This window comes from Synechococcus sp. PCC 7335, assembly GCF_000155595.1.
In the GTDB taxonomy this organism is placed as follows: Bacteria; Cyanobacteriota; Cyanobacteriia; order Phormidesmidales; family Phormidesmidaceae; genus Phormidesmis.
The window spans coordinates 4378672-4720099 of sequence record NZ_DS989904.1 but is presented as its reverse complement, the minus strand read 5'-3'; the positions used below and the strand labels follow the sequence as shown (position 1 = coordinate 4720099).

Here is a 341428-nt window from a genome sequence, read left to right as displayed (position 1 = left end):
TACATCGGTTATGATAGTTATATCGGTTGAGAACACCGCTTTCTTTTTGAAGCGCTCAGCCCATACGTACCTAACTACTCGGAATAATAATGACTACTACTCTACAACAGCGCCAAAGCGCTAGCTTGTGGGAGCAGTTCTGTCAGTGGGTTACCAGCACCGAGAACCGCCTCTATGTAGGTTGGTTCGGCGTGTTGATGATCCCGACTTTGCTTGCTGCCACTGCCTGTTTCGTAATTGCGTTCATCGCAGCACCCCCCGTCGACATCGACGGTATCCGTGAGCCGGTGGCTGGTTCACTGATGTACGGCAACAACATCATCTCTGGTGCGGTTGTGCCTTCATCTAACGCGATCGGTCTGCACTTCTACCCTATCTGGGAAGCAGCTTCTCTAGACGAGTGGCTCTACAACGGCGGTCCTTACCAGTTGGTTATCTTCCACTTCCTCATCGGCGTCTTCTGCTACATGGGTCGTGAGTGGGAGCTATCCTACCGGTTGGGTATGCGTCCGTGGATCTGTGTTGCTTATTCTGCGCCCGTCGCAGCGGCAACTGCAGTATTCTTAATCTACCCCTTGGGTCAGGGTTCGTTCTCTGACGGCATGCCGTTGGGTATCTCTGGTACCTTCAACTTCATGTTGGTGTTCCAGGCAGAGCACAACATCTTGATGCATCCCTTCCACATGTTGGGTGTAGCGGGTGTATTCGGTGGTTCTTTGTTCTCAGCTATGCATGGTTCCTTGGTAACTTCTTCCTTGGTACGTGAGACTACAGAAACTGAGTCACAGAACTACGGCTACAAGTTCGGACAGGAAGAAGAGACGTACAACATCGTTGCAGCGCACGGCTACTTCGGTCGTCTTATCTTCCAATACGCAAGTTTCAACAACAGCCGTAGCCTCCACTTCCTATTGGGTGCATGGCCAGTCGTTGGTATCTGGTTCACAGCGCTAGGTATTTCTACTATGGCGTTCAACCTGAACGGGTTCAACTTCAACCAGTCGATCATTGACTCACAGGGTCGTGTGATTGGTAGCTGGGCGGATGTATTGAACCGAGCTAACTTGGGTATGGAAGTAATGCACGAGCGCAATGCTCACAACTTCCCGCTCGACCTAGCAGCTGGTGAAGCAGCTCCTGTTGCTCTCACAGCTCCTTCTATCAACGCATAGATCTTTTTTGTCTAGCGTTGACTGGACGATTACGATTTGATTAGTTGATTAGCGTGAATCCTTTTGTCAGATGCCTAGCATTCTGATTAGGGTTCACACCCAAAAAAGCGCTTCCTTCGGGAGGCGCTTTTTTTGTTGGCTGCATCTTGGGAAACTGGCCATTGTAGAAGCGGTATCTTAGTGGTCAGCTATTAGTTGAAAGGCTCGCTAGATTATCTACTGCGACAATCTGCACTTTATCGTCACAAAGCTAAGGATGAGGACTTAGACCTTTACCTTATATTGTGTAACTGCTAATTTGAAAGACTTGTCGAAGGTGTTAGTTGGGGCGATCGCTTAAGTCGCTTTAATTCTTGGTGTGCATCCAAGTGCTTGGTGTGCCGATCAATGACTTCACGCGAGAGTTGAGAAAGATACTTGCGAAACAATGTTTCTGCTTCCTGAGGGTATGGTTTAGACATATCAGCTAGCACCCAGCCAATACCCGTTTGGATAAAGCGCTGATCGTCTACGACTAACTCTTTTATGACTTGCTCAATCAGGCTGTGATACTGTGTGTCCTGCGTCGCACGGCGAAAAGAGACGATGGAAGCTCTTTTTTGCCATAGGTTTTGAGCGCTGCGCCACTCGGCGATCGCCTCTGCAGCAGCTAATCCATGCTGAATAATGGTTGGATCTAGCACCCGCACGCAAAACCAGTCCGTCGTAGACCAGTCGAAAAAGTATCCTAATTCAAACAAGTCAGCACTAAAGGAAACCAGCTGTGGCCATGAAAGCGTCTTACGTAGAAACTTCTGAAGATAGATGATCCCTGCAAACTTATCCTCAGCAAATCGACTTTGAACTAGCGCCTTGCATAGCGCTAGCTGCTCTTCAGTCGAATACTGGCTGAGGTCATTTTCTCGTTGCCAGCTAATCACTAACTGCGTTGCTATCGGCGTTTTCACGCCCCGATACTCAATCGCTCCTTTTAGGTAGTTGTCAAACCACTGTTTCGTTTTCTCATCAGCCGCGGAAGATAGCTGTACTGTCAAATCCTCCGCCAATGCCTGCTTGCGCTGTTCAAAGTTTACAGCGTGAGTCATTGGTTTAGTCCTCACTAGCTTTAGAAAACCTATCTCTGAAAAAGATTGATTTCGCCTACATCAACAGCAGCGGATCTTGCCAAAACCCATTCTACCGTTTCAATAATGTCTGTCATTGGAATAGGTGTTTGCTGCGAAAATCGACCTGTTTCAATGTCACTGATTACCTCTTCAGTCGCGATGTTACCTGGATTGATGAGGGTGAAGCCAATTCCCTCATAAGATAGGGCTAATCGGAGGGATTGAACCGCACCTCTTAACCCAAATTTAGAAGCAGTATTGGCAACTTCTTTTGAGGCAGAGTGTTCTAACCCAGAAAGAGATCCGATGTAGAGGGCTCTTGGATTTTCAGCCATAGCAAGGTTCTTTGCTAACCCTTTAGTTAGCTCAATCGGCGCCACCAAATTGACAGCGAGTACAAAGCGGGTTTCTTCATCCGAGCTGTTTTGAAAGTTAAAGGCATCGGTAAAGGCGTCCTTCTCCCAAACACCGCCCATATAAAGCAGGGCGTCAAGTGGAGAATCGCCGATGGCTGCGATAACTTTCTGTATCCCAGCAGCTGTCGAAATATCCGCTGATATCCATTTTCCTGCTTGAGCAGCCGTGCGCGAAACCGAGTAGACGCAGTGTCCGTGGTGGTGGAAGTGGCGGGCGATCGCCCCTCCAATTCCTCGACTTGCCCCTACTACCAAAAGGGTCTTACTCATATGTCTTGCTTGATATGTCTTGCTTGTATGCCTGGCAATTGTTCTTACTAGAACGAAAAATCTACAGTCGCTTCCGGCAAGATCAGCATGGCATCGCCAAACGAATAGAAGCGATAGTCCTGCTCAATCGCTGCTTGATAGACCGTCATCAGTCGTTTGCGACCAACTAATGCACTGATCATCATTAACAGGCTAGAGCCTGGGAGATGGAAGTTGGTAATCATCCCGTCTATCACCTGCCACTGATAGCCTGGGTAGATGAAAAGATCGGTTTTGCCACGGTAGGGTTGCAGTTCACCGCAGATTGCCGCTACCCCTTCTAAGGCTCTAGTTGAAGTGGTGCCGACGGTAATGACTCTGCCGCCATTGGCTTTCGTTTTTTTAATTCTCTTGACTGTTTCGGCAGAGACTTCAATACGCTCTTTGTGCATCTCATGCGTTTCGATATCACTCACCTCGACCGGACGGAAGGTTCCAATACCCACGTGCAAGGTGATTTCAGCAGTCTGAATACCTTTTGCATTCAGTTTATCGAGCAGAGATTGTGTGAAGTGAAGTCCGGCGGTAGGGGCTGCGATCGCACCTTGCTTCTGGGCAAACACCGTTTGATACTGTTCTGGCAACGATGTCGACTCAGTGATGTAAGGGGGCAGCGGCATCTGGCCGAGTTGATGGATAAGCGCATCAATCGTCTTATCTACTTTTGGCAGCAGCCTGATGATTCGACCACCGGTGGATTCATCGCGCGATTCTACGAGCGCCGACATCAAAGGCTGAGCACTATCTCCAAACACAATCTCAGTTCCCGGTGGAATTCTTCTACCCGGACGGACCAGCGCTAGCCACCTATCGTCTACTGTGGGTTCGATTAACAGTACTTCAACTGATGCGCCGCTGACTTTCTGACCGTACAGTCTAGCAGGAATCACTTTTGTGTCATTGAAGATTAGTAAGTCACCAGGCATCAGCCAATCGCCTAAGTTGTAAAAATGGCTATGACGATGGCTTTGGGGTCCGTCTATGACCAGTAATTTGGAGTGATCGCGTGGCGTGACTGGATTTTGCGCAATTCGACCTTCTGGCAGGAGGTAGCTATAGGCACTGAGCTGATGATCTGGGTTCGAGGATTGGTAATCTCTTGCCGAAGTGTCTGTCATGAAATAGGCATCCATACCTAGAGAAATATCTATGGACTATTTTGATTTGGTCTATAACTCGACTACGAAAGTAAAGTTTCTAGTAAAGCCTTGAGGCATAATGAAAAAGCGTTCTGAGTGGAGTAAGGTGTCAATACAGCTGTGAGCGTAAGATTTAATTGTTGGCATTGATCGCAACCTTATCTATCACAACACTTTGAGACCCTAGATACTTCAAGACTGTAGATATTTTAAGACTGTAGCTCTCTCTTCATCGACTGATGGAATACATCTACTACTTATCGAATGTAAGTCTATCGCTACGGGTGGTTGAGCGGTTGCTGTGCGCTACGCAGCTGCCTGTAGAGTTCATCACGGTTATCCACCAAATTAATGGGTGGATTGTCAAAGTCAAACTGCACGATAGTGCTACAGAGCGATCGCAGCAAAACTTCCTGGCTTTTCTCAACGAGATTGGTACGCCCTACGAGCCTGGATTTCGAGTGCGTATGGCACTGTGGGGTTTAGAGATGGGCCAGTCTGCGGTAGATGTGATGCGCCGCTATCAGGTTGCAGTCGTTTCACATGGCAAACCTGATCGCGTAGAAATAGAAGAATTTCGAGAGCAGTTTGTCACAGGTCTTGGCTACTGCCCTGAAACGCTGGCGTAGCTTTAGCGCCCGACAAACTTGACTTTAGCATTTAGTCTCAGATGCACTTAGCCTCAGATGACTCTTAGCAGAATGCGTTTTGTATGTATGCCTGTAGACCTAGGTATTGCTGGGTACTTGGTATCTGCAAGCTAAGTCGATTTCGTGGAGGCATTATATGACAGCTAACGAGTGCTAGATCAAACCGACAGGGAAGCTCCGATAGATGCGGATGCCTTACTAAGAAATAGCGAGCCGTCATCCTTATCTTTTGCTGTTTAGAGCGGGTCAGCGCTAGTAGCCCATCCGCGTCCCAGTTCCCTTTGCTACGGGTTTTTACTTCGATAAAAGCTAGCGTTTCAGCCTTTAGACTTCCTTGTCCGCTGATTCCTTTAGCAATCAGGTCGATCTCGCCAAACCGACTGTGCCACTGGCGCTGTAATATCTGGCAGTTCTTTTGAGTGAGCCATTGGCAAACTAGCTGCTCGCCATAGTTACCTAAGTCCTGAGGATTGAGCACGGCAGCGAAACCAGAGTCTGAGTGAGCATAGATAGAGCATGCCCTGTTGCAGCCATCAGGTCTGAAAGTCAGATCTCAATCTTGAACGTAGTCTGTGCCGTTGATCAAGGCGATCTCTGCTCTGACAAACTCGCGACCTAAATAAGCAGCATGGTCTAGATAGGTGAGCGGGCAGGGATTGTCTTTATCTTCAAAAATTTTCATGCACAGCTCTTTAGCCGTGCGGCCTGTGAAGATTGTCGTTTCTTGACGACTAGTATTACCTCGCACTGACAAAGGCTTACCTGTTTCTGGATCGCAGGCGAGACCTTTCTCGTTGATGGTGTTAGTAAAATGTTTGGCACAGATTAGAGCGGCTGCTCTGTCTAGATAGATTAAGAAGTAGCCCGCTGGATCGAGGTCTATGTAACGTTTAGAGAGCTTGTCGTCTAGCGCCGCTAAAGCTTGTTTTATCGGCCTTGTCGCTTCTGACTTGGTGGGGGTTGCGGTTGTCATTAGAAGGTCTAAATCGCATAAACTGCAGGCTCATCATTTTATCGCGATGGGTTCGAGGTAAGCGCGTTCAGTTTGCAAACCTTGTTGATAGGATGCGAATAAAGGCGCTCATGTAAAGGATTCTAAGTCTTTGAAGGAACCTGCTTTTCTAAGTCTACTGTTCTATCAGGGGAACATCTTCGATGCGGTGTTTGATGGGTAGATTGGCGTTGATCTCGTCTATTTGAAATTGTTCGGCCTGATTAATGCGACCGATGTAGTTTTCTAAGATTTGTCCGAGCTTGGGTGAATAGAAGCGATGCAAGCTGTAGTTTGGGGTAGCAGGAAAGCCTCTGCGCTTTTTGTGTCTGCCGCCGGCACCTGGATCGAAGGTTTGGATGTTGTTGGCGATCGCCCACTCGATCGGCTCATAATAGCAGGCGCTAAAGTGCAGATTGTTGTATTCCTCAAATGAGCCCCAATAGCGGCCGTAGAGGCGATCGCCTTTGGTCAAACAAAACGACATACCAACTGGATCGTCGGGGTTCTCTTCCGTGTAGGCCGCAAAGATGACAACGCGATCTTTCCACGCTGGAAAAAGCTGACGGAAGAAGTCACGAGTTAAGTACTTACTGCCCCACCAACCGAACTTATCGCAGGTATCGCTGTAAAAGTCATACACCTTTAGGCAAAGCTCCGGCGTCAGCGACTCACCCGTATGCACCTTAAAATGTATGCCTGCTTTGGCAACTGACTTGCGCTCCCGCTTGATATTCCGCCTTTGATTGGCATTGAACTGAGCTAGATAGTCATTAAAATCGCCGAAGCCTCGGTTTTGCCAGACATAGCTGTGATGCAGCCACTTGTGAAAGCCTAGCGCCTCTATCTGTGCCTGCCACTCTGGATCGACGTAGAGAAAATTACAGCCAGATATTTTGTGCTGCAAGCAAAACTCATCAATTATCTGCACCATCGCCTGAGTCAGCACCGACTCATCTTCAGTCGGCGCAATCAAAAACCGATAGCCTTCTGCTGGGGTAAACGGCGACATTCCTAACAGCTTTGGATAATACTCCACGCCAAGCTGCGATGCTACTTCAGCCCACTGATGGTCAAATACAAATTCACCATAGCTGTGCCCTTTTAAATAGAGCGGAGCCGCCGCAACCAGCACGTCGTCTTTCCACAGCGTCAGGTGGTTCGGCAGCCAGCCAGTATTCGGCCCAGTACTGCCGGAGGTTTCCATATTGCTCAGCCAGTCCCACTCAAAGGCCGGGGTTGGCAACGGCATCGCCATCGCATCCCACTGCGCGGCTGAAATATCTGATAAACGACTCATCCAGCGGGCAGTGTACTGCACTTGAGTGGTTGACACGATTGATCTTAGGTTGTGAGACTTTTCTATAGGTTAGTAGAAGTTCTAAGAAGCGGGGGAGCAGAATCAGTAATATCTGGAGCAAAGTTGATGCGAAGGTGGTTTTATCGGCAACTGGGTAGCTACAGCGCTGATGAGGCATTCCGCCTCTGCTGAGTGTCGAAGGCGTCGATAATTGGCTATTCCCACTGGTGTTGCCTAGCTTCATCGACTATCTCCTCAGCCTCTTCGAGGGGGATACCATAGCGATCGCTCAAAAGTTGGGGAAGGCGATCGCAGTCGCGATTAGGATTCACATTGGGCTGTTGAGCATAGGCAGGCAGTGCGACATTGCACAAGAAAGGCGAAGGTTTTGCTTTGAGCTGAAGCGGCTCAAGATTTAGCGCTTCTCGTGAATTAATGAAGAACAATAAGGCCCCACTGAGGTTAGCATCGCTGAGATTGGCATCCCTAATCAGGGCACAGTTGAGGTCAGTCCTGCTGAGGTTGGCACATCTGAGATTAGCCCCACTGAGATTGGTATATTTGAGATTAGCGCCGCTGAGGTCAGCATATCTAAGCTCAGCCCTTTTGAGATTAGCCCCAATAAGGTTCGCGCCGCTAAGGTTGGTGTATTTGAGGTTGGCCTCACTAAGATCAGCGCTGCTGAGGTCAGCACAGTTGAGGTCGGCGCCACTGAGGTCGGCGCATCTGAGATTAGTCCCACTGAGGTTCGCGTTGCTGAAGTTGACATCACTGAGATCAGTATCATAGAAGTCAGCGCCGCTAAGATCGGCATTACGGAAGTCGGTACCGCTGAGATCTGTAGTCTTCGTACCTTTTTTAGTCGTGCGGAGATTGAGTAGCAAAAAGACGCCACCAGTAACCGCTGCAAGTATCCCTAGATCGCTGACTAAGCTCTCGCGGCGTGGGCGAGTCAGGGTTCCTTCGCTATGAACTAGGCGAGCGGCCTTTAGCTGTAGCCTGCCAGCAGGGGATGCCCAGAGCCCCCACATCATTAAGAGAGAGATTGGAGCTGCGATCGCGCCAACCCGCCACCATATGTTGCGATGCATCTGCGACTGCCACCGCTTGAGTTGCTTCCGCATTCTTGAGATTTCCTCACTGCTGCTCTTATTATTGCTTTCCTCAATTCAGGAACGCTCGATTCTTTATGCACCCTTAAACACCCTAGTCAATAAAAAAGTAGGGGTTGCAAAGCGTTTTCCAATGACTACACCTGTCGTGTCTCGTACCTAGTTGACTCCCGGACGTATACAACACAACAGGCTACATACGGAGTGGGCTATCGTTGTTAGCGTGTGTATTTGATGAGACCTGAAGGGGAAACGGCACTATGCTTTGTTCGGAATATTTGGGACAGATGAAGCCTTTTGACAAGCTGCCTCCTGACCGGTTGGAGTGGATATGCGATCGCGCTGAACCTATCCCTCTATCGCCGGGCGAAGTGCTTGTCCGTCAGGGTGAAACCTCTTTGGGTTTCTTCATCCAAGTCAGCGGTCAAATCACCGTTACCCAGCACACCAACGGCGCTGATATGCCGGTCGGTCGCCACGATAGTCCTTCCTTCTTCGGTGAAATTCAGGTCTTGACCGAAGATATCGTGCCAGTAACATTAACTGCTGATACTAAAACAGAACTCTATCGGCTAAACTGCCCAGACTTTTTAGATCTGGTTCATAGCTGCCGAGAATTCGAGAGAGATATTTTTCGTACCGTCGGTCAAAGGCTACGCGGGCTAGAATCTTTTATTCGCACGCGCGAGAAGATGGCTGCGCTTGGCACGTTGTCCGCTGGTCTAGCTCATGAGCTCAACAATCCAGCGGCGGCTTTGGTCAGGGTAATGAAAGATATCAAGCCCGCCATGCTAGAGCTACAGCGGATGAATTTGGTATATGGACAGCATCAACCGGATGAGGAACATACTCGGCAGTGGACGGATGCAAGGGATCGGGGGTTTGAGGCGATCGCTAATCCAGATAACGATCCGCTAGCGCAAGGCGATCGTGAGGATGCCCTTACTGACTGGCTAGAAGACTACGGGGTTGAAAATGCCTGGGAGCTTGCCGAACCCTTAGCCGCCGGCCAAATCGAACCCGAAACGCTAGATAGGTTAATTGACTGCTGGCGCAACGAGAAGACTGAAATGCGAGATATGGGTATCCGTTGGCTCGCGCTCTCCTTTGATGTAATGGGTATGATTCGTAACGGTCTAGATGGCGCAGAACGTATCTCTACCCTAGTTCAGTCGATGAAGTCCTATTCGTATATGGATCAAGCTGCTCAACAGCAAGTAGATATCCATGATGGCATCGAAGATACCTTACGCCTATTTGCCTTTAAGCTAAAGCATGGCATTCAGCTCAAACGACAATATCACAGTGATCTGCCTAAAGTGACTGCCTTCGGCAGCGAACTTAACCAGGTTTGGACGAACCTAATTGACAATGCTATCGATGCGCTGAATGAAGCATCAAACAAACCATCAGACGCAGCACTAGCCAACCGCACGCCGACTATCATTATTCGCACGTGCCAGAAGGATGCGAATCTGATCGTAGAGATAGAGGACAACGGTCCTGGCATCCCGCCTGAGGTCAGAAGCAGAATTCTAGAGCCTTTCTTTACGACGAAGCCGATGGGTAAAGGATCAGGGCTAGGTCTCGATCTAGTCAGACGAATCGTTCAAAACCGTCATAAAGGCAGTCTACTGATAGAGTCAGAGCCTGGTAGAACCGTCTTCTCTGTGCGGATACCTGTCTAGCACATTAGTCCGCAGGCCAGAGGTAATTTCTATGGCTGCTTCTATTCTGCAACCAGTTCACTATTGACTTCATTCACCGGACGACGTCTTAGTTCCACAGATTCCTCGCGAGGAAGTAGGTCAAATACTTCGCGTAGCTTGTCATCGACTTGCTCATAGCTAGTCTGACCAACTTCATTAAGTACGACATTGTTCTTGGCATCGAATACAACGGTCTGTGGCACTGATCCTTTGAAGTAGTAGCCTGCCTCGTTGGGTTGGTAGCTGTCTTTGAGAGGGATAGAGTCGGCAGCGACAGGTACAAAGTTGGCGGCTCTACCGTAGGGCGCTTGCAGCTGAGAGACGACCGACGAAAACACTTTGCTGTCTTTGCTGTCGTCTACATAGAAAAATAGCAGGGTAGGCTTGTCCTGCTTGAACGACTGAGCCAGGTTGAACTTTGGCGGCACAATCGAACCGTTGCCCGCGTATAGTGCATAGATGTTGCCATCGTAGTTGTCATCATCTATGCCGGCCCAGGCAGGCGTCATCCAGAGGCTAAAAAGGGTAGCCGCACACAGCGCCACTATGCCAAATCTACGAAAAAAATGAACCAGCATACCTATCTATTTCTCTATTTCCAACTATCAAAACTTGGATGAATCGCGGCCAGCAATTAGTCTGCGCTGTCATGCTCTAGTAGCCATAAGGCTCTAGTAGTCCTAGGCTCCTTCAAAACTGGCAACGATTGCTTGCAACGTTTCCCTATTGTCAATGTAGCGGTCTCTTCTTGTCTAGCTAGCTACCTAATAGTAATTGTCACTGCCTTTGATGATGATGTGTAGATACACGAACTAGAGTGTGCCTGGCAACGAAAACTCACTGTCCTGATAGCTGCACTGCCAGTGAACTTATCAAATAAAAGTCAAATGAAAGTTGTAAGCGCATCAATTGCTTTATCGAGCCTATGCTTTAAGCACTTAGGGATATGCTAGATGTAGTTTTGACAAGGTTTGCTAGGAAGATTGAGCAAGTTAGCCAAAGCATAGCAGAAGAAAGATCTCCTGTTTCCCTTTATGCTGGAGGCAGCTATATTAGAATGCCCTTTTAATCCTCATGCTCAGAGCCGGAATTGTTGGACTCCCCAACGTCGGAAAATCTACTTTATTCAACGCGGTTGTCGCGAATGCGAAGGCTCAGGCTGCAAACTTTCCTTTTTGCACCATAGAACCGAATGTGGGAGTCGTTGCAGTGCCCGACGAGCGGCTTGGCACACTCGCCGATATTTCTAGCTCGAAAGAAGTTACTCCGGCGCGCGTAGAGTTTGTTGATATTGCTGGTCTGGTGAAAGGAGCTAGTCAGGGCGAGGGACTGGGCAATCAGTTTTTAGCGAATATCAGGGAAGTAGATGCCATTATTCACGTAGTGCGCTGCTTTGAGAGTGATGACATTATTCATGTGTCGGGCTCTATCGGACCGCTGCGCGATATTGAAGTCATCAATTTAGAGCTAGCGCTTTCGGATCTAAGCCAGATTGAGAAGCGGATGGAACGGATTCGCAAGCAGGCTCGCAACAATAAAGAAGCGCAAGCTGAGCTGGATATCTTAGAAAAGCTACAGCCTGTGCTAGACGAAGGTAAGGCTGCTCGTACGGTAGAACTTGACGATGACGAATCGCTGATAATCAAACCATTGGGTTTGTTGACCCGTAAGCCTGTCATCTATGCGGCGAATGTCTCTGAAGATGACTTGGCTACGGGCAATGAGTGGGTTGAACAGGTGCGCTCTCAGGCGGAAGACGAGGATGCTCAAGTCGTTGTGGTCTCTGCTCAAGTTGAGGCAGAGCTGCTAGAGATTCCTGAAGATGAGCGAGCGGACTTCTTGGAAGCTTTGGGGGTAGAGGAAGGTGGATTGCAGTCGTTGATTCGCGCAACGTATGATCTATTGGGCTTGCGAACCTATTTTACGACCGGACCGCAGGAGACAAGGGCCTGGACTATCAAGGCTGGGATGTTAGCTCCCCAGGCAGCAGGAGTGATTCATACTGATTTTGAGCGCGGCTTCATTCGCGCCGAAACGGTAGGTTATGAAGACTTGGTAACGTCTGGATCAATGACAGCGGCAAAAGAGAAAGGATTGGTCCGTAGTGAAGGTAAGGAATACACCGTCAAAGAAGGGGACGTGATGCTATTCCGGTTCAACGTGTAGTGATGTTTAGCGATCGCTTAATTTTATCGTGAACAGAATTGCGATTGAACTCAGTACGATAGGTTATATAAAGTCACCCATAGATAAGCCCATATACTCATGGATACCAAAGCCTTCAAGCGCGAACTCAACCATTCCGAGCACTATTATCGCAACCAGGGATTTGGAGAGAAAGCTGCGATCGCTGGGCAGATGCGCTCGGAGTACGAAAGCAACCTTATCCAAAAAATTAGAGCGAATGGCAATTTGCTAGTCGACGGTGAGGTGACTATTCACCTGGCTGAGTCTTTTGGTTTTTGTTGGGGCGTAGAAAGAGCGGTTGCTATGGCCTATGAAGCGAGAGCTCACTTTCCCGAACAGCGCTTATGGATCACCAACGAAATTATTCACAATCCAGAAGTGAATCAGCAGCTAAAGGCGATGGATGTTCATTTCATTGAAGTCAAAACGGGGACAAAAGATTTTTCGGGTGTCGGTAGAGGCGATGTCGTAATTTTGCCTGCTTTTGGCGCTAGCGTACAAGAGATGAAACTGCTGCATGATAAAGGCTGCACCATTGTCGATACTACGTGTCCCTGGGTTTCTAAAGTTTGGAACACGGTTGAAAAGCATAAGAAAAAAGCATTCACCTCTATCATCCATGGCAAATATAAGCACGAAGAAACCGTAGCGACTACCTCATTTGCTGGAACGTATCTAGTCGTCTTGAACCTCGCCGAAGCCGAATATGTGGCTAATTACATTCTAGAGGGCGGCGATAGAGAAGATTTCCTTACCAAGTTCACCAACGCTCACTCTGAAGGCTTTGATCCTGATCGGGATCTAGATGCGGTTGGTATTGCTAACCAAACCACCATGCTCAAGGGTGAAACCGAACAAATTGGCAAGCTTTTTGAGCGCACAATGCTGAAGAAGTATGGTCCGGTGGAATTTAATCATCACTTTCACAGCTTTAATACCATCTGCGATGCCACCCAAGAACGACAGGACGCCATGTTCAGTCTGGTAGAAGCTGATATCGATTTGATGGTTGTCATTGGCGGGTTCAACTCATCGAACACGACCCATTTGCAGGAGATCGCGGTTGAGAGAAGCCTTCCCTCATTCCATATTGACAGCGCCGAAAGAGTCGGGCCAGGTAATCGAATTGAGCACAAACCCCTCCATAGCGACGAGCTATCAGTAGAGTTAGACTGGCTACCCGCAGGCAAGATTTCAGTCGGTGTGACTTCGGGTGCATCCACGCCTGATAAAGCGGTGCAAGAAGTCATTGAGAAAATATTTGCTATCAAGGCGAAAGTGCCAGCTAGCGTCGGCTGAGCCAACTATAAAGCTGCTGACAGTATCATTCGATCTCTTTGAGTTTGGCGGTGATTCTCCCTACGTTTTCTGTGTCTTTGCTTGCTCTAAAGATATCTAAGGCTTGGTTGAGATCTTTGGTTGCTTGTTCAATGTTTCCCAGCATCTCGTAATTGATGGCCCGGTTGACATAGGCATAGGCAAAGTCTGTTTTTAGGGCTATGGCTTGAGGGTAGTCGGCGATAGATTTTTCGTACTGCTCTAAGTTGTGATAAGAATTGGCGCGGTTGTAGTAGGCGGCGGTGAGGGTTGGTTCTAGCGCGATCACCTGAGTGTAATCCGTGAGCGCACCTCTATGATTACCTAGCTCGTCGCGCACTAGCCCCCCGGTTAACTAGCGTGGTGGCATTGTCTGCTTCTAGCAGTACTGCTTGATCAAAACTCTCAAGTGCCTGGTCGAGATTACCCCTTTGGGTCTGAATAATTCCCTGCTGTTGCCAGTCTTCAGCGGTTTCTGGCGTGGCTGAACAACTACTAATCGTGCTGATAGATAGGGCGATCGCCAAGGTGCAAGCTGACTTTTGAAAGGTTCGATACATGCCTAAACCTATTGACAAAGACTATCTAGCAGCGGCTTGCCTGATAACCATTCTTGACCCCTACTCCGGGTCTATCCGTACCCAAAGAGTCTATCCGTGCCCAATGGCTATCCAATATTGACAGGTGTTGCAAACAGAACTACCCATCCACAGGCTAGGACTAAGGCTATGACAATTGATAACAAACTCATTTCGCTTTTTAGATCAGCTTCTTGGGAGCTAGTTTCCTAAATATTTTGTCAACTATCTAGGTCCATCGTAGGGAAGGCGTTGCCAGTCGGGATCGATTTGCTCAAGCCAATCTTCACCGACGCGAATTGTTATATCAGAATCGATGTCGCCTGTAGACTCAGAGACAACTCGACCCAAATCCAAAATTGACTTAATTTCCCTAGCGCTACCAACATCACCGCGCTGAACGACGACGGCAGTCTTGCGCTCTACCTTGGGCCAGTTCGGAACGACGTAAACATTAAAGAAGCCTTGCTCTCTTAGATATTCGGCCATAGAAGAGCTAGCATATCGCTCATCAGTCGCATTTTGTACCGCTACACTCAAGTTGCTGAGCGCCCAGTCAGAAGGCGTCTCGTAGTAGTTAGTGTCTACATCGTTGACCAGTTCGATGGTGTCCGCGTCAAAATACGTGCGCATAATTTCGCTATTCACCAACGGATCAGATAGCCAGTAGCTGGCGAGATACTCTTCTGGAGCGCTAAACCGGCCCGGTAGCATTACCATCTGCATATCTTGAGGTTCTAAATCGAGACCAAAGCCTGCTAGTGCAAGCAGTTCTTCTACGGTGAGGTTGGTATCTATACGCTTTTGTAAAACTCGAATAATCTGCGGTAGTTTGGGCAATACAGTAGGGTTAGTCAATCGCCGCCGTAATGCTTTGAGCAAAACTTGCTGCCTTTGCACTCGGCCAATATCTCCATAGGCATCTTGCCGAAATCGCGCAAACTGCTCTGCCTGATCGCCGGTTAAAGTTTGTAGGCCAGGGTCTAAGTCGATGACAAGTCCTTGCGTTTTGTCTTCGTACTGCATAGCCTTTGGCACTAATATTTCAATGCCTCCGACGAGATCGACAATTTCTTTAAAAGCAGCGGTACTCACTCTGATGTATCGATCAATTTCTACGTTACTGAAGTTGTGGCTAACCGTTCGAGCTGCCAGCTCCGCACCGCCTTCAGCATTCGCTTCATTGATTTTACTGAACCCGTAGTCCGGAATCTCAACTCGAGTATCTCGAGGAATGGACATGACGTTGACGATGTCCGCTTCTGGATCAACGCGTACGAGCAGCATTGTATCGGTACGCCCCACCAGATCTTCTGGGTCTGCTCCTTCGATGTCTCTTGCCTCATCTAGACCCATAACGAGAATATTGATAGGACGAGAAACTTGATAGCGAAATCCAGAACGCCATAGATCGCTAAGAGGTGGGGCGATCGCTTCACCATTGACCTGACGAGGCAAAGGAAAGGTGATGACCGCAATCATGCCTAAGCTAGCTGTTACTAGAGCAGTAGATACAAAAGCCGCGCCGAGCAGCGTATTTCTTAGGAGACGATGAACGCTGAAGCGAGAAGTCTGGTTCGGTTTTTGACCAGTATTTTGACCAATACTTGAGGTTGTAGACTTGGTTTCGGTAGTGGGGGTAACCGTTTGTTTCGATACCTGCTTGCTGGCTTCTACTTTGGCTTCTACTCTGGCTTCTGCTTTGGGGGTGTCTTTAGAATTTTCGTGGTCTAGAGTAGGTGGTAATTGAATACGTTTGGTATCACCAGGATTATCACCAGGGGTATGGCTAGTATCGGCAGAAGATGACTGCGTTTCAGCACCCTGTTTTGCCCCATTGGATTTCGATTCTTGGGGTTTCGATTCTTGGGGTTTCGATTCTTGGGGCTGAGTAGTCATGCTCAATAGCGACGGCGGTTAGGTGTATTAGCAGAAGAGTTAGCTCGCGACTAAGTAAGTTGCTACCGAAATTGATAGGTGGTTAGTCTCAATTAACACACGAGGGTACCAAATGCTCGTAAGATGGCTCGATGTCTATGAGACAGTTTTTGAGTAGATAAGGAAATTGTTTAGGGAAACGCTATCTCCATAAGGGAAGTACGAGCGGGCCATCCAATCTAATGCCATCCTAATAGTTGCTGTTCCTAGAGAGCCCTTCTTTTGGGCTTGCAACTTAATTAGCGCTAAGCGACTAGACAGCTGCCAATAAGTAAACACAGAAATGTGATAATGCCCACAAATTTACGATTTGTTATTAATTATTAAGATAATTGTAGCTTATTAACTACCATCCACTGAAAGCCAGAGGGTAGGATAGTCCGAAATCTTAGATAGCGTGGTAGCAGTTATGGCTCGTTTTGTTCCTATTATTTTGGCGGGCGGAAAAGGTGAACGTTTCTGGCCAGTCAGTCGGCTGAAACGTCCAAAGCAGTTTCTTTGCCTAGATGGAGGGGATCGCTCGCTGCTACAGTGCACCGCTGATCGGCTGCTGCCATTGTCTGGCTGGGACGATATGTTTGTCATTACCGCTGCTCATATAGCAGAGGGCGTCAAAGAACAGTTGCCTGAGATGCCGACTGAAAATATTTTGGTTGAACCGCAGGGCCGGGATACTGCGCCTGCGGTTGCGTGGGCGACGATTGAGGTGGCTAGGCGATATGGCGATGATGCGGTTTGTGGCTTTTTCCCAGCTGATCACTACATCACAGATGAGCAACGCTATTGCGACACGCTAAGAGCCGCAACCGATCTAGCAGTGAGCAAAGGCGCGATCGCCACCTTAGGCATTACGCCTACCTTCGCCTCTACCGGCTATGGCTATATCGAGCAAGGCAGCCCATCGGGCAGCTTTAGTTCAGGCAGTGTTAGTGATCTACTGGCATACGAAGTCAGTCGCTTTGCTGAAAAGCCTGACAAAGCCACTGCCAACTCGTTCTTAGAGAGCGGTAACTACAGCTGGAACAGTGGTATGTTCATTTTCCCGGCAGCAGTCATGCTAAGCGAACTCAAGACCCACGCGCCTGAGATGACTAATGCACTGATCGAGAAAGGAGTAGACGCCTACGCCACGCTCGAAAAGCTGAGTATCGACTACGCGGTAATGGAAAAAACTGATCGCGCCTATGTCGTTCCTGCTGATTTTGGCTGGGATGATCTAGGTGATTGGAACGCGATTGAAAGACTGCTAAAAGGCGAAGCTGATAACGTAGAGATGTGCGAGCATGTTTCTATTGATACCGTCGGTAGCATCTTGTACAGCGCTAATCCGGATGAGGTTGTTGTCACCATTGGATTAGAAGATATCGTGGTGGTACGCGATGGCAATGCTACCTTAATTGTGAAAAAGGATCGGACTCAAGAAATCAAGCAGGCTGTCAAAGCGCTAGGTAAAGAAGACCGATTTCAACATTTACTGTAGCCCTAGCAGGCAGATACTTTGTAAATATCTGTAGACAACGTTACGAGCTTAGTACTAGAAGTCCAGGTACTAGAAGTCCAGTTGCTCACTGGCACAAGCCAAGATCAATCCGTTTATAGGCGTTGTTAGTCTATGGGAATATTTTCAATATGGCCGTCGGATCGGCCGTTAGATCAATCGATATGAGTCAGCTAAAAAACGTTTTGAATCGTCACTGGTGCGCTAGGGTAGCCGTCTTGCTGTGTGCCAGCGTTTTCTGGGGTAGCGCTGCGTTACCTGGGCGTGCTGATCAGACCAGTCACGGTTCAGATACGCTCAGAACCTATTCTATAACTCGGCCTGAAGTGGTAAAGGCGCTGCTGGCAAATAACCGGATTGTTCTTAGTATCAGTGATCGCAGAGTTTACCTATTTGACGGTAATGAACTTGTCAACAGCTATCCAGTAGCAGTGGGCACACCCGAGACGCCTACGCCCATTGGAGAGTTTGCTGTGACGCAGCTAGTCGTAAATCCGGTATGGCAAAGTCCGTGGACTGGGGAAGTGCGATCGCCTGGTCCGAATAGCGCTTTAGGTCTACGGTGGATTGGGTTTACCAGCAATAGTGAAGGCTCATTCGGCTTTCACGGCACGCCTACTGTAGAATCAATTGGTCATGCCGCTTCTAATGGTTGCGTACGCATGCACAACGCCGATGTCATCGAACTGTTTTCTCAAGTAGCGATCGGGACGACTGTTTCAGTCATCCCTTAACGACGGCTAGTCATGTGTGCGATATAGCCTTCGCATTCCACTTATCGATACTCAGTTTACGCCACAACTCATCGCTGAAACGGTTGTTCTATAGCTTTGGTCACTTAGCTTACGGCATAGTCATTGGCTATAGCCCTTGTGTTTTAACAGGCTAAGTGAGTCGCAATGCACGTAGGCTTTGCCTTCTCGCAGAGTATGCATCCGCACATTGCTATACAAAGCCAGCAAAGCGTCCGTATCTACAGCTCTACTTCACGGCCGTTGTATAGATTCATCGAGCGCTCTACGCCTTTTCTTAGACTTAAATCCACAGCATCAACTGCCATTGGAATCACCGCATCGACAATTTTTCTATCACTCGGAGAAAATCGACCCAGTACGTGCGAGACTACAGCACCATCGCGATCGCCACTCTTATCCGCACTGCCTACCCCCACTCTTAGTCGTGGAAACTCCTTTGTTCCTAAATGAGAGATGATTGACTTCATCCCATTATGACCGCCTGCGCCACCTGAGAGCCGCATTCGTAGCCTGCCGGTTGGCAAATCCATATCGTCATATATCACCAGCACAGCAGTCGGCTCTAGCTTATACCAATCCAAAACAGCACGTACCGCCTGCCCCGACCTATTCATATAGGTAGTCGGCTTTAGCAGAACAACTCGCTCTCCTGCACTCCAAAACTCGCCTGTCGCACCCTGGAAGCGTTTGTTGGGTGTCAGTGAAACGTTTGAAAAACTGTTTGCTAGCGCATCGATAATTTCAAAACCGATGTTATGTCGCGTACGTTCGTATTTCGTGCCTGGATTGCCAAGACCGACAATAAGTCTAGGCCGCACAACTGTCAAAGCGTCGATAGTTTGTTTATCGTTGCGTTGAGTACTTGGGGGTGTCCCTACCATCTTTTCTTGCGCTGTTAGCTATGCTGGCTGCGACTCATCGGCAGTCTCAGCGACTTTGGATTCGTCTAGCTTGGTTTCAGTTGCCTTGGTCTCAGTTGCCTTGGTCTCAGTTGCCTCAGTCTCGGAGGTCTCAACAATCTCTGCTTCGGTCATTGAGGCCGCCTGAGAACCCTGATTACTTGTATTTTTAGCCGTCTTGTCAGCGTTGTCTTTCCCTTTTCCCTCAGAGATAGCCCTAGGCTTCTCTAGAGTTGCTTTCATCGGCTCTACTGTTTTCTCGATCCGCTCAGCTTCTTTCTTGAACTCAGTCTCGAATTCTTTTGTGGCATCTTGAAATCCTTTCATTGCCTTACCTAGGCTACGGCCAATCTCTGGTAGCTTCTTTGGCCCAAATACTAGCAAGGCCACAATCATAATTAGGCCCATCTCAGGCAGGCCAATTCCAAAGATGTTCATTTTTTCATGCTTCCAATGAGTGTTCTATTGCCTGCTCTTGTCATCTGAAAAAGCTACTGCCTAAAATTATGAAGGGCCGGTGTACTACACACCCGCCCCCATTAAACATCAGCACTATGAATTAGCAAAAGCTAGATACTTGCTCAGATAAATGCCCAAATGAGTGCCTAGATGAATGACTAACTAGTTGAACTGTAGCTAGCTAGCAGTAGACAGAAATACCAGTAAGATACCCGTAAGTAGACAGCGAGCTAGTTACCGAGGCTTCTCCAATCGACATCGACGTTATTAATGATAAGAGAAGAATTGTATAGCTGAAGAATGATCAGCAAGAACACGAGGAACAGAACCATAAACACGCCCATTACCGGCGTTGTTCCCCAGCCTGGGGAGACCTTACCGTATTCAGAGTTCAAGGGCTTTAGGAGGTTGCCCAACTTCGTGCGCTGTGCCATGGGAAGACCGGAGGTAAACTTTACTTTATATTCTGTAATATCATAGAGGAAATTACGAAAAAAGCTAAATGGAAAACTTAGATTCTGCAACAGTTCTTATTGTGTCGGTAGCGACGATTGTCTTTGCCTTCACTGCGTTTGCCGTATATACAGCGTTTGGTCCGCCGGCGAAGCAGCTGAGCGACCCGTTTGAAGATCATGAAGACTAGGTTTAGTCATAGGACCCTAAAAGGCCCTATGACTGGTGCGAAGTCCTACGGCGCTATCCTAAGCGTGAGGACCCAAGCGTGAGGACCCAAGCGTGAGGCAGTCAAGGCGAGTAGGAAATTAAGTTGATAGGGCAACTCCAGAGCGATTATCAGAGCGATTAAAGAACTTGGAGATTCTAGAGTAGGTGCGCTAGAGTTAGCGCACCGCTCCTTGTTGCCGCCGTCATTAGCATCACAATTTACGTTAGTTACGTTAACTAGTTGTCTTAGAAAGGTACTTGCCTTCCTAAAACTTTGCTCGAACATAGCAGCGAGTGCTAAAATCGAGTGCTCTAATCATCACACCCTTACTATTGTTCGGCTAGGCCGTTATTAACCTGCAAATGATCAAGATTCGACTAAAGCGCTATGGGAAAAAACGCGAAGTTAGCTATCGCATAGTCGCTATGCGCGCTCAAGACCGCCGTGATGGTCGTCCGCTAGAAGAGCTCGGTTTTTATAATCCTAGGACCGATGAGACTCGGTTGGAAGTGCCTTCGATTGTCAAGTGGCTCAAAGAGGGTGCTCAGCCGACTAAAACTGTCGAGCACCTGTTAAAGAAGGCGAATGTCTACGAACAGCTTAGTAGCTAGCTAGGATTCCTTACTTTCCTCACTTGTAGTATGAGTCAATTGGAAACGAGCCAATTGGATAGACTCATTTTCGACTTGATATAGGTAGAGAACATGGCTGACTACGAAGCATTAGCGCGATATCTGATGGAGCCTTTTCTGGATAAGCCAGAAGAACTCAAGTTCCATACTGAATCTTTGTCTGGTGGCAAGAAGCTCTGGCTAAGAGCTGCTTTCGACGAAGATGAGGATAAGGGTCGGGTATTCGGTCGAGGGGGTCGCAACATCAAGGCGATCCGCCAGACTATTATGGTCGCTGGCAAGCTTGAGGAGATGACGGTTAACCTAAGTGTCTTTGGTGAACCTCAGCCTGAGAGGTCCGAACGCAGTGGCGGTGGCCGTGGTGGCGATCGCGGTGTCCGTGGTGGTCGTGGTAGCAGTCGTGATAGACAGCCGCCTCAGCGAGCAAGCACTAATCCTGCGCCACCGAAGAAGAAACCCAAGCTTTGATTCAGCTAGCAAAGGCTCGATTGAAGGGTCTTGCCTGAGGGCCACAGCTACTACAACTTGAAGCTAACTGAGGCTAAGATTTTAATTTCTGTTAGATTCAATCTCTAAATATATTTATCTGAATATATGAAAGTGAAAGCGTTAGGCTGAGGGTGCTTGCATCGCTTGGCCTTTTTTTACTCTGCGTCGGATGATAGTAGGCGATTGACGTTAGCACTATTACTGTTGGGATTACTTCTGGTTTTTACTACTAGCTGAATGGGAAATTATAAGCTGGGCTTGATGAGTCCTGAAAATGCGATCGCACTAGCAGGGCCTCGAGAAGAAAATATCAAACGGATTGCCCAACAGACAGGAGCCGTCGTGGTGCTGCGAGGCAGTGAGCTGACTATCGCCGGCACCGAAAACCAGGTAAACCGTGTCAAACGAATTGTAGAGACCTTGGAGCCTACCTGGAGCCAGGGACAGGCGATCGCGGTGACTGATGTGCTGACTGCTATTCACGCGCTAGATACCCATAGAGCCGAAGAGCTACAATCAATTCAGAAAGACGTTGTCGCCACCACTCGCCGTGGCCAGGTTATCCGCGCTAAAACCTTCCGCCAGCAGCAATACATCAAGGCGCTGCGTACTAGCGATCTCACCTTCTGTACAGGGCCTGCGGGTACAGGTAAAACCTTCTTGGCGGCAATGGTTGCTGTCAAGGCGCTGATGAATGAAGAATACGAACGGCTAATCTTAACTCGGCCTGCGGTAGAAGCCGGAGAACGACTAGGATTTTTGCCAGGCGATCTGCAAGAGAAGGTGAACCCTTATCTGCGTCCGCTGTACGATGCTTTACACGAGCTATTAGACCCTGAGCGTATTCCGCATCTAATGGAGAAAGGCGTGATCGAGGTGGCCCCGCTTGCCTATATGCGAGGACGAACTTTAAGTAACGCGTTCGTGATCCTAGACGAGGCCCAAAATACAACACCCGCTCAAATGAAAATGGTGCTCACTCGTTTAGGATTTCATTCCCGGATGGTAGTTACTGGCGATGTGACCCAAACAGATCTTCCTCAGTATCAGCAGTCGGGTCTGTCAATGGCCACTAAGATTTTGAAGAACGTCGAAGGGATTGATTTTTGTGAGTTGACCAAAGCAGACGTCGTTCGTCATGCTTTGGTTCAGCGAATTGTGGCGGCTTACGAGCAGTTTGAGACAAAAGTATAAGACTAAGTACCCAAGCAAAGGGCCTAAGCACATCGCTTTAGCTATTTTATGGCCCCCATCTATCGCCTCAAAGGACTAGCTTCAAAAGACTACAGCCCCAACCAAACATTCGTGACTAGTTCAATCTTGGATAACAGCAAAGCAGCTAGCTATCAGTAGAATTTCTCTAAACTCCCAGATACAACTCCTAGATACATTTGAGCGTTTTTGCCCATGGCAACTTTACACGGCAACTGGTTACCCGATCTTCAGCGGTTTTTTCTGTGGGGTGAAACTTGGCGAAAAGCGAACCCCATAGAGCTATCGATGCTCAGCGCAGAAGAGCCGACAGTCACGCCAGCTACGCATCCCTATCAGCTATCGCAAGCTGAGCTACAGAACGTTTTTCAGAAAAGCGACGAGCTAGATCTTCTGTGGATGCGCTCAGAACTAGAAGTGGCTAAGGCGAAAAAAGGCGCTAAAAGAAACGGAAAGTCTGCTGGCCGGGCCGGGCAAAGAAAGTGGCTATCTCGAACCGTCGTATTGCCGACGCTCTTTAATGATTTCAAGCAGGCGAAAGCAACTGGTGTTGGACTTTTGCCGGTGCTATCAGCCGATCACCAGGTCGCATCAGCCATACATCCTTGGGAAATTTCGGGTGCATTGCTAGGAGCTACAACAACGGTGAAGCTTCTAAGTACGCTGCCTTTGGGCCGTTCTGAAGCGAGTGATTTTGTAGGTGATGACTTGCGCTACTGGTCGCATCTGACCCGGTGGTGTTTGGATCTACTAGCTAGAGGAAAGTTCGTGCCAGTGGTGGGCGGTGATAAGAAAGGGGCGATCGCGACCTGGCAGCTCTTGCTCGATAGCGCCACTGACCAAACTCGGCTCAAGGATTTTTGCGATCGCCTTCCCCTGATCTGTCATAGCTATCCTGTTCCAACTACAAAGAAGACGTCTGCTCTAAAAGTAGATCTGCCTAGCGCTAGCGAACCGCTGATCCGGAGCTTCCTAGAAACTATCGTCGATGCTCAAGTCCGCAGCATTGCCAAAGCGAACACCCTGCCTAGCAACGCGCCGCTCAGCAAAGATCTGCCTTTGCAAGCCTGGATCGATGCTCTTGGCGCAGAAGATCCTCACTTTGAAGGTACACCCGCGGGCGTCGTTCGTCTCAACGATGTGATCAACACTTGGAGTGCCCCTCTACAAAACCTCACTGATACCGTAGAAGGCTTTCGTACTTGCTTCCAGCTCGTTCCGCCTGCTTCTAAGGCAACCTCTAGTGAGCAAGATTGGACGCTGCGCTATGGATTACAGGCCATTGACGATACCGACTACAGAGTAGATGCCTCCTTGATCTGGCAGCATCCTACCAACGAGCTATCTTACCAAGGTCGGGTCATAGAGTCCCCTCAAGAAACGTTGCTAGGTGGGCTAGGTCGTGCGACTAGGCTCTACGAACCGATCAAGCAAACATTAGTTGATCCTAGTCCGACTAAATGTGTTTTAGGGCCGATTGAAGCGTTTCAGTTTCTCAAAACCACTGTCTGGCGTCTGCAAGACAGCGGTTTTGGTGTGATATTGCCAGATAACCTGGTCGATCCAAGCAAGGTAGGCGCTAGCCGTTTAGGGCTACAGATTAGCGCTACAGCTCCGCCTAAGACTCAGCGACTGGGCCTACAGAGCTTACTCAACTTCAAGTGGGATTTGTCTGTCGGCGGTCAAATCCTCACAAAGGCAGAATTTGACGAATTAATCACCCAGGGCACGCCACTCGTCGAAATCAACGGTCAGTGGGTAGAGTTACGTCCACAAGATGTGCGAGCGGCCAAGGACTTTTTTGAGAAGCGCAAAGGTCAAACTAAGCTTTCGGTCGAAGAAGCGCTGCGAATTAGTACCGGCGATAATCAGCTGATCGATAAGCTGCCAGTTGTGAAATTTGACGCTTCCGGCAAGCTAGACGAGCTGATTACAACCATGACCACAGGTAATCAAAGCTTAGAGCCGGTAACAGAACCGGATGGCTTTGCAGGGCAGTTGCGTCCCTATCAGGCGAAGGGGGTGTCGTGGCTTTCATTCTTAGAACAGTGGGGACTTGGCGCGTGTCTAGCGGATGATATGGGGCTAGGTAAGACAGTCCAGCTCATTGCTTTTCTACTGTATTTGAAGCAAGAGAATGCTTTGGGAGGTCCGGTTCTGCTCGTATGTCCGACTTCTGTACTGACGAACTGGCAGCGAGAGGTCAGTAAGTTTGCGCCTAACCAGGTGAAGACACTGGTGTATCACGGCGATAAGCGCCCGAAGGGTTCAGCTTTGGTGAAAGCAGCCGAGAAGCTCGATCTGGTCATTACTAGCTATACATTAGTACAGCGAGATTTGAAGGAGCTAAAGCGGGTTGAGTGGCGTGGAATGGTGCTCGATGAAGCGCAAAATATTAAGAACCCAACGGCGAAGCAGTCTGTGGCTGTGCGAGAAATTGACAGTGTGTTTCGGATTGCGCTCACAGGTACGCCTGTCGAGAATCGGCTCTCTGAGCTATGGGCAATCATGGACTTTCTTAATCCTGGCTATTTAGGTCCGTTGAATTTCTTTAAGCGGCGCTTTGCGACACCGATTGAGAAGTATGGGGACACAGATTCGCTGAAAACACTACGTTCGCTCGTCCAACCTTTCATCTTGCGCCGTCTAAAAACCGATCGCAGCATTATTCAAGACTTGCCCGAAAAGCAGGAGATGACCGTCTTTTGCGGACTGTCTTCGGAGCAAGCTAGACTCTATCAGAAGCTGGTAGATAGTACTCTCGGTGAGATTGATGAAGCTACGGGCCTACAGCGGCGCGGCATGATTTTGGGGCTTCTCGTCAAGCTAAAGCAGATCTGTAATCACCCAGCGCAATTCTTGCAGCAAGACAGCTTAGGTAAGTCTCGACGCTCGGGTAAATTGCAGCGCTTAGATGAGATGTTAGAAGAAGTAGTGGCAGAAGGCGATCGCGCCCTCATCTTCACCCAGTTTGCAGAATGGGGAAAGCTCCTAAGCAGCCACCTAGAACATCGCCTTGGCACCGAATCTCTCTTTCTCTACGGCAGCACGTCCAAAAATAAGAGAGAAGAAATGGTTGATCGCTTCCAGCTCGATCCTAATGGTCCCAAAATTTTTATTCTTTCGCTTAAAGCTGGCGGTGTCGGCCTTAACCTTACCCGGGCTAATCACGTCTTTCACTTTGATCGCTGGTGGAATCCCGCCGTGGAAAATCAAGCTACCGACCGCGCTTTCCGTATTGGCCAAACCAAAAATGTCCAGGTCCACAAATTTGTCTGTACTGGCACCTTAGAAGAGCGCATTAACGAGATGATCAACAGTAAGAAAGCGCTAGCTGAACAGGTCGTTGGTGCAGGCGAGCAGTGGCTGACAGAACTCGACACGGACCAACTGCGTAATTTGCTTCTGTTAGACCGCGACGCCGTTATTGATGAGAGCTGAGCGTAAGTTTGTCTCTAGGGTGAACCACGCTTAGCCATCGAACCAAAAGCGATAGACTACGACAATTCGGTATCACTATGAAGGCACAGCGTATTGAGCTAACAAGTGTATTGCGCTATCAAGTGTATTGAGCTTGTATCGAGCTATCAAGGATAAAGTCGCGTAGCATCTTATTTGCTAAACACTAGTGGGGACTCGGCTATAGCGGATGTTCGCTTGTCTGAGTCTGTCAACAGCTTCTTTAAGGCGATCGCACTTCGCAATCAAACTAATTCGCACATAGCCCTCACCGCCTTCGCCAAACGCAGTTCCCGGCGTTACCACGACACCCGTTTTCTGTAACAACAACAGTGCGAAGTCAGAAGCTCCCATCCCCGGTGGACAAGGAATCCATAAGTACATGGTGGCTTTGGGTTTCACTACATTCCAACCCACCGTACCCAGTTCCTTCGCCAGGAAATCGCGCCGTTCTAAGTAGCGCTGTTGGACTTCTTCTAGATAGTGATCAGGTAAGTTTAGAGCTGTCTCAGCGGCAGTTTGCAGGGCGGAAAAAATGCCGTAGTCGAGGTTAGTTTTGAGCGTACGTAAGCCTTGGATGACATGACGGTTGCCAACGACGAAGCCTACACGCCAGCCGGCCATATTGTAGGTTTTCGAGAGGGTGTGAAATTCTACACTGATATCTTTGGCCCCAGGAATTTCTAATAGGCTGGTGGGCTGATAGCCTTCAAAAGCCAGCTCTGCATAGCAAAGATCGTGAATCAACAAGATTTGATGGCGGTGGGCAAACGCTACCATCTCTTCGAAGAAAGATCTTGGTGCAACTGCACCGGTGGGATTGTTGGGATAGTTGAAGTAGAGAACTTTGGCGGCATTGGCATCTGCTGCTGAAATATCGTTAAAGTCGATTATCCAATTGTTTTTGGCCTTGAGTGGAATAGTGCGGATATCGGCTCCAGCGATCGCCGGTCCGCGAAAGTGAGCAGGATAAGATGGCGTGGGTACCAAAACGACATCACCAGGGTCAATATAGGCCATGGCAATATGGCCTAGTCCTTCTTTCGATCCCATTAGTGGTAAGGCTTCACTCTCAGGATCTAGAGTCACGCCATAGCGACGGTGATACCAATTGGTAATTGTTGTCCGAAAACTAGCTGTCCCTTCAAAAGGAGGATAGCCATGGTTGCTCTCATCGCCAATCGCTGAGATTGCTGCTTCAACCACGGGCGCAGGGGTTGGCCCACCCGGATTTCCCATCCCTAGATCGATCAGATCGACGCCTTCTGCTCTGGCGTTTGCCTTCAGTTCGTCTAGGCGGGCAAATACATAAGGGGGTAGTGAACCAAGCCTTCTAGCAGGTTTCAACCAGTCTAACGTCATGTTCAAGCTACCTCTAGGCATCGGCAAAGGGAGATGATTTGGACATCATCGTCCAAGAAGTATAGAAGACAACGCTCAAGGGTGTCTTCTGTAGACCAGGTATAGGCAGTTGCTTTAGGCTACTTTGAGGTGGGAGCGTTAGAGCTGACAGCATTTGAGTGAGTGATATTTGAGCGAGCGGTATTTGAATGAGTAGTCTCTAGGCTAAGCGCACTTTGCCCTACCGCTCCGGTGGGGACTGTTGTAGAGACCATTGCCGCCATGAGCTGATCGGGTTGTACAGGAAAAGGCAGATGGTGAATGTCTGATCCTTCTTTGCAAGCGACCGTAGCAGCCTGCTTTAGCTGGGCGAGCGTCAACTGATCCATACCCATATCAGCTAGTGAAGTTGGCAAACCAAGCGAATCATAAAATCGAATTAGCTGTTGTCGAGCCGTTGCTGCTAGCGAATTATTAGCTGCCATTTCCTCTAGTCGGAGCTGCACCAAGATGCCATAGGCAACTTTCTCTCCATGGAGGGTGCCATGCGGGGCTACATGCGTCAGGCCGTTGTGAACCGCATGAGCAGCGACCGTACGACACTGAGCGCCTCCCATACCCCCAATGACGCCTGCCATGAGCACGCTAGCATCGACCACTTCTGCCCAGTCATCGCTACCTAGGTTAGCGATCGCAGCTGCAGATTTTTGAAAAAGAATATCTCGTAAGACGCGCGCCTGCTGAACTGCGCCGATAACCATCGTGTGAGGAGAATGGCCGCTGCTAACAGAGGCTTCGTACCATTTGGCGATCGCATCTCCAATTCCAGCGACTAGCGTCTGCTGTGGTGCAGTCGCTACCAGGTCGTAGTCGAGCACAATCGCATCTGGGCACTTTGGCAACCCCACATCGTACAAAAACGCCCCCGCTTCTGAATAGACGTTAGAAAGCGCTGTCCAACCTGCACAGGTCGCTGCGGAAGTCGGCACCGTCACAACCGCTAGCTGCCGCTGATAGGCCAGGAGTTTGGCTGCATCTAGTGCTTTGCCGCCGCCGATACCAACAATAAAATCAGCGCCATGGTTCTCAGCCGCCTGGTGCAAAGCGCTCAGGGCAACTTCGCTACAGTCTTTTGTATAGGTGGCGGTGGCGCTCTCTAGTCCTGATAGGGCGGGAGCGAGGAAAGGCTGTGCCTTTGGCAAACTTTGACTACCGCCAACGAGCAGTGGCCGCGTGCCCATCCGTGCCAATAGCTCACCGCTTTTAGCCAACACACCGCTACCGCGAATGACCTGAGCAGGGGCGATGTTGAGAATTGGAAAAGCAGGGGATAGTGCCATAGAAAAATTACCGTATAGCCCTCTACAATTATGCAACCAAATTATGCCGCAGCGTTATTTGCCTTTGCCAATTTGTCTGGGTAAATCTCAATAATGGGAGCGCGATCTTCTGGTGTGTTACCTTTGCCGGGTCTGACAGAGCCCAAGTAGAGCAGATCCGAGATGCCGTCGCGATGAGCGATCGCGCGGGCTCGAATTAAGGGCCGCTGACCTGCCGCGCTTAGTCGACTAGGTTTAAGCAAGTTACTCGCTGCTTGTTCTAGGGTCGCTTCTAGCTGAGTGCGGGTAATAGTGTTTGGCACTGCAATCACGATTTGTGACGATCCAGAATCAAACACCGTAGTGTAGGGAACTGCCCCTGGGATCTGCGCCCGCGTTAGTGGCTGAAAGCTAAGGCCGAACAGTCCTGCTGTTAGTACGCCCATAAAGCCTGTTGCGCCTACCAATCGAAATCGAATGCCCCACTTCAACAGGAACGAAAGGGCTGTGAGCAGGCCAAAGGCGATTGTACCAATCGCAAAATATCCGGTCGCAACTAGAAACTGGTCGGGCGTCAGCATCGGCAAACTCAGCAAGTAAGGATCTCTAGTGATTATAGGGGGTTGCTTCCCCAGCCTAGGGGGAATAACTAAACAGGAGCCGCCATTTGTGTCCGTTTTGTGAATCAGGGTTTTCTTCGCGATCGCCGCCACCAGCTGTTGAGTTTACTGATTCTACTGCTAGCGAGTAGCAGCTTATGGCGTCTCTGGGCCTCTAACCGCGGCCTTCAACCGCTTGTCGAACCCTTACCGCAAGATCCCTATATTCAAGTCTTCTTCAATCAATCCGAAGCCAATGTCTACACCGAGCCCTACCGTCAGATAGAGCGTCACGGCGACAATATCGAAGCGCTTATCATTACTGCGATAGAGCAGTCGACTCAGACAGTTGACATTGCCGTGCAGGCCCTAAACCTTCCACAGATCGCCCAGGCGCTAGTCGATAGCAGTCGTCGTGGCGTGACAGTGCGTCTGATTCTAGAAAACCAGTACGCGAAGCTTGAGGCCGAACAGCTAGAAGCACTGACGCTGATAAAGGACGCTCAAATTTTACGGATTGACGACACTGCTGATGGTTCAAAAGGCAGTGGCTTGATGCATCATAAGTTTCTGGTGATCGATGGGCGATGGGTCCTAACGGGATCGGCAAACCTGACTTTCTCAGGCGTTCATGGAGATGCTAACGAACCGGACAGTCGGGGCAATGCTAATGTCTTTTTGAAGATCGACAGTAGGGCGATCGCGCTACAATTCACTGATGAATTCAATCTTATGTGGGGCGATGGTCCCAGTGGCAACCTAGACAGTCAGTTTGGTTTGCAAAAGCCGCCTCGCTCGGAACAAGTCACTGAGCTATCTACTGGCACTATCACTGTTCAGTTCTCTCCGACGACCTCAAAAGTACCTTGGGAAAAAAGCGTCAATGGATTAATCTCTCGTACTTTGGCCCAATCGAACAGCAGTATTGATCTAGCGCTTTTCGTCTTTTCAGAGCAGCGCATTGCCAACCAGCTAGAATACAAAGTCAAAACCGGTACCGCTCTTCGCCTTCTAATCGATCCTGGCTTTGTCTATCGCAACTACAGCGAGGCCTTGGACATGCTAGGCATCTCACTACCCGATCACCGCTGCAAAATTGAGGCACAGAATCGTCCCTGGCAAACGCCGATCACAGCGGTGGGCTCCCCCCGCCTCCTAGAAGGCGACAAACTTCATCACAAATTCGCTATTATTGACGACACCACTGTCATCGTGGGCTCTCAAAATTGGAGCCATGCCGCTAACGCTAAAAATGACGAAACCCTGCTAGTCATTCGCAACCCTACAGTCGCTGCCCACTTCAACCGAGAATTCGAGCGACTCTACAGACAGCCCTACTTAGGAAACACCCCGCTGTTGCAAAGAAAAATAGAAGAAAGCAAACAGAAATGTCCCATGCTTTAACCTCTGCTTTGAACAGAAGATAGCTCACTCTTCTGGTTTAAGCTTTCAAACTAGAGAGCTGATGATTAGGTGGCTGATAGCTGAGCCGAGATAATCTTGGCCATTTGAGCTGCGCTATCAACTGTCGCTAGTCCACGTGCCGCCATCGCCATCCGCTCAAGCTGCCCAGGCGAGTTCAACAGATCTATCACAATCGATTGCAGCTTATCTGCTGAGAGCTCGGACTGTTGATAAAGCTGCGCTGCGCCCGCTTTTTGGAAGGCGATCGCATTAAATGTCTGGTGATCTTCTGCCGCAAATGGATACGGAATCAAAACCGACGGCGTTCCTGTCACCGCTAGCTCAATCAAAGTCCCTGCGCCTGCTCGGCTGACGACTAGGCTTGCTCTGCCAAACAGCGCCGCCATATCGCTATAGAAAGGGCGATGGACATAGCGGGCATGTTCAAAACTATCCGCGTCTGGATCATTCGATCCTGTGATATGCACAATCCGAGCGCCTGTTTCTAACCAGGCAGGGGCGGCGGTTCGCACGAGCCGATTGATGGCCACTGCCCCCTGACTGCCGCCTAAGACCACAATTAGAGGCTTTTGATCGCAAATACCCAGATCGGATAAGCTGCTTTGTTCGTTCTTCAGCGCATCTAGAAACTGTGATCGCACAGGCGTTCCTACCACGACCGTCTGCGCCTTGGGTAGATGCTCAATCGCCTCAGCAAACCCCACCGCCACCGTGGTACACCAACCGCTCAAAAAACGAGTGACTTTACCCGGCAGCGCATTCGACTCGTGCAGCACTGCCGGCAGCCCTAAAGATCGCGCCGCTAGAATTGCCGGCGCAGCAATATACCCACCTGTTGTAAAGACGCCTTGAAACTGGCCACGCTTTAACAACCGGCGCACCTGCATTGTTGCCGTTGTAAACCGAGCTAGCTGCTTAACGGTACTAAGGCCTAATTTGCCCTGGACGCCGCCCATCTTCACCGTGTGGAGTTTGTAAGCACCAGGTACGAGCTCTGTTTCCAAACGATCAGGCACACCTAGCCACTCGATTGTATAGTCAGAGAGCTGCTGAGCCGTCGCGATCGCCGGAAACAAATGGCCGCCCGTCCCACTCGCTGCGATCAAAAGCTTCGGCATTCGCTTGGGCTTGCCGGAGGTATCATCAACCTTTTGTACCAGTAACCCCTCACCCATAAAACTGACCCCTTGCAACGGCATACTCTAGTCAAATACCGTATTGATATAATTTTCAAGTTACCTTGGTTTAAGGTACCATCTGCCAACCCATTCGCCCCTGACTCCTTAACCCCTCAAAATTAGTGGCTAGAATCAGCTGCTAGAAGAACTCTAAAAAGAAGGATACTTAAATTCATGGCTCTATGCCGCTCTTGGCTTCAATTTCGATCTAAATGCCAACAGATAGCATCTCCTATCATGATCGGCATAGCCAGTGGATTCGCTATTAGCCTCGGCGCTGTCTCTGCCGCCAAAGCCATTCCTGCCGATAGTGCCCCTTCAGAACTGACTACCGCTATCGAAAGTATGGAGACCGCTGCCTCCAATAGGGATCTAAGCGCAGTGATGGATGGCTATAGTCCTTCCTTTACTAACGAAGATGGCTTTACCTACGACACCCTAGAAGCCGCATTACAGACCTTCTGGGAGAGATACACAACCCTGTCATACCGAGTAGAGCTGCAATCATGGGAGCCTACCTCAGATGGGTTCCTTGCCGAGACGGTCACTTACGTCAGCGGCACTCAAATTGAGAGTGGTCAGAGTAAAGCGCTAGAATCTGTCATTCGTTCGCGGCAGACTTACCAGGACGGCAAGATTATTTCTCAGGAGACTCTCTCAGAGCGCAACCAGACCACATCAGGTGAAAGCCCGCCCTCTGTCTCAGTAATTCTAGCCGAGCAGGTAGAAAGTGGCGAAAACTACGACTTTGACGCCATTGTGCTAGAACCGCTTGGCAATCGCTACCTACTTGGCGGGGTGATTGATGAAGGTGTAACTTCGACTGACTTCTTCGCGGGTCGTCCGGTTGAGTTGGAGCTGCTTTCAGCCGGCGGTTTGTTTAAGATTGGAGAAGCGCCTAACTCACCAGATAGTCGTTGGGTTTCTGCGCTGCTAGTCCGTGAAGATGGTGTCACTGTCGTTACCAGAAGGCTGCAGGTCAATTAGCTGTAGTTAGCTGTAGATTGAGTTCTTCTCTATAGCTTTGACTACCTGGCTAAGGTCTTGGCCAAAGCACAACATACTGGCTGCAACCCTTGTATAGACGTAGGCAAAGTGACTTTTTGCTTTGGTGCTAACTAGCTTAAGGTATTCTCAGCTTAAGCTACAGCCATCGCTGTCTGTAACAGCCCTTCGAATAAAGCAAGTCCGTCGGTGTGGTTGAGTGCTTTATCGGCTGCTCGCTCTGGATGAGGCATCATTCCAAGGACGTTACCTGCTTGATTACAAATACCAGCAATGTTACTAAGTGAGCCGTTAGGGTTGGCTGCTTCGTTGACTTCTCCTAGGTGATTGCAATAGCGGAAGAGAATCTGGTTATGGTCTTCTAAAGATTTGATAGTGTCAGATTCTGCAAAGTAGCAGCCTTCGCCATGTGCAATGGGTAGCGTAATCACTTGGTCCTTATGGTAGCCCTGAGTCCAGGGAAGATCGGCTCGTTCTACTCGAATGGGAACGCGATCGCATACGAAGTGCAAGTCCCGATTCCTCACTAGTGCCCCCGGTAATAGGCCCATCTCGGTTAGAACCTGAAAACCGTTGCAGATACCCATCACCAGCTTGCCTTGCTGGGCGTGCTCTACGGTGGCGCGCATGGCCGGAGAAAACTGCGCGATCGCTCCACAGCGTAGATAGTCACCGTAGCTAAATCCACCTGGTACTACCACCACATCTAGGTCAGTAAGATCGCTCTCTTCGTGCCAGACCATACGAGTGGGCTGACCGAGAATATCGCGGATGATGTAGGCAATATCGCGATCGCAATTTGCCCCTGGAAAAACGATCACACCGAAATTCATACCGTTGCCTTCCTATGCTGCTTCAAAAACTTCCACGCAGTAATTTTCGATCACCGGATTGGCTAGCAGCTGATTGCAGATTCTATCTAACTGCTCTTGCGCTAGTGCCTTACTTCTAGCAGTCAAATCCACCTCAATGTATTTGCCAATCCGAACTTTGGACACATTGTCGTAGCCCATATGACTCAATCCAGAGCGTACAGCCGTCCCTGCTGGATCTAGTACGGAAGGCCGCAAAGTCACATAAACCTTCGCTTGGTAGAATTGAACATCAGCAGATTGCGTCACGGCGATAGATCCAAAAGAACACAAGTGATCCTACCTTATTTAATCTCCCCTCAATATTCTTCTATAGACTAAGGTGTAATCGAAGGCGTAATCAGGCCCTACCTATCAACTCACTCTAAAAGATCTCCGCAAAGGCGAATGAAAAGCCACCGTACCCGAAGCCAGACCCAAATTCTTGAGCTGATCAAGCGGCTAAAAGAAGCTATCTCAGCTCAAGATCTACACATTCAGCTGAGGCAAGAAAAAAGTAGCATCGGCTTAGCAACTGTCTACCGCGCCCTTGAGTCATTGAAACAAGAAGGCGCAATTCAAGTCCGCACGCTGCCTAGTGGTGAGTCTCTCTACAGTCTTGTCCAGGCCGATACCCACCATCTGACCTGTGTTCGCTGTGGGCACTCTGCTGAAATGGACGAATGTCCGGTGCATGGTCTAGAAACCCATCTAACTGAGTCTCATCACTTTCAAATTTTCTATCACACCCTAGAATTCTTCGGGCTGTGTGAACAGTGTCAGAGACTTCAGCCTAAGGAGGTTTCTCGACTAGACTCACCACGAACGGCCGCTGGCTGAGTAATTGGCTGCTCTATGGACTGCCCTAGAAATCCCATGACCTCCTCACACCAGGCTACCCAGGCTAGTTGCTGCCGGATGCCTGCCCGCAGTGCCAAATACTGAAACTGGCTTTCACGAGACATTTGTGGCACTTGTTCATACTGCCTAGCAACGCCTTGATAGCTCTTCAGGCGTTCCCGGTGCTGTTGATAATAGACCTCTAGCATCGACAATAAAGTCTCTGTGGGCACTGCATGACCTACCGATAGCTTCACTAACAGCTCCGACTTTAACGGCGTGCTCTCTTCTTCTGCCTGGCCGATCCACGCCTGCAAAAGCTGTCGTCCGCGCTCAGTCACTGTGTAAAGCTTTTTATTCGGTCGATTTTCCTGTTCAATTTTTTCAGAAGAGATCTGTTCATCTTCTTCCAACCTTGCCAGTGCTTTGTATATCTGCTGATGGCTAGCACTCCAAAAGCATTCTACTGATTTGTTGAAGCGCTTAACCAGGTCATAGCCGCTGCAAGTTTCGTTGAACAGCGCCGCCAAAATTGCATAAGGAAGAGACATGTTCTAGGCCATGAATATTCACCCATAGACATAGTACGCGAAGTCTATGCAAAACGTATAGGGCGAAACTGCCCAGCGCTAGCGAATAAAAGGGACGCTGCTAAAGGAAAGATTCCCTTACACCGCTATGACGCCGCTGATCGCAAAGGGTGGGGTTCTGGTGGGCCCTATAGAGTCCTTTAGAGAGACAGTCCATAAGGTTAGGCAGTCTTGTGAGGCAGAACAGAACTAAATTTTGTTCCAAAGTTAACTTTGTTCCAAAGATATTACGGAACGGCGATCTAGTACCCAAGCTATGAATAAACGCAGTATGGTTTTTGAAGATCTTCTTTCTACTGCATCAAGGCTTATTTCCCATGGCAGACTCCACCATCGAATCAATTTTGCAGGAGCAGCGGGTATTTGAACCGCCCGCAGCGTTTTCAGCGAAAGCTCGTATCCCAAATATGGAGACTTATCAGCAGCTCTGTGATCAGGCGGCGGCTGATCCAGCTAGATTTTGGGCAAAGCTGGCTGAAGAGGAGCTAGATTGGTTTGAGAAATGGGAATCGGTGTTAGATTGGCAGCCACCGTTTGCTAAGTGGTTTGTCGGTGGCAAGATCAATATTTCGCATAACTGTCTAGATCGGCATCTGACTACAGACAAGCGGGATAAGACGGCGCTGATCTGGGAGGGAGAACCGGGTGATTCTCGTCAGCTAACGTACGCTGAGCTGCATGCAGAAGTGTGTCAGATGGCCAATGTGCTCAAAGATTTAGGCGTGCAGAAAGGCGATCGCGTTGGTCTATATATGCCGATGATTCCAGAAGCGGCGATGGCAATGTTAGCCTGCGCACGCATCGGTGCGGCGCATACGGTGGTATTTGGTGGGTTTAGCGCGGAGGCGCTGCGCGATCGCCTCAATGACGCCGAAGCCAAGGTGGTGATCACTGCCGACGGCGGCTTCCGTAAAGATAAGCCAATGGGACTTAAGCCCGCGGTCGATGCAGCTCTAGAAAACAATGCGGTCCCTTCGGTTGCTAACGTCCTAGTTGTACAGCGCACGAGCCAAGCGGTTGACTGGACAGAAGGGCGTGATGTGTGGTGGCACGATGTGAAGCCATCTGCTTCTACTGACTGCCCAGCCGAACCTATGGATAGCGAAGATCTCCTTTTCATTCTCTATACCAGCGGCACCACTGGTAAACCCAAGGGCGTCGTTCACACCACCGCCGGCTACAACCTCTACACCCATATGACGTTCAAATGGACCTTTGATATCAAAGATGACGATGTGTATTGGTGTACAGCAGATGTGGGATGGATTACGGGCCACAGCTACATTGTGTATGGCCCGCTTTCTAACGGAGCCACTACTTTGATGTATGAAGGGGCCCCAAGACCTTCTAATCCTGGCGCTTTTTGGGATGTTGTAGAAAAGTATGGCGTCACTATCTTCTATACGGCGCCGACTGCGATTCGCGCCTTTATGAAAATGGGCGATGCGGAACCGAAGGCACGCGATTTGTCTTCGTTGCGGATTCTAGGCACTGTTGGTGAGCCCATTAACCCGGAAGCCTGGATGTGGTATCGCAAGGTGATCGGGGGCGATCGCTGTCCGATTGTAGATACCTGGTGGCAGACCGAAACGGGCGGCTTTATGCTGACGCCGCTGCCGGGAGCAACGCCGACTAAACCAGGCTCTGCGACGAAACCTTTCCCCGGTATTTTGGCAGATGTAGTGGACGTTGAGGGTAATCCAGTTGGCGTCAATGAAGGCGGCTATCTGGTGGTGAAGCACCCTTGGCCTAGCATGATGCGCACGGTGTATGGAGACGACGCTAGATTTCGGCGAACCTATTGGGAGCATATTCCACCCAAAGATGGAAAGTACCTGTATTTTGCTGGGGACGGCGCGCGTAAGGATGCCGATGGCTACTTTTGGGTGATGGGCCGTACGGATGATGTCCTCAATGTGTCGGGTCATCGGCTTGGCACGATGGAAATTGAATCGGCGCTAGTGTCGCATCCGGCAGTGGCTGAAGCAGCGGTCGTCGGTCGTAAGGATGAGATCAAAGGCGAGGACGTGTATGCGTTCGTGACGCTAGAAGGGACGTATTCGGTGAGTGATGAGCTAAAAGGTGAGCTGAAGCAGCATGTGGTAAAAGAGATCGGCGCGATCGCTCGGCCTGGAGAAATTCAATTCACCGATGCTCTGCCTAAAACCCGCTCTGGCAAGATTATCCGCCGCTTCTTACGTAACCTCGCCAGCGGCGAAGACGTCGTAGGTGATGCTACCACCATGGAAGATCAGAGCGTTCTAGAGAAACTACGTCAAGGCTCGTAACCGCTTCAAGCATGATGACCCCTTCAATTTTTGATAGAGATTGGCCGTTGCTGCATCAGCGCAAATTGGCTAACTAGTTGCTGCATTAGCGTAAATTGGCTAACTAGAGGCGCGGCGGCCCTTAAGCACAGGCTTAGATGTTGAGGGCCGTGAAGCTTTAGGACGAGAGCTGCGAGAGCGACCCTGTCTTCCTTTTCCGCCATTGCTACTACGACTACCCCCCCTTGGGTTGTTACGTCCATTAGGGATAGGCTCTGGCGGAATAGACGGATCGGGCTCATATCCTGGGATCACTTCTCTTGGAATATCTCGCCTTAGCAGTCGTTCGATGCCACGCAATAGGTCTTTTTCATCGACGCAAACTAGCGAAACTGCCTGCCCTTCATTGCCAGCCCGTCCGGTTCTGCCTATTCGGTGTACATAGTCTTCAGCTACGTTCGGCAGCTCAAAATTCACAACATGAGGCAGAAGATCAATGTCTAGTCCGCGAGCGGCAATATCTGTTGCAACTAGTACTCGCACATCCCTAGCCTTGAAGGCAGCAAGAGCACGGGTACGGGCTCCCTGGCTTTTGTTGCCATGGATGGCGGCGGCGGTGAGCCCATCTTTTTGAAGGTGTTTGGTGAGTCTGTTAGCACCGTGTTTGGTCCGAGTGAAAACAAGTACTTGCTGCCAGTTGCGCGAGCCAATGATAAAAGAGAGCAGTTCACTCTTGCGAACGCGATCAACCGGATAGACGACCTGATCAACAGTATCGGCAGTGGCGTTCTGGCGAGCGACTTCAATAGTCTTGGGCGATCGCAAAAAACTATCGGCTAGCTTTTTGATCGGTTTAGAGAAAGTCGCAGAAAATAGCAGTGTTTGCCGCTCTTCTGACACGAGTGCCAAGATCTTCCGAATATCGTGGATAAAACCCATATCCAACATCCGATCGGCTTCATCTAGTACCAATACTTCGACTTGCGAAAGATCCACAGTTCGCTGACCGACATGATCAAGCAGTCGACCTGGCGTCGCGATTAAAATATCAACACCCTGGCGCAGCTTGGAGATCTGAGGGTTAATCTTGACGCCGCCGAAAATCACGGTAGAACGGACGGGTAGATACTTGCTGTAGGCGTTGACGTTTTCGCCGATCTGGGCGGCCAGCTCTCTTGTGGGTGTGACGATTAAGGCGCGAATGGGCCTGTGGTCGCCGCGCGAAACGGACCCTTTACGCTTCCGTAGGATAGGTCTAGAAGTTCCGTTTCGGGATGCATCAGATCTGATCGAGGTTTGATTGCGAGTAGGCGATGTTTGGAGAGGTAACCCTTCGCATAGCCGCTGCAGCAGAGGGAGCGTGAAGCCAGCTGTCTTGCCAGTGCCGGTTTGGGCGCTAGCCATCACATCATGACCGGCAATGACAAGAGGAATCGATTGGACTTGTATCGGAGTAGGATCGGTATAGCCTTGGTCTGCGATCGCACGCAAAATTTCAGTCCGCAGACCGAGAGATTCAAAGGACATCATCAAGCAAATGCAAATGCCTAGAGGCAATTGGTAGGGTGGGTGCCCTTTTCTCACAGGTAGCACTTACAACCTACGAACCTAGTCTAAGAGCATATCGTCAGCTGTTTGAAACACAATAATCATGCCTCTGGCAAGAGCGCAGACTAGATACGCAGCCAATAGCATCATATACTAGCAGGCCCATCAGCGACTTTATCACTGGCTTGTATGCACTGCTATTCCGACTCCTGTATGGCAGAGACGCGCTAGCAGTCGTCTAAACTGGCTGCATAAGTAACGATCTGGTCGATTGAACCACGAACATCTCGCCCGGAAGCATCTGTGTTGTTGATCAAAATGCTGAGTACTAACGGCGGATGATTCGGTGGGTTTAGATAGCCGCTCAAAGTGTAGGTGTTGCTAAGGGTGCCAGTTTTCCCTTGAAATCGACCTTCCGCCAAGGTTCCTTGCATGCGATTGCGTAAGGTACCGCTGCTTCCAGCAACCGCTAGAGAGTTGCGATAAGTCGTTGCATTTTCAGTCCTAGCCATCACCTGAAGGGTCTCGACAAAGGCCTCGGGTGTGACTTTGTTTTGTTTAGAAAGGCCAGATCCATCCACAATAGAGATGCCGTCTGGAGAGACACCTAGTTCGGTGAGAACGCTGCCTACGGCGATCGCGCCAGCGGTATAGGCATTACCTGTTTCAGGCACTAGGCTACGGCCCAAAGTTTTGATCATGGCCTCAGCATAGATATTCACGCTGTAGAGATTTGTCGGATCGATAAAGGCCCGTAGCGGCGGGGACTCAATAGCGGCAAGTTCGACTGTCCCCTCAGGCGGGCTAGTCGTCGTGACTTGAACGGAGGCATTCCCTAGTCCGTAGGCACTGAGACTCTGTTGAAACTGTTCGGCAAAGTAGCTACCTGGATCGAGTAGGGCGATAGAAGTATTTTCAGAAGCAGTACCTGCGATCAGCTGTCCGCGCACGTCCATCACTTTTAGTCCAGGTTTTTGCCCGGCATCGATAAATTCGTTGCCATCACCGACAGTACGCGTGTTGTTCTCAATACGCCAGCCTTGAACAAATTCAGGGCGGTCCCAAACGATGCTCAATAGCTGACCAATACCGTTTGGAATAGCGGTGAAGCCTAGCTCGTTGCGGTTTAGGATGAGACTATTCGCAACCGCGCCGTAGCCCGCGCGGTAATCTTCTTCGTCCCAGTAGGGATTAGCCACAGGGCCAGTAAAGTGGTTATCGACGGCGGTCAGGCTGTTGACTCGGCGAACGCCTTTTTGCTTTAGCTGGCTAGAGAGTAGGTTGATTTGATAGCTAGTGAAAGTCGGATCGCCGCGTCCGACTACGTAAAGATCTTGAATAGCTGCATCCGGCTGACCATAGACCGATGTCCGTATGCTGAAGTCAGGACCAAGAGCTTGCAAGGCTGCAGCCGTGGTAAGGAGTTTAACATTAGAGGCAGGGACAAGTTTTTCTTGAGCGTTGCGAGCGTAGAGGGCGCGAGTATCAGGAGTGAGATCTTCGATGAGGATGCCAATATCTGTGCCGTCTAGGGTGTATTTGTCGGCGATCGCATCGATTTTCCCAGGCAGGTCCGCTCGACAAACTCCCGCAAAAGCGATCTCAGCCTGTGCCAAGATGGCGAGACTCGTAGCTAACCCGAGGACAAGTTCGCCGAATTTGAATTTCCGGGTAGGTGCTTTCCTCACAACCTGTTGAGTTGGCACTTGTTGAGGCGACGCAGATACTTTCGCTAGTGTCATGTCTCGTGATCTGTCATGTCTTGTGGTCTATAGTTACCACGTGGGTGAGTTACTAGGTGGGTTAGCAGATGCTCTGTAACGTTTTAGCCGATGAGCCTGTCCTAAGCAACTCTACGAAAGCTATAGCGACTAGGCCGACGGTTTTGTTTTGTGATCGGCTCTTTGTCGATAGCAGCGGGTTAGGTTCCGGCTGATTTTGATGAGTCTGCTCTAAGCTCGTCAGTGATCTTAAAGTCCCTATTCACTGTTGGTTCATTTTGATTTGTGTCCTAGCTCTGTTTTTTCCTAACCACCTCGATAGATAATGCTCGGATTGATACTTGAATTGAGTGAGCTCGATTTATGGACGTGAAGGCAGCAGTAGCATTTGAAGCCAATCAACCGCTAAGTATTGAAACGGTACAGCTAGAAGGGCCAAAAGCGGGTGAAGTATTAGTCGAGATCAAGGCAACTGGCATTTGTCATACTGACGCATATACGCTGTCTGGTAAAGATTCAGAAGGAATTTTTCCGTCAATTCTGGGTCATGAGGGCGCTGGCATCGTTCGAGAAGTAGGACCTGAAGTAAAGAGTCTTAAGCCTGGAGACCATGTGATTCCTCTGTATACGGCAGAGTGTCGACAGTGCGCTTATTGCCTCAGTCAAAAGACAAACCTATGTCAGGCGGTTCGAGCAACTCAGGGAAAGGGACTAATGCCGGATGGCACCAGCCGATTTTCGCTCGAAGGAAAGCCTATCTATCACTACATGGGCACGTCCACGTTTGCAAACTATACGGTGGTACCTGAAATCTCACTGGCGAAAATCCGCTCTGATGCGCCGTTCGATAAGGTTTGCTACATCGGCTGTGGGGTGACAACTGGAATTGGCGCGGTGATATTTACGGCCAAAGTAGAGGCGGGCGCGACTGTTGTGGTGTTTGGTCTTGGCGGCATTGGGCTAAATGTAATTCAAGGCGCGAAGATGGTAGGTGCTGACAAGATTGTAGGGGTAGACATCAATTCTGATAAGCGAGCGATCGCAGAAAAGTTTGGCATGACCCATTTCGTCAATCCCCGAGAAATTGAAGGCGATTTGATCGGGCATCTAGTAGAGCTGACCGACGGCGGGGCAGATTATTCATTTGAGTGCATCGGCAACGTTAATGTGATGCGTCAGGCTTTAGAGTGCTGCCATAAAGGATGGGGCGTGTGCACAATTATCGGCGTCGCCGAAGCAGGCGCAGAAATTAGTACTCGCCCTTTTCAGCTAGTAACTGGGCGAGTGTGGAAAGGTAGTGCATTCGGTGGTGCGAGGGGCCGAACAGATGTGCCCAAAATTGTGGATTGGTACATGGATGGCAAAATCAACATTGACGATTTGATCACGCATACCATGCCTCTAGAAAAGATCAACGACGCCTTTGATCTCATGCATCGCGGTGAGTCTATTCGCAGTGTGGTTTTGTACGATTAGAGACTGGAATAACGGCTAGGTATCGAGATAACGACAGCCAGCTGAATCAACTTGAGAAGACGTATCTATGAGCCTAGAAAAGTTGAGCTTAAAAGAAAAGTCGCGCGCCCAAAGCTTTGGCGGAACTACCCGGTTTTATGCTCATCGCTCGATAGCCTGCGACTGCGAGATGAATTTAGTAGTGTATGTACCGCCCCAAGCAGAAGCCGATTCTGTACCCGTATTGTATTACCTATCTGGATTGACCTGTACAGAGAAAAACTTCATCGAAAAGGCGGGCGCACAACGGTATGCCGCTGAGCACGGACTGATTCTAGTTGCTCCAGATACTAGTCCTCGCGGCACTGACATCCCCGGTGAAGATGATGACTGGGACTTTGGTTCGGGTGCAGGCTTCTATGTGAATGCAACTGTAGATCCCTGGGCGCAACACTATCAGATGTATGACTATGTGACTAAAGAACTGCCTGAGCTAATTTCCGCTGAACTGCCAGTACGCTCAGGCCCGGCAGGCATCTTTGGCCATTCGATGGGAGGGCACGGCGCTTTAATCTGCGGCTTGAAGAACCCAGAGCAGTATGCTTCAATTTCTGCGTTTGCACCTATCGCAGCGCCATCTCAGTGCCCATGGGGAAAGAAAGCCTTCACTGGATACTTCGGTGAAAAGTCCGACAAGTGGGCAGCGTATGACGCCACAGAACTTGTAAAAGTAGGGAGAGATAGTCGCGCTCCTATATTGATCGATCAGGGCGAAGCCGACCCGTTTCTAGCTGCGGGTCAGCTGATGCCAGAGGTGTTTAAGAGCGCTTGTGAGCAAGCTGGCCAGCCGATAACCCTGCGGCGACAGCCTGGATACGATCACAGCTACTACTTTATTTCAACCTTTATGGGCGACCATATCCGACATCACGCCAACATTCTAAATTCCAACTGAATGAACCTTCTGAATAAACCTCTAGTGCTTGTCTACGACGAACAACCGATGACCAACAAAGACTATCTTCACCCCCAATACAAGAAAGATCGTGAAACTCTCAATACCATCATGGCGGGTCCAACGGATAGCCTAAGCCTAGCCGAGCTAGCTCGGCTGCGGGTGCGCTACGACGGATTTCAGGGGGCCCGTGATATTCAAGCTGATTTGGATAAAATGTTGTCGAAGTTAGGTTTGAGCGAAGACGAACTATTTGCGAAGACGCGAGTGATCCATCAAACAGAGTCTGTGTTTAAGCCTACATGGCTCAAGAAAGGAGAAGATTGGAGTTAAGAAGATTCTCCATCAACATTTAGAACAGTAGAACATAGATAGGTTACACCTTTATAGCTGCCAGCGTTTCTGAGCGTTGTAGTTGTAGATAGCCACTTTGATTACGAAAGATATTAATCAGTGAGAATTCAGAATAGGAGTGACTAGTTAGATACCCAACGAAGCTACTTTAGAGGGCAGATTTTTTATTGGCCGATGTCTAGTGCTTTGGTGGTGCTACCGACAATAAGTTAGAGTGACAGCGCGGATGTGTAACTTATGCAACTTAGCTTCACTAGACCAAATCAGGCTTTAGCCATAGGCAGTCAGCGTCCTTCACAGTCCTTATATATGGGTATTTCCTATGAGAGCTTTGCTGATTTATCCTTTATTTCCTAAGAGCTTCTGGTCATTTGATAAGGCGATCGCCCTAGCAGGTCGTAAGGCAATCCTGCCGCCGCTAGGACTGGTGACTGTAGCTGGCATTTTGCCAGATGATTGGGAACTGCGGCTAGTTGATCGCAACGTCGAAGCGCTAGCCGAAAGCGACTGGGACTGGGCCGAGCTGGTGATATTTTCAGGCATGATTGTGCAAAAGCCAGATATGCTCGCTCAGATCAAGGAAGCCAAGCGTCGAGGTAAGCCTGTGGCGGTAGGTGGTCCGTATGCGACTGCCCTTGCTCATGAAGTAACAGAAGCGGGTGCTGATTTTCGTGTGCTAGACGAGGGCGAAATCACTTTGCCCATGCTAGTAGAAGCGCTTGAGAGAGGCGAGACAGAAGGGACTTTTAGAGCGTTAGAGCGGCCTGATGTCAGTACGAGCCCGGTGCCTCGTTTTGATCTACTCAAGCTAGATGCTTACTCAGAGATGGCAATCCAGTTTTCTCGTGGCTGTCCGTTTCAGTGTGAGTTTTGCGACATTATTGTGCTGTATGGTCGCAAGCCTCGGACGAAAAGCCCCGAGCAGCTGATTTCTGAACTAGAGCTGCTGTACGACTTGGGTTGGCGGCGCAGTATCTTCATGGTAGACGACAACTTCATTGGCAATAAGCGCAACGTGAAGCTGATGCTAAAAGCGCTAGTGCCTTGGATGAAAGAAAAGGGCTATCCGTTTACTTTTTCCACGGAGGCGTCGGTCGATCTAGCTCAAGATCAAGAGCTGATGGATCTGATGACGGCCTGTAATTTTGGCGCGGTGTTCCTAGGAGTAGAGACCCCAGATGAAGCTAGCTTGGCGCTAACCCAGAAGTTTCAGAATAACCGCGACCCGCTTAGCGAGTCGATCCATAAGATCGCTAGCAGCGGTATCCGGGTGATGGCGGGCTTTATCATTGGTTTTGATGGTGAGAAGAAAGGGGCGGGTGATCGCATTGTCCAGTTTGTTGAGAAATGTTCTGTTCCTACTGCGCTCTTTAGTATGCTCCAGGCGCTACCGGATACCGCACTGTGGAAGCGGCTAGAAAAAGAAGATAGACTGCTCGCCGGAAAAGAGAGTGCAAATATTCACCAAACGACGCTGATGAACTTCGTCCCAACCCGTCCGGTAGAAGAGGTTGCGCAAGAATATGTAGACGCTTTCTGGAACCTATACGATCCACAAAAGTACCTAGACCGCTGCTATCGCCACTACCGTATATTAGGCGAAGCACCCTGCCACAATGAAAACAAACGTCCACCAAAGCCAGATTCAGCCAAAGAGCCGTTCAACTGGCACTTGGTAAAAGCGTTAGCAATTGTTTGTTGGAAACAAGGTATAGAGAGAAAAACGCGTTCTACTTTCTGGATTTATCTATGGGAAATGTTTAAGCACAACCGAGGTGGTGTCGCTAGCTATCTTACTGTCTGTGCTCAGATTGAGCATTTTCTAGAATATCGTCAGATTGTGAAAGACCAAATCGAAGCTCAAATTGAGGATGTCATCGCAACTAGAGAGGCTAAAGATGAGGTTGCTGTCGCGACAGCTGCGTAGAAGATAGGACGCCCTCCTCAAAGCTGTATCCAAGCCGTGCGCTCAGAAATGTTGTTGATGTTTTGAAACAGGTAGTGAATTCTCTATCGGATCTAAGGTTGCTTTTCTAGGGTTGCTTTTCTAGGGCTACTTTTCTAGGAAATTATCGTATTGACTAATTAACTCCAAGAACTAGCAACCAAAGGGGTCTTAACTGGCATAAAGAATTCAGTCGGGCTGAACTAGACTTTCAATAGCTTGAACCGACGTTGGAAGCGCCTGGCTCAAAATTTCGTTGCCTGTAGAGGTTATCAAGATATCGTCTTCTATACGAATGCCTCGAACGTCCTTGAACTGTTCTAGTTTCTCCCAGTCGACCGTATTAGCGTAGCGATCGCGATTCTTCTTATCGTTCAAGATTGCAGGTACCTGATAGAATCCTGGTTCAATCGTTACAACCATCCCTGCTGCTAACGGTCGATCGAGTCGAAGGAAGGCTAAGCCAAAGCGATCGCTTCTTTCTCTTCCGTCCGCATAGCCTGATAAATCTCCTAGATCTTCCATGTCGTGGACATCTAACCCCATCAGATGACCAACTCCGTGAGGAAAGAACAAAGCATGCGCATCCTGATCAACTAGATCAGCCGGGCTGCCCTTAAGAATACCCAGTTCGACTAGACCCTCCGCGATCACGTGGCAAGCGGTTAGGTGGATTTGTTTATACTCTGTGCCCGCTATTGCTTTTGCTATACAAAGGTCGTGTGCAGCTAGCACAACTGCGTAGAGATCTCTTTGCGAAGAAGAAAATTTGCCGCTAACTGGCCAAGTACGAGTAATATCAGAGGCCCAGCCGTCGACCGTTTCTGCGCCTACATCTGCGAGCAGCAAGTCATGCTGCGCCAGTGCATTGTGATAGTGATTATTGTGTAGGACTTCTCCGGCGACGGTGACGATACTGCAATAGGCACAAGTCATATTCGCAGCAATAATGACTGATTCCATTGCTGCGCGAACTTCAGCTTCTGTCTTTGCGGTACGGGTAGCGGCCATGCCTGCCTTATGAGCACGGGTTGTGACCGAAAGCGCCTTTCGGATAGATGCAATCGCGCCGCTATCTTGAATCATTCGCAGTCTGACGATAGCTCTTTCTAGCCTGTGATCGCCTAAAGGCTGATGCCGCTGTAAGACGATACCTTGCTTTAGAAGTACTTGGTCCATTGCCTGGACGGTTTCATCACGTTCGCCCAGGGTAGCTGCGCCTTGAGCAAAGTTCGCCAGCTGACTAAGTGGATATGCCTGCGTCGCACCGATTTGCTCAGCGATGTCGCTGCGCTTAGGCGCCGGACCGTGCCAAAGAGCGTCGTCTGGGGTGCTGTCATCGACAAACAAGATCAGCCGATCGCCATCTAGCAAGATAGCGGCGTTTTGCAAAGGAAGGCCAGCGAAGTAGAGAAAGTGGCTGCTCGCACGAAAAGGGTAGATATTCGCTGTGAAATTGCGTGGTTTAGCCGTGCCAGACCACAGCAGGACCGGAAAATCGATCAGCTGAGCGAGACGATGACGGCGCGATCGCAATGTCTCTACTAGCGAAGGTGTATCAAGATCACCATCCGATTGAGCGTGAGCTGGAGAAAGGCAATTCGGCGCGGTTTGCATGGGATATGGTACTTTGCTTGTTATTGATATTCTCTTCTATACATGTTGCCAGCGGCTGAAGCAGAACGGTTAATCTTTACGTTGGTCTCACCTATTGAGGCAGTAGAGACCCTGAGGCTGACTACGCCAGCCGTCGCTGCAGACGCTTTAGGACGGGTGTTGGCTGAGCCGGTGACTAGCAGAGTAGACTTTCCTCACTGGGATAATTCAGCGATGGATGGTTACGCCGTACGAGCAGACGATGTGCGCTCTGTGCCCACACAACTGAGCCTCATCGAAGAAATTCCAGCCGGGCGATCGCCACAAAAGCGTATCGACACCGGACAGGCTGCTAGAATTTTGACCGGTGCAATGCTGCCTGAGGGTGCTGATACCATCATTATGCAAGAAGAAACCGAACGCGTTGGCGATCGGGTGACGATTTTAGCGGCTGCGCAGCTAGGGAAATTTGTTCGTAGAAAAGGAAGCTTTACCCAGGCAGGCGCGCAGATCCTAAAGAAGGGGACCGTGGTTGCACCGCCAGAAGTTGCACTACTTGCGGCCACGCAACAGACTGAGCTAGCGGTGTACCGTCGCCCTCGAATAGCTATCCTTTCTACTGGGAGTGAGTTAGCCCAGATCGATCAACCTTTGCAGCCGGGTCAGATTGTAGATTCTAATCAGTATGCGCTGACAGCACTAGTAGCGAAGACAGGCGCACTACCCGTGCCGATAGGGATTGTGCAAGATGATCGAGCCAGCGTGAAGGCAGCGATCGCCTCTGCTTTGTCCCAGGCTGATATGGTGCTTTCAACTGGCGGTGTGTCGGTCGGTGACTATGATTATGTCGATCAGGTTCTAGAAGAGCTAGGCGCAAAGCTTCATATTCGCTCAGTAGCAGTGAAACCCGGCAAGCCGCTGACGGTCGCGACTATAGGCAGTCAGCTTTACTTCGGATTACCTGGCAACCCAGCTTCAGCAATGGTGAGCTTTTGGCGGTTTGTAGAGCCTGCGATCGCTAAGCTCTCGGGTAGACAAGCCCCTTGGGTACCTGAGTTTGCGATGGCAAAAGCAACCGTTGAACTAACAGCGGGCGGCGGACGTGAGACGTATCTATGGGGACAGCTCAGTACAGACGAACATGGCTATTGCTTTGGACGAGCAGAAGGCGGGCATAATTCAGGAAATTTGGTGAATTTGGTGAATACGAGTGGGCTAGGTATAGTACCGCAAGGACAGACAAAGATAGCAGCTGGCGCACCCGTAAGAGTGCTGAAAATTCGATGATAAGTGGTGGATATGCGATCAATTGTTACAATCAATTGATGTTATTAATCTGATCAAGCCGGTTAGGCACAAGTTGACTCTTCAATAGTTTTTGAAGGCGTGTGATCGCTAGGACATCTATGACTTCTAAGTACGACGATAGTGAGCTCCAACCAGGGTATCTGTCGGCGTCTTCTGAAGACCAGGCAGCGATTCCACCAGGTGGCGTTGAGGTAGCGCCGAAGAACCGTTCTTCAGGCAGTAGCTTGCTAGTTATGGGTTGGCTGCGAAGCTGGCCAGTGGTAGTGCTCGTAATTTTTGGCTTTCTAGGTACGGTGGGTACAACGGCTGTCTTTAGCTTGTTTCGCATGCCCAGCAGCCCCAATTGTCGGACTATCTTTTGGCCAACTGCGTCTGCCTCGTTGAGATTGCAGTGCGCTGAGACCTATGCAGAGAAAGGAGATGCTAAGAGCTTATTAGCAGCGATTGATCTAGTTGATCAGCTTCCCGAAGATCACCCGTTGCGTCAAGATATCATCAATAGGCGGATTGACGACTGGGCCAATTCACTACTAGATCTAGCTGAGCGTTCTTTTGAGGAAGGTGACATTGAGGGCGCGATCAGTAATGCGAGAGAAATTCCAACCCGAGCAGCCGCTTCGAAGACTGTAGAAGATAGGATTATCCGTTGGAAAGAGATTTGGAAAGAAGGTGCAGATATCTTTAGTAAGGCCAGGAAGCGGCTAAAAGAGAAAAACTTTCAAGCTGCTTTTACGCTATCTGTTGCTTTGCTGGACGTCGATAATCAGTACTGGTCGACTGAAAAGTACGGTGATTTGACGAAGTTGATCAGTCTTGCGAGGGAGGATGAGCGTACGCTCTCTAAAGCCCTAGCTTCTGCAAAGACGGAGACGCTGAAAGGGTTTTCAAGCGCTTTGAGTCAGTTAGAAGAAATTACTGAAGAGAGCGTTTTCTACAGAGAAGCGAGAAAAGAGAGAAAAAATATCGCTAACCGTATGCTGTTAGTAGGAGAACAGCTACTGGCAGATCGTCAGGTAGTATCAGCTCGGGCTATGCTAAACGCCATTCCTAAAGATGCTGGGCTAGGAGAAGAGGTGGCCGACCTTCAGATTTTTGCAGCGGCTTATCAGCAAGCCTGGATGAGTACGATTGGTAGCCTAGAAGCAGCTATCACTCAGATGGAACGATTAGGTAGAAATCGGCCCCTATATGCCAAAGGCCAGCGGTTGATTGCTCAGTGGCAGCAAGAAATTCGAGAGATCGGCTTACTTACTCAAGCTAGAGAACGCGCTTTGCGGGGCAGTACGGCAGATCTGTCGGCCGCGATCGCAATTGCCAACCAGATACCGCGTAGTTCGACCCAATGGGAAGAAGCTTCAGAACAAATCAGGAAGTGGCGATCGCGCGTAGAAACTGTCCAAGACAGACCTATATTAGAGAGAGCCACTCAGCTAGCTGCAGGCGGTACGCCAGATAACCTCCGAGCTGCCATCCAAGAAGCACGTAAGATCTCTTCTAAAAGAACGTTAGGGCCCGAAGCCGCAGAGCGAATTGCCAACTGGCGTGATCGCATTCAAAGAAGCGAAGACCAGCCGTTGCTAGATCAAGCTCGACAGAGGGCCAGTGCTGGAGACATCTCAGGCGCGATTGCGATCGCATCTCGAATAGGAGAAGAGCGCGCGCTATATAGCACCGCGCGCTCGGATATTGATCGTTGGCAAGCTCAAGAAACCGGTCGTCAGCGTCTCTCTGCTGCTTCTGTGGCTTCTTCTCGGAGGACTGGTGAAGCACTCTCGGAGGCAATTAACCTAGCTCAGCAAGTCCCAGCACAAAGCGACAGCAAGTTCACTGCTGATAGGCAAATCAATAGATGGAGCTGGGATTTATTACGCGAGGCAGAACGATCAGCTAGCTCGCTAAATTTTCAAAGGGCAATCACGTTAGCAAGTCGGATTCCTTCACAAGCGGATGCCTACGATCCTGCGCAGCTTAGAATTAGGGCTTGGCGAGACAATCGTCCATCCGAGAATCTTAGTCGTCCGACCTCTAACACACGATTAGATACAACAACGGAGACTAGCCCCCCTCTAGATGAAAACGGTTTCCCGGCAGAGCTAGAGGTGATCCAGTCTCCAAATGAATAGTTCTTATTAACCTGAATAGCCCTTATGTCTTAGCAGACAAGGGAATCTACTTCAAACTGTCTACGGCATCACCAACTTTACTCTTTACATCGTCAACGGCTTCTCGAACAGATTCTAGTGTGTCTTCTGATCTCAATTCCGCTGTTCTACGCTTAGCGCTGTCTTTTAGCGCTTGCGCCTTTGCGTCATTAGTATTTCGACGTGGGTCTACTGCCTCGTAGTTGTTCATTCCACCTTTTTCAGACTGAATATTGTCGTAGCGCTCTGTCGACTGAATACCACCCTCAGAATTTTTAGAGTAGTCAACGTCTGCAGCAAAAGCAGGTGCGCTAATACTCATCAAGCAAAGGCCAACTAGCCCAGCAGCAACAAATAACCTACCAGTCATAAAGTGCTGATTGATAGCTTGCTTGATAGATTTCGCAAAGCGAGTAAATGTCTTTGAGAAAATAATCATACTGTGTAACTCTCTTATGTAATGCGTCACAAATAAAGCATATGGCGCGTAGGGTAGAGGAAGAGTCTCTCGAAAGAAGGCTTTCGTAAGATTCTAAAGAAAGAGTTCTGGTCCGGTCGATACTTTTCTTCTATACCCTTTTAGTAGCCTGCTCTCTAAATCCACGCACATCTCGAAGCGCAGAGGCATTACTGACATCTAGGTTTTGAATGACGCTGAAATTACCGTTAGTTTCTAGGATGACCGCATCGGTATCCTCTACACTACTACCGCCCTGAGTTCGGATAGCAGCTAGGACTTCGCCTTCTGCAATTCGCTGCTTTTTCAACGCTTTGTGTAGGAATTTACCTTTAAACAGCAGCAGCGTTGGTTCTGACTTTAGTAGACTTTGAACTACGGTGGTGCGTACCGATAGCCAGGTCAAAATGTATTGAAAACCAACCAACATCCCGACCCCTAACATTGCCTGAGTCCAAGGTGTGCTAGTAGAGAGAAGGGCGCTTGCTAGCACGGAACCAAGGGCAACGGTGACCACGAAATCAAAAGAGTTCCACTTAGATAGCGTACGTTTTCCAGAGACTCGCAGCCAGACAATCACTCCAAAGTAAGTGAGAGTACCCACAACCAGCGTGTGTAATATGATTGCCCAATTGCCGAAGAGGTCAGATGTGAGTGAATAGTCCATAAGCGATCGCAAAAGAAAAACCGTAGGTCATTTTATATTGGCTGCTCATAAACAGGTATCTGCTCTGTGAAAGAGATGTATCAAACTATTAAAATGCTCGGCTAAACTACACAAGTGATCAATTTCAATTAAGTTGTTTTGCCGCCTTATGAGAAAGCGACTCTATCTTCTTGAACATGTGTCTAAGTGGCTCCTTGACAATATCTTCAATAACAACCTGAAAGTCGTTTTGTCTGCGCTCGAATTGCTGAGAAGACAGCCGCTGCAACTCATCTTTTTCGTTTCCTAGCATCGTTAGAAAACGTTTAGGCTGTCGCCTGATAGTAAGTAAGAGCCATGCGTCAACCTGGTTTCTTTCTGACAATTGCGTTGTGATAGATGATGTCGCACGCTCTCTAGAAGCTATGCTATGGCCTATGGAATGACTATGTCTGCGCTTGGCTGCTATCAAACTGTAGGGATCTAGCCGAGGAGCTTTCTTAGGTGTTATGGGTATGCGTCTGCTTCTTTGCGTTACTACATCCGGCTTCAAGACCTCTTGAATAGGTGCAGGCTGTACTAACTCACCTTGTACTAACTCGTCCTTAGGTCTAGTAGTAGGTTTGGAGGCATCAAGAGGCCCGGTAGATCTAAGATAGTCCTCTGCCGGATAGTCGAGTTTGTCTATTTGCTGCCGATAGGTATCTGGGCTAACTACTGCTGAAGTCGGTATGGCCCAGCAAAACGATGATAGAAAACCTGAAAGTAGGAAAACTACCGCTGAAGAAGTCATTTTCATAAGGCCAGAGTTCTCTATAAAGCCGAATTGCATAGTACTTAACTTGAAGTAGGACATATGCTTGGAATCGCGACCTACAAAGGACTTAATAGTAGCCTACCTTCCTGCAACCGCTGGCGTTACCGCTGTCATTCCTATATAGGAAAAACAAACAGGAAATACGAAGAGGTATCGTCCCCAATTAGACAATACCTCTTTGGCTAGATAAGTTGTCAAAGCAAATAAGACTAGCTAATCAAGCACAAAACTGATAGCACAAAACTGACATCAAATCATGCGTTAACCGCTTCGGTCTCTCTCATGATAGGGTAACGCAACGTTACTACCGCGTCTGCGTCTGCTGGAACTTCGTCACGTGCGACTATGTAGACTTCAGCATTAGTCTGTAGAGCGTGGGTTACGGCCCAATCCATAAGTTCTTGGCTATCGGCCTGTTGTTCACTGTGGTAAGTCGCTTTGCGACTTTTCGGATCGAACGTTCCCCAAAGCTTCGCGCCTCTAGCTACTATTAGTGTCTCTATCTGTCCGTTAGCCGCCGCGTTTAGAATCTGCTCTATATCTTGAGTCGCCTGGTTCTTATCTAGTAAGCTACCGTACTTCTCTAGTGCCTCTTTGCGGCTTGTAGTAAAGTGCGGCTCTACAACCTCTAGAGCGCGATCGCGAACTTCTTCAGGGCTTAGCCGATCTGGCTGAAAGTCTACTGCCTTCTCCATCAGATGCGAATACTTATTAGCTTGCTGATAGATCGGAAATAAGAAGTCTAGTCCGACAAAGACTAGCGGTACGCTCTGCCCGGCTAACACCTTTTCTACGCCGTCAGATACCAGTTGAAAGAATCTCAAGATATCTGTATTCTCACTATCTTTTCCACTACCTTGCCCATGGAATATTTGACGGTTACCCCCTCGACCGGTTCCATGACCTTGGAAAGACTCCTCCGGATCATCGTATTGTAGAGCGACTTCTAAACTATGAGGTGTATCGCCTAGATCCACGATACGGACATGATGGCGGGTAGCCTGATATAGCGCCACCTTGTTTTGACTGGCGGCTATGATATAGAACTGCCCGTCTTCACTTAGCAGGGGCACTAATGGCTGGGTATAGAACTTATCTCCAACCAAAGTAAAGGCTTCAAATTCGAGGGGCAGACGATAGTAATAAAACGAGTCAGATGATAGAAATAATACAAGTCCAGCTTGCTGGTGCTGCCAGAAATTTTGATCTTCTAGCAAATCCACGGCCGGTTTTAGTAGCTTATCTATATCTATATTTGTGTTGCTATCGAGTTGACTCAACTGTTTTTTAGCTTCTGATAGCTGATTCTTCAATCTGATAGGATCTTGTCTGGTCTCTCTTCCGACTTCATGAGTAGGTAGATAGATAGAAACGCAAGGGGAGGTCTGCGTACTATTTAGGGTCTGAAGCTGTGATCTTGAAAACGTGTCTATGGTCATATATGCTCTAATCTGCTTGGCTTAAGTCGTCACGTCCTGAATAGTTGCCTCTTATTTTTTCAAACACTTCTAGTCTCTTGTCTTCGTAAGACGCCTGACTAAACTGCTTGAGTAGAAGTTGAGTAGAAGTTAAAAGCGTTTGAGGAGGATACCTAGACTTGAGGCGTTCGGATCTAGGTTATCTCAAACGACAACAGCTTTTTGGCTGCTCTTATCCATCTCCCCTGGCTGAGGGATGAGTCGCTTCTACTGCTCGAAAAGGCTCTAGTATTTTGTATGAGTGTTCGGTTCCTTCTGGTACTGTCCAAGATATCCCCGGCTCAAGCATGATGGTTTTACCTTCTATAGTCAGTTCAGCTCGTCCACTAAGCACATAGCCAACTGTCTCATAGTTACGAGCGGCTGCTTGCTTTTGTTCGCCATCACCAGGTTGTTCATCCCATAGCCTCATGGCGATCGCATTACCGCTGACTAGAAGCTTTTGTCCCATGCTTCCTGTTTGCGCCTTATCTACGTCAACAGTTAAGTCTGTAGCTATTGAATCTTGAGTAGTCATACGTTAGGTTATTTCTTCATCTTTACGCTAGTGGCTACGAGCTTGTCCTGACTTCCACCAGGAGAAACAATTAGTGCAATCAATAGTGAGATTTCAATAGCTTCGAACACTTAGCCTTATACATTTCTACTAGATAAAAACGTTGGTACATATAGAGCTAAGTAGCTAGCTAGCATACGAATACATCCAGCCTAGATATGCCGACGATTACTATCGATTCTTAGCCAATATATCCCTTTCGACTACGCTCACTTTCTTTGAATTTCCTCCCAACAGCACCGACTTAGGTTGCCTAGCAGTTCAGAATTGATGTAAACCAACTATACAGATCAAAGCGCCACAGGTGTGATAACTGTATGTATAGTGATACTCTAGAACTCTTAAGCTGACATCAACATAGTTGACTTGACTGTCCTGGACTGTCCTATCCGATTGATACCGTGATAAAGGATTCCTTATGGCTGATAGCACCCAAATTACAATCAAAGACAGCGGACCTTTTCTAGTTAAAGGACCATTTACGCTCACCGATGCAGAAGGTAACGACTTTACTATCGACAAAGAGATGGTAGCGCTCTGTCGATGCGGCGCTTCGACTACGCAACCTTTTTGTAATGGCACCCACCGGAAAATAGAATTTGAATCTGTTGTTCGCGCACCAGCAGCAGAGTAGAACGAATTACGCGTAAGTTAAAGTCTAAGTGAGCTAGAAAAGTAAAAGTAAGTCGTGAGGAAAGAATAGAGGAAAAAGGCTCATCTGTTAGCAGCTTTCTTGTTCTTTCCTCAGGGATTGTGATTTTGAAGTATCCTAAAACACCAGACGGTCGCTATTTTGTGGTGAAAGGGCGCTTGTGGCGTTGTACCAATCCTGCTCTAGATGAACAAACGCGACAGCGATACGTCAAAAAACTTATGAAAGCTAGAAACTTGGTCAAACAAGCCAAGCAGCGTGAAGATCAAGCAGCGTTGTCAACCGCTCGCGCTCAAGTCAATGAGGCGAAAGTAGAGTTAGGAGAACGAGGTCCCGTTTGGTGGACTGATGATGCACCAGACTACAACCGCTATTTAGCAAAGAATACGCCCTATGCAGACTGGTTCTCTTCTTTAACACTTCCATGACTAGACCCGATGACTCTACTTCAACACTTTCTTGATGAGCTTTACGAGCGTTACCGTACCCTCAGTGACGGTACTATCGCTAGCTATATTCCTGAGCTGACGAAGGCTGATCCCAACTGGTTTGGAATTAGCGTGGTGACCGTAGATGGACAGATTTTTGGCGCTGGAGATGTGCAGCAGAAGTTCACCATTCAATCTGTTTCCAAGGTGTTTGCTTTTGGATTAGCGTTAGAAAGTCAAGGAAGAGATGCGGTATTAGAAAAGGTAGGCGTTGAACCAACCGGCGATCCTTTTAATTCGCTAATCCGACTAGACGAAGATTCTAAACGACCCTTTAATCCAATGATTAATGCGGGCGCGATCGCAACAACGAGTTTAATCAAGGGCGGTGGACCTACTAGCAAGCTCAACAACTTGCTCAACATGTTCGAGAACTACCTAGGCCACGAAGTATTCATCGATATGCCAACTTTTATGTCTGAGCGATCCACAGGACATCGGAACAGAGCCATGGCCCACCTGATGCTTCATTTCGATATGATCAGCCACGATATTGATGCCGCGCTCGATCTATATTTTCAGCAGTGTTCTGTGATGGTGACCTGCCAGGATCTAGCAATGATGGCTGCCACGCTCGCTAATAAAGGTAAGCAACCGCTTACCCAAAAGCAGGCCGTTAATCCTGACTATGTTCGCGATATTCTTAGCGTCATGTACACCTGCGGGATGTACAACCGTGCAGGTGAATGGGCCTATCGCGTTGGCATTCCAGCTAAGAGCGGTGTATCGGGCGGTATCTTGGCTGTGGTCCCAGGGAAAGCGGGGATTGCTACTTTTTCTCCACCGATTGATAAAAATGGCAATAGCGTCAGAGGGCTTCGTGTGTTCGAAGAACTCTCACATAAGTATGGCCTGCATTTGTTCGATCTATCTATGGGACGCTGTGTATTTTCAGAAGCAGTTGAGACTACTCATGAAAGCTGAGTATTCTCTTGTAGATATTCTCTATCAGTTGTTCTTTAAAGGTTCTTTTTTAGCTGAGACAAGACTCTTGCAACCACAATTACTGCTAGCGAAACCAGTACTAGCTTACTGATTGGGCCTAGAAACTCACCTACTTTTTCGTAGCTTGCACCTAGCCAAAAACCAGCTAGCGTCAGTAGAGTAGTCCAAGCTAGAGAGCCAACCGTAGAATAGGTCAAAAACTGAAACATGGGCATCTTGGCGATACCAGCAGGGACAGAGATATAGGTGCGGATGCCAGGAACCAGACGTCCTAGTCCAATTGCCCAATAGCCACGCTGAGAAAACCAACGCTGTGTGGCGACGACCTCTTTGCTAGAGATCCCTAGCCACTTACCGTGTCTATCAGCTAGCGACCTTATTCTGGCTAGTCCTAGAATTTTGCCAACGTAGTACCAAGCGAGCCCTCCAAGCACAGAGCCAACGGTGCCAGCGAAGATAGCTATCGGCATGTTCATGTCACCTCTTGCGACTGCAAAGCCAGCTAGCGGCATGATCAGCTCGGAAGGGATCGGCGGTATCACGTTTTCGAGCAGCATCAGGAAAGCAATGCCCCAGTAGCCAAAAAGCGTAATAATGTCGACGACTTGCTCTAAAACGTCCAAGTTAGCTCTAGTGATTTTCGAATGTTTTGCACCCTAATACTCTGATGCATCTTTGATAATAGTCATCTTACCAGAAGCACATTTTCCTCAACGCACCCAAGCACAATTCTTGGAATTGCAGAGCCAAAATCAGTGCTTTGGTCGATCGCAGTCTGATTGCAACATAACTGCTTCTAATGACAATATATCCATTGTGCCCATTTTACCTATGCGCTGCTCTTGAGGCAGACAAAGACAATGGTCTCTTTGCCAAGTCTTTGTCTGCCAATTCCAGAGGCGTCTCAAGGCTATTAGGTCAGCGTCAATATGAGTGTGTAAAATCCATAGGATAAGTTTCGGGTATCTGTTTTGAGAACTTCTGCAAAGGTCCTTTTTAAAGCAGCCGTTGTGGCGATCGCGCTCATACTGACTAGTCGTAGCAGCCACGCGGACCCTGCTGATAATCAAGGCCTAGAGCCAACAAGCCTAGAAGAAGTAATCTCAGAAGAAGCGACCTCAGACGAAAATGTTGTAGAGGCGGCATTACCGCTAAGAAAACTACACGGCCAAGAAAAACAGCAGGCTGCTGATTTAATTGCGCAAGACATCACCTTACTAGAAACCGATCGCACCGCGCTTTTGAGTGCTATTGATCACAGCTTGGCCTATCTACAGACTCCCAAGGCTGTTAACGACTACCGTGAATATGCTGTTCCCGAGATTACCCACGACCGAGTTCGCCGCAGTCTTCAGCGCTTTCGTGCTTTAGTCACCTACAGCAGCACTATTGCCGACTTGCAGCAAGCGATCGCCGCAGAGTTTGACTTCTATCAATCCATTGGCCAGGACGCGGCTGGCAGCGTCGACTTCACCGGCTACTTTGAACCGACCTATCGGGCCAGTTTCACCCCAGATGAAACTTACCGCTATCCTATCTACAAACGTCCGCCTACCTTAGATCAGTGGCCTCAGCCTCATCCTACCCGCGCTGAGCTAGAAGGTGTTGACGGATTGCGCTCTAGGCAAGGACCCCTCAAAGGTTTAGAGCTAGCCTGGCTGCCTACGCGCCTAGAGGCATTTCTCGTCCAGGTTCAAGGATCGGCTAGGCTGGAAATGACGGACGGTAGTACATACTCAGTTGGCTACGCTGGGCGTACGGAGTATCCCTATACCAGTATTGGCCGCGCTATCGTTGACGATGGTCTTATCCCAGCAGACGAGCTGACGCTTCCAGCTTTGATGGCCTACTTTGAGGAGAATCCTGAGGCGCTTGACTGCTATATCCCGCGCAACGATCGATTTGTCTTCTTCAAAGAAACAAATGGCGCTCCTGCAACAGGTAGCCTAGGCTATCCGGTCACAGCCGGACGCTCTATCGCCACTGATAAGACATTAATGCCTCCAGGGGCCTTGGCTTTGATCGCCTTGCCTTTGCCCCAGATAAACAATAGGTCTGACGACAGGCCTAACAGCGGCCAAGATGGAACAGACCCCTTAGAAAGTATGGCAAGTGACAGCCTAATGACCAGTCGATTGGTACTCGATCAAGATACGGGAGGGGCAATCAAAGGGGCTGGCCGTGTAGATTTGTTTGTAGGGACTGGCACAGAGGCCGGAGAAGTGGCTGGTCAGATCAACCATCCGGGTGCTCTGTATTACCTGCTACTCCAAGAGTAATTGCTTTGCAAACAAGAATGATTGCTTTGCAAAAGAATAAAAGCATTACCTATTCAACGGCTAGGTACTACTGTATAGCAGCAGCCATACGCCGCAAAGTGCGACGCCAACGCCTAGAATGGCGCGTCCACTGATCTTCTCGCCTAGTAGGGCTGCTACGGGTAGTACGAAGAGTGGACTAGTTGCCAAAAGCGCCTGCGCAATACCTGCTGCTGTATATTTAAGTGCGATCTGCTGTAGCCAGATACCTAGGTAGGTAGCAAAGAAGGATGCGATCGCAACTCCACCCAACAGTCGAGGTGACTTCAGCGCCACCCAGACAGATCGCCATCTTTCCCTAGTCGCCTTTGCAGGCTGGCGCAATACGGTTGATCTAGCCTCTAGATACTGTGGTCTGATTGCTACTAGTCCCGCCATAAAGATCAATCCGGCCGCTAAGCGAATCAGACTGCTCCATAGGGGTGATACTGTCGTTTCGGCTAGCGCTGCTCTAGAAAGGACTGCCCCAGTTGCCTGACAAAATGTCGCTAAAAGCGAGATCTGTAGTCCTGCTTTGGTCGCTGGAACAGGATCACCAGGGACTCGTTCACTGATTACCCAAGCGATTCCTAGAAGCGTAATGATGATGCCTGCGATCGCGCTCAAAGGCAGGCGCTCCGATAGGAAAATCCAGGCTAAAACAGTGCTCATCGGTGGAGCAAGCGTTTCTAATAGCAACGCTTTCCTCGCTCCTAAGGCATTGATGGCCGAAAAGTACGCCGTATCGCCTAGCCCAATTCCGAGTCCTCCACTCAGCACTAACAAGCACACAGAAACCCAGGGTAAGTTGGGAATCGCCGCGCCGCCAAGCTGAATCAGTAAGGTCAATAGCAGTAGGACTAGCGCAAAAACGCCTTTCACTAGATTTAGCACCAAAGGCGATAGCTGCCGTCCTAGTCGGCCAAACATTAACGATGCCGTCGCCCATAGAAAAGCTGCCAGTAGCGCTGCGCCTTCACCTATCAATGAGCCACCAGCCAACAGACTTACAAACTCCATCTACTCATTCCAGTCACCGTCATCATGCCGCTGTCACTAAACCTTTATCACTAAACCTCTAGAATAAGACTCTAGACTACTGACATTCGTATGAATACCGTCTTACCTTCAACCGGCTCACATTCCCAGTCATCACATTCCCAGTCATCTGAGCTAGTCTCAAAACCTAATCTGCCTGCGCTACCCAGTGAGCTGCGACTGAGACTGCAATCTCCTCTTCAAATTGGTGATGTCCTTGTCCATAGTCGCGTTTTGCAGTCGCCCTTATCAGGTGTGACTGACAAAGTTTTTCGCCGCCTGGTTCGGCGCTATGCCCCCCAGTCGATGATGTATACCGAGATGGTTAGCGCCGCAGAGCTGCACCACCTTCAGCGCCTACCCATATTGATGGATATTGACCCAGATGAGCGACCCATCAGTATCCAACTATTCGATCGCCGCCCCGATTTTCTCGCTACAGCCGCTTGCAAAGCGGTTGATCAAGGGGCAGATACGATCGATATAAATATGGGCTGTCCGGTTAATAAAATCACTAAGAACGGAGGTGGTTCCTCTTTGCTACGTGATCCTGACACTGCGGTTCGTATCGTTGACGCTGTCTGTAAGGCGGTAGATGTTCCTGTGACCGTTAAAACTCGGATCGGCTGGTCAGACGAAGAGATCAACGCCGTAGATTTTGCTCGGCGGATGGAATCTGCAGGTGCGCAGATGCTGACGCTGCACGGTCGTACCCGGGCTCAGGGCTATACGGGCACCGCTCGTTGGGAATGGATTGCTAGGGTGAAAGCAGCCTTGACAATTCCGGTGATTGCCAACGGGGATATCTTCTCGATTGAGTCCGCGTTGCGGTGTTTGGTAGAGACTAAAGCAGACGGCATTATGTGTTCTCGTGGGACGCTAGGCTATCCTTTCTTGGTCGGTGAAATCGATCACTTTATCAAGACAGGCGGCATTAGACCTGCACCTAGTGTGGTAGAGCGATTGACCTGTGCTAAAGAGCACCTGACTATGCTGTGGGAATATAAGGGTATTCGGGGTATTCGCCAAGCTAGAAAGCATATGGCTTGGTATGCCAAGGATTTCCCAGGTGCTGCTGAGCTGCGCGATCGCCTGTGCCGAATAGACTCAGTAGAAGCCGGGTGTGATTTACTCGATCAAACCATTCTTCAGCTCAGCTAATTGCCTATGGCTAATGGTCTAGAGCCGGCTGATGAAGCAACTCATTATACAAAGGGCAAAAACTTTAAAGATACTGAAGGGGCGGTTTTACTCCAAGGATGCCGGGGCCGTCAGCGTGCTATAACCAATATTTAAGTGCTGAATACCTCTGAAAACCTATGACCTCCTACGCAAGCTATAGTTCGCCTCGTGCAGACATTGGTGAATTGCGTCGTTTGAGGAGTTTGCTACCGCCTGAGCTGCAAAGCTGGGTTACGGTAGAACCCGCTACCGACGTGGCTCCACCGATGATCACCTGCGAAGAACTCGGACGTGACCAGGTAGAAATTCAGATTGATTTGACTAAATGGGAGCAGCTTGCTATCGACCAGCGCAATCTGCTGTTTTGGCACGAAGTCGCCCGTGTCCAAAGTGATACTATTCCGCGCGATGGCTGGGAGATGGCTGCGTTGGCAATTGGTCTAGGTGGCGCAGTTGGTGAGCTGTGGGTACAAGATGGACTTTTACTCCTGTTGGCTTTAGGTCTGTGCGGCGTGTCTGGATGGCGGCTGTATAAGCGCAATAATGGTCAACGGACTTTGCAAGAAGCGATCGCTGCGGATGAAAAGGCGATCTCGATTGCAACCAGGTTCGGCTACACGCTGCCAAATGCCTATAAAAGTTTGGGCAGTGCGTTGAAGACGCTGATTGAGCAGACACCCAAGAAAAAGCAGCGCGATCGCTTCATTCGAAGACTCGAAGCTTTGAAGAAGAGTGCTAATCGCGCCAAACAGCAGGTTCAAAGTGGCAGAGAGCCCCGCCCAACCTACTAAAGCTACTACCTACTGAAGCTACTCAGTAGGACAAGTGTTATACCCGGATAACAGTCTCTCCTTCCTGAGACCGATACAGCCCTATTTGCTTGACGGCTAGTTTGAATGGCCCTGCCGTGAAACTAGAGTTGAGCTGTCTATCATATTCGAACTTACTGAGCATAAGCTGAAATGAAACGGTCTTAGCCGGATCGTAAGGAGATGCGCTAGGTACTGTTCGCGCTCGAAACGTTGGGACTAGCTCTGAGAAAGGAACATCAACATCGATCCACTTATCGGCTACGGTATCAAATCCATAGATATAGGCTGGACTGTCCCATCCAGCGCTATTCCGCAAGATGAACTTGTAACGTTGACCATCTCCCTTCACCGCTAGCTGGAGACCTAACCAGCCAGAGAAATCGAAAGCAGGCTCAAAGTTTTGCGTTCTCACCGATGAAAAGCCCCCTGAGTTCTCTGTCGAGACGACACCTGCAAAGACCACATGCTGGTCTGGCTGACCGCTATTGACTAAGGCTATTTGACCTTGGCTAACGCCACCCATCACGACATCATCTAGGGCTCCCCAGGCTGCTAGATTACAACCTGGCTTAGAAAAGTCGAATATTGGTTCGACAACCAGACCTTTTCTTTCTTCTTCCAATTGAATAAGCACTGCTGAGATTTCAGCAGTCTCCTCACCGATAACTATCGTATCTGCTGTCACAAGCTGTGCCATAAGCTGCCTACCTTCAGCACTAGACATGGCTACTTTGAGCGTCTTTTCAGGGAATGTTTCTATTTGAGTATCTGTAGGAAACTGTTGAAGAAGCAAACTCATCTTTTCGGACGGCACATCACCGAGTATAGCTACCTTTCTAACGTTAGCGTCATACGATTTCCCAGCGAAGGTCTTGGCTTGGCCTAGCAACTGCTGTAGCCAGCGAAAGCTACCAAGAAAGGGAATTTCGCCGAAATTATTTAGCGTTTGTACGAATCGGGTTACGTCCCATTGCGCTCGATTTTCAGAGGGAGTTTGTGTCATAGATTTAGACTGTTGTCACTATATTTGAGAACTGGTAAGGGGGGGTAGGGTATAGCAAATATTACCTGAATTTTACTCGGGATTTTGCCGTAAGTGTTTTCATCTATAGCTTTCGTGGAGTTGCTTAGTAGATGCCCATCGGCTAAACGCATTACAGTCAAAGGGCCTCTAGCCGCAGCGGTAGGAAGCCGCTTCGTCCTATGGCTCTAGGGAATGCTTACCAATATTAAAGTAAGCACGCATCCTTGCTTTGCTATATCAGCGCAATTTGGACAGAACTTATGCAAGTGCTAGTCAACAGATATTAGATGCGGGGGGTGACTGCCGTCGCTCTGTTTTGTTTTGTTAGAAAGCAGATTTTCAGTGCTTAGTTCTTGTTAAAGCCATTAGTGACTGGCGGATAGATATCTGTCGATAAGTTCCTCTTTGGCCGCTAACTTGTCAGCATTTCTCTCTAAAGCATCACGTCGCTACCCTAGCGTTCTGAGCCTGTAAGGTATTTTGCATAAAGTCACTATCCAAACTGGGTTATTAACCGCTCCGTTCGCCCGTGGAATCTTTAAGCAGTGATTGGCCACTATCTTCAACAATATATGTTGATGTAATGACCATTCCCTAAAAGATTGCTATAGAAAATAGGAATATAAGCAGTAGGAATATCGAGGGTAAGAATTGTGCCTATAGCTTGCTTGTAAGTAGCTATGAACAGTGACTCAGTATTTCTAACTGGGGATTTTATAGTTGATAGGTGATATTTATCTAGTGCATCAAACCTCAGTGTATACAACCTATCAAATACCAGTATTTATGCATTTAAGACAGAACTTGTTTATGCCCCAATTCATTGCCGTCATTATTCTTTGCTGTCATTCTTTTAAGAATGCATGTTTAGAGGGCCAGTTTGTACAAGCATCAGCCGGGAGTAATTGTCAAAGATTCTCTCTAAAAGAAGAAAGCTGACCGTACTTGATTCTTTGTTTCTATTTCTTTACATACAATTGCCACAAAATACCTGATGCATAGAAGTAGTGAGCTGGGAATAATCTTGAAGAATATTAGAGAAATTTGGTTCTCGCTTCTGGCATGCCTATAAATATGACTCCAATAGAAGATATACAAGAGAAAGCTGTCGCTAGAAAGCTAACAGAGAAAATACGTGATTGTTACGATCAGAAATTTACAGGGTTGCTTAAAATCAGCGGACATAAAACCAACCTATGGTATGTTTATTTGATGTTGGGTCGAATTGTTTGGGCGCAGTCCAGTCAGCATCCCCTTCGAAGTTGGAAAAGGCATTTAACTGTTCATAGTCCTACATTTTGTGAACAGACTGGCGAGCTAGCACCCTACGAATCCTGGAATTATCTTGCGCTTTCGCGACTTGTTAGGCTGAAGCAGTTTCCCAGAGATCAATTTTCTAAAATTGTTGAAGACTATGTAGCAGAAGCTCTATTCGACATTCTGCAATCCAGCATGCTGCCATACGAAGAAGCTGGCGAGATATCGATTGACGTGCAAAGTAAAGAAGCGGCTGATATGCCTTTTCTCATGCTTCAAAAGCTTCAGTCTTGGGAGAAGGCACAGCAGGATTGGCAAGAATGGCAACAGGCGGGTTTGGCCAAACTTTCTCCTAACTGGGCGCCTACTATTAAGCTACATAGAGAACTCAAAGACCAAACGTCTCCTCAGACATTTCAGACTCTAAATAGCTTTGCCAACGGTGAAAATACGCTTAGAGATCTATCTATCAAGCTAAAACAACCAATCATCTCGATTGCTAGATCTATTTTTCCTTATGTCTCTAGGCAGTTGCTCGCTTTCACTGAGGTCTCTGATATTGCAGATGAAGCTCATCATGGCTTTCACCCAGAAACGATGAAGGAGTTAGCACCAGCAACGCCACCTCAAGGATCACCTCGTGCAGCCCTGTCTACTCAAGGACCGGTAGCTGAGAAACAAACGGATGGAAAGCTATCAAGCGAAGCTAGCACCTCCAAAAGAAGCAGGAGTGCCAGTAGGGACAAAGCGCCTACAGTCGTCTACATAGATGATAGCCCTGCTGATAGCCGGGCTATGTGTTCTATTGTGGAGAAGCTAGGTTATAAGTATGTCAATATTCAAGATCCGCTTCAAGCTCTGCCTATGCTGATCGAGCTAAAACCTCGGCTTATCTTTCTAGATTTGGTCATGCCGGTTGCTAATGGATACGAAGTGTGTTCTCAGATTCGAAGAATCACTGCCTTCAAAGACATACCCGTGATAATCGTGACTAGTAATGACGGCATTGCTGATAGAGTTCGTGCAAAACTTGTTGGTGCTTCCGGCTTCATGGGGAAACCTATCGAAGAAAGAAGAATTTTAAAGGTGCTCAATAAGTACATACCTAAGGAAGCAAGGCGCCTAGATACCGCTTAATACATAACTTGACTAAACGGATGATGCTTTTGGTGCTTTCATTCCTCGTCATCCCAAGTCCTTTTAGTATCAGCTTATTCACAAGCTTCATTCTCGACCAGAGACAATTTACGTTATTCACAAGTTAGATAAAACCATGACAACTGCTCTTATCGTAGAAGATAGCCTCACAGATAGAAATCTTCTTACCTCCTACCTACAGAAAGCTGGAATGACAGTCAAAACGGCTCAGAGCTGCGAAGAGGCACTGAATATTATTCAGCAAATGTCTCTAGACGTTGTTTTTTTAGATGTTGTTTTACCAGGTCAAAGTGGGTTCGAATTTTGCCGTGATCTCAAAACAAACGAAGATACCCGAGCAATTCCAATTATTATCTGTTCGACTAAAGATACTGAGGCCGATAAGCTATGGGGCTCTATGTTAGGGGCAGATGCTTATCTGACTAAGCCGGTTGATCAGCAATTGCTAACTCAGACAGTTGAACAACTCATACCTTAAATTGTAGCCAGCGGAAGGTTATTTCATGCTATTAACTGAAAACGACGCTAGTCTCCCGGCTCTAGATCCTTCAATTTTGTCTCAAGATCCCCTGGGACTATCACCCCTACCAAAGGATAATCGAAAGCGGTTCCTGAGATTTGTGCTTTCTAAGGACTATCAAGCCCTGCTCTCTCTTTCCTATGTTGTAGAGGCAATGCAGCTACCCTCTAGTGACATTCTGCCTATTCCAGATATGGCGAGTTGCATTATGGGCGTGTGTGTCTGGAAAGGAGAAACGCTCTGGGTAGTGGATTTCAATCACCTAGTTGGCTACGAATCGTTGTATCAGCGCTCTCAGCTGGTAGAAACGTTGAATGTGGTTGTAGTTCAAGATAACGGTCAAACACTAGGACTCGTTGTAGAACAGATCAGCGATATTGATCTGTTCGATGAGGAGGAGGTTATTCAAAGTTCTGGACTATGCTCTCCTGGATTAGAACCGTTTATTTCAGGTCATTTACCCCAGCGAAATAGCGTTGTGATAAAGACTTCCTCTATCTTTAGTGCTCCACAATTACATGCTTATCGTTAGTGGGCTTGAATTGCAGCAGTTGCTTGCTTCAGCGCTACTTGCTTTGCTCCAATATGCGTTGCTTCAATCGGCGCTTACCAGATAATTAGCTTACACAATAGTAGGCAAAATGACTCACGACATCTTCTCATTTGTCGACTGCGACGACCTTTTTTCGAATCTAGCTGCACCCGGCGGCTAAATGCATAATCACCTCCCAAATTTCAAATTAATTCTAGTAGAGACTAACAATGACCATAGCTAACGCCGCTCGCAACGGATCTCACGAAATTGAAAATGTTGATTCCTCACATGAGGAAAACGATTCTCTTCAAGAATTGAATAGTGAAGGAACAGTCGAGCCCGTACTGATGTCGGAAGATATTGAAACTGAAGAGGAAACGCAAGAGATTGATACTGCTTCTATAGAGGCCGTGTTAGCACAGCCTTCTGTCGATCTATCCTTGTCGCAATTTACTCAACATCTATCACAGAAGGAAGGGAAGCGAGCCTTTTCGATAGCCAATCGCATGGCCCTTGCAACTAGTATTGACAACCTTTATCAAATTTCTGTAACTGAACTTCGTAAGCGTTTTCAGGTAGAAAGAGCTCTTATCTATCAGTTTCAGTCTGAAGCTCTAGGCACCGTTGTTGCGGAATCTCGAAGCTCTGACTATAGTCCAATGCTAGGTAGGTCTCTACCGGCGATCGCCTTTGGTGAAAGCAATCTAGAAAGCTACAAGCAGCGGCCATCAGTGGTAATCACCGATACTTCTGAGGCAACTGTCACGCCCTACCAGATGCAGCTGTTTAATCAGTTTCAGACAAAAGCTAGTCTAAGCCTACCTATTTTTCTAGAAGATCAGCTTTGGGGTCTACTCGTTGTCCAACAGTGCAGTGCGCCCAGACAATGGAATGAGAACGAGATTAGCTTTTTGTACCTAGTAGCCAGCGAGCTACAGGTCAATCTTTTGCCTTTGAGCTTCGAATCTGAGCGACAGCTACTGACTACCTTAAGTCGCAAACTTCGACAGATATCAGATCAAGAAACTCTTTTCAAGAGCACCACCAAAGACCTTAGAAAATTCTTGAAAGTGGAGCGTGTTGCTATTTGCCAGTTTCGCCAAGACTACAGTCTTCAATTCGTTTTTGAATCGAAGGTCGGAGGATTAGAGCCGATGCTAGATGTTGTTCTAGAAGATAGCCACCTACAAAGCCAAGAGGGTGGTATCTTTCGTCAAAGCAAGCCCTTCGTGGTTCATCAGGTAGAGCGAAATTCGAGTCTATCGCCGTGCCACATGGAGAATCTTACGGACTTTGGTATTCAGGCATGCGCAATTGTTGCAATCTATCGAGGGCAGAAGCTTTGGGGCCTACTAGGTGCATACCAGCATAGTGGTGCTCGCCATTGGGAAGAGAACGACATCCGCCTGCTATCTCAAGTAGGCGATCTAGTCGGTGTTAGTTTGCATCAATCAGAGCTGCTAGCAGAGATGGATAGGGCTGCTGAAAATCAGGAAGCGCTCCCAGAAATTATCAACAAGATCAGTAATACTGCCTATACTGAAAAGATTTATCAGACGGCTGTAGAAGAGGTTCGTCAGCTGTTGAATGTAGAACATGTTTGTATCTACAAGTTTCGTCCAAACTATTTTGGCGATTTTATCTATGAGTCTCACGCGAGTGGCTGGCCAAATCTGGTAGGCAGTGCTTGGGAAGATACCTATGTGCAAAAGCATCAAGGCGGAAGATTTCAAAATACCGAGCAGCCTTTTCTAGCGGACGATATCTATACGGCGGGTTTGAGCGAGTGCCATATTCAAACCCTAGAGTATTTCAAAGTCAGGTCCTTCTTGATTGTTGCGATTAGACAAGGCGGTAAACTCTGGGGTTTGTTGAGTACGTTTCAGCACAGCGGCCCTCGGCATTGGCTAGAGAGCGATGTCAAGGTTCTACAAGAAATCAGTCGTCAAATGGAGGCTAGTCTAAAGGGGGCCGACTACATTGCTCAGCTACAGGCGCAGTCGACTGAGATGACTAAAACAGCTCAGATGGGACGTGCGGTCTCTGAACTGGTACCTCAGATTCTACAGGCTAAAGATACTGAGCAAATTTTTCAAACTATACATCGAGGGCTAAAGCAGATACTAAAGTGCGATCGCATAGCAATTTATTGCTTCAATGATGACTGGAGTCACGATTTACTCTACCCATCGCGCTCAAAGGATTTGGAAGATACTGGCCTTGGCCAAACGCTATCAGCCATTTGGCCAAAGACCGATCTAAAAGAAAGTGAGGGAGGGCCATATCGTAACCAAGAACAGCTAATCGTCAACAATATCTATGCGGCAAATCATGCTCCTTTGGAGATTGAGATGCTTGAAGCTAATGAAATCAACGCTTATATGACAGCACCCGTTTTCAAAGAAGGCCGCCTTTGGGGCTTGTTAAGCGTTTATCAAAAGGGAGAGCCTCGTTCCTGGGCAGAAAGCGAGACTAACGCTCTTAAACAGGTTAGCCTGCAGCTAGGAGTTGCGATGCAGCAGGTTGATTATCTTACTCAGGTGCAGGCACAGACGGTGAAACTCACCGAAACTGCCGAGCGGGAGAAAGCGTCTAAAGAGCAGCTTCAGCAACAGGTGATTCAGCTGTTGCAGGCGGTTGGGCCAGCACTTCAAGGTGATCTGACTGTCCGCGCTCAGGTCACAGAAACCCAGGTAGGTACGGTGGCAAGTGCCTATAACAGCACACTTCAAAGCCTGCAAAAAATTGTTTTACAGGTACAGGCGGCGGCAGATAAGGTGAGTGAAACCTCTAAGCTCAGTGAAACTTCTGCTGACGCTGTAAAACAGCGGGCACAGCAGCAGGCAAAATCGCTAGGGCAGGCGCTAGATCGCGTTCAAGAAATGATGAACTCTACCGAAGCGGTGGCTAAAGACGCTCAGCAGGTAGAAGCTGCAACTGAACAAACCAACCAGATTGTGCAGCAAGGTGACGCTGCTATGAACCGCACTGTAGATGGGATTATGGCTATCCGCTCGACGGTGGCCGAAACTAATCAGCGAATCAAGCGATTGAGTGAATCTTCCCAAAAGGTTTCTAAGATTGTCAGCCTGATTAGCAACTTCACAACGCAAACTCAGCTACTAGCGCTAAATGCTTCTATCGAAGCTACTCGTGCTGGGGAGTATGGCCGAGGATTTGCAGTGGTGGCAGATGAAGTGCGATCGCTTGCTCGTCAGTCAGCGGCCGCGGCCACTGAAATCGAGCAATTTGTCCAAGAAATTCAGGTCGGCACCGCAGAAGTTTCTACCGCAATGGAAACAGGCATTCAACAGGTTGCTCAAGGTACTGATATGGTGACCGACGCCCGGCAGAACCTTACCGCAATTGTTGAAGCGACTAGTCAAATCAGTCAGCTGATTGGAGATATCACTCAAACAACACATAAGCAAGCTGACGAATTTAAGCACGTTACCCAAACGATGAGTGATGCTACAAAGATTGCTGAACAAACTTCCGAAAGCTCTACCGACTTGGCTCAGTCTATCCAGCAGGTATTAGAGACAGCCGCCACGCTGCAATCTAACGCTGGTAAATTCAAAGTCGAATAAGACCTTGACTAGCACCATTAGGGATAATGGGTTCCTAATGGTGTGGACAACGCTAAAGCTTCTAATAACCCACTTGACTCAGACCTGCGTTTCTTTCAACGCTCCTTTCAACTGCCAGCTCTTTAGGTTTAGGCCATCTCATGACTACAGATATCTCGGCTTCTGATCAAACCTATCAGTACTTTTTGCAAGAAGCCACTGAACTTCTAGAAACAATAGATACTGAGCTGCAAAATATTAGAGAAGAATTCAGCGTTCAAAAAGTTCACAATCTGATGCGTGCCTCTCATACGCTCAAAGGTGCTGCAGCTAGTGTTGGACTCGATGCTATTAAGAAGACAACCCATTCTTTAGAAGATGTCTTCAAAGCATTATGCTATCCGGACACCGTGATCAGTGTTGAGATGGAAGGGTTGATCTTTCGAGGCTACGATTGCTTAAAGCTGCTGATGTCAGCGCGGCTATCAGGTGCTCAGGTTGATGAGGCCGATATTCTTGATCGGATGGCGGTGGTCGTCACTAAATTTCAAGATATTTTAGGCGATCGCTTTGGTCAGGGGGGCCATTTGCCAACTTCAAGTGAGCTGGGGTTCGACATGACCCAGTCCATATTTGAAGTCGGGGTAGCACAGCGGCTACAAACGTTAGAAGAAGCTTTAGAAGAGCCAGATGCAGATGAGCTTTTAGAACTTTTAGGGACCCAGGCCGAGGTTTTTCTAGGTCTTTCAGAGTCCTTGAATCTGCCCGGATTCGGTGATATTGCTACGGCTACACTAAGCGCGCTAGAGAAAAGCCCTGATCGTGTATTAGAGATCGCACCGGTTGCTTTGGCCAACTATCAAGCAGCTCATAGCGCGGTAATCGCAGGCGATCGCGAACAGGGTGGTCAACCTTCAGACGCTTTGCTGGCGTTCTGTGGACAGATGAGTGATAGCTTTGAGCAGTCACTCTCCCCGACAGATACACAGCTAGATCGCAAATCCAACAACACAACCCAGCAGGAGAATTCAACCTTATTCCATACGGTCTGGGCAGCGCTCACCCAAACCGTTCGAAGAACGCTTTTTTCACAAGAATCGACTACAACACAAGTCATTGAAGCGCCTGATCAAGCAGCTAGTCAAAGTTCTAGTTCTGTGCTCAAGTTAGAGGATGAAAAGATAGAAGCGTTACCAGATATTTCTATCGATAGCACCCTCGTTGATAGCATTCCTGATAGTGATGAGGATGATGGTTGTGAGTTCTTTGATGAATTCGATGATGAGTTTGACGATGAACCAGAAGATAGCGCTGACCTAGAAGATAGAGATATTGCTCCTTCAGATTCTAAGGAGCATGAAAATCTTTCAGCGATGTCCTCACCCGAGGAATCAAAAAGGCCGACTGCAGTCGAGACTGCCCTGGCAACGCCTAGCATGGCTGCCTCGAGCCAAAATGCGACTATTCGTACGACAATCAAAGATCTCGATCAGCTTAGTCAATTTGTAGGTGAACTACTCACTCACCATAACCGACAAGCGCTGTACAACGATCAGCTAACGGCTTTGATTAAAACGCTTCTAGAACGGATTGCCGATCAGCGAGAGCATTTGAACAAGCCTATCAATCAATTTCAAACGCAGCCTTTAAGCCAGCCTTCGACTCAGTCTGTGAGCCCAAACACTAGCCAGTTTTCAGAAAGCTATCTTAGTCACTTTGATTCTATAGAACTAGATCAATACAGCGATATACAGCTACTTTCACAATCTTTCTTAGAAGAAATGCTTCAACAGTCAGAAATTGTTGAAGCTATCGAGCTTTTCGTTTCGCGCTCGGGGCAGGAGCTAACGAGGCAAAAGCAGTTATTAGCGGGTACCCGAGAAGTCCTCGTAGGAACTAGAATGCTGCCACTAGGAAAAATCTTCCGGCGCTTTCCATCCGCGTTAGAACGTTTGAAAGGTCAGTACAACAAACAAGTTGATTTAGACATCATCGGCGGCGATGTGCTGGTAGATAAAGTGATTTCTGATAAGCTCTACGATCCTTTGCTGCATCTGTTTCGCAACGCCTTCGATCATGGTATTGAATCGGCTGAACGCAGGCAACAGAATAACAAACCTGCTATTGGTAAGATCACCATTGAAGCTCTGCAAGAGGGCCGCCATTTGGTGATTAACGTCAGAGATGACGGACAGGGGTTGAATCTAGAGAAGATTCGCCAAAAGGCTATAGATACTCAGATTATTACAACAGCAGCAGCGGCTACACTCACCCCGGAGCAAACAATAGATTTGTTGTTCGAAGCGGGATTTTCTACCGCCAGCGAGGTTGATGATCTTTCAGGACGTGGTGTCGGACTAGATGCGGTACAGGCTCAGGTGCGATCGCTCCAGGGTTGGATCACCGTCGATAATAAACCCGGCTCAGGTACCTGTTTTAGTCTTCACATTCCATCGAGTTCGACCATCGCAAAGCTCTTGCTCTGCCGCGAGAAAGGTCTAACGTATGCGCTGATTTTTGACGCGGTTGAGCATATTCTCACTCCTAGCTCAGATCAGATGCGAGTTTGGGAAGGAGGCAAGACTCTAATCTGGCAGGCTGGCAAAGAGGAACATCTAATCCCTATTCATTCTCTTATCGATGTGCTGCACTACACCACGCCTCTAGCTAGACACCGCCTTATGGAGATCAGGGAAATGGGTCAAACTATTGAGAATATGTCTTTTACTCCAATCGTTTTGCTGCGCCACAAAGATACGTTGATTGGACTAGAGGTTGGTCAACTTTTAGGTGAACAAGAGTTAGTTATCACCGCCCTAGAAAAGACGATACTGCCACCGGACTATGTGTATGGCAGCAGCATATTACCCGACGGGCAGCAGACGCTAGTACTCGATGGAGGCATGCTGGCCAAGACTGTTGTCGACCGCTATTTCGCAGGTGGCTCTAATGAGGGCTATGGAAGTAGCGCTAAGTTCGAGTTAGATAACAAGGACAAAGATAGTATTAGCACATTCCAAAGCGAAGCACCTGCTCACACGAACTTTGCTCAGAACGAGCCAATTCTGGTTGGAAAGCTGATTCTGACGGTGGACGATTCGATTACAGTTCGCAACACTTTAAAAGAAGCACTACTGAAGGCTAATTATCAAGTGATTCAGGCTAGAGACGGTGCAGAAGCACTCAAACAGCTCGAACGTCATCCTAATATTGCTGCAATTTTATGTGATATTGAAATGCCTGGAATGAATGGATTTGAGTTCCTAAAAGCTCGTCAGCAAAACCCAGCTATTGCCGCTATTCCCACTATCATGCTGACATCTCGTAAGGGTACTAAACATCGGCAACTCACTCAGGCACTTGGGGCAACGGACTATCTAACCAAGCCCTACTTGGCGCCTCAGCTCCTACAGACTGTTGCTGAAGTAATCGACAACTCAACCTCTAGGAGCCAAAAATCTAAAGATCTGATATCACACAGAAATTCCTCGACCACTGCCGTAGGAGAATCCTTATGACCTCTGTCTTAAACCAGACAATTCCTAACCCTTCAGCCTTCTTGGCAGATGACGATGACGCTGATGAGATCTGCAAGTACATTACTTTCAAAGTAGAAGACTATTCATTTGCCCTGCCCAGCGAAAAAGTTTTAAAAGTAGTTGCTACCCCGCCACCTAGCCAGGGAGGTTTAGTCAGCATGGGGTTAGTCCAGCTAGCACAGTACAGTATCGAGATCTTGAACTTGTCAGAATTGCTTAGTCTCGAAGCTCTTGATCAAGAGGACATAGATAATAGAGTTAGTGATGACATAGACAAACAGGATTCAGATACCTATCTGAACAACCCTACAGGCGCTGCTACTCAGAATCCACCGTTCCTAATAGTCCTGCGCGATACGGACGAAACCCTTAGGGGAATCGCGGTACATGAGCCTCCCGATCTAGTAGAAATTTCTAACCATGAGCTCAACCCGCTACCCCCAGAAAAAAGACTATCCAAAGCGCTACGGAATATTTCTCATATTAGTAACTGTGAAGTGAGCGGCGATCGCCATACCCTACTTATTCTTGATGCGTCTATCCTGAGGGGCCACCAGCAGTCTGATGACACCCTCGATCAGCCCACAACAGCAGAAATTGAGTCTCCTTTAGACACGGAACCTTCTCTAGAGATTGAACCGTCTTCAGATGTGGAATTCTTTCTAGAAATTGAGTCTCCTTTAGATACGGGTTCAGATACGAAACCCTCTCTAGAGATTGAACCGCCTTCAGACATGGAACCTTCTTTGGAGATTGAACCACCTTCAGATGCGGAACCTTCTTTAGAAATTGAGCCGCCTTCGGATATGGAACCCTCTTTAGAGATTGAGCCGCCTTCAGATCTGGAACCTTCTCTAGAAATCACTTATCTAGACGAAATTGACGAGGGGACAGACAGCAACATAGAAGATTTATCTTCTCAAAACCTATAGACGTATTCTTATGACTTCTGATGCACCTAAGAAGATAGACAGTAACAAGAAAACTTCTAAGACCCAAGAGTTCTACGTTAGAACAATCGCTGCCTGGCTATTACTGTTGGTTCCTGGCTTATTGATTGCGTTCGTGTCTGGGCACTGGATACTATCTCTGGTCATCGGACCGGCGATCGCAGCTCCGATGACTATCTTGGCCTACGACTTGTTGCAGGTCCAAAAAGAGCCTGGGAATAGAATTCAGAAGTTGATTCTATTTTTTCTGTTAGGGTTGGGACTAGTAATACTTTTGCCATTGTTAAGCACCTAAACCTATCCAAGGTAACCGAGCGCTGGGGCACGATTCCTCTCGACTAGAGGAGGAATACACAAGTAGCAATACCACGCTAAATATATAGCAACCTACGCAAGGACGCATTTCTCCAAGTTAACAGGGTTCTTTGAAGTCTACGGTTCTCTGCTTGCCTCACTATCAAGCTCTTGCAATAGCGCACCTAAACGCTTTTGCGTTTCACCATAGGTAGCCCAGTCGCCGTTTTGCAGGGCTACTTGTCCTTGTTCATACGCTTCGATAGCGGCTTGAACTTGCTCGCGTTGAGAAGCAGGGATCGTTTCGAGCGTTGCAGGTGCTGGCGTTGTAGAGGTGGCTAGACCAGGATCGTCAGCAGAGTCTACCGCAGCGGACTGTGTGCCAAAGATAGCCTCTAGAGCCTCTGGCAGCGTCTGGCGCATAATAATGGTGTTCTTGAATGCAACGATAACTCGCTTCAGCTCTGGAAGTGCACCTGCATCAGCTTGTAGATAGACAGGTTCAAAGTAGAGCAAGGATTGATCAACCGGGATGACGAGTAAATTGCCCCGAATCACGCTAGAGCCTTGCTGATTCCAAAGGGTAAGCTGCTCTGAGATATCGGGATTTTGATCGATGCGAGCTTCTATTTGCTGGGGACCATAGACAAGAACCTGTTTAGGAAATTTGTAGAGGACTAGTTGTCCATAATTATTGCCGTCACAGCGAGCTGCCATCCAGGCAACCATGTTGTCCTTACGAGATGGGGTAAAAGGGAGAATTTGAAGGAACTCTTCGCCTTCAATGTTAGGCAGCCGCATAATCACGTAGTAGGGCTGCATCTGCTCAGAATTGTTGTTGTTCCCAATCTGTTGAGGTAGCTGCCAGAGATCTTCCTGGTTGTAGAAAACTTCGGTATCTTCCATATGATAGGCGCGGTACATCTGCGACTGGATCTGAAAGAGATTAAGCGGATAGCGAAAGTGGGTGCGCAGATCTTCTGAAGCTTCGCCTAGTGGGGTAAACAAAGACGGAAAGATTTTTTGGTAAGTGGCTAAGATGGGGTCGGTTTCATCGATAGCGTAGACGGTAAGCGTGCCATCGTAGGCATCAATGACGACTTTAGCAGCGTCGCGAATGTAGTTTGTCCCATTGCGGGCAACATCTTGCAATTGATCGGTGTTAGCTAGGAACTCGCTAGCGTTCGATGATAGCGCGAGCGGTTCGGAATAAGGGTAGCGATCGCTGGTCGTATACCCATCTAGAATCCACTGAAACCGACCGTCAACTAAGGCTAGATAAGGATCGCTATCTAGCTGTAGAAAAGGCACAATCTGCTGGGCTCGTTCCCTGATATTACGGTGATAGTGAATTTTAGAATCGGCAGTGAAATAGTTAGAAATCAGCGGTTTGAGTGAACCGATCTCAAAGGCATAGATGAGTCGTCTGAACATCGAGCCCATACCAACGCCCCCTGCGCCATCGTAGAGATTAGTGGCGTTGTCATTACCCAGCGGATAGTCAAACTCTTCTGTGCTGGTGCCAGTGAAGATATGATGGTCGGTCTCCTCGCCGTAGTAGATCCGCGGCTGGTTGATAGTGAGATCGACAGACGTTTCAGGCGGAATATTTTTGACGAAAAAATCGGGTAAGCCTTCGATCGTTACCTGATTGACTGGGCTCATCGCAACGCCATAGCCATGAGTGTATTTGAGCCTTTTATTTACCCAGTTTTGCGCCTTTTCAGGCACAGCCTCGTAGTCTAGCTCGCGAGCAGATAGCATCACTTGACGATAGTCACCGTTGAGGGTGTAGCGATCAATGTCCACATCGTGAAAGCGATAATAAAGCCGAAGGCTTTGCAGCTCCTGATAGGTGCTCAGTAGCGTTTGATAGCCCCAAAGCCTGATATTGTCCAAGGTAGCGGTGTTTTGCTCGAGCGCGGGCGCAGCTAGATCATCCTCTACGGCAAAGTCTTCTCTTTGCACATTAGTTAGACCGTAGGCTTGGCGAGTGAAGTCGAGATTGTGGGCGATGAAGGGCTTTTCTTTATCAAGCTCGTTGGGTTCGACAGTGAGAGTTTGCTGTAGCGTTGGATAGATGCCGCCAACGACAATAAGAACAGTAAGGTAGATGCCGACGCTAGTTAGCGGTAAAGAAAAACCGGAGCGCCATAGGGAAACGATAAAAAGCCCTGCCATTACCAATGTGACAAATCCCATCACAGTATAGGCGCTAAGACGAGCATTGACATCTGTGTAGCCTGCCCCGAAGACAACGCCGTTAGCAGAATAAAGTAGGTCATAGCGCGCGAGCCAGTATCCTAAGGCTAAGGCTAGGGCGATCGCACTCAAAATCGCACACAGGTGAGTTTTTACAGGACCGGTTAGCAGGTATTTCCAACCACGTTCTAGCCGAATCTCTCCTCGCAGTGCGTAGACCGCTAGCACAATAATCAAAGTCCAGACTAATAGCTCTAGCCCCTGCTGCTGCAGTCCTTGATAGACGGGTATTCTAAAAATATAGAAACCAACATCCTGCTGATAGATTGGATCGACAACATTAAAAGCGGTTGGCCTCAAAAATTTGAGTAGAGTCTCCCAAGCTTGAGCGCCCCGCTGCGCTGCGCCTAGAGAAAGAATGATGATAAAGGTGATACCACCATAGGTGATCAGGTTAGGAATGAGTGGCGTCCAATCGCTGTTCTTAGGCGCGTAGAAGGGGCGATCGCGGGTTAGCCAAAGGGCTAGCCAAAAATTCGTACCTAGCACGATCACGTAGGCCGCAAAGGCGATCGCTGCGCAAAGTAAGCTCCAACCTAAGCGCAGCTGAAACACATCATCATATCCAATGGCACTAAACCACCAATATTCTGTGAGTAAATGGATGAGCGTAGCGGCACTCGCAATAGTCAGCAGCAGAAAGCCGATTAGCCACCATAGCCATGCATAAGAACGACTAGGTGCTTTAGAAAGGTTGGGGCGAGGTGAATTCACAGGGGATTTTTGCGGTGAGTCTTTACAGTAGAGCTGTTAGGAGATCAGATTTTTAAGAGATCGCTCAACATACCGATCATGAACCCTGATAAAGCCGACGAACCGGAATCGCCCAAATTTTTAACTTTAATGTTCAACAAGTTTGATCTCGATTGACTATTTCTATGTCGAAATGTTCTAATCCTGTACCTGTGCACACGTTTCAGGTCGATGCGCTAAGTGTAGAAGTCTATTCATCGGCTGAAGCGGTCGCACGAGCTGCTAGTGATAAAGCCACTAAGATCCTTCAGGCGGCGATTGATAGCAGGCAGCAGGCGATCACCGTTTTTGCCACAGGGCGATCGCAAAAGCAGTGTCTGCACTATTTAACTCACCAAGCGGATCTTGACTGGTCGAAGATTACGGGCTTTCATCTTGATGAATATCTGGGTATTGCCGCAGAGCACCCTGCCAGCTTTCGGTGCTATCTGCAAACGTATTTGACTAGCCAGGTAGCAATGCAGGCGTTTCATGCGATCGCAGGAGAAGGTTGGCTGCCGATATCTGTCTGTGACGAATACGAACAGAAATTGCGATCACGCTCGATTGATCTTTGCTTTCTCGGGATTGGCAACAACGGTCATCTAGCCTTCAACGATCCTGCGGTCGCCAACTTTAACGATCCACGCTGGGTCAAATTGGTGCGTTTGGATGAAAAGAACCGACACCAGCAGGCAAACTCTACGGCCTTCGAAACGATAGAAGCCGTTCCAACCTATGCCTTTACGCTAACGCTAAGTGCGATTAGTGCGATCCAAAATCGCCTTTGTCTAGCCTTTGGTGAAGGGAAAGCAGCGATTGTACAGCGATTATTAACCGATGCTATTTCCCCTAAATGTCCTGCGACTATCTTGCGAAAACTACCTCAAACGACTCTATTGATTGACCAGGCAGCCGCTTCAGATAAATTTTAGTAATTTCCTTCTAGTAATTTCCTCAAACAGCTCGCTGTTCGCTGCGAGGGAGGGAAAGTGCCTGGTGGCGATTGGAAGGCATGGCCAGACGAAAAGATTGATAGTAGTCTTTGCGAGATTCATCAAAGGTTTCACGCAGTTGCTCGATGGGCTGAGCGTGATGATCGACTCTTAGATCTAGGTAGGGATAGCTGTCGGTATGCATGACCCGCAGCGCTGCTGACTGCCGCCCTCGTTTATCACCGCCAGCAGCGTCACCTGCTTCTAGAGCCAGCAGTAGGCGATCGCAAAAATCTCTGGTCTCAAACCGCGCATAGGCATCAGCCATCGCTTGGACGGTCGCTTCATTCACCAGCATATTACCGGCCACAGAAAAATTAGCGAAGGTTAAGTGTCCTGCCCAGCCTACGCAGTCTTTCCCCGTCCAAGCCGCCGTTTGCCCGTAGCGGTCTACCATATGAAGCTGCCGCTGCTCACGGCCAGGATCGTCAAAAAGCAAGCGCTGTAGCGTTTCTTCAGGAGAGGCGACATGCGAGTGACCATGACCCTTGAGCATTTCGAGTCCATGAATACCCAAAAGTGGATTGGTTTCGGCTTGGGTCGCGATCGCGCCGACCCCGGCTTCTACATAAGGCACCAGCGCCCCTACCGCTAGATGTTTGGTGGCCACGGCCACGCCTGTCATCCCAGTCTCTATATCCCAAGCCACAATCGAAAAAGTCATGGAATTCTTAAATTCTTTTTGAAGATGAAACTTAACAAAGATTAGCAGTCACCTGCTAAGTGCAACTGTTGCGTAGGTCACGCTTTGGAGCACTTGTCACCGATAGCATGGGTGTTAGCTACTCATTGCCAGCTTTGTCGGTTGCGGGCAGATCTGCCCATGAGAGCATTGCTAGGCATTGGCAACCTTCAATATTCACCTGAAAGGAAAAGACTTATCAGCTTCAAGCCGCTTTGAATTCATTCCATAGGGCCTTTATTAACCTAGGGACGGCCACATAGGGTAGTCGATATAGGTATTCCAACGATTTTTTTATGTGCGGCATCGCTGGCATTATGCATCACGAGAGCACCCGACCTATCAACCCAGACTGGCTGGTAGCGATGGCGGCTATTCAATATCATCGCGGTCCAGATGGATTTGGCCAAAAAGTCTTACCTGATAGCGGTGTTGGCTTCTCTCACGCTCGTCTATCGATTATTGATCTCAATCCAAACCGGGGACGCCAACCTTTTTGGACGGATGACGAGCAGTACATGATTGCCCATAACGGTGAGTTTTATGACTACAAACGGCTGCGAGCTGACTTGACTTCTAGAGGCGATCGCTTCACCACCAAAAGCGATACTGAGCTGCTGCTGCACCTAACCAAACGCTTCGGCCTTGCCGAGACAATGCCGCACTTGCGTGGAGAGTTTGCCTTTGCAATGTATGAAAAGCAGGCAGAAAGGCTGACTTTGGTACGCGATCGCTTTGGCGTCAAGCCGCTGTACTGGACGATGACGTCTGAAGGGCTGGTTTTTGGCTCAGAAATTAAAGTTCTTTTTGCCCATCCTGGCGTCCACCGAGTTTTCTCAGATCAAGGACTCTATCACCAGCTCATACAGACGATGGTGCCCGGAACCACCTGCTTTGAGGGTGTCTATGCTGTGCAGCCTGGGCAAATGGTGATATGCGAACGCCAAGCAGGGCGGCTACAGGTTCGCGTCCATACCTACTGGGATGTGGACTTTCCACAGCGAGGCGAGCGTCCTGATCGCAGCGAGCAAGAGACCATAGAACAACTTCGCCATCACTTTGTTGAAGCCATTCAACTGCGGCTAGAGGCGGATGTGCCGGTTGCCTGCTACCTGTCAGGCGGCATTGATTCTTGTTCTATTTTGGGCGTGGCAGCAGCTTGTCAGCAGTCTCCGGTGAAGGCATTCACGATCGGATTTGACGATGGTGATTACGATGAGACAGCGATCGCCCAAGAGATGGCTGCAGCGGTTGGTGCGGATCAAGACATCCTCAGGGTGCAAGGCAGCGACCTGTACGACCATTTTGCGAGAACAATCTGGCATACCGAGCGCAGCATCTACAACACCTTTACCGTCGCTAAGCTGTTGATGAGTGAGCACGTGCAGCAGGCGGGCTACAAAGTTGTGGTGACTGGGGAAGGCTCGGACGAACTGTTCGCGGGCTATCCTCAGCTTCGGTTAGATATGATTTTGCACGGCATGGAAGCGGCGACGCCAGCCGAGCGGGCCGAATTAGAGACGTGGCTACAAGAGAGTAATCGCCTATTCAAAGGCAATCTGCTAGCGCAAAAGCGATTGGACGATCCGGCCCTGACCGAGCGTGTTGGCTTTACTCCAAGCTGTTTGCAGTCCTGGCTATCGTCAGCACCCCGAGCAATGTCTTTGTTATCACCGGAGCGGCAGCAGGCGTTAGGCGACTATTCTCCTGGCGCAGCGATCGCCCAGACGCTAGATCCACGGCAGCTTGCGGGTCGTCATCCTCTAGACAAAGCGCAGTACGTATGGATCAAGACTCAGTTCGAGTCACAGGTACTAGGTTGGGCTGGCGATCGCGTCGATATGGCCAACTCATTGGAAGCTAGACCGGCCTTTCTCGATCATCCGCTGGTAGAATTTGCCGTCACCGTTTCCCCTACGCTTAGGTTTCGCGATCAAAAAGATAAATATATTCTGCGCGAAACTATGAAAGCGCTGCTGCCCGAAACGCTGTACAACCGGCAGAAATTTGCCTTCATGGCCCCGCCTGCTCACACCGATCCGGCTAAACAAAAAGCGATGCTAGGGCTAAGTGAGCAATACCTTTCTAAAAGGGCAGTTGCCGCCACAGGCTTACTCAATAATGCTGCTGTGTCTTCCCTATTTGAGCGCTATCACCAGCCTGAGACACCGATTGCCGAACAGGTACAGCTCGATGCCATCATCAATCATCTGCTTAGCGTTCAGATTCTTCATGATCGCTTGATCGCGGCTGACATTCCTAAAATTGCCAAAGAGCGAGCACACGCTCTAGGATGGCGCGTTGAATCCGCGGCTTAGTCGGTCTATTCAACTAGATGACAGGCGACGTAATGCCCTGCTTCAACTTCTCTAAAGGGAGGCTCCGGGTCTTGGCGACACTCCGGCATCACAAAAGGGCAGCGAGTGTGAAAGCAGCATCCCTTGGGCGGGTGCATGGGACTAGGAACATCTCCTTGCAAAATGATTCTCTCTCTTTTAGCCTCTAGCCTCGGATCGGGAATCGGTACAGCTGAAAGCAGCGCCTGCGTGTAGGGATGGAGCGGCTCTTCATAAATGCTAACACGGTCAGCTAGCTCCATCAGCTTGCCTAAGTACATGACCGCAACCCGATCGGCAATGTGGCGCACCACGCTAAGATCGTGGGCAATAAATAGGTAGGTTAATCCCAACTCTTGTTGAAGAGACTGCAGCAGATTGACTACCTGAGCCTGAATAGAGACGTCGAGCGCAGCAATCGGCTCGTCCCCGACGATGAAGTCAGGGTCGGCGGCTAGGGCTCTGGCAATGACAACCCGCTGCCGCTGGCCGCCGGAAAATTCGTGTGGATAGCGGTGGTAGTGCTGGGGGCTAAGGCCAACAGTCTCTAGGATGTGATGCACGCGATCGCGTTTCTCCTGCCCCCGTGCTAGCGCATGTACTGTCATCGGCTCTTTGACAATAGATCCCACCGTCATCCGAGGATTTAGCGACGCATAAGGATCTTGGAAGATCATCTGCATTTTCTGTCGCTGTTGTCGAAGAGACTCGCTCTTTAAAGTTGTTAGCTCAGTATCTTCAAAATAAACTTTGCCAGCGGTAGGCTGCTCCAACTGCAAAATGGCTCGTCCGGTCGTACTTTTGCCACAGCCCGACTCGCCCACCAAACCCAACGTCTCACCCGATTGAATGCTAAAGCTAAGCCCATCTACCGCCTTGACCCATTCGGTCCGACGCTGCCAAGGTAGCCCTTTTCTTACCGGAAAATGAACCTTGAGATCTTTAACGAGAATAAGGGCCTGAGACATAACTCACTGTACAGATTTCAGCATATCTACGGCGATCTAGTCCCGCAAGCTAGAGCACTCAGGACACAATAGCCTATCGATTGAGGAATTTTATCCTCTACACTGCTGAAATTGTAGATAATGAGATCTGCTGCATGGAATTCGAATGGAATCCAGAGAAAGCTGTTATTAATCAAAGAAAGCACGGTGTTTCTTTCCAATCAGCAACGACTGTATTTAATGACGCTTTGTCAATGACGTTTCCTGATCCTGACCATTCCATAGGTGAGAGCCGATACATTATTATTGGAATGTCTGAGCTGAACCAGTTACTGGTCGTCTCACATACTGACCGAGGAAACTACACTCGTATCATCAGCGCCCGAGAAGCTACTCGCCAGGAAAGGAAATTTTATGAAGAAAGTAACTAATGAGCTAGAAGACGAACTGCGTCCTGAATATGACTTCTCTAAAATGGAGACAGGTGTCAGAGGAAAGTATGTCGAAAGATATCAAGCAGGGACGAATTTAGTTCGATTAGCCCCTGATGTTGCCCATGCTTTTCCAACTGATGAATCTGTCAATGAAGCTTTACGGTCGTTGCTCCAAATCGCTCAGCGTTATCAGCCTAGAAAAACAATTGAAGCGGACTAATCCTAGACTTCAGACGAATTCAAGATTATTAGTAGCTACTTAACCGAAAGGCTGTGCGCTCACCGATCAGAATTTTCAGCCTGCCGAAACGCTGCTAGAACTTCATCTCCGCGAGGCTGCACCCAGCAAGCTGCCTCGTGTGCTTCTCCCACTGCTGTTAAGGGCGGATCTTCTTCGTAGCACTGCTCTACGACAAACGGACAGCGAGGTGCAAATGGACAGCCTGTCGGATAGTTCAACAGATCAGGCGGTAGACCCTTGACAGGGTTTAGACGAGTGCGACGAGCTTCATCTAAGCGTGGCAAACTTTGCAATAGTCCCAACGTGTAGGGATGGCGAGGATTTTCATAGAGCGGGTGTAGCGGCGCAGATTCAACTATTTGTCCGGCATACATCACGAGAATTCGATCGGCGATGCCTGCTAGCAGCGATAGATCGTGCGTGATCCAAATAATTGCCATATTGTTCTTTTGGCGCAGCTCTTTAACTAGCTCAACGATCTGCGCCTGAATAGTGACATCAAGCGCGGTGGTCGGCTCGTCGGCAATCAATAGCTGAGGATCGCACGCTAGCCCCATGGCAATCATGACGCGCTGACGCATTCCGCCTGAGAACTGATGAGGATGGTTCTTAATCCGCTGAGCCGCACTGGGAATGCCAACGCGCTCTAGCAAATGGATGGCGCGATCGCGAGCTTCCCCTGCTCTCATCTTTAAATGAAGCTGCAAAGCCTCCGTCATCTGACGCTCTATGGTCAAAACAGGATTCAATGAAGTCATCGGATCTTGAAAGATCATGGCGATACGATTGCCCCGAATCTTTCGCATCTCATCGTCAGAAAGCTTTAGCAAATCTCGCTGATCGAATATAGCTTCACCCGCGCTCACTTTGCCTGGCGGATTAGGCAGTAGCTGGGTTAAGGAAAGAACCGTGACGCTTTTGCCAGAGCCGGATTCGCCGACAATACCGACAGTCTCGCCTGACTCTACTTGAAAGCTGACGCCATTGACGGCGCTAACGCTACCCGCCGCCGTATGAAACTGAGTGCTAAGGTTACGAACGGTGAGTAGGGCCATGGCAGTAGTTTAGAGTATCGACCTTTAGAATCATCGGCGCTGCTGAGGGTCTAGCGCTTCGCGAAGGCCATCGCCTAAGAGATTGAATCCAAGGACGGTAATCGCGATCGCCAGTCCTGGAAAGGTCGTAATCCAGGGGGCTCGTTTAAAGTAGTCGCGGCCTGCCGCTAGGGTTGCGCCCCACTCTGGCGAAGGTGGCTGTGCGCCTAATCCTAAGAAAGACAGCGCCGAGGCAGAGAGTACCGCAATCGAAACGCCCAGCGTCGCCACCACAATAATTGGCGACAAGATGTTCGGCAAAATATGCCTAAAAATTAGCCGCTGGTGTCTCGCGCCGACTGCCTGAGCCGCTTTGAAATACTCTTTGTTTTTCTCAACTAGTACGGCTCCATAGGTGATGCGAGCGTAAAAAGGGATTGAGCTAATGCCAACTGCGATCATGGCGTTGGTGAGGCTAGGGCCGAGTACAGCAACGGCAGCTAGGGCAATTAGCGTCTCAGTAAAAGAGAACAGCACATCGACCGTCCGCATTAAAATTGCCTCAATCCATCCTCCTGCATAGCCGGCCACCAGGCCAATCAGGACACCTGCGGTCATCGAGATACCCACCGCGATCGCCCCTACCTGTAGCGTCAGTCGCGAACCGTAGACAATGCGGCTAAACAAATCTCGGCCTAGCTCATCTGTGCCAAACCAGTGAGTCGAGTTAGGCGGTGTCAACGCCTGACCCGCGCCCATATTAATCGGATCGTATGGGGCAATCAGGGGTGCAAATAAAGCCGTTAGCACTAGTAATGAGCAGATAGCTGCCCCTAGCTTTGCACTTGGCGTGCGAAGAAGATCTTTAAAGAAACGGCGAGTTCTGCGCGATCGCGGCTCCAAAATATCTGTACTTTCTGCTTGGGCCAGGTTTTGGGTCATGTTTGCACAAGCTAGCGGTGTTTAATTTCAGAAGTATTGACTTCTAGGAGTATTTAATTCTTGGATCGATCCAGGCATAGAGAATATCCAACAAAATTGAAACAGTCACCACAACAGTCGCAAAGATCAAGATAAACCCTTGAATTGTAGGGTAGTCCCGCTGGAAAATTGACTGAATTGCCAAACGCCCAATGCCGTTCCAGGCAAAAACATTTTCGACCACAATCGCCCCGCCCATCATGTAGGTAAACTGCAATCCCAGCATATTGACCACGTTGATCATGCCATTGCGAAAGGCATGACGTGATAGCACCACGGTTTCAGCTAGTCCCTTGGCCCGCGCCGTCCGCATAAAATCTTGAGAAAACACATCTATCATCGACGAACGGGTGAGCCGAGAGACTGCCGCCGCATTGGCCAGTCCTAGCGTCAGGGCAGGCAAAATTAAATTCTTTAGATCCGTACCCGATACTGGCAGCCAGCCCAACCGGATAGAAAACACATACATCAGCATTAGCCCTAGCCAAAAGCTTGGGATCGAAATCCCTAAAATAGCGCCAGTCATCAGCCCTGTATCAATCCAGGTATCTCGCTTGTAAGCGGCAAAAAAGCCAGCGCTCACCCCCACTATCATCGTCACTAGCAAACTGCTCGCTGCCAGCAGTAGCGTATTTGGCAATCGCACCAGCAGCAGCTCTAGAACCGGCTGATTGCCTCGAATCGTCGTGCCAAAATCCCCCCGTAGAATTCGACCCAGATAAAGAAAATACTGTTCATAAATGGGCCGATCTAACCCAAGCTGCTGACGAATTTGCTCTAGCTGCTCAGGCGTTGTCGACTGCGACTGAGCAAACATAATTTGCACCGGGTCGCCTGGCACTAGATGAATCAATAGGGTGACTGCCACCGTGGTTACCCAAATAGTGAACAGGCCGCCTAAGATTCGCTTGAAGATGTATTGAGTCATCGAGATGGAGACATTAGGAGGTCAGCTTCACATCGTTAAATAAAGGTCGGTCAAACGGTCCAATCTTGAAGCCATCTACCTCTGAACGAGTCGTATAGATCCACAGCCAACCGGGGGTGTATAGCGGCACATGCACCGCGTTTTCTAGCAGATACTGTTGAGCTTCCTGCACCGCTGCTAGCCGCGCGTCTGAATCCACTGTTGTTCGAGTTTCGTTTAGCAGTGTATCTAGCTCTGCACTTTGATAGCCGCTGTAGGCACCGGGCGAGTGCCATAGCTGATGCAAAATGTCTGGGTCGTACCAGGCCCAGCCCATCATGTCAAAGGTACCTTGGCCGCTGTCAGTTTCATTTTCTTGCTTAACACGAGCATTAAGCGTGCCGATGTCCATTGTCTCAATTTCGGTTTCTATGCCCACTTGCTTGAGCTGGTTCTGAAAGACTTGCACCATCCTTTCGCGGTTGCCACCCACCCAGGTCATCATCGTGACCGTTAGCGGATTATCGGGCCCATAGCCCAGCTCTGCCAAGAGTTCTTTTGCTCTTTCGGGATCGTGACTGTAGCCATGCTCGGCGCAAAAATCTTGATCGTTACCTAGCACGCCCCTAGCGACAGTACATTTCTCTCGCTTCACCACATCGCCAAATACAATGTCGATAGCCCCATCAGGATCGATGGCATAGGCAACGGCTTGGCGAGCGCGAATATCGTCAAAAGGTGGACGCGAGGTGGTGAATTCAAAAAATACGTTTTGTCCGGTTTTTTCGGCAATGTAGTTATTCAGGTTGTCGTCGGCTTCAATCGCCTCTAGCTCTTCTAAGGGGGGCTCTGCGATCACCTGTATCTCACCGGTTTGTAAGCCCGCTAAACGAGTCTGCGGCTCGGGAATTTGTTTGACAATGAGCTGATCGAGGTAAGGGGCACCCTCATTCTCAATCGGGCGACCAAAGTTTTGATAGTCGGCGTTTTTCTCTAGAACAATCTCATCGCCTTTTGTCCAATTTACTAGCTTCCAAGGACCCGTCCCCACAGCAGCGCTGACGCCAAAGTCGTCGCCTAGCTCCTCGGCACTGTCACAAATTTGGCTAGAGAAAGGGTCAGCCATAAAAGAGACAAACGCGCCAAAGGGTTCTGAGAAGCTGAATCTAACGGTTTGAGAGTCCACCGCTTTTACTGAGGAAATGGGTCCCCAAGCGCCTTTTGTCACACTAGGATTGTCTTCACTGATGGCTCTTTCGGCAGTGTATTTTACGTCGTTGGCATCAAAGGGCGTCCCGTCGTGGCAGGTGATGCCTTCATTTAAAACAAATGTGGCCTCTAAGCCGTCTTCACTCACTGTCCACTCTTTAGCTAAGTTAGGAACCACTTCTCCATTGTCATCAAAAGCTAACAATGTATCGTAGATCTGGTCGAAGACTTGCCAAGATAACGTTGTTGTGGTGCGCTGCGGATCGAGAGAATCGGCATCACCGTATCTGGCCCATACCAGGCTGCCGCCTTCTTGAGGCGTGCCATCCTCAGCAGAGGTGGCTAGATCGGATTCACTCTCTCCACCACAGGCCGTTATTAGCAGTGGCAACAGCAACCAGGTACAGCATTTCCCCACTCGTTGATAAAAACTCTGCAAGCGTTTGCTCGTCAAGACCATCTGTGCTCCCCTTTGTCATCCGTATGATTGCGCGTTTGTGACATCAACGCTATTAGACCTGTATATATTGCCACTAGTGACAAATACGGACTGGTTAACGTTTCTTTAACCTTATGTGGACTCAAAAATCATGAGTTTGAGATCATGAGTTTGCACTTAGGGAATGGCTGCTTGGGATATACAGACCACTTCGGATGGTGTACTTCGGATGTACTTTGATAGGTATCGAGGCGGCATCGCTGCTGCTGTCACAAAAGCTGCTGACAACCGCATAAGCAGTGTCACGTCTACTCCCTAATCTCTCGTTCTTTTACTGGGTGAATCTTTTGCTGGGTGAATTAATTGCCATTGCGGATGGGACTTGCCCTGTTCGTGGATTCTATCTAGCTGGGCGCCAAGACGCGATCGCTCATCTGCTGAAAGTCCCCACAAAATCTGACGACTCTCACTGACAAGCAGCGCAAACGTCACCCCAACGCACAGGGCAATCCCTATTCCTGCCAGGCGGCTGTATAGAAAAATCGAACGAACGGCTGCCCAGGTAAAATACTCACTAATTTCGATTAGGTCATCTCGCACCCACCATAGACAGCCCAGACCCACCGTCAGCCATAGAAATAGACAGATTCGCCACCAGGTTCGCATCATCGCCCGGCGCAAGGCTTCTAGTTCTTTTGTCCGATTCAACTGACTGCTATTGCTCACCCCGCGATCTTTGGGCGCCTCTTCCATGGCAGATACTTACATGAGAAGTTCACTAGAAATTAACGGTCTTCAAAGGATTTCATCAGCGATGGTTCTAGAAGTGTTCATATTGATAGTGTCTACAGCTTCATGTTCTAACCTGCCTAAGGCCACGCACTAAAGCATACTAAAGCGATATGGCTTAGCTATGGCGAGGTTGGGGCTGTATCAACCGGTTCTTCGAACCCGTCATCATCAACGCTATCCGCTTCAGAGCGACTGCGCCACCAGGCTAGCAGCGTACTGGCAACGAAAATGCTGGAATATGCACCCGCTAAGAATCCTGTAATGAGCGCCAAAGCAAAGAACTTAAGCGTATCGCCACCAAATATGACGATACTCAGCAGTGTCAAGACCGTTGTTAGAGTTGTGTTGATCGATCGGCCTAGCGTACTGTTGACCGCCTCTTCGACGATTTGATTAATCGAGCGCTCAGGTGTTCGCTGAAGGGTTTCGCGGATGCGATCATAGATAACGACGGTATCGTTCACTGAGAAGCCTACGATTGTTAGCAGGGCTACAATAAATAGGCTGTCAGCCTCGTAGCCCGTCACTAGGCTGAGAATCGAAAAGAGTCCTAGGGTAATGAGGATATCGTGCAGTAGCGCCACAATCGCTAGGATGGCGTAGTCAAACTTGAACCGTAGACTTAAGTAGGCTGCAATCAACGCAAACGCTACCAGCAGTGATAGTAACCCTGATGTCAGTAGCTGCTTGCCTAGAACCGGACCCACGGTGTCATTCTTAGTCAAGGCAGGATCGATAGTCCCAATCGTATCACTGAGGGCAGATTGCAAGCGATCACGCTGATCGACATCTAAGTTGCGAGTTCGCACCACAATTGATTGCTGATCTTCGCCTGATAGCTGAATGCTGCTACCGGTCAAGTCTTGACTATTTAAGACTTGGCGAACCTCGGAGATATCAATGGGATCTGTGCAGTTATTGGCCACTGTGCAGTCGCGAGATAGCTGTAGACGAGTGCCACCGACAAAATCCAGACTAGGCTTAATGGGTGCGCCGTATTGCTGCCACGAGAAAGCCATCGATGCGATGCCAACTAAAATCAGAATGCTAGAGATAGACCACCAAAGGGTCTTTTGCTTGATGACGTTTAGTTTCATAGATTCAAAGCAGCGTTGCGTTAGAAGGAATAGTTCATCTCTGACGATTTGTTTGGCGATTTGTTCGTCTCTAGCAATCTGTCTCTAGCAATCTATTGAGTCGCTGAAGAGGTAACTTTAGGCAGCGTTTCGATACCAGGACAAAACAGACCAGGCTTACGAAACTGAGGAAAGCCAATTGCGAAAAAGAGCAGTGTGCGGCTACAGCTAACAGCCGTAAACATACTGACGAGTACACCGATAGCTAAGGTGAGTGCAAAGCCCCTGACTAAGCCAGTGCCTAAGAAAAACAGCGCTCCGCAAGCAATCAGGGTAGTCACATTACTATCTAGAATGCTGGAAAAGGCTCTGTAGAAACCGGATTCAACTGATCGATAAAGTGTCTTGCCAGCGCGCATTTCTTCGCGGGTACGCTCAAAAATCAGCACGTTAGCATCAACCGCCATGCCAATACTGAGAATAAAGCCAGCGATGCCTGGTAGCGTCAGCGTCACGCCTAGCAGGTTGTAGGCTGCGAAGGTCAAAATGGCGTAAACAACCAAAGCTATATCGGCTAGAATGCCGGGTAAGCGATAGTACACAGCCATAAAGACGAGGACTAGCGCTAGTCCCAATAAGGCGGCATACAAACTGCGCTCCACACTATCTCTACCTAGCGTTGCGCCAACCGTACGGTTTTCAACGATCTCAACAGGCAATGGCAAAGAGCCGCCGCGTAGCTGAATTTCCAAATCGCGGGCGGCCTCTACATCAAAGTTGCCAGAAATAGTGGCTCTGCCACCGGCAATGCCGGTTTGTGCGTATTGCACATCAACTCTAGGGGCGCTGATTAGCTGGTTGTCTAGAAAAATACCGAGGCCGCGGCCCGTTCCAGCAATATTACGAGTCAGCTCAGCAAAGAGATCGGCTCCTTCTGAGTCGAAGGTGATGTCTACTTGCCAAGCACCTGCACCGTTGGTACCAGCGATCGCATCACTTAACTTGTCGCCTGTGAGCTGAGATTCTTCAAATAGATTCAAGATATCTGCTTGCGTCTCGGTGATAGCAGCTTGGTTGGCAGCGATCGCTGCTTCATCCCCATCCCCATCTAGCAATAGCTGCTGCTGAGCCAACTGCTGCTGAGCAATCCTTTGTAACTCAGCCAAGGCGCCTTCTGTCCCTGGCTTTTGGTTGCGAAATTCTAGCTGTGCGGTTCCGCCTAGCACCCGCTCCGCTTGTTCAGGGTCACTCACTCCTGGCAGCTGAATCGAGAGCTGATCTTGCCCTACACTTTGCACAACCGCCTCTGATACCCCTAAGCCATTGACCCGATTTTCAATCACTCTTTGTACCGCGGCTAGCTCGGACTCACCGACACTGGGTATCTCTTCTGTTGGGCTGACCTGCATCGTTAGCTGGGTGCCACCGCGCAAGTCTAAGCCTAGCTGAGTAGGCACTTGCACAATGAGTACAATGGCCGCAATCACCAGCCCCAATAGCGAAGCTAAAATTAAGCGTTGCTTACCCATAGAATCCATCGGTTTAATAAAGCCATCATGGCCTGGTGCAGTTAAGTATCCTAATACCAAAATGCCTCAATCGTGGCGATCGAGGCAGAAAGGTTGAAGATTTTTGACGTGATAGGGCCTGATCTGAGCGAGCCTACATACGGCCAACCATGTTTATAACTACAGGCGTCCTAGCATAATCTTTTCGACGGCTTCTTCAATTTGAGCGGGCTGGACAATAGTCAGATCTTCTAATCCTTTGTTATAAGGGGTTGGAATATCTTGCGAAGACAGCCGGATAACGGGTCCGTCTAGCTCATCAAAGAACCGATCATTAATTGAGGCGATAATCTCTGCGCCGATGCCACCTGTGCGCATACATTCTTCGACAATGACAACGCGATGCGTTTTTCTAATCGAAGCGCCAATCGTAGTGTAGTCAATTGGCTTAAGCGAGATTAGATCGATCACTTCTGGGTCATAGCCCTTCTTCTCTAATGCTTCTACCGCTTGCATGACCTGATAGCGCATCCGCGAGTAGGTCAAGATAGTGACGTCTTTGCCGGTTCGCACAGTCTCTGCCTTGTCTAAGGGCAAGATGTACTCATCGTCCGGCAGATCTTCTTTGTTGAAGTACAGCAGCACGTGCTCGAAGAACAGCACCGGGTTATCATCGCGAATTGCTGCTTTGAGTAGCCCTTTGGCATTGCGGGGGGTGGAACAGGCCACAATCTTGAGTCCAGGAACAGCCTGAAAATAGGCTTCTAGGCGCTGGGAGTGTTCTGCGCCGAGCTGGGAGCCGACACCACCAGGACCCCGGATGACGACAGGGATTTTGAAGTTGCCGCCAGAGGTGTAGCGCAGCATGCCTGCGTTATTAGAGATTTGGTTGAAGGCTAGGAGTAAAAAGCCCATGTTCATGCCTTCAATAATCGGCCTAAGGCCAGTCATCGCCGCGCCAATCCCCATTCCTGTAAAACTATTTTCAGCGATGGGGGTATCAAGCACACGCAGCTCACCATACTTCTCGTAGAGATCTTTGGTGACTTTGTAAGAGCCGCCGTATTGACCGACGTCTTCACCCATAACCATGACGGTCTGGTCGCGGGACATTTCTTCGTCGATAGCTTCGCGAAGGGCATCGAATAGAAAGGTTTGGGCCATTAAATTGAAATGATGAACGATATGAAACGATGAATAATGAAGCTCTAGACGCTAGTCTTCGGCGAAAATGTATTTGTATAGATCGTCGGGGCTAGGATTGGGGCTCTCTTCGGCGAAAGTCAAGCTATCTTCAACGACATCGGTGATTTTGTCGCGCACGGCTTTGAGTTCGGCTTCGCTAACGAGGGATTGCTCTAGCAGATAGGCCTCGAAGCGCTTAATTGGATCGCGATCGCGCCAAAACTTTTTCTCATCGGGATCTCGTAGCTCATCTGGATCGGCAACTGAATGGCCACGATAGCGATAGGTTAAGCACTCTAGCAGCGTAGGTCCTTCCCCTGCTCTAGCTCGATCGATCGCAGTTTTGGCCGCGGCCCGAACCGCTAGCACATCCATACCATCGACCTCATACCCAGGCATGCCAAATACGCTAGCCTTTTTGTAAATTTCAGTCTGGCTAGAAGCTCTTTCGTGAGCCATGCCAATTGCCCACTTATTATTCTCTACGACAAAGATAATTGGCAGCTTCCATAATGCTGCCATGTTCAAACACTCAAAGAATTGACCATTGTTAGTTGTGCCATCACCAAAGAACGCGGCTGTCACCTGGTCGGCGCTAGCATCACCCATTGCCTCTTTACGATAGCGGCTCTGAAACGCTGCACCTAGCGCCACCGGAATGCCTTCACCGATAAAAGCAAAACCACCGAGTACGTTGTGCTCTTTGGAAAACATATGCATAGAACCGCCTCGGCCCTTACTACAGCCTGTTTCTTTTCCAAACAGCTCGGCCATAACCTCTCTAGCCGGGACTCCTGCGCTCAGTGAGTGAACATGGTCTCGGTAGGTACTGCATACATAGTCATCAGAACGCATGACCTTAATGACGCCGGAGGCCACTGCCTCTTGCCCGTTGTAGAGATGGACAAAGCCTTTGACTTTGCCTCGCTGATACAGCTCAGCGCACTTGTCTTCAAAATAGCGACCTAACAGCATGTCTTCATAGACAAGTAGCCCTTGCTCCCGCGTGATCTGAGGAGTTGTCGCTGTAAATGTTGGCAGTGGTCTTTCCTGAACCATAGGTTATGTCCGTAGTCTGAACGGTAGGACCTAGCAACCAGCCCTGACAAAATCGTCAGTTTGCGGATACCTGCATGTGAATATCCGTGGACTGTGCTAGGTACTTAACAGTCTTGTTACAATTATGGGTTTTATCATACTTGCTTCTTACGCAAATACAGAAATCAATCTAAGTGATAGCCTAAGTTAGTCGGTCTGAACGTAGGCTAACAAATACTATGCATCTAACTAGCAGTTTGAGTGCACTAGCAGTTTAGGCGTACTACCAAGTTTAAGCGTACTAAGGGTATCTAGCCGCTTCGAACTTCAGAGATTCCGCTTTCCATCTAGTTTCTGGGGGAAAATGTACTGTGACGCTCAAAGACGCCTACTCAGTTGCAAACGGAAGGGTAGCAGCAAACAATAGAATGACTGATGTAGCGGTAGTGTATGCATAGCATTCTATCTTCAAATTGCTTGAGGTAGATAGGCTTAGTTGTTTCACCGCAATAGTTTCTAAGGCAGCGGCTTCTAAGGCAATTGATGACGGATTGATTTGAGTGACAAGATTGACGCCATGGCTAGGGATACAAAAGTGCGAATTCCGCTAGATTACTATCGAATTTTGGGACTGCCCATTCAGGCCACGGCTGAGCAGCTCAATCAGTCGCACCGTGATCGCATACTTCAAGAACCCAGACGTGAATATTCGGATCTAGCTATTAACGCTCGCCGTCAGCTAATTGATATTGCCTACGATGTGTTAGGTGACAACATGCGGCGCGCTGAATATGATCGAGAATTTCTAGCCGTTTCTAAGGGGGTGAGTGATCCGATCAAGGGCGCGTTAGATCCTGACGTCAGTGTTCCGACCATCGAGATTGACGAACATTTGCTCGTCGGTGCGCTGTTAATTTTGCTAGAGCTTGGCGAATATGAACTGGTACTGCTACTAGGACGTCCATATCTGAAGCGTGATCCTAGTACTCTAGAAGGGCAGCAGTTAAAAAATCAGCCAGAGTTTCCAGATATTGTTTTAACACTGGCAGTTGCCTGTCTAGAGCTGGGCCGTGAGGAATGGCAGCAAAACAACTACGAATATGCCGATGAGTCGCTAGGAACAGGCCGTGAATTGCTTTTGAAAGAAGAGCTGTTCCCAGTCTTGCGCGCTGAGATTCAATCAGATCTATATAAACTTAGGCCCTATCGGACGCTGGAGCTGATCGCCCGACCGCTAGAACAGAAGCAGCCTAGAAGATCGGGGATTACCTTGCTGCGTAGCATGCTGCAAGACCGTGGTGGTATTGATGGTACGGATGACGACCTTTCGGGCTTAGGTGTCGACGATTTCCTTCGATTCATACAGCAGTTGCGCGGCTACCTAACAGCATTTGAACAGCAGGAGATCTTCGAAGCAGAAGCCCAAAGACCGTCGGCAGTTGGTACGTATTTAGCTGTATACGCGCTTTTAGCTAGAGGCTTTGCTCAGCACCAACCGGCGCTAATCCGACGAGCGAAGCAAATGTTGCTACGACTAAGCGGTCGTCAGGATGTCCATCTAGAACAAGCGGTTTGTGCGCTACTCCTAGGTCAAACGGAAGAAGCTAGTCATGCGCTTGAACTTTCTCAAGAGTATGAGCCGCTAGCTTTCATCCGCGAGCATTCTCAGGGGGCACCAGATTTACTACCGGGGCTTTGTCTATATGCCGAGAATTGGCTGCAGCAGGAGGTATTTCCGTTCTTTCGCGATTTGGATCAAGAGAGTGCAACGCTAAAGAACTACTTTTCTGACAATGCTGTGCAGTCGTACTTAGAAAGTCTACCTTTAGACAACGAGCGGAGTAATCAACAGGCAGCACTTAGCGCTCAGGCCAAGCCGATAGGAACTAGTGAAGCATCCACGCTAAGCCCTAGAAAGTCTGCCATGACTGATCAAACACTATCTGGCACGCCGTCATCACCATACACACAGACCAACCAAGATCAGTCTATGCTGGCAGGTCAGTTGGGCTCAACTGGGTTTGCAGGCACGGCTAGCATCACGGATAAAATTTCGAAGCACTCACCTGCTCAACTAGGTTCAGACGGTTCTAGAGGTGGTGAACCTAATGATCTGACTACCTTGCGTGATCGCCGTAGTCGTCGTGCTACTCCAAAGTGGGATCGAGTTGCTCTGCTTGTCTTGGCAGGGGCGCTGTGCTTGGGCACTTTCCTATTTATTTTGTCCCGGGTTGTGAGTTTCTTTACTGGTAGAGATAGTGAGCCAGCGCTGACGAGTCAGCCTTTAGATATCGGCATCAATGAACCGGTGATTGAAGTAGATGAGTCAGGTGCGCTGCCTAATGCTTCCGGTGATGCCGCTAGTATCGCTGAAGCCACCATTTCAGCCTGGCTAGATGCCAAACGAGCAGCCTATGCCGAGAATAAAGATACTAGTGATCTAGAGGATGTCCTAACAGGAGAGGCGTTAAGGGGTACGCAAGGGGATGTGGAAGCTTCAACATCAGAAAACTGGTATATAGATTACGACCACGATGATCTTGAGATTTTGTCTGTAGAACCAGAAAATCCTTCAGAGGCAGAGCCCCTGAATGTGACTGCTAGGGTGGTCGAATCAGCTACCGTCTATAGTGACGGGACAATAAGCGATCGCTTCTCTTACACAGATGAACTAGTGACAGTCAACTATGACTTGGTTCGGGAGGGCGATCGCTGGCTGATTGAATCGGCTAGGGTAGAGTAATACCTGCTACCGCCTGAAGCGCTGCTACTCGAATCGGAACGTATCTATCAGTGACTGGCAATCTAATGACTGGCAATCAATGACTGGCGATCACAGCTATGGTCGAACCAAGAATAATTGTTGTATAGCTGTCCCATTTAGGGCAACTTCTTTAGAAGCCTTAGCGCTAGAGTAGTTAGCAAAATATTGAGTGGGTAGTAGAGTAGTTTGTGGCCTTCAGCGAGAAGTTTTTTAGTGAGGGCTAATCTTTTGCTGTCATGTTCTGTAGCTAGCCCATTATTCTTTTGATCTCAAATATATCTTCAACTCACCAGATCCTAATAGATTTCTCTTACTAGAACACGCAGTCTTTACTAGATTAGTGTCTTAAGTTTTCGTAGATGTGCTTTGATAAAACCTCTGAGTGAATAGTCGTCATCGTATGCAAGTGCAGAGTCCTACCGCCACCCCAGAACAGCGTCCTAAGCTAATTGATCAGCTAAGTCTTCCCCCTGGCATTCCTAGCGAATGTGCTAGGCGTGCTAAAACCCAGATTGACTTTCTATTGCTAGCAATAGAAGCTTTAGACCTTGGTGGTTCTGAGGCGATGCTGGCCTCATCCAAGGAGTTAGGACTAGAAGAGGTTATTCGAGGGCGAGTGCATCTTTGGCTGCTACGTAGTAGTAATCCGCTGCGCCGGTTTAGTCAGCGACAGCCGATGTCCTTAGAAGAAGGGAAGGCATTAGTGCTGATCATCTGCTTTCTGGCGAAACGTCTAACTGTGCTGATTCGTCAGCTGCTATTAGGCTATCAGCAGCTAACCGACCAAGACTTATCATTCGAGCATCATTTTCGATTGGCTAACTATCTAGCCCGCTTTCGGTCACATTTTAGGGCACGGATGAATGAGAACCGCGCTAGCGTAATTGCTTATAGTACGGATGAAAGTCTTAATGAACTAGCGATTGAACTGCTAACTAAGCTGTTGTTCTGTACGGGAACAGACGGTGCCAACCGACTCTGGCTTAGTTTGTTTGATGGAGAAATATCATGACGATCCAGCGTCAGTATCAACTGCCTAACTGTAGCCTTATTCTAGATGGCTTGAGTATCGACCCAACGCCAGGTAATGAAGAGGTGATGTCTTTACTTGTGAATGCGGAATGTCGGATTAGTGGCCTCAGCCGTCCGCTCAATGGCGGATATAGCTTTTTTGCGGCGCTAGTACGTGCGGTTAGCCAGTATGGACAAGAGGTGCTTAGTGGCTATGCTCATCCGCAGGTGACAGAGGGTGAGCCTTTGCTAGTACACATTAATCCTGGTGACGGGCCCTATCATCATTTAGTGGTACAGCCCGAAGTTGCTGACTTAGGCGATAGCGGCGATGGTAGAGCAATTGATATCAAGCTGTCGTCTGTGCAGCTGTTTGATTTAACTGAAGCTGTAGATCAATTTTTTAGTGATACGCAAACACTGCCTGAGCTAGAGCCTGCCCTACTTCCTTTGGATCGTCGGTTCGTCCGCACTGAGGAACCGTTGAGCGATCGCGCGCTTCCGGCCATTTTAGGTATTGGCGGTTTGGCCGCAGCAACGATGGCTATAGGATTGCTATCAGTTCCTGAGGTAAGGGATCCTGCTCTTGATGCTCGCCGTGAGGAGCAAGCAGCGGAAGTCGCTACTGTCGACGGCATAGATAGCGAAGGTGCAGCAACCCCAGAGGAGACCTTAGCCCAACCTCCAGGCGAGACGCCAGATGACTCTCAAGCAGTTTCTAGCGTCGAAACGGTACCAGAGACTAGCGAACCTAATGCTAGCGAACCTGATATTTCAAACGACACTTCTTCTGAGCCTGAGCTTGCTGTCGAATCTGAGCTCACCCCTGAAACAGAGCCAGCTGCTGATGGGGCCTTAGTTGCCGAACCCACAACCTTTGATAATACGCCGCCTTCAGCGACTCAGTCCTTTGCCGAAGTCAGGGCTATGAATGCTCGATTGAAAGATACCATAGTTGAGAATCGCCAGCAGCCTAGGTTTGGTGAAGCCATCAGCTACCGAGTTCGAGTGGCCAATGATGGGAAGATCTTGGGCTATCAGCCGGGAGACTCAGAGTCTAGAGCGTCTGTAGACGAAACGCCATTACCAGCACTGGTAGAATCTGGGCTAGAAGATACCCAGTCTGTCGACTACCGAGTTGTTTTTACTGAGCGGGGCGTTGTAGAAGTTAGTCCATGGTGGGGATGGAACTATTACAATTGAGCGCCTATGCAACGGTAATTAAGGTAGTCTTCTTTGAAGCAGCCTCTTTTGAAGCGCCTCTAGGAGAGGCTAGCCTGTAGATAGATATAGGCTCTTTCAACTATCCGTCGTTAGCGATTGCTGTATATGCCGGTTGATTATCGGCAGTGGTTAAGGCTGGACCTACTTGCTATGAACGATACATCGGTTGAGTGCTAGCACGAGCGGTCAGATTGAAGAATAATAGTGTCTAGAATAAGTGTTCAAAGTAACACTTCAAAAGCGATAGAGATCCGATCAAGGAAAATCCCGCATGAGAATTGTCTTTTTCGGTACCCCTCAGTTTGCCGTACCTAGTTTGACTCGCCTGTTGAATCATTCGGATTTTGAAGTGGTGGCTATCGTCACTCAGCCCGACAAACGCAGAGGCCGAGGTGGAAAGGTCTCGCCTTCTCCAGTCAAAGCGGCGGCGCTAAGAGCAGAGTGTCCTATCTGGCAACCTGGTCGGATCAAGAAGGATACTGAGACGTTAGCGCGGCTTAATGCCTTGAACGCAGACGCTTTTGTAGTGATTGCCTACGGTCAAATCCTGTCTCAAGAGATTTTGGATATGCCGAGTCTAGGCTGTATCAATGCACATGGTTCGATCCTGCCGGCATACCGGGGAGCTGCGCCGATTCAGTGGTGTTTGCACAACGGCGAGATAGAAACGGGCGTCACTACGATGCTCATGGACGCAGGTATGGACACAGGGCCAATGCTGCTTAAAGAAACGCTTCCCATCGAATTGACTGACAATGCTTGGCAGCTTGCACAAAAGCTGTCCGAGCTCAGCGCTGATTTACTAGTGTCTACACTGCAAAAGCTCAATCAGCAGCTCATTCGCCCAACGGCGCAAGACGGTGGCCGCGCTACCTATGCACCCTTGATTAAGAAAGAAGATTATCTTCTAGACTGGTCAGCTAGCGCCAAAGCAATCCACGATAAAGTGCGAGGTTTCTATCCCAACTGCACTACCCAGTTTCGAGAGAATGATCTCAAAGTGATGACAACACTTCCTCTTGGGTCTGCCTATCAGAGCCAATTTCCGGCTGAGCTATCGAGGATTCATTCTTTATATGAATCTAATGCGATTAAGGAGAATGCGGCGCCTGGAACGGTTATTTCTATCCTCAAAAACTATGGCCCAGTCGTACAAACTGGCTCAGGTCCTCTGTTGCTATTGGAAGTGAAGCCTGTTGGGAAAAAGGCCCTAGCTGGCCGGGATTTTGCTAACGGTAGCCGCATAGAGATAGGAGAAGTTCTGGGTGCATGAGAAGATTCCATAAGAGCTCATTGCTTACTACTTTCCTGGTGCTCTACCATTGGAGACTGACGTTAACTAGCTATGACTTCCTGGCGCGATCGCATACGAACTGGCCAACCCAGTCTGGTGCAGTTGTCTGAGCTTCAGTAATCGCCTTATTTGTTTTGCAGTCCGCACGAGGAACAGGATCGGGGTTTGGCCTCGGTGGGCTAGTCAAGCAATTGAGCAAGCGTACCAAATGCCGTGGCTCATACTCACGAAATGCATATGAGAGGACCCTGAGGATTCGCTGGGTCCTCTCATCGTATCCTTTTCACCAACGCTCAGTTATCCCTTAAGGCGTCCTCAGCTGACGGCTTTGCACCCGTGGCATTCTTAAATCAATGAAGCAAACACATTGATTCCCCAGGAGCCAACTCATGAAAAACATTCTCTTTTCCGCTCTCGCTCTCGCTGCTACTACACTGACGTTTACGCCTGTTGCTAACGCCGCTGAGACCTTCCCTTCTTCCTCTATCCAACAACGTCGCTTAGAATTTCTTGATACACAAACTAAGTCCGTTGACGATATACAAAAGGTCCGGTTAGAGCACCTCAATAACCAAACTAAAACTGTTAACGATATACAGAAAGTTCGGTTGGAGCACCTTAATAACCAGACCAAAGCGGTAGAGAACGTTCAAGCCACTCGCCTTGAGTTCCTAGAGAACCAAACTAAGGCAGTAGAGAACGTGCAGGCTAGCCGGCTTGAGTTCTTGAACAACCAAACCAAAGCTATCAGCAACATCCAAGCAAGCCGTTTGGACCACCTCGACAACCAAACTAAAGCGGTAGACAACGTTCAGGCATCTAGACTAGCCAGTCTAGATGCCCGTACCAAGAGCACACTTCGATAGCATCCAACGCTCGCGCTCGGTGAAACAATCTCCGCTAGCGAGCGTCCTTCGTTGAAGCACTGAACTGTCCATCCTAGGTTCAGTGCTTCAGCTTATTCGGCTTGGATGCCTGCTTTCATACTCTACTGAGGGTTCCAAGCTTCATTCGCTGGGCATCCTTTTCTCCTCACAACACGGAAGCCTAGAGGTTGCTAATTGCCCTAATGAAGGGTACGGCTAGTCTAGGCTTTTTACTGTAGGAGTTGTGCGAGCGATGCAATACACCTAAGTTGGGCATGTTGGTCCGTGTAGTAGGACCCTGTCGGTGGTGCCTCGTAGAGAAAAGTGTAATTCACCTACTAAACTACATCGACGCAGCCATTCCTTTCTTAGAAAAGTCATCCTCGTCATAATCGCTCTGAAGCCGCACAATATCGTCTTCGCCAAGATACTCTCCACTTTGAACTTCTATGAGAACCAGGGGAATAGTGCCGGGATTCTCAAGCCGATGCGTTGTGCAGGCAGGAATGTAAGTCGACTGGTTTGTGGCTAGGAAAGATTCGTGACTACCACAAATGACTTTGGCTGTCCCTGATACGACAATCCAGTGTTCATTGCGGTGCTGATGGGTTTGTAGGCTAAGCCGGTGACCAGGCTTTACTTCAACGCGCTTTATTTTGTAGCGTGTTCCTTCTTCTAAAACACTAGCGGACCCCCACGGACGCTGCTTTTGCGTAGTACCTTTATCAGAGTCGGAGAACGCTTCAGATGAAGACACCCTGTTGGCTACGGATGCCTTTTCTCCATTAAGTGGTTTCTGTTTGTCTGTCATAGCTATAGCTGTCTATCAGCCCAAAACGCTACATCGGTAAGTTGCCCTTTGATGCAAAGACAGAGAATTAAGTACTCACCCATCATATCCTCTACCAATGAGCTGAAGCAGATTGCAAGCTCAAACTGGGTTGATATCAATGTTCTAGAGACTCTAGTCACGAGCTGAGTTTCCGCTCTCGTAACAAGGCAAAGACGCTACACGAGCCGGATCTCTGAACGGTTAGCCGAATCGAAGTGTGACGGCTTCTCATGGCCGACTACAACCGTTGCTACCAGCTCACAGAATTCGTCTAGTAAAGCCTTTAGACACGACGAAGGACTGCTCCGTCACTATGGCTACAGGTTGGCATCAACGGTTTGGATGAAGATGAGCGAATCAAAATCCTCAACTTTGTTTTTATCCGGTCCTATCTGCCTTTTGGCCTTTCGCCTTTGACAAGCTGCCAGCATTCTTGAGCAATTGCCCAATCTTCTTGAGTATGAATTACGAGCACCCTGACTTTAGACTCACAGGTTGCGATATCTATATCAGTGGGTAAACTGTTGTTCTTTTCATTATCTATCTGCAAGCCCAAGAATTCCATTGACTCGCACACTGATAGCCTCAACCAGGCTGCATTCTCTCCGATTCCGCCGGTAAATGCGATCACGTCCACGCCGCCCAAGGCCATAATCATTGATCCTATACAAGCTTTTAGCCGATACAAGTAAAGATCTTTTGCTAGCTGGGCTCTTTTATTGTTCTGTTGGATTTCTGCCTGCACTGCCCGTAGATCATGCGATACACCCGAAACGCCTAGCAAGCCTGACGCTTTGTTCAACAGCTGATCAAGCTCATCGACACTCATGCCCTGACGCATCAAGTGAATTAGAATACCTGGATCAACAGCGCCTGATCGGGTACCCATCATCAGGCCATCTAGGGGTGTGAATCCCATAGTCGTATCAATACTCTTTCCATTTTTAACCGCTGCAAGTGAGCCACCATTACCAAGATGGCAGGTAATCAGTCTTAGGCTGCTCAACGCTTGTTCTAGAATTTGGCTAGCTTTTTGAGTACAGTATTGATGGCTAATGCCGTGAAATCCATAGCGACGAATGCCTTGTTCTACCCAGTCGTATGGACCAGGATAGATACTAGCCACTGAGGGCATTTGGCTATGAAAAGCCGTATCGAAAACCGCAACTTGAGGAATATCTGGCAGTAGCTGTTCCATCAGCTCAATACCCTCTAGATTTGCCGGATTATGGTTAGGCGCGAGGGAAATTAGCCGGTGGATAGTTTGTTTAACAGTAGGAGTAACTGTGACGCTAGACTGATAGTCGGCTCCGCCGTGTACAACGCGGTGTCCAACTACGTCAATATCCAAAAGTTCTGAAATTACTTTGGTTGGTCCGTGATGAAGCAGACCTAGCAGATGTAGAATGCTTTCTTTTCGAGATGATCTTTCTATCGTTTCTGAGTGCTTTTCTCCAGTATGAGATTTGACAACCAGCTGCGCTGAGTTCTCTTTTGTCCAGTCTAGTTGGCCTTCCCATAGTGGTTCAGACGGGTGGCCAGGCAGCGTCTCGTTTGGAATCTCATAAAGGGCGCTCTTTTGACTACTAGAACCGGCATTTAGAACAAATATCTTCATAGCAGCGCCTAGTAAATAAGATCAAGTGCCTTCGCGATCGCGCAACTGCTTGGGCAAATGATTGCGATCGCCGAGCCTTTGCAACATCGGACCGTGAGTGCCAAATTTGACAACGCTGACGGTAGCAACTGGCATATCAATGCGATCTCGATACCGCCCTAGGTCGATTCCTAGCAGATTGCATAGGATGATTCGAATAGTTGCCTTATGAGAAACCACTAAGACATTTCCATTTGTGTACTTCTCCTCTATCTCAGCAATGACTAAAGAAGCTCTACTGGCAATTTGAATTGTAGTCTCGCCCTCCGTTGGTGGATTCCATGCAGGTTCTCTTTGCCAGCGTATGTAGTCTTCAGCGTATTGTTTACAAACTTCTGCTTGCGTACTATCTTCCCACTTGCCATAGTTGATCTCTTTAAGACCCTCCCTTAATTTCGGCTCTATCCCTAGGGCGTCACACAGCGGTTTGGCGGTCGCTATCGTGCGCTTCATGGGGCTGCAGAAAATTGCCTCCCAAGGCTGCTGCTTGTATGCATCTGCAAATGCCTGTGCCATCTGCTTTCCAGGCGCTGTTAGCTCCGGGTCTAAGAAGCCGCAGAAACCACCCGTTTGACTATGAGTGGTTTCTCCATGGCGCAGAAAATAGAGATGTAGGCTCATTGAGAAGAAAATCCTGCTACTGGTGAATAGGTCTTTCTCAGCATAGTTAGGTGTTGGCCTCGCTAGATGAGAAATTCCCTAAACAAAGCGGACCTACACCTAATAGGGCCACTTCCAGTTCACCAGCTCTTCTGGGTCTGTACCATGCTCATGCGCGTAGCTTAAACATTCAATGATTTTGTTCTTCATGCGCTCTTTTACATGGCCCGCTGCCGATCCTAGAGACGGTACTCTGTCAATTACATCAATCACGAGGCCAAACCTATCAATTTGGTTATTAATGGCTAGCTCCAAAGGCGTATTAATATTGCCTTCTTCCTTGTAGCCCCGTACATGAATGCGATCTTGATTAGAGCGACGATACACCAGTTTGTGAATCAGCCAGGGATAACCGTGAAAGTTGAAGATGACTGGCTTGTCTGGGGTAAACAGAGAGTCAAAGTCTCTGTTTGATAGCCCATGAGGATGTTCGCCCTCTGACATCAGCTTAAACAAATCAACCACGTTGATAAAACGCACTTTCAAGGAGGGAAACTCTTCTCGTAAGATAGCAGTTGCTGCTAAAGCCTCCTGGGTAGGGATATCGCCACAGCAAGCCATCACTACATCAGGAACATCTGGCTCGGTACCACAGTCATCATTACTAGCCCAGTCCCAGATCCCAATACCTTTGGTACAGTGCCGAATCGCCTCATCCATCGGTAGATACTGTAGATGCTTTTGCTTGTCAGAGATGATGACGTTGATATAGTCAACGCTGCGAAAGCAGTGATCAGCGACTGAAAGTAGGCAGTTCGCATCTGGTGGGAAATAGGCACGAACAACCTCTGGGCTTTTGTTCGTAATGAGATCTACATAGCCTGGATCTTGGTGGCTAAATCCATTGTGGTCTTGCCGCCATACTAGAGAAGAGAGCAAGATATTTAGCGATGAGACCGACTGCCGCCAGGGGACGTGATTTTTGCAGATATCCAACCATTTGGCATGCTGGTTGAACATAGAATCGACTACGTGGGCAAAGGCTTCGTAGGTATGAAAGAGTCCGTGCCGTCCGGTTAGCAGATAGCCTTCTAGCCAGCCTTGTAAGGTGTGTTCGCTCAGCATCTCCATCACCCGGCCATCTCGGGCGAGGTTGCCACCGTCTTCGTCCTCTGGGTATAGCTCTGCCATCCACACTTTCTTAGTGGTATCGTAGACGTCTTGCAATCGATTGGAGGCTGTCTCATCAGGCCCCATTAGCCGGAAGTTGTTAGGATTATCGCGAAAGATATCGCGCATGAGCTGGCCCAACACTTTCGTATTCTCGTATTCCTCTACGCCGTGCCGTTCCATTTGGATGGCATAGTCTTGGAAACGCGGCATCTTTAGCGCTCTGCGGAGCAGGCCACCGTTGGCATGGGGATTTGCGCTCATCCGGCGGCTTCCTTTAGGCGCAAGCTCTTTTAGCTCAGGGACAAGTGTGCCGTTTTCGTCAAAGAGTTCTTCGGGCTTGTAGCTACGCATCCAGGCTTCTAGCCTTCGCAGGTGGTCTTCGTTGCTGTGCATACCGCCCATGGGCACTTGGTGCGATCGCCAGAAATCTTCTACCTTTTTGCCATCGACTTGATCGGGTCCTGTCCATCCTTTGGGCGATCGCAATACAATCATCGGCCAGCGCGGACGCTTGACATTGCCATTAACTCTTGCTTCTCGCTGGACTTCCTTAATCTTGATGATGCACGCTTCCATGGTTTCAGCCATCTTCCTGTGCATCTGGGCTGGGTCGCTGCCTTCTACGAAATAGGGCGTATAGCCATAGCCCCTGAACATATACTCCAGCTCCTCGTGGGAGATTCTAGCGAAGATGGTAGGGTTCGCAATCTTGTACCCGTTCAAATTCAGAACCGGTAGAACAGCGCCGTCACGAGCTGGATTAATGAACTTGTTAGAGTGCCAAGCGGTTGCGAGCGGACCTGTTTCAGATTCCCCATCACCGACCACACAGCAAGTGATTAAATCAGGATTATCTAAAACTGAACCATAGGCGTGAGAGAGGCTATAGCCTAGCTCGCCACCTTCGTGGATTGATCCAGGCGTCTCTGGGGTCACGTGGCTACCAATATCGCCCGGGAAAGAGAACTGCTTAAAGAAGCGCTGCATGCCCTCTTCATCTTCACTTTTATCTGGATAGGTCTCTGAGTAAGTCCCTTCTAGATATACCGGACCTAGTACCCCTGGCGCACCGTGACCTGGCCCGGCGACAAAGATCATATCTAGATCGTACTTCTTAATCAGGCGATTGCAGTGAACATAGGTAAAGCTCAAAGCAGGAGAAGCACCCCAGTGGCCTAATAACCTGTGCTTGACGTGCTTTTTGGTGAGAGATTCCTTAAGTAGTGGATTATCACGCAAATAGATCATGCCAACTGCCAAATAGTGGCAAGCCCGCCAATAAGCATCTATCTTGTTCAGTTCATCTTCGGATGGTGGCGTGATATCTAGTGAAGCAATCGACTCAGAAGATTGAGAGGAGACAATAGCAGTCATGGTGGTTCCTAGCAGTGGCAACTGTGCTTTTGCCCAAAGTTTATAAATGGTGTCTTGTTCTTACTGTGTCTTAAAATACTTCTACTTTCTCTGAGTACTGCTGCCATCTAAAATCTCTCAATGATTTAGATAGAGAATATCTAAGATGAAACCTGAGTATGTCAATAGAAGCTATAAAGCTCGAACAATACAATCCTTTTTGGACAGATATCTGTATAGCTCTGTAATACAATTTGCGCAAGACAAATGCAATTTGTCTTTTTCTATAAAGACAATACGGTTAAGATCTGATTCTTACTAGAGGTAATCTTTTATGTCTGCTAAATCGGAGAAAGCGGCCTATCAAGAAGCCGTTGAAGCTAGGGTTAAGGCATTAGATGCTCAAGTCGAAACGCTAAAAGCTAAAGCAGAGATCGCAAAGGCCGACGCAAAAGTTAAGTATCAAGCGCAGCTCGACGAGTTACAAGTCAAGCAAACTGAGTTGGCCGCTAAGCTAGAGTCTATGAAAGGCTCGGCGGAAAATGCTTGGGAAGAAATAAAGGTAGGCGTAGAGTCGGCCTGGAGTGAGCTTCAGATTGCATTTGATAAGGCGAAAGCAAAATTTGATGATGTGTAGTTGATAGCTGTATATAGAGATGACATAGAAAATAAGGAGATGACGCAAATTTGAAGTGTCATCTCCTTTTTCTTTACTTTATTTTCAGATGTTCTATAGCTTTCGCCACTTAGCTCTACACATTTTCTAGGGCTAAGACCCTTAATGCATGAAGAGCTAAGTGGTCAGCAACAGCCGTAGGCTTTGCCTTCTCGCAGAGTATGCATCCGGCCATTGCTATGTGTAGGATTTGTCTGTCTATCTATCTACGGAACCCATGATGATATCAATGCTGCCTAGGATTGGCATGATATCTGCTAACTTCACCCCTTTGAGTAAGTTAGGCAGAATTTGCAGGTTGTTGAAGTCCGCAGCGCGAATCTTCCATCTCCACGGGAAGACATTGTTTTCACCGATGATGTAGACACCGACTTCGCCCTTACCTGTTTCTACTCTGACGTAGTGCTCACCTTCAGGAATCTTGAACGTCGGAGCGATCTTCTTGCCTGCAAACTGGTAGTCAAAGTCGTTCCATTCAGACTTTGGACCGCCTGCCATCCGCTTGGCTTCTAAATTTTCGAATGGACCACCAGGCAAGCCTTTAATGGCCTGACGAATGATTTTTACTGACTCGCGCATCTCGTTGATCCGCACGATGTAGCGAGCAAAGCAATCGCCCTCAGTAGCCCACTGCACATCCCAATCGAGTTCATCGTAGCACTCGTAGTGGTCGACCTTACGCAAATCCCACTTCACTCCGGAGGCTCGCAGCATCGGTCCTGAGCAGCCCCAGTTGATGGCATCCTCTCGTGACATAGTGCCAACGCCTTCTACGCGGCGACGGAAGATAGGGTTGTCGGTGATCAGCTTTTCGTACTCATCAACTTTGGGATCAAAGTAGTCGCAAAAGTCTTCGCACTTTTCTGTCCAGCCGTAGGGCAAGTCAGCCGCGACGCCACCAATGCGAAAGTAGTTGTTGTTGATTAGACGCGCGCCAGAAGCGGCTTCCCATAGATCATAGATTAGCTCGCGTTCACGGAAGATATAGAAGAAGGGCGTTGTGGCGCCGCAATCGGCCATGAAGGGGCCAAGCCAAAGCAGATGGTTAGCAATGCGGTTTAGCTCTAGCATGATCATGCGGATGTAGCTAGCGCGCTTGGGTACTTCGATATCGGCTAGTTTTTCAGGCGCGTTAACGGTGATAGCTTCGTTGAACATGCCTGCTGCATAGTCCCAGCGGCTGACATAGGGGACGAACATGACGTTTGTCCGGTTCTCAGCAATCTTCTCCATACCACGGTGCAAGTAGCCGATCACAGGTTCAACGTCAATAACGTTTTCGCCATCAAGCGTAACGATTAGCCGGAGCACCCCGTGCATAGAGGGATGGTGAGGACCCATGTTGATAACCATGGGTTCGGTCTTGGTTTGCAGTGTCGTAGCCATTGCTTAGCAGGCGTCCTTATGCGTATTTCGTCAGTGGCCTTATTGTCGTACCTTTACTTTAAAGATTCAACGTCCAAAAGCACTAGTCTGCCCTGATTATACAGGCAGTGTCTATTCTACGTGTCACTTGATATGCCTGAAGATGTTACAGCTCAGCCTTTCTTTCATGTTCCTGTCTTGAGCGAGCAGGTGCTAGCAGGTCTGCAGATTGAAGATGGAGGACGATACCTAGACGCTACGGTAGGTGGCGGTGGCCATAGCGAGCTGATCTTGAAGGCCGCACGCAACGTTGAATTAGTTGCGCTTGATCAAGATTTACAGGCGCTATCGGCAGCGAAGAAGCGGCTAGAAGTGTGGCGCGATCGCACAACATTCATTCACACCAACTTCTCACGCTACGAACCGGGGGGTCGCAAGTTCGATGGCATCCTCGCTGATATCGGTGTTAGCTCTACCCAGCTAGATCAGGCCCAGCGAGGGTTTAGCTTTCGACAAGAGGCACCGCTAGATATGCGGATGGATAGTACGCAAGAACTGATGGCTAAAGAGATTGTCAACCACTGGGATGAGAAGGCGATCGCAGACACTATTTACGAATACGGCGAAGAGCGGCTATCTCGGCGAATTGCTCGGCGAATCGTTGAGAAAAGGCCGTTCAGCACGACCACAGAACTAGCCTGGGAAGTTGCTGGTGCATATCCAGCCAAGGCACGCCACGGACGCATTCACCCGGCTACACGGACGTTTCAGGCGTTGCGGATTGCGGTAAATGGTGAGCTAGACGTGCTCAAAACGCTGCTGGCAAAGGCGCCTGACTGGCTAAACCCAGGTGGGCGACTGGCAATTATTAGCTTCCACAGCTTGGAAGATCGAATCGTGAAGTACGCCTACAGAGGCGATGAGCGGCTAGAGATCATTACCAAAAAGCCTTTGGTGGCAACCGATCAAGAGGTGAAAGAGAATGCGCGATCGCGCTCTGCAAAGCTTAGAATCGCTGAACGCAGGGCTGTGTGAGATTTTATAGGGTCGCAGCAAGGAGCCTGGCAATCGTTCTGGAAAGCAGACAAGATAGTCAGCTCACGAGCAGCAATTATTTCGCGCAGCTTGAGTCACTTATTTCGCGCAGCTTGAGCCACTTATATAACCCCTTCACATGAATCACTTATAGCGTCAAAGACTGTACGTTATTTTCAATCAAGTCACACAGGTCTTTGAGGAAAGCTGCACCATCTGCGCCGTAAATAATCCGATGATCGCTGGTCATATTCACGCGCATTTGGTTGCGGATACCCATCATCCCATCAGGGGTAGCGACTACTTTGGGCTGGGAGCCGCCGATAGCTAGGATAGAGCCTTGACCTGGTGGCAAGATAGCGTCAAAGCTATCAACGCCAAACATACCCAAGTTAGAAAGCGTGAAAGTGCCAGAATTATACTCTTCAGGTGCGAGCTGTTTGGATCTAGATCTGGCGACTAAATCTTTCCAGGTACGAGAAAGTGAGTAGATATCCATCTGGTCTGCGCCACGCAGTACAGGCGTAATCAACCCGCCATCCGGCATCGCAACGGCAACCGCGATGTTAATACTGCTGCTGTACTGAATGCCATTAGGCGCAAAGCTCGCATTCACGACTGGATGCTTCTTCAAGGTAACCGCTACGGCTTTGGCCAAGAGCGCCGTCATGGTGACACCCTTTGGCTTGATCTGCTTGTATAGCTTGTCTAGTTCGTTGGTGGTGATGGTATAGCCTACGCGGAAGACAGGCACCGTTAGGCTAGCGTCCATATTGCGAACGACAGCCTGCTGAAGGGTATTGAAAGCGACCAGTTCACCAGGAGCCGCTGGGGGCGTGGCTGGAGAAACTGCCGGAGCTGATGCATTAGAAGCACCGGGCACAACAGCGGGTGTAGCTTCTGGCGACTGAGTAGCTGGCTGAGGAGCGGTAGTGGTAGTGGTGGTAGGCGTAGGCGTTTTTCCTGCCGCTAGTTCAATATCTTGAGCAACAATGCGACCGTGAGGGCCAGTGCCTTTGATGGTGCCAATATCGACTTTTAGCTGTTTGGCCAGCTTGCGAGCGCGGGGAGAAACGATGACTCGACCACCAGACGGAGCCTGAGCCGAGCTGCCGTTCTGAGTGGCGGCGACCGAGGCTGGGGCGCTAGCCGCAGAGCTTGATGCTGGCTGGTCAGATGTAACTGGGCTAGCCGCAGAACTTGATGCTGGGCTAGCCGTGGAATCGCTAGCTAAGCTAGCGGCTTTTTGTTTGGCAGCTTCGATTTCTTCTTCGGTTTCGGCTAGGAAGGCGATCGCATCGTTTACCTGAGCCATTTCACCTGCTTCTGTGATGATGGCTGCTAAATAGCCTTCATAGAAAGACTCAACATCCATGTCGGCCTTATCAGACTCGACGACAACGACGGTTTCACCTTTTTCGACCTTGTCGCCAGCTGACTTAGCCCAAGAGACAATCTTTCCCTCAGTCATAGTGGAGCTAAGCGCAGGCATGAAGACTTCGCGAATCATGGATGGAGTTTCGGTGGACAACAGCAAAGGGCTAGCAATTGCTAGCGCCTAATTGTATCCCGTTGTGGGCCAGTCTTATAGTTCGCCCTTACAGTTCACCGCGAATATCTTGTACCACACCATCTTTAAGCAAAATTTCAACCTGCATTTTCTTAATCAGATGATCGCCAACGCCGACTTGGAAGAAGCTATCGATTTGACCCTGACTGACTTCTTTATCTATTTCTAGGGTTTGCACCTGCTGAAGCTGCTGAAGTAGCTGATTCTTCTGCTGAAGTAGCTGGCTTTTGTCTTGATTGAGCTTGGCCTGAACGCTGCTAATCTGCTGAGAAACAGCAGCATCGGGTGGTGGATTATCTGCCTGCTTTTGCATTTCAGCCAAGATCCGCTGGCTTTGCATTTCTAGCTGCTGTAGGCGACCATCAATCTGATTAAGCTGGTTTTGCAACTGCTTTTGGGCTTCTTCTTTCCACAGTGGTGTGACCACTGCCTTGATATTGATGACGCGTTTAAGCAGTAGCTGAGACTGTGAGACATCCATGACGAGCTAGGTAAGTAATTTAATAAAGGGACTTCAAACCGTTCAATCAAGTTTGATCAAATTCGACTAGTAGTTCAGAAATAACTAATCCAGAAATGACTAATCAAGGGGTGAGTAATAAGCTTGCTTAGAAAACATGCCCACTCATCAACATTAGTTATCTCATTTTGGGGCTATTAAGCAAAGGGGAAGTCAATATAGCAGAGTTGAAGATACATTAGGTCGTATCTCATATTCTATTGTCAGGACAAGTTCTTCTAGAAATAACCCCAAACGTATCAAGTTCATTCAATCTTTTAGGATTGGCGGGCAATTAGAAAGCTTGATTAAAGTCGGACAACTCCGCTTTCTACTATTGATACCGAGTGGGCAGACTAGACGTAGCCCTACTGCTGCGCACACAAATTAGGGTGTACTTGACGTCTCTGCTAAAGAGCAACTCGGTATGGCCAAAAAAACAATTAGTCCAAAAATCTTTAATAAAATTAATAGCCTTGCACGATCAGAAGGGATTAGTGCTCAGATTTTAGAAGAGTTTGCGATCTTTGTTCTTGAAAATCAGAGAACGAAGAAGTCAAAACCGTTGTCTATGACAAAGCTTAAAAAAGCTGTTCTAGAACATTTTGAGGTAAAAGATACGGCCACATTGCGCAAGTCTGGCGCATTCAAGATGGCAACAGACGGCATGGATAAGCTTAACCTACGGCTCAAGAAATCTTGGGAACAGCTCTATCGTCAGTTTGTAGGCGTACTGCCTGGTGAAGATACTCAAGTTGGTGACGGCTGTATTAATGGCATTGATATTTTCAAATACTTTCGACCTTGGCAAGTGTTTAGGTTAGACGCTAACACTGCCAGTGATGAAGATATCAAGCAAGCCTATCGGCAGCTCAGTAAGCACTTTCATCCCGATAATCCAGAGTCGGGCAATGATCGCATGTTCGAGCGGATCAATTTGATGTATCGCAGCATTGCGGCGGAGGCGTAGCGTGGCACCAAGAAGTTCAATGTTCACGATTAAAGAGGAAGAACTAGCCGCAGCGCTTGAGATTTCAGTTGAGAAGCTATATGAAGTAATTGACTTTTTTGATTCTGATCCTGACGACGAGTGGGAGCTAAAAGAGCACGATCATTTTGTTTATAGTAATCAGGAGTGGAGGAATCGGATATTTTCGGCGCAGGGTGCGTTCGCGATCGCAAAATATCTCGATACCCATCGGAGAAAGTCTATTTTAGACAGGATTCGCGAATTTATCACTCATCACAAAGAAAAGATTCGGAACGCATTTGTTCAAAGAACCGTCCATGAAAACAGCTCGTCGTTGATGCCGCGCAACGGCAGACATTTTCTGTCGAAGAAAGACACTGTTGCCATTTTAAGTACTAGCTATGCCAGATTAAACAAAGCATTTGAAGTGCTGCGACGTTCCGATTTACCGCTTCAGATAGGCGTTGACTTTGATGATATCGAGGGTGTGCGCTACTACTCCCTCAGTGGATTCTACCGACTCAGCGAAAACCTGTCGCAGACGCTGACCCGCAAAGACCGGCGAGAATGGTGTAAAGCTGTAGATGTAGTAGGTAGGAAAGCCTTTAGGGCCATTATCTCAGAACAAGAAAGCCGTAAAAACCAGATTGAGAAAGCAAAAAAGGCTGCTAAGAGGAGAGACAGAAACACCTGTCAGATCACACTAGTTAGACAGACAAGGCACAATCACAACTTTGCTCTATCCGGACACCATATCTTTTCTTCGCAGTACTATCCTCATCTAGCGACGCTGGTAGATAACATCATCACTCTAGAAAGCTCTGTTCACAAGGAGTTTCATAGCTGGAACGGTGGTAGTACTAACCCATGTACGGTAGATGATTTGGTTCAGTTTGTTTGCGAGCGCTACCCAGAGAACAACGTTGTCATCGCCAAACTGGCTAAAATCCAGAGGATATTTGCCCACGTGCAACCTCCCAGTCAGCGTCGAGCTAGCGCTCAGCGCCTGTTGCCAGAACAACAGTCTGGACAACAGGCGGCCTGAATTTGGTGATCAACGTACTCTATCTAAAAGCTACTGAGCGTAAAGAGCATCGATAGTTTCTTGATAGCGATCGCGCACTTTAGGCCGTTTTACTTTCATCGTTTGTGTCAGCAATCCGTTTTCTATGGTGAACGGTTCTTCTAGCAAGACAAATGGACCGACACGCTCATCAGGGCGATAGCCAGGACGAGCTGATATCTCTCGTTTCAGCTCTTGTTTATACAGATCCTGAATAGGTTTGCTGTTGAGATCTTCCATAGATACCCCCTTAGAAGCAGCCCACTTCTCTAGCACCTCTTTATTTGGTACAATCAGCGCCCCAACAGACTTTTGATCCTGACCAACCAGCATGATTTGATCGACGTAGGGGCTACGCAGACAGGCATTTTCAACTGGCGTTGGTTCGATATTTTCGCCGTTGGTTAATACGATGGTGTCCTTGGCGCGTCCGGTGATAATCAGATCGCCCCAGTCTGTTAGCCGACCCAGATCACCCGTGTCAAACCAGCCTTCTGAATCAATCGCCTTGGCAGTGGCTTCAGCGTTTTTGTAGTAGCCCTTCATCACTTGGGGCCCGCGCAAAAGCACCAGTCCAGGTTTCCCAATCGGAATAGGCTGACGGGTCTCAGGATCGACAATAGCGGTTTCGGTGCCGGGTAGTGCCTGCCCGTCTGCGCCGCGCAAATTGCGCCAGGGTCTACGAACGTGGGTGATTGGCGAGGTTTCGGTCAGACCGTAGCCACCTAAAATGGGGATGCCTACAACCTCGTAAAAGTCTTCTAGATAGTCGGCAATTGAGCCACCGCCGCTGACTAAGAAGTCAACTTTGCCGCCCATAGCCTCACGTATCTTAGAAAAAACGATGCGATCGCCAATCTGATAAATCGGCCATAGATAGGCCAGTTTCAACGCAGCCGCTAGCTTTTCGCCTGTAGAGCTAGTCAGGTGATCTAATCGCAGTCCAGATAACGTTCGCCTAGCTGTGATGTACTCATGGCCTTTTTCTAAAAAGAAGCGAATTAGCTTTTGCTTTCCCTCTGGCTGACTTTGAAACTGCCTTTGAACACCGTCGTAAATTGATTCCCATAGTCTAGGAACGGCCACCATATATTGCGGGCTGTGTTCTTTAAAGTCTCTTTTGACCGTGCGGATGTTGGTATAGATCTGCGTGCAGCCTTGAGAGAGCACAAAGTACTCAAAAGAGCGCTCGTAGCAGTGCCAAATCGGTAGGATACTCAGCACTTTTTGCTCAGGGCCGACATTGACTACGCTGCTAGCCCCGGCAATTTGCGACAGCAGGTTACTTTGAGTCAGCATGACGCCTTTAGGCATACCCGAGGTGCCGGAGGTATACATCAACGTGGCGGTGCGATCGCGCTCTAATTTCACAGGCGTTGGCGCCCCCTGCTCTGCTCCTAGCGCCATTAGCTCAGAAAAGTTTAATAGCTTGGCACCGCCCAAGTCTGTCTCGCTTGCCGCCACTTCATCGGTAAGCAAGATGATAAAGCGTAGTCCTAGCTCACCTAAATCGCCCGCTATCTTGTCGAGTACGCTCAGATCTTGAATGACCAAGCCAATGCTGTCACTATTATTCAAAATAAACAGCAGCTCGGCCTTATCGGAGTTGGCACCGCGCACCGCGTCAATGGCACCAGCCGTCATAATGCCTTGATCTGCTACCATCCAACGAGGGCGATTTTCCGAAAAGAGGGCGATCGCCTCACCTGGCACTACGCCTAGACGCTGCAACCCAGCCGCAAACTGAGAGATCGATGTCGCTAACTCGCCGTAGGTATATTTCGTCTCTGGGTTAGTATGCGGATCGTATAAAGCCAGATGATTACCATACCTGGCAGCGACAATTGGCCAAACGTCAGGAATGCCCGAGACTTCACCGTAGTTGATGGCTTTAGCACGGTTGATCTTTTCCTGTTCATGTAGTGCGGCTGTCATACCCTGTAATCTCCCTTGAATCGCGGCTGTTGATAGCTAGAAGTACCCCAAAACGGGCGCAGGTTCAGCAATATTACTTGATAGAGAGAGTATCCGGGTTCCAGACATCCGTATATTAAGGATATGAAGCACTTTTTACCGACGGCAGTTTACCATTGTTTTTGAAGTAACGTTAAGGTCGTCATCTCCAAGGCAGCAGTTTTATGGTGACAAGGTTATTAAGTCCGTTCGAACCTAGTTTTCTAGGGTTGGCTTCAGGCTCGCTAGTAGAGTATGGCGTTCAGCTTGTCTGGGCGATCGCGGCTGTCTTTCTGGTTGAGATGGTTCGAGACTTTTATCACGTGCTTAGTCATCAGTGGGCACCGCTTCAGCGTCTACACGGCTGGCATCACCGGGCGTACAAGAAAGACTTTTCGCCAATCAATACCGAGATCTATCGTAAAGCGCAGCTCTATAACGATGCGCCAGAATCGATCTTTATGATGGGCGTGATGGCGATCGCAGCGCTGGTCACACATAAGCCCGGACTGTGGGCAGGGGTAGTATATGCTGCCGGATTTTTGGTATCGGCGGTGATGCGATCGCGCGGTCTGTTTAGCGCTACCGACCTTACCCACGAGCCTGGCCCGCTCACAGGCATTCCCGGCTACTGGCGCGTCAATCGCACCTACCACTGGCGACACCACTTCGACGATACTAGCGCTTACTATGCGGGCCTCTTTCCGATCAGCGACAAAATTCTAGGCACTGCGCTTTCTTTGAAGGGAAAATCTGTTGCAGTTACTGGCGCATCGGGAACTTTGGGCCGAGCCTTAATTAGATCGCTAGCTCAAGCCGGGGCCAAACCGATTGCGCTAACGACCTCGAACCAAGAGATTCCAGGTGCTGTTAAAGTTCTCTCTTGGCAAACAGGCAAAGAAAGCGAACTGAAAGAATCCCTACAGAAGATAGATATTCTGATTATCAATCACGGTATCAACGTTATGGGAGCAAACTCTTCGCAGGCGATTGAACAATCTTTAGAAGTCAATGCGCTTTCTGCGTGGCGACTGATGGAGACTTTTTTGGAAACGGTTGATAATCGTACGGGTAGAGCCACGAAAGAAGTGTGGGTGAACACGTCAGAAGCAGAAGTCAATCCTGCTTTTAGCCCACTTTATGAGATTTCTAAGCGGCTGATGGGAGATCTGATTAACCTACGCAGGACTGATGCGCCCTGTGTGATTCGCAAGCTGGTGCTAGGCCCTTTTAAGAGTAATTTGAATCCCTATGGTGTGATGAGTGCAGACGCGATCGCGCGCATCATCCTTTTTCTAGCCAAACGAGATATTCGTAATATCATTGTCACTATCAATCCACTGACCTATCTTCTTTTTCCGATCAAAGAGATATTTCAGGCGGTTTACTTTAAGCTCTTTTTGATAGGTGAAAAGAGAAAGTCAGCAAGTGAAAAGACTATTAGCAGGCTGTAATGGTGTGGTGTGGTTGGTCCGCTTTGATCGCCTTAACCTAAATCGCTCTAACCTAATCAGATAGCTGTTGTTCTACTGCCTTCAATCGCTGATTGATTTCGATGACTAGCGTTGCTAAATTGTCGAACTGTTCTTGAGGCGTAGGCCCATCAAAAATCTCAGCAGGTGGTGCAGCGGCAGGTGGGGCGCTCGTTGAGCCGCCTGCCGAGCGCGGTTGGATCTGCCTAATCTGAGTTTGGAGCGCTCGTACCTGAAACTCCAACTGCCGAATTCTAGAGTCATTCAGCGAAGACGACTTGAGCGAAGACGATGCCCTAACTGGTGACCACAGTCCTGCCGTGATTACCAACGCTATACAGACACCTATCGCTAGTCTGTAGAAGGACTTCATCTTCTATTCCAAACATAGAGTATTTCTATTCTAATAATCCTTGTTCGTTTCGTGGCGTTAGCCTAAACTCATCAAATTTCACGACCTCAGCTCCAGGCTGACGGGTATCGAAGTAATAGCTACTCAGCAGGCCACTCTCTGTCTCGAAGATAGTAAAACAAGTGATGTCATTGCTCGCAATATACGGCAGCGGGTTCCCCGCCTCGTTCCTTAGAGGCGCAAGCGTCGGCACAACTGGCGTTAACCCGTTAGGATTACCTGTCGCTTTATAGACCGACTGAAAGGGCGTCAGATCGCCTGCTACGTCAACGGCTTCATCAGTTGGCACAGCGCGAGAATTTCCAGTCAAATGCGCTCCGTAGCTGTTCCCAACATTAGACGTTTCCAGAAAATGCATTCCTGTTGGACTCACAAACCGATTCCACAGGTGGGAATGACCATAGAAGACAAGCTGCACACCAGCTTCCTCTAGCAGCGGCAGCAAATCATGAACAATATAGTCTTTCTCGATCGGATACTCATACTGCACCGAGCGCAAACGCCCCTCTTCTGTCACATTCTTTACCATCACCGGATCGGTGAATGCGGGGACAATATTGCCGCCTAACGTATGAGGTGGATGGTGCATCATCACAATCTTATACTTGGCTGTTTGAAAGGCATCGCTCGCAAGCTCTTGCTGCAGCCACTGGTATTGAACGCTGCCCTGGCGAATATCCTCAAAGATATGTTGCCCATAGCCCCATTTCTCTGGTGAATCTAAATCTGCGACCCGCTCGCGATAGCGGCCTTTAGTGTTTTGTTCAAGTGAGGGCGATCGCCATATCTGTGTGACATACAGGCTCACCAACCGCACATCTCCAAAAGACACTGCATAGTACTTTTGCGTCTTTTCTCCAGTTGGTAGCTGCGTTGTCGGCAGAGAAAATATCTCCTCATATGTTCGAGTGTTGTAGCTATGATCTTTTACCCAATCTAGCTCTTCTACATCTTTAGGTGTCGGATAAAACTGACTGACCAATTCACGAGGCAACGTGTTTGAGAACTGTTGATTGAGCGGGTCTGTAGACACTCTACCCATCACCTCATGGTTGCCAATCACCGGAAAAAGCGGCGCATGCTGGATAATCTCGCCACCTTCGTATACTGTCGCTCTATCTCCTTGAGTTAGCTCATACCGAGTTCGTCCCTGTAGATTCGGAAAAAACGATAGTCCCTTCGCGCCATCAAACCATTCAGACGCGCGATCTGGCACATTCACCAAATCTCCTGCAAAGAACACGCCATCTACTTGACCAACTGTCTCTTTGACCTTCTGTAAGTTGGCAGGAACTAGCGGCTTAAGCTGATGGTCAGAAGTCAGTAGAATTTTGCTCGGCTGCCCCACAGTAGGCGCTGGTGAGAGCGTAAAAAAGTCGCTCCGTACAGCCTGTCCGTCAGTAGGTATGCTGGTCACTCGGTAGCGAGTCCTTTTATTCTGCGCCAAGTCTTTGACAGTGGCCTCATGTCGCCAAATATCACGGTGAGTAAGTTCAGCATACGTCTGACCCACCTGAGAGGCGCTATCTTCATAGGCTCGGCTGAGCAGTGTTGTCACCGCATCAGTCCTATTGCTACGGTCATATTCTACGAAGTGCTGCGTACCTTCAAACTCAGTAAACCAGACAACTTGTACAGAAGATGCAGTCGGCATCTGCAAAAACGGATCGCTTAATAGCTCGGGTGGAGTCGGCATCTGCTGCGGTAGTTGTGTAGAGTCAATCGGTAGCTGGGCAACTTGCTTCGCAGTAGCAACATCCATAGCATGTATAGACTGACCGAGCGGCTGTACAGCTATTGATCCAAACAGGCAACACAACCCTAGGATAAAACATAAGAATGCGCGTGGTTTTTTCATCGCTCATCACTACATACGACCAACGCCATCATAAAAGAGAAGTCTTCTGCAATATCGATAGTGCGTTTGATAATGTATAGATGATCACCAATCTATGTTCATAGGAACTTATGCTCGTTCATAAAAACTTATGCTCCATAGACTATTGGACCCTTAGGTTATTGAGCTAGAAGTGATAGCTCAATTGAGCAATTGACTATTTGGCGATCGCTGCTGCTTACAGAATATGTCAATTCAAGGAATGACTTCAGTTAGTCCTCAACGTCCAAAAATAATGCGCTGGCTTAGCCCGTTGCTTCTAGTATCGCTAGGCTTGCATGGGCTAAGCTTATTAGTACCTCTGCCTAGAAAAGCTGAAGTGAAAGAAGAGGTAGAAGAACTGACGCTAGACTCTATTCAAGTTTCGGTGCTGCCGGCCGAGCCAATGGCCGATGTGCCGGTAGACATCCCTTTATCTTCTGAAGTAATATCTGAAGCGGCACCAGCGCCAATAGCTACACCACCAGAGCCAGTACCAGTAGAAATTCCTCAGCTAGAGCCAGATCCTGTTCCAATGGTCTCTGCAGCACCCGCACCTCCCTTAGACGATAATCCAGACTCTTTAACTGATCTAGAAAAGCCTACGGCTATAGAAGCTTTAGAATCAGACAAACCGCCAAAGTCAGATTCATTTGGACCTCAGCAGCTTGATCTAGAGAGCACCCAGGCTTCATACGATGGCTTCTTTGCTACGGTTGCACAGGTAGATAGTAGCTTAGTCCCTGAATTCGTAGTGAAGGATACATACGAGCTAGACTATTTAGGAAATGAGTGCTTTGAAGATACAGCATCTATTGAAAGCATCGTCGGCGTGATTGTTGAAGATGTGAATGGTGAGCCTCAAATCAAAGCAGGAAACATTATTCAGCGTACGGGCTACAGTAAAACTGACGCTGCTTTGCAAGCATGGCTTAGCGATCTAGAGAGTGGTGGTGAAGGTGAAGGGCCAGATCTTAAGATGGAAAGTACTTTTGGTGAGTCGGTTTATAATTGGGTGTTTGAACAAAAAAACCAAGTTTGGTTTGTAGACACAAAGTATGAGGCGTACTACTTTGGAGCTGTCATAAATCTAATCGAAAACGCCTGTTAGTAGTTTATGTATATCCTAGCTTTTGAACCATTGAAGTTAGATGATTGAAAGGAACTAAGAACATATAGCAGAGCTTTTACCTACCCCCCACTAACAGGTGGAATTAGAACAAGTTCGTCGCCGTCCTTAAGACATGTGGAAGCCGTGGCGAATTGCAAGTTGATGCCAAAGCGGGTGAGATCTTTCCAATAAGAGAGAGTTGGGTAGTCAGTAATGAGGCGATCGCGTACTTCTCCAGCAGTCGTTCCTATCGGCAATACCATCTCTTTTTCTGAACGACCTAAAGTCTCTTGATACACCGCGAATAGCTTCAGCGTGATTGTTATTGTCTCGCTCATAATCTGTTTTTACAGTCTGCTGCTTTTGGTTTCTTCTAAAGATGCCGCCAAACTTCTCAATAGGGTTCTTTCCTGATAAGGTTTAGAAAAATAAGCGGTTGCGCCAAGGTTCATCGCTAAGTCGCGGTGCTTATCGCTGCTGCGGGAGGTTAGCATAGTCACTGGAATCTGCGCATATTCTGTCTTTGCTCTCAACTTAGAGAGAAAACTATAGCCGTCCATCTTAGGCATTTCTATATCGCAAACAATGCTATCTATGACTAAGTCAGTTTCTAGCTTCTCGAACGCGTCTTGACCGTCGCGGGCCTGTACTACCTCGTATCCTGCTTTCTCTAAGGTAAGCGCTAGCAGCCTACGTACGTTGACAGAATCGTCGATCACTAGAAACCTAGCGCGACGATGGGCTTCCTTATTAGAAGCGGCTTGTAATCTGGCAGAAGCAATTGCACCAGTCAGAATTGGGTTAGAATATAGCGCCTTTGCCGAATGAATACCGGACGTTTCGCAGCCAATGATCCACCGAGCGAAATTAGTCAGACTGATGATAGGAACCACTTTGCCGTTTTCAAGAATGGTGCAGTTGCTAAAGCCAGTCGGAAGAGTAACAGGGCCTTCTACTCGGCGGATAACCACTTCTTGCTCGTTCCAGTAGCGATCTATCTGCAGACCTAGGCGCTGTTCGCCCATGCGAAATATCAACACGCTGGGCGTATTGATCCGGGGCTTGGTTTCCAGGCTATCAACCTGTCTAGGACAGTTGAAGGCTAACCAGTTAGAGAGACGGATTAGACGGACAGAGCTGCCTTTGAAGGCAAGCAATTCTTTGCCGTCGGCGCGGCGAATATCGCTCGGATCAAGCGCAGTGACTGCTTCAATCCGATCGGTCGGTACGGCAATAGGCATGCGGTTGCCCTCGACTAGGATGACGCGGGTGATCGAAAGGGTGTATGGCACAGAGAGGGTAAAGGTGGTGCCCTCACCAGCTTTAGTGTCGACGCTGATATCACCACGAATCTGAGTAAGGTTGCTGCGAACGATGTCCATGCCGACGCCGCGACCAGAAAGCGCAGTAACCTGATTGGAGGTGCTAAAGCCCGGCTCAAAAATAAGTGAGAGTAGTTCGTTTTTGCTAGCGGCGCTAAGTAGTTCAGCGTCTAAACCCATCGATTGAGCGCGATCGCGAATCTTTTCTATAGCAATTCCTTGACCATCATCGCTGACTGTGATGAGCGTGCGATTGTTTTTGTTGGCAGCTCGAATGGCAATCGTCCCAGTACTGCTTTTACCCTGACGTTCTCTACTTTCCGGCGATTCAATGCCGTGGTCGAAGGCATTACGCACAATATGCATTAGTGGATCGCTTAGCGCTTCTAAGATATTGCGATCAATTAAGGTGTGCTCACCCTCTAGCTGGAGCTGTACTAACTTGCCATGCTCTATTTCTAATTCTCGCAGCGCCCGAGGAAAGCGGTTAGTGATATCGGCTAGTGGGCGCATTCGCAGCTGGTTTAAATTGCGCTGTAAACGGCCATTAGTGCGACGCATAGCCCGAGTGGTTTGCTCTGTTTGGTCGGTACTCAGCTCTAGATCGTCAGCGACTTCTTGAAGCCTGACAACAGATTCGGCAATCTGGCGAAAAGTTAAGTGGGTATCGCTATAGCGATCAAGTTCTAAAAGGTCGAAGTTTTGGCGAAAGCCTGAGTCAATGGCGTCAGTATCATCAGCAGCGCTATTTGATGCTTGGGTATCAGATACTTCAAAGGCAGATGTGCGAGTGAGCCCATTGGTCGTGTTGGCCAAAGCCTGACTACCTGCCGCTTGAGGCAGGGTTCGCTGAGGTCTGGTTGACAAACGCTCTGACTCGGCCTGCTCATAGAGGTCTTTGACATCTTCGTTGATTTCATCGAGCGATCGCAGTCTTTGGCTGAGGTTTTTGACGAGCGATCGCAGTCGCTTTACCTCAGCTTCTAGGCGATTGTGCTCAATTGTCAGCTCTCCGAGATCATCGTTGAGTTCGTTGAGCTTACGTACAGATACTCGTACAGTATTGTCAGTTAGCTCAGACTCATCACCCTGCGATTTTGACACGCTAGCTGGTAGACGAAAGGCCGCCTCTGACTGACCTGGTTGCTCACCTCCTAGCTCATCTAGCGGCTGCTCAATCTGTTCAAAGACGCCTGCAAAAGCATCCACTTCTAGCTCACCATTGCCTGCGTAGTCGGCTCCGTAGTCGGCTCCTAGTCCAATATCCAAACTAGATCCCAAGCCAGCACCCAAGTTAGTCTCTAAGTCCGTTCCTAAAACGGCTTGCTCAGCCAGGTCATCACCAGTTGGGACGTTGCTTTCTGTCCCTAGATCTGCGAAAACATCCCCAGCTGAGGCCTCATTTTCTATGCTTAGGTTGGCAAAGATATTACTAACTAGCGCATCGTTCTCTGCACCTAAATCTGCACCAAAGCCTGTGCCCAAGCCGGCATCATAGCCTGTCAAGCTAAGGCTTTTTGTTTCTATGGATGTGGGCGCTTCAGCAGACTCCCTCTCAGAGTCGCTATCAGTTATCCTAAAGCTAATACCGGTTAGCTGACGAGGCATAGACTCAGCGTTACCCGTAAGCACTAGCGCCTGTGCCCTTTTCCAACTAGTCAGCGCCGCTTGAGACACTTCTTCTATCTGCTGGGTGTCTTTAGCTGCTACCGCGTAGGTTTTTACTGACTGACAGAACTGTACAAATAGCGGCAGATCGAGCATCTTACCTAGTGCAGATAGCTCTTGGGCCATTACCACAACTTCCGCTTGCAACTGGGGAGAGTGATCTGCCAAAAGCGAGTCTAACCGCTCTAAGAGCCCGTTTATTTCTGCCTGAAAGATCAAAGGCGTTACGTCTTGGCTTTCGTCGGCGTCTAATATAGAGGCCGCATCTTCTGCGGACGGCTCGCCCAGCGTATCGTACAACGCCTCGAAGATAGGCATAATCTGGCGCTCAAGCTGGTCTGATACTGGCGGGTCTGATGCTAGAGGGTCTGATGCTAGCAGCGCGGTGCGGCGATCGCGTTCCACAATTTGTCGGATCGCATCTACTGCGCTCAGCATCTGGCCTTCTATATCACCAGTGACTTCTTCGCTCCGCTGCAGCTTCAGCACCTTGAGTGCATCTTCTAGCCGATGGGCTAGGTCACTGGTCAGGATATAGCCCATCAGCGCCGCGCCGCCTTTGATTGAATGGGCAGCCCGCAGCGCTGTATTCATCTGATGGATTTCGATTCCCCGCTGAGCGATGCCTAGCAACGTGGTTTCTAGTGCATTCAAATATTCATCAGCTTCATCTAGAAACTGTAGGCGAATCTCTGCTTCTCTATCCACGTCTGGCCTCCTGGGGGATAGATCTATTTTCACCAGATGCCTGTGGGTCTACGACAAAGGTCGCTACCTGTGCCTGCAGATTTTGTGCTACCCCTACGGTCTGGTTTAGTGCTTCAGATACTTGCTTAGAGGAGGCCGAAGTTCGCTCGGCTAGCTGTGCAATCTTTTCCATCAGAGCGTACACCGATGTAGATATTTGTACCTGCGAGCTAGTCGCCCGTGAGATTGATCTAGCAAACTCATCCATCTTTTGTGAGCCCGTTAGGATCTGCCCCAAGCTTTCCCGTGCGTCTTCTACCCGTTGAGTCCCTTCTACAACCTGCGTCGTACTTTGCTCAATCGCAGCGACCACATCGCCAGTCTCTCTCTGAATCGTATCTACAATCCGTTCAATCTCCTCTGTTGCCTCCGCCGAGCGAGCCGCCAGTTCGCTAACTTCCTCGGCTACTGCTGCAAAGCCCTGACCACCTTCCCCAGCTCTAGCAGCCTCAATCCCAGCGTTAATTGCCAGCAGATTAGTCTGCTGAGAAATTTGATTGATCAGTGAAACTGCCTTGGTGATCTGTTGAGAAGATTCGCCTAGACGCTTCACTTTCTTAGCAGTAAGGCCAACGGTTTGACGCAGCCTCATAATGTTGTTGACCGTAAGATCCATTGCTTCTTCGCCCTGATTTGCGGTCTTAGAAGCACTTTTAGCAACGGCAGCAGCTTCTTCTGCCTGCTGAGCCACCTGCTGAATCGAGTCAGTCATAGTTTCTACAGACTCTAGCGTCAAAGTGGTTTGCTCAGCCTGCTGAAGTGCGTCTTCTGCGAGCAGACGAATAGCAGCTTCGTTTTGCCATAGGGCGTTGTTGACTTGGTCAGTCGAGCGTTTTACTTGAGTGACCACCTGCCGCAAGCTTTCTACAATCGCATTAAAAAAGTCGGCAACAGTTCCAATCTCACCAGCTGACACGTCAGCACGTACCGTCAAATTGCCATCGGCGACAGCTTCTACGTCGCTAAGCAGGTTTACAAGCTGGATTTCTATCTCTTCTTGGCGACGCAAGCGTTCTTCCGAGAGGGTGTTTGCTCGGGTGAGCGCCAGTTCCTTTTGCCAAGTTGCTTCGGCCTGCTCTAACGCATAGCCTAGCTGGGTTGCCGCTCGCTTGATGAAGTTGATAGATATCTCTGACCATTCTCTAGGTCCGGTGCATTCATGGGCTACGAGTAATCCCAACAACCTACCTTCAACCACAATCGGGGCAACTATGTTGCCTCTGACCTGATAGGGCTCTAGCTGCTGAAGATGACAGGCAGTTAGCCCAGCGCTATAGATATCTGTTGTAGCTTTCACCCGGCCAGCACGGTACTTGTCTACATAGTTCTGAGCAAAGCAAGGGTCAGCGATATTGGCGCCTTTAGCGGGTGTCCACTGGGGATCGACAGCTTCTTCAACAATAGTCCCTTTCCAACTCTCGTCGAAGAGATAGATAAGCACCCGACTGGTATTGAGCGCCAATTTAACCTGGCGCGTAACCGTACGAAATATTCTATCGCGAGTCTCAGTTGGAGAGGTTTCACTAGTGCTAGTTGTTCTAATATCGGTAACTAAGCTAGCTAGCTGCTGTTCTTGTTTCACAGCCTGCCGTTGAGTTTCTAGTAGCTGAGCTTGCGATAGGGCGTAGCCGATCTGGGCTGTAATCTGCTGCATCATATTTAGCTCTTCAGGCTGCCACTGACGCGGGCCGCTACACTGATGAGCGCAAATCAGCCCAACTAGTCGATCGCCAATGATGATTGGCGCAACCATATTTGCTTTGACTTCTAGCTCTCGCAGCAGCTGGCAGTGACATTCAGTGAGGTCTGCGGCTTCGATGTCGATGACTGCAGATATCTGACCTGTCATGAAGCGATCAACAGAATCTGGCAGCATCGGATCTTCTAAGTGCTGACCTTCTGCTCTAATCCAGCCTTTCCCTACTGATTCCGCAGTCACTTCTCCACCTTTATAGTCAGCGTCAAACTTGTAGATGATGACCCGATCGACTTCTAGAGCTTCTCTGGCTTGATTGACGCCAATGGCAAGGATAGCCTGAGGTTCTAATGCCTGGCGGATCTGACTAGTAAATTCTGCTAGCCCTCGCGCTCGCCTAGCAGATTCTGTTTGGGTTTCATTTTGAAATCGTAGAGAAGATTCGGAGATCGCGACGGAAGCGGCTAATTCGTTGAAGGCGCTAGCAACTCGTCCGACTTCGTCGCGGGCGAAAACGCTGGCACGGGTAGTGCGATCGCCCGATGCAAACTCTTCCGTGGCTACTTGCAATTCTCGCAGCGGCTTCGCGATAGAGCGTCCTAGTAGTTTGGCAATGAGCACATCTATCAAGATTGCTATCAACGCTGCACCAATTAAGAGTCCAGCTGCATTTCTTTGCCAAGTTCGCAAAGCGCGTTCTGATAGCCCTCGCTGAATAACACCAATGGCTCGTCCGTTGCCATCGACGATTGCGGTTGCCGCCACTGTATAACGATCACCGTTGAGTCGCCTGGTATCGTCAGTGACCGCAGCAGGCGATTGTCCATCGCCTGCTGCTTGAATAGTTTCGTTTAAGAAATCGAAGCTATCAGCGCTATCAAACTGTTGCCCGGTCAGGATTTCGCCTGAATTAGCCAAGATGACTGACTCGAACGAGCCACTGGGTTCTCGCAAGTAGATCTCGGTATAGCCGTCTGGAAATGCAGTGAGTACATTCGCAACAGCCAGCGTATCTTGATTGACGATATCACCTGTTATCAAAGCACCAATTGGCTGCGTGGGCACGCCTGCATTATCTAGCGGACTACCCGACGCAAAAATAGGTGTCGCAACGTACTGTACCAGCGCTGCTTCGTCGACCGAACTCGGTACAGAAAGCCCCTGTTGTTCGAGTGTCCCAACTGGTTGTAGACTGAGTGCTACTTTAGATTGCCGCTGACGCAACGCATCAGACACTAGATTGTCCGGATTAAAAAAGTCACTATTACGTGCGGTATTTCCGCTTGCAATCACCTGAAAGTTTGTATCTACTAGGGCAATGTACTCCAGCTGGTTGGCTTCCAACCGACCCCGTAGGTTGCTACGCACAGCTTGGGCTAGACTCGCTTCGATCTCGTCTCCAGGTGTGAGTGCTACTTTAGCCTCCACAGCTTCTAGTACTACGTCTTCGCTTATCAACTCAGCTTCGGTCGGCGCTTGGGTGAGGGCGCTGGCAGTGGCAGAGAGCTCAGAGGTTGCTTGGTTCAAAAGCAGACGACGACCAGTTGCTGATAGCAACAGTAGACTAACTCCAATCACACCCAATATAGAAAGGATTTTGGAACTTAGGAGTCCAGCTAGCTGTTTATCAGCAACTGGCAAGTCGTTGAACCACTGCAAGAAGGCAGATTTGCTCTCCTTCGTGACTCGAATCTTATCGGGCGCGTAGCGCTCTCCGCGATACTGCACTCCCCGGTAGATTAGATCATCTTCTATTTGGTTCCCGGCGAGCGAGCGGGCATCAATAATTTTTTGAGCCAGCTCACGTTCTTTACTCTCTTGATACTTATCGCCATACTGAGCACCACGATAGACCAAGGGCTCTCTTTCTCTTTGAGCCGCCGTCTGGGCAGCCGCTATCTGTCTGTCAGTCAGCGGCTGTGGGATTGCTGAGCTATTTGCTTCATTCCCATTCATGTCTGTTGCCATCGTTTATGACCCTTGAAAAATGGACGATTGTAAAACAGCCTCAGCATCTAGCACCAGCAGTATCTGCTCGTCTTGTACGGCGCAACCTCGAAGGTAAGGCTCTAGAGTTGGATTGACTTGTGTAGGAACAGGTTGTAAAGCCTCGGTCGGTAGATGAATGATTCCATTAATTTCATCGACCATCAGTCCCAAAGAAAGACTTGGAGGGAGGCCCACCGATGAGTCTTGAGAGGTCTCTGATTTGACAATGATAGTGCTGTACTGTTGCCTGGGTCTGTCTGGGATAGCCACACCCAACAGCTGCATGAGGTTGGCGATCCAAATGACTCGGCTACGACGATTGACCAGACCCAGCAAGCAAGCAGGCATGTTGGGCATAGGAGTTACCTGTGTAGTTGAGAGCACAGTGGCCTCCTCTACTGCGCTAGCAGCTAGCACAGCAGGGATGCTAGGAGCTAGCTGAAACTTAAGATAGGCTTCGTCAATAAGGGAACGATCGGGAACGGTAAGCTCACTCTTCACAGGTAATTATTATTCGGGTGTGTTTAAGTATTCTCTCTGATGACATCCCTGCTGCTGTTATCTTTATCACACTTTTTAGCCGAACTTGTCTAACCTTGCCTAAAGCAATATAGATAAATTCAGATATACTCAATCGTTCGTAAAGAATTCGGGAAGAATCTAAGTAAAATCCTCGACTTCACCTCAATACAGTTCTTACTGCTTCTATTAGCTGCTCTTGGGTGTATGGTTTTGTTAAATAGACATCCGCACCCTGTTTCTTTCCCCATATTCGATCGATCTTCTGTCCTTTAGAAGAGCACATGACTACGGGTACTGTTTTAGTTGCCGGTGTGTTCTTTAGCTGACGGCACAGCTCGAAGCCACTGATACCTGGCATGACAATGTCAGTCACGATCGCGTCTGGTTTTTGAGCGATCGCCTTATCCAAGCCTTCTATTCCACTAGCAGCTCTAATGACGCTATAGCCCGCCTGCTGAAGATAGTGACTCATGAGTTCTAGCTCTGATGCGGCGTCCTCAACAATAAGCACCGTTGTGGTGTGAATAGTAGGCATAGGGAAACGGGAGGACTAGGATTTTACGACGCTAAGTTTCTATGACAGAAACAATCTACTCAGAGTAGAAAACATGCATAGAAAGCATGCGTAGAAAGGATTACTCTGATTTCCTGATGTTACCGTGTTGTTGGTAGATGCTTGAATACCATCTTCAAAAGGTCGTCCTGGGTGAATGGCTTAGTAAGATAGCCAGAAGCCCGCACTAGCTTAGCTCTAGCTCGATCGATTAGTCCTGTATTGCCAGTGACCATCACGATCGGTGTGTGCTTATAACGAGGATGACGACGCAGTAGGGCGCACAGATCATACCCGTCGAGGTTGGGCATCGTAATATCTAAGAGGACCAAGTCAGGCTTGCTACGAACGATTTGCATCAGCGCCTTGACTGGATCGTTAATAGCAACTACTGAAAGGCTCTGATCTTCTAGAAATTTTTGGATGGCGTTGAGCACGGTAGGGCTGTCATCGATACAAGCTACCGTGTAGGTGGTTTGTCTTAAGCTGTTTGAATGAGTTCTATAGCCGCTATCTCGACCAGTGGCCATACCCCCAGGGTACTGCTTGCTTTGTTGACTATTTAGCGAGTTATCTAACCGGGTAGATACTTGGCTAGAGCTAAGCCTGCTAGTCGCATTAGGGACTGTGGGCGCATTAGGCGGGCGACTAGCAGCGACTTGTCCGGTCTCTTTTTGCCTACTATTGCGCTGACAGGCCTCAACAATTGGCCGCAAGTCTAAGCGGCAGTAAGTTGGAATGGTCTGGGTTTGTGCACTTGAGATGAGCGTGTAATTTCCTTCACGGATACTCAAGAAAGGCTCAATCACTTCGATAGCGATCGCGCCTATAACCTGCGCTGCCTGTTCATGGCTGATGTATTTCTGCTCAACTAGCCAACATAAAGCGCGATAGTCAGAGCTGACGACACCATCTATCTGGTCAGCCTCCTCGAATAGCTGCCGCATTTGTTCGCATACAGACATCGGGACTCCAGCTGCTGTTGTCTCTAGCTGTCTAATCAACCGATCGAAGCTATTGATCGAGCTAGTCGCAAAGTTGAGCTGTCCTTTCTCAAGCAGAAGTTGCCATTGTGCAGGTTGTCTTTCTACAGACTGGGCAGTTAGCTTCAAGCAGCCACTGACCTGACGGCTGATCAGTTGAGCTAGCAAACTCAAGGGATGCAGCTTGTGCGTGGCGCTATGACCTGTACTCGATCGGGTATTTATCATCTATTTACGCTAAGCTTTTGCAATCGTGAGCTACAGAATCAACCACATCGGGAGAGACCTCGCAGCTAAAATACAGAACTGTGAAAGACAGGCTGCAGGGCACCCATGATAGTTTACTACAGCCAGATTCTTGATTGTCTGCGATAGTCATCTACAGCTATCTATCCTTGAACTGTCTATAAAACGCTTATTCCTAGTTGATTAGTACGGCTAACTGCCCTTACAAGATGCAAAGGTCGATTCCTTAGTTCCTCACTGTTTAGTTCGTCACTATCAGGCTTCCCGTCCAATACCCATCCAATAGTCTAATACCTGTCCAATGGAAGGGCTCGACTGGATCGTCTTCTTGTGTGTATTACCTATAGCTTGGTATCTAAATGTGCCATGTGCCTGACTGTGACCGCATGAACAATTTGTTCCTAAAGGTACATAATCTTCCGATAGCTATCTCGATATCTTTATACTCGAGCAGGGGTATTTCCTGCGAAAGCAAACAAACTGGAAACTAGTAAATGGGTTTTTTCTCACGGATTTTTGGTAAAGACAAACCAAATAATGCTTCCTCAAAAATTAAGCGCGGCATTGCCAAGGCTACATCAACATCTGCTGAAGAAGACATTCCAGATTATAAGATCGGCGTAGATGGGGACTTCGACGAAAGTGGACTAGCTAAGCGGGTTGCTCTAGCTTTCGATGAAGACAGCCAGCTCGATGATATTGATACGCTTTGGGTTGCTCAGCTTAGTGGCACTGTTGTTCTAAAAGGTAAGGTTCCTAGCCAAGATATTTTAGACAAGATGGTTTCAGTTGCTAAAGATGTAGACGGTACTGATGATGTAGACACGGATCAAGTTGAAGTAGGTTAGGCTCAGTTTGATTCTGTCAGCTTAGCTTTAACAGAAGCCTACTATAGCTTTATAGCGATGTGCGAATGCATCCGCACATCGCTATAAAGCTATAGACTAAAGATTCAAAAGGGAGCTGTTATGCTCCCTTTTTGGTTTCTTCAATTCTTCAGTACCTGTAACTACAACCATTAGCAACTAGAACCATTAAAGGAAAGCCAAAAAGTATAGCCAAAGACTATGAGTGATTCAACCCAGACTGCTGCTAAAATCCCTGTCGTTGTTAATGGAGCCCTGGGCAAGATGGGTCGCGCGATTGTTAAGGCAGTTGCCGAAGCGGAGGATATGAGCCTAGTTGGCGCGATCGATCGAAACCCGAAGCTGATTGGTCAAGATATTGGTGAAGTGATAGGTATTGGTCCATTAGAAATTCCAGTCCTCAACGATCTAGAGGCGACGCTAGTCTCAGCACAAAGTGAAGCCCCTAGCGGCGGCAGCGCGGTGATGGTTGATGTAACGCATCCTGACAGTGTGTATGGCTCTGTCAGGGCGGCTTTGGCCTATGGCGTACGGCCTGTAGTAGGGACGACAGGCATGAGCAATCAGCAGATTAAAGATTTAGCGGAGTTTGCTGATAAGGCGAGTACGGGCTGTTTGTTGATCCCTAACTTTTCGATTGGAATGGTGCTATTGCAGCAGGCGGCTCTGCAGGCAGCGGCCTACTTTGACCATGTAGAAATTATCGAGCTGCACCACAACCAAAAAGCAGATGCCCCGAGTGGTACGGCGGTAAAGACGGCTCAAATGCTCTCAGAGCTGAATAAGTCCTACAACCCATCACAGGTTGAGGAAACTGAAAAGATGACGGGCGCTAGGGGGTCGCAGACAGAAGATGGCGTTAGAATCCACAGCGTTCGTTTGCCAGGTCTCATTGCCCACCAGGAAGTGATTTTTGGAGCGGCAGGTCAGTCCTATACGCTGCGGCACGATACGAGCGATCGCGTGTGCTACATGCCGGGTGTGCTGCTTTCTATTCGCCGAGTGCTACCCCTGAAGTCGCTGGTATACGGATTAGATAAAATTTTGTAGATCGCAGCACGCAGACCAAGAAAAAAGAAATATACTTTGAAAAGAAAAAGGCTCGACCCCTTTAAGCCCCCAGGGTCGAGCTTTTATTTGCTAGAGCGTACACAGTTGATGAAGATCTTGTTGACTCTCAAAATGCCCCTTGAGAGTCAACAAGACGCTTCTTGTGTGTGCCCTTACAAAGTTGAAACTATCTTCGCCTAATGCTTGCGGTATTACTTCGAGGTAACCACCGAAGTATGAGGACTGTCTGTCTACTTAGAAGCACATCAAGTTTTCCGTATATTTACTCCCCCAAGTCCTTCCTACTAAGCCTTCTCCATGCTTTTGGAGTCTTTAGAAGGCTTATACTTCGACTGTTCATAGCTTTACCCTTCGCTAGTCTCGTTAGACTAGGGTAGATGATGAGAGCAGATGTGATGGGGACGTTGCCGAGCGGACAAATTCAGTCTCTGGCGCAAGAGGTTGTCTATCTGATGGCGGCTGGAGAGGTGATTGACTCACTTTCTGCCGTTGTCCGCGAGCTTGTAGAGAATGCACTAGATGCAGGTGCAACGCGAATCACGATTAGTGTTTGGCCTAGTCGCTGGCAGGTACGAGTCGCAGATAACGGATGCGGTATGGATTTAGCTAATCTATCGCGAGCGGCTATTGCCCATGCTACTAGCAAGATTTCGACATACCCTGATCTATTCACTACTCAAAGCCTGGGCTTTAGAGGAGAGGCGCTGCACAGTATTGCGCAGCTATCCCAGTTGGAAATTTGTAGCCGGAGCCACGGGCCGGAGGCGTCGGGATATCAGGTGAACTATGACAATTCGGGCTTACCTGACGAAATTAGTGACGCGGCGATCGCACCGGGAACAGTGGTCACCGTCCGTCATTTATTTGAGAACTGGCCAGCAAGAAGACAGATGCCGACTGCCGATAGCCAGCTCAAGGCTGTCGTCGCACTCATCCATCAGTTCATGCTCTGTCATCCGCAGGTAATCTGGCAGCTAGAGAAAGACGGGACCCCTTGGTTTTCTCTGTGGCCTAGCCGAACGGCAAAGTCGATCATTCCTCAGCTATTGCGCAACGTTTACGATACCGATATAAACGAATACCAGGCAGATGGGCTGTACTTGGCAATTGGATTGCCAGACCGCTGCCACCGACGCAGGCCCGACTGGGTTCGAGTTGCTATCAACGGTCGCTCCGTGGCCGTCGATGAACTCATGCAGACGCTGATTGCTGGGTTTCGACGCACCATTCCTCGCGATCGCTATCCGATTTGTTTTCTGCATCTCACGCTGCCGCCTGCTCAGCTAGATTGGAATCGGCACCCCGCTAAATCAGAGATCTATGTACAGGGATTAAGCAAGCTATGTGAGCAGGTTACTGGCGCCCTTGAAAAACTCTTAAGGATAGATGATCTAAGCGAGAGCGCACAAACGTATCGGGGAGCTGCTCTAATTAAGGCGGCTGAGGCTGAAGGGGAGTATGCCGTTTCTAGACAAATACAGTCAGATAGCTCAGATACTGAAGGGTTAGTTGCTAATCAACACGTACCCCCCCAGTCGCTTTCAGATACCCTGCCAGGGAGTTTGCCGGGAGATCTCATTGCGATCGCTCAGGTCAAAGACACCTACATTCTCGCTGAGCACGCAGGCGGTGTCTGCTTAATTGAGCAGCATATCGCTCACGAGCGGGTACTGTTTGAGCAGTTGCAGCAGCGGTGGCAGCTAGTGCCATTAGCCTCACCGATTGTACTTAGCGACCTAAGTGAAAGACAGGTCGAACAGCTAGATGAGTTGGGGATTGTGATCGCGCCTTTCGGTGAAAATCTATGGGCTATCCGCACGATTCCTGAACCGCTGTATGACCGAGGCGATCGCACTGAGGCTTTAATAGAGCTAAGTCTAGGCGCAAATTTAGAAGCTGCACTAGTGGCCACTGCTTGTCGCACAGCCATCCGTAATGGCACCTCACTGACAATTGCTGAAATGCAAACCCTCCTTAACCAGTGGCAGCGCACTCAAAAACCCCGCACCTGTCCTCACGGTCGTCCCATCTGCCTTACCCTCAAAGAATCTAGCCTGGCCAAGTACTTCCGGCGCGGCTGGATGATTGGTAAAAGTCATGGTATTTAATGATCGCCAGTGCCTTTTAGTACGAAGATAGAAAAGTTCAGCCTCTAGCTTGCTCATGCTTTAGCTTAGACACGCGGCTGTCACTATGGCTGAAATTTCTTATTGTTTATTCTGCTGTACCGTTCTAATTCTCTTGCTTTTGATAAATAGAAAACAATCTTTATAGACCAAAGAAAGCTTTCACCCAACTACCCACTATCGAATATCCCATGGCTACTGCTGCATCCTATTGCTACGATCTGGGCGATTCTCAAAGACTCTATTTGAGTAACCAAGGCTTGCTGACAAGCGTGACGATTTATATTGGCAGCGAGGGCCAGCAGCAGCAGAGCAGTCAGGGGGTTGCGACTGGACTGTGGAAAGCTTTGCCACAGCTTTATCGGTTGGGGGGTGGTTATGTGGCAACCATCTTTGCAGATCAGCCTTTCTATCTGTCGATTCAAGGGAGTCAGATGCAGGTGAGTGCCGGGGCGAGTGGTGCGGGCATTGCGCAGCAAGTTAGCCAGCTAGAGCCGCTGCCAATGGAGCCAGCGGAGCCGCCGTCAGTCCCGGCGATGAAGCCGATGATGCCAATGCAGCCGATGACCATGACGATGGGGGACATGAGCATGAGTATGGGTGAGATGCGGATGGGGAATATGAGTATGGGCACTCAGACTAGTTCGTCGCAGACCAGTTCGCACTCAGGCGATATGGTCAGTCGTTCAGCAGTAGATCAGCCCGCCAGAGGTCAGTCACTAGAAGATCGCTCAAGCACGGTAGAACAGAAGAAGTTTTGTTCGCAGTGTGGGGCATCGGTAGGCGCACGCGATCGCTTCTGCGCTCAATGTGGTAGCCGGCTTTCAGAAACTCCAGAGGCATGATGCTAAACATACGTTGGTGAGATATTTATCTTCTAGTTTTATATCTTCTAGTTTCTAGATAACGAGAGAATAGAGCAGCTTCTTAGAAGGAAATTAGGAGAACAATAGACAGAGAAGACACCTTTGTATCTAGCCCGTTTAGCAAAAAAGATTCAGCAAAATGTTTGGCAAGAAGTCTGTGCCATACTCTAGCAGAGCAGTCAGCTTTGTTTGACAGAGCCTATAGATCCTGGTGATGGAGATCTTGGTGATGGTGTAAGCTGAGTGCAGATTGATAGAACAATCGCTATACACAGATTCGCACGCCAAATGCATCTGGTGAACGCTATATCTTCGACTAATCTTTGCTTAGTTGAGAGTTTTATCCTCGATTGGCCCATACTAACTCTGGTCATTCGAAAATCGTTTGAAATCATGCCAAGAACTCCTAGCGAATATGCTGTCCACATGACTTTTGATGGTGGGCACACCGAGCAGGTGCGTTTTACCACGATTCAAGATTTTCAAAAGTGGTACAGCTCCGAACTGATGCCCAAAGCGACTAGCGAGGAATTCATCAGCGTTCCTATCCCCAAGATTCATCCGGGCGAATATATGGTCATTCGACCATCGCGAGTTGCGGCTATTCGCGTAGAGCCTATCTTTAGCTCCAGCGTCGAAAGGTATTAGCGTAACTCGTCAACCGCCTTTTCAAAAAACATTAAATGCTGTTGTGGCAGTCGATTGTCTGTGTTCACCCATTTCAGTCCGACTGCCCTCATCTCTTTCTTCACCTGCTTTTGAGTCATCTTGTGGTGCTTTTTGATCAAGACCAAAGGGTTTTCGGCTCGATATTCTGCAAGCACAACTTGGCCCTTCGGCTTCAGGGCCTTTGCGATACCTGTCATCATTTCTTTTGGATAGGCAAATTCGTGATATGCATCAAACATCACTGCCATATCAATACTCTCAGCCGGAAGATTCGGATCAGATTCAGTACTAAGCACCGTTTCAATATTCTTAACGTCATACTGATCTCGTTCAGCTTCTAGCAACGCTAGCATCTCAGGTTGCACATCGACTGCAATGACCTTACCTTGATCTACCCACTTAGCTAGCTGAAAGCTGATGTAACCTAAACCCGCTCCGATATCAGCGACGACATCATCACGCTCTAGCATTAACGCATCAACCGCCATATCCGAACGCTCTTCGCTTAGGCGACTTGGCCTAGATAGCCAGTTTGCGCCTCGATAGCCCATTACACTAGCAATCTCACGACCGTAATAAACCTTGCCAATACCGTCAGAGCTAGGCTTCTTGTAGCTGTAGATGCTATCACTGCTATCTATGGGAATAGCTGCTGTTGCTGTGCAACCTAGTGTGAACGTCAGTATCAAACAGAGAAAAAGAAAGCGCGTGAATAGGCTAGAAACATTCATTGTTGGTTTTATTGTTCCAAGTGTTGTCTGTGTCGCTCAAATGATTGAATATGATTTTAGCAACAGCCGGAAGTAGCCCTCAAATCGTACATGACAAGCCTAGAGCTTTGGTTTTCCACGCCAAGGTATAGTACATGGACTGAAACCTATACACATAGCAGCCAACGTGATTGGTAAGGTAGGAACGCATCCTTCTCCATAGCTCTATATATAGATATAGCAGAGGTTTTACCGATTGAAGATTTATGTTGGTTGCCGGCGAACGGTATTGTTTATCAGCAAGCAGGGCGTTGGCATAGACAACGAAACCGGTTTGGCAAGCTTTGGGCACAGACTAAAGTGACTGCTCAATTGGCTATCAGTTACTTCGATTGGACTTGGCTGCGTAGTCGAACAAGGGATAGCGCTGCTCAACTAGCTGGATTCGCTACCAGACCTTAAGTCTCGAATGACGTCTCAACCTATCCAACGTTTTGTTTGCCGACCGTGCTAACACAGCCGCTGCACCTGTAGTAGGTCGGGTGCAGCGGCTGTGTTAGGAGGCAAGGTGCGTCTATCCAGATAAATATTCAAATACTGCTGACAATGCTTCATTCTTGATGTATCGAGACCGAACTTTTCCTACATAATAGGAGGCTTCTTGAATTTTTTCTTCAGTTGCGTCTAAAACCTTCCCGATTTGATCCAAGCCTAGCGTTTTCAATCTTTCAATCAACCACTCAGGCAATGCCAAAAATTCAACGGATTTTGCTAACTGTTGTTTTAGAGCTTGGTTAATTACAGAATTATCAAATTCGGTCATGTTAGGGTTTAGACTATCGTATGCAGCGTGATTAGCTCCATACTCAGACATTCTCTTTATTGTTATGTTTCGAACAATGTCAAGGCCCGTTCTGGCAGGCACATTCTCTAAAGAGAGTAGGCATCCCATGTTAACGCTATATCTTGTACCAACTTCACTTCGAGTGGCTTTTACCGCATCTGTGTGCGTGGAAATTATGCCTGTGTAGCAGAGAAGGTTTAAGGCCTTTTTTACTCGCTCAGGGGCATCTTTGTGAGTCCAGAAATAGCGGGTTGTTTTCTTGTCACGGTTCAGGTAGTCGTCATTTTTACTTTTTAGTTCCGGCAAAACCATATCTTCGACAAAGTCTCGTCCCCAATCAATATATTCTTTAAACCCTGAATATTTTTCAGCGAGTAATGTATGCTCTTCCCAAATACTGCTTTTGTAGAATTCTTTAACAACCGTATTAAGTTCTCTAGATGATACGTTTGGGGCTAGGCTTAGTGTCCTTAGGAGGATTCTTGGGTTCCCGTTAGCCGCGTAAGCCAGAATTGCAAAGTTCGATTTGTTCTTAGTAATCTTCGCCAGTATTTTTGCAGCTGCCTGCTTTTCAACAATGTTTTGCATGTAATTGACATAGCCAGAACTAGAAACATCTCTTTCAAGGTTTACAAAGGTAGCGTCATGAATTGGTTGGAAATTACTCCCAAATGAAGTGACGCCTGGATAGATTGCAGCATTGCAATTTATGTATGGACTGTTAACGTCCCGATACAAACTGAAGAATTGGCGCTGTTGTGCTGGTCTTAAAATATGAGCGGCTTCATCAACGAAAAAGTTTACGAAGTCAATTCCGGCTTCTTCACAGATATCTTCTATAGTCTCTTTGAATTCGTCAACTGACGGCAAATCTGCCGTATTCGTCTGTATTGTTCCACCTTTCCATGTCTGCTCAAATTCCACGATTAATCGGTTTAAATAGTTCTCTTCATCGTCTCCCGACTTAGAAGCAAGAATGGATGCCGGCGCGTAAACACCTAACTTCTTGATACTTCGTAGAAATGCTGAGCACATCTTAGCAAGCATCCATGTATAGAACTGAGTCTCATCATCGAGCTGCAGCATAGATCCCTGCGTAAACGATAGATATACAGGAACCACATTTTCTTCTTGCACATCTTTTTTTAGTTCCGCTTCTGCAACCCGTAACAAAAAAGACTTGCCTACACCACGACTTCCAACTAAAACAATAGGTACATCAGACTTCAACTGATTTACGATTTTTCTATCGTCTTTAGTTTCTACATAGTAATCAAGAATCTTCGTGGGTTTAATGTTTTCGGTACGTAGTTTGAAGTCAGACATTTATTTTATTTCCTGTATAGTCTAGAACCCGAAGATACATACTGTAGGCTGATTCATGTAAAGAGAGGAGCAAATGGTTCGATGCTACCAAGCTCATCTTTCATCGTTTCTTCTATCTTTCCAAATTCCTCCTCATTCAAATCTTTCGAGAACCTGACTGCCAATACAAAAACTGTAATTAATTTATTTATTTCGACTAAGTCTAGCCACTTGCTTAGTAGCTCTAAATCAATCTCAACTTTTTCCGGAAGAATTGCTATTTTGTGGAAATTTCCGTGAATGAACTCAGATGCTTCTCTGTACGCTTTTTTGGAAATAGATGCCATCAGAGCTGCTTTCTGTGGGGATAGCCGCCGTGGCTGTACAGCCCAGTGTGAACGTCAGTATTAGACAGAGAAAAAGAAAGCGCGTGAATAGACTAGAAACATTCATTGTTGGTTTTATTGTTCCAGGTGTTGTCTGTGCTGATCAGACAATTAGGTGCAATTTCTGATAATAGCCAAAGAAAGTAGCCCCCAAATCATACATGACGATCCTAAAGCTTTGACCACTATGCCACATGGGTATGCCTACAGCACATGGGCTAGTAACCCATATGCACAGCGATCGCCATCAGTGACTAGCCAATTCACATATGCAAGTCTAGGCGCGATTGTTACTTGAGGACTCTACTTCTCTAGTAGCCCTATGATCGTGTGGCCATATCCCATTGTGATAAAGTGCTTAGCGTGTATACAGCGTTGGCAAAACTGTAAGCGTCAGCGAAACTGTAGGATAAAGAGAATGCTTAAAAAACCGCTCTCACCTGTTTCTTCTCCATCTGTTACCCACTATCAGCATAGACTAGCCTTTAGCACCAAAGTGTTTGGTATTACGCTGCGCTTAGCGGGTGTTATTTTACTCATTGTTCAGCTGGTACAAGCTGCGATGGCTATTGCGGCAGGTGAGGGCGTCGGGCTGAGCATAGTAGCAGCTAGCGCGATCGCTCTTATCCTCATTTTTGTCAGCTCGCCATCGATCTTAGGTCAGGCGATCGCAGCCTTTGCCAAACGCAGCCGTCAGGCCAGCTTTGGTAAGTATCTGTACGCGTTGCCCTTTCTCATAACTGCCTTGCTGATTGTAATTAAGCTACGCGTAGGACCCACCAGCGACGAATGGCGCTATATGGGTAGCGAAGGCGGTCTCTCGGAATACGGAACAGCGCTAATTTACCTGGTCGTGCCGCTGTTTACCTACCGTATGGCAGCGGCCTTTAATCAACAGGGCCAAAAGGTAGCCGCTTGGCTGTACTACTTACTGAGCGCGGGCTTCTTTTTTGTTGGGATGGAAGAGCTAAGCTGGGGACAAAAGCTGCTGGGCTTTGAGGAACCTCAGTTTTGGTCCAAAAACAATGCTCAATCGGAGCTGACAGTTCACAATCTTAACGTTTTTCAGAACTGGTTGCACTTGGGCTTCTTAATTGTTGGTCTGATTGGCGCTTCTTGCTGGCTTATATTGCGCTTATGGCAATCAAAAAGGCATAATCCACAATCTCTCAACACAAAATCCCTCGATATTAGATATCTAATTCCTGACTGGCCCATTTCTTCTTTCTTTTACCCGATTGTTGTTTTTTACATTCTGTTTGACTACACCAATTTCCAATATCAGGTAAATTTTCTTCATAGTTCTGATGAGGAACACTGCGAGTTCATTATGGCGTTGGGTATTTTATTATTCGTTTTGATTCAGTTCTTTCGTCAGGGGAGAGAACTCGATAGTATGAAACTGCCGCTACGTTAGCGCTATCGTTAGCGATTGAATCGGTGGCAGTAGCAAAAGAAAACTGCTATTGATGTCTGAACTAAAAGTGCTATATCGCTGCTGTATTACTCTGTTTCCAACATCTGGTTTGCGCTACAGTTCCAGTGTCTGCTCGGTACCGCAGTGTTTGCAGTGGGGGAGGTGTCTATAGGTGAGGTTATGGCAGTTTGTGCATTCTTGATATTGAGAGTAGCTGCAGTGAGGACAGTGTAGGTCACGCTTGCGAATTTTCTTGGCGCAGTTGACGCAGCGCCCACTTTGTACGCGGTTGGCAGCCTGCAGGCGAGTGTTAAACACAAACCTTTGAAAGAACTTGATGACGCCAAATCCAATCGCTGGAATCAACAGAATCTGCAGATAGTTGATTAGGAAGCGGAGACCACCAAATAGAAATTCTAAGAACTCTATTAACAGCTCAATTAAGAACCCAAATTGCAAAAACTCAAAGATTTTCCAGACCAGAGGAATACAGAAGATGACAAATAGATGCCAGCTAATTAGTGATATATAGCCATAGTCTCTTCGCTCGGCCAGGCGGTTCACACCGGATGCAACAACGATAAGGGGCAGCAGGAACAGTCCTTGAAAGAACAGTTGAATGCTGGGATACCAGAAGCTCGCTCGCTGATAGCCGTTGTCAATTTGGTTGAATCTAGTATCGTCGCTAAGTAGGGATAGAAAGGTTTGGCTTTCTGGTGTAGAGATCAGTTCTGTTTTGAGCGTTTCGAGGGTGGCTTCTCTTTGAGCGATCGCCTGATCGTTTTGTTCGATCTCGCGTCTTGCCTGTGCTGCTTCTACGGCGTTGATTGATTGCTCTCGTGGCTGGCCTGCAATCTCTTCTAGCAGCGTTGAATCATATTGCTGACGAATATCAGCGTTCTGCCTCGTAAAGGAACTGATCTCGGCTTGAATGTCGTTGATGCGGCTGATAATTGTTTTGTTATCTAGACTATCGACAGCCTCAAGAGCAGATTCGTATTGCAAGCAAATCTCAGATACTTCACCTAGATGGCCTCTGCCGAGATCTTGATAGCTACCATAGTAGCTACCTCGGTAGTATGACTGATTAATCGTGGCGGGTAACCTAGGGTTTTGGGTATCACTATCCGATGAGACTAGCTGGTTGATAAAACGGTAGTCTTTCTCTTCTGCAGTGTCTTCACGATAGCTGATCCATTCCGAACGACAGGGATATGTTTTCTCTGGGCTAAGTGGCCACCGACTAATATCGTCTAACCCAGCAAATACATTGAACAAGATGAACAAATCAACCAGAATGATGATGATCAAACTGAATCTGTTGATCGGCTTGTGGTTGATCCGACGAGACCGATTAAAGAAGCGACCGATAGCGCGACGAAATCTAGAGAACATGAGAAAAGCACCCCGTTCACGAGCGAGGCTTTGTGTTGCGTTTGCTATGTTTCATCAAAGATAAGCTCTCCTAAGCGAAAACCTAGGAGAGCTTGTGTCAATCGTTTTTTTGGAGAAGATAGTCGAAGCGATTCTTCTAGCAACAGGTGATCGCGATAGGTGCTAGCGGCGGGTACCCGCGACGCCATTACGAGCAGCCGTTTCTAGATTGAACAATATCTGCAATGTTTCCATTGCCCGGTCTCTCGCTTCCATATCCCTTTGCGATCGTAACTGAGTCATTGGATCATGCAAAATCTTATTCACAATGCCCCGAGTCAGCGCTTCTACGACACCACGGTGCTTCTCAGAAAATTCTGAACCTAGACGAGACATGGCTTTTTCTAGCTCTTGCTCGCGAATGGTCTCCACTTTGCTACGCAAGCTGCTGATGGTAGGGACGGTATCGAGCGATCGCAACCAGTCCATAAACGCTTCTACTTCCTCATCCAATAGAGCCTCGGCCTCTAGCGCCATCTGTCTCCGACTTTCCTGATTTTGCGCGACCACTGCCTTTAAATCGTCTACGTTAAACGCGAAGACAGTGTCAATCTCAGCAATATTGCTATGAACGTTACGAGGGACCGCAATATCAAATACCAAAATTTGGCTACCGTTGCAGACAGGCTCTAGATTCTCTCGGTGTAAAATTGGCTCAACTGAAGAAGTACAGGTAAACACCACGTCAGCCGCAACGACAGCCTCTAGCATGCTGTCGAGCGTTCCCGTTTGAATATCGACATCTCCAAACTGACCGGCCAAATTGTTCGCTCGATCGATAGTCCGATTCAACAGCGTAATTTTATTGGCTCGTTTAGACACTAGGTGCTGTACTAGTAGGCGGGCCATCTTCCCTGCACCCAGGATGGCGATATGACAATTGTCAAAGCTCTCGACTTTCATCAGTGCTAATTCAGCCGCAGCAGAGCTGATAGAAACAGCACCTGTGCCCAAATTAGTCTCCGTCCGAACCCGCTTACCTGCTTTGATTGAATCTTTTAGCAGGCGACCTAGAATCCGACCAATACCCTTGTGTTGTTGGGCTAAGCTCAAAGCATGCTTTACCTGAGAAAGAATCTGACCTTCTCCTAAGACTAAGCTATCAAGGCCAGCAGCAACGCGCATCAAATGCATCACTGCATCTTGCTGAAGCAGAACGAACAGATGAGGCCGCAGCTCTGCTAGCTCAATACCGCTGTGCTCGCATAGAAAGCGCATCACATCGCGGACGCCCGTTTCAATTTCGTTGGCAACGATATGGATTTCTAGGCGGTTGCAGGTGCTAAGAATAGAGACTTCTTCGATGGTGGGCGAATTGCCAAGGTGAGCGATCGCATCAGCAACTTGAGCAGAAGGAATGCTCAGCTTTTCTCGGATTTCTACTGGCGCAGTCTGGTGACTAAGCCCAACAACAGCAATATTCATTCGGTTCCTTCAGATCTGTTATGAAAAGTCTTCTATTTATAATCGGATGAGCAGCAAGGCTCTCTTTAAATTATTAAATATCTGGGAAACATCTCAAGAAAACTAAACAAAACTCCATCTTACGGGAGATAGACGAGGCAAACGATGGGATCTAAAAAGGGACAAAAAAGCAATTAAGCCTTGTCCCTTTTGTTCTGAGCTATTTTTCTTTTGACTTTACAGCGCTAGCCTACCTATACCTGCTTGCATCACACCAAGAAACGAGAAGGCAGGGTGGGGTAGACCCTAAAACTCACGCTCGCGGCTGATTTACACACCAAGCAGATATGTTCACTTACAGACTAGTTCAAGCTAACGCGCTTAGGACTGTCTTTCATATGGACAGTATCGACAAAGCGAGCTGTCTTAGACTGGCTAGAAATAACCAGACTCTGAGTACGGTAGCCGCCGTTGAAGAAGCGAACACCGTTCATCAATGTACCAGGTGTAATACCGCAGCCAGCAAACAGCACATTTTCACCGTTAGCCAGTTCTTCAGCGGTGTAGACTTTGTCAGGATCGTCAATTCCCATAGAGGATAGACGCTCTAGGTTTGCTTCTTTGCTCTCGCCAATTAAGCCTGTTTTTACAACCGCAGGATCGTAAATTAGCTGGCCTTGGAAGTGACCCCCTAAACAGCGCATAGCCGCTGCGGAAATGACGCCCTCGGGTGCCGCGCCAATTCCCATAAGACCGTGAACATTGGTGCCTTCAAACCCACAGGAGATAGCAGCAGAAACGTCGCCATCACTAATCAAACGCACACGGGCACCGGCATCGCGAATCTCTTTGATCAAATCATTGTGCCGCTCGCGCTTCATAACGATGATCACGAGTTCATCGATCGAGCGATCTAGACATTCAGCCAAGATCTTCAAGTTCTCAGTTGGACTTTTAGTGATATCTACTTTGCCCTTAGCAGCAGGGGGCGCAGCTAGTTTGTTCATGTAAAAGTCGGGAGCTGCAAACAAACCGCCTTTTTCTGAGATAGCCAAGACTGCCATCGAACCGGGCTGACCGTAGGCGCAGAGATTAGTACCTTCGCAGGGATCAACAGCGATGTCGATTTCAATCAACTCATCGGGAGTACACACTTCGTCAGCATTAGGCTGCGTGCAGATGCCGACTTCCTCACCGATGTAGAGCATAGGCGCATCATCACGCTCGCCTTCACCGATCACAATCTTGCCACGCATGTGGATTTTATTCATCCGCTCGCGCATTGCTTCTACAGCAACCTCATCAGCAATGTCTTTTTCACCTTTACCCATCCAGCGGGCCGATGCGATCGCTGCCTGCTCGACGACTTCAATAATCTCTAAACCGAGGGTGGTTTCCACGGGGTATTTATCCTCCAAACTGCCGTATCTAGCCGCTTTTAGCCAATCTTAAACGGGCTTCATAAAAGAGTTTATAAAACTCTACATGGCCATCTTTGAGTTTATCAGACAATCAACCCCGCGCTGCTTTGTTCCCCGACTGAACTACCCCCTCGATGCCTAGATAGGTCCTGGTCTAGCTGCCTTAGACAGTTTGATGTACAAGTCATAGTCCATAGTGCGATCGCCCACTGTAGAAGTCAGACCAATCGCTTGAATGGCTGAGGTTGGTTTGGCTGTAGATAGCTCTTGTGATAGCTGAGGTAGTGGAAATACGCTGTCTGTATCGTTAATCTGGGCCAGATCCAAAAAAAACTGGCCGTTGTTTGGTGCAGGCGCATCACCAGTCAAAGTCTGAAACAGGTCGGTGCCTACAAGTGAAGAACTAGAAGCAGGGATAATCGTCTCGGTTGCGTCACTACCTACTGTAAAGAAGGTGACATTGCCCGGCAGCCAACCATGGCTAAACTGCACCCCTTGGAATGGTGAAAACCACTTAGTTACTGAGCCCTCTGGCAAGTCAGTTGTCTCTACGCGGTAGCGATAGCGCTCAACCATAACATTGTCAATCTGCTCCCAAACAGACTCAGCGGTGGCACGGTCATTGGTTTGCACCATCAGCGCTAGAGAGGAGATCGCGATGCTATTGTCAGTCCTGCTCTGACTGGCTTCGGTCTCAGCCTGATTCTTGTCAGGCGCATTCTCTTTTGTCGGTTCGGCCTCAGGCGGTAATAGCCCGAGTGCAAACTCTCCGCTGGCCCAAGGCATAATGTCTGCTTCGATATCTAGACCTGTTTGAGTCAATAGAGCTGCTTGTAGATTCCGTGCATCTGGAAAGAATGGGGGTGAGATATTGCCCTTGCTTAGGGCTTGCCAGGTCTGCTGCAAATTGCTGCCTGATAGCGCTAAAAGCGTATCGCCAGGCAGGCGGCGAAGCATATCATCTGCTTCGTTGTTTAGATCTTCGTAGGCCAGATCGTTCTCGGGAAGTAGCCAGCTAGTTCCTCGAAAGCGCAGGCCCTCTGATTCGACTAGGGCCGTGGCGACAATGCCCTGCGAGCCTTGAAGAGGAACTAGGCTCCCCGACTGACTAGCTGAGGTGCCTACTGGTGCTTTTAGTACTTCGGTAGCAATAGGAATATTCAAATAGAGCTGGGCAAAATTGTTACCTAAAGGCCGAGACTCTTCTAGAGCAGCTGTAGCGCTACGATAGCCGTCATTATCTTGCAAAGAGCGATCGCCTCGGTAGGTATCAATTGCGCGTTCAATACCTGAGGCCGTGTTGCTCAGCAAAAGCCAATCAGTGCCCAGAACGGCAGCTTCCATAGCCTGTCCTGTCGCCGTTTGAATAGTTTTGATGGGAACTTTCTTGTAACTACGATCTTCCCAGGTGATAGCTGAGCGCTGTGGACCGCTTTCAAATAGAGCATTAGCTTTGTTAGGATCGGCGATTGGCGCAATCAACACGATGTTTTGAGTAGCTGCGGCTATGCCCTCTAACTGAGGCCGATTAGTTGGTCCAGTTGGCTGCTCGGCGGCAGGTAGCAAAGCTAGGGTGATGCGATCGCCAATCCAGGGTTTGATATCTCGCTTGAAACGATATCCATTAAGCGTGAATAGCCGATCTTTCCAGTTAGTCAAAAGCTGATCGAACTGTGTCTGGCTTTCGGCGGTGCCAAACTGCCTTAGCCTAGTCCAGATCTCCTCGTCGGTAGTAACGGTCAGGGTTGCTAGGGCGTCTTGAGGAACAATCTGAGCACCTACCGGGGAAGGGCTTTGAGGCGGCCGTTGAGAAAGATTTAGGGCGGCAATTATCCCTCCCCCTAATAGAATTACAGCGGCTAGACCGCCAGCTAGCTTGGGCAGTGCGTTTGGCAACTTTGGCGCAATGCTAGAAGAGTGATCTACTTCCTTTTGGTTTACTGTTTTTTGGCTTAGGCTCTCTGGGTCTAGGCTTTTTGGGTCTCGACCTTTCAGACCTGGGTCTTCAGGATTAGCAGTATCTGTTGAAAAGGCTGGTGGCTTGGTCTGGACTTGAGTGTCTGGTGCTAGCCGAGGACTCTGGCTACTTTCTAGAAGCTCATCTGAGCAGGATTCTTTGCCTAGATTAGCTCGGGGAGAGTTGGGGATATGCGTAGTTTCTTGACTCAGATCGGCTATATCTTTCTGTGATTTAGGGTCTGTTTCTTTAGCCATCGTCGTTTAAACCGCTAGTCAAATACATAGAACCCTAATTACGAAAACCCTAGTTTTTGGCTAGTTCTTGGCTCAATCGGGCTACGTTCGCCATGCACTCTAGCAAAGAAGTTGATGAAAGTGATTAGGAAAATACTTAGTAAGTCAAAGTTTTTACTTTGTTTTAGACTCAAACTAGCCTATCTAAGTCGAGTACAGGTTGAATCGAGTACAAGCCATCTGTTAACGAGCCAATGGCCGGATAATCACGTTACTTCCGACTAATTCAAAGTGTGGGTAGTTTGAGTTTTTTTACTGTGTGTCAATCCCTTGTAGTCAATAAGGATATGCTAAGCGCTAGCTGTCGCTTCTTGACTCTATGACTACTAGAACGGTTAAACCCGAGACTGTCTGTGCCGACCAGGTTGATCTAGTCCATTCCGCTAGTGCTCATAGCGCCGACGATCAATTGCGATCGCAAAAACGGCTTTGGCTAGCAGCGCTGAAGCCGCCGATGTATTGTGTGGCGGTGATGCCTATTTGTGTGGGTAGCGCGGTAGCTTATGTCCAGACTGGTCGTTTCAGAGCAGACGTTTTCTCGATGTTTGCTCTATCAGCTATCTTGCTGCTGGTATGGGAAAACCTTAGCAATGATGTCTTTGATGCAGAGACTGGGATCGATGTTAACAAGCATCATTCGTTGGTTAATTTAACTTCCAACCGACAGCTGATCTTCTGGATTGGCAATGTTTGTTTGCTACTAGGCGTTGCCGGTGTTTTGACAATCTCTTTGACCCAGCACGATTCAACGGTTTTGGCTATGGTTCTAGCCTGTTGCGCTTTGGGCTATCTCTATCAAGGGCCTCCTTTTCGCCTAGGATACCGGGGCATAGGCGAAATTCTTTGTTTTCTCAGCTTTGGGCCGCTAGCAGTAGGCGCTGCTTACTATTCGCAAACTCAAAGCTGGGGGCCAGCAGGCTGGTTAGCGGGCTGGCAATTGAGTAGTCCGCTGTTGCCTGCTGCTATCATCGTGGGCATCGGGACTACTTTGGTATTGTTCTGCTCACACTTTCACCAGATAGAAGATGATTTGAAAGCAGGGAAACGATCGCCAGTTGCTAGATTAGGAACCCAGAGAGGAGCGCAGTTATTACCGGCGGCCTGCACCGCGGTTCTGCTGACGGCCTTAGCGGCGATCGCCCAGGGTGGACTTCCTTTGGGTACGCTTTTGATATTGGGCAGTTTGCCTGCTGCCATCAAGCTTTGTTTGCATGTACTGACCTTTCACAATCAGCCAGAGAGAGTCAAAAATTCAAAGTTCTTAGCGATTCATTTTCACTTTTGGAGTGGTTCGCTGCTCCTGATTGGACTGATTGCCTCTACTGCGATTTAATCGCCACCCACAGGCTATGCATCACGTCAACGACAAGCCAGCGGTGGCCACTTTTGAGTTTCGTTCGTATCGTCGCGCTTTTCGACGACCGATTAAGACCCATTATGGCATCTGGAAACATCGTGAAGGTATTATTCTCAAGCTCAGCGATCATCAGGGCCGCATTGGTTTTGGAGAAGTTGCACCGCTCCCTTGGTTTGGCACTGAAACGCAATCGCAGGCGATCGCATTCTGCCAGCGTATTCCATCTAGACTCTCTATCGGCGATGATTTTTCTATTTTGCCGACGCTGCCTGCCTGCCAGTTTGGCTTTGAGCTAGCCTATAGGAACTTGACGAAAGATATCCACTGCGCTGATCTGGCTATCCATCACTACAGCGCTCTATTGCCCACGGGTGAGGCCGCCTTAGATGCCTGGAGTGCGCTGTGGGCTATGGGTCACCGCACTTTCAAGTGGAAAATCGGCGTTGCCCCTGTTTCAGTCGAGCTAGCTTGGCTCTCACAGCTGATGGAACGACTGCCTTTAGGCGCTCAGCTGCGACTAGATGCCAATGGAGGACTTTGTGAGATAGCTGCCCATCATTGGTTAGATCGATGCGATCGCCTTGGCCATCGCATCGAATTTATCGAGCAGCCTCTACCTCCTAACTGCTTCGCTGAGCTAATCAAACTTACCCGTCGCTACCAGACCCCTATTGCCCTTGACGAGTCGGTGACCACCCTAGACCAGCTGAAGGCTCACTACTATAGAGGTTGGCGCGGTATCTATGTAGTCAAACCCGCTGTCCTTGGCTCTCTCAACCGACTCCAACAGTTTTGCGAAGACTATTCTATCGACTTAGTAGTTTCCTCTGTCTTTGAAACTGACATAGGCCGTCAGGCACTCATTGATCTAGCGATAGAGCTGCAAAACAGCTCGTTCTCTAAGCCTCATCGCGCATTAGGGATGGGCACGCAGCAATGGCTGCCGCATGACGGACTAGATGATCCTGATTGGGAGGCTCTGTGGCAGCAGTTGGAATGACACCAGAGGTAGTGTGGGCAGGGTTGAGACGGGACTGGTGTGAATTAGGAAAGTGGAAAGATCGAGAGATAGGAAAGGACTTGGATGCTTGGTTTGAGCTGGTGACAACCCGGCGTACCCAGCTCGAAGCCTATGCTCTAGAACAGGGTAGGCATAATCGTCAAGACTCGGCGGCGCTGATTGTCATAGTCGCCGATGCTGAGCCGATGGATTTTTTGGCTGGTTTCTGGGCAGGTGTCTTAGCTGGCTGGACAGTGGCTCTTGCTAACCCAAACTGGGCAAAACAAGAATGGCAGTCTGTCACTGATCAAATCAACCCCGACACCATATGGAGTTCCCCTTGCTCAACCTGTTCGCCCATTCGCCCGCTCATCCACTCACCTACTCGCCCACTACAAACCGCTCCATTCATCCTGATTCCGACTGGCGGTACTGCCGGTCAGCTCAAATTCGCCTGTCATACCTGGGCAACCCTCACCGCCGCCGTTCATGGCTTCCGGCGCCATTTTCAGTCTGACAACGCACCTATCAATTCCTACTGTGTCCTGCCGCTCTATCATGTCAGCGGACTTATGCAGGTCATGCGAACTTGGCTCACAGGTGGTCAGATGGTAATTGCCCCTTTCAAGGATGTCTCTTCTCAAAACCCACTTTCTTCTCAGTTAGCGTCTGCGTGTCTGCCTCCATACACATACCTATCTCTTGTTCCTACTCAGCTCGCTCGTTTGGTTGCTGCCGAAAGATTTTCCTGGCTTCGACAGTTTCATACAGTTCTTCTCGGGGGTGCTCCCACTTGGACCGCTTTGCTCAACCAGGCGATAAAACATCAAATTCCTATCTGCCTAACTTATGGCATGACTGAGACAGGCGCGATGGTGACGGCGATGCGATCGCAAGACTTTTTGCAAAGCGTTGTCAGTGACCGTCCCTCTAGTGGATGGCCAATGCCTCACGCGACAATTCAGATTGAGGATAGCAGCAGACAGTTGTCTACTGGAGAAGTCGGACGAGTCGTTGTAACGTCGAGCGCGATTGCTCACGGCTATCACAATCTGCCTTCATCAAGCTTTAAAGGACAAACTTTTTACACGGACGATTTGGGCTATTTAGATAGCGACGGCCAACTGCATATCACCGGACGTGCTAGCAGCCAGATCATCAGTGGCGGCGAGAACATTTTCTCCTCTGAAGTAGAGAGTGCATTGCGTAGTACTGGTCAGCTTCTCGATGTCTGTGTGGTGGGCTTACCTGATGCTGTTTGGGGTGAAGTGGTGAGCGCTGCGTATGTTCCGCTTCATCCCAATGTTTCTATTGCTAGCCTAAAACTAGCGCTAGACAAAAATGGGCAGATTAGCCGGTACAAGTATCCAAAGCGATGGCTCGCGCTAGAGAGTATCCCCAGAAACGCGCAGGGAAAAATTAATCATCAGCTCCTGAAAATGCTGTTTGATTCGTCAGCCAGTCAGTCAATTGACGGTCAATAGGATGCTTCTTGCGCGTCGTTTTGTCGATACATGCGTGCCTGGTAAGGGCGATCGCAAGCGGTTCACTTGTTGACTGACTGTCTGCTGATGGCTGATTTAATAGGCTAGTTGATAGTGAGCTAGTTGATAGTGAGCTAGTCGATAGTTCGGCCTGCTGATAGTTGAACGTATAGCGAACTTCGTAACTGTAGGCAGAAAGCTGCACTGGCACTAACGTAATGGTGATTTTGTCCCCACACAGCAGCGGCTTAAAATAATCTGCTTCGGCATGGACTATCGGAATTGGATACAGGTTCGATACAGAAAAAAACAGAGCCTGGTCTATCGGAATTTCGCTTAGTGCTGCCTCATATGCCTCATGACAAAACGTCAGTATATTAGCGAAGTAAACCACCCCGGCTGCATCGGTTTCGTGAAAACGAATCGTTCGATAGTATCGAAAGGTCATTGCTAAGACCTTGCTCAAGGCTATGTCAGCTAGCGTTTGGCTGAGCTGGGCGGTAAGGCAGACCGTTTCGTCCAGGTAACAGTTCTGTATCTTCTGTATCCGCCGCTGTTTTGTTTACGCCTAAGTTCTTCAATTTTAAGTTCTTCAATTTAAAGTCATCTAGACTAAAGCTGATGGTCTGACTCGGATTGTTTAATGCCTGGACTAGCCTTGCCAAAGAATCCTGTACCATGCTATCAGGATTGACCAGCACCCAGCCATCCGCTGTTAGCTCTCGCATCTCAAAGTGTAGGTGCGGTCCTGTAGAGTTGCCGGTACTGCCCACTAACCCGACGACCTCCCCTTTCTTGACAGCTTTTCCGGACGCTACAAAAATCTCTGATAGGTGAGCATATCGGCTTTCTAGCGTGGCCTCTTCCAGCTCGTGCTCTAGTACTACCATCAGGCCATAGCCACCGGCTTCTCCGGCTGCTGCAACTACGCCGTCTTGGGCCGCTAATACCGGGGTGCCTTGGGGAGCGGCAATATCGGTACCAGCATGGAAGCGATGGTCACCAAAGATTGGATGCACCCGAAAACCGAACAAAGAGCTAATCGGTGCTGGTGCTGATAGTGGGAATATGAACTTCGCCGCGGCTTGTAGATTCACCACCGGGCGGACTGAGCGATTGAGATAAGCGCGGCCTGCTGCGCTAGTTGATAGTCGAATACCGGATTCGCTGAAGCTTACAGGTCCGACATTGACCGCCGAAGCACTAGCAACCGGTGCAGGCTGAGAATAGCTAGTAGGCATAGTCGCATTAGCAGTCGACCCAGTAGTGCTACCGTTGGCTGATTCACCAGAAGACGCAGCTGTAGCAAGGGCTGCTGTTCCGCAAGCCCCTGCGGGTACGCCCTGCCCCTGAGACACTGTAAATTCACAACCTGTAGACTGCTCAGCGACTACCACATCAGGCGTCTCGGTCGCGCCAACACTGTAGTCCGTAGGATCGACAAAGATATTATCGTACTCGCCTGGTCGGGCAATTTCCTCTGGTAGCGCAACTGGTGTAATCTCAGCGGGTACTACCTGCTCAGTGCTCGGTGCTGGTGTGAAGACCGGCGCAGCCTCCGGTGTAACTTCTGGTGAGATCTCGACTATGGGCTCAGCTGAAGTTACCACAGGCTCGGATACTGGTTCAGCAACTGACGCAGGTGCAGATATTGTAGGTGCAGATATTGGAGCAGATGACTCAGGACCAACTTCCACAGCGGGGCTAGAAGCGGGTACTGGTATAACCTCCTCTATACCTGGAGATGCAGCAACATCGTAGGCCGTTGCTGAAGCGGGCGTATTGACATAGTCGACTATAGGCGCAGCCACTATCCCCGGTTCAATCATACCGACGAGCGGATGGGAGGAGACGCCTTGTTTGAGTGCAGTCTTGGGTGCGGAAAAAGTAGGCGAAGCTCCGGCTGCAACCGTAGGCTGAGCAATCGGTGAAGCAGAGTCTAACCCAACTGATAGAGGTGAGTCAGGATCGTTTAGGTGGTGGGCTTCTACTGCGTAATTGCCTTCTGCTGCGTAATTACCTTCAATATGATCGCTTTGCGCTTTAGCAAAGTTGATCTGGCTAGTGACCAGGCCACAGCTACTGATCAACCCAAAAGTAACTAGCCAAGCTCTGCGTAGCTTTTGACCTATTGACAAGCCACTATGCTGATAGCCCTCTGAAGGGCTGGTGACATTGGTATCTGCCACACTATCCGCCACTTTAGAATTGAGAGTTTGCTTGGAAGCTGTCATAGTCATCAACCTAAAATTAACCCTAACCAGTACTAACTATATGTGAATTTCGCTGGGCCTTATCAGTAGAATCCGCTCGCTCTGATTGGCTGCATTCTGATTAGCCGTATGTAGTTTTGCCCTTGCAGAGGAACCTTTAGATGTAAGGCTAGCCCCCTGCTTTTGCATAGCGACTTGCAAATAGCCTTCTTCGGAGACTCCAATTACCCTTCCGTATACCCTTCTAGAGTCGACTTCAAGATCTGATATCGATAGCACTTTGAGCGTACCGTTTTTTAATGAAACAGGTTTACCGACTTGTGTGAGTAATTTCTGGTAGGTCTTCATGAAAACTTGACTACCGACTCGCTGTTGATAGAAGTACCCTTGCAGGATTCCCCTGAGGACAACGACAATTAGTGTCTCCAAACAATCTATTTTGGTTTGGGCGTGACGGTAGAGTCCGCTCTCTAATATTTTTGTCAGAGTGATTCCAGATTGTGGGACTAGGTTGTGCCAATTCAGTCCTACACCGATTACGGCCTGACGAATGCGAGCAGTAGAGTCCAGTTTATGTCTTTCTATTAGCGGGTTTGAAGGGATAGCGCTCGGCTGTGACAGCTTAGTCTCGGTCAGAATGCCGCCTAGCTTCTGTCCTTGATAGAAGAGATCGTTGGGCCACTTTATCTGAATTGGAATGCCAAGGTTGTTTAGGGCGATCGCAATTCCCCAGGCGCTAATGCAGGTAAGCTGAGCGCTATAGGCTATCGGCCAGTCTGGCTCTAGCGCAAGCGAAAGGTACAGGCCACCTGGATCTGATTGCCAGATGCGATCGCGCTGTCCACGACCTGAAGACTGCTGCGCTGCGATTACGACTGTTCCAGCTTTAGCCTGAGACTGGTTGCTAGCCTTCAGCATCTCCCACAGATGAGTATTCGTCGAGGTCAGGGTTTCAAACAGATGGATGTCAAATTTTGGACGAATTCGGCTAAATTCTGGGTAGATTCCTAGCTCAGTCCCCTTCATGGCTAGCGCTGTCTGGATCTTCTCGTGATTAATTTGACGACTCGCTGTTAGGGGATGAATTGGACTCAGATTGGTTGGTATTATCGGTTCTATGATGACTGACCTTCCTGATCTAACAACTGAGACGCTATGGGCTATCCTCAATGGTGATCTAGCCGACGATACGGTTAATCAGCTAGTCTGGCAAACCCTGGGCTATACCTATTGCATGGATACCCAGACGTGGCAAACCCAAAATGTAGACAAGCTCTGGGCCGAGAAGTATCCTGAACCACCCAACTTTATCGAAAGCAGGCCAGCGACAGTGCAGCTGACTAGAGCAATCCCCAAAGAAAACAAACAGCTACTCAAAACTGTTTTAGGTTTCAAGGGCTACTCAGTTGACCAGCTAGTCCCTAGGCTAACCCGCAGGGCCACGATGGCGAACTGGCTATTGAGTATTATGAGGGAGAGGGGCTTGATATAGCTTTGGCCCGTTAGTTTTCCGTTAGTCTTTATGATCCACTGGTCTTATGTAGGGCATCTTCATTAATCTTCTGTTTACTTGTGACTAAAGACCGGACACTATAGTTTTTGCAGTATCTACCTGCGGCTTAGGCTGCAGGTATTCCTCCTTTTTTTTTTATCGCTGATGATATGGCAACCGTATTTGATTTCTTAGCAAGAGGTGGCCCGGTCATGGTGCCTATTGTGGGCGCGTCTGTCTTGACAGTGGCTTGCGCGTTAGAAAGAGCGACCTTTTGGACGGATTTGCTACGGCGAGAAGCCAAGGTCGTCAATGAGGTATTAGATAAGGCCCGAACCAGTTTAGATGAGGCTGCTGCGATTGCGGCGCGATCGCGAGATTTACCGATTGGCCGTTTTCTGATCGCTCCGCTGAATCTGCACAACCCCTCTCCAGACTCCTTTCGTCTAGCGCTAGAAAATGCTGCGGACAAAGAGTTTGTCAAAATGAGAAAAGGTGACAAGCTACTAGAGACCGTTGTCGCTGTTGCTCCTCTGTTGGGACTACTGGGCACTGTCATAGGACTGATTAGAACGTTTGAGAACTTAAATATTGGCGGTAGTGATGGTGCTATCGGTGCGACAGAAGCTGCGGGCGGTATCGGCGAAGCTTTAATTACAACAGCGGCTGGAATGGTGGTTGCGATTCTGGCACTGCTTGTGCTGCGAGTAATGGTGACGCTACAAGCTCAGCAAATGGACTACTTTTCGGAGGCAGGAAACGAACTAGAGCTGATCTATCGCCAATACTGGTATGAAGCGGATCGAGCGCAAAGAGGTAAGCTGGCAGTTGTAGACCCGGCAAACAGCCTAGAGATTACTCACCCAGAAGAGAGTTTGCCACCGCCCCCCACCTTTCAGCAGCCCACTTTCTAAAGCCCCTTCTGTCTAAAGCCCTTGTGGCTCACGTACTCGCTGAGCTTTGGCTTGATCCTTAGCCTACTAAATTGACTTCTATTTACTAGAAGTTCTAGTCTGAACTCCAGTCTACAGAACGCTTGTTTCCCCTTCTCAAAATGCGCTTTCGACACACCGAAGACAATAGCATTCCGACAATAGATCTCATTCCCATGCTGACGGTGATGATGGGGGTTCTAGCTTTCTTTGTGGTGATCTCTATCTCGCTAGGTCGTGAGGAGCTAATTCAGGTAGACCTGCCTCCTGAGCAAACCGAGGAACCTGGTGAGGAAGCAGACCTCGTTCGAGATCCGTTTGTGGTTGAAATGGACGGGACTGGCCAGAGACTACTCAACGGGAACCCTATTGCGCCTGAGCCGCTGGCTATCGAAATAGAGTCTTACCTAGCTCAAGATACCGACAGGATTGTTTATTTGATTCCTAGCCGCGAACTTCCTTATGAGCAAGTAGTTCAGTTTCTCGGTGATATGCGAGCTGTCGGCGGCAAGCGAGTTTCTTTGGCTATCAGAGAAGCGTCCTAAGCGATGTCTTTCAACCTGCACTTTCCTACTGCTTAACTTTTGTCCTATGCGTACTCGTCATCGTCGTCCTAGCCGGATTCCTGAAGTCAACCTTGTGCCGATGATGGATGTACTAATGACGGTGCTGATCTTCTTCGTTGTCATCTCTATGGGCCTAACCGGTGTCGAGATCAACGGCGTCACCCTGCCCCGCTCTGTTAATAGTACTGATGAAATTATCAGCGGCAGCGCAGACGAGTCGCCGCCTTTTGTAATTGGTCTGACGGCTCAAAAGGAGCTGATCTTAGATGATGAAATCATTCAGCTACGAAATCTATCACCTAGGCTAAGGACTTATTTTCAGGAGAATCCTGATGGAACGATCTTGCTCAAGGCGGATCGGACTCTACCCTATGATGATATTGCCAATCTCCTAGATGAACTGAGAGGAAGTGGCGGTCGCCGAGTCTCGTTAGCCGTAGAATAGTAGGGTGATATTTGTGTAGTCTATTGTCTAATCCACCGTTGGTTAAATCGTTCGTTTGAAGGCGCTTTGTGACAAGGAACGTTTCAGTTAATGGATTTAGATCGCGTTAATCGCTTGCTCGAAGATCTCAAGCGGCCAGACGCTGAAGTACGTGATCGCGCCTCTTCTTTGTTTTGGCATGCTTGGTTTCATCAAAAGGGTGTCTACGGTGCTCAGCAGCTCATGGAAGCGCAAACTTTACTTCAAGCTGGGAAGATGACTCAGTCTGAAGCCTTACTGGGTGATATTGTCGAAGCGCAGCCTGATTTTGCTGAAGCCTGGAATCGACTGGCGGTTTTGCACTATACCCAAGGGGATTATTGGCGTGCGATCGCCGCCTGCCAAAAAGTGGTTGCACTCGTCCCCTACCACTTTGGTGCGCTTCATGGGCTAGGTCTTAGTCATAGCGCCGTGGGCAACTACACTGCCGCGATTGAGTCTTTTCGTCAGGCGCTTGCTGTTCAGCCTTATGCACTTGTTAACCAGCGCTTGATCTTAGAATGCACCGCAAAGCTAGGATAGAAACAAGCCGCTGTCGCTAGATCGCTTTAACTAGATCGCATTAAACTCTATCTCTAACCATGCAAACTCTGTCTTCTCCCGCTGCTAAACCTAAGCCTACGACAACTAGTGCGCCTGCTGAAGTCGCCTTTGACACGACAATTCATCGCCGCAAAACTAGGCCAGTCAAAGTAGGAGATATCACAATTGGTGGCGGGCATCCGGTCGTAGTGCAGTCTATGATCAACGAAGATACATTAGACATTGAGGGTTCGGTAGCAGCTATTCGCCGGCTGCATGAAGTTGGCTGCGAAATTGTTCGAGTGACGGTGCCTAGTATGGCGCATGCCCGGGCGCTATCAGAGATTAAAGATCGGCTAGCAAAAACGTATCAACCAGTACCGTTGGTGGCTGATGTGCATCACAACGGCATGAAGATCGCGCTCGAAGTCGCTAAGCATGTTGACAAGGTGCGGATTAATCCCGGTCTGTACGTATTTGAGAAAGCAGAGAGCGATCGCACCGAATATACTCAGGCTGAATTCGATGCCATCGGCGAGAAAATCCGAGAAACCTTAGAGCCGCTTGTCATTTCCTTACGCGATCAAAACAAGGCGATGCGAATTGGTGTCAACCACGGCTCTCTTGCTGAGCGAATGCTTTTTACCTACGGTGATACCCCCGAAGGTATGGTCGAATCGGCCCTAGAATTCATCCGTATCTGCGAATCTCTGAACTTCCGCAATATTGTTTTGTCGCTCAAGGCTTCACGAGTGCCGGTTATGCTAGCTGCCTACAGACTGATGGTTCAGCGCATGGACGAGCTAGGCATGAGCTATCCGCTGCACCTAGGTGTCACTGAAGCTGGTGACGGTGAATATGGACGAATCAAGTCTACTGCGGGAATTGCCACATTGCTGGCCATGGGCATTGGCGATACCATTCGCGTCTCCTTAACAGAAGCTCCAGAAAAAGAGATCCCTGTGTGCTACAGCATCCTACAGGCACTGGGCTTGCGTAAAACCATGGTGGAATACGTTGCTTGTCCTTCTTGTGGACGTACGCTATTTAATCTAGAAGATGTTTTGCACAAGGTCAGAGAAGCGACAAGTCATCTGACGGGATTAGACATTGCGGTGATGGGCTGTATCGTCAATGGGCCAGGTGAAATGGCCGATGCAGACTACGGCTATGTCGGTAAACAAGCGAACACCATCGCTTTGTATAGAGGCCGCGAAGAAATCAAACGGGTCCCTGAAGAGAATGGTGTAGAAGAGTTGATTAACTTGATTAAGTCAGATGGCCGCTGGGTAGAACCCGATGTGAGTTAGTGATCGCAAAGGCATTCGGTATCTTTGGTATTTAGCACGACACGTGTTTAGCACTACACGAGTTCAGCTTTAGGCTAGCTCTGCAAATGGTAAACGCTTAAGAAAGTGGTCTACTTGCCACCATACTAACCCTGTGCTTTTTCTACTTTTCTCAAGAACTCTTCTTAAATGCACTTTCTAGTATGAAGCTTGCTCAGTAGAGAAGTGTTCTCAGCCTAAGCTCAGGCTACAAATAAATGGGTTGTGTTAAATTGGGCGTACTCACAACGTCCTCCACGCAGGATTCTAATTCTCTATGACAGTCAACAAGCGCGGTTTTATCTTGGGAGCGACTGCGCTGGCAAGCGCAGCTTTAGTCATAACAGGTACAGGTATTCAACTATCTGACGGTCAAGCTTTCTTCAAAGACGGTCCCAAAGAGATAGTCGATGAAGTGTGGAACCTCATCGATAACCAGTACGTTGACGAATCCTTCAACTCGCTAGATTGGAATGACGTACGTCTAGAGTATCTTAATCGTACCTACACCGATAAAGAGTCTGCGTACGTAGCCGTGCGCGAAATGCTAGAGCAGCTCGACGATCCATACACGCGGTTTATGGATCCCGAGGAATTCAACAATATGCAGATCGAAACCTCGGGAGAACTTACCGGGGTTGGTATCCAAATTTCTAAGGAAGAAGAGACTGACAATATTGTCGTTGTCTCTCCGATCGAAGCTACTCCTGCCTTCGAGGCTGGCTTGCTGTCAGGGGATGTCATTACCTCGATCGATGGCAATAGTACAGAAGGCATGGAGCTAAACGATGCCGTTAGCTTGATTCGAGGTCCAGTAAACTCTGATGTCGTTCTTTCAATTGATAGAGATGGCAGAGCGCTAGAGTTCGAGCTTACTCGTGCCCGTATTGAAATTCATCCTGTTCGCTTCTCTGTCAAGGACAGTCCACAAGGATCTATTGGCTACATCAGACTCACTCAGTTTAGTAGTAACGCTGCTGAGGAGATGAAAGACGCGATCGAATCATTAGAAGAGCGAAAGGTGACTGGCTATGTCTTAGATCTTAGATCCAATCCAGGAGGATTACTATTCTCTAGTATTGAGATTGCTAAGATGTGGATTGAAGAAGGCACGATTGTCTCTACGGTGGATCGAAATTCGACAAGTAATGAAGAAGTCGCCCATAGCGAAGCTTTAACAGACAAGCCTCTAGTTGTTTTGGTAGATGGTGGGTCTGCTAGCGCGAGTGAAATTCTCTCCGGTGCATTGCAAGACAATCAGCGAGCGACGCTCGTAGGGACGCAAACGTTTGGTAAAGGGCTGGTGCAATCAGTAAGAGGGCTGACGGATGGGTCTGGAATCGCTGTGACCATTGCCAAATATCTAACGCCTTCTGGGCGAGATATCAATAAGCTAGGCATCGAGCCTGACTACATCGTAGAGCTGAGCGATGAAGAGCGTGAGGCACTGGTAGAAGATCGCGACAAAGTTGGTACTTTGGACGATCCGCAGTATGCAGAAGCCGTGAAAGTTTTAACGGACGAAGTTCGTTTGCAGCGTCAGTCTGCAAGCAGTGCTGGCGCTGCAGATCGCTAGGCGTGGCAGTAATTGCACAATAATTGATCAGCTCAGATCACGGGCTGACATTTTCCAGCCCTGATTAGGCCAATGCGTTTCGCAATGGCCTGCTCTTGTGTTTCGAACGGCCCCCATTGTATAGGCGCTTCAGGTGCCCCAGATGTAGGCGCTCCAGCAGGCGATGCTGTTTCGCCGTCTGTTTCGGTCAATGCTTCTAGCTCTTGTTCAGACACAATTTTGCATGCTTGGGAATCTTGTTTGACGATGTACCAGTTTTCTTTAGAGAACATATAGCGTTCGCTGCTTTAAGTTGAATTACATAGCTTCTAGATGTTGGCATACTGCTTTGGCGGTAGCAGGCGCGAGTAATACACCATTGCGATAGTGGCCTGTGGCTAGTATGACGTTTTCTATATCACCCAAAGGCTTAATCACAGGGGCTGGTTGTCCTACTGGGCGAGGGCGTAGGCCGCTCCAGGTATCAAGGATGTTGGCCTGGGCGATCACACTACAAAATCGCGCTGCCGCCTGCTGCAAATCTTTCAATCCATTAGCCTTTGCACTCAATGGGAGGTTGCCTTCAGGAAATTCTACCGTCGCGCCTAACCAATAGCGCTTGCCTCCGAGTGGAACAAACTGAATATCGTCACCATTGATCACAGGTTGAAAAGTGCGATCGCCGACTTCAGTGCTCAACTCAATCTCCATCGCCTGACCCAATACCGGTATTAGCTCTAGAGGCTCAGCTGATATCCTGGATAGATTAGCCGCTCCTAGTCCAGCTGATAAAACTACCCAATCTGCAACAATCACTTCGTTCTTTGTTTGTATGCTGTTGCATCTGGTTCCTCGGATTTCTAAACCAGTGACTTCTGTATCAAAAAGAAAACGCACCCCTCGCTTTTTAGAAGCTGATACTAGCGCCTGGGTCAATTGAGCTGGGTGCACCTGAGCGTCGGCAGGCGAGTAGATGGCTGCGGCTACAGATTGAAGCACACGATCACCGCTCTCATTCTTAAACTCGTTTTCTAGCTCAATATGGGGACACTTTTCTGCTAACTCTCCTGGCCTCCAGATGTCTAAAGGCCATCCCTGTTCGGCTCGTTTCTTCTTCAAGGCATGCCATCGAGGTAGCTGATCTTCGTTGAAACACAGGCTAAGTATTCCTTGCGTATTAAAAGGAACAGGATAACCTTGCTGGTGTAGCTCGCGAACTAGCGAACGATAGCGACAAATACTTGTTTCTCTTAACTGCCAAGTTCGTCCTTTTACCTTGCGGCTGATCACGCCCATCAAAACGCCAAGCGCGGCGCCGGTAGAGCCTTGCGCAGGTTGATGCTGATCGATAACGTAAATGTCTGCCGCTACATGGAGACTGAGTTCGTAAGCGATCATAGCGCCAACAACGCCACAGCCAACAACAACAACTTTAGGTCTCATGCGGTTTCATTAGAAGGATGTCGAATAAAAAACAGAGGATGATATTCCACCCCCTGTCTACTTACAAACTACTCACAAAAATCTACAGCAGTCTACGCTTGACGCTAAACGGTTTTGACTTAGGCATCGCCACCTAGATTTTTCGCGTCCCCAACTACCGCTTCCATCGTATCTCTAAGTGTCTCCATCTAGCAGAACTGGGGTCCGAACCATATCTTCTTCTGCTGCGCGAATTTCTTTTTCATCTGGAAAGGTGGTGGTCATCTCGTACACGTCAGCTTCTTTCTCTGCTTGATCGATAGCGTCTTGACGCGCGCCTTCAGGAACAATACTCAGCAAAGCTTCAAAATCGCCTACAAACTCGCGGTATTGAGTAAGCGCCTCGCCATAGTTACGTTCTTCAGAAGCTGCATCTAAGTTCTCTAAATGTCCTAGGATTTCTTCTGAAAGTGCTTTTGCTTTGGGCTGATCTTCTGGCAGTAGCTGGCCGGACAACCGTAGCAGTTCAGCGCGGAGCTGACCCAGTGGACCGTGCGTGAAGTTATCGACGTTGACCCAGTTATCTTTCTCGATGTAGTTCAGCAGTTCAGGAAAGCGATTACGAGATGATTCTAGTCGGCGAACGTAGTTTGTTATCTGAGCGATCTTTTCGGGGGTATAGGTAGGGGCTACCGCTTCGGGGCTACCGCCACAGCTCACCAAGAAGGTGGCGATCGCAGCTAGTAGAACACCAACGATGGCTTTGTATCGTCTCATGGGAAACCTCGGGATCGATCTATGGAGTGCGTCTTTTAGTGTAAATCAGCATGTCCGGTTCTCAAATGCCCTGAAAGAGAGAAATGGGAGTAGAGCTAGGTCAGCAGCGATTAGAACTTAGCGCCAAAGGCGATCGGCCATGCGACAAACATCTCGCATTTGAGGGCCATCGTGTACGCGGATGATATCTGCACCGTGAGCGATCGCACAATCTACCGTTGCCGCTGTTCCCCATACCCGATCTTTTGCTTTGGGCTGATCTAGAATCTTCCCGATAAAGCTTTTACGCGACGTTCCCACTAGAATCGGACAGTTCAGCGCTTTTAGCGCTTCAAGCTCCTGCAAGATTGTGATGTTTTGAGAGATGGTTTTAGCAAACCCGATGCCAGGATCGACCGCGATTTTCTTCGGATCGATGCCAGCCTCCACGGCCTTGTCTGCCTGGCCTGCTAGAAACAAAACGATCTCTCGCATCAGGTCATCGTAGTCTGTCATCTGCTGCATGGTTTCAGGTGTACCCCGCAGATGCATCAGGATAATGGGCGCACCCGCGTTGGCTGTGACCTCTAATATGCTGGGCTCGTAGGTGCCTGCAGAGATATCGTTAACGATGTCTGCACCCAGTTCTAGTGCAGCTTTGGCAACTTTGGCGCGGGTAGTATCGATCGAGATAGGAATGTTTTGTAGTCTATGGTGATGATTGGTGCGGATAGCCTTGATGATCGGCAGGACGCGATCACACTCTTCTTCTAGTGTGGTCGGTTTTGAGCCAGGACGGCTTGACTGTCCGCCGATATCTAGAATATCCATATCCGCTTCTACTAGCGCTTTTGCCTGAGCGAGTGCCGTTTCAATCGTATTAAATTCGCCGCCATCGCTAAAGCTATCGGGTGTCACGTTTAGCACCCCCATCAGATAGGTGCGCTCACCCCAGACAAATTGATGATCGCGAATCTGCCACATTGTCGCTGCCTGCGCTGCGGCTTGGCCTTCGGCCATGAACAATCTCGCTAGTCGGTCGTAGGTGCCAGGACCAAGGTATTCAGGGTGCGATCGCCCCCGACCATACACCCACACCGGTCTACCGTCTTCTAAAATACGAATATCTTTGAACCAGCTTTTGAGCGACGACTTCATCGAATTTGCCTGCTCTAAGGCATCTGTCCACCGTTCAAAGGTCTCTTCATATCCAGATGTCACTACCTTGAAAGCCATCGCTCAATCTCACCCGCTTCAAAACACTGCTCAAGCCATCACTCAAACGGCTGCTACAGCAAATTTTATCTATTCGCCACCCCCTAATGCCAAAGCGGCGAAGCGAATTCTTGTGAAACCCAATCTTGGCTATCCTGTGGGGCCACCGGTAACGGTCAGTATGACGGTCTTGAGAAAAGTAATAGCAGGGCTGCGAAGTGCTAACCCCACTGCCGAAATTCTCATTGTCGAAGGCGTTTGTTCTAAAGTTTCGCTAGCTGATATTGCTGTCAAAAATGGTTTGTCGCCTATGCTAACCGAAGGCGTTCGGCTACTTAACGCAGACGAATTAGAGTGCATTGAATATCCTAATCGACTACCTGAGCCTATTCGCTTCAAGACAATGTGGGCACCGAAGCTGCTACAGGAGGTAGATTGTCGAATTTCTGTGAGCGCTTTCAAAAAAACTAGTTTGAAAGGTAGAGATCTGATCTCTGCCTCGCTCAAAAATCTCTACGGCCTGTTTCCTAGAGAGAAATATAGGGCTCGCAGTCCCCATTCGCGCGGTCAGCTACATCGTCCGTCTGTGCCGTTGGTTCTGCAAGATGTGTATTTCAGTGTTGGGCATTTGTTTGACGGTGGAGTTGTGGACTGTGATCGCAAGTTCATCAGCCACGACTACAGGCCCGATAAAGGTGACAGCTTTGAGATTGGTCAAGTGATATGGGGAAACGACCTGTTAGCGGTTGATCAGCTTGCCTGCAAAGTCGGAAGCGAAAAAGAAGCGGCCTATCTCGCACCTATTGTTGAGCTTCGAGAGGCTGATATTGCGGCTATGAGGTGATGCCATGAATACGCGCTTCGACGCGGCTGATAATCTTCTGTGCAGATGTGATCGCAGCTTTTGCCTCCCGCTGAGTAAAAGCTTCAGCAGGCGTAAGCTCAGCTAAGGCATCAGGGTAGCGAGTAGGGATATAGAGTTTATCTAGTGCCGCTTCGCTCCGCTCATACAAAATCTTGCCCTCCTTTAGCAGCTGGGCAATAAAGGGTCTGTGTTGACAGCGCAATAGCTCTGATGGCGTATACACGATTGCATCTACTGTTCTAGGCGCGTCTGATAGCAGATCTAACACTTTCCCAATCCGGTCTAAAGGGCCGATTTCACATCGCCACACCATAAACAGATCGATGTCAGAACGCCGAGTGGCATCTCCACATGCCCAGGAACCAAACAGGATAATTTTCTCAGGATCGAACTCGAGTCGTAGGCGTTCTGTTGCCTCACTCAGCCACGGCTGTATTTCCTGTATTCCTTGTATCATGGTAAACAGCGATTCACAGCTAAATCATACAGCAGCAATCTTAGCAGCGCGGTTTATGCCTTTTTCCTTTTCTTTCTTCGAACATGCTCGAACTTCATAGCCACACCACTTGTTCAGACGGTAGCCTGACGCCTACAGAGCTAGTGAATTTCGCTGCCGAACAGGGCGTGAAAGCGCTAGCTATTACCGATCACGACACGATGGCAGGTTGGGTAGAGGCTACAGAAGCCGCAAGGCCATTTGATTTAGAGATTGTTCCGGGGCTAGAGCTGAGCACTGTGTACAACGGGCGATCGCTGCATATTCTTGGCTTCTATCCAGACCCAGATCGCCTAGCCGCCCCCCTGCAAGAACGGGTCGAAGGCCGTAAGCGTCGGGCTCGCAAAATGGCTGATAAGCTCGCTGAGCTGGGCTATCCTATCGAACTTCTCGATATGTCAAGCGCAATGGCTCCTGGACGCCCCCATATCGCGACGGCTCTTAGACAAGCAGGTCACGTTAGCTCGCACAGAGAAGCCTTTGATCGCTTCCTTAAGGATGACGGTCCGGCCTATGTTCCATACGAAAAGTTCACCGCTCAAGAAGGCATCGAACTTTTGCTGAGCTGTGGGGCGGTTCCGGTCTGGGCACATCCTTGGATCTTTCGAGGCGGTACTGTTGAAACTGTTTTGCCTGAGCTAATAGAAGCTGGGTTAATGGGTATAGAGGTCTACCATCCAACACACAGCGTCAGCCAAACTCGCAAACTAGAAGAATACTGTCAAGCTCACAATTTACTGGTAACTGGTGGCAGCGATTATCACGGACCTAAGAAAGAGAAGCATCCAGATTTTAAAGACCTGAACGCTTTAGCGCTACCACTCGATTTACTCACACCGATTAAGCTAGCAGCCAGCAGCCTCAAAGAAATTTATGCATAGTCACTGGTGATTAAGAATACAGAAGCGGATAGAAGAGTGTACTTCTATCCGCTTCCATTTGCTTGCGGTCGTTTTACTTCAAAAGGTTAGAAAAACGCTTGTCCAGTAAGCGTCTATTCACTAGCCAGCGGCTAGGTAGCCGTTGATACTCGCCTTGCGACGACGTAAGTGCTTAAGTGCCTGCTGCTCTAGCTGACGGACGCGCTCACGACTGATACCCATACGCTGACCGACTTTTGCCAGAGAAAGGGGATTCCCATCTGCTAACCCAAAGCGTAGATTGATCACCTCTTGCTGCTGGGAAGTCAGCTCTGAGAGCATCCTGAAGATATCAGAGCGAAGCGACTGCTGCACTGTGTAATCTTCTGGTGAGGCACCATCATCTTCCAACAGATCTTGAAGCTCAGTATCCTGGTTGTCACCAATGCGAACATCAAGGGAGATTGGCTGCCTAGCAATAGAGAGATACTCTCGAACTTGCTTGGGCTCTAGCTCTAGTTCCTGGCCGATCTCAGCCGCATTTGGGCTACGACCTAGCTTTTGAGAGAGCTCACGCTGAACGCGTTTGATCTTGTTGAGCTTTTCGGTGATGTGAATTGGCAGGCGGATGGTACGAGCTTGCTGAGCGATCGCCCGAGTAATTGCCTGACGAATCCACCAGTAGGCATAGGTTGAGAATTTGTATCCCTTCATCGGGTCAAACTTTTCTACCCCACGCTCTAGGCCCAAAGTCCCTTCCTGAATAAGGTCTAGAAACTCTAAATTACGCTTCTGGTACTTCTTAGCCACCGCAACCACTAACCGCAGATTGGCTTCAATCATTTTACGCTTTGAGCGCTGACCACGGCGCATATGATGATCCAACTCAGACTCTGGAATGCTCGCCGCGGCAGCCCAGTCAGCGTTAGAAACTTCGGCCTCTTCACCTTCAGCTTCAGATAGCTTGGCAGCTAACTCTTCTTTGATAGCTAATAAAGCCATCATTTTCTGTACCTGCTTACCCAATACGATCTCATCTTCGTGACTAAGCAGCGGCACCCGACCAATTTCGTGAAGATAGGAGCGTACAGCGTCTGTTGTATATACTGGCTTGGTCTTTGTGGAAGTAGATTTCTTAGTAGCAGCCTTCTTTGTGGTAGTTTTCTTCGCTTTAGTTGTTCTCTTAACTTTAGTTGCCGTTTGTTTTACGTCAGTCATACTCTTCTCCTGAACGGCTAGTGTGCTAGTAGCATGCTGCAGCTGCATGTTGTCAACGCCCTGGGTTGCTTTGATTTTTTCTGTGTCCTTAGCCATGTTCCGGGGCCTCTATCAATGAAAGAATTTCTTACGTTCAAACTAAAGGGCAAAGCAGACAACCAACACTTTTCTGCTCGCTCTACTGTAGAAAGTTACGTCTGCTGACTACCGCTGACAACAGGTAATGAGTAAACCGCTTACTCGTAATCGTTATGAGTTTAGATTAGCATTTTTTAAGTCTTTTTGGCGTGAGACTTACCGTCCTCTGATTAATTTGAAGTAAGCTGATGAAAGGTAGTTTGTAATTACTGTCGGTTGCAGTAACTTCTACACTGGCTTTTTTACATCAACTTCAAACATCTACTTTGGTTTAGTAATTTTCCAGCCTGCTGACTTGACTTACTAGAGCGGCTAAGAAGATTTGGAAAAGGGGCTAATGTCAGATACTTTTTACCAAATACTTTTGACTAGCGTAACAACACAGCTAGAGAAAACCCTGAGTTCAAAGTTAGAAACAGCTGAGAGCCTTTGTGCAATTGGCCTTGTCTTCGCTTTAGATGCTTTCATATAATGCCAAAATCTAGATAGCAACTTGGTGGTAGTTTCACGGTGTAATCACCGAACATTGTCATAAAACATGTTTCATAAAACGCATGACAAGTAGTAGAACGGAAGAAGAGTCATTAGGCTAGTCTCATCGACTAGATACTTCCGAGAATAGACTTGTCTAAGAATGCACCTACAACACAGTAAGACTCAACTGGGTAAGCAAACATCTGTCAGGAGACCTGATCAGCTATCTCCTACCAAGATAAGCGGCTAGCTTACCTGGTTTTCACTAGTCAAGTTCACTCTTGGTAAGGCTTCTGTAGGCTCAGATACATAAGTTTAAACAGGATAAAGGCGCACTATTGGGGAAGTAAGCCGAAATAGGTAAGTACGAAAATAGGCACAATCAACATATCCACTTTTGGATATATTGTTCAATCTCTACTTCTAGCCCTTTTTATCTTTTGCCTTTAGACAATTAGATAGCAAAAGGCATTCACTACCCATTCAAGTCCGTTTTCAAGTCCGTTGAAGATAGATACTAGATACTTTCGCAAGTTCAAACATCAACCCTAGGAAGGGGCAGTTCCCAATGAGAAGGATTATCTGTATGACATTGTAATTCTGAGTGAGTTAGAGGATTATCAGCCTCTAACTATTCAAATGGGGCTGTATACGATGCAGAATCTAGTGTTGTTGGGGAAGACACATCGCCTTCGGGGGCCGGAAAGTAGATATACGCTATACATATCATAGTAGAACCTAGCATGCTTGCTTAACCAAAATTAGAAACCTTAAGAAGTCTTCAGAGTTCACACTTAGTCAGTATGCTCAATGTCAATATGCTCAATAGACATTTCGGTTAGTACTTGATGCCAACTCAGCTTTTGATGCGGTGATCTGACTTAATCGCCCATTGAGCGGCAGCTTTGGCATGAATAGCGGTAGTGTCGAATAGTGGCACAGTGCTATCTTCTTTTTTGATAAGTAATCCAATCTCTGTACAACCTAAAATAATCGCCTCTGCGCCGGAATCGACTAGATTCGAGATGACTGCACGGAACTGATCGCGCGATGCTGGTCGGGTTTGCCCTAAACAAAGCTCATTGTAGATGATGTCATGAATAGCATGACGCTCTATTTCGTTTGGAACCTGTACGGTTAGTCCGTGCTGATTGACTAGCCTACCTTTGTAGAAAGACTCTTCCATTGTGAATCGGGTACCCAAAAGCCCTACTCGTTGAATGGCATGCCGTTTGATTTCATCAGCGGTGGCATCAGCAATATGAATAAGAGGAATGGTCGTAGAAAGTGTGATCGCCTCTGCCACTTTATGCATTGTGTTAGTTGCTAGGAGTATGCACTCTGCGCCAGCGCCTTCTAGCTGAGCTGCTGCGGTGGCTAACAGGTTAGCGATCTCAGGCCAGGCGTCCTTATGCTTTAGCGCCACTAGCTCTTCAAAATCGACCGAGTACATTAGGATCTTGGCCGAATGTAGCCCACCTAGCTCAGTTCTTACGATCTCGTTTAGCAAGCGATAATATTCGATGGTCGATTCCCAACTCATGCCGCCGAGCAAGCCGATGGTCTTCATTAAAGCTGCTGTTCAAAACTTACCTTCGAATTTATAGTACCAAAAGGCATTGCCAGCTACTGTGACCACAAATGCTATACCCCCTGCTACGATAGCTAGCTGAGGATTGTAGCCACTGCGGCCTAAGGTTTCCATCCAGATTTGTGAGGTGGGGGAAGGGCTGATCCGATCAATCGCTGTGGGAACTAAATAGATTAGCGAGGCTCCCACGATCAGCCAGCCTACGGCAGACGATAGCAGGAAGATAGTTTTGGCCACCGATTGACCTTGATAGGGGACAGGCATGGCTAGTTTTATTTTGAAAGGCTATGTATTAAAAGAGGGTGTCTTTAACAATAGTCTTTACTGTCGTCATAGCGCTAGGACGAAGCTGCCAGGATGATGAAAGTCTGGTTCTGGGGCAGGATGAGCGATCGCCCAAAACGTTTGTCTGCCCGTTTCGAGGAGGACAACTGCGCTTACCCCCAGCCACAACGGTTGATTAGCACTCACCAAACTACTGACATCCGTGCGATGTAGATTCAAACGGAAGCTCTTCGATTTTCTTTCTACTTCAAGAGGTAGATGAGAAATAGCTGCTTCTTCCTTTGGGCCTTGCCGATAGCTCTCTAGCGAAAAGACATTCCAGTCTCCAGAGGGTGAAAGATTGAATTCCCAATAGGGGGTATGGATAGTTGGTTTGGACCCCCAGGCTAAGAAGAACTCAAAGCAGGTCTGTTCCCAAAGGCGATCGCGTCTGGCCCCTTCTAGCTCTCTTTTGGATCTTGAAGGCTGTGATCTTGAGGGCTGTGATCTTGAAGGTAGGATCACAGCTTGCTCCCAATCACCACTGAGCGAGTAAGCAATCGTGAGCCAGGTCTCTTCCAATGTCACCCTGCCACTGATTGATAAGGATATGTTCTCAGGAAGCGCTGCGAAGGGTCGCAAGTAGAATACCTTGGTCCTCATTGCCGGAGGGCCTCAATGATGCCTACGATCTCTTCGGCCTGAGTCTCAATGCTTTCAGTGAGCTTAAACTGCACCAACGCCCTCATCAGGTTGTGGGTTGGATGCTCTACTTTGAAGTAAACATTGCCTACTAAGTAATCAGTAAAAAACCTCAGCCCTAGCTCAAAGGCAATTAGCCTAATTGCATCGTATATGTACAAGTAGTCGTACTCAGTAAGAAAGTCATGAGCCAGGGAAAAATAACCCTCCAACATGGCTTTTGCTAGCGATGTATCGAAAGTGACCTGCTTCCAGTCTTCCGTTTCTTCGCCCAGACGATTGCAGCTCGATCGCAAACAGTCTCCGATGTCATAGTGAACTAGACCGGGTTTTAGCGTGTCTAGATCAATTAAGCTGACGGCTTGTCCGTCTTGATTGAGCATGATGTTGTTGACTTTTGGATCGCCGTGGATAGGGCGTAGCTGAAGATGGCCCTCTGCTTTGGCCCGTTCTAGAACGGATGCCCACTGCCGCCTAGCTTCTACAAACTCCATACAATAGCGAATCGTCTTCGGATCGGCGATCAGGTGATTGTTTGAGTGGACAGCCAGGTGATGACCTGTCTGATACTCTTTTAGGACTGTCTGGTAGTGCGTTAGGTAGGTAGGCGTAATGTGAAAGCCTTCTATCGTATCAGCTAGGTTTTCGACGGGTAAGTTGCTGATTAGACGATGAAACATGGCTAGTCCGTAGCCTACTTCTCGCGCATGGGTGTGAGTTTCAATCGTCTCGAGGACTTGGGAGTTCTCAATGAAGCTAATTGCCCGCCAATAGTCTCTAGCTTCGTCTTGCCAAAAGTGGTTCCCGTCTGTGGTTGGAATGATCTGGGGCGTTTGCCAATGAGGCGATCGCCCATCGGTTTGTATCTTTTCACGATTGCGCAGATGCTCACCGAGCACCACCATGTTTTGAATCACCTGCTCAGGTCGCCGGAACACCTGCGCGTTGATTCTTTGCAGCACAAATCGCGATTGTGATTTCCCTTCTGCTGTTACTAAATCCACAGTTACCAAAAAAGTGCTGTTGATGTTACCTTTTCCCAAAGGTTCGACCGCAGCCACTTCACCTTCTGCCACAAATTGAGACGCTAGCGTTCGTAGATCAGACATCTATTATCTGGGATTTATCTCGTAAAGGCGCAGTCTGCTGAGCTTCTACATCGTTGTTGATAGAAAGAAATGTTCGTTATCCAAGTGGAGTTTAGACGCTCTTGAGGGGCGCATTTCTTATAGCGAACTACACTACAGGGAACTAGATTACAGAGAACTAGAATTTAAACTCTCTGCTTCTTCAGGGGTTTGTGGGATATGGATGCCACATTCTTGCTTGAGTCCATTAAACCGAGTTGCCCGAGCATCTGTGTCATCAGCGGTGAGCGGCCGGCTAGAATGCCAGTCACCTACACTGACATACCCTTCTTCAAAGAAGGGATGATACGGCAAATTGTGCGTTTTTAGGTAGTCGTATACATCTTTAGAATGCCAGTGCAAGATCGGCAGTAGCTTGTAGCGCCCTGCTTGTTCATCAATCCGATTGAGCGTTTTGCGGTGGTCTGTCTGTTGCGATCGCAGTCCTGTTAGCCAAGCACGTGCCCCTAGTTCTTCAAGCGCACGATTCATCGGCTCAACCTTACGAATCGTGTCATATTGATTGAACGCTTCTACCGTGCCTTCCTCCCACAAGCGTCCATATAGCGCTTCCATCCGCGCCGGACTTAGCGGCGACTGATATACCTTTAAATTCAGCGACAATCGCTGCGTTAGCGCCTCGGCAAAACGATAGGTTTCTGCTGGAAGATAGCCTGTATCTACCCAGACTACCGGAATCTCAGGAATTACCTCTGTAACTAAGCCCAACATCACTGCTGACTGAATTCCAAAGCTAGTGCTCATGACCAGCGTGTCACCAAACGTTTTAACGCCCCACTCGATTAGCTCAGTCGCCTTAGCCCGATCGAATCTTTGATTGAGCGTCTTTAGCTGCTTAGGCGTAAGTTTAGGGCCGAGCTGGGATTGATTACTCAGCGGTGGATTCTGTGGATTGCCCTCACTCGAACGTTGAAGGCGCGGCAAAGCACTGGTCATAGATGAAGCTGTCCTAACAAAGACGGTCTAGTCCCACTGGTCATGGTACAACCCAGCGTTGCCCTGAGCTGCTGATATAGCAAACGTCTTGATATTAAACCGTTTGCAAGTTGTGTTGCCTACGGTATCTCAACAGTATCCGTCGATAAAAGTGTCCCAAGTAACACGAGAGTTCCCATACAGCTTGCCACGCTCAGTTAGCTATGAGCAAATAGCTATGAGCAAATAGCTATGAGCAAATCTATCATGGTGGATTAACCATGAGCTGATCCTGACGCTTTCTAGCATTTTTTATACAGAGAAGCCCAGACTTAGATTAAGTCGCAAGAATTGGTTAGCTGTTCTTAGCCGAAGCGCCTAGCACCTCACGAACCCGGTAGATAGGCCGCCGCTGTGACTCGTGGTAGGTTCGCATGTTCAGCTCAGCTAGTAACCCAAAGCTAAATAGCTGAATCCCTGAAAGCAATAAGAGTACCGCAAGCAATAGCAAAGGCCGGTTACCAATTGACTCATTCAAAAATAGCTTTACGAAGGTCAAGTACAAACCAATTGCAAACCCAATCGAGATTGAAACAATCCCAAATGGTCCAAACACGTGCATTGGCCGGGTAAGAAACGTCTTCATAAAATAGATGGTCAACAAATCCATCACGACTCGCAACGTGCGTCCCAAGCCATATTTACTTTGACCGAATTGCCTAGCATGATGCCGGACCGGAATCTCAGTAATTCGTGCCCCTTCGATATAAGCTAGTGCTGGTAAAAAGCGATGCAGCTCTCCGTAAAGATGCATATCACTTAGCACTTCTGCCCGGTATGCTTTGAGTGAGCAGCCATAGTCATGCAGCCGTACGCCAGTAACCCTAGCGATCAGACTATTGGCGATTTTAGAAGGAAGTAGGCGAGTGACCGCATCGTCCTGGCGATTTTTTCTCCAGCCGCTCACAAGGTCATAGCCTTCTAGCAGCTTGTAATACACAGTTGCGATATCAGCCGGCTCATTTTGTAAATCGCCATCTAGCGTCACGATCACTTTACCCCTGGCTTGATGAAATCCGGCTGACATCGCTGCTGACTGACCGTAGTTACGCCGCAGCAAAACTGCTCGAAAATCGCCAGATGCCATCTGTTTTTGGGCAATTTCTCTTAGCAGTGCGACTGAGCCGTCAGTAGAGCCGTCGTCTACACAAATAAACTCATAGGTGACGTCCATCTCCTCTAATACTTTGGTAATCCGTGATACTAGCGAAGGGATGGTTTCTACTTCGTTGTAGATCGGAACGACGATAGAAAGATTTGGTCTATTAAAGCTTTGAGGAGCAACCTCGCCTTCTGTAGTATTGGGCGATAAGGGAGCGGGCGACAGTTCAAGTGAAGCGTTAATCATGGCGATGATTTAAGACAATAGGGCAGTCACAGAGGGTAGACCTAGCCAAGTTAACTTCTAAACTACCGATAATCCTTACTAAAAATAGACACTCTAGGCACAAGATCAATGAACTTTATTCATAAATTTATCCTGTCCTTGCAAATTGAGGAATTTCTAGTCCTTTCTCAATGGTTTGTATCGCTAAGGTTCTGTACGCAGCTCTAGAATCCAAACGATACCTGCAGCGCTTACTTCTGTTAGTACGCTAATCAGCCGATAAACAGCCACGCTGCTAAGGATGATAGCTACTGGATACTGAGCATCTAGGAGCGAAATGGCAGTGGCTTCAAAGACCCCTATTCCACCTGGTGCGCCCGGTACGACCAAGCCGAATAGCCAGGCTAAGCTAAACGCGGCCAAAAGAGGCTGACCATCGGCGAAGCTTAGCGGTTGAAAGGCTGAAACGATAGCGATGAATCCAAGCGATCGCAGCAGTACAAACCCGATTTCGCCAAGCAGTGCTCGGCCTGGGTAAGCCCTGAGCATCTTTTTATCTGTGGAAAAGTCTAGCTTCTGTGCTTTTGCTTTGGCTCGGCCTAATGTTTGGAGGATAGGGTTGAGCACACGGGGATGCACACTGGCGATCGCAAAGCTCAACACCGCTATTTGCCCAAGTCGGCTGCCAAGCAGCCCTTCAATTCCCGAGAGCTGACTACCGGCTAGACAAGCGATGATGATTGCGGCTACTGCCATCAGCAGCGGTTCCATCACTACGCTGACGATAGCAGTCCCTGTAGATGCGCCAACTGATTGCAATGCGCGGACACGGCCAAAAAAGTGCCAGACATTGCCAGGCAGATACTTCGCGACGTTGGTCTTAAGATAAATCGGTGTACTCCACAACCCGCTTAGCGGCTGGTCAAACAGGCGCAAAATCCAGTGCCAAACCCAGCCCGACCAAATATGAGCCATCAGGGTGACGATGAACGCTAGGATCACCATTAGCCAGGCTTGACTTGTGAACTGGATCTCGACGACTTCTTGCCAATGATCTTTAAGCGTTTTGGCAATGAAAAAGAGCGTGCCGCCTAAGATTACCCAGCGTAGATAAGGCTTTAGCCGAGCTAGCAGTGGTTTGGTTGGCATCATCTAGCGTGCAATTGTCTTGCTTATCGAGAGTTAAGAAGCTTGTTTGATGTCGATTCACCTGACGGTAGTCTACCTATGTTCAAGAAGTCTACTGATGCTTAAGAAATCTACTGAGTCATCCTCTTGTAAAGGAGTCTGAGATGGCCAGTAGAACGCTTGTTTGGCTAGTCGCGTTGAACAATAGCTCCAAACACTCAGAGGTTCTGGTCATAATGTCCTAATCAAGATCGACTTTCTTACGGGAAACTTTTAGCTGCGATCGCCTTGCCTTGTTTTCTAGCCGCCGCCGTTTAGCATTCCGACTCGGTTTAGTCACTCGCCGAGTCTTCGGTAATATCGCGACTGACTTCACCATTTGCTGTAATCTCATCAGCGCTTCTTCTTTATTTCGAGCCTGAGTACGGTGCTCTTGCGACTTGATCACGATCACGCCGTCTTTGGTCAGTCGTTTGTCTCGAAGTGCTAACAGCCGCCGCTTGTAGAAGTCTGGTAGAGAAGACGCGCCTACATCAAAACGCAGATGTACTGCTGTTGCTACCTTATTGACGTTTTGGCCACCTGCGCCTTGAGAACGAACTGCGCTGATCGCTATCTCGCTATCTGGAATCGACACCATATGGGAAATTCTTAGCATGATTTGTCAGTGGCTATGGACTTTGCTGTGGGTGCTTACTTAGCTGCTCAAACTCTTGCCAGCAGAGGTACATTGCTCTAGGGACATGAAAACACCCTTTCCATTTACCCCCCTTTAGCGGTAGCAGCACCTCTCCACGGCGGTTGAGATAGCCATACCATTCACCGTGCTTAGCATCGGGGAAATGGCTCCAGGCGTAGTCGTGTACCCTTAGATACCAGCTCCAGCAGTCTTGTTGGCCTGTCAGTCGGTATGCCATCGCTAACGCTACTAACGTCTCTAGATGTACCCACCATAGCTTTTGATCCCACTCTAGCTGCTGTGGCGGGTGCCCTGCCGCATCCATAAAGTAGTATAGGCCGCCATACTGCTTGTCCCAGGCAAAATCGAGGATGCTAAGGATAACCTCTACGGCCTGATCGATAAGATGTGTATTCTGCTGTCGCTGGGCGATCGCCATCATGAACCACATTGCTTCAATCCCGTGCCCAGGATTAATCAGCCGCCCTTCGTAGCAATCTACGTGCGAGCCATCGGCGGCCACATGCTCGCATAGCAGCCCACGCTCTTCGTCAAGAAAATCACTCATCACCTCATGAACTGTTCTAGCTAGCACTTCATCTAGCTGCGTATCGGCTATCAACCAGTCCATCTCCAAAGATAGGTTCGCCAGAATCATCGGCACCGCTAGTGACTTTAGCACCCGGGTGCCTGGATATGCCTTGTTGTATTTTCCTTTTGGATTGGTCTGCCTACGCAGAACGTTTTGGTAAGCCTGAAGCGAAATCTCTTTAGCGGCCTCACTCCCAGATGCTAGAGCGTACTGACTAAATGCCATAGCCGCGAAGCAGTCCGAGAAAACGTTGTACGGCTGAATCAACGGTTCTCCTTGCTGAGTTAATGAGAAAAACCAGTTTCCTTCTGGGTCTCTACCGTGTTTAGCCAGAAAATCTACGCCAGCTTTGGCCAGGTTTAGCCATCTATCCTGCTTTGTTGTTTGCTTCTTGACGTTGTAGAGCGCGTTGTAGAGCATAGAAAATGTCCAAACCTGTCTGTTCTGTAGCCAGACAAATTTGTCAGTGTCATAGACTACGCCTTCAGAATTGAGACAAGTAAAGTAGCCACCGTATCGAGTATCGACCGAGTGCTTTTCCCAAAAAGGAATAACGTTGTCAAACAACGTGCTTCGATATAAGTCTGCTAAATTGCGATAGCTATCAATCATTTCTTCTTTTACATAAAGGGACTAAGTAGCCCGCTTTTAGAAACCATGAAGTCTCTATGTAGACTGTTCTACAACCGACCATTCCGGGTACTGTGTAACTATATAATCGGTAACATCAGTCAATAACCAGTAATATTAGGTCACTATCTCGCAGGTTCTATGTCTTTCAGCGGTGTCTCCGTTAGATAAGAAAGATGCAGTGCCCCTTAGAGTACCTAGAGCATGTCATGGGCTCTGTTCCTTCTCGCTTTGTAGAGTAACTTAGCAAACGTGCTGTAAGTCTAATGATTTGCGCCAGAGCTACATACTTACAGGCAATCTGTACCAAGGCCCGCTAAATAACAAGGCCCGCTAAATAATTAGTTGGATATCTCGATGCAAAAAGCTAGCTGCACTCACAACAATTTCTCTTCCGTCAATTTTTTTGTTAGACAAGCCTTTAAGCGCCTGTCGGCTCGAAGCAATTGGCAGAAGAGAGGTAAGAATGCCCTATCACGTGCAGTTGCAATTGCGTCAGCTTCGGTGCTAGTTCCGTTCGTTGGTGAAGCTGCGTTTGCGAACTCGTTTGTTAATTCGTCTGCAACCTCACATCAGTTAGTCTCGCAACAAACGCGGCTCCCACAAACGCAGTCCTCACAAACGCAGCTAGCTCAAATTCCTCTGGGGGTTGTCTCTAATCAGGCGAAGGTACTCTCTTCCTTGGTTGAACCATCGACACCTGTTGCTTTTAGTGATAGCCACGACCTAGCGTCGGCTAGCCAACAACCGTCAGCTACTGTTAATGCAGACTACAGCTGGTCTCTTTCCTATGCTACTCAGGCAAATACCACGCAAGTTAACAGCGCTGTCCAATCTGTTGTTGCTAAGGTAGCTTCTGATACCGCACGGGCAAAAGCTTGTGTGACCGACAGCTGTCGCCGACTGACCTATATTCGCTCGCAGCTTCCTATTGCGGCTGCTAGAGTCGGGCGTTTAGAAGAGCAGCTTAAAGATTTTTCGCGGCAGCACGGACAAGGAGATATTAGTGCCTACAAAAAGGCTCTAGCTGATCGAATCACAGAAGTTGCTAGCCAGGAGCGGCAGCTTGATATTGAATTAGACCAAACCCGCCTACGAGCTGAACAGCTCAAGACCCAGCTGTCCTTTGCAGATGTGGAGGTCGATATCGCTGAGCAGATCTTGGCCGAAGATGCAATCTATCAGGCGTTGTGGGTTCAGCTATCAACGGTAGAAGAGAACATTCAAACAGAATATAGCCGAGTCAATGCTGATGGCACCGCACTCAACCAGCTCTATGCCGAGTATCAAGCGTTGCTTGGGAAAACTCATGTTGCTGCTGGAGAAGCACTCAACCGCTATCTGCTAGCTGGTGGAAGCCAAACTCTAGGGACTACTTATTTTACAGAGGCTGCTACAGAAGCGTTCAGCGCTTTGCTAGTTGAAACTCACCAGCAAAAAGTTCAACAGCTTCGCCAGCGAAAGCTCGCCGCACTTGAGACCTCACTAATTGGTCGTCAGCAGCGCTTATCTAGAAATATAGGCGAATACGAACGCCTCCAGCGTGAGCTGCTTTCCCAGCAGAGCGTATTAGACAGCTATCAATCAGAGCGCGATCTCATTTTGGCTACTTCGCCAGAAGCCGCTCTGGCGGTTAGTGGTATCCCGACACATCATGCTCAATTGGTAGCTGGGCAAAGCCTATTACCGCTACTTCCAAACGGTAGCGTTGCCAAGACTTTGTTAGGGATTGCGCTCGCGGCAAGTACGGTTGCAGCAGCGTCGCACCGCAGAGCAGAGAAGAAAGCGGCTTTGCTAGGAAAGAGAATTCTCGAAATATTTCCGACCAGTCACGCAGCTAATCGCCCTGCTAATCGTCCTCTTGGTAAAGGTCATAGCAGTCGTCCTACTAAAGGCTACAGCGCCGATCCTGTAAAGTCTCAACCGCAAATCATTTCTCTATCGAATCTTGGCAGCAAGGCTCAGGTTAAGAAGAGCGCTGCTGAGAATCTCGAAACCGCCGACGCTAAAGGTATTGAGATCGTAGAATCTGCAGGCTCTTTTGAAGTGATGTTTGCAGCAGAGGAGACGCCTAAGCAGCCAGATTCATTCTGTGTGGTCAACGACTTAGGGGAATTTGAGATCTCTGAAAGTACTGTGCCGCCTTTGAGCAAGATTGCACCTGAAATTGAGGTAGATGACTTTAACCAAGCACTAGAGAATCTGACCTCCGAAAATCACCTTACACACGAGATCGACAACCATGACATTGCTCCGGTTCGGCTGCCGGTAGCAGATACTGATTTATTTCTCGATCAGGTGATTGATTGGATCTCGGAAGATCTAGGGCTAGCTGCTCCCGTCGCTGCTAGTGGAGAAAGCGATCAGGCAAAGACAGTTGCAAATTCAGCTGTTGACTCTGTCGTTACTGATCCTGTCGTTGCCGATCCTGTCGTTGCTGATTCTGTCGTTGCTGATTCTGTCGTTGCCGATCCTGTGGTAGTTAATCCGATGACACCTAGCGCGACTGCCAACTCTCCGGCTACCTCTATAGTGACTAAAGCAATCATCGCTTGAGCAACAGCAGACGCTTAGGCCATAGTTTCTGTAGTTGAATCGATGCCTGAATTACAGCAGGTCAACTATAGCCATTTGAACAATATCTGCATAATTTGGCGGGGATACTCAGCTAATTTATTTTGCTATAGTCCTAGCGAAAGCCTCCTACTTCCTTGGCGATTTTCGCTGATTTCCTATGTCTTCTTCTACGCATCCGTTGAGGCGTCTGCTAACCTATGGCCGAAAGTATCGGTCTAGAGCATGGTTGGCAAGTCTCTGTTCGCTTCTCAACACAGTTTTTGATCTAGCTCCTCCTGCGTTGATTGGCGTTGCGATTGATATTGTGGTCGATCAGCAGAATTCCATCCTCGCCAGATGGGGTGTGGTGGACTTGCGATCGCAGTTCATTTTACTTTCCGCCTTGACGTTCCTCGTTTGGATTCTAGAATCTGCTTTTCAGTATGCGTATGAGCTGCTGTGGCGTAACCTATCGCAGTCGATAGAACACGACCTGCGCATAGATGCTTATGGACATGTGCAGGGATTGGAGTTGGCCTACTTCGAAGAGCGTAGTACCGGGCAGCTGATGTCTATGCTGAACGATGACATCAATCAGCTAGAGCGCTTTCTAGATAGAGGCGCAAATCAGCTGATCCAGATGGCGGCAACGGTGTTGATTATCGGCGTTGTGTTTTTTGTCCTGGCACCGGGACTGGCCTGGATGGCTATCGTGCCGATGCCACTGATTGTCGGGGGCGCGATCGCCTTTCAAAAATTCCTTGCTCCGCGCTATGCGGATGTTCGAGATAAAGCCGGAGTGATCAACGCTCGCTTGATCAACAACCTCACCGGCATTGCTACTATCAAAAGCTTCACATCTGAAGACTTTGAAATAGCGCAGCTAGAGCGTGAGAGCCAAGCTTATAAAACTAGCAATCGTCAAGCGATTGTCTTGAGTGCTGCTTTTATTCCATTGATCCGGATCATTATTCTGATTGGATTTACTGGAATTTTGTTCTATGGTGGCTTAGCAACTGCTGCCGGTAATATAGAGGCAGGTACCTATACGGTGCTGGTTTTTCTTACACAGCGTTTGCTTTGGCCCTTAACAAGGCTAGGTGAAACGCTCGATCAGTATCAACGAGCGATGGCCTCAACCCATAGAGTGCTAAATCTGTTAGATACGCCTGTAGCGATTCGTCCGGGAACAACCCTTTTACCCACTGCGCAAGTCAGTGGTGAAGTGATCTTTGAGGATGTTTCTTTTAGTTATCACGAGCGGCAGCCTATTCTCAAAAACCTCTCTCTTAAAATTCCAGCTGGAAAAACAACTGCAATTGTCGGATCTACCGGCTCAGGCAAAAGTACTTTAGTCAAGCTATTACTGCGCTTCTATGAGGTGAATGCTGGTCAAATTTTTCTAGATGGCCTAGATCTGCAGTCTCTATCGCTTAAAGATTTGAGAAGGTCGATCGGACTAGTGAGCCAAGATGTATTTCTGTTCCATGGCACAGTGGCTGAAAACATTGCCTACGGTAGCTTCAATGCGACTCTAGATGAGATCACAAGAGCGGCGAATGTCGCTGAAGCTCATGATTTTATCGCGGCGCTGCCGAATGGATATGACACAATAGTGGGCGAACGAGGTCAAAAGTTGTCGGGCGGCCAGCGGCAACGGCTGGCAATTGCAAGAGCTTTGCTAAAAAACCCACCGATTTTGGTTCTAGATGAAGCAACTTCGGCAGTCGATAATGAAACTGAAGCAGCAATTCAAAAGTCACTTGAGAAAATTACTCAAGAGAGAACTGTTATTGCGATCGCGCATCGTTTGTCAACGGTTCGCAATGCTCATTGCATCTATGTCATGGAACAAGGCAAGCTGATTGAAAGTGATACTCATGAGCATTTGCTTGCAAAAGACGGCATTTATGCGGGCTTATGGAAGGTGCAAACGGGTGAGAAGATATAGCAGAGAAGGATAGTCTTAAATATCTTCTCTGCTGGTTGGATTCGCGGTTGTTGCTTAAGACTCTTAAGGGGTATCACAACTGTTCGTAACTAACTTGATAGATACAACAACGTCATGAGTGGTTCTACGCCAGCTTTGAGTATGAATATAGCGTCTGTCATTTTGCCTATCAATGGTTACAGCTTTGGGCTTATACAGCTTTGGGTGGTGAAGCAGGCTGAATGCAGATCTTGATAGATAAGGTCACAGATGAGTTGTTGTAAATCAGCTAGGCGATGGTGATGCTCCATAGTCTAAAGGCTCAACAGATGCTGATTGCTCTGATAGCCTTGGAGAGACTGCCTGCGCCGCATATCTCAAAGCTTCTTCTCGGCTGTCGAAGATGCAGTTAGGTGGCAATAACTTCAAAACATCGAGATTCTTAAGTCGTTTCAAGGTTTGAGCCTGCGCACCTACGAGGAAAACTTGACGACCTTTTTCAAGTGCTTCTTTGATCGCATTCTCAATAGTCAGAGAAGCCGTAACGCCTAGGTGAGGAACATCAGCTAAGTCAAACACAACTGCGTCACACTCTTTGATTGCATTGTGCTCTCGGGTGATTGCCTTGGCCACACCAAAGATCATCGGACCGCTTAGATGGAACAGCAGAACGCGATCATTAGCCTCATTTAGCCAACGCTGTTCGTTAGAGTTCAGTAGAATAGCATCATCATCATCGGTGATAGTCTTGACGGACTTAGATTGGAGCAAGCTCATCCGCTCGATGGTCAAAATATTGGCGATGAAGACCCCCACACCGACCGCTACAATTAGATCGACTAGTACGGTGAGTGCAATCACGGCGTACATAATCAGCGCACCTTTCAAAGAGACTTTGTGGGCCCGCTTCAAGAAACTCCAGTCGATAATATCGATACCTACTTTCAAGGCGATTCCAGCTAATACCGCTAGAGGAATTGCTGCTGCTAGATTAGCTGCACCCAAAATGACAACTAGCAGCACAGCCGCGCGAGTTAAACCAGAAAGCGCCGTTCTACCACCGGATTGAATGTTAACAACAGTTCCCATCGTGGCACCAGCACCTGCAATACCACCGAACAAACCAGAGGCGATATTACCTAGACCCTGACCAATTAGCTCTTTGTTCGAGTCGTGTTCGGTTCGAGTCAGACTATCTGCTACCACAGAAGTGAGCAGAGCGTCGATACAGCCCAACATGCCAAGGACAATTGCATCGACTACCATGAGCTGTAATTGAGAAGCGCTGAAGGTTGGAACTTGCAGGGCTGGGAAGCCCATTGGAATTTCACCAATGCGGCGAATATCTACGTTGGAGAAAAAGATCAAAGAGATAATTGTTCCCGCAATTAGTGCAATTAGCTGAGGGGGAATGACCTTCTTGAACTTAGAGGGCATAAACCAAATGATGGCAACTGAAATAGTCGCCAAAATGGTTTCAGCAGGCTGGATGTTGGTTACTAGCTCAGGAATTGACCGGAGCGTTCCAATAACTCCACCTGCTGGACTCGCCTGGCCTAAAAAAGGCGCCAGCTGTAAGATCACCAGAATGATACCGATACCCGACATAAAGCCTGAGATTACGGTGTAGGGCATCATAGTGACGTATTTCCCTAATCTCAGCGTGCCAAGGATAATTTGAAAAAGGCCGGCCATCATCACGACAGTAAAGGCCATGGCGAGACCATTTTCAGGATCTGCTGCTGTCAAGTTGGCAATGACTGCAGTCATCACTACTGTCATCGGGCCAGTAGGCTCAGAGATAAGCGTAGGTGTGCCGCCAAATAAGGCTGCGAAGAAGCCGACTAAGACTGCACCCCAAAGACCAGCAACAGGGCCAGCTCCCGAGGCAACACCGAAAGCTAGGGCCATTGGTAGGGCGATGACGGCGGCAGTTACACCGCCGAAGACATCTCCACGCAGATGCCGAAAGTTTATCCGATTAGTAATTTGCATGCTTAAAAAGGTATTCGATTAGCAGATGTATTGAGAGAGTGATCGGCCTCAGATATCTGTGGAAAAAACCTGGAGTCCTAATGTATTTCGAATGTCTTTTGAATAAGATAGACTAGGCTCTATGAACTATATTTTCTCATAGAGCCTAGTCTATCATCACTTGATTACTGTCGGAATCCCTGTTGAGTAAATATTTTTTCTGAATACTCTTAAAGGATAAAAACTTAGAAGACCAAAAACTCATAAAAGCTTAGTGCTTCTATGTCAATGTTGATGCGTCTGGCGTAGTAAATAGTGACATCAACAACTATGGGTCTATTGCGTTGTTTAGTAAGAGTATTAGTACAACGTTGGTGGCGCTTCAGGTAGGTGAACCTCAACTTTGGTCTGGTTGCTAGAGTGACTAAGTCGATTAATGCAGTTGAGTTAGAGAATAGAGAAAATCCGTTCTTGAAAGGATAGAAAGAGGGCCTCGATTGCTTCATTAATCTTGACTGTTCATTCCTTCGCAAGAAAGAGGCTAGGTGCTCTCTACTCATATAGCATGATTTAAATCCTACTAAGGATAAGCCCAAAAGACAGGCAGACTTGTAAACTTTCTAACGTTATTGTCTGATGTCTATTCTTAACTGTGCAGTCTCAGGACATAACTAATGAACGAGCAACAAGAGAAAAATTTAACCGCCTTTTTAACGGCTCTTAGTGAACAAGAGGACTCTTTACCGGCTGGGCTGCAGGCACAGCTAACCTCTATTGGACAGAATCTTGAGGCTCGGGTAATGGAGTTGCCTGCGATCGCAGCAAGCATTCCTAGCCTAAACCAGGCCTATCAAACCGCTTTATCTGATGCGAATGGTGATAGTGGGCCAAAAGCAACACTTGTCTCTTCGACCAGCCGGGAGCGCAGTACGGATATTAGCGAGCGAGCGGCTCAGATTCTTACAGATGCAGACCCCGTTCAAGCTGCCAAAAAGAAGATGTCTCCATCGATCGGACAGATCGCTTCGAATCCACTGAAGCGTCTGTTTGGAAGAGGATAAGTTGCTAGGTGAAGGACGTTGTAAGAATCGTTCTTTCCTGCGTTGATTGAAACCGCCATTGTTCCGATTTCCAAAAATTTAAATATCTATCATCGCTCAGTCATGCCGCCAAGCTGTACTGAGCATTTTTGTTTATTCCCCCCTTAGCTCTGAGTGGGTGTTGGTGCTGCTCTACCTGGATAGAATGGATAGAACCTCTTTCAAGGGGCGAGACTTGAACGCGAGAAGCCTCTTGAGAAAGAATTAATTGAAGTTCTGACTACTTGGCTCTGACGTTATAACCCTATCCCAATACAGTCGGTGAAACTGTGTCTTGCCCAAAGCTTTTTTGCGAGTCTATATTAAGTTCCTCAAACTCAACCCCTTAGCGTCTCAGAATCGAGAAATAATCAAGGCACCCTTTGGAGAGAAAGCTCGAGTGACATGGAAGTTCGAACCGCTCATACCCGTTTATTTGTCGATGATGTTGCCGCTTGTGCTCAGTTCTATAAAGACGTTCTCAAGTTTAAGCCACGTACATTGCAAGTTGAGAAAGGCTACGCCGAGTTTGAAATTACTGAGAACATGTGGATTTCGCTCTTTTGTCAGCGCGAGATGGCTGAAATTTTGCGGACTAGCGATCGCCCCGTGGCCGAAAATGTCCAAGACAAAGTTTGCCTTATTCTCAATGTTCATAACCTAGACGATATCTATCACGAACTTCGCCAAGCGGGTGTCAGCTTTGATGAGCCGCCTACACAAAACAACGAATTTTCTCTTAAGGTTGCCTACTTCAGAGATCCTGCAGGTAACCTCATTGGCCTGTTTGAAGCAATGATGTAGTTCCTTAATCTTTTTCCTTTCTTCCCTCCACACTCATCCTTTCCCATGCCTCATATCCTTTCTCTCGACCTCGGCACTACTGGCAACCGCGCCATCATCTTCGATAAATCCGGCAGCATTGTTGGCCAAGCTTACCGAGAGCTGACCCAGTACTACCCTCAGCCTGGTTGGGTAGAGCACGACGCTACAGAGATCTGGGAGGCGGTGAAATGGGCAATGGGCGCAGCGCTAGAAGAGGCTGGGATTGAGGCCAAAGATCTAGCGGCAATCGGGCTGACGGTACAAAGAGAAACCTGCTTGCTGTGGGACAAGACAACAGGTAAACCTCTGCATAAGGCCATCGTTTGGCAAGATCGGCGGACAGCAGATTTTTGTAAATCAGTTGAGCCTTCCCGGAAAGAAATCTACGAGAAGACAGGGTTGTTTCTAGATGCGTATTTCTCGGCCACCAAGATCAACTGGCTGCTAAACCACGTTGATACTGTTGATATAGACAATGTGCTAGCCGGTACAGTCGATAGCTGGGCACTCTGGAATTTGACGGGTGGTAAGGTTCATGCGACTGATCACAGCAACGCTAGTCGCACGATGCTGATGAATTTGGATGTTCAGCAGTGGGATGAGTCGATGCTAAAGCTGTTTGATATTCCTAGACAGATATTGCCGGAGATTAGGCCTAGTCAAGGGATATTCGGCCACAGTGATCCTGAACTGCTGGGAATAGAGGTGCCGATCGCGGCAATCTTTGGTGACCAACAGTCAGCTTTGTTCGCCCACGGATGTGATCGCCCTGGCCTACTCAAATGCACTTACGGCACAGGCTGCTTTTTGGTTGCAAGCACGGGTGAGAAAAGGGAGCGATCGCAAAACCAGCTGCTTTCTACAGTGGCCTGGACAACGGCCAAGCCCGATAGCGATGACTACACGCTAGGCTATGCGCTAGAAGGCAGCATGTTCACGGCGGGGGCCTGCGTTCAGTGGCTACGAGACGGGCTCAAGATCATTGACGATGCGGCTGAGACCGAGGACTTAGCCACTCAGGTCGAAGATAACGGTGGTGTGTATTTTGTCCCTGCCCTTAGCGGATTGGGAGCGCCACATTGGGACATGGGGGCTCGGGGGGCATTTTTGGGTATTACCCGTGGGGCATCGAAGGCCCATATGGTGCGGGCGGTGTTGGAAGCGATCGCGAATCAGGCTAGAGAAGTCGTCGAAGCCGTTAATCAAGATGCTGGCACCCCGATCAAGCAGCTCAAGGTAGACGGCGGTGCTTGCAAGAACGATTTTCTAATGCAATATCAGGCAGATGTACTAGGTATCCCGGTGGAACGGCCTGCCGTGCTCGATGCAACTGCTCAGGGCGCTGCTTTTGCCGCAGGTTTAGCCGTTGGCCTTTGGGATGACTATCATAAGCTGGTCGAAAGCCGTCAGATTGACCGCGTTTTTGAGCCGTCGGAGAACGCTAAGAAAGCACAAGCTGATTTTGCTGTCTGGCAAAAAGCAGTAGAGAGAGCTAAGAACTGGATTGACTAAATTTTGTCCTATTCTGTTATGAATGGAGTATTTTACTCAGTTTAGCTTTTACTTTGCCAATGAACATCTCCGCCGCAAGCGGACGGAGTATCACTTCTCGACGCTCACACGCTGCGCGGCTCGTCGTCATTGTTTGATATGTGAGTAATGAACTTTGATTGAAAAAACGCCATTGGGAGAAGTTCTTCGTTGCTGTATCTCAGCTAAAGCTCTAGGTAAGCTATCTGTATTAAAGCGTCTGTTCCATTCAACAGGATTATGAGGATTGGCATACTCTAGCGGAAAGCCAAAACTATTTGTCCTGTATAAGGCATGCTCTAGCATATGGCTACCACAACGGGGTGTAGACGCGATTATTAGAACCTTTGTAGGCCGATTTCTCTTTGGGAAGTCATGCTCTTCAGAAAATTGATCTTGGTATAAATACATTTTGTACTAAGCCCTATTGCGCACAAGCTACAGCTCCCAAGCTCGACAGGCGTGGAGGTTCGAATTAGTAGTGGCAGATAACATAGAAACTACAGAATTAATAGCTTTCGTGATCCGCTGTATGTGAACTGTTAACCTGTCACTGATTTCATTCTAGTTTCGTTTCATTAATGATTAATTTATCGCTCCTGCTTACAATCTAAAACCCGAACCGCTTGTAAAGCCGCACTGATAGATTATTCACCGAGACGCTCAACGATATATATGATTGACCACACTCAGACACAAAGAAGTGATTAAGTAATCTCATAGGGTCTGGTCAGAATTGTCGCTATTGACAGCAGGAAACTCGTAGGGTGAAAGCGCCTAAGGAAGCAGAAAGTCAGACGCAATAGAAGCTTAATCTATGCCGAAAGATCTGTATAAATACCAACCAGTCACCTCCTGTATCAGAGGACACAGTAATACTTGTGCCTGTACAGTTTGAGAAACAGCTTACTTAATAACTGGCGATATATCATTCATGATTCCCCATAAAGAGCGCCCGCTATACCGATGCACCATTTGTAATGACAGATTGCTAAGGCAGTTTCGACAGCACGAGATAAGCTGGTTCTGTCCTTCCTGCCGACAGGAAATCCCTGCGTTTAAACCCATCGTCAGCGCTAATAAACGAGCTTCTAAATCCGACAATCTAGAAGCCATATCTGATGTTCAAACTGCTCTTAACTAGCTGCCTTGAGAATAGTCTCCTTGTACCCACTGCACTAGCATTCGTACGCCGTATCCAGTGGCCCCGGCGCTGTTGTATCCCGCTTCTTTCTCAGTCCAGACTGGCCCAGCGATATCGATATGTGCCCACGGCGTCTCTTTGACGAACTGCTTCAAGAAGAGTGCTGCTGTAATCGATCCACCTGCTCTAGGGCCAGTGTTCTTCATATCTGCGACAACAGATTTCAACCCTTCAAAGTATTTTTCTTCCATCGGCATTCGCCATAGCTTCTCGCCAGAAAGTTCAGCCGCAGAAGATAGGGACTGCGCAAGCTGTTCATCTGGGCTGAAGAGGGCTGCAATATCATCGCCTAGGGCCACGACACAGGCACCTGTAAGAGTCGCTAGGTCAATCATGGCATCGACGCCGAGCTTGTCTGCAAAGATTAACGCGTCGGCTAGGGTCAAGCGGCCTTCAGCGTCGGTGTTGTTGACTTCAATCGTCTTTCCGTTGCCAGCTGTTAATATATCGCCGGGACGCATAGCGTGACCGCTCACCATATTTTCGGCGGCAGCGCTAATAAAGTGAACTTCTACATCGGGCTTAAGCTGAGCGATCGCCCTAGCAGCTCCTAGTACAGCCGCCGCGCCTCCCATATCTATCTTCATCATCTCGATGCCCGAGCCGCTGGGCTTTAGGTTTAATCCGCCCGAATCAAACGTCAGCCCTTTGCCGATGATGGCGAGCTTGCGCTTAGGATTCTCGGGTGCATAGGTAAGATGGATAAACTTAGGCGGTAAGTCAGAGGCTTGGGCGACACCTAGGTATGCGCCCATACCCAAAGCTTCACAGTCATCACGCTCTAGAACCTCTAACTGGAGGCCAAAGTCACGAGCGATCTCGGCGGCAGTGTCGGCTAGCTTTTCTGGGGTAACAACGTTCGGCGGAGCGGAGACAAGTTCTCTAGCTAAGATCACGCCCTCGCAAACGGTTTTAGCCGTTTCTACAGCTGCCTCTTGACCTTCAAAAGACAGCAGATGAACCGCTGAGAGCTCTGTTTTGTCGGTCTCTAGCTCAGATTTGAAGCGGTTGTCTTGGTTTAGCGCCAAGGCTATACCCTCGACAAGGGCTTGTGCGGTTAAGCTCGGGTTGTTATTCCAGACTGGAAAGCTGACGCCTAGGATAGGACACTTTGCCTTTTGGGCAAGTCGAGCAGCCGCAGCAGCTCCTTTTCTTAGGCTTTCAAGCCCCATAGAATCAGAGCTACCTAAGCCTACAAGGCCGATCTTTTTGATGTTTGAATCAGGGGCGAGCCGGGTAACGGCGGTCGATCCGGCCTTTCCCTTGAAAGCCTCTTCGTCAATCAGCATCTGTAGTAAGCCGCCAGATTGATCGTTCAGGTCTGATAGGATGCCTGTTAGGGGCAATGACTCTTCCGAAAGACCAACAACTAAGCAATCTCCCTGCCATTCCAAACAAGATTTACCCGACGCTATAAAATCCATTCCCTATTCGCTTCTATTAAGTTCTAGTCTTATAGTATCTACTGAATTCGATGATTTTTTGTGCTTTTGGTGGTAACTTCTTGGATCTTGAATTTTGCTGAAGTGAGCGCGATCGCTTGGTCACTCGGCAGGTCATCCTCCAATCTCAAAAGGACTTGCTAGCACTAACCTCCTGAAGTTTAAGTGGTTTTTGAAGATATCTAGATACGTTGTTTAACAGGCAGCAATGGCGCTGTCCTCGATAACCGTCTAAAGTATCCTCATTAAAGACACAGATACCCTCAAAAATACGGACCAAATCTATGGAGCGTACGGCTTTATGAGTAAAACTTCAAATTGGTTAACCGCGTCCCGCACACAAGGAAGACTTCCTCAGCTGGCAGAGATCGCGAAACGCTATATTCCTCTAGCCTACAGCGGATTTGTTCATAGTGAGCTCTGGCAAGATGTAGAAACGTTTTGCTTGTTCCTAGGGTATCCCAGAAGCGGTCATACCTTGGTAGGGTCGCTTTTGAATGCTCATCCCCACATAGCTATTTCCCATGAAGCAGACATCTTAAAGTATGCTCATGCGGGCTACAGCAGATATCAAATCTATGAGCTTATTCTGGAACTATCCCAGCGGTCTGCCGATCCATCTCATAAGATAGGCGGCGGCTACAACTATTATGTACCTAATCAATGGCAAGGGCGTACTGAGCAACTGAAGGTGCTTGGAGATAAGAAAGGCGGTGGTACGACCCTTAGAATTGCGGCTAGCCCTAAACCCTTGTCAAACCTAAGAAAGATACTCGATGTCGACCTTAAGTTTGTCCACGTTTATAGAAACACTTACGATAACATTAGTACACTTGCTAAAAAAACGCCTCATCTCAAAGGTGATCTCAAACGGAGCATCGACTACTATTTCTTTCTGTGCAAAGCGAGTTCTGACGTTAAAGAAAGCCTATCAGCTGATGAAATCTTCGAGTTTGGGCATGAAGACTTTATCGATGATCCACGAGCGTATCTTCAGCAGCTGTGTACTTTCTTGGGTGTAGAGCCAATAGAGTCTTATTTAGCTGACTGCGCCAAAGTTGTTTATCGATCGCCTAGTAATAGTCGTCATTCTACAGAATGGTCAGCGGAGCTAATAGATTATGTAGCGACTAAAATGCAGTCCTTTCCATTCTTGCAAAACTATACCTACAACGACTGAACTCATCATGTGGGATATCATCTACAAGACTGCTTCCAAGATATCTTAAGTAGTCGAATGTGTCGCCTTAGTGATAGTCGCCTTAGTAATACCGAAGTCCAAAGCGAAAATGATTTTTGACTGTAGTCGAAACTGAATATCCCTTAGGATCGACATATGCTGTGTCAGAACTGACTAGTCAAGAAAGAACTAGTAACTAGGAAAGCTACACTTTCACTCAGCGATGATAAGTAGGCAGTAGCCTTATATACAGCCTATGTCTGACTAGTAAACCATCATGATACGGGTTTAAGAGGCGAACTGTAGGGTAGGCAATATGTATTTAATAATTTTTTCTAATCGCCAGATGTTATGAAGGACAAAGCAGCTAGCTTTCTTAGCGTCTTGTAGAGATACCTTGAAGGTCAGATCTTGTACGAAAAGAGAGTCTCATTTTTGATTGGTAATTTCTTGAATAAGTAAGGAACTATTGATAACTATAGCGAATCTGGCAGCCCTGAAGATAACTTAATACGTGCAGAAGCGCCTACCAGCATCACCTTTCTAACCACTGCATCTTCCCATGGTTTGTTCGTGTAACAAAGCCATTACTAGTAATAACTGAAACATGCTAGACCAACCTGTGTTTATAGTCGGAGCGCCTCGTTCTGGTACCACTCTTCTTTCTGCTTTTTTAGCAAATCACAGTGAGATTGCTTGTGGACCAGAAACTCATTTTTTCAGAAGATTAAATCCTAACAAATTGAGAAGCGCAATCGAGGAGGTTGATTGGCCCAAAAAGGCTGTCAACGAGATTTTGTCTCTCAAACTGTCGAGGCAGCCGGTCTATGAGCTCTTCGAGCTTACACCCGGTGAGATAGATGAATATCTTACCTGTAGGTCGCCTTCGATAACAAATATGTTAGAGTCGCTTACTCTACAACATGCCCAAAAGAAAGACAAGAAGTGCTGGGTTGAAAAAACTCCTAATCACTTGCTGCATTTGCCGACAATCCGCAAGGCTTTTCCCCAAGCTTTCATTGTTCGAATTATCCGAGATCCAAGAGACTCTGCAGTATCAATGAGAAAACTCCCATGGGCTAGTCAATCAGTATTGGCCAATTGCTATCTCTGGAGCGAATGGTTTAATCAAAGTCATGATTTTTGCGAGGATGATAAAGGAACTTTAACTATTCGATATGAAGATCTAGTTCTAGAACCGGAGGCTACGTTGAGAAAAGTGTGCAACCATATTCACAGGACTTTTGAGCCTTCAATGATGGATACTTCAAAGTCCGCCCACAATGTCATTACACCGAAAGAACCTTGGAAATTGCAGGTCTCTCAGCCGCTAGATCCAAGCCGGCTATATGCTTGGAAGAAAAACTTACCTAACTACCTCTATAAACCCGCAACTTATGCTTGTCAGTCTGGTATCGAAGCTTTTGGATACGATTTCATATCAAAGCCAAAATCAACTGTATTTTTATACAAAATAAATAGGAACTTTGTTGAAAAAAACGAATATCTATTTATCAATGCAGCAAGTAGCGATAAACGAATTTCTACTTTTAACCATAAGTTAAGCAATCATATTAGCTCAGATGAAGACTTTGTCTTCTGTAGTTTGCCCGAGTCAGGGAAATCGATACAAGAACAGATATCTAGAACAATATCGTTGTTCCTTTGTTTAGCTCGCCGACGGCTGAAAGGCCGTTCTAGTTTCTATCTAACTACTCTATCTATCCCAGAAGGCGAGATTACGAAAAAAATACAGATGTTTTTGCTCAGAGCACTAGGTTCTGAAATTTCTTCGATTTAGAAAATTTTATTGTGTGGAGAATAGTATAGGGAGATGTTGGGAGAATCTATCGGGTTGATAGCGCTGTTCTAGTTTGCGCGTACATAGAGCTTTAATCATATAGCCTAAGACATTTCTGGACAAAGCTTAGTAAGCCAGATCAAGAACGTTTCTTCTAGAACAATATCTATCAGAGACAACCTACTAAGGCATTCATCTGCTAAGGCACTCATCAGAGTTATGAGAAGATAGTTGTGTTATTCGCTACAAAGAATGAAACGAATATAAAAAAGCTCCGTTCTTAACTATGTCAGTATAATCATAATGCCCAGCTTATGGCTCAAGGTTGAAACAATAAGGTAAGCATGAGTAATTCATCGACATATACAGGAAAGCAGAAGACTCAGTCCTTGAATGATTTCAGCGAGAGTGAACTTACTCAGAAGCGTTTCATTAAGGCAAGCTATGCACCGGATTTCAGTAAAAACAATCCCTACCAGAAACAACTGTATGAAAAGTTAGAGCAGTCGGGAATCACATTAGAAGGAATAGATCGCCGAAAAATCTTCTTGCCAACCATAATCAAGCGAGGGGATACAGATATTCTGCATTTGCATTGGCTACATGCATACTTTCGTGCGGAAAGTGCAATTGGTTCGCTTCTGAAATTAGTTAGGTTTCTTAGTGGATTGACTATATTAAAGCTTAGAGGAACCAAGATTGTCTGGACAGCACATAATCTCAAAAACCACGAAAACTTATACCCACTTTCAGACAGAATATGTACTTTGTCAGTGAGTAAGCTAGCCGATGCGATTATAGCCCACTCCTATGCTGCAAAATCCGAGCTTTGTCAAACATTTCATATCAAAAATACTGAAAAGGTTTTTGTCGTTCCTCACGGAAACTATGTCGAAGCTTATGACAATAGGATAAGTCGACAAGAAGCACGCAAACAGTTAGAAATTCCTGAATCGAGTGTAGTTTTTTTGTTCTTTGGTATGATTCGCTGGTACAAGGGCGTGCCGGAACTGATTGATGCCTTTCAAAAATTGCGTTCTAAGGATGCCTATCTAGTGATTGCCGGAAGGTTTAGAAACAAGGACAAAGGTTTGGAAAATCTTATTCAAGAGAAAGTGAAGGGTAACAAAAATATTAAGCAAGTGTTGGGTTTCATCCCAGAAGAAGAAGTCCAAACCTACATGAACGCCAGTGATGTAGTGCTATTTCCCTATCGAAAATCGCTTACATCGGGTGCTTTAATATTAGCAATGTCATTTCGTCGAGCCTGTGTTGCGCCGAAGCTCGGCTGTATGGAAGAGGTGCTAGATGAAACAGGTAGTTTTCTTTACGATCCTAGTAGCAGTGATGGCTTAGCTCACGCTTTGGAGAATGTACTGCACAGAACACATGATTTGCCTGATATGGGTGAGCATAATTACCAACTAGCTGCGGAATGGAGCTGGGAAACCGTAGCGCAAATGACCCTAGATGTATATCGAAGCTGTGTAGAGAGGGCATGATGTCGAGAGGTGCTATCTGTAGATATAGAGCTCGCAAGCAAGTTCATAGTGGTTGCTAAGAGGAATAGGTAACCTCTTGTAAGCCCTTAGCTATACGCTTTAGATAGGTCTGGCCGCTAAGCAGTCTTGCCGCTTGGTCTAGAGATGTGAACGTGTAAAAGTGTCTAAAGTGAGGCGTATACGCAGATACCACCTTTGTTCAACTAATAAACCATTATGAGGATACTATTGTTGTAGGCAAGAAGTTTAGGAGTGCGCGCTATGTCTTTTGTAGATTTCGTGATAGTAGGTGCTATGAAGAGTGGGACAACTAGTCTGTCTACAATTTTATCAATGCATCCTGAAGTCTGTTTTTGTGATAAGAAAGAGCCTCATTTCTTTAGCAAAGTCTCTAACTGGCAGGAACGTATCGAAGAATATAAGAAACTGTATAATCCTTCAAGTAATCAAATCTGTGGAGAAGCATCCACAACCTACACTTTCTATCCAAGTTTTGGCATAGATCCTTGTCAAGCACTTTATGACTTCAACCCGAATATGAAGCTAATATACATTATGAGAGATCCTATTGATAGAATAGTTTCTCAATATGTACATAAACGCGGAAGGGGAACAACTTTTGAAGACTCCTTTGAGAAAGAGATTTTGAACCGTCCTAAATATATCAATATCTCTCGTTACTATGTGCAAATAAAACCATATATAGAACGCTTTGGTAAAGAACAAGTTTTACTATTAACCTTTGAAGAACTTATCTCCAATAGAAGATCTTCTTTGAGCAAAGTATTTGATTTCCTAGGGATAGACTCTTCTTTTTCCGATCATGTCGATGACGTTCACGCTAATAAGTCAGTTGGTGAATATAAAAATAGTGCTAAAGTCGATAAAATTTTGCAAAGTCCAATTGCACAGGGCGTAAGGTTCTTTGTGCCAGAGTATATAGCGAAGCCAGTTTCTGATGCAATTCGTAAACCGGGTCGAAGAAAAATAGAAGACAAACCTGTTGTGACTGAGAAGATAGAACAGATCATACGCGATTTGGTCATGCTCGATGTGGTTGAGATTGAGAGACTGATGGGTAGAGAGCTAAGAGAGTGGACAACAACTAAGGCAGATCTGTATTCAACGAACGCAATACATGGGAACGAGCCCGTTGTTGCCATGTAATCTTGAAGAATCGAAGCCTACATCCTGCTGGAGCCTACATCCTGCTGGATATGATACCGATGGGTTGGGCAGCGGTTCAACGAGGACTGTATGAACGTTGAGTAGGTGTGGTGTATTTAGAATACGCTACCGGTCGGCTACCGGAGATTTGTCGTATGAATCTGCGCAGTAGCGCTGCTATTCCTTAGACAGTAGGGGCTGCCACCAATCGCGATGGGCCAGATACCACTGGACCGTTTGCCTCAGGCCAGTGGCAAAGTCATAATTGGGTTGCCAGCCTAGCTCCCGCTGAATCTTGGTAATATCCATAGCATAGCGACGGTCGTGACCTGGTCGGTCAGGGATAAAGGTGATGAGCTGTCTGGCAGGGGAGACAGGGAGTGCTTCTACTAGCTCATCCATTAGGTCGCAAAGTTGCTCAACGATGTCAATATTTTTGACTTGGTTGTTGCCGCCTATATTATAGGTGTCTCCGGGTACAGCCTTTTGTAGAATGGTTGCGATCGCACTACAGTGATCCTCTACATGTAGCCAATCTCGAATATTTTGACCATCACCATAAACAGGCAACGGCTTACCTAGCAGAATGTTCAAACACATCAGCGGAATCAGCTTTTCAGGAAACTGGTAGGGGCCGTAATTGTTAGAGCAGTTCGTAATTAGAGTAGGTAGTCCATAGGTATGAAAATAGGCCCTCACCAGATGATCGCTGCCTGCTTTTGAGGCAGAGTACGGACTGTTAGGCGCATAGGGAGTCGTTTCACTGAAGGCTGGGTCACCAGGGTCTAAACTGCCAAACACTTCATCGGTCGAAACGTGGAGAAAACGAAAATGCTCAGGCTTTCCTTTGGCTTCCCAATGATTGCGAAACGCCTCAAGCAAGGTAAACGTCCCTACTACATTTGTCTGAACAAACGCAGCAGGACCTGATATAGAGCGATCAACATGAGATTCAGCCGCAAAGTGAATCAGCGTGTCAGCAGCGTAGTCTCTTAGAAGTTTGGCAACTAGCTGAGCGTCACAGATATCACCCTCGACTAAAGTAAACCTATCTGAATCTTCTAGATCGGCGATATTAGCTCGATTGCCCGCATAGGTAAGAGCATCAAGAACAACTATCTGAATAGACTTTTTGTTCTTATATAAGAGACGGACAAAATTCGAACCAATAAACCCCGCAGCACCCGTAACTAAAACAGTATCTGCCAAAACCACTCCTACATGTATGCTTCAAACAACATAGTTAAAACAACGCAATCAATTTAGACTAGCTGTGCAAACACAAACCCCTTCAGATCTAGATAAGCTCTATTTGACAGTCGTCTCCGATCATAAAGCGTAAGGCTTTGGGACGTTGAGGGCTGTTGACGAGCCTGGCCCTACGCCCGATAAGGCTATCAACAATACGTTGATGAAGTTGTTGAATGACCGCGCCCTCTAAAACAACACTGTGATCTACCTCTACATCAATTAGTTTTACGCTATCAGCGATACTGCTATAAGATCCGATAAAACAGTTTTCGATGTGACAATTCTCACCGATCACGGCTGGGCCGCGAATACTAGAGTTTATTAGCCTGGACCCTTTCCCGATCCGAACTCGCCCACTGATTTTTGTCATATCGTCTACATCACCTAAAATCTCACTGGATAGGGTGGCATCCAAAATGATTTGGTTAGCTTCTAATAGATCATCTTTCTTCCCCGTATCCAACCACCATCCTTTGAGTTGTTGAGCTGTTACTGTTTTGCCGATATCTACTAGAGATTGAATGGCATCCGTGATTTCTAATTCGCCCCGCGCCGAAGGCTGCAGGTGAGCGATGATTTGATGCATAGCGGGAGCAAATAAATACACGCCAACTAAGGCAAAGTTTGAGGGAGGATTTTTGGGCTTCTCGATTAAACGGACTACTTTGCCATCGTTATCTAGCTCGGCGACCCCAAAGGCTGCTGGGTTGGGAACGTGCTTTAGCAAGATCATGGCATCGAGCTGTCGCTGAAGAAACTCTTGCACGAATCCCATCAAACTGTCTTGAATCAGATTGTCGCCTAGATACATGAGAAAGGGAGAATCTTCTAGGAAGGGTTGAGCAATCTTTACGGCATGAGCTAATCCATCTGGGCTAGTTTGCGAAATATAGGTAATCCGATAGCCAAAGCGACTGCCATCGCCGGTCACAGCACAAATCTCGTCACCCGTCTCTGGACTGATTACAATACCAATATCGGCAATGCATCGGTAGTACTAGCGGCAACAATCTGCTCAGTGCCGTACCCACTGATGAATTTAGTAAACTACTCGATGAGTAGAACGCGCTGCCGTAGTTTGGCTAAGTAGTAGGCCGCTGCACCACCGACGCCGCACCGACGATAATTGGGATATTAAGTTGTTCCCCACTTCTCATTGATCAGGATTTTTTGGTAGAACTTCACAAGGATGCCCGCAAAAGGACTTTGTAGCCAAACCCCCTGCTGCCCTCTTTCTTGCTGCTCTGCTCATTGACCTGTTTGCTGACTACCTGATTTCTGGAAGATATGCTGAAAATACTCAAGCGCAAATGGCTGCTAGTGGCCTTGATTGCTACTAGCACTTTGTCTATTGGCCTGGTAGTCGCACTATTAAATACGGCAGCCTTTGAGAAGCAAAAGACTAATCAGGCCGAGGGGCTACAAGTGGTCGACTCGGTGGAAACTTCTTCAGCGCTGAATCTGGCCCTATTACAGCCGGCAGAAAGAGCGGTGGATTTGTCGGTAATGGCGAATGGCACAGCGGGGATTGATCGTGATCGCGCCCGCTATATGCTCGCTACCGATCTGATCAATCAGCAGCAAGCGGATCAGGCTTTGCCACTCTTAAGAAATCTAGAAAAAAGCTATCAGGTGCTAGCCCCCTATGTGCTGCTAAGGCAGGCTCAAGCACAAGCGGCAACGAGAGACCAGGAGAGTGCAATCGCCACTTGGACCCGTCTAATTAAAAAGTATCCTGAAAGCACGGCTACGGCTGAGGCGCTTTATCTACTAGGCCAACCTAGCATAGATCAAGTCAGTGCCAATCAAGCCAGTGCCAATCAAACCAGTACCAGTCAAGCTAGTGCCAATCAAACCAATGATAGTCAACCTGCCACCAGCCCCTCTTCGACTTACTGGAACACTTTGATCACTCAGTATCCAGCCCATCCTCTTAGCACTGCAGTAGCCTTCTATCAGCTCACTGCGCAGCAGGCTACTCCCGCGACTAAAGCCAACTCTGCCGCTTCCCCACTTGCGGATACCTTTTCCCTGCTCAAGCTAATTGCCTACCACGGTCATCAGCACCCTGAATATACGGCTGCACTAACCCGTCTGACTAGCGAATATAACGACGAACTCACTGCCGAGGACTGGGCAGCTATTGGTTTTGGTTACTGGGAAACGCAAAACTATGCTGAAGCCGGAGATGCCTACGCTAAAGCACCCCGGACGCCGCTCAATTTGTACCGTGCTGCTCGCGGAAAAGAACGCGGTGACAAAGATAAAGAAGCCATTGTTCTTTACCAAATGCTAGACAAGGCTTTCCCAGCTGAGCCTGAAACCGCTGATGGCCTGCTAAATCTAGCGGGACTTCAGAAGGGGCAGTCTGCTTTGGCGACTTTGGACGAAGTGGTTGGACGCTTCTCTAATAGTTTTCCTGATAAAGCGGCTGAGGCGATCGCCGATCGCGCTACTTTATTGGAAAGCTTAGGCAGCGCTGAGGTTGCTAAACAAGCGCAGGATTCTATTTTATCTGAGTATTCAGGCTCTAAGGCAGCGGCCCAGATCCGTCTGAAGCGAGCTAAGGAAAATGCGAAGGCGAATAATCTTACCGGCGCTATCAGCTGGGCGCAGCAGCTAGTGGACGCGGCTCCTAGCGGTGAGCGAGCTGCCGAAGCAGGATTTTGGCTAGGTAAATGGCACTCTCAGCAGGATCAGGTTGACCAGGCGAGAAAGGCCTTCGAAAACGTGATTGTCAATCACCCAGAGTCCTACTACGCTTGGCGCTCAGCTGTGCATCTTGGTTGGAACGTTGGCGATTTCGATACGGTGCGTACCTTGCGTCCAAAGATTGTTTTGCCCCGACGAAGGCAGCAGTTGCCCGCTGGCTCTGATGCGCTTCAAGAGCTGTATTTACTCGGGCATGACCAAACGGCATGGAGTCAGTGGCAGAGTGAGTTTGATAGTAGACAGATGCCAACAGTTGCTGAGCAATTTACTGATGGCGTTTTGCGATTAGGAATTGGAGATAACCTGGACGGCATTTTCATGGTCTCTAGTTTGGGCTGGCGCGATCGCCCTGCTGAAATTACCGACTATCAGCGTCTTAAGCAGACCTCAACCTATAGTCAGGCGATCTATCCTTTTCCTTTTTCTGAGCTGATATCAGGTCGCGCTGAGGATAACAATCTCAATCCGCTGTTAGTCACTGCTTTGGTTCGACAAGAATCGAGATTTGAACCTGACATCACATCGGTTGTAGGTGCAGTGGGCTTGATGCAGGTTATGCCTGCTACTGGCGAATGGATCAGCCAACAGATTAACCAGGCAGACTACCGCTTGTTTGACCCCAAAGATAACGTCAAATTTGGTACATGGTACCTCGACTACACGCATCGTCAGTTCGCCGACAACTCTCTATTTGCAGTGGCTAGCTACAATGCAGGCCCCGGCGCGGTTTCTAGCTGGGTAGCTGAAAAAGATTTTGCTAATGCCGATGAGTTTGTCGAAATCATTCCCTACCCTGAAACTCAAGGCTATGTAGAGTCAGTTTTCGGTGGCTATTGGAACTATCTAAGAATCTACAACCCCGAAATTGCTGCTAAAGTTGCCGCTTTATAGCGCTTTCGTCGTAGCGCTTTTAAGAGTAGCGTCCTCAAAGTCTTCCGTCCCATCCGGTCGAACATCGATACGTTAAAATTTAACGAAGGCCAATACAGCGATACTACGCAGATTGATACAAATGAGTAGACATATTCGCTCGCTACTTTGCCTCTTTAGCGCTAGAGTTTCTTTTGGTATTGCAGCTTTACCTATCTAGTTTAAGCTACCTGAAGGATTACCCAAGACGGCGTAGTCAATGCTACATACATCTGGGTCCTCAGCAGTCGTTGGTTTCCATGGAGTATCGTGACTAAATTTAGTGGCTCACAACAAAGTCAACTAGCGCAGATCGGTGCTTTCTTGCGCGAGAATCGTGAGCAACAGGGAAAGTCTTTGCAGGATATTGCCGTTAGTACCTATATTAGGCCGCAGCTACTGACGGGTATCGAGACGGGCAATCCTGACTTGCTCCCAGAACCTATCTTTGTCCAGGGCTTTATCCGTCGCTATGCTGAGACGCTTGGACTAAAAGGTATCGAAATCTCTCAGCAGTTTACCGTTGACTCTATTCCCTCTATCCCTAGAGTTGCCCAGAATTCGAAGTTTGGAAGCTCAAAGACCGAAGATAGTGCGACTACTCGGCTGACTCGTATTGCGCCAAACTCAGCTTCTAGTCAGGCAACTCCTGATCTTGCCAGTCAGTCTACTGCGCCTAGTTTGGCATCGCCTACTACAGACGAGGTACCGATTTTTGTCGCGCATGACGATGATCTAGAAACGGAATTATCCGATCAACAGACAGTAGCTACGGCTAATTTGACTACAGCTGATTTGGCTACGGCTGATTCTGACTCTTCTCCTTTGCCAAACCCAAAGTTAGCTGATGATTTATCAGCTGACGATCCCACTACTTTTGACTCCAGAGAATTAGATCTTGACTCTGAGCCAAGCACTTATGATGTCGCTGAGCCGACGCCGGTCGAAATTGGTTCGGTTGAAATCGGTTCGCTCGATGACGGCTCAGATAGCTTACCTGTCGCTCAATCTACTGAAGTTGATTCTGCAGTACCTCTAGAGGTACCTCCTTCAGAGACACCTACAGATTCAGAGACACCTATAGATCAGCTATCTGATGAGCGCCCTAGCGAGCTATCTATAGAGAGTCCCTCCCCTTTAGTGAGTGATTTACCACTAGCTAAGGGAAAGCCCAATAGCTCTCAGCTTACTACCTCTCCTATCAGCTACACCAGCAGTCAGCCGTTGAATTTGGACGCTAGTAGTCGTGACACCCCTAATTTGAAACCCTTTGCGATTGGCGCGGCAATCGTGGCAGTGCTGACAGCAGGTATCGTGATTTTGGCGAATGTGTTGGGGAGCGATCGCTCACCTACTGTTGCCGACTCCCCCGCACCAGCCGAGTCTGTAGAACCCATACCTACAGAATCTGCCTTGCCAGAACTGCCAGAACCAGAGCCTGTCCCAGAACCTGCTGTAGAGCCAGAGCCACCTATCAGTGATGCGCCTCTGTTCTTAGAAGTGGAGGTGACCGCGCCTGCTTGGACAACAGTTGTCGCAGATGGAGGAGAAAGACTCTTCGAAGGAACGCTCAATCCGGGCGATCGCGTGGTTTGGGAGGCGCAAAATAGTATTAATGTTTTCTCAGGCAATCCTGGTGGACTCATGATTTCGCAAAATGGTCAGCCAGCAGAACCCTTGGGTGCAGGTGGTGTTCCCTCCGGTAAAGACTACTCTGTGCAGCAGTGAATCTAGCAGTAAGTATCGCTTTGCTAGTTACCGCTTGGATAGAAGCAGCTTTAGCCACTACAACCTAGCGGTACAACCGATACAATAGACACCAGTGACTTTGTTAGCTTCGTACTTCTCATGACGCCTCCTTCTGACCTTGAGACAGCACCTTCTGCCAACCTCTCAGTGCTAGACGAGCCAGTGAACAAATCTATGGACGAAGCCTTTCTAGACGAAATTCCGAATGACGTTGAGATGTCTTTATTTGATCATCTTGATGAGCTTAGAACGCGGATTCTCTATTCACTGGTTGCCATCCTAGTGGGTGTTGTCGGCTGCTTTGCTGGCGTTCGGCAGATCGTTGAACTGCTAGAGATTCCGGCTCAAGGCGCAAAGTTTCTGCAGCTATCGCCAGGTGAGTATTTCTTTGTCTCGATTAAGGTGGCAGGCTACAGTGGCATTTTGATTGCGAGTCCGTTTATCCTCTACCAAATTATCCAGTTTGTGTTGCCGGGACTAACTCGGCGAGAGCGTCGATTGATTGGTCCAGTAGTGCTAGGTTCTAGCATCTTATTTTTTGCGGGGCTGGGATTTGCCTATATTGCCCTAGTTCCGGCTGCTCTAAATTTCTTCATCAATTACGGTGCGGATGTGGTTGAGCAGATGTGGTCAATCGATCGATACTTTGAGTTTGTGCTGTTGCTGCTATTTAGTACGGGGTTAGCATTCCAAATCCCAGTGATTCAGCTACTGCTGGGCCTGCTGGGAATTGTTGACTCCAAGCAGATGCTATCTGGCTGGCGCTATGTACTGCTAGGCGCAGCTATTCTAGGGGCAGTCCTTACTCCTTCGACAGATCCGATAACGCAAAGTTTGCTAGGAGGTGCAGTGCTTTTTCTTTACTTTGGTGGAATTGGCCTAGTCAAAGCAATTGGGAAATAGGTAATTGTAGCTTGGTAAGTCACTTTCCTAAGATCAACAAATACAGACTAATTCTATTGATAGCTAAGTCAGCGACAGCCGATGACTCCCTAAGAGAAAACAGATTCGCTTATGAACTGGTGTGTTCTGACGGTTGATATGTTTTCAGGCTAATACTTTAGCAATAGTATGCTAACGGCTTGTTCTCTATTCATCTAGCGAAGAGTAATATTGTAATTAAATAAGAAGAATGAATTAGAACAGATAGATTAACCTATCCATAGCTTTCGTAGAAGTTAGGACATACTCACCGGCTAACATTGTTACAGGATAACAGACAACTCTAGCCACAAAGTCTACATGCAGAGTAAGAATGCACCCCTACTTTGCTATATCAGAAACTCATAGAAATTGGCTATCTAGCGATCACCTGCTCAACCATTGACAGCGATGCTCAGCTGAAGCTCTACGTGCAAGATAATATGCTAGATATACTAGGCATTTGAGCGAATCATTTCTTTGTTGCTTCCTGGCTGTTGACCAAAGAGGCTGTCTAGGTAGATGCGACTGACCTGGCGATGAGTCACACCATTTTGCATAAGGAATAGCGAAAGCGCTGCGCAGAACAAACGGTCCTGACTCCAACTAGAACGCACATCTAAATACTGTTGAATTGAAGCGTGTAAATCTTCTGGAATTTCCACTGATAAGCTGACTGTTTGTTGCACTGACGAACTCCTTACCACTGATTTATTTAGACTCAAAAATGTCACGCTTTGTTATGCCTTAGCTCCTGTTTTACAAGATGCTGTGTGGAACGAAGCGATCAACGAATGTGTTCATCAATTGTGGAGCATCCATCTAGAAATAGCAACAGATAGAACTACTGATAGAGACTTAATAGATTTTTAAAGAATTCAGGCAAGTGGCTTTCAGGGCGGTTTTTGTTACACAAGTTTACACTGCCTTCGTGATAGCAGACAGAAATATCCTAGTTGGCGTATTCCACAATTGGGAGTGAGATCCCCTCGTTTCATTCTCACCTGTGGAAAACCTCCGATCGACTTGTGGAAAACCTGTGGAAAGCTTGTGGAGAAAGACTCTAGGATACTAAGAGTTGTAAATTTATGATAGTGATGAAGTTTTTGCTGTTTTCGACAGTAGTGAGATGAGTTTTGTAGCTATCGTCACAGCGAGAATGTAGCGCTTTGAAGTAAATGCGCTGCGCAACTACTTCGTTTAGCTGATTGCTGAGTATTGCGCTACTTCCCCTCTTATATGGTTGATAACCTGCGTCTATAGTTGACAACCTGCGCTTTCTTCCGCTTACTCATTAAAATATTGAGAAATTTGGCCGATGATCTTTTTGACGGCTGCTGGTAGCTGGCGAATGACTTTGCGATCGCGTACGCTCACAGCAACCAAGGTCACCTGAGCAGTAAGACATACCTGAATAGTCTCATTCGCGTCGACAGTGACAATCTCGTATAGCCAGTTCAATCGCAGCCCCTTTACGGGTGCTAGTCGAGTCCTGACGATAGCGGTCATTCCAAGTGTCAGCGGTTGTCGGTAGCGAACTTCTAGTGCAACTACTGGTAGGTCAAAGCCTGAACTTACTAGCTGGTCAAAGGGAACATCTGCTGCGCGTAGGCACTCTACACGAGCTGATTCTAGCCAGGTGATGTATGCTCCATGCCAAACTACGCCGCCATAGTCTGTGTGATGAGGCTGAACTCTAATCGGATACTCGAACCATTTAGGACTATCTATCTTTGCCATTACATCTCAATCGTCAATAGTTGTTTACTACTTGAGTCAGTATCTCCTGGAAGTAGAGATAATCAGAGCTAGAAGTGACCAGGCTAAACCTATGATCGAAAATATCTTGCTAGCTGACTCAGGCATTGGTAATACCAGAGCGATGATGAAGGTGCTGATGCAGATTCCTAGGATCAAGCGATCGCGTCTTACCATTCTTCACGTTGTTCCTTCTCAGTCCACTTCAGCGGTTATGACTGAACGCTGGGAGAAAGGTGGCAAAATTCTAGCCGAGGCAGTGAATAGCCTTGGTCTTAACCCCGCTGAGGTAAACGCCATTTTGCGTGAAGGTGAGCCTAAAGATGTCGTAGGGAAGGTCGCTGACGAGATTAACGCTGACCTAATTGTTATGGGTTCTAGAGGACTGCAAGGTCTGCAAGCCATTATCGGTAATTCTGTGAGCCAATACGTTTTTCAGCTCTCGTCACGGCCAATGCTGCTAGTTAAAGATGATCTATATGCGATTAAGTCAATCAGGCGTATCCTAGTTGCCCTTGATAAGTCTGACTCGGCGAAGGCCAGTTTAGATGCGGCAATCGATTTTGCTCGTGATATTGAAGGCAGCGAGATTATTCTAGTCCATACGATCTCTAAGCTCAGTGGCAAGCTCGAAGAAGTTCTTCAAGATCGCCCTGAAAATGATCCAGTCCTTGCAGAGGCAGTTTCCAAAGTTCGGCGTATGGGCATTAAGTATCGCTGTCTGGCTCCGGCGGGTAAACCTGGCGAACGTATCTGTGAACTAGTCGATCAGCTAAATATCAATCTATTGGTTTTGGGCTCACCTGATCGGCGTCCAACAATTGCTAAGGGATTGCCGGATCTAGATCGGCTGCTGGGCGGGTCTCTGTCTGACTATATTCGGGTGTATGCAAATTGTCCGGTGCTACTCACCCGGATAGAAAGCTAGCACCTATAGCCATGGGCGGATGCATACTCTTCGTGAAGGCCACGCGGCCGAAGCTATAGTTCTCACTAGGGTTGCTTAGGTAGCGTTTGGCCAAACCGGATCTAGTCGAATTGGCAGGACTGTTGAATGGCGTTGTATAAGGTGGCTTCGTAGACGGCTCTGTCGATCTCAAAAGCACCAAATCTAGCCAAATGCGGATTGAGAATCTGGACATCGAAGAGAGTGAACTGACGCGATCGCAAATGATTCACTAGCATCACCATCGCTGCTTTCGAGCCTTCAGGAATTCGGTAAAACATTGACTCGCCAATAAACACGCCGCCAAGGCAGATGCCGAGGAACCCCCCTGCTAGCTCGTCTCCTTGCCAAGTTTCAAAGCTGTGAGCATATCCTGCTCTATGCAACTGCATATATATTTTCTTCAGCTGAGGCGAGATCCAGGTAGTATCGCGATCAGCACAGCCATCGATCACCGCTTCAAAGCTGCGATTAATCGCAGGGGTAAAGCGCTTTTGGTTCAAAACCCGCTGTAGAGACTTGGGGTAGCGAAAGCGGTGATCGAGCGGAATGATAGCTCGCTGATTGCTGGAATACCAGTTGAGCGTTTTTCCATCAGCCTCAGCCATCAAAAAATAGCCTTGAGCATAGCATTGCAGAATTTGAGGAACGGAATAGACCATAGCTTTCTATAGATGTACGCTTCCCCCTGCGTAGTTACCCTTTTCATCATAAGAAGCGGTTGCACTCAAAAAAGTAAAGGTACGTAACGTAATAGTCCCTTTTTACACTACTACAGGCTCTGAGCCTCTAGCCTTTAAACACAAGTAGCTCGCCAACAGATAGCAGAATTGATCTTTAAGTATGCTGGATATGTCTGATTCTGACTTTGCTGAACCGATTGAGTCTATTGAGCTTCCCCCGGCTGAAGACGCGCTTAAGGAAGGGCAATGGCTCAAGACGACTTTGCACCAATGGCTAGATAAAGAGTTCTTGCCAGAAACGATTAATGAACATATTGCTTCTCGAGCAGCTCAGGTGTTTGTTCGGCAGCGTATGGAAGGCGAAAATAATTTGAATGCGTTAGTGCTAGCTATCTTGACTGAGATGCAGGGGTATGATTTCTCCAAAAGTTTTTACAGTGAGTTTGCTATAGCCAATGCGGTTGGCGACTTGTTGCTAGATAGTTTGGGTATAGAGCGTTGCTGCGGCAACTAATGTTGATCGATTGCGGCAGTTAGTTTAGTTTCTAATAACACTGTTGGCACGTTTGCTGTGGGTGCTTTTCTTATGATTACGCTTTATCAGTTTTCCCCTACGCTAGGTCTTCGCTGTCCACACCCGCTATAGGAAGCTCGCATGTTGATCAATACAGCTTTGAAAGAATGGTCAATAGCAGTAGATGCGATCGCTCAGGGCACTCAAGTCATCTTGCTACGAAAAGGTGGTATCAAAGAAGATCAGGGCCGTTTTCGTACCCAGTCCGACCAAGTGGTTCTTTTTCCTACTTTCGAGCATCAAAAGCCGGAACTGCTAAAGTCCGATTACAAAGGCTTCAACTATCAAAACTCAGTCCTGCCAGTTGCTTCTGGCTGGCACCCAGAGAAAATTACACTCAAGGTTTGGGCTCAGATTACTGATATTTTCCTAACCACCGCAGCCGATCAGGTCTCTGCGCTGAGTGACTTTCATATCTGGCAACCTCAGTTAGCAACAGAGCGTTTGCAATGGAAACCTAAGCAGCCCCTATATATCCTAGCGCTGCGGGCCTACCAACTATCGGTGCCTGTAGAGATTGTCTGGAACTCAGCACTGTATGGTGGCTGCCGCTCATGGGTGCCACTAGATCAGCCCATAGAGGGAAGTACAGACCATCCTGCTATTGATTCAGATAGCTATAATACTCAGATTAAAAAGATAAAAGAGATTATCTCTGATCGTTCCTAGTCTTGTTGGGTGAGGCGTTTTGTTAGGTAAAGCGTTTTGTTAAACGTTTTGGAGAACTAGTGTCAGTCCCTTGGTTGAAGGACAGTTTCCACCTTGAAAACCTGATGTGATAAAAACTAAGTAGATCGCGTTCCTTCAATGCCTCAGAGAAGCACTGCACCAAAGAAGCACTGTACCAGAGAAACACTGTAATTGCCTTGGCGGTCATCTCGTTGATACCTCTGCTACATCTCTATCGCTGACGATTGTCTGCGGCACCTTGTCTATTTCTTCTAGATTAACTTCTCGAACCAAACGCGGTATTACAATCGTGACAGTAGTCCCCCTCCCAATGCCTTCACTAGATAGTGTGATATCACCTTGCATCAGTCGCATGAAGTTCTGAGAGATCGCTAGTCCTAGACCGGTCCCCTCGTATGAACGAGTATGAGAACCATCAACCATCACAAAAGGCTTGAAGAGCTTCGGTAGATGCTGTGGATCGATGCCAATACCAGAATCTTTGATCATGATTTTGACCCAAGGTTTCGGCGGCATACAGAGTTCAGCGTTACTGACTAAGGTTCTATGGGAGAGGTGATCGCAATTTTTGGGAGCTGTTTGAGTGCTCTCATCGGTGGTAATTTGAATGTCGATTGTTCCTTTATCTGTAAACTTAATTGCGTTAGAAATTACGTTTAGTAGTACTTGTTTAAACCGAAAGTGATCAACTTCAACCATCAACGGTGCTAGTAGCTCAGGTCTTACTATCAATAGGCCCTTTTGTTTTGCCTGGAACACCTGCATTTCTAACACATCATGTAATACGGAACGTAAGTCGACTGGCGCGATGCTCATCTTCAGCGTCCCAGCTTCGATCTTAGCAATACTTAAGATATCTTCAATCACTGACAGCAGATGCATAGCGGCTTTGTTAGCCTGATCCAAGAACTCTCTTTCTTCTTCTTTTGAATCACACAGTCCGTCTTTAAGAATGCCGATAGAGCCGATGATGCCGTTTAGAGGTGTTCTAAGTTCATGTGAGGTGTTTGCTAGAAACTCATTTTTCAGCTGGTTAGCTGTCTGCGCATCTTGCCAAGCCTTTCGGAGATCATTTGAATTTTTTTCCAAGCCGCGCAACATACGCTCAATCACGGTGCCTAAATAGTCTAGCTCCCAGATATGTGAGTTTCGCGGTGCTGGTTGTAGCTGCGATAGATCTTTGACGTTTTGTGTGTAGCGAGTCAGTTTCTCTATGGGTAAAGACAAACTATTGGAGACAATAAGCGCTACTGAAATACTGGCAATAAGAAGCCCTATATTCCACACTATAAGAACTCGACGAATCGCACGAAGACCATGCAGAGCACGCCGTGAAGGCGTGACCGCTAAGACTGTCCACACGCTATCTTGCTTTGGGCTAACGGGTACATCAAACCCACTGTAGGCGACAAACCAATTCTCGTTCTCTCTAGAAAGAGAATCGGATTCGATGAAATCACTTTTGCCTACTCTAATGTTCTCAATGATGCTGCTGAACTTGTCAGCTTCTCTTAAGTCGGCGATGCTTTTACCGACCTGTGCGGGATCAGGATGAGTAACAATGATTTGATTTTGATCGATGACTACCGTCTCACCGACAAGCGATTGTGGGGTGGTATCTTGCAATTGCAACAATCCAACTTCCATCGCTAGGGTATAGCGCAAACTGTTGTCTTTCCCATAGATAGGGCTAGCAACAATAAACTTGATGAGCGCTCTATCTTTTGGAATCTCTTCTGAGGAGGTTTCTTCTAGGAGCGTAGAGTCTTCTAGGATCGCTTCGCCTTCAGAAAGTGGATTCGAAACCGTTTCTTCTAAAGCCGCTTCTGAGATTGTCTTAGCAGAATTCGACTGAGAGCCAGTGGTTGCTTCTACCCCAGGGGAAAATACATAGAAATCTGAGATCTCAACGCTACCACTCTGCAACCAAGGGACCTGTTTGGCATCAGGGACTATGGTGCGATCGCATGTATTGATTACCGCCATTGACTGAGGCGGCTTGAGTTCTACGCAGCTAATGTCATAAGGTGTAGTGTCTTGAATTACCTTGTTTAAGGTAGCTCGTATTGCTTCTAGATCGTTTGAGCGGAAGGCTTCTGTCTGAGCTAGTAAATCAATGTTGGCATCTATAGCCTGGATACCAGTTTCGAGTCCTTCTGCTTTACGAATAGCACTGCTAGTCAAGTTTTGCTGAGCGCTCATAAGTAAGCTACTACGCGCTTTGCCGATGGTAATTACTTGACCAACGAACAGAATGGGTAGGCTAAATCCTAATATTTTGACTAGTAGATTGTGCCGAAAAGAACGTCGACGAATGGCCATAGTCAAAAGAAAATGCTTTCACTAGTTTATCTACCAATTCCGTATGATCAACTAGTAAAGCTTTAAAGTTGTGCTCTGCTCATACAAAGATGATAAAGATTTAACTATGAACGTTAACTATATCTGGTGTATTTGACTGGCTCTTTCCCAAGCCGAACTTTCATAGGCCAATATTTTATAGGTCAACTTTCATATTTCGAGAACTAATAGTAACTTGCTCTAGGTTGGCTGTAGGTTATTTGATTTATTAGATCTATGGTTTAGCTATATGACTTAGTAGAGCAAAACCTAGATACCCCGTACAGACCACAGCCTTGCCTATACTTTGTAATATATGCCCTTTTTTTGTGCAGTCACCACTTGCTCGTAGCTTCAATCGTCCTCGAATTACTGTCGTTCTTGCGATGAGTGCGGATGGCAAAATCACGGATGCTAGCCGTGCAGCCGCTCGTTTTCCTTCTGTTGCAGACAAGGCCCATTTAGAAGCGCAAATTGCGAAAGCTGATGCCACGCTGTTTGGAGCGGGAACGTTGCGTGCTTATGGCACAACTCTACCAGTAACGAATGCTACTTTGATTGCAGATCGGCGATCGCGCCAGCAGCCCGATCAGCCTATTCAAATCGTTTGCTCTGCTATTGGCAACCTTGATCCCGGATGGCCTTTTTTTCAGCAGCCTGTTCCTCGTTGGCTAATTACCACGCTCGAAGGAATGCAGTCCTGGCGCGAAGGCAGAAAAGGAAAAGATATTGAGCGGCCATTCGAACATGTTCTGATTACTGAGCGTCCCTTTAACTGGCACGTTGTTATGCAGGATTTGCTCTGTGGAAAATCGGCTCTGTCATCAGCGGCTGATCGCCCCGCTATTCAAAATTTGGTGGTTATGGGAGGGGGTGAACTGGTTGCCTCTTTGCTCAGCGATGGGCTGATAGACGATTTGTATCTCACTGTTTGCCCATTGCTGATTGGGGGGAAAACAGCACCTACTCCAGTTGGTGGATTAGGGTTTACGCTGCCTCGTACGCCGCAGTTGGTACTTAAGTCTTGCCAGGTAAAGGCAGATGAAGTGTTTTTGCACTATAGCGTTTGCCACTAATTGATCTGATCAGTTACTAGATGGTCAGCCGCTAGGTGGACAGCTACCAACAGCTACTATCTATAACAGCCATTGCCAACGAAGCTGATCGCTTCGATATGACCAGCGAAGAAGTTGGGCAGGCTGATGTATTTGGATCCCAGGGTGGTGAATAGCTTGTCGAGGAGTGGTGGTGACTAGCGTAATTGCTTCTTCCACGCTGCATAGCCCCCACTGCACCAGGTTCTGAGCACCCGCTATGAGCGGCAGCGTGGTTCCTGAAAGCGTTCCATTTAATAGCCGCGCGGTGCCATTGACCACTGCGATCTGACGGCTATCCCACGGATACACACCGTCTGGCAAACCTAGTGGAGAAAGCGCATCGCTTACTAGGAACAATGTAGTCGTTCTTTGATTCTGCCTATCTGAATCGTTGCTGTTTTGCCAACTGCTGGCTCGATCGGCTCGAAGCAACAAATCAAGCATCGTTTTGCTAATATGCTCACCGTCGGCAATGAAGCCGCAAAAGACGCTGGGGTTAGTCAGTGCTGCTCCTAATAAACCTGGTTCTCTATGGTGAAGCCCTGGCATGGCGTTGAAAGCATGGGTTACCATCGTTGCCCCTTGGCTAAAAGCTTTGTTTGCCTGTTCTTCGGTTGCTAGTGAATGACCCAAACTAACGGTTATGTTCTGTTCTATTAGCCAGGGAATAAGGTCTGTTTCGGTGCCTATTTCAGGCGCTAGTGTGATAATGCGAATAGTTTGGGCGAACTTATCTACCACGCGCTTAAGTTTTTCTAATGTAAGCGGCTGTAGATGTTCACTAGGATGGGCCCCTTTCTTTGCTGGGTTTAGGAAGGGGCCTTCTAAATGGGCCCCTAAAACAGTGGCGCTATTGGGCAATAAGTGCTGCTTTTGATGGTCCTGGAAAGCTTGTATCGCCTTTAGACTTCTGTGAAAGTTTTTCAGAGACGTGGTAACTAGGGTTGGACAAAATCCGCTGACGCCTTGCTGCCACAGCAGTTCGCAGATATCCTGTAATCGATCAAGTTGCTCAATGCACAGATCAGGAAAAGCAAGTCCTTTGGCCCCGTTGATCTGTAGATCGATTGCGCCCGGTGAGATCCAATCGCCTTGAACATCTATTTCACTGCCTGTGGAGTCTGCTGTAGGAGGCAATCGATCTGCTTGGGTGGCGATCGCGCTAATGCGCCTAGCCTCTACTGTGATCTGATGGAGTCCTGATCGTTGGGGCAGGCGAGCGTTGACAATAACGCGACTATCCGCCATAAACAAAAGCGCTGACTAGATTGAATACTCTAACATCTGCCGAGCTGCTTAGGACAGGTTCATTGGCTGAAACCGTTGTATGGCAGCGGGCAACTCGACTAGCCGATGTCCTAATGCATGATACTGGCTATATCCACCCACTATAGAAGTAGAAAGACACCTAGGGCTATGACAACTCCTCAGGCAGCGCCACCGACCAATTTCCAATCAGACACTCAGCCAAATGCTAAGCCAGACACGCAGTCAGATTTACATGAGGGCTCAGTCGATGTTGGTATCATCATGGGCAGCGATTCGGATCTGCCGACGATGATAGACGCGATCGCCGTTTGCGAAGACTTTGGTATTACTCATGAGGTTGCCATTGTCTCAGCTCATCGCACGCCCAAGCGGATGGTTGCCTATGCTGAAGCAGCTCATACCAGAGGCCTTAAGGTGATTATCGCGGGTGCGGGAGGAGCTGCACACCTGCCCGGTATGGTCGCCGCACTCAGCCCGCTACCCGTTATTGGTGTTCCAGTCAAAACCAGCACTCTCTCAGGGGTAGACTCACTTTATTCTATTGTCCAGATGCCTCGGGGTATTCCAGTAGCTACGGTAGCTATCGGCAACGCTAAAAATGCGGGTTTGCTTGCTGTGCAGATGCTAGCGGCCCATGACCAGACGCTTCAAGCAAAAATCCTCGACTATCGCCAACAGTTAGCGCTGATGGTGAATGACAAACAAAACCATCTTTCTGGATTGGGCGCCCGGCAGTATCTCAAGCACATGATCAATACATAGGATACATAGGTTAGTACTTGAGTGAGTGCTCAATACATAACTGCTGCATCTTTAATCAGCCCTACCTAATTAACGTCAGTTCGGGTTAAGCAGCAGGGGGAAGTTCCCATTCCATATGGAGAGAAGGCTTCTTCGGTTGGTGGCAATAAGCAATCAGTCCACAGAGGATGTTGACCCAGCAGTTGACCGGACTACGGTGACGAGAATGCTCTATCTGCGAAATGTTCTTCAGTTGGTCGATAATCGTTTCGATGATGGAACGTTTGCGCGAGAGTAGCTTGTCAGTTAGCCGCACTAGCTGGTTCTTCATGTTGCGCCGAGGCTTAGCAAAGAACTCGATGTTGAACGCGTCGAGTAGTTGCTTGGCCAGCTGCTTCGATACATAGCCTTTGTCTGCGCAGACTTTTCCCCATAGTCCAGTAAGTAAGTCAAAGGCGGGCTCACGGTCGTCCGTATTGCCCGGGGTCAGGGTGAGGTTGAGTAGTTCACCGCACTCGTTCACCACGAGGTGTAGCTTGAAGCCATAGAACCAGCCGACAGAGGTTTTGCCCCTAGCTGCCGTATCTTTGCAGACCTTATGCTGCCAGATCCGACGGTTGTGGCAGACCGATAGACTGGTCGCATCGATAAAACTAATGCCTGTACAACGGCCGAAGCAGCGCTTCAGATAACAACACAAGGGAAACAAACAAGAGGGCGTCCATTCGACAAAGCGGTTATAGCTGACTAGCGTTGGAAACGCTTGCTTCCAGTACTGGCATACATGATGAACGTAGTAGTGTTTGAAGGTGCGGTAGTGGCTTTGGTGAAAGCCGATGAGTATCGTCATCACTTCGCTTAGGCTCAGCGAACGAGCGCGTTGTCGCGTCTTTAGATGGTGGCTTAGCAGTTGACGCTGCCAGAGGGGTTCAAACACTTGGCAGAAGTCATCGACGTGGCAGAACAGTTCTTCTAAGCTGAACATAGTGGAGGATAGGGCTGATGGGTTTTACAACTTCAGCTTACCTATCCTCCTTTCTTCGAGCTTTCCTTATCCCGAACTGACGTTAATTAGTCCTAGCAGAAATAAGCAATGCCTTAGCGTGAGACCGCTAGCCAGTTAATTGGTTAGCGGGTCGATTGATATATGTCAGTTTATATTTGGTTCGTAACAATAGCTGTATGTCAGATATGTCAGAGCTGTGTCAGAACAGCTACGTAATAATACTGAGAAATTAGTCACGTACTAAGTTTGATTGATGTTGAGAAATGCTACAAACTGCTCGATATCAACCTGGAATATACCTAAAACTCTCGGATTTGAGAGACATTTTGTAAACTTTCGCTAAAGTCGGCTTTAGAAATCAGCAAGACAGCACCCGTTCTCCCATTAAAGGTATCAGACGATACAGAATGCCTGACTCAGACTTGGTGGAATGAGACCCATCAGTTTGACAGGCGCACAACCAAACAATAGCCTTTGTTTTGGTTATTATTTGCGACCATAGATTGCTGTCGAAATTGCGTTAGGAACGCCCGACCAATAATGTCTAATTTTACAATGAGAAAAAGAAAGTATCCGAGGCGCAGCGCGTCGCCTTGGGATGCGAATGTACCTCCGTTTACAGAGATGGCTAGCCGAGCATTGAGCCGTGCGTTTGGCCGTCGATTTGCTTGGGGTTGGTTAGCCTGCATTCCCCTGGCATTCACTATCGTAGCCACTTGGGGATTTGCTGCTCATGCGCAAGAAGTCACTGCTGACGATGTTCAAATAGTTTTAGACAACATCTGGATTGTTGTTGCGGCTATTTTAGTCATCTTCATGAATGCTGGGTTCGGCATGTTAGAGACTGGCTTTTGTCGTCAAAAAAATGCAGTCAACATCTTAGCGAAGAATTTGATTGTCTTTGCTTTGGCAACGTTGTCTTTCTGGGCACTGGGCTTTGCACTAGCGTTTGGAGAAGGCAATGGCCTTTTCGGTCTAAGTGGATTCTTCTTAGCGGGAAGCGATCCGACTGAACCGGTCTTTGGGACTTTAACAACGCCCGTATTCTTTCTATTCCAGGCTGCGTTTGCAGGTACTGCGGCCACAATCGTATCAGGCGCAGTTGCAGAGCGAGTGAAGTTCTCTAGCTTTATTGTCTTTAGTGTTCTGCTAACGGCGATTTCTTATCCCATCAGTGCGCACTGGGTTTGGGGCGGCGGCTGGCTTTCTGATATGAGTTTCCTAGGTGAGGGGGTTGCCTTTAGCGATTTTGCTGGGTCTACTGTGGTTCACTCGGTTGGGGGTTGGGCTGCGCTGATGGGCGCTATCTTCCTCGGGCCTCGGATTGGCAAGTATCAAGATGGTGCTGTTAATGCGATTCCTGGCCACAACATGAGTATTGCTACCCTGGGCTGTTTGATCCTGTGGATTGGCTGGTTTGGCTTTAACCCTGGTTCTGAACTAGCAGCTAGCTTGAACGTGCCTCAAATTGCGCTAGTGACCAACTTGGCTGCGGCTGCAGGTGGTATCGGTGCAACGTTCACCGCCTGGTCGCTTAGCGGCAAGCCCGATCTATCAATGGTAATCAACGGCATCTTGGCTGGCCTAGTTGGCATTACGGCCGGCTGTGGCGGCATCGGCTACTGGGGTGCAGTAATAGTGGGCCTAATTGCCGGCATCATTGTTGTTTTCTCAGTTGGCTTTTTTGACAGCATCAAGATTGACGATCCAGTAGGTGCTACCTCTGTTCACCTTGTTTGTGGTATCTGGGGCACGTTAGCCGTTGGCCTATTCGATGGCGAAGCTGGTTTGTTCTTTGGCGGTGGGATTACGCAGCTGATTGCTCAAATCATCGGCATCGTTGCTATTGGTTTGTTCACTGTAGTCGTCACTGGTATTTTGTGGGTGATTATCAAGTCTTTGATCGGCTTGCGGGTTAGCTCTGAAGAAGAACTCAAGGGCCTAGATATCGGCGAGCACGGTATGGAAGCTTACAGCGGTTTCCTTAAGGACACTAGTGATATGGGCGGTATCATCTAACGGTATGCTCTAGGCTTGTGCTAGTTGCATCGGAGTGGCTGGCATATCTGGGATTTATTGCTTAGTGTAAAATTGCTTAGTGTAAATCTGGTTGAATCTGGGAATGGCCCTCGACAGCATTGGTTGAGGGCCATTCCGTTTGAAAGATAGAGTTTGATCTAGGAGATAGCCTTTGAGAGATAATCGCTGTTGGTTTTATGTTGCAGCAATAGTTGGCCAGGTCTTCCATAAAAAGACTATGACGGCTGTAAATGCCAACAGTCCTTCAAGCAGTGTACCGACTACAGAACTAACGACGACTGCTAAGCTAACTTTGCACGAAAGCTTAATCCGCTCTTTTGTATCTAGCTCTTTGCGAAAGAGAAATTCGCCTAAAAAAGCACCTAACATTGAGCCGACTATGATTCCTAGTAGTGGACCTCCTACTGGTAGAGCAGGTAATAACCCAAGAAAGCCGACAGCTAGACCGACGATTGAGCCTGTTTGTCCCCATGAGCTAGCGCCTACTTTTTTAGTGCCGATGTAGGTAGCTAAATAGCCAACACCTAAGCTCAAGATAAACGCGATAAGTGCAACAATTAAGGGCAAACTACTTGCCGCTGGACTGACCAAAGTCCAAACCAAAACAGCACCTACAATCAGACTCGTACCCGGCAGCACAGGAACGAAGGCTCCTACAATGCCAACTCCCATCAGCGCCACCAGAAACCAGTAGAGAAAGGTCAGTGAAGATATAGTCATAAATAGATGATTAGACATGGAGAGTATGAACAAGGCGAAAAGCTCGTTTAGCCTACTGACTTAAGGCCTTCAAAAACTGCTGAAGTTCTGCAAAAAGTCCTTTCTTCTTCCTGCTATTACTCTGACTATTACTCTGGGTTCGAGATTTACTAGAGACTTCTTCAGAAACCGGCTGCGCGGTATCGTACAGGATGCGCTCGATATCTTCACTGGAGGGGCGATTCGAAAGATCTTGTACATGCTCGTATTCGTCAGGCCCGATTTCCCGCCAAATTTGCCACGGTCCAGGATATGCTCGGTAGACAACGCCTTGATCAATTGGACGAACGTAGTAGCAGGTTTCGATCTGGCTAAGAAAGCGATCGCGTAGCTGTCTAGCCGCATATCCGATACCTACAACAGCCACATCCTCTAATTGGGGATTAAGTAACACCACTGGCTGATCAAGCGCTTCATTACAGAGCGCCTCTACCTTATCGACCTCAACCGCTGACGGATTGACGATTAGATAGAGATCGTCTTCAGGATCTACGGTCTGAGCCAATTCACCTAGACCTCGAATGACAAAATCTGGATTGTTCCAATCTCTTCTAGCGAGGGCTGCCGCGCCTGCATCTGGAAAAAGGACTTTGAACTGTCGGTCGTTAAAGAGTTCTACAAACTGCTGGGCAATTGGCTGGTGCTTAAGTTCCGGGATGGCCATTTCGATCTGAAGAAGAGAGATGCCGGCGTCTAGGGCAGCTTGAGTGGCTATCTCCGCCTGTTTAGTGGCCTCTGGAATGGTGGTAGGTATGGACATAGAAGAATGGGTGAATCGAGCGAGCAGTTGAACAGGTTGCGTTTAGCTATTAAGAAGATGTGAATCGTCTAAGTCTGGCTATTAGGGATGTCGATGTTGCTAGAGATATTAGAGGCTAGGAAAGCGGGGCAAGGGGCACGGTAGGGGCTGTCTCTTTTGCTTGGTTCCTAGCTTCTGGTGCTACTGATCTGGCTATTATCTGCCTAAGTGCCATAGCACTCCAGTCTATGTCAGCTTCTGTTGTGTGGCGGCCTAGCGTAATACGGATACCGGTTTTAGCAGCGTGATCGCCATATCCAATAGCCTTTAGGATCGGGCTGGGACTGAGCTGACCACTATGGCATGCCGAACCGGCGCTGATACCAATGCCTGCTAGGTTCATCTGCCGAACGAGCGCTTTGCCAGTAATTTTGCTACGGGGTAGGCAGAAGCTGATGTGATGCGGTAGACGGTGGCGTCGATCGCCTGTGAGAACGAGTTCTGGAACGCTAGCCATGTGAGCAAAAAAGCGATCACGTAGATAAATCAATCGCAAAGTCTCTGTTGACATTTCAGTCGCCGCTAGCTCAGCGGCTACCCCAAAGCCAGCAATATTAGGAATAGCCTGTGTGCCTGACCGCAGTCCATTCTCTTGACCGCCGCCAAACAATATTGGTGAGAGCGAGGTTCCAGGTTTCACATAAAGTGCCCCTGCCCCTTGAGGCCCATAGATTTTGTGGCTGGAAAGAGAGAGTAAATCAACCGGCAGCTGCTGGACATCGATCGGTAGGCGTCCGGCAACCTGGACAGCATCGGTGTGGAAAGGAATGCCGCTAGCTTGCGCGATCGCACCGAGCTCGGCAATCGGCTGAAGGGTGCCAATTTCGCTCTGTCCGTAGATGATCGAGACTAGAACAGTGTTCTCTTTGATTGCAGATCTCAAGTCATTAGGGCTTACAGCACCTTGTTGATCAACTGCTAACCAGGTGACTTGCCAGCCGCTTGCTTCGAGCTGCCGAGCGGGCGCGGCAATTGCCGAATGCTCAACTGCTGAAACAATGATGTGCTGTGGTTTGTCATATTGACGGGTTATCCCAAAGATAGCGAGATTGTCGGCTTCGGTACCACCCGCTGTAAATGCTAGGTTTTCTGTGCCGGGCGCATTGATTAAAGAGGCAACTTGGATCCTGGCTTTCTCTAGAACGGTAGCCGCTCGGTTACCCCACTGATGAAGACTAGACGCATTCCCCCAGTGCTGAGCTATGGCGGTTTGCATCGCTGCGATCGCCTCTTGTCTTAGGGGCGTAGTCGCACTGTAGTCCAGATATATCTGCATAATGATAGATATAGAGCAGCGCAGAGAATTAGCGCAGAAAATCAGCTTCTTTATCAGGATATCGTGCTCTGTGGCCAGACGGCGGGTATGCCCTGTTGATTAGACTCAATAGCCTAGGGTTTGAACTTAAGAGAAAGGGCGTCGCTAGCGACGCCTATAGTCTTTAAGAAGTTTCTTTCTACGATCTTTAACAACGCCTCACAGTTTGTTGCAACTATCTACGTGATAATATGCGTGGCTAGCGGACAAACCTACGTCTCAAGCTGGCTGAAGGCTACAAGGTTTTAGCTATGTGAAGTCTACCGTTGGTTAATCTTTAGAGATAGGGCCTTCATAGTCGTCACGCTCTTGGTAGTTACCTTTCTTGCCCATAGAAAAGTAGGTTGAATGACAGTAGGCTTTGACGAGAAATTAGGTTTACATTCTGGCCAAGATGCTGCCTAAGCACTTGGTTCTCGATAGGTAAGACTTCTCATTCCAATAGGGGTTTCATAGCGGTGCCCTGTTTGGTGTACCCTGCCTTGATAGGGGGACTCTACTCGTTTTAAGCAGTTTTTTCAATCACTGCCTGTTTTTCACACTTGCTGTGTCATTGTCTTCTAGTACCTACCAGCTAGTTAGCTATCGAGTGCGCTTCTTTACCTACGATCTTCTTTCCTTCTATGCTTGGGCCTGTTCGGAGGGGTCAGGTTTATCTGAGTCGGTTCAAGGAGGTGGTGTGAACGTCCACCATCCTTCTGCTCAGATGTGGCAAGTAAACACTTTAGTACTTAGCTATCCAGCTGTTGGTTTGGGTCTGTTGACATGCTGTTTAAGCGTGATGCTGGCCCTATTGTGTCTGCGTATCCGTCGACTGACTTCTTTACTAAAAGGCAAGGAGCGATGCATCAAGTCTATTTTGTCAATTGATGCGTTGACTGGGCTAACCAATCGCACAGCGCTACTTTCGGCGGGCAATCGGCTTCTAGATGTGCGGCCTGAGGTCAGTGTAGCCTTGCTTTCTATTGGCATCGACCACTTTAAGACGGTCAGCGATGCTTTTGGTTTTAGGGTTGCTGATGAGCTGCTAAGACAAGTGGGTCAGCGGATACAGACTTATCTGGGATCACGGGACGTGTTAGCAAGAACCGGAGACAACGAATTTTCTCTTTTGCTTAGTCCCGGCGACGAGGCCCGTAGTCGTCAGATAGCAGATCAGATCTTGGCGTCTATTCATCAGACATTTCGGGTTCAGTCGCAATTGGTGCACGTCCAGGGAAGACTGGGTATAGCCTTTGCCGAAGCGATGCGGACTAGTAGCCGCGAACAGAGGCAAGCATTTGACCGGAGTGTCTTTGACTGTAGCGAGTTGTTGTTGCAGGCGAATATTGCAATGACAGAGGGTACTCCACTTGGCGGAGACACTCAGTATGCGGTGTTTTGCCCAGAGATGAAGGCTGCGATCGCCAATAAAGTTGGATTGCAGCAGTCGATGTCGGCAGCGATTGAACAGCAGCAACTACGGGTGCGTTATCAGGCGATCGTCGATATCAAAACAGGACGAACAGTTGGGTTTGAAGCGCTAGTGCGGTGGCAGCATCCTGTACGCGGGCTGATGAGGCCAGACGATTTCTTGCCAGTAGCAGAAGGGTTAGGGTTGACCTTCAAGATAGACCGTTGGGTGCTTAAAAAGGTCTGTGAGCAGTTAGTGAAATGGCAGGCGGAAGGGCTACTACCGTCTGTTAGCGTCAACATATCGGGTAGTCACCTGTGCCGATCCGACTTGGTAGAATACATCCATGAGCTGCTAGCCTACTATCCGGTTGACCCGAGGCAGCTAAATGTGGAAGTCACCGAGAGTGTGGTCGTTGCTGATCTTAGTCGAGCTATCAGAACGTTACTACAGCTAAGAAGTATGGGGATAGGCATTAGCCTTGATGACTTTGGTACGGGTTACTCTTCTTTGACATACCTACAGCAGTTTCCGGTAGATGTGCTGAAAATAGATCGTTCCTTTGTTTCCCGTTTGGGTCAGTCTACCGAGGATGGCTCACGCGAGTATAAGCAGCTAGCCGTTGCTTCGAGTCGGCAAGATGAGTTAATTGTGACTTCTATCTTGACGTTGGCATCATCGTTGGGTATTTGCGTGGTGGTTGAAGGTATAGAACGATTAGACCAATGGCAGTTTTTGCAGAAGACCTGCTGCGGCTATGTTCAGGGCAATTATTTTTCTAGTGCGATAGAAGCTGAGCGAGCGCGATCGCTACTATAGCTTTCGCAAAGTTGCTGAGGACATGCTCATCGGCTAAACCCCTTTGACAGCGCTAAGGGGATGCTCACCCAGACGGGGAACGCCTACTAAGATAAAGTGAGCTATCTTTACTTTGCTATACAGTAGGGGCTAGAGCATAGGTTGTGAGTCATTCCTGTTCGAGCTATGCAAACTAGCAGTAAATTACAGTGAAATCGAAAAAATTAGGCAGCGTTAGAGATATGGCTGAATTCTGTTGATAGCTTCTACGATTTGTGTTGGCTGGAGTCCTCCGAAGCCAAAGATGAACTCCCCGTTTGATGCAGCAGACGAGGGCTTCTGTGGGGATAGATAATACGGCCGAGTGCTGAAGAGAGCTACACCCTGTCTGCTTGCCTGTGAAACTAGCTGTTGATCGGACTGTTGGTGGTTGAACGGTTCAACTTTAGTCAGTCTTGCCATGAGGTGAAGCCCAGCAGGGTCTCCTAATACTTCAAGCGATCTAGATACTGTGGATGAACTATTTGACTGTGTCGCTTCTTCTAGCGCAGTGATCAGGACTTCGCGGCGCTGAGCGTATACGATTCTCATCCGGCGGATGTGTCTGGCAAGATGTCCTTGGGCGATGAAGTCGGCAAGAGCAGCTTGGTGAATTAGGGAGGTTTGGCGATCGCATATCCATTTAGCTTGAGCAAATACAGCAATAAGTGCAGGCGGAAGCACGATATAGCCAAGCTGTATGCCTGGAAACATCACCTTTGAGAAAGTGCCGATGTAGAGGACTCGCTGGTATGTGTCGAGCCCTTGCAACGCAGGAATGGGCCTACCACCATAGCGAAACTCGCTATCGTAGTCGTCTTCAATGATTAGAGCATTGGTTTGTTGTGCCCACTGCAGCAGCGCTAGTCGACGGGATAGCGCCATCAGAACGCCAGTCGGGAACTGGTGGGATGGTGTGACGTAGACGAGCTTGATTCGCGAGAATGCCGAATGGGAAGCTAAGCCATCCTGTTCGTAGATCTTCAGGCCGTCGTTGTCTACAGGAACAGGAATAAGGGTGGCACCATGACTGCTAAAGACCTTTCTAGCGCTAAGATAGCCAGGATTTTCTAGGGCGATCACATCGTCAGTATTCAACATTACTCTGGCAATCAAGCTCAGTGCCTGTTGGGTGCCCTGAGTGATGAGTATTTGATCTGGGTGACAGTGGACAGCTCTAGTCTGAGCGATGTAGTTGGCAATCTCGACGCGTAGTGGCTCGTAGCCTAGTTTGTCGGAACTGTAGCCCATCCAGGCTGTATTCCTAGTGCGATGATAGTTGATGCACCGTTGCCATTGTTCTGTCGGAAAGAGTGAGACATCGGGCTGCCAGTAACGAAAGCTAAGAACCTCATCAGGCTCTGCGGCGGGCTCTAATAGCTGGCACAGGCGATTACCATAGGTCGAAAGTAGCCCAATGAGCGGTGAGTGCTCCACTGTAGCGGGTTGTGACTGTACTACTTGGTAACTGATGGTTGGTGTTGCAGTTGCTAGAGTCGCTGGAGGGGCACTAAGGGTCGTATTGAGAAATGAATCAGGCACCTGGGCGCACACAAACGTTCCTGCACCTGGCTTGGGGTGTAGATAGCCTTCGCTAATGAGCTGGTCATAGCTCATAGTAACGGTGGTACGTGAGACGCCTAGGTGCTCAGCCAGCTGACGACTAGCTGGAAGCTTTTGGTGCGATCGCACCCTTCCTGTCAAGATTGCCTGCCGAATTTGATCGTAGATCTGCCGATGTAGCGCTACCTCGGCGTCTGGCCTGAGATCTATTACTAGATCCCAATCGAAGAAACTATTCATACTCCAGTCATACTCCAGACAAATTGGACTGGTTAACCAAGTAGGAATTGGCTCTTGGAAGTAGCCAATCTAACGACTAACTTAGCAGTACAGCAATTGCCAAGTGTATTTAGCAATTGCTAAATATTTAGCTCTCTATGCATCAACGGTTCTACCTATCGCGATCATATAGAGCTAAGTAGCAAACGCTATGGTTCACTATTTGGCTAGACCACGATGAAATCACAAATAACCAAAACGCCCAAAACTCAAGTCAAACGTGTGCCCAAACGCGGGCATTATGACTTTAAAACGATCACAGATATTTTAGACGAAGGGCTAGTCTGTCAGGTCGGGTTTGTTGTCGACAGTCAGCCTTTCGTAATTCCAACTGCCTATGGCCGCGTTGGTAAGCGTGTCTATATTCATGGAGCGAGTGCTAGTCGCTTAATCAGAACGCTACAGACAGGGATTGATGTCTGTTTTACGGTGACACTGCTAGACGGTCTGGTCTTAGCGCGTTCTGCCTACCATCACTCAATGAACTACCGCTCGGTTGTACTGTTCGGTAAAGCAGAGACAGTGGTTGAAGAGACGGAGAAGATGACGGCGCTAAAGGCGTTTACAGAGCATATTATCGAAGGGAGATGGGATCAGGTGCGATCGCCTAATTCAAAGGAGCTTGCTGAGACTTGCGTGCTTAGCCTGCCAATCATTGAAGCTTCTGCTAAGGTTCGTACTGGGCCACCGGTTGATGCTAAAGCCGACTACGCACTACCTGTTTGGGCAGGTGTATTACCATTAGCACTCACTCCACAAGCGCCCATTCCAGACCCTTGCCTATCAAATACTCAATCGCTACCTGACAATATTCGCACTTACGCCCGGTAGACTGGCGCCCTGCCTCTAGGGCTGTGCTTGCTAGTAGCACAGCCTAGTAGTACAGCGGGCATGAGTCTGCCTTCCAATATCACTGCCAAATTGGAGGGCAGTTTGAAGGGACCGTTCTGCAAGCTTACTGTTACTAGCTAATTTCAATAGGCGTCCAGCTCAGTCAAATATGCCGCTTAATATCCTGATGGCGTTTCCTCTGATGGATTACCAGAACGATAGTCATCATCCAACTTTGGTGCCTCACTGTAGGGGCGAATGTTGAGCATCCGCTCGCTGTTAGTATTCTGACCGGTGGATGGTCGAGGTGTACTGTTGGAGGCTCTATTGGGTTGACTATCCAACCTTTCGGTGGACTGACGGCCAGCTTTGTTCCCGGATTGGCTCTCGGCTATATTCTCAGCTCTGTTCTCGGAAGATCGCTGCTGGTAAGGATTAGGCTGTCTTTCTTGTGGATACTGAGGAGAACGCTCAGGTGCTTCGTCGGGGCGTGGTGAGATCGGAGCAGGCGGACGAGACGCAGGTGGACGCTGTCCGTATTGAGCGTTGTCTGTGTATTGATTGTTGGGAGGACGGTCGAATCGGTCGTCGGGTCTATTGTTGGGTCTGCCGTTGTTGATAGGTGGGCTAGGCTGCAATCGACCGGCAGGCCCTCTATATTCTTCGTAGGGTGGACGAGGGGTACGATTGTCGGTGTAGCTAGGGTAGTCATCTTGCCAGTATGCTGTTTGAGCTGGGTTCATTCTAGGCGTAGTCGCACGAACAGTCGGAAGATCAGCCGGTGGGCGATCACGAAATGCTGGCCTATCATCTAGCTCAGCTCGGTAGCCTCGGCGCACGGGTGGCCTGTCATAGTTTCTAGGAGGACGCCTATCAACCATGGGCTCAATCGGCGGACGCAGTGGGTCAGATTTTGGCAATCGGCTACGAATACTTTCGATTAAAAGCGTCGTGAGCATGCCCGCCATCAACAGTTGTTGAAAAGAGGCTAGCAGCTCCATATCTAAATGAGCCAGTAAAAAGAGGCCAGAAATCAATAGCAGAACGGCATATACCTTATCCGAATCGCGCTCATAGCCAGGTCTGAACTTCTCTAAGAAAAACAGCGCTAGCGCACCTAGAATCAGAATGATGCCTATTAATAGCGGAACAGGTGTTCCAAAATTCACAGCTGAATCCTCTTATTACTCGTGCAAAACCTACTCATCAAACAGGTATTGACCCTTACAAATAGCATGAAGACGGTCAATGTCAGTCATCTATTCTAACTTGTGATTTTATCAAGCCCTATTTAGCCTCTATAAAGTCAAAGTCACATTAGCGCAAAGCTACTGCCTACCTAATTACTGATCATAATCAAAATACGCAAAAACTGGGAGAACCCAGTCATGTTCTCCCAGTTATGATTTCCTCTTTGTCTGCTTAGTCTTGTATTGTTCAGCAGGCTTGCTAGTCACTCAACAGCTATGTTAGGCGACCTTTGTAGCGTCAATCTTATGCAGACAAAGTGCAGACAAAGATTCTGATGCAGACAAAGACGCTGTCAAGCCAAGATACTGCACACAGCACTCCGTATAGCAGCTATAGACACTAGCATTTAAGCGGCTTGATTGCTTTAGCGACTTGATTGCTATGCTCAACTTAGCCACGTCTGATTTGGTCACGCTGGCTGATAAAGATCAGTGCAATAGTTGCAGGCACTACAACAATCAGCAGACCTGCTAACAAGCTGAGCATAAAGTTGGTCAAAGAGGGAGTCATAGAAATATGCCTTGGCTTGAGCACAAGGAGCAGCAAAAGTATTTGTTTATTAGTCTTAATAATATCGGCAATTGCCATCCTTGAAAAGCAAAAGCCGCTAGTAATTGTTAGTTCCAATCACTGGTAAATTACGGGCAAAGTGTGAGCTGCAAAGTTTCCACTAACCTGTGATGAAGCACTAAGCTAGTAGATAGAAATTCATCTTTTCCTTGCTTTTTCTCTTATGTCAAATGTTTTCTCTACAGGCTCTGTAATATTGGCAATTAGCCTACTACTTGGCCTCTACACCCTGCTATTTCTCTTTCGTATCATTCTCACTTGGTATCCCGAAGTTGAGCTGAACAAGCTACCGTGGGCTTTGGTCGCCTGGCCTACTGAGCCTTTCTTAATTCCGGTACGCAAGCTAGTTCCCCCGATTGGTGGTGTAGATATTTCGCCAATTATCTGGGTGGGTATCGTCAGCTTTTTAAGAGAGATCTTAGTTGGGCAGCAGGGACTCATGAGAATGGTCTAACGAGAACCAAGCTGGGGATAATGGCTCAACTGCAAGTACTTTGACTGATCTCTGTCTAAAACCGTGCGTCTAAAGCTGTGTGCTTGCATCGGCTGGATTTGATAGTGCTAATCGGACGAAGGATAGTGCCAGAATAATTAGGAAAAGAACGAGCCCGATAGTGCAGGCATAGCTCATGTCTAGATCTTTGAAGGCTGATTCATAGACGTAGTAAACAACGGTCTTGGAGGCACTGCGAGGACCGCCTTGCGTCATGATAAAGACTTCCTCGAATACTTTGGTAGCGGCGATCGCACTGATCACTCCAACCAAAAATATATATGGTCTCATCAACGGCAGCGTGATATCCCAGTGCCGACGCCAGCCATCGGAGCCATCGATTGCTGCTGCCTCATACAGATCGGCAGGCAGTCCCTGCAATCCCGCTAGATAGATCACCATATAGTAGCCCAGCCCTTTCCACACCGTGACTGCCATCACGCTAAATAGCACCCAGTTTGGACTGGTTAGCCAGGGAATGCTAATCGCTTTGCCACTAATGCTAGAAAAAACCTGGTTGAGTAGGCCAGTTTCTGCATACAGCCATTTCCAGGCAATACCTGCAACCACCATTGAGACCACAACAGGCGTGTAGTAGGCCACCCTGAACCAGCGAATGCCCTTAAGCTTTTGGTTAACTAGAATAGCAAGGAGCAGGGGTGCGATCGCCAATATGGGCACTACGCAAACTAAGTACAGTACTGTATTTCGTAGCGTCTGCCAGAACACCCTATCTTGGAACAGTCTCTGAAAGTTCTTTAGACCTACCCATTCAGGTGCCTGTGTTACATCGTATCCATATTCCATGAAGCTCAGGCGAAAAGCCTGCACTGCGGGCCAAAACACCATCAAAATCAGCACAATTAACGCAGGTGCTAAGAATAGGTACGGAGTAAGCGCTATCTTATTACGCATAGGTTGACTTGCTATTAGCTAAAACGTTTTGAATGAGCGCTTGATTGATCATCAGCTCGGCTAGCATTTCTGCTATTTGCTCACTTGCTATCTGCCTACTTCTAGCGCAACCGCTCGTTTGCGTAGCTTTGGATAGCCAAAGATAGCTAAGCGAATGGCTGAGTAAGGCATATGCATAGTCCAATACCTAGTCCAAATGTACTTGGACAAAGGCGCTTACCTAGTTTCTTCATTACCAAGATCTAGCGTAAAGCCCCTGGCTTCAGACATGGGGATATAAGCTAGGTGAGCGTTAGCGAACAATCAATGTTTGTATGCACCTTGCCTTAGTTTTACGCTCAATATGCTAGCGTAATAGCATGTTGATTGTAGAGTACAAAGTCAAGGCGAAGCCCCAACAGTTCGCCGCCATAGATGAAGCCATTCGCACAGGTCAGTTTGTGCAGAACAAAGCTTTGCGCTATTGGATGGACAATCGAGGTGCGTCTAAATATGACTTAAGCAAGCTGTGCAAACAACTGGCTAAGGAGTTTCCTTTTGCGAATGAACTCAACAGTATGGCTAGACAAGCTCATGCTGAACGGGCATGGGCAGCTATCAGCCGTTTCTACGATAACTGTAAGAAAGGGATTAAGCCAGTTGGCTTCCCTAAGTTTAAGAAGTTTGCTCGCTCTGTTGAGTACAAAACTTCTGGATGGAAGCTAACTGCTGCTAAGCGAATCCAGTTCACCGATAAAAAAGGCATTGGCCTTTTGAAGCTGGTGGGCACTTGGGACTTAGCTCGCTATCCAGTAGAGCTAATTAAGCGGGTGCGGCTAGTGCGCCGTGCAGATGGCTGCTACTGTCAGTTCTGCATCGCGGTAGACCGCTCTGAGTCACTTGAGGCTACGGGTACAACCTTGGGTTTAGATGTAGGTTTAGAGTCGTTCTACACCGATAGCAACGGGCATAAAGAACAGAATCCCCGCTTCTATCGCAAGAGTCAAGCTAAACGTCGCAGCTTGCAACGTCGGTTAGCTCGAACTAAGCAAGGAAGCAACAATCGCAAAAGGGCTATCAACAAACTAGCGCGATTTGATTTGAAAGTGAGTAGGCAGCGTAAAGACCACGCCGTGAAGCTGGCGCGGTGCGTAGTGAGATCTAACGACCTCATCGCCTACGAAGACTTAAGAATCAAAAACATGTTGAAGAACCACTGCTTAGCTAAGTCGATTAGCGATGCAGGCTGGTATCAGTTCAGGTTGTGGCTAGAACGATATGGGAAAGTGTTTGGCAGAATCACCGTAGCGGTGCCGCCTGCCTATACTTCTCAACAATGTTCTAGCTGTGGCGAGATAGTGAAAAAGTCTCTATCTACTAGGACTCATGCCTGTTTGTGTGGCTGTCGGCTAGATAGAGATAAAAATGCAGCGGTCAATGTACTTAGTGCAGCAATACGTACCACAGGGCATGTGGGAACGACTCTGCTAGACAGAGTAAACGCTTCTGGAGAGATGACCGCTACTCAGCCGCGCCTCGGCTTTGCTGAGCAAGTCGCCTCGTAGAATGAAGAATCCCCCGGATTCATCCGTGGGGAGTGTCAAAATACGAGCAAAGTAATCTTGAGCAAAGCCCCAACTTCTATGGTTTCTTCCGCCGTTCCAGACATCACTTCATCTAAAGCTAAATCTAAGGCTAGGTTCGCTGAACCCATGGTGAGTCATACCTCAAGTGAGATCACTTCTCCGACTATTCGCCGTCTGGCTAACGGGTTGACCATAATTGCCGAGCACATGCCAATCGATGCCGTCAATCTTAGCGTTTGGCTCAACATCGGCTCTAAGGTGGAATCTGATGCTATCAACGGTATGGCACATTTCCTAGAACACATGATTTTCAAGGGAACGCCGCGCCTTGGCTTTGGCGAATTTGAACGGCTAATCGAAGAGCGAGGCGCGCATACGAATGCCGCGACTAGTCAGGACTATACGCACTATTACATCACGACTGCCCCCCCAGATTTTGCGACGCTAGCCCCCTTGCAGATAGAGCTGCTGCTGAACGCTAGCTTACAAGATGATCATTTTGATAAAGAACGTCCCGTCATTCTAGAAGAAATTCGTAGGGCAGAAGATAGCCCCCAAAGGCGCGCGTTCTATCGCTCTATGCAAATGAGCTTTGATACGCTGCCGTATCGTCGTCCGGTGCTAGGTCCTACTAGCGTGGTTGAAGATCTAAGCGCTGAGCAGATGAGAGCTTTTCACCACACCTGGTATCAACCACAGAATATGACGGCGGTGGCAGTGGGCAATTTGCCAGTAGAAGAGCTGATTCGAATTGTTGAAGAGGGATTTGATCAGGCGCTGGCTCGTAGCGATCGCAACTATGCTAGCGATGAAATGAAGTCTCAAGTACCCGCGTCTCATCCTGAACTGCCCTTTCCCAAAATTTGCCGAATGGAGTATATCGATGAGTCTTTGCAACAGGCTCGGCTGGTGATGGATTGGCGGGTACCCGGGATGCAATCTCTAGAAGAAACGTATCCTCTAGATGTGGTTGCTTCTATTTTGGGCCAGGGCCGAATGGCTAGATTGATCCATGACCTTAGAGAACAGCGCCAGCTCGTCAATAGTATTTCGGCAAGCAATATGACTTTTTGCAACCAGGGCATCTTTTCAATTTCGGCGCGGACGTCAGTCGAAAAGTTGGCTGTAGCCGAAGCAGCAATTATCGAGCATCTACAAAGGCTACACGATGAACCAGTTACTGCCGCCGAACTGCGCCGAGTGCAGATACAGGTGGCTAATCGATTTATCTTTGGTAACGAAACGCCGAGCGATCGCGCTGGTCTCTATGGCTATTATCAATCGATCACAGGCGATATTAACCATGCGATTGACTATCCGCAGTGCATCCGCGATGTCAGTGTTGAAGCCGTTCAAGCGGCTGTACAGCGCTATTTACCGACCCATGCCTATGGTGTGGTCAGCTTCAAGCCTGTCTAGACCAAACGGCTTAGAGTACCAGTACTGTATTTGAACCAACGTTTAGAGCCGACGTTTAGAGCCGATGTGGTCTAGAGATCTTGATATTAAAGAACATGGCGTAGAAGTTATGGCACCCCTAAATGGACCTGTGGCCGAACAAATTGCTAAGCACATTAGCGAAGTAACCAACGCGCCCTTTCAGATAGAGACTCAGCAGTCTGTGAGCGGTGGATGTATCAACCAAGCTGCTAAAGTTTCTGATCGCAAACGGACTTTCTTTATCAAGACTAATCACGCTACTCAGCTCGCTATGTTTGAGGCCGAGCGGGATGGGTTGCAAGAAATGTACGATAGCCGCTCAATTCGAGTCCCACAACCATTGTGCTGCGGCGTAACCCACTCGCTTAGCTATATTGTGATGGAATGGCTCGAGCTGGGTGGAGGGTGTAGTGGTGGCGCTTGGCGACGAATGGGCGAGCAGCTGGCGGCGATGCACAAAGCAACTAGCACGCAAGGATATGGCTGGCATCGGGATAATACGATTGGATCGACGCCGCAACAGAACCAGTGGTGTGAGGATTGGGTGGAATTTTGGCGCGATCGCCGGCTCGGCCCCCAGTTCTCGCTAGCCCATGCTAAAGGTGGCTATTTTCCCCGGCGCGATGAACTCATGAACGCTATTCCTAGGCTGATTGGGGCACATACCCCTATGGCTTCTCTCTTGCACGGCGATCTGTGGTCCGGCAATGCTGCTATTACCGTAGAGGGAGAGCCCGTTATTCTAGACCCTGCCACCTACTATGGCGACCCCGAATCAGATCTAGCGATGACCGAACTTTTTGGCCGCTTCCCGCATGAGTTCTATCAGGCGTACGACTCAGTTTTGCCAATAGCCACCGCCTATCGACAGCGCAAAGTGCTCTACAACCTGTATCACATTCTCAATCATTACAACCTTTTCGGTGGCAGCTACGAAAGTCAAGCCAATAGCATGATTGCTCAAATTCTTTCGTAAACGGTCTGATTCGAAGATGTATTGGAGTGCCCTGGATAATCTTTGGTATAGAGGTCTCGAAAGTTTGATATATTAGTGCTTCAGCGGCGGCATGGCCAAGTGGTAAGGCAGAGGATTGCAAATCCTTTATCCCCAGTTCGAATCTGGGTGCCGCCTTTAGAAGTAAGGAATAGAGCAGGCTCTATGTATTTCTTGAGTGCTGATAGGGCTTGAGTAAGGCCTCGGCCCAAAATTGGTTTTCTGGCGATAGAGTCGGTGCTGGAATGGGTTGGCTGTAGTCGATGCGTGATGGATAGCTGGCACGTTCACATACGCCAACAAAAATTGTTTGCATGTCTACAGTGATCGCTTCGTCCATTCTTTGCAACGGCATCAGAAACTTTGGCAATGTTTCTTTGATGCTGAATGAATAAAGTTGAGCTTGGGGACGTTGCTGAGCAATACTCACCAAAATATAGTAATCAGAAAGTCCATTCGTAGTCCTGATCAACATTGGTGGGTTCCCTCGTAGCAAATCGATTTCTACGAGTGAGACCGACTACCTAGCACAGAAAGACGTTTTGCTTCGTAGGTATCACGCCCTTTTCCAGGACGCTTGTTAGCTGGTGATAGTAGCTCAATGACCGTAATGACGGTATCATCGGTGACTTTACGAATTTCTAGATACCTTTCTTTGACTTCTATGGGAATTGGTACCGTTACGGGTATAGGTGGTCGTTCAAGCATGACGGAAGAGGCTGGCTGCGATGGCGGAGACTCTCCCAAAGAAGATCGCTCTTCGCGAATGCTGTCATCAAGTTGGGCGTCTTTTAATACAACTGCATCAGGAATACCGACTAGCAATTCACCTTCTGGTGTGTCCATGTAGGAGCGGGTTTCTACTTCAATGTAGTACGTGGGTCGTAGGTCGACGGCTAGGGCGTCGGCGATCGCAACTATTAACCGCGTATGGAAGGAAGACCAAAAAGCGGGTTGCTCCAAGTAGGGATCCATGCCCGGAAAGGGAGATGCCATAGGGGTGAGTGCGTAAGCGATATTTTTATCTTAGGCTGCGGCATTGAAAAGACGAATCATTTCTATGCCTAAAATTACAGCCCATACCCCGATACTTAGACCAGCAGCAGCGGCGGCAATGTCTTTAATAATTCGGATCTGCTCATTGTGTTGGGGCTCCACAAAATCGCATAGAACCTCAATAGCGCTGTTGAACAATTCAGCAATTAGCACCAGCCCCATAGCGAGTAGGATGATGCTGACATCTATCCACCGACGAAGGAAAAAGGAAAAGCCCAGAATAGGCATCGATAGAACAACTTTATAAGCAACGCTGAAATCGGTGACGACAGCAATATGCAATCCTGAAAGAATAGTCTTTAGCTTGCGAACAGGGTTATAACCAGGGGTGCGAAACTGATTAGACATGAGCTTTAAAGATGTAGCAAAGTAAGAATGCGACCTTACTTTGCTAGTCGAGAGCTGAAGCTGAAGTGCGCCAGAGCTGTAATCACATTGTGCGATCGCGTTAGTAGTGTGTGCCTGTTTTGCGGTGATGGACTGCAGTTTTAGCGTCGTTGTCAATCACCTCACCGCCGCTGATGGTGGCGTAGATGACCCAGTGATCGCCGCAGTCCATTCGGTTGGCAACCTGACATTCTAGATAGGCGATCGCCTCTTCTAGAATTAACTGTCCATCTTCGTTCTCGCGAGTTTCAACACCTTCGAATCGATTTTCACCCGGGCCAAATGGCTTGAGAAAGTGCTTCATCGGCCCTATGTGTTTGCCTTCGGCCAAGATGTTGAGCACAAAGTTGTCGCCTGTATGCATCAGGTTCTCGATGGCGCGCTCTTTGGCTACGGCTACGGTGAAGCCGGGTGGGGTAAATGTTGCTTGAGCTACCCAAGAAGCAAGCATAGCACTGCTGATATCGCCGTGCTTGGCAGTGACAATACACATTGAGCCGACGATACGGCCAATCGCTTTTTCTACAGACGATGCTGATATCTTAGGAGCGGCTTTCTTCTTAGCCTTTTTCAACTGTTGAGCAAAGTCTGTTCCAGCTTCTTCGCAGTATTGCAAGGTGCTAGCTTCAGGTGTAAATTTGACTCGAATCGGGTCAAAGCCAAAGCTATAGCCCGCATCTTTGAACTTGCTCTCTAGTAGATCAATGGCTTCACCACTCCAGCCAAAAGAGCCAAAAACGCCTGCGAGCTTAGTCTTACTCGCGGCAGAGAGCACCACGCCTAACGCCGTTTGGATTTGGGTGGGTGCGTGCCCCCCTAGGGTAGGTGATCCCATAATGAAACCAGCGGAGTTTTCAGCGGCTGCCTGAATTTCCGCGGTGGTGGCTTGTTCTGCGTTGATGGAGTTGACCGAAACGCCTGCTTTGGTGATGCCGCGGGCGATCGCCTGAGCGATTGTAGCTGTGTTGCCATAGGCAGAGGCGTAAATCAAAGCCACAGAGAGCGACCGTTTCTTTTGCTCATCTGCCCACTGGTGATAGCGCTGCGTTAGCTCCGTAACGCCGTAGCGAACTAACGGTCCATGATCTACTGCGTACAAACGGGGCGCATAGGCCGTCAGCCTTTCTAGCGCTGTTTCTACCTGCCGGACGTTCGGTGCCATCAGGCAGTCGAAGTAATACTGTTGGTCTTCTAGCAGCGTCTCTTGGTTTAGATCGTAAGCTTCTTCGCTACAGACATGAGCGCCAAAGAACTTGTCGCTAAAAAGGACTTCGCTGTAGCTGTCGTAAGTGCACAAACTGTCGGGCCAACGGGGTGTGGGGGTCGGAATAAACTCTAGGTGGTGACCCTGCCCAAGATCAATATCATTCTCTGCTCCTCCTTTGATAGGTTGAACTGGGTGATCTATGTTGGCTGATTCAAGCGTAAGCGCTGCTGGTAGGGAACAAACAATGGTTGCTTGCGGTGTGAGTTCTAAAAGTGTTTCGAGGGTTTTGATCCGGTTTGGATTGGTATGGCCTAGAACAATGTAGTCAATCGCATGCGGATCGATCTCTTTTTTTAGCGCTTCTATAAATATCTCAGAGAAAGATTCGCCGGGTGGATCGATCAATGCAATCTGGTTGCCCTTGACTAGATAGCTGTTGGCTGTTGTTCCTTTCTCTAAAGCATATTCAATCTCGAAACGTAGGCGGCCCCAAGAGCGCGATCGCAAGACAAACGTATCTGCTGCGATTGGCAGTATCTGTACATCGCGACGATTGGAATTGCTCGAGCTGGAGGAGGTCGCTTCTACAGGCTTCTCGTCTGTCGGCGTCTGAGCAGTCGGCGTTTGAGCAGTCATTATAGTTTCTCTTCTATCTAGGAGCTTAAGGGTTTGGGAGTTTAAGGACTTTGACCTAAAGAACCCCTACCTAAACGAGAAATAACCGTAGGGGAACGTAGCGCTATCAGCGACTAGTTAATAACAACCTAGAAGTTGTTAGTAGTAGTTACCGACTCGGCGATGGTGAACTGCAGTGATCGCTTCTTCCTTTGAAACTTTTCCATCATCGACGGTGCAATACACGAGCCAGTGATCGCTAAGTTCCATTCGACTAGAGACTTCGCACTCTAGGTAGGCCAGCGCATCTGCCAAGATAGGAGAGTTGTTGTTTGCCGGTCTAGTCCGGATGCCAGCAAAGCGATCCGCACCGGGTGGAAATCGCTTCAAGAAATGCTTCATCAGCGGTAGATGGTTGCCTTCTTCTAGAACGTTGAGTACGAAGGTGTCTCCAACTTGCATCAAAGATTCAATCGCTCGATCTTTCGCTACGGCAACAGTAAAGCCTAAAGGCTCAAAGCTGGCCTGGGTGATCCAGGAGGCTAGCATAGCTGATTGAACATCCCCTTTGGTCGCTGTAATGATGTAGAGTCCGCTACTAATTCGGCCTAGGGCTTTTTGCAGATCGGCATCTAGCGCCTTAATCTTCTTAATCTTTTTAGATTGAGCTAAATCTTGACCTAGGTCAGTTCCGGTCTCTTCGCAAAGCTGATATACGGCTTCAGTCGGCGTATCTTTGATTCTAATCGGCTCGAAAGCAATTTTTAGATCCAAATCTTGCAGTTTGGTGTGGAGTGGATCAATCGGTTCATCGTCGCCGCCATAAGATTCAAACAGGCCAAAGGTCTTCTTGCTATTCACCCCTGCTAGAATTGTGCCAAGCGCCGCGCGGGTGGCTTCTGAGCCTTTACCTGTAGACGGTGGCATCCCGATAATGATGCCAGTAGAGCGGCTGACGACCTCGTTAACGTCCTGGGCATCGGCTGAGCGCAGGTCGATCATCTCAACGCCCACACCGGTTTTGTCGATGCCTTTAGCAATCGATTGAGCAATGCGATCACTAAATCCATAGTCAGATACATAAAAGACAGCGATCTGAGTATCGGCGTTGTTTTTTTGCTGACTCCACTCTCGATAGCGCCCAGTCAGCTCCTCTAAGTGATGGCGCAGCAGTGGACCATGGCCTGTTGCAATGGTTGTAATATTCCCATCTAGCTTGTCCATTCGCTTCATTGCCGAGATCACCGAGCGCGCGTTTGGGCCCATCAAACACTCGTAATAGAAGCGAAAGTCTGGTGAAAGCGCCTCTAGATCCTCATCAAAGGTATCTTCATCGCAGTAGTGCGCGCCAAACGCATCGCAGGTGTAGAGAATGCCGGTTTTGTGATCGAAGGTAAAGATTGTGTCGGGCCAGTGCAGGTTGGGCGCGTTGATAAATTCAAGGACGTGACCATTGCCCAGATCTAGCGTTTCACCGCTTTTGACTATCTGACGCTCGAAGGGCTGATGAATGAGATCTTCGAGAAAGGCGATCGCAACCTTAGCGCCGACAACTATTGCGTCTGGGGCTAGTGCCAGCACATCACGGATCAAACCACTGTGGTCGGGTTCGGTATGGCTAATCACGATGTAGTCGATTGTGGCAGGGTCGATTTCCCCTTTTAGCGCAGCCATATACTGCTCACGAAATTTGGCGTGAGAGGTGTCTACTAGCGCTGTCTTCTGGCCACGAATGATGAAGGAATTGTAGGTAGTGCCGTTTTGTAGGCCAAACTCGATGTCAAAGCGATCACGATCCCAGTCTTGCGATCGCAGGGTAGTGGTGTCTTCGGCAATATTTGCAACCTGCATAGACAGGCGCTTCTGAGTAGGCTCTTTGACATCAACAGCAGTAGCAACCATCTTGATTCCCTCTTCAGCGACTTTAGCAACGTTTATGTTTCTTAATTCATATTGTGCCGTAAAATGCTCATCTGTGCAGGGCTAAATGTAGCGATCCCTAGCTAGGCTCAGAGGCAACAAGTCGCTTTTTGTGCTGATACATAAGGCTTCTAGCCATTGTTCTCTCTGTCAGCAGGGTGATAGATGCTTTAGTTATAAATACTTATTAGAGCAATCAAATGAAGTAAAGCGCAAAAAAAAGACGTGGGTACTGCCATATTTCTTCTCCTTGGCAATCTCTAGCCCTTGAGGAATTGGACCAAGCTGACACTGCCGCGTACCGCACTCTATTGCTGCCTGGCCCAAAGGCGATAACAGATCTAGCAGCATGGGTAGCACTGGTTGATACAAGTTGGCCGCATAAGGCGGATCAAAGTAGATCAAATCGAACTTGCCGGTCAATTTTTTGATCTGACGTACCACATCACCTTTGATGATTTGCTGCTTTTGGCTAGTCTTGGCTACCTTCAACCAGTTTTGCTCTACAACTCGGCAAGCTGCCGCCGACTTCTCAATCCCGACAACTTCTGCTGCTCCCCGGCACAGGGCTTCCGCTCCCATAGCCCCGCTCCCTGCACACAGATCTAGCCAGCGACAACCCAAAACCCGCCCTCGCCAGATATTGAACACCGCTTCCCTAACCCTTGCAGAAGTTGGCCTGGTTGCTTCCCCTGCTAGCGTTTTGATTTCGCGATTGCCATAGATTCGAACTGTCATTTACAACCTAGCTGTGTATTTGCCAACAACCTGGACAATCTGGCATAGATACTTCCTGTAAATACGACCACTAGCTTATAGATACGAGCACCAGTCGCTCCAGCCGCCAGGATAGAGCTTGTACATTGGGTGTCCTGCCATTACCAGTGAGAAGAGATTGACACAGGCCGTCACACCTGATCCACAGTAAACGATGGTTTCGGGCGGCAGCTCTAAGCGGTTCCAGTGTTCGGCTAGCTCACCTGTACTTTTGAGCCGCCCATCTTCTGTGCTGGTGTCCTTCCAAAATGAATTGACTGAGCTAGGAATGCTACCTGCAACCGGATCAATTGGCTCGACTTTTCCTTGCCAGCGTTCAGGCGATCTAGCGTCAATGATGACGACGTCCGGCTTGTCTTTTTGCTGCCGCACCGTTTCAACATCTACAATCCAATCAGTCTGAGGATCTGGCACGAAATTTCCTGATTTCTGTACAGGAACTTCTTTACTTAAGGCGAACCCGGCTGATTTCCAAGCTTGGATACCGCCATTTAGTATGGCGACCTGCTCGTGGCCAAGATATCTGAGCATCCACCATAGGCGAGCAGCAAAAGCAAACCGTGAATCGTCATAGATGACGATTTGGGTAGGTCCACTTGGCTGGTCTGAATGAATACCCATCTGGTCAAGCTTATCTACAAATGTATCCCAGTCTGGCAGGGGATGGCGACCGCCGTGGTCTTGTACGGAACTGGAGAGATCTTGATTTAAATCTAGGTAGTAAGCGCCTGGAATATGGCCTGCTCGATACTGTTCGTAGCCTTGCTGTGGCTGTGATAGAGAAAAGCGAGTGTCGATGACGACGAGATCAGGACTATCTAGGTGTTCATAGAGCCATTGAACGTCAGCAAGATAAGAGAACTTTTCCATAGCTTTAGCTACTAGCGGGTTGATATCATTATTGCTTGAACGCGGCCCATCGTTTCCGCCAGGGGCCAGTGGGTATCAGATCGGAGTCCAACTGTTGTTGCGTTCGCCTAGCCAGTATTTCTGAGGCGGTTGAGGTCAGGCTCGGATCGCGGTAGGGAACGGCGGCTTTGGTTTGTAGGTGTTCTTGTTCTTGCTTAGAGAGCTGTCTAGATGAGAGCGGTAGGGCGGCAGGGGAAAAGCTGGCAATAGTGCCTGGCCATTTGCGACTGCCTGCGTCAGTAGAGCGGATAGTCAGACCGATGGACTGTAGGGCTGAGCGTACAGCCGCTGCGCAGGAGTAAGTGACGAGCACTCCATCATTCGGATCGAGACATTGCGCAACTAGCGTTAGGAATTCTAGCGTCCATAGCTGAGGGCAGTGGGGAGGAGAAAACGGGTCTAGAAAGATGGTATCTGCTTGCCATGCCTGATTAACTAGGGTCTGAATTTGCTGGCGGGCATCACCTAACACTAATTGTGCGTATAGAGTTGCTCTTTTGGCGCTGTAGTGGGCTGCTAAGTCTTCTAGGACCTGTGCTAAAGGACTATAGTTCTGGGTTAGGTTTTGTGCGATCGCACTTCTAGCGACTTCTACATCAATCTCTAACGCCCTTAGATTCACAAAACACTGTGGATTTACTCCCCAAATTGTTTCTAGCGCTGCTGCTGTGTTGTATCCCAGTCCGTAGCAAACATCGAGTATAGATAGGCTATTCTGTCTGGCTCTACCAGCGATGTTGGACGCTTCAACGTAGGTTTTCTGGGCTTCGTTGTAGGCACCTGCTCGGCTGTGAAACCATTCATCAAATTCGTCTGAGTAAAACGTATTTGAGCCGTCTTCTGTCCTGACTGGTGTAAACACTTCTCTTATCCGCACATCTTGATTGTGTCAATCTAGAAGACTGTCTTCTTCTAAACTGCCTTCTTATTGAGCGCAGCTTGCGCTACTGTTTTTTCAATTCTTTGCTGGCGGGTTTGCGATCGCTTTGCCATTTTTATCCACTGCAAGATCCCCTTTTTCCCAGATGGACTAAACTTTTCGAAGTTTTGCTTAGCGGTTGGGTTTGCTGCCAAGGCCGCAGATAGATCATCTGGAATTTGTAAAGCCTCCACATCGTCTAAGAAGTTCCAAGATCCGTCTGCCTTTGCCCTCTCAACTTTCTTCATCCCGGCTGGAGTCATTAGGCCATCGCGAACTAACCTGTCTACTCGCTCTTTGTTCAGTTTTGACCAAACGCTTTTTGGCTGGCGCGGTGAAAGCAACAGCATACTTCGGTCTGCATCTAGTTTTCTAGGCAAACTATCAATCCAGCCAAAGCACAGCGCTTCTTCAACAATGGCGTCATAGGGCAAGTAGCGATCGCCTGTATGTTTTTTGTAGGTGACTAGCCAAATGCTCTGAGAGCGAGACTGATTTTCGTTCAACCAGTTACGCCAGGCCTGACGACTATCTACTTCTACCTGCTCTAGATCATTCAGTTTGGACATAGCAAAAATCCACGAATAGCACAACCCTCTACAAACAGCGATTTATTCTATAGCGCACAAAGATTCTACAGCGCACAAAGTAGCGCGCACAGATCGAGGGCACTCTGAGGTCACTATCGATGATCTATAAAAGGCTATGTCTATACAAGCAGGGCTCTTTCAACTTGGCATGATTGATTACCATGCAATACTAGGTTTTTCTCTATCAGCAGAGCCTAGCCAAGTTAGAAGACGCTATCTACAAATTGCCCGCCAGCTCCATCCAGACAGTTTGCACGAAGCTACTGAAGCGCAGCGACAGCTAGCTAGTCAGCTGCTTTCTAAACGAGTGAATCCTGCCTATGAAGTGCTTAGTAAAGGTAAACCGCTAAGAGAACATCAATTTCTACTGAAGATGAAGCAGCAACAGCTCATCGGAGCGCCTGACCTTGTTTCCTTCAACAGCGATCGCGCTCGGAAGCTATTAGATAGTAATCCGTTAGAAGCTGAGTATGCTGCTGCTATCAAACAGATAGCCAGTACGCAGTTTGACACTCTAGACTTGGTGGAATCTGTAATCGGTGAGTTGAGTGAGCTTAATGCCGTCTATCTAATCAGAACAGGAACCCTGAATAAAGGAACTCAGAAAGCTCCTATCGCTTCGAAGCTTGCTACTACAGAGTCTACAACTGCTGGGTCAGCTGTCTCTTCGACTAGAGTTCGGCCTATGAGCGGACAAGCTCGAACGTCTATTATCGATAGCTATATCCGTCGGGCCAAAGAATTTGAAGCGCAGCGTGACTACTCTCGCGGTATTTTAGAACTGCGAGAAGCGATCGGCTCCCATCCCAAAAGTGCACCTTGCCATGCTTATTTGTCTAATCTATACCTTAGATCTGGGCAGGCAACGATGGCTGGAATACATGCGAAACAAGCGCTTGCCATCGAGCCTGAGAACCAAACCGCCCAAACGGTACAGGACAAACTCAGCGCAAGCAAGCACCCAATAAGTCGTAAGCAGACCGCCTCTAGGAAAGGCAACGCTGATGTCAAGGCCCAAAGTAAGGGCACAAAAAAGGGCACAAAAAAGGGAAAGCAGGGAGGCGGTCTTTTACTTGGATTGTTTGGTGGAAAGAAAAAATAGATGCCGGAAGGGAACCCAGAAGGAAAAACATACCAGCCTCCTACAGGGGGCCGAGACCTGCTCCCGTTAGATGTTGTTCAAAAACGTTGGATAGAAGATCGGCTAGAAGAAGTCTTCTGTCGGTGGGGGTATCACCGCATCATTACATCCACTGTGGAGACGATGGATACGCTGATGGCGGGCGGTGCGATTGAGCGAATTGAGGTGCTTGAACTGCAGATGAATCAGCTAGGTGGCCAACGACTTGGGTTGCGTCCAGAGCTGACAGCTTCGATTGCTAGGGCTGCGGTCACTCGGCTAGCTTCAGTCACCTACCCGCAGCGACTTTATTACAACGCGAATGTTTTTCGGCGTTCTGCGACAGGGACCCAGGGTGGACAGCAGGAATATCATCAGGCGGGGATAGAGCTGTTGGGTAGCAGCAGTCTGATGGCAGATATAGAAGTGCTGCTGCTGGTGGCCGATTGCTTAAGTGCGCTTAATCTATCTGATACCTGTATTGTATTGGGTGAGGCGGCTTTGACCTATTCGTTGCTGTCTCCTTTCCCTGAAGAGCGGCGCGAAGCGGTCCGGCAGTCTATCGCAAAGTTAGATCGCGTTGCGCTTAGCGGCCTAGCGCTATCAGATGACTTGCGGAGTTTGGCGCTGCGGCTTATGGATTTGCGAGGGGCGCCAGATGAGATCTTTGCGAAGCTAGCGAATTTTGATCTTGATGAAGAGCAGCGGGTGATCGCCTTTCAGCTCAAATCATTGATCGATTTGCTCAACCGGCAACGACAGCAGGGTGCCAGCATACCGTCAGTTATCCTTGATCTCAGTTTGATCCGCCCTTTTGATTACTACACGGGTATCGTGTTCGAGGTAATCAACGGTGCTCAAAGGGTTGGACAAGGCGGACGCTATGACGACTTACTCTCTGTCTATGATCCGGTGCCAAGCAGCGAGGGATTTCCAGGCATTGGGTTTGTGCTCAATATCGAGCAGCTACACAGAGCGCTGCTGCCGGATAGTCAGATGCCAAAAGAGACACCTCCCAGTGACTGGTTGATTGTGCCAAGGGATGAAAATGCGGTCGCTGCGGCCCTAAGCTATGCACAGAAAGCGCGAGAATCAGCCAACGTGGTGCGGGTTGAGATGAGTTTGGACTTGAATCAATCACCCGATGAAGTAAGGGCGATCGCGCACAAACGCAAAATCAACCAAATTGCGTGGATTTCAGATCAAGGCTTGCCTGATATAGAGATTGTTAACTAAGCTTGATAGAGCGGCTAATTGCGCATGCTCCCTATTTAAGTGAAAGAAAATTGTGTCCCATACTATTGTGACCAACGTTTGCGAAGGTGTTGCCGATTGTGTCGATGCTTGTCCAGTAGCCTGCATTCACGAAGGTCCTGGGAAAAACAAGAAAGGCACTGACTGGTACTGGATTGACTTTGACACCTGCATTGACTGTGGCATTTGCCTTCAGGTCTGTCCCGTAGAAGGTGCGATCCTGCCAGAAGAAAAACCGGAGTTACAAAAGACTCCATAGATTAAGGTGAGTACTTTTGTAACTTCAGCTCACAGCAAATTCTGCATAGCAGCATGAGGATACATGCTTGTGCTGTCTTTATGTGCGTTCCCTAGCGCCGTGCGGTGACGCGATCTTCGCATCGCTGTAGGTGAGATTCCTGTTGTTCTGTAACCGTTTGAACCAACAGGAATCTTCTCAGCAACTCTACAAAAGCTACAGAGACTATACAGCGCCGTCTAATGGAGAAAGGGGAAAGTTTTGGAGTTGACCGCTGTAAGCATCTAGCTTAGTCACCCAAGGGTCGACGTTACCTAGCGGGCCTTCTGTAAACCCAGTTGCATAGAGCCAGCCCCTTCTATCATCGATAGCTAGACGAGTCGCATAATCATCCTTGCCTTCAAGCCCAAACTCCTGAATCCACTGGGTAGTCCCATCGAGATCAAAACGTCCGACCCAGGCATCGTAGTCATTACCACTGCCGCCGTTAGTCAACTCGTCAGTATCTAGATCACCATTGGTGTAGCCTGAGACAAAAAGATTATCAGAGCTATCAATCAAGATGTCTGCAAAAAGCTGACCATCATCCCCAGTAGAGCCAATCTGCTTTTTCCAAACTGGATCGCCACCGTCAGGCGTAAACTTAGCAAGCCAGACATCGTATGATCCAAAGCTTTGATCTCCTAGCGTACCCGTTGTCCATCCCGTAACATAGATATTCCCCTCGCTGTCGGTGTCAACACCCCAAGCGAATTCCTGCGCTTCGTCCGTACTACCAAACTGCTGGGTCCATTCAATCGTGCCATCGGACGCTACCTTAGAGAGCCAGGCATCATACTGCAAAATAGAGCGCGAGGGATCAGCGGGCTCGGTGAGTCCTTGAGTCCATCCAACTAGATAAGAATTGCCAGTGGTATCAACCGCTAGATCATAGGTTTCGTCGAAGAAGGGAGTGTTTGCCAGCGGCGAATCGTCAGGCTGAAGCGGATCGCTTATCTGAGTGAACCATTGCTGCTCGCCGTAACTGTCAAGCTTGACGACCCAAGCGTCATCTTGAATCGGAAAAGCAGGATTAGGACTGGCTTTAATCGCTAGCCCAGATAGATAAACGTTGCCATCATCATCGACCTGAAGTCCTGTGCTCGTCGATGAAAAGCCACCTGTTACACTTTCGCCAATTTGTTGTCCCCACAGAAACTTTCCGTTACGAGCATACTTCGCAACCCAGGCATCGCTACCGTTGGGTGAATCATCACTACCGAAGAGACTACCTTCTGTATCCCCTGCAACATAAAAGTTGCCGTCTGCGTCCGTAACAACGTTGTAGGCACTATCCACGCCAGAAGTTCCTAGCTGAAAAGACTTCCTTCTGCGCGGCCTACCTTTACGACTAATTTTGCTTAGCCAGACGTCCGTAGCGCCTTGATTAGGGCCATTTAAAGAGCCTGTTGTAATCCCCGTAACGTACACCTGACCCCATCTAGGATCTACCGCAATGCCATATCCCTGATCCTGCGCTAGCGTACCGAACTTTCGTCCTCTTCGCCCTTTGTTTCGTTTTGGCTTACCTTCAACAGCTTTGTCCACATACTGAAGATAGTCACCATCTAAAGCTAAATCAACTTCCGGTGTAGATACCACTAGACCCACTAAATCAGCAGCGCCAGTCTCCGTTGAATAGATGGCTTCTCCTGAAAATAGCCCAAGTCCTTCAATAGGGAAATCCTCAAGCTCCTGAAGAACATAGTTACTTTGGCTACCGTGTAGTTGGATGACGTCCTGTTCTGGGTCAAAGTCATAGATAATAGCAAACTGATTGAAGCCACCTGGATCTGTTGTTGTTAGCGCCTGCGCGCTAGGGTTGGTGTAGTAAGCGTGAGACTCATTTCCCAAGACAAACCTGTCTGCGCCCACTGACGGTATGTCTGCAGCTAAGATGGCAAACAAGTTGCCTGCTAAAATCTGGGAGAAAACATTGAACTCTTCTGGAGTGTTATCGAATAGGTCACCGATAAGCAGGTCAACGTTAGGCGTATCAGGCGCTTCGCTAGTCGGATCATAAACGTTGAGAGTGTCGTTTCCGGCTCTACCTAAGACGATCTGAAATTCTTCTCCACCCGGTAAAAGGTTGCTAGCAGGTATGTGCGCAAATATTTTTGAGAGATAGTCACTTCCAGGGGTTCCAAACGAGATATTAATTTCATCCACCTAAAAAAACTCCTATCATTTCTAGCATGGCTAGGAGGCTAGCCATCTCTAGCATGCCCAGTCTAGCTTCATGTATAGCAGTGTAGCGAGAGCCCAAAAAGGTGTAGACTGTGATTCTTTGTTTGAGACTCACAGACACTGAAAGCAACAGTTTTGAGCGCTATCTGTTCTTTCTCGAACAGGAAGTAGCGCATCGTCGTAAACGATTCCGATTGGGTTGTTTCACCAACAGCTCGGATGAGCCTATTTTGTGCTATCTAGCTATAGCATCAAGCTTGTGGTAAACAGGGGTGTGTATTTCACTTGCATTTCACTATAAAGCTAAACGCTTAGCTCTATAGAACGCTCTATAGAACATAGGTTCTAGCGTTCGGATAGGCCGCTAGCTAAGTGTAAATTGCTATAGATTAAATCGCTGTAGCCTTTCGTGCAGTAGTTCTGGGAGTGCTTTGGTCAACTCAGACTTTTTCTCGAAGCTTAGTCGATTGCGAGTGGGCGTATCGAAGGGGAACTGGCCAGGCATGTCTTTGCGTTCCATCTGAGCTAGGATCAGCTGCTCAGGGCGTTTGCTCTGGAGAGCATAGCCCATCTCGACGCAGACTTTGGGGCTAGGGACTAGCTGCGGCGGGGTGCCGTCGATGGTGTGGATAGGCGTGCCATCGGCAATAAATAGTAGCGATCGCCTCACCTGTCTCATGAGGTTGCTGTTGATCTTGACTGCGCCTTGGCTGAGTCGATTGGATTCAACCAAACTAATCGGGAGGCGAGATTTGTTGTTGAACTTTTTGATGAAAGCTTCGAGCGCATCTCTAAGTAGGTCACTAGAGTCGGTATATTCGGTTTGGTAGCTAAAAAAGATAGTGGGATCAAGATTGGAGAGAGAGTCTTGCTTGGCGAAGTAGATTTCGTGGCTGATAAGGTCGATATTGGCGATCGCGTAGATCCCACTGCCTTCGATATAAAATTCAACGCGATCGCCTTCTAGATAGCGCTGAAACCATTCGGCTTGCTTAACTTCCTCAATATCTTCTAGAAAGTCGGCTCGCAATGCTGATTTTAATAGGCTGTTTTTGGCTAGCCGTAGATCATGAGGGCGCTGTTCTAGATCGCGAATAGGTTCGTAGTCGCTGAGATACCAGGCTTTGAGAGCGATAATAGCCATTTACGGCAAGTGTCCTTTCTTTGCTTACTTTTTACTTTAATTTATTACTACCGAGAATAATGGTTTCACAAGAAAAAGTAATACGTTTGTCCTACTTTCCTCGTTCTATTTATCGGATCTTGTGTCTAGTTTGGTTATTCGATTTATTTTGTGAGGGTGTGAGATGACAGGTGTAGTAGCGGCAGGCCACGAGCTTACGGCTGAGGCTGGAAAGGAAGTTTTGTCAGTGGGTGGCAATGCTTTCGATGGGGCGATCGCCTCTTTGCTAGCAGCTTGTGTTGTAGAGCCGACGCTGACTTCTTTGGGCGGAGGCGGCTTTTTACTAGCACATCAGGCAAAGAGCCATACAGATACGCTGTTTGATTTCTTCACGCAGACGCCCAAGACTCGATCTACTTCTACTAAGCCTGATTTCTATCCCATTGAGGCGAACTTTGGCGATACGATTCAAGAGTTTCATATCGGGCTAGCCTCGATCGCAGTGCCGGGGCTATTAGCGGGCGCGTTAGCCGTGCATAAAAAGCTAGGTCGATTACCGCTAAAGGTAGTGGCTGAACCCGCGATCGCCTTTGCTAGAAAAGGGGTCACGGTGAGTGATTTTCAGGGCTACTGCTATGAACTGCTAGATTCAATTTTGATGGCGACACCAGCGTCTAGAGAGATCTATGCGCCAAGAGGGCACCGCTTGCTAGCTGGCGAACAGCTACAGATGACTCAGTTTGCCGATACCCTAGAATACCTCGCTAGCTTAGGCGATCAAGCTGCGAGAAAGGCCTTCTATGAGGGCGAGATTGCCCAGCAGATTGTGAAAGACGCTCAAGCGCAGGGCGGCTATTTAACGCTGGCTGATTTTCGCGACTACCATGTGATTGAGCGCGTGCCGCTGAAGGTGAACTATCGAGGGGTTCAGATGCTAACCAACCCCCCACCGAGCGCTGGCGGAGCGCTGATTGCTTTCTGCTTGGAGCTATTGAATCAGTTTGACTTGAGTGCGATGACGTTTGGATCAGCGCAGCATTTGACCTTGCTTTCCCAAGCGATGCGGTGGACGAATGAAGCAAGGCGATCGCACCTAGACGGATCTCTCTTTGATCCGGCTATTGTCGATAAATTTCTAGCTGTCGATCTCATCGAAAAATATGCCAAACCGCTTAATGACCTCATGGATAAAGGGCTTAACCGGTGGGGTAGTACTACTCATATCAGTGTAATGGACGATGAAGGGAATGCGGCGAGTGTTACTAGCTCGAATGGTGAAGGGGCGTCCTATGTCGTACCGGGTACCCAAATCATGCTGAACAATATGCTAGGAGAGGAAGATCTCAATCCACACGGTTTTAATAGCTGGCCATTAGATCAGCGGATGTCATCGATGATGGCACCCACCATAATATTAAAGGACGGAAGACCACAGCTAGTGTTAGGCTCGGGAGGCTCTAATAGAATTCGTTCCGCTATTTTGCAGGTCATCTGCAACGTATTGGACTTCGGTATGTCGATGAAGCAGGCCGTGGAGGCGCCTCGTATCCACTGGGAGAATGGGGTGTTTCATCTAGAGCCTGAATTGGACTTGCCGGTGAGCGCGTCCGCTGTGTCAGATCTCACTACGTTGTTTGGTACTAAAGAAGTCGTGCAGTGGCAGCAGGCCAACATGTTCTTTGGCGGTGTGCATACAGTGGGGCGAATGGAATTAGGCTTAGAAGGTGCTGGAGATCCTCGGCGTAGTGGCGCTGTTAATGGTAAAGCTTCAGATTAGCATTGTTGCGAAGCAATACAGCGTTTGGCTTAAAAGTGCCTAATCAGAGGTATCGCTAGCTAGAGCGGCGCCGCTAATTAGGAAGAGTGATTGAGGGGTGGATACTTTAGTTTTGAGATTTGGACCGAAGATTTCTAGCAGGCTGAAGCGATGAGAGGGAAATTCCCTAGGAAAAAGGCTAAGCCGGTACCATGGGCAAGAGCGGTTGGCAAAGGTCCGAAATTTGGTGTGGTTCTAGAGATCAAGGCATTCTTGAAGCTGGCGATTCCACTGGCGATCGCCCAAGTTGCTCAGTTCGCAGTTAGCTTCGTAGATACGATTATGATGGGCCACCTGGGTACAGCCAGTCTAGCTGCTGGTGGATTGGCCTCTACCACTTTTCAAATGGCTTTGACGGTCATCACTGGTTTTGTAATGTCTGTAGGCGTACTTGCTGCCGAAGCCTATGGAGCAGATAAGAAGCACCGGTTGACGGGTTTAGCTAGACAAGGGCTGTGGCTGTCTCTGCTGCTAGCAATTCCTTTCATGCTGTTGCTAACTCAGATGACAACCGTGCTCACTTTTCTACAGCAGCCAGCAACAGTGGTGGCTTTAGCGCAGCGGTATTACAGCGGCATTGCGTTTGGGGTGCTGCCGGCCCTGGGGTTTGCGATGCTGCGAGGCTATCTGTCGGCGTTCTCTTTGGCGAATGTGGTCACGGGCGTGGTCGCGATTGGAACGGCGTTTAATATTGCCTGCAACTATGTCCTGGGCTTTGGTAAATTTGGCTTTCCTCGTTTGGAGCTGTTAGGTCTAGGGATAGGCAGTTCGCTCAGTCTATGGCTGATGCTTTTGCTCTTTTCGGTTTACGTTTTCCGACATCCGGAGGTGAGCCAGTATCAGTTTTGGCATGACTGGCAGTATCCAAATAGTAAAATTCTGCGGCGGCTAGCGACGGTTGGCGCGCCAATTTCTCTGACGCTAATTCTAGAGCTAGGCATGTTTACGACGTTAGCGTTTATGGCGGGTAGTCTGGGCACAGAGGTATTAGCAGCGCATCAGATTTCGTTTCAGGTGATTGCGCTGATCTTTATGGTGCCGATTGGGATGTCGCAGGCGGTGACGACTAGAGTCGGGCTGTGGTTTGGCCAAGGTGATATCTGGGGTGCCAGGCGAGCTGGTTTAGTCGCAACAAGTGCAGTGGCTATCTTTTTGGGGACAAGCGCGATCGCTCTATTTATCTTCCGGCCATTGCTGATCGCTCTATTTATTGATGCGCAGGATGCTAGCAGCGCCGAGGTGATCATGATCGCGATGAATCTGCTGCTGATTGCGGCTGTAGCTCAGGTACCCGATGGTATACAGCGGGTGGCGATGAGTGCGCTCTACGGACTGCAAGATACTAAAGTGCCTGTAGTTTTGAGTGCGATCGCCTTTTGGGGAATAGGTATTACCAGCGGCTATGTGCTTTGTTTTCTTGTCGGCTGGGGTGCGGTGGGCCTGTGGATAGGACAGTACACCGGATCAGCTGTGGCTGGCGCTATGTTTATCGGACGTTTCTACAGCTTGACCCATCGACGCTTTAGCACTATCCGTTAGCTATGAAATCCATATGACCCTATGAGAGCCTAGCAGGACAATTCTAGCGTTGTCTAAAGGAAGCGGCTGGGATGACACGGCTACCGATATATTGAGGTCACAGATCTCGTGCATTTTTTATGGCTGCTGATCAACTGTTTGCTCGTTTGGTAGAGCGTTCTACGGAACCTAAAACCTTCTATCCTCCAAAGCAGATTCCGCTGATGGCTAGGTTAGTTCAGAGCATTAGCTATGTGCTAGCCAGAATTCTTTATAAAGCTAAGCTATCGGTCTCAGAAGAGTCGGTGGCTAAGGTAAGGGCGATCGATAGCAATACCAGGATGGTGTTGGTATGCAATCATCCGACGCTAGAAGATGGTATGACGCTATTTGTACTGTCAGCTCGAATTGGGCAGCTGTTTCACTACGTCGTCGCGTATGAGGCGTTTGATGGACTGATGGGGTGGTTTATTCAGCGGCTGGGCTGCTATTCTATTCGGCGCGGTGTGGGCGATCGCACCAGCATTAGTCAAACACTGACTTTGCTAAAGCAGCCTGACTGTCGGCTGGTGATTTTCCCAGAAGGCGGCTGTTCGTATCAGAACGACACGATTATGCCTTTTCGCCCAGGTGCAATTCAGCTACCGATGTCAGCGCTAGCGCAGATGGCCAAGAAGACAAGCTCTCCTGAGCAAGCCCCTGACGTTTTTGTCGTTCCTATCAGTCTGAAGTATCGCTATCGCCAGCCGATGCGTCAGGTGATCGAGAAGACACTCTCACAGCTAGAAGAACGGCTGAAGATTACCCCCGATCTCACCACTAGCAGTGAGACTAAAAAACGTAACTATCGCAGGCTCCGCCGGGTAGCCAATCAGGTCATTCTAAGGATTGAACAGGAAGCAGGTTTAGTCAGCGAAGATCAGTTGAATTGGAATCAACGAATCAATCGGCTTAGGCAGATTTTTATTGAAAAGTGTGAGACGGCGTTAGAAATCAAGCCCAATTTGAACGTGCCAATGCGCGAGCGGGTGTATAGAGTTCAGGCGATGCTAGATGAGACTGAACCTACTGAAGATGAGAAGGCGCTGCGGACGGAGCTGTTAGGACCTGAAGGGCTTACCCGTGAAGAAGTGTATTGGGATACGGTGCGCTTGCTGAACTTTGATGCGATCTACGATGGCTATGTGGCAGAAGCGCCAACTCCAGAGCGGTTTCTAGATACGTTGACGCGGATAGAGCGAGAGGTATTTCATCTAGAGCATGCTCCACCGAAAGCCCCTCGCAAGGCTTGTTTTTATATTGGTGATCCGATCAATTTGAAAGACTATCTAGAGGATTATCAGCGCGATCGCACCGCCACCATCGATCAGCTCTCAGATCATCTGCGTGATACTATGCAGCGCAATCTAGGTAAGATGAGCCGCCCAACAACAGAAGTTGTGTAGGCTATGAAATTTGCGCATACTATCTGCCAGCTCCCGCCAGCGCTAGTACCTGGTGATCTGCTCTGCGTTATCTCACCGAGCGGTGGCCTACAGTCAACTGAGCTATTCGAAGAAGGGCTAGCGATTTGGCGACAGCGAGGATACAAAATTCACCTAAGTCCGGGATATGACCATAGTTGGGGTTATCTTGCGGGGACAGATGAACAGCGAAGATCGCAGCTGCTGACGGCTTTGAACAATCCTGAGTGCAAGGGGATCTTGTGCTCTAGAGGCGGCTATGGTGGCACTCGGCTGCTAGAAGACTGGCAGTGGCCCCAGGCGAGTCTTGCTCAGGGAAGCACAAACCAGGAGACCAAATGGCTGATCGGATTTTCGGATATAACCAGCTTGCTATGGAGCCTGAGCCGGCAGGGGGTGGCTGGCGTGCATGGCCCGGTGCTGACGACGCTAGCAGCAGAACCCACTGAGTCAATAGAACGGCTGTTTGCGCTGGTAGAGCAGCATCAGATTCGGCCTTTGCAGGGGCGTGGCTGGGCGCAGCGGGGTTGCGGTGGCGTGGCCAGCGGTGCGCTGCTGCCGGGGAATTTGTGTGTGTCGACGCACCTGCTAGGAACTGAGGCAGAACCTAATCTGACGGATGTAATTCTGGCGTTTGAGGATGTTGGCGAGGCGCCGTATCGGCTGGATAGAATGCTGACTCAATGGCGGTCTATGGGCCGATTTGACGGCGTCAAAGGAATTGCGCTAGGGCGGTTTAGCGGTTGTGAGCCCACCAAACCGGGGCCGACTTTGAGTGTGGAAGCAGTGATGTGCGATCGCCTAGCCGACTTGCAAATTCCCATCGTATCGGGTCTGCCTTTCGGTCATGACGGTGAAAATGCGGCCATGCCAGTTGGTTTGTCTGCAAAGCTGGATGCTGATTCTGGCGTTTTGTCTTGGCCTATGTCTACCAAGGGCGATCGCCTTTGACAAGAGTGCAAACTGAGGTCGGATTCTTGGACGTCTTAATGTTTCGAGGGATTAGAGGAATTAGGGTGTTCGCACGGATTATTAGCAAACCTTGTAAAATAAGGAATCATAATTTATTAGCGCCGTGGTTCCTTTAAGAGACGACAATCCGACTTCTATCACTCCTGTTGTCGTCTATGCGCTACTAGCGCTGAACGTTGTTATTTTTGTTCATCAGCTAATGCTGCAAGCTAGCTTAGGTGAACCTGGTTTGCAACAGTTTTTCAACGAGTGGGCGATTGTTCCTGCTGAGTTAACGGCTTCTTTTGGCTCGGGCGTAGATCAAGAGTGGTTTACGCTGATTTCTTCCCAGTTCTTGCATGGAGGATTGCTGCATCTGGGAGGCAATATGCTTTACCTATGGGTGTTTGGTAACAATGTCGAAGATCAGCTAGGCCACGCTAAATTTTTATTCTTTTACCTGCTGTGCGGCGTGCTAGCGGGTCTTGCACAGTGGTTTTTTGATCCGGCCTCTCCTATTCCAACGCTAGGTGCGAGCGGTGCAGTTGCAGGGGTGATGGGCGCGTATATCTTACGATTTCCCCGGGCGCGGATTTTGACTTTGGTGCCACTATTTGTCTTTATCACGACGTTTCGAATTCCAGCTATCTTCTTTTTGGGCTGGTGGTTTATTCAGCAGACTTTCTATAGTTTGATGAGCCTAGGTGCAACTGCTGATGTGGGTGCATCCGGTGGCGTCGCTTATTGGGCGCATGCGGGAGGGTTTGTCTTCGGCGCTATCTTAGGCCCGATGCTGGGTCTGTTCTCTAAGGGCCAGGATAATCATCGGTTTTGACCGCTATTGTTTTAATCAGGGAGTGTAGATTTTATGACTGTACAAACGCTGAATGATGTTTACGAAGGCCAGTTTGGGTCTTTTACGATTGAGCAAAGCGATCGCCAAGAGGTGATTCTCTATCGCGCCGGACTAGCTGTTGCTGCAGGTAGTTTACTGATTGCGACTATCTGTTGCTTTCTAGCACCGACTGTCTTAGGGACTGTCGCAACGCTTTGCTATGTCTTACTATGGGCCGCGTTAGGACTAAGCTTGTTCAAAATTCATATTTATCTGCGTCTGCTGCACCGAGTCCTTCAGGCCTTTTGGTTGATTGGGGGACTAGCTAGTATTGCGATCGCTCTTCTCTACCCTACGCCGCTTGCCTTAACTGCCTATCAATTTCCACTTACCATTTTCGGTATTGGCTTTACCTTCGCTGCGCTGACGGGCATCTTTTTCAAAGAAGCTTTCTGCTTCAATCGTCTGGAGACTAAGTTTTTGGTTTTTCTAGTTCCCGGATTGCTGTTGGGTCATATGGTGGGGGTCTTATCTACTGCTAGCGAGCAGGGAATGTTGGTAGCGATCGCTGTTTTGTTCGTTATCTTTGCCGTTAGGAAAGTAATTCAGCCAATTCCACCTGACATTGGTGATAAAAGCGTCTTTGAGTATTTAGAACAAGAGAGACAGCAGTCTGCTTAGAAGCGAGAGTCAGAGGGGAGACCTCTTTTTTACGATGGTTGATCTTTAGGAAGACTGACTGAGTAATGTGGCCACTACATTCACGATATGCTGTGCGCTGCCTGTAAAAAAGCTAGGGTCTAGCGTTTCTGGCGTATCGCTGGCGGTGTGATAGTTTGGATTGCGAAAGTTGGCAGTATCTGTCACAAAGATGGCAGGAATGTCTCTTTCCCAAAAAGGGGCATGATCGCTGCGTAGCAGGTTGGGAAAGAAGCGCAGGGTTGCTTGTGGAATCGGTAAGCTGAGCACTAGCGGCCAATTGGTTTGCGCCGAGCCGAGGAAGGCACCGATAAGCTCTGTGTGAGTAGATAGCCCTAGTACGGCTAAAAAATCACCTGTATTCGGTACGTTCTGCAGCGGTAGTCCTTCAGGATACTGTTGACAGCCTGGAACGTGACAAGCATAGCCAATCATATCTAAGATGACTGCGCCTTGAACGTTGGCGATGTTGCTCTCTAGCTGAGTAAAGGCCAAGCTACCTAGAAGTCCGCTGCCGTCTGGCTGTTGTTCCTCTTGGTCAAAAAAGACTAGTTTGAGTGTCTTGGTAAAAGGGGAGCTGCTGCTCGCTTCGGAGAAGAGACGAGCGGCTTCTAGCAAAGTGGCGATCGCACTGCCATTGTCATCTGCTCCAGGTGAACCCATCTGACTGTCGTAGTGAGCACCTAGTATAATCACGCCTGCGGCAGAATCAGAGCCAGCTAGCTCGCTGATGATGTTGATTCCTCCGGCGGCTAGCGATCCGGTCTGGGGATGGTTGTAGCGTTGAGTGAAAGGTGAAAGACCATAGCTGGTAAGCACTTGGGTAATGTAGTTGCGGATAGGCGGCTTTTGATCTGGCGTCGCTCTAGTCTGTGAGACATTACTAACGTGGTTGAGTAGCTGGGTTTGGTCAATGATTAGATTGAGGTTGCTATAGGTTTGAATAGACGGCGTGATCGCAGGAATCTCGGGAAGGAGAACTGATCTGATCCGGGTGATGGGATTGCCCCAGATCAGTATGGTCATGGTGATAGCCGCGATCGCTATAAAAACTCCGCTCCGTTTTCCCATTCAAAAGGTTCTCCCAATCAAGCGTAAAGGCTCAAAGTAAAAGCAGGTAATCCGGATGAACAACCTGCTTACCGACTTTTGCTTTATTTCTAAATTGCCTTCTAGTTCATCCGATCATCAAACTCGGGGCTACTCTCTTTTTGTAGTAACTTAGAGAGCTGACCGCGAATGTCTGCTAGTTGAGGGTTGTTGCACTTAGGGACGACAACTAGGCGCACCTCAATTTCCGAAACATTATCAACGCGTGTCGTTTTTTCCCAAATCTTGCGTTCAGTGTCGGATTCGGACTCGTATCGGAAAGTCAGCATATTGTCACCGACTTCCAAAATCTCAACATTCTTAAACCAACCGTTGCTGCTCTGAATGTACAGCCAGACACCCGGCTTGCCAATCAGTTCTCTAAGTTTCCTTTCCATTCTTGTAACATCCCAACCCAAAACGACTGAGCACAAAATGCTAACTGAAGGATTAAAACGCAAGTGGTCGCGTCTCCTTCCCGTTTACTCTCTGCAATCATTACAGAATATTAGCATTGTGAGAAGTTTTATAACGTAAATCGGTAGGGAATATTAAGCGAAAGTTAATTTTATTCCGCATCAGCTCTGCAGCAATCCACCGTCGTGTATAGGTTACGTTTTTTGGTTAGTCAGCAATTATTACTTTGCAGCTAAGGTTCTTCGGCGGTGACTGTGGTGAGGGAATACTTTTTCGGATGCTGACTTTTGTATCAATTCTTTAAGTTGATGGCTGTCTGCTGCCTATATCAAGAACGCAGCGGCTGAATCGATGCAGACTGATGAACTGATAGCTGAACTGACAGCCAACAGCTCATACGAAGCTTGAGTAGCTGACAGCGCTTTGATAACTTTGGGAATCAAAGCGCACTGAAGATATTTCTAAACGTTGATATTTGCTAGTGTGGGTACTTATGTTGGTATCGGTGTGCCGATATTTAGATGGGCTCTAGCAAGACACCTTGACCGTCACGCAGTTCAAATGCCCTGAGATCCTTCAGTGCTGCTTCAGGAATGCCAGGTGTTGCTAGAACGACTTTCCACTGGGTCATGTCTAGCTGTAGCCATTCATCTAAGTTGACAGTGCAAGGCAAGCCGCCCATATGGGTCGCCATGGCAATCGACTGTTTTCTAGTTTCTGGATGACAACGCAGACCATAAAAGAGCGTTTGCTGGTCGTTACTGATACGGTTGAAGCGATCGCATCCCAAGATGTTGTCTTGTAGCCAGGAATGCGAACGGCGATAGTGACGCAGCGCTAGATGAAAAGCCGCTGTTGTCGGATCGATTTGATCGAAGAAATTGCTTACCTTGCAGAGATTATGACTATCTTCCATGAAGGCCATTGCAAATTTCTTGAGCTTAGCGACGTCTAAGGTCGCTAAAAAGCGAGGTAGGTTGGGTCCATTAAGATCTTCTAAAGCGGGCACCTCGCAGAACCCGTGATCTTCGCCAAGACAGTGACTACAGAACTTGGCTACTTGCTCTAAGTCATAGTCTGTTTCTACCATGGCCGTCTGTAGCGCTTTGCCAAAGTCTCGTAGTTTCTCTAATGAGGTGAACCCAAGCTGCTTGATCTGCACAAAGCTGGTCTCTTTTTCGTATATCTCTGGCGAGACTTGCCAGTCTAAGAAGCCAATTTCTTCTGAAGCGACTTTGACGCCATAGCGATCGTCGGTATTACGGAAAAAGCCCCAAGACGCCCCGACCGTGGCATTGAGAAAATCCATGGGTAACCCAGGACAAAATCCCTGTACCCAAATCTGTGTGGCCGGGTTGTTGTAGGCGGTATTGAGTACCTCAACTAAAGAGCTACCAAGGTTCCAGTTGATGGGTTTGTCAAGATTTATCTGATTGCCTCGGCGGACGGTATCGTGATTGCCGCAGCCTGTAATCCAGCGGTTGCCCTGAAAGATCACCTCGCAGGCACGTCGCCACTTTTTGTCCCAATAGCCTTCTAGCGTTGGGGTATTGTGGGCAAAAATTAACGGCCCCCATTGGAAAGACTCAGGTTTCTTTTCGATTAGCTCTCGATAGCGCGAGATCTCTTCCCATCCTTCTTGGGGCCAGGGGCGACCGTCCTCAAAAATAGTGAACATTAGCCTTCTGTAGCCCTGAATGTTTTGGGCTAGATCACTCATAGCCAGCAGGTAGGTATCGTCTTGCTCTACACGGTCGGTCAAAGGATTGAAGAAGCGGAAATCTTGTCCTCCATCGATGCGGATGCCATCCGCGCCTGTGTTTATCTTCCGACGCTGCATTTCTAGTAGAATTGCTCGCACCTGGGGCGACTGGTGATTGAGATCCTGTCCGTACATGTTCGGACCTTTGAGAAACTGATGATTGAGTAAGTCCAAGGCCTGATTGTCAGCATGGCCATAGACCAGATCGTAGATGAGCAGAATTGGGCCTTGTGAGAAGTTGTGCAGCGTAGCAACAAAGTCAATCACTTCGTCGGGCCTGAGGCTGCCGAGGACGGCTGGATTAGTTGCAGAAGAGCCTAAGATAGGCACGTCATAGCCCCAGTTCTGGGTGTTGGGCTTACGAAGGGTAACGGTGGGCTTATGGTAAAAGTCTGAGGTTAGGGCATGAGGAACCGGAGGAACGGGAACGTCTTCTTCGGTGGATGAGGGTAAGACTTTAGCTGCTTTTGGCGGAGCGGAGTGGATAGAGAAGAAGAGATGTTCGCCAGTGGTATCTTCGCGGCGATATTCAATAGTCGGTTCGACTGGAAGTAGTTGGATGGCATCGTAGCCAGCATAGACAGCTTCTTCGGGGGCAAGCGTTTGACCGTCCGCAAGTTTGTCTGAGATACGCTGATAGATCTCGGTCAGTCCTTCTAGAGTGCCAGCAGCAGAGGCCGTATTAACGTGAATTTGTAGAATGCTAGTGGGCGCGGGTATGCGGGGAATGGTCGTGTCGCTAAGATTGGTAGAGCTACCGGTGCGGCGGAAGTAGGCCAGATCAGCGCGCTTTCTTTGGAGTCTGCGCATGTTGTAGAGTTCGGCTGGGGCAAAGACGCCATAGGGTAAGGAGTAGGCCAGCGGATCGCGGATAATTTGGACTTTGCCATCGGCGTCTTCATAGCGCAGCCAGTAGAAGCATCCTGCTTGGTCGCGGGTGCCTGCTTGAAGTCCGTAGACAACGGCCCAGACGTACTCGCCTTGCTTGATGACAGGTATGCGCGATCGCCTAAATCGCGCCTGCTGCTCTTTGGCCCGAAAATCGATCGGATCTATGGGCGTAAAGATCTCTAGCTCTAGCTTGTGCTCTGACTGAATGATGTCGCCGGCAAGCTCAGGTGTCCAAAAGCCAATTTCTGTTAGGCGATCGCTGCGATAGTTAGTTCCTAGCCGATGGGCAATCCGCTGCGCTTTCTCGAAGTAAGTCGTTGTTGAATCGCGCTGAATACTATCTGCCCATTCCACCAGACTGAGCGTTTCGTCTTCAATGAATCGAATCCGTTTTGCTGCTGCAACTACCACCGCAAATTTATCCCTAAAAGTGATTGGATTTGGTGGGCCTACGTCTTAGAAACCCCAGAAACCACATTAATGTTTTTATCTACAGTTGTGACAAAAGCGCATAAAAATAGATCTTTTCTAACGTCTTTTTAGCGTTAGAGTCACCTAACAGATGAAGATACTTTTATCTGCTAGCACCCCTAGCATTAGGCAACTTAACTAGCAAGCTGGCCAATGTATCAAGCAGCTTGCTACATATCGCTCTCACCACTTAGCTCTTCACATTTTCTAGGGCTGAAACCCTTGATGCATGGAAGCGCTAAGTAGTCAGCAGCGACCGTAGGCTTTGCCTTCTCGCAGAGTATGCATCCGGCCATTGCTATAACTAACTTTAGTAAGCGGCAGATTATTCCCTATACTTGCTACTAGCCAGAAAGGGCTAACTCAAGGGTTAGGAAAAGGGAAATGTCAATGAAGTCTTCGCTAGTGATTTTGTACCACCGTGAACCCTACGACGAAGTAGAAGAGAACGGCAAGATTTACTATCGTGAGAAGAAGAGTCCTAACGGTATTGTCCCAACGCTCAAGAGCTTCTTTTCTAACGCGGATCAAAGCACCTGGGTCGCATGGAAGCAGATCAAGCCCGAGCAGTCTGAAGGGTTTGAAGAGCGGGTGACGATGGAGGGCGGTAGTGATAGCTGCGTGGTTCGGCGAATTCCGCTCAATGCTGAGCAAGTCAGAAATTTTTACTACATCACTTCAAAAGAAGCCTTTTGGCCGATTCTACATTCTTTCCCAGAGCATTTTACCTACGACAGCTCTGACTGGGAGAATTTTCAAAACATCAACCGCTTATTCGCTGAAGCGGCTTGTGAAGACGCCGCAGACGATGCGCTAATTTGGATCCATGACTACAACCTATGGCTAGCGCCGCTCTACATTCGTGAAAAAATGCCGAATGTAAAAATTGCTTTCTTTCACCACACGCCTTTTCCCGCTGCTGACGTTTTCAACATCTTGCACTGGCGTAATGCAATTATTGATAGCTTGCTATGTTGCGATCTGTGCGGATTCCATATTCCGCGCTACGTACAAAATTTCGTCAGTGCTGCCCGCAGCTGCCGTGAGGTAGAAATATTAGAAACGATGCCCGTTCCTAAAGCTTTCACTAGAGTGGGTACAGCGTTAGCAGAACCGGAAATGACGACTAAGCTTCGCTACAACGGTAGAGTTGTTAATATTGATGCCTTTCCAGTTGGTACAAATCCCAAGAACATCCGTAAGACAGTGCTCACTCAAGAAATTACTAATCGAGTCAAAGAAATCCGCGAGCAAATTGGCGATAACAAGCTGATTGTGTCGGCGGGCCGGGTGGACTATGTGAAAGGTGCAAAGGAGATGCTGCAGTGTTTTGAGCGATTGCTAGAGCGTCAGCCCATCATGGTTGGCAAGGTGAATCTAGTGATGACGGCGGTGAAGGCGGCTGCTGGAATGCGAGTGTATCAAGAAGCGCAGCAAACAATTGAGCAGCTAGTTGGTCAGATTAACGGGCGTTTTTCTAGTTTGGGATGGACGCCGATTGTTCTATTCACTGAGCCTTTGCCGCAAGAGGATCTAATGGCACTCTACAAAACGGCTGATATTTGCTGGATTTGTCCTTTGCGAGATGGGTTGAATCTAGTTGCCAAAGAGTACGTTGCTGCCCACGGGGGTGAAGATGGCGTATTAATTCTCTCTGAATTTACTGGCTCTGCCGTAGAGCTTCCGGAGGCGTTGCTGACCAATCCGTATTCTTCCACTCGAATGGACGAGTGTATTGATGCGGCGTTGGTGATGTCACCTGAAGAGCAAAAGCAGCGAATGGCAAAACTGTACAAAGCGATTTGCCGTTATGACGTACAGCAATGGGCAAATCACTTGTTTAGAGAGGCCAAAGCAACTTCGGTGCAGACTAGTGCATCGCTGCTGTCTTGAGTAAGGACCAGTGATTAATAAAGTTCCTAGAGAAATCGAGTAGCGTTGGTGGTTTCTCTTTCAGGCGCTCGAACTTATTAGACACACTTTTTTGCGACTATCTTGCGACTATGGTATGGACATAGGCCTTTAGAACGAGTTTTTTCTAGAACGGGTCTTTTCTAAAGAATGTACTTTGTACACAGGCAATTTTAAGATGCGTCCGATAGGATAACTTCGTAGCTTTCTCCTTGCTAATGCCTTCACAGACATTTTCTAAAATTCGCGACTTTTCTGCCATTGAATCTACTGCTTTCGATGTCATTGTGATTGGCGGGGGAATCAATGGAGCCGCGACAGCTAGGGATGCCGCTCTGCGGGGATTGAAGACAATCCTGATTGAGAAAGGTGATTTTGCGAGTGGGACGACTAGCTGGTCTTCGCGCTTGGTGCATGGGGGACTGCGCTATTTAGAGTATTTTGAGTTTAATTTGGTTCGTGAATCACTCGCTGAGCGTGAGATTTTACTGAAGTCCGCACCTCACCTGGTGCATCCTTTGCAGCTGACTATTCCGATTTACGCTCAAGGATCTCGCAGCTATTGGGAAATTTGGGCGGGGATGATTCTGTATGACCTCTTGAGCTTTGATAAAAGCTTGCTGAATCATCGGATGCTGCCTAAGGCGAAGCTGAAGCAGCTGTTTCGCGAGGTCAATCCAGACGGTGTACAGGGCGCTGGGCAGTATTATGACGCGCAAGTAGAGTATGCGGAGCGACTGTGCTTGGAAAATATATTGAGTGCCCAGCAAGCTGGCGCAACGGCTTTCAACTATGTAAAGGTGATTCAACTGAAGCGGACAGGTGATCGCATCACTGAGCTGATTTGCAAAGACGAATTCTCTGATTCAACCTTCACTATCCAGACACATGATCAAAGCGTCATCGTTAATACGTCTGGCCCTTGGGTAGATGAGGTGTGTAATAAAGGAACGAAGAACGAAGCGCCTGCACCTATTGGCAAGACACGAAAAATTGGCGGTACGAAGGGCAGTCATATCGTCGTTGATAATTTCCCAGGTGCTCCGGGTGCGGCTTTCTATGTAGAAGCGTTGACTGATAATAGACCGTTCTTCATTCTGCCATTCTTAGGACAATATTTGATTGGGACAACCGATTTGCGATTTAGTGGCGATCTCGATCGAGTGAAGGCCGACGATGACGAGATCGACTATTTGATTGCAGAAACGAATAAGGTGTTTCCCTCGGCGCGGCTGAGCCGGGAGTCTGTGAAGTTTACTTATTCTGGTGTTCGTCCACTGCCCTACACAGAAAGCAAGAAGCCAGGGGCGGTTTCTCGCAATCATTTGCTCTATGACCATGCCAAAGACGGGGTGGTAAATATGGTTTCCTTGATCGGTGGTAAGCTGACGACTCATCGGCGCGTCGGTGAGGAAATGGTGACGTGGATCTACCAGCGGCGTCAGCAAAGCGCACCACCGTGCAAAACTAGGACAGATCGGCTGCCGGGGGCGATTTTGCCGACGGATGAGCGAATTGTAGAGGCGATCGCGAACTATGCGCCGCTCTTGGCGACTACTGCAATCGATCACCTTTTCCATCGTTATGGCGCACGGGCGGTGGATCTACTGACTTTAGTGGATGAATCACCCGAGCTGGCACAGCCGATTGTGCCGGGATTGCCTGATATTAAAGCGCAGGTTGTCTATGCCGTTCGCACTGAAATGGCGCTGACATTTGGCGATATCTGCCGTCGCCGCACGATGCTGTCTTTGCAGGCAAACTACGGTATGGATGCGTTGGATACGATTGCTCAAACCCTACAGACCTATTGTGGCTGGAGCGAACAAGATTGCATGCAGGCGATCGCCAACTACAAAACGCTGATGGCTGAGAACTGCATCCCTGATTATGACCTTGAGAAAGTTCTAGGTTCTCAGCAAAAAATAAACTCAACTCGCCCTGCAAGTGAAGTTGTTTCGCAGGTTGCGGTAGGCTAAAGGGCGATTGTGATATTCCTATTAGAGCTGGTAGGGCTAAGGGAATCTTGCAATTGCTATTCAGCTATTCAATCAAGGGGTAGAAGTGTGCTCAAGCTAGCGGTTTTGGGACGAGGAGCATGGGGAAGCGCCCTTGCCCGCCTGGCAGAAAGTAATCACCACCAGGTCAAACTATGGTCGAGACGAGGAGAACTTAGTCTAGAAGAAGCGATTGCTGATGCGGACGTGATTCTATCTGCTATCTCGATGAAGGGAGTGACTTCTCTAGCTCAGCAGCTACGTCAGCTATCGATTCCACCTGCTGCTATCTTAGTGACTGCGACAAAAGGTCTAGACCCAGAAACTACGCTGACGCCTTCGCAGATCTTTCAATCCGCTTTTCCTGACCACCCCGTCGCTGTTTTATCTGGTCCGAACCTTTCTAAGGAGATATCGGGTGGGCTTCCCGCCGCGACTGTTTTAGCTAGCAAAGATCTGACGGCTGCTACTACTGTTCAGCAGCTTTTCTCCTCAGACAGCTTCAGGGTCTATACCAGTGGTGACCCATTAGGCGCAGAACTCGGCGGCACGCTTAAAAATGTAATGGCGATCGCTGTAGGTGTTTGCGACGGCCTTAACTTAGGCACTAATGCTAAATCTGCCTTGATTACTCGGGCGCTGCCAGAGGTGATCCGGGTTGGCTTGCATCTAGGTGCGACCGAAGTTGAGACTTTCTATGGTCTGAGTGGTCTAGGCGATATGCTTGCTACTTGTAGCAGCAGTCTTAGTCGAAACTACCGGGTTGGCTATGGGCTAGCGCAGGGCAAATCACTAGAACAGATACTAGAAGAGCTAGGAGGAACGGCTGAAGGGGTGAATACAGCTCATGTTTTGATTGCGATCGCCAACCGTGAAGGGATTCCTGTTCCGATTTCAAGACAGGTGTATCGACTGCTCTTAGGTCGTATCACTCCCAAAGAAGCTGTAGAAGCTTTGATGGAACGTGAGCTAAAGCCAGAATCCTGCGTTCTATAGCTTTAGTCACAGCTTTGGTCACTTAGCGCTATACATTTCCATTAGGTGAAACCGTTGATATCTATAGAGCTAGATGGCCAGCTAGCGTCCGTAGGCCTAGCCTCTTTGAGCATCATCTGACGTCAGCTATACAGAGTCTTGGACTTTTAGAGGACACTAATCTTTTGGCTATTCACCAATCGTGACTTCGTCGTCGGCCTTTAGCTTGCTATTGATATTCTCTTCTAGTGTCTTAGATTCTAAATCTACAGGATTTATGATATCGAACTTGTCAATGCCAGGTACGTCAATGACTGGCTCCGCTGATTTAGGTACTAGCAGGTTATCAGTAGGCGTAGAAGGTGCTGAAAGTTCTGTGGGAAGCTCAACGGTATCGGTTATTTCTTCGGAGACAGCATCATCTTCAATAGGCTCTTGAGTCGCTTCAGCAGATCTTAAGACAGCACTGTCGTTTGTTTTCGATGATGTGTCTAGCTTTAAAGGTGCCTGCTGTGAAGGTACTTGCTCTATGGCGGTTGAGTCTAAGGTTGTTGAGTCTAAGGCGGAATCTTCTGAAGGTGATACTTCTTGAGAAGACGTTGTCTGCTCCTCTTTGCCGGACTGTTTGGTGATAGATTCAGTAATTGGAGGACTCTGTTTTCGACCAAAGAATCTCTCAAACAGAGATTTTCGCTTCGGTGTACCTTCTGTAGGTAGTGGGACTGCTGTCTCTTGGCTTGGCTGTTCTATGTTGGTCTGATCGGAGGTGGTTTGGTCAAGGGTAGGCTCTGTAGACTGAGGTTGCTCAGCTTGAGCCTCGGACTCGAGGTTTTCAACCCTGGCGTCTAGGGGACTGGTTTCTTCAATTCTAGTCTCTTCTATAGTCTCATCTAATCTCGACTGTTCAGAGTTTATGATCGCTGGCACTGTTGCCTTCTCTGCTTCTTCGTCGGTAAAGGTTTCTAGTCCTGTTTCTTCGGTGTCTTCTTTTTCACGCGGTAAGTTTTCTGCTTCTAATTCTTCAGCTTCTTCTGGCTCTTGGAATTCAACTTCGCTAGTGTCTAGGTTAGTGTCTGGCTCTTCAAAATATTCAGCTTCAAGTTCTTCGTTTTCAGTCTCTATTTGATCAGCTTCGAGCTGATCAAGCTCATTTTCTTCAGACTGTCCGGGATCAGATTGTTCGGGCGTAACTACCTCTACCGACGGCTGATAGTCTAGATCGACAATCTGACCCACTTCTTGCAGGGGTAACTCTCCTCTAATTAACTTAGCTAGTGCATCTCGCTGAGTCGAGTCGTAATCGATTACTCTGATCGTACTGTTAAACTCGTTTTCGATTAGCCGCCCTTGCTCATCTATTAGCGTTAGCTGTATCCAGTTTTTGCCCGGTTCAAATCCCTTGAGGTAGATAGGTTGCCATTGATCGATAACAAAGTCCTTCCCATTAACTATTCCACGGATCTTCCAGTCGAGCAGTTCATCCTCTGCGTCCTCCTGCGCTAGAAAGTGCAAAGGTGCATTGGTTAGATAGAAATCGAGCAGCAGCGGTTCGGCACCAAAAGTACCTTGCGGTTCAATATAGGTGAGAAGAGGAAGTTCTGGATCGGGCGTGTTTTCGTTAGTTTTACCAAAAAGATGAAAAGTGGTTTGGGCGTAGGCAGCTTCATTCTTGAAGCTTTCTCCCCAGGGCTGGACTGCGATCGCACGTAACGTGTGGCTGCCCGGTGCTAGTCCCTCTAGAGTGAGGGTGTCTTCTAGGCTGTAAACCAATTGAGCAGGCTGGTTATCAAGTATCAGCTGGATATGAGGACCTAATCCTACCTTTTCATCTTTATATATAGAGAAATTTTGGACGTCGAGCCGGACTTCTAACTGCGTATCTTCGATTACCTGGTCAGGTTTGGGATAGGCGATCGCAACTCGTGGCTGTTGGTTGGGCAGCAGCCCGGCAAGATCTGACAAAATAGCGGGCGGTGCGACTTCACGAATAGGTCCACTCAATCGGCGCACTTCACCACCGCTGGGAATATCTGGCGGTTCTGCTAGACGGATTTGGCGAGATTGACTAGCGCAACTCAATAGTGATGAGCTGAGGAATAGGCAGATTAGTAACCGAAGCACATTCTGATATAAACCTCTGTGATAGAAGTGTCTAAAGGCTTCTCGCCTCCGGCCAAAGTTTTTGTGAAAAGACTTTTGAAGGCAAGCCACTAACTCTAATGCTTTTTTCGCTGACCTTTCTATCATCAACTTCAATCCACTCACTGCTCAGCCCACTTACTGCTCGGATACTATTGTTTAGATACTGTTTGGAGTATCTTCAACGATTCGTTCTCAATTGATATTCTCTTCTGCTCAACTATTTTTTCATGCCATGACTGCCCTCCATCGCGCCCCCTGCTAAAAGTCTCATTGTTATGATCCGATCATATGGGACGAGCGCCTTTCTTTGGATCTCTTTGAACAGAGCTGAGGTTGCCAAGCGCTATCTTCATAGAGATAACGCACGCTTAGGGAATGCATAAGAGCTGCAAATGAAATCTTTATTCTCTAATTCTGGCAACAAAAATTATTAAAACGGCAAGAATCTTTTCCATTCCTAGACTATGGTCTATGGATAACACCAAAAAACGCTTGTTGATTCAACGGAAGTAGCTGAAGGCTCATCAATAACGCTAAATGCTATGGAGTGTTGCCTTTTGTTAAAAGGAGAGGCGCTTTTGTCTTGCTTGTGTGAATTTCCTTGGCTTGGAATCCTTTTGGTATCAGGATCTTCGGTGGTTGAACTATTGTTAACTCTTCGTCATACACCGTCAAACCCGTGACTATAATACGTGAGAACATTCACCCTTCTATGCCTGGGTAAAGAAGTGCTTTAGAGAGTGCTTTGCCGATTGCCTAGCTTGGTTAGCGAGTCAGTCTAGTGGCTTGTTTGGGCGGAAACTTAAACAGGTTTTCGGCTAGAGCTGGTTTTCGGCTAGGGCTATAGAGGGTAAGCCGTTCTTTCTCTGTCTAGAGAGGAGAGTCTCCATGACAACTACCCCGCGCGAGCGGGAGGCCACCAAAGCCAAGGTTGTGGTTGATAAAAACCCCACCCCCACTTCTTTTGAGAGGTGGGCCAAGCCAGGTCATTTTGATCGGACTTTGGCTAGGGGACCCAAAACTACCACTTGGATTTGGAACCTTCACGCTGACGCTCACGACTTCGACAGTCACACCAGTGACCTAGAAGATATATCTCGCAAAATCTTTAGCGCTCACTTCGGCCATCTGGCTGTCGTGTTCATCTGGCTGAGTGGCATGTACTTCCATGGCGCTCGCTTTTCCAACTTCGAAGCCTGGATGTCTAATCCAGTTGGCATCAAGCCTAGTGCTCAGGTCGTTTGGCCTGTGTTTGGGCAAGAAATTCTCAACGCCGACGTTGGCGGTGGCTTCCACGGTATTCAAATCACCTCTGGCTTGTTCCAGATGTGGCGTGCTTCCGGTATCACGAACTCATACCAGCTGTATTGCACAGCGATTGGTGGATTGGTGATGGCTGGCTTGATGCTGTTTGCTGGCTGGTTCCACTATCACAAGGCTGCTCCTAAGCTGGAGTGGTTCCAAAACGTGGAGTCGATGCTGAATCACCACCTAGCTGGTTTGTTCGGGCTTGGCTCTTTAGGTTGGGCTGGTCACCAAATCCACGTATCTTTGCCGATTAACAAGCTATTGGATGCTGGCGTTGCACCTCAGGATATTCCGCTACCTCATGAGTTCATCCTTGACAAGGCACTCATGACTGAGCTCTATCCTAGCTTCGCTCAAGGTTTGAAGCCTTTCTTTACCCTCAATTGGGCAGCTTACTCAGACTTCCTTACCTTCAAAGGTGGACTGAACCCGGTAACGGGCGGACTATGGCTATCTGATACCGCTCACCATCACTTGGCAATTGCTGTGATGTTCCTAGTGGCTGGTCATATGTACCGTACTAACTGGGGCATTGGTCATAGCATCAAGCAGATTTTGGATGGTCATAAGGGCGATCCGCTTCTTTTTGGTGGCGAAGGTCATGTGGGAATGTATGAGTTTCTAACTCAGTCCTGGCATGCTCAGCTAGCGATTAACTTGGCCCTAGGTGGCTCGGTCACTATTATTGTGGCCCAGCATATGTATGCGATGCCTCCTTACCCTTACCTTGCAACCGATTACGGTACGCAGCTTTCGCTGTTTACTCACCACATGTGGATTGGTGGCTTTTTGGTGGTAGGTGCAGGTGCGCACGGTGCGATCGCACTCATTCGTGATTATGATCCGGCCAAGCATGTCAACAACGTGCTTGATCGCGTTCTGCGCGTTCGTGATGCCATTATCTCCCATCTCAACTGGGTCTGTATTTTCCTTGGCTTCCACAGCTTTGGTCTATACATTCATAACGACACCATGCAAGCTTTGGGTCGCCCGCAGGACATGTTCTCGGATACGGCGATTCAACTACAGCCCGTCTTTGCTCAGTGGATTCAGAGCCTGCACACTGCAGCGCCCTCTATCTCTGGTACGGCACCTAATGCGCTAGCGCCTGTGAGCTATGCATTCGGCGGCGACGTTGTAGCGGTTGGCGGTAAAGTTGCGATGATGCCAATTACGCTTGGCACCGCAGACTTCATGGTTCACCATATCCATGCATTCACAATCCACGTGACTGTGCTCATCCTGCTTAAGGGTGTGCTGTACGCTCGCAACTCGCGTCTTATCCCTGATAAGAGTGAGCTAGGCTTCCGCTTCCCTTGCGACGGTCCTGGTCGTGGTGGCACTTGCCAAGTCTCTGCTTGGGACCATGTGTTCCTAGGCTTGTTCTGGATGTATAACTCGATCTCGATTGTGATTTTCCACTTTAGTTGGAAGATGCAATCCGATGTTTGGGGCACTGTGTCTGATAACGGCACTGTCTCTCACATTACTGGCGGCAACTTTGCTGCAAGTGCAACCACCATTAACGGTTGGCTGCGCGACTTCCTGTGGGCGCAAGCGTCTCAGGTCATCAACACCTACGGTTCGGCGCTGTCGGCTTATGGTTTGATGTTCTTGGGTGCCCACTTCGTTTGGGCATTCAGCCTAATGTTCTTGTTCAGCGGTCGCGGCTACTGGCAGGAGCTGATTGAGTCTATTGTTTGGGCTCATAACAAGCTGAAAGTAGCTCCGGCTATTCAGCCTCGCGCACTAAGCATTACTCAAGGCCGAGCAGTGGGCGTTGCTCACTATCTCCTAGGAGGGATCGCCACGACGTGGGCGTTCTTCTTGGCTCGAATGTTATCGGTAGGTTAAGGAGCGCGGAGGAAACATAAAACATATGGCAACTAAATTTCCAAAATTTAGCCAAGCTCTCGCACAAGATCCGACTACTCGTCGGATCTGGTACGGAATTGCCACAGCCCATGACTTTGAAACCCATGACGGGATGACAGAGGAGAATCTTTACCAAAAGATCTTCGCTTCTCACTTCGGTCACCTGGCGATCATTTTCCTCTGGACTTCTGGCAACCTGTTCCATGTCGCTTGGCAAGGCAACTTCCCACAGTGGACTCAAGATCCACTAAATGTAAAACCAATCGCGCATGCGATTTGGGATCCTCACTTTGGTCAACCTGCGGTTGATGCGTTCTCTCAGGCTGGTTCTACTAGCCCGGTGAATATTGCTTACTCAGGTGTGTATCACTGGTGGTACACCATTGGTATGCGCACGAATGGCGATCTTTATGCTGGCGCAGTCGGTTTGTTGATCTTCGCAGCAGTGATGCTGTTTGCAGGTTGGCTACACCTTCAGCCTAAGTTCCGTCCTAGCCTTTCTTGGTTCAAGAATGCTGAGTCTCGCCTCAACCACCACTTGGCTGGTTTGTTCGGTGTCAGCTCCTTGGCTTGGACTGGTCACTTGGTTCACGTAGCGATTCCTGAGTCCCGTGGTGTGCACGTTGGTTGGGATAACTTCCTGACCATGAAGCCTCACCCCGCTGGCTTGCAACCATTTTTTACTGGCAATTGGGGCGCTTACGCTCAAAATCCTGATACGGCCGAACATGTGTTTGGTACTTCTCAGGGTGCGGGCGATGCGATCTTGACTTTCTTGGGTGGTTTCCATCCTCAGACACAGTCTCTGTGGCTGACGGATATGGCGCATCACCACCTAGCGATCGCAGTCCTCTTTATCGTGGCTGGCCACATGTACCGGACGAACTTCGGTATTGGTCACAGCATCAGAGAGATCTTGAATACGCACCGTCCTCCAGAGGGCACGCCGCTAGGTGGCGCTTTAGGTGCGGGTCATAAGGGTCTTTACGACACGCTAAACAACTCGCTGCACTTCCAGCTTGCTTTGGCGCTAGCTTCCTTGGGCGTAATCACGTCTCTAGTTGCTCAGCACATGTATGCACTGCCGCCCTACGCGTTCATAGCGCAGGACTTCACCACTCAAGCAGCGCTATATACCCATCACCAGTACATCGCTGGCTTCATCATGATGGGAGCGTTTGCTCACGGTGCGATTTTCTTGATTAGAGACTACGATCCTGCAGCGAACGAAAATAACGTGCTAGCGCGGGTTCTAGATCACAAAGAAGCCATCATCTCTCACCTGAGCTGGGTTTCTCTCTTCCTGGGTTTCCATACGCTTGGTCTCTATGTCCATAACGACGTAGTGGTTGCGTTTGGTACACCTGAGAAGCAAATCCTAGTTGAGCCTGTGTTTGCACAATGGGTGCAGGCTGCTTCTGGTAAAGCGCTCTATGGCTTTGATACGCTGCTTTCTAACCCTGATAGCATTGCGACTACGGCTTGGCCCAATGGCGGTAACGTCTGGTTGCCTGGCTGGTTGGATGCGATTAACAGCGGTAGTAACTCTTTGTTCTTGGCAATTGGGCCTGGTGACTTCTTGGTTCACCATGCGATCGCGCTCGGTCTTCATACCACTACTTTGATCTTGGTCAAAGGTGCGTTAGATGGCCGTGGCTCAAAGCTGATGCCCGACAAGAAAGACTTCGGCTATAGCTTCCCTTGTGATGGTCCTGGTCGTGGTGGTACTTGCGATATCTCTGGTTGGGATTCGTTCTACCTAGCGATGTTCTGGATGCTCAATACCATTGGTTGGGTAACCTTCTACTGGCACTGGAAGCATTTGGCTATCTGGAGCGGGAACGTCGCTCAGTTTAATGAGAGTTCGAACTATCTCATGGGCTGGCTACGTGACTATCTCTGGCTAAACTCTTCTCAGCTGATCAACGGTTACAACCCCTATGGGATGAACAACTTGGCGGTTTGGGCTTGGATGTTCCTATTCGGACACCTGGTCTGGGCGACTGGATTCATGTTCCTCATCTCCTGGCGTGGTTATTGGCAAGAGCTGATCGAGACCATTGTTTGGGCTCATGAGCGCACGCCATTGGCTAACCTGGTTCGCTGGAAGGACAAGCCGGTTGCAATGTCAATTGTTCAAGGACGTTTGATTGGCCTAGCTCACTTTACGGTGGGGTATGTGCTGACCTATGCAGCCTTCCTGATTGCGTCAACGTCTAGTCGATTCGGCTAGCGGTGTAAATTGCAACTCTAGGTAAATAGAAGGAAGCCTCTCAGCAATGCTGGGAGGCTTTGTTTTTTACTGTTTTTTTCCTGAATGTATGATTGGGCCTTGATTTGTTTTTCTGTTTTCAACTTTGTACGAAGCGGTTAAACGACTTTGGAGAGAAGCCGCATGATATCTTGAGTTGGTTAGTCCTGATTTTTTGAATGACGCGCACTTTTCTATACTGTTTGCTCAAGTGGTCTGTAGTCAGTCCGGTGCTATATACCTATCTGCGTGGGCGTGTATATGGGGCTGAGCGGGTACCAATGCAGGGTCCATTGATTGTTGTTGCTAATCATGCAAGCCATTTTGATTCTCCTGTCTTGGCTTGTTGCCTACGGAGACCGGTATCGTTTATGGCTGATAGTTCGTTATTTCAGGTGCCAATTTTGGGCTTGGCGATTCGAGCCTATGGTGCATATTCAGTGAAACGAGGGACGGCCGATCGTAGTGCGATTCGCTCGGCAGTGAGACAGTTACAAGAGGACTGGGCGATCGGAATCTATTTGCAAGGAGGCCGATCACACGATGCTCGGATAGTCTCGCCTAAGCTGGGGGCGGCGCTGATCGCGGCGAAGGCACAGGTGCCTTTGCTGCCTGTGAGTTTGTGGGGAACTGATAAGGTTTTGCCGAAGGGCTGCTGGCTGCCAAGATCATATCCGGTGACGGTGCGGATTGGTAAGATAGTCCCACCGCCTGTAGGTACTAGCAAAGTTGAGTTGAAGACGGTTACTCAGCGCTGTATGAATGATATTCACGCATTGTACGATCTAAGACGTTAAGATAGCGGAGAAGCCGTTTTTGTTAGGCATCTATGTATTCGTCTAGTGTGATCGCCAACTGTTCAACTTCTGATAGAGTCAGTCCAACATAGAAGGGAAGGTAGAGAAGTTGTTGAAACATTTGTTTGGCTTGGGTGGGAACGGTCTCGGGTCGGTTCTTTGGAGCCTCTACAACGTATAGACTAGAACCGCCCTTGGTGGCATCAAAGCCACGATGCCACAAATGGTGCATTAGTTTTCCTGGATGTTCGCACAGAATTGGAAATACCCAGTAGGTATGCTTAACAGCTAGGCTTCCGGGTATCTTTAGTCTTGGTGTGAGTGACAAAATTACTTCTGCTAGTTTGATCCGCTGGGTAATTCTTTTGGAATCAAACTGTTTGAGTCGGCGCTCTAGAACGGCAGTTAGGGCAGTAGACGGTTGCTGTCGAATCCGATTAAAAAAGTTATCGTCTAAGAAACTGCGAACGCTGCTGCTGATGATTTTGTCGTGGTTCATTTTTGGAGAGAACACAGTCCTACGAAAAGAGTGTAGGCAGCTTGGTAAGATAACGCTTTTAGCAATGTATACTTACCAATTCGTTTGCAGAACTGCCATTGACTTTGCCTTGGCCATTGTTCTTGATGCAAGCGTACAGCGCGCCAAAGTGAACGCTCCCGGAAATGCAGAACTCCAGCTGCTAGGGCTGTGTTTGTTTTGATGGGGCCAAAGCTAAACAGACTGACATCGCTTTGTGGATGACCGCAGTATTCGTTGCCAGTGTAGGCTTGGGCGCAGTCTTCTATGACAAAAAGATTGTGGTTTTTGGCAAATTGTAGGATTGGCTCCATGGGCATGCGGCTACCAAATAGATGAGCGATGACGATGGCTTTGGTGCGATCGCTCACAGCAACAGCCATGGAATCAGGACATACGGCGAGCCGCGTAGGATCTATATCGATGGGAACCGGAACCAGGTTATGCGCTTCAATGATGCGAATCACCCCGTGAATGGTGATTGCTGATACGAGGATTTCATCGCCCGGTTGGAAGTTCAGTGTTGTCAAAAGTGCGTCAAAGCCGCTGCGTACTGATAAGCAGATAAGAGATTCTTTCTGATTGGAAGTCTTGCTACTAGTCCAAATTTCTCCAAATTTCTCCTCAATGTTTTTATTAGGGAAAGGCCATACGCACTGTTTCAGGCCGAACAGTATGTCTGTCCACCTAATGTCGAGTTGCTTTCGGGGAATCACAGGTTTGATAGTTGTTTAGTGGTGTGGAAGTGGGAGTGGATTGATCAGTTCTTCGATTTTATAGGTTTACGAGTGTTGAGCTTGGCAGTGTGATCGCGTTTTGTATGAGAAGTTAGGATAGGCCTTGTAGTTAATTCTTGCTATGCCTCAGCCACCTATATTTAGTCCCGAAGCGATCAACGAGCAGATTGTAGATATGGTGCTCCAAAGTAATTATGCTCGGAGGCTTCCGGGTTTGGTTGATTTGAAGGCAGGTATGGGCTTGTCAGGGAGTGTGCTCTAAAGGAATGCGCAATCACTTTATAATCAGAGCAAGTTGACTAAATTTGCTTGGGAATATGCCAAATTGTACTCCCGTTGTGCTGAAAAAGGTTACGTTTAGCTTACCGTTTGGGATTGGTGGCGTGGAGATAGAGCCAGCCTCGACTGAAACGAGACTGGAGGGGTGCAGACCTGATTGAATGGGTAAAGGCTCGTTATTCTGAAGACGAGGGCTATTAAATCGAAATTAACCGTGCTTGACGCGAGTACATTTCTCAGCAAATAGCATAGGCGGAGTGGTTGATGATAGTGCATAAACTTGACGTTCACCGCAGAACGATTCACCTATAAGTACAGAAACTATGTGGTTTGCCAAACCTAGTCGTCGAGGTAGGTGCGAGTTCTCTCGAAGATGACTTGGGGCGTAAGCGGCTGATGTATGAACAGATAGGGATAGAAGAATACTGGGTTGTAGATGTCGATGCTAAGGAGCTGATTGCTTTCGCTATAGATGGCGATGGTAGAAGCGGTCGGATTTGGCAATCTGTTGTTTTGCCGGGATTGAAGACGAGTTTGGTGGATGAGGCCTTGAGGCGATCGCAGACCGAAAACGACGGAGCGATCGCCTGGTGGCTGATGAAAGTATTCTCTTAAAATGCCTTAGACTTCCTAGCTAGTGGATAGCTTCTCGAATACTCCGTGCGAATTCCTCTTCTAGCACGTTAAGTTTGTTCTGCAGCTGTTTCTGTTCTTGTTTTATTTCTTCTATTTCATCAAGCATTCCCAGACTTTCTCTCCTATGGATTTTGTTTCTGAGGTAGGCGGTGTAGATGGTTAGATAGTAGCGATCAAACACATCCTGGAATCCAAGCTTGTGATAAAACTGGCGACTGTGATGGTTGCAGATATGGTATCGGGTAGTGAGCCGTGAGTAGCTTTGCTGACAAAGAGCACGAACGCTGTAATTTATGAGATCAGTCCCGATTCCCTGTCTTTGATGAGGAGGGCACACGTAAAGGAGTTCCAAACAAGCACTTTGTTGCTTCTCTGTGATTAGAGAGAGTGCAAGAACTTGTTGGGTGTCAGGGTGTAGTGCAATCGCACTAGCAGAAAGCGGCTTTCCTCTTTTGCCTTCAAAGTACAGAGAAATGTCGCGATGGGCTTCTTCAAAGATACTGTCGATCGGCCAGCCGCAAAATTCGACAGAGTTAATGAATGATGCGATATAGCCGTCTATTATCTGCTGAGTATAGTTTGGAGTTGGCGTGATGAACGTAAGTCCTGTATGGCTGGTGTCTTTTGATGTAGAGACTGATTCAAAATCTAAACGAGTCTCGACGCCCATCATGCGAGGAGTAAGCCGCGCATAGCCATCCCAGTACTCCGTCTTCCATCCGAGGAGAGGTTCAATCGTTACGAAATCGTCATAAGACATTAGGATTTTGGGATAATCCATAGAATTATAGAGAATAGTGCAATGTCTACCCCAAGGCCAGAGGATGTGTCTGAAGCGGTTGTAACCCCTGGCGTAGCCGCTTCAGAGACCTCTCGCGATACAGACGCTTTGGCTCCTGATGATACCAATGCAGTTGATGGGACAAGTACAGACGCCCAGACAACTGAAGCATCAGCAAAACTGAATCGAGATGCTAGTTCTGCGCAAAGTGTTGTTAGAAAGGTTAGGGAAGATTCAACAATTTCACTTTCTACAGATCTTAGTAAGAAGCTATCCGAAAACTTGAATAGCTAGGTAATATCTAGTTTCACCCCCCTAGTTTGTTCTGGTAGGACATTTTGTTCTGGTAGGACATATAGTGCGACTATAGCTGCCCCGGTTGACCCGGAGGCGATCACGTTTACTATGCTCGACGCTGACGATTAGTTGACTGGCTCTTCATGTGTTAATGCTTTTAGGCAAGTTTGAATCATGCCGATAGTGACGGCGGGTAGCTCTAGTTGTGGGGTTAACCCAGTGGATTCAATGACTTCGAATAGCTTGATAGCTGTGGGGTTTTTCTGGGCAAGTTTGCGGCCAAGCTCTGGGCCGGTAAAGGAGGCGGTTTCGCCCCATAGTAGGGCGGTTGGAGTTGTAAGCTGAGCGATGTAGTCGGCTAGATCAAAGCACAAGTCACCTCGGACGAAGGAAAGGGCTGTGTATTCCGCCTTGGGCTGCTTAGCAGATTGTAGATAGGCTTCGACGATGTCGTCTGAAATGCGCTTTGGATCAGCGAACTGTCGGTTTTCTAGAAAGCTGCGGATGCCGAAGGGGGTAGCGATCGCACCCGAGTACAAAAGCTTGTCGAGCACATGGGTGCTGATGATTTGTGCGAACGGACTACGGGTGTAGTCATTACCGAAGTCGGAGAGTCCGGCGGGCGTCATCAAGATAAGAGATTTGAAAAGATCGGGTTGGGCGATCGCTATTCTGATCACAAAGGCCGCCGTTAGGGCTGAGGCAACCACCGTAACCGGTTCATCGCAGGTCGCTTTGACAAAGTCGCTGAGACTGTTGAGATAGTCTTCAATAGTATAGTTGCGCTCTAGATGCGCGGAGGCTCCCCAGCCGATTAGATCGGGGGCGATTACGCGGTAGTCACTAGCGAAGGCCGGAAATACCTTTGACCACTCATAAGCAGAAGAACCCCCACCAAAACCATGCAGGAAGAGCAGGGTTTCCCTCTCGCTAAGGGAACGGTTAGAGGGATAGTCAGGTAGTGCAGGCATGTAGTAGATCATCTGCCCTAGCCTGGTCATTGCGCTCTTTTTATCAATATAGGGAATGTCGAGCATCGGTAGACTACCAATCGTGACTGCTATCAAGGTATTTCCCTAAATCGTATTAAAAAGGTAGTCTGACTGACTGTAGCTAAAGAGATAACTTTAGGAACGTCAGTACTTTCGCATATCGATTGCATAGTAGCGATTTAAACACTCTTCCATGACCTCGTGGTGATTGAAGGCTAGCGGCATCTTTAGCGCTGCTTTCAGCTCAAACCAACGGGCTTCTACTACTTCGCCTTGGGATACTTGAGGTGCTAGCCTTGGCAATTCGGCCTCATCTACATAGAACATAATTGGATATTTTAGAGTAACGTTCTGTCGACGCAATGGCGTACTGTACACCTCGTAAGGGTGGGTAAGATCTCCTTCAAAGCGAAAGTCCTCTAGCAGCTGCGGAATATCTAAGCCGAGTTCTTCCCACACTTCTCGGTATACAGCTTGCGTCGCCGTTTCGTCGTAGTCTAGATAGCCACCAGGTAGCCCCCACTGACCTACCCCATCTGGTAAATCTTCCCCTCGCTTACCTAACGGAACATATCGAATGCCTTTGCTAACGAAGAACAGAACAGGCAACACGGTGACGCTACGGCTAATCCAGATCTCTTCACCTTCATGGTGAATGCAGCGGTTGGGCGTACTTTTAAACTTCACAGATTTCTTATATAAAAACGATATAGAGTACCTAAAAGACGCCATTAAAGAACGCCCTCTAGGTACTCTATAGTAATCTGCCAGAGTAATCTGCCTGTGCTGAAGTTATGCTGAAGCGGTAGCTGCAGTCTTAGCAGCTTCAGAGTCTGTGTAGGTAGGATAATCTGTGTAGCCTTTAGGGCCAGGGCTATACCAGGTTTCCATAGGGGCGTCTGGGTTTAGCTCTTGGTTGTTTGCAAAGCGAGAGACTAGGTCGGGCGTGCTGATGTATGGACGACCAAAGGCAATTAGGTCGGCATCTCCAGATGCGATTGCCTGCTCTGCCTGTTCTCGGTCGTACCCGCAGTTGCCAATGATTGTGTTATCGAAGACTTCTCTGAACTCAGCGAGTGTCATGGGTTCACCTAGTTCATGAAAGCCAAACGCTAGCCCATCCATGATGTGTAGATACGCTAATCCGTATGAATTTAGCTGCTGGGCGACATAGAGATAGGTCTCCTTATAATCTGGCGAACCCATATCGTTGAAAGAGCCGTTGGGCGAAAGTCTGACCCCGATGCGATTGGCAGGCCATACAGTTATGACCGCTTCGACAATCTCCCTGAGAAATCGATACCGATTTTCTAGGCTGCCGCCGTATCTATCTGTGCGTTTGTTGGTCTTAGACTGCAAAAATTCAGCAATTAAGTAGCCATTGGCAGCATGAACCTCCACGCCATCAAAGCCCGCTTTTTTTGCATTTTCGGCGGCCTTACGATAGTCTTCGACTACGCCAGGAATCTCTTCTGTTTCTAAGGCTCTAGGCACTTCGTAAGGCTGCTTGCCTGTCGGCGTATGAGATTCAGACCCTTCTATTCTAAGAGCGGACGGAGCAACGGGGAGCTGGTTATTTTCTTGAAAGCTGCTGTGAGAGGCTCTACCAGTGTGCCATAGCTGTAAAAAGAATGGGGTTCCTTTGGCCCGGACAGCTTCAGTTACTTGCTGCCAGCCTTCTACTTGAGCTTCGTTGTAGATGCCAGGCGCATGGACCCAGCCATTGCCCTGTTTAGAGGGTGCAGTACCTTCAGAGATGATCAGGCCAGCGTTAGATCTTTGGGAATAGTATTCGGCCATCAGCGCGTTAGGAATTCTCTCTTCTCCAGCGCGACCCCGAGTCATTGGTGGCATAACCACACGATTTTTGAGAGAAAGATCTCCCATTTGATAGGAACTAAGAAGATTGGGAGAATTGGTTGAAGAAGTCATAAGAAAGCGTGTAGATGAACGGGGCTTATAGTGCTCTTTGTTGTCGGATCTGTCTGATGATCTCAGATAAAAAACAAGTCTATGATGTCTTGGAAATGTGAAAGGAGAATTAGACAGTGATTAAAATCAGCGAGTTTTCTTTGATGCTGATTTTAGCTATGGGCTCTCGCCATTCGTTGATTCTAGCCGCAGATTTCTTGGACAAGGTCAAGCGATCGCACCGCTTCCCACCAGTCTTTTAGCTTTGGTGTGTTTGTCATAATCTGGTCGAATTGTGGCGTTTTGGAAACGTAGAAGAAGATTGGAATTAGATAGAAGTCAGCGATAGTCAACTCGCTACTCAAAAGGCATGGATCGCCAGTAACCAGGGTTTCAATTGCCTCTAGGGCCGTTTTCGAAGGAGCGATCGCGCCTTCAACCGCTGCTTGATCTATCTCTTTTCCTTGGCTTGGCTTGACCAAATTCTCAATAGTTAATACGCTCACAGCTGGCGCGTACAGATAGTTGTTGATGATGCTGATAATCTGATACATGCGCGATTGCAACCACAAGTCATCCGGTGCAAACTTTCCCTGGGCAAACTTCTCATTTACAAAGTAAGTAATCGCGTTGGCTTCGTAGAGCGTTTCTCCTTCGATCTCAAGTGTGGGAATTTTGCCAAAAGGATGTTTCTTCAGATAGCTATCTGTCAGATTGTCACCATTGAAGATACCAACATCCTTGATATCGTAATCGACCTCTGCTGCTGATAGCACCAGTTGAGCTGTACGTACGTAGGTGCTGATAGGCGTCCCGTAGAGTGTGATGTTCGTCATAGAAAAAGTTTTTAGTTTTTGTACTCGCTTTTTTTGTCTACCACACTAATACGTCTACCACATTAGTAATAAATTAATAGTAGACCGGTCGTCTACATAAACACATCCTATGGAATTTGGCTCCATCAAAATTCTAACTAGCGGTAGATTTACCTAGAATATGATGGAATAGTGTTTCTACAAATATCTGCATCGGTGCTGTTGATTGAGCTACCTTTGATCTTAAGATGGCTCCTTGCCACCCAGCTAGGATGACCTGAGCTAACTTGGTAGGATTAATATCAGTAGAAATCTCTCCTGCATTTTGGCCTGCTTCTAGACATTGGGCAATCTGCGCTTCCCACTCTGAAAAAATTTGGTCGAGGCGATCGCGAAACACGTTGCTTTGAGCTGCTAGCTCCTGTGCCAAGTTGCCAATCAGACAACCGTTTACGCATTTGCAAGCCTCCATCTCTGCTTGCCCTGCCGCAAAGTAGCTGTTTAGACGCTGAAGCGGAGAGAGTTGGTGATTGTTGACGGTTTTCTGTAGCTTCAATTGGTATTCAGCAGCAAAGTCTTCGATAATGGCAAGGCCAAACTCTTCTTTATTCTTAAAATAGTAATAGAAGGAACCTTTGGGAACGTCTGCTGTCGTCAGAATGCTACTGAGCCCTGCCGCATTAAATCCTTGGCGGACGATGATTTCGCGGCCAGCTTGGATGAGTTCATTTCGCTTAGTCGTTTGTTTCATCCAACGGACAAATTTTATCTTTGCTTTGGTCTGTTTATTTTGTTCTACTTCAAATATTCAATCTTCAATTTTTTAGTCTTCAGTTATCGTCTTCAGTTATTCAGTTCGATAGCTGCCTTTTGATAGAGATAAAAGACAGCTATTCTTACTTTCCTTGAACTTCTATTGGATGGACCTATCTCGAACTTCTGTTGTATCGCTTGAACAGATCTTCTGCTGGAGACATCAGCCTAATCCAACCTATCTCCAATCGCTGCTTCTAGCACGTCTGCCATACTCGTTCCATTCGCCTTTGCCTTTGCCTTTAGCTTGGCAAATAGTTCGTCAGAGACGCCTACTCGGTTGCGGCGACGTCCAGAGCCGACTGCCTTAATCGGTTCGTAGGTTTCAGCAAAGGTGCGAAGGGCTTCAAAGGTGTAGCGATCACAAAAATCACCAAAGCTCTCACCTTCATTCCTGTTTTGCTTGAAGCAGGCGAACAAAGGTTCTAGCTCTTTTTCTAGGTTGGCTTCATGCATTCTGTCCATATAAGGACGAGCTAGCCGAGTCTGATTAGGACTTCCTCCTAGCCATAGCTGGTAGCTGTTTGGCGCTTGACCGACGAAACCAAGCTCTGCCATGTATGGACGTGCGCATCCATTCGGACAGCCGGTCATTCGAGTCACAAATGTCTCGTTCTTAAGTCCTACTTTATTTAGCAGTTTGCGAATACGACCTAGCATGCTAGGCATAATTCTTTCAGATTCAGTCACCGCTAGGCCACAGGTTGGCAACGCTGGACAAGCCATTCCATAGCGCTCTAGCGAGTCCACTTTGCTATGAACGGTGATACCGTTCTTGTCTAGAATCGCTTGAATCGCCACCTTATCTTCTGGGTTAACATCACAGAAAACGACGTTTTGGCTAGGGGTGACTCTCATTGAAAGGTTGAATTTCTCAACAATTTCTCTAAGCGCTAGCTTGTTGCGTAGTTTGCCTTGGTTATGAACACGTCCGTTGCGAACATGTACACCGACAAATAGCTTGCCATCCCCCTGCTCGTGCCAGCCTAGATAGTCTTCGTACTTCCATTCAGGTAATGAACGAAAGCCATCAATCTTCTTACCGAATCTCTTTTCGACTTCTTGAATAAATTTAGGTAGGCCCCATCTGTGGATCAAATACTTCATCCGAGATACGCGGCGGTTGTAGCGCTCACCGTAGTCTCTTTGGGTAAAGACAATTGCCTTGACTAGATCATACACATCATCTTTGTCTACATAGCCAATATGATCGCCTGTGCGCGCAAAGGTTTCTTCCTTGTTGTGAGTGCGACCCATGCCGCCACCGGCTATCACGTTGAAGCCTTCTAGCTCCCCGTTACTATCAGTGATGACCACAAGCGTAACGTCTTGGGTATAGGCGTCAACAGAGTTATCTCCGGGAACTGTCACTGCGCACTTGAATTTACGCGGCATGTACTGCACACCGTAGATAGGCTCAACTGGATGAGGCGAGCCTTCTACCTGTCCAGTCTCGCTCAGCCTAGCGGCGACAACTTCGGGATCTTCCTCAGTAGTCACTGCTTTTTCACCATCTAGCCAGATCTCGTAATAGGCAGGCGTTTGGGGAGTGAGCAAGTCGGCAATATTGGTCGCGTACTTGCGGGCAAGGATATACTCGGGCTTATTTTTGTAGGGAGCAGGTGGAGCCATGACATTGCGGCTAAGATCGCCGCAAGCGCCTAGTGTAGAGCCCATACTGCGAATGATATCGGCAAGTGTCGCTTTGAGATTTTTCTTCAGGATGCCGTGAAGTTGAAAGGCTTGCCGGGTGGTAGCGCGTAAGGTGTGGTTACCGTATTTGTCAGAGATATCGTCGAGTGTGAGGTATAGCTCGGGGGGAATGTAGCCGCCAGGGTTGCGAAGGCGAAGCATCATGGAATAGGGCTTTTCCTCGCCACGTACAACTTCGTCGCGATTGTACTGCTGGTAAGAGCCATGAAACTTTAGGATTTGGATGCCAGCTTCGGTAAAGTGGGTAGTGTCTTCTTTCAGCTCGGTCGCCACGGGTTCCCGCAGAAACTGGCTGCGCTCTTTAATGCCTTCGAGCTTAGAAACTTTTTTCTCGGCGGGTTTAGTGGGCGTGTAGACCATGGGTGATTTGGAGGAGGTGATTGAAGCAGGTCGTTTTACAGATGATCTGATTAGCCACAGATGGCCACAGATGACTTCACCGTGTGGATAACTGCGATAACTTCATTGTGAACGAAACTGTAGGGAATGAAATTATCGCAGTATTCTGGTCAAATTAATCATCGGTAATCCGGGCGGGATTGCGGTGTATTGATCAAAATTTTAACACCGAGATTCTCCCTAGCAGTTCATTGCTCAAGAAATCGATATCATTTTGGATCTAGACTTATAGCAGTTCTGCACCTAGCTTTCGAGGGACACAGATTATGGCAGATGCGCTGCTATACAGCGAGGAGATGTTTGTTTTCCTCACACCTGATGCAACTGAAACGTTCTTAACGCCTGCTGAACTGTTAGCAAAGCTTAAGGAAGTCTTAGCGACTTACGAAGGTGAATTGCCCCGTGAACTCACGAAAATAGCCTCTATCGAAGCGCAGGCAAAGTATTTGATAGAGACTCATTGCGAGTTTGAGACCGCACCAGGTGAGTCGGTGCAGTGGTACGTGGTAAGACTAGAAAAATAACTACTCTACGAGAAGGTTAATACGAGAAGGTTGATATCTATACCTTCTACTCAGTTGACTGAAGTTCTACTCAGTTGACTGAAGTTAGCTGATGGGGCAATGACACGAGCAAGACATCTACACAACTGAGTTTTTGTGGCCCGTTTACTTAGGCGACGACTGCTTTCATCGCTAAGGCTACCTTTTCTTTCTGCTGCTGAGTGATCTCTGCTGTGATTCCAGGACCAAAGAAGTTTTCAATTTTTGGCTGCTTTTCCTGCCATTTTTCGATGGAAACGAAAGGGGAGTCAAATTCTAAAACCAATGTGTATGCACCCTCTCTTTGCTCTTCATGTAGTCCTGATAGCACAGGGCGCTGCGTGTCGTTAGGGCTAAGTCCTAATCGCTCTAGCGTTTCGTCTAGGTGAGCTTCTTGTCCATAACGGTAGCGAGTGACGTCCTTGCGGACTTGATTTTGGGTCTGGGTAGCCTGTTCATTACGCAAAGCAATAACCGCTTCGCTAGTAGGCTGAGTATAGGGTACGGGCTCTAGTTCAGCGGCACGAAGCGCTAGGCCCCCTAGCAAGATAGGAACGCCATAGAAGAATCCAACAAGATTAAGGGTGGCATTTTCTTGAGCGTAGGCGACAAAGCCGACGAGAGTGAGGACTGCGCCAACGACTAGGAGAACAGTGCCGAGAGGAATCTTGCGCATGAGGTTTGTTTAAACAGGGGTTCTAGATTAGTTTGGTGGTTCAAGCTGGGAGGATGGATTTTGGCACCGACGCGCTCAACCTGAAAGGGTTTTACTGCCTAAGAGGGTTTTGCTACCTGAAAGGGTTCTACCGATAGTGCAGGTGCGTTTGCGCCCAAATTTGCTTATCCTGTTAGGTGATTATCTCATAAAGAAATGTAACTTAAGCTGGAGAATCACTCGGATATGGAATTTTCTGCTCTTCAAACCCGGATTGAACTGATTCGGACTAAACGTCAGTCGTTACTAAAGTTGTTAGAGCAGCCTGGGATTGGTACTCTGCGTATTGATGTCAATCAAGCTCTAGAAGAAATCGACGATCTGCTAGAGGAGTTTGACCGGGCTTTTCCAGCTCAAGCCACATAGCTCAACATAGCTCAATAGCGCTACCTATTTAGCGTTACTTAGCTATCCAACCGTTCGGTTATGCTTAGCCCAGTTGTTCTTGTGGGGGCATCTATTGAGAGAGGTGCTTCCGTTTTGTTGATATCAATAGAGTAAGTCCAGCGTAAGTCTATAGACTCGTAGGTATATAGACTTAATAGATGTCTAATTTATATTCGATTTACAACAATGGGAAATACGTTTACAGCTGAGGTATTGCATCGGGGAACGACTCATACGGTTGAAGTTCCGAGTGACAAGCCGCTTTTGGATACGCTTCAAGCAGCGGGTTTGGATTTGCCTTTTTCCTGTAGCGCGGGGGTATGCACGACCTGCGCGGCACTGGTGACCGAGGGCACGGTGAATCAGGAAGATGGGATGGGTGTGAGCCCAGAGCTTCAGGCGGATGGATATGCGTTACTGTGCGTGGCTCTTCCAACGTCGGATTTGAAACTGGAAACGGAGAAGGAAGACGAGGTTTATGCAAGGCAGTTTGGACAGCAAGGATAATTTCGATTCCGCTGGGCCTTTAATTTGTTCAATCACTGGTTTGGCTCTGCTCAGCTACTGGACGAAACGGAAGGAGTAGGTCGGGTTTGAAAACAAAGTTGATTTGCTTGACAGTTGATTTGCAAGTATCGGCAGATGAGTTGCGCAAAGGGCGACTGGGTTCGGATCTGATGCGATCTGATGCTTTGCGATCGCATGTCGAAACTCAGCTCGCTGCCCATGGTGATCCGTTACGCTGGGCGATTACTGCTGTTGACTCCGCTGGCTGCACTGCTCAAGTAGAAGCTGTGGTAACGACGCTTTGACAACCTTGCTCTGACAGTTTCCTTCTGACAGTTTTCTAAAGAGAAATGACCTTGAAGAGGCCACACACGACGGTTCTGATCATTCCAACCGGGATCGGTGCGGCTATGGGGGGCTATGCGGGCGATGCGTTACCGATTGCCCGAACGGTTGCTAGTGTTACAGACCGATTGATTACTCACCCTAATGTGTTGAATGGGGCGCAGCTATACTGGCCGATGGACAATGCCTACTATGTTGAGGGCTATGGTCTAGACCAATTCGCGGCAGGGCGCTGGCGGCTAAGACCTGTCTACCAAAATCCGATTGGGCTAGTCATTGATAAAGGAGTCGAAGATGAGCTGCGATCACGTCACCTACAGGCAGCGGATGCCACCCGAGCGACATTAGGACTTGATGTGCGATCGCATATCGTGACCGACCGGCCGCTAGGGGTCACGCTCAAGACGACTGAATCCGGAGCGTCTTGGGGAACGTTAACGAACCCGGGTAGTTTGCTGCGAGCAGTAGAACGCTTGATTACAGAAGCGAAAGTGCGAGCGATCGCCGTCGTTGCTCGCTTTCCAGATGATGATGGTTCAGACGTGCTAAAGGCCTACCGGAAAGGGCAGGGAGTCGATCCGCTAGCGGGCGCTGAGGCGGTGATTAGTCACCTGGTGGTGCGTACTTTTAAGCTGCCCTGCGCTCACGCGCCTGCGCTATCTCCTTTGCCTTTAGGCCCTCAAATTTCACCGCGCTCTGCGGCTGAAGAAATTGGCTATACCTTCTTATCTTGTGTGCTGGTAGGTCTTAGCCGTGCGCCCCAGTTTTTGACAGAGGTGGTGGGTAGTCAAGCCAATACGACCGGTGATATCTGCTCAACGGAGGTAGATACAGTGATTGTGCCAGCGACTGCTTTGGGGGGTAGCGCGGTGATGAGTCTAGCTCAGAGCGCGGCTCAGGTGATTGTCGTGGGTGAGAATAAGACGACAATGTCGGTTAGGGCTGAAGATCTAGGGATACGAGCGATCGCGGTTGATACTCATTTAGAAGCAGTCGGTGCGATCGCCGCTTATAAAGCGGGTGTCTCTTTGATGGCACTGCGCCCCAACATTCTTCCTATTGGCCACGTTCCCAACTCCCTACTTGGCAACGTAAGATAAAAAAGACAGGAAAGAGGTATTTTCCTGCGGTATCTTTTGAGTAGCTAGTCGAAGGAAAAGAACAAGATGGGACTGTTTGATCGCGTCAGCCGGGTCGTGCGCTCTAACCTTAATGCGGCCGTGAGTTCGGCAGAAGATCCTGAAAAGATTCTGGATCAGGCGATTATGGATATGCAGGAGGACCTAGTGCAGATGCGTCAGGCGGTCGCTCGTGCGATTGCCTCTCAAAAGCGAGTAGAGCAGCAGGCAAATAAGGCCCAGTCCGAGGCAAATACTTGGCAACAGCGTGCCCAGCTAGCGCTGCAAAAGGGAAATGAGGATCTGGCCCGTCAAGCACTGTCTCGTAAGAAGGCTCAGGCCGAAACCGCTGCGGCACTTAAGACTCAGCTCGATCAACAGTCTGTTTCTGTAGGTACGCTTAAGCGTCAGCTGATTGCTTTGGAGAGCAAGATCTCTGAAGCGAAGACTAAGAAGGATATGCTCAAGGCTAGAGCAAGTGCCGCTAAAGCGAATGAGCAGCTGCAAAAGAGTGTCGGCACACTTAGCACCAGCAGTGCGATGGGCGCCTTTGAGCGGATGGAAGAGAAGGTGCTGCAAATGGAGGCCAGTGGTCAGGCAGCAGCTGAGTTAGCCGGGGCAGATCTAGAAAGTCAGTTTGCTAGCTTGGAGGCAGGCAGTGATGTGGACTATGAGCTCGAAGCGATGAAAAATCAGATGTTAGGGGGTTCTTCTCCGGCTCAAGAGGCCTTGCCAGCAGCTGATGAGGTCAAAGCTACACCTAGTGATTCGGCGGTCGATGCGGAGTTAGAGGCGCTGAAATCTGAGCTAGATAGTCTCTAAATTGAAAGCGTAAAGTGTGAATGGGAAGTATGGGCGGCTAGGAATGGGGCAGGCTTACTTTTTCTGTGTTGATCGTTCATACTTTTAACTTGCCTGCTAACTTGCTTCTCTTATGCAGATTGCCGATCGTCTTGCGCCGCTACAGACCAATGTTTTCGCCGATATGGACAGCGCGAAGGCTAGGGTGATCGCTAGCGGAAAACAGATCATCGATCTTTCTTTGGGGTCTTCTGATCTGCCAACGCCCCCTCATATATTGAGCGCGATCGCCACTGCTCTAGACGATCCAAAGACTCATGGCTACGCGCTGTTCAATAGCACTCGGGATTTTCGTATTGCGGCGGCGCAGTGGTATGAGCAGAAGTACGGTATCTCAGTGAATCAAGAAACAGAGGTACTGCCGCTGATTGGCTCTCAGGAGGGGACGGCTCATCTGCCTTTGGCGGTGCTGAATCCAGGCGATGTGGCGCTGCTGCTCGATCCGGGCTACCCCTCACATGCGGGCGGCGTCTATCTAGCGGGCGGCACCATCTATCCGATGCCTATCCTTGCTAAGAATGATTTCTTACCGCTCTTTTCAGATATCCCTAGCGATGTGCTGGCGAAGTCGCGAATGATGGTGTTGAGCTATCCGCACAATCCGACGACGGCGATCGCACCCCTGTTATTTTTTGAAGAAGCCGTTGCCTTTTGTCAGCAGCATAATATTGTGCTGGTGCATGATTTTCCCTATGGCGATCTGTGCTTTGAGGGTGGCTCAGCGCCGTCTGTGCTGCAAGCAGATCCGGATAAGTCGGTGTCGATCGAATTTTTTACGCTGTCGAAATCCTATAACATGGGTGGCTTTCGGGTGGGGTATGCGATTGGCAATGCGCAGCTAATCAAAGCGCTGCGGCAGGTGAAGGCGACGGTGGATTTCAATCAGTATCGGGGCATTCTACGGGGGGCAATCACGGCCTTGACGGGTCCCCAAGATTGCGTGAGCCAGATGGTCAATACTTTTGCTAACCGTCGTGATACCGCAGTTGAGGCACTTCGCTCGATTGGGTGGTCTGTGCCTATGCCTAATGCCACGATGTATATTTGGGCCAAACTGCCTGAGGGTTTGCCGAATAACTGGTCTACGCAGTCTATTGATTTTTGTGCATCACTAGTTGCTGCGACGGGAGTTGCGCTTTCTCCTGGAAGAGGATTTGGTAAGTCAGGAGAAGGCTATGTTCGCTTTGCTCTGGTTCAATCGCCTGATGTGTTAGCTGACGCTATTGGCAAGATTGGCGAATTTGTAGCACAAGCGAGCGTGTGATTGACTGCAACTCTATATTCCAGCTCTACGAGAGAGCTTAACCAAGCACTGGAAAACAATCTGAATGACTAGCTGTAGAAGGAAACTGGCATTAGAATATTTGGTACGTCTTTGGCTGTCTGGCTTTGGCTGTTTGGCTTTGCCCTTTTAGCTTTGGCTCTCTTATCTTTTTGAGACTCTATCTCTGCTGATAGTGCCTGCTGATACCTTCACCCGTTCATAACATTAGTTACTACGTGCCTACTTCTGTTGCTGCTTCTGATAAGACGCTTCTACGAAACCCGGAGAAGTTAGAAAATCGACTGAAGGAAATCCCCCAAGAACCAGGGGTTTACTACATGAAGGATGAGACTGACCAAATTCTTTACATTGGTAAGTCGAAAAGCCTGCGTAATCGTGTGCGTTCTTATTTTCGAGAGGGGGCACATCACCATACGCCGCGGATTGCCACGATGGTGCAGAAGGTGGCAGATATTGAGATTATCGTTACCGATACAGAAGCCGAAGCGCTGGCGCTAGAGGCAAACCTGATTAAGCAGCACCAGCCCTATTTCAATGTGCTGCTCAAAGATGATAAGAAGTATCCCTATCTCTGCATTACCTGGTCTGAGGACTATCCGCGCATTTTCATTACACGACAGCGGCGAAAGAATGCAAAAAATCGCTACTACGGTCCCTATGTAGACACTGGCTCACTGCGTCGCACTTTGCAAATTGCCAAGCGAGTTTTTCCGCTTAGGCAACGCAAGCAGCCTTTGTTTAAGGATCGGCCCTGTCTAAACTACGATATTGGCCAGTGCCCTGGCGTGTGCCAGCAGCTAATTACGCCGGAGGACTATCACAAAATTGTGCAGCGAGTGGCAATGGTCTTTCAAGGGCGATCGCACGAGTTGATTGACATGCTAAATGCCAAGATGGAGAAAGCTGCTGAGGCGCTTGATTTTGAGAAGGCTGCCATCATTCGCGATCAGATAAAGGGGCTAGAGACGCTTGGGGCCAACCAGAAGGTGGCTTTGCCAGAGAGTACAGTCTCTAGAGATGCGATCGCGCTTTCTGGGGACGACCAGCATGCGTGCATCCAACTGTTTCAAATCCGTGCGGGTCGTTTGGTCGGTCGTTTAGGTTTTGTCGCTGAGGCGGAGTCCGGTACTCCTGGCGAAATTTTGCAGCGAGTGCTTGAAGAGCACTATCGCCTGGTTGATCCAGTTGAAATTCCTACTGAGATCTTGTCTCAGCATCCGTTGCCTGATGGCGATATGCTGAGCGACTTTCTCAGTGCTCAGAAGGGTCGCAAAGTCTCTATCGAAGTGCCGCAGCGCCAGGTCAAAGCTGAGCTGGTTGAGATGGTTGAACGAAATGCTCAGTATGAGCTAGCTCGTACCCAGCGCTTTGCTGATCGCAATACGCAGGCTATGCAAGATCTGGCTGAAATTGTTGATCTTCCTGGTCCGCCAAAGCGCATTGAGGGCTACGATATTTCCCACATCCAGGGCTCTGATGCAGTTGCTTCCCAAGTTGTTTTTGTTGATGGACTACCCGCCAAGCAGCACTATCGCACTTACAAAATCAAGAATCCGACTGTCACCAGTGGTCATTCTGATGACTTTGCGAGTATGGCCGAAGTCATCCATCGTCGCTTTCGCCGCTATGCGGAAGATCCGAACCTACAGCGACTAGGCAATCCAGACTGGCCCGATCTGGTCATGATTGATGGTGGTAAAGGCCAGCTGTCGGCTGTGGTTGCTCAACTACAGGATATGAACCTGCTATCTGAGTTGCGTGTGGTCAGTTTGGCCAAGCGGCATGAAGAGATATTTTTGCCTGGGGAAAAGCAGTCGCTAGAGACGGAAGCTGACCAGCCCGGGGTGATGCTGCTGCGGCGGCTGCGAGATGAGGCGCATCGATTTGCTGTGAGCTTTCATCGCAAGAAGCGCATGACTAGGATGAGGCGATCGCGCTTAGAAGATATTCCAGGCCTTGGGCACAACCGACGTAAGCAACTCCTTGCTAGCTTCCGCTCAATCGACTACATCAGAGAAGCTTCTCCAAAACAACTTGCTAGTGTCGATGGCATTGGTCCTCAGCTTGCAAAGCAAATATATGAGTATTTTCATCCCTCTGCAGCTATGTAGTCGATAAGTTTAGTCGACAGACAATCTATTAAACGCCGCGCTATTAGGTATCTAAAATACACCGCAATTGTTGACCCAGTTCGTATCTTTGATATTGGTATTTTTTAGTGTGTTTTCTGATACCAAGTTGCAGCACAAAGGAGTTAGTGTCTACAAATTCATGTAGGCGAAATAGTACTTTTAGAAATATTTATCAAAGTGTTCTTCAGGATACATTTTTAGTTTTCAAAATCAGATATTTAACTCAGATTTACTTTGCTAAATATTTCGATACGAAGAAGTATTACGATGCTTAGAGATATTTCATAAAAGAATATAAAGAGAATCTTTAGTTGTGAGCTTGTATATGTCTGGAGAAAGAGTTTCCCATAGTAAAAACGAAGCGTAAATACTTATCTATCCTTGGTATTCCGGGCCTTTTCATAGGTCGGGGATCGGTTCTGTAATGGGCGATCCCCAGACTTTTATGTCTTTGGACCCCTTTGCGATAGCACTAGCTAATTGCCATAATAAGTAAATCAATAGCTCGTGCACAAACCATGACATCCACCTTTGAATGTTACGACAGTGCAGAAGCGTTGACACTCATAAACATTGAGTAATGTCATCAACCCGTTAGAGACCATGAAGGTTATGAAAATTCGCGCTAAAACGTTTCTTAAATCATTTAGACAAAATGCAGCTTTAAATGCATCTTCAGGAAGGCTCCTTAATAGCGCTGTTAAGGAAGTATCAGCATCGTTAGCTGCAGCTTCATCTACTGGTTCATCTGCTGTTTGTCAGCGTAGAGAAAAGGATACGGTTCAAATCGTACACTGTCCGACCTGTGGTAGAGCAGCTGAAAGGCGCTATGTCGCCAAGACTTCTCAAGTTCGCACTCAGTGTGATAGCTGCGACTACTTAATGGTTTCTTGCGCGAAAACTGGTCGCGTCATAGAGTCTTATGCACCTAGCTTCTCGCCTAGTACTTTCTCCGCTCGATTGGCAGCTAGCTAGTAGATTGGTAGCTAGCAACGCTTCCTTTAGAGGACATTTCTGTGATTTTAGTGAGTAAAAGTTACTAGTAGAAATTACTCAAAAAGCTTAACTTCGTTTTTGATGACAACTTAATGCTTAAGTAAAAAGCGCACTTCTCTATAAAAAGTGCGCTTTTTCTTTGGATAGAAGTAGGAGGAGAGCGCATAGCTACTAAAGGCGATTAAGTGCCTGTTTGAGCGCGATGATGACTTCGCTAGGGACTTCATCTGGCTCAACAGAATTACGTACTACCTTTGTCTCAAGCGTGTTTAGACCTATCAAAAGGTGTAAAGATAATGTGATGATAGCCGCCTGTATGACTTTGCTAAACATTTGAATTCTCCTCTCCCCAACCTACCGCTTACAGTAGTAAGTCTTGAGAGAGCTGCGAATCAGTGATGGTACCGAATTTGGATTGTCACAGTACTGACTAGTTGTTCAAACTAGCGAAGCGCTCCTGGAAACGCAGTCTAGTACTGAAACTTCAGCAACTCGGTTTTTTGCTGATTTGTGTTTGTGAGTGAGGTAGCTTGTGTAATTGTTCGCACAGATGTAGTCGTATTAAAGATTCAAAGCAATATTTTTGGGAGAGTTCTTTTGAAATTAGCGTTCATCATCGACCCAATTGAACGATTAGACCCCGGCCATGATACGAGTGTGGCAATCATGGAATCGGCGCAGATGTTGGGCCACGAGGTGTATATTACGCAGGTCAATAAGCTAGGTGTAGTTGAGAGCAGGGCCTATGGCTGGCTACATTCTGTGAAGATGAAGCCGGTTGTACAGGAGGGTAATCGCTGGGTAGGTGAATCAGATTGGTATAGCTTGAGCGATGCAGAATGGCAGCCATTAGAGGCGATGGATGTTGTCTTTATGCGCAAAGATCCGCCGGTGACAGTCCCCTATTTGTATGTGACCTATATTCTTGACTACATTGATAGTCAGAAAACACAGGTGATTAATTCACCGGCAGGATTGAGAGCAGCCAATGAGAAGATGTATGCCTTGCAGTTTACAGAGGCGATTCCTGAAACAATCGTTAGCACTGATAAGCGAGTGATTCGTGAAGCGGTTGACCGCTGGGGTGCGGGGGTAGTGAAACCCTTGGGTGGCAAGGCAGGTGAGGGAATTTTATTTTTAGAAGAAGGCGATCGCAACTTTAATTCCATCATTGAAGTTAGCACTCAACAGGGTCACGAACCCATAATGGTTCAAGCTTACCTACCTGCTGCTAAAGAGGGGGATAAGCGGGTGATTTTGCTTGATGGCGATCCCATTGGAGCTGTGAACCGTGTACCTACCGGTAAAGAATTTCGCGGCAACATGGCTGTCGGGGGCCGTAGCGACAAAACTCAGCTTACCGAACGTGATTTAGAAATCTGTAAGCAAGTCGCCCCTGTTCTTCGCAAAGACGGTTTAGTCTTTGTTGGGATCGACATCATTGGCGGCTATTTGACGGAGGTGAACGTGACTAGTCCAACTGGTATTCGCGAAGTTGATCGTTTAGACGATGTGCGGCTAGGAAATCAGGTTGTGAAGTGGCTAGAGAAAAGGCAGCAAGAACTTCAAAATAGTTAGGGTCTTAGTAGCTATCTATCTGGCCTGCTGATAATTGCTTTGATGATTTAACTGCCAAGGCGCTAGGTGCTAAGCCAAGTGGTCCTCGGTATTAAAGGTACCCGGCTGTGTATTAACTGGGCTAAGTCTAGCGAATGACGTTGTTCCCTTATTTACTTTCTGTGCCGATGCCGATCACTCCTTTCCTTGAATTTCCTAAAGCTGCTCACTACTGGCTCTGTAATGCTCAGGTGCCGCGTTCTTTATTGGCTGATTCAGACGAATGGCCTTCAATAGCTCGGTTCCAGTCAGTCCCTGATTCCCCAGAGCTAGCTTCGGTAAGTTTGGAGGTGAATGAGGGGAGGGTGGTAAGCGTGCGATCGCCCGACGCTGATCTAGAAGTAGCTGTACCAGTTGTCAATGCGAATTCGAGTTTGGTTTGGCCGTGCTTTGTCGATATGCATACTCATTTGGATAAGGGACATATCTGGCCAAGAAGTCCAAATCCCAACGGAACGTTTGAGCAGGCTCTAGAGACCGTGCAAAGCGATAGCGAGCAGCGCTGGAGTGCAGAGGATGTCTATCAGCGGGCTGAGTTTGGGCTGAATTGTAGCTACGCGCATGGCACTCAGGCGGTTCGTACTCATATAGATGCTTTTGATGAGCAAGGTGAAGTTAGCTTTGAAGTGTTTCGTCAACTGAGGCAGAAATGGGTCGATAGAATTCAGTTGCAGGCGGTTTGTCTGGTCTCTCTAGACTATTTTCTAACGCCGAAGGGAGAAAAGCTAGCAGATTTGATGGCCGCCTATGGCGGCGTCTTGGGCGGTGTCTGTTTTATGAATGATGAAATTGTTCAACAGATTGATCGAACATTTGAGCTGGCAATAGAGAGAGGATTGGACCTAGATTTTCATACGGATGAAAGCTTAGACCCTAATGATGTGACGCTGCGTTTGGTCGCCGAGGCAGCGATTCGCCATAGGTTTACAGGCCGGATTACCTGTGGGCACTGCTGTAGTCTCTCTGTTCAATCTGAGGCGGAGGTAAAACAAACCATTGATGCTGTGAAAACAGCAGGCATTTCGATCGTGAGTTTACCGATGTGTAATCTGTACTTGCAGGACCGTCAGCTAGCGCAAAAAAAACAGAGAACGCCTCGATATCGGGGAGTGACAATTTTGAGAGAGTTGAAAGCGGCGGGGGTAAAGTGTGCGATCGCCTCTGATAATTGCCGCGATCCGTTCCATGCCTACGGTGATCATGATGGTCTAGAAGTCTTTACTCAGTCTGTCAAGATTGGACAGCTTGATCATCCGATCGAAGACTGGCCGAGGGCGATTACTCAAACCCCCGCTGAGATGATGGGTCTTGAGAACATAGGAAAGATTTTTGAAGGTGGCTCTGCCGACTTTGTTGTGTTTAAAGCGCGAAGTTTTAATGAACTGATGGCTAGGGGACAAGGTGATCGTGTTGTTATTCGCAAAGGCAAACAGATTGATACTACTCTCCCTGACTATGCAGAGTTGGATACTTTGATGAATGTGGTAAGTTGAGACTTCAAGCAAGTACTATTGACTCTGCCTAGCTGACACAGTATTGCATCTAATTAGGTCAGTAAGGACAACAAAGACCCTAAGGGCATTAGGTAAGCATCAGGTCACAATGGCCAAGCTGACTAGTCACAATGGCTAAGCTGACTAGCAAAGTAAGAACGCATCCTTACTTTGCTGTATACCTGTGTTGAGATGTCTGTGTTGAGTATCTGCGCAATCTGCGTAAGTTGTTACCAAGCGCTAGGCAGAGCCGATGTTCGATTATCTTACGCCGCAACCGCAGCAGGCAAGTAGCCCATCTCTTCCATCTTAGCGATAACTTTGTTGACGCTTTCTTCCAAAGTCTCTTTGTGAGTTTCACAGTTAACTTCAGGGTTGGTAGGCGCTTCGTAAGGGTCACTAATACCGGTGAACTGTTTGATCTCACCAGCGCGGGCTTTGGCGTATAAACCTTTTACGTCACGCTTCTCGCATTCTTCAACCGGTGCGCTGACATAGACTTCGATGAAGTCACCAATTTTTTCGCGGACTTCCTCGCGGATAGCCCGATAAGGAGAGATAGCAGCAACTAAAACAATCACACCATTGCGCGTGAGTAAATCACAGACGAAACCAATCCGACGAACGTTGGTATCACGATCTTCTTTACTAAAGGTCAATCCCTTTGTTAGGTTGGTGCGAACGATGTCGCCATCTAGGACCTCAAACTTGACGCCACGCTCTTCTAGTTTTAGCTTAAGCGCGTCATTGATAGTGGTTTTCCCAGCGCCGCTAAGTCCAGTGAACCATACGGTAACGCCTTTTTGTTCTGACATTTGTTTATTCTCCTAACAAGTCTGATGAAATTGCAAGTTTTACCGGATGGAGGGCACTAGCGAGCCCAGGGTTGCGAGCGACGCTACTTGGTCGCCGTCTCAAACTAAGGACTTAAAGCGAGATAAAGATCCGTCTCTATGTTCCATATAGCCAGAGCGCCAATGGAGGCGTGATGATTGTCATAATTAAACTCAAAGGACCGCCTACCTTAAGAAAGTCTAGAAAGCGATAGCCACCTGCACCATAAACCATAGTGTTGGTCTGATAGCCAATCGGAGTTATAAAGCTGTTGGATGCGGCAAAGGTGATAACAAAGATGACGGTCAAAGGGCTGAGGCCAACGGCAGTGGCAACTTGTACGCCAATTGGTAAAAGTAATATGACCGATGCATTATTGGATAATACGGCGGTAAGGAGCACGGTAAGCACATAGATAAGCGTAAGTGTCCAATAGCTAGATAGGCTACCACTCATTGCGACTAGCTGGGCAGCAATCCATTCGGTTGCGCCGGAGTTTTGCATGGCGGTTCCCATTGGAATGAGACAAGCTAGTAAGAAGATAACGTCCCAGCGGACGGCCTGATATAGCTCACCTGGCTTGAGACAGCCGGTGACTAGCATAGCAACTACGCCTGCAAGGGCAGATACTAGGATGGGATAGTCGGTTATGGCGGCGGTCGCGACGACGGCTAGACCAATGGTAAGCGCAATATAAGTCTTGCTGGTGCGTAGAGTTTCAACGTCTCTTTGTTCTAGTAGCAGCAGATCTCGGCTGGTTTGCAAACCGGCTAAACTCTGCTTTGGCCCTTGGACTAGCAGCAAATCGCCAAAGCGCAGCGGAACTTTTCCCATGCGATCGCGCACCAGTTCTTGACCTCTGCGAATGGCCAGCACCGTAACGTTGTACTTTTGCCGGAATCGTAGGTCTTTGAGTGTAGAGCCGACCAAGCTAGAGTTAGCAATCACCAGAGCTTCGGCAATACCTTCTTCTTCGCTAAGATCTCCCTGCCAGGATTTATGGCCGAATTGTACGTCCGGTAGGATCTCTAGTCCTTCACTTTCTCGGATCTTTAGCAGATCCTGCTTGCCACCTCTGGCAAGCAAAATATCACCCACGGTCATCTTTTTGTCAGCTAGCGGCTGAGGAAAATGGGTGTTGTTCCGGATGATTTCGAGCACGTCTACGTCAAATCGTCTTTGTAGCTGGCTGTCTTTGAGTGTTTTCCCTACGAGGCTAGAGCGGGGCGTGATGACTACTTCGCTAACGTAGTCTTTCATGCCGTACTTTTGGCTGAGTCCTCGATGGTCGACTCGACGATCAGGCATCATTAACGGGGTGGCGATCGCCATATACAGAAGGCCCACTACAAAGGTGATCACGCCGAGTCCGGTGAACTGAAAGAGCGAAAACGCGCCAAAGCCAAGTTCTGCCGAGAGGCCACTGGCCAATACGCTAGTAGAGGTGCCAACTACAGTGATCATGCCGCCTAAGATGGTGGCGAAAGAGAGCGGCATCATTAGCTTTGAAGGCGAGATGCGGTGCTGCTGGCAAAAGTCTTCGACGACAGGCAAAAAAACAGAAACGACAGCGGTGTTGTTAATCAGACCAGATATCGGCCCGACGATAATGCCTAAGGCAATAATCTGCCGCGTAAGCTGTTTGCCGCCCCACTGAAGCAGCCAACTGCTGGCCTGCTGCAAAACACCGGTGCGAGCAACGCCAGCGCTGAGGATGAACATGGCCATCACTGTGATAGTGGCCGGGTTACTAAATCCGGCGATGCCTTGCTCGGGGGTGACCTGCTTAGATAGGATCAGCGCCACCATAACACCTAGAGCAGTGATATCAGCTGGACACTTTTCTACGATGAAAAGCATTAGGGCGATAGCCACAATGCTGAGGGTGACGACGATGCTCATAGGGTTGCGGGTTCGTAGAGGGTAGATGGATGCCGCACTAAAAGGCCGCCACAATCTAGCCGATTATAGGCCGCTAGATATTAGAGTCAATAGATATGGAGGCGACTTATCACTAAATACACACATGCTAAATGAAATCTAAATGTTTCTTGAGTGCATACTAAATGTTTTTGAGCTATACAACCTGTTGAGGTGCTGAGGACGGATGCATCGGCTGAAACCGTTGTATGACAGTCAACTTGACTAACAGGTGGCCTAAGGCATCAGGACACCTGCTGCTGTAGATTTTTCCGCTTTAGATGCTTTGGCTTGGATGTTCTGACCAAGGTGTCGACTAAAACTTTAACTAGCATTGATTCCTGCTGTATCGGCCGGGATGCTCGCTGGCAGATGTTTTTCGTTTTTAAGTTTAGGTTTGAGATAAAGGTTTTCTAGGAGGACAGCACCACCAGCGACCCAAGGGGGAACGATCAGTGCTCCAATGATGCCCAAAACTTGAGTGCCACCTAAGACAGCTAGAAGCTGATAGAGCGGATGTACGCCGACGGAGTTGCCGACTAAGAGCGGATCGAGAATGTAGGTTTCAATATTTTGGATAGTTATGTAGAAAAGGATTACCCAAAGGACCACCCAGCCGCCTAGAGGAATAGCAACGATCAAGGCTGGAATAGCGCCCAGAATAGGACCGAGAAAAGGAATCAGGTTGGTGACACCCGCGATCGCGCCTAGGCCCACCGCAAAATCTTTGAGTCCTAGGAAGCTGAGTCCGACGCCAGTGACTAGCGCTAAGGTGAAAGAAACGATCAGTCGACCTCGAATATAGCCGCCGATGCGACTGCCAATCTCAGGTAGCTGCTGGCCAATCTCTTGATCCCATGGCTGAGGAAACAGCCGGACAAAGCTAGTGGTGAGGGTACTGCTGTCGGCCAGCATATAGCCGGAGATAAAGATAGCCAGTACGAGGCTAAGCAGTGTACCCAGGATGTCTGTGGTGACGGTGAAAGAACGCAAGGCGAGCTGACGAGTTGAGCGGACGGCCCAGGCGGCGATCGCCTGCACATCTAGCTGATCGAAGACTTGAGCGGTGAAGTCTGGCCTATTGTCATTGAGAGATAGCGCCAGGCTTCGGTTTGGGTCGCGGCTTTTCGCAGTAGCAGCGGTAGCTGTCGGACCAGTAGCTGAATTTGATCTAGCACGGTTGGTCCAATCAGCAGAACGACGCCGACTAGGGTACCAATAATGGCTAGATAGGTCAGTAGTGCCCCTAGCCAGCGAGGGATTCTGAACTGTTCTGCCCAAGCCACGATAGGAGAGATTGAGCATGCCAAGACGACGGAGATCATCACTAGGAGTAATAGCCCCCGTAGCTGCCATCCGATGATTGCGGCTGCGATCGCGGCAAAAACAATCAGAACGCCGCTCAATGAAATGGATACTCTCTGTTCAGAAGTCATGGATTAGCGCCAAGTTCTAGCCTTTAGCTCAGATATTCACTAGATATCTGCTGGCAGATAGCCTAGTTTTTCCAAGCTATCTGCCAAGCTAAAGGGTATATCGAAACTGCTCTATCAACATACCGGGTACCCACATACCACCGAGCGATCGTCGATTGTAGGTGCTAACAGTGGGAATAAACGTCTGTTCTACGGTGAGATCAATTAGACCTTCTCCGAGGAATCGGTAAAGATTGTCGTCGAATCGTAGGTTCTCAATCGGTGCGACAATCTCTCCGTTCTCTACCCAAAAGCAGGCGTAGCGAGTCATGCCGGTAATACCCCCAGCTACTAGGTCGCTCCAGTTTAGATAGTGTAAGTTGGAAAGGTAAAGGCCAGTATCCAATTGAGAGAGAATCTGTGAGTGGGATAGGGTCCCTGGTGCGATCGCGGGAGCACGCATCGATTCAGGGGTGCTCGCAGCATTGCTAGGCTTTTTGTATTCTTTGGCGCTGCGAGGACTGACCAGTGAGTTTGCCCATCTCCCTTTTTCAATGATGGGTAGCTGGCTTGGGGGAATTTCTCCACTATCATTAAATCGAGGGATGCTAATTCTGTTGAAGTTTTCTTCTAGAGAGAATTTTTTAGAGAGTATCGACTCACCTTTTTCTAGCGGACTGAAAGCGCTATTTCCTTGTCGAAGCGCCGCTTCTCCTAAGCCGCCCCAGGTGATTGTGTCAATGATTTCGGCAACGGCAGCGGGGGCGAGATAGGTGCGATAGCTTCCTTTCGGTAAAACTTTGGCAGGGCGAGAGAGCAGTTCTAACTGTCTTTGAGTAGCAGCGACGTTTGTACGGTATGTTTCGGCATCCCAACGGCTGCCCGCGACTGTCCCTTTGGCTGCTTGATTAAGGCTGTTACCAAACAAAGAATAGTCCAACGTGAAAGAGGGCGCCTCGAACCAGTGCTGTTTTCCAGCAGAGTCTGCATAAGCGCGATAGGAGATACCTCCCGCATAAAGTCCAGAGAAATCTAGCGTCTCAACTGGACGAAGCAGCTGCTCGGCAACGTCTGTTGCTTTTAATAGCTGCCCGCTACGAACTTCTCGGCTAGTGTTGTCTTCTATCGCTGTAGGAAGAACAACATAGGGATCAATAGGTAGCTCAAAGAAATCTTGTTGAACTTGTGATAAGGCACTTTGAGTGGATAGCCAATCGGTATCAAACTCTCCAGTAAATGGTAGGGTAACCGAGGTTGTACGATTATCTGTCATCACGCTTAGGTATATCTGCCCGTCGCGTACCAGCCCAGTCTGTCGGACTTTGGCTCGGTTAAACCGGGTGAACTGACTTTCTTCTCCCGCTAGCGAAAGGGTGAAATCTTGGTGATTTTTTAGCTGGGAAGGAATGGCTGCGACCAGCTTTTGAAACGTTTCTTCGTAGCTATTGGACAATTGATTGTGATCACTCGGTTGATTTGCTTTGCGCAGAGTTTGAGAGGGCAGAACTTCAGAAGTCATGCGTTGGCGCCTCCAAATACTTCGACATCGTCGAAAGCGCAGACTGGAGAGGCATGACCGACGCTCACTAGTTGATTCGGTTCACCTTTGCCACAGCAGGGGGTGCCGTACACGGCGGCTGTGTGAACGTCTCCTACTTGAGAAAGGCTGTGCCAAAACTGCGGCGTTGTGGCTCGATAGTTAGGATTTTTAAGCGGGGTCGTCAGCTGGCCATTTTCAATTTTGCGAGCATATTCGCAGCCGAACTGGAATTTGTGCCGCTGATCGTCGATTGACCAAGACCGGTTGGATTCCATATACACACCGTTTTCGATACTGCTGATCATGGCCTCGAAGCTGGTTTCTCCTGGCTCTAAATTAATGTTTGCCATGCGGTCAATCGCAGGACGGTTCCAACTGCAGGCCCGGGCACAAGCTACGCCAGGAATATTCAGACGAGTTTGGCTTTCTAGCCCACCTAAGCCTCGTTCTAAAACACCTTGACGGATGAGGTATTCTCGTTTGGCCGGAGCACCCGTATCGTCGTAGTCGTAGCTAGCAAGTTCTCCAGAATGGGTGGCATCGAAAGTGACATTCATCAACGGTGAACCATAGGCTAGCCGACCAAAGTCTTGAGGCTGAATAAAGCTACCGCCCGCGTAGTTGCGCTCATCTCCTAGAATGCGGTCTAGCTCCAAAGGATGGCCAACGCTTTCATGTAGCTGAAGCATCATTTGATCAGGGGCGAGCACGAGCGTGGTGGTGTCATTAGGACAGTCGGGGGCAGTGAGTAGTTCGATGGCCTGTTCACCAATGCGGGTGGCTCTTTCCCAAAGATCCGCGGTTTTAAATCTTTCCCAGCCGCCTTGGTAGCTATGGGCCATTGGACCGTTATCCGTGCGGGCCTGCGTGACGTCAGCAGATTGGGCGATCGCCCCTAAATGACTTTCTATCAGGTTTAATTTCTGATGGACCTGGGAACCGTTGCTGCTGACTAGCCAGGATTCGATGTCGTGGGTGCGGGCGATCGCTCTGGTATGCACGATATCTGGTGATACCTTTAGTCGCTCACAGAGCTGACGGAGAAGGTCGTTAATGTCGGCGGCTGTCAAACTGTCAAACGGCTGATCTAGCGGTGAGGTGTAGCTGCCAACTACGGTGGGTCGAACCGCTGTTGTAAATGAATGAACCGCCCAATGGCTAGATGCGATGGCTTGTTCATAAGCTTGCTCTCCAGCAGCTCTAAGCGCTTCAGGGGTCAGCTGATTGGTTGCACTATAGCCAAATTGACCGCGGGCGAGTACTTCTACCATTGCCCCTTGGTTTAGCGTGCGTCTATTTTGTTGCGGATTGCCATCGCGCATAGACCGAATGGTGCTAGTGGTTTGCGTGGCGCGAATGCCAATCCAATCGGCAGGAATATCAATCTGTTCTAGTACGGCGCTCAAATGCCCAATCATAAGAAACTTCAAACTTGCCTGTGTGCCTATAGCGTTTGTCACTTAGCTCTACACATTTGTAATAGGTAAAACCGTTGATGCCTATAGAGCTAAGTGGTTCGCAATTGCCCAGTGCGTTGGGTGATTGCTGTATGTGCAACTGCAGAAATCAAAGCTCGAAGGCTAAATTAGTCTGTTATTTCTACAGGCGCTGACTTTTAATACCACAGTGCCGTTGATAGATCTGCGTACCTGATAACGATCCTCTCTTCGATCAAATGGTTTGAAGGAAATCTATTTCTAATTTTTAATGCTAAAAAATGACTATAAGCTTTATTTAATTAGCTATAGTCTGATTAATTGCTTTTATAAAAATAGTTTCAGCAAGACTTACTTAACTTTTAGCATATGCACATTGATGAGCTAGACCGCAGCATCTTGGCCGTCCTAACTGTTGAAGGAAGGGTTAAGTGGTCTGCGCTGGCGGAGCGGTTTGGGGTCTCTGCGCCCGCTATCGCCGATCGGGTTCGGCGGTTGGAGAAGGCAGGTGTGCTATTGGGTTATGCAGCCAAGCTCAATCCTGAAGTGCTTGGATTTGGACTGACGGCGTTCGTCACAGTCACGTTGGAGCATCCTCGGTATCGTCAGGGCTTTGTGGCGTACGTGCAGGCGAATAATCGGGTGCAGGCTTGTCATCACATCGTGGGCGAGGGGGACTATCTGCTGAAGATTTGCTGTCGTTCTACTTCGGAGCTAGAGCAGCTTTTGAGTGAGGAACTCAAGGCGCTGCCGGGGATTGTGCAGACGCGGACAACGATCTCGCTGCGATCAATCAAAGATACGGCAGCGGTGCCGATTGAGGCAGAGGAAGGGTAGGGGTGAGGCCCCTGACTACGTTCAGCCGTCGCAGAGGTGGGTTGGGATGATGATTTTTGGAGGGTTGATCGGTGTTGATATTTGTACTGCTAAGAGGAATTGCAATGGGGCTTGCGATCGCAGCTCCGGTGGGTCCAATTGCACTGCTATGCATTCGGCGAACGATAGATAAAGGCAGACTGGTGGGGGTGCTTTCGGGGCTTGGGGCGGCCACTGCAGATGGTCTTTACGGTATGGTTGCTGCCTTTGGCCTGACGGCTGTTTCGGAATTTTTGGTTGGATACAGTAACTGGCTGCGAATCGGTGGTGGCTTGTTTCTCTGCTATTTAGGACTCACCACATTTCTGAGCAGAGGGAGCACGCAACCCTTATCCTCTTCTACGTCGAATCTTGACGAATCGTCTCTCCTCATATCTCCCGCTAGCTCTCCTTCTCTTTTCTCTGCGTACACTACCACCCTTGCGCTTACCCTCACGAACCCTGCAACCATCCTTTCTTTCGTGGCTATCTTCGCTGGTCTCGGTATCACACAGAGCGCCTATCTCGATTCTGTAACCCTTGTGTTTGGCGTATTTACGGGCTCAATTCTATGGTGGCTGGTGTTAGTCTCAGGGGTGGCCTATCTACGCGATCGCCTCACGCCCGAGCGTTTGTTTCGATTCAACCGATTTTCTAGCAGGGTGTTTGGTCTGCTGATTATTGGGTTTGGCGTAGTGGCTTTGGTGAGTGCAATTTGATGGCCTCGCTATAGAGATAACTGTGGTAAAGCAGGTAAGAAGTATGATTCTATGGCGTCAGCGCTGGCAGCGATATTGGATTATAGGCATTGCCGTTGCTGTTTTCGGTTGCATCTGGCTTGGTAACCCGTTTCTAGGTAGCAATCAACCTGCTGAGGCTCGATCTGTTGACCTAGTAAAGGCTTCGGCAGTTGAGGTGGCAATTGATCCAGCGGTTGATCAACTGCGTCAGCAGCGCCAGCAGGTAAACCAACAGCTAAAGGTTTACGACGATGCTAGCCGGCGTTACCAAAGGGCGGAGGAACAGGCAAACCAAAATATTCGGAACCTATCAAAAACAATTCAAAGCGCAGATACTTGGATTGCAAATACAGAGCACCAGCTAGGGGAATCGGAACGGCAGCTTCATGCGTTAGAAGCTACTTTGAAGGAGAATAAGCAAGTGTATGAGCAGACGCGGACCGCAGTTGTCGGCCGTCTGCAGTTTATGCAACGTCAGCAGGCGGCTCAAGGCTGGGCAGTGCTGCTGCAAAGCGATAATCTCAATGATTTTTTGGACAGACGCTATCGGCTAAAGCAGTTATATGAAGCTGATCGTGCTTTGCTAGCTGGTTTAGGAGATAGGGCAACTGAGATTACTGAACAGCAGAAAGAAGTTGAACAACAAAGGAATGCGATCGCACTTTTACGCCAGCAGCTGTTAGTTAGCAGAGAGCAGTACACCGCACAGGTACGGGAGCAGAGCAACCTGGTCACGCGCTTGAGAGAGAATCGCGGGGCGTTAGAAGCCGCGATTAATCAGTTAGACAGGGATTCCAATCAGCTAACAGCGCTGATTTTAGAAAGAGTTTCAGCGGCTAGAACGGCTGGCCAAATGATTGCTAGAGAAGAAGCTTTACTCGCTGCGAGATCGTCAGGGAAGATGGTGCGTCCTGCGTCTGGTCAGATCACGAGTCAGTTTGGTAAGCGCTACCACCCGGTACTCGGCTACAGTCGGTTTCATGCAGGCACTGATTTCGGTGCGCCCCACGGCAGTCCGATCCTGGCAGCGGAGAGCGGCATTGTGATCTTCGCTGGCTGGTATGGTGGCTATGGCAATGCGTTAATTTTGGATCACGGCGGTGGTCTAACAACGCTGTACGGGCATGCAAGCAAGCTAAACGTAGCCGAAGGAGCGACGGTCAGACAGGGCGATGTAATTGGCGCGATTGGAACAACCGGTCTTTCAACAGGACCACATTTACACTTTGAAGTTCGTAAAGCGGGTAAGCCTATTAACCCTATGAACTTCTTGTAGAGCGACCTTTGATAGATATCTTTTGAGGGCGGTTGCTCTAGACCGTAACCTAGTCAGCAAGATACTCTATGTCCATGAAATATCAAGTATTTGGCTATGCAACGGGAATCGCTTTGGGCTTTGGCTGCTGCTTTGGGAACGCTGTTCAGGCTCAAGCTACGATCGACCTGGCCGTACCCCTCGCTACGCCGCCGCTGCCGTCAATAGATCCATGGCTTACAGCGTCTGATTCGCCGTTACCTGATGTGTCTGCATCTGAGCAGCCGCTTAACCTGCCACCAGAAACCATCGAGCAAAGCCCGGTGCTGCAGCGCTGGCTAGAAGAGGTTCCTGACGTTCGCTCAGATATTCGTAACGACCCTAGCTTTAGAACGAAATTTCAGATCGGCTATAGCTTTTTTCCTTCTTCGGATAGCACCAGCGGGTTTGCGGTGAGTGTAGATGACATCTTTGTGGGTAACACGCCGCTGACTGTGAGCGTGGACTATCAACAGAATTTTAGAGGCGATCGCACGGCTTACGGCACGGACCTACACTATTACGTTTTGCCGCTAGGAGGCTATGTCAACTTTTCTCCTATTGTCGGCTATCGCCATGTTGATTCTGCTGATGATTACAACATCGATGGGGCCAACCTCGGTGTACGATTTCGCTTCGTTCCTTCTCGGACTAGTGCGGCTGATATAACGGTTGATCAGTCTTGGGTGGTCGGTGATCGTGAGGGCCTAAGCGTTACGCATCTAAACTTTGGATACGCAGTGACTTCAAACCTCCGGCTTTCCACTGATTTGGAATGGCAGAGCACCGCCGACGAGGGTGATAGCCGGGTAGGTGTGAATTTCGAGTGGTTGCTCTAACTGTAGCTGCTACAAATTTCTGTTAGAGAATTTTCTATATCCTTGACCACGTACTTTGGCTTAGCTGAAAATTCTAGCAAGGGTAGCTGCGCGTCAGTACAGACTTTTCTGAGGAACTGATCTCGCCTAGCGCGGCTCGGTTTCTTGTGACTAGTGTCTTGTAGCTCTATGACCGCATTGACCGTTAGTGTTGAGCGATCGCACAGCACAAAGTCAAAATGCTTGGCTTGAATACGATTAAACGCAGAGCGCCATTGAGACTTAGAAAGTCCAGCGGCTGGTGCTATGACATCTGCTACACGAACTTTACCGAACACAACGTTCTCAGCTGGCAACGCTTGACACAGCGCATAATAGAATTCTTGCTCGGTAGGTGTAAATAAAGTACCTTTCATTCGATATGGAACTTCTAGTATCTGAGATTTGGATTTCTTCTGCGCAGCTTTTTTAGAAGTACCAACGTTCAGAACAGCGATAGCGACAATAGCAACGGCAGCGAGCAAGATAACCCAGTTCATAATGGTGCCTTTTACGGAGAAGTCTTTACAGATTCATTCTGCCCGCACGCTGCTTCAGAACTGGTAGATTCCTTGACTACTGTTGTGTGGCTATTCGTAGCGAACGTTCCTGTAGTCGATCCAGCCGTCTTCGTGGCTGTTACGTGGATCTTTGTGTGTCCAGTGAATCAAGCCGCCTCGATCGTTCCATTCATACTCGCCTTTGACAGAGATGCGATCGCCCTTGCGTAAGTCGTCTAACCGCTGTGAAACGTCAATATTATGGACGATGAGTACGGTCTGGTTGCGACCGATGCGAACCACAAACCGCTGATGCCTCGATCCTTCGGTGTCATCTGGTAGGAGGGTTTCTACCGTACCGGCCACATTTTCTACAATGATGTTCGACTGTTTGTTTTTGAAGGCATCACGTACCGACTTACTGCCCATTACTTCTGCCGTGCTGTTTCGGTAGAGATAGCTTGGCGCTGCTAATACGGGCAGCATGCCGCTTAAAAAAACTCGTCTATGCATCTTGTGTTCACTCAATAGAGCTGTTGCTAAAAACAGCCTGCTGCTTTCTGGGTTATGTGAGTCATTCTACCAAGCTCTAGGATTTACCTATATACAGGAGATAGAGTCCTTGCAAGTTCTTGCAGCTAGCTGCTTTAGAGCGATTATCAACAGCGAAGCGACCCGTTTGTTATATGAGTCGCTTCGCCTAGCCTCGTACTATTGACGAGGCTGGTAGTAGATCTTTTGACCTTCGTTGGGGACATAGATGCACTCGCGCGCGGAGCGCCAAAAGCTAGTCCAAATAGAGTCCTTGGACTCTCTAAAGTACTCACCCATGATTGGCTTAATTGCTGCGGTCGCATCCTTGAGATAGTAGTGAGGCATGCTCAAGAAAAGATGATGCGCTACGTGGGTGCCAATATTGTGGTGGATGTTGTTGATAAATCCGTAGTCGCGATCGACAGTCGAAATTGCACCTTTAAGAAAGTTCCAGCTATCGTTGCGATACCAGGGGATGTCTGGCTCTGTGTGATGCAAGAAGGTGACTAAGTCTAGCCATACGACGAACACGATGTAGGGCATGACGTAGTAGTTAATCAGAAACAGAGGTCCAAAGGCGAAGCCGACCCACGCCAAAAAGCCGATAAACAAGGCGATGCAGGTAGTACTTGTAATTACATCCCACTTTTCAGACGGGCGAAAGAGAGGACTGCTTGGTAAGAAGTGAGATCCTTGACGACCGGGAGAGCGAAAGAATAGATAGAACGGGTAGGCAAATAGAAAAAGCGTAAACCGCAGAAAGCGAGCACCGCCTTCCATCTCGTCGTAAGTGGCTTTAGAAATCGGATACCAGCTCTCGTCGGTATCGATATTGCCAGTGTTGGCATGATGCGTCCGGTGGCTGATTCTCCAACCGTGATAGGGCACCAGTATGGGAGTGTGGCTAAGGTGTCCGATCAGGTTATTGAGCCACTTGCGTTTAGAGAATGATCCATGGCCACAGTCATGGCCGACTACGAACAAGGCCCAAAACATAGTGCCCTGTGCAAGCCAAAACAGAGGGAAGAATAGCCAAGAGTTAATCGTGTGGGCGATCGCATACAAGCTAGCGATAACACCAATATCAAAGAAGAAGTATGAGAGTGAACGGAGCGTAGATGGCTCGAAGCAATAGTTAGGAATCGCTTCTTTGAGCTCTCTTAGCGTGAAAGGCAGATCTTTTTCAGGCTCTGCAGAGGGAATTGATTCAACCGGGAGAGTACTTAGCGGCACGTATTACCTAATTAGTGGATATAGCAAGGGAAAAGAGTACCCGCCCACACACATCGCGTGTAGATGCAACTTGGCTAAATGACACAGCATATAAGACTTAAAGAGTGCACCTAAGGGAAGAAACGACTTTACAAAGCTTTACATTACTACAGTTTGACCATGAAAAGCCATTGCGATTCTTCACCGCTCTTTGAGTCTAAAGAATTGCTAGTTAATCTAAGTATTTTTACTGTTGACTTTGGTGGTGCTATCGACCGAATAGCTCAGGCGTGTGGAACTCTTTTCACACTGATATCAGATCGCGGCCTAGAGAGAGTATGCCACTCTTTGCTGCCTTCATGTGCTGCTTTCAATAGAGGATGGCTTTTAGTTTAGGGCTCACTTCGGGGCTCACTGCGATCGCGGCCGAAGAAAGAATCGAGTACAAACATGATCTTCTTTTGCTGAAAAGTAGAGGAAGCCAAAGGGCGATTGGGAAAGATAGTCAGGCAGGGTGATATCTCGCGATCGCGCTTTATAGCGGCCTTTCATAGCTTCGATGAACCAAAGCTTCGACAAACTGACCTTAGATCATGCCAAAGATATGCTGGAAGACCATTTTAATCAGCGGGGCCTTGTTTGGTGCTTTAGGAGGTTGTTCTTCGGCTGACTCTCCCTCGCAGTCCGTTATCAAAACCTTCAAGATTGGGGGGTCTTTGGAAGCTTATGAGATTCTTGAAGAGCTAGCCGAAGGTTACAGCAAAACCGTAGGCGATGTCGAAGCTGACTTTGCCCCGCAGAGTCAGACAAGCGCCGGACTGCAGGGTGTAAAGGATGGCGCGCTGGATATTAGTGCGCTTAGCCATCAGCTGACCAAAGCAGAAGAAAGTGAAGGGGTAAAGTATGTTCCCTTGATAGAAGTGCCGCTGGTGCTAGTCGCGCATGAAAGCTTGACGGGCGTCTCCAACCTGAGTACTGATCAGCTTAGGGCAATCTATTCAGGCCAGATTAGAAACTGGAAAGAGGTTGGTGGACCAGATGCTAGCATCGCTTTGTTTGACTTTGCAGAAGACGAAAATGAGAAGCAAGTTCTGCGGCAGGCTTATCTAGGTGAAACCTTAGAGATTGCATCAGAAGCTATCTTCTTTGCTGATGATGATTATTTGGTTGAGGGCGTAGCGACTACTAATTTTTCGATTGCGGCTGTGCCGCTTAGCAAAGAACTCTCTCAGTTGCCACTCAGGATACTTCGCCTTGATGGTGTTGGACCCTCTAAGGCGAACATTCGCTCAGGTGACTATCTAATGAGCATCCCACTAGGAATGGCTTTATCTCGAACGCCTTCCCCAGCCGCGGAAGACTTCGCCATTTTTGTGGCCAGTCAGGAGGGACAAAACATTCTGAGTGCATATGAAAGTGAGCTTGAAGCTGAAAAAGATTAGTCCTTGATGCCATTTAGCGTTTGCCCCTAAAGACTATAGACAAGATGTCTGCCTTATACGCCCTTATACACTCTAAAGATGACATTCCCACATAGCGAGTTTAGCTATCGTCGAGCTTCGCTACCTATTAAAATCTCTCTGCCATTTATCTTAACTCTCCTTATCTTTTGGATACTGAGTGTGCTTCTAATTGGAAGGCATTTTTCTCAACAGTTAGATGCTAATAAAAAAGAAAAGGCGTCAGAACTTGCAAGCTTAGTAGAGCGAGAACTGAATAGAGAGCTAACTAATCTCAGACGTAGTGCTCGGCTGCTCGCAAATGAAGAGTTGATTATTAAGGGGACGATGCAATCAGATCAGATCTTACTGCAGCAGCGAATTCTGCCTGGCAAAGCCATTTTAGAAACGGATGTGGTTAAGGTCTTTAGCCGTGATCGAGAGGTTCTGTTAGATACTAGATCGCTATCGTTTTTGGATTTAGAGATATACAGCGAAGCTATTCTCGATTCATTGATGGTAGGTGCAAGCATCTCTACAGTAGTGGGCTCGTCAGGTAATGGAGCACCGGTCTTACTGGGAACTGCCCCTATCAAAAATACTGCTGGTATCGTTGGCGGAGCGGTTCTAGGAAGAGTGCTGAGCAATGATTTGCTATTACAAATCAACGACTCTATTGATGAGCAGATAGTGGCAATCTCTGACGACCAGGTACTGGCCTCTACGTTCCCTTCCGGCCTAGATGATTTTTCTTGGAAAGAACAGAACTATACTGAAAGCCCAGTAAAGATGACCTTTCGAGGTCAGTCGTATCTGGCGCAGGTTGTCAGTTTGGATGGACTTGACAACGAACATTTTGAAATAATCTTATTGGTGTCTCGTACCCCCGTTCAGCAGGCAAAGGCAAGGCTTTGGACATTATTTTTCATGACAGGGACTATTGGCGCAGCTTTGTTATCTGTAATTGGATACTGCATAGCAAAGCGGATTGCCTCTCCTATTCAAGAGATTACAGAGGTTGCTTTAAACGTTGTTGAAGATAATGACTATAGTTTGCGGGTGCCAGTTAGAAACCAAGATGAAATTGGTACGCTTGCTGCCTCACTCAATCAGCTGATTCAATGGGTTGGACAATACACCCGAGAGCTTGAGCTTTTAGCGCATACTTTAGAAGCAAGAGTAGAGGCGCGAACTCAAGAATTATCAGAGACAATTGGGCAGCTAAAAGAGACCCAAATGCAGCTTATTCAGACGGAGAAAATGTCAAGCCTGGGCGAAATGGTAGCAGGCATCGCTCACGAGATTAACAATCCAATTGGTTTTATCCAAGGTAATATAGCGCCACTGAGTCAGTACTTCAACGATTTGGTTGATCTATTAAAAACCTATCAATTAGAGTATCGAGATCCTAGTAAGCGTATTCTAGAGAAACAAGAAGATATTGAAATTGAGTTCGTATTGGAAGATTCGGCAAAGCTCCTATCCTCACTGGAGAGAGGCGTACAGCGGGTTCGAGATATTATCGTTTCGCTCAAGAATTTTTTTCGATTGGACGAAGCAGCTGTCAAGGATGTAGATCTTTGTGAGGGGCTAGACAGTACGCTACTGATTTTGAATCATCGGCTGAAAGAAGGTATAGATGTCGTGAAGGCATATGCCCCCATGCCGCTGGTTAGATGCTCGCCAGCACAGATTAATCAGGTTTTTACTAACATCATAGTTAATGCTCTAGATGCAATGCTGGAGAGCGACTCTCGACCAAAGCAGCTAGAGATTTTGACTCGAACTCTGCCCAAAGAGCACGTTCAAGTTTGCATTCGTGACACTGGACCTGGAATATCACCTAAAGTGAAGGCAAAAATCTTCGATCCTTTTTTCACTACCAAGCCAGTCGGAAAAGGAACCGGTCTTGGCTTGGGGATTTGTTTTCAGATTATCCAGCAGCATCAGGGTACGATTGAGGTCAATTCTGAAATGGGAAAAGGAACAGAATTCGTGATTACGCTACCGATATTAGCTGACGTCGAAGAAGTGATAGAAGACTGAAATACGACGCTTCAGCAGATATTGGGTGACTGTTGTTTGTTAACTGTTATTTAGTGACTGTCGGCTCACTTATTTTGTGACTGTTAGCTCGCTCCTTTGCTCAGCGCCCATTGCGTGAGAGCAGGAAAGAGGCGGTTGAGGTTAGTGGCGATCGCACTTACCCCTACAACCACTTCATTCTGTTCTTGTTGCACTGCTTTCCAAATGGCGTTGGCAATATCTTCTGGCTGACTAGCGAGACCAGACTGTAGCGCCTGATTCATCTGATTTTGACGATCCTGTATGGCTTGATCATCACTGCCTCTAAATTGGGCTCGTTCTAAGAAGTCGCTGTCAATGATGCCTGGATGCACAATTCCTACATGGATACCTTTGGACACTAGCTCTAGACGCAGCGTTTCGGTCATGCCGGTCAGCGCGTATTTGCTGGCGCAGTAGGCCGTCATGTTGGGCATTGGCATTTTGCCGCCGATTGAGCCGACGTTAATGATTGTACCTTTGCCTGCGGACAGCATGGCCGGAAGGACTGCTCGAATCGTATGGACATATCCCCAAAAGTTAGTATCAAAGATGCGGTGCCAGTCTTCTAGGCTGGTGTTAGCCATTGGGCCAGTTAGGCAGATGCCTGCATTGTTAATCAGCGTGTCTATCTTGCCGAAGGTGGAGAGAGATTTTTCGATTAGGGCGCTGACTTGATCGGCGCTGCCGACATCAGTAGGCAGTGCGATCGCCTTGCTTCCCATGGCTTCTATTTGCTCAGCCACTGCCTGCAGTCTATCTGCTTGACGAGCCGCTAGGGTGACATCCCAGCCTTTCGAGGCAAACTTGAGGGCGGTGGCTTTTCCAGTCCCTTGAGAAGCACCTGTAATCAGAACGTGCTGTGACATCGGAGGTTATACCCAGAGTGTTTCGAAAAGGTTTGGCTCATCAGCTAGCCTATTCTACTGACTTACTCCAGAAGGTAAGTCCTTTTGTAGATCTTTGAGCAGGCACTTTTCCCAAAAGAGAGATAATTACTCCTAGCAATACTCCAATCGGTGCGATTACCGCAGATTGCCAAATGCCTGGGAAGGAAAACAACCCTGATGTTGTGCCGATCGCCAGTAAAATCACCGCACCGATCGTTCCATAGAAAGCACCGTTGGCATTGACTCTAGGTATCAGAACGCCCATTAAAAACAGCCCTAATAGTGGCCCCAAGAACATCGCCGTGTATTTGATCAAAAAAGGCAGCAACGCTTCGCCAGTAGAGGCAACGTAGAAAGCAGAGGCAATACCGATCACTCCCCAGACAACGATCAGACCCTGGGCGACTTTGAGCGATCGCCTCTCGGTTGCCTCATGGGCTGAATAGCGCTGATAGAAATCAACCGTCATACAGGTCGCCAAAGAATGTAGCGCCGAATCAATCGATGACATCGCTGCGGCTAAGATTGCGGCTACTAGCAAGCCAGAGGTACCTGGTAGGCCGTTGTTGACAATAAAATAGGGCAGAATTCCATCAGCGGGAATATCTTCTGGTAATCCAGGATTGGCCGTATAAAAGCCAAATAGGAGCGTCCCTAAAATCAAGGTTGCGGCTACGCCCATAAAGCCAGAGAACCAGCCGAGTAGAATGGCCTTCCGCCCGTCTGCAATAGTTGCACAAGAGACATAGCGCTGTACGGACTGTTGATTGGTCCCGGCTACGGCAAAAGCCAACGTTCCATAAGCAAACAAAGCCGTGGGCAGCGACCGAATTGACTCCGGCTCCCAAGTTGTATTGATCACCGTCAGCTTTCCGGCCTCTCCTGCTGTACTCCAAAGCTCGCCTAGTCCTCCAGAGACACCCTGCGACGCTGCCCAGATACCAGCGCCTAAGCCCACGAAGATCATGGCGAACTGCAGAACATCTGTCCAAACAACCGCCGCGATACCGCCCGCTACTGTATAGACGATCGAGACAATTCCAACAAGTAGAATCGCTAGTGGCAAGGGGAGGCCGATAACTGTCGCGACGGCTAGAGAGGCCGCGTACAGCAGACCACCTAAACGAGCAATCACAAACAGCAAAAAACAGAGTGAGCCGAGCGATCGCGTTTTTCCATCAAACCGCCGTTCTAGATATTCGTAAGCTGTAGTTAGATTCAGCCCCACAAAGAAAGGTAGGAACAGAAAGATGACCAGCAGATATCCTAATAAGTCCCCAAACTGAAGCTGCAAGTATAGAAGACCATTGTTGTATCCCTCTCCGGGGCCACCGAGTAGAGAGGCCGCCGAAAATGATGTGGCAATAATTGAAAATCCAATTGCCCACCAAGGCAACTGCCGAGAGCCTCTAAAATATTCGTCTGTACTATTCTGCTGTCGACTCGCTGAAATACTAATCGCTAGCAAGATCAGTCCGTATACTCCCACAATTGCCCAATCAACGGCCTGCATTTTTCTGATCCTCTATTTTGTGCCTAGCTACCTCTGGCGACTAGGTCAATATGCTGCCGCCATCATGCCACAGCAGCGGTGAAGAACGATGCTGGTGTTCACCGCTGCCAAGTGATCTAGACCAGATTCAATCTAGACTAGCTAGCGTTGCTCATTCGCATCCACATCGGTAGCTGAGAGGCTTCGCCCATTTGAATACGCTCAAGCGCCGCGGTCATTTCTACACGTACGTCAAATTCGCTTTCAGACGCTATAGCCTGCGTCAGTGGCTCTACTGCACTATGGTCTCCCATTTCGTTTAGGTATCTAGCCGCTCGCCAGCGCACCAGTGCTGATGTATCGCTCAATGCCTTGATCATGGCCACGCCGGCTTGAGCGTCGCCTAGGTCGCTTAGCGCGTCTCCAGCGGTACGCCGAACGATAGGGGATGAATCAGTCAGTAACAGTTGGCAAAGGGGATGGACTGCTTCGTTACGTTCGCTAGCACCGAGTAGCGCCGCTGCCCAACGCCGAATGGCTGCTCGGTTGTCTTTCAGTGCAGCAACAATTGCAGGAAAAGTCTCCTTGTTGATTTCAATTTGTTGGATTGCCCTTAGTCGTTGTTTCCAGTCAGAGTGTTGAAGGCTTGCGATGAGTTCGGCTGAAGTTTGTTCGAAAGAAAGGACTTTTTGCTTTGGTGTGATCGCCTGTTGTTCTAGCCTAGTCAGCTCTTGGTCATCTACGAGGGTTTCTATCTCTTCAGCAACCTGCTGGGCGATCGCATTGACTTCCCCAAATTGTGGCTGATACGGTGCCCAGACGCGCTCAGCGACATAGTTCGCGTCAGTAGCAGCGATTGCTCTTTGCAATGCCTGATTGAAGCGATCGCTTAAGGCTACTCGAGCTTGCTCTGCATTATTGGTCACTCGTACCTGAACCGGAAGGCCTCGAAACCTTTGAATTGCGACTTCGACCTGAGAGAATTTTTGTGTGGAGGGTGTTTTGGTCTCAATCGTCTTGGTCTTAGCAGTCGTGGTTTCAGTCGTTTTGGTCTCAGCAGTCTTGGTCTCAGCAATTTTGGTCTGTAAACTATCGTTCACGCTGGGTTCTGCATCTTCTGCAATGCCCAGAAGATTGCTCGCTGCTGTTAGAACGCTTTGCCAATCGGCGCTGCCCTTACGCGTTAGGGTGACAAAGTCGTTCATAGCAAAGACAGACTGGACGCCTTCTATTGCCAGCAGATTTTGAAAGACCTTGGCGACTTCGGCTGTAGGGTCTCCGGTTTTGAGTGTGATTGGCTCATTGCTTGCTACCCTGTCTAGGGTCAGCTTCATGCAGTTTGGACTAGGGGTAGTCTCTATCGAACGAAGTTTCATTGGATGTCTTCACTCCTAAAGCGATATCGATTGTTTCTTGCAGCCTTTTCCAGTCTTTGGATTTGACGAGCCACTTCTTAAGCTTTGTGGGTTCTTTGCGATCGCCTTCTAGAAAACCACCCTTCACATACAAGATGCCATTTTCTACGCTCAGATTGTTGAAAGTCTCGAACGGATAGCGCTTAACGACCTTGCCTAGGAGGTTGTAGATAGTCAGTCTATTTGGGGCGAGGGTGAAGTATGGACGAGTAAAGTAAAGGTAGCCAACAATCACAAGGCCTACCCCTAGAATGATGGCGCTATTGAATGAGCCAGATTGCAGCATAGACCCTATCGATAGAACGCAGACAGCTAAGCCTAAACCGAGAAGCAGAAGGCCGAGCCAGGGCTGATAGTAGGCTTTGAAGTGGTTGTTCTCGCTGGGTAGAGCAGGGGGTGGAGCCATCTTGGGCATCATCTTGTGCTGCTTGGGCTGAGGGATAGTTGGCGATTAAGAGGGTTAGCTAGTTGATCTTAGCTAACTAAATCTCAGCTAGCTAATTTTGAAAAGATGCATTTTAGGTGGGTGCGATCACTCGCGGTCGGGTGAGGAGCAATTTCAAACCTGCCATTGATCAAAGGTAGCGCGGTCGTCGCAGTTGCCAAGATCAGAGCGGTTGAAAACTGAAGATTTTGAGCCTGTTCGTTTTGTGATCGGATGCTTTTTAGGTCTATAGATTGAGATTGATTGTCTGTAGATTGGTTACTTTGGGGCTGATTCTCTTCTGGGCTATCTGTAGAGCTATCTAAGATAAATTCAGCCAGGCTGTCATACTCGGCTTGCAGCTGGGTGGCGACGCGATCGCACTCGATAACGATGGCAATTTCGGCTTCACTATAGTCTAAGAATAGGGTCAACAGTTTGGTGTGAGCAATGGCGTCTTGAATGAGACTCACTAACGTGTTTTTCAGCCATTTTCTATCAGTGTAGATTTCGACTGTTTCATCGGGGGCAGTGACGGTGTAACGAATGTTCTGATTGGCCGCTTGAAGTGTTGTGAGCATTTCTATTTCTGGCAATAGAAAGCTGAGGTCGGTTTGATCTAGGGTCGCAGGCTCTCTACCGATATCTAGTTTTGAAACGGCTGCAATCTGATCGAAAAGCGTTAGCGTTTTTAGCGCAGCTGCTTTGGACTGAGCAATAAATTCCCTTTCTTCTTCAGGATCTTCGCACAGATCTTCTAATATCAACTGGCTAAGACTAATGATGACATTGATAGGCGATCGCAGCTCGTGAGAAATGCGGGCTAAAAATCCACTTTTGAAGCGTTCGAGCGCCCATAGCTGCTGATAGGCCGGATCCATTTTAGAAACCGGTATTGAAGAAGTGCTGCGAGTCATAAAAAGATCGATAAAACGCTATGGAATTTTGCTGACCATTCCCCACAGTAGCTTGAATCATAATAGCTACAGCTGAATTTTACCCTGGCGTAATATTTGCCAACCGTGCGATGTCCACTTAGCAACGGTCGAGGGCATGCCGCTAGCTGCTTTGCTCTGATAGTCTTCTGGCCCTAAAGTCAGCGCGCTTGGAAACATTTGGGCGATCGCTGAAATCTCTGTTAAGGCTGGCTGCCCAGAAAGATTGGCGCTTGTGGTTGCTAGTGGTCCGGTCTGAGAAAGTAACGCTAGGGCGACTGGATGATCGGGTACGCGAATGCCCAGAGTGCCAGCGGTTTGGTCAGTGGGATGGGGGTTGAGATTTTTGGGAGCCAGGTCGCTAGCTGGTAAAACTAACGTGAGCTGACCTGGCCAATACTGCTCGGCGATCGACTGCCACGCTGCCATCGCTGAGTCTTGCCCAGATACGTATGGCAAAAGATCGCCCAGGGACGCACCCATCAAAATCAATGGTTTCTCGGGTGGTCGCTGCTTGGCTGCGAAGATTAAATCTGCTTGACTCGGCGCGGCTGCCAGCGCGGGTACCGTATCGGTGGGAAAACTCACCAAAGCAGGTCTGGTCTTCAGCGCCTGTATCATTTGATCTAGAGAAACTTGAGCCATACTTGAGAAGCCAGATAAAGAAGCCGTAGATGAAACAGACGAGCGCAGAACTACACTCTCTATTTTATGAATTATCTTGTGAATTTTTAAAAGAAATAGAACAGAGAAAGACCATGCCTGTGACCTCACTTTAGATCTGTTCACTTCTGTTATTAATTTTTCTCTGTTAGATTAGAGAGGGTTGTTACCTGGTAACCGCGCTTTTGCAGTTCTGGTAGAATAATTTCCAGCGTTTTGGCCGTGCGAATTCCCCTTTTTTCTCCGTCGTGAAGTACAACAATATCGCCTGATTGAACAGTTCGCAAAATAAATTCACTTGCGAAGCGAGAAGAGTGGATATGCGTATCGTAGGGAAATGTAGATCCGAGTACGACTTGATATCCATGACGCTGAGCGACTTCTACCATTCTGGCGTTATAAAATCCCATGCCGGGGCGAAGCCATTTGAGCTGCGAATTTGGGGGTAGGTAGGATAGGAGGGCCGCTTCTGAGGTGAGTAGCACTGTCTCAAAATCAGCGATGCTCAGGCGAATACTCGGTTTGTCTACGGTGAGGTGGTTGCCTAGTTCATGGCCAGAGTTGACAGTCTGTTGGACGATTGATTCGTGTCTAGGTAGGTGGCTGCTGATGTTGAAGAAGGTGGCTTGGACATCGTAGCGATCGAGAACGGATAGAATGTCAGCGGTAGCAGGACTAGGCCCATCGTCTATGGTGAGCGCGATCGCCTTAAGGTGCCCTTCGTCTTGCTGTACGGCGTAGAGTGCGCCGGGAAATAGGCGATTGGCAAGGGTAAATAGCCAACGAGGCTGACTCAGTAAAATAGCCGCAAAAATAACTAGAGAAAGTATATGGAGCCAACGATAGATTCGTAGCCACCGTAGCCACTTAGCGGTTCTTTTCATCTTCTAGTTGCCCATACTGTTACTGCGCCTTGTAATTACGCCTTGTTATCTGCGGTTGGCTTGTTATGTATAGTTGGGAAGCAGAAGCTTTATAGTGCCAGAACCGATAGGACCCGAGCTGGTTAATTAGCGTTGGCTGTTTGTTAGGCTCTCATTCCGATTTCGCTGACCGCGGATATTCTAATCGAAATGTCTTAGTTCAAGTACTCTAAGAAGTTAGTCCAAGTGGTTTGGTTAGGTCGTTCATCGTCTAAATCAGGGGGGGCCTGGTAGAGCGCATAGTCTCCGGCGATCTGACTTTTGAGTGGCTCCGGCAGTTGTTGCCACTCTAGAAGGCGAGTGCTAGCCGCATGAAATACCAGCTCTCCAGGGCGATCGCCCATTTCCATCCAAGGTAGCCAAGGAGAAATGCGACTCCAGCTCACTGCGACTTCAGCCAAATCTTGCCTGGGTGCATCTAGCAAATCAGAGCGACTAGCCGCGAAGTTGAACATTTCCATCGCATGATATTGACCCCCTACATACGCCTGATGCTCACCACCTAGGGGGTTAGGGTAAAACAGCGGTATTGTGGTTGTCAAAAAGATTGTATTGGCCTCACCAAATGTTTGAAATTGAAGTCTTCTACCTGTCGTATCTGACCACATAGGTGACGTGTTGACTGGGTCGTTAGCTACTGGCACAACCGTATTCTGCTGCCCTGTCCAGGGATTTTCCCAGGTTTCTAGTATCTCGTCGGTCGCCGGATCTAAGTAGAGCATGACTTCTCGGCTCACTTGGCGAAATCCTGGTGAGTTGGTCTCAGAGGTCAGCGATACGCAAGCTCTAGCGCTCATGCCCTGTACGTTAAAAATGTGCTGATCCGGTTCTCCGGGTCGTCGACTAAACCCTTCTCCCTGCCATACAAAATAGACGGTCTTACCATCCTCCACAGAGCAAAGCAGCTTACGAAATGCTTGCAAGGCATCTGTTGGCTCGTTCAAGTTGAGGGGGTTGTCGATGCCTTCTAAGCTTTGGTTTGATTGTTGGGAAGTGTCTTGAGCAGGGGTAGGTATCGAATGCGAGGGTGAAACTTGCCCAAGTGTATTTACAAGCGCAAATGAAGCGATAATGCCTATCCTAAAAGAAGAAAACTTCACGTCCTTAGCACTCCTCGTAGGCAAATTCTAACGTTCGATAAAAGTATTCTACAAAAGTACGGTGTTTAATGACGGGCGCGGGCAAAAGTAGCTTGCTCGCCTATGACCTGCTTCGACCACTCCTTTGAATACTGCCTAAAAGTGATCGGGCTGCGATCACCTGATTATGTAAAAATGCAAAAGGCAAAAGTGCAATCTGCGAGATTGTGTTTTTGCAAACTTGTTATCTAGAAAGCAGCGTAATTATGGCGTCTCCCTCCGGTATAACGGTTCAGGCCGTACAGTCTATTGGCCTAACGGTCTCTGACGCTAGTCAGGCCGCTGATTTTTTCACCGGTGCCTTTGACTACACAGTTGTTTCTGATACCGTCATTAGTGGCGACGAGGCTAGCTATCTATACGGTGTGCCTGATGCTCAAGTGCGAATTGTATCTCTAGCGCTTGGACAAGAGACTATTCGGCTAATGCAGTTCTTGAGTGGTACAGGCGAAGCGATTCCTACTGATAGTAAGAGCAATGATCTTTGGTTTCAGCATTTTGCCATCATCGTTAGCGATATGGATAAGGCTTACGAGCGGCTAAAGAAATTCTCTTTTACGCCGATTTCTCCAGAGCCTCAAATGCTGCCCAATGACATTAAGGCGTTTAAATTTAGAGATACTGATGGCCACCCGTTAGAGCTATTGCAGTTTCCACCAGGATTAGGTCCGGATTACTGGCAGTCGAAAGAAGCGCTGTTTTTAGGTATGGATCATTCGGCGATCGCCATTTCGAGTACTGAAACTAGTCTTTCACTGTACCGAGATGTTCTAGGGCTGACACATCAGGGTAGCTTTACGAATATCGGCATCAAGCAAGAGACGATGGATAATCTTTTTAGCGCAAAGGTGATTGTGACCTCTCTAACCCCAGCGCAGGGGCGCTTGGGCGTGGAATTTTTAGACTATCTGACACCGCCAGGTGCAAGACCTTTCCCGCTCGACCAGCAGACTAATGACTTAGTGCATATGCATTTTGAGCTGCTAGTCGATGACATTGACGCAGCAGTCGAAGTTCTAGAAGAAGCGCATGTACAGTTCGTATCACCAAAGGTAATCGATTTGCCAGATGTGATGCCGTTCAAGCGAGGGGTATTGTGGCGTGGGCCAGACGGCCACAACATGCTGCTCGTGGAAAGCTGAAGGTTGGCCGTAGATAGCGACCATTAGCAGTTAGAAAGGAACTTAAGGAGAACTCTATTGGATACGATTGTTACGGCGCTTTCGGCGTTATACCCAGCGTTTATTGAAGGGGCTCAGGGCTATATGCTGCTAGCCTTTCGAGCTGTTGTCGGATTCTTGTTTATCTTGCATGGCTTGCCTAAGATCCAAAATCTTCAGACCTGGTCGAAGGCGTTAGGTGCGCCGCTACCGCTGTGCTTTCTGTCGGCGGGATTCATGATTGTGGGCGGTACTGGTTTGATCATAGGACTGCTGACGCCTTTTGCCAGTCTATCCATTTTGGTTTCGATGATCTATGCGCTGGTGCTAGAAGTCATTGATGGTCTACCCATTGTTGCGCCTGATCCCTATGAGTTAGGAGAATTCTATTCGGGGCCGAACGGTGATAAAGGTGAGCCTCCAAGTATGGAGAAGGCGCTCATCTTTACGATGATGTTAACGCTGCTGATTTTGTTCGGACCTGGTGCTTATTCGATAGACGCGCTGCTGTTTGGGTAGTCACTTTCGAGTATTGATTATGAGTACTGAACGTACAAGTACTGAATTGATAGTGGTGGATTTAAGCAGTCAAGATACCGACTTTTGAGCGCTGGGACTGGTGTTTTGGGACTGGCGTTTGATGCCATGGTTGTGGCGCCTTGAGTTACGCATTTTGGGTAGTGCGTTCTGATGACTGAGCTTGGCTAGGTATTGCGCTTTTGTGGGTATCCTTCACATATCTACCTGTGGTTTATGTCTATAGGTAGCATCTCATCAAATGTTCTTTTGATATTCTTAACCATCAGTAGCGTTTCAAGGTAGAACCAGCAGTTCTGCTGTGGATTTATGGAGATTGGTGGAAGGTTTGAGGACGGCTGTCAGTTCACAGTATGGGCTCCTTTAGCGGAACAAGTCGCTGTTGATATTGTTGGACACCAACAGGAATCAATATCGGTACCGACTGGGCTGCTAGAAATGAAGAATGATGAGTACGGCTACTGGCGGACTCATGCGCCTAATCTGCCCGCAGGTACGCTCTATAAGTATCGGCTAAATGATGAAGCGTCATGGCCCGATCCCGCTTCTAGGTATCAACCCCAGGGGGTACATGGTCCTTCTGAAGTGATTGATCATGCTCAGTTTGAGTGGGGCGATCGGGACTGGAAGGGGGTAGGGCTACCAGAGTATGTCATCTACGAGCTGCATGTAGGGACGTTTACTCCAGAAGGCACATTTGAGAGCGTGATTCCGCGACTGCCCGAGCTAGTAGAGCTAGGAATTACGGCGATTGAGATTATGCCCGTGGCGCAGTTTCCGGGCGATCGCAACTGGGGCTATGATGGGGTCTTTCCTTTCGCCGTCCAAAACTCATACGGCGGACCCACCGCGCTAAAAAAACTGGTAGATGCCTGCCATCAGATCGGTTTAGCTGTAATCTTAGATGTGGTGTACAACCATTTCGGCCCAGAGGGAAACTACACTGGGCAATTTGGTCCTTATACAACTGATCGCTATCGGACGCCCTGGGGAAGTGCGATTAACTTCGATGATGCCTATAGCGATGGAGTTCGCCGCTACTTTCTAGAAAACGCGATCAGCTGGCTACGCGACTATCATATTGATTCACTGCGGCTAGATGCGGTCCATGCTATCTATGACTTTGGTGCTAAGCATTTCTTACAGGAGCTATCCGAATCAGTTGCGGACTTTGCTGAAGCGCGTAGCTTTCCTGCCTTTTTGATTGCCGAGAGTGATCTAAACGATCCGCGTTTGATTCGCCCTGTGCAGCAGGGGGGCTATCAGCTTTGCGCCCAGTGGAGTGATGATTTTCACCATGCCTTGCATGCTCGGCTTACTGGCGAGACGATTGGCTACTACAGCGACTTTTCTAGTCTGGAATCTCTGGCGATCGCGCTCAAAAATAGGTTCGTCTACGCCGGACAATATTCTTCTTTTAGACGCAGAATCCACGGTAGCCCAGCTAGCGATCTGCCTTCCTATCAGTTCGTTGTGTGTAACCAGAACCACGACCAGGTTGGCAATCGAATGATGGGCGATCGCCTCTCAACTCTAGTCTCATTCCCAGCGCTGAAGCTGGCCGCCGGGGTCACGCTGCTCTCACCCTACATTCCTCTACTGTTTATGGGCGAGGAATACGGAGAAACTAACCCATTTCTATACTTCGTTGACCATAGCGATCCAGATCTAATTGAGGCTGTTAGAAAGGGACGAACGGAAGAGTTTGCGGCCTTTCATGAGCAAGGAGCGCCGCCCGATCCAGTCAGCGAGGAAACCTACAAAAGATCAAAACTGAACTGGCTATCTAGGAAAGACAAAACAGCGGGTAATAGGGCTCAGCAACGAATTATGCGGAAGTTCTATCAGCGGCTGATTGAGGTCAGGCATCAGTGCCGGGTGATGACGCCCACGCGCTCCTCAGATATTGTCGTCGCTCATACGGGTGATACTTTGCAATACAAACAGTCTATGGCTAGCGGTGACCTGCTTTGTCTGATGAACTTTAGTGACCGAGCGACTAAGGTCGGTCTGACGTTAGGTTCACAAACCTGGTGGCAGCAGCTAAATTCAGCAGACCCCCAGTGGTGTTTAGAAGAAGCCAACGAGCTGACAAAAGCAGAGCCTTTACCCGCTAGACTCTCTGAAGAATCTGGTCAGACCTTATTGCTCAGTCCGTTTAGCATTGCCTTGTACCGCGCTGAGCCAGTTTCCTCCTGGTCTCTTTCTCGAACTTCCCTATAAGCCGGGCTCTTTTTGGGTTTGCTTTCAAAAACTAACCGTAAATACTAGATAGATCCAAAACAATATCTGTTTTGCCTGCGAACTCTTCTATCTCCTTTGTTGATTCCTTTAACTGCTATGCGTATTCCTGTTGCGACCTACCGTACTCAATTCACGCCTAGCTTTGGTTTTTATCAGGCTAGGGAGATTGTTGACTATCTCGACCGCTTGGGTATTTCTGATATTTATGCTTCGCCTATCTTTACAGCGAGAACTGGTAGTCAACACGGCTATGACGTGGTTGATCCTAATCAGCTCAACCCTGAACTTGGTGGGATAGAAGAGTTCGATACTTTGGTTGAGACCTTACATGAACGAGGGATGGGCTGGTTGCAGGATATCGTGCCTAACCATATGGCTTATGACCGTCAGAACCACTATTTGATGGATGTGCTCGAATACGGTCCTGACTCTGAGTACGTTGACTACTTTGATATCGAATGGGAGCACTCCTACGAAGATATTCAAGGTAAGGTACTCGCTCCTATGCTAGGAGACTTTTATGATCGGTGCTTGGAAAGAGGAGAAATTCAGCTGAGCTATGGAGAGGACGGTCTGCGGATTAATTATTACGCACTGAGCTTTCCGATTCGGGTAGATTCTTATGAGCCTTTTTTGAGCAATGAGCTGTCGTGGCTACGGCGGCAGATGGGACCACAAGAGCCTGACTACATCAAGCTAATTGGGATCTTGAATACGGTAAAAGAAACGCTGCCTGCGATGACAGGCTCGGCAAGGAAAGATCAGTGCGCGTTTGTTAAGCATGTGCTGTGGGAGCTATATAACTCGAGTAAAGAGATTAAAACTTTCATCGATCAAAATATAGAAGTGTTCAATGGTCAGGTCGGTAAGCCTAAGAGTTTTGATCTATTAGATCGGCTGCTGTTGGCGCAATACTATCGACTTTCTTTTTGGAAGGTGGGCGCAGAAGAGCTGAACTACCGACGATTCTTTACGGTAAACGAGCTGATCTGTTTGAAGGTCGATAATCCGAAGGTGTTTGACCAGACTCACGGACTCATTAGAGATTTGGTCAAAGATGGGAAATTCGATGGGCTAAGAATTGATCATATTGATGGGTTATATGATCCGTTGACCTATCTAGAAAGGCTCGAAGAGAAAATGGGCGGTGTCTATACCGTAATTGAAAAGATTCTAGAACCAGGAGAGAAACTACCCACTCATTGGCCAATTCAAGGCACTTCTGGATACGAATTTCTGACGTACGCAAATCGACTGTTTTGCTGTCAGAAGAATCGAAGCGACTTTACCCGATTTTATCAACAATTTACCGGGATACGCAGTGGCTATCACAGTCTGGTTTTAGAAAAGAAAAGACTGATTGCTGATACGAACTTAGTTGGAGATATTGATAACTTAGCTCGTTTTTTGAAGAAGGTTGCTAGCCAATATCGATATGGACGCGATTTGACAGCCAATGGTTTGAAAACGGCTATTCTAGAGGTGCTAGTGTGCTTTCCTATTTACTGCACGTATATTAACCAGAAAGGAAGCAGTGAGCGGGATCTTCAGTATATTCAATCGGCGATTGTTCAAGCTAGAAAGCGCATCCCTCAATTGCGTAACGAGCTAGAGCTGATTGAGAAGTTTTTGCTCTTGCAGTACGAGGATTCTTTGCCTTCTGAAGAGAGGGCGCAGTGGCTACATTTTGTGATGCGCTTGCAGCAATTCACCGGGCCGCTGATGGCTAAGGGGTTAGAAGATACGCTGTTCTATGTATATAACCGATTTATCGGTCTAAACGAAGTCGGTGGCTCGCCAGAGAATTTCGGTATCTCGCTGGCGGATTTCCATCAATATAACCAGTATCAGCAAGAGCACTGGCCGCAAACGCTAAATGCGACTTCTACGCACGATACTAAAAGAAGTGAGGATGTGCGATCGCGGCTAAGTGTTTTGTCTGAACTGCCTGACGAATGGGAAGAGCAAGTCAAACTGTGGAGTCAGCTCAATGCTGAGAAAAAGCCGACTAGCAGCGATCAACCTGTTCCAGATAGTAATGACGAGTATTTTTTATACCAGACTCTAGTCGGTGTCTACCCATTTGACGAGGCAGAGCTGAGCGAACTTAGAGAAAGGATGAAGGAGTATGTCGTCAAGGCTGTACGGGAAGCCAAAGTCCACACCAATTGGCTAAGACCGGATGAAGACTATGAAGCGGGCTATGCCAGCTTTGTCGAGACTCTGCTGACGCCTAGCAAGGATAATACTTTCTTAGCCAAGCTACAGGTCTTTCAGTCCAAAGTTGCAGCCTATGGCATTTATAACTCTCTCTCACAGCTGCTAATCAAGCTAACGGCTCCGGGTATTCCTGACTTTTACCAAGGCAGCGAGCTATGGGATCTAAGCTTGGTCGATCCAGATAACCGCCGCCCTGTGGACTATTCAAAACGGATGAGTGCTTTAGAAGATGTTCGAGCTAAGTGGGAGAAGCAGCCTGGCGCACTGATGAAGGAGCTGCTAAAGACTAGGCAAGATGGGCGAATTAAGCTGTTTTTGACCTTTAGAGGGTTAGCGGCGCGAAACTATTTTCGCAATGTGTTTAGAAGCGGCGCCTATATTCCTTTGAAGGTGACAGGTGAGCATGCCGAAAATGTAATTGCCTATGCGCGTCACCAAGGTGAGCATACGCTAGTGGTGGTAGTGCCTCGCTTTTTGACGAGTTTGATTGAGCCAGACGCTTTGCCCTGTGGGGAAGCGCTATGGGGGGAGACAAGTATCGAGCTGCCAAATGGAGCGAGCGCTGATTGGAAAGACTGGTTAAGCGATCGCACTATGGTAATAGAGAATTCTGTGCTAGTAGGAAGACTGCTAGAGCGTTTTCCAGTCGCGCTACTTGCTAGTGAGAATCACAGCTTTGTAGTTGCTCAGTAGGTCCGTTTCCTTCGGTCTTAGCGATGTTTATTAAAGACAGTTAAGCTGGCGGTTTTTCTGATATTGATATTACAGTGTTTATAGCTAGTTTGAGTGTCTGTGCTCAGCATGAGGATGAGTCCTATTTTCTGGGCGAACTCTAGATCAATCTAGCTACCCAAATTGAGTCAGCCAGCCAGATCGGTCTAGATCGATCTGGCTGGCTGAACCGAAGCTGACGCTGACTTCAAAAGTTCCACTATCTTTTACGCCCGTGAAACCAGACGCCGTTGTTAATTCTTCTCAGCTGTCAAGTGCTTCATCGTCAGTAGACTCATCTGCTGATTTGGAGAGTGCTGCTAATAGCACTTCTACTTGTAAGAGTAGCTATCCGACTGCTGAGCAGATCGCAGCTGTCAGAAAATATATCAACCGAACTTGGAGAACTTTGCGGCGTGGACACGATCATATTCTCACGGCGGCGAGGGACTCTAAAGTAGAACATGAGTCGGGACGGTCCTGGCCTGTGTATATCTCTGCTAAAGAAGATCCTGAAGCAGTGGCTGATACGCTACGGCGAACCATGTCGGCTGAATTTAGCCGAATTCGCATAGAGACACTGCCTGAGCAGGGTGAAATTGAGGATCACGGTCTGTTGTATCTACCAGGGGATTATATTGTTCCAGGTGGACGGTTTAACGAGCTTTATGGTTGGGATAGCTATTTCATTTTGCTGGGCCTGCTGCAAGACAATCAGCTAGAAATGGCAAAAAGTTTGACCGATCAGCTGCTGTATCAGGTGGTTCACTATGGCACTGTGCTCAATGCTAACCGGACTTACTTTTTAGGGCGATCGCAGCCACCTTTGTTGGCCAATATGGTGCTTAAAATCTACGCTAGAACGCAAGATGCTGACTGGCTAAGATCTACGTTGCCTACCCTGATTGAGTACTACGACTACTGGATGGTTGAGCCCCATCTTGATAAAGAAAGCGGACTCTCTAGGTTCTATGCATCCGGTGAGGGCCCTGCGCCTGAAGTCATTGTTTCTGAAGTGGATGAAGAGGGAAGGACGCATTTTGATCGGATTCGAGAATTTTACAAGCACGAATCGATCGAAGATTACGACGTCTCGTTGTTTTATAACGAGCAAGCAGATAAGCTGACGGATCTGTTTTTCAAAGGCGATCGCTCAATGCGTGAGTCTGGTTTTGATCCCACGAATCGCTTCGGTCCTTTTAGTGTTGATATCGTTCACTATCTGCCAGTGTGTCTGAATGTCTTGCTCCATATGATGGAACAAGACATTGCTGAGGTCTACCGGGCGCTTTCTAAGATCGAAAAGGCAGACTACGCCGTCGAGATTAAAGGTTGGCAGCACAAGGCGCTGCTGCGAGAGCAGAGTATCAACAAATACCTATGGGATGAGTCGGAGGGGTTGTACCTTGATTACTATCTGACCACAGGTGAAAGACACTACTACGAATTTGCTACGACCTTTTACCCACTGTGGGCAGGGGTCGCTTCTAAGGAACAAGCGGCAGCCGTTGTAGAACATCTAGTCAAATTTGAGGCCCCCGGCGGCGTACGCACTAGCACTCAGACATCTGGAAATCAATGGGATGATCCCTTCGGTTGGGCGCCGCTGCAGCTGATTGCCGTCAAGGGTCTGGGGCGATATGGCTATCATGAGGAAGCAAAGCGGTTAGCAAAGCGCTTTATTACATTGGTGGTTGATGATTTTGAGCGCAGCGGCAGCTTGCTGGAGAAGTACGATCTAGAAACCTGCTCGGGTGAAGTTTCTGATGAAATCCAGTATGGCTATAGCAGTAATGAGATTGGCTTTGGTTGGACAAACGGCGTTGTATTAGAGCTGCTGGCAATACTAGAGCAATGACCTAGAATAGGGTTTAACTCCAGTAATTTCATAGAAGATGAAGACTGAGCGGACACTATCACCTGAGACGATGTTCGCCGATGGTGGCGAGCTAAGTGAACTGGTGCGCTCACATGATTGGGCCGCTACACCTTTAGGCCCCATCGAGACATGGTCTCAGCCGCTGCGAACGATGGTTGGTGTGCTACTAGCAGCTAGTGAGCCGATGTTCATCCTCTGGGGATCTGAGCTGACGATGCTATACAACGATAGCTATCGCTCTACCTTAGGTCAGGCTCAGCATCCGCAGGCCTTAGGGGCCGCTGGGATGCAGTTTTGGTATTTTCTAGAGCCGATGGTTTCACGGGTGATGATGCAGGGTCAGGCTGCTGCCATCAGTCAATTACAGCAGTTTATTCCCCACGAGTCTTGGCAGGAAGAATGCTATTACTCTTTTTGCTGTAGCCCGATTTATGACGAGTTGGGTCTCAGCGTTGGCGTATTATGTTTGTGCCATGAGACAACCGACCAAGTCATTAGCAGTCGCAGACTACAAACGCTGCGATCGCTTCACGCTCTGCCTTCTCCGATCAAGAATGTTGAGGCCGCTGGCTATCAGGCGCTGAACGTTCTTTCGAAAAATCCCTACGATATTCCTTTTGCCCTGCTGTATCTAGTTGAGAATGACACCTTACGATTGGTTGACTCAGTCGGTGTCGATGCAGATATGGTGGCGAACCCTTTAATAGAAAATCTGATAGCGGCAAGGGTTAGCGAAGTACTCAACGACGAATCACAAGGCGAATCACCGTATAGTGCAAAGTATAGTGCACAGACAAGTCGGTCACTAGCGCAGGCATTTTTAGGTGCTTGCAAGGACAGTCAAAAAGTGGTGATTGAGGATCTTGAGTATTTTGATGTCCTACTGCCAAAAGCGCTGACGGATACCTGGAACAATCTGGTTTCGAGAGCCGTATTGAAGCCGCTGCTTCTACCTGAGGATTCGCAGACAGTCGGCATGCTAGTAGTTGGCGTTAGTCCTACAAAGGCTTTTGACCAGGATTATCAGGGCTTTATTGATCTGGTGGTAGATTATGTCGATCGAACCATCGTGCAAGCGGCGATACAGACTGAGAAGCGAACTCAGATAGCCAGCTTGATCCGACAGAAGCGGGCTGCAAAAGAGGCTCGGCGACAGTTAAAACTGGCGCTGGCGACAGGTAGGATCGGTACGTGGGAAATCGATCTCAAGACGCAAACACTGACTGCTTCTAATCAGCATAAATACAACTATGGTTTGCCAGCAGAGGCTGATCTTACGTATGAGATAGTGCAATCGCGTATTCATCCTAGCGACTGTGATCGAGTCACTGCCGCTTATCAAGCGACGATAAGTCAGGGTATTGGCTTCGATGAAGAATATCGACTAGTTTGGGCTGATGGCAGCATACACTGGCTGATCTCTAGAGCTGAGCGAGTTTGTGATGAGACTGGTGAAGCTGACCGTTTGATTGGTGTTTCGATTGATGTTACTGAGCGAAAGCAAGCAGAGCAAGCGGCTAAGGTGGGTGGACAGCGCTTTAGGGACGTTGCTGAATCGAATCTATTTGGTGTTGTCTTTGGAACGCTCTCAGGTGAATTGAGCTATGCCAACGACTATGTTTTGGATCTATTAGGATATCGTGCTCATGAACTGGCCTCTCATCAGGTGAGGTGGGATCAGATAACGCCCGCTGAATTTGCCCTGGCCGACCAAGCTGCCATCAATCAGCTAAGAGAAACGGGGACTTGCGAACCCTATGAAAAGGCCTTCCGTCACAAGGATGGCAGTAAGGTACCTGTTCTCGTCGCTGCAACCTTGCTTCAGCAAGTCGCTGATCAAAGTCAGGAGGTGATGGCATTTATCTTAGATCTGACTAGATTGAAGCAAGTGACCGAAGAGCGCGATCGCTTCTTTAGGCTTTCACCTGATATGCATGCTGTTGGTAACTTTGAGGGCTACTTCACCCAAGTCAATCCTGCTTGGGTGAAGGTCTTAGGCTACACGTCTAGTGAGCTAACTGCGCAGCCTTACCTCTTCTTTATTCATCCTGATGACCGTGAGATGACGGCTGCTATAGCGGCTAATTTAACCGCTAGCGAGGATCCTATTGAGTTTGAAAATCGCTATCGCTGCAAGGATGGGAGCTATCGGTGGTTGTTGTGGAAGGTAACAGCCCTCATAGCCGAAGGTCGATTCTACGCGGTAGCAAGAGACATCACTACTCGAAAACAGGTAGCGCTTGAAAGGGAGGCGGCTCGCGAAGCCGCTGAGCGCGCCAATCGGATCAAAGATGAGTTCCTAGCAGTCGTTTCTCATGAGCTGCGATCGCCGCTAAATCCTATACTTGGCTGGTCTCAGCTGCTTAAACGTGGAACACTCGATGAAAAAAGAACAAAGTTAGCGCTAGCTTCGATTGAACGTAACGCGCAGCTTCAGGTCCAGCTAATTGGTGATCTGCTTGATATCTCTCGGATATTACGAAACAAGCTTATCCTTGATAAGGCTCCGGTTGATCTAGAGAGTATTATCTTTGCTGCGTTAGAAACGGTAAAACAGGCCACAGCGGAAAAGTCTATTCACATAGAAACAACAATCACACCTTGTACTGTAGTAGGCGATGCCGTACGGCTACAGCAAGTAGTGTGGAATCTGCTATCGAATGCGGTTAAGTTTACGCCTCGCGACGGGTCTATTACAGTTACAGTCACCGCTGATGTTTCAGAGGTAGTGATCGAAGTGAGCGATACGGGGAAGGGAATTGCCGCCGACTTTTTACCCTTTGTATTTGAACACTTTCGTCAAGAAAACTACTCGACTACTCGCAAGTTTGGTGGTTTAGGGTTGGGTTTGGCTATTGTTAGGCAGATTGTAGATCTACACGATGGCACTGTCGCGGTTCGCAGTCCTGGGGAAAACCAGGGGACAACATTCAGTGTTTGCTTGCCGCGGGCGATGACTGTTGACGGTGCGATTATTGAAAAGCCCGCAGTCGCCAAAGGTGACCTAAGCGGTCTATGCATTTTAGTCGTAGACGACGAGGATGACTCTAAAGAGATTACTACTTTTACGTTGGAATCGGCAGGAGCTACTGTGGTTGCGGTCTCTTCTGGATATGATGCGCTAGCTGTGGTAGCTCAGGCTCCGCCGGATATCATCATTAGCGATATCGGTATGCCTGAGATGGACGGATATATGCTAATGCAACAAATTAGAGCATTAGCTATCGGACAAGATGACCAAGTGAAGGCGATCGCGTTATCTGCTTACGCTACAGAAAATGATGAAATGCGGATCTTGGAGGTAGGCTTTCAACAGCATTTAACTAAACCAGTTGCCCCTGCTAGGCTAGTTGAAGCTGTCATTAATTTACTAAACCCCAAGCAACAGGAATAAATGAAGCTAGTAGTCAGTCTATTGCTCCAGCCTATTGCTCTAGGTCGGCTTGACTCCTCTTGAGCTACTGTAGCAAGATCCTTCGTTAGAGACTGGTTGTTACAGGCTCTTATGAAGTATCAAAGGATTCGTACAGCTTCACAGACAAGGGACAACAGTTGACTAAACTGCTCGATAAACTACCTCGGTGGCTAGTGTGGGAACTTGCCATTCCGCTTACTATCTTCAATCTGTGGCTACTGTTTAAAGGCGTTCAATACTTTCATTCGCTTTTGAGTATTTTTGTAGTAGCTGCTTTGCTTGCGTTCTTGCTAGATTATCTAGTCAGTCTTATTCAAAAAACAGGCTGTGCTCGAAGCTACAGCGTCTTGATCATTGTTCTACTAGCACTATCCCTGATAGTGCTTATTTCGATGACAGTAGTTCCGACTCTTCTCGATCAGCTAACCGAACTAACCACTCAGCTGCCCGGCTGGCTAGCCTCTGGCAGCCAGCAGCTAGAACTACTTGATACTGAAATTGACAAGTTAGAATCAGCTGACAACATTGATATTAGCGATTTGACCAATCAGCTTACTGACCTACTACCCGTGGAATTAAAGCTGCTGCCCGGTCAGCTGGTTAGCTTTTTGTTGGGCTTTACTGACAAGCTGTTCGACATCGTTCTGACAACAGTTTTGACGTTGTACTTATTGCTATATGGCAAACCATTTTGGCAAGGCCTTTATAAGTGGCTACCGAATGATTTAGGTGAGCAACTAAGCGCCGCACTGAGTGTACAGTTTGAAAACTACTTTTTCGGTCAGGCGGTGATTGCGGCGTTGATGGGGGTTACGTTAGCGCTAGTTTTTTACATACTACAAGTGCCTTTTTGGCTAGTTTCTGGACTAGGTATTGGTGTTTGTGTGTTTATTCCATTTGGCGATTGGTTAGGAATGGCAACTGTCAGCCTGCTAGTCGGCATAGGCGATCCATTGTTAGGTACCGAAGTACTCGCAGCTTGCATTATTACCGATCAGGTCATAGATAATGTATTTACGCCTCGGATCTTGGGCGATGCGGTAGGTCTCAATCCGGTGTGGGTGCTACTATCATTGCTAGTTGGGGCACAAGTAGATGGGCTACTGGGAGCAGTGATAGCAGTCCCCTTAGCTGCTACTTTCAAGCAGATTGTAGATAGCTTTGGAATAGCTGATCTAGAAGTTGATAGTCTAAAGAATATAGAACTGTCGACTAAATAGCGAGATTCAATGTCGTGAGATTCAATTTGAAGTTCTCTACCCCTACTCTAGATGGAAAATCTTAGAGCGAGGATACTACCTTCGAAGAGTTGGGTCACTGTATAAGTACAAAGCGGGTAGGGGGAATCGAACCCCCATCATTAGCTTGGAAGGCTAAGGTTTTACCACTAAACTACACCCGCAGCTGGTGTTATTCGTATATTAGCTTAGATACGATATCACGGTTTTGGGCCAGTGCCTACGAGCATATAGCACAAACGTATAGCCAGTTAGTTAGTCTACGTCAATGGTGTCCGTCACAATGGGAACTAGTAAACTGAGATCGCATGTAGATTCCATAGACACAGATTCCACAGAAGACGTAATGTATTGCACTAGTTGTGCGCATGATGAACTCGGTGCATCAAATACCCAAGACTTGCCTACGTCTGACGATGCAGTAAATACCTATATCTGTGCTACGTCTAAGGTATAGTGCCTATCCACTTCTTGACTATATTTTTAGGTAAATACAGAATTTCCAAGGTCAATACAGAGCCTACAATGACCTCTCCTTACCGACAGCAGCCCTTTCGCATTCGCTCTGCCTATCAAAAAGACCTGACGCAGATTGTCGTAGTTCTGCTCTCTAGCTTTTATCCGCAGGCGCAAGCGACTCAGTGGCTGTATTGGATTATGCGTTTGGGTATCAAAGAGGATATCAAGACCCGGCTTAAAACACCTGCTAGCCAATATGCATGTCTTGTTGCCACTGCTGTTGATGTAACGTCAGCTCAGTCAGGTAAAATAGTAGGTACTGCCGAAATTTCTCAGCGCCCCTGCGAGGCTTGGCGACTGCTGCCACCGAAAAGAGCCTATATTTCTAACTTAGCGACTGAGCCTGCGTATCGCCGTCAAGGTGTAGCTCAGCAGCTTTTACACACAAGCGAGAAAATCGCTTTTAACTGGGGCTTTCACCAGGTATATCTACATGTGATGGCAGATAACTCAGCTGCGAGAGCGCTCTATGAGCGGGCTGGCTATCGACAGTGCGGTGTGGACAATCCTATTATGTCTAGCTTGGGACTTAGACCAGAACGACTGTTGCTGTCCAAAAAGGTTTTTTGACAGATATCTTTTCTAATTCTAAGTAGTCCATAATCTGGGTAGTCTAGAAGTAGATCATTAATTGGTAAATTACCTTGGTAAATCTGCCAAATAGTTCAGATCCTATTGCATCTATCAAGAGGATTAAATCGGTGAATGTTCTGAAGGCTTTGAAACATTATTAGAATCCTTAAGAAATTCTGAAGTGGATGGAACCTTTCTAGGCTCTTGTGATGCTCGTGACTAGCTTAGTGAAGGTTCAAAGCTGTACTAAAAAGCAGTGCAAGCGTTTTATGTACAGTATGTGAAGTACGGAGGTTACTGTCATAAAGAATGAATAAAAGCCACCTGTTCATTCTCAATTTGTTGAAGATTTGTATCACATTAATAGGAAGCCTATTCTCATAGGTTGGTCTTAGATTTTTCTTCAAGGGGTTCAATCAGCCGAAACAAGTGTGAAATCTCTATCAAACGACGCGCTAGTACCTGGTAACGAAAATGCCAACGCCCGTGCTGAGGTTTATAAACAGGTGACTCCAAACAAGGTGAACCCTGTTCCTCGCTCTGATATGACCAACGCTTTAAAACACTCAGGTATGAAGCTAGAGGCTGTTAAGCAGGGCATCAATAAGGGAAACTGGCAATTCTTTGGGGCAGCGGTGAATCAAGAACTCAAAGTTGACGATGTAGTGAAAAAGATAGGTAGTGGGCAGCTTTGGGTTGTTAATAGTCGTCGTCGGAACGGGTTAATTGTGCTGCGTAAGTTTCATGCAGAGTTTGCGGGTCCAGGAGCTGCGGTTGGCGGTCTAATCGACGATGATGTTGTTGATGTAATTCCGATTGGTAATCTTTCACTGTTAGCCCCTGATTCTCATGAAGATCATCAGAATGCAATCAAGATTCGGCTACAGTGGATTCGCCTGACGCAGAATTTTACAGACCAGCCGGAGCCAGCTGATAGAGCTCGCATGATTCTAGAGCAGTTTAAAACCTACTTCGATCAAGCGACGGTAGATTTAGTTTCCGATGATGCGTTTGCAATGCTAGTTGGTGTACTCCCGCAGACGGTTCACCGCGTTCGCTCTGAGTTTGTCTGATGATAAGTTTCGACTTTGCTTGGCCGCCGAATTTTGGCTTTGCTCGTTCAATACTATGCCTATTCAATACCAAACAGGGCCATAACAAGACCATGGGATTCTGAAACTTCCCTAGAGCGTGATAAGAAGCCGCCTCTTGCTTAGTCGCTAAGTATTTTCTTAAAATTCACTATTGTTCGCTGATTTTCTGCAGCGGTACCGATGCTGATGCGCAGTCCGCTGCCCGTGTGTCGAATAAGGGTTCCTTGTGCACGAAGCATTTGGAAGATTTTTGTGAGCCCCTCTTCTTGAGAGATGACCTTTAAGCTGGCAAGGCCATGGTCGCTTAGCCGAGCATAGACAAAGTTCCCCTTGCTCGGCCAAACCTGCAAACAGGAATGCTTGCCTAAAACAGATAGCAGTTCTTGGCGTTCACTGAGCAGCGCCGGAATCTGTTCTAGCAGCATATCGCTGTGAGCCAGTGCAGCTGTGGCGGCTAGCTGCGAAAAGCTAGGAAGGTTGTACGGCAATCTCAACTTTTCTAGAGCTGTAATGATATTAGGGTGGGCAATGCCGTAGCCAACACGGTGAGCCGCTAGGCGAAAGGCTTTGGATAAGGTTCGCAGCACAATCCAGTTGGGGCGGCTAAGGGCATCTAATAGAGTAGTTTGTTCACTGAACTCAAAGTAGGCTTCATCAACGACCACAAGGATATCTTTTGGTAACTGTCTAAGCCAGCTGAGTTCACGGTCGGTCAGAGCGTTGCCGGTGGGTGAATTCGGATGCACCATGAAAACAACTCGAATGGGCGCTGTTTGAGTTGAGTCTTGCGACTGCTCTAGGAGTTGATTTGAGGTCTGCTTTGGCGCAGAACGATCGATGATGGACTGAGCAGTAGGAATGTCAAGCTCGAAGTTGCTTTGGCGCTCTGTGCTGTGTACGGCGATGCCAAGCGTCCTAGCTAGGATTGCGTACATAGAAAAGGTGGGTGTGGCCACTAAAATAGAACCGCTGTTGCCTAGGCAGGTAGCCAATAGGATAGATCGAATAAGTTCGTCGGAGCCATTGCCTAAGGTGACGTGACCGAGTGAGATGGCCTTTGGATCGATACTGCTTGAAGCAGCGGCATATTTGAGGACAGCCTGTTTTAGCGCTGAGTGTGTGCCGTCCGGATAGCGGTTGGCGGCGATCGCCTGCTGATATTTTTCGGCTAATACCTTTTTTATCTCAATGGGTAGATCGATTGGGCTTTCGTTAGTATCTAACGGATCGACAGGTGCTACCGAAGCTAGTTCATCCGATAGGTGCGACTGATACGCCGCAAGCTGAGCTAAATCAGCACGTAGAAAAGACATATCGCTTAAACGCCAACCTTTGACTATTCAATACCAGTGCATTCTACAGCACCTCTGAATCGGGTATTATGGCACCCGTCCCTCACACCCGTGCTAGTCATGACAGATTCTACAGCCCACTCTTATCGGATTACTCTCCTGCCTGGAGATGGTATCGGCCCAGAGATCATGGCTGTAGCAGTGAGCGTCTTGAAGCAAATCGGAGAGCAGGAGGCAATTGAGTTTGAATTTACGGAAATGCCCATTGGTGGGACAGCCATCGATACAACTGGTGTTCCTTTGCCAGAGGAAACGCTGAGCACCTGTCGTCAAAGTGACGCTGTTCTACTTGCCTCGATCGGGGGCTACAAATGGGATAACTTGGCGCGATCGCAGCGTCCGGAAACTGGATTGCTAGGCCTTAGAGCTGGACTAGGCCTGTTCGCTAATTTGCGCCCAGCAACGATTTTGCCGCAACTACTTCAGGCATCTTCGCTGAAGCCAGAAGTAGTCGAAGGGGTTGATATTATGGTGGTTCGCGAGCTGACAGGCGGTGTTTACTTTGGTCAGCCTAAAGGCATCTTTGAGACAGAAGATGGCGATCAGCGTGGGGTGAGTACGATGGCCTATACCGGCAAAGAGATTGATCGGATCGGCCGGGTGGCATTTGAGATTGCACGAAAGCGATCGCGACGGCTGTGTTCTGTAGACAAAGCGAATGTGCTGGAGGTGTCGCAGCTTTGGCGCGATCGCATCACTGCGCTTGGCGAAAGCTACAAAGACGTTGAGCTGTCCCATCTATACGTCGATAATGCCGCCATGCAGCTTGTCCGTGCGCCCAAACAGTTTGACACGATCGTTACTGGTAATCTATTCGGCGATATTCTTTCTGATGCGGCTGCGATGCTCACTGGCAGTATTGGTATGCTACCTTCGGCTAGCTTAGGGGAAGGTGGCCCTGGCGTCTATGAACCGGTGCATGGATCGGCTCCCGATATCGCCGGGCAGGACCAGGCTAACCCGCTGGCCCAAGTGCTTAGCGTGGCGATGATGCTTCGCTACGGACTAGACCAACCTACTGCTGCAGATCGAATAGAGCAAGCTGTGCTGGCGGTGTTGGATCAAGGCTATCGGACTGGTGACATTATGTCTGAAGGAATGAAAGCGGTCGGCTGCAAAGCAATGGGAGAGGCACTGCAAACAGCTCTTTCAGAATAGAGAATCCTTTGATGGGATTTTTTGGAAAAGCTTGACAAACAGCTTAAAATGAACGGCCTGTAGTAGACTTGAGCCAAATTGGGTGATACGTGGTGGTGATACGAGGTTCACCTACCAAAGCGAGATAGAAGCAAACGAGATAGAAGCAAAATAGAGCTTAGACCAAGACTGGCTAGGGCAGACCATGCCCTTTGATCGCTCAAAAGCAGCTGTAAATTAGGCACCGTAAGGAGCACTTTATGCCGACTATGACTACTCAAAGGCTAATCAATGGCGCCGATCGCCTTGCCTTTGGAGGTGATTCTGTCGTTTTGAACCCAGCGTTGGTTAAGGCTGCTCGACAGATTTACCATACCTTCTGCGAAGTGCATCCAGAAATTATCCAGAGACCCATTGGCGTTGCTATTTGCCGATTAAATCACCGTGGAACAGTTGTCTTTAGCGATCGGCCTGTCCTACTACCACAGGAGTGCCTTATCCCCCTTAGCCAACTCGAACCTGATGTAGCTTAAGTTATTGGTCATAGCAATGGCTAGCCTAAACGGAAGCCAATTACTGTCGAATTACTGTCGAATTGTTAGCTGATGGGCACCTTATCTACAGTTCTCTCCCAATGCAGCTGGCTTCTGTGGATAGCATCACTCTTTTACTATTAATCTTCGTCCTAGGCACTGCGATAGGTAGCTTCTTAAACGTCGTAGTCTATCGACTGCCCGAGAGCCTCTCCTTGTTGTATCCGCCCTCGTGCTGCCCAAAGTGTGGAGTACGCCTGAAACTCTACGACAATGTGCCAGTGTTCGGCTGGTTTTGGCTAGGGGGTCGCTGTCGCAATTGTAAGCAGCCGATTGCTTTTCGATATCCCCTAGTAGAGTTTGCTACCGGGGGGGTATTTGTCTTGGTGTTTACTCGTTTCGGACTGACCTGGCAGACACCTTGCTACTGGATATTTCTTTGCTGGCTGCTGGTACTGGCGCTGATTGATTTGGATACGATGACGTTGCCTAACCGTCTGACCGCTTCAGGATTAATCCTGGGATGGGGATTTCAGGGTTCGATAAGCTACCTGGCGACACCGACATTACTTTCGGGAATGAGCGGTGTGGTAGCTGCTTTCTTTTCGAGTATTTTTGGGCTTTGGCTGTTTGATCTGATCGGTATTGCCGGGAGCAGTGTATTTGGTAAAACGGCCATGGGCGGTGGGGACTCTAAACTAGCGGCAATGATGGCAGCTTGGTTAGGTTGGCCAGGATTACTCTTAGCGACGTTCTTGGCTGCAGCGATGGGTTCCCTGATTGGAGGCTCAGCATTGGTACTAGGTATGATAGACCGGAAGCAGCAAATCCCGTTCGGGCCATATCTAGCGCTAGGCGCTACACTCACGCTTTTCTATGGTCAGCAGCTTATAGACGCGTATCTATCGATCTTTTTTCCTCTGGGATTATAACTTTTAGACTATAACCAATCACTCCAAGCACTATTATCCTGTTCACTTTCTTGTTCTATTAGAGTCTTATGAGATCTTCTTGTATTCAATAGATAGGCTTTGCCAAAGCAGCTCTATCTCTACTTCCTACAAATGACCGCCACCCTAGTAGGATAGGAATAGTATTGGCCTCACTTCCCTTTCGTTTTGAGGCATACCTTAAACAAAGCTGATGAGTGGAAAGATGTCGCTGTTTGACTGGTTTGCCAACAGAAAAAAGACAGGTTTGATTAGCCCAGATCACCGAGAGAGGGAGATTGCTGATGGGCTTTGGACTAAGTGCGAACGTTGTGATGTGCTTACCTATACCAAAGATCTCAAGGCAAATCAGCAGGTGTGTCCAGAGTGCGGCCATCACCATCGGGTGTTTAGCGTCGAACGAATTGAGCAACTGATAGATGAAGGTACTTGGACGCCAATAGATACTCAGATTTCACCTGAAGATCCGCTGCGGTTTCGCGATCGCAAAGCCTACGCTGATCGCATCCGCGATACCCAGACCAAGACAAAGCTGATCGATGGTGTTCAAACAGGTGTAGGAAAGATTCTTGGAGAGTCTGTGGCATTAGGTGTTATGGACTTTCGATTCATGGGCGGCAGCATGGGTTCAGTTGTGGGTGAAAAGCTTACCCGCTTGATTGAGCGCGGTACGGCGAATCGGCTTCCAGTGATGATTGTCTGCGCTTCTGGTGGTGCCAGAATGCAAGAAGGTATGCTGAGTCTGATGCAGATGGCGAAGATTTCAGCAGCGTTAGAGCGTCACCGTTCTGCTCGCCTGTTGTATATTCCTATTCTCACGCATCCAACGACTGGTGGTGTGACAGCTAGTTTTGCGATGCTAGGTGATATTATCCTGGCTGAACCTGAGGCAACTATTGGCTTTGCTGGGCGCCGTGTGGTAGAGCAAACCGTTCGCGAAAAGCTGCCAGAGGACTTTCAAACGGCTGAGTATTTGCTGCATCACGGTTTCGTCGACAAAATTGTGCCGCGTCCTCAGCTCAAACGGACGTTAGCGCAGCTGATTCGACTACATGCTCCTGTGAAGGGAAAGGTGCCTGTTGTTGCTAAGCAAGTGGAAGTGGTTCTAGAAGGAGCTGAATAGATCCGTAGAACTTCTTTAAATCGCTTTGGGTTCATTCCCACCCCTTGGGACGAAATAACAGCCAGGGCTTTGCCCTATGGGTTCATACCATTGATTCGCTGGCGGTCTATCTTTAATGTGGTCTAAGGCAGACTCGGTGGGGTTTCAGCGCAGTTTCGGCGCTGGGCCATCGCTCTCTTGTCCTATTCATGGCATGATAGAGAGATAATTTGATTCAAACCATGGTTGGATCACTGCTGTGTTGCGTGGCTAAAAAGCGAGCATTAAATATGAAAAAAGTATTCCAAAAATTCGCCTGGTGGATGGCGACGTTTGTCTTTGTGGCAATAGGTCTGTTTGGCGCTGGGCCTTTGGTAGAAGGCGCGATCGCAGCCGAACTCGACGCGAACCTTCGAACCATCCCTCTCAATGAAGCGGGTGATACAGTAACACTTTCGCTAGAAGAATTTACTCGGGGTCAACAAAAGTTCAACAATGCCTGCGCGATCTGTCATCTAGGAGGTATCACTAAGACCAATCCTAACGTGGGTCTAGACACCGAGTCTTTGGCAGGTGCCTTCCCTGATCGAAACAACTTGGAAGGGCTTGTAGACTACCTACACAACCCAACAACTTACGATGGATTGACTGAGATTTCTGAACTACATCCTAGTACCAAGAGCAGCGATATCTACCCTAAGATGCGAAATCTAACAGAAGACGACCTCAGGGCAATCTCTGGACATATTCTACTAATGCCAAAGATTCGTGGTGACCAGTGGGGTGCAGGTAAAACGAAGTCCTTGTAAGCATTGCTGCGACATTCCTAGCTGAATAAGGCTAGTTTTATTGCAATAATAAAGACACCATAAAAAGCACAGAGGAATATTTCTCTGTGCTTTTCTATGGCCGCAATATATGAATATAGATTCGCTGAGCTAGGCTATGTAGCTCTCGCTGCTTAGCGCTACATACTGAACCTAGGTGATGCATTAAATCTGCCTTTGAGGACGTCTGGAAGTAGCGGTAGTCGCCTCCGTCACTACAACGCGACTACCGCTATTAAGAACGCCGCCAACAAATCCAACCCAATAGCTCCCTACTGAAGGTTCTTATTGGGTTGAGGGCCTCTACGCTGAATATACAGCTGCAAAAATATCTGCGCGGCAGAAGGTTCTAACGTGTCTAGGGCGGTAACAATATCTGGAATAGAATCAGCGAGCGGATCGCTGACCTCGTTGACCCACTGATTTACGGTGGACCGGGCCACACCCATTGTAACGGCTAGTCTGTTTTGACTAATACCATATTGTTGAAGAACACACTTGAGTGCCTTGCCTGCCCTGCCCATTTTTTTCATGTCTCGCGAGTGATAGTTTGAAAATAGTTTTAAGGGATGTATAAAAGTGCAACGCTGCTTTATTAGGCGTATGTGTACGGACCTATGATACTTAGATCTTAAAAATTTATACCAAGGGTTACAAAACATCCTCGAAGACGAAAATAGTTCTTATGTCTTCATATCAGCCAGTTATAGAATTGACCTACACATCATTGATTGCTGGTTGGTAGATAGGGGTCGGATCAACAGCCATGAAATAAATCAAAATATTCCTAATCAGAGTTTATATAATCCGCATACCATAAGGGATTGCATGTAGAGAGACTTGCTTTTCGGAGCTAAAAGAACGTCCTACTAGAGCACATGCAGCCTATGCTTATCATGCAGAAAGGATAAGTACGGTTCAGCGCTAAGAATATTGGCACACTCTAAATGCTTCCCTAACAAAACCAAAAAACACGCAGTTGTTAGGGAATCAGTATTTCTACCTAGACAGCTTTGCTGGAGGTATTCATTACGCTCTGATACTACTGACCTTAGAGCCAGATTGATTTTGAGCGATCGCTCTTCCATGACTTTTGGAAGATGACGACTAAAGCGATGTGAACTCGTTGCTTGATAACCAACAGCTCATATGAGGTTTCATACTTACAGCGTTTGAATTTCTAATGTTGTTGAAGAACGATAACGCCGCATTCTTGGAATCGAGCAAGGTGCCTGAACTTAAATGTTTTTCCTTAAGTAGGTGTCAAAGACTGTAGAGGTGATTGCAGAATATAGGCTCTACGCTATGGCAATAGAGAATGCTGAAGCTTTACTACGATCTCTAATTACTTATTGCGTACGTCGTTAAATACGCTAAGTCAACTCAATCTGGGCTGATAGACTGTCAGCGCAAGCAGGGAAATCACACGCTTGGGTAGTGAAGTTTTTCAAGACTCATTTTCTGCTTCCGATACCGACGGGCTCTCTTCATCAAGGGTAGGCTCGTTCGAAGGCACTATAGATGGTTGGATAGCTTTCTCGGCAATTTGATAAGTTCGGTCAGACACCTGGCGAATTAGCTCTGCTGCTCGGATATCGTTGCTCGGGCGCTGAACCAGAGCAGCTACGACATAGCGTTTGCCATTCGGCAGATCCACTAGGGCAATATCTCCTAGTACTGAACGAATGTCTCCGGTTTTGTTATAGGTTAATGCGCCTTTCTCTTCGAGGGTAGCTGGCAGTAGATCCTTGCTACGGGTTCGGTTGAGAATATTGAGGATGTGGTCACGCGATCGCACAGTCAAAGACTCTCCTTGACTAATAAGAAGCATCGTATGTGCTAGGTCGCGAGCACTGGTTAAATTGGTGCCTTCTAGATCGGGTAGAGGAGCGTTTAGTTGGGTTGTCTCTAGGCCATAGTTGATAAATCGATTGTTCAATGCTTCTGGTCCACCCAATAAATCGATCATCATATTAGTAGCCGTATTATCGCTCGTGACAATCATCTGGGAAGCGACTTCTAGCGCCGTGTACTGAGTCTTAGGATCAGCCACCTGCATGTCTCCAGACCCCGAAGCTATCTGCTCAGGCTTCATAGACATTGTTTTCATGAGGTCAATTCGGCCAGCGTCTACGTCCTCGAAGAAGGCTAACAAAATGGGGAGCTTGATTGTGCTAGCGGCTGCGATCGCCTCTTCCCCTCCTACGCTGACATACTCACCTGTATCAACATCCGCATAGAAAACTTTAGGCACTAGGCCAGTGTATTGGTCAGGCAGCGCTTGCAAGGCTGCTTTTAGAGGTGCAATCTCTGTAGTTAGCTCGACTGGGAAAGTCTTGAGTGGTACATCTTGAGTGGCTACAGGCGCAACCTCCGCAGTCTCTTGCGCAGGCGCTTTCGGCAATGCCTTCAATAGGGTTCCACCAATAGCTGCCACACCTAAACCAACAATAATTAGTCGAATAATGTAAAGGACAGAGGCAGGCGTTCTATGTACTTTGGACGTACGGCGACGGCGACGACCTGATGCACGAGATGATGAACCTCTCCCTGGCATCGATGTGACAGGTAGCGTTGGCCTCGGATTAGATCGAAACGCACGAGGTTTTCTTGCTATGAAATCACTCACTTTAGAATCACCATTTCCGGCTTCTTTTTGCTGCCTAAGGAAATGGACCTGCGCAGTATCTTGCGATTGGTGACTAGCCCAAATCGGTCTGGGTTTAGCAGCAAGCGTGCGGCTAGTAGATCTGCTTTTAACACGATCAGATCCGGTAATCGACAAACGACGGCGCTCTAGAGAGGTATCAGTGCGACGAGAGCGTTTATTTCGATGACGACGGCTGCGAGTAGGTGCCTTAGAAGGTGTTGGAATCTGTTTGGATAGCTGTTTAGGCTTTTGCCTAATGGAACTGGACCGTAGCTGAGTGTCAACGTTTTGCCCCCCGATCCAGGCGTTGCGCAAGTTGTGGGTATCCGTCATGACAGGGTCTAACCTTTACGTTTGCCGTTGTTTTGAGTGTGATAATGCCCATTCGATCTGCCGAATCATGCCACGCAATAGGGCAACTTCGTGAGAGGTCGGGGAGGCTCGATGGAGCAGCTGCCGAATTTTACGCATGCGACTAGCGCTTGTGTGAGGAAGAAGATATCCCACCTGTAGTAGTAATGATTCCAAATGCTCGTAGTATCTTTCAATTTCCTCTAGGTTTGCTCTGGGCTGATCTTCGTGTTCTTTTATGATGGGGGCGTTGGCTGTACTTGATAAGGAAGATTCTGACTGTTTAGCAGATGAAGGGGTATTTTGTAAAGCAGGTGTTTTGTTTTCTAGAGAGGATTCGATAGGGTAGGAGCTTAGGGTGCTGTTAGGGCAGAAGGTTCTGGCAACCCGTGAGAGTTCATAGCAGCAGATGGTGACTGCTTGGGCTAGATTAAGCGCGCTATAGGCATCGCTAGTAGGAATTTTGAGAAACTGTTGGGCGTAGATGAGTTCTTGGTTGCTCAGTCCTCGATCTTCTGGCCCAAAGAGGAGAGCAGTCTGGCGGATAGGCTGCTGCGGGTTTGAAGTTAATAGGTTGGGTAGCGCAGTTTCTGGTGGATCGAGTGGGACGTTGAACCCCCTGGTACGAGCAGTCGTTGCGATCGCATACTCACAACCCGCTAAAGCCTTAGGAATGGTTGGTACGATCTGTGCCGTCTTCAATACATCGTCGGCATGTACAGCCATCTGCAAAGCTTCAGCGCCTAGATAGTCGCACTGCGGATCGACTAGGTAGAGTTGTGAGAGGCCAAAGTTTTTCATTACCCGCGCTACCGAGCCTACATTCAGTGGACCTGCTGGTGCCACCAGAACGATTCTGATCTGTGTTAGATCTGCCTGGGTGGGTGGCTGCTTACTCAATACTTCTGACATGCTCAAACGGCTACAGCGTCCTCAGTCACTCTTGGTACACTATATTAGGAGGCCTGCTTACTTTCTTCATTAGGAGGCCTGCTTACTTTCTTCACATT

Annotated in this window: 288 protein-coding genes, 2 tRNA genes and 2 pseudogenes; 141 read left to right on the top strand and 151 right to left on the bottom strand. The window is 48.3% G+C overall.

Annotation, left to right across the window (positions count from 1 at the left end):
* Positions 1 to 89: 89 nt before the first annotated feature.
* Positions 90 to 1172 (top strand): photosystem II q(b) protein, encoded by a 1083-nt coding sequence (gene psbA / locus S7335_RS19760; RefSeq protein WP_006453575.1) that lies wholly within the window; start codon positions 90 to 92, stop codon positions 1170 to 1172.
* Positions 1173 to 1465: 293 nt separating this feature from the next.
* On the opposite strand, the gene S7335_RS19755 is transcribed toward psbA, so the two are convergent.
* Genes S7335_RS19755 through queA form a run of 3 tightly spaced genes read right to left on the bottom strand, consistent with a single transcriptional unit; the run spans position 1466 to position 4121 of the window.
* Complete coding sequence (locus tag S7335_RS19755) at positions 1466 to 2257, bottom strand: DNA alkylation repair protein (RefSeq protein WP_006454027.1); 792 nt, start codon at positions 2255 to 2257, stop codon at positions 1466 to 1468.
* Between the two features lie 29 nt (positions 2258 to 2286).
* Positions 2287 to 2964 carry an SDR family oxidoreductase gene (locus S7335_RS19750; RefSeq protein ID WP_006456923.1) on the bottom strand — a complete coding sequence of 226 codons (678 nt, stop codon included), beginning with the start codon at positions 2962 to 2964 and terminating at the stop codon, positions 2287 to 2289.
* Positions 2965 to 3011: 47 nt separating this feature from the next.
* Positions 3012 to 4121: a tRNA preQ1(34) S-adenosylmethionine ribosyltransferase-isomerase QueA gene (gene queA, locus S7335_RS19745; protein ID WP_157620337.1), complete on the bottom strand. Its 1110-nt coding sequence runs from the start codon at positions 4119 to 4121 to the stop codon at positions 3012 to 3014.
* A gap of 260 nt (positions 4122 to 4381) precedes the next feature.
* Here queA and S7335_RS19740 point away from each other — a divergent pair, with 260 nt between their 5' ends.
* Complete coding sequence (locus S7335_RS19740; RefSeq protein ID WP_006457362.1) at positions 4382 to 4771, top strand: hypothetical protein; 390 nt, start codon at positions 4382 to 4384, stop codon at positions 4769 to 4771.
* 64 nt (positions 4772 to 4835) lie between these two features.
* On the opposite strand, the gene S7335_RS19735 is transcribed toward S7335_RS19740, so the two are convergent.
* From S7335_RS19735 to S7335_RS19720, 4 genes are all read right to left on the bottom strand, one after another.
* On the bottom strand, positions 4836 to 5270 hold the full coding sequence (locus tag S7335_RS19735) for a YraN family protein (RefSeq protein ID WP_006454997.1): 435 nt from the start codon (positions 5268 to 5270) through the stop codon (positions 4836 to 4838).
* Between the two features lie 75 nt (positions 5271 to 5345).
* Complete coding sequence (locus S7335_RS19730; protein WP_006454682.1) at positions 5346 to 5765, bottom strand: DUF4346 domain-containing protein; 420 nt, start codon at positions 5763 to 5765, stop codon at positions 5346 to 5348.
* 154 nt (positions 5766 to 5919) lie between these two features.
* Positions 5920 to 7083, bottom strand: a complete 1164-nt coding sequence (locus S7335_RS19725; protein WP_198011469.1) for a GNAT family N-acetyltransferase — start codon at positions 7081 to 7083, stop codon at positions 5920 to 5922.
* 215 nt (positions 7084 to 7298) lie between these two features.
* Complete coding sequence (locus S7335_RS19720) at positions 7299 to 8207, bottom strand: pentapeptide repeat-containing protein (RefSeq protein ID WP_006454761.1); 909 nt, start codon at positions 8205 to 8207, stop codon at positions 7299 to 7301.
* A gap of 248 nt (positions 8208 to 8455) precedes the next feature.
* Here S7335_RS19720 and S7335_RS19715 point away from each other — a divergent pair, with 248 nt between their 5' ends.
* On the top strand, positions 8456 to 9883 hold the full coding sequence (locus S7335_RS19715; RefSeq protein ID WP_038016567.1) for an ATP-binding protein: 1428 nt from the start codon (positions 8456 to 8458) through the stop codon (positions 9881 to 9883).
* A gap of 41 nt (positions 9884 to 9924) precedes the next feature.
* Here S7335_RS19715 and S7335_RS19710 read toward each other — a convergent pair whose 3' ends face one another.
* Entirely contained in the window at positions 9925 to 10482 is a 558-nt protein-coding gene (locus S7335_RS19710) for a thylakoid membrane photosystem I accumulation factor (RefSeq protein ID WP_006456916.1), read from the bottom strand.
* Between the two features lie 496 nt (positions 10483 to 10978).
* Here S7335_RS19710 and ychF point away from each other — a divergent pair, with 496 nt between their 5' ends.
* Positions 10979 to 12070, top strand: coding sequence for a redox-regulated ATPase YchF (gene ychF / locus S7335_RS19705; protein ID WP_006456577.1), 1092 nt, complete (start codon positions 10979 to 10981; stop codon positions 12068 to 12070).
* Positions 12071 to 12169: 99 nt separating this feature from the next.
* Positions 12170 to 13390, top strand: a complete 1221-nt coding sequence (locus tag S7335_RS19700) for a 4-hydroxy-3-methylbut-2-enyl diphosphate reductase (RefSeq protein WP_006456003.1) — start codon at positions 12170 to 12172, stop codon at positions 13388 to 13390.
* 25 nt (positions 13391 to 13415) lie between these two features.
* Here the strand turns inward: S7335_RS19700 and S7335_RS19695 are convergent, their stop codons facing one another.
* From S7335_RS19695 to S7335_RS19685, 3 genes are all read right to left on the bottom strand, one after another.
* Positions 13416 to 13748: a tetratricopeptide repeat protein gene (locus S7335_RS19695; RefSeq protein ID WP_038016565.1), complete on the bottom strand. Its 333-nt coding sequence runs from the start codon at positions 13746 to 13748 to the stop codon at positions 13416 to 13418.
* The gene (locus S7335_RS19690) at positions 13729 to 13968 is read right to left on the bottom strand and encodes a hypothetical protein (protein ID WP_006455308.1); all 240 of its coding nucleotides are present in this window, start codon (positions 13966 to 13968) and stop codon (positions 13729 to 13731) included. The genes S7335_RS19695 and S7335_RS19690 overlap by 20 nt, the downstream gene beginning before the upstream one ends.
* 243 nt (positions 13969 to 14211) lie before the next feature.
* Entirely contained in the window at positions 14212 to 15885 is a 1674-nt protein-coding gene (locus S7335_RS19685; protein ID WP_006455762.1) for an LCP family protein, read from the bottom strand.
* Positions 15886 to 16333: 448 nt separating this feature from the next.
* On the opposite strand from S7335_RS19685, the gene S7335_RS19680 reads away from it, so the two are divergent.
* Both S7335_RS19680 and S7335_RS19675 read left to right on the top strand, forming a co-directional pair.
* Complete coding sequence (locus S7335_RS19680) at positions 16334 to 17404, top strand: mannose-1-phosphate guanylyltransferase (protein WP_006455667.1); 1071 nt, start codon at positions 16334 to 16336, stop codon at positions 17402 to 17404.
* Positions 17405 to 17586: 182 nt separating this feature from the next.
* Positions 17587 to 18156 (top strand): L,D-transpeptidase, encoded by a 570-nt coding sequence (locus S7335_RS19675; protein ID WP_006457594.1) that lies wholly within the window; start codon positions 17587 to 17589, stop codon positions 18154 to 18156.
* Positions 18157 to 18395: 239 nt separating this feature from the next.
* Here S7335_RS19675 and pth read toward each other — a convergent pair whose 3' ends face one another.
* The 3 genes and pseudogenes from pth to psbH all read right to left on the bottom strand — a co-directional run bounded on the left by pth (position 18396) and on the right by psbH (position 19969).
* Positions 18396 to 19004 (bottom strand): aminoacyl-tRNA hydrolase, encoded by a 609-nt coding sequence (gene pth, locus S7335_RS19670; RefSeq protein WP_227500075.1) that lies wholly within the window; start codon positions 19002 to 19004, stop codon positions 18396 to 18398.
* A gap of 291 nt (positions 19005 to 19295) precedes the next feature.
* Positions 19296 to 19514 (bottom strand): annotated as a pseudogene (locus S7335_RS28925) (TatA/E family twin arginine-targeting protein translocase); the annotation flags it as partial.
* Positions 19515 to 19765: 251 nt separating this feature from the next.
* On the bottom strand, positions 19766 to 19969 hold the full coding sequence (psbH, locus tag S7335_RS19660; RefSeq protein WP_038016562.1) for a photosystem II reaction center phosphoprotein PsbH: 204 nt from the start codon (positions 19967 to 19969) through the stop codon (positions 19766 to 19768).
* A gap of 68 nt (positions 19970 to 20037) precedes the next feature.
* Between psbH and psbN the strand changes: the two genes are divergently transcribed.
* The 5 genes from psbN to S7335_RS19630 all read left to right on the top strand — a co-directional run bounded on the left by psbN (position 20038) and on the right by S7335_RS19630 (position 25973).
* Positions 20038 to 20178 (top strand): photosystem II reaction center protein PsbN, encoded by a 141-nt coding sequence (gene psbN / locus S7335_RS19655; RefSeq protein ID WP_006457718.1) that lies wholly within the window; start codon positions 20038 to 20040, stop codon positions 20176 to 20178.
* A gap of 383 nt (positions 20179 to 20561) precedes the next feature.
* On the top strand, positions 20562 to 20810 hold the full coding sequence (gene rpsP / locus S7335_RS19645) for a 30S ribosomal protein S16 (RefSeq protein WP_006454975.1): 249 nt from the start codon (positions 20562 to 20564) through the stop codon (positions 20808 to 20810).
* Between the two features lie 93 nt (positions 20811 to 20903).
* Positions 20904 to 21299, top strand: coding sequence for a KH domain-containing protein (locus tag S7335_RS19640; RefSeq protein ID WP_006455717.1), 396 nt, complete (start codon positions 20904 to 20906; stop codon positions 21297 to 21299).
* Between the two features lie 258 nt (positions 21300 to 21557).
* The gene (locus tag S7335_RS19635) at positions 21558 to 22514 is read left to right on the top strand and encodes a PhoH family protein (protein ID WP_038016558.1); all 957 of its coding nucleotides are present in this window, start codon (positions 21558 to 21560) and stop codon (positions 22512 to 22514) included.
* A 213-nt stretch (positions 22515 to 22727) separates the two neighbouring features.
* The gene (locus tag S7335_RS19630) at positions 22728 to 25973 is read left to right on the top strand and encodes a DEAD/DEAH box helicase (protein ID WP_006457724.1); all 3246 of its coding nucleotides are present in this window, start codon (positions 22728 to 22730) and stop codon (positions 25971 to 25973) included.
* 177 nt (positions 25974 to 26150) lie between these two features.
* Here the strand turns inward: S7335_RS19630 and S7335_RS19625 are convergent, their stop codons facing one another.
* From S7335_RS19625 to S7335_RS19615, 3 genes are all read right to left on the bottom strand, one after another.
* Positions 26151 to 27353 carry an aspartate aminotransferase gene (locus S7335_RS19625; protein ID WP_006453858.1) on the bottom strand — a complete coding sequence of 401 codons (1203 nt, stop codon included), beginning with the start codon at positions 27351 to 27353 and terminating at the stop codon, positions 26151 to 26153.
* Between the two features lie 119 nt (positions 27354 to 27472).
* Entirely contained in the window at positions 27473 to 28672 is a 1200-nt protein-coding gene (locus tag S7335_RS19620) for an iron-containing alcohol dehydrogenase family protein (protein WP_006454793.1), read from the bottom strand.
* Positions 28673 to 28713: 41 nt separating this feature from the next.
* Positions 28714 to 29247, bottom strand: coding sequence for a Ycf51 family protein (locus S7335_RS19615; RefSeq protein ID WP_006455096.1), 534 nt, complete (start codon positions 29245 to 29247; stop codon positions 28714 to 28716).
* An 84-nt stretch (positions 29248 to 29331) separates the two neighbouring features.
* Between S7335_RS19615 and S7335_RS19610 the strand changes: the two genes are divergently transcribed.
* Positions 29332 to 30654 carry a phospholipase D-like domain-containing protein gene (locus S7335_RS19610; protein ID WP_006455257.1) on the top strand — a complete coding sequence of 441 codons (1323 nt, stop codon included), beginning with the start codon at positions 29332 to 29334 and terminating at the stop codon, positions 30652 to 30654.
* 65 nt (positions 30655 to 30719) lie between these two features.
* On the opposite strand, the gene murG is transcribed toward S7335_RS19610, so the two are convergent.
* On the bottom strand, positions 30720 to 31850 hold the full coding sequence (gene murG, locus S7335_RS19605; protein WP_227500038.1) for an undecaprenyldiphospho-muramoylpentapeptide beta-N-acetylglucosaminyltransferase: 1131 nt from the start codon (positions 31848 to 31850) through the stop codon (positions 30720 to 30722).
* A gap of 240 nt (positions 31851 to 32090) precedes the next feature.
* Between murG and S7335_RS19600 the strand changes: the two genes are divergently transcribed.
* Positions 32091 to 32840, top strand: a complete 750-nt coding sequence (locus S7335_RS19600) for a hypothetical protein (protein ID WP_006456150.1) — start codon at positions 32091 to 32093, stop codon at positions 32838 to 32840.
* A gap of 152 nt (positions 32841 to 32992) precedes the next feature.
* Here S7335_RS19600 and purQ read toward each other — a convergent pair whose 3' ends face one another.
* A complete protein-coding gene (purQ, locus tag S7335_RS19595) occupies positions 32993 to 33691 on the bottom strand; it encodes a phosphoribosylformylglycinamidine synthase subunit PurQ (protein WP_006456160.1) in 699 nt (232 codons plus the stop codon).
* A gap of 12 nt (positions 33692 to 33703) precedes the next feature.
* The gene (gene purS, locus S7335_RS19590; protein WP_038019203.1) at positions 33704 to 33979 is read right to left on the bottom strand and encodes a phosphoribosylformylglycinamidine synthase subunit PurS; all 276 of its coding nucleotides are present in this window, start codon (positions 33977 to 33979) and stop codon (positions 33704 to 33706) included.
* A gap of 138 nt (positions 33980 to 34117) precedes the next feature.
* Between purS and S7335_RS19585 the strand changes: the two genes are divergently transcribed.
* On the top strand, positions 34118 to 34549 hold the full coding sequence (locus S7335_RS19585; protein ID WP_038016554.1) for a Fur family transcriptional regulator: 432 nt from the start codon (positions 34118 to 34120) through the stop codon (positions 34547 to 34549).
* On the opposite strand, the gene S7335_RS19580 is transcribed toward S7335_RS19585, so the two are convergent.
* Positions 34498 to 35100, bottom strand: coding sequence for a PadR family transcriptional regulator (locus S7335_RS19580; protein WP_006454727.1), 603 nt, complete (start codon positions 35098 to 35100; stop codon positions 34498 to 34500). The two genes, S7335_RS19585 and S7335_RS19580, sit on opposite strands and share 52 nt — an antisense overlap.
* Positions 35101 to 35456: 356 nt before the next feature.
* On the opposite strand from S7335_RS19580, the gene acs reads away from it, so the two are divergent.
* Positions 35457 to 37427 carry an acetate--CoA ligase gene (acs, locus tag S7335_RS19575; protein WP_006454590.1) on the top strand — a complete coding sequence of 657 codons (1971 nt, stop codon included), beginning with the start codon at positions 35457 to 35459 and terminating at the stop codon, positions 37425 to 37427.
* Between the two features lie 99 nt (positions 37428 to 37526).
* On the opposite strand, the gene S7335_RS19570 is transcribed toward acs, so the two are convergent.
* Together S7335_RS19570 and dacB are read right to left on the bottom strand one after the other, a co-directional pair.
* Entirely contained in the window at positions 37527 to 38936 is a 1410-nt protein-coding gene (locus tag S7335_RS19570; RefSeq protein ID WP_006454354.1) for a DEAD/DEAH box helicase, read from the bottom strand.
* 245 nt (positions 38937 to 39181) lie between these two features.
* Positions 39182 to 40696: a D-alanyl-D-alanine carboxypeptidase/D-alanyl-D-alanine-endopeptidase gene (gene dacB / locus S7335_RS19565; protein ID WP_006454839.1), complete on the bottom strand. Its 1515-nt coding sequence runs from the start codon at positions 40694 to 40696 to the stop codon at positions 39182 to 39184.
* A 342-nt stretch (positions 40697 to 41038) separates the two neighbouring features.
* On the opposite strand from dacB, the gene S7335_RS19560 reads away from it, so the two are divergent.
* The 4 genes from S7335_RS19560 to S7335_RS19545 all read left to right on the top strand — a co-directional run bounded on the left by S7335_RS19560 (position 41039) and on the right by S7335_RS19545 (position 45366).
* Positions 41039 to 42151: an S-(hydroxymethyl)glutathione dehydrogenase/class III alcohol dehydrogenase gene (locus S7335_RS19560; protein ID WP_006454806.1), complete on the top strand. Its 1113-nt coding sequence runs from the start codon at positions 41039 to 41041 to the stop codon at positions 42149 to 42151.
* Positions 42152 to 42218: 67 nt separating this feature from the next.
* The gene (fghA, locus tag S7335_RS19555; protein ID WP_006453487.1) at positions 42219 to 43085 is read left to right on the top strand and encodes an S-formylglutathione hydrolase; all 867 of its coding nucleotides are present in this window, start codon (positions 42219 to 42221) and stop codon (positions 43083 to 43085) included.
* A 48-nt stretch (positions 43086 to 43133) separates the two neighbouring features.
* Positions 43134 to 43418 (top strand): DUF3288 family protein, encoded by a 285-nt coding sequence (locus S7335_RS19550; RefSeq protein WP_038019196.1) that lies wholly within the window; start codon positions 43134 to 43136, stop codon positions 43416 to 43418.
* A 343-nt stretch (positions 43419 to 43761) separates the two neighbouring features.
* Positions 43762 to 45366: a B12-binding domain-containing radical SAM protein gene (locus tag S7335_RS19545; RefSeq protein ID WP_038016551.1), complete on the top strand. Its 1605-nt coding sequence runs from the start codon at positions 43762 to 43764 to the stop codon at positions 45364 to 45366.
* 207 nt (positions 45367 to 45573) lie between these two features.
* Here the strand turns inward: S7335_RS19545 and S7335_RS19540 are convergent, their stop codons facing one another.
* Positions 45574 to 47001 (bottom strand): aminopeptidase P family protein, encoded by a 1428-nt coding sequence (locus S7335_RS19540; RefSeq protein ID WP_006454196.1) that lies wholly within the window; start codon positions 46999 to 47001, stop codon positions 45574 to 45576.
* A 42-nt stretch (positions 47002 to 47043) separates the two neighbouring features.
* On the opposite strand from S7335_RS19540, the gene glp reads away from it, so the two are divergent.
* Complete coding sequence (gene glp / locus S7335_RS19535) at positions 47044 to 48267, top strand: gephyrin-like molybdotransferase Glp (RefSeq protein ID WP_006456048.1); 1224 nt, start codon at positions 47044 to 47046, stop codon at positions 48265 to 48267.
* A 119-nt stretch (positions 48268 to 48386) separates the two neighbouring features.
* On the top strand, positions 48387 to 50411 hold the full coding sequence (locus S7335_RS19530) for a hypothetical protein (RefSeq protein ID WP_006454114.1): 2025 nt from the start codon (positions 48387 to 48389) through the stop codon (positions 50409 to 50411).
* Positions 50412 to 50457: 46 nt separating this feature from the next.
* On the opposite strand, the gene S7335_RS19525 is transcribed toward S7335_RS19530, so the two are convergent.
* The 5 genes from S7335_RS19525 to S7335_RS19505 all read right to left on the bottom strand — a co-directional run bounded on the left by S7335_RS19525 (position 50458) and on the right by S7335_RS19505 (position 54344).
* The gene (locus S7335_RS19525; RefSeq protein ID WP_006455831.1) at positions 50458 to 50868 is read right to left on the bottom strand and encodes a hypothetical protein; all 411 of its coding nucleotides are present in this window, start codon (positions 50866 to 50868) and stop codon (positions 50458 to 50460) included.
* 130 nt (positions 50869 to 50998) lie between these two features.
* Positions 50999 to 51553, bottom strand: a complete 555-nt coding sequence (locus tag S7335_RS19520; protein WP_006454222.1) for a DUF421 domain-containing protein — start codon at positions 51551 to 51553, stop codon at positions 50999 to 51001.
* 124 nt (positions 51554 to 51677) lie between these two features.
* Positions 51678 to 52331 (bottom strand): hypothetical protein, encoded by a 654-nt coding sequence (locus S7335_RS19515; RefSeq protein ID WP_006457149.1) that lies wholly within the window; start codon positions 52329 to 52331, stop codon positions 51678 to 51680.
* A gap of 272 nt (positions 52332 to 52603) precedes the next feature.
* On the bottom strand, positions 52604 to 53788 hold the full coding sequence (locus S7335_RS19510; RefSeq protein ID WP_006455091.1) for a hypothetical protein: 1185 nt from the start codon (positions 53786 to 53788) through the stop codon (positions 52604 to 52606).
* Between the two features lie 211 nt (positions 53789 to 53999).
* A complete protein-coding gene (locus tag S7335_RS19505; protein ID WP_006457331.1) occupies positions 54000 to 54344 on the bottom strand; it encodes a cupin domain-containing protein in 345 nt (114 codons plus the stop codon).
* 457 nt (positions 54345 to 54801) lie between these two features.
* Between S7335_RS19505 and S7335_RS19500 the strand changes: the two genes are divergently transcribed.
* The 3 genes from S7335_RS19500 (at position 54802) to glsA (ending at position 56447) form a co-directional block, all read left to right on the top strand.
* Positions 54802 to 55017, top strand: coding sequence for a CDGSH iron-sulfur domain-containing protein (locus S7335_RS19500; RefSeq protein ID WP_006455012.1), 216 nt, complete (start codon positions 54802 to 54804; stop codon positions 55015 to 55017).
* 119 nt (positions 55018 to 55136) lie between these two features.
* Positions 55137 to 55463: a hypothetical protein gene (locus tag S7335_RS19495; RefSeq protein ID WP_006454292.1), complete on the top strand. Its 327-nt coding sequence runs from the start codon at positions 55137 to 55139 to the stop codon at positions 55461 to 55463.
* Positions 55464 to 55472: 9 nt separating this feature from the next.
* Positions 55473 to 56447, top strand: coding sequence for a glutaminase A (gene glsA / locus S7335_RS19490; RefSeq protein ID WP_006457493.1), 975 nt, complete (start codon positions 55473 to 55475; stop codon positions 56445 to 56447).
* A gap of 35 nt (positions 56448 to 56482) precedes the next feature.
* Here glsA and S7335_RS19485 read toward each other — a convergent pair whose 3' ends face one another.
* Positions 56483 to 57091 (bottom strand): DedA family protein, encoded by a 609-nt coding sequence (locus tag S7335_RS19485; protein ID WP_006455206.1) that lies wholly within the window; start codon positions 57089 to 57091, stop codon positions 56483 to 56485.
* A 348-nt stretch (positions 57092 to 57439) separates the two neighbouring features.
* Between S7335_RS19485 and S7335_RS19480 the strand changes: the two genes are divergently transcribed.
* The gene (locus S7335_RS19480) at positions 57440 to 58747 is read left to right on the top strand and encodes a murein transglycosylase A (protein ID WP_227500037.1); all 1308 of its coding nucleotides are present in this window, start codon (positions 57440 to 57442) and stop codon (positions 58745 to 58747) included.
* A gap of 60 nt (positions 58748 to 58807) precedes the next feature.
* On the opposite strand, the gene S7335_RS19475 is transcribed toward S7335_RS19480, so the two are convergent.
* Positions 58808 to 59785, bottom strand: coding sequence for a DMT family transporter (locus tag S7335_RS19475; protein WP_006454910.1), 978 nt, complete (start codon positions 59783 to 59785; stop codon positions 58808 to 58810).
* A gap of 90 nt (positions 59786 to 59875) precedes the next feature.
* Between S7335_RS19475 and dusB the strand changes: the two genes are divergently transcribed.
* A complete protein-coding gene (dusB, locus tag S7335_RS19470) occupies positions 59876 to 60964 on the top strand; it encodes a tRNA dihydrouridine synthase DusB (RefSeq protein ID WP_006456167.1) in 1089 nt (362 codons plus the stop codon).
* A 158-nt stretch (positions 60965 to 61122) separates the two neighbouring features.
* Positions 61123 to 61776, top strand: a complete 654-nt coding sequence (locus S7335_RS19465; RefSeq protein ID WP_006457117.1) for a DUF3318 domain-containing protein — start codon at positions 61123 to 61125, stop codon at positions 61774 to 61776.
* A 37-nt stretch (positions 61777 to 61813) separates the two neighbouring features.
* Here S7335_RS19465 and S7335_RS19460 read toward each other — a convergent pair whose 3' ends face one another.
* On the bottom strand, positions 61814 to 62800 hold the full coding sequence (locus tag S7335_RS19460; RefSeq protein ID WP_006453713.1) for a CIA30 family protein: 987 nt from the start codon (positions 62798 to 62800) through the stop codon (positions 61814 to 61816).
* A 1095-nt stretch (positions 62801 to 63895) separates the two neighbouring features.
* Between S7335_RS19460 and S7335_RS19455 the strand changes: the two genes are divergently transcribed.
* From S7335_RS19455 to S7335_RS19425, 7 genes are all read left to right on the top strand, one after another.
* Positions 63896 to 65215 carry a response regulator gene (locus tag S7335_RS19455; protein ID WP_050765929.1) on the top strand — a complete coding sequence of 440 codons (1320 nt, stop codon included), beginning with the start codon at positions 63896 to 63898 and terminating at the stop codon, positions 65213 to 65215.
* 136 nt (positions 65216 to 65351) lie between these two features.
* A complete protein-coding gene (locus tag S7335_RS19450; RefSeq protein ID WP_006454814.1) occupies positions 65352 to 65714 on the top strand; it encodes a response regulator transcription factor in 363 nt (120 codons plus the stop codon).
* Positions 65715 to 65739: 25 nt separating this feature from the next.
* Positions 65740 to 66288, top strand: a complete 549-nt coding sequence (locus S7335_RS19445; protein WP_006457255.1) for a chemotaxis protein CheW — start codon at positions 65740 to 65742, stop codon at positions 66286 to 66288.
* A gap of 230 nt (positions 66289 to 66518) precedes the next feature.
* Positions 66519 to 69881 (top strand): GAF domain-containing protein, encoded by a 3363-nt coding sequence (locus tag S7335_RS19440; RefSeq protein WP_006457081.1) that lies wholly within the window; start codon positions 66519 to 66521, stop codon positions 69879 to 69881.
* Positions 69882 to 70021: 140 nt separating this feature from the next.
* Positions 70022 to 73378, top strand: a complete 3357-nt coding sequence (locus tag S7335_RS19435) for a response regulator (protein WP_050765928.1) — start codon at positions 70022 to 70024, stop codon at positions 73376 to 73378.
* Positions 73375 to 74331, top strand: coding sequence for a chemotaxis protein CheW (locus tag S7335_RS19430; protein WP_006454240.1), 957 nt, complete (start codon positions 73375 to 73377; stop codon positions 74329 to 74331). Before S7335_RS19435 ends, S7335_RS19430 begins: the two co-directional genes overlap by 4 nt.
* Positions 74332 to 74341: 10 nt before the next feature.
* Entirely contained in the window at positions 74342 to 74644 is a 303-nt protein-coding gene (locus tag S7335_RS19425) for a hypothetical protein (protein WP_006453922.1), read from the top strand.
* A gap of 137 nt (positions 74645 to 74781) precedes the next feature.
* Here S7335_RS19425 and S7335_RS19420 read toward each other — a convergent pair whose 3' ends face one another.
* Positions 74782 to 77619, bottom strand: a complete 2838-nt coding sequence (locus tag S7335_RS19420) for a UPF0182 family protein (RefSeq protein ID WP_006456305.1) — start codon at positions 77617 to 77619, stop codon at positions 74782 to 74784.
* A 164-nt stretch (positions 77620 to 77783) separates the two neighbouring features.
* On the opposite strand from S7335_RS19420, the gene S7335_RS19415 reads away from it, so the two are divergent.
* Positions 77784 to 78572, top strand: a complete 789-nt coding sequence (locus S7335_RS19415; RefSeq protein ID WP_038016548.1) for a 6-phosphogluconolactonase — start codon at positions 77784 to 77786, stop codon at positions 78570 to 78572.
* Between the two features lie 22 nt (positions 78573 to 78594).
* Here the strand turns inward: S7335_RS19415 and S7335_RS19410 are convergent, their stop codons facing one another.
* The gene (locus S7335_RS19410; protein WP_006456740.1) at positions 78595 to 79296 is read right to left on the bottom strand and encodes a DUF1028 domain-containing protein; all 702 of its coding nucleotides are present in this window, start codon (positions 79294 to 79296) and stop codon (positions 78595 to 78597) included.
* A gap of 314 nt (positions 79297 to 79610) precedes the next feature.
* Here S7335_RS19410 and asnB point away from each other — a divergent pair, with 314 nt between their 5' ends.
* Entirely contained in the window at positions 79611 to 81632 is a 2022-nt protein-coding gene (asnB, locus tag S7335_RS19405; protein WP_006457301.1) for an asparagine synthase (glutamine-hydrolyzing), read from the top strand.
* A gap of 5 nt (positions 81633 to 81637) precedes the next feature.
* Here the strand turns inward: asnB and S7335_RS19400 are convergent, their stop codons facing one another.
* The gene (locus S7335_RS19400) at positions 81638 to 82618 is read right to left on the bottom strand and encodes an ABC transporter ATP-binding protein (protein WP_006456966.1); all 981 of its coding nucleotides are present in this window, start codon (positions 82616 to 82618) and stop codon (positions 81638 to 81640) included.
* 134 nt (positions 82619 to 82752) lie between these two features.
* Between S7335_RS19400 and S7335_RS19395 the strand changes: the two genes are divergently transcribed.
* Positions 82753 to 83028 (top strand): BrnT family toxin, encoded by a 276-nt coding sequence (locus tag S7335_RS19395; RefSeq protein WP_006453874.1) that lies wholly within the window; start codon positions 82753 to 82755, stop codon positions 83026 to 83028.
* Positions 83012 to 83251, top strand: a complete 240-nt coding sequence (locus tag S7335_RS19390; RefSeq protein WP_006457250.1) for a hypothetical protein — start codon at positions 83012 to 83014, stop codon at positions 83249 to 83251. The genes S7335_RS19395 and S7335_RS19390 overlap by 17 nt, the downstream gene beginning before the upstream one ends.
* 59 nt (positions 83252 to 83310) lie before the next feature.
* Here S7335_RS19390 and S7335_RS19385 read toward each other — a convergent pair whose 3' ends face one another.
* The 9 genes from S7335_RS19385 to pdhA form a co-directional block, all read right to left on the bottom strand.
* Positions 83311 to 84327, bottom strand: a complete 1017-nt coding sequence (locus tag S7335_RS19385) for an ABC transporter ATP-binding protein (RefSeq protein WP_006456394.1) — start codon at positions 84325 to 84327, stop codon at positions 83311 to 83313.
* 30 nt (positions 84328 to 84357) lie between these two features.
* A complete protein-coding gene (gene nikC, locus S7335_RS19380; RefSeq protein ID WP_006455769.1) occupies positions 84358 to 85248 on the bottom strand; it encodes a nickel transporter permease in 891 nt (296 codons plus the stop codon).
* 43 nt (positions 85249 to 85291) lie between these two features.
* A complete protein-coding gene (locus S7335_RS19375; RefSeq protein WP_006457290.1) occupies positions 85292 to 86215 on the bottom strand; it encodes an ABC transporter permease in 924 nt (307 codons plus the stop codon).
* A gap of 13 nt (positions 86216 to 86228) precedes the next feature.
* The gene (locus tag S7335_RS19370; RefSeq protein WP_006455697.1) at positions 86229 to 87863 is read right to left on the bottom strand and encodes an ABC transporter substrate-binding protein; all 1635 of its coding nucleotides are present in this window, start codon (positions 87861 to 87863) and stop codon (positions 86229 to 86231) included.
* A gap of 294 nt (positions 87864 to 88157) precedes the next feature.
* Positions 88158 to 88595 carry a hypothetical protein gene (locus tag S7335_RS19365; protein ID WP_006455050.1) on the bottom strand — a complete coding sequence of 146 codons (438 nt, stop codon included), beginning with the start codon at positions 88593 to 88595 and terminating at the stop codon, positions 88158 to 88160.
* A gap of 158 nt (positions 88596 to 88753) precedes the next feature.
* The gene (gene secF / locus S7335_RS19360; protein WP_006457266.1) at positions 88754 to 89731 is read right to left on the bottom strand and encodes a protein translocase subunit SecF; all 978 of its coding nucleotides are present in this window, start codon (positions 89729 to 89731) and stop codon (positions 88754 to 88756) included.
* 92 nt (positions 89732 to 89823) lie between these two features.
* Complete coding sequence (secD, locus tag S7335_RS19355; RefSeq protein WP_038019163.1) at positions 89824 to 91239, bottom strand: protein translocase subunit SecD; 1416 nt, start codon at positions 91237 to 91239, stop codon at positions 89824 to 89826.
* Between the two features lie 159 nt (positions 91240 to 91398).
* Positions 91399 to 92382: an alpha-ketoacid dehydrogenase subunit beta gene (locus S7335_RS19350; protein WP_006456755.1), complete on the bottom strand. Its 984-nt coding sequence runs from the start codon at positions 92380 to 92382 to the stop codon at positions 91399 to 91401.
* Positions 92383 to 92433: 51 nt separating this feature from the next.
* On the bottom strand, positions 92434 to 93462 hold the full coding sequence (gene pdhA / locus S7335_RS19345; RefSeq protein ID WP_006454326.1) for a pyruvate dehydrogenase (acetyl-transferring) E1 component subunit alpha: 1029 nt from the start codon (positions 93460 to 93462) through the stop codon (positions 92434 to 92436).
* A 556-nt stretch (positions 93463 to 94018) separates the two neighbouring features.
* Here pdhA and S7335_RS19340 point away from each other — a divergent pair.
* From S7335_RS19340 to fmt, 4 genes are all read left to right on the top strand, one after another.
* A complete protein-coding gene (locus S7335_RS19340; protein WP_006456898.1) occupies positions 94019 to 96184 on the top strand; it encodes an ARC6/PARC6 family protein in 2166 nt (721 codons plus the stop codon).
* Positions 96185 to 96605: 421 nt separating this feature from the next.
* Complete coding sequence (locus S7335_RS19335) at positions 96606 to 97217, top strand: DUF3038 domain-containing protein (RefSeq protein WP_038016545.1); 612 nt, start codon at positions 96606 to 96608, stop codon at positions 97215 to 97217.
* The gene (locus S7335_RS19330; protein ID WP_006456691.1) at positions 97214 to 98419 is read left to right on the top strand and encodes a DUF4335 domain-containing protein; all 1206 of its coding nucleotides are present in this window, start codon (positions 97214 to 97216) and stop codon (positions 98417 to 98419) included. Before S7335_RS19335 ends, S7335_RS19330 begins: the two co-directional genes overlap by 4 nt.
* A gap of 292 nt (positions 98420 to 98711) precedes the next feature.
* Positions 98712 to 99713 (top strand): methionyl-tRNA formyltransferase, encoded by a 1002-nt coding sequence (gene fmt, locus S7335_RS19325; RefSeq protein WP_006456776.1) that lies wholly within the window; start codon positions 98712 to 98714, stop codon positions 99711 to 99713.
* Positions 99714 to 99783: 70 nt separating this feature from the next.
* Here fmt and S7335_RS27960 read toward each other — a convergent pair whose 3' ends face one another.
* On the bottom strand, positions 99784 to 99942 hold the full coding sequence (locus S7335_RS27960) for a hypothetical protein (protein ID WP_006455349.1): 159 nt from the start codon (positions 99940 to 99942) through the stop codon (positions 99784 to 99786).
* Between the two features lie 181 nt (positions 99943 to 100123).
* Between S7335_RS27960 and S7335_RS19320 the strand changes: the two genes are divergently transcribed.
* Positions 100124 to 100600 carry a hypothetical protein gene (locus tag S7335_RS19320; protein ID WP_006457484.1) on the top strand — a complete coding sequence of 159 codons (477 nt, stop codon included), beginning with the start codon at positions 100124 to 100126 and terminating at the stop codon, positions 100598 to 100600.
* A gap of 343 nt (positions 100601 to 100943) precedes the next feature.
* Here the strand turns inward: S7335_RS19320 and S7335_RS19315 are convergent, their stop codons facing one another.
* The 4 genes from S7335_RS19315 to S7335_RS19300 form a co-directional block, all read right to left on the bottom strand.
* A complete protein-coding gene (locus S7335_RS19315) occupies positions 100944 to 101411 on the bottom strand; it encodes a phosphomannose isomerase type II C-terminal cupin domain (RefSeq protein ID WP_006454940.1) in 468 nt (155 codons plus the stop codon).
* Positions 101412 to 101820: 409 nt separating this feature from the next.
* Complete coding sequence (locus S7335_RS19310) at positions 101821 to 103050, bottom strand: acetate/propionate family kinase (RefSeq protein WP_006457653.1); 1230 nt, start codon at positions 103048 to 103050, stop codon at positions 101821 to 101823.
* A 21-nt stretch (positions 103051 to 103071) separates the two neighbouring features.
* Positions 103072 to 103710: a histidine phosphatase family protein gene (locus S7335_RS19305; protein WP_006454284.1), complete on the bottom strand. Its 639-nt coding sequence runs from the start codon at positions 103708 to 103710 to the stop codon at positions 103072 to 103074.
* Between the two features lie 99 nt (positions 103711 to 103809).
* Positions 103810 to 106236 (bottom strand): phosphoketolase, encoded by a 2427-nt coding sequence (locus S7335_RS19300; RefSeq protein WP_006454828.1) that lies wholly within the window; start codon positions 106234 to 106236, stop codon positions 103810 to 103812.
* A 313-nt stretch (positions 106237 to 106549) separates the two neighbouring features.
* On the opposite strand from S7335_RS19300, the gene S7335_RS19295 reads away from it, so the two are divergent.
* The gene (locus tag S7335_RS19295) at positions 106550 to 106852 is read left to right on the top strand and encodes a hypothetical protein (protein WP_006454175.1); all 303 of its coding nucleotides are present in this window, start codon (positions 106550 to 106552) and stop codon (positions 106850 to 106852) included.
* Between the two features lie 237 nt (positions 106853 to 107089).
* Here S7335_RS19295 and S7335_RS19290 read toward each other — a convergent pair whose 3' ends face one another.
* A complete protein-coding gene (locus S7335_RS19290; RefSeq protein WP_038016543.1) occupies positions 107090 to 108277 on the bottom strand; it encodes an NAD(P)H-quinone oxidoreductase subunit H in 1188 nt (395 codons plus the stop codon).
* Positions 108278 to 108409: 132 nt separating this feature from the next.
* On the opposite strand from S7335_RS19290, the gene rsmH reads away from it, so the two are divergent.
* Positions 108410 to 109291: a 16S rRNA (cytosine(1402)-N(4))-methyltransferase RsmH gene (gene rsmH, locus S7335_RS19285; protein WP_006455681.1), complete on the top strand. Its 882-nt coding sequence runs from the start codon at positions 108410 to 108412 to the stop codon at positions 109289 to 109291.
* Between the two features lie 148 nt (positions 109292 to 109439).
* Here the strand turns inward: rsmH and S7335_RS19280 are convergent, their stop codons facing one another.
* On the bottom strand, positions 109440 to 110801 hold the full coding sequence (locus S7335_RS19280) for a dihydrolipoamide acetyltransferase family protein (RefSeq protein ID WP_006455932.1): 1362 nt from the start codon (positions 110799 to 110801) through the stop codon (positions 109440 to 109442).
* 88 nt (positions 110802 to 110889) lie between these two features.
* Entirely contained in the window at positions 110890 to 111342 is a 453-nt protein-coding gene (locus S7335_RS19275; RefSeq protein ID WP_006454925.1) for a YlqD family protein, read from the bottom strand.
* A 445-nt stretch (positions 111343 to 111787) separates the two neighbouring features.
* On the opposite strand from S7335_RS19275, the gene S7335_RS19270 reads away from it, so the two are divergent.
* Both S7335_RS19270 and S7335_RS19265 read left to right on the top strand, forming a co-directional pair.
* Positions 111788 to 112330 (top strand): J domain-containing protein, encoded by a 543-nt coding sequence (locus tag S7335_RS19270; protein WP_006455027.1) that lies wholly within the window; start codon positions 111788 to 111790, stop codon positions 112328 to 112330.
* Positions 112331 to 112349: 19 nt separating this feature from the next.
* Positions 112350 to 113375, top strand: a complete 1026-nt coding sequence (locus tag S7335_RS19265) for a hypothetical protein (protein WP_006455007.1) — start codon at positions 112350 to 112352, stop codon at positions 113373 to 113375.
* Positions 113376 to 113405: 30 nt separating this feature from the next.
* Here the strand turns inward: S7335_RS19265 and S7335_RS19260 are convergent, their stop codons facing one another.
* Positions 113406 to 115328, bottom strand: coding sequence for a long-chain fatty acid--CoA ligase (locus S7335_RS19260; protein WP_006453938.1), 1923 nt, complete (start codon positions 115326 to 115328; stop codon positions 113406 to 113408).
* A gap of 203 nt (positions 115329 to 115531) precedes the next feature.
* Here S7335_RS19260 and S7335_RS19255 point away from each other — a divergent pair, with 203 nt between their 5' ends.
* Entirely contained in the window at positions 115532 to 116800 is a 1269-nt protein-coding gene (locus S7335_RS19255) for a bifunctional sterol desaturase/short chain dehydrogenase (RefSeq protein WP_006454902.1), read from the top strand.
* Between the two features lie 52 nt (positions 116801 to 116852).
* On the opposite strand, the gene S7335_RS19250 is transcribed toward S7335_RS19255, so the two are convergent.
* Both S7335_RS19250 and S7335_RS19245 read right to left on the bottom strand, forming a co-directional pair.
* Positions 116853 to 117191 (bottom strand): hypothetical protein, encoded by a 339-nt coding sequence (locus S7335_RS19250; RefSeq protein WP_038016541.1) that lies wholly within the window; start codon positions 117189 to 117191, stop codon positions 116853 to 116855.
* Between the two features lie 25 nt (positions 117192 to 117216).
* A complete protein-coding gene (locus tag S7335_RS19245; RefSeq protein WP_006456881.1) occupies positions 117217 to 118992 on the bottom strand; it encodes a metallophosphoesterase family protein in 1776 nt (591 codons plus the stop codon).
* Between the two features lie 454 nt (positions 118993 to 119446).
* On the opposite strand from S7335_RS19245, the gene S7335_RS19240 reads away from it, so the two are divergent.
* Complete coding sequence (locus tag S7335_RS19240; protein WP_157620333.1) at positions 119447 to 120217, top strand: hypothetical protein; 771 nt, start codon at positions 119447 to 119449, stop codon at positions 120215 to 120217.
* Positions 120218 to 120297: 80 nt separating this feature from the next.
* On the opposite strand, the gene S7335_RS19235 is transcribed toward S7335_RS19240, so the two are convergent.
* The 6 genes from S7335_RS19235 to S7335_RS19210 all read right to left on the bottom strand — a co-directional run bounded on the left by S7335_RS19235 (position 120298) and on the right by S7335_RS19210 (position 129925).
* Positions 120298 to 120555 (bottom strand): MoaD/ThiS family protein, encoded by a 258-nt coding sequence (locus tag S7335_RS19235; RefSeq protein WP_006455738.1) that lies wholly within the window; start codon positions 120553 to 120555, stop codon positions 120298 to 120300.
* A 9-nt stretch (positions 120556 to 120564) separates the two neighbouring features.
* Positions 120565 to 123915, bottom strand: coding sequence for a response regulator (locus S7335_RS19230; RefSeq protein WP_006454191.1), 3351 nt, complete (start codon positions 123913 to 123915; stop codon positions 120565 to 120567).
* Positions 123908 to 127618: a GAF domain-containing protein gene (locus S7335_RS26245; protein WP_050765927.1), complete on the bottom strand. Its 3711-nt coding sequence runs from the start codon at positions 127616 to 127618 to the stop codon at positions 123908 to 123910. The genes S7335_RS19230 and S7335_RS26245 overlap by 8 nt, the downstream gene beginning before the upstream one ends.
* A gap of 3 nt (positions 127619 to 127621) precedes the next feature.
* A complete protein-coding gene (locus S7335_RS19220; RefSeq protein ID WP_006455913.1) occupies positions 127622 to 128140 on the bottom strand; it encodes a chemotaxis protein CheW in 519 nt (172 codons plus the stop codon).
* A 178-nt stretch (positions 128141 to 128318) separates the two neighbouring features.
* Positions 128319 to 128696, bottom strand: a complete 378-nt coding sequence (locus S7335_RS19215) for a response regulator transcription factor (RefSeq protein ID WP_038016535.1) — start codon at positions 128694 to 128696, stop codon at positions 128319 to 128321.
* Between the two features lie 119 nt (positions 128697 to 128815).
* On the bottom strand, positions 128816 to 129925 hold the full coding sequence (locus tag S7335_RS19210; protein ID WP_006454255.1) for a response regulator: 1110 nt from the start codon (positions 129923 to 129925) through the stop codon (positions 128816 to 128818).
* A gap of 512 nt (positions 129926 to 130437) precedes the next feature.
* Between S7335_RS19210 and S7335_RS19205 the strand changes: the two genes are divergently transcribed.
* The 5 genes from S7335_RS19205 to S7335_RS19185 all read left to right on the top strand — a co-directional run bounded on the left by S7335_RS19205 (position 130438) and on the right by S7335_RS19185 (position 135520).
* Positions 130438 to 130791, top strand: a complete 354-nt coding sequence (locus tag S7335_RS19205) for a hypothetical protein (RefSeq protein ID WP_006453767.1) — start codon at positions 130438 to 130440, stop codon at positions 130789 to 130791.
* A gap of 219 nt (positions 130792 to 131010) precedes the next feature.
* Entirely contained in the window at positions 131011 to 131859 is an 849-nt protein-coding gene (gene dapB, locus S7335_RS19200; protein ID WP_038016532.1) for a 4-hydroxy-tetrahydrodipicolinate reductase, read from the top strand.
* Positions 131860 to 132257: 398 nt separating this feature from the next.
* Positions 132258 to 133988 carry a DNA mismatch repair endonuclease MutL gene (gene mutL, locus S7335_RS19195; RefSeq protein WP_227500036.1) on the top strand — a complete coding sequence of 577 codons (1731 nt, stop codon included), beginning with the start codon at positions 132258 to 132260 and terminating at the stop codon, positions 133986 to 133988.
* A 209-nt stretch (positions 133989 to 134197) separates the two neighbouring features.
* Positions 134198 to 134851 (top strand): zinc ribbon domain-containing protein, encoded by a 654-nt coding sequence (locus tag S7335_RS19190; RefSeq protein WP_006457494.1) that lies wholly within the window; start codon positions 134198 to 134200, stop codon positions 134849 to 134851.
* A gap of 414 nt (positions 134852 to 135265) precedes the next feature.
* A complete protein-coding gene (locus tag S7335_RS19185) occupies positions 135266 to 135520 on the top strand; it encodes a hypothetical protein (RefSeq protein ID WP_038019146.1) in 255 nt (84 codons plus the stop codon).
* Here the strand turns inward: S7335_RS19185 and S7335_RS19180 are convergent.
* The 3 genes from S7335_RS19180 to S7335_RS19170 all read right to left on the bottom strand — a co-directional run bounded on the left by S7335_RS19180 (position 135517) and on the right by S7335_RS19170 (position 138747).
* Positions 135517 to 136272, bottom strand: coding sequence for a class I SAM-dependent methyltransferase (locus tag S7335_RS19180; RefSeq protein WP_006454771.1), 756 nt, complete (start codon positions 136270 to 136272; stop codon positions 135517 to 135519). The genes S7335_RS19185 and S7335_RS19180 overlap by 4 nt on opposite strands.
* Positions 136273 to 136825: 553 nt before the next feature.
* Positions 136826 to 138421, bottom strand: coding sequence for a hypothetical protein (locus S7335_RS19175; RefSeq protein ID WP_006455288.1), 1596 nt, complete (start codon positions 138419 to 138421; stop codon positions 136826 to 136828).
* 53 nt (positions 138422 to 138474) lie between these two features.
* Positions 138475 to 138747, bottom strand: coding sequence for a hypothetical protein (locus S7335_RS19170; protein WP_006455655.1), 273 nt, complete (start codon positions 138745 to 138747; stop codon positions 138475 to 138477).
* 457 nt (positions 138748 to 139204) lie between these two features.
* Here S7335_RS19170 and S7335_RS26240 point away from each other — a divergent pair, with 457 nt between their 5' ends.
* Positions 139205 to 140203 carry a hypothetical protein gene (locus S7335_RS26240; protein ID WP_006456914.1) on the top strand — a complete coding sequence of 333 codons (999 nt, stop codon included), beginning with the start codon at positions 139205 to 139207 and terminating at the stop codon, positions 140201 to 140203.
* Positions 140204 to 140317: 114 nt separating this feature from the next.
* On the opposite strand, the gene S7335_RS19160 is transcribed toward S7335_RS26240, so the two are convergent.
* The 4 genes from S7335_RS19160 to S7335_RS19145 all read right to left on the bottom strand — a co-directional run bounded on the left by S7335_RS19160 (position 140318) and on the right by S7335_RS19145 (position 146676).
* A complete protein-coding gene (locus S7335_RS19160; RefSeq protein ID WP_006457167.1) occupies positions 140318 to 141598 on the bottom strand; it encodes a hypothetical protein in 1281 nt (426 codons plus the stop codon).
* A gap of 162 nt (positions 141599 to 141760) precedes the next feature.
* Positions 141761 to 143062, bottom strand: a complete 1302-nt coding sequence (locus S7335_RS19155; protein WP_006457488.1) for a glutamyl-tRNA reductase — start codon at positions 143060 to 143062, stop codon at positions 141761 to 141763.
* A gap of 341 nt (positions 143063 to 143403) precedes the next feature.
* Positions 143404 to 144441, bottom strand: a complete 1038-nt coding sequence (gene glpX / locus S7335_RS19150) for a class II fructose-bisphosphatase (RefSeq protein ID WP_006455570.1) — start codon at positions 144439 to 144441, stop codon at positions 143404 to 143406.
* A 159-nt stretch (positions 144442 to 144600) separates the two neighbouring features.
* Positions 144601 to 146676 carry a DUF3352 domain-containing protein gene (locus S7335_RS19145; protein WP_006456581.1) on the bottom strand — a complete coding sequence of 692 codons (2076 nt, stop codon included), beginning with the start codon at positions 146674 to 146676 and terminating at the stop codon, positions 144601 to 144603.
* A gap of 358 nt (positions 146677 to 147034) precedes the next feature.
* Between S7335_RS19145 and menA the strand changes: the two genes are divergently transcribed.
* The 3 genes from menA to S7335_RS19130 are packed head-to-tail and all read left to right on the top strand — an operon-like array spanning position 147035 to position 150556.
* Positions 147035 to 148048 carry a 2-carboxy-1,4-naphthoquinone phytyltransferase gene (gene menA, locus S7335_RS19140; RefSeq protein ID WP_006456770.1) on the top strand — a complete coding sequence of 338 codons (1014 nt, stop codon included), beginning with the start codon at positions 147035 to 147037 and terminating at the stop codon, positions 148046 to 148048.
* 16 nt (positions 148049 to 148064) lie between these two features.
* Complete coding sequence (locus tag S7335_RS19135; RefSeq protein WP_006453495.1) at positions 148065 to 149072, top strand: o-succinylbenzoate synthase; 1008 nt, start codon at positions 148065 to 148067, stop codon at positions 149070 to 149072.
* The gene (locus tag S7335_RS19130) at positions 149054 to 150556 is read left to right on the top strand and encodes an AMP-binding protein (RefSeq protein ID WP_157620331.1); all 1503 of its coding nucleotides are present in this window, start codon (positions 149054 to 149056) and stop codon (positions 150554 to 150556) included. Before S7335_RS19135 ends, S7335_RS19130 begins: the two co-directional genes overlap by 19 nt.
* Here the strand turns inward: S7335_RS19130 and S7335_RS19125 are convergent.
* The 3 genes from S7335_RS19125 to S7335_RS19115 are packed head-to-tail and all read right to left on the bottom strand — an operon-like array spanning position 150492 to position 153795.
* Positions 150492 to 151004: a thioesterase family protein gene (locus S7335_RS19125; protein ID WP_038016529.1), complete on the bottom strand. Its 513-nt coding sequence runs from the start codon at positions 151002 to 151004 to the stop codon at positions 150492 to 150494. The two genes, S7335_RS19130 and S7335_RS19125, sit on opposite strands and share 65 nt — an antisense overlap.
* Positions 151005 to 151029: 25 nt before the next feature.
* Entirely contained in the window at positions 151030 to 152790 is a 1761-nt protein-coding gene (locus tag S7335_RS26235) for a M23 family metallopeptidase (protein ID WP_006454714.1), read from the bottom strand.
* A 36-nt stretch (positions 152791 to 152826) separates the two neighbouring features.
* Complete coding sequence (locus S7335_RS19115; RefSeq protein ID WP_006457261.1) at positions 152827 to 153795, bottom strand: biotin--[acetyl-CoA-carboxylase] ligase; 969 nt, start codon at positions 153793 to 153795, stop codon at positions 152827 to 152829.
* A 91-nt stretch (positions 153796 to 153886) separates the two neighbouring features.
* On the opposite strand from S7335_RS19115, the gene S7335_RS19110 reads away from it, so the two are divergent.
* The 7 genes from S7335_RS19110 to ctpC all read left to right on the top strand — a co-directional run bounded on the left by S7335_RS19110 (position 153887) and on the right by ctpC (position 159669).
* Positions 153887 to 154261, top strand: a complete 375-nt coding sequence (locus tag S7335_RS19110) for a DUF1823 family protein (RefSeq protein WP_006454212.1) — start codon at positions 153887 to 153889, stop codon at positions 154259 to 154261.
* 170 nt (positions 154262 to 154431) lie between these two features.
* A complete protein-coding gene (locus S7335_RS19105; protein ID WP_050765925.1) occupies positions 154432 to 155175 on the top strand; it encodes a MotA/TolQ/ExbB proton channel family protein in 744 nt (247 codons plus the stop codon).
* Positions 155176 to 155315: 140 nt separating this feature from the next.
* Positions 155316 to 155738: a biopolymer transporter ExbD gene (locus tag S7335_RS19100; RefSeq protein ID WP_038016528.1), complete on the top strand. Its 423-nt coding sequence runs from the start codon at positions 155316 to 155318 to the stop codon at positions 155736 to 155738.
* Between the two features lie 46 nt (positions 155739 to 155784).
* Entirely contained in the window at positions 155785 to 156204 is a 420-nt protein-coding gene (locus S7335_RS19095; protein ID WP_006453656.1) for a biopolymer transporter ExbD, read from the top strand.
* Between the two features lie 90 nt (positions 156205 to 156294).
* Positions 156295 to 156765, top strand: a complete 471-nt coding sequence (locus tag S7335_RS19090; protein ID WP_006457385.1) for a tetratricopeptide repeat protein — start codon at positions 156295 to 156297, stop codon at positions 156763 to 156765.
* 59 nt (positions 156766 to 156824) lie between these two features.
* Positions 156825 to 158075 carry a (E)-4-hydroxy-3-methylbut-2-enyl-diphosphate synthase gene (gene ispG, locus S7335_RS19085; RefSeq protein WP_006453968.1) on the top strand — a complete coding sequence of 417 codons (1251 nt, stop codon included), beginning with the start codon at positions 156825 to 156827 and terminating at the stop codon, positions 158073 to 158075.
* A gap of 295 nt (positions 158076 to 158370) precedes the next feature.
* Positions 158371 to 159669: a carboxyl-terminal processing protease CtpC gene (gene ctpC / locus S7335_RS19080; RefSeq protein ID WP_006456060.1), complete on the top strand. Its 1299-nt coding sequence runs from the start codon at positions 158371 to 158373 to the stop codon at positions 159667 to 159669.
* A gap of 32 nt (positions 159670 to 159701) precedes the next feature.
* Here ctpC and S7335_RS19075 read toward each other — a convergent pair whose 3' ends face one another.
* The 4 genes from S7335_RS19075 to folP form a co-directional block, all read right to left on the bottom strand.
* Positions 159702 to 159941 carry a hypothetical protein gene (locus S7335_RS19075; RefSeq protein WP_006454364.1) on the bottom strand — a complete coding sequence of 80 codons (240 nt, stop codon included), beginning with the start codon at positions 159939 to 159941 and terminating at the stop codon, positions 159702 to 159704.
* Positions 159942 to 159966: 25 nt separating this feature from the next.
* On the bottom strand, positions 159967 to 161091 hold the full coding sequence (locus S7335_RS19070) for an FAD-binding oxidoreductase (protein ID WP_006455834.1): 1125 nt from the start codon (positions 161089 to 161091) through the stop codon (positions 159967 to 159969).
* A 174-nt stretch (positions 161092 to 161265) separates the two neighbouring features.
* Positions 161266 to 161847: a photosystem II protein PsbQ gene (gene psbQ, locus S7335_RS19065; RefSeq protein ID WP_006454086.1), complete on the bottom strand. Its 582-nt coding sequence runs from the start codon at positions 161845 to 161847 to the stop codon at positions 161266 to 161268.
* Between the two features lie 117 nt (positions 161848 to 161964).
* Positions 161965 to 162846 (bottom strand): dihydropteroate synthase, encoded by an 882-nt coding sequence (gene folP / locus S7335_RS19060; RefSeq protein ID WP_050766015.1) that lies wholly within the window; start codon positions 162844 to 162846, stop codon positions 161965 to 161967.
* 205 nt (positions 162847 to 163051) lie between these two features.
* Between folP and S7335_RS19055 the strand changes: the two genes are divergently transcribed.
* Positions 163052 to 163885 carry a DUF362 domain-containing protein gene (locus S7335_RS19055; protein WP_227500035.1) on the top strand — a complete coding sequence of 278 codons (834 nt, stop codon included), beginning with the start codon at positions 163052 to 163054 and terminating at the stop codon, positions 163883 to 163885.
* Here S7335_RS19055 and S7335_RS27410 read toward each other — a convergent pair.
* Positions 163875 to 164363, bottom strand: a complete 489-nt coding sequence (locus S7335_RS27410) for a nucleotidyltransferase domain-containing protein (protein WP_006455156.1) — start codon at positions 164361 to 164363, stop codon at positions 163875 to 163877. The two genes, S7335_RS19055 and S7335_RS27410, sit on opposite strands and share 11 nt — an antisense overlap.
* 83 nt (positions 164364 to 164446) lie before the next feature.
* On the opposite strand from S7335_RS27410, the gene S7335_RS19045 reads away from it, so the two are divergent.
* Positions 164447 to 165283, top strand: coding sequence for a PHP domain-containing protein (locus S7335_RS19045; RefSeq protein WP_006453718.1), 837 nt, complete (start codon positions 164447 to 164449; stop codon positions 165281 to 165283).
* A gap of 120 nt (positions 165284 to 165403) precedes the next feature.
* On the opposite strand, the gene S7335_RS19040 is transcribed toward S7335_RS19045, so the two are convergent.
* The 10 genes from S7335_RS19040 to S7335_RS18995 form a co-directional block, all read right to left on the bottom strand.
* Positions 165404 to 166576, bottom strand: coding sequence for an RNA polymerase sigma factor, RpoD/SigA family (locus S7335_RS19040; RefSeq protein ID WP_006453768.1), 1173 nt, complete (start codon positions 166574 to 166576; stop codon positions 165404 to 165406).
* 1372 nt (positions 166577 to 167948) lie between these two features.
* Positions 167949 to 168662, bottom strand: coding sequence for an aspartate/glutamate racemase family protein (locus S7335_RS19035; protein ID WP_006455838.1), 714 nt, complete (start codon positions 168660 to 168662; stop codon positions 167949 to 167951).
* Positions 168663 to 168674: 12 nt separating this feature from the next.
* On the bottom strand, positions 168675 to 168947 hold the full coding sequence (locus tag S7335_RS19030; protein ID WP_006453645.1) for a hypothetical protein: 273 nt from the start codon (positions 168945 to 168947) through the stop codon (positions 168675 to 168677).
* A 66-nt stretch (positions 168948 to 169013) separates the two neighbouring features.
* Positions 169014 to 169529 carry a DOMON-like domain-containing protein gene (locus tag S7335_RS26230; RefSeq protein ID WP_157620329.1) on the bottom strand — a complete coding sequence of 172 codons (516 nt, stop codon included), beginning with the start codon at positions 169527 to 169529 and terminating at the stop codon, positions 169014 to 169016.
* Between the two features lie 77 nt (positions 169530 to 169606).
* Positions 169607 to 170758, bottom strand: a complete 1152-nt coding sequence (locus S7335_RS19020) for a phosphotransferase enzyme family protein (RefSeq protein ID WP_006454756.1) — start codon at positions 170756 to 170758, stop codon at positions 169607 to 169609.
* A 147-nt stretch (positions 170759 to 170905) separates the two neighbouring features.
* A complete protein-coding gene (locus tag S7335_RS19015; protein ID WP_006454194.1) occupies positions 170906 to 171733 on the bottom strand; it encodes a phosphoadenylyl-sulfate reductase in 828 nt (275 codons plus the stop codon).
* A gap of 334 nt (positions 171734 to 172067) precedes the next feature.
* Entirely contained in the window at positions 172068 to 173120 is a 1053-nt protein-coding gene (locus tag S7335_RS19010) for a glycosyltransferase family 2 protein (protein ID WP_006453659.1), read from the bottom strand.
* 183 nt (positions 173121 to 173303) lie between these two features.
* Entirely contained in the window at positions 173304 to 174251 is a 948-nt protein-coding gene (locus tag S7335_RS19005; protein ID WP_006453630.1) for a YbhN family protein, read from the bottom strand.
* A gap of 217 nt (positions 174252 to 174468) precedes the next feature.
* Positions 174469 to 174885, bottom strand: a complete 417-nt coding sequence (arfB, locus tag S7335_RS19000) for an alternative ribosome rescue aminoacyl-tRNA hydrolase ArfB (protein WP_038016526.1) — start codon at positions 174883 to 174885, stop codon at positions 174469 to 174471.
* A gap of 13 nt (positions 174886 to 174898) precedes the next feature.
* Positions 174899 to 176110, bottom strand: a complete 1212-nt coding sequence (locus S7335_RS18995) for an AGE family epimerase/isomerase (protein ID WP_006454575.1) — start codon at positions 176108 to 176110, stop codon at positions 174899 to 174901.
* Between the two features lie 522 nt (positions 176111 to 176632).
* Here S7335_RS18995 and S7335_RS18990 point away from each other — a divergent pair.
* Both S7335_RS18990 and S7335_RS18985 read left to right on the top strand, forming a co-directional pair.
* A complete protein-coding gene (locus tag S7335_RS18990; RefSeq protein WP_157620327.1) occupies positions 176633 to 178684 on the top strand; it encodes a hypothetical protein in 2052 nt (683 codons plus the stop codon).
* Positions 178685 to 178862: 178 nt separating this feature from the next.
* Positions 178863 to 180635 (top strand): ABC transporter ATP-binding protein, encoded by a 1773-nt coding sequence (locus S7335_RS18985; protein ID WP_038016524.1) that lies wholly within the window; start codon positions 178863 to 178865, stop codon positions 180633 to 180635.
* Between the two features lie 264 nt (positions 180636 to 180899).
* On the opposite strand, the gene S7335_RS18980 is transcribed toward S7335_RS18985, so the two are convergent.
* Positions 180900 to 182609 (bottom strand): SulP family inorganic anion transporter, encoded by a 1710-nt coding sequence (locus S7335_RS18980; protein WP_006454776.1) that lies wholly within the window; start codon positions 182607 to 182609, stop codon positions 180900 to 180902.
* Positions 182610 to 183262: 653 nt separating this feature from the next.
* On the opposite strand from S7335_RS18980, the gene S7335_RS18975 reads away from it, so the two are divergent.
* From S7335_RS18975 to glpK, 3 genes are all read left to right on the top strand, one after another.
* Positions 183263 to 183649 (top strand): hypothetical protein, encoded by a 387-nt coding sequence (locus tag S7335_RS18975; RefSeq protein WP_006455164.1) that lies wholly within the window; start codon positions 183263 to 183265, stop codon positions 183647 to 183649.
* A gap of 423 nt (positions 183650 to 184072) precedes the next feature.
* Positions 184073 to 184471, top strand: a complete 399-nt coding sequence (locus S7335_RS18970; RefSeq protein ID WP_006456985.1) for a VOC family protein — start codon at positions 184073 to 184075, stop codon at positions 184469 to 184471.
* Between the two features lie 45 nt (positions 184472 to 184516).
* On the top strand, positions 184517 to 186004 hold the full coding sequence (gene glpK / locus S7335_RS18965; protein WP_006455264.1) for a glycerol kinase GlpK: 1488 nt from the start codon (positions 184517 to 184519) through the stop codon (positions 186002 to 186004).
* 1158 nt (positions 186005 to 187162) lie between these two features.
* Here the strand turns inward: glpK and S7335_RS18960 are convergent.
* On the bottom strand, positions 187163 to 188650 hold the full coding sequence (locus tag S7335_RS18960) for a leucyl aminopeptidase (protein WP_006456950.1): 1488 nt from the start codon (positions 188648 to 188650) through the stop codon (positions 187163 to 187165).
* A 319-nt stretch (positions 188651 to 188969) separates the two neighbouring features.
* Between S7335_RS18960 and S7335_RS18955 the strand changes: the two genes are divergently transcribed.
* The 4 genes from S7335_RS18955 to S7335_RS26225 all read left to right on the top strand — a co-directional run bounded on the left by S7335_RS18955 (position 188970) and on the right by S7335_RS26225 (position 194318).
* Positions 188970 to 189848 carry a sulfotransferase gene (locus S7335_RS18955; protein WP_006456676.1) on the top strand — a complete coding sequence of 293 codons (879 nt, stop codon included), beginning with the start codon at positions 188970 to 188972 and terminating at the stop codon, positions 189846 to 189848.
* Positions 189849 to 190455: 607 nt separating this feature from the next.
* Positions 190456 to 191649: a sulfotransferase gene (locus tag S7335_RS18950; protein WP_006456560.1), complete on the top strand. Its 1194-nt coding sequence runs from the start codon at positions 190456 to 190458 to the stop codon at positions 191647 to 191649.
* A 344-nt stretch (positions 191650 to 191993) separates the two neighbouring features.
* Positions 191994 to 193151, top strand: a complete 1158-nt coding sequence (locus S7335_RS18945; RefSeq protein ID WP_006456472.1) for a glycosyltransferase — start codon at positions 191994 to 191996, stop codon at positions 193149 to 193151.
* A gap of 261 nt (positions 193152 to 193412) precedes the next feature.
* The gene (locus S7335_RS26225) at positions 193413 to 194318 is read left to right on the top strand and encodes a sulfotransferase domain-containing protein (RefSeq protein ID WP_006456812.1); all 906 of its coding nucleotides are present in this window, start codon (positions 193413 to 193415) and stop codon (positions 194316 to 194318) included.
* Positions 194319 to 194495: 177 nt separating this feature from the next.
* On the opposite strand, the gene rfbB is transcribed toward S7335_RS26225, so the two are convergent.
* Positions 194496 to 195527, bottom strand: coding sequence for a dTDP-glucose 4,6-dehydratase (gene rfbB / locus S7335_RS18935; RefSeq protein ID WP_006457684.1), 1032 nt, complete (start codon positions 195525 to 195527; stop codon positions 194496 to 194498).
* An 88-nt stretch (positions 195528 to 195615) separates the two neighbouring features.
* Positions 195616 to 196545 carry a glucose-1-phosphate thymidylyltransferase gene (locus S7335_RS18930; RefSeq protein ID WP_369791693.1) on the bottom strand — a complete coding sequence of 310 codons (930 nt, stop codon included), beginning with the start codon at positions 196543 to 196545 and terminating at the stop codon, positions 195616 to 195618.
* A gap of 311 nt (positions 196546 to 196856) precedes the next feature.
* On the opposite strand from S7335_RS18930, the gene S7335_RS18925 reads away from it, so the two are divergent.
* The 3 genes from S7335_RS18925 (at position 196857) to tatC (ending at position 201842) form a co-directional block, all read left to right on the top strand.
* Complete coding sequence (locus S7335_RS18925; RefSeq protein WP_006455255.1) at positions 196857 to 199172, top strand: transglycosylase SLT domain-containing protein; 2316 nt, start codon at positions 196857 to 196859, stop codon at positions 199170 to 199172.
* Between the two features lie 288 nt (positions 199173 to 199460).
* On the top strand, positions 199461 to 200918 hold the full coding sequence (locus tag S7335_RS26220; RefSeq protein ID WP_006456277.1) for a helix-turn-helix domain-containing protein: 1458 nt from the start codon (positions 199461 to 199463) through the stop codon (positions 200916 to 200918).
* Positions 200919 to 201113: 195 nt separating this feature from the next.
* Entirely contained in the window at positions 201114 to 201842 is a 729-nt protein-coding gene (tatC, locus tag S7335_RS18915; protein ID WP_227500074.1) for a twin-arginine translocase subunit TatC, read from the top strand.
* 473 nt (positions 201843 to 202315) lie between these two features.
* Here the strand turns inward: tatC and S7335_RS18910 are convergent, their stop codons facing one another.
* Both S7335_RS18910 and S7335_RS18905 read right to left on the bottom strand, forming a co-directional pair.
* A complete protein-coding gene (locus S7335_RS18910; RefSeq protein ID WP_006455336.1) occupies positions 202316 to 202549 on the bottom strand; it encodes a DUF2811 domain-containing protein in 234 nt (77 codons plus the stop codon).
* A 598-nt stretch (positions 202550 to 203147) separates the two neighbouring features.
* Positions 203148 to 203600, bottom strand: coding sequence for a thioesterase family protein (locus tag S7335_RS18905; RefSeq protein WP_006453502.1), 453 nt, complete (start codon positions 203598 to 203600; stop codon positions 203148 to 203150).
* Between the two features lie 91 nt (positions 203601 to 203691).
* Here S7335_RS18905 and S7335_RS18900 point away from each other — a divergent pair, with 91 nt between their 5' ends.
* The gene (locus S7335_RS18900) at positions 203692 to 204546 is read left to right on the top strand and encodes a universal stress protein (RefSeq protein ID WP_006453520.1); all 855 of its coding nucleotides are present in this window, start codon (positions 203692 to 203694) and stop codon (positions 204544 to 204546) included.
* 101 nt (positions 204547 to 204647) lie between these two features.
* Here the strand turns inward: S7335_RS18900 and aat are convergent, their stop codons facing one another.
* Positions 204648 to 205226: a leucyl/phenylalanyl-tRNA--protein transferase gene (gene aat / locus S7335_RS18895; protein WP_006455311.1), complete on the bottom strand. Its 579-nt coding sequence runs from the start codon at positions 205224 to 205226 to the stop codon at positions 204648 to 204650.
* A gap of 181 nt (positions 205227 to 205407) precedes the next feature.
* On the opposite strand from aat, the gene S7335_RS18890 reads away from it, so the two are divergent.
* Both S7335_RS18890 and S7335_RS18885 read left to right on the top strand, forming a co-directional pair.
* Entirely contained in the window at positions 205408 to 205761 is a 354-nt protein-coding gene (locus S7335_RS18890; protein WP_006455743.1) for a hypothetical protein, read from the top strand.
* 141 nt (positions 205762 to 205902) lie between these two features.
* Positions 205903 to 206490, top strand: a complete 588-nt coding sequence (locus S7335_RS18885; RefSeq protein WP_006453899.1) for a DUF1802 family protein — start codon at positions 205903 to 205905, stop codon at positions 206488 to 206490.
* 204 nt (positions 206491 to 206694) lie between these two features.
* Here S7335_RS18885 and S7335_RS18880 read toward each other — a convergent pair whose 3' ends face one another.
* On the bottom strand, positions 206695 to 208833 hold the full coding sequence (locus S7335_RS18880; RefSeq protein WP_006453484.1) for an ATP-binding protein: 2139 nt from the start codon (positions 208831 to 208833) through the stop codon (positions 206695 to 206697).
* A gap of 347 nt (positions 208834 to 209180) precedes the next feature.
* Here S7335_RS18880 and S7335_RS18875 point away from each other — a divergent pair, with 347 nt between their 5' ends.
* A complete protein-coding gene (locus S7335_RS18875; RefSeq protein WP_006456546.1) occupies positions 209181 to 209927 on the top strand; it encodes a RibD family protein in 747 nt (248 codons plus the stop codon).
* 60 nt (positions 209928 to 209987) lie between these two features.
* Here the strand turns inward: S7335_RS18875 and nagA are convergent, their stop codons facing one another.
* Positions 209988 to 211196, bottom strand: coding sequence for an N-acetylglucosamine-6-phosphate deacetylase (gene nagA / locus S7335_RS18870; protein WP_006457171.1), 1209 nt, complete (start codon positions 211194 to 211196; stop codon positions 209988 to 209990).
* Between the two features lie 282 nt (positions 211197 to 211478).
* Between nagA and purE the strand changes: the two genes are divergently transcribed.
* Positions 211479 to 211979, top strand: coding sequence for a 5-(carboxyamino)imidazole ribonucleotide mutase (gene purE / locus S7335_RS18865; protein WP_038019090.1), 501 nt, complete (start codon positions 211479 to 211481; stop codon positions 211977 to 211979).
* 85 nt (positions 211980 to 212064) lie between these two features.
* Here purE and S7335_RS18860 read toward each other — a convergent pair whose 3' ends face one another.
* Entirely contained in the window at positions 212065 to 212943 is an 879-nt protein-coding gene (locus S7335_RS18860) for an IS982 family transposase (protein WP_006453390.1), read from the bottom strand.
* Positions 212944 to 213504: 561 nt separating this feature from the next.
* On the opposite strand from S7335_RS18860, the gene S7335_RS18855 reads away from it, so the two are divergent.
* A complete protein-coding gene (locus S7335_RS18855) occupies positions 213505 to 214983 on the top strand; it encodes an ammonium transporter (protein WP_157620323.1) in 1479 nt (492 codons plus the stop codon).
* 195 nt (positions 214984 to 215178) lie between these two features.
* On the opposite strand, the gene S7335_RS18850 is transcribed toward S7335_RS18855, so the two are convergent.
* The 3 genes from S7335_RS18850 to S7335_RS18840 all read right to left on the bottom strand — a co-directional run bounded on the left by S7335_RS18850 (position 215179) and on the right by S7335_RS18840 (position 217838).
* Entirely contained in the window at positions 215179 to 215724 is a 546-nt protein-coding gene (locus tag S7335_RS18850; RefSeq protein ID WP_038019088.1) for a DUF456 domain-containing protein, read from the bottom strand.
* A gap of 52 nt (positions 215725 to 215776) precedes the next feature.
* Positions 215777 to 216523, bottom strand: a complete 747-nt coding sequence (locus tag S7335_RS18845; protein WP_006454712.1) for a DUF1995 family protein — start codon at positions 216521 to 216523, stop codon at positions 215777 to 215779.
* 115 nt (positions 216524 to 216638) lie between these two features.
* Positions 216639 to 217838 carry a cysteine desulfurase family protein gene (locus tag S7335_RS18840; RefSeq protein WP_006453411.1) on the bottom strand — a complete coding sequence of 400 codons (1200 nt, stop codon included), beginning with the start codon at positions 217836 to 217838 and terminating at the stop codon, positions 216639 to 216641.
* 586 nt (positions 217839 to 218424) lie between these two features.
* On the opposite strand from S7335_RS18840, the gene S7335_RS18835 reads away from it, so the two are divergent.
* Complete coding sequence (locus tag S7335_RS18835) at positions 218425 to 220089, top strand: bifunctional diguanylate cyclase/phosphodiesterase (RefSeq protein WP_038016518.1); 1665 nt, start codon at positions 218425 to 218427, stop codon at positions 220087 to 220089.
* A 213-nt stretch (positions 220090 to 220302) separates the two neighbouring features.
* Here the strand turns inward: S7335_RS18835 and S7335_RS18830 are convergent, their stop codons facing one another.
* Positions 220303 to 221910 carry a PLP-dependent aminotransferase family protein gene (locus S7335_RS18830; RefSeq protein ID WP_006454549.1) on the bottom strand — a complete coding sequence of 536 codons (1608 nt, stop codon included), beginning with the start codon at positions 221908 to 221910 and terminating at the stop codon, positions 220303 to 220305.
* A 216-nt stretch (positions 221911 to 222126) separates the two neighbouring features.
* Between S7335_RS18830 and S7335_RS18825 the strand changes: the two genes are divergently transcribed.
* Positions 222127 to 222780, top strand: a complete 654-nt coding sequence (locus S7335_RS18825; protein WP_006455216.1) for a pyridoxamine 5'-phosphate oxidase family protein — start codon at positions 222127 to 222129, stop codon at positions 222778 to 222780.
* A 176-nt stretch (positions 222781 to 222956) separates the two neighbouring features.
* Here the strand turns inward: S7335_RS18825 and S7335_RS18820 are convergent, their stop codons facing one another.
* Positions 222957 to 223949: a Ycf66 family protein gene (locus tag S7335_RS18820; protein ID WP_006455525.1), complete on the bottom strand. Its 993-nt coding sequence runs from the start codon at positions 223947 to 223949 to the stop codon at positions 222957 to 222959.
* Positions 223950 to 224421: 472 nt separating this feature from the next.
* Entirely contained in the window at positions 224422 to 224541 is a 120-nt protein-coding gene (gene psbX / locus S7335_RS18815; RefSeq protein WP_006456831.1) for a photosystem II reaction center X protein, read from the bottom strand.
* Between the two features lie 223 nt (positions 224542 to 224764).
* Here psbX and S7335_RS18810 point away from each other — a divergent pair, with 223 nt between their 5' ends.
* Positions 224765 to 225055, top strand: coding sequence for a YggT family protein (locus S7335_RS18810; protein ID WP_006455431.1), 291 nt, complete (start codon positions 224765 to 224767; stop codon positions 225053 to 225055).
* Positions 225056 to 225124: 69 nt separating this feature from the next.
* Here S7335_RS18810 and S7335_RS18805 read toward each other — a convergent pair whose 3' ends face one another.
* On the bottom strand, positions 225125 to 226009 hold the full coding sequence (locus S7335_RS18805) for a carbohydrate ABC transporter permease (protein WP_006454972.1): 885 nt from the start codon (positions 226007 to 226009) through the stop codon (positions 225125 to 225127).
* 359 nt (positions 226010 to 226368) lie between these two features.
* Here S7335_RS18805 and S7335_RS18795 point away from each other — a divergent pair, with 359 nt between their 5' ends.
* The 4 genes from S7335_RS18795 to S7335_RS18780 all read left to right on the top strand — a co-directional run bounded on the left by S7335_RS18795 (position 226369) and on the right by S7335_RS18780 (position 230146).
* Positions 226369 to 227553, top strand: coding sequence for an RNA-guided endonuclease TnpB family protein (locus S7335_RS18795; protein ID WP_006454633.1), 1185 nt, complete (start codon positions 226369 to 226371; stop codon positions 227551 to 227553).
* A gap of 147 nt (positions 227554 to 227700) precedes the next feature.
* A complete protein-coding gene (locus S7335_RS18790; protein ID WP_006457194.1) occupies positions 227701 to 228993 on the top strand; it encodes a pitrilysin family protein in 1293 nt (430 codons plus the stop codon).
* Positions 228994 to 229102: 109 nt separating this feature from the next.
* Positions 229103 to 229990, top strand: a complete 888-nt coding sequence (locus S7335_RS18785) for a fructosamine kinase family protein (RefSeq protein WP_038019084.1) — start codon at positions 229103 to 229105, stop codon at positions 229988 to 229990.
* 85 nt (positions 229991 to 230075) lie between these two features.
* Positions 230076 to 230146: transfer RNA gene (locus tag S7335_RS18780), tRNA-Cys, on the top strand.
* Between the two features lie 25 nt (positions 230147 to 230171).
* On the opposite strand, the pseudogene S7335_RS27955 reads toward S7335_RS18780, so the two are convergent.
* The 8 genes and pseudogenes from S7335_RS27955 to S7335_RS18740 all read right to left on the bottom strand — a co-directional run bounded on the left by S7335_RS27955 (position 230172) and on the right by S7335_RS18740 (position 238367).
* Positions 230172 to 230983, bottom strand: a pseudogene (locus S7335_RS27955) (DUF4058 family protein).
* A gap of 51 nt (positions 230984 to 231034) precedes the next feature.
* The gene (locus S7335_RS18770) at positions 231035 to 231412 is read right to left on the bottom strand and encodes a diacylglycerol kinase (protein ID WP_006454167.1); all 378 of its coding nucleotides are present in this window, start codon (positions 231410 to 231412) and stop codon (positions 231035 to 231037) included.
* Positions 231413 to 231512: 100 nt separating this feature from the next.
* Positions 231513 to 233294 carry a diflavin flavoprotein gene (locus tag S7335_RS18765; RefSeq protein ID WP_006456170.1) on the bottom strand — a complete coding sequence of 594 codons (1782 nt, stop codon included), beginning with the start codon at positions 233292 to 233294 and terminating at the stop codon, positions 231513 to 231515.
* Between the two features lie 138 nt (positions 233295 to 233432).
* The gene (locus tag S7335_RS18760) at positions 233433 to 235175 is read right to left on the bottom strand and encodes a diflavin flavoprotein (protein WP_006453517.1); all 1743 of its coding nucleotides are present in this window, start codon (positions 235173 to 235175) and stop codon (positions 233433 to 233435) included.
* Positions 235176 to 235367: 192 nt separating this feature from the next.
* A complete protein-coding gene (gene rsmD / locus S7335_RS18755; RefSeq protein WP_006453807.1) occupies positions 235368 to 235931 on the bottom strand; it encodes a 16S rRNA (guanine(966)-N(2))-methyltransferase RsmD in 564 nt (187 codons plus the stop codon).
* A 75-nt stretch (positions 235932 to 236006) separates the two neighbouring features.
* On the bottom strand, positions 236007 to 236840 hold the full coding sequence (locus S7335_RS18750; protein WP_006453731.1) for a sulfurtransferase: 834 nt from the start codon (positions 236838 to 236840) through the stop codon (positions 236007 to 236009).
* A 28-nt stretch (positions 236841 to 236868) separates the two neighbouring features.
* Complete coding sequence (locus S7335_RS18745; protein ID WP_006453586.1) at positions 236869 to 237741, bottom strand: tRNA (5-methylaminomethyl-2-thiouridine)(34)-methyltransferase MnmD; 873 nt, start codon at positions 237739 to 237741, stop codon at positions 236869 to 236871.
* A gap of 50 nt (positions 237742 to 237791) precedes the next feature.
* On the bottom strand, positions 237792 to 238367 hold the full coding sequence (locus tag S7335_RS18740) for a YdeI family protein (RefSeq protein ID WP_006457203.1): 576 nt from the start codon (positions 238365 to 238367) through the stop codon (positions 237792 to 237794).
* A gap of 136 nt (positions 238368 to 238503) precedes the next feature.
* Here S7335_RS18740 and S7335_RS18735 point away from each other — a divergent pair, with 136 nt between their 5' ends.
* From S7335_RS18735 to S7335_RS18725, 3 genes are read left to right on the top strand one after another with little or no spacing between them, the layout of a single operon-like run.
* Entirely contained in the window at positions 238504 to 239490 is a 987-nt protein-coding gene (locus S7335_RS18735) for a J domain-containing protein (RefSeq protein ID WP_038016513.1), read from the top strand.
* A complete protein-coding gene (locus tag S7335_RS18730; RefSeq protein ID WP_006457370.1) occupies positions 239491 to 240744 on the top strand; it encodes an ATP phosphoribosyltransferase regulatory subunit in 1254 nt (417 codons plus the stop codon). It begins immediately after the preceding gene.
* Positions 240745 to 240796: 52 nt separating this feature from the next.
* Positions 240797 to 241021, top strand: coding sequence for a ferredoxin family protein (locus S7335_RS18725; RefSeq protein WP_006457031.1), 225 nt, complete (start codon positions 240797 to 240799; stop codon positions 241019 to 241021).
* A gap of 204 nt (positions 241022 to 241225) precedes the next feature.
* Here the strand turns inward: S7335_RS18725 and S7335_RS18720 are convergent, their stop codons facing one another.
* A complete protein-coding gene (locus S7335_RS18720) occupies positions 241226 to 243208 on the bottom strand; it encodes an SBBP repeat-containing protein (protein WP_006455154.1) in 1983 nt (660 codons plus the stop codon).
* A 400-nt stretch (positions 243209 to 243608) separates the two neighbouring features.
* Positions 243609 to 244370 carry a hypothetical protein gene (locus tag S7335_RS18715; protein WP_006455137.1) on the bottom strand — a complete coding sequence of 254 codons (762 nt, stop codon included), beginning with the start codon at positions 244368 to 244370 and terminating at the stop codon, positions 243609 to 243611.
* 163 nt (positions 244371 to 244533) lie between these two features.
* Here S7335_RS18715 and ggt point away from each other — a divergent pair, with 163 nt between their 5' ends.
* The 6 genes from ggt (at position 244534) to S7335_RS18685 (ending at position 251613) form a co-directional block, all read left to right on the top strand.
* Complete coding sequence (ggt, locus tag S7335_RS18710) at positions 244534 to 246126, top strand: gamma-glutamyltransferase (protein WP_006457587.1); 1593 nt, start codon at positions 244534 to 244536, stop codon at positions 246124 to 246126.
* 150 nt (positions 246127 to 246276) lie between these two features.
* Positions 246277 to 247704, top strand: coding sequence for an MATE family efflux transporter (locus S7335_RS18705; protein ID WP_006456073.1), 1428 nt, complete (start codon positions 246277 to 246279; stop codon positions 247702 to 247704).
* Between the two features lie 119 nt (positions 247705 to 247823).
* Entirely contained in the window at positions 247824 to 249128 is a 1305-nt protein-coding gene (locus tag S7335_RS18700; RefSeq protein ID WP_006457032.1) for a 1-acyl-sn-glycerol-3-phosphate acyltransferase, read from the top strand.
* Positions 249129 to 249131: 3 nt separating this feature from the next.
* A complete protein-coding gene (locus tag S7335_RS18695; protein ID WP_006455631.1) occupies positions 249132 to 250097 on the top strand; it encodes an LD-carboxypeptidase in 966 nt (321 codons plus the stop codon).
* A 124-nt stretch (positions 250098 to 250221) separates the two neighbouring features.
* Positions 250222 to 250932, top strand: coding sequence for a rhomboid family intramembrane serine protease (locus S7335_RS18690; RefSeq protein ID WP_006455817.1), 711 nt, complete (start codon positions 250222 to 250224; stop codon positions 250930 to 250932).
* 33 nt (positions 250933 to 250965) lie between these two features.
* Positions 250966 to 251613 (top strand): DUF2301 domain-containing membrane protein, encoded by a 648-nt coding sequence (locus S7335_RS18685; protein ID WP_006457056.1) that lies wholly within the window; start codon positions 250966 to 250968, stop codon positions 251611 to 251613.
* Between the two features lie 45 nt (positions 251614 to 251658).
* On the opposite strand, the gene S7335_RS18680 is transcribed toward S7335_RS18685, so the two are convergent.
* From S7335_RS18680 to gghA, 3 genes are all read right to left on the bottom strand, one after another.
* Positions 251659 to 252702 carry a M28 family peptidase gene (locus tag S7335_RS18680; RefSeq protein ID WP_006455482.1) on the bottom strand — a complete coding sequence of 348 codons (1044 nt, stop codon included), beginning with the start codon at positions 252700 to 252702 and terminating at the stop codon, positions 251659 to 251661.
* Between the two features lie 101 nt (positions 252703 to 252803).
* Positions 252804 to 253118: a DUF6679 family protein gene (locus tag S7335_RS18675; RefSeq protein WP_006454289.1), complete on the bottom strand. Its 315-nt coding sequence runs from the start codon at positions 253116 to 253118 to the stop codon at positions 252804 to 252806.
* A gap of 536 nt (positions 253119 to 253654) precedes the next feature.
* Positions 253655 to 256201 carry a glucosylglycerol hydrolase gene (gghA, locus tag S7335_RS18670; RefSeq protein WP_006456374.1) on the bottom strand — a complete coding sequence of 849 codons (2547 nt, stop codon included), beginning with the start codon at positions 256199 to 256201 and terminating at the stop codon, positions 253655 to 253657.
* Positions 256202 to 256651: 450 nt separating this feature from the next.
* On the opposite strand from gghA, the gene ggpS reads away from it, so the two are divergent.
* The 3 genes from ggpS to S7335_RS18655 all read left to right on the top strand — a co-directional run bounded on the left by ggpS (position 256652) and on the right by S7335_RS18655 (position 261165).
* Entirely contained in the window at positions 256652 to 258154 is a 1503-nt protein-coding gene (gene ggpS / locus S7335_RS18665; RefSeq protein ID WP_038016511.1) for a glucosylglycerol-phosphate synthase, read from the top strand.
* A gap of 260 nt (positions 258155 to 258414) precedes the next feature.
* Positions 258415 to 260151, top strand: a complete 1737-nt coding sequence (glpD, locus tag S7335_RS18660; RefSeq protein ID WP_050766014.1) for a glycerol-3-phosphate dehydrogenase — start codon at positions 258415 to 258417, stop codon at positions 260149 to 260151.
* 87 nt (positions 260152 to 260238) lie between these two features.
* Positions 260239 to 261165 (top strand): NAD(P)H-dependent glycerol-3-phosphate dehydrogenase, encoded by a 927-nt coding sequence (locus S7335_RS18655; RefSeq protein ID WP_006454419.1) that lies wholly within the window; start codon positions 260239 to 260241, stop codon positions 261163 to 261165.
* Positions 261166 to 261333: 168 nt separating this feature from the next.
* Here S7335_RS18655 and S7335_RS26215 read toward each other — a convergent pair whose 3' ends face one another.
* Positions 261334 to 263265, bottom strand: coding sequence for a hypothetical protein (locus tag S7335_RS26215; RefSeq protein WP_157620321.1), 1932 nt, complete (start codon positions 263263 to 263265; stop codon positions 261334 to 261336).
* Between the two features lie 909 nt (positions 263266 to 264174).
* Between S7335_RS26215 and psaA the strand changes: the two genes are divergently transcribed.
* The 3 genes from psaA (at position 264175) to S7335_RS18635 (ending at position 269517) form a co-directional block, all read left to right on the top strand.
* Positions 264175 to 266448 (top strand): photosystem I core protein PsaA, encoded by a 2274-nt coding sequence (psaA, locus tag S7335_RS18645; protein WP_006453725.1) that lies wholly within the window; start codon positions 264175 to 264177, stop codon positions 266446 to 266448.
* Positions 266449 to 266473: 25 nt separating this feature from the next.
* Entirely contained in the window at positions 266474 to 268702 is a 2229-nt protein-coding gene (gene psaB / locus S7335_RS18640) for a photosystem I core protein PsaB (protein ID WP_006455359.1), read from the top strand.
* 197 nt (positions 268703 to 268899) lie between these two features.
* Complete coding sequence (locus tag S7335_RS18635; RefSeq protein WP_038016509.1) at positions 268900 to 269517, top strand: 1-acyl-sn-glycerol-3-phosphate acyltransferase; 618 nt, start codon at positions 268900 to 268902, stop codon at positions 269515 to 269517.
* 22 nt (positions 269518 to 269539) lie between these two features.
* Here the strand turns inward: S7335_RS18635 and S7335_RS18630 are convergent, their stop codons facing one another.
* Both S7335_RS18630 and S7335_RS26210 read right to left on the bottom strand, forming a co-directional pair.
* A complete protein-coding gene (locus S7335_RS18630; RefSeq protein WP_198011394.1) occupies positions 269540 to 270031 on the bottom strand; it encodes a hypothetical protein in 492 nt (163 codons plus the stop codon).
* Positions 270013 to 270750, bottom strand: a complete 738-nt coding sequence (locus tag S7335_RS26210; protein WP_006454730.1) for a DegT/DnrJ/EryC1/StrS family aminotransferase — start codon at positions 270748 to 270750, stop codon at positions 270013 to 270015. Before S7335_RS26210 ends, S7335_RS18630 begins: the two co-directional genes overlap by 19 nt.
* A 142-nt stretch (positions 270751 to 270892) precedes the next feature.
* Here S7335_RS26210 and S7335_RS27950 point away from each other — a divergent pair, with 142 nt between their 5' ends.
* Entirely contained in the window at positions 270893 to 271033 is a 141-nt protein-coding gene (locus S7335_RS27950; protein ID WP_006456609.1) for a hypothetical protein, read from the top strand.
* 347 nt (positions 271034 to 271380) lie between these two features.
* The gene (locus S7335_RS18620; RefSeq protein WP_006454155.1) at positions 271381 to 271665 is read left to right on the top strand and encodes a Uma2 family endonuclease; all 285 of its coding nucleotides are present in this window, start codon (positions 271381 to 271383) and stop codon (positions 271663 to 271665) included.
* Positions 271666 to 271684: 19 nt separating this feature from the next.
* On the opposite strand, the gene S7335_RS18615 is transcribed toward S7335_RS18620, so the two are convergent.
* Positions 271685 to 272467 carry a GNAT family N-acetyltransferase gene (locus S7335_RS18615; RefSeq protein ID WP_006456783.1) on the bottom strand — a complete coding sequence of 261 codons (783 nt, stop codon included), beginning with the start codon at positions 272465 to 272467 and terminating at the stop codon, positions 271685 to 271687.
* 21 nt (positions 272468 to 272488) lie between these two features.
* Between S7335_RS18615 and S7335_RS18610 the strand changes: the two genes are divergently transcribed.
* A complete protein-coding gene (locus tag S7335_RS18610) occupies positions 272489 to 272761 on the top strand; it encodes a hypothetical protein (RefSeq protein ID WP_006455816.1) in 273 nt (90 codons plus the stop codon).
* A gap of 128 nt (positions 272762 to 272889) precedes the next feature.
* On the opposite strand, the gene S7335_RS18605 is transcribed toward S7335_RS18610, so the two are convergent.
* The 6 genes from S7335_RS18605 to sir all read right to left on the bottom strand — a co-directional run bounded on the left by S7335_RS18605 (position 272890) and on the right by sir (position 279368).
* Positions 272890 to 273831 carry an alpha/beta fold hydrolase gene (locus S7335_RS18605; RefSeq protein WP_227500034.1) on the bottom strand — a complete coding sequence of 314 codons (942 nt, stop codon included), beginning with the start codon at positions 273829 to 273831 and terminating at the stop codon, positions 272890 to 272892.
* 69 nt (positions 273832 to 273900) lie between these two features.
* Positions 273901 to 274443: an NUDIX domain-containing protein gene (locus tag S7335_RS18600; RefSeq protein WP_006456735.1), complete on the bottom strand. Its 543-nt coding sequence runs from the start codon at positions 274441 to 274443 to the stop codon at positions 273901 to 273903.
* Positions 274444 to 274548: 105 nt separating this feature from the next.
* Positions 274549 to 275688 (bottom strand): alkene reductase, encoded by a 1140-nt coding sequence (locus S7335_RS18595; protein WP_038016506.1) that lies wholly within the window; start codon positions 275686 to 275688, stop codon positions 274549 to 274551.
* A gap of 182 nt (positions 275689 to 275870) precedes the next feature.
* Positions 275871 to 276503 (bottom strand): glutathione S-transferase family protein, encoded by a 633-nt coding sequence (locus tag S7335_RS18590; protein WP_006455221.1) that lies wholly within the window; start codon positions 276501 to 276503, stop codon positions 275871 to 275873.
* A 133-nt stretch (positions 276504 to 276636) separates the two neighbouring features.
* Complete coding sequence (locus tag S7335_RS18585; protein WP_006454543.1) at positions 276637 to 277233, bottom strand: TetR/AcrR family transcriptional regulator; 597 nt, start codon at positions 277231 to 277233, stop codon at positions 276637 to 276639.
* A gap of 230 nt (positions 277234 to 277463) precedes the next feature.
* Positions 277464 to 279368 (bottom strand): sulfite reductase, ferredoxin dependent, encoded by a 1905-nt coding sequence (gene sir, locus S7335_RS18580; RefSeq protein ID WP_006457382.1) that lies wholly within the window; start codon positions 279366 to 279368, stop codon positions 277464 to 277466.
* 305 nt (positions 279369 to 279673) lie between these two features.
* Between sir and S7335_RS18575 the strand changes: the two genes are divergently transcribed.
* Positions 279674 to 279931, top strand: coding sequence for a chlororespiratory reduction protein 7 (locus tag S7335_RS18575; RefSeq protein WP_006455271.1), 258 nt, complete (start codon positions 279674 to 279676; stop codon positions 279929 to 279931).
* A gap of 148 nt (positions 279932 to 280079) precedes the next feature.
* Here the strand turns inward: S7335_RS18575 and S7335_RS18570 are convergent, their stop codons facing one another.
* Positions 280080 to 280625, bottom strand: coding sequence for a DUF2854 domain-containing protein (locus tag S7335_RS18570; protein ID WP_006456461.1), 546 nt, complete (start codon positions 280623 to 280625; stop codon positions 280080 to 280082).
* Positions 280626 to 280850: 225 nt separating this feature from the next.
* Between S7335_RS18570 and S7335_RS18565 the strand changes: the two genes are divergently transcribed.
* The 7 genes from S7335_RS18565 (at position 280851) to uvrC (ending at position 287278) form a co-directional block, all read left to right on the top strand.
* Positions 280851 to 281030, top strand: a complete 180-nt coding sequence (locus S7335_RS18565; RefSeq protein ID WP_006453954.1) for a hypothetical protein — start codon at positions 280851 to 280853, stop codon at positions 281028 to 281030.
* 207 nt (positions 281031 to 281237) lie between these two features.
* The gene (locus tag S7335_RS18560; protein ID WP_038016504.1) at positions 281238 to 281558 is read left to right on the top strand and encodes a 2Fe-2S iron-sulfur cluster-binding protein; all 321 of its coding nucleotides are present in this window, start codon (positions 281238 to 281240) and stop codon (positions 281556 to 281558) included.
* Between the two features lie 86 nt (positions 281559 to 281644).
* Positions 281645 to 281863, top strand: a complete 219-nt coding sequence (locus tag S7335_RS18555; protein ID WP_006457276.1) for a hypothetical protein — start codon at positions 281645 to 281647, stop codon at positions 281861 to 281863.
* A gap of 45 nt (positions 281864 to 281908) precedes the next feature.
* Entirely contained in the window at positions 281909 to 283003 is a 1095-nt protein-coding gene (locus S7335_RS18550) for a DUF3326 domain-containing protein (RefSeq protein WP_038016502.1), read from the top strand.
* A 66-nt stretch (positions 283004 to 283069) separates the two neighbouring features.
* The gene (locus tag S7335_RS18545) at positions 283070 to 283843 is read left to right on the top strand and encodes a PspA/IM30 family protein (protein ID WP_006457376.1); all 774 of its coding nucleotides are present in this window, start codon (positions 283070 to 283072) and stop codon (positions 283841 to 283843) included.
* A 112-nt stretch (positions 283844 to 283955) separates the two neighbouring features.
* Positions 283956 to 285146 carry an LL-diaminopimelate aminotransferase gene (locus tag S7335_RS18540; protein WP_006456771.1) on the top strand — a complete coding sequence of 397 codons (1191 nt, stop codon included), beginning with the start codon at positions 283956 to 283958 and terminating at the stop codon, positions 285144 to 285146.
* Positions 285147 to 285382: 236 nt separating this feature from the next.
* On the top strand, positions 285383 to 287278 hold the full coding sequence (gene uvrC, locus S7335_RS18535; protein WP_006455492.1) for an excinuclease ABC subunit UvrC: 1896 nt from the start codon (positions 285383 to 285385) through the stop codon (positions 287276 to 287278).
* A gap of 1188 nt (positions 287279 to 288466) precedes the next feature.
* On the opposite strand, the gene S7335_RS27945 is transcribed toward uvrC, so the two are convergent.
* Positions 288467 to 288628 carry a hypothetical protein gene (locus tag S7335_RS27945; protein ID WP_006456088.1) on the bottom strand — a complete coding sequence of 54 codons (162 nt, stop codon included), beginning with the start codon at positions 288626 to 288628 and terminating at the stop codon, positions 288467 to 288469.
* Between the two features lie 264 nt (positions 288629 to 288892).
* Between S7335_RS27945 and gshB the strand changes: the two genes are divergently transcribed.
* Together gshB and S7335_RS18520 are read left to right on the top strand one after the other, a co-directional pair.
* Positions 288893 to 289873, top strand: coding sequence for a glutathione synthase (gshB, locus tag S7335_RS18525; protein WP_038019059.1), 981 nt, complete (start codon positions 288893 to 288895; stop codon positions 289871 to 289873).
* 134 nt (positions 289874 to 290007) lie between these two features.
* Positions 290008 to 291405: a cytosine deaminase gene (locus tag S7335_RS18520; RefSeq protein WP_083785109.1), complete on the top strand. Its 1398-nt coding sequence runs from the start codon at positions 290008 to 290010 to the stop codon at positions 291403 to 291405.
* Positions 291406 to 291671: 266 nt separating this feature from the next.
* On the opposite strand, the gene cysC is transcribed toward S7335_RS18520, so the two are convergent.
* The 6 genes from cysC to S7335_RS18495 form a co-directional block, all read right to left on the bottom strand.
* Positions 291672 to 292220, bottom strand: coding sequence for an adenylyl-sulfate kinase (cysC, locus tag S7335_RS18515; RefSeq protein ID WP_006456990.1), 549 nt, complete (start codon positions 292218 to 292220; stop codon positions 291672 to 291674).
* Between the two features lie 136 nt (positions 292221 to 292356).
* Positions 292357 to 294141, bottom strand: coding sequence for an SLC13 family permease (locus tag S7335_RS18510; protein WP_006457532.1), 1785 nt, complete (start codon positions 294139 to 294141; stop codon positions 292357 to 292359).
* A 342-nt stretch (positions 294142 to 294483) separates the two neighbouring features.
* A complete protein-coding gene (locus S7335_RS29235) occupies positions 294484 to 295200 on the bottom strand; it encodes an AI-2E family transporter (protein ID WP_006454339.1) in 717 nt (238 codons plus the stop codon).
* A gap of 2 nt (positions 295201 to 295202) precedes the next feature.
* A complete protein-coding gene (locus S7335_RS29230; RefSeq protein ID WP_255346466.1) occupies positions 295203 to 295595 on the bottom strand; it encodes an AI-2E family transporter in 393 nt (130 codons plus the stop codon).
* 88 nt (positions 295596 to 295683) lie between these two features.
* On the bottom strand, positions 295684 to 297093 hold the full coding sequence (locus S7335_RS18500) for a TldD/PmbA family protein (RefSeq protein WP_006453902.1): 1410 nt from the start codon (positions 297091 to 297093) through the stop codon (positions 295684 to 295686).
* Positions 297090 to 298532 carry a TldD/PmbA family protein gene (locus S7335_RS18495; protein WP_006454608.1) on the bottom strand — a complete coding sequence of 481 codons (1443 nt, stop codon included), beginning with the start codon at positions 298530 to 298532 and terminating at the stop codon, positions 297090 to 297092. Before S7335_RS18495 ends, S7335_RS18500 begins: the two co-directional genes overlap by 4 nt.
* Positions 298533 to 298919: 387 nt before the next feature.
* Here S7335_RS18495 and S7335_RS18490 point away from each other — a divergent pair, with 387 nt between their 5' ends.
* The 4 genes from S7335_RS18490 to S7335_RS18475 all read left to right on the top strand — a co-directional run bounded on the left by S7335_RS18490 (position 298920) and on the right by S7335_RS18475 (position 302278).
* On the top strand, positions 298920 to 299387 hold the full coding sequence (locus tag S7335_RS18490; protein WP_006454560.1) for an Lrp/AsnC family transcriptional regulator: 468 nt from the start codon (positions 298920 to 298922) through the stop codon (positions 299385 to 299387).
* A 71-nt stretch (positions 299388 to 299458) separates the two neighbouring features.
* Positions 299459 to 300124 carry a LysE family translocator gene (locus S7335_RS18485; protein ID WP_006457125.1) on the top strand — a complete coding sequence of 222 codons (666 nt, stop codon included), beginning with the start codon at positions 299459 to 299461 and terminating at the stop codon, positions 300122 to 300124.
* A 43-nt stretch (positions 300125 to 300167) separates the two neighbouring features.
* Positions 300168 to 301421 (top strand): murein hydrolase activator EnvC, encoded by a 1254-nt coding sequence (locus tag S7335_RS18480; RefSeq protein WP_157620317.1) that lies wholly within the window; start codon positions 300168 to 300170, stop codon positions 301419 to 301421.
* A gap of 68 nt (positions 301422 to 301489) precedes the next feature.
* Positions 301490 to 302278, top strand: a complete 789-nt coding sequence (locus tag S7335_RS18475; RefSeq protein WP_227500033.1) for a hypothetical protein — start codon at positions 301490 to 301492, stop codon at positions 302276 to 302278.
* Here the strand turns inward: S7335_RS18475 and S7335_RS18470 are convergent.
* The 4 genes from S7335_RS18470 to S7335_RS27940 all read right to left on the bottom strand — a co-directional run bounded on the left by S7335_RS18470 (position 302275) and on the right by S7335_RS27940 (position 305094).
* Entirely contained in the window at positions 302275 to 302796 is a 522-nt protein-coding gene (locus tag S7335_RS18470; RefSeq protein ID WP_006455724.1) for a DUF2726 domain-containing protein, read from the bottom strand. The two genes, S7335_RS18475 and S7335_RS18470, sit on opposite strands and share 4 nt — an antisense overlap.
* A gap of 90 nt (positions 302797 to 302886) precedes the next feature.
* The gene (locus S7335_RS18465) at positions 302887 to 303309 is read right to left on the bottom strand and encodes a DUF3465 domain-containing protein (protein WP_006455344.1); all 423 of its coding nucleotides are present in this window, start codon (positions 303307 to 303309) and stop codon (positions 302887 to 302889) included.
* 198 nt (positions 303310 to 303507) lie between these two features.
* Positions 303508 to 304563 carry a fatty acid desaturase gene (locus S7335_RS18455; protein WP_006456746.1) on the bottom strand — a complete coding sequence of 352 codons (1056 nt, stop codon included), beginning with the start codon at positions 304561 to 304563 and terminating at the stop codon, positions 303508 to 303510.
* A gap of 390 nt (positions 304564 to 304953) precedes the next feature.
* The gene (locus S7335_RS27940; RefSeq protein WP_006453511.1) at positions 304954 to 305094 is read right to left on the bottom strand and encodes a hypothetical protein; all 141 of its coding nucleotides are present in this window, start codon (positions 305092 to 305094) and stop codon (positions 304954 to 304956) included.
* A 41-nt stretch (positions 305095 to 305135) separates the two neighbouring features.
* Here S7335_RS27940 and S7335_RS18450 point away from each other — a divergent pair, with 41 nt between their 5' ends.
* Positions 305136 to 305984, top strand: coding sequence for a substrate-binding domain-containing protein (locus tag S7335_RS18450; RefSeq protein ID WP_038016497.1), 849 nt, complete (start codon positions 305136 to 305138; stop codon positions 305982 to 305984).
* 345 nt (positions 305985 to 306329) lie between these two features.
* The gene (locus tag S7335_RS18445) at positions 306330 to 308027 is read left to right on the top strand and encodes a sensor histidine kinase (RefSeq protein WP_227500032.1); all 1698 of its coding nucleotides are present in this window, start codon (positions 306330 to 306332) and stop codon (positions 308025 to 308027) included.
* An 83-nt stretch (positions 308028 to 308110) separates the two neighbouring features.
* On the opposite strand, the gene S7335_RS18440 is transcribed toward S7335_RS18445, so the two are convergent.
* The 8 genes from S7335_RS18440 to S7335_RS18405 all read right to left on the bottom strand — a co-directional run bounded on the left by S7335_RS18440 (position 308111) and on the right by S7335_RS18405 (position 315887).
* Entirely contained in the window at positions 308111 to 308914 is an 804-nt protein-coding gene (locus S7335_RS18440; protein ID WP_006453583.1) for an SDR family oxidoreductase, read from the bottom strand.
* A 49-nt stretch (positions 308915 to 308963) separates the two neighbouring features.
* On the bottom strand, positions 308964 to 310448 hold the full coding sequence (locus S7335_RS18435; protein WP_006454403.1) for a sodium:solute symporter: 1485 nt from the start codon (positions 310446 to 310448) through the stop codon (positions 308964 to 308966).
* A gap of 137 nt (positions 310449 to 310585) precedes the next feature.
* Entirely contained in the window at positions 310586 to 311803 is a 1218-nt protein-coding gene (locus S7335_RS18430; RefSeq protein ID WP_006453733.1) for a virulence factor, read from the bottom strand.
* Positions 311772 to 312257 carry a hypothetical protein gene (locus S7335_RS18425; RefSeq protein WP_227500031.1) on the bottom strand — a complete coding sequence of 162 codons (486 nt, stop codon included), beginning with the start codon at positions 312255 to 312257 and terminating at the stop codon, positions 311772 to 311774. Before S7335_RS18425 ends, S7335_RS18430 begins: the two co-directional genes overlap by 32 nt.
* A gap of 74 nt (positions 312258 to 312331) precedes the next feature.
* Positions 312332 to 313183 (bottom strand): sensor histidine kinase KdpD, encoded by an 852-nt coding sequence (locus S7335_RS26205; RefSeq protein WP_050765920.1) that lies wholly within the window; start codon positions 313181 to 313183, stop codon positions 312332 to 312334.
* Between the two features lie 66 nt (positions 313184 to 313249).
* Positions 313250 to 313846 (bottom strand): L-threonylcarbamoyladenylate synthase, encoded by a 597-nt coding sequence (locus S7335_RS18415; RefSeq protein WP_038016493.1) that lies wholly within the window; start codon positions 313844 to 313846, stop codon positions 313250 to 313252.
* Between the two features lie 152 nt (positions 313847 to 313998).
* Complete coding sequence (locus tag S7335_RS18410; RefSeq protein WP_006455799.1) at positions 313999 to 314748, bottom strand: chitin deacetylase family protein; 750 nt, start codon at positions 314746 to 314748, stop codon at positions 313999 to 314001.
* A gap of 194 nt (positions 314749 to 314942) precedes the next feature.
* A complete protein-coding gene (locus S7335_RS18405) occupies positions 314943 to 315887 on the bottom strand; it encodes a DUF1838 family protein (protein WP_006455382.1) in 945 nt (314 codons plus the stop codon).
* 245 nt (positions 315888 to 316132) lie between these two features.
* On the opposite strand from S7335_RS18405, the gene S7335_RS18400 reads away from it, so the two are divergent.
* The 7 genes from S7335_RS18400 to S7335_RS18370 all read left to right on the top strand — a co-directional run bounded on the left by S7335_RS18400 (position 316133) and on the right by S7335_RS18370 (position 329312).
* The gene (locus S7335_RS18400) at positions 316133 to 317068 is read left to right on the top strand and encodes a VOC family protein (RefSeq protein ID WP_006457280.1); all 936 of its coding nucleotides are present in this window, start codon (positions 316133 to 316135) and stop codon (positions 317066 to 317068) included.
* A 57-nt stretch (positions 317069 to 317125) separates the two neighbouring features.
* On the top strand, positions 317126 to 317605 hold the full coding sequence (locus S7335_RS18395; protein WP_006454996.1) for a DoxX family protein: 480 nt from the start codon (positions 317126 to 317128) through the stop codon (positions 317603 to 317605).
* A 327-nt stretch (positions 317606 to 317932) separates the two neighbouring features.
* The gene (gene treZ / locus S7335_RS18390) at positions 317933 to 319846 is read left to right on the top strand and encodes a malto-oligosyltrehalose trehalohydrolase (RefSeq protein WP_006455072.1); all 1914 of its coding nucleotides are present in this window, start codon (positions 317933 to 317935) and stop codon (positions 319844 to 319846) included.
* 117 nt (positions 319847 to 319963) lie between these two features.
* On the top strand, positions 319964 to 322780 hold the full coding sequence (gene treY / locus S7335_RS18385) for a malto-oligosyltrehalose synthase (protein ID WP_006456737.1): 2817 nt from the start codon (positions 319964 to 319966) through the stop codon (positions 322778 to 322780).
* Between the two features lie 253 nt (positions 322781 to 323033).
* Positions 323034 to 324656 carry a trehalase family glycosidase gene (locus tag S7335_RS18380; protein WP_006455058.1) on the top strand — a complete coding sequence of 541 codons (1623 nt, stop codon included), beginning with the start codon at positions 323034 to 323036 and terminating at the stop codon, positions 324654 to 324656.
* Positions 324657 to 324693: 37 nt separating this feature from the next.
* On the top strand, positions 324694 to 328071 hold the full coding sequence (locus tag S7335_RS26200) for a PAS domain S-box protein (protein ID WP_006455358.1): 3378 nt from the start codon (positions 324694 to 324696) through the stop codon (positions 328069 to 328071).
* A gap of 158 nt (positions 328072 to 328229) precedes the next feature.
* Entirely contained in the window at positions 328230 to 329312 is a 1083-nt protein-coding gene (locus S7335_RS18370) for an AI-2E family transporter (RefSeq protein ID WP_006454785.1), read from the top strand.
* 111 nt (positions 329313 to 329423) lie between these two features.
* Here S7335_RS18370 and S7335_RS18365 read toward each other — a convergent pair.
* Positions 329424 to 329494: transfer RNA gene (locus S7335_RS18365), tRNA-Gly, on the bottom strand.
* A 361-nt stretch (positions 329495 to 329855) separates the two neighbouring features.
* On the opposite strand from S7335_RS18365, the gene S7335_RS18360 reads away from it, so the two are divergent.
* The gene (locus S7335_RS18360) at positions 329856 to 330419 is read left to right on the top strand and encodes a GNAT family N-acetyltransferase (RefSeq protein WP_006453587.1); all 564 of its coding nucleotides are present in this window, start codon (positions 329856 to 329858) and stop codon (positions 330417 to 330419) included.
* Between the two features lie 434 nt (positions 330420 to 330853).
* Positions 330854 to 331495, top strand: coding sequence for a hypothetical protein (locus S7335_RS18355; RefSeq protein ID WP_006456282.1), 642 nt, complete (start codon positions 330854 to 330856; stop codon positions 331493 to 331495).
* A gap of 140 nt (positions 331496 to 331635) precedes the next feature.
* On the opposite strand, the gene S7335_RS18350 is transcribed toward S7335_RS18355, so the two are convergent.
* The gene (locus S7335_RS18350) at positions 331636 to 332829 is read right to left on the bottom strand and encodes a histidinol-phosphate transaminase (RefSeq protein ID WP_006456099.1); all 1194 of its coding nucleotides are present in this window, start codon (positions 332827 to 332829) and stop codon (positions 331636 to 331638) included.
* A 99-nt stretch (positions 332830 to 332928) separates the two neighbouring features.
* Between S7335_RS18350 and leuB the strand changes: the two genes are divergently transcribed.
* The 5 genes from leuB (at position 332929) to psbV (ending at position 337399) form a co-directional block, all read left to right on the top strand.
* Positions 332929 to 334026, top strand: a complete 1098-nt coding sequence (gene leuB, locus S7335_RS18345) for a 3-isopropylmalate dehydrogenase (RefSeq protein WP_006456971.1) — start codon at positions 332929 to 332931, stop codon at positions 334024 to 334026.
* A gap of 239 nt (positions 334027 to 334265) precedes the next feature.
* The gene (locus S7335_RS18340) at positions 334266 to 334538 is read left to right on the top strand and encodes a hypothetical protein (RefSeq protein WP_006455442.1); all 273 of its coding nucleotides are present in this window, start codon (positions 334266 to 334268) and stop codon (positions 334536 to 334538) included.
* Between the two features lie 101 nt (positions 334539 to 334639).
* Positions 334640 to 335470, top strand: coding sequence for an A24 family peptidase (locus S7335_RS18335; RefSeq protein ID WP_006455463.1), 831 nt, complete (start codon positions 334640 to 334642; stop codon positions 335468 to 335470).
* Positions 335471 to 335693: 223 nt separating this feature from the next.
* Complete coding sequence (accD, locus tag S7335_RS18330; RefSeq protein WP_038016490.1) at positions 335694 to 336611, top strand: acetyl-CoA carboxylase, carboxyltransferase subunit beta; 918 nt, start codon at positions 335694 to 335696, stop codon at positions 336609 to 336611.
* Positions 336612 to 336880: 269 nt separating this feature from the next.
* Entirely contained in the window at positions 336881 to 337399 is a 519-nt protein-coding gene (gene psbV, locus S7335_RS18325; protein ID WP_006453422.1) for a photosystem II cytochrome c-550, read from the top strand.
* Positions 337400 to 337689: 290 nt separating this feature from the next.
* On the opposite strand, the gene S7335_RS18320 is transcribed toward psbV, so the two are convergent.
* From S7335_RS18320 to S7335_RS18310, 3 genes are all read right to left on the bottom strand, one after another.
* A complete protein-coding gene (locus tag S7335_RS18320; protein ID WP_227500029.1) occupies positions 337690 to 337950 on the bottom strand; it encodes a helix-turn-helix transcriptional regulator in 261 nt (86 codons plus the stop codon).
* A gap of 914 nt (positions 337951 to 338864) precedes the next feature.
* Positions 338865 to 340400, bottom strand: coding sequence for a serine hydrolase (locus tag S7335_RS18315; protein WP_006453782.1), 1536 nt, complete (start codon positions 340398 to 340400; stop codon positions 338865 to 338867).
* Between the two features lie 15 nt (positions 340401 to 340415).
* Positions 340416 to 341330: an RNA methyltransferase gene (locus S7335_RS18310; protein WP_006456723.1), complete on the bottom strand. Its 915-nt coding sequence runs from the start codon at positions 341328 to 341330 to the stop codon at positions 340416 to 340418.
* Between the last annotated feature and the right edge of the window lie 98 nt (positions 341331 to 341428).

Bases quoted from the DNA above. Each gene is read 5' to 3' on its own strand.
- psbA (WP_006453575.1), top strand. From the start codon at position 90: ATGACTACTACTCTACAACAGCGCCAAAGCGCTAGCTTGTGGGAGCAG.
- S7335_RS19755 (WP_006454027.1), bottom strand. From the start codon at position 2,257: ATGACTCACGCTGTAAACTTTGAACAGCGCAAGCAGGCATTGGCGGAG.
- S7335_RS19750 (WP_006456923.1), bottom strand. From the start codon at position 2,964: ATGAGTAAGACCCTTTTGGTAGTAGGGGCAAGTCGAGGAATTGGAGGG.
- queA (WP_157620337.1), bottom strand. From the start codon at position 4,121: ATGACAGACACTTCGGCAAGAGATTACCAATCCTCGAACCCAGATCAT.
- S7335_RS19740 (WP_006457362.1), top strand. From the start codon at position 4,382: ATGGAATACATCTACTACTTATCGAATGTAAGTCTATCGCTACGGGTG.
- S7335_RS19730 (WP_006454682.1), bottom strand. From the start codon at position 5,765: ATGACAACCGCAACCCCCACCAAGTCAGAAGCGACAAGGCCGATAAAA.
- S7335_RS19725 (WP_198011469.1), bottom strand. From the start codon at position 7,083: ATGAGTCGTTTATCAGATATTTCAGCCGCGCAGTGGGATGCGATGGCG.
- S7335_RS19720 (WP_006454761.1), bottom strand. From the start codon at position 8,207: ATGCGGAAGCAACTCAAGCGGTGGCAGTCGCAGATGCATCGCAACATA.
- S7335_RS19715 (WP_038016567.1), top strand. From the start codon at position 8,456: ATGCTTTGTTCGGAATATTTGGGACAGATGAAGCCTTTTGACAAGCTG.
- S7335_RS19710 (WP_006456916.1), bottom strand. From the start codon at position 10,482: ATGCTGGTTCATTTTTTTCGTAGATTTGGCATAGTGGCGCTGTGTGCG.
- ychF (WP_006456577.1), top strand. From the start codon at position 10,979: ATGCTCAGAGCCGGAATTGTTGGACTCCCCAACGTCGGAAAATCTACT.
- S7335_RS19700 (WP_006456003.1), top strand. From the start codon at position 12,170: ATGGATACCAAAGCCTTCAAGCGCGAACTCAACCATTCCGAGCACTAT.
- S7335_RS19690 (WP_006455308.1), bottom strand. From the start codon at position 13,968: ATGTATCGAACCTTTCAAAAGTCAGCTTGCACCTTGGCGATCGCCCTA.
- S7335_RS19685 (WP_006455762.1), bottom strand. From the start codon at position 15,885: ATGACTACTCAGCCCCAAGAATCGAAACCCCAAGAATCGAAACCCCAA.
- S7335_RS19680 (WP_006455667.1), top strand. From the start codon at position 16,334: ATGGCTCGTTTTGTTCCTATTATTTTGGCGGGCGGAAAAGGTGAACGT.
- S7335_RS19675 (WP_006457594.1), top strand. From the start codon at position 17,587: ATGAGTCAGCTAAAAAACGTTTTGAATCGTCACTGGTGCGCTAGGGTA.
- psbH (WP_038016562.1), bottom strand. From the start codon at position 19,969: ATGGCACAGCGCACGAAGTTGGGCAACCTCCTAAAGCCCTTGAACTCT.
- psbN (WP_006457718.1), top strand. From the start codon at position 20,038: ATGGAAAACTTAGATTCTGCAACAGTTCTTATTGTGTCGGTAGCGACG.
- rpsP (WP_006454975.1), top strand. From the start codon at position 20,562: ATGATCAAGATTCGACTAAAGCGCTATGGGAAAAAACGCGAAGTTAGC.
- S7335_RS19640 (WP_006455717.1), top strand. From the start codon at position 20,904: ATGGCTGACTACGAAGCATTAGCGCGATATCTGATGGAGCCTTTTCTG.
- S7335_RS19635 (WP_038016558.1), top strand. From the start codon at position 21,558: ATGGGAAATTATAAGCTGGGCTTGATGAGTCCTGAAAATGCGATCGCA.
- S7335_RS19630 (WP_006457724.1), top strand. From the start codon at position 22,728: ATGGCAACTTTACACGGCAACTGGTTACCCGATCTTCAGCGGTTTTTT.
- S7335_RS19625 (WP_006453858.1), bottom strand. From the start codon at position 27,353: ATGACGTTAGACTGGTTGAAACCTGCTAGAAGGCTTGGTTCACTACCC.
- S7335_RS19620 (WP_006454793.1), bottom strand. From the start codon at position 28,672: ATGGCACTATCCCCTGCTTTTCCAATTCTCAACATCGCCCCTGCTCAG.
- murG (WP_227500038.1), bottom strand. From the start codon at position 31,850: ATGGGTGAGGGGTTACTGGTACAAAAGGTTGATGATACCTCCGGCAAG.
- S7335_RS19600 (WP_006456150.1), top strand. From the start codon at position 32,091: ATGATCGGCATAGCCAGTGGATTCGCTATTAGCCTCGGCGCTGTCTCT.
- purQ (WP_006456160.1), bottom strand. From the start codon at position 33,691: ATGAATTTCGGTGTGATCGTTTTTCCAGGGGCAAATTGCGATCGCGAT.
- S7335_RS19585 (WP_038016554.1), top strand. From the start codon at position 34,118: ATGAAAAGCCACCGTACCCGAAGCCAGACCCAAATTCTTGAGCTGATC.
- S7335_RS19580 (WP_006454727.1), bottom strand. From the start codon at position 35,100: ATGTCTCTTCCTTATGCAATTTTGGCGGCGCTGTTCAACGAAACTTGC.
- acs (WP_006454590.1), top strand. From the start codon at position 35,457: ATGGCAGACTCCACCATCGAATCAATTTTGCAGGAGCAGCGGGTATTT.
- S7335_RS19570 (WP_006454354.1), bottom strand. From the start codon at position 38,936: ATGATGTCCTTTGAATCTCTCGGTCTGCGGACTGAAATTTTGCGTGCG.
- dacB (WP_006454839.1), bottom strand. From the start codon at position 40,696: ATGACACTAGCGAAAGTATCTGCGTCGCCTCAACAAGTGCCAACTCAA.
- S7335_RS19560 (WP_006454806.1), top strand. From the start codon at position 41,039: ATGGACGTGAAGGCAGCAGTAGCATTTGAAGCCAATCAACCGCTAAGT.
- fghA (WP_006453487.1), top strand. From the start codon at position 42,219: ATGAGCCTAGAAAAGTTGAGCTTAAAAGAAAAGTCGCGCGCCCAAAGC.
- S7335_RS19550 (WP_038019196.1), top strand. From the start codon at position 43,134: ATGACCAACAAAGACTATCTTCACCCCCAATACAAGAAAGATCGTGAA.
- S7335_RS19545 (WP_038016551.1), top strand. From the start codon at position 43,762: ATGAGAGCTTTGCTGATTTATCCTTTATTTCCTAAGAGCTTCTGGTCA.
- S7335_RS19540 (WP_006454196.1), bottom strand. From the start codon at position 47,001: ATGCAAACCGCGCCGAATTGCCTTTCTCCAGCTCACGCTCAATCGGAT.
- glp (WP_006456048.1), top strand. From the start codon at position 47,044: ATGTTGCCAGCGGCTGAAGCAGAACGGTTAATCTTTACGTTGGTCTCA.
- S7335_RS19530 (WP_006454114.1), top strand. From the start codon at position 48,387: ATGACTTCTAAGTACGACGATAGTGAGCTCCAACCAGGGTATCTGTCG.
- S7335_RS19525 (WP_006455831.1), bottom strand. From the start codon at position 50,868: ATGATTATTTTCTCAAAGACATTTACTCGCTTTGCGAAATCTATCAAG.
- S7335_RS19520 (WP_006454222.1), bottom strand. From the start codon at position 51,553: ATGGACTATTCACTCACATCTGACCTCTTCGGCAATTGGGCAATCATA.
- S7335_RS19515 (WP_006457149.1), bottom strand. From the start codon at position 52,331: ATGAAAATGACTTCTTCAGCGGTAGTTTTCCTACTTTCAGGTTTTCTA.
- S7335_RS19510 (WP_006455091.1), bottom strand. From the start codon at position 53,788: ATGACCATAGACACGTTTTCAAGATCACAGCTTCAGACCCTAAATAGT.
- S7335_RS19505 (WP_006457331.1), bottom strand. From the start codon at position 54,344: ATGACTACTCAAGATTCAATAGCTACAGACTTAACTGTTGACGTAGAT.
- S7335_RS19500 (WP_006455012.1), top strand. From the start codon at position 54,802: ATGGCTGATAGCACCCAAATTACAATCAAAGACAGCGGACCTTTTCTA.
- glsA (WP_006457493.1), top strand. From the start codon at position 55,473: ATGACTCTACTTCAACACTTTCTTGATGAGCTTTACGAGCGTTACCGT.
- S7335_RS19475 (WP_006454910.1), bottom strand. From the start codon at position 59,785: ATGGAGTTTGTAAGTCTGTTGGCTGGTGGCTCATTGATAGGTGAAGGC.
- dusB (WP_006456167.1), top strand. From the start codon at position 59,876: ATGAATACCGTCTTACCTTCAACCGGCTCACATTCCCAGTCATCACAT.
- S7335_RS19465 (WP_006457117.1), top strand. From the start codon at position 61,123: ATGACCTCCTACGCAAGCTATAGTTCGCCTCGTGCAGACATTGGTGAA.
- S7335_RS19460 (WP_006453713.1), bottom strand. From the start codon at position 62,800: ATGACACAAACTCCCTCTGAAAATCGAGCGCAATGGGACGTAACCCGA.
- S7335_RS19455 (WP_050765929.1), top strand. From the start codon at position 63,896: ATGACTCCAATAGAAGATATACAAGAGAAAGCTGTCGCTAGAAAGCTA.
- S7335_RS19450 (WP_006454814.1), top strand. From the start codon at position 65,352: ATGACAACTGCTCTTATCGTAGAAGATAGCCTCACAGATAGAAATCTT.
- S7335_RS19445 (WP_006457255.1), top strand. From the start codon at position 65,740: ATGCTATTAACTGAAAACGACGCTAGTCTCCCGGCTCTAGATCCTTCA.
- S7335_RS19440 (WP_006457081.1), top strand. From the start codon at position 66,519: ATGACCATAGCTAACGCCGCTCGCAACGGATCTCACGAAATTGAAAAT.
- S7335_RS19435 (WP_050765928.1), top strand. From the start codon at position 70,022: ATGACTACAGATATCTCGGCTTCTGATCAAACCTATCAGTACTTTTTG.
- S7335_RS19430 (WP_006454240.1), top strand. From the start codon at position 73,375: ATGACCTCTGTCTTAAACCAGACAATTCCTAACCCTTCAGCCTTCTTG.
- S7335_RS19425 (WP_006453922.1), top strand. From the start codon at position 74,342: ATGACTTCTGATGCACCTAAGAAGATAGACAGTAACAAGAAAACTTCT.
- S7335_RS19415 (WP_038016548.1), top strand. From the start codon at position 77,784: ATGTCGAAATGTTCTAATCCTGTACCTGTGCACACGTTTCAGGTCGAT.
- S7335_RS19410 (WP_006456740.1), bottom strand. From the start codon at position 79,296: ATGACTTTTTCGATTGTGGCTTGGGATATAGAGACTGGGATGACAGGC.
- asnB (WP_006457301.1), top strand. From the start codon at position 79,611: ATGTGCGGCATCGCTGGCATTATGCATCACGAGAGCACCCGACCTATC.
- S7335_RS19400 (WP_006456966.1), bottom strand. From the start codon at position 82,618: ATGTCTCAGGCCCTTATTCTCGTTAAAGATCTCAAGGTTCATTTTCCG.
- S7335_RS19395 (WP_006453874.1), top strand. From the start codon at position 82,753: ATGGAATTCGAATGGAATCCAGAGAAAGCTGTTATTAATCAAAGAAAG.
- S7335_RS19390 (WP_006457250.1), top strand. From the start codon at position 83,012: ATGAAGAAAGTAACTAATGAGCTAGAAGACGAACTGCGTCCTGAATAT.
- S7335_RS19385 (WP_006456394.1), bottom strand. From the start codon at position 84,327: ATGGCCCTACTCACCGTTCGTAACCTTAGCACTCAGTTTCATACGGCG.
- nikC (WP_006455769.1), bottom strand. From the start codon at position 85,248: ATGACCCAAAACCTGGCCCAAGCAGAAAGTACAGATATTTTGGAGCCG.
- S7335_RS19375 (WP_006457290.1), bottom strand. From the start codon at position 86,215: ATGACTCAATACATCTTCAAGCGAATCTTAGGCGGCCTGTTCACTATT.
- S7335_RS19370 (WP_006455697.1), bottom strand. From the start codon at position 87,863: ATGGTCTTGACGAGCAAACGCTTGCAGAGTTTTTATCAACGAGTGGGG.
- S7335_RS19365 (WP_006455050.1), bottom strand. From the start codon at position 88,595: ATGGAAGAGGCGCCCAAAGATCGCGGGGTGAGCAATAGCAGTCAGTTG.
- secF (WP_006457266.1), bottom strand. From the start codon at position 89,731: ATGAAACTAAACGTCATCAAGCAAAAGACCCTTTGGTGGTCTATCTCT.
- secD (WP_038019163.1), bottom strand. From the start codon at position 91,239: ATGGGTAAGCAACGCTTAATTTTAGCTTCGCTATTGGGGCTGGTGATT.
- S7335_RS19350 (WP_006456755.1), bottom strand. From the start codon at position 92,382: ATGGCCCAAACCTTTCTATTCGATGCCCTTCGCGAAGCTATCGACGAA.
- pdhA (WP_006454326.1), bottom strand. From the start codon at position 93,462: ATGGTTCAGGAAAGACCACTGCCAACATTTACAGCGACAACTCCTCAG.
- S7335_RS19340 (WP_006456898.1), top strand. From the start codon at position 94,019: ATGGCTAGGGATACAAAAGTGCGAATTCCGCTAGATTACTATCGAATT.
- S7335_RS19335 (WP_038016545.1), top strand. From the start codon at position 96,606: ATGCAAGTGCAGAGTCCTACCGCCACCCCAGAACAGCGTCCTAAGCTA.
- S7335_RS19330 (WP_006456691.1), top strand. From the start codon at position 97,214: ATGACGATCCAGCGTCAGTATCAACTGCCTAACTGTAGCCTTATTCTA.
- fmt (WP_006456776.1), top strand. From the start codon at position 98,712: ATGAGAATTGTCTTTTTCGGTACCCCTCAGTTTGCCGTACCTAGTTTG.
- S7335_RS19320 (WP_006457484.1), top strand. From the start codon at position 100,124: ATGAAAAACATTCTCTTTTCCGCTCTCGCTCTCGCTGCTACTACACTG.
- S7335_RS19315 (WP_006454940.1), bottom strand. From the start codon at position 101,411: ATGACAGACAAACAGAAACCACTTAATGGAGAAAAGGCATCCGTAGCC.
- S7335_RS19310 (WP_006457653.1), bottom strand. From the start codon at position 103,050: ATGAAGATATTTGTTCTAAATGCCGGTTCTAGTAGTCAAAAGAGCGCC.
- S7335_RS19305 (WP_006454284.1), bottom strand. From the start codon at position 103,710: ATGAGCCTACATCTCTATTTTCTGCGCCATGGAGAAACCACTCATAGT.
- S7335_RS19300 (WP_006454828.1), bottom strand. From the start codon at position 106,236: ATGACTGCTATTGTCTCCTCTCAATCTTCTGAGTCGATTGCTTCACTA.
- S7335_RS19295 (WP_006454175.1), top strand. From the start codon at position 106,550: ATGTCTGCTAAATCGGAGAAAGCGGCCTATCAAGAAGCCGTTGAAGCT.
- S7335_RS19290 (WP_038016543.1), bottom strand. From the start codon at position 108,277: ATGGCTACGACACTGCAAACCAAGACCGAACCCATGGTTATCAACATG.
- rsmH (WP_006455681.1), top strand. From the start codon at position 108,410: ATGCCTGAAGATGTTACAGCTCAGCCTTTCTTTCATGTTCCTGTCTTG.
- S7335_RS19280 (WP_006455932.1), bottom strand. From the start codon at position 110,801: ATGATTCGCGAAGTCTTCATGCCTGCGCTTAGCTCCACTATGACTGAG.
- S7335_RS19275 (WP_006454925.1), bottom strand. From the start codon at position 111,342: ATGGATGTCTCACAGTCTCAGCTACTGCTTAAACGCGTCATCAATATC.
- S7335_RS19270 (WP_006455027.1), top strand. From the start codon at position 111,788: ATGGCCAAAAAAACAATTAGTCCAAAAATCTTTAATAAAATTAATAGC.
- S7335_RS19265 (WP_006455007.1), top strand. From the start codon at position 112,350: ATGTTCACGATTAAAGAGGAAGAACTAGCCGCAGCGCTTGAGATTTCA.
- S7335_RS19260 (WP_006453938.1), bottom strand. From the start codon at position 115,328: ATGACAGCCGCACTACATGAACAGGAAAAGATCAACCGTGCTAAAGCC.
- S7335_RS19255 (WP_006454902.1), top strand. From the start codon at position 115,532: ATGGTGACAAGGTTATTAAGTCCGTTCGAACCTAGTTTTCTAGGGTTG.
- S7335_RS19250 (WP_038016541.1), bottom strand. From the start codon at position 117,191: ATGAAGTCCTTCTACAGACTAGCGATAGGTGTCTGTATAGCGTTGGTA.
- S7335_RS19245 (WP_006456881.1), bottom strand. From the start codon at position 118,992: ATGGATGTTGCTACTGCGAAGCAAGTTGCCCAGCTACCGATTGACTCT.
- S7335_RS19235 (WP_006455738.1), bottom strand. From the start codon at position 120,555: ATGAGCGAGACAATAACAATCACGCTGAAGCTATTCGCGGTGTATCAA.
- S7335_RS26245 (WP_050765927.1), bottom strand. From the start codon at position 127,618: ATGGCAACAGACATGAATGGGAATGAAGCAAATAGCTCAGCAATCCCA.
- S7335_RS19215 (WP_038016535.1), bottom strand. From the start codon at position 128,696: ATGCCTACTATTCACACCACAACGGTGCTTATTGTTGAGGACGCCGCA.
- S7335_RS19210 (WP_006454255.1), bottom strand. From the start codon at position 129,925: ATGATAAATACCCGATCGAGTACAGGTCATAGCGCCACGCACAAGCTG.
- S7335_RS19205 (WP_006453767.1), top strand. From the start codon at position 130,438: ATGGGTTTTTTCTCACGGATTTTTGGTAAAGACAAACCAAATAATGCT.
- dapB (WP_038016532.1), top strand. From the start codon at position 131,011: ATGAGTGATTCAACCCAGACTGCTGCTAAAATCCCTGTCGTTGTTAAT.
- mutL (WP_227500036.1), top strand. From the start codon at position 132,258: ATGATGAGAGCAGATGTGATGGGGACGTTGCCGAGCGGACAAATTCAG.
- S7335_RS19190 (WP_006457494.1), top strand. From the start codon at position 134,198: ATGGCTACTGCTGCATCCTATTGCTACGATCTGGGCGATTCTCAAAGA.
- S7335_RS19185 (WP_038019146.1), top strand. From the start codon at position 135,266: ATGCCAAGAACTCCTAGCGAATATGCTGTCCACATGACTTTTGATGGT.
- S7335_RS19180 (WP_006454771.1), bottom strand. From the start codon at position 136,272: ATGAATGTTTCTAGCCTATTCACGCGCTTTCTTTTTCTCTGTTTGATA.
- S7335_RS19175 (WP_006455288.1), bottom strand. From the start codon at position 138,421: ATGTCTGACTTCAAACTACGTACCGAAAACATTAAACCCACGAAGATT.
- S7335_RS19170 (WP_006455655.1), bottom strand. From the start codon at position 138,747: ATGGCATCTATTTCCAAAAAAGCGTACAGAGAAGCATCTGAGTTCATT.
- S7335_RS26240 (WP_006456914.1), top strand. From the start codon at position 139,205: ATGCTTAAAAAACCGCTCTCACCTGTTTCTTCTCCATCTGTTACCCAC.
- S7335_RS19160 (WP_006457167.1), bottom strand. From the start codon at position 141,598: ATGTTCTCTAGATTTCGTCGCGCTATCGGTCGCTTCTTTAATCGGTCT.
- S7335_RS19155 (WP_006457488.1), bottom strand. From the start codon at position 143,062: ATGAATATTGCTGTTGTTGGGCTTAGTCACCAGACTGCGCCAGTAGAA.
- S7335_RS19145 (WP_006456581.1), bottom strand. From the start codon at position 146,676: ATGGCTAAAGAAACAGACCCTAAATCACAGAAAGATATAGCCGATCTG.
- menA (WP_006456770.1), top strand. From the start codon at position 147,035: ATGACTACTAGAACGGTTAAACCCGAGACTGTCTGTGCCGACCAGGTT.
- S7335_RS19135 (WP_006453495.1), top strand. From the start codon at position 148,065: ATGCATCACGTCAACGACAAGCCAGCGGTGGCCACTTTTGAGTTTCGT.
- S7335_RS19125 (WP_038016529.1), bottom strand. From the start codon at position 151,004: ATGACCTTTCGATACTATCGAACGATTCGTTTTCACGAAACCGATGCA.
- S7335_RS26235 (WP_006454714.1), bottom strand. From the start codon at position 152,790: ATGACAGCTTCCAAGCAAACTCTCAATTCTAAAGTGGCGGATAGTGTG.
- S7335_RS19115 (WP_006457261.1), bottom strand. From the start codon at position 153,795: ATGAAGGGGACTGAGCTAGGAATCTACCCAGAATTTAGCCGAATTCGT.
- S7335_RS19110 (WP_006454212.1), top strand. From the start codon at position 153,887: ATGATGACTGACCTTCCTGATCTAACAACTGAGACGCTATGGGCTATC.
- S7335_RS19105 (WP_050765925.1), top strand. From the start codon at position 154,432: ATGGCAACCGTATTTGATTTCTTAGCAAGAGGTGGCCCGGTCATGGTG.
- S7335_RS19100 (WP_038016528.1), top strand. From the start codon at position 155,316: ATGCGCTTTCGACACACCGAAGACAATAGCATTCCGACAATAGATCTC.
- S7335_RS19095 (WP_006453656.1), top strand. From the start codon at position 155,785: ATGCGTACTCGTCATCGTCGTCCTAGCCGGATTCCTGAAGTCAACCTT.
- S7335_RS19090 (WP_006457385.1), top strand. From the start codon at position 156,295: ATGGATTTAGATCGCGTTAATCGCTTGCTCGAAGATCTCAAGCGGCCA.
- ispG (WP_006453968.1), top strand. From the start codon at position 156,825: ATGCAAACTCTGTCTTCTCCCGCTGCTAAACCTAAGCCTACGACAACT.
- ctpC (WP_006456060.1), top strand. From the start codon at position 158,371: ATGACAGTCAACAAGCGCGGTTTTATCTTGGGAGCGACTGCGCTGGCA.
- S7335_RS19075 (WP_006454364.1), bottom strand. From the start codon at position 159,941: ATGTTCTCTAAAGAAAACTGGTACATCGTCAAACAAGATTCCCAAGCA.
- S7335_RS19070 (WP_006455834.1), bottom strand. From the start codon at position 161,091: ATGAGACCTAAAGTTGTTGTTGTTGGCTGTGGCGTTGTTGGCGCTATG.
- psbQ (WP_006454086.1), bottom strand. From the start codon at position 161,847: ATGAGACGATACAAAGCCATCGTTGGTGTTCTACTAGCTGCGATCGCC.
- folP (WP_050766015.1), bottom strand. From the start codon at position 162,846: ATGGCCGAAGGCCAAGCCGCAGCGCAGGCAGCGACAATGTGGCAGATT.
- S7335_RS27410 (WP_006455156.1), bottom strand. From the start codon at position 164,363: ATGATACAAGGAATACAGGAAATACAGCCGTGGCTGAGTGAGGCAACA.
- S7335_RS19045 (WP_006453718.1), top strand. From the start codon at position 164,447: ATGCTCGAACTTCATAGCCACACCACTTGTTCAGACGGTAGCCTGACG.
- S7335_RS19040 (WP_006453768.1), bottom strand. From the start codon at position 166,576: ATGGCTAAGGACACAGAAAAAATCAAAGCAACCCAGGGCGTTGACAAC.
- S7335_RS19035 (WP_006455838.1), bottom strand. From the start codon at position 168,662: ATGAAGACCATCGGCTTGCTCGGCGGCATGAGTTGGGAATCGACCATC.
- S7335_RS19030 (WP_006453645.1), bottom strand. From the start codon at position 168,947: ATGCCTGTCCCCTATCAAGGTCAATCGGTGGCCAAAACTATCTTCCTG.
- S7335_RS19020 (WP_006454756.1), bottom strand. From the start codon at position 170,758: ATGTCTGATCTACGAACGCTAGCGTCTCAATTTGTGGCAGAAGGTGAA.
- S7335_RS19015 (WP_006454194.1), bottom strand. From the start codon at position 171,733: ATGACCAGTGCTTTGCCGCGCCTTCAACGTTCGAGTGAGGGCAATCCA.
- S7335_RS19010 (WP_006453659.1), bottom strand. From the start codon at position 173,120: ATGATTAACGCTTCACTTGAACTGTCGCCCGCTCCCTTATCGCCCAAT.
- S7335_RS19005 (WP_006453630.1), bottom strand. From the start codon at position 174,251: ATGATGCCAACCAAACCACTGCTAGCTCGGCTAAAGCCTTATCTACGC.
- arfB (WP_038016526.1), bottom strand. From the start codon at position 174,885: ATGCTAAGAATTTCCCATATGGTGTCGATTCCAGATAGCGAGATAGCG.
- S7335_RS18995 (WP_006454575.1), bottom strand. From the start codon at position 176,110: ATGATTGATAGCTATCGCAATTTAGCAGACTTATATCGAAGCACGTTG.
- S7335_RS18985 (WP_038016524.1), top strand. From the start codon at position 178,863: ATGTCTTCTTCTACGCATCCGTTGAGGCGTCTGCTAACCTATGGCCGA.
- S7335_RS18980 (WP_006454776.1), bottom strand. From the start codon at position 182,609: ATGCAAATTACTAATCGGATAAACTTTCGGCATCTGCGTGGAGATGTC.
- S7335_RS18975 (WP_006455164.1), top strand. From the start codon at position 183,263: ATGAACGAGCAACAAGAGAAAAATTTAACCGCCTTTTTAACGGCTCTT.
- S7335_RS18970 (WP_006456985.1), top strand. From the start codon at position 184,073: ATGGAAGTTCGAACCGCTCATACCCGTTTATTTGTCGATGATGTTGCC.
- glpK (WP_006455264.1), top strand. From the start codon at position 184,517: ATGCCTCATATCCTTTCTCTCGACCTCGGCACTACTGGCAACCGCGCC.
- S7335_RS18960 (WP_006456950.1), bottom strand. From the start codon at position 188,650: ATGGATTTTATAGCGTCGGGTAAATCTTGTTTGGAATGGCAGGGAGAT.
- S7335_RS18955 (WP_006456676.1), top strand. From the start codon at position 188,970: ATGAGTAAAACTTCAAATTGGTTAACCGCGTCCCGCACACAAGGAAGA.
- S7335_RS18950 (WP_006456560.1), top strand. From the start codon at position 190,456: ATGCTAGACCAACCTGTGTTTATAGTCGGAGCGCCTCGTTCTGGTACC.
- S7335_RS18945 (WP_006456472.1), top strand. From the start codon at position 191,994: ATGAGTAATTCATCGACATATACAGGAAAGCAGAAGACTCAGTCCTTG.
- S7335_RS26225 (WP_006456812.1), top strand. From the start codon at position 193,413: ATGTCTTTTGTAGATTTCGTGATAGTAGGTGCTATGAAGAGTGGGACA.
- S7335_RS18925 (WP_006455255.1), top strand. From the start codon at position 196,857: ATGCTGAAAATACTCAAGCGCAAATGGCTGCTAGTGGCCTTGATTGCT.
- tatC (WP_227500074.1), top strand. From the start codon at position 201,114: ATGGACGAAGCCTTTCTAGACGAAATTCCGAATGACGTTGAGATGTCT.
- S7335_RS18905 (WP_006453502.1), bottom strand. From the start codon at position 203,600: ATGGCAAAGATAGATAGTCCTAAATGGTTCGAGTATCCGATTAGAGTT.
- S7335_RS18900 (WP_006453520.1), top strand. From the start codon at position 203,692: ATGATCGAAAATATCTTGCTAGCTGACTCAGGCATTGGTAATACCAGA.
- aat (WP_006455311.1), bottom strand. From the start codon at position 205,226: ATGGTCTATTCCGTTCCTCAAATTCTGCAATGCTATGCTCAAGGCTAT.
- S7335_RS18890 (WP_006455743.1), top strand. From the start codon at position 205,408: ATGCTGGATATGTCTGATTCTGACTTTGCTGAACCGATTGAGTCTATT.
- S7335_RS18885 (WP_006453899.1), top strand. From the start codon at position 205,903: ATGTTGATCAATACAGCTTTGAAAGAATGGTCAATAGCAGTAGATGCG.
- S7335_RS18880 (WP_006453484.1), bottom strand. From the start codon at position 208,833: ATGGCCATTCGTCGACGTTCTTTTCGGCACAATCTACTAGTCAAAATA.
- nagA (WP_006457171.1), bottom strand. From the start codon at position 211,196: ATGGCGGATAGTCGCGTTATTGTCAACGCTCGCCTGCCCCAACGATCA.
- purE (WP_038019090.1), top strand. From the start codon at position 211,479: ATGGGCAGCGATTCGGATCTGCCGACGATGATAGACGCGATCGCCGTT.
- S7335_RS18860 (WP_006453390.1), bottom strand. From the start codon at position 212,943: ATGTTCAGCTTAGAAGAACTGTTCTGCCACGTCGATGACTTCTGCCAA.
- S7335_RS18855 (WP_157620323.1), top strand. From the start codon at position 213,505: ATGTCTAATTTTACAATGAGAAAAAGAAAGTATCCGAGGCGCAGCGCG.
- S7335_RS18850 (WP_038019088.1), bottom strand. From the start codon at position 215,724: ATGACTATATCTTCACTGACCTTTCTCTACTGGTTTCTGGTGGCGCTG.
- S7335_RS18845 (WP_006454712.1), bottom strand. From the start codon at position 216,523: ATGTCCATACCTACCACCATTCCAGAGGCCACTAAACAGGCGGAGATA.
- S7335_RS18840 (WP_006453411.1), bottom strand. From the start codon at position 217,838: ATGCAGATATATCTGGACTACAGTGCGACTACGCCCCTAAGACAAGAG.
- S7335_RS18830 (WP_006454549.1), bottom strand. From the start codon at position 221,910: ATGAATAGTTTCTTCGATTGGGATCTAGTAATAGATCTCAGGCCAGAC.
- S7335_RS18825 (WP_006455216.1), top strand. From the start codon at position 222,127: ATGAAATCACAAATAACCAAAACGCCCAAAACTCAAGTCAAACGTGTG.
- psbX (WP_006456831.1), bottom strand. From the start codon at position 224,541: ATGACTCCCTCTTTGACCAACTTTATGCTCAGCTTGTTAGCAGGTCTG.
- S7335_RS18810 (WP_006455431.1), top strand. From the start codon at position 224,765: ATGTCAAATGTTTTCTCTACAGGCTCTGTAATATTGGCAATTAGCCTA.
- S7335_RS18805 (WP_006454972.1), bottom strand. From the start codon at position 226,009: ATGCGTAATAAGATAGCGCTTACTCCGTACCTATTCTTAGCACCTGCG.
- S7335_RS18795 (WP_006454633.1), top strand. From the start codon at position 226,369: ATGTTGATTGTAGAGTACAAAGTCAAGGCGAAGCCCCAACAGTTCGCC.
- S7335_RS18790 (WP_006457194.1), top strand. From the start codon at position 227,701: ATGGTGAGTCATACCTCAAGTGAGATCACTTCTCCGACTATTCGCCGT.
- S7335_RS18785 (WP_038019084.1), top strand. From the start codon at position 229,103: ATGGCACCCCTAAATGGACCTGTGGCCGAACAAATTGCTAAGCACATT.
- S7335_RS18770 (WP_006454167.1), bottom strand. From the start codon at position 231,412: ATGTCTAATCAGTTTCGCACCCCTGGTTATAACCCTGTTCGCAAGCTA.
- S7335_RS18765 (WP_006456170.1), bottom strand. From the start codon at position 233,294: ATGACTGCTCAAACGCCGACTGCTCAGACGCCGACAGACGAGAAGCCT.
- S7335_RS18760 (WP_006453517.1), bottom strand. From the start codon at position 235,175: ATGGTTGCTACTGCTGTTGATGTCAAAGAGCCTACTCAGAAGCGCCTG.
- rsmD (WP_006453807.1), bottom strand. From the start codon at position 235,931: ATGACAGTTCGAATCTATGGCAATCGCGAAATCAAAACGCTAGCAGGG.
- S7335_RS18750 (WP_006453731.1), bottom strand. From the start codon at position 236,840: ATGGAAAAGTTCTCTTATCTTGCTGACGTTCAATGGCTCTATGAACAC.
- S7335_RS18740 (WP_006457203.1), bottom strand. From the start codon at position 238,367: ATGTCCAAACTGAATGATCTAGAGCAGGTAGAAGTAGATAGTCGTCAG.
- S7335_RS18735 (WP_038016513.1), top strand. From the start codon at position 238,504: ATGTCTATACAAGCAGGGCTCTTTCAACTTGGCATGATTGATTACCAT.
- S7335_RS18730 (WP_006457370.1), top strand. From the start codon at position 239,491: ATGCCGGAAGGGAACCCAGAAGGAAAAACATACCAGCCTCCTACAGGG.
- S7335_RS18715 (WP_006455137.1), bottom strand. From the start codon at position 244,370: ATGGCTATTATCGCTCTCAAAGCCTGGTATCTCAGCGACTACGAACCT.
- ggt (WP_006457587.1), top strand. From the start codon at position 244,534: ATGACAGGTGTAGTAGCGGCAGGCCACGAGCTTACGGCTGAGGCTGGA.
- S7335_RS18705 (WP_006456073.1), top strand. From the start codon at position 246,277: ATGAGAGGGAAATTCCCTAGGAAAAAGGCTAAGCCGGTACCATGGGCA.
- S7335_RS18700 (WP_006457032.1), top strand. From the start codon at position 247,824: ATGGCTGCTGATCAACTGTTTGCTCGTTTGGTAGAGCGTTCTACGGAA.
- S7335_RS18695 (WP_006455631.1), top strand. From the start codon at position 249,132: ATGAAATTTGCGCATACTATCTGCCAGCTCCCGCCAGCGCTAGTACCT.
- S7335_RS18685 (WP_006457056.1), top strand. From the start codon at position 250,966: ATGACTGTACAAACGCTGAATGATGTTTACGAAGGCCAGTTTGGGTCT.
- S7335_RS18680 (WP_006455482.1), bottom strand. From the start codon at position 252,702: ATGGGAAAACGGAGCGGAGTTTTTATAGCGATCGCGGCTATCACCATG.
- S7335_RS18675 (WP_006454289.1), bottom strand. From the start codon at position 253,118: ATGGAAAGGAAACTTAGAGAACTGATTGGCAAGCCGGGTGTCTGGCTG.
- ggpS (WP_038016511.1), top strand. From the start codon at position 256,652: ATGAAGTCTTCGCTAGTGATTTTGTACCACCGTGAACCCTACGACGAA.
- psaA (WP_006453725.1), top strand. From the start codon at position 264,175: ATGACAACTACCCCGCGCGAGCGGGAGGCCACCAAAGCCAAGGTTGTG.
- psaB (WP_006455359.1), top strand. From the start codon at position 266,474: ATGGCAACTAAATTTCCAAAATTTAGCCAAGCTCTCGCACAAGATCCG.
- S7335_RS18635 (WP_038016509.1), top strand. From the start codon at position 268,900: ATGACGCGCACTTTTCTATACTGTTTGCTCAAGTGGTCTGTAGTCAGT.
- S7335_RS27950 (WP_006456609.1), top strand. From the start codon at position 270,893: ATGCCTCAGCCACCTATATTTAGTCCCGAAGCGATCAACGAGCAGATT.
- S7335_RS18615 (WP_006456783.1), bottom strand. From the start codon at position 272,467: ATGGATTATCCCAAAATCCTAATGTCTTATGACGATTTCGTAACGATT.
- S7335_RS18610 (WP_006455816.1), top strand. From the start codon at position 272,489: ATGTCTACCCCAAGGCCAGAGGATGTGTCTGAAGCGGTTGTAACCCCT.
- S7335_RS18595 (WP_038016506.1), bottom strand. From the start codon at position 275,688: ATGACTTCTTCAACCAATTCTCCCAATCTTCTTAGTTCCTATCAAATG.
- S7335_RS18590 (WP_006455221.1), bottom strand. From the start codon at position 276,503: ATGACGAACATCACACTCTACGGGACGCCTATCAGCACCTACGTACGT.
- S7335_RS18585 (WP_006454543.1), bottom strand. From the start codon at position 277,233: ATGAAACAAACGACTAAGCGAAATGAACTCATCCAAGCTGGCCGCGAA.
- sir (WP_006457382.1), bottom strand. From the start codon at position 279,368: ATGGTCTACACGCCCACTAAACCCGCCGAGAAAAAAGTTTCTAAGCTC.
- S7335_RS18575 (WP_006455271.1), top strand. From the start codon at position 279,674: ATGGCAGATGCGCTGCTATACAGCGAGGAGATGTTTGTTTTCCTCACA.
- S7335_RS18570 (WP_006456461.1), bottom strand. From the start codon at position 280,625: ATGCGCAAGATTCCTCTCGGCACTGTTCTCCTAGTCGTTGGCGCAGTC.
- S7335_RS18565 (WP_006453954.1), top strand. From the start codon at position 280,851: ATGGAATTTTCTGCTCTTCAAACCCGGATTGAACTGATTCGGACTAAA.
- S7335_RS18560 (WP_038016504.1), top strand. From the start codon at position 281,238: ATGGGAAATACGTTTACAGCTGAGGTATTGCATCGGGGAACGACTCAT.
- S7335_RS18550 (WP_038016502.1), top strand. From the start codon at position 281,909: ATGACCTTGAAGAGGCCACACACGACGGTTCTGATCATTCCAACCGGG.
- S7335_RS18545 (WP_006457376.1), top strand. From the start codon at position 283,070: ATGGGACTGTTTGATCGCGTCAGCCGGGTCGTGCGCTCTAACCTTAAT.
- S7335_RS18540 (WP_006456771.1), top strand. From the start codon at position 283,956: ATGCAGATTGCCGATCGTCTTGCGCCGCTACAGACCAATGTTTTCGCC.
- S7335_RS27945 (WP_006456088.1), bottom strand. From the start codon at position 288,628: ATGTTTAGCAAAGTCATACAGGCGGCTATCATCACATTATCTTTACAC.
- S7335_RS18520 (WP_083785109.1), top strand. From the start codon at position 290,008: ATGACGTTGTTCCCTTATTTACTTTCTGTGCCGATGCCGATCACTCCT.
- cysC (WP_006456990.1), bottom strand. From the start codon at position 292,220: ATGTCAGAACAAAAAGGCGTTACCGTATGGTTCACTGGACTTAGCGGC.
- S7335_RS18510 (WP_006457532.1), bottom strand. From the start codon at position 294,141: ATGAGCATCGTCGTCACCCTCAGCATTGTGGCTATCGCCCTAATGCTT.
- S7335_RS29230 (WP_255346466.1), bottom strand. From the start codon at position 295,595: ATGACTTCTGAACAGAGAGTATCCATTTCATTGAGCGGCGTTCTGATT.
- S7335_RS18500 (WP_006453902.1), bottom strand. From the start codon at position 297,093: ATGACTTCTGAAGTTCTGCCCTCTCAAACTCTGCGCAAAGCAAATCAA.
- S7335_RS18495 (WP_006454608.1), bottom strand. From the start codon at position 298,532: ATGATTGGGCATTTGAGCGCCGTACTAGAACAGATTGATATTCCTGCC.
- S7335_RS18490 (WP_006454560.1), top strand. From the start codon at position 298,920: ATGCACATTGATGAGCTAGACCGCAGCATCTTGGCCGTCCTAACTGTT.
- S7335_RS18480 (WP_157620317.1), top strand. From the start codon at position 300,168: ATGATTCTATGGCGTCAGCGCTGGCAGCGATATTGGATTATAGGCATT.
- S7335_RS18475 (WP_227500033.1), top strand. From the start codon at position 301,490: ATGTCCATGAAATATCAAGTATTTGGCTATGCAACGGGAATCGCTTTG.
- S7335_RS18470 (WP_006455724.1), bottom strand. From the start codon at position 302,796: ATGAACTGGGTTATCTTGCTCGCTGCCGTTGCTATTGTCGCTATCGCT.
- S7335_RS18465 (WP_006455344.1), bottom strand. From the start codon at position 303,309: ATGCATAGACGAGTTTTTTTAAGCGGCATGCTGCCCGTATTAGCAGCG.
- S7335_RS27940 (WP_006453511.1), bottom strand. From the start codon at position 305,094: ATGAAAGGCCGCTATAAAGCGCGATCGCGAGATATCACCCTGCCTGAC.
- S7335_RS18450 (WP_038016497.1), top strand. From the start codon at position 305,136: ATGCCAAAGATATGCTGGAAGACCATTTTAATCAGCGGGGCCTTGTTT.
- S7335_RS18445 (WP_227500032.1), top strand. From the start codon at position 306,330: ATGCAATCAGATCAGATCTTACTGCAGCAGCGAATTCTGCCTGGCAAA.
- S7335_RS18440 (WP_006453583.1), bottom strand. From the start codon at position 308,914: ATGTCACAGCACGTTCTGATTACAGGTGCTTCTCAAGGGACTGGAAAA.
- S7335_RS18435 (WP_006454403.1), bottom strand. From the start codon at position 310,448: ATGCAGGCCGTTGATTGGGCAATTGTGGGAGTATACGGACTGATCTTG.
- S7335_RS18430 (WP_006453733.1), bottom strand. From the start codon at position 311,803: ATGAAACTTCGTTCGATAGAGACTACCCCTAGTCCAAACTGCATGAAG.
- S7335_RS18425 (WP_227500031.1), bottom strand. From the start codon at position 312,257: ATGCCCAAGATGGCTCCACCCCCTGCTCTACCCAGCGAGAACAACCAC.
- S7335_RS26205 (WP_050765920.1), bottom strand. From the start codon at position 313,183: ATGACTCGCAGCACTTCTTCAATACCGGTTTCTAAAATGGATCCGGCC.
- S7335_RS18415 (WP_038016493.1), bottom strand. From the start codon at position 313,846: ATGGCTCAAGTTTCTCTAGATCAAATGATACAGGCGCTGAAGACCAGA.
- S7335_RS18410 (WP_006455799.1), bottom strand. From the start codon at position 314,748: ATGAAAAGAACCGCTAAGTGGCTACGGTGGCTACGAATCTATCGTTGG.
- S7335_RS18400 (WP_006457280.1), top strand. From the start codon at position 316,133: ATGGCGTCTCCCTCCGGTATAACGGTTCAGGCCGTACAGTCTATTGGC.
- treZ (WP_006455072.1), top strand. From the start codon at position 317,933: ATGGAGATTGGTGGAAGGTTTGAGGACGGCTGTCAGTTCACAGTATGG.
- treY (WP_006456737.1), top strand. From the start codon at position 319,964: ATGCGTATTCCTGTTGCGACCTACCGTACTCAATTCACGCCTAGCTTT.
- S7335_RS26200 (WP_006455358.1), top strand. From the start codon at position 324,694: ATGAAGACTGAGCGGACACTATCACCTGAGACGATGTTCGCCGATGGT.
- S7335_RS18360 (WP_006453587.1), top strand. From the start codon at position 329,856: ATGACCTCTCCTTACCGACAGCAGCCCTTTCGCATTCGCTCTGCCTAT.
- S7335_RS18350 (WP_006456099.1), bottom strand. From the start codon at position 332,829: ATGTCTTTTCTACGTGCTGATTTAGCTCAGCTTGCGGCGTATCAGTCG.
- leuB (WP_006456971.1), top strand. From the start codon at position 332,929: ATGACAGATTCTACAGCCCACTCTTATCGGATTACTCTCCTGCCTGGA.
- S7335_RS18340 (WP_006455442.1), top strand. From the start codon at position 334,266: ATGCCGACTATGACTACTCAAAGGCTAATCAATGGCGCCGATCGCCTT.
- S7335_RS18335 (WP_006455463.1), top strand. From the start codon at position 334,640: ATGCAGCTGGCTTCTGTGGATAGCATCACTCTTTTACTATTAATCTTC.
- accD (WP_038016490.1), top strand. From the start codon at position 335,694: ATGTCGCTGTTTGACTGGTTTGCCAACAGAAAAAAGACAGGTTTGATT.
- psbV (WP_006453422.1), top strand. From the start codon at position 336,881: ATGAAAAAAGTATTCCAAAAATTCGCCTGGTGGATGGCGACGTTTGTC.
- S7335_RS18320 (WP_227500029.1), bottom strand. From the start codon at position 337,950: ATGAAAAAAATGGGCAGGGCAGGCAAGGCACTCAAGTGTGTTCTTCAA.
- S7335_RS18315 (WP_006453782.1), bottom strand. From the start codon at position 340,400: ATGACGGATACCCACAACTTGCGCAACGCCTGGATCGGGGGGCAAAAC.
- S7335_RS18310 (WP_006456723.1), bottom strand. From the start codon at position 341,330: ATGTCAGAAGTATTGAGTAAGCAGCCACCCACCCAGGCAGATCTAACA.